Origin of the sequence: Streptomyces sp. NPDC092369, from assembly GCF_044755245.1 — a bacterium.
Taxonomy (GTDB): domain Bacteria; phylum Actinomycetota; class Actinomycetes; order Streptomycetales; family Streptomycetaceae; genus Streptomyces.
In genome coordinates, this window is the sequence record NZ_JBIVQP010000002.1 from 814,755 (window position 1) to 1,274,077 (window position 459,323).

Consider the following 459,323-nt stretch of genomic DNA (forward strand, 5'->3'; position numbering starts at 1 on the left):
GGGCAGATCGCGCAGGCGGCCGTGAAGAAGCCGCAGTTGATGACGGTGATGGTGGGCGCGAACGACGCCTGCCGCTCCTCGACCTCGGCGATGACCTCGGTGGCCGACTTCCGCACCGACTTCGAGGACGCCCTGAGCTCACTGCGCACGCGACTGCCGAAGACGCAGGTGTACGTGGCGAGCGTGCCGAACCTGAAGCGGCTGTGGTCCCAGGGGCGCACCAACGCGCTGGGCAAGCAGGTGTGGAAGCTCGGCATCTGCCCCTCGATGCTGGCCGACGCGGACGCGCTGGACTCGGCGGCGACCCTGCGCCGGGACACCGTGCAGCAGCGGGTCGAGGACTACAACAAGGTCCTCAAGGAGGTCTGCGCCAAGGACGAGCGGTGCCGATTCGACGGCGGCGCGGTCTACGACTACCGATTCGGCACCGACCAGTTGAGCCACTGGGACTGGTTCCACCCGAGTGTGAACGGCCAGGCGCGACTGGCGGAGATGGCCTACCGTGCCGTCGTCGCCAAAGGGGCGTGATTTAGGGTCTCGCTCATGAGCGAACAGTTCGGCACACTTTCCGACGGCACCCCGGTGCACCGCTGGACCCTGGAGCGGTCCGGCGTCCGGGTGCGGATCCTCTCCTACGGCGGGATCGTGCAGTCGGTCGAGGTCCCGGACCGGGAGGGGCGGACCCAGAACGTGGTGCTCGGGTTCGCCGACCTGGACGGCTACCTCACCCATCCCGAGCCGTATCTCGGCGCCCTGGTCGGCCGCTACGCCAACCGGATCGCCGGCGGCCGCTTCCCGCTGGACGGCGTGACGTACGCGCTCGCGCAGAACACCCCGCCCAACTCCCTGCACGGCGGCGAGCGTGGCTTCGACAAGCGCGTGTGGGAGGTGACACCGGTGGCTCCCGAGGAGGGGCACGGGGTACGGCTGAGCCGGGTCAGTCCGCATGGCGAGGAAGGGTTTCCGGGCCGGGTCGAGGTCTCGGCGACCTACACGCTCGACGACTCGGGCGCGCTGCGCATCGCCTACGAGGCGGTGACGGACGCGCCGACCGTGGTGAACCTGACGAACCACTCGTACTGGAACCTGGCCGGCGGCGGGAACGCGGGCGGGCACGAACTGCGGCTCGCCGCCTCCCACTACACCCCCGTCGACGCCGATCTGATCCCGACCGGCGTGCCGGCAGGGGTCGCGGGCACGCGGTTCGACTTCCGGGAGACGCGGAAGGTCGGGGCGGGCTACGACCACAACTTCGTGCTCGACGGCGGGGTGACGCCCGCTCCCCGCGAGGTCGCCGAGCTGCACGACCCGGCGTCCGGGCGCGTGCTGACCGTCTCGACCACCGAACCGGGTCTCCAGCTGTACACCGCGGAGCACCTGCCCGAGCCCTTCTCCCCCGGCGACGCCGTCGCCCTGGAGACCCAGCACTTCCCCGACTCCCCCAACCGGCCCGACTTCCCGAGCACGGTGCTGCGACCGGGCGAGGTGTACCGGTCGGAGACGGTGTACGGGTTCGGCGCCCGCTGAGGGCCGTTGAGGGCCCTTGAGCGAACCGCTTGGTCCGCCGAGGGCCCCTGGAACCACTTCGCCCCGGTCCAGGGGTCAGGTCCCGGACCGGGGCAGTTCGTGGGGAGGCTCGTCCCGCCTCAGACGTTAATCGTCGCGGTGATCCTGCGGTCGGTGATCGAGCGACCGACCTGGATCTCGTACGAACCCTTCACAAACGACCACCCGTTGGCCGTCTCGTCCCAGATCTCGAAGGTGCGGCGCGGGAGTTCGATGACGGCCTCGGTGGTCTCGCCCGGACCGGCCCCGACGCTCGCGAATCCGGCCAGCCAGCGGCCGGGGCGGTCGGCACTGGGTTCGGCGGGAGCCAGGTAGAGCTGGACGACCTCGCGGCCGGGGCGCGTGCCGGAGTTGCGGACGCGGATCGTGGCGGTCGTGCCGTCCACGTCGACCGACTCGTACGTCCAGTCGGTGTAGCCGAGGCCGTGGCCGAAGGGGTACGAGGGGGCGCGACCCTCCTTCTCCCAGGCGCGGTAGCCGATGAAGACGCCCTCGGTGTACGGGAGTTCGCCGTCGACCGGGGTCACCTGGGTGACCGGGGCGTCGGCCAGGGCGCCCCAGGTGGTGGGCAGCCGGCCGCCCGGCTCGTGCGTGCCGGTGAGGACGTCCGCGAGGGCCGCGCCGCCTTCCTGGCCGGGGAACCAGCTGAGCAGGACGGCGGACACGTCGTCGCGCCAGGGCAGCTCGACCGGGGAGCCGGAGTTGACGACCACGACGGTGTTCGGATTGACGGCGGCGACGGCGCGGACCAAATCGTCCTGCCGACCCGGGAGTTGCAGGTCCTTGCGGTCGAAGCCCTCCGACTCGACGCGTTCGGTGGTGGCGACCACGACGACCGCGGTGTCGGCGGCGCGGGCCGACTCGACGGCCTCGGCGATCAGTTCGTCCTCGTCGCGCTGCGGTTCCTGGTGGGCGAGGGCGAAGGCGACGACCTTGAAGGGGACGCCCTCGGGGAGCGAGAAGACGTGGGTGAGGGAGACCTCGACCGGTTCGCCGGCGACGAGTTCGGCCTGGGCGCGGGGCACCGGGGCGCCGAAGATGGCCTCGAAGGGGTCGCTGTCGTCGGCGGGGCGCTGGACGTCCTCGTAGTACGTGGTGCCGGCGACGGTGAGGGTGAAGGGGCCCATGCCCTTGATGCCGAAGGTGTGCGGGCCGCTGTCGCGCGGGGTGAAGGTGCCGGTCAGCTCCACCGTGTGCAGGTTCTCGTGGGTGACGCCGACCGGGAGGTCCGAACCCATCCACTGGATGTGGCCGTTGGGCACGGATCGCGTGCCGATGACCTCGCCCGCCGCGTCCCGGCAGATCGTGGTCAGCTCGAACCCCTTGTCGGCGACGGCGAGTTCGGTGGCGGGGTCGGCGCCGACGGCGTAGGTGAGGGTGCCGTCGGGGAGGGCGGCGGTGAGGCCGTCGAGCGGGGAGACGATGTGGGAGGGGAAGACGGTGGCGGAGCCGCCGCCGAGGACACGGGCGTCGCGGGCGGCGGCGCCGATGAGGGCGACCGTGCGGTTGGCCCGCAACGGCAGGGCGCCCTGCTCGTTGCGGACGAGGACGAAGGAGCGGCGGGCGATCTCGCGGGCCAGCTCCTCGCCGTCGACGGGGTCGGGCAGTTCGGTGACGGCGGGCTCGGCGCCCTCCAGGATGCCGACGCGGGCGGCGAGCCGCAGGACCCGGCGGACGGCCTCGTCGACGGTGGCCTCCTCGACCTCGCCGTCCCTGACGGCCTTGGCGAGGGCCTCGCCGTACACGGTCCGCGGGCCCGGCATCGCGACGTCCAGACCGCCCTCGACGGCCGCGACCGTGTCGCGGGCGGCGCTCCAGTCGGAGACGTTGTAGCCGTCGAAGCCCCATTCGCCGCGCAGGACTTCGTTCACCAGATACCGGTGCTCGGTCATCGTCGTGCCGTTGACCGTGTTGTAGGCGGTCATGATGCCCCAGGGGTGGGCGTTCTCGACGATGTGCTCGAAGGGGGCCAAGTACAGCTCGCGCAGGGCGCGTGGGGAGACGAGGTTGTCGACGGTGAAACGGTCGGTCTCGGCGTCGTTGGCGACGAAGTGCTTGACGGTGGTGCCGACACCGCCCGCCTGTACGCCCTCGACGTACTGGGCGCCGATCCGTCCCGTCAGGTACGGGTCCTCGCTGTACGCCTCGAAGTGCCGCCCGCCGAGCGGGGACCGGTGCAGGTTGACCGTGGGCGCGAGGAGCACGTGGACGCCCTTGCGACGGGCCTCCTGGGCGAGCAGCGTGCCGGCCCGGCGGGCCAACTCCGGGTCCCAGGTGGCCGCGAGGGCGGTCGGGGAGGGCAGGGCGACGGACGGGTCGTCGGCGCTCCAGCGCACACCCCGGACGCCGATCGGTCCGTCGGACATGACCAGGGACCGCAGGCCGATCTCCGGCAGCGCGGGCAGGGACCAGGTGTCCTGGCCGGCCAGCAGACGGGCCTTGGCGTCCAGGTCCAGCTTGCCGAGCGCGACCTCGACGACCGATTCCGTTCCCCCCATGGGAGTGCCTCCTCATTGAGTGCCTACGGGCCCTCTCATCCTGCCTCGATTACCTGTAGAGCGGTAGGTTTCGTTACCTCCCAGTTATTTTTCGCGCGCCGCGTGCCGTACCGTGACGGCATGAGGGCCAGGAGCGAGGAGCGGCGGGCGGAGATCGTCCGGGCCGCCCTTGAGGTGATCGCCGAGCGCGGCTACCGGGGGGCGAGCCTCGCGGCGGTGGCCGAGCGGGTCGGGCTGACCCAGCAGGGGCTGCTGCACCACTTCCCGACGAAGGAGGCGCTGCTGGTGGCCGTCCTGAGGGAGCGGGACCGGTGGGACGCGGTGCCGGAGACCGGGTGGCGGGTGGATCTGCTCGCCGCCCTGGTCGAGTACAACGCCATGCGCCCGGCGATCATCCAGACCTTCTCGGCGCTGCTCGGCGAGAGCGTGACCGAGGGGCATCCGGCGCGGGAGTACTTCACCGAGCGGTACACACGGGTGCGGGCGAACATGGCGGACGTGCTGCGCGCCGAGTACGGCGACCGCCTCCCGAACGGCCTCACGCCCGAGCGGGTCGCCCCGCTGCTGGTCGCGGTGATGGACGGGCTCCAGTACCAGTGGCTGCTCGATCCGGAGTCGGTGGACATGCCCGGAGCCTTCCGGGACTTTCTCGCGCTGCTGGGCGAGGAAAGGGGCGGGGAAGGGGGCGGGGCGGCCTGAGCCGGCCGGACGGTGGTCAGTGCGGCGCGGGCACCGCCGCCACGACCTCGATCTCGATCTGCGCCTCCGGGCGGAACAGCCGCGAGGCCTCGAAGGTCATGCTCGTCGGCGGCGTCCCGGTCAGGAACTCCCGCCGTACGGCGCCGTATTCGGGCAGCTTGTCGATGTCGGTGAGGTACGAGCGGATGTTGATGACGTGGTCCAGGGTCGCCCCGTGGGCCCTCAGCAGAGCCTCCAGCGCCTTGAAGATCCCGCGCGTCTGCTCGGCCATGGTGTCGCCCTCGGCGATCTGGCCCGAGACGAACAACAGGGCGCTGCCGTCGGGGTGTTCGACCCGGGCGACCTGGGAGTAGTAGGGGCTCGCGGGCTGGGGCGCGGTGGGCGGACTGTCCAGGGTGATACGCATGCCGCCGACGCTAGGCGCGGCCATGTGATGCGACAAGCGAATGTCTAGCATGGCTGACATGCCGAATCAGCATCACGCGAGTTCGCGGACGACACCGGCCGCCCCGGACGTCTCGACGATCTGGCTGCGCGTGTTCCTGGAGGTCGCCCGGCACGGTTCGTTCACGGTGGCCGCGCGGGCGCTCGGGTGGACCCAGTCGGCCGTGTCCCGCCAAATCTCCGCGCTGGAGGGTGCGTTGGGCGGCGCACCGCTCTTCGACCGCCTGCCGCGCGGAGTGCGGCTCACGGAGGCCGGCCGGCTCCTCGTGCCGTACGCGGAGTCCGTCGTGGAGATCCTGTACGGCGTGGCCCGCGAGTTGACCGACCTGCGCGAAGTGGCGGGCGGGCGGCTGCGGTTCGGGGCGTTCCCGACCGCGGACGCGGAGCTGGTGCCGCACGCCCTGGCCGCGTTCCGCGCCCGGCACCCCGGCATCCACGTCTCGCGCGAGGAGGGACTCACCCCCAGGCTCCTGGACCGGCTCACCACCGGCCACCTCGACCTGGCGATCGTCTCGACGACGGCCGGCGCCCCGCTGGAGTCGTACGAACTGCACCATCTCCTCGACGAGTCCCTGTACGTCGCCGTCCCCGCCGGCCATCCGCTGGCGGGCTCCACCTCCCCCATCCGCCTCGGCCGCCTCGCCGACGCCGACTGGATCTCCGGCAGTCCCCGCCCCGAGGGCACCCTCCTGCACGCGGCCCTGCGCCAGGACTTCCGCCCCCGCGTGGCGCACGTGGTCGCCGAGTGGACCGCCAAACAGGGCTACGTCGCCGCCGGCCTCGGCGTCGCCCTGGTCCCGGCGCTCGCCGCCGGGTCCGTACGCCCGGACATCGCGCTGCTGCGGGTGCTCGACGAGGGGGCGCCGGCGCGGGCGGTGTACGCGGCGACGGCACGGGGGCGGACACCCGCGGCGGCGGTCGAGGCGTTCGTGGGAGTGCTGCGGGAGGCGGCGGGGCGGGTGGCGGGGTGAGTACCGGGGCAGGTGCCGGGGCGGGTGTCCTAGCGTGGAGGCGCAGATCGCACCGAGGAGCCGACTTGTTACGTTGCGAGTCCGTCAGCAAGCGCTACGGCAGGGGCAGTTGGGTTCTCCAGGACGTGGACCTGGAGGTCTCGGGCGGTGACGTCCTCGCGGTGGTGGGTGCCAACGGCTCGGGCAAGTCGACCCTGTTGAGGATCCTCGTGGGACTGTCCCGGCCCACGTCAGGGCAAGTGGCGGGCAGACCGCGGCACATCGGCTGGGTACCGGACCGCTTCACCGCCCACGAGCGGATCTCCGCGCTCTCCTACCTCACCCACATGGGACGCATCCGAGGCCTGTCCGGCGCGGCGGCCCGGACCCGGGCGGGTCACCTCCTGGACCGGCTGGCCCTGGTGGGTGGCGGGGACGCGTCGCTGCGCACCCTGTCCAAGGGCAACGCCCAGAAGGTGGCGCTCGCCCAGGCGCTGCTCGTCGAGCCCGAGCTGCTGGTTCTCGACGAGCCGTGGTCGGGCCTGGACGCGTCGGCGCACGGGGTGCTGGCCGAGTTCATCGCGGAAGTCGCCGCCGGTGGCGGGGCGGTGGTCTTCACCGACCACCGCGAGGCGATCACCGAGACCCGTGCGACCGGCGTCCACGCCATCGACGACGGACGGGTGAGTCCGCGTGGCGGACAGCGATCGGCCGGGCGGGACGCGGAGGTCGAACTGACGCTGACCGCGCCGGTCACCGGCGTCCGGCCCCGCGAGGTGAACTGGTCCGCCCTGCCCGGCGTGACGGAGGCCGCGAGCCGGGACGGCGTGATCGTCCTGCGCGTCGGGCGGGAGCACTCGGACGCCGTGCTCCTGACGGCGCTGCGACAGGGTTGGTCGGTGGAGAGTCTCACCAGGCCGGGCACCGGTCACGCCTCCCTCTGGGACACGCGGAGGGCCGTCCGGTGATCGCCCTGGTGCGCTACCTGTTCACGGTGATGCTGCTCTCGCAGCGCTATCTCGCGCCGCTCCTGCTGTTCGTCGGCCTCCTCGCGGTGCTGACCAGCAGCGACTCGGGGCCGCTCGCCGCGACCTACGGCTCGGCGGCCGGCGCCATGCTGGTCTGCTCCGTCTGGCTCACCATGGCGCTGATCGGGCTGGAGGACGGCACGCACCGCTCGGTCGTCGTCGTCACCACGGGCAGCCATCTGCGGGTGCTGCTCGGTTCGGTCGGTACGGCCGCCCTGTGGTGCCTGCCGCTGACGGTGGCCGGCCTCCTGCTGCCGCTGGCGTTCGGCTCGCACACCTTCACCTTCGCGGACGCGGTCCTGGGGACCGAGGCCCAACTCACCTGCGCCTGCACGGGTATCGCGATCGGGGTGCTCTGCTCCCGGCTGCTCTTCCGCCGCCAGGGCCACGCGCTGCTGCTGGCCCTGATCCTGCTGTTGGCGGCGCTGCTGGCCAGGGGGATCTCCCCGGTGTACGTATTGCTCGCCGATCTGCAGAGCGCCTCCGACTCCGCGGATCTCCTCGGCTCCACCGCGGTCCTGCTCGCTATCTCCGCGGGGGTCCTGGCGGCCTCGGTGGCGATCACGCAGGCGATCAGCCTGAGAAGGAGCTGAGTCGGCTAGGTACGCCTACTCAGGCGCTCCCGCTCCCCCGTCGCGACGATGGTCCCCATGCGGAACTTCGTGGCGGCACTCGCGGTCCTGCCCCTCAACGTCCTTCTCGTCGGCTACGGATGGCTGGCGGCCGGGATGACGGGCTGGGCTGCGAACTGGGACGAGCAGCCGTACGAGCCGCCGTTGACCGAACTGGGCGTGGTCTGCGGGGTGGTGGCGGCCGTCGGGGTCGCGCTGTGGGTGGCACGGCTGCGCGGGGCGGCGGTGTTGCAGACGGTGCCGCTGCTCGTGCTCGTGTTGCTGATGATGCCCGGCTGACTCACCGGCCCCATGTCGTAGACCACTTCCGTCGGGGAATACTGCGGCCGTCCAGCACCACGCACCCCACGGCGACGGAAGGACCCGACTCCCTTGAGTTCTCTACGTGTTCGGATCGGCGTACTCGGCCTGGCCCTGATGGCCGGGCTTGCCTCCCCCACGACGGCGACCGCCGCCGGGACGGTAGTCCCGCCCACCGTCGAGGAGCAACGGCTCGACCGGGCCGTACCGCAGGAGATCCTCCGACGGTCCGGATTCGACGACGTGGCACCGGAGTTCGCGCGGGCGCTGGAGCGGGCCCGTTCCTATGCCGAGGCGCGTCGGATCGCCGTACGCGAGGGGTCGGCGTTGTGGCGGCGGGCCGTCGACCGGGCGCAGGGGCGCGGGCCGGCGGGCGGGGACCTGAGCCGGGACGACGACCGGCCGCTGTACTGGGCGCGGCTCGGGCTGACCAAGGAAGTACGCACCTGGGAGCCGGAGTTCGGGCTGAGTGACACCCGACGCGCCGCGCTGATCGACGCGTTGGAGCGGACGTCCAGGGGGCAGGAGGACGTCCGTTACCCGCGCACGTCGTCGTCGGGCAAGGGCGTCAACTCAGCGCGAGGGAAAGGCGTCAAGCGGATCCTCGTCACCGGCTTCGACCCGTTCACGCTGGACCGGGACATCCGGATCTCCAACCCCTCCGGGGCCACCGCGCTCGCGCTCGACGGCACGGTGATCAGGACAGCGGAGGGGCCGGCGCGGATCGAGACCGTCGTCTTCCCGGTGCGGTGGCAGGACTTCGCCGACGGGACGGTGGAGCGGACGTTGCGGCCGTATCTGAGGCAGGTGGATCTGTTCACGACCGTGAGTCAGGGGCGGGTCGGCCGCATCGACGTGGAACGGACCAACGGGGCCTGGCGGGGCGGGTTCCCGGACAACGACAACGTCAGCAGGACGGAGACCGTGCCGGTCAGCGACCCGGCCTCGCAGCCGCAGTGGACGACCACGACATTGCCGTATGCCGCGATCGTGGCCGCCCAGACGGGACGGTTCCCGGTGTACGACCACACCTCCGTCACCGAGATACCGGCGGGCGGCACGGTGCCGGTCGTGCGGGAGGACGGGCCGACGGCGGGGTCGACCGCGCGGGCCGGGGGCGGCGGGGACTACCTGTCCAACGAGATCGCGTACCGCGCGACGCTGCTGCGCGACCGGCTCGGTCTGCACGACACGCTGCCGGGTGGTCATGTGCACACGCCGGTGCTGCAGTTCGGGGCGGGGAACACGGATCCGGCGACGGGGGCGGTGACGGATCCGCAGTTCGTGCAGAACCGGTTGGACATCATCGATCAGGTGCGGGCGATCGTGACGGTGGCGGCGGACGTGACGTTCGGCAAGTGACGTCGTGACGTGGTGACGTTCAGAAGGTGAGCCGCTTGTTGCCGGGCTCGGGGTCGGGTTCCGCCGTCCCCTCGTCCAGAAGGTCGCGGGCCATCATGGTGGCGCCCGCGACCGCGCCCGGCATCAGGAAGACCGCGACGAACGGCACCAGGAAGGCCACGGCCAGCGGGGTGCCGAAGCCCCAGACCAGGGTCTTACGGGAGCGCAGGAGGGTGAGGCGCGCACGCAGGTCGACGCCTCGCCGCTGCAGCGCGACGGCGGTGAGTTCCTCGGTGAGGAAGAACCCGGTGACGAAGAACCCGATCACCGGGATCGCCGTCTGCCCGACGAAGGGCAGGAAACCGAGGCCGAAGAGCAGGATGCCCCAGACCGCGGCACGCACGAGGATGCGCAGACTGTCACGCGCCGAGATCCACAACTCCCGCCACAGCGACAGCCCGGACTCGGGTGCGGTGCCGTCCGGCGAGAGATCCCGGTCGACCTTCTCGGAGAGGTTCTCGTAGAAGGGCTGGCCTATCAGCAGCGTCACCGCGGTGAAGGTGAGCACGGACAGGAGCAGCGCGAGCGCGAACAGCACGGCGGTCAGAAACCCGCGGAACAGACCGAGCCACGGACTCGACCAGTCATCGGCGAACGGCGTGGCCCACGTGACGAAGTCCTCACCCCAGAGCGCCAGCGCGATCAGCGCCGCGAGATAGAGGACAAGCGTGATGAGCCCCGGCAACAGCCCGAACCCGTACTGCTTCCCATGCCGCGCCGCCCACTGATGGCCCTTCAGAAGGTACGTGAAGCCGGCCCCTAGATCTCGCATACGGGAAGCCTATCGGCGGGCGGGGGCGGGGTGGGGGGCGGTGTCTTTGTGGGCGGTTGTCGGGAGTTGCCGTCGAAATCGGCTGTGTGCGTACGAAGATGCTGCCATGCGTCGCACCGCTGAAGAGGCCGAGCTGTTCAGGTTGGTCCGCCGCTATGTCACACGCGGCCGCCGGTACCTCAGACTCGGCGGCGCCCTTCTCTATCTGAGTGGGCGCGACCGAGCCAAGTTCACGCGGAAACTGGGCAAGGACGCCGGGAAGATCACCCCTCGAGAACTGCGAATGTTGCTCGACGGAGGATGGCGCGAGAGCGGGACGGCGGCTTGGCTCATCGCTGTTGCCGGCAGAACCGAGTTTCGGGACCGTCTTGGCGAAGTCCTGCTCGCCAGCAGGGGTCCCTATGCAGGCCAGGCGTACTGTGTCGCGCTGGCCACCTTCGGCACCGCCGCCGACGCCGACCTCTTGGTGGCCTACCTCGACCGCTACCTGCCTCGACCCGACCTCGACTACGACCAGCCGGACGCCCTCGGCGCGCTCCTCCTGCTCGACGCCAGGCTCGGAACCGACCACGCGGCCCGGTTCCTCGCCCCGGACGGCCTCTGGCAGCAGTGGATCGACGGGCCGCCCGCCAAGGACCACGATTACCCTGCCGAGTACCGGGAGTTCATCGGTCAGCTCTGCGTCTTCGCCGATGACAGCGCCAAGCACTGTCGACCGCGCCGGCACGACCTGACGTGACCACTCGCCGACGGTAGGCCTCGTTCCAGCGACCCTCAGTCGATGCAGAACTCGTTGCCCTCGATGTCCCGCATCGGGATGCACGCGTCCTTGCCGTCGTACAGCGTCTGTACGTGGACCGCGCCGAGGGGGACCAGGCGGGCGCACTCGGCCTCCAGGGCGGCCAGGCGTTCCGGGCCCACGAGGCCGGTGCCGACGCGTACGTCGAGGTGCACGCGGTTCTTGACGGCCTTTCCTTCGGGTACGCGCTGGAAGTACAGGCGCGGGCCTACGCCTGAGGGGTCGACGCACGCGAACCACGCGTCCCGCTCCTCAGGGGGCTGCGCGTTCTTGTACTCGTCCCAGGTGGCGAAACCCTCCGGGGGCGGCGGGACGACGTATCCCAGGACCTCGCACCAGAAGCGGGCCAGACGTTCGGGTTCCGCGCAGTCGAAGGTGACCTGGAACTGCTTGATCGATGACATCGGCGCACCCTACCAACGGGCTCGGCGCCCTCACGATCGCTTTTCGATCACCTTCGCGTGCAGGAGTTTTCCGGCGAGTTCGATACGGAGGCGGGGAGGGGTGGGTGAGGTTCTGGGGCGGAGTTTCAGTTTGGAGTAGGTGAGGGTCAGGTCGTCCGTGTCGATCGCGATGTCGCGCGTGCCGGTGAAGAACAGCTTGCCGTGCACCATGTCCGTCTCGATGCGCAGGATGTCCGAGGTGATCTCCGCGTGGGTGAAGTCGAAGGTGACCCGGCAGAGTTGGGCGCGGAGTTCGATGCGGGCGGGTACCGACCAGCGGCCCTCGCGGATGTACTTGCCGCCGTGTTGCTCGACCACCAGGACGTCCTTGGCCCTGGCCGCCGACGCGTTCGGGAGGTCGGCGGTCAGTTCGGCCAGTTCGCCCAGCGTGCGGGCCGTCAGCGCGCTCTCCAGCCGTGCGTCGAGTTCCTCGGCGTCGAGTCGGCCGTCGCCGGCCGCGATCCGCAGTACGTCCACCACCCGGTCGCGATCCTCGTGCGATGCCCGCAGGTCGGGCAGGTCCTTCGACATGGCAGTCACGTTAGCGGGGGCGCGCGGTGGCCACCAGGGAGCGAGATCCGCTGACGCACCGACCCACCCGCGCCCCGCCTCAGGCCGTCATCGGCGCTCCCACCGCCACCACCACCCCCCGCTCCCCCGCCGGCGCCACCGCCGCGCTCACCCGTATCGCCGCCGAACGCGCCACTCGTCCCGCCCTCGACGCCGCCGCCAGCAGCAGCGGCTGGAGCTGTTCGAGGCTCGACACCAGGAACTCCTCCCCCGCGATCAGTACCGGCCGGACCGTCTCGGTCGTCGCCGCCGCCGCCTCCGTGAGGTCCGCCAAGGGGGACAGGGTCGCGCGGGCCACGCCCGCTCCCGCCGTGGCCGCTCGTTCCGCCAACGACACCTGGAGGGGGAGGAGCGGAGCCAGCGCCGACGTCAACGCGTCGGCGATGCGGCGGAGTTCGGGGGACGCGTCGCTCAACACCCCCGCCGTGGAGCGGATCACCGGGGTCGCGGCGAGGAGCAGGCCCGCGATCACCCCGGCCACCGCCGGCAGCAGTGGGGAGGCCGCCTCCAGCAGGTCCCCGAGCGCCGTCGCGCATTCCTCCACCGCCGGCTCCACCGCGTCCAGCACCGGCAGCAGGCTGTCGCCGATGGCCGCGAGGAGGACCTGGGCGGGCTCGCTGACGGGGTGCACGGCCAGCGGGGCGCCGGTCGTGCCCAGACGGGTCAGGGTGTCGACGATCCGGTAGAAGGCCTCCTGGGCCTGCGGGGACGCGCTCGCCTCGGCCAGTTCCGCGGTGGTCTCGCGCAGGACGCGCAGCGCCTCCGCGCCCGAACCGTCCCGCGGATCGAAGGTGTTGATCGCGATCCTGGTGATGTTGCCGGCCGTGTCCAGGAGCTGGCCGGTGATGTCGGTCGTGCTGCGTGCCATGCGCAGTACTTCGTCCCTGCTGGGGAGCGAAGGGATCGTTGCCACGGGGTCTCTCCTCGCCTCGCGCACCGCCGCCGGTGGTCGCCGCCGCTCTCAGCATGCCCCGATCGCACCCCCCGGGACGCCCATCCGGGGCATCCGTCGCATGAACTCCCCGGTGTCGCGGTTGAGTCGAACAGGTACATCTCGCCGTACCGATCGAAGGAAGCCCTGGAGGAGGTACACACGCGCGCCACGGCCCACAGGGCGTCCCGTCCGGCACGCGACCCTTTTTCCAGTATCAGCCGAAGGGGGAACTTCCGCAGGTCGGACAGGCGTTGATCAGCATGGCGCACGCGAGCAGCGGCTGAGATCGAGGAGAGCTGATGACTCAGGAGATCCACGGCACCGTCGCGGACGGGTACGAGGCGGTACGCGAGGAGTTCGCCGCGTTCGTGGCCACGGAACGGCCGGACTACGAGGGCCAGTTGTGCGCGTACGCGCACGGCCGGCGGGTTGTCGACCTGTGGGCGGGCGAGGGCGGCCCCGACGCGCTGTTCGGGGTGTTCTCGTCCACGAAGGGCGCCGCGCATCTGGTGGTGGCGCTCCTCGTCCAGGACGGCACACTGGAGCTGGACCGCAAGGTGACCTACTACTGGCCGGAGTTCGCGGCCGAGGGCAAGGGCGCCCTCACGCTGCGCGAGCTGATGGCCCACCGGGCGGGTGTCGTCGGCACGGACACCGGCTTCACGCCCGCCGAGCTCGCCGACGACCGGCAGCTGGCCGAACGCCTCGCCGACCAGCGCCCGTTCTGGCGTCCGGGGACGGCCTTCGGCTATCACGCGCTGGTCATCGGCGCCCTGACCGGCGAGGTCGTCCGCCGCGCCACGGGCCGCACCCTCCAGGAGGTCTTCGAGGAACGCGTGCGCGTCCCGTACGAGTTGGACCTCCACCTGGGTCTGCCCGCGGCCCTCGAACCCCGCTTCCGCTCCGCGCAGCCGATGATCCCCACCGCGCCGGAGCAGGCGGTGCTGGACTCGGCGGCGACCGGGCCGCACACCCTGGCCTCGATCGCGTTCAACGAGCACGCGCCGGACACCGTGAGCCTCGTGGACCACGTCAACTCCCGCGCCGTGCGCGCCAAGGGCCCGGCGTCCGCGGGCGGTGTCGCCGCGGCGCGCGGGCTCGCCGGGATGTACGCGGCGGCAATCAGCGAGGTGGACGGGCGGCCCCCGCTGCTCAAGCCGGACACCATCGGCGAGGTGGGCCAGATCCACTCGGTCGGCTACGACCTGGTCACCCGCACCCACCGGTCCTACGGTCTGGGCTTCCAGGCCACGGCGGACACCTGGCACGCGTTCCTCGGCGCCGGCGCCTTCGGCCACAGCGGAGCGGCGGGCTCGCAGGCCTTCGCCGACCCCCGCTCGGGCCTCGCCTACGGCTACACCCGCCGCCGTTTCGCCTTCCCGGGAGGGGCGGCGCCGGAGAACAACCGGCTGGTCATGGCCGTGCACGCGGCCGTTCTGGCGGGTTGAGCGGCGGAGTGAGCAGCGGCGGCTCATGCAACCGGTGGAGGCCGCACCCCACGTCCAGGGGTGCGGCCTCCAGCAGTGCGACGGCCGACGGGCCCCTGCGTCCTACAGCTTGACGATCATCTTCCCGGTGTTGTCCCCGCGCAGCTGGCCGAGGAACGCCTCCAGGTTGTTCTCGATGCCCTCGACGACGGTCTCGCGGTACTTCAGGGCGCCCGAGGCGACCCACGGTCCGACCTCGGCCACGAACTCCGGCTGGAGGTCGTAGTGGTCGCCGACCAGGAAGCCCTCGATGCGGCCGCGGGTCTGGATGAGACGGGCGAGGTTCTTCGGGCCGGGGACGGGCTCGGTGCTGTTGTAGACGGAGATCATGCCGCAGATCGCGATCCGGCCGCCCTGGTTGAGCGAGCCGATGGCCGCCTCCAGGTGGTCGCCGCCGACGTTGTCGAAGTAGACGTCGACGCCGTCGGGCGCGGCGGCGCGCAGCTGCTCGCCCACGGGGCCGTTCTTGTAGTTGAACGCGGCGTCGAAGCCGTACTCCTCGACCAGCAGCTTGACCTTCTCGTCGGAGCCGGCCGAACCGATGACCCGCGAGGCGCCCTTGAGCTTGGCGATCTGGCCGACCTGGCTGCCGACGGCACCGGCGGCGCCGGAGACGAAGACGGAGTCGCCCTCCTTGAAGGACGCGGTGCGCAGCAGCCCGGCGTAGGCGGTGAGGCCGGTCATGCCGAGGACGCCGAGGTAGGTCGACAGGGGCGCGGTGTCGGGATCGACCTTGACGACGTTCTTCGCGTCGGTGGCCGCGTACTCGCGCCAACCGAGGAAGTGCAGCACGTGGTCGCCGACGGCGATGCCCTCGGCGTTGGACTCGACGACCTCGCCGACCGCGCCGCCCTGCATGACCTTGCCCAGCTCGAAGGGGGCGACGTAGGACTTGGCGGCGCTCATGCGGCCGCGCATGTAGGGGTCGACGGAGAGGTACCTGTTCCGCACCAGCACCTGGCCCTCGCGGGGCGTCGGGATCTCCGCCTCGACCAGGGCGAAGTCCTCGGACTTCGGCCAGCCGACGGGACGGCTGAGGAGGTGCCATTCGCGGTTGATCATGACGGAACCTTTCACGCTTACCACTGCAGAAATGCTTCAGTACGTGAAATAACCATGCAGCTAATATTTCATGATGTCAAGCAACGGGGTACCCTGGAGGCATGGCCACACCACAGAGAACCCGCCCCGACGCGCTGACCATGGAGGTCGTCGAGCTGATCGGCGATGTCGTGGCCCGGTTCTACGAGGACTACGAGGACGCGGCCGGCGAGCACGCCCTGACCGGGGCCCAGGCCCGGCTGCTGAGCCTGCTGTCGCTGGAGCCGCTGCCGATGCGGAAGCTGGCGCAGAAGCTCAAGTGCGAGCCGTCGAACGTGACGGGGATAGTGGACCGCCTGGAGTCACGCGGCCTGGTGGAGCGGCGGCCCGATCCGGCCGACCGCAGGGTGAAGCTGGCGGCGGCGACGGACGAGGGACTCCGGGTGGCCCGCGAACTGCGCGAGGGCCTGCGCTTCGCCCGCGCACCACTGGCGGGACTCTCGGACGAAGAGCGGCTGTCTTTGCGGGATTTGCTGCAGAGGATGCTCAACGCATAGGCGATGAGGCCGGGTTACCGACGTCCCCGGTTCCCGGGGCACCGGCTCACGTGCACCACCACAGGAACCTGTCGCACGTCTGTGACGGCGAGGGGTCCGGGCTCGGGTCGGACGTCGTCGGGTCCGAGGTGGGCGTCGGGGTCGAGGCAGGGGCGCTCGCGGCGGGGGCCGACGAGGTGACGCCCGGCCGCGAAGTCGGCGTGGGGGACGGGGAGTCGGTGTCGTCCCCGTCCTTCTTGTCGTCGTCCTTCCCGGACTTCGAGGCCGAGGGCGAGGCGGAGTCGTCGGGCGAGGGGGATTCCGACCCGCCCTTCGTGCCCGAGGTGTCGTCCAGCGGCTTGGCCGTCCCGCCGGCCTCCTCGGAGGAACCGCCCTCCGCCGAGGCGTCCCCCGCCGCGGCGGGCTTGGGGGTGGAGAAGGGGGCGTCCACGCCGAGTTCCGCGAGGCTCAGTCCGGCGGCGGCCAGGACGAAGCCGGCGGTTATCAGCAGGGTGCGACGTCTGCGTCTTCGGTGTGCCGCGGCTTTGCGATCGCGGCGACTCGCGCCGCCGCCGGGCCCTTCGGCGTCCGCGCCACGACCCCGGCCGCGCCCGCGTCCCCGCTCCTGCGCACGCCGTGCGGCACGCCCGACCGGCGCGTCCTCGTCGTCGGCGGCTTCCTCCGCCTCCCCGGCCTCGTCGTCGGGGGTCGCGTCGGTCCGTGCCGCGCCCTCCTCGTCGTACGAACTCGCCTGCGGGCGCTCCTCGTTGGGCTGCTGCCCCGCGTGCGCGCGGAGTTCTTCGACGGGTGCGCCGCACCCCGGGCAGGCGAGGGCGCCGTTGAGGTGCCGGCGGCAGGGGAGGCAGTAGTCCATGACGCGGGAAGACTAAGTTCCCGGACGGTCAGGTTCCTAGGCGCGTCTGTGAAGGTTCTGTGGGAGACAGCACTGGTGACCGAAAGGTCCCTCGAATGCTTGTCGAAACCGTTACCCGTTCGACCCATTGACACTTCTCATGCCCCGTCCTTACTGTCACGCCAGCATTTCGAACGTGTGACGAAATCTCGAACAGCGAATCTCGAACAGCTGAGGGGCAACTGCCGTGCGCATCACCGGAATCAGCACACACGTGGTCGGGACGCCCTGGCGCAACCTGACCTACGTCCAGGTGCACACCGACGAAGGAGTCACCGGAGTCGGCGAGACCCGGATGCTGGGGCACACCGACGCGCTGATCGGCTATCTGCGGGAGGCGGAGGCCAATCACATTCTGGGTTCCGACCCGTTCGCGGTGGAAGACCTCGTACGACGCATGAAGTACGGCGACTACGGCCGGGCCGGCGAGATCGTCATGTCCGGCATCGCCGTCATCGAGACGGCCTGCTGGGACATCAGGGGCAAGGCCCTCGGGGTGCCCGTCTGGCAGCTGCTCGGCGGCAAGGTGACCGACAAGGTCAAGGCGTACGCCAACGGCTGGTACACCACCGAGCGCACGCCCGAGGCGTACCACAAGGCCGCGCAGGGCGTGATCGAGCGCGGGTACAGGGCGCTGAAGATCGACCCCTTCGGCACCGGGCACTTCGAGCTGGACCACGAGCAGACCCTGTACGCCGTCTCGCTGATCGAGGCCGTGCGGGACGCCATCGGGCCGGACGCCGAGCTGATGCTGGAGATGCACGGCCGCTTCTCCCCCGCCACCGCCGTCCGCCTCGCCCACGAGCTGGCGCCCTTCAAGCCGGCCTGGCTGGAGGAGCCGTGCCCGCCGGAGAACCTGAAGGCGCTGGAGAAGGTCGCCGCCAAGGTCGACATCCCGGTCGCCACCGGTGAGCGCATCCACGACCGGATCGAGTTCCGCGAGCTGTTCGAGAGCCAGGCCGTCGACATCATCCAGCCGGACGTCGGCCACATCGGCGGCATCTGGGAGACCCGCAAGCTCGCCGCCACGGCCGAGACGCACTACGTGCTCGTCGCGCCGCACAACGTGGGCGGTTCCGTGCTGACCGCCGCCTCGCTCCAGGTCGGCTTCAGCACGCCCAACTTCAAGATCCTGGAGCACTTCAACGACTTCGCGGACGCGGAGATCAAGAAGGTCGTCAAGGGCGCGCCGGAGGTCGTGGACGGCTACTTCCACCTCTCCGACAAACCCGGTCTCGGCGTCGAGTTCGACGCCGACGCGGCGGCCGAGTTCCCGCAGCAGCAGGCCCGGTTCGACCTGTGGGCCGAGGGCTGGGAGCAGCGCAAGCCGAAGGGCACCGAGCAGTGAGTGGCGCCGTCGTCGTCGACGCGCCGGGCGAGCACCGGCTGGCCCCGCACGAGCCCCGGCGGCCGGAGGCCGGCGAGGCGCTGGTGAGCGTCCACGCGGTCGGCATCTGCGGCAGCGACCGCGAGGTGTACCAGGGCAACCGGCCCGAGGGGTACGTCCGTTACCCGCTGACGCCCGGGCACGAGTGGTCCGGCACGGTCACGGCGGTCGGTGCCGGGGTGCCGTCGACTCTCGTGGGGCGCAAGGTCGTCGGTGAGGGGTTCCGCAACTGCCAGGTGTGCGACCGCTGTCACGCGGGCGAGACCACGCTGTGCACGGCCGGGTACGAGGAGACCGGGTTCACCCAGCCGGGCGCGATGGCCCCGACGCTGACCCTGCCGGCCCGGCTGCTCCATGTCCTGCCGGACGAGGCCGACTTGACGGCCGCGGCGCTCCTGGAGCCCGCGGCCTGTATCGCGGCGGCGGCGCTCAAGGCGAACGCCCGGCCCGGTGAGCGGGTCGCCGTCGTCGGCACGGGAACGCTCGGCATGTTCGCGATCCAGTTCCTGAGGGCGGGTTCGCCCGCGGAACTGCTCGTGGTGGGGACGCGGCCCGACCGCGCGGAGCTTTCCAGGACGTTCGGCGCCACCGACTTCCGGACCAAGGACCAGGAGCTGCCCGACGACTTCGACGTGGTGATCGAGACCGCGGGTTCCGCGGACGCGGCCCGTACCGCCGCCGGCCTGCTCCGGCGGGGCGGACGGCTGGTTCTCACCGGGATCCCGGCGCCGGGCGCCGAGGGGCTCGACCCGACCGACCTGGTCGTGCGGCAGCTGGAGGTGCACACCGTCTTCGGCGCCCCGCCGGACGCCTGGGCGCACACCGTACGGGTCTTCGGGGCGGGCCTGCTCGACCCGCTGCCGCTGGTCACGCACGAGCTGCCGCTGGACGAGTTCCCGCACGCCATCGAGCTGGTCGGGTCCGGCGACCCGAAGGTCGGCAAGGTGCTCCTTCGCCCCTAGACGTACGCCGGTACGGGGGCGACCTGACGGTCCCCGTGCCGGCGTACCCCCAGCCTTTCCGTACCCAGAGCCGCGAACCTCGTCCGATATACCGAACGCGAAGGACAGCTTGTGAACGACGTCTCCGACCCGGCGGCCCGCCGGCCCGGTGAGCAGATACTCACCGCGCTCGGCCTGGGCGCGCCCGCCCTCGACCCCGCCGACGCCTCGCCGCACACCTTCCCCGGCGGCGGCCGCTGGCGCACCGAGATCCCCTCGTGCGAGGGCCCCGAGGCGCTGGCCGTCGTCCTCAAGGAGTCCTCCCGCCTCGACGTGCCGATCCACCGGATCAGCCAGGGCAGCGGGGTGTGGATGCTGACCGACGCCGAGATCACCGAAATGCTGGAGGCGACGGCCGCGCGCGACATCGAGCTGTGTCTGTTCACGGGCCCGCGCGGCACGTGGGACATCGGCGGCTCGGTGCGGTCCGACTCGCGCGGCGGCGGCCTCCGGGCCCGCGGCCACGACGCGGTCGCCGGCTGTGTCGAGGACGCCGTGCGGGCGACGGAGTTGGGCGTCAAGTGCCTGCTCGTCGCCGACGAGGGCGTGCTATGGACGCTGCACCGGGCGCGGGTCGCCGGGATCATCCCGGCCGACACCACGCTGAAGGTGTCGGCGCTGATCGGGCCGGTCAACCCGGCGTCGTACTCCGTCTTCGAGCAGCTGGGCGCCGACTCCCTCAACGTGCCCAGCGATCTGACGCTCGCTCACCTCACCGAGATCCGGCGGGTGTCCGCCGCTCCCATGGACATGTACATCGAGGCCCCCGACGACCTCGGCGGCTACATCCGGATGTACGAGGTCGCCGAGCTGATCAGGCGCGGTGCTCCGCTGTATCTGAAGTTCGGTCTCTCCAGGGCGCCCGGGATCTACCCGTGGGGCACCCACCTGCGGGACGTGACCCTGGACACCGCGAGGGAGCGGGTACGGCGCGGCCGGCTCGCCCTCGACCTGCTCGAACGGCATGGCGCGGGCGGGGACATGGCGCCGCTCGGCTCCCGACTGCCCGGAACGCTCAAGCGCTTCCCGGCCAACTGACATCCCCCCACACCCCGCCAGGCCCAGCACATCTCAACGACGAGAAAGACAGGGACGATCACCATGCGCACTCGCAGAAGCGCCCTCACCCTCATAGCCGGCGCCGCCTCGCTCGCTCTCACCCTGTCCGCCTGCGGGCAGGACAGCGAAGGGGGCAGCAAGGCGAGCTCGGGCGACGCCAAGGGCGGCACCATCGGTATCGCGATGCCCACCAAGTCCTCGGAGCGCTGGATCGCGGACGGCAAGAACGTGGTCGCGAACCTGAAGTCCAAGGGCTACAAGACCTCGCTGGTCTACGGCGAGGACGACCCCGACCAGCAGGTCTCGCAGATCGAGAACCTGATCACGCAGGGCGTCAAGGGCCTGATCATCGCGGCGATCGACAACAAGTCGCTCAACAACGTGCTCCAGCAGGCCGCGGACGCCAAGATCCCGGTGATCTCCTACGACCGCCTGATCCTGGGCACGAAGAACGTCGACTACTACGCGTCCTTCGACAACACCAAGGTCGGTGAGCTCCAGGCCAACTACATCGTCGAGAAGCTGGGTCTGAAGGACGGCAAGGGCCCCTTCAACATCGAGCTGTTCGCCGGTTCCAACGACGACAACAACACCAAGTACTTCTTCAACGGCGCGATGAGCGTGCTGCAGCCGTACATCGACAGCAAGAAGCTCGTCGTCAAGTCCAAGCAGACCGGGCTCACCCAGGTCACCACGCTGCGCTGGGACGGCACCACCGCGCAGAAGCGCATGGAGGACGTCCTGACCTCCTCCTACAAGACCGGCCGCGTCGACGCGGTGCTCTCGCCCTACGACGGCATCTCCATCGGCATCCTCTCCGCGCTGAAGTCCGACGGCTACGGCTCCTCCAGCAAGCCGCTGCCCGTCATCACCGGCCAGGACGCCGAGCTGGCCTCGGTGAAGTCGATCATCGCCGGTGAGCAGACGCAGACCGTCTACAAGGACACCCGGCAGCTCGCCAAGGTCGCCGCGACCATGGTCGACGACGTCCTCAACGGCAAGAAGCCCGAGGTCAATGACACCAAGACGTACGACAACGGCACCAAGGTCGTGCCCGCGTACCTGCTCCAGCCGGTGAGCGTCGACAAGACCAACTACACCAAGGAACTGGTCGACACCGGCTACTACAAGGCGAGCGAACTCCAGTAGCCGTCCCCCGTCCCGATCCTCACGGATCGATCATTCCTACGGATTGGAAGGGCACGACCATGGCGGGACCCGTCCTGGAAATGCGCTCGATCGTCAAGACCTTTCCCGGCGTCAAAGCGCTGTCGGACGTCACGTTGACGGTCCGTCAGGGCGAGGTCCATGCCATCTGCGGTGAGAACGGCGCCGGGAAGTCCACCTTGATGAAGGTGCTCTCCGGCGTTCATCCGCACGGCACGTACGAGGGCGAGATCCTCTTCGAGGGAGAGGAGTGCTCGTTCAAGGACATCCGGGCCAGCGAGCACCACGGCATCGTGATCATCCATCAGGAGCTGGCCCTGGTGCCGTTCCTGTCGATCGCGGAGAACATCTTCCTCGGCAACGAACACGCCTCGGGCGGGTTCATCAACTGGAACGAGACGCTCAAGCACGCCACCGAGCTGCTGCGCCGGGTGGGTCTCACCGACCACCCGGAGACCCGGATCGCCGACATCGGCGTGGGCAAGCAGCAGTTGGTGGAGATCGCCAAGGCGCTCTCGAAGAAGGTGAAGCTGCTCATCCTGGACGAGCCGACGGCGGCTCTGAACGACGAGGACAGCGGCAAACTCCTGGATCTCATCCTGGAGTTGAAGAAGCAGGGCATCACCGCGATCATCATCTCGCACAAGCTGAACGAGATCCGGCGGGTCGCCGACTCGGTGACGATCCTGCGCGACGGCCGGTCCATCGAGACCCTCGACGTGAAGGCGCCGGAGACCACCGAGGACCGGATCATCTCCGGCATGGTCGGCCGCGACCTCGACCACCGCTTCCCCGACCGCACGCCGTACGCGGGCGAGGTGGACGCGGCGCCGGCCCTGGAGATCCGCGGCTGGACCGTGCACCACCCGATCGACCAGCAGCGCAAGGTGGTCGACGACGTGTCGATCAACGTGCGGCGCGGGGAGATCGTCGGCATCGCGGGCCTGATGGGCGCGGGGCGCACCGAGTTGGCGATGAGCGTGTTCGGCCGCGCCTACGGCCGGTACGCGGGCGGCACGGTTCTCAAGGACGGCCGGGAGATCCGTACGAAGACCGTCGCGGAGGCGGTTCAGCACGGGATCGCCTACGTCACCGAGGACCGTAAGCACTACGGCCTCAACCTCATCGACAACATCAACCGGAACATCTCGCTGACCGCCCTGGGCAAGGTCGCCAGGCGCGGTGTCGTCGACGAGCACGAGGAGCGGAAGGTCGCCGAGGGCTTCCGCACGTCCATGAACATCAAGGCGCCGACCGTGTTCGAGACGGTCGGCCGGCTGTCCGGCGGCAACCAGCAGAAGGTCGTCCTCAGCAAGTGGATCTTCGCGGGTCCCGAGGTGCTGATCCTGGACGAGCCGACCCGCGGGATCGACGTGGGCGCCAAGTACGAGATCTACACGGTCATCGACCAACTCGCCGCCGAGGGCAAGGCGGTCGTCTTCATCTCCTCCGAGCTGCCCGAACTGCTCGGCATGTGCGACCGCATCTACACCATGGCCGCCGGACGGCTGACCGGCGAGGTCCCGCGGGCCGAGGCCACGCAGGAAGTGCTGATGCGCCAGATGACGAAGGACAAAGAGGTATCCCGATGAGCACCGATGTGACGGACAAGGTCCCGGCCGCCGCGCCGCCCGGCAAGGGCGGCGGATCCGCCTCCGGCGGCGGCCTGCTGCAGCTGATGCTGGGCGGGCTGCGCCGCAACATGCGCCAGTACGGCATGCTGATCGCGCTCGGCCTGATCGTGGTGCTGTTCCAGGTGTGGACCGGCGGCGACCTGCTGCTGCCGCGCAACGTCTCCAACCTGGTGCTGCAGAACAGCTACATCCTGATCCTCGCGATCGGCATGATGCTGGTGATCATCGCGGGCCATATCGACCTGTCGGTCGGCTCGTTGACCGCGTTCGTGGGCGCGTTCGCGGCCGTGCTCACGGTGCAGCACGGGGTGGCCTGGCCTCTCGCGCTGGTGCTGTGCCTGGTGGTGGGCGCGCTGGCCGGCTCGGTGCAGGGCTTCCTGATCGCGTATCTCGGCATACCGTCGTTCATCGTCACCCTGGCGGGCATGCTGCTCTTCCGCGGTCTGACGGAGATCTTCCTGGAGGGCCAGACCCTCGGCCCGTTCCCGGACGGTCTGCAGAAGCTCGGCAACGGCTTCCTGCCGGAGGTCGGCCCGGACACCAACTACCACAACCTCACGCTGCTGCTGGGCTTCGTGCTGCTGGCCTTCGTGATCTTCCAGGAGGTCCGCGACCGGGGCCGCCAGCAGGAGTTCTCCCTTGAGGTGCTGCCGCGCAACGCCTTCCTGCTGAAGCTCGTCGCGATCGCTGCCGCGATCCTCGCGGTCACCATGCTGCTGGCCAGCTATCAGGGTGCGCCGATCATCCTGATCGTGCTCGGTGTGCTGGTGGTCGGCTACGGCTACGTGATGCGCAACGCGGTCTTCGGGCGGCACATCTACGCCATCGGCGGCAACCTGCCGGCGGCGAAGCTGTCCGGTGTGAAGGACAAGAAGGTCACCTTCCTGGTCTTCCTGAACATGGGCGTGCTCGCGGCCCTGGCGGGTCTGGTGGTCGCCGCCCGTCTGAACGCGGCCTCGCCGAAGGCGGGACTGAACTTCGAACTCGAGGCCATCGCCTCGGCGTTCATCGGTGGCGCGTCGATGAGCGGCGGTGTGGGTACCGTCCTCGGCGCGATCATCGGTGGTCTCGTCCTCGGTGTGCTGAACAACGGTATGAACCTCCTCAGTGTCGGCACCGACTGGCAACAGGTCATCAAGGGCCTCGCCCTGCTGGCCGCGGTCGGCTTCGATGTGTGGAACAAGCGCAAGTCCGGTTCGTAATTCAAGCTACGGGCCCCGCAGGTGAGATCCACGGGGCCCAATTCCTTTACAGGAGCCGCTAGATGGAACTGAACAGACGCACAGTCATCGCGGGTGCAGCGGCGGCGGGACTCGCCGCGACCACCCTCGGTACGGGTACCGCCGAGGCCTCCGGCGGCAGGACCCCCTCGAAGAAACTCTTCGGCAAGCTCGCGGACGGCACGAAGGTCTGGATCTGGTCGCTGGCCAACGGCGGCACGAAGCTGAAGGTCCTGTCCTGGGGCGGCGTCGTGCAGTCCCTGGAGATCCCCGACCGGCACGGCCACCTGGCGAACGTCTCCCTCGGCTTCGACAACATCGAGGACTACGTCGCCAAGACCCCGTACTTCGGGGCGCTGATCGGCCGCTACGGAAACCGCATCGGCAAGGGCCAGTTCACGCTCGACGGCAAGAGCTACCAGCTCTCCGTCAACGACGGCGTGAACAGCCTGCACGGCGGCACCCAGGGCTTCGACAAGCACGTGTGGGACGTCGAGCCGTTCACCAAGGGCTCCGACGTCGGCCTGCACCTCTACTACACCAGCATCGACGGGGAGATGGGCTACCCCGGCACGCTCAAGGTGAAGGTGACGTACACGCTGAACAAGCACGGCGACTGGACCATCGACTACGAGGCCACCACCGACAAGGCCACCGTCGTCAACCTCACCAGTCACGTCTACTGGAACCTGGCAGGCGAGGGCAGCGGAACGATCGAGGACCACGAGCTCCGGATCGCCGCCGGCCGCTACACACCCACCGACTCGGGGCTGATCCCGACCGGCGAACTGGCGAAGGTCTCCGGCACTCCCTTCGACTTCCGCAAGACGAAGACGATCGGCCGGGACATCCGGGCCGGCCACGTCCAGCAGGTTCAGGCCAAGGGCTTCGACCACAACTGGGTTCTGGACAAGGGCATCACGGCCAAACCGGAGCATGTCGCCACCCTGCGCGAGCCGCGCTCGGGCCGCACATTGAAGATCGCCACCGACCAGCCGGGGCTGCAGTTCTACTCGGGCAACTTCCTCGACGGGACCCTCACCGGGACCGGCGGCAGCGTCTACCGGCAGGGTGACGCGCTGTGCCTGGAGACGCAGCACTTCCCGGACTCGCCCAACCAGCCCTCGTTCCCGACGACCACCCTGCGACCTGGGCAGACGTACCGTACGAGGACGGTGCACACGTTCAGCGCATGACGTGGTGAACCGTCTCACAGGCCGCCGGATGCGTCCGGCGGCCTGGTGGTTCCCACACTCACACCACTTTCACACGCGTTGAACAACGCCACCCCAGACTCCGTATCTAAGAGCGGCCCGTGCTCCCCCGCGCGGGCCACCCAAGACGACGGACCCGGCCGTCCCCGACGGGTCCGCCCCATACGGAGGTTCCATGGCCGACAACGTCACCTCGTTGTTCCGCAGCACGGCGGCGCACAGCCCGTCGATGGCTGCGCTGACGCGGGAGGGCGGCGACGGAGCCGGCCCGGTGGACTTCTGCATTCCGTGCAACCCGTACTTCCCCACCCCGGCCATGTTCGACACGATGTCGGCTCGTCTGCGCGACATCATCACGTACTACCCGAGCAGCGCGGACACGATCACCGCCGAGCTGTGCAACCTGCTCCAACTGCCCCCGCAGGCGGTCGCGATGGGCAACGGTTCCACCGAACTCATCACCTGGATCGACCACTTGCTGGTCCGCGAGTCCCTCGCCGTCCCCGTCCCCACCTTCGGCCGCTGGACCGACCAGCCGATGGAGACCGGCAAGCGGGTCGACATGTTCCCGCTGCAGGAGTCCAGCGGCTTCGCCCTGGACCTCGGCCAGTACGCCGAGTTCATCCGCGCCCGCGGCACCCGGGTCGCCGTCATCTGCAACCCGAACAACCCCGACGGCGGCTATACCCACAAGCAGTCGCTGGTGCAGTTCATGGACGCGATGGCCGACCTGGATCTGATCGTCATCGACGAGTCGTTCCTGGAGTTCGCCGACGCCGAGGCCGAACCCAGCGTCGTCCAGGAGGCGATGCTGCGCCCCAACGTCGTCGTGCTGCGCAGCCTCGGCAAGAACTTCGGCCTGCACGGCATACGGTTCGGCTACATGGTCGCGAACCCCTCGCTGGCCGGCCGGGTCCGCTCCATGCTGCCGAAGTGGAACCTCAACGCCTTCGCCGAGTACGTGGTGTTTATGCTCAAGGAGCACGGCGCCGAGTACGCGCAGAGTCTGCACCAGGTGTATCGGGACCGTCTTGACATGTCGAGCCAGCTCTCGGCGCTCCCCGGTCTGACCGTCTATCCCTCGCAGGGCAACTTCCTCTTCGTGCGCCTGCCCGTGGGCGCCGAAGGCACGGTGGTCCGGGACCGGATGCTCACCGAGCACCGGATCCTGGTCCGCGAATGCGGCAACAAGATCGGTTCGTCCAGCCGCTTCCTGAGGCTCGTGGTGCGCCCCCAGGTGGACGTGCGTCGCCTGGTGTCCGGCCTGGAACAGGTGCTCTACGGGACCAGGAGGGGAGCCGCCGTGCCCGAGCTGGGTACCGGGACCAACTACAGCTCGGGTACGGCGGCCGTGGACCGGCTGGTCAGCGAGACGAACGGGGCGGGTATCCCGCTCGTCGCGCAGGCCATCGGGGGCGGGGGCGGTATGCCCCTGCAGATGCCGATGCCGGCCGCCGCGCAGAGCGGCGGGGCGGGGATGCCGATGCCGGCCGTGGCCCAGATGCCGATGGCTGCGCCGCCTCAGCCGCAGATTCCGCAACCGCAGGTTCTTCAGCCGCAGGTTCCTCAGCCGCAGATTCCGCAGCCGCAGCCTCCGTACGCGCCGGCGATGAGTGCGCCGCCGCAACCGCAGATGCCCATGCCTGCGGCTGCTTCTGCGGCTCCTACGCCGCCCGGTGTTCCTGCGCGGGGTGGGCTCACCGCCGCGCAGGTTCGTGGGACGACCGGGCCTGGGCTGGCGCCCGCGCCTGCCACGGGGTGGCCCAATGCGCAGAGTTGGCCCAATGCGGCGGGGATGGGGCAGGCGGGCTAAGCACCATAGGGGTTTTGTGCGCGGCCGGGTGCGGGTGGAGTGTGGCTGGTCGCGCAGTTCCCCGCGCCCCTGGCGGCGTCGCCGCTCAGGCGTAGTTCGAAGCGGGCGTTGGATCTGGTGCGGAAGTACCGGACGGTTACGCGCTCGTGGGCGTTGTAGCCGCCTCCGTCCGGTACCGCACCCGTGCGTTCCTCGAACCGGACGGGTGCCTCCGTCGCCGCGAAGGCGTGGTGGGCCTCGTGTTCGGATTCGCGTTCGTCGGCGGCTACCGCCTCCAACGGGGAGTCCGGCGGTACGGGCAGGGCGAAGATCTCGACGCTGCGGCCTGCCACGCCCAAGTGAACGATGGCGACCGGGGATTCGGCGACCGTCGAGCCGTAGCGGCGTGCGAGGCGGCCTCGGACCACTACGCTCGGGTTGACGGCGCCGGGTTCGAAGCCCAGGCGGTCGAGTTCCTCACGCAGGCCTTCGAGGGTGTCGGGGAAGACCAGTACCGCGGTGTGGTCGAAGGCCAAGTGGCTTGAGATGTCGGTCCGTTCGGTCTCCGTCAGGTCGGGGAACAGTTCGGCGAGGACCTGGTCCGTGTCGTGGGTCTCGACGTACGCGGCGGCGCGTTTGATGCGCAGTACGTCGGCCTCGGTGAGGTTCATGTGGGACGGTTCCTCGGGTCAGATGCCGGTGTAGTTCTCGGCGAAGAAGTCCTGGTGCGCGCGGGAGGTGCGCAGGCTGTCCAGGCGGGCGTACTGGAGTGCGCGGCCGTAGCGGGCCCGGGGGTCGTCGGTGGACGGGCCGTGCAGCAGGCCGCTCATCCAGTGCGAGAACTCGTGCGCCCGCCAGACTCGGGGCAGGCAGTACGAGGCGTAGCGGGCGAGGTCCGTCTCGTCGCCTCGGGCGAGGGCCTCCGTGAAGGCTTCCGCCAGGCGTTCGGCCTGGAGTACGGCGAGGTTGGCGCCCTTGGCCGCGGAGGGGCTGATGAGTCCGGCGGAGTCGCCGGCCAGCCAGAGGCGGCCGGTGCCCGGGGAGTCCAGGACGTCCGAGCGCAGGTCGACGACCGTCCTCTCCAGGACCGGACCGCGCTTCAAGGGGCCGAACTCGTCCGTGCGGAGCCTTGTGGCCAGTTCGGTCCAGACGCGGTCCTCGTCCCAGTCCGCCGGGTCGGTGCCTCGCGGGCACTGGAGGTAGTAGCGGGTGACCGTCTCCGTGCGGGCCATGTGGCCGGCGAACCCGCGGTCGTGCAGGGCGTATCCGACGGCGGCGAGGCTGGGCGGGGCCGCCACCAGCACCGCCAGCCAGGTCACCCCGTGGTCCCAGCGGGCGGTACGGATGCCGTGCGCGGTGAGGGCCTGGCGTCCGACACCCCGGTGGCCGTCGCAGCCGGCGACATAGCGTCCGGTCACGTCCGCGGCTCCCCGGATCCGTACCCGGCCCTCGGAGATCTCCTCGGCCTCGGCGCCGAAGCGGATCTCGCCGCCGCGCCGCAGGTACTCGGCCAGCAGGTCGCGGACCAACTCCTGCTGGGGGTAGACGGTGTGGACCTCGCGCTGCCCCAACTTCCCGTAGTCCAGGGTGAATTCGCCTTGCTCGCTACGGAAGAGACAGGTGCCGTGCGGTCGGCCCTTGGCCAACAGGCCGTCGGCCAGGCCGTGTTCGGTCAGTACGCGTACGGAGTGGGCGGCCAGGAAGCCCGCCCTGGCCCGCCCCTCCACCGCCTCGCGGTCCCGTCGCTCCAGGATCACGCAGTCGATGCCCTCAGCCAGGAGCAGGTTCCCCAGCACCAGCCCCGCCGGGCCCGCCCCGACGATCACCACCCCGGTCCCTGCTCCGGAGTCGAACCGTTTCGCCACAACCACCCCTGATCTTGCTTTTTCGGCCAAGAGGTTTCATATCAGCCAGATCAGGGGGACCAGCAACCGAAGGCGGCTTCTTAGCCCATAAGGGACCAACTTGGCATATGTCAGTGGTCGTTGTCCGAGTCCCTGGGCGAGGGCCATGAACCCGGGTTCAGCTGCCGTCCTGCCGCTTCGGCGCCTGGAAGCCGCCGAGCTCCCGCTCCAGTAGTTCGGCCAACCTCAGCGGGGTGCGGTCCTCGAACATCGGACCGATGAGCTGCACTCCCACCGGCAGGCCCTCGGGGGACAGGCCGGTCGGTACGGCGGTGGCGGGCAGGCCGGGCATGGTGGCCAGACCGGCCCAGACGAGCTGGTCGAGATACGGGTACGCGACGCCGTCGATGTCGAGCCGGCGTTTCATCGAATCCGGTTCGTGGTCGTGCGCGAACGCCGGAGTGGGCGTGATCGGACACACCACGGCATCGAACTCGGCGAAGAACTCACGCCAGCCGTGCCGGTGCAACTCGCGACGGTTGTTCGCCTCCGCCCAGTCGCGGTGACTCGACACGAGCCCCCGCAACCGCGCCGCGTCCAGACCCTGATCATCCGCGCTCAGTCCGGCGGCGAGGTCTCGCAGCTGCCCGTAGATCTCGGCGGGAAAGCGTGCGCCGACTCCCGCGAACCACAACTGCGTGTAGATCAACGCCGATTCGGAGAGGCTGGGCAGCAGCCCACTGTGCCTCTCGACGCGCGCGCCGCCGTCGGCCAGCGCGTCGGCGACACGTTGCACGCCCGCCCGCACGGCGGTCCCGGTCGGGATGAAGGGGTGCTCGTCGAGGACCAGGACCCGGAAGTCGTCGAGCCGCTCGTGGCGCGCGGGCGGCAGCGCCAGTTCGTACGCCACACCGTGGGTCAGCGGATCAGGTCCGGCCATGACGTCGAGCAGGAGCGTGAGGTCGCGAGCGGTGCGCGCCATCGGACCGACGACGGCGAGGTCGGAGGCGACCGGCCAGGCCGGCACGGCGGGCGGGACCGAGCCGCGGGACGGCACCAGTTCGATCGTCGGCTTGTGCGCGTAGATCCCGCAGAAGTGTGCGGGGGTGCGCAGCGAACCGCCGATGTCGGAGCCGATGGACAGCGCGCCGAACCCGGCCGCCAGGGCCGCCGACGATCCGCCGGAGGAGCCGCCCGGTGTGCGGCCGTGGTCCCAGGGGTTGTTGGTGGTGCCGTAGACCTCGTTGAAGCTCTGCACGTCCTGCAGTCCCAGGGGCACGTTGGTCTTGCCGAGCACCACCGCGCCGGCGGCCTTGAGCCGGGACACCTGCACCGCGTCCTCGGCGGGCAGGAAGTCCCGGTGCTGCGGCATGCCCCAGGTCGTGGGCAGTCCGGCGATGTTGTAGGACTCCTTGACCGTCACCGGGATGCCGAGCAGCGGCCGGTCCTCGCCGCGGGCGCGTGCCTGGTCGGCATCGCGCGCGGCGGCCCGCGCACGGTCGAAGTCCGGTAGGCAGATCGCGTTGATCGCCTCGTCGTCCCGCTCGATACGGGCGATCGCCTCGTCGGTCAGCTCCGCCGAGGTCACCTCGCCGGAACGCAGGGCGGTCGTGAGTTCTTCGGCCGAGTGATAGCTCCAGTCCATGATGGCGACCGTAAGGGCCATCGACTCAAGCCACGAAATACCTTTTTGCGCAACGGAATTGCCGTCCCGGCGGGCCGGCTGACGGTCACCGCCACAGCACCGCCCAGCCCGGCAGATCGATCTCCGCGCGGACCGTCTTGCCCGGCGGTTCCCGCTCCAGCACCTCCCACCGGTCCGCGACCGCGTCGACGAGGAGCAGTCCACGACCGGACTCGTCGAGGGGGTCTGCGGGCGGGGCCACCTCGCCGGGTGCCGGCGGGCGTCTGTCCCCGACCGTGTCCGTCACTTCCACCCGGACGCTGCCCGTGACGAGTGACAGCCGCAGCTCGAAGTCCCGCCCCGGCACCCGGCCATGAGTCACGGCGTTCGCGGCGAGTTCGGCGACGACAAGTGCGACGGCGTCGGAGGCGTCGCAACCGGGCGGGATGCCCCAGGTGTGGAGCTGGGCCAGGGCCAGATGCCGGGCGAGTCGGGCGGCGCGGGGGGTTGCGCTCAGTCGCTGCGCGAACGCACGTACGGTGACCGGCTGTTGCGGGGTGGGGAGCGCTGTCATGCGCCCAATCTGGCGGTCCCGAACGGCTCTTATCCAGGTGAGCACCGCGTACACCGCGGCAGCGTACGCGGTTACGCACTGGACAGTACGAGTGACGGAACGTGACCATGACTGCGGGAGGTGACCGACTGTGGTCGATGAGCCGGAGGCGTCGGACAGCTTGCGGACGTTCGGGGCGGTGCTCCAGGCACTGCGCGAGCATGCGGGACTTGGGAGGGAGGAGTTCGGCGCGCTGGTGGGGTACTCCAAACATACGGTGGCTTCCATTGAGTTGGGGCGGCGGATGCCGGACCTCGCCTTCGTGCAGCGGGCGGAGGCGGCCCTGGGCCACACAGGGGCGTTACGGAGGTCGTTGCCGACACTGGCCCGTCAGCCGGGGTTGGCGGCCTGGTTCCGGAAATGGGCGCGGTTGGAGCAGGCGGCGATCACGATGTACACGTACGAATGCCGGTTGGTCCCAGGGCTGTTGCAGACAATGGCGTACGCGACCGCTCTGGCTACCGACAACCTGCCACCCCTCGACGATGCACAGATCGAGGAGCGGTGGATTGCCCGAGCGCAGCGGCAACAGCTGCTACGGGAGCGACCGAACACCGCGTTCGGCTTCATCCTGGAAGAGCAATTGTTCCAGCGGCGCACAGGTGGGGTAGAGGTCACGCGGGAACTCATCGACCACGTGCTGGAGATCGCCGACCTACGGAACGTCGAGATTCAGATCATGCCGCTGATCCAAGAGTCGCATGCCGGACTGCAAGGGCCCTTGCAACTGCTGGAAACGCCGGAGACCCAGTGGTTCGCCTACCTCGAAGGGCAGGAGAGCGGCCAGCTGATCTCCGATCGGAAAGTGGTAAGCGTGCTCCAGAGGCGGTATGCCAGGATGCGTTCGCAGGCTCTCACCATGCAGGACTCCGTAGGCCTGTTGCAGCGCATGCGAGGAGACTTATGAACGCGCCTGAGTTGACCTGGGTCAAGAGCAGCTACAGCAGCAGCGCCTCCGGAGACTGCGTCGAGGTCGCCGCCTGCCCGGCCGCCATCCACGTCCGTGACTCCAAGGACAAGCAGGGTCCTCAACTCGCCCTGTCGCCGAACACCTGGACAGACTTTCTGGCTCACGCGCGCGGGAACGCAGGGGGCGTGCGGTCCCCCGGATACTGAACACCATGGGTTGGAAGGGATCCCGGTAGCGCCACGGGCAAATTGGGGTGCGTGCGGGCACCACGCCGGTCAGACTCGCGGACATGACCGAGAAGATCACCCGCATCAACCCCGAGCAGCTGCACGAGATGCCCGGCTACCACCACATCACCGTCGTCGAGGCGGGCCGTACGGCCCATCTGGCGGGACAGTGCCCGCTGGACAGGAACGGCGACCTCGTCGGCCCCGGTTCCCTCGAATCCCAGGTGGACCAGGTCGTCGCCAACGCGCTCACCGCCCTGGCAGCGGTGAACGCCGAGCCGCACCACGTGGTGCGGTCGGTGATCTACGTGCGCAGCGATGAGAGGGCTGTGCTCGCGGCCGCGTGGCACCGCCTCACCAACTCCGGCCTGGGACCGGCGTTCACCACGGCCAGCACGCTCCTGGGCGTCGCCCAACTGGGCTTTACCGGACAGCTCGTCGAGGTGGACCTCACCGCCGCACTCCCTGACTGAGCTTTCCCGGATCCGAGTCGGTCGCCATGTCACACCATCAGCGCCTCATGACAGCCCTCGATGCACTGGACCGCGCCTTCGCCGCTGAAGAGCCGTTCCCCGTCGGCGGTTGCACGTACTGCTACGGCGAGGAGGGACTCGCCGAGCTCTCCAGGCCGCTGCACCTCATACCCGACGACTTGGTGTCCGCGGCCGCCGGAGAGGTGCCCAGCCACTGGGACGACTTCCCGCGTCTCTACCGCCGGCTCGTCCCGCGCATCATCCGCCCCCTTGTCGCCGGTCTGTTCCCCGTCTCCGAGGAGCTGGTCGCCACCCGCCTGGTCGAGGCGAGCTGGGGCACCTGGGACGCGCCGCTGGCCGACGCTCTTCACACCCTCTGGACCGCTTGGTGGCAGGCCACCTTGCGCACCCACCCCGGCCCGGTGTCCATCAGGGACACTCTCGGCCTCATCACCGTCGCCACCGACAGCCTGCGCCCCTGGCTGGACGTATGGACCGCCACCCGGACCCCGGCCGCCGACGCGCACTTGACGGCCCTGCTGGACGACGTGCTGTTCGAGCACGAGATCGCCGACCTGCGCCTGGGGTTCCACGGTGAGTACCACGCCACGGCGGAGCTGGTGGAATGGCTCCTCACCGATGTGCGCGACCGCGTCACCGACTCCCGCCTCGACGACCCGCACTTCGCGACCATCGCGGCTCTCGCCCCGCGCCCGAACCACTGACTCAAGCGCCGACAGCACCGGTCCCGTTCGTCGCCCGGAGGCGCACGATGTCCCGCCCCACGGTGATCGCGACGCTCACGAAGGCCACCAGGGAGAGAGCGCCCAGTCCGTACCGCCCGGCGGTGAGGAGCAGGACGCCCAGGGTGACCGCCGCGACCCCCATGGCCACTTCCAGCCCGAGCACGATTCGGTCCAGGGAACGGCGTCTCATCGTCTGCACCTCTCCGCGCCCATCTGCCCACCCGCGCATCCGCCGAAGCGACGGGCCCGCAGATCGTACAGCTGGACATCCTCAACCCACACGTCCGACAAGTAACTTGACGCCCCGTCACTTTGCCAAACCCACAGCCCCTCGACAGAGTCCCTTCCTAAAGTGCCGTGTTCATGACAGAAACTTCGGAAGCAACCCCCACCCCGATCGGCCGCCGAACCGTGCTGATCGCCACCGGCGCCACCGCCGCCACGCTCGCCGTAGGCACCGTCGGCGCAGCCGCGCCCGAAGCCCCCACAAGCCCCGCCACCCAGCCGGCGGCCGCCGCGGCCGTCTGCACGCTCACCAAGGAGATGACCGAAGGGCCCTACTACCTCGACGGACAGTACGTCCGAGCCGACGTCAGGGAAGGCAAGGCCGGTATCCCGCTCAAGCTCGCGCTCACCGTCGTGGACGACGACACCTGCGTCACCATGCCCAACGCGCTGGTCGAGATCTGGCACTGCGACGCGCTCGGCGAGTACTCCGGGTTCGTCGGCAACAACGGCCACAGCGAGCCCGACGACGGCACCTTCCTGCGCGGCGGTGTGCTGACCAACAGTGCCGGCCTCGCGAGCATCACCACGATCTACCCCGGCTGGTACCGCGGGCGCTGCGTGCACATCCACGTCAAGGTGCACACCGGCGTTACGCTCACCGCCGACGGCTCGTTCACCGGCGGCACCGAAGTGCACACCGGGCAGCTCTTCATCGACGAGTCGATCACCACCAAGGTCGCCGTGATCTCGCCGTACTCGACCAACACGGTCACCCGCACCACGCTCGCCCAGGACTCGATCTACGACGACGGGGGCGCCGCGTCCGGCCTCATGACGCTGACCGCGCTGGGCAGTTCGACCTCGGCCGGCTACACCGGCACGCTGACGCTGGGCGTCGAGCGGAGCTGACGCAGGGTGGCCCGCGCAGCGCGGGCCACCCCTCACGCCCGGGTCAGGATCACGGGCAGTGCTGCCATGCCATGTGGTACACCGTGCTGATGTCGCCGTCCGTCGAGTCCATCGTCATGAAGCTGAGCGAACCGGGCGTCGACGAACCGGCCGCCACCCTCAGCTCCGTGTTGATGTTGAAGTTGCGCTGCACTCCGCACGGCGCCCACACCAGCTGAGCCCAGTCCGTGCTGTCGGTGGCCTGCCAGTTGTCGTCGTAGGGGCCGTTGAAGGGGTGGGTCTTGGTCGCGGTCTGCGGGGAGCCCTGGAAGTAGTACGAGGCCTTCTGCGTGGCGCTCGCGCCGCGCTGGAGCGAGGCGAAGCCCCGGTAGTCGGCGCTCGCGATGGCGTACGTGAAGCCCGACGGGACATGCACCACCAGGTTGAGCTGGCAGTTCTTGCGGAACGCCGTGGGGTCGGAGTTGCCGCCGACCTGGGCGAGATAGGCGCTGTACGTCACCGTGAAGGCGGTGTTGTCCTCGGAGACGGCGACCGCCGTCGTGCCCTGCGGGCAGCCCGAGCCGTTCACCGTGGCGACGTTGATGACGATCTTGTCCGGGGGCGGGTCGTCGAACACGGGCGACGACGAGTGCTGCGCGGACGGCAGCGCGGTGGCGAGCAGCGCGGCGACCGCACCACTCAAGAGGAGCCCACCAGGCATGGTTTCTCCTTGGGGTTGGGGGGTGGCTGCGCCCCAAGTCTTTGAAGAAACAATGAAGTTCCTGTGAAGACCGACGGCGCGCTCGCATCGTAGGAAGCGGCACACGGAGCGGTCAGGGCGAACTCCAGCCATTCACAGACGCGCTATTCACACTGTTTCCACAGCGGGTGAACTCTGTTGAAATAACCGGGCGTTGACCGATCAGTCCCCAGCGCCTTCACAGCCGCACACCAAGGAATCAGCCCACTTCACATGGGTCCGCATCTCACCCGGACAGACATCGCCCCTACGGGTTCTCCCACGCCGCCGGCTGCGCCGCCAGCTCCCGCACGGACTCCGGCAGGGCGTCCGCCGCGATGTCGGCGATGGTGACGCCCTCCAGGATCTTGCGCACATTGGCCCGCAGCGCGATCCACAGCGGCAGCAGCGGCTGGGCCGACCCGGTGTAGGCGAGGCCGGTGGGCCGCTCGCCGCGTACGGACACGATCGGGCCGTCCACCGCCCGTATGACATCCGCGACCGTGATCTTCGCGGCCTCCCGCGCCAGCCGGTAGCCGCCGCCCCCGCCGCGCCGGCTGTCCACGACCCCGGCGCGCCGCAGATCGCCGAGGATCCCTTCCAGGAACTTGTGCGGAATGCCCTGCTCGGCGGCGATGGCCTCCGCCTTCACCGCTGCGCCGTCCTGCCGTACGGCGAGCTCAAGAACCGCCCGTACCGCGTAATCCGCCCGTGCCGAGATCCTCATACGACCATTGTGGGGTGTCCCTCCGTACACAATGACCCCGAATTCGCCCGCCGACGGACCCGCACGACGGAGGCTTCCTTGGGGCTCAGCAGACGTACCTTCAGCGCACTCGCCGGAACGGCCGCCCTCGGCCTGGCGCTCGGCGGCAGCGGGGCGGCGAGCTGCGCCTACGCCGCCCCGAGCGCGCCCACCGGCCCTTCGCCCGCGCCACCCGGCGCGGACGGCCGCCGGCACACGATCGAGTTCGACCGCTACTCGCTCCTGGTCGACGGCAGCCGCCTGGTCGTCTGGTCGGGTGAGCTGCACCCCTTCCGGCTGCCGAGCCCGTCCCTGTGGCGGGACGTCCTGCAGAAGATGCGCGCACACGGCTACAACGCGGTCAGCATCTACGTCTCCTGGAACTACCACTCCCCCGCCGCCGGCAGCTACGACTTCACCGGCGTCCGCGACCTGGACCTGTTCCTGACCATGGCCGCCGAGACCGGCCTCTACGTCATCCTGCGCCCCGGCCCCTACATCAACGCCGAGATCGACGCGGGCGGCTACCCCGGCTGGCTGACCGCCACCAAGGGCACGGCCCGCACCTCCGACCCGACCTACCTGTCCCACGTCGACGAGTGGTTCACCCAGGTCGACGCCATCGCGGCCCGCCACCAGTACACCGACGGCGCGGGCACGATCCTGCTCTACCAGATCGAGAACGAGTACAACGCCTACGTCGACCAGCCGGCCGGCCGCGACTACATGGCCCACCTGTACGCGAAGGTGCGGGCCGACGGCATCGACGTGCCCCTCTTCCACAACGACAACGGCCGCAACGGCTACTGGACCCCCGGGAGCTTCGACACGGGCGGGGAGGAGGGGCGCTGGCTGTACGGCTTCGACGGATACCCCTCCCCCAGCCAACCCGCCCCGGACTGGGGGCGCTTCGGGATCGGCGGCGCGAAGGGCGGAGCCACCGCCAGCCCGGACACCCCTGGTTTCGTGCCGGAGTTCGGGGGTGGCTGGTTCGATCCGTGGGGCGGGGTCGAGTTCGGCGGGAAGGGGTACGCGGAGTCGCGGCGCACCCGGGACGCGGCGTACGAACGACGCTTCTACCTCACCAACCTCGCCAACGGCATCACCCTGCACAACGTCTACATGACCTACGGCGGCACCAGCTGGGGCTGGCTGCCCGCGCCCTGCGTCTACACCTCCTACGACTACGGGGCCGCCATCGACGAGGCACGGCAGCCCACCGCCAAGCTGGTCCCCATGCACCAGATCGGGCATCTGGTCCAGTACGTGCCCGACCTCGCCAAGCTGGACCGGGCGGCGGACGTCACGGTGACCGGCCTGAAGGCCTACCACCTGGCCAACCCCGACACCGGCGCCCAGGTCTACGTGCTGCGCAACGACGGTACGAAGGCGGTCACCTCGACCGTGCCCGGCATCGACGCGCCGGTCACCGTGCCGGCGAAGGACGCGCGACTGCTGGCCGCCTCGATCCAGCTCGGGCGACGGAAGGTGCGGTACTCCAACGCCCAGCCCATGCTGGCGCTCACCGCCGGACGGCAGGAGATCGCCGTGCTCACCGGGCCCACGGGCGACCGGACGGTGACCGCGATCGAGTGCGAGATCCAGCCGACGGTGGCCGTGCTGGAGGGGGACGCCACCTCCACGTACGCCGACGGGCTCCTGCGGATCGAGGCCGAACTGGGCGGACTCACACGGGTGTTGGTGTCCGGCGGCGGGTCCGCCACCCCGCTGCTCCTGCTGCTCGCCGACGACGAGACGTCCCTGCGGCTGTGGCCCCACGACACCCCGTCCGGGTCGGTCCTCGCCTACGGGCCCGCCCTGGTGCGGACGGTGACGGTGACCGGCGTGACGGTCGCGCTCACCGGGGACACCGTCGCGGACGCCGAACTGGAGGTGTGGGGGCCGCGCGGCATCCTCGAAGTCACTTGGAACGACAACGACTTGACGACCGCAGCCACTCCCTCCGGGAGTCTGCGGGCCGCCCAGCCGTTGCCGGGTGTCGGCGCGGTCGGTCTGCCCTCGCTGGCCGACGGCTGGCGCACGAAGGCCGAGAACCCGGAGGCCGCCCTCGGCTTCGACGACTCCGCCTGGAAGACGGCCGACCGCACGACGTCGTTCAGCACCACACCGGTCCCCGCCGGACAGCCGGTGCTCTTCGCCGACGACTACGGCTTCCACTACGGCGACGTCTGGTACCGCGGCCACTTCGCCGACGCGACCGGCGCGCAGTCCGTGTCCCTCGCCTACAGCACGGGCACGCAGGGGCTGCTGCTCGCCTGGCTGGACGGGCAGCCGCTGGGCAGGCACCGGATGCCGGTGCCTGACAAGGCCTCGGTCCGGCAGGGGAGTTGGACGGCCACGGCCGAGTTCACGGTCCCGCAGGCGCTGCGTACCTCGGGCGCGCACGTGCTGTCCGTGCTGGTGCGGCGGATGCAGCACGACATGGACGGCAAGTCGACGGACACCCACAAGGCCGCGCGCGGGCTGACCGCGGTCACCTTCAAGGGGGCCGCTCCGAAGGTGAGTTGGCGACTGCAGGGAGAGGCGGCGTCCGACCCGGTGCGCGGGCCGCAGAACAACGGCGGGCTGTACGGGGAGCGCAACGGCTGGCATCTGCCGGAGTTCGACGACGGCGACTGGGCCCTCGGCGACCTGGTGAACGCCGAGAAGCGGCAGGGCGTGACCTGGTACCGGCGCAGCTTCAAGCTCGCCGTCGACGCCGGCATCGACGCCTCGATCGGGCTGATCCTCAACGACGACGTGGCCCGCGCCTACCGCGTCCAGATCTTCCTCAACGGCTGGAACATGGGCCAGTACATCAACGACGTGGGCCCGCAGCACACCTTCGTCCTGCCGAACGGGATCCTGCGCACCCGCGGCACCAACACCCTCGCCCTGGCCGTCATTTCGGACGGCACCACGGCCTCGGGCCCGGCGGAGGTGGGCCTGACGCTGCTGGGCTCGGCGGCGGGAGGGGTGCCGGTGACGACGGTGTGACCTGAAAGGGACGTACGCCCGCATTGCCTTGTTCGGCAGGCTGGTTCACCGTGTGGGCCCACGGGCCGCGGACGGTGCAGAGGGGGAACTCCCGTGCGAAGACGGCGATTCATCAGCGGAGTGGTGGGAGCCGGGGCCGGACTGGGTCTGGTCTCGGCGAGCACGGGAGCCGCCAGCGCGGGAGGGGCGAGCGCGCGGACGGCGAGTGCCGGTGTGCCCCACGACTGGGCCGCCGTCCCGGCCCCCGACTGCGCCCCCGCCGCCCAGTTGCTCGGCGTGGCGGCCGCCGGACCCGGCCTGGCCTGGGCGGTCGGCGAGGAGGGCCGCAACGGCAGCACACGCGGGACTCCGCTGTCCCTCACCTGGGACGGCACGGTCTGGAACCGTGTCGACCTCACCCACCTCGGCTTCGGTGGCTACCTCCACGCGGTCGCCGGCACCACCGACCGCGCGTGGGCGCTCGGCTACGACACCACGGGCACGTACCGGCTGTTCGCCTGGGACGGCGTGACCTGGCAGGAGGCCGACTTCCCCGGCCGCGGAGCCTCCGGCACCTCCCTCACGGATGTCGCGCTCGGCCCGGACGGCGACACCTGGATCTCCGGGCGCACCAGCGACGGCCTGATCCTGCTGCAGGGCCACGGCACCGACTGGACCTGGGAGCCGGCACCCCCGAGCGCCCCCACCACCGCCCCGTCGGGCCTGCGCGTCCTGCCGTCCGGTGACGTCTGGGTCTACGACAGCGCCCTGATCGCCCGCTGGAACGGCACTGCCTGGACCGAACTGCCCACACCACCCGGCATCCGCGCCTCCGTCACCGGCCTCCTGCCGGTCGCCGACGACGACATCTGGCTGACCGGCTACTCCTACGGGGTCGGCGGCCCGCCCGGCAAACCGCCGAGCGTCACGCTGATGCACGGCGACGGCAGCAACTGGACCTACGTCACCGCCCCGTTCACGGTCGGCATGCTGTCCGGGATCGCCGACGACGGCCAGGGCGGCCCCGACCGCATCGCCGGCTGGGACTTCTGGGACCAGACCCGCGCGCACTACCTCCGCTGGGACAACGGGAGTTGGGTGAGCGAGCGCGGCCCGGTCTCCACAACTCCCGTCCTCCCCCTCGCCCTTGCGACGGTACCGGGCACGGGCGGCTACTGGTCCGTCGGCACGACGTCCTCGTACCCGTATCCGCCCGCACAGGTGCACATCGAGAACTGACCCTCGTAGCAGGGGAATCGAAGGAGCTAGGCCAGTCGGATCACGTTCCAGGACAGCGGTTCCAGTACGGCGGTGAGGGTGCCGTCCGTGAGGGTGGTGCCCTCGACCGGGTGCGGGGTCACGCGGTCGGGGTCGGCGAGGGTGTTGCGGGCGTCCGGGTCGGCGTCGGCGAGGGCGCTGTGCTCGGTGACGGAGGTCAAGTCCAGGCCGGACAGGGCGACTTCGAGGGGCAGCGACTCGGTGCGGCTCCGGTTGACGGCGAAGACGGTGACGGTGCCGTCGTCGGCGCGGACGGCGGTGGCGTGCAACAGGTCGGTCTCGCCGTACTTCGCGGTGTCGTAGGTCGGCGAGTCGACGCGGACGTCGAGGACCTGGCCGCGGCCGAAGCGGGAGGCCTGCGCGAAGGGGAAGAAGGTCGTCTGGCGCCAGGCCGGGCCGCCGGGTTCGGTCATGATCGGGGCGATGACGTTGACGAGTTGGGCGAGGCAGGCGACCGTGACGCGGTCCGCGTGCCGGAGCAGGGCGATCAGGAGCGAGCCGAAGACCACCGCGTCCATGACGCTGTAGTTGTCCTCCAACAGGCGCGGCGCCTGGGGCCAGTCGGCCGGGTCCGCGTTCTTCGTCTGCTCCTCCCAGTCCGCCGTGTACCAGACGTTCCACTCGTCGAAGGAGAGGTTGATCTTCTTCTTGGACTTGAGGCGGGCACCCACGTGGTCGGCGGTCGCGATCACGTTCTCGATGAAGGACTCCATGTCGACGGCGGAGGCGAGGAAGGAGTCGAGGTCGCCGTCGAGCGGCTGGTAGTAGGCGTGCAGCGAGATGTAGTCGACCAGGTCGTACGTCTCCTGGAGGACCGTCGCCTCCCATGCCGCGAAGGTCGGCATGGCCTGGGAGGAGGAGCCGCAGGCGACGAGTTCGACACCGGCGTCGATCTGGCGCATCGCGCGGGCCGTCTCGGCGGCGATCCTGCCGTATTCCTCGGCCGTCTTGTGGCCGGTCTGCCAGGGGCCGTCCATCTCGTTGCCGAGACACCAGACCTTGATGCCGAAGGGGTCCTTGTCGCCGTGCGCGATCCGCTGCTCGGAGAGGGCGGTGCCGGCGGGGTGGTTGGCGTACTCCTGGAGTTCCAGGGCTTCGGCGACCCCGCGGGTGCCGAGGTTGATCGCCATCATCGGTTCGGCCTGGGGGCCGACCTTGCGCAGGAAGTCGATGTACTCGGCGAGGCCGAAGCGGTTCGTCTCCGTCGAGCGCCAGGCGAGGTCGAGGCGGCGCGGGCGGTCCTCGGCGGGCCCGACCGAGTCCTCCCACTTGTAGCCGGAGACGAAGTTGCCGCCCGGGTAGCGGATGGCGGTGACGCCGAGTTCGCGGACCAGGTCGAGGACGTCGGTGCGGATTCCGGCCTCGTCCGCGGCGGGGTGGCCGGGTTCGAAGATGCCGGTGTAGACGCAGCGGCCGAGGTGTTCGACGAAGGATCCGAAGAGTCGGGGGTTCACCTCGCCGACCGTGAAGGCGGGGTCGAGCGTGAAACGGGCGGTGGTGGTGCTCATGGGAACCCTTCGGGAACGGGGGCCGACGGACGTGCGGAATGTCGAATGCTGCTCGCGTCCTCGAACAGGACCGTAAGGAGGAAGCGCTTTCTCGGTCAATGGTCCGGGCGGAACTTTCCAGCCAGATAGGTAGTTCCGCACTGAACCACTCGCACCGGATCACATGACGTGGACCGGACCCGCCGCGTACGCTCGAACAGCCCTGCCGCCCGGCGGCCGGGCGGGAAGGGGCACGATGGACATCGCGGGCGCGCGGAGGAAGGCGGCCGGGATCGCCGCTGCTCTCATGCGCTCGCGAAGAGCCACCGGGCCGCGATTCGAGACGCATGTCGGGACTCCCTTCGGCACGCGCTTCGGAACGAGCTTCGGGACGCGTTCGGGGATGCGGGAGCTGACGGCCCGCCTCGGGGCCGCGGTGGCGGCCAGACCGGACGCGCCGGCCGGGGTGCGCGAACTGTGCCGGGCGCTGTGCGAGGAGATGAGCGCACTGCGCGGCGGACGACCCCTCGATCTGCGCTTCGAGCGGTTCCCGGACGAGATCGAGGTCACCGGACTGTGGGTGGAGTTCCAGGACTTCGACCTGGTCATCGTCGAGGAACGGGCCGAGGCGGTGCAGCAACTGGTCATCCTCGGCCATGAGTTGTGGCATCTGCACGCCGCGCACGGCCATCACCACGTGGCCGGTCCGCTCGCCGCGCACGGCCATCACCACATCGCCGGTCCGCTCGCCGCGCACGCCCTGGCCGACCGGCGCGAGTGGACCGACGCGGCGCTGACGGTGGCCGCGCGCAACGGTTCGCGGGAGAGCGACGAGGCCGAGGCCGACGACTTCGGGCACCGGCTCGCCGCCGCGTTCCGGCCAATGCTCGACGGACGTACGGCGGGCGGGGACCTCGACCCCTTCCAGCGGTCCCTGGGCTATCGCGGACGCGGCGGGCCGCCGCGGTGAGCTTCGTCAACGAGTTCTACCCGTCCTTCTGGTGGATCCCGGCCGGGGTGCTGACCGCGGCGCTGGCGATCAAGCTGCCCACCATCGTCCGGCTGTGGAGCGACCCGCTGCTGCGGGCGGTGGGCGGTCTGTTACTGCTCGCCTGCGCGGTGTTCGTGTTCGTGGCGCCCTCCACGATCGCCTGGGTCAACCGGGTCACCGGCGTCACCAACGTCTCGGCGCCCTGGGTGTATTCACTGCTCACCGCGTACTGCGGCTCCTGTCTGCTGCTGATCATCGCCTGGCGCAACGGCCTCTCGGACCGCTCCGCGCAGACCGTCCGCGCGATGCGCTGGGTCGTCGCCACCTACTCGGGCGTGATCGTCGCGCTGTGGGTGCTGTTCGCGCTCGGCGACGCGCCCGTGGAACGGCTGCGGGACCTGGACACGTACTACGCCAACACCCCGTACCTGCGCGAGATGATCCTGCTCTACCTCCTCGCCCACACCGTGGCCACGCTGATCACCGCGTGGCTGATCTGGAACTGGGTGCGCACCGACGGACTCGACGCGTGGCTGCGCTGGGGGCTGAAGTTCCTCGGCGCCGGCTACGCGAGCCAGTTGGTCTTCGACGCGGCCAAACTCACGGCGGTCACCGCGCGTTGGGCCGGGCGGAACCTGGACTGGCTCAGTACGGGAGTGGCGCCGCCGATCGCCTGTCTGTCGGCCATCCTCATCGCGGTCGGCTTCATCCTTCCGCACGCCGGCCAATACCTGCACGACCGCTGGCGCGTCCGCCTCGCCCACCGCGAACTGCGCCCGCTGTACCTGCTATTACGCACGGTCAACGGCGGCGGCACGCCCTTCCTGCTGCGGGCCACGCCCGAACTCCGGCTGATCCGCCGGGAGACGTTCATCCGCGACGTGCTGCTGCCGCTGGCCCGGCATATCGACGAGGACCGCCGTCGCTCCTACTACGACGCCGCACTCGCCCTCGGCCATGACGCCGGACGCGCCAAGGCCCTCGCCTGCGCCGCGAGCATCCAGGACGCCGTCGCCGCCCGCCACCGCGCGCCGGACGGAGCGGGAGACCACGACGGCGACACGACGGATCTGCTGCGGGAGATCGGCGCGGTGTCGCGTGCGCTGCGTCGGGCGGAGGAGTTGTGGGGGGTGCGGGTTCGGGCGGAGGCGGAGGCGGGGGCAGGGGCAGGGGCAGGGGCAGGGGCAGGCATAACGGCTCAGTCGTCGTCCGCGGCACGGTCCTCGGCCTCGGCGCATCCCGCACCCACGGCACATCCTCAGGCGGAGGATCACGCGGTCTGAGAGCGTGTCGCCGTTGCGCATACGGCCGTCGAGCTCGTGGAGCGGTCGGTGGCCGTGGTGGGGGTGGTTCGCCGGGGTGGGCTGCCGTGGCCTGCCCGGGCGCCGGCCAACTCCCGTCGCCCGCGCGGGGGGTGAAGGTACCGTGAGGGCTTTCCATGGCTGAGTGTGCCCGTGGCTCCCGCCCCGTGGCCTAATGCGAGGAGCCCCATGCCGAGTAGAGCTGTCGTCATCGGTGCCGGCCTGGCCGGCATGCTGGCCGCAGCGGCCCTGTCCACCGCCGTGGACGAGGTGATCGTCCTCGAACGCGACGAGTTGCCCGCCGGGCCTGAGCACCGCAGGGGCCTGCCGCAGGGCCGCCACGCCCACCTCCTCATGGCCGGTGGCGTGGCCGCGATGGACGACCTCCTGCCGGGCATGGACATACGCGGGCGACTGCTGGGCAAGGGCGCGCACGAGGTCTCCCTGAGCTCGGGCATGCTCGCCCGCACCGCGGAGGGCTGGCTGCGGCGGTGGCGGCACGAGGGGCCCCGGATGATCAGTTGCAGCCGGGCGCTGGTGGACTGGGTGGTACGGGACGCCGTGCTGGGCCTGGGCGGGGAGGAGGTCGGGCGAGCCCGGGTGGAGATCCGGCGGGCCCAGGCCGTGGAGTTGCTGGGCGACGCGGGTCGCGTGCGGGGCGTACGGGTGTCGACTGCCGCCGGGGACAAGGGACTTGACGCCGACGGTCACGGAGACGTCGACCTTGACGCCGATCTCGTCGTGGACGCCGGTGGGCGTGGCTCGCGGATCCTCAAGTGGCTTACCGCGCTGGGGATTTCGGAGGTCGAGGAGAGGACCGTCGACGCCGGGCTCGTCAACGCCACCCGGATCTACCGCACTCCGGCCGGCGCCGAGAGCTTCCCGCTGACCCTCGTGCACGCCGACCCCTACGCCGGCCGGCCGGGCCGCAGCGGGATGGTGATGCCCATCGAGGGCGACCGCTGGATGGTCAGTCTCGCCGGGTCCCGGGGCGGTGAACCCCCGGCCGATCCCGACGGATTCCTGCGTCACGCCCTGGAGTTGCCCGACCCGATCGTGGGCCGGCTGATCTCCGGCGCCGAACCGCTCACCGACATCCACGTCGGCCGCGGCACCGCCAACGTGCGGCACTACGTGGAGAAGGCGCGCGACTGGCCCGAGGGCCTGATCGTGCTCGGCGACGCCCTCGCCACGTTCAACCCGACCTACGGCCAGGGCATGTCGGTCGCCGCGCTCGGAGTCCGGTCCTTCGCACGGGAGTTGGCCCGCGGCGGGCCGGCCGCGCCGGGTCTGTCCCGCCGGGTGCAGCGCGCGGCGGCACGGTCCGTGGACACGGCCTGGGCGGTCGCCGTCGGCCAGGACGTCTGGTACCCGGGCACGCGGGGCGGGCGACCGGGCACCGCCGACCGGCTGGTCGCCGCGTACTCCCGCCGTCTGAACCGGACGGCCACCGGTTCCTACCAGGCGGCGGCAGCCATCTGGGACCTGTCCAGCCTGACCACGGGCCCGACCCGCGTACTGCGCCCCCGCACCCTCCTCGCCGTCCTCAACGGCCCCCTGCTGCCGCCGCCCACGGAGCCGCCGATGACCGACTCCGAGCGGAAGATCCTGCGGTCGCTGGACCGGACGGGACGTATCGAATAGGCCGCGGTCCCTCAGCCCGCGAACGCCGGTTGCGCCAGCCCCTTCCCCGCGCCCGGTACCACCAGCAGCGAGCCGGCGGCCGGGACGGGGGCGGTGAGGCCCGTACGGGCCGTGGTGATGTACAGGTCGGTGAGGTCCGCACCGCCGAAGGCGCAGGCGGTGGGGCGGGGCACCGGCAGCTCGATCACCCGGTCCAGCGCGCCGGCGGGCGTGTAGCGGCGCACGGCGCCACCGTCCCAGAGGGCCACCCACACGCACCCGTCCGCGTCGACGGTGAGCCCGTCGGGGAACCCGGCGCCGTCCTCGATCGCGGCGAGGGGCCGCCGGTTGCCGACCCGCCCCTCACCCTCGTATCCCTGGTTTCCCTCGTAGTCGAAGACGTCGATACGGCGGGTCGGGGAGTCGATGTAGTACATGAGGCGCCCGTCGGGGCTCCAGCCGGTGCCGTTGCTGACCGCCACGTCGTCGAGGACGGGTTCGACGGTGCCGTCGCCGGTGATGCGGGAGAGCGTGCCGCCGCCGGGGGCCTCGTCGTAGCGCATGGTGCCTGCCCAGAGGGAGCCGTCGGGGGCGACGGCGGCATCGTTGGCGCGGCGGCCGGGTACGGGTTCGCGGTGCAGCCAGCGGAACGAGTCGTCGGGGTCGACGAGCCCGACGCCGTCCCGCAGATTCAGCACCAACCCGCCACCCACGCGCGGCTTCGCGGCGCCGACGTGCTGCTCGGTGGTGCGCACGGTGCGGTGTCCGGTGGCGGGGTCGTAGGTGTGGACGCGGCTGCCGAGGATGTCGACCCAGATGAGCCGCGCGGCGTCGGCGTCCCAGGTGGGCCCTTCGCCGAGGGCGGCCTCGGCGAGCACGGCCACCTCGTACGCGTGTGTCATGCGACGCTCCGATGCCCGAGCCGCTCCGAGAGCTCCACGGCACCCTTGGCGGCGAGCTGCTCCAGCTCGGTCCGGCGCTCGTCGCTCCAACGGATCATGGGTACGGAGATGGAGAGCGCGGCGACGACCTGCCCCGTGCGGTCGCGCACCGGCGCGGCGACGCAGCTGACGTCGGGGTTGGACTCGCGGCTCTCCACGGCGATGCCCCGCTGCCGGATCTCCTTGAGGGCCTCGCGCAGGGCGGTCGGCTCGGTGATGCTGTTGGGGGTCATCGCGACGAGGTCGGCGTCGTCCGGGATGCGCGAGTCGAGCTCGGGCTGCGGGAGGGAGGCCAGCAGCATCTTGCCGACGGACGTGCAGTGGGCGGGCAGCCGGCGGCCGGCGGCCGACACCATGCGCACCGCGTGGGTGGAGTCCACCTTGGCGATGTAGATGACGTCGGTGCCTTCGAGGATGGCCACGTGCACGGTCTCGTCACAGGTCTCGGCGACGGACCGGGCGACCTGCTGCCCCTCGGCGGCGAGGTCGAGTTGCTCGGCATACCTGCTGCCCAGCTGGTAAGGCCGCACCCCGAGCCGGTAGCGTCCCGGCTGCCCGGGCACCTGCACGATGTACGAACGGGCGGCGAGCGTGGTCACCAACTCGTGCACGGTGGTGCGCGGCAGCTGCAGCTTGCGCACTATGTCGGGGGCGGAGAGCGTCCCGTCCCCGTCGAGGAAGAGCTCAAGAATGTCGAGCGCCCGAGTCACGGCAGGTACGAGGCGTCCCACGACCGGCCCCCTCCCTTGGTTGTCTGTAGCGTCTGCGTTCGAGATTTCAACAGACGATCGGAATGACGAACGGGGACAGGCTAGCCATAGTGCGTTTGCCCGGGCAATGGTCCTGCGGGCACCACCTCACGGGCCAGGTGACCACTACTGTCTCCCATGTGCGACACGTCACATCATGTCGTGCGGTGGACGGCCGGGGGCGGGAGGGGCCCTCGGCGTCCGGAAGGTGCGATTGGGGGGTTCCGTGCAAGAGACGCGCGACATGGCCAAGGGTTCGAACGTATCCCTTACGGCCTTGAGCGAGAACGTCGATTCGGTGATCGTCGGTCTGAGCTGGACCAGCCCGACCGGCGAGGGCGACGCGGACGTGTCCGTCCTGCTCGTCGACCCGAACGGCAAGGTACGCAGCGACGCCGACTTCTACTTCTACAACAACCCGGTGGCCGCCGACGGCAGCGTGCAACTGCTGGGCAAGACGCCCACCGAGGACGGCAACGAGGACCGGATCGGCTTCGACCTGACCGCCGTGCCGCCGGACGTCGAACGGATCGTCGTGGCCGCGAGCCGGTACGAGGGCGCCCGGTTCGGGGAGTTGGAGGGCTTACGGGTGACGCTGGCCGACGCGGCGGGCGAGCAGTTGCTGCGGTTCTCGATCGACGACGCCGGTTCGGTGAGCGCGTTCATCTTCGGTGAGCTGTACCGGCGCGGGGCGGAGTGGAAGTTCCGTGCCGTGGGGCAGGGTTACGAGACCGGCCTTGCCGGCCTGGCAACGGACTTCGGCGTCGACGTCGACGACGAGCCGGCCGAGGCGGAGGGCGAGACCGACACGGTCGGCACCGAGGTGGGAGGCGAGCCCGCGGAGGCCGCCCAACCGGCGCGGCCGGTTCCGGGGCAGGATCCGCAGCCGAACCTGGAGGCCATGCCCGCTCCCCGGCAGCCCGGCGACGACGCCGAAAACGGCCCACGGAAACCGGTCGGGCGACCTCGTACGGCGAAGAAGAAGGTCACGTTGCCCAAGGTGACCAGGAAGTCCCTTGCGGACAACGAGACTTGGCGGGAGGCCCGGCTCTTCCCGGTCTCGGTGCTCAAGAGCGACCGTGACCGCGAGACGCGGGCCACGTCCGTGCTGTTGTCGGTGATGGCGCAGGTGCCGGAGTTCGGGCGCAGGCTCACGGCCGCGTTCGGGGCGCCGGCCGGGCGCATGGAGACGTTCACCGAGGTGGCCCTGCCGCACGGCGACACGCCTCGGCGGCCCGACGGGGTGATCCGGGTCGAACGGGCAGGCAAGTTGTGGACCGCGCTCGTCGAGACCAAGACCAACGGCAACGCCCTCAAGGCCGAGCAGGTGCAGGCGTACATGGACATCGCCGCCCGTCGTGGCTACGAGGCGGTGATCACGCTCTCCAACGACGTGGCCCTGGAGGGCAGTCCGCTCGTCGACGTCAGGATCGACGGCCGGCGCAAGCACAGGGTGGCGCTCTGGCATCTGTCCTGGGCCGAAGTCACGCACCAGGCGCAGCTGTTGATCCGGCACGAGGGTGTCGGGAACGCGGCCCACGCCTGGCTGCTCCAGGAGTTGCTGCACTATCTCCAGCACGAGAACTCCGGCTGCCACGGCTTCCAGAACATGGGCGCGGCCTGGGTGCCGGTGCGCAACGGCATCGACGACGAGACCCTGTGCCAGGGCGACCCGCGGGCGCTGGAGGTCGTCGAGAACTGGGAGCGGCTCATCCGCCAGGTCTGCCTCGGTCTCGGCGGCGAGCTCGGCCAGAAGGCCCTCCCCGTCCAGCGCACCAGGCGCGGCTCGGACCCCGGCACCCGCCGAGCCCGCCTCGCCGACCAGCTCTGCTCCGACGGCCGGCTCCAGGCGGAGGTCCGCATCGAGGGCACCCCGGGCCTGCTCACCCTCACGGCCGACCTGCGCACGGGCCGGTTGCGCACCTCCCTCGACCTCCCGGCACCGGACCAGGGATCCCCTCTGACCTGGGCCAAACGCCTGATCCGCCGTCTGGACGAGGCACCGGCCGACCTCCACGTCGAGACCCTGGTCGAAGGCGAGACCGGAGGCCCCCGAGGCACCCTCGAACGCCTCCGCCCCGAGCCGGCCGACATCCTCCCCAAGAACCCCACGACCCGCATCACCGGCTTCCGCCTCTCCCTCATCAAGAACATGGGCAACGGCCGGGGCAACGCCGAAACGGGCTTCATCCGCAGCGTGAACGACGCGGTCAACCGCTTCTATACGACGGTGGTGGTCCAGGTGGAGGGGACGGCACCGCGCCGGACGGGAGCGAAGGAACGGAGCGGAACCGGCTGATCCCCTCCGATCCGCTGCCGATCCGCGCGTCGAGCGATACCGTCCCCCTGACCGATCGGGAGATCGACGCGCGAGGAGCGGCATGAGCGAGGGCCCGGAGGCGGAACCCGTCCTGGTGACCGGAGGCAGCGGATTCGTCGGGAGTCATCTGGTCCAGCGGCTGCTCGACCACGGGTACCGGGTGCGGGCCACCGTCCGCAGTACCGCCGACTCCGTGAAGGTGGCCCCCCTCCGCGCGATGCAGGAGCGGCATCCCGGTCAACTAGACCTCTTCGAGGCCGACTTGCTCGGCGACGAGGACTTCGACGCGGCGATGGAAGGGTGCGGGGTCGTGTTCCATGTGGCCTCGCCCTTTCTCATGCCGGAGAAGATCAAGGACGGGCAGCGGGATGTGGTCGAGCCCGCGCTCGTCGGGACGCGGAACGTGCTGGGGAGTGTCGAGCGGACGCCGAGTGTGCGGAGGGTGGTGTTCACCTCCACCGTGGGGGCCGTCTTCGGGGACTACGTCGACGTGCTGGAGATGGACGGGGGCGTGCTCAGCGAGAAGTACTTCAACACCACCAGCACCGTGGAGAACAACCCGTACCACTACGCCAAGACGGTTGCCGAGCAGGCCGCTTGGGAGGCCGCGGAAGCGCAGACGCGGTGGCGGCTGGTGTCCGTCAACCTGGGGCTCGTGCTCGGGCCCTCCCTCACCCCCGCCTCCGAGTCCGGCAGCCTCTTCCTGCTCGACGAGCTCTTCAAGGGCTACTTCTTCTACGGCGCCCCCGACTTCAGCTTCACGACCGTCGACGTCCGTGATGTCGCCGACGCGCACATCGCCGCCGCCGAGAACGAGGCGGCGCACGGGCGGTATGTCGTCGCCGCCGAGCGGATGTCCTCCTTCCACGACATGGCCCGGGTGCTGCGTGGGCGGTACCCGCGGAATCTGCGGCTGCCCCGAACCCGCCTGCCCCACTGGCCTGTTCGCATCCTCGGGCCGGCCTTCGGCCTCACCCAGGACTACATCCGCAAGCATCTCGGCATACGGTTCGAGGTCGACAACGGGCGTGGGGTACGAGAGTTGGGGATCAGCTATCGGCCCATCGAGGAGACCGTGCTCGATCACTACGAGGCCTGGCGGCGGCAGCGGGCTCGCTAAGAGGTGGCTCTCGCCTCCCCCAACGTCCCCCTCAACCTCTGCGCCCGCAGGACCAGTTCGAGTTCGAAGCGGCGGTCCGGGTCGTCTATCTCGTCGCCCCAGAGTTCGCGGATCTGGCGGAGGCGGTAGCGGACCGTCTGGGGGTGGACGCCGAGGCGGGCCGCGACCTCCGGGGCGCCGCCTCTTGTCTCCAGCCAGGCCAGGAGCGTTTCCGCCAGGCGGCGGCCGTGGGTCGGGCCGCTGTGGGCCAGGGGGGCCAGGCAACGTCGGGCCAAGTCGTCTATCAGCTCCTCCGGTTGGAGGAGGACCAATGCCTCGGTGTGCTCGGTGCAGTGCAGGACGTCTCCGGCGGGGAGCAGGCCGCGCTCCACGAGCCGTACCGCCGCCTCCGCCCAGTGCAGCGACTTCGCCGCGTCGGCGAGCGGGACCGGCGGGCCGATCGCGCCCGACCAGCCGGTCAGGGCGCGATGGAGGAGTTCGGGGCGGCCGGCCGCGTCCGGTTCGGGCACGACCATGCGGGGCTGCTCGTACTCCATGTCCAGGAGGACCCCCTCGCCCACGGCCGGGGCCACCGCCTCCCTCGCCGGGCGCAGCAGTACGCCCACCGCGACCTTCCTCGGCAGCGGCCAGCCTACCCGCGCGGCCCGTTCGGTGAGCGCCTCGGCCGGGTCGCCGAACCGGTGGTGCTCGGCCAACAGCAGTTCCATCAGGCGGCGTTGGAGGCGCAGGCGTTCGCCGGCCTGCCGTGCCGCCGCTTCCGCGTAGCCGCGTACCGACTGTTCGACCAGGCCGTCCAGGTACTCGTAGCCCGCGTCGACGAGTTCGTACATCGCCGGCGGCGGGATCTCCACGCGCTGGCCGATCTCGGCGAAACAGCGCCAGGCAAGACGTACGCCCATGCGGTAGATCGCCTGGAGGGAGTCGAGGGAGCGGCCGTGCAGGCCCTCGCCGCGGCCGAACTCCTGGAAGACGCCCGGCGGTACGGTCGGGCGGCCCTCGGAGGTCTCCAGGTGCTGGACGAAGACCTCGATGGCGCGTCGGATGCCGACCATGGCCATCGGCTCGCCCGACTCGTCCAGGACGACCGGGAGATGGGGGTACTCGCGGCGGATCTCCCGCAGGATCTCCTCCGCCAGCGCGGGCGCCTCCGCCATGGCCAGCGCCGCGAACTCACGGACCTGGAGGCGGGGGACGTCGTGCCAGGCCGAAAGGGTGGACGTGGCGGGTGATCGGGCCGGCGTCACCCGTCAACTCCCCTGTCCGGCTTGCTCGTACGTGATCAACGGCGTGTTGGGCTGGTCCGGGGTCGCGTCGAGCAGCGCGACGACACCGAGCGCGGCGCCCACCGCGAGAACGGCGGCGACCACGACGGTGAGTGCGGCGGCGAGCAGTCTGGACATCGCAGGATCAGCCTCTCTGTCGGGAGGTCGTCCCCACCCCGCTGTCCCACCCCTGCCCGTCGGCCCAGTGTCGACAAGCATTGACACCCCGTCAAGGGGCGCCTACGGTCCCGGGCCCATGGAACGGCCCGACTCCGTCATCCCTCCCCCCTGGAGTGCCCGGATGCGCCGTACAGCCTCACCAACCTCCTTGATACTGCTCGGTCTCGGCGTGTTTCTGCTGGTCCTGGCGCCGATGCTGGCGTGGTACGTGCAGCCGCGGGCCGCCGTGAACCCGATCGACATCGACACCACCGCCGTCTACCAGGGCACCGGTGCCTACTTCGACACCGACGAGCTGAAGACCGTCACCGACAAGCGCATCACCGTCACCCAGCAGGTCCGCGGCAACGTCGAGGACAGCGAGAAGAGCGGCGACGCGGTGTGGGACGTGACGACGACCGTCGACACGGACAAGTCGCTGCCGGCCGCCGATCCGCACGACGCGCTGGAGTTCTTCCTCAACCGCTGGGTCACCGACCGCAAGACCAACAAGCCGGTGCACTGCTGCGAGGAGAACCCGTACTTCGAGGGCGACGCCTACCTCAAGTTCCCCTTCGACGTGCACAAACGCTCCTACCAGTGGTGGGACAACTCGCTCGGCGACGTGATCACGCTGCACTACGCCGGCAGGCAGAAGGTCCAGGGCTACACCGGCCTCGCCTTCACCGGCACGGTCCCGCCGACGAAGATCGGCACCCGGCTGGTGCCGGGCAGCCTCGTCGACCAGCCCGATCAGCCGCAGGTGCTGGCCGAGGAGTGGTATTCCAACCACGGCGTCCGGCTCGTCGTCGACCAGCGCACCGGCCGCGTGATCTACGCCCAGGTCGGCCCCCGGCGTACGCTGCGCGCGCCGGGGCACTCGAAGGACGCGGTGGTCCTGCTGGACGCCGAGAAACTGGTCTTCACGACCGCCACGCAGAAGTCCCAGGTGAAGTTGGCCAAAAAAGAGAGCGGTCAACTGCGCATGGTGGGGCAGACGTTGCCGATAGGCGCCGCTGTGGCCGGGTTCGTCCTGGCCGTAGTAGGGGGCGTTTTGGTGGTACGCGGACGAAAGCGCCCCCGATCGCCGGATTCGTCCGGGGTCGGGCTCACGATGTGACATGACGTCAGTTCTAATAAAGCCCGAAATTGTCACCTCGGTGAGTAGCCGTGGCGAACGGCGGGGCGAAAACTGTCCAACCCCACCCCAGCACAACCTGTCCACACCCCACTCCTGAGAAGGGCTCAGTTCCCCCACAGCGACAGCACAGAAGTAGCCACTGAGTTCCGCACCCTGAGACGAGTTGGAGCACCCATGCCCCAGCACGTGCCTTCCTCGCTGCGTGCCGTGCCACCCCGGGCGGCGCCGCAGCACCCTTCGGCGCCTCCCCCACAACCGCGCCGAATCGTTTTCCTCGCCCACCGGGATCTGGACAACCCGGCGGCCGGCGGCTCCGAGCTGCTGGTCGACCGACTCGCCGACGGACTGACCGGACTCGGCCATCAGGTGACGCTGCTGTGCGGCGGACCCGCGGCCTTCCGGGACTACCGCGTCGTGTCGGCGGGCGGCTCCTTCGACCACTACCTGCGGGCCCGCTCCGCCTTCACCCGCCGGATCGGCGACTGCGACCTGCTGGTCGAGGTGTGCAACGGCATGCCGTACTTCGCACCGGTCTGGCACCGCGGGCCCACACTGTGCCTGGTCAACCACGTCCACTCCGACCTGTGGGCGATGCGGTTCGGCGGGCCGTTGACGCCGGCCGCGCGGCTGGGCCGAAGACTTGAGCAGTGGGCGTTGACCGGCGCGAGCGGCTCCGCCGGTTCGCGGGGTCTCCTGGTCGCGGTCTCGCCCTCCACCGCGCATGCGCTCCGCGGGATCGGCGTGGAGCGGGACCGGATCAGAGTCGTGCACAACGGAGTTGAGGAGCCGGGGCCTCTTGGCGATCGGTCGGCCGAGCCGCTGTTCGTCGCGGTGGGGCGGTTGGTCGAGTACAAGCGGATCGATCTGCTGCTGCGGCTGTGGGAACGGGTACGGCCCGTCACCGGCGGGCGGTTGGTCATCGTCGGGGACGGGCCCGAGAGGGAGCGGCTTGAGCAACTCGCCGGTCCTGGCGTGGAGTTCGCCGGGCACGTGTCCGAGGAAGAGAAACATCGGCTGTTGTGCGCGGCCTGGTTGCTGTTGCATCCGTCGGCCGTGGAGGGGTGGGGGCTGGTCGTCACGGAGGCCGCCACCCGGGAGACACCGACCATCGCGTTCGACGTGCCTGGCCTGCGGGATTCTGTCGTCGACGGGGAGACCGGTGTGCTTGCGCACGGGGAGTCCTCGTTCGCGGCGGCCTGGTGCACGCTTGCCCTCTCGGGCGAGCGGCGGGAGTTGATGGGGAAGGTCGCTCGGGAGCGGGCTGCTCGCTTTCGGTGGGATCGGACCGTCAGACAGTTTCGGGCGGTTGCCGCGGAGGCGGTGGCGGGCTGGGGGTCGTGATGCGGCCTGGGGTGCGTCGTGGTCGGTCGCGCAGTTCCCCGCGCCCCTCAAAGGGCGATGTGCGCAACCGGCGTTTCAAGGATCCGTCGGTTCGGCGTTCGCTCTCCCTCTTTCGAGCCTTTCTGCATGAGCAGGACGACCCCGAAGCCTGCTACTCGCTCCTCGCTCGTGACGCTGCCGATCAGGTCGAGGCCTACGGCGGGGACCTCGTCGGGCGGACCGTCGTCGATATCGGCGGTGGCAGTGGGTACTTCACCTCGGAGTTCCGGCGACGCGGAGCGCACGCGTATCTCTTCGAGCCGGACGCGGCGGAGTTGGGTGGGAAGCCGCCCGAGTCCGCCGTGATCGCGGACGGGTATCTCCTGCCGTTGTCCGACGGGGTCGCCGACGTGACGTTCTCGTCCAACGTGTTGGAGCACGTGGCCGACCCGCAGACGTTTCTGAGTGAGTTGGCCCGGGTGACGCGGCCCGGTGGGCTGATCTATGTGTCGTTCACCAACTGGCTGTCCCCGTGGGGCGGTCACGAGTGGGCGCCGTGGCACTACTTCGGTGCCGAGCGGGCCCGCGCGCGCTACCGGCGGCGTACCGGGAAGCCGGCCAAGCACACCCTCGGCGAGAACCTGTTCGCCGTGCACATCGGCGCCACCCTGCGGCAGGTGCGCGCACGGGACGACGTGATGGTCGTCTCGGCGCGTTCCCGCTACTGGCCGTTCCTCGCCGAGACCGTCGTGAAGGCGCCCGGCATAAGGGAGTTGGCCACCTGGAACCTCCTCCTCATACTCCGGCGGTGTCCCCCATGACGACCACGGTCCAGGCTCCTCCTCCGGCAACCGTCCCCACCGCGAGGGCCGCTTCGGGTCCGCCGGAGGGGCCGCGGTCGCGGCGCTTGCTGGTCGGGTTCTGGGCCGTGATGTTCGTGCTGTTCCTGGTGGTGCATCCGGGGCGGCAGACCTTCGACACCAAGCTGGGTGTGACGGTCGATCCCGGCGCGTTCTTCTCCGATCTCGGGCAACTCTGGCACGACCAGGGGTCGTTCGGCGGGATCCAGGACCAGTACGCCGGGTACCTGTGGCCGATGCTGCCGTTCTACTGGCTGGCCCATGCCGTGCAGCTGCCGGTGTGGCTGGCCGAGCGGCTGTGGCTGTCGTTGATCGTGTCCGTCGCCTTCTGGGGCGCGCTGCGGCTGGCCGAGCGGCTGCGGATCGGGACCGGCGGTTCGCGGGTGCTGGCGGGGGTGGCGTACGCGCTGTGGCCCGTGTTCACGATCGTCGTCGGTTCCACGTCGGCAGCCGCACTGCCCGGTGCCTTTCTGCCGTGGGTACTGCTGCCGTTGACCGACGAGCGGTACACCGCCCGGATCGCGGCCCTGCGCTCGGCGTTGATCGTGCCGTTCATGGGCGGGGTCAACGGGGCTTCCACGCTGGCCTCGTTGCTTCCCGTCGGGTTGTATCTGCTCTCCCGGCCGCCCGGGCCACGGCAGCGCAAGCTGATCGCGTGGTGGGTGCCGGGGGTGATCGTGGCGACCGCCTGGTGGTGGGTCCCGCTGCTCATGCTCGGCGTCTACGGCGAGAACTTCCTTCCGTACGTGGAGACTTCGCAGACCACGACGGCCACCATGTCGGCGACGGAGGCCCTGCGCGGGGCCGGTGACTGGGTGGCGTATCTGCACTTCGGGGACGCGTGGCTGCCCGCCGGGTGGGCCGTGGCGTCCTCCGTCGTCGTGATCGTCTGCTCGGCGCTCGCGGCCGGGCTCGGTCTCGCCGGGCTGGCGAGACGGGACATGCCCGAGCGGCGGTGGCTGGTGCTGACCGTGGTGACGGTCTCGCTGCTGCTGCTCGCCGGGTACGGCGGTGCGTTCGGGGCGCCTTTCCACGGGGTGGTGCAGGACTGGCTGAACGGGTGGCTCGTGCCGTTCCGCAATATCTACAAGTTCCAGACGGGCCTTGCCCTGGCGCTGGTACTCGGGATCGCCCATCTGGTCGGCGTGGCCGCCGAGCCGCGCGGGGCCCGGCGGGTGCGCGGGCGCCGGTTCGCGCCGCTGGTCGCGGCGGTGCTGATCCTGCCGGGGCTGATGTGGCCGTACCTCAACGGCTCGATCCTCAACCCCGGTTCCTTCCAGGAGCTGCCCAAGTACTGGTCGACCACGGCTGACTGGCTGGAGAAGTACTCCCCCGACTCCCGCGCCCTGGTCGTCCCCGCCACCGCGCACGGCCTCTACACCTGGGGCTCCCCCATCGACCAGCCCCTCGACGTCCTCGCCAAGTCCCGCTGGGCACAGCGCGATTACGTCCCCTTCGGCACCCCGGGCAACCGGCGCGCGATGGACGCCGTCGAGAACGCGCTGACCTCCGGAAGTGAAGTCCCGGGCCTGGCCGACTACTTGAGTCGCGCCGGGGTCTTCTACGTCGTCGTCCGCAACGACCTCGACCAGAACCAGGTCGGCTCCGTGCCGACCTCCACCGTCAAACGCACCCTGGAACAGTCCGGGTACCAGCGGGTGACCGGGTTCGGGCCAGTCATGACGGGCGGGACCATCGCCCACGACTCCCCGCTCCAGGTGGAGGGGCTGTACTCACGGCAACGGGCGGTGGAGATCTACGAACCCGCCGACCAGGACGTGCCCAGGCCCGGGCAGGCGCACCTCCTCCCGGTCGCCGACACCGCCGTCGTCTCCGGTGGCCCCGAGTCCCTGCTGCCGCTGGCATCCGACCTCCGCGGCCGAGCCACGGTCCTGACCGGCGACAACCACCCCGGTCTCGGCACCCCGTCCCTCCAGGTGACCGGCGACGGACTGCGCCGCGCGGACACCCGCTTCGGCCTGGTCAGCGCCAACACCTCCTACACGTACACGACGTCGGAGCGGAACCCGTCGGACGCCGTGCAGGACGCGGGCCAGAAGCCGCACCAGATCCTGCCGACCAAGGGCCTCGACCACCAGACCGTGGCCCAACTGCGCGGCGCCCGCTCGGTGTCGGCGTCCTCCTACGGCAACTGGCTGTTCTCGCTGCCGCAGTACGACCCGGTGAACGCCTTCGACGGCAACCCGGACACCGCGTGGGCCGAGGGCGCGCCCGGCTCGGCGGACGGACAGTGGCTGCGGATCGGCTTCACCGGCTCCTACGACATGCCGTCCTCCTTCAAGGTCACGCCGTTGCCGCAGGAGAGCGTGCGGTCGGCGGCGACGAAGGTGCGGGTGGAGACGGAGAAGGGGGCCAGGACCAGCTTCCTCAAGCCGAACGGCACCACGCAGAGCATCAAGGCGCCCGCGGGCGAGACGAGTTGGATGAAGCTGACGATCCTCGACTCGGTGGCGCGGCACACCGGCCTGACCGGCGCCGGGTTCTCGGAGATCGCCCTGCCGCACGTCCAGGTGACCCGGTTGCTGCGGCTGCCGACCGACGCGGACTCCTCCGACGCCGCCGCCTCGCTCATCTCCCTGCACCGCACGCCCGACCCCACCGGCCTCTCCGCCACCGGCACGGAAGCCGGCCTGCACCGCACCTTCTCGACCAGCTCGGCGGGGACGTATGAGGTGAAGGCGGGCGCGGTGCCGGTGAGCGGCGAGGCGCTCGACAAGCTGCTGTACCAGGTCGCGCCCGACCAGCAGAACCGGATCGTGGCGACCGCCGACTCCACGGCCGACCTCGGCGCGGGCCTGTCGGCGCGCAACCTGACCGACGGTGACCTGACGACGGCGTGGGTCGCGGGCGACCGGCCGACGATCCACCTGAGCTGGAGCGGCAAGCAGGCCGTGGGAGAGGTCGTGCTGGCGCCCGCCGGCGGGCTGTCCACCCGGGCCACGCAGGTGGACATCAGCTCCCCGGACGGCTCGACGATCGCCGGCGTCGACGAGAACGGCGTGGCCCGCTTCGACCCGATCACCACGGACCGGCTCGACATCACCATCACCCAGACCGCCCCGCTGACCCTCCACAACCCGGTCGCCGACGAGGACTTGAAGCTGCCGGTGGGTCTGACCGAGGCGTACATCCCGGCCCTCGACCAGTACCGCACCAAACAGCCCAGCCCCACGCGGACGTTCGAGCTGCCGTGCGGTCAGGGCCCGGTGGTGTCGGTGGACGGCCAGCTGTACCAGACCGGTGCGAAGGGCACCGTGCGCGACCTGACCGAACGCCGGCAGGTCGAGGTGACGCTGTGCCAGGAAGGACGCGCGAACGGCGAGCTGGAGCTGCCCTCGGGCGCGCATCGCGTCGAGGGAGGCGACAGCGGCCCTCTCGCTTTGACCGATGTGACCCTCACCCGCGGGACGGTCACCGAACCCACGGCCGAGGCACGTGAGTTGACCATCCGGGACTGGCTGGGCGACCGCCGCGAGGTGGCGGTCGGCTCGGGCGCGGCCACCTATCTGACGACATACGAGAACTTCAACGACGGCTGGAAGGCCACGCTCGACGGCAAGGAGCTGACCCCGGTCCGGCTCGACGGGTGGCAGCAGGGCTGGCGGATCCCGTCCGGGGCCGGCGGCGCGGTGAAACTGTCGTACGAGCCCGCGACGACGTACGAGGGCGGGCTGATCGGCGGCGCGGTCGGACTGGCGATCCTGATCGGCCTGATCGTGTGGCGCCGCCGCACCCCGAACCCCGACGAGCCCCAACAGACCCCGCCGCCGCCCGGGTTGTGGCTCGGCACGGTGGCGCTGACGGTGGTCGGCATCCTGATCGCCGGCTGGTTCGCCCTGCTGGTCCCGGCGCTGGCCCTGCTGGCGTACCGACGCCACCAGCTCCTCGTACCGATCGCCTTCGCGGCCCTGGCGGGAGCCGGCATCGCCGCCGCCACGGGGGCCGGGGAGCCGGTGGGCGCGGGCGAGGGAGCGTTCGGGCACACGGCTCAACTGCTGGCGTTGATCGGGCTGTTCGCCGGGGTGGTGAGTGTGCGGGAGCCGTACGGCGGCTACGCGGGTGACCCGGCGAGAGGCCGTCCCTACGGGGCCGCGTCCAGGTCCGGTGACACGGCGGTGCTGCCGCCGACTCCCGCGTCCGGACCGCCGCCCGGCTTCGAGGCACCCCCTGCACAGCCGCTGCCGCACCGGCACCCGGGCGAGAGCGGGCCGCCGACCAAAAACGGAACGGCAGGCAGAAGGGGGACGGCGGTCGGAAGCGGGACGGCGGCAGAGGGTTCACCGGCGGCCGGAAGCGGGACGGCGGTCGAGGGCTCACCGGCGACCGAAAGCAGGACGGCGGTCGAGGGCTCACCGGCGACCGAGGGCGAGCCGACGGCCGAGGGCAGGTCCACGGCACCCGCACCCGCACCCGTCCCCCGCCCCGACGCCGGACGACCCATCACCGCGCGCGGTCCCGGCGGGCCCGATCCCGACCCGCCGACCGCGCGGATCCCGCTCGGCAAACCCGGACCCCGGCCCACTCCCCCCGAGGAGACCGGAGCACCGAAAGCCACCGCGGACACCGCCGACACGCCCGACCCTCGGCGGACCGACGACGCCCCCGCCGCGCCGACCGACCGTGCGCCCGAGGACCGTAGGGGAAAGGGCGAAGGCACATGACCGCACTCGAACACCCCGCCCGCGCCGACGGCCCGGCGCAGCCGACCGCCCGCATTCCCTTCCCGCTCGTCGACGAAGTCTCCCGGCACTGTGTGCAGGAGGAGGAGCCGGAGACGGTGCACATCGAGGTGCATCTGCCGGGGCCGCTCGACCGGGACCGGCTGGCCGCGGCCTTCGTGGAGGCGCTGCGTAGGCATCCTCGGGTACTCATGCGTGAGGCGCCCGGTCCCTGGTACCGGCGGCGCTACGAATGGGAGTTGACGGCGGAGCCGGATGTGGAGGTGGTGAGCTTCCCGCCGGCGGGGCCGAACGCGTTGCGGGACGCGAGGACGCGCGCGCTGACCTCGGCTCCGTCGCTGTCGCTGTCGCCGCCGGTCCGGCTGGAGGTGGTGGCGGACGCGGGGCGGGCCGAGGGGAGCGAGGCGACGGACGCGGTCGGGCTCGCGCCGGCACACCGGCAGACCCACACCCCGCGAACCGGCGGAGCCAAAGGCACGGTTCTCTTCCTCACCATCAACCACACCGCCCTCGACGGACCCGCCTGCCTCCGAGTCCTCGCCACGGCCGCGGAGTTGTACGGCGGCCGGGACAACTCCCCCGCCGCACCCCCGGTCCGCCCGCCCGAGCCGCCGCAGCCGCCCGCCGACACCCCCTCCAACTGGTCCCCGCCCGCCCGGGTCGCCCCCGGCACCCCGGAGCCCTCCCCCGGCAACGGCCTGCTCGTCACCGAACTCCCGCTCCCGCACCGCCCCAAGGGCTCCCCGTACACCGTGAACGACCAGCTCATGGTCGCCACGGCCCTGACGATCACCCACTGGAACAGGGAACACGGGGCCCGGCCCCGGCCGCTTCGCATCACCATGCCCGTGGACGACCGCCCCCGGGACGCCACCATGCCCATCGGCAATGGCACCCGACTGGTCGAAGTCCCCTTCTCCGTCGAGGAGTTGGACGCGCAGGCTCTTGCCGACATGCCGTCCCTGCTGCGCCGCACGGCGGCCCGCACCCGCGCCCTGAAGGCTCAGCCCCGGCCCCAACTCGGGCGCGGAGCCGCCCTCCTGACCGCTCCGGTCACCCCCGTCGCCTGGCGGGCCGGCCTCACCCGCGGGCTGCGGCGGGCGGCCGCGAGCTGGACCTCGACGACCCTGCTCAGCAACATCGGCCGCATCCCGTACGCACTGGACTTCGGCGAGGAGGCGGGCCGGGCGCAGGCGGTGTGGTTCTCGGCACCGGCCCGGATGCCGCGCGGCCTCACCGTGACCACCGCCTCCACGGCGGGCCGACTGCATCTCGCCCTGCGCTGGTCCCGGGCGCTGCTCGGGCACGGGGACGGCGCCCACGTCAGAGACCTGTTCGAGCACTACCTCCACACGACGGAGACGGGCACATGACCACCACCGCGGCGCTCCCGCGCGAGCTCCGGGACTTCTACGAGAACCCGTCCGTGCCCGTCGCCTCCGGCACCTCGCGGAGTCTGCGCCAGGCCCGCATGCTGGCCGCCGCGCTCGGCCCGGTGGGCCCACGTCCGTGCACCGTCCTCGACATCGGCTGCGGCGACGGCACCGCCGCGGCCACGGCCGCCCCGCTGCTCGCCGGGCACCGGCTGATCGGCGTGGACTGGTCGCAGGACGCGCTGCGGCGGGCCCGCACCCGACTGCGGAACGCCGTGCGCGGTGAACTCACGGGCGGTGGGCTGCCGTTCGGTGCCGCAGCCGCGGACGCCGTGCTGTTCAGCGAGGTCGTCGAGCATCTCGTCGACCCGGACGCGGCCCTCGACGAGATCCGCCGCGTGCTGCGCCCCGGCGGTCATCTGATGCTGTCCACACCCAACCTGGCCGCCTGGTACAACCGCGGCCTGCTCCTTGCGGGGGTCCAACCGGTGTTCTCCGAGGTCAGTCTGCGGGCCATCCACGGACGGCCGGGGTCGGAGGTCGTCGGACATCTGCGGCTCTACACCGCCCGTGCGCTCAGGGAGTTCGTCGCCGCGTCCGGCTTCACGGTCGTGGCGCTGAGGGGCGCCCCCTTCCACGGCGTACCGCGGGCGCTGCGGCCACTCGACCGGCTCGCCTGCGCCAGACCGTCCCTCGCCTCGATCCTCCTGCTGCACGCCCGCAAGACGTAAGGGGGCGTGGCCCATGTGGGTGGGAGTGGCCGCGGCACTGCTGGCGAACCTTCTCTACAGCCTCGGATTCGTCCTGGAGAAGCGCGCGTTGTCCAGTCTGCCGGAGGTGACGATCCGTCAACCCGCGCGGCTGCTGCGGCTGGTGGTGGGCAGCCCGCTGTGGATCGGCGGATCGATCACGCTGGCCGCCGGTTTCGGCGCGCAACTCGTCGTCTACCGGACGCTGCCGATCGCCGCCGCGCAGGGCATCTTCGTCTCCGGCCTGGTGCTGCTGGTGCTGCTGTCGGCGCGGCTGCTGGGCGAGGAGACGACCGGCCGTGAGCGGTACGCGCTCGGCGCGATCCTGGCCGCGCTGCTCATGGTCGTGCTGTCCCTGAAGGAGGCGGGCGCCGGCGCGGACACCGTCAGCCGCAGTGCGCCGTATCCGCTGATCCTGCTGGTGTGCGTGCCGTCGCTCGCCGGGGGCGTGTGGCTGTACGGGGCCGCCGAGCGCCGGGCGCGGCACCGGCACCGGGCGCCGACCACGGGCGTGGAGTACGGCGTGGCGGTGGGCCTGCTGTATGGGGTCAGCTCGCTGGCGATCAAGGGGGTGTCGAGCTATCTGACGACGAGTGGCCTGGGCGGTGCGGTCGTTGACCTGCTGCGCTCCCCGTACCCGTATCTCCTGCTGTGCACGGGCGTGTTCGGCCTGGTCATGTCGCAGGCGGCGCTGCAGCGCTGCCGGGCCTCGCTGATCGTGCCGGTGTGCACGACGGTGACCTGCCTCTACACGGCGGTGCTCGGCACGCTCTCGTTCGGCGAGGCGCTGCCGCACGACCCGGTGCGGCTCTCCCTGCGGATCGCCGGCACCGCCCTGGCCGTGTCCGTGCTGCTGGCCATGCCCAGGCACGATCCCGCACCCCAACCCCCCATCGGTGCCAAGGAGTTGACGCCCCCATGAACCCCGACGACCCACTGCTGCGGATACTGGCGTGCCCGCTCGACAAGGGCCCGCTGCATCTCGTCGCCGACGGCGAGATCCTCTACAACCCGCGCCTGCACCGCCGTTACCCGATCGTCGACGGCATTCCGCAGCTGCTGCCCTCCTCCGGCGAGCAGGTGTCGGACGACGAGCACGAGGCCCTGATGAAACGGATGGTCCCGTGAACGCGCCCGCCCCCGCCACGGCTCCCGTACCGGCCCCCACCCTCGCGGCCCGCCTCGCCCGGCTGCTGCCCACGCGACTGGTCGCGGCCACCGCGCGGGCGGTGTATCCGCGCTTCGAGCCGGAGTTGGCACGGCTCGCGGAGCTGTGCCCGGCCGACTGCGGGACGGCGGTGGACGTCGGCGGCTGGTACGGCCCGTGGACGCGGCGGCTGTCGCGGCGGGCGCGAAGGGTGGTGACCGTCGAGCCGGTGCCGCACCTGGCGCGGCTGCTGACCGCCGGCGCACCCGCGAACGTACGGGTCGTACAGGCCGCCGCCACCGACCGGGCCGGCACGCAGCGGCTGTGGTTCCCGGCCGACGACTCCGGAGACCGGGGGGTGTCGTCCCTGGTCCGCCGTGACATTCACGCGCACGCCCTGCACGTCAGCTGCGTCACGCTGGACCAACTGAACCTGCGGGACGTCGGTTTCATCAAGGTCGACGTGGACGGCAGCGAGCTGGCGGTGCTGCGCGGCGCCACCGGCCTGCTCTCCCGTGACCGCCCGGCGCTCTTCGTCGAGTTGGAGTCCCGGATCCAGCCGATCGCGCCGGTCGTCACCTACCTCTCGCTGCTCCGCTACGAGGGCTGGGTGCTGCCCGGCGACACCTGGGTCCCGCTGTCGTCCTTCCCGTTGGAGGCGCACCAGAAAGAGGCCGCGCACGTGGTCGCCCAGGGGCTGCTGGGGCGCGTACTGCCCTTCCGGCGCCATCCGCGGTACGTCAACTCGGTCCTGTTCCTGCCCGACGGCCGCCGTCCGGGTGCGCCGGCGATGGGCGACGATGGGGAGCATGCCCTCCGCAAAGCGCCCCGGTAGGTCCGGTAGCCCCGGCAACTCCACCGGCTCCACCGGACCGTCCGGCCCCTTCCGCCCCTTCACCCCGCTCGACTTCCAGCTGGTCCTGCTGCGCCGCATGGCCGATCACAACCCGGACCGGGTCGAGGACGCCCGCCGTGAGCTGGGCGCCTCGCTCACCGACATGCGCGAGGCCAACAAGCGGTGGCAGGCGATGGCCCGCTCGCCACGCGCGCGTGGCGCCGCTTCCCGCTACCGCTCGATCCTCGGCGCCCCAGAGTCCACGCTCCAGCGCAAGATCGGCGACCTGGACTGCGCGGCCCTGCTGTGGCCGGTCCCCCTCTGGCCCGACCTCCGTTTCGAGGTGCTGCTCGCCCCGAACGGCGCCGTCTGGAACGAGTGGCTGATCCGCGCCCCCGGCGCCGACGCCCCGCCCCTGAACACCCTCGACGACCTCACCCCCTGGTCCTGCACGGTCGACGAGGCCGCCCGCGCCTTCGCCCCCGCCCGCCCCCTGGAGGGCACCGCGCCGACCCGCTGGGGCCTGGCGTTCGCGGCGCCGGACGGAGCGGGCGTGCGGCGGAACGTCGTAGCGGAATTCACCTGGGGGCTGCTGCAGCGGACCGCGGTCAGCGACGGGCCGCCGCCAGGATCGCGTCCCTGACCACCGGCACCGAGTCCGGGTGCAGGAACAGGAAGAAGTTCGGCTCGACCAGCTCCAGCTCCATCACCACCGGCTCCCCGTCGTCCCCGTCGACGAGATCCACGCGCGCGTACAGCAACTCGGGCGAGTGCGGTACGGCGGCCAGGGCGCGCTCGGCGACGGCGCGCTCGGCCGGGGTCGCGGTCCACGGCTCCAGGCCCGGGTGGGCGGTGCGCGCGTCGTCGTAGGCCGTGCCGGGGGCCAGCACGGCCCGCTTGCGGCTGGCGTGCAGCAGCTTGCCGCCGACGAACAGCAGGGCTCGCTCGCCGGCCGCGTCGATGCCCCGCATGTACGGCTGCACCATCGCCGTCAGGCCCTCCTCGTGCATGCGCGCGAGATGCCGTAGCGCGCGGTCGCGGTCCTCGGGCGCGTATCGCGCGGCGTAGCGGGAGCCGGCGCCCGAGGTCGGCTTGACGACGTACTCGTGGTCGTCCGGGAGGTCGGGGGCGTCGCCCGGCGCGAGGTAGCGGGTGGGGATGACGGGCACGCCCGCCGCGTCGAGATCACCGACGTACCGCTTGTCGGTGTTCCAGCGCACCACCTCGGCCGGATTCGCCAGGCGCGTGGCCTTGCCGCAGCGCTCGGCCCAGGCCTGGAACTCGGCGGCCCGCCGGCTGTAGTCCCAGGTGGAGCGGATGACGGCGAGGTCGTAGCCGGCCCAGTCGGCGTCGGCGTCGTCCCAGAACACGGCATCCGCGTCGGCCCCGGCCTCGCGCAGCGCCGCCAGCAGCACCGGGAGGTCCCGGTCGGGGCTCGGTTCGGGGCTGGGGTCGAAGGTGACGAGAGCGATGCGGGGCACGGTGGCACTCCGTTCCGGTTGCGGGACGCCCACGGTCCGGTGCGGGGGCGCGTCCGCGCAGGCTAACCGCGTCCCCCGCAACCGCGGCAACCCATTTGACCTTCCCCTTCGGTGAAGCCCCAGCATCGGTGACGGAACCGGAAGAGGTCGAGGTGCGCATGAACGGCACGGACATGCTGACGATCGGGGCCTTCGCACGGGCGTGCAGGCTGTCGCCGAAGGCGCTGCGGCTCTACGACGAACTGGAGCTGCTGCGACCCGCGCGCGTGGACCCCGACACCGGCTACCGCTACTACGCGGTCGCGCAGCTGGAGCGGGCGCGGCTGGTCGCATGGCTGCGCCGGCTCGGCATGCCGCTCGCCCGCATCCGTGAGGTGTGCGCCCTCGAACCGGCGGGCGCCGCGCGGGAGATCAGCGCGTACTGGGCGGAAGCCGAGGCGCAGACGGCGGTACGGCGGGACCTCGCCGCGTTCCTGGTCCACCACCTGTCGGAACAGTCCGCGAAGGACGTCACCATGAAGGACACCACCATGCTGGAACTGCGTTACTCCGCCCACTCGGACCGCGGTCTGGTCCGCCCCTCCAACCAGGACACCGCGTACGCGGGCACACGCCTGCTCGCGGTCGCCGACGGGTTCGGCCCGGCGGGCGCCCCCGCGAGCGGGGCGGCCGTGGAGGCGCTGCGCTTCCTGGACACCGAGGAGGTGCCGGCGGGCAATGTGCTCAACCTCCTGGAGGAGGCGGTACGCGGCGCGACCGAGGCGGTCCGCGACGTGGCCGACCCCGACGAGAACGGCACGACCCTGACCGCGCTGCTGTGGACGGGCTCGAAGCTGGCCCTGGTCCACATCGGCGACTCCCGCGCGTATCTGCTGCGCGACGGCGGGCTCTTCCGGATCACGCACGACCACTCGGTGGTCCAGTCGCTGATCGACGAGGGCCGGCTGACACCGGAGGAGGCCGGCGCGCACCCGCAACGCAGCCTGCTCCTCAAGGCGTTGACGACCGCCGCCCCCGACCTGAAACTCCACGACGCCCACCGCGGCGACCGCTACCTGCTGTGCTCCGACGGTCTGACCGCGGTCGTCCCCGAGCACCGGATCCGCGAACTCCTCACCGCGCGGCCGGACCCGGAGGAGGCGGTACGGGCCCTGGTCGACGCGGCGAACGAGGCCGGCGGTCCGGACAACGTCAGCTGTGTGGTGGCGGACGTGGTGTAGGAACGAGGTGTCCCCGACGGCTGGGGATGCCCCCGACCGCCGGGGGCCTGTGTCCCCGACGGCTTAGGAGTGCCCCGCGTGTCCTCCCTCTTTCCCGCCCTGGCCGCCCCCGGCGACGGAGTCGCCCTGTCCTTCGGCGAGCGAGCCCTCACCTACGCGGAACTCGCGGCGGCGACGGACGCCCTGGCGGCCCGGATCACGGGCGGCGACCGGGCCTTCGCCGGCCGGGTCGCCGTATGGGCGACCCCCGCGCTGGAGACGGCCGTCGCGGTCGTGGCGGCACTGCGGGCCGGGGTGCCCGCGGTGCCGCTCAACCCGAAGTCGGGTGAGAAGGAACTGGGACACATCCTGACGGACAGCGCGCCGACGCTGGTGCTGGCCGCTCCCGGAGACGAACTTCCTTCGCCGCTACGGGACTTGCGGCGCGTCGATGTCGAGGTGCGGGGCACGGGAGGCAGCGGGACGGCGGTTCACGAGGAGCCCGGCGACGAGGACCCCGCCCTGATCGTCTACACCTCCGGCACCACCGGCCCGCCCAAGGGCGCGGTCATCCCCCGCCGGGCGATCTCCTCCACCCTCGACGCGCTCGCCGACGCCTGGCAGTGGACCGACGACGACGTCCTGGTGCACGGGCTGCCGCTGTTCCATGTGCACGGGCTGGTGCTCGGCATTCTGGGACCGCTGCGGCGCGGCGGCAGCGTCCGGCACCTGGGCAGGTTCGACACGGAGGGCGTGGCCCGGGAGCTGAACTCCGGCGCGACCATGCTGTTCGGCGTACCGACGATGTACCACCGCATCGCCCAGGCGCTGCCCGAGGAACCGGAGTTGGCGAAGGCGCTGGGGCGGGCGCGGCTGCTGGTCTCCGGTTCGGCCGCGCTGCCGGTGCACGACCACGAGCGCATCACGGCGGCGACCGGGCGCCGGGTCGTCGAACGGTACGGGATGACGGAGACGCTGATGAACACCAGCGTCCGGGCGGACGGGGAGGCGCGGGCCGGAACGGTCGGCGTACCGCTGCCGGGCGTCGAGCTGCGCCTTGTGGAGGAGGACGGCACCGAACTCACCGCGTACGACGCGGAGAGCGTCGGCGAGATCCAGGTGCGCGGTCCCAACCTCTTCACCGGTTACCTCAACCGCCCCGACGCGACGGAGGCCGCGTTCACTGCCGACGGCTGGTTCCGCACCGGGGACATGGCGGTGCGGGAGCCCGACGGGTACGTGCGGATCGTCGGCCGCAAGGCCACCGACCTGATCAAGAGCGGGGGTTACAAGATCGGGGCGGGCGAGATCGAGAACGCGCTCCTCGAACATCCCGGGGTGCGGGAGGCGGCGGTGACCGGGGAGCCGGACGAGGATCTGGGCGAGCGGATCGTGGCGTGGATCGTGCCGACGGATCCCGACGAGCCGCCGAGCGACGGGGAGTTGGCCGACCATGTGGCCCGCCGTCTCGCCCCGCACAAGCGCCCCCGGGTGGTGCACCACCTGTCCTCCCTCCCCCGCAACGACATGGGGAAGATCATGAAGCGGGCGCTGACCCGTGACTGACCGCCTCTCGGCCCGGGAGATCCTGTCTCTCGTCACCGACGCAGCGAGCTTCTCCGAACTGCCGCCCCCGCCAAGGGAGTCCAAGCCCGACGGCCCCCTCGGCTGGCAGGGCTACGACGCCTCGCGCGCCCGCGCCGCCGAGCGCACCGGCGAGGAGGAGTCCGTGGTGTGCGGCACCGCGCGCGTAGGGGGGACGCCGACGGTGCTGATCGCGTTCGAGTTCGGCTTCCTCGGCGGCTCGCTGGGCGAACGCACCGGCGACCGCATCGAGTCGGCGTACGCCCACGCCCGCGCCCACCGCCTACCGGTCGTCCCGCTGGTCGCCACGGGCGGCAGCCGCATGCAGGAGGGCATGCTCGCCCTCACCCAACTCCAGCGCGTGGCCCACCAGTCGGCGCTCACGCGAGCGGCGGGCCTCCCTCAGATCGCGGTCCTGCGCGACCCCACCACGGGCGGCGGCTGGGCCACCCTGGGCGCCGGCGCGGACGTGATCCTCGCGCTGCCGGGCGCGCAGGTCGGTTTCGCAGGCTCCCGGGTCCGCCCACCGGACGCGGACCCGATGGCGTACACGGCGGAGGCGCAGGTGGCGGCGGGGGCGGTGGACGCGGTCGTGTCGCCGGAACAGCTGCGGGAGCGGCTGGGGTTGTGGCTGCGGCTGCTGACGGGCGGGGCCGAGGCGTCGGGCGACGGGGCGGAGGAATCGGGCAGCGGGGCAAGGGCCGACCGTGCGACCGCGGGAGCGGGCTCGGCGGACACGCCCCCGGCGGTCGCCGACCGAACTGCGGGAGCCCGACCGGACGCGGACGCCGCCTCGACGGAGACACGCTCCGCCTCCACCCGGACCGCGGGCACCCCCACGTCCGCCGCGATCTCGCCCGCCCCCGTCCCCGGCGCCCTCGGTACCCCCGACCTCCCCGCCACCGGCCGGGACGCCGTTCAGGCCGCTCGCTCTCCCCGACGCCCGCACGCCCATGCCTACTTGGACGCCTACTTCACCCACCGTGCCGACCTCTCCGGTGACCGTTGCGGCGGCACCGACCCCGGCATGCTCTGCGGCTTCGGTGAGCGGGAGGGCCGTACCGTCGCGTATGCCGCGCAGACCGGGACCGCGACCCGCCCGGCGGGCTATCGGACCGCCGCTCGGCTGATCGGGCTCGCGGGCCGGCTCGGCATCCCCGTGCTGACGCTGGTGGACACCCCCGGTGCCGCCAACGACGCGGAGGCGGAGCGGCAGGGGGCGGGAGCCGCGATCGCCGAGGTGTTCGCGGCAGTGGCGTCCGCGCGGACGCCGGTCACCACGCTGGTGATCGGCGAGGGCGGCTCGGGCGGCGCGCTGGCGCTGGCCGCGCCCGGCAACACCTGGGCCACGCCGGACAGTTACTTCTCCGTCATCGCGCCGGAGATGGCGGCGGCCATCCTCAAGCGGCCGGCGGACCGGGCGGAGGCCACGGCCGACCAACTCCGCATCCGGCCACAGGACTTGGTGGAGCTGGGCGTCATCCGGGGCGTGGTGCGGAGCTGAGCCGGGCAGTGCCGCGACCCGAACAGGGGAACAGCTGGCGTGGCGTGCCTACTTCACCCCCACCGCCCGAATCACCTCCTGTGTCACCGACCCGCCCAGGTCGTCACTCGCGGCGGCCCGCAGGGAGATGTACGAGGCGTCCCGGGGCACGGTCAGCGTGCCGCGGCCGGCGCCGCTGAGCCGTACCGCGCGCCACGACGTCCCGTCGTCGTACGACACTTCGAGCCGCTCGCCGCCGATGGTGCCGGTGTCCGGCGCGCCCTTCACGTACTCCGCCCGGATCCCGACGGGCAGCCGCGCCCCGCCCCGCACATCGCCCGCGAGGTCGGTGTCGACGTCGAAGGCGAGGTTGATCAGCGGCAGGAAGGTCCAGCGGTCGTCGGGGGTCGCCGCCGAGCGGAAGGTCCACTCGGAGTGGCCCTTCGTGGACAGCCGCCAACGGTCCGCGTCGAGCGCGGTGTCGGTGACGACCCTGTACGTGTGCTCGTCGGCGGGCGCGTCCCAGGCGTACGCGCCGGAGCTCTGGCGCCGGTCGACCAACTCGCCGTCCAGATACACCTCCGTGTACTGGGACATGCCGGTCTCCGTGCTCCACACGTCCCCGAACCCGGTGTGGTCGGGCCCGGAGTCGCCCCAGCCCGGCGTGTTGAACTGCAGCTGGTTTCCGGAGCGTTGCTGTCCCCAGCCGAGCCCCGTGCCGAGCCACGGATGCCACACCGGCTTGAACCAGTCCAGCGCGGGCCGCGACCCGCCCCGGTACGTGACAAGCCCACTGCGCTCCTCCAACGCCCCCTCGGCCGCCGTGACGGACTCGTGCCACAGCTGCCCCGGCCCGGTGGACACGTAGTCGGTCCGCTCGGCCGGGTAGTCGATCCGCTCCTGGAACCCGATGCCGATGGGGAAGGTCCCGGTGATCGAGTACCGGAACTCGCCTCCGCTCACGGGCTGGGCCGCATGGAACTTCACGCCTACGGAGCCCAGTTCACGCCCACTCGGTGCGTACGTCAGGTCGCGGTTCGGGATCGCCCCCGCATGGCCTTGCGAAAGGTCGTACATGTAGGGCGTGTTGCGCGTCCCGGTCATGTCGACCCGCCCGGCCGCACGAAGGCGAGCAGCATCATCCGCGTTCACCGTGGCGATCTGCAGCGCCCGGTCCCCGTCGTCGTCGCCCCACCAGGCGTTGAGCCGCCCGGGTTCGTCGTCGGTCACGAACAGCGCCTTCGCACCCGCGTCCTGCGCGGCCTGGGCGAGGGCGACCGGATCACCTCCGTCGGCGAGACGCGCGAGCACCGCCCTGCCCCGCACCGCGCCCGTCATGGGACCGTCCCCGACGTCCACGAGCGGCAGCCGCGTACGCCCCTCCACCAGCGTGCCGCCCGGCTGCACGACGGCCTCGCGCACGCCCTTGACCGCCAGCGACGGCTTGCCGAGCCGCCACACGGTCCGGTACTCGAAGCCGCCCTGGGTGACCTTCCTCGTGGGCGCCGCGAAGACGCTGTCGTACTTCACGGGCACCTGGACCGCGCCGAAGAGATCGGATCCGCCGGCCTTCCGGTCGTACTCCATGAGCAGTTGCCGGGTCTCGGTACGCCGGTCGACCTCGGCCCTGATCTCCCGCAACGCCCGTCCGTCGAGGGTGACTTCACGGTCCCGGTCCAGCGTGATCTCGGGCGCCGCGAGGAAGCCGAGCCCGAGCGAGTCGGCGCCACGGCCGCCGCGCACGTCGAGGAAGGAAGTGAGACTGTACGTCCCCGGCTGGAGCCGCAGCTTCAGCGTGCCGGAGTCGTCGACGTGCGCCGAGGCCGGGTCCACATCTGCGGCGAGCCGCTGCACCACGAGGTCGGCGGCGGTGGCCGCGCCGTCCCGGTCCTTGACGTGGACGGTGAGCGTGTACCGCTCCTCCTCCTTGACCAGCCCGAACGCCGTGTGCGCGACAGGAGTTCCGGCGACGGACGCCACGACCTGCCCGCTGGTGTTCCCGACCGGCGCCTTCGATCCGTCGCTGGTCACGGTGGTGGACGCGGTGCCGTGCGCGGGCACGGTGAGGCGGGTGTCGGCGAGGGTGGCGACGCCGTCCCGGGTGCCCTGCACCGCGAGGCTCAACTCGACGTCGGAGTCGGAGGAGTTGGTGTAGGTGAGAGTCCTGCTCACCGGCTTGTTGTCCTCGTAGGGCCAACGGTAGAAGCCGAGATCGGCGCTCCCGGTGGCGGTGACGTCCGCCTCGACGGCCGCCGGGACACTCACCCGACCCGCACCCAACTGATAGACCGACGCATCGAGTTGCGCCGACGTCGACATCAGCGCGTCCTTGAGCTGAGCGCCGGTCCAGTCGGGGTGTTCCTGCGCGAGCAGGGCGGCCACCCCCGCCACATGGGGCGTCGCCATGGACGTACCGCTCATGGATGTGTAGTAGCCGCTGCCGTCGACGAGCCCGGAGCGGGCGGCGAGGATGTCGACGCCCGGCGCCGACAGGTCGGGCTTGAGGGCGTTGTCGCCGTGGCGCGGGCCCGCGCTGGTGAAGTAGGCGGCCTCGTCGGACGCGTCGACGGCGCCCACGGTGAGCGCGGAGTCGGCGGCGCCAGGTGAGCCGATGGAGGAGGGGGCGCCGGTGTTGCCGGCCGCGACGACGAAGAGGGCGCCGGTCTCCTCCGTGAGCGCGTCCAGGGCCTGGGCCATGGGGTCGGTGCCGTCACTGGGTTCCGTGGACCCCAAGCTCATGGAGACGATCCTGGCGTGCACGTCCCGCGCGGCCCACTCCATGCCGGCGATGATCTGCGACTCGCTGCCCGACCCCTGGTCGCTGAGCACCTTGCCGACGGCGAGGGTGGCGTCCGGGGCGACGCCCCGCTCCTTGCCCTCGGAGGCGGCGCCGTCACCGCCGACGGTCGAAGTGACGTGCGTGCCATGGCCGTTGCGGTCGGCGACCTCCTCGCCCTCGATGAAACTCTTGGTGACGGAGACGCGCCCGGCGAGGTCGGGATGGCCGACGTCCACCCCCGTGTCCAGCACGGCGACGGTGACGCCCTTGCCGGTCAGCCCGGCCGCCCACGCCGAGGGCGTACCGATCTGCGCGTTGCTCTCGGCCATGTCGGCGCGGACCCGCCCGTCGAGCCACAGCCCCCGCACCCCGCCCTGCCGGGTGAACTCCCGCCAGAACCCCCGCCCCTTGTCCGCCTCGACCGCGGCGCCGCGCACACTGTCGAGCATCCGCGTCCGCGTGGCACTCCGCGGGACGACAGCGCGGGCCCCCTTCTTGTACGTCACGATCAGCGGGAGTTCGGAGGCCTGCTCGTCGGTGAGCCCCTGCCGTATCAACTCGCTCACGTCGAACAGCCGTTGATCGAGCGTCCCGGCCCGCAGATACGGCAGCGCCTCGTCGGGTACGACGGTGATCTCACCGTCGGCGGTCTGCGTGCGCACGGCTCCGGTGGCGCCCCTGGGCCGCTCGACGGTGACCGTCCTCCTGCCGCCGCCGAGGTCGGTGACCGTGACCTTGTCGCCCGTCACGAGGGTGACGGTACGGGCGGCAACCGCCGCCGTGCCGGCCCTCGTTGACGTACCGGCGCCCGGGGTGCCGTCCTGTGCGGTCGCCGGTGCCGTCGGTAGCAGCGCCAGCACGAGCCCCGCCGACAGGAGGGTCGCCCCGCGTCCGACTGGTCCTCTGCTCATCCACGCCTCGCTTTGTCTCGTCGAGTGCTGCGAAGAGTGTCAGGGGCCTTGTGGTGCGGGAGAGTCGCGTGGGGGTGGCGGGTTGGTGCGGTGGCGGGTTTCCGCCAGCGGGCCCGGTGGCACGAACGGGGTGTCGAAACCGGGGCAACTTCAACCGCCGTCCAGGACAATGAGGTTGATCGGTTGGCCGGGGACTACGGGGGCGTCGTGGATGGTTTGGTCGAGTTCAGGATGAACGACGGCTCCATGGTCGCGGTCGAGGCCATGGAGGAGGAACGGGGCTCCCGGCTGATCGGCCGCCGGCGCGAGGACGGCACGATCCAGGCGGCACGCACCTTCGAGGGCGCGTTGGCGGGGGTACGCGCGGCGGCCGAGTCGGCGCTGCGGGTGTTCCGGGACGGCGGGCTCCGACCCGACGGCGTGGAGATCGAGTTCGGCGTGAAGATGTCCGCCGAGGCGGGCGCGTTCATCGCCAAGGGGACGGCCGAGGGGCATCTGGTGGTCAAGCTGACATGGGCGCCGCCGGAGTCGCCCGCGCCTTCGCCGACGCCCGCGCCCGCGCCCGCCCCCGCGCCCGGATCTTCGCCCTCGCCGGCGCCTTCGCCTTCGCCGTCGTCCGACCGGGAGGTCGGTGGGTCCGCATGATCCCCGGTGAGTGGCAGGCCCGCGTCGAGTGCGGCGGCCGACTGGCCGGCGCGGGTTTCCTGGTGACCGCGGACAAGGTGCTGACCTGCGCGCACGTCGTCCAGGACGGCGACCGGGCGCCGGTGACCGTGTCCTTCCCGCAGCGCCCGGGCGCCGAGCCGGTACCCGCGCGAGTCGTCGCGCGGGGCGGCTGGCCCGGGCTGCGCGCCGACCGGGGCGACCTGGCCGTCCTCCAGCTGGCGAGCGAGGTCGCCATCGCCCCGGCGGTCCTCGCGCCGGCCGACGCGGCGCACGGCGACCGCAGGCTGGTGGCGTACGGATTCCCGCAGGGGTACGACGACGACGGCACGCTCGCCGAGTACCGCACGGCGGGGCCGTTCCCTGTCATGGACGAGTGGATCCAGCTGGTGGCGTGGAGCGGGCACGGCCAGCCGCTGGTCTCGGGGTTCAGTGGAGCCGCGGTCGCCCTGGTGGAGACCGGCGAGGTCGTCGGCATGGTCACGGCCGCGGACCGCGCCCGGGACGTGCGCACCGGACGCATGATGCCCACCCATGTCATCGCCCGCTACTGGCCCGACCTCAGCGACCTCGTGCCCTTCCGGCCGCCGGCCGGGCTCTGGCCGAACGTGGGGAGACGGGTCGAGGCGGGGGCCGGGGCCCGGCTGCGGGGCCTCGTGGAGAAGGCCGCCCGGGCCGGCCTCGACTGTGATCCGGTGCGGCTCTACCGGGACGCGGCCGGGGAGTTCGACCCCGAACCGCCGGCCGAGGGGTTCGCCTCGCTGTGGGCGGCGGCCTGGTTCGTGCTGTGCGAGGTGGACGATCCGCTGACGCCCGCGCGGTTCGCCGACCGCCTTGACGCGCTGCTGACCGTGCCGGTCCGGACCGACGAGGCGCCCGACTGGTCGCCGATCCTGGTGGAGGTGCGGCCCAGCGGCGCCGGCCACGACGTGTTCCGGGTCGAGGTGTCCGCGTACAGCGGCCGGCGCCGCCATCTCGTCGCCTCGAGCACGGTCGCGGAGGAGCGGCTGCCCGCCTACGTGCGGGACCACGTCGAGGAGGCGTTCCCCTATCTGCGGCCGGGCGCCGACGAGTTGATCGCGTTCGCGCTGCCCCGCGACCGGCTCGACCTGCCGGTGGACCGCTGGGGCAGCGCTCCGGACGACCCGACCCCGCTCGGCCTCACGTACCCCGTCGTCGTGACCGACCACGCCCGGCGCGCGGGCGGCAAGCGGCACGTCCTGACCCGGGTGTGGGACCGGCTGCGCTCCTACGAGGACGCGCCCGTGCAGCGCGTGGCGTGCGACTGTCCCGACAACCCCATGAAGCTCCGGCGGCGGATGCGGCAACCCGACGCCTGTCTCGCCGGCTTCGCCGCCGCGTCCCCGACGGCCCGCACCCGCCCGCACTTCGAGGAGTCGGTCACCGCGCCGGCCCCGATGATCGTGTGGTCGCGCCGGGGCTGCGAGGCGGCGGCGGGGGAGGCGGGCTGCGCGGGCGACTGCTCCGGTGCCGCCTTCCTGGACGTGGTCGACGCCCGCCTCTCGCACGTCTCCCCCGCCGAACTCCCGCGCGCGGTCCTGGCGTTGCGCGAGGAGGCCGACGCGGAGGACGACCACTGGGCGCGGGACATCCAACTGCTGTGGGACGACCCGCGCTGCTTCACCGACGAACACGCCGGAGCCGTGCACACGAGGTCTCCGCTGGCCTGACCACCACTCGGACCGCCCGGACCCGAAAGCCGTAACACCCGCCCTCAGACCGGAGATCCGCCCCATGCCGCACTGGTCCGTCTACACCGGCAGCAGCGAACCGCACGACGGGATCGCCGAGTTGCCCGCCCCGCCGCCGTGGCGCGCGTTCGACGGCGGCCCCGCGCTGCCGCCGCCCGGTGAGCGGGACGACACGGCGGCGATCTCACCGGACCGGGTGCACAGGGCGCGGACGTACGTGGCGACGCCGGAGAGCGTACGGCTCGTCAACGCGGCACTGTGTCTGCGCCGCCCGCTGCTGGTCACCGGACCGCCCGGCACCGGCAAGTCCTCGCTGGCGTACGCGGTGGCGCGCGAGCTGCGCCTCGGCCCGGTCCTGCGCTGGAACATCACCAGCCGCAGCGCCCTCGCCGACGGGCTCTACCAGTACGACCCGCTGTCCCGCCTGTACGCGGCCCGCCCCGGCCCGGAGGGCGACGGGCAGCCGCGCGGCGGAGTCGAGGACCACCTGCGGCTCGGCCCGCTCGGCACCGCGCTCCTGCCCTACGACCGTCCCCGCGCCCTCCTCGTCGACGAGATCGACAAGAGCGACCTCGACCTCCCCAACGACCTGCTGAACGTCCTGGAGGAGGGCCAGTACGAGATCCCCGAACTGGTCCGCGCCGCCCGCCCCTCCGCCGACGGCACGGCCGAAGTCCTCGCGGACGGCTCGGAGTCGCCGGTCACCGTGGACCACGGCCGGGTCCGCTGCCGCGCGTTCCCGTTCGTCGTACTGACCAGCAACGGCGAACGGGAGTTCCCACCCGCCTTCCTGCGCCGTTGTGTCCGGCTGGAGCTGCGCCGCCCCGAGCGGGGGCAGCTGACCGAGATCGTCCGCGCCCACCTCGGTGACCCGGACGACCGTGCCGTGTCCCTGATCGAGGACTTCCTGCGGCGCTCGGGCCGCGGCGAACTCGCCACCGACCAACTCCTCAACGCCATCTACCTGACCGGCGTCGCCGGCCTCGACGCGGGCTCACCGGAGGAGCTGGCCGAGCAGTTGATGCCGTACCTGAGCGCGACGGCGGACGGCGATGGCATCTGATCCCGCTCCGGGTGCCGCCGTCTCCTCCGCCACCGACCGGCTGACCGCCCTGCTCGCCACGGCCGCGGGCCCCGACGGCACGACCCCGACCCCGCGCGAACTGGCGGAACTGCTGTGGCTGGCACGCCAGTTGGCGCCGGACCAGGCGGATGAGGGGGACGGCACCGACCGGGCAGACCCGGGGCCGGCCGCGCCCGCACCCCCTCCACCCGCTCCCACCGCCGTACCCCCGGACTCCGCCGAGCCGCCACCCCCCGCCCCGAACTCGGACGGCCGAGTCCCCCTGCACCTGCCCAAACCACCGCCCGCACCCCCGCCTTCGGCCCCTTCCCCCACCCCGGACACTTCGGCCGACGGGCTCTTCCTCGCCCCCGCGCCCCCGATGCTCCACCACCCGCTCGCTCTGCAGCGCGCCATCCGCCCCCTCAAGCGCAAGGTGCCCGCGCGCCGTGCCAGGGTCCTCGACGAGCACGCCACCGCCGACCGCATCGCACGCCTGGGCGCGCGTCCGGAGGCCTGGTTGCCCGTACTGCGCCCGGCGCCCGACCGCTGGCTGCGGCTCAACCTCGTCCACGACACCGGCCCGACGATGCCGGTCTGGCGCCCTCTGGTGCGCGAACTGCACACCGCGCTCGCGCAGTCGGGCATCTTCCGCGCGGTCGCCCTGCACCCGGTCGGCCCCGACGGCCGGGCCCGCCAGGTGCCCGACCCCGCCGACGGCCGCACGGTGACCCTCGTCGTCAGCGACTGCATGGGTCCGCAGTGGCGGCCGGGCCCGGCGGGCGACTGCTGGTACCGCACCCTGCACCACTGGGCGGCCCGGATGCCGGTGTCCGTGCTTCAGCCCCTGCCCGAACACCTGTGGTCCACAACGGCGTTGCCCGCCGAGCCGGGCCTGCTCGCGGCCGCGACGGCAGTGTCTCCCACGGCACGGCTCGCCTTCACGCCCTTCGACCCGGACAGCCCTCGCGACCGCCAAATGGGGACATTCCTCCCGGTGTTGGAGGCGGGTCCGTCCTGGCTCGCCAACTGGGCCGCCCTCATCGCGTCCCCGGGCGGGTCCTACACCCCGGGCGCCGCGGCCCGGCTGCCCGCGCGTCCCTCCTCGCCGGCCGAGCCCGCGGCCCCTGACATCGCCGCGCTTCCGCCGCGCGACCTGGTCCTGCGCTTCCGCTCGACGGCGTCCCCGGCCGCCTTCCGCCTGGCCGGCCACCTCGCCCTGGCCGACCCGTCCCTGCCGGTCATGCGCCTGGTCCAACGCGCCCTGGAATCCGACCCGCGCCCCCAGCACCTCGCCGAGATCATCCTCAGCGGCATGCTCACCACGGTCCCGGGACCGCCGGGCTCCTACGACTTCCGTCCGGGCGTACGGGATCTGCTGCTGCGGTCCCTGCCCCGTACGGCTCGGGGGCGGACGCGTGAATTCCTGGCCCGGGTGGGCGGGTTGATCGACGAGCGGGCGGGGCTGACGGCCGGGGAGTTCCGGGCGCGGGCCGGCGGGCGCGAGGACGAGGCGTTCGCGACGGTACGGGAGGAGACGGTTCGGCGGTTGGGTGGCGAGCGGCGGGGCGAGCCTGGCGAGGGCGGGGACGGACACCCCCGGCCGGGCCGGGACGGCGAGTCGGCGCTTCCGGGCGAGCACGAAGCGCCGCGACACCCGCCGGGCGAGGACGGGGAGGACCGCCCCCTGCCAGGCGGGGACGCGCACCCGCTGCTCGGCGACCGGTACCGGCTCATCCGGCCGCGCGGGCGCGCCCGTTGGACCTGGCAGGCCGAGGACGTGCGGGGCGGAGAGCCCGTGACCGTGCACCTGTACGCGGACCAGGCGGCCCCGCAGGAGCGGTTTCTGCGGGAGGCGCGCGCCCTGGCCGGGATCCGGCACCCGAACGTCATGCCGGTGCTGGACTACGGCGTGTCGGCCGAATCGCCGTACCTGGTCACGGAGTTCGTGGACGGAGTGACCCTGGACGAACTGGAGCAGGGCAGCGGGCCAGGCGTGAACTTCCGGGTCTTCGCCCAGCTGGTGGTCCAGGGCGTGGCGGGGCTCGAAGCGCTGCACGCGGCGGGCCTGGTGCGCGGGCAGCGGGGACACAGCGGGCTGCTGCTGCGCCCCGACGGCAGCGTGCTGATCGGCCGGTTCGCCCTGGGTGAGGAGTCCGTGGGCTGGGACGCGGCTGCCGACTTCGCCGAGCTCGACACGCTGGTACGGGAGTTGGCCGCACAAGTACCGGCCGGCGACCGGCTGCTCGCCGACATCGTCCGTGGCGACCTGTCCGCCCGCGAAGCGGCCCCCCTCCTCGCGTCGGCCCCGGACCCCGAGCCGTGGACCTTCCAGCTGCTCGGCCCGCTGCGCATCAGCCTCCCCGACGAACCGCACATCACCGTGCTGCTCGCCGACGCCGAGGCCCTGCTGTGCATGCTGCTGCTCAAGCAGGGCCGACGGATCACCTACGCGGAACTGGCCCAGGGCATCTGGGACGAGCCGCCCGAGGCCGCCGAGGCCGACCGCCGTATCCGCCTCCTCTGCGCCGAGGTCCTGCGCCGCCTGGGCCCCGGCATCCTCGCCGCCACCCCCGACGGCTACGCCCTGCACGCCCCCGCCGCCCACATCGACGTACTCCACTGCGAGCAGCTCCTCGCCCGCCGCACCCCCGAACTGGACCCGCACACCGAACGCGCCCTGATCCAGGAGGCGTTGGACCTCTGGTACGGCGAGCCCCTCGACGGCGTCCCCGGCCCTGCCGCCAAGGCGACCCGTGCCCATCTGCACACCCTCCGCCTCACCCTGTGCGCCACTCGCGCCCAACTCGACCTGGACCTGGGCGACTTCGAGCAGGCGGCCGGCGACCTCGCCGCCCTCCTCCGGGAGCATCCGGACCGGGAGGACTTCCGCTGGCTGCACATCCTGGCGCTGAAGGGCCTGGGCCGGATCGCGGAGGCCATCGAGTCGTACGAGTCCTACGCGGAGGTCAGGGCCCGGCAGCACGGCGACCCGATCGACCCCGCCCTGCACGAGCTGTACCAGGAGCTGCGGGCCTCGCCCGAGCGGGGCCGGCCCACGATCGTCTTCGACGCCCCCGGCCTGAGCGAACACCCGCAGGCCCGGTACGCCTTGGGCCACGCGGTGACCGGCCTTCTCTCCGCGCCGGACCTCACCCCGCACCAGTACGACGTCACGGCCCGCACCGACGGCTATGTCGTCCTCGCCGAACCCGAGGCCGACATCCTGCCCCTCCTCGACGCCGTCCTGCGCGAACTCCCTGAGACGCTCGGCGACTTGGAGGACCCACCACCGTTCCGGGTGATCTTCTGGCACGGCCCCTGGTTCACGGGCCCCGATCAGTCCGGCATGCCGAGCCACCTGGCGACCGTCCTCACCCGCCACGAGGCCGACATCCTGGTCGTGCTCTCCCCCGTCCTGCACGAGGAGTTCTCGCGCGCCTCCGCGGTCCCCCTCTTCGAGCCGTTCCGCATGGGTTCCCCGACCTCCCAACCCCTGTCCTGGTACCGCCCGTTGCACCTCCCGCAGGCCGAACCCGAGCCGGAGCCCGAGTCCCGGGACCTGGTGAGCGGCCCGTTCACCACCCCCGACCTCGCCCGCCTCGAACCGCCCGACGCGGGCCGCACGGCCATCGTCCACACCCAGCCGGACGGCCCCCTCACCCTCCTCAACCCGAGCCGGCCCTGGGGCACCCGCCCGCCCCGCCTGACCACGTACTACGAGATCGACCTGACCACGCAGCGGGCCGAGTACGAGGTCTCCCTGCCGAGTTCGGGCGGCGGCACGTTCACGACGGTCGTCGAGCTGTCGTGGCACGTCGACGATCCGGTCGCCTACCTCCGCGGCGAGACCGCGAACGTCTCGGGAATCCTCCTCGCCCACTTCCTCAAGGAGGCGTCCCGCATCACCCGGCGCTACCCCCTGGCGCGGGGCGGCGCGGCCCAGAACGCCGTACACGGCGGACTGCGGCGATGGCCGGTGGCGGGGTTGTCGGTGACGCTGTCGGCGAGGCTGTCGGCGGAGGGGGAACCGGCGCCGCCGCGTACCGTCCCGCCGTCCGATCGCTCGCCGGCCGGTCTGCTGCGGGACGCGGAGACCGTACTGATCGGCTTCGACGGGGTCCTGACGAGGCTGTTCTCGACGCGAGAGGCCCGCAGCGCGGCTTTGGACCTGCTCGGCGTGGTGGCCGAGCACCGCGATGTCGAGGGCGCCCTCGAAGGGCGCCCCCTCACCGGCACCGGCAGGGGTCCGGTCACCGAGCAGGAGGCGTACGTCCATCCGCTGGACGTGCTGCGGGCCTTCGCGGACAGCGGGCTCGCCCCCGCCCTGAGCGAGCGCCTGGACCTGCTCGAACTGCGGGCCGCCGCAGTGGCCCCCGACGACTACGAGTCCGCGGGTCTCGTCCGCGCCCTGCACGCGGCCGACCGAGCGGTCCACGTGGTCTCGGACGTGTGCGAGGCGGCGATCCACCGTCACCTGGGCCCGCAGAGTCTGCCCCTGGCCGGTGTGCACGGCCGCGGCCCGGACCCGCGCAGGCTGCTGCCGCACCCCGACTGTCTGACGCGCGCCCTGCGCACCCCCGGCGTCCGGGCCCCCGCCAGCCTCGTGATCGGCTCGTCGGTCGCCGAACTCACCGCCGCCCAGCGGCTCGGCCTGTCCTTCATCGGCCTCGCGGGCACCACGTCGGCGGAACGGCGACTGCGCCAGGCGGGCTGCGAGACAATGGTCCCGAGCCTCCAACCCCTCCGGGAAGCCGCCGGACACCTCTGAGCCACCCTCATCTTTACGGCGCATTTACATGGGGCATATGTGACAAAAACCCCCATTCAGCCGCACCCCACCCGGCCCCCCACAAAAGGCGCCCCCACCCCCGCCCCCGCACGATGCGAGTGAGGCCCGCCACCCGGTGCGGCCCACGGAACGAGGTCCGCCATCACGCGGCGGCCCACGGTCTGCGCTCTCGGGAGGACCTAGCCATGACCGCCAGTCTGGAGCAGTTGCGCCGCTGCCATTTCGCCGTCGACCTGGGTGCGGCCCGGACCCGCGTCTATGTGAAGGGCGCCGGACTCGTCGTGGACCAGCCCTCCGCCGCCGCGATCAACACCCGCACCGGCGCCCTGATCGCCGTGGGCGAGTTCGCCGAGAAGATGACCGGCCGCACCCCGGACTACATCCGCGTCGTCCGCCCCGTCTCCGGCGGCACCGTCGTCGACATCGAGATGGCGCAGCGCATGCTGCGGCACCTGCTCGGCGACAAGATCCGCCGCAATCTGCGCCGCAAGCCCCGTCTGCGGGCCGCGGCCTGCACCCCGCACGACGCCGATCCGCTGGCCCAGCGGGCCGCCATCGAGACCCTCGTCGGGCTCGGCGCGCGCCGCGTGGAGCTCGTCGACACCCTGATCGCCGCCGCCGTCGGCTGCGGACTGCCCGTCGAACGGCCCGAGGCCACCATGATCATGGTGTGCGGGGCGGCGGCGACCCAGGTCGCCGTGCTCTCCCTCGGCTCGATCGTCACCGCCGAGCGCATCCCCGTCGGCGGCGAGGCAGTCGACCACGCGATCGTCCAACACCTGCGCCACGAGCACGAGTTGATGCTCCCGAGCCAGTCGGTCCGGCCGCTCCAGCTCGCCCTCTCCGGCAACGGCCTCACCGCCCAGGGCCCGGCGTCGACCGAGATCCACGGCCGGGACGTCGCCACCGGCCTCGCCCGTTCCGTCCAGGTCGACACCGCCGCCGTGCGCGACGCGATCGAGACGCCGCTGACGGCGGTGCTCGACGGCATCGGCCGGGTGCTGCGCAACTGCCCGCCCGACCTGGTCGCCGACCTCGCCGACCGCGGCATCATGATGGTCGGCGGCAGCGCCCTGCTCCCCGGTCTCGACCAGATGCTGAGGCACGCCACCGGCATGCCGGTGCACATCGCGGAGCGCCCCGACGTCTGCGCCGTACAGGGCCTCGGCGCCATGCTGGAGGGCAAGATCGAGCCGCTGGTGCTCGACCCGCTGGCCACCTGAGCACCGTACGAGACTCCCGTACGAGACACCCCCGACCGGGCACCCGGCATGACCGACCGTCTGCCGCCGCTGCTGGAGGCCGTCCTGGGCGTGGGTACCGACCTCGAACTGCGCACCACCCTCCAGCACATCGTGGACAGCGCGGCCGAACTGACCGGTGCGCGGTACGCGGCGCTCGGCACCGCGGATCCCGGCCGGGACGGTCTCACCGAGATCCGTACGCCGGGCGCCGTCCCGCGCTCCCCCGGCGTCCCGGCCCTCAGCGTGCCCATCCATGTGCACGAGGAGACCTTCGGTGAGCTGCACCTCGCAGAGAAGCGGGGCGCGGTGCCGTTCAGCGCCGAGGACGAGCAACTGCTGCACGTCCTCGCCGCGCAGGCCGGTATCGCGATCGGCAACGCCCGGCTGTACGAGGCGGCCCGGCAGCGTGAGCGGTGGATCGAGGGGGCCGCGGCCGTCACCACCGCGCTGCTCACCGGTGAGGAGGCGGCGGACGCGCTGGAGACGGTCGCCGAGCGCGCCCGCATCCTGGCCGACGCCTCCGCCGGGATCATCCTGGAGCCCACCGAGGACGGCGGCATGGAGATCGTGGCCGCCTCGACCGACCAGGACCCGGGCGACATCCTCGGCACCACCATCGAGCCCGGCAGCCCGGTCCTGGTCCAACTCCTCGGCGGAGAACCGGTGTTCATCGACGACTCGGCGACCGACCCGAGAATGACCACGCATGTACGGCACCGGTTCGGGCCCAGCATGATGCTGCCGCTGCGGGCGGAGGACCGGCTGATCGGCACCCTCGCCCTGCCTCGCGCGCGAGGGGACCGCCCGTACACCTCCGTGGAACGGCTGCTGGCCACCCAGTTCGCCTCGCAGGCCGCGCTCGCCCTGGTCCTGGCCGACGCCCAGCACCGCCGCGCGCGCCTGGCCGTCTACGAGGACCGCGACCGCATCGCCCGCGATCTGCACGACCTGGTCGTCCAACGGCTGTTCGCCACCGGGATGATGCTGGAGTCCACCCAGCGCAAGGGGCCCGTCGACGAGGTGCACGCGACCCTCGGCCGGGCCGTCGACGAACTCCAGTCGACGATCCAGGAGGTCCGCACCGCGATCTTCGCCCTCCAGCAACCGCCCGCCGAGGCGCCAACCGGCTTGCGGGGCAAGGTGCTTCGGGAGACGTCCGCCTCCGCCGCCGTGCTCGGCCGCAGCCCCTCCACCCGGTTCACCGGGCCGGTCGACAGCCGCGTCCCGGACCGGACCGCCGGCCACCTCCTCACCGCCCTGCGCCGCGCCCTCGCACACGCCACGCGCCGCCCCGGCGTCTCCCGCGTGGAGGTCGTGGTCGACGTGACGGCCAGGCTCCCGGACGGGAGGGACGCCGTACGCCTGACCGTGTCCGACGACGGGACGGCGGAGGACGGGAGCGAGGGGACGACGGTGAGTTGGCAAGCGCCGCTGTGAACTCCCCGCACCTGAAAGGAAGTCAGCGGCGGAACCAGCACCGCACCGTGGTCCCCCCGGGCCCCGTGTGCAGCCGTACGAGATCCGCGAGCAGGTTCACCAAGAGCAGCCCGCGACCACCCCGTCGGGCCCTCGGTGCGGGGCGGCGGCCGGCCAGGGGGTCGGTGAGGTGGCCCTTGTCGCGTACCTCGCACACCACGAACCCGTCCTCGGCCCACAGCCGCAGCGCGCCCGAACCCCCGCCGTGCACCACGCTGTTGGTGGTCAGCTCGGCGATGGCCAGGGCCAGGTCCGGCAGTCGGGCGGACGGCAGTCCGAGCCGGGCGCCCTCGTCGGTGGCCAGGTGCCGGGTCTCGCCGAGCGCCTCGGCGTCGAAGGCGAGGGCCAGGACGTCCGGCACGGGCGGGAGGGGCTCGTTGTAGCGGGCGAGCGCCGCGTCGGGGGCGTAGCTGTCGCTGTCCCGGGCCCGGCCGGAGCCGGCGTCGAGGATCATCGGGTGGGTGGCGTGGACGTCGGCGACGGCCTGCGGGGCGAGGGCCCGGATGTCGTACGGGCACAGGACGGTCGCTCTGCGGCCCTCGAAGGAGAGGTTGACCAGCGCCTCGTGCTGGACGCAGGCCGCGTACTCGACGGCCGTGCGCTCGGCCCACATCGGCTCCCCGACGATCCGCACCTGTGCACCGGGGGGTTGGGTGTCCGCGAAGGCGCGCAGCACGCCGGGGATGATCCGGCCGGGGTTGCGTCCCGCCACCCGCATGTCGACGAGGCGCGGGGCGGGGTCGGTGCCGAACTCGTCCTGGATCAGCCGGAGTCTCTCGGCGGGTACGGCCACGATGACGGGCTCGCCGGCCGCGAGCGCACCCCGCACGAAGGGCAGGACGCCGTCCAGGTACTCGCGTTCGTCCCGGTAGAGCAGGGCGAGGTGGGTGAACGGGCCGAGGGGGTCAGGGGGTTCGGGAGGCTCGCGCGGTCCGGCCGGGAATCTCCCGTCGCCGTCGCCTCGAACGCCGCTGTCCACACCGTCTCCCCACTCATGCTCTGGACGCTGATGTCTGGACGGCCTCCCTACCGATACCTGGACGACAGCGCGCCTACCCCCGACTCGACCGCTCATTCACCTCGACGTCACGAGGACCGCACGGAAGCGGCGAGGGGGGACATGACCACAGTGGAGGGACTGGAAGCGACCTCAGTACGGCACTCAGTACGGCACCCAGTACGGCACTCAGTACGGCACTCAGTACGGCAGCATCCGCCCCGACGGAGTCCTGCGGTCGATCTGCTGGTCCCGGGCGTCCCTGGCGTCCCTGGAGGACGTCGCGGACCCCGGACGGCGGCTGACGCGCACACGGGTCTGGCGATTCATGGCATCCTCCTCGGACTCACCGGCTCCTGGCTGATACCCACCAGCCTGGCCCCTGTACCCCACCGGCACATCGTGCCTTCGGAGGCTCCTGACCTGCCCCTCCAGCACTACCCCGCACCGACCCCGCTACTCCCGGGGAATGAGATCACCCTTACTCCTGGCGAGGGAGCGTTTGTCCCACGGACGGGAAGGGCAGAGGGCGGGCATGGTCGGTGAGCAGGGCACGGAGGGGAACCAGGCGCCCTACGCCGCCGGTCTGCGGACCCCGGCACGGGAGTACGAGGACATCGCGCTGCCCGTCGAGGGCACGCTGCCGCCCTGGCTGTCGGGGACACTGCTGCGCAACGGGCCCGCCCGCTTCGAGGTCGGCGACCGCAGCTTTCGGCACTGGTTCGACGGCCAGGCGATGATCCACCGCTTCCACATCGCCGCCGGTGGAGGTGGCGGTGGGGGCGTCGACGCGGGCGCCGCCGGAGTGTCGTACACGAACCGCTACCTCGCCACTCCGGCCCGTACGGCCTCACTAGCCAACGGCCGCATTTCGTACGGGGAGTTCGCGACGGACCCGTGCCGCTCCATCTTCCAGCGGCTGTTCACGCTCTTCTCCCCGCCGCCGGCCTCGGGCAACACCAACGTGAACATAGTCCGGTTCGGCGAGCGGACCCTGGCGCTGACGGAGACGCCCCTGCCCGTCGAGTTCGACCCCGACACGCTGGAGACCGTGGGCGTCCGGGGCTACGAGGACCACCTCACGGGCGCCCCGGTCACCACAGCCCACCCCCATCTGGAGCCGGACGCGGGCCACTTGGTCAACTACTCGATCCGCTTCGGCCGCGCCTCCCGCTACCTGATCCACCGTCAGCGCACCGATTCCGCCGCACTGCGTGAGGTCGTGGCCGAGAAACAGGTCGCCCGCCCCTCGTACATGCACAGCTTCGCGATCACGCCCTCGTACGCCGTGCTCGTCGAATTCCCCTACCGGGTCAACCCGTTGGCGCTGCTGCTGAGCGGTCGCCCGTTCATCGAGAACTACCGCTGGCAGCCAGACGACCCCACCCGGATCACCCTCCTCTCCCTCACCGACGGCAGCGTGGCCGGGGAGTTCGAGGCACCGGCGATGTTCGCGTTCCACCACATCAACGCGTACGAGGAGGAGGCGGCGGACGCCGAAGTCGGCACCGGCGGCACGGTCGTCCTCGACCTCTGCGCCTACCCCGACCCGGAGATCGTCCAGGCCCTCTACCTGGACCGGCTCCGCGCGGGCGGCCCGGTCCCGCAGGCCCTGCCGACCCGCCTGCGCGTGGACCGCCGGACCGGCCGGGTCACGGTCACCCGCCTCTCCGACGAGCCCCTCGAACTCCCCCGCATCGACTACCGCCGCCACAACGGCCGCCCGTACCGGTACGCGTACGGAGTGGGCTCACGCGACCACGGGGGCGGCGACTTCTTCGACCAGCTGGTCAAACTGGACGTGAGCTCGGGCGAAACGCTCACCTGGCACGAGCCGGGCAGCTACGCCGGGGAGCCGGTCTTCGTGGCGGCACCGAGGGTCACGGCCAGTCCGGTCGGCAAGGAGAACGCCGAGGACAACGGCGTCATCCTGTCCGTCGTCCTGGACTCCACCGCGCAGTCCTCGTACCTCCTGGTCCTGGACGCGACGACCTTCACGGAACTGGCCCGCGCGCGGGTCCCACAGCCGGTCCCCTTCGGCTTCCACGGCGTCTTCACGCGCGACTAGGGGCTGTCGTTCGGATCAGGCCGGCTGAGAGGCACGGTGCTTCTTGGCCGAGCCGAGCGGGGTCTGGTGCGTGCAGCTGCAAGGCGGAGGAGGGAGTCATGGCGGAGCCATGACGAGTGACGACAACGCCGCTGGGGGACCCCCCACGCCTTAAGGCAGTGGGGGAGCGCGTGCCAGACCCCGCGACGCCGGGCTGATCCAAACGACAGCCCCTAGGGCTGTGCCCCCGGCAGGCGCACACTGGAGGACGACCAGGAGGAGCCATGCGCATTCCCCTACGCCTCCCTCGCCCAGCCACCCCTCCCACCCCGGCCGGCCCGCCCCGGTCCGCGCAGGTGCGGGCGCTGGTCGCCGTCCTGGACGACGCGGTCGCGGCGCAGGGGCCGACCGACGAGGCGGTGGCCGCGTGCGGCGAGCCCGGGCCCGTCTCCCGCCAGACCGCGCGGGACTGCGGCCTGCAGAGCATCGCCCTGCACCGCCTGCGCACCCGGCTGCAGGACCTCCGGCTGACCGACCCGGACCTGGTACTGGCCCAGGCCCAGGCGGCCCGGCTGCTCGCCTACGGCCTGTGGATGCTGCGCGAATCCCTGGACCTCGCCTTCACGGCCCACCGCGACGCCCGCACGGAGGCGGCCCGGCTCCGCCTCAACGGACTGGGCCGACGCGCGGACGACCTGCGACGCCTGCGGGACGGGGTGCGGGCGGAGGTCCGCTGAGAGGTAACCGGCCATCGGACAGTGACCCCCCGGCCTGGACGCCGACGCGGCGGCCGTACGCCGGGCGTGAGTGGTCAACCCGCCTCCTGCTGAAGGCCGTTGAGAATCAACTCAAGACCGAACTCGAACTCGCCGCCGTAGGCCGCGAAACCGCCACGGCCGTCCGCCGCCTCCTCGACGCGGCGTGACGGGAAAGCCGGCGCTCACGACGACCACCGAGTGACGGCACCCGAGGCCTCGCGCCACTCACGCCACGGCACCGCACGCCCCGCACCCTTTCGGGGTTTCGCACGTTTGTGCCACTCTGTGTCCTCGATCCGTGGGGCGAGGGCGGGGATGTCTTGAGCAGACGCGGTTGGTTCAGCGCTCGGAAGTGGTTCCAGCAGGGCGTCGCCCTCGCCGCGCAGGGAAAACTGGAGGAGGCGCGCGACGCGTACCTCCGGGCGGCGGAGGCGAACTCCGTCAACGCCCAGTACAACCTCGGGCTCCTCTACATCGATCTCGGCGACCGCGACAGCGCGATCCTGTGGTTCCGCCGGGCCGCCGCCGCGGGAGACGCCGGCGCCATGCACAGCCTCGCCCTGCAACTGGCCGACGGGGACAGGCAGGCGACCCGCGAGACACTGCACTGGTACACCGAGGCGTCCGCGCGCGGTCACGCGCCATCGCAGTACAACTTGGGTCTCCACTACCAGGCCACAGGTGAACTCCCCGTCGCCGAGCGCTACTTCGAACAGGCGGCGAAGCAGAAGCACCTCGACGCGGAGGTGTCCCTGGCTGGTCTGTGGCTCGCCCGGGGCCGCCGCCGGGAAGCCGAGGAGATCCTGCGCCGGGCAGCGGACAGGGAGCACCCCGGGGCGCTCAGCTTCATGGGCGATCTGGCCTGGGAGGGAGGTGACACCGTGCGGGCCGCCGGGTTCTACGTACGCTCCCACGCGGCGGGGTTCAGCGGCGCGGCGGTGAACCTGGGGCTGATGTACGAGCGTCAGCAGCGCGTGACGGAGGGCGAGGAGTGGCTCCGCAAGGCGGCCGACGCCGGGAATGCCGGCGGTATGTACGCCTTGGGCCGGCTGCTGGTCGGTCTGGACCGGGCGGACGAAGCCCTTGCCTGGTTCCGCAGGTCCGCCGATCTGGGGGACGCGCAGTCACGGCAGGCACTGCGGGTCCTCGGCGCGCGAGAAGAGGAGTAGCCCCCAAGGGTTCAGACGAACCTCAGGAAGAGCCCGAGCGCGTCGCTGCGTTCCCCGCCCCGAAGTTCACGGACCCGAACCACCGGAACCCGCTACGAGTATCAATGTCAGTGGTCTCTGTTAGCTTCAGGCGCTCGTGTGATCCACGAGCATCAAACGCTCACAGGGGAGGGCTACTTGACCAGGTTCACAAGGACAGGCAGACGCAGACGGACGGTGGTGGGGGTCTGCGCGGCGGCGCTGTTGGCCACGGCTGCCGGGACGGCGTACGCGGTGGCCAACCTGCCGCCGAATCAGCCGCTCGTCCAAGACCTCCAGTCGGGAGGCAAGGCATGCGCGACCGGTGACGACATGCCGTACGTCTCGGCGCCGCCCAGGCTCAGCGCAGTGCTGTACGACCCGGAGGAGGACAACCAGCCCTCCGAATCCAGCCCGATCCGTGGCGAGTTCGAAGCCTGGTGGACGGATTCGGCCGGAGTGGAACAGCGGCGTACCTACACCACCATCACTCTTTCCTCGGGGTCGCGCCTGAACTGGACGATGCCGAACGACATCCCGGCCAACACCGTCGTCTCCTGGCATGTCCGCGCGAACGACGGCCAGGCGACCTCCGCGTGGAGCGACGAGGGCGACGGATCGGTCTGCTCGTTCGTGTACGACGACGTGAGCCCGGAGAAGGCGACGATCACCTCTCCCGAATACCCCAACCCGGAGGACGTGTTCTGGGTGGACGGAGTGGGCGTCTACGGCCACTTCACCATGGACTCGCCTTCCGACGACGTGGTGTCGTACACGTACGACTTCCTGGGCGGCCCCTACGGCACCGTCTCCGCGGAGCGGCCGGGCGCGGCCGTGACCATTCCGTACCTGCCGCTCTCCGCGGGACCCAAGTCGCTGACGGTTCGCGCGATCGACCGGGCGGGCCGAAGCAGCGGGAGTTCGCATTACGACTTCAACGTGCAGGCCGGCCGTGCTCCCGTCGCCCGCTGGAAGCTGGACGACCCGGCGGACTCCACCTCGGCCGCCGCCGAGACCGGCACCCCCGCCCGCGCCGGGACCGGGGTGACTTTCGGCGGCCCGGCGCCCACCGGCACCACGGCCACCGCCACGGTCGCCCTCGACGGCAGCGGCCACGGCTTTCTCACCCCGGACGCCCCGGCGACCGACATCCGTAAGACCTTCGCGGTGAGCGCCTGGGTACGGCCCGCCGAAACCGGCCGGAACATGACCGTCGTCAGCCAGGATGCCGACGGGGCGCCCGGCTTCGACCTCGGGCTGCGCCACCAGGACTCCGGCCCTGTCTGGTCGTTCGCGATCGGCGGCACACAGGTGTCCGGCGGCGCCCCCGAGACCGGCGAGTGGGCCCATCTGCTGGGGCTGTACGACGCCGAGACCGGAAAGGCGCGGCTGTACATCAACGGCCACGAGGCCGGGACCGCAGCCGACGCGACTCCCGCCGAGGCGGCCGGCGCCTTCCAGATCGGGCGTGCCCTCGGTGCGGCAGGCTATGGGGACCAGTGGCACGGTGACATCGGTGACGTACGGGTTCACGACCGGGTCGTGGTGCCGAACGAGGCAGCCGAACTGGCCTACCGCAAGCCGAAGTTGCTCGGCCACTGGTCATTGGAGAACGCGACGGACGGTGTGAGCCCGGAGCAGTTGGACGGCGCACCGCTGCGGCTCGGCGCGGGGGCTTCGATCTACCGGGGCTCCGACAACTCCTGCATCCCGGAGATCGACCCGGACTGCCCCTACGTGCCGCCGCCACTCGTCGGTGACGGGCATCTGGTGCTGGACGGCGAGAGCGGGTACGCCGCTGCCGACGGGCCCGTCGTGGACACCGGGGACAGTTTCACTCTCGGCGTCGTCGTACGCCTCGCGGACTCCGAGCCCGCCCACCCGATGACCGTGCTCTCGCAGGCCGGCGAGCACACCGACGCCTTCAAAGTGCGCTACGAGCCGTCCACGTACACCTGGCAACTGGTGATGCCGGAGAGGGACGAGGCCGGAGCCCCCGAGAAGGTGGTGTCCCAGATCGTGGGCGCGGACGGAGGCGCGGGTCAAGGCCATCGCCTCGCCGTGGTCTACGACGACGCCACCGACACGATCAAGCTCTACGTCGACGGCTACACCAACGCCGAGGCGACCGCGAGCCTCCCCAACGGCTGGCACAGCACCGGCGCCGTCCAGATCGGCCGGGCCAGGTCCGCTGACGGCTGGGGCGAGTACCTGCACGGCGACGTGGACGAGGTACAGGCCTACTCCGGCGCGCTGAGGGACCGCGACGTCCTCGGCCTGGGGCGGGGTACGGATCCCTGTCTGTGCTGAGACGTCATCCGCTTGTCGATCACGGGGCCGGCCTGGTCCAAGAGGGTTCCTGATCGGGTGATCGCGTGACGGCGTATGCATGACAGCAGGGCCTCTTGGCAGTTCGGGTTGCGAATCAGACCGATCGCCAGGAGGCCCTGCCCGGGCCAGAGTGACCTCAACCAACCCTCGTGGCAACGGAGTCGAACTCGCGAGGAGCGGATTCCGCCCCGTGGACCAACGTCCTGGATCCACACCCCGGATGAGACGTTTCCGCGGATGACAGGAGTGCATGGTGGGGCGGGTGGGACTCGAACCCACGGCCGGCGGATTATGAGTCCGCTGCTCTAACCGGCTGAGCTACCGCCCCATAGCGGCGTGTCGCGCACACGTGTACGCACCGTCTGCCGCAGCATAGCCGCTCATACGATCTCCTGCTTCGGATGGTCGACTTCGCATGCCCTTGAGGACTCCGCTGTGACCTGCACGGTTCCTTCGGACATGAAAAAGGACCCCATCGGGGTCCTCGTCCACGTGGCTTCCAGGTGGCTCTCCCGACTGGACTCGAACCAGTAACCTGCCGGTTAACAGCCGGCTGCTCTGCCAATTGAGCTACGGAAGATCGAAGCTCCCCCGACTGGACTCGAACCAGTAACCTGCCGGTTAACAGCCGGCTGCTCTGCCAATTGAGCTACGGAGGAACGCCTCGTTTGCATCGAACGTAGCTACCTGGGTATTCGCCAGGGGGCGGGCGCTCGCTGCGACACATACATTAGCGCAAGCAGGGGGGTGCTCCGCCAATCGATACTCCCCGGCGCTACGCCGCACCAGAGATCCACACGAGGGAAGGGTGGCCACCATGCGCTACAAGCTCACGTTCGTCGCCGGGCTGGCGGTGGGTTACGTGCTCGGCACGCGGGCCGGGCGCGAGCGTTACGAGCAGTTGATGAAGTCGGCTCGCCAGGTCGCGCAGAACCCAGCCGTCCGCAACACCGCCGAGTCCGCCGCCCAGCAGGGCCGCCAGTTCGCGGGCAAGGCGTACCACGCGGTCAGCGAGAAGGTCGGCGACCGCGTCCCCGACTCGGTAGCCGACCGCGTCCGCTCACTCCGCGACCGCAACACCAATGGCTCAAACGGGGACGACTGGGGCACCAGCAACACTTGAGACCGACGGTGACGCAATCGCCCCTAGGGGCGCGAGGCTGTGCATATCTGCGGCTCCGCCGCGTGGGCGCGACCAGCCACAACGGCGCCGCACCTGCCCCAGAACACGCACCCCGTCGGCTCCACGGCCAAACCCAGCGGAGCGATGCGGCAGAATTTTGGCCATGGGGATAGTCGCCGGGTTGGACAGTTCGCCCGATTTCACTCGCATCGTCGTCTGCGACGCAGACACGGGAGCCGTACTCAGGCAGGGGTATGCCCCGCATCCGGTGGACGGCGCCGAGGGCACGCGGCCCTCCGACATCGATCCACAGGCGTGGCTGCTGTCCCTCGGTGAGGCCGCCGGCGGCGGGCTGCTCGAAGGCGTGCAGGCCATCGGCGTGTCCGCCCAGCAGAACGCCGTGGTCCCGCTGGACTCGCAGGGCAACACCGTCAGACCCGCGATGGTCGGCGGCGACAAGCGGGCGCAGGTCGCGGCGGCCGATCTGATCGACGCGCTCGGCGGACGCCAGGCATGGGCGCAGGCCGTCGGCTCCGTGCCGCAGGCCGCACACCCGGTGACGAAGCTGCGCTGGCTGAACAAGACCGAACCGGACAACGCCCTGCGCACCGCCGTCCTCATGCAGGCGCACGACTGGCTCGTATGGCAGTTGCTGGGGCGCCCGGTGCGCCGTACCACCGATCGTGGCGGGGCCTCCGGGACCGGGTACTGGTCGGCGGCCACCGGCGGGTACCGGCCCGATCTGGTCGAGCTGGCGCTCGGTCACCAGGCCATGCTGCCCGAGGTGATCGGGCCGGCGGAGGCGGCCGGTACGACGCCGGAGGGGCTGTTGATCTCGGCCGGGACCGGCGAGACCATGGCCGCCGCCTTCGGGCTCGGGATCGGGCTCGGGGACGCCGTCGTGTCGCTCGGGGCCTCCGGGTCCGTGATGGCCGTGCACGGTGAGGCGCTGGTCGATCAGAGCGGGATGATCACCTCGCTGGCCGACGCGACCGGCATGCACCTGCCGGTCGTCACCACGCTGAACGCCGTGCGGGCCCTGCGCGGGACCGCCGAGCTGCTCGGGCTGCCCGATCTGGAGAGCCTGTCCGAGCTGGCGATGAAGTCGACGCCCGGTTCGCACGGGCTCGTGCTGCTGCCCTATCTGGAGGGCGAGCGGACGCCGAACCTGCCGCACACAGCCGGAACACTGACCGGTCTGCGCCGTGAATCTATGCGTGCAGAACACCTCGCGCGGGCCGCCTTCGAGGGCATGCTGTGCGGGCTCGCCGACGCGCTGGACGTGCTGCGCGGACGGGGTGTCGACGTACGGCGGATCTTCCTGCTGGGGGCGGCGGCCGAGCTGCCGGCCGTGCAGGCCGCGGCGCCGTCGCTGTTCGGCGCGCAGGTCGTCGTACCGCAGCCCGCCGACTACGCGGCGCTCGGTGCCGCCCGGCAGGCCGCCTGGGCGCTCGGGGTCACGCAGGGCACGCTCGACCGGCGCAACCCGCCGCTGTGGCAGGGCGCGGCGGCGCAGGTGCTCGATCCCGGCGAGGATCTGGCCGTGGGGCAGGCCGTGCGCCAGCAGTACATGTCGGTCCGCGAGCAGACGCACCCGAACGCCTTCCGCTCATGACTTCACGAGTCGGCAAAGGACACCGCCCATAAGGCGGTAAAGCGCCCTGCTGTCGGCTTAATCGGTTGAGGTAACGCGGGTGGAGTGTTCGACGATAGGAGCCTGGGGCACAAAGTCCGCCCCGCCTCACCCGCCGATCCGAGAGACGTAGCGTGCTCATACGACTTCTGCGGACCTATCTCAGGCCCTACAGGAAACCCATCGCCCTGCTGGTGCTGCTGCAGTTCCTGCAGACCTGCGCCACCCTCTACCTGCCCACTCTGAACGCGCACATCATCGACAACGGCGTCGTCAAGGGTGACACCGGGTACATCCTCTCCTTCGGCGCCCTGATGATCGGCATCTCGCTGGTGCAGGTCGTGTGCAACATCGGGGCCGTGTACTACGGCGCCCGGACCGCGTCGGCGCTCGGCCGGGACATCCGGGCGGCCGTCTTCGACCGGGTGCAGTCCTTCTCCGCCCGCGAGGTGGGCCACTTCGGCGCGCCCTCGCTGATCACCCGTACGACGAACGACGTGCAGCAGGTCCAGATGCTGGCCCTGATGACGTTCACGCTGATGGTGTCGGCGCCGATCATGTGCGTGGGCGGCATCGTGCTGGCGCTCGGCCTGGACGTACCGCTGTCCGGGGTGCTGATCGCGGTCGTGCCTACGCTGACCATCTGCGTGACCTTGATCGTGCGGCGGCTGCGGCCGCTGTTCCGGGCGATGCAGACCCGCCTGGACACGGTGAACCGGGTGCTGCGCGAGCAGATCACCGGCAACCGTGTGATCAGGGCCTTCGTGCGCGACGAGTACGAGAAGGACCGGTTCAGGAAGGCCAACACCGACCTGACCGAGATGCAGCTGAAGACGGGCAACCTGCTCGCGCTGATGTTCCCGGTGGTCATGACCACGGTGAACCTGTCGTCGATCGCGGTGGTCTGGTTCGGCGCGCATCGCATCGACAGCGGCGGGATGCAGATCGGCGACCTGACCGCGTTCCTCGCCTATCTGATGCAGATCGTCATGTCCGTGATGATGGCCACCTTCATGTTCATGATGGTGCCGCGCGCGGAGGTCTGCGCCGAGCGCATCGAGGAGGTGCTCGACACGGAGTCCAGTGTCGTGCCACCCCTCGCGCCCGTCACCGAACTGCGCCGGCACGGCCATCTGGAGATCCGCGGGGTCGGCTTCTGCTATCCGGGGGCCGAGGAACCCGTGCTGAAGTCCGTCGACCTGGTGGCCCGGCCGGGTGAGACGACCGCCGTCATCGGCTCGACCGGCAGCGGAAAGTCCACCCTTCTGAGTCTGATCCCCCGGCTGGTTGACGCGACCGACGGCCAGGTCCTCGTCGACGGTGTCGACGTGGCGACGCTCGACCCGGTGCTGCTGGCCAAGACGGTCAGCCTGGTGCCGCAGCGGCCGTACCTGTTCGCGGGCACGGTCGCCACCAACCTGCGCTACGGCAATCCCGACGCCACCGACGAGGAGCTGTGGCACGCGCTGGAGGTGGCGCAGGCCAAGGGTTTCGTCGAGGGACTCGAAAACGGGCTCGACTCCCCCATCGCACAGGGCGGCACGAACGTCTCCGGCGGTCAGCGCCAGCGGCTCGCGATCGCCCGTACGCTCGTCCAGCGCCCGGAGATCTACCTCTTCGACGACTCCTTCTCGGCCCTGGACTACGCCACCGACGCGAACCTGCGCGCGGCGCTGTCCCAGGAGACCGCCGAGGCGACCGTCGTGATCGTCGCCCAGCGGGTGGCGACCATCCGGGACGCCGACCGGATCGTGGTCCTCGACGAGGGCCGCGTCGTCGGGACCGGCCGCCATCACGAGCTGATGGCCGACAACGAGACCTACCGGGAGATCGTCCTCTCCCAGCTCACGGAAGCGGAGGCTGCCTGATGGCCGGGCCGATGGGGCGGATGATGGCCGGGGGCGGCCCCGATTCGCGCTCGATGGATTTCAAGGTGTCGGGCAAACGCCTGATCGCCCAGTTCAAACCCGAACGGCTCACCATCTACGCGCTGTTGACCTGTGTCGTCATCAGCGTCGGGCTGAACGTGATCGGTCCGAAGATCCTCGGCGAGGCGACCGACCTGGTCTTCGCCGGGATCATCGGCCGGGAGATGCCGGCCGGGGAGACCAAGGCGCAGGTCCTCGCCTCGATGCGGGAGCGCGGCCAGGGCACGGTCGCCGACATGCTCCGCTCGACCGACTTCACCCCGGGCCAGGGCATCGACTTCGACGCCGTAGGCCGGGTGCTGCTGCTCGCGCTCTGTACGTTCCTGGTGGCCGGGCTGCTGATGGCGGTGGCGACCCGGCTGGTCAACCGGGCCGTCAACCGGACGATGTACCGGCTGCGCGAGGACGTCCAGGCGAAGCTGTCGCGGCTGCCGCTGTCGTACTTCGACAAGCGTCAGCGCGGTGAGGTGCTGAGCCGGGCGACCAACGACATCGACAACATCGGGCAGACCCTCCAGCAGTCGATGGGCCAGCTCATCAACTCGGTGCTCACGATCATCGGCGTACTCGCGGTGATGTTCTGGGTGTCGTGGCTGCTGGCGCTGGTGGCGCTCGTGACGGTGCCGCTGTCGTTCCTGATCGCGACCCGGATCGGCAAGCGCTCGCAGCCGCACTTCGTGCAGCAGTGGCGCACCACGGGCAAGCTCAACGCCCACGTCGAGGAGATGTACACCGGGCACACCCTGGTGAAAGTCTTCGGGCGGCAGGACGAGTCGGCGCAGCAGTTCGCCGAGCAGAACGACGCGCTGTACGAGGCCGGGTTCAAGGCGCAGTTCAACAGCGGTGTCATGCAGCCGCTGATGATGTTCGTGTCGAACCTCAACTACGTGCTGGTGGCGGTGGTCGGCGGTCTTCGGGTCGCGTCCGGCGCGCTGTCCATCGGTGACGTGCAGGCCTTCATCCAGTACTCGCGCCAGTTCTCGATGCCGCTGACGCAGGTCGCGTCGATGGCGAACCTGGTGCAGTCGGGCGTCGCCTCGGCGGAGCGGATCTTCGAACTCCTCGACGCGGAGGAGCAGGAAGCCGATCCGATGCCGGGCGCCAGGCCGACGGAGCTGCGCGGACGGGTCGCCCTTGAGCACGTGTCGTTCCGCTACGACCCCGACAAGCCGCTCATCGACGACCTCTCGCTCAAGGTCGAGCCCGGCCACACGGTCGCGATCGTCGGCCCGACCGGCGCCGGCAAGACCACGCTGGTCAACCTCCTCATGCGGTTCTACGAGGTCTCCGGCGGCCGCATCACCCTCGACGGCGTGGACATCGCGACGATGTCCCGGGACGACCTGCGCGCCGGCATCGGCATGGTGCTGCAGGACACCTGGCTGTTCGGCGGCACGATCGCGGAGAACATCGCGTACGGGTCCGCCCGCGAGGTCACGCGGGGCGAGATCGAGGAGGCGGCACGGGCGGCCCACGCGGACCGGTTCGTGCGTACGTTGCCCGACGGCTACGACACCGTGATCGACGACGAGGGCACGGGTGTCAGCGCCGGTGAGAAGCAACTGATCACCATCGCGCGGGCGTTCCTGTCCGACCCGACGATCCTGGTCCTGGACGAGGCGACGTCGTCGGTCGACACCCGCACCGAGGTGTTGATCCAGAAGGCGATGGCCAAACTGGCCCACGGCCGTACGTCGTTCGTGATCGCGCATCGGCTCTCCACGATCCGGGACGCGGACACGATCCTCGTCATGGAGAACGGCGCGATCGTCGAACAGGGCGCGCACGCCGATCTGTTGGCGGCGGACGGGGCGTATGCGCGGCTGTACAAGGCGCAGTTCGCGCAGGCGGTGGCGGAGGTGGACTGAGCAGTATCCCGGTGTCAGGGTGCCGCGCGGCGGCACCCTGACCTCAGTCCAGGTATCCCCTCAACTGGTCGGCGAACGCGTGGTCGCGGAGCTTGTTGAGGGTCTTGGACTCGATCTGCCTGATCCGCTCCCGCGTGACCCCGAAGATCCGCCCGATCTCCTCCAACGTCCGCGGCCGACCGTCGACCAGCCCGTACCGCAGCTGAACCACCTTCCGCTCCCGCTCCCCCAGCGTCGAAAGCACCGCCTCCAGGTGCTCCCTGAGCAGCAGGAACGCGGCCGACTCGACGGGGGACGCCGCGTCGCCGTCCTCGATCAGGTCACCGAGGGCGACGTCGTCCTCCTCACCCACCGGCGCGTGCAACGACACCGGCTCCTGAGCGAGCCGCAGCACCTCGCTGACGCGCTCGGGCGCGAGGTCGAGGTGGTCGGCCACCTCTTCCGGCGTCGGCTCGTAGCCGCGCTCCTGGAGCATCCGGCGCTGGACGCGGACGACCCGGTTGATGAGTTCGACGACGTGGACGGGGACGCGGATGGTGCGGGCCTGGTCGGCGAGGGCGCGGGACATGGCCTGACGGATCCACCAGGTGGCGTACGTCGAGAACTTGTAGCCGCGGGCGTAGTCGAACTTCTCGACCGCCCTGATCAGGCCCAGGTTTCCCTCCTGGACGAGGTCGAGCATGGTCAGTCCGCGGCCGACGTAGCGCTTGGCGACGGAGACGACGAGCCGGAGGTTGGCCTCGATGAGGCGGCGCTTGGCCATCCGGCCCAGGACGACCAACCGATCCAGGTCCAGGGCGAGTTGACTGTCCAGGTCGACCGCGGTGCTGAGCCTCTCCTCGGCGAACAGCCCGGCCTCGACCCGGCGCGCGAGGTCGACCTCCTCGGCCGCGGTGAGCAGGGAGATCCGGCCGATCTCCCGCAGGTACTGGCGGAACAGGTCCGAGGACGGTCCGCTGGTGTCGGCGCGGCTGCTGCGGGGCGGCTCGGGCGCTTCGACGGGTTCGGCGGCCTCCGGGCTCTCCAGTACCTCGGCGGGCGGCTCGGCGGGTTCCGCGGCCTCGGTCTCGGGGTGGTGCGCGACACGCGTCTGCGGGGGGACGGCGACGAGTACGTCGGTCTCCGCGTCCGGCTCTGTGCCGTCTGTGCTCTCGGTCTGTGTGAGGGTCTGGGTCTGCACGGGGGCGACCTCCAGGATGATCGCTGCCAGGGGGTACGGCAGCGGTTCTTCGGGGGCGGAGTCGACGGCCTCGCCGTTGTCCGTCCCGTACTCGATGAGCGGAACCGCGGGGGTCTGGGACCCGTATGGGACGGATCGGCCGCGCTCCGAGGACTCAGGCACCGGAACCCAGTGTGGAGTACGACACATCGCCGCCACGAGGGGCGTGCGGTGACTTTTTGAGTCCGGTCCGTGACCGGGTGGTTACCCTCGCGGGAAACTCGGAAGCCTGTGTCCGCTCTGATCTGCCACGATTCGCGCGCCGACGCACCCGAACCGTCCTAGAGGGCGCCGGCCCCCTTCTCCCGTAGCGCCTGGTCGTACTGCTGCAGGACCCACAGCTCGTTCTGTACGGCGGCCAGCTGGGCGGGGTCGCCGCCGGCGGAGAGGCGGGCCATCTGGGACTGGATGTCGCGGATCCGGCGTTCGACGGCTCGGCGGCGGACCCAGACGAGCTGTTCGCCCGCGTAGTTCTCGTCGACCGTGCGGCGCATGATCGCCTCGACGGCCAGCTCCGTCACCATCGCGCGGACGGCGTCGTCGGGGGCGGCCTCGCGGACGCGGACCAGGTACTCCTGCCCGTCCTGCATGCCGTACTCGGCGCCGCCCGCGTCCATGATGGCCTGGCGGACGGCCGCGTAGGGGACGGCGGTGAACTCGTCGATGCCGTACGCGTCGAAGGCCGGGGAGACCAGCTCGGGGCGTTGCAGGGCGAGTTTGAGGAGTTCGCGTTCGGTCGCGTAGACCGGGTTGCGGAGGTTGAGGGCCGGGCCGCCGGGGGCGGCGGCGCGGGGGGCCGACTCGTAGGGCTGCCGGCCGCGTGCCGGCGCCGGGCCCTGGCCGCCGCGGTCGCGGGCCCAACGGGCCAGCTGGGCGACCCGCTTGACGACGAACTGGGTGTCGAGGATGCCGAGCATGCCGGCGAGCTGGACGGCGACCTCGTGCTGGGCACCGCTGTTCTTGATGCGGGCGACGATGGGGGCGGCCTCGTCCAGGGCGGCGGCGCGGCCCGCGGGGGTGTCGAGGTCGTAGCGGACGACGATCTGGCGCAGCGCGAACTCGAAGAGCGGGGTGCGGGGTTCGACCAGGTCGGCGACCGCCTCGTCGCCCTTGGCCAGGCGCAGTTCGCAGGGGTCCATGTTGTCCGGCGCGATCGCGATGTACGTCTCGGCGGCGAACTTCTGGTCGTCCTCGAAGGCGCGCAGGGCCGCCTTCTGGCCGGCCGCGTCGCCGTCGAAGGTGAAGATCACGCGCGCGCTGCCGTTGTCCATCAGGAGCCGGCGCAGGATCTTGATGTGGTCGGTGCCGAAGGCCGTGCCGCAGGTCGCGATGGCGGTGGTGACGCCGGCCAGGTGGCAGGCCATGACGTCCGTGTAGCCCTCGACGACGACCGCGCGGGACACCTTGGCGATGTCCTTCTTGGCGAGGTCGATGCCGTAGAGGACCTGGGACTTCTTGTAGATCGCGGTGTCGGGCGTGTTGAGGTACTTCGGGCCGTTGTCCGACTCGTAGAGCTTGCGGGCGCCGAAGCCGACGACCTCGCCGCCGATGTCGCGGATCGGCCACATCAGGCGGCCGCGGAAACGGTCGATGGGTCCGCGGCGGCCCTCCTGGGCGAGGCCGGACAGGAGGATCTCCTTGTCGGTGAAGCCCTTGCCGCGCAGGAAGCGGGTGAGGTGGTCCCAGCCCTGGGGGCTGTAGCCGACGGAGAAGTGCTGGGCGGCGGCCTGGTCGAAGCCGCGCTCGGCGAGGAAGGTGCGGCCGGCGTCCGCCTCCGGGCTGGTGGCCAGCTGTTCCATGTACCAGTCGGCGGCGATCTTGTGGGCCTCGACCAGGCGGATGCGCTCGCCGCGCTGGTGGGAGGGGTTGTAGCCACCCTCCTCGTAGCGCAGGGTGATGCCGGCCTGGCCGGCGAGGCGCTCGACCGCCTCGGAGAAGGAGAGGTGGTCGACCTTCATCACGAACGTGATGGTGTCGCCGCCCTCCTGGCAGCCGAAGCAGTGGAAGAGACCCTTGCTCGGGCTGACCTGGAAGGACGGCGACTTCTCGTCGTGGAAGGGGCAGAGACCTTTCAGGTTTCCGCCGCCCGCGTTGCGCAGCTGGAGGTACTCGGACACCACGGCGTCGATCGGGACCGCGTCCCGAACCGCCTTCACGTCCTCGTCGTTGATCCGTCCTGCCACGCGTGAATTCTAAGGGGGCGGACTGACACTTACGGGACCAGGCTTTCGAGCGGAACGTGCGGGTCCGCCAACGACTCGGTGTTCACCTGGGTCTTCGAGCGGATCAGCTGCTGGATCGGGTCTGTGACGTCCCACACGTTCACGTTCATCCCGGCCAGCACGCGGCCCTCCTTGACCCAGAACGCGATGAACTCACGCTTCCCGGCGTCCCCCCGGATCACCACTTCGTCGTAGGAGCCCGGGGGCGCCCAGCCGGAGTACTCCATGCCGAGGTCGTACTGGTCGGAGAAGAAATAGGGCACGCGGTCGTAGGTGACGTCACGGCCGAGCATCGCGCGGGCCGCCGCCGGGCCGCCGTTGAGGGCGTTGGCCCAGTGCTCGACACGCAGGGTGGTGTCGAACAGGGCGTGGTGGAAGGCGGCCACGTCGCCGGCCGCGTGGATGTCGGGGTCGGAGGTACGCAGCTGTTCGTCGACCGCGATGCCGCCGCCGTGCGCGCGGTCGGTGATCTCCAGGCCCGCCGCCTCCGCGAGGCCGATGCGCGGGGCCGCGCCGATCGCGGCGAGCACGTCGTGCGCGGGGTGCTCCTCGCCGTCGTCCGTCCGGGCCGCCAGGACCATGCCGTCCTGGCCGACGATCTCGGTGAGGCGCGCGCCGAAGTGGAAGCGCACCCCGTGCTCGCGGTGCAGTTCGGCGAAGAGGTTGCCCAGTTCGGGGCCGAGCACGCCGTGCAGCGGGGTCGGCCCGGGCTCGATGACGGTGACCTCGGCGCCGTACTCCCGGGCCGCCGCGGCGACTTCCAGGCCGATCCAGCCGGCGCCGGCGATCACGAGGTGGCCGTTGTCGCGGCCGAGGGCGGCCAGGACGCCCTTGAGGCGCTCGGCGTGCGCGAGGCGGCGCAGGTGGTGCACGCCGGCCAGGTCGGTGCCCGGAATGTCGAGGCGGCGGGGCTCGGCGCCGGTGGCCAGCAGCAGCTTGTCGTAGCGCACGAGTGTGCCGTCGCCGCCGAAGCGGACCGTCTTGGCGGTGCGGTCGATGGCTTCGACGGTCTCGCCGAGGTGCAGCTCGATGTCGTTCTGCGCGTACCACGCGGGCTCGTGCACGAAGACGCTGTCGCGCTCCTCCTTGCCCAGCAGATAGCCCTTGGAGAGCGCGGGGCGCTCGTAGGGGTGGTCGCGTTCGTCGCAGATCAGTATCACCCGGCCGGTGAAGCCCTCCGCTCGGAGCGTCTCGGCCGCCTTCGCGCCGGCGAGCCCGCCTCCGACGATGACGAATGTCTGATCCGCGTCGACCACTTGATGCCTCCTCGTAACGGTGCCGCCACATGCGAGCGTCCCGCACGGAGTGTGATGGGGGAAGAGGGAGTGGCCCGATCAGGCCACGGAGGGTCACAATCGGGCGCGTTTCACGTCACTCTGTTTCGTCTCAGTCTCACTGGTGCCCCGTCAGACGCGCGTGAAGCGAGCGCGCCGAGGCGTCGGTCAGGGAGGCGATCTGGTCCACGATCACCCGTTTGCGGGCTCGGTCGTCGGAGGCCCGGTCGAACAGGGCGCGGAACTGCGGGTCCAGGCCGTCGGGGGCGCGCGCGGTGAGCGCCTGCGCCAGTTCGGCGACCACGATCCGCTGATCGGCCCGCAGCCGCTCCTGCTCGGCCCGCTGCATCACGTACCGGTCGGCGACCGCCTTGAGGACCGCGCACTCCAGCCGCGTCCGGTGGGGTACGACGAGTTCGGCGCCGTATCTCGTCAGCCGCCCGGTGCCGTACGCCGCGCGCGTGGCGGCCTCGGCGGCCGTGCAGAAGCGGCCGATGAGCTGGCTGGTGGCGTCCTTGAGGCGGGCCTGCGCGACCGCCGAGCCGTCGTAGCCGTGCGGCCACCACTCCTCGTCCTGGAGCCGGTCGAGGGCGGCGGCGAGCTCGGCGGGGTCGGTGTCCGGGGGCACGTAGCGGCCGACGGCGACCGCGAAGACCGCCTGCCGCTCGGGCTCCGCGTGCAGGCAGTTGGGGTCGATGTGGCCCGCGTGGAGCCCGTCCTCGACGTCGTGCACCGAGTACGCCACGTCGTCCGCCCAGTCCATGACCTGGGCCTCGAACGTGATCCGGGTGCCCGGGGCGTCCTTGCGGACCCAGTCGAAGACGGGCCGGTCGTCCTCGTAGACACCGAACTTGGGCGACTTGGGGTCGTCGGGGCGGGCGCCGCGCGGCCAGGGGTACTTGGTCGCCGCGTCCAGGGTGGCGCGGGTGAGGTTGAGCCCGACGGAGCCCTCCGGGGTGAACCTCTTGGGTTCGATGCGGGTGAGCAGGCGCAGGGACTGGGCGTTGCCCTCGAAGCCGCCGCAGTCGTCGGCAAACTCGTTCAGCGCCTGTTCGCCGTTGTGACCGAACGGGGGGTGGCCGAGGTCGTGGGAGAGACAGGCGGCCTCGACGAGGTCGGGGTCGCAGCCGAGGGCCGCGCCCAGTTCTCGGCCCACCTGGGCGCACTCCAGGGAGTGGGTGAGGCGGGTGCGGGGGCTGGCGTCCCAGGCGGACGCGTTGCGCTCGCCGGGCGTGACGACCTGGGTCTTGCCGGCGAGTCTTCTCAGGGCCGAGGAGTGCAGTACGCGTGCGCGGTCGCGTTGGAAGGCGGTTCGGCCTTGGCGTTTGTCGGGCTCTGCGGCCCAGCGGGCGACTGACGTCGGGTCGTAGCCGGGGGGTGGGGTGTGGTTGTTGCCTTCCATGACTCGACAGTAAGCGGAGGCAGTGACAAATGGGGTGCGCCTTTTCGTCCGCCGGGTGCGGTTATATGGCGAGTGCGGGTTGTTCGTGGCTGGTCGCGCAGTTCCCCGCGCCCCTGAGGTTGGCCACCGAGGCCTGCGTCGACAGGGTCTGGTCGTAGCGGTGGAGCAGGAGGTCGGCCATCGCGGGGTGGGTGCCCAGGGGGGCCGACGCGATCCAAGGAGCCCTCTCCGCGCACTCTCTCGCGAAGCGGCCCGGGGCCGTGAAGTACGAGGCCACGGCCACTCGGTGGCGGCCCTGGGCGGCCAGCGTCGCCAGAGCATCCGGGATCGTCGGGGCCGCGGTGCTCGCATAGGCGGGCAGGACGGGAACGCCCAGACGCTCGGCCAGGAGGGTGGCCGTGTGGTTCGTGTCCGTCTGGGAGTCCGGGTCGCGGGAACCCGCGGCGGCGAGGATCACGGCGCTCTGTCGGCGGGTGGTCGTGTCCATGCGCATGCGCCAGCCCGCCTCGACCAGGCGGGCCTGGAGGGCGTCCACCAGGAGGGGATGGGGGCCGAGCGGCGCGGCCACGCGCGTGCGTGCCTGTGCTTGCGCGGCCATCTCGGGGATGTCCCGCTTGACGTGGTAGCCGCGGCTGAGGAGGAGCGGGACCAGGACCGTCCGCGCGGTGCCGAGGGCGGCGAGGGTGTCGGGGAGCGAGGGCTCGTTCAGTTCGATGTGGCCGAGGTGGACGGGCAGGCCCGGGCGCTGGGCGCGGACGCGGTCCAGGAGCGTGCGTACGGTGCTCAGCGCGCGTGGGTCGCGGCTGCCGTGGGCCACGACGACGAGGGCCGGGACCGGGGGGCGGGGGCGCCGGCTGCCGTCGAGGGCGACGAGGCTGAGCTGGCTGGCGAGTTGGCTGCCGATCCGGTTCATGAGGTGCGCCGTACTGTCGAGGTGGGCGGTCGTGGACTCGTCGCGGTGCAGGTTCGACGGCGTCATGGACCGATGGTGGCGGTACGAGGTTGCCTCCCCGTTGCGCCGGAATGACGCGTCTTTTCGGGCGGTTCACGGTGGGGTGCAGGGGGTGTGTGAGGTGCCGTGACCTGCAGTTTCACTTCCGGTAGTGAACCTGGTCACGTGTCGGGGGCCGAACCGTACGGGCTGACAGGACGTCTCTGAGTGTCGAGCGACCGACCGGAAAGGGGCCGTCCGATGCGTCGACCGAGGCTGCGGGCATGGAAGCCGCGCGCACCGAGGCCGCGCCGGCCGCGACTGCCACGCACGCGTGCAGGACAACGGCGGCTGGTGCAGGCCGTGATGGCCGGGTGCGTGCTGGCGTTGCTGCCGTCGACCTGGATGTACGTCGTGACGGGCGACCGGCTGCGCACGATCGCGGACGTGCCCCGCACCGAGGTCGCGGTCGTCTTCGGCGCCGGCCTGTGGGACGGCGAGCCGTCGCCGTACCTCGCCAACCGCCTCGACGCGGCGGCGAAGCTGTACCGCGCGGGCCGCATCGAGGTCGTCCTCGTCACCGGCGACAACAGCCGCGAGGACTACGACGAGCCCGACGCCATGCGGACCTACCTCACGGAGCACGGCGTGCCCGATGCACGGATCGTCAGCGACTACGCCGGCTTCGACACCTGGGACTCCTGCGTCCGCGCCAAGAAGATCTTCGGTGTGGACAAGGCCGTACTGATCAGCCAGGGCTTCCACATCCGGCGCGCGGTCGCGCTCTGCCAGGCGGCAGGCGTGACGTCGTACGGCGTCGGCGTGGACGCCAAGCATGACGTGACCTGGTACTACGGCGGTACCCGGGAGATCCTCGCGGCGGGGAAGGCGGCGCTGGACGCGGTGTTCGAGCCGGATCCGCGGTTCCTCGGGCCGAAGGAGGCGGGGGTGAACCGGGCGTTGGCCGATGCCCGTTGAGGCGACGGACACGGCAGAGGAGGTCGGGGCCGGACTGGGGGCGGCGCGCGGGTCGACTCTAGGCTCGGCGGGGTGAGCGATCACGAGTTCGGTTACCGCTGGGGCCATTCCGCGCTCATCCTCGACCTCGACTTCGGTGGTGGTTCCGGCGAGTTGCTGCGGGTGTCCCGGCCCGGTGACCCGACGCCTCCCGTGACGGGTCTGCCGCTCGTCGACGTGACCCTCATGGGCGCGGGTACCGGCTGGTCGGGGCCGCGTTTCAGGGGTACGGCATTGGGCGGCGCGCGGCTGCGGTATCGCGCGCATCGGGCGACGTACGGCGACGGTTGGCATCACCTGACCGTCGAACTGGGCGATCCGCAGAGCGGGTTGAGGGTGTTCGCCGAGTACGCGTCGCCGGACGGGGTGGCGGTGCTGCGCTCGCGGGTGCGGGTGCGCAATGAGGGCGACGCGGCGGTGACGGTCCGTTCCGTCGGCAGTCTGCTGCTCGGCGGGCTGCCGTCCCCGGACGTGCTGGACGCGCACCGGGCCCGCAACGACTGGCTCGCCGAATGCCGTTGGTACGCCGAGCCGTTGCGGGCGTCGGTGCCGGACATCGGGCGAGAGGTGCACGAGCACGACTCACGGGCCGCCCTGCGGCTGACCGGGCGGGGCAGCTGGCCGACCGACGGCCATCTGGCGATGGGCGCACTCACCGACCGTACGGACGGGCGGTGTTGGCTGTGGCAGGTGGAGTCGGCGGCCGGCTGGGTGTGGGACGCGGGCGAGGCGCCGGCCGGGCGCACGTACGTGGGGCTGAGCGGTCCGACGTACGACGAGCACGGCTGGAGTCAAGTGCTGGACCCGGGTGCGGAGTTCGCGTCGGAGTACGCGGCGCTCGCGTTGGGGGACGGGTTCGACGGGGCGGTGGGGGCGCTCACGGAGTACCGGCGCCGGGTGCGCCGACCGCATCCGGATCACGACCGGCTCCCGGTCGTCTTCAACGACTACATGAACACCCTGATGGGCGACCCGACCACCGAGAAGCTGCTCCCGCTGATCGACGCGGCGGCCTCGGCGGGCGCGGAGTACTTCTGCGTGGACGCCGGTTGGTACGACGACTCGGGCGACGGTGGTTGGTGGGACAGCGTGGGGGCCTGGCAGCCGTCGGGGCGGCGCTTTCCCGGGGGCATCCAGGAGGTGCTGGAGCGGATCCGGGAGCGTGGGATGGTGCCGGGGGTGTGGCTGGAGCCGGAGGTGGTGGGGGTACGGAGTCCCGTAGCGGGGGTAGGGAGTCCCGTGGCGGGGGCGGGCTTGGAGGCAGGGGCGGGGGCGTTGCCGGATGACGCGTTCCTGCATCACGCCGACGGCAGCCGTGTCACCGAACAGGGCCGTCACCAGCTGGACTTGACCCACCCGGCAGCCCGGGCCCACCTGGACGCCGCCGTCGACCGGATCGTCGGCGAGTGGGGAGTGGGCTATCTGAAGCTGGACTACAACATCACGACGTCGGCGCCGGGGCTGCTCGATCACACGCGGGCGTGGCGGGCCTGGTTGGCGTCCGTCCTGGACCGGTACCCGTCCCTGGTCGTCGAGAACTGCGCGTCCGGCGGCATGCGCATGGACGGCGCGTCCCTCTCCGTCACCCAGCTCCAGTCGACCTCCGACCAGCAGGACCCGGTCCGCTACCCGCCCATCGCGGCGGCGGCACCGACGGTCGTGCCGCCGGAGCAGGGGGCTGTGTGGGCGTATCCACAACCGTCCTTCCCGGACGCGGAGATCGGCTTCACGCTCGGCACGGCGATGCTTGGGCGGGTCCATCTGTCCGGCCATCTGGACCACATGACGGAGCGTCAACTGTTGCTGGTGCGGGAGGCAGTGGCGACCTACAAGGCGATTCGGGGCGATCTGCGTACGTCGGTGCCGTTCTGGCCGCTGGGGCTGCCGGGCTGGACGGACGGGTGGATCGCCCTGGGATTGCGGGCGCCGGTCGAAGGGGCGACGTACGTATCCGTGTGGCGTCGGGGCGGCGATGAGGTCGAAATGGCGCTACCGGTAGCGCACTTGGCGGGGCGAGCTGGCGTCCGGGGCGAGGTTCTGCACGCGACCGACGCCGGGGTGACCGTGACATGGGACGAGGGGTCGGGCCTCCGGGTGACGATGACGACGGCACCGGCGATGGCGCTGATCCGGCTCACCTGATCCGCCAGTCCCCGCTTTCGATCAACTTGCCGTGGGTGCGGAGGTTTTCGGCGATTGGTGGTGCGGCGACGTACACCCAGGCCAGGACCCCGCCCCCGTCCCCCTCCTCGCACCGCACCTCCCGGGCCACACGCTCGTACAGGTTGCTCGGGTCGCCCGGCGCGTACTCCTCCAAGCGGTCCAGGGCGGCGAGCAGTTCCTCGTAGTGGCCGGGGAGGGCGGTCACCAACTCCCCGTGCACGAGACCGCCCGGTTCCGCCACGGCGTACGGGTAGCCGGGGCCGTCGTAGAGCACCGCGCCGGCCAGGCGGGCGGGGGTGTCGGAGCGGGTGCGGCCGCGCAGGAACAGGTCGTGGTTGACCTCGCCGGGGCGGAGCGTGCCGTAGACGAAGAACGGGAGGGTCACAGAAAGATTCTCTCTCCCCACGCACTTCCTCACATTCTTCCTCGGACGCGGTATGGACATGACATCTCCGGGCTTCTTAAATCTTGGTCAGCACCAGCGCGCACCTCCCCCACACGCGCCCGTTGGCGCCTTCCCGAGGAGACCAATGAGCCCGATGAGCCCGATTCGCCAGCACGTCCGAGGTTCCCGTCGTCTCGCCGCCGCCGGAGTCGCGGTCACCACCGCCACTCTGCTGGCCGCCACGCTCTCCCCCGCCGCCGAAGCGGCCGGCAGACCGACCAGGGCCGCCGCGATCGACAACGCCGTGTCCGCGCTCGTCGCGCACGCGTCGGCGCTCGGACTCGACTCGACGCAGAGCACGTCGGTCCGGGACGTGATCGTCGACAAGGACGGCACGCAGCACGTCCGATACGACCGTACCTACCGCGAACTCCCGGTCCTGGGCGGCGACTTCGTGGTCCACCTGGCGCCGGACGGGACGTACCGCAGCGCGAACCGGGCGACCAAGAGCCGAATATCCCTGGCCTCGATCACCCCCTCCGTGTCGGCCCCGAAGGCCGCCGACCTCGCGACGAACGCCCTGCGGGCCGCGAACCTGGGCGAGGCGCTGAAGAAGCTGACGGCCAAGCCCCAACTGGTGGTCGACGCCCTGCACGGCACTCCGAAGCTGGCCTGGCGGACCAATGTGGTCGCGCAGGACTCACTCGGCAACCCCGTCGCCCGTACGGTGATCACGGACGCGCGCAGCGGGGCGCAGATCGACGCCTGGGACAGCATCGAGACGGCGAGCGGGGACGGGCAGTCGCTGTACGGCGGGACGGTGCCGCTGGAGACGACGGTGTCCGGATCGACGTACCAGCTCAAGGACCCGACGCGCGGGAACACGTACACCGGGGACGCGGCCAACAAGACCGACCTGTGCATCTTCGGCATCTGCATCAGCCGGGCGCCGTCCACGGTCTTCACCGACGCGGACAACCACTGGGGCACGGGGGCGACTTCGGACCGCGCGTCGGCGGCGGTGGACGCGCAGTACGGGACCAACGAGACCTGGGACTACTACAAGAACGTCCACGGCCGGAACGGCATCGCGGGCGACGGCAAGGGCTCGTACAACCGGGTCCACTACGGCAACGCCTACAACAACGCGTTCTGGGACGACAGTTGCTTCTGCATGACGTACGGCGACGGTGACGGGACGACGTTCGGGCCGCTGGTGGCGCTGGACGTGGCCGGCCACGAGATGACGCATGGCGTCACCTCCAAGACCGCCGCGCTGACGTACTCGGGCGAGTCCGGCGGTCTGAACGAGGCCACGTCCGACATCCTCGGGACGATGGTCGAGTGGTACGCCAACAACCCCTCCGACAAGGGCGACTACCTGATCGGCGAGAGGATCGTCCGCTCCGGCTTCGGCAAGGCGGCGCTGCGCTTCATAGACAAGCCGTCGAAGGACGGCAACTCGGCTGACTCCTGGAGCAGTTCGGTCGGCAACCTCGACGTCCACTACTCCTCGGGCGTCGCGAACCACTTCGCGTACCTCCTGTCGGAGGGCAGCGGCGCGAAGACCATCAACGGCGTCGACTACAACTCCCCGACCTCCAACGGCTCCACCCTCACGGGCATCGGCCACGACAAGGTCGGCGCGATCTGGTACCGCGCGCTGACGGTCTACATGACGTCCTCTACGAACTACGCGGGCGCCCGGACGGCGACGCTGAACGCGGCCAGGGACCTTTACGGGACGGGGAGTTCGGAGTATGCGGCTGTGGGGGCGGCTTGGAGCGCGGTGAACGTGAACTGAGATCGCGTACGTGACGAAGGCCGGTGCCTCCCCACGTGGGCACCGGCCTTCTCGCATTCCTCGCGGTCGAGCGGCCCGCGCTACCCGGGGTACGGCCGCACCCCCCGCCCCTCCCTCAATGCCCGCCCCCACCACACCAGTTGATCCAGCATCACCCTGGCCGCCGCGTCCGGGCCCGACGGGTCCTTGAGGCGGCCCTCGTCGAAGGACGTGCCCGCGTTGTGGAAGGAGACGGTGTCGCGGATCGTCACGGCGTGGAGTTCGGCGAAGACCTGGCGGAGGTGCTCGGCGGCGCGCAGGCCGCCCGCGAGGCCGCCGTAGGAGACGAGGGCGACCGGCTTGGCGCGCCACTCGGTGTAGTGCCAGTCGATGAGGTTCTTGAGGCCGGCCGGGAAGGAGTGGTTGTACTCGGGGGTGAGGACGACGAACGCGTCGGCGGCGGCCAGCTTCGGGGTGACCGAGGACTGGGCGGCGAGCGCCTCGGCGCTGGGTTCGAAGGTCGTGGGCAGGTCGGCCTCGGCCACGTCCACGACCTCGGGGTTCAGGTCGTCGTGGTCGCGCATGCGGTCGAGGAGCCAGTCGGCGACGACGGGGCCGAAGCGGCCGTGGCGGTTGCTGCCGAGGACCAGGGTGACGGCGAGCGGGGAGGCGTCGGCGGCGGGGTGGGTGAGCCGGGGCTCGGTGACGGATCGCGCTTGTGTGGTCTGCATGCGCCGAGCCTCGTACCTCAATCATTGTTGAGGTCAAGCGGGTGCGGTCGTGGAGGTGGTGACGCGTCGGGTCACCCGTTCACACGCGCGCTCTGCGCCCTTCGGGTTCTCTTCCGTCCCGCGCCCGCGCTACGTCGGTGACCTGCTGAAATACCGGTCGATCTGGCCCGGCTTCCACCACTCCGCCACCCATTCACCGCATTTCTGACACACCCTCAGGAAGCGCGCCGGGCCCGCTGGCACTTACCTCGGAAGGGCAGGGGACACCGACAAGGCTCTGAAGAAGCTCTAGGGAGCACCGATGCGACGTACCGCCCGTCTGCTGACCGGTACCGCGCTCGCCGTCGCGGCCGCCGGCCTCGTCGCCGCGCCGGCCCACGGTGCCGACGGCGGCAGCCTGGAGGTGTACCCCTCCTCGGTCGTGCCGGGCGATCAGGTCACCGTCAACACAGCGGCCTGCGGCGAGGGCGGTACGGCGGCCGGTGACGCCAGCGCGGTGGGCGCCGGTGCCTTCACGCTGGCGCCGAGTACCCATGAGGGCGACGCGATCGGGCAGTTCAGGGTGCCGCCGAGCGCGCAGCAGGGGACGTACGAGATCGTCGCGGAGTGTGCCGAGGGCGGACGGCACGTCTCGGGCGACCTGGTGGTCACGCTGACCCCGGTCCGCGGGCAGGTGCACCCGAGAGGAAGCGTCAAGACGGGGGTCGGTGGCGCTCTTGGCCCCGATCCCGTGCAGACCGCGGCCGGCGTGGCGGCTCTCGCCGTCGCCGCCGCGGGCGGTACCTGGCTCCTGCATCGCCGGGCGAGAGGCGACGGGATCTGACGGACACCCTCCGCTGTCCGTTCGCCGGTACCGCAAGTCCCTCCCCCTCCGGGTCCGACGCCCCTCGCGGCCCGGAGGGGGGCCGGGGTCCCCAGGCCGAAGGCCGCTCCAGCAAGCAGCAGGCAGCAGGTCGCCCCTCCGGCAGGAGGCCGCTCCACCGGGCAGGAGGCTCGCGTGCGCAAGCTCAGCAACGCCCTCATAGGGTCCGTCACCGTGGTCGCGCTCTGCACGGGCGCGTGGCTGCTCGGCAGCGGCACGGACACCCACGCGCCGCCGCAGCCGTCGGCCGCGCAGGCCCACACCGCCCGCACCGGTCAGCAGGGCGAACGGCCCGCCGCCCCCGCGCTGCCGCCCTCGCCGCCCGACCGCATCCGCATCCCCTCGATCCGCGTGGACGCCCCCCTCATGGGCCTGGCCCTCACCCCGACCGGCAGCCTCGACGTACCGCCCGCCGCGAAACCGAATCTCGCCGGCTGGTACGAGGCGGGCACCGCCCCCGGTGAGCGCGGCACGGCCATCGTCGCCGGCCATGTCGACAACGCCGACGGCCCCGCCGTCTTCTACGACCTCGGCGCCCTGAAGAAGGGCGGCAGCATCGAGGTGGACCGGCGGGACGGCGGCGTGGCCGTGTTCACGGTGGACGCGGTGGAGGTCTACGAGGCCAAGAACTTCCCTGACGAGAAGGTGTACGGCGCCACCGCGCGCCCCGAGCTTCGGGTCATCACCTGCGGGGGCGGTTACTCGCGGAGTACGGGCTACCAGGGCAACGTGGTCGTCTTCGCGCACCTCACGGGCAGCCGCTGACGGTCGCCGTCAGCCGTCGAGAGCAGTCGCTCATCGCCCGGGCCCGCTGTCAGGACGTGCTCTCCAGATACCGCAGCACCGCCAGCACCCGCCGATGCCCCGTGTCCGACGGCGGCAGATCCAGCTTGGTGAAGATGTTGGCGACGTGCTTTTCCACGGCGCGTTCGGAGACCGTGAGGGCCGCGGCGACGGCGTGGTTGGTGCGGCCCTCCGCCATCAGGGAGAGGACCTGGCGCTCGCGCGGGGTGAGGGTGTCCAGGGCCGTGGTGCGGCGGCTCGCGCCGAAGAGCTGGGCGACGACCTCGGGGTCCAGCGCGGTGCCGCCGGCCTTGATGCGCTCCAGGGCGTCGACGAATTCCCCGATGTCGGCGACCCGTTCCTTGAGGAGGTAGCCGAACCCGGCCGGGTTCGCGAGCAGTTGGGTCGCGTGCGCCGTCTCCACGTACTGGGAGAACAGGAGAACTCCCGTGCCGGGGCGTTCCGTTCGGATGCGCACGGCCGCGCGTACGCCCTCGTCGGTCTGGGTCGGGGGCAGGCGGATGTCGACGACGGCGACGTCGGGGGCGTGTTCGGAGATGGCGACGAGAAGGGTCTCGGCGTCCCCGACGGCCGCGGCCACCTCGACCCCGCGCAGCTCCAGCAACTGCGCCAGCCCGTCCCGCAGCAGGGCCGAGTCCTCGGCGATGACGACGCGCATTCCACTCCCGTCATAGGGGCGGCCCGGCCCGGGTGGCCGCCCGACGCACCTGGCCGACCCGGTTCACCCGGTTCACCCGGTTCACATGGGCAGTTCGACGGTGACCACCGTAGGCCCTCCGGGCGGGCTGTCGCAGGTCAGCGTGCCGTCCACGGTACGGACCCGGGCGAGCAGGCCGGTGAGTCCGGACCCGGCGCCGATCACCGCGCCGCCCCGGCCGTCGTCGGTGACGCGCAGGCGCAGCAGTCCGTCCCGGCCGGTGACGGTGACGTCGACCGCGTCCGCGTGGCTGTGCTTGGCGGCGTTGGTGAGGAGTTCGGCGGCGCAGAAGTAGGCGATGGACTCGACGGCGGGGGTGGGGCGGGCCGGGATGTCGGTGGTGAGCGCGGCGGGAAGGGCGCTGTCGGCCACGAGGCCGGCGAGGGCCGCCGGGAGGCCCTGGTCGAGGACGGGGGGATGGATGCCCTTGACCAGATGGCGCAGGTCGGCGATGGCCTGGGCGGCGTTGCCCTGCGCGGTGTCGACGACGGTGAGGATCCGGTCGGGGGCCGCGTCGGCGCTGATCAGTTCGCGGATGATGGTGAGGTGCATGGCGAGGCCGACCAGGCGGGCCTGGGTGCCGTCGTGCAGGTCGCGTTCGATGCGGCGCACGGTCGCGGCGGCGTCGTCGACGGCCTGGGCGCGGGTCTCCTCCAGGGTGCGGATGCGGCGGTCGGCGGCGTCGGTGCCGAGCAGCGCGGTCAACAGCGCTCGGTGGGGTGTGAGCGCGTGTCGCAGGAGGTGCGGGGCGACGGCGAGCAGCAGCAGACCGAGTGTGAACGGGATCAACCAGCGCGGCCAGCTGTCGACCTGGTAACCGAAGAACTCCAGCGATACGTGGGTCACGGTGCCGTCGGGGTGGTGGACGGTGTTGTAGTTCAGGTGGCTCAGGACCGGGTGGAGTGTGAGCAGGACGCCGTAGACGTATCCGATGACGACGGCGACGTACGCCAGAACGCCTGTGAACGGAGTCAACAGGGCGCAGCCCACCGCCCGCCACCCCGACCGCTCCCCCAGCAGCGCCCGCCGCCACGCGAACACCCCACCGCCCCGCGCCACCGGCGGCTCCTCGATCTCCACCCCGAGCAGCCGCCGGGCCAGCCCCCGCTGCAGCGCCCCCAGCGCCAGCGCGCCCCGCACGGTCCCGGCCACCAGCCACAGCCCCAGCGTGGTCACCGACAGCACCCCGCCCACCGCGAGCCCGAACAGCGTCAGGACGAAGCCGACCAGCGCGAGCGGGAAGGCGATGACGCCGTAGAGGACGGCGGCCAGGGCGCGGGGGCCGAAGGTGGCGGCGGCGAGGGAGACGAGGGTGCGGGGACGGAGAGCGCGGGGACTGAAGGGGCGGAGGGAGCGGACGCGGTCGTGGAGGCGGTTCACAGCGTTCAACCTAGGCGAGGAAGCGGTGGGCGAGCCGGAGCTGGAGGGCGGTCAGGCCGCGTCCGATCCACGGCATGAGCAGCAGGAAGCCGATCCCGCCGAGGAGCGCGTGGAACGCCCACGCGCCGGCGAAGGTGGGGCCGCCCCATGCCGCGGAGTAGTCGTCGCCCGCGCGCAGGGGCCAGCCGAGGTTCATGGGGACGATGAGCCAGCCGTAGACGGTGACGAAGAGGGTGAGGAGGTTCAGCGGCAGTGAGACGAGGGCGTGGACGAGCCCGCTCCTGGCTCCGCCGTGCATCTCGCTGAAGGTCCCCTCCGCGTCCTCCCCCAGCACCCGTCGCATCACCCTGCGCTGCCACCGTCCCGCGGGCGCCCCGATCAAGGCGAGCGGGATGCTCGCCAAGCCCACCGGCAGGGCCACCACGCCGTAGGCGAAGCGGCGCCAGGTGCCGGCGGTGAAGGGCTCGCGGAGGATGCGCCGGGCGCGGGTGAGGGTGCGATCAGCGGTGATGTGGGGCGGGATCTCGCGGGTGGTGGTCATGGCATGTCCCCCTGGACCTGAGCTGGTGGAATCGGGCCTGAGCCGGTGGAATCCGACGGATCAAGACTCGCCGCCACCCTGCTCGCGGGCGATGGTGCGAGTACGGAACCCAGGGGTTCGGCCAGCCCCACCCCCGTGCCCCGTGCCCGCCTCACAGCACGCCCCCACCCCACCCCTCGAACCCTCACACCCACCCCCCACCCCCGCTGAGGGCAGCGTTCCTCGTGGGAAACAGGGGGGATGCCACCGGGTAACACCGGCGTCGCAGGCTCCTGGGCATGACCTCGAAGCCGCGTGTGGTGCCCACCATCGTGCTGGTCGGCCATGGCATGGTCGGTCAGCGCTTCCTCGAAGCGCTCGCCGAGCGCGGCCTGACCGCCACGCACCGCGTGGTCGTGCTGTGCGAGGAACCCCGTCCCGCGTACGACCGCGTCCAGCTCACCTCGTACTTCTCGGGCCGCACGCCCGAGGAACTCTCGCTCACGGACGCGGAGTTCATCAGGGATCACGGGATCGAGCTGTACGTCGGCGACCCCGCCGAGACGATCGACCGGGCGGCGCGGACGGTAACGGCCCGCTCCGGAATGACAGTTGAATACGACACCCTCGTCCTGGCCACCGGCTCGTACCCGTTCGTGCCGCCCGTCCCGAACAAGGACGCCGAGGGCTGTTTCGTCTACCGCACGATCGAGGACCTGCTCGCGATCGAGGCGTACGCGAAGTCGAGGGCGACGACCGGTGCGGTGGTCGGCGGCGGTCTGCTGGGCCTGGAGGCCGCGGGCGCGCTGAAGGGGCTCGGACTCGCCAGCCACATCGTGGAGTTCGCGCCGCGCCTGATGCCGGTGCAGGTCGACGAGGGCGGCGGCGCCGCACTCCTGCGCACCATCGAGGACATGGGCCTGACCGTCCACACAGGTGTGGGCACGCAGGAGATCATGACCGACGCGGACGGCGCGGTCACCGGGATGAAGCTCTCGGACGGTTCCGAACTCGCCACGGATCTGGTGGTGTTCAGCGCCGGCGTCCGTCCCCGCGACCAGCTCGCCCGGGACTGCGGTCTGACGGTCGGCGAGCGCGGTGGCATCACGGTCGACGAGCAGTGCCGTACGGTCGCCGACCCGCAGGTGTTCGCGATCGGCGAGTGCGCGCTGGCGGCGGACGGCCGGGTGTACGGCCTGGTGGCGCCCGGTTACGAGCAGGCGGAGACGGTCGCGGCGACCATCGCGCGGGACGAATCGGCGTTCACGGGCGCCGACTTGTCCACCAAGCTGAAGCTGCTCGGCGTGGACGTGGCGTCCTTCGGTGACGCGCACGGCACCGCCGAGGACTGCCTGGACGTCGTGTACTCCGACGCCCGCGCGGGCCTGTACAAGAAGCTGGTCATCGCCCGGGACGGCACGCTGCTCGGCGGCATCCTGATCGGCGACGCGGACGCGTACGGCACCCTGCGCGCGTTCACCGGCTCGGTCCCGCCGGTCGCCCCCGAGTCGCTGGTCCTGCCGGCCGGCGCCGGCGACTCCGTCCAACTGGGCCCGTCCGCGCTGCCGGACGAGGCGATCGTCTGCTCCTGCCACAACGTCTCCAAGGGCGCGATCCGGGGCGCGGTGACGGACCACTCCTGCACGACCGTGCCGGAGGTGAAGAAGTGCACCAAGGCCGGTACGGGCTGCGGCAGTTGCGTCAAGGTGCTCGGCCAGCTCGTCACCGCGGAACTGGAGGCCAGCGGGGTCGAGGTCGACAAGGGCCTGTGCGGCTGCTTCGCGCAGACCCGCGAGGAGCTCTACGAGATCGTCCTCGCCCTGCGCGTCGACTCCTACCAGGATCTGCTCGACCGCTACGGCCGTGAGGGCGCCCGGGGCGGCGACGGCTGCGAGGTCTGCAAGCCGACCGTCGCCTCGATCATCGCCTCCCTCGCCCCGACGATCGGCGCGAGCGGCTATGTCCTGGACGGCGAACAGGCGGCCCTCCAGGACAGCAACGACCACTTCCTCGCCAACCTCCAGAAGAACGGCTCGTATTCGGTCGTACCGCGCATCCCCGGCGGTGAGATCACCCCCGAGAAGCTCATCGTGATCGGCGAGGTGGCCCGGGACTTCGGGCTGTACACGAAGATCACCGGCGGTCAGCGAATCGACCTGTTCGGCGCGCGGGTCGAACAACTCCCGCTGATCTGGGCCCGGTTGGTGGACGCGGGCTTCGAGTCGGGGCACGCCTACGGAAAGGCCCTGCGCACGGTGAAGTCCTGCGTCGGCCGGACCTGGTGCCGCTACGGCGTCCAGGACTCCGTCCGCATGGCGATCGACCTGGAGCTGCGCTACCGGGGCCTGCGCTCCCCGCACAAGCTCAAGTCGGCGGTCTCCGGCTGCGCCCGCGAGTGCGCGGAGGCCCAGTCGAAGGACTTCGGCGTGATCGCCACCGCGAGCGGCTGGAACCTCTACGTCGGCGGCAACGGCGGCGCGACCCCGCGCCACGCGGACCTGCTGGCCCAGGACTTGAGCGACGCCGAGCTGATCCGCCTGATCGACCGTTTCCTGATGTTCTACATCCGCACCGCCGACCGCCTGGAGCGCACGAGCGTGTGGCTGGAGCGGATCCCGGGCGGCCTGGACCACATCCGCGAGGTGGTCGTGGAGGACTCGCTCGGCATCTGCGAGGAGTTGGAGTCGCTGATGGCGGCCCACGTCTCGAACTACGCCGACGAGTGGGCGACCACGATCAACGACCCCGAGAAGCTGGGCCGGTTCGTGTCCTTCGTGAACGCCCCCGACACCCCCGACCCGGTCGTCGGCTTCGTCCCCGAGCGCGACCAGATCAAGCCCGACCTGCCGCTGCTCACCATCGGCCACCGTCCCCTGGAAGGAAGCGCCCAGCGATGACCCTGGCACCCGAGACGACCGACCTGAAGGTCCAACTCCGGCTCGACACCGACTGGTTCGCGATCTGCGACCTCACCGCGCTCACGCCGGGCCGCGGGGTGGCGGCGCTCCTGCCCGACGGCCGCCAGGTGGCCCTGTTCCGCGACCGGAACGGCACGCTGTACGCGATCGACAACCGCGACCCGTTCAACGGCGCGGCGGTCCTCTCCCGCGGCCTGACCGGCACCCACCAGGGCCGCCCGTTCGTCGCGTCCCCCTTGCTGAAGCAGCGGTTCGACCTGCTGAGCGGGCGGTGCCTGGACGACGAGTCGGTGCGGGTGGCCACGTACGAGGTACGGACTGCCTGACGCGCGAGTGATCAAGTTCGCCTGAACCTTTCTTGACCGATCATTCCGCACAGTCCTAGGCTCCCCTCATGGCCAGGACCAAGGAATTCGACCCGGACACCGCGCTCCAGTCCGCCCTGGAGCTGTTCTGGCGGCGCGGCTACGAGGCCACCTCGATGTCCGACCTGGTGGCACACCTGGGCATCGGCCGGGCCAGCCTCTACGCCACCTTCGGCAGCAAGCACGAGCTGTACCTGAAGGCGCTGGACCGCTACGACCGGGCCGGACTCCCGCCGATCGTGCGGGAGTTGTCGCAGCCGGGCCCCGCGCTGCCGGCCGTACGAGCGGTCGTACGGCGGTACGCGTCGGAGGCCGCCGACGACCAACTGCGCCTGAACGGCTGCATGGTGACCAACACGGCGGCCGAACTCGCCCCGCACGACCCGGCCGCGGCCCGACGCGTGGAGCGCAACTGGGACCAGCTGGAGACCGTACTGCACTCGGCACTCGTCCGTGCCCAGGCGCAGGACGAGCTGCCCGCCGACCGCGACCCGCTCACCCTCGCCCGCATGCTGCTGGTGCTGATGCAGGGGCTGCGGGTGGTCGGCAAGGCGTCGGCGGATCCTGCGCGGGTGCGGGACGCGGCGGAACAGGCGCTGCGGTTGCTGGACTGACCCACGCCACCGGGCTCCTCGCCCAGAGGGGTTCGTTCTTTGCGCCCACATAATGAACCGATCGGTCAAGAAACAGGGGAGACCATGACCACCACCCGCCTCACCGGCAGGACAGCCCGCTTCACCGGCCGGACGGCCCTCGTCACCGGCGCCGGCTCAGGTATCGGCCGCGGCATCGCCCTCGCGCTGACCGCCGAGGGAGCGAACGTCGTCGTGGCCGGGCGTCGCCGCGAACCCCTGGACGAGACGGTCCAGTTGATGGAGGCGGCCGGCGGCAAGGCCCTCGCGGTGACTGCCGACGTGTCCCACGCGTCCGACACCGACGCCCTGGTCCGCGCCGCCGTCGACCACTTCGGCTCCCTCGACGTGGCCGTCAACAACGCGGGCGTCTTCCGGGGCGGCCCGCTGGCCGACCTGTCCGAGGAGGACTGGCAGGCCCAGCTCGACGCCAACGTCACCGGCATGTTCCTGGCACTTAGGGCTGAGATCCGGCAGATGCGGACCCAGCCGTCCGGCGGCGCGATCGTGAACATCGCCTCCGTCTTCGGCGCCCACGCCCGCCGCCCCGGCACCGCCGCCTACTCCGCCACCAAGGCCGCCGTCTCCGTCCTCACCAGGGGCGCGGCTCTCGATCACATCGGCGAGGGCGTCCGCATCAACGCGGTCAGCCCCGGTGCCGTGGAGACCCCCATGTCCCTGCGCCCGGGCGAGGACGCGGCCGCCCGCGCCGAACGCGCCGCGGCCACCCTCCCCCTCGGCCGCATCTCGACCACGGCGGAAATCGCCGCCGCCGTCCTCTACCTGGCCTCGGACGACGCCTCCTCGGTCGTCGGCACGGACCTGGTGGTGGACAGCGGGGCGACTGCCTGAACGACCGGAGGGGCGGCACCCCCGCACAGGGTCCCGCCCCTCCTTCGTGATCCGGAACCGCCGCCCATCGGTTGAGGGTCGGGGACAGGCGACGGCTCCGGCGTTCAGTGGCCGTAGGACCTAGCGGTGATCACTCCCCGTCGACTGCGTGGCCGCCCGCCCCGCCTCCAGCCGCGCCACCGGGATGCGGAACGGCGAGCAGGAGACGTAGTCGAGGCCGACCTCGTGGAAGAAGTGGACCGACTCGGGGTCGCCGCCGTGTTCGCCGCAGACGCCGAGCTTGAGGTCGGGGCGGGTGGCGCGGCCGGCCTCCACGGCGGACCTGACCAGGGAGCCGACGCCGTCGCGGTCGATCGTCTCGAAGGGGGAGACGCCGAAGATGCCCTTCTCCAGGTAGGCGGTGAAGAAGCTCGCCTCGACGTCGTCGCGGCTGAAGCCCCACACCGTCTGGGTGAGGTCGTTCGTGCCGAAGGAGAAGAACTCCGCCGCCTCCGCGATCTGGCCCGCCGTCAGCGCGGCCCGCGGCAGTTCGATCATCGTGCCGATCGACAGCTTCAGGTCGGTGCCCGTCGCCGCCTCGACCTCGGCGATGACCTGGTCGGCCTCCTCGCGGACGATCTCCAGCTCCTGGACGGTGCCGACGAGCGGGATCATGACCTCGGCGCGCGGGTCGCCCTTGGCGTTCTTGCGCTCGGCGGCGGCCTCGGCGATCGCGCGGACCTGCATGGTGAACAGGCCCGGGATGACCAGTCCGAGACGCACACCGCGCAGTCCCAGCATCGGGTTCTGCTCGTGCAGGCGGTGGACCGCCTGGAGCAGCCGCAGTTCGTTCTCGTGCGGGTCCTTGCGGGACTCGGCCAAGGCCACCCGCACCGACAACTCCGTGATGTCCGGCAGGAATTCGTGCAGCGGCGGGTCCAGGAGCCGGACCGTCACCGGGAGGCCGTCCATCGCGGAGAACAGCTCGACGAAGTCCTGCTTCTGCAGCGGGAGCAGCTGCTTGAGGGACTCCTCGCGCTCCTCGTCCGTGTCGGCCAGGATCAGCCGCTCCACCAGCTCGCGCCGGTCGCCCAGGAACATGTGCTCGGTACGGCACAGGCCGATGCCCTGCGCCCCGAAGCGCCGCGCGCGCAGCGCGTCCTCGGCGTTGTCCGCGTTGGCGCGCACGCGGAGTCGGCGCTTGCGGTCGGCGAAGGCCATGATCCGGTGCACGGCCTCGACCAGTTCGTCGGCGTCGTTGGCACCGGCGTGCATCCGCCCCTCGAAGTACTCCACGACCGGGGACGGGACCACCGGCACCTCACCGAGGTACACCTTGCCGCTCGACCCGTCGATCGAGATCAGGTCGCCCTCCTCGACCACCTGCCCGCCCGGCACCGTCATCCGGCGCCGCTTGGTGTCGACCTCCAGCTCCTCCGCGCCGCAGACACAGGTCTTGCCCATGCCGCGCGCGACGACGGCCGCGTGGGAGGTCTTGCCGCCGCGCGAGGTGAGGATGCCCTCGGCCGCGATCATGCCGTCCAGGTCGTCGGGGTTGGTCTCACGGCGGACCAGGATGACCTTCTCGCCCGAGCGGGACCACTTGACCGCCGTATACGAATCGAAGACCGCCTTGCCGACGGCCGCGCCCGGCGAGGCCGCGATGCCCCGGCCGACCTGCGCGGCTTTCGCGTGCTCGTCGAAGCGCGGGAACATCAGCTGGGCGAGCTGGGCGCCGGTGACCCGCTGGAGGGCCTCGGTCTCGTCGATCAGGCCCTGGTCGACGAGCTGGGTGGCGATCCGGAAGGCCGCGCCCGCCGTGCGCTTGCCGACGCGCGTCTGGAGCATCCACAACTGCCCGCGCTCGATGGTGAACTCGATGTCGCAGAGGTCCTTGTAGTGGTTCTCCAGCGTCTTCATGATCTGCATCAGCTGGTCGTACGAGGTCTTGTCGATCGTCTCCAGCTCCGCGAGCGGGACGGTGTTGCGGATGCCCGCGACCACGTCCTCGCCCTGCGCGTTCTGGAGGTAGTCGCCGTAGACGCCCTGGTGGCCGCTGGCGGGGTCGCGGGTGAAGGCGACGCCGGTGCCGGAGTCGGGGCCGAGGTTGCCGAAGACCATGGAGCAGACGTTGACCGCGGTGCCGAGGTCGCCGGGGATGCGCTCCTGGCGGCGGTAGAGCTTGGCGCGGTCGGTGTTCCAGGAGTCGAAGACCGCGTGGATGGCGAGGTCCATCTGCTCGCGCGGGTCCTGCGGGAAGTCCCGGCCCGCCTCCTTCTTGACGATCTTCTTGAAGGCGGTGACCAGCTTCTTCAGGTCCGCGGCCTCCAGCTCGGTGTCGACCGCGACCTTCTTGGTCTCCTTGGCCTTCTCCAGCGCCTCCTCGAAGAGGTCGCCGTCGACGCCGAGGACGGTCTTGCCGAACATCTGGATGAGGCGGCGGTAGGAGTCCCACGCGAAGCGGTCGTCGCCGGCCTGCTTGGCCAGACCCTGCACGGACTTGTCGGAGAGTCCGATGTTCAGGACGGTGTCCATCATGCCGGGCATGGAGAACTTCGCGCCGGACCGCACGGACACCAGCAGCGGGTCGTCCGCCTGGCCGAGCCGCTTCCCCATCCGTGCTTCGAGGGCGTCGAGGTGCGCACTTACCTCGTCACGCAGTGCCGCCGGCTCCTCCCCGCTGTCGAGATAGACCTTGCAGGCGTCCGTCGTGATGGTGAACCCGGGGGGAACGGGGAGACCGAGGTTGGTCATCTCGGCGAGGTTCGCGCCCTTGCCACCCAGCAGGTCCTTGAGGTCCTTGTTTCCCTCGGTGAAGTCGTAAACGAACTTCGCTACGTGGGGATCTTTGTTTTCCGACACGGGTCTCGACTCCTCGGGACGCGGGTGGCTGCCCTGACAGCCAGGAACTTACCCAGATCGAAGGCGTCTGGGTACGTCCACTTGCGCGTCATGCGCCTGTAACCGGTCGTCCGCCACCGGATCGAAAGTCAAAGCTTGGCAAGCGCAGAGCAGCTGATGTTTTCACTTCTTGAACGGATCACCGTCCGAACACCGACAATTCCGCTCACATGAGCGGCCCACGGCACGCCTGATTTCGATCGATGAACGATCAAGGGGTGGCACTGAGTGCCACCCCTTGGAGAAGTGCAGCCGAGCCAAGATCCGCTCATCCGAGCGCCAGCCCTATCAAAGGTGGCGAGAATCACGCTGCCACAGCCGCCGGGATTTCACCATGCGGACGCTTCTCGGGGCGGAAACCCACCCGTCACACGCCCTCAGACCCCCAGCGCGCGCAACCGCTCCTCCACCCGCTCCGGCGCGTAGAGATGCTCCACGACCAGCGCACCCGCCCCCACCAGCCCGGCCCGCTCACCGAGCCGCGAGGTGACGATCTCCAGCCGGGCCGTCGAGCGGGACAGCGCCCGCTGGTACAGCAGCTCGCGCACACCCGTGAGGAAGGGAGTTCCGGCCAGATCCCCGGCGATCATCAGCACGCCCGGATTCAGCAGCGTCACCACGGTGGCGAGTACGTCACCCACCTGCCGCCCGGCCTCCCGTGCGAGGCCCACGGCCTCCGGGTGCCCGGAGGCCAGCAGTTCCCGCACATCCGAGCCGGACGAGGCCTCGATCCCGGTCTCCGTCAGCCGTCGGGCCACGGCCCAGCCGCTGGCGACGGCGGCGAGACAGCCGTAGGACCCGCACCGGCACAGCGCCTCGGCGCCCACCCGGATGTGCCCGATGTCGCCGGCGCCGCCGTCGATGCCCCGGAAGACGGAGCCGTCCACGACGACTCCGGCGCCGATGCCGGTGGAGACCTTGACCAGGACGAAGGCCGAGCAGTCCGGGTATCCGGTGCGCTGTTCGCCGTACGCCATGAGGTTCGCGTCGTTGTCGACGAGCACGGGGACGCTGGCCGGTCCGCCGGTGTGCTCGGCGAAGGCGCGGGACAGCCGCCCTCTTATGTCGTAACCGTCCCAGCCCGGCATGATCGGTGGCTGCACGACAAGGCCGGTCTCGCTGTCGACGGGCCCCGGCACCGCGAGCCCGATGCCGCAGACCGACCGCGCGGGCCGGTCCGCCTTGTCCAGCAGCTCGGCGAACCAGCCGCCGAGCGCGCCGAGGACCGCGTCCGGACCGTCCTCGACGACCAGGGTCCCGGCCCTCTCGGCGAGGATCTCGCCGGTCAGGGTGAGCAGGGCGGCGCGGGCGTGGCGGGTGTCGAGGTCGGCGGCGAGGACGACGGCGTGCTCGTCGTCGAACTCCAGGGTGATGGAGGGGCGTCCGCCCAGCGGCGAGTCGACCGGGCCGCCGGCGCCCTCGCGCAGCCAGCCCGCGCGGAAGAGCCGGTCCAGGCGCTGGCCGACAGTGGCGCGGGAGAGCCCGGTGGCCTGCTGGAGGGCACCGCGGGTGGTCGCCCGCCCGCTCCGCACCAGTTCGAGCAGATCGCCGGCGCGAGCTTGACCCCGATGCTGACCCCGAATCCGGTCCCGAGCAGTCATGCGCACCCCCTTGTGTTTCTCAACCCTGCATTACATATTGAGTTTTGCGTGTTAAATAGACGTAACCCTACGGTAGCCAAGACCGAACCGGTCTGCCGAACGTCTTTCGGGGAGCCCCGAGTGGATCGCACTGCCCAACTCACCGTCCGCCCCACCGAGGGCACGCTTGTATACGATCCGCACGATCCGCCCCCGATGCCGGATTCGCTGCACCGCAGGGCCGCACGGGTGCTGGAAGCGAACTGGACGGGCACGTCCACGGTCCCCTCGCGCGGCCTGTATCCGCACCAGTGGTCGTGGGACTCGGCGTTCATCGCGATCGGCCTGCGGCACCTGTCGCCGTTACGGGCCCAGACGGAGCTGGAGACGCTGCTGAGCGCCCAGTGGGCGGACGGGCGTGTCCCGCACATCGTCTTCAACCCCTCCGTCCCGCTCGACGCGTACTTCCCGAGCCCCGACTTCTGGCGCTCCTCGACCGCGGGCCACGCGGCGGGCGCCCCGCGCACCGTACAGACCTCCGGCATCGTGCAGCCACCGGTCCACGCGCTGGCCGCGTGGCTGGTGCACAGCGCGGACCCGGGCCTGTCCCGCGCGCGTGGCTTCCTCGCCGGGGTGTACCCCCGACTGGCCGCCTGGCACCGCTACTTGCTGCACCGCCGGGACCTGGGCGGCGGCGGACTCGCCTCCGTGGTCCATCCCTGGGAACAGGGTATGGACAACAGCCCTTGCTGGGACGCCCCCTTGGCCCGCGTCACGCCGGCCCCGGCCCGCTCCTTCCGCCGCGCGGACCTCGACCACGGCGCCGCCGAGGACCGCCCGACGGACCTGGACTACGGCCGGTACGTGCGCCTGGCGACGGACTACCGGGACGGGGGGTACGCGGATGGCGGCGGCCGATTCGCCGTCGAGGACCCGGCGTTCAACGCCCTGCTCATCGCGTCGGAGCACGCCCTGGCCAGGATCGCCCGCGAGCTGGGCGCCACGGGCACGGCCCGCCACGCACGCGCGGAACGCCTGACGACGGCACTGGTGGACCGCCTGTGGGACCCGGCGAGCGGGATGTTCCTGTGCCGGGACCTGCGCACCGGGGACCGTGAGGGCACCCTGATCCCGGAGCGCAGCGTCTCCGGCCTGATCCCCCTCCTCCTGCCCGGCCTCCCGCGGAACACCGTCGCCGCCCTCCTCCGGACGCTCCGCGGCCCGCACTTCGGCCTCGGCGACAGCACCCGCCTCACCCCCAGCTACGACCTCCTGGGCGAGGCCTTCGACCCGCACCGCTACTGGCGCGGGCCGGCGTGGTTCAACACCAACTGGCTGCTGGAGAGCGGCCTGCGGGTGCACGGCGAAGCGGCGGCGGCCGACTCGCTCCGGGAGGCGCTCCTGCACACCGCCGCCGACACGGACTTCGCGGAGTACGTCGACCCGTACACCGGCGAGGCCTGCGGAGCGCTCGGCTTCGGCTGGACCGCCGCGCTCACGCTCGATCTGCTCCATTCGCGCCCGGGAGACGGCGTGTCCTCCACGGGCATCGGCACGTTCGGGATGAGGGACAAGGGAGGGGAACGGGGATGACGGACCGGCATCATCTGCTCGTGCACGGCGGGACGTTCGCGGCCGTGGGCGACGGCGGGGACATCAGCGGCGTCCGAGGGGCCGGTTCCCCGGACGGACTGTTCGTGCGCGACGCGAGGCACCTGAGCCGTTGGCAACTGACGGTCGACGGCGCGGTCCCGGAGTCGCTCACGCCGGTCGCGGACGGGGACACGGCACGCTGTGTCCTCGTCCCGCGAGGCGGGCGCCAGGAGCCGCCCAAGTGCACGCTCTTCCGCGAACAGGCAGTGGGCGACGGCGCGTTCGTCGAATCCCTGAGGGTGACCAGCAACCACCCCTCCCCCACCACGGTCCGTCTCGCGATGACCGTGGACGCCGACTTCACCGACCAGTTCGAGCTGCGCTCCGACCACCGCACCTACACCAAGATCGGCGCCACCCGCTCCCGCCAAGTCCTCGACGACGGCGTGGAGTTCAGCTACCAGCGCGGCGAGTGGCGCTCGTGTACGACGGTGACGGCGGAGCCGGCCCCGGACGGCGTGGAGGAGACGGGCACCGGCGCCCGCCGCCTGGTCTGGACCCTGGAACTGGCCCCGCACGGCACCACCGAGCTGACGTTACGGGTGATGGCCCGCCCGCACGGAGACAAGCGGGCCAGGCGCGTACCCGCGTCCCCGGCCGCGATGAACGAACAACTCCTGGCCCTGGAGGGCGAGTTCGTGGAGGGCGTGCCCTTCCCGACCGGCTGGCCGGAGCTGGCGGCGGCCTGTGCGCGCGGCCTCGCCGACCTGGCCTCGCTCCAGGTCCAGGCGACGGGCCCGGACGGTGAGGAACTGCGCGTCCCGGCCGCCGGAGCCCCCTGGTTCCTGACCCTCCTGGGCCGGGACGCCCTTCTCACGTCCCTCTTCACCCTCCCCTACCGTCCCCAACTCGCCGCGGCCACGCTCCCCGCGCTGGCGGCGACGCAGGCGACGGAGACAGGTCCGACCTCGGTGTCCCAGCCCGGGAAGATCGTGCACGAGGTACGGCACGGGGAGCTGGCGCACTTCGGCCAGGTGCCGTACGGCCGCTACTACGGCTCGGTCGACGCGACCCCGCTCTTCCTGGTCCTCCTGGGCGCGTACGTCGAACAGACAGGTGACGCGGACCTGGCCCGCCGCCTGGAGCCGCACGCGCGCGCGGCGATCGGCTGGATGCTGGACCACGGCGGCCTCACCTCACGCGGCTACCTCGTCTACCGCGCGGACCAGGGCGGCCTGGCGAACCAGAACTGGAAGGACTCCCCCGGCGCGATCTGCTCCGCGGACGGGACGCGGGCGAGCGGGCCGGTGATGGCGGCCGGCGCGCAGGGATACGCGTACGACGCGCTGCGCCGCACGGCGTGGGTCGCGCGGACGGTGTGGGGCGACGAGACGTACGCGGCGCTGCTGGAGCAGGCGGCGGGCGATCTCCGGGACCGTTTCCAACGGGACTTCTGGATGCGGGACCTCAACTTCCCCGCGCTCGCGCTGGACGGGGAGGGGCGGCAGGTGAACGCCCTTGCCTCGGACGCGGGTCACCTTCTGTGGTCCGGGCTGCTGGACAAGGAGTACGGGGAGGCCGTGGGGCGGCGGCTGGTGGAACCGGACTTCTTCTCGGGGTGGGGAGTTCGGACGCTGGCGTCCGGGCAGGCGGCGTATCACCCGCTGTCGTACCACCGCGGGTCGGTGTGGCCGCACGACAACGCGTTGATCACGTTGGGGTTGGCGCGGTACGGGTTGCATGACGAGGCGCGGTCGGTGGCGCATGCGCTGGTGGACGCGGCGACGGCGACGGGGCATCGGCTGCCGGAGGTGTTGGCGGGGTATGGCCGGGACACGCATTCGGAGCCGGTGCCGTATCCGCATGCGTGTGTGCGGGAGTCTCGGTCGGCGGCGGCGCCGCTTGCGCTGCTGACGGCGGTCGGTGGCGCCTGAGGGGTGGGGTGGCTGGGGGTGGGGGGCGGCTGCCGGCCGGTGGGGGCTGGTCGCGCAGTTCCCCGCGCCCCTAAAAGCGCCTCTCCGTACCGTTGACCGGGCATTTGCCCGGTGTTTGCCTGCCTCCGTGAACACCGCCCGACAGCGCACCGTACGAGATGGCATCAAAGGTCTCGCACGGAAGGAACCCTCGGGTGCCTGTCTTCACGCGCCTCAGTCAGCAGCAGGACACGTCACCCGAGGTCGAGGGCGCGGGCGAGCCGGAGGCCGGCGCCCCTGAGCCGAAGGGGCTGCGGGCCCGGCTCGCCGTTCTTCGTGAACGACACCCCGCGGCCGTACGCGCGGTCCGCTGGACGATCACGATCCTCTGCGCCGTGCTCGTCCTCGGGGCCCTGCTGCTGCCGAACCGGATGAGCGCGCTGCAGGTGGACCGGTTCACGCGGATTCCGGTGGAGGCGATTCTCGGCGCGGCCGTGGCGCTCGCGCTGCCGCGTCGGCCGCGGGTGATCGTGGCCGCTCTGTCCGGGGTCCTGCTGGGCGCGATGACGATCGTGAACCTGCTGGACATGGGCTTCCTGGAGTACCTGGGCCGGGGCTTCAACCTGGTCCTGGACTGGGAGTTGCTGCCGGACGCGCAGGCGTACATCCAGGACTCGATGGGCAAGGCCGTGGCGGTCGGCGCGAGCATCGGCGCGGTCGTCCTGATCGTCGTGCTGCTCACCGTGATGGCGCTGGCGATGGTCCGGCTCAGCAACCTGCTCTCCCGCCACAAGCAGGTCGCGACCCGGGCGACCCTCATAGCCACCGTCGCCTGGGTGCTCTGCTCAGCGCTGAGCCTTCAGCTCTCCGGCATGCCCATCGCCTCCGACCGGCAGGCGAAGGCCCTGAGCATCCAGGTGCGGCGGGTGCAGGACACGCTGCGGGACGAGGCGGAGTTCCAGAAGGTGGCGAAGGTCGACGCGTTCGGGAACACGCCGCCCTCCCAGCTCGTGCCCGACCTGCGCGGCAAGGACATGATCTTCACCTTCATCGAGAGCTACGGCCGCAGCGCGATCGAGGACCCGATCATGGCGCCGGGCGTGGACAAGACCCTCGACGTGAGCACCAAGGCGCTCGCCAAGGCCGGCTTCCACGCGAAGAGCGGGTGGCTGACCTCGGCGACGTACGGCGGCAGCAGCTGGCTCGGCCACTCGACCACGATGTCGGGCCTGTGGATCGACAACCAGCAGCGCTACCGCACGGTGATGGCGAGCGACCACCTCAGCCTCACCAAGGCATTCCAGAAGACGGGCGACTGGGACACGGTCGGGATCATGCCGGGCGTGCAGAAGGCGTGGCCCGAGCAGAGCTACTACGGCCTCGACTCGGTCCGCAACGCCTTCCAACTGGGCTACAAGGGGCCGAAGTTCAGCTGGTCCACGATGCCGGACCAGTACGCCCTGGAGGCGTACCAGAAGCTGGAGCACAGCAAGAAGCGGGACAAGCCGCTGATGTCGGAGATCATCCTGACCTCCAGCCACCAGCCGTGGGCGCCGATCCCGAAGATGGTCGACTGGGACAAGCTCGGCGACGGCACGGTCTTCAACGCGATCCAGAAGGCCGGCAACAAGGCCTCGGACGTCATCACCAACCCCACCAAGTCCCGCGAGGAGTACGGCAAGTCGGTCCAGTACTCGGTGACCGCGCTCACCCAGTGGATGGAGCGCTACGGCGACGAGAACACCGTCCTGGTCTTCCTCGGCGACCACCAGCCCATCGCCCGCGTCAGCGGCGACCACGCCAGCCGTGACGTCCCGATCTCCATCGTCGCCAAGGACCCGAAGGTCCTCGACAAGATCGCCGACTGGAACTGGTCCGACGGCCTGCGCCCGGCCCACAACGCCCCCGTCTGGAAGATGAGCGCGTTCCGGGACAAGTTCCTTACGGCATACGGCTCCACGCCCCACCCGAAGAAGAGCTGACCGACATCCACTCCCCGCACCAGGGGGCTCCGCCCCCTGGACCCCCATCGGCCCTGAAGGGGCCTCGCCCTCAAACGCCGGACGGGCTAAAAAGATCAAGCCCAGGCCGACGACAACTCAGCCCCTTGTGGGTCCCCCTGGGGGGTGAGGAGCGGGGGGCCGGGGGTCGCCCCCCCCGGGAACGGGGTCGAAGGGGCAGAGCCCCTGGAGGATGGGACGGGTAGGGGCGGCGGGGCGAGGAAAACCCGCCACTACCCCCCGGACGTGTCCAGCTCCGCGTCCTCGCTCAACCCCGCGCAGTCGTACGGGTCCTTCAGCCAACCATCCGGCAGCACGACCCGGTTGTTCCCCGACGTACGCCCGCGCGGCCCGTCCGCGCCGGTCGGCCAGGCCTGATCGAGCTCCAACTCGTCCAGCCCGGCCCGCAGTTCGGCCAAGGACGACGTGACAGCCAGCCGCTTGCGCATCTCGCTGCCGACCGCGAACCCCTTCAGGTACCAGGCGACATGCTTACGGAAGTCGATGACGCCCCGCGCCTCGTCCCCGATCCACTCACCGAGCAAGGTCGCGTGACGGACCATCACATCGGCGACGACGCGCAACGACGGCCGCGCCACATCATCCGGCCGCCCCTCGAACCCGGCCACCAGATCCGCGAACAGCCAAGGCCGGCCCAGGCATCCACGCCCGACGACAACACCGTCGACGCCCGTCTCGCGCACCATCCGCAGCGCGTCCTCGGCCGACCAGATGTCTCCGTTACCGAGCACGGGGATCTCCGGCACATGCTCCTTCAGCCGGGCGATCGCCTCCCAGTCGGCCGTACCGCCGTAGTGCTGAGCGGCCGTACGCCCGTGCAGCGCGATCGCCGTGACACCCTCCTCCACCGCGATCCGCCCCGCGTCGAGGTAGGTGATGTGATCGTCGTCGATCCCCTTGCGCATCTTCATCGTCACCGGCAGCTCCCCGGCCCCGGACACCGCCTCGCGCAGGATCGCCCGCAGCAGGTTCCGCTTGTACGGAAGCGCCGACCCGCCACCCTTGCGCGTCACCTTCGGCACCGGGCACCCGAAGTTCAGGTCGATGTGATCGGCGAGCCCTTCCTCGGCGATCATCCGCACCGCCTTGCCCACCGTCGCCGGATCGACGCCGTACAGCTGGATCGAGCGAGGCGTCTCCGTCGCGTCGAAACGGATCAGCTGCATCGTCTTCTCGTTGCGCTCGACCAGCGCCCGAGTAGTGATCATCTCGCTGACGAACAGCCCCTTGCCCCCGGAGAACTCCCTGCACAGCGTGCGGAAGGGCGCGTTGGTGATCCCGGCCATGGGAGCCAGGACGACGGGCGGCTGGACAATGTGCGGCCCGATCATCAGGGGCGCGGCGGTCGTGGACATTGCCCCATTGTCCCGCACACCGAAGCACGGCCCGCCCCAAGATCTTGTACCGGTCATTAGTTAGACACACTATCGACACGGGCGTACGATGGAACGCATGCCCGAGCTCAGCCCCCGCCGCCGCATGCTGGTGCTCGCGATCTGCTGCATGAGCCTGCTGATCGTGAGCCTCGACGTCACCATCCTGAACGTCGCCCTCCCGTCGATGCAGGACGAGTTGCACGCGAGTACCGCCGGCCTCCAGTGGACGATCGACGCGTACACCCTGGTCCTGGCCTCGCTGCTGATGCTGGCGGGGTCGACTGCGGACCGGATCGGCCGCAAACGCGTGTTCATGGTGGGCCTGGTGGTCTTCAGCCTCGGCTCGCTGCTCTGCTCCCTCGCCCCGAACCTCGACGCACTGATCGCCTTCCGCATGATCCAGGCGATCGGCGGCTCGATGCTCAACCCGGTGGCGATGTCGATCATCACCAACACGTTCACCGACCCGCGGGAGCGCGCGAAGGCGATCGGCGTATGGGGCGCGGTCGTCGGCATCTCGATGGCGGCGGGCCCGCTGATCGGCGGCGTCCTGGTGGACTCCATCGGCTGGCGCTCGATCTTCTGGACCAACCTCCCGGTGGGCCTCGTGGCCCTGCTGCTCACCCTTCGCTACGTGCCCGAGTCCCGCGCCCCCAAGGCCCGCCGCCCGGACCCGGTCGGCCAGTTCCTGGTCATCGCCCTGTTCGGCTCGCTGACGTACGCGATCATCGAGGCGCCGACCTCCGGCGCGGCCACCGTCCTCCCCTTCGCGGCGATCGCCCTGGCCGCGCTGCTCGGACTCCTCTGGTACGAACCCCGCCGCGACGAACCCCTCATCGACCTGCGCTTCTTCCGCTCGGCCCCGTTCAGCGGCGCCACCGTGATCGCGATCGGCGCGTTCGCGGCGCTGGGTGGCTTCCTGTTCCTGTCGACGCTGTACCTGCAGAACGTGCGCGGCCTGAGCGCCCTGCACGCCGGACTGTGGATGCTGCCGATGGCGGTGCCGATGTTCCTGTGCGCGCCGGTGTCCGGGCGGTTGGTCGGCAGCCGGGGGCCGCGGCTCTCGCTGCTGATCGCGGGGACGGCGATGACGGTGAGCGCGGTGATGTTCGCCGCGTTCGACGCGGAGACCTCGAACGTCACGCTCTTCATCGGCTACGCCGTCTTCGGCATCGGCTTCGGTTTCGTGAACGCGCCGATCACCAACACGGCGGTGTCGGGGATGCCGAGGGCCCAGGCCGGCGTGGCCGCGGCGGTCGCCTCCACCAGCCGCCAGCTCGGACAGACGCTGGGCGTCGCGGTGATCGGCGCGGTGCTGGCGTCGGGGATCGACGCGTCGTCGTACAGGACCACGTTCGTGTCGGCCTCGGTGCCGGGGTGGTGGATCCTCGTCGGCTGCGGGCTCACCGTGCTCGGACTCGGGGTGCTGACCAGCGGGCGCTGGGCGCGGGGCACCGCGGAGCGGACGGCGGACCAGCTGAAGTCGGTCGAACTGCACGAGGCGGCGAAGGTCAGCGCGTAGCCAGTGCACGTCAGCGCGCGTCGGCGCGTAGTCAGCGCACCGCCGCCGCCTTCCCTCCAGCCCGCTCCTCCGCCGTCCTCCCAGCGCGCTGCTCCGCCTTCTCCACCGCGATCTCGTGCAGCCGCTCCAGCCGCCGCCTCGACTCCTCGTCCGCCGGCAGGTAGGTGACCATGCGCGGGCCGACCTGCGGGCCGAGCCACAGGTCGGTGTGGTCGACGGTGACGCGGCCGACGTAGCGGTTGCGGAACTCCTTGCGCTTGCCGCGGTGTTCGACGATCTCGTGCCGCTCCCAGGCCTCGCGGAAGTCCTCGGACTCGGCGCGCAGCCGCTTGAGGAGGGTCTTCCAGGTGGGCTCCGCGAGGTGGCCCGCCATCGAGGCGCGGAAGCGGGCGGCCATCGTGCGCTGGGCGTCCGCGAGGTGCACGATCGAGGACTGCCACTCCGGGTTGGTGTAGGAGAGGATCATGCAGTTGCGGTCCTCGGCGGGCACCTCCTCCAGGTCGCACAGGAGCAGGCCGTAGGTGCGGTTGTAGGCGAGGATGTCGTACCGGCTGTTCTGCACGGAGGCCGGGATCGGCTCCAACTGGTCGAGGACGGCCCGCAGGCTCGGGGTGATCGACGCGCAGGACGTGGCCGGTGTCGGGTCCACCGCCCCGGCCAGCTGGAAGACGTGGGCCCGCTCGCTCGGGTCGAGCAGCAGGGTGCGGGCCAGGGCGTCCAGGACCTGCACGGAGACCTGGATGTCCCGGGCCTGTTCGAGCCATGTGTACCAGGTGACGCCGACCGCGGAGAGGTGGGCGACCTCCTCGCGCCGCAGTCCGGGCGTGCGGCGGCGGGAGCCGCGGGGCAGCCCGACCTGCTCCGGGGTGATGTGTTCGCGCCGGTGACGCAGGAACGCGGCGAGCTCGTGCCGGCGGATCGCCGACACGGCCGCGCCCTGCGGCGGGGCGGTGACGTCGAGTGCCGGCTCCTGAGCCTTCTCCTGGGCCATGGTCGTCATACGCTCCAGCGTGCCGCACCCCGGACCCTGTTGCCAGGTGGTTCCGCTACCAGGATAAGAAGACTCTGGTACCACTCTGCGCGCGGGCGCAAGCTCGTCACCATGACCGAAACCGTCACTTCACACCGGACCGAGACGCCCGCGCCGCCTGCGCTGGGCGCCCTCGGTCTGTTCACGGTGCTGCTGGCCGCGGCACTGCCGCTCATCGACTTCTTCATCGTCAACGTCGCCCTGCCCACCATCGGCAAGGACCTCTCGGCGAGCGAGGCCGTCCTCGAACTCGTCGTCGCCGGCTACGGAGTCTCGTACGCCGTCCTCCTGGTCCTCGGCGGCCGGCTCGGCGACCTGTTCGGGCGTCGCCGGCTCTTCCTGGGCGGGATGGCCGCGTTCGGCGTGACCTCGCTGGCCTGCGGGCTCGCGCCGACCGCGTGGACGCTGGTGGCGGCGCGGATCGCGCAGGGCGCGGCGTCCGCGGCGATGCTCCCGCAGGTCCTCGCCACCATCCAGGCCGCGACGCACGGCCCGCGCCGCGCCAAGGCGATGGGCCTGTACGGCGCGACCGCCGGCCTCGCCATGGTGGCGGGCCAGATCCTCGGCGGGGTCCTGGTCGCCGCCGACATCGCCGGCACCGGCTGGCGCGCGGTGTTCCTGGTGAACGTGCCGGTCGTCGTCCTCGGCCTGGTCCTGGCCGTGAAGGTCGTACCGGAGACGCGTTCCCAGCACCCCGAACCGGTGGACGTGCCCGGCACGTTCCTGCTCGCCGCGTCCCTGCTGGCGCTGCTGGTGCCGCTGACCGAGGGGCGGGCGGCGGGCTGGCCGCTGTGGACGTGGCTGTCGCTGGCCGCGTTCCCGGGGATCGTGTCCGCGTTCTACGCGGTGGAGCGCAGGGCGGACCGGCAGGGGCGTACGCCGCTGGTGCCGCCGAGTCTGCTGGCGCTGACCTCGCTGCGGCGCGGGCTGGTGATGATCCTGCCGTTCGCGATCGGCTTCAGCGGGTTCATGTTCGTGATCGCGGTGGCGTTGCAGCGCGGGGCGGGACTCGGCCCGGTCGCCGCGGGGCTGGCGCTGGTGCCGCTGGCGGTTACCTTCTTCTTCGCGTCGCTCGCCGGGCCGCGGCTGGTGACCCGGTACGGCACGCGGGTCGTGACGGCCGGTTCCGTCGTCCAGGCGGTGGGCCTGGGCCTGATCGTGCTGGCCGCGTGGCGCTCCTGGCCGCATCTCGGCTTCGTCGAACTGCTTCCCGGTGCGGCGGTCGCGGGCGCGGGTCAGGCGCTCCAACTGCCCATCATCTTCCGGATCATCCTGTCCGAGGTGCCGGCGGCCCGGGCCGGTGTGGGGGCCGGCGTGATGGTCACCACCCAGCAGTCCGCGCTGGCGCTCGGTGTGGCCACGCTCGGCACGCTCTTCCTGTCGCTGATTCCGGGCATGGGTATGCGAGACGCCCTGGTGACAACGCTGTTGGTGCAGTTGGTGGGGGTGGTGCTGACCGGCCTGCTCAGCCTGCGTCTGCCGCGCGCGATCGGCTGACATCCGCACGGCACGGACGATTCGCCGGGTGCCACCGCGGCTGTCATGTTCACAGCTTGGACAACTCGGCGTGAATTGCGCCCCGTTGATGTTGATATTGCTGCACACTCCTTGCCGGAGACTCCTGAGCGGAGGCGAGGCGCATGTTGCAGATCAACACGAGCAAAGTGAGCCGCTGGGACCAGCACGGGCGGGAACACATCGTCCGCGTGCAGCGCAAAGGCGCGCAACGCACGATCAAGTGCGACACCTGCGGCTGGAAGAAGAGCGCGCAGTTCCTGCCCTGGCTGAAGGCGGAGGAGCACCTGGCCGAGGCGCACCAGGCGACGGTGGACCCGTCCGACGACTGAGCGGGGGCGGACCGGTGCTCGGAACGGCGATGAGTTCGCGAGGCGAGGAGAGTCGTATCCCGTAGCCGATACGACTCCCCGGACCGGAAGGCCGACCGATGAGCTCTCTCCACGACACCCTGCGGCGACGCGTCGACGACGGCACCGTGCCGGGGGCGGTGGGCCTGGTGGCCCGCGGCGACGACGTCGAGGTGGTGGCCGTCGGCTCCGTCGACGTCGAAGGCACCGCCCCGATGGCCCGCGACTCGATCTTCCGGATCGCCTCGGTCAGCAAGCCGGTCACGGCGGCGGCGGTCCTTGCCCTGGTGCAGGACGGACGGCTCGCGCTGGACACCCCGGTGGCGGAGTGGCTGCCGGAGCTGGCGAAGCCGACGGTGGTCCGCACGCCTTCCTCGCCGGTCGAGGACGTGGTCCCGGCGGAGCGTCCGATCACGGTCGAGGACCTGCTGAGCTTCCGGGCCGGCTGGGGCTTCCCGGACGACTTCTCGCTGCCGGCCGTCCAGACGCTGCTCGCGTTCCAGCAGGACGGCCGCGCTCCCTACCTCCAGCCCGGTCCCGACGAGTGGCTCGCCGCCCTGTCCCGGATCCCGATGGTGCGCCAGCCGGGCGCCGCGTGGCTCTACAACACCTGCTCGGACCTGCAGGGCGTCCTGGTCGCCCGCGCCTCGGGCTCGTCCTTCCCCGACTTCCTGGCGGAGCGGTTCTTCGGACCGCTGGGCATGACCGACACGGCGTTCACGGTCCCCGAATCGAAGCGGGCCCGCTTCACCACCGCCTACGCCCCCGACGAGGAGGGCACCCTGAACCAGTCGGACACCCCCGACGGCGGCTTCAGCCGGCCCCCGGCCTTCCCCTCGGGCGCAGGCGGCCTGGTCTCGACGGCCGACGACCTCCTGGCCTTCGGCCGCATGCTCGCCAACGACGGCGCCGCCCCGGACGGCACCCCGGTCCTCTCCCCCACCTCCGTGAGCCGCATGACCACCAACCACCTCACCGCGGCCCAGCGCGACGCCTCGACGCTGTTCCTGGAGGGCCAGGGCTGGGGCTACGGCGGCCAGGTCGACGTCACCCCCGTCGACCCCTGGAACGTCCCCGGCCGCTACGGCTGGGTGGGCGGCACAGGCACGGCGGCCCACGTGATCCCCCCGACGGGCACGGTGACGATCCTGCTGACCCAGGTGGCGATGACCAGCCCGGTGCCGCCTGCGCTGATGCGGGAGTTCTGGGAGTGCGCGGTGAAGGGGTAGGGGCGGTCCGGCCGATCATGCCGGCGGCGCGGTCCCTGGCACGCACTCGTGCGAGGCCGGTTCCGGGTGGTCGGCCGCGCTGACCGGCCGGTGCGGGCAGCGGCCACCCGGCGGACGTGCCGGGCCTCCCCCAGGGCATCGCGCATGCCCTCCGCCGAGTGCGCGTCCGGGCCGATGCCGAGCGTCTGCGCGTCCGCGCCGATGCCGAGCGTGACCTGCCTGTCGCCGAGGCCCGGACAGCCCCTAGTCGGCGAACCGCTCCGGCCGGAAGTCCGCCAGCGACTCGTCCCTCTCCCCGCTCAGGATCTCCGCGGCGAGCAGCCGCCCGAGCACCGGTCCGAGCGTGATGCCGCTGTGGGAGACGGCCTCGTAATAGCCCGGCACCGTCGGCACCGCTCCCACCGAGGGGAATCCGTCGGCCGGGATGGGCCGGAAGGCCACCCGGGTCCGGGTGACGCGGGAGTCGGCGAGTGCGGGAACGACCTGCCGTACCGATGCGTGCAGCAGCCCGGCGAGTTCCGCGGGATCCTCCTCGCCGGTGCCGATGAGCGCGTCGATCTCACGGCTGTGCAGGACCATCGATCCGTCTCCGTCGGGGCGGATCTCGATGTGGGGCGCGTGCATGGCCCGGTGGATCGGGACCGGGTCGCAGTCGATCCGGGTGACGACACCCGGTTCCCGGCGCATCGGCAGCTCGCGTGCGACGAGCTCGGCGATGCGGGGGGCGTCGGGGCCCGCCGCGTTCACTACGGCGTCGACCGCGAGAACGGTCCCGTCGGACAGCGCCACGCTCCGGACGCTCCCGTCGGCACCGGTCCCGATGCCACGGACCTCGGTGCCCGACCTCAACTCGGCGCCCGTGGCGACCGCTTGGCCGACCAGGCGGCCGACGAGACGACGTCCGTGCACCCAGGCCTCGTCGGGGTAGAGCAGGACGGGAACGTCGTCGGGCAGCGCGAGGGCGGGTTCGAGGCGGCGGCGCACCTCGGCTCCCGTGGACAGTTCGACCCGGTAGCCCCAACTGGCCAGCAGTTCCGCCGTTTTCAGGAACTGCGCCTCCGCCGCCGGGTCGTCCGCCCAGCGCAGGTGGCCGCCGGGATACCACCAGGTGTCCGGCCCGATGGTCGCCGCGAGTTCGCGGTGCGCGGCCATGCCGGCGACGTTCAGGTCGTAATAGGACCTGCGCACGGTCTTGTTGCTGGCGTTGACCCATGAGAAGGACCAGTCGGTGACGCCTTCGCCCGGCCGGCCCGCGTCGACGAGGACCACCTGGGCACCCTGCCGGGACAGGTTCCAGCCCACGCAGGCTCCGAGGACACCCACTCCGATGACGGCGACGCGTCGGGGCCGCCCCATGGACCCGCTTTCCATGGACTCGATTTCCATGGACTCGATTTCCATGGATCCGATTGTCAGCCCCGCAGCCCCCGCACCAACAGCTCCACGACCGCCTCGAACTCCGCCTGCGCGCCCGGCTGTTCCCACTCCTTGGCGTAACCCGGGTCGTGGAAGCGGCCCGTGGCCTGGAAGACGGCGGTGGCGGCGGTGAGGGGGTCGGCGGTGGTGAACGCGCCGGTGTCCATGCCCGCCTGGATGATCCGGGTCAACTGCTCGGTCAGTTCGGCGAGATGGTCGCTGACGACTCCGCCGTACTCGGTCACGAGCACGCTGTACGTGGCGAACAGCTCGGGATCGGCGCTCGCCTTGCGCCGCTTGGCCGCGAACAGCCCCGCGAGCCAGTCGCGCAGCCGGGCCTCGGGGTCCCGGTCGGTCTCGTCGACTATCCCGGACAGCGCCTCGGCCGTCCGGTCCAGCCACCGCTTGGTCACCGCCTCCCGCAGCGCGACCTTCGTACGGAAGTGCCGGTAGACGCTGCCGTGGCTGACGCCGAGCGCGCGGGCCACGTCCACCACGGTGGCCTTGGCGGGGCCGTGGCGGCGCAGCACCTCCTCGGTCGCTTCGAGGATGCGCTCGGCGGTCAGGGCCTGGGTGGTCGGTGCCATGGCCTAGACGGTACCCGCAGGCAGAATCACCTGTTCGGTACCCGCGGTCGGGGTCATTGCTCGGTGCCCAGGTGCGCCATCTGCACGGCCGGGTAGCGGGTGCCCGCCGCCGCGCCCGCCGGCACCGCCTCCTCGATCGCCGCCAGGTCCGCCGGCTCCAGCGTGACGTCCAGCGCGCCCAGCGACTCGGTCAGCCGCTCGCGGGTGCGGGCGCCGACCAGCGGCACGATGTCCTCGCCGCGCGAGAGGACCCAGGCGATGGCGATCTGCGCGACCGTCACGCCCTTCTGCTCGGCGATCTTGCGCAGCGCCTCGACGAGTTCGAGGTTGTGCCGGAGGTTGTCGCCCTGGAAGCGGGGCGAGAAGGCACGGAAGTCCGTCGCGCCGAGCTGCCGGTCCTGGGTGAAGTGGCCGGAGATCAGACCGCGCGAGAGCACGCCGTACGCGGTGATGCCGATGCCCAGCTCGCGGGTGGTCGGCAGGATCTCCCGCTCGATGTCACGGGTGATGATCGCGTACTCGATCTGCAGGTCGGAGATGGGCGCGGTGGCCGCGGCCCGCCGGATGACGTCCGCGCTCGCCTCGCTGAGGCCGATGTGGCGGACGTGCCCCTTCTCGACCAGCTCCGCGATCGCGCCGACGGTCTCCTCGATCGGCACGTCCGGGTCGACCCGGGCGATGCGGTAGACGTCGATGTGGTCGACGCCGAGGCGCTGGAGGGAGTAGGCGGCGAAGTTCCGCACAGCGGCGGGCCGGCCGTCGTAGCCGTTCCAGCCGCCGTCGGGGTCGCGCAGGCCGCCGAACTTGACGCTGGTGAGGGCCTGTTCGCGCAGGGCCGTGGGGGCGGTGCGCAGGGCTTCGCCGATCAGCATCTCGTTGTGGCCCATGGCGTAGAAGTCGCCGGTGTCCAGGAGCGTCACGCCCGCTTCGAGGGCCGCGTGGATGGTGGCGATGGACTCGCCGCGGTCCGCTTCGCCGTACAGCGCGGACATCCCCATGCAGCCGAGGCCGAGGGCGGAGACGCGGGGACCGGTGGTGCCGAGGGTTCGGGTCTGGATCGTCGTCATGCGGTCCACCATGACATGACAGCTGACAAATTTCAATATCTGTCATTCCAACATCTGTCAGCACGTCTCATGAATTGGTCCATACCTATTGACGGGAGGTCTGGACCACGCGCACTGTCGAGCCAGCACTGTCATGCCTACGACACCTCACCGCACCCCCACCGGGAGGATCCGCATGCTCCGCCGCACGCTGCGCCTGCTCGCCGCCGGCCTCACCACGGCCGCTCTCCTCGTCCCCCTCTCGATCGCCACCGCCCCCGCCGCGTCGGCGGCCGACACCTGCGCCGTGAAATCCCGCCCGGCCGGCAAGGTCCTCCAGGGCTACTGGGAGAACTGGGACGGCTCCGCCAACGGCGTCCACCCGCCCTTCGGCTGGACCCCGATCACCAACTCCGCGATCGCCGGCCACGGTTACAACGTGATCAACGCGGCCTTCCCGGTCATCCGTTCCGACGGAACGGCCCTGTGGGAGGACGGCATGGACGCGGGTGTGAAGGTGGCGACCCCGGCGGAGATGTGCGCGGCGAAGGCCTCCGGCCAGACGATCCTGATGTCGATCGGCGGCGCGGCGGCGGGCATCGACCTCAGCTCGACCACCGTGGCCAACAAGTTCGTCTCGACGATCGTCCCGATCCTGAAGAAGTACAACTTCGACGGCATCGACATCGACATCGAGACGGGCCTGGTCGGCAGCGGAAACATCAGCCAACTCTCCACGTCCCAGGCCAACTTGATCCGAATCATCGACGGCATCCTGGCCCAGATGCCGGCCAACTTCGGCCTGACGATGGCCCCGGAGACCGCCTACGTCACCGGCGGCAGCATCACGTACGGCTCGATCTGGGGCGCGTACCTGCCGATCGTCAAGAAGTACGCCGACAACGGCCGCCTGTGGTGGCTCAACATGCAGTACTACAACGGCAGCATGTACGGCTGCTCCGGCGACTCCTACTCGGCCGGCACCGTCGCGGGCTTCACCGCCCAGACCGACTGCCTCAACAAGGGCCTGGTCGTGCAGGGTACGACGATCAAGGTCCCGTACGACAAGCAGGTCCCGGGTCTGCCGGCCCAGTCCGGCGCGGGCGGCGGCTACATGTCACCGACCCTGGTCTCCCAGGCCTGGCGCCACTACGGCACCTCGCTCAAGGGCCTGATGACCTGGTCGATCAACTGGGACGGCTCGAAGAACTGGACGTTCGGCGACAACGTGAAGTCGCTGCAAGGACGTTGAGACCCCATGCGAAAGGCCGGACGAGCCGCTCGGCTCGTCCGGCCTTTCGTTTGAGCGGACTTGAGGCTAGGCGCCGATCAGACGCCCGGCCAGGTAACCCTCGATCTGGTCCAGCGACACGCGTTCCTGCTTCATGGAGTCGCGCTCGCGCACCGTCACCGCGTTGTCGTCCAGCGTGTCGAAGTCGACCGTCACGCAGTACGGCGTGCCGATCTCGTCCTGGCGGCGGTAGCGGCGGCCGATCGCGCCCGCGTCGTCGAACTCGATGTTCCAGTTCTGGCGGAGCGCGGTGGCCAGGCCCTTGGCCTTCGGGGACAGTTCCGGGTTGCGGGAGAGGGGCAGGACAGCAACCTTGACCGGAGCCAGGCGGTGGTCCAGGCGCAGTACCGTGCGCTTCTCCAGCTTGCCCTTGGCGTTGGGCGCCTCGTCCTCGACGTACGCGTCGAGCAGGAAGGCGAGCATCGCGCGGCCGACACCGGCCGCCGGCTCGATGACGTACGGCGTCCAGCGCTCCCCGGCCTCCTGGTCGAAGTAGGAGAGGTCCTGGCCGGAGGCCTTGGAGTGGGCGCTGAGGTCGAAGTCGGTGCGGTTGGCGACGCCTTCCAGCTCGCCCCACTCGTTGCCGCCGAACTGGAAGCGGTACTCGATGTCAGCGGTGCGCTTGGAGTAGTGGGAGAGCTTCTCCTTGGGGTGGTCGTACCACCGCATGTTCTCCTCGCGCAGGCCCAGGCCGGTGTACCAGTTCCAGCGCTGCTCCATCCAGTACTCCTGCCACTTCTCGTCCTCGCCCGGCTTGACGAAGAACTCCATCTCCATCTGCTCGAACTCGCGGGTGCGGAAGATGAAGTTGCCGGGCGTGATCTCGTTGCGGAAGGACTTGCCCATCTGAGCGATACCGAACGGCGGCTTGCGGCGCGAAGTGGTCTGCACCTGGGCGAAGTTGGTGAAGATGCCCTGGGCCGTCTCGGGGCGCAGGTAGGCGACGGAGCCGGTGTCCTGCGTCGGGCCCAGGTGGGTGGAGAGCAGGCCGGAGAACTCCTTGGGCTCGGTGAACTGGCCCTTGTTGCCACAGTTGGGGCAGTTGATGTCCGCGAGGCCGTTGGCCGGCGGGCGGCCGTGCTTGGCCTCGTAGGCCTCTTCGAGGTGGTCGGCACGGAACCGCTTGTGGCACGCGGTGCACTCGGTCAACGGGTCCGAGAAAGTGGCGACGTGGCCGGAGGCGACCCACACCTCGGGAGCCAGGATCACGGACGAGTCGATACCGACCACGTCCTCGCGCGACGTCACCATGTAGCGCCACCACTGGCGCTTCAGGTTCTCCTTGAGCTCGACACCCAGCGGCCCGTAGTCCCAGGCGGCGCGCTGGCCGCCGTAGATCTCACTGCTGGGGAATACGAAGCCACGGCGCTTGCTCAGGCTGACGATGGTGTCGATCTTGTCGGCGGCCACGGTGCTCTCTTCATTACGACGACGGACGAGGAAGCGAGACGCTTCAGAGCGAATGCTTCAGCGTACCGGCGGGGCCTCCCCCCTAACCAAATCGGTCCGGGACTCAGGACCCCGGCACCCACTCCCACCGGCCTCTCACCACGGCTTGTTGACAACGGTTTCCATATTTGTTGAAAATGACTGTCATGAACGTACGACGACACCACATATCCGGGATCGCGGTCGCCGCCGTCACGGCACTCGGACTCGGCACCCTCTCCGCCTGCTCCGGCGAGAGCGCGGCCGCCGCCAACACGGACAAGTTCGACGTCGTCGCGTCGTTCTACCCGATGGCCTACCTCGCCGAGCGCATAGGCGGGGACCACGTGAACGTCTCCAGCCTGACCCAGCCCGGCCAGGAGCCGCACGACCTGGAGATCAGCGCCCGGCAGACCGCCCGGCTCCAGGAGTCCGACGCGGTGCTCTACCTCAAGAACCTCCAGCCCTCCGTCGACGACGCGGTGTCCCAGTCCGAGGTCAGGACCAAGATCGACGCCGCCTCCCTGACCACGCTGGAGAAGCACGGCAACGAGGTCGGCGGCCACGCGGCCGAGCACGACAGCTCCGAGAACGACGAACTGGCGGGCCTCGACCCGCACATCTGGCTCGACCCGGTGCGCTACGCCCAGATCGCCGAGGGCGTCGGCAAGGCCTTCGAGAAGGCCGACCCGGACCACGCGGCCGACTACAAGGCCAACACCGCGGCCCTGGTGAAGAAACTGGACGCGCTGAACACCCGGTTCAAGGAGGGGCTCGCGAACACCAGGACCAAGGTCTTCATCACCACCCACGCCGCCTTCGGCTACCTCGCCGAGCGCTACGGCCTGACCGAGGAGGCCATCAACGGCCTCGACCCCGAGTCGGAGCCGAGCGCGGCCCGCGTGAAGGACCTTGAGAAGATGGCGAAGGCCGACGGCGTCACCACCGTGTTCTACGAGACGCTCGTCAGCGACAAGACCGCGAAGACCATCGCCGCCGACGCGAACCTGAAGACCGACGTCCTCGACCCGATCGAGGGCATCACCTCCAAGTCCCGCGGCAAGGACTACTTCTCGGTCCAGGAAGCCAACCTCAAGGCGCTGCAGACGGCCCTGGGAAGTAAATGATCAGCCCCATGATCAGCACGGAGGACGACATGGCCGAGCCCGTCATATCGCTGCGCGGTGTCCGCGCCGAACTGGGTTCGCGCCCCGTCCTGCGCGGCATCGACCTCACCGTGCACCGCGGTGAGGTCGTCGCGCTGCTCGGCGCGAACGGCTCCGGCAAGTCGACCGCGATCCGCACGGTGATCGGCCAAGTGCCGGTCAGCGCCGGGGAGATCGAGCTGTTCGGCACGCCCCGCAAGGCGTTCCGGGACTGGCGACGGATCGGGTACGTCCCGCAGCGCGCTTCCGCCGGCGGCGGTGTCCCGGCGACCGTGACGGAGATCGTCTCCTCGGGCCGGCTCTCCCGCACCCGCTTCGGCCTCTTCCGCAAGGCCGATCACGCGGCCGTACGGCACGCCCTCGACCTGGTCGGCATGGCGGACCGGGCCAGGGACAGCGTCGAGGCGCTCTCCGGGGGCCAGCAGCAGCGGGTGCTGATCGCCCGTGCGCTGGTGGCCGAGCCCGAACTGCTGATCATGGACGAACCGATGGCGGGCGTCGACCTGGTGAGCCAGGAGGTACTGGCCACGACCCTGCGCGAACAGGTCGCGGCGGGCACCACCGTCCTCCTGGTCCTGCACGAACTGGGCCCGCTGGAGCCGCTGATCGACCGCGCGGTCGTCCTCCGCGACGGCTGCGTCCTGCACGACGGCCCGCCCCCACGGGCGGTGGGCCAGCACGCCCTTCCCGGCCACGACCACGTGCACCCGCACGAGTCGGTTCACACAGGACTGCTGAGCTGATGGAACTCCTCGACTACGCCTTCATGCAGCGGGCGCTCATCGCGGCCGTCCTGGTCGGCATCACCGCCCCCGCGATCGGCATCTACCTGGTCCAGCGCCGCCAGCCCCTGATGGGCGACGGCATCGGGCATGTGGCGATGACCGGCGTCGGCCTCGGCTTCCTGCTGAACGCGTCGCCGGTGTGGATGGCGACCGCGGTCTCCGCGCTCGGCTCCGTCCTCATGGAACTGATCCGCTGGTACGGCAGGACCCGCGGCGACATCGCCCTCGCCATGCTCTTCTACGGCGGGATGGCGGGCGGTGTGATGTTCGTGAACCTCGCTCCGGGAGGCTCCAACGCCAACCTGAGCTCATATCTGTTCGGCTCGCTGTCGACGGTGTCCCCCTCGGACGTGACCGCGATCTCGATCCTGGCCGCATTCGTGATCGTGGTCACCCTCGGCCTGCGTCGGCAGCTGTTCGCGGTGAGCCAGGACGAGGAGTTCGCGCGGGTCACCGGCCTGCCGGTCCGGGCGCTCAACCTGCTCACCGCGATCACCGCGGCGGTCACGGTGACCGTGGCCATGCGCGTGGTCGGGCTGATCCTGGTATCGGCGCTGATGGTGGTGCCGGTGGCCGCCGCCCAGCAGCTGACCCGGAGCTTCACGGCGACGTTCGCGATCGCGGTGGCGCTGGGCGTCGCCACGACCATCGGCGGCACCGTCACCTCGTACTACCAGGACGTCCCGCCCGGCGCGACGATCGTGCTGCTGACCATCGGCGCGTTCCTGGTGCTGACCGCGGTGGCCGCCCCGGTGGCCCGGCGACGGGCCCGGGCGGCGGCGGCCGCGCGGCCCGCCGAGGATCCGGCGGAGTGCGCGATTCCGGCCACCCGGGGGGCCGGGGACGGGGTCGGCGTCTGACCGGGCACAGCGCGGGCTGGCACAATGGCCCGACAGGCGCTCAGACGTGGAGGAGGCAACCGGTGACCACCGTAGGACCGCCCGTGAAGGGCCGCTCCACCCGGCAACGTGCCGCCGTGTCGGCGGCGCTCAACGAGGTGGACGAGTTCCGCAGCGCGCAAGAACTGCACGACATGCTCAAGCACAAGGGCGACTCGGTCGGTCTGACCACGGTCTACCGCACCCTCCAGAACCTCGCGGACGCCGGCGAGGTCGACGTCCTGCGCACGTCCGACGGCGAGTCCGTGTACCGCCGCTGCTCCACCGGCGATCACCACCACCACCTGGTCTGCCGCGTCTGCGGCAAGGCCGTGGAGGTCGAGGGCCCTGCGGTGGAGAAGTGGGCGGAGGCGATCGCGGCGGAACACGGGTACGTCAACGTGGCGCACACGGTGGAGATCTTCGGCACGTGTGCCGACTGCGCGGCCGCGTGAGCGACTAGGCGCCGTGGAGACGCGGCCCGGTCGTCGACTGCCGGTCCACGGTGGCTGGTCGCGCAGTTCCCCGCGCACCTGGGGAACTGCAGCGCCCTTGCCCGTGAAGATCAACCGCGTCCGAAGCAGCGTTCCAGTTCCGTGAAGTCGTAGAACGTGCTGCCCTTTCTGATCGGGTGGCAGCTCGCCTTGAAGGATGTCTCCTTCTCGTTGTAGAGCATGCGGACCACGTACTGGCCGCCCTTCTTGAAGACGTCCCACTGGATGTTGGAGCCGAGGGGAGCCACGGAGGCCCCCCGCCAGGGGTTGTCGGCGTAGGTGTACGGCCGGCCCGGCTTCGCTGGCTTCGTGCTGCCCGGCAGGCCCATCAGGGCGGCCAGCGGGATGATCTCCTCGGCGTGGGTGAAGCGGAGTTCGGCGCCGAGGGTGCTGGTGCCGGCCTTCTCCGCCTCGATCCGCGTGAAGAAGTCGTCGAGCAGGACGCCCGCCATCTTGTACGTGATGTCGCTGTCCGAGAAGCCGGGACCCTTCTCGTAGAAGTCCTCGGCGTCGGAGAGGTAGCCGAACCAGGCCGCGTCGGACGTGGAGATGTACCGCCGCATCCCCCAGCCCTTGCCGCCGGGGCTCTCCTCGCTCATCGCGGGGGCGATGGCGTACAGGTTGTAGACGGCCTGCGCGGCGGCGACCTGGTCGGCGCCGCTGAGGCCGTTCACGAAGGCCGGCCTGAAGAGGCGGAGCAGGACGCTGCGGGCGGCCCTGTGCGTCTTGGGCTGGTCGGTGATCGACTTCAAAGTGGCCGCGAGGCGCTGGTCATTCGCTATGTAGTCGCGGTAGGCCGCGCCGCCGTCCGCCTTGTGGAAGTAGAGCAGGTCCTTGTCGGTGCGGGTCACGCCGATCAGCGGCTTGAGGTCCGGGTCGGTGTCACCGAGGGCCGCGGCGAACAGGTTGCCGCTGTCGACCGCGCGGCCCTGTCCGGAGCTGACCACGTCGATCCTCTCGCCCTTGGCGGCGATCGACGTGAAGAGGGAGGGCAGCCGGTCGGCCATGCGGACGGCCGTGTCCTGGATCTCCCGCTTGCCGCGGGCGCTCAGGTCGCCGTACCCGATCTTCGCCATCTCGGCCAGCAGCGCCTCGACCCTCGGGCCGAACTCCGCGCCCCTGCCGGTGAGTTGACCGGCGGTGTGCGCCTTGTCCCACAGGGCGAGGATCAGGTCGCCGTCCTCGCTGTCGGTGGCGGAGCGGGAGCCGTGGCGGGAGACGTTCTCCGTGAAGACGGGGGTGAAGCCGGCGGGCACGCGCTCGTAGCCGCGGGCACTCTGCTCGGGGGCGTAGACGGCCTTCGTGCCGTAGCTGTCGCGGTGTGCGGGCTGGTCCGCGGCCTGGGAGGGCACGGCCGCGGCCAGCAGGCCGCACAGGGCGAGGGCGGGGATGACGCGTTTCATGGCCGGATCGTCGACGATCCCCATGAATCCCCGGTGGCTACGAGATGGCCGGATTCCCCGCGATGTCCCGCTCCATGGCCAGCAGGTCCTCGTTCGGCACCGCGCCGCCGAACCGCCGGTCACGGGAGGCGAACTCGACGCAGGCCCGCCACAGATCACGGCGATCGAAATCCGGCCACAGCACGTCCTGGAAGACCAGCTCGGCGTACGCGCTCTGCCACAGAAGGAAGTTGGAGGTCCGCTGCTCGCCGCTGGGTCGCAGGAACAGGTCCACGTCCGGCATGTCCGGGTAGTACAGGTACTTCGCCAGGGTCTTCTCGTTCACCTTGGACGGGTCCAGGCGGCCGGCCTTCACGTCCTCTGCCAGGGCCTTCGCGGCGTCGCCGATCTCGGCCTGGCCGCCGTAGTTCATGCAGAAGTACAAGGTCAGCCTGTCGTTGTCCTTGGTCTGCTCCTGCGCGACCAGCAGCTCCTTGGCCACCGACTTCCACAGCTTCGGCATCCGGCCCACCCAGCGCACCCGGATCCCCAACTCGTCCAGCGTGTCACGGGTCTTGCGGATGAAGTCGCGGTTGAAGTTCATCAGGAAGCGCACCTCGTCCGGCGACCGCTTCCAGTTCTCCGTCGAGAACGCGTAGAGGGAGATCGCGCCGACGCCCGCCTCGATCCCGCCCTGCAGCACGTCCAGCACCCGCTCCGCGCCGACCTTGTGCCCCTCGGTGCGCGGCAGCCCGCGCTCCTTGGCCCACCGCCCGTTGCCGTCCATGACGATCGCCACGTGCTTGGGCACCAGCTCACCGGGCAGCTTCGGCGCCCGGGCGCCCGACGGGTGCGGCTCCGGCGCCCTGTACTCACGGCGCTGACGCCCCAGGATCCCGCGTACGACCATGACCTTCTCGTCTCCTCTTGCGGCTTACTTCTCTACGTAACGCAGCGAGCGCAGCCCGCGTTCCAGATGCCAGTGGAGGTAGGCCGACACCAGCCCGCTCCCCTCCCGGACGTGCCGTGGCTCGCACGCGTCCGCGGTCTCCCAGTCTCCCGTGAGCAGCGCGCCCAGCAGTTCCAGGGTCTGCGGCGAGGGTACGACGCTGCCGGCCACCCGGCAGTCGACGCAGACCGATCCCCCGGAGGCGACCGAGAAGAACCGGTTGGGACCCGGCATTCCGCACTTCGCGCAGTCGCCGAAGCTGGGGGCGTAGCCGTTCACGGCGAGGGAGCGCAGCAGGAAGGCGTCGAGCACGAGGTGCGGCGCGTGCTCGCCGTTGGCCAGCGTGCGCAGGGCCCCGACGAGCAGCAGGTACTGCTGCACCGCCGGCTCGCCCTCGTGGTCGGTGAACCGCTCGGCGGTCTCCAGCATGACCGTCCCGGCGGTGTAGCGGGCGTAGTCGGTCACAATCCCGCCGCCGTAGGGAGCGATGGTCTCGCTCTGGGTGCACAGCGGCAGCCCGCGCCCCACCAGCTCGCTGCCGCGCGCGAAGAACTGCACGTCGACGTGGGAGAACGGCTCCAGCCGGGCCCCGAACTTCGACTTGGTGCGCCGCACTCCGCGCGCCACGGCCCGCACGCGGCCGTGTCCACGGGTGAGCAGGGTGATGATCCGGTCCGCCTCACCCAGCTTCTGGGTGCGCAGCACGATGCCGTCGTCGCGGAACAGGCTCATGGGGTCCATTCTCGCCTACGGCGGCCGTGCCACGGGCCCTCCCCTTCAAGGGACCTCACCTCGGCTGCGCGCGTCGGCGGACTCGGCCGCCGCGCCGCGCCGCTCGGCGGCGGTGGCACCGCGTACGGCGTCCGGTTCGGCGTCCCACTCGCGACCGCCACCGTACGGCCTGAGCTGCACGTACGGCCCTTCGTGTCCCATGACGATGCCGATCCTTCCGGTGCGGGTGTCCATGACGTGGCTGCCGACGGGGGGCTTCATCTGCGCACTTCCTTCACCGATGGCTCCGCACTCCGATGGGTGTGCCTCCACCGTGCTCCCCCGCCCGCCCGGATTTCACGCTTCGTGTCCCCGCGGTGACGTCACGCACCTACACTCGGCAGGAGTCTGTCCACTACCCGACGGACACCAGTCCCGTCTCGTAGGCGATGATCACCAGGTGGACGCGGTCCCTGGCGTCGAGCTTGGTGAACAGGCGGGTCAGGTACGTCTTCGCGGTGGCCACGGTGATGCACAGTTCCGCGGCGATCTCCGTGTTGGACAGGCCGCCGCCGACCAGGGTCAGGACCTCGCGTTCGCGGTCGGTGATGCCCTTCAACTCGCGGCGCGGGCGCGCGGGTTCGGGCCGGTTCGCGAAGTCCTGGATCAGGCGGCGGGTGACGGCGGGCGCGATGAGCGCGTCCCCGGCGGCCACGATCCGCACGGCGCCGATGATGTCGTCGAGGGCCATGTCCTTGACCAGGAAGCCGGACGCGCCGGCCCGCAGCGCCCCGTGGACGTACTCGTCGTCGTCGAAGGTGGTCAGCACGACGACCCGCGCCGCCGAGCCCGCAGCGGCGATCCTGCGGGTCGCCTCGATGCCGTCCATCTCCGGCATCCGGATGTCCATCACCACGACGTCCGGGGCGAGTTGGGCGGTCAGCCGCACCGCCTCCCCGCCGGTGGCGGCCTCGCCGACCACCTCCACGTCGTCGAGGTCGGCCATCACCATGCTCAGCGCGGTACGGATGAGTTCCTGGTCGTCGGCGAGCAGCACCCGCACGGCACGGTCCGTCATCGCACGGCCGCCGGTACGGGCAGCCGGGCGGCGACCCGGAAACCGCCCCCGGGACGCGGCGCGGCGGTGAACTCGCCGTGCAGCAGGGCGACTCGCTCGCGCATGCCGGCCAGTCCGAAGCCGGTGTCGGTCGCGCTCCCCCGGCCCCGCCCCTCGTCCGTGATCTCCAGGGCGAGTTCGTCGTCGCGGTAGTCGAGGGTGACCCGGCACGCGTGCGTGCCCGCGTGCCGTACGACGTTGGTGACGGACTCCTGGACGATCCGGAACGCCGACAGGTCGATGTCCGGCGGGAGTTGGCGTGCCTCGCCGAGCCGGGTCACCTCGACGCGCACGCCCGCGGCGGTCGTCGTGAGCGCCAGCCGGTCCACGTCCGAGAGGCCGGCGGGGACGACGGCGCGTGCCGAACCGTCGGCGTCCTGGTCCGCCGCCCGCAGCGCCACCAGCATCCGGCGCAGCCCGGCCAACGTCTCGCGCCCCTCGTTCTCCACCGCCCGCATCGCGGTCAGGGCCGCCTCCGGGCGGGTGGTCGCCACACGGGCGGCGGCGCCGGCCTGGAGGGCGATGATGCCGATGCTGTGGGCGACGGTGTCGTGCATCTCCCGTGCGATCCGCAGCCGTTCGGCGGTGACGGCCCGGTCCGCGTGCTCGGCGCTCAGCCGTTCGGCGTGGACGCGGGCCTGGTGGGCGGAGGTGCCGAGCAGCCAGGCGATGACGGCGACGAGGGTCACGGCGAGCTCCGCCGAGGTGCCGACGGTCCAGCCGTTGAACAGGCGGACGGCGAGATAGGCGGCGAGGGTCCCGAGGGCCAGGGCGAGTGCGGCGGTCGCGGTCCGGCGCGGGCGGGCCGCCGCGATGAAGTACAGGGCGACCATGGGGCCGACGAACAGCGCCATCGGTATCGCACCCACGCCCAGCGGGGTCGTCGCGAGGACGGACGCGAGCAGCAGGGCCGCGAGGGCGCGCAGCGGCCTGCGGGCGAGCAGCCAACCGCCGTACAGGGCAAGGGCGGTGGCCAGGGCGAGGGTGGTCAGGCCGTCCCAGCGGTAGAGCTGGACCGCCGCCCACTCGTCGGGCTCGGCCTCGCCGGGCAACTGGACGCGGGCGAGGAGGGTGAACAGCTCCCCCGCGCACCACGCGAGCGCCGTCCAGGCGCCCGGCGGTACGCGCTTGTGCAGGGGCGGCGACGCTTCGGCGGCGGACATGCGGCGATCGTAGACACGCGCCACCGGTGCGGTCATCGGCCCGGGGACGTACGACCCTGGTCGACAGCAGGGGCGTACGACTGTCAGCCGCCGGCCGATGACCGGCACCCGCCCGCCACGGGACCGTGGTCGGCATGATCGAAGTCGAGCACCTCACCAAGCGGTACGGCCCCACCACCGCCGTACGCGACCTCTCCTTCACCGTCCGGCCCGGCCATGTCACCGGCTTCCTCGGCCCGAACGGCGCCGGCAAGACCACGACCCTGCGGATGGTGCTGGGGCTCGTCGAGCCGAGCGGCGGCACCGCCACGGTCGACGGCCACGCCTTCCGCCGGCACCCGCGCGGCCTGCGCCACGTCGGTGCGCTGCTCGACGCGCACGACGTGCACGGCGGGCGCAGCGCGCGGGCGCATCTGCGGGCGCTGGCCCGATCCAACCGCATCCCGGCCGGCCGGGTGGACGAGGTGCTCGCCGAGGTGGGGCTCAGCGGCGCGGCGGCCCGGCGCCGGATCGGCACGTACTCGCTGGGGATGCGGCAACGGCTCGGCATCGCGGGCGCGTTGCTCGGTGAGCCGCCGGTGCTGCTCTTCGACGAGCCGCTCAACGGGCTCGATCCGGAAGGGGTGTTGTGGGTGCGGGAGCTGTTTCGGCGACTGGCCCGGGAAGGGCGGACGGTCTTCGTCTCCAGCCACCTGATGTCCGAGATGGAGCACACCGCCGACCAGTTGGTCGTCATCGGACGCGGTGAGCTGATCGCCGCCGAGAGCCTGACCGAGTTCGCCGCCCGCGGCACCGCACCGACGGTGACCGTGCGGACGCCGGACGCGGGGCCGCTGGCCATGGTGCTGGCGGCCGAGGGGGCCGAGGTGACGCCGTATGACGAGGAAACTCTTCGCGTCGCCGGGGTGAGCGCGGGCCGGGTGGGCGAGCTTGCCTTCGAACATCGTTTTCTGCTGCTGGAGTTGACGACCCAGGCGGCTTCACTGGAGCGGGCGTTCATGGAACTGACGGCGGACAGTGTGGAGTACCTGGCCGGGGCGGACGCGGGCGTGGACTTGAGGAAGACCCGAGAAGCGGGCGCGGACAGGGGAGAGGCCCGACGATGACGACATCGGCGACCACGCGAACCGTGTCCAGCCCCCCGTCCTCCTTCCTCGACCTCTTCGCCTCCGAGTGGCTCAAACTCCGTTCCCTGCGCTCCACTTACTGGGCGCTCGGCGCCGGCGCCCTGGCCGTGATCGCCTTCAACGCGAACGCGGCCCGCGCCGACTTCGTCAACTACCCGCACTACGGCAAGCCGATCCACGACGACTTCGTCTTCTGGGCACTGCGGGACGCCTTCACCCAGGGCGCGGCCATGATCATGATCCTGGCGTGCGCGAGCATCGGCGCGATCACGGTGGTCGGCGAGTACGCGACGGGCCTGATCCGTACGACGTTCACGGCCGTCCCCGACCGGCGGGCGCTGATGGCGGCGAAGGTCGCCGTGGTGACGACGGTGATGACGATGTTCGGCGCGGTCGTCGCGGGCGCCTCCTTCGCCGTGACGCAGGCGATCCTGGCCGGCCGGGACGCGGGGGTGTCGATCGGCGAGCCCGGCGCGGTGCGGGTGATCGCGGCCTCGGCACTGCTCGCCCCGGTGTGCGCGCTGGTCGGCATGGGGCTGGGCGCGCTGATCCGGCACGGCGCGACGACCATGGTCCTGACGACCGGCGTCCTGCTGCTCGCGCCGACCTTCGTGACCGAGCGCTACCACTGGACGGCGTGCGTGCGGAACGCCCTGCCGTACAACGCGTGGGTCCGGCTCGCCGACATCGGCTACGGACGCGAGCCGTACACACTGGCCACGCGCTATCCGACGTCGGTCGCGGGCGGATGGGCCGTGTTCACGGTGTGGGCGGTGGTCGGCGCCGTCGTGACGCTGGTGGCGGTGGACCGACGGGATGTGTGAGGGCCGGGGGGGAGGGGAGATCCGGGTGGGGGGCAGGGCCCGCAGGGCTCGGCAGGTTCGCGGGGGTTCGCAGGTTCGGGGGTGGGCCCGAGGCGGAGGCTGGGGTAACCCCCCGTGGAGAGAGGGCAGTTGCCCGGATGTGAGGGCCCGTCAAGATCCGCGAGGCTCGTCCGCATGAAGCAGACCATCCGCAACGGTTCCCTGATCGCCGTCTCCAGCCTGCTCCTCGGCCTCACCGCACCCCTCGCGGCCCACGCCTCGACCTCGCCGCAGGCCGACGCGCTGGACTGGTCGGCGTGCGGCTCCGGCGCCGACCCCCGCCAGGAGTGCGCGACCCTCCAAGTCCCCCTGGACTACGCCGATCCCGACGGCCGGCGGATCGACATCGCCGTCTCCCGGATCGCCGCCGAGAAACCGTCCACCCGCCGGGGCGCCCTGCTGATGATCCCCGGCGGCCCGGGCGGCAGCAGCCTCGACGACCCGTCCGAGAAGGGGCGGAAGATGCCCCAGAAAGTGCGCGACACCTACGACCTGATCGGCTTCGCCCCGCGCGGGAACGCGCCGTCCACCGCCGCCGACTGCGGCCTCGAACACGGCGACCTCGCCCTGACGAAGCTGCGCCCCTGGCCCGCCGCCGACGGATCCGTCGCCGAGAACATGGCCGCCGCGCGGCGCATGTCACAGGCCTGCGCGCGCAACGGCGGGGAGTTGATCCGCCACATCAGCACGGCGGACAACGCCCGTGACATCGACCGCATCCGTGCCGCGCTCGGCGAACAACGGATCTCCGCGTGGGGCGTCTCGTACGGCACGTACATCGGCGCGGTCTACGCCCAGTTGTTCCCGCAGCGCACCGACCGGATCGTGCTGGACTCCAACCTCGACCCGACCGGCGACCTAGGGGCTGCCGCTAGCCGCACCGGCCTCTCCCGCGCCTGGCTCGCCGGGTTCGCGCCGGGCGTGGAGGACCTGTTCACCCAGTTCGCGCGGTGGGCCGCCGCGCCGGACAACCCGCACCGGCTGGCGCAGACGCCCGCGGCGGTGCGGTCGGACTTCCTGCGCCTCGCCGACCGCCTCGACCGCGATCCGCTGCCCTGGCCCGGCGCCAACCCCGAGGTCCTGGACGGCAACGCGCTGCGCCAGGCCATGCTGAACGACTTCTACGACCCGGACGACTTCCCCGCCCTGGCCGAACTGATCCTCGCCGCCCGGCAGGGCACCGTACCGCCCGCGCCCGAGGCGCCCCCGGAGGCGGTGCTGCAGAACGTGGCCGCGGTCGGCGCCGCCACCCTCTGCAACGACAGCGCGTGGCCGACGTCAACGGCCGTGTACGAGAAGGGCGTTGCGGAGAGCCGGGCCAAGTACCCGCTGACCGCCGGGATGCCCGCCAACGCGATGCTGTGCGCCGCCTGGCCCTTCCCTCCCACGCAGCCGCCGGTGCGGATCACCGACCGGGGGCCGTCGAACGTCCTGCTCGTGCAGAACGAGCACGACGTGGCGACCCCGCTCAGCGGCGCGCTCAAGCTGCGCTCGGCCCTCGGCAGGCGGGCCGTCATGGTCACCGTGAACTCCACCGGCCACGACGCCTATCTGGACAACGGCAACGCGTGCGGCGACCGGACGGTCTCCCGCTTCCTGGCGACGGGAGAGCGACCGAAGCGGGACACCTACTGCGACTGAACGCCCGCACAGGCCTTCCCGTACTGCCGCGCCAGTGCGTGGAAGGCCTCCTTCGGCTCCCAGTGCCAGCCCGAACGCGGGTCGTCCGGGCGGTCCTTGATGGCCTTGGTGATGCTGTAGCTCGCCAGGTCGAGGTCGTGGAGCGGGTCGTCGGCGCGGTGCGGGGCGTCCGGGGTGACGAACTCGAACGCCATCGCCGCGTACAGGCCCATCGACTCGAAGACCCGGACGAGGTCGACGAGATAGTCGGCCTGGGTGTGTTCGCTGCGGACGAGGTGGCCCTTGATCTGCCCCTTCTCGTAGTCCACGACGTTCCAGCCCATGCCGGCCGTCTCGGGGGCGCCGACGTAGGCGCAGGTGCCGAACTCGGTGATGGCGACGGGCTTGCCCCAGCGCCGGTACTTCCGCAACTCCCGTACGTAGTCGGCCGGTCGGCGGAAGTACGAGTAGTAGTCGATGCCGACGACGTCGAAGAGGCGCCAGTCGACCTGGTCGTCCTGGGCGGCGGCGTAGCTGAGCCGGCCGTGGAAGACGGACCGGCCCACGGTCGCCGCCTTGGCGGTGAAGCGGTCGAGCCCGCGCTGCATCCTCATCGGGTCGAAGGTGCCGTTGAGCATGTTCTCGACGCGGTCCATGACCGTGGCCCCCGGCACGATCCCGGGCACGAACAGCCAGAACTCGCAGCCCACGCTGAGGTCCACGCTCGCGCCCTGCTTGCGCAGCCGCTCCGCGAACCGGCCGCACTCGGCCAGGTGCTCCAGGATGTCCCGCTCCGGGACGTCCCCGAGGGTCGGCTGCAGCCAGACGTGCAGCCCGCGCTCGGCGGCCTCCGCCGCGGTTTTGGTGAGCCGCTCGACGCCGTCCCCGGTGACGTCGACCGTGTCGGCGTGCAGCTCGTCACGGATGACGCGGAGGTCCCGGCGCATCCGGGCCGCGCTCCACGCGGTCCCGGGTGTCTCGCCCGCGCCGACGGTGTAGACGACACCGCGGTGCCGAAGTCCACGCCATCCGGCGCCCCCTGCCGCAGAAGCCCCGCCGACGGCGGCCTCGGCCACCCCCGACGGCAGCACCGCCGCCGTCGCCCCGAGGGCCGCCGCCCCCGCCAGAAACCGTCCCCGACTGATCCCCTTCGTCTTCTCCATGCCCCTCACTGTGGCGCCCACGCGCCCGCCCCGCCGTCCGCCGATGGTCTACGGCCGGGCAACCAAGGAATGACTCACGGCGTCGCACAAGGGAGAGATCGTCGACAACCATCGACCGAAGGAGAGCACGATCCAAGGCTCGTACCAGTCCCCGAAGTCCCCGAAGTCGCCGAAGTCGCCGATGACCCGACGCACGCTGCTCGCCGCGGGCACCGCAGCCTCCGCCGTCCTCCTCGCCGGTGCTCCGGCACAGGCGGCCACGGACGACCGGCTGCACCGCCTGCGCCGGCTGGAGCGCCGACACGGCGCCCGCCTGGGCGTGTTCGCGCACAACGTCCGTACGCGCAGGACCCTCACCCACCGCGCCGACGAGCGCTTCCCGATCTGCTCGGTCTTCAAGACCCTCACCGCCGGGGCCGTCCTGCGCGACCTGGACCACGACGGCGAGGTCCTCGCCCGCCGGATCCACTACACGCGCGCCGACCTGGTGGACGGCGCCCCGATCACCGGCACGGACGAACACCTGGCCAACGGGATGACGGTCGGGGAACTCTGCGACGCGGCCGTCCGCTACAGCGACAACTCCGCGGCCAACTTCCTGCTGCGCCTGCTCGGCGGCCCCACCGCGATCACCCGCTTCGCCCGCTCGCTGGGCGACCGCGTCACCCGCCTGGACCGCTGGGAGCCGGAGCTGAACTCCGCCGAGCCGGGGCGGATCACGGACACCACGAGCCCGCGCGCGATCGGCGGCGACTACGGCCGGCTGGTCCTCGGCGAGGCCCTGAACCGCCGGGACCGCGACCTGCTCACCCACTGGCTCCTGAACAACACGACGGGCGCCAACCGCATCCGCCGCGGCCTCCCCGACACCTGGACGGTCGGCGACAAGACGGCCTCCGGCTCCTACGGCACCACCAACGACGTCGGCATCGCCTGGACGCCCGAGGGCGCCCCGGTCGTGCTGGCGATCCTGTCCACCACCCCCGACCAGGACCGGCCGTGGGACGACGCCCTGATCGCCGAGGCGGCGGCGCTGGTGGCCGACGTACTGGTCGAAAGCGCGTAGCGACCCGGCTCGTCAGCTCCCATGGGGGGCCGACCGCGTGCGCGAGGTGCGCCTCACCCTGGCCCCTGAGAACATCGCCGCGATCGGCCTCTGCGTCCCCGGGCTTCACCGCCGAACAGGACGTCCGCGTCGACCGTTTCGGCCGGGTGCCGGTCGCGTGATCAGGTGCCCGCCCCTGTGACCGGCCCCGCGAACCCTCGTACGTACCGCTTCTGCCAGGGCGTCTCCACCGCCTGCCGGTCGTAGTGCGCCCGCACGTACGCGACCGCTTCCCCGGCCGGTACGCCGTCCAGCACCGCGAGACAGGCCAGCGCCGTCCCGGTCCGTCCCCGCCCGCCACCGCAGGCGACCTCGACCCGCTCCCCCACCGCCCGCTCCCAGACCTCGACCAGCGCCGCGCGGGCGTCCATCCGGTCCGCGGGAAGCCGAAAGTCGGGCCAGCGCAGCCACCGTGACTCCCAGGCCACGGGCGCCGGCTGCCGGCCGAGGAGATAGAGGGCGTACGAGGGTGTCGGCGCCGCCGGATCCAGCGGGTGCCGCAGTCCACGCCCCCGGATCAACCGCCCCGACGGCAGCCGGAGCACCCCGGCGTCGCTCTCGTCCCACAGTCCACCCATGCCGGCGCCCCCTCGGTCCTCGTCCCGCCGCTCGCCCCCGCGAGCCGCCTCACCTCTCCGCGGCCTCCCGCTGGACCGCCTCCAGCAGGGCCCGGGCGGCCCATCGCATCACGTCCTTGGACTCCTCGGGGTCCAGTCCGCAGACATCGCGGGTGGAGACGAGGGCCTCGACGCCGTAGACCATCGTGGCGGCCATGGTCAGACGGCGGTGGAGGTCGGGCGGGAGGGTGTCGGCGAGGGGTTCGAGGGCGGCGCGGGTGAGGTCGAAGCGGAGGCGGTTGCGCGTGGGGACCGCCTCGGTACCGGCGCCGGCGCCTGTGCCCGTGTCGGCGGCGGGGTCCGTCCAGCGCTCCAGGGCCGCCCGCAGCACCGCGCGCCACACCGCCTCGTCGCCGAGTTGCAGGTCGGCCGTGCGGGAGACGACCAGGTCGAGGCGCTCGGCCGGGTCGTCCGGCAGGTCGGCGAGGGTCTCGAAGCCGCGGGCGACCGTCTGTGTCTCGCGCAGCAGGTCCTGCGGGTTGGAGAAGTAGCGGTAGGCCGTGGCCACCGAGACCTGGGCCTTGTGCGCGGCGTCGGCGACCGTGACCGGTCTGCCCTCGCGCACCAGCTCGACCGCGGCGTCGACCAGCGCGCGCCGGGTGCGCAGCTTCTGGTTGCGGCGCCCGTCGGTCCCGCGCACCTCCGCGCCCTCATCGGTCATGAGATGTCCCTCTTGTCATGAGAATGTTTTCTCATTATGGTAGCAGTGTCTCACCAACGGGGGCCGCGCACCCCAGAGTGCGCGGCACGAGCGAGAGGGAGTGCCCCATGGGCGCCATGACACCCGCCGAAATGGAAGCGCTGATCGAGACCCACATGGAGGCGGAGCGGATCGGGGACGCGGAACTCGCGGTCTCCATGTACACCGACGACATCGAGCACGACGCGGTCGGCTGGCCGGGCGGTCCGGCCTACGGCATCCCGGCGGCCCGGGAGCGCTATCTGCAGCTGCTGAAGGACTTCCGCTCCGAGAAGGACGAGCGCACCCACACGTACTACTCGGAGAACGGCGCGACCGTCGAGGACCTGATCACCGGCGTGGTCCCCGGCTCCCTGCTGGGAATCCCCGGCAACAACCGGCGCGTCACCTTCCGGATGCTGCACGTCTTCGAGTTCAAGGACGGAAAGATCGCCCGCGAGAACGTGTGGCTGGACGGGGCGGCGATCGCCGCCCAGCTCACCGCACCCGAGCAGGTGTCCGAGCAGGCACCCCGGTAGGCATCCGCCCGACCTGACCGGTCATCAACTCCAGCCATTTCCAAGCGCCATTGGTCCGACCTGTGACGGATACGCCCATTAGTGTGCGATGTCTTGACCGTCCACAGGACCCCACCTATGGTCGCGCTGACGTCAGGACATAGGACGTCGTATCTCCTCATCCTCGGCTGGAGGAACCGTGCACCGCCGGACCTTCCTGAAGCACACCGGCGCGGTGGGCGCGGCCACTGCCCTGTCGTCGTCCCTGGCGGCCTGCGGGCCGGAGTCGACCAACGACACCGGGGGCGGCGGCAAGGACCGGGCACTGACCGCGGTGATCGGGTACGGGAACGACGGCAGCTGGGATCCCACGCAGACGGCGTCGGCATTCTCCATGGCCGCCAACAACCACATCTACGAAGGGCTCCTCGACACCGACCCGATCACCCGGGCGCCCTATCCGGCGCTCGGCACCGAGGTGCCGGGCGACCCGGACGCCACCACCTGGCGGTTCGCCCTGCGCGAGGGCGCCACGTTCCACGACGGCGAGCCGGTCACCGCCGACGACGTGGTGTTCGTGTTCGACCGGATCCTCGACCCCACGACGCAGACGTTGGCCAAGGGCTTCTTCGCGAGCTGGCTGAAGGAGGTCCGCAAGGTCGACGCGCGCACGGTCGAGCTGGTGCTCAAGTTCCCTTTCCCGGACGGGCTTTCGCGGCTCACGCTGGCCAAGGTCATGCCCAAGCACGTGTTCTCACGGCCCGGCGGCTGGGACGACGCGATCCGGGGACTGGCGGTCGGTTCGGGACCGTACCGGCAGACCGCGCACCACCCGAAGGCCAACACCACCTTCGCCGCCTTCGAGGCCTACAACGGCCCGCGCCGGCCGGCCTTCCACAAGATGAACTGGCTGACGATCGTCGACGCGGCCTCCCGGGTGGCCCGGGTCTCGGGTGCGAGCGCGGGTGCGCAGATCTCCGACAACATCCCGTACGCCAACATCGCCCGGCTGCGTGAGGGCGGGATGACGGTCGCGGGCGCGGCGGGGATGAACAACCTGTTCCTGCTGTTCAACACGCGGCGCAAACCCTTCGACGACGTGCGGGTGCGACAGGCGCTGCACTACGCGATCGACACCGACACGATCGTCCAAGTCGCGCTGAAGGGGCACGGGAAGCCGTCCTCGTCGTTCCTGAACGAGGGCAACCCCGCCTACCGGCCCGCGAAGACGGTCTACGGCCACGATCCCGCGAAGGCGAAGGCGCTGCTGAAGGCCGCCGGGGTCAGCGGGCTGACGGTCGACATCCTCGCGGTGAACCTGAGTTGGATCGTCGACTGCCTGCCGACCATCAAGGCGTCCTGGGACGCGATCGGGGTGCGGACGACCCTGTCCCCGCAGGAGACCACCGCCGTCTTCACCAAGCTGGACCAGAAGCAGGACTACCAGGTCGTGGCCGCCGCCTCGAACCCCAACCAGTTCGGCCTCGACGCCGACCTGATCATGCACTACAACTACGGCCCCCAGAACCTGTGGATGGGCTACGCCCGCTGGGCCGAACACCCGGTCGCCAAGCGGCTGTTCAGGGACATGGACCTGGCCACCCGGGAGTCCGACCCGGCGCGGAAGAAGACGATGATCCAGGACTACGTCGACGTCGTCGCCGAACAGGCCGTGCTCTACCCGGTCGTCCACAACCAGTTGATGACCGCCTGGGACCCGCACGAGCTGACCGGCATAAAGCCGCAGCCCTACCCGGGCGTCAACTTCCTCCAGGCGAAGTGGGTCTGACGCCATGACAGCAGTCGTACGGATCCTGGTCCGGCGCATCGCGCTGCTCGTGCCGCTGATGCTCGGCATCGTCCTGTTCGTGTTCCTGGTGATGCGCTTCTCGGACGTCGACCCGGCCTCCGCGTTCTTCCAGGGCGCCAACCCCACCCCGCAGCAACTGCACGACTTCCGCGAGCGCAGCGGCCTCCTGGACCCCCTGCCCGTGCGTTACGTCGACTTCGTGGGCGACCTGCTCCACGGCGACCTGGGCACCAGCACCCTGACCCGGGCCCCGGTCCTCGACCAGGTCACCACCGCGCTGCCGCTCACCCTCCAACTGACCTTCCTTGGCCTGGGTATCGCGGTCGTGCTGTCCCTCCTGGGCGGAGTGACCGCGGCGATCTACCGCGACCGGCTGCCGGACCAGATCGTCCGGGTCGTCTCACTGACCGGCGTCGCCGCCCCCGGCTTCCTGCTGGCGCTGCTGATGATCCAGTACCTGGCCGTGGACCGCGGCTGGTTCCCGGCCGGCGGCTACATCAACCCGGCGGACTCCGTCACCGGCTGGCTCAAGACGATGGCGCTCCCGGCGCTGGCGCTCTCGCTGCCGGTGGCGGCCCAACTCACCCGGATCGTACGGACGTCGGTGGTGGAGGAGCTGGACAAGGACTACGTCCGTACGGCGATCGGCAGCGGTCTGCCGCCGCACGTCGTGGTCGGCCGCAACGTCCTGCGCAACGCCCTGATGAACCCGCTGACGGTGCTCGGTCTGCGGGTCGGCTATCTGCTGGGCGGCGCGGTCGTCATCGAGACGATCTTCGCGCTGCCCGGCATGGGCAAGCTGATGATCGACGCCGTGCAGAACGGCGATCCGGCCGTCGTGCAGGGCGTGGTGATCACGACCGCGATCGGCTTCGTCGTCGTGAACCTCGTCATCGACGTCCTGTATCTGCTGGTCAACCCGCGACTGAGGGATGCGGCCACATGAACACCCCGTTCACGCGCAAGGGCCTCGCCGACGCGCTCTCCCGGCCCGGCATCCGACTGCGCGGCCGGCGCCGGCTGCCACTGCTGTCGAAGGTCGCCGTCTGCTTCCTGGCGGTCGTCGTGCTGGTGGCGCTGCTCGCCCCGCTCCTCGCGCCCGACGACCCGCTCGCCCAGCAGGCCCCGGTCGACGGCACCGGACACCCGTCCGCCGCGCACTGGCTGGGCCAGGACAGCCTCGGCCGGGACCTGCTGAGCCGCCTGATGTACGGGGCCCGCTGGTCCCTCGCGATCGGGCTCGGCGCCACCGCGCTCGCCCTCGTCGCCGGTGCCGTGCTCGGCGCCATCGCGGCGACCTCGCGCCGGGGCGTCGACGAGACGCTGATGCGCTGCCTGGACGTGGTGATGGCGTTCCCGGGCATCGCGCTCGCGGCCGTCCTGGTGGCCGTGTTCGGCGGCGGCATCACCGTACTGATCTGCGCGATCGCGTTCCTGTTCACCCCGCCGGTGGCACGCGTCGTGCGGGCCAACGTCCTGGACCAGTACGGCGAGGACTACGTGACCGCGGAACGGGTGATCGGCGCGCGGACCCCGCACATCGTGCTGCGGCACGTGGCGGTCAACTGCGCCGCCCCCGTGCTGGTGTTCTGCACGGTCCAGGTCGCCGAGGCGATCGTCTTCGAGGCATCGCTGTCCTTCATCGGCGCGGGCGTGCGGCCCCCGGACCCGTCCTGGGGCAGCGTCATCGCGGACGGCAAGAACATGGTGCTGACCGGCGGTTGGTGGGCGACGGTCTTCCCCGGCCTGCTGATGCTGATCACCGTCCTGTCGCTGAACGTCCTGTCCGAGGGCGTGTCCGACGCGTGGGCGGCACCCTCGGCGCGCGAGGTGACGCCACCCGACCCGGCCGAGAACGCGGACACGGGCGAGGACGCGGACAAGGACCGCCTTGAGACCGCGGAGCCCGGCACCGGCGAGGTGCTGGAGCTACCCGGTCTCGCCGCGGCGGCCCGGCGCCTGCGCTCCCGCGCCCGGCCGCTCCCCCAGGGGCAGTTGCCGATACTGGCCGTCGAGAACCTCGCCGTCGGCTTCGAGGGCCGGCACAACGGCGTGGACATCGTCGACGGCATCAGCTTCGAGGTGCAGCCCGGCGAAGTCCTGGGCCTGGTCGGCGAGTCGGGCTGCGGCAAGTCGCTCACCGCGCTCACCATCATGGGCCTGGAGCCCAGGGGCGCCCGCGTCCGCGGCCAGGTCCGCTTCGAGCAACGGGACTTGCTGGCCGAACCCATGCGCGCGCGCCGCCGCCTCCTCGGCCACGAGATGGCGATGATCTACCAGGACGCCCTCTCCTCCCTCAACCCCGCGATGACGATCCGCGCCCAGCTCAAGCAGGTCGTCCGCCGGGGCGGACACCGCAGCCCCGCCGAACTCCTCGGCCTGGTCGGCCTCGACCCCGACCGCACCCTGCGCAGCTACCCGCACGAACTCTCCGGCGGCCAGCGCCAGCGCGTCCTGATCGCCATGGCCCTGTCCCGCGACCCGAAGCTCATCGTCGCCGACGAGCCGACCACCGCGCTCGACGTCACCGTGCAGGCACAGGTGATGCAGCTGCTGCTGCGCCTGCGCGAGGAGTTGGGCTTCGCGCTGATCCTCGTCTCGCACGACCTGGCGCTCGTCGCGGACGTCACCGACCGGGTGGTGGTGATGTACGGCGGCCAGATCGTGGAGACGGGCGTGACCGCCGACCTGGTGGAGGCACCGGCCCACCACTACACGCGCGGCCTGCTCGGCAGCGTCCTCTCGCTGGAGACGGCGGCCGAACGCCTCACGCAGATCAAGGGCGTGGTCCCCTCCCCCGCCGACTTCCCGGCCGGCTGCCGCTTCGCCGACCGCTGCCCCCTGGCGAGCGACCTGTGCCGCACCACCCGCCCCGACCTGGTGGGCCCCCCGACCCACACCACGGCCTGCCACCACCCGGCCCCCGAGCCGGTACCGGCGGAGGCCCTGACGTGAACGCGACCGCCGAAGCGTCGGACGCCCACACCCTGACCAGACCGGACCGCCCGGCGCCCGGCACGGAGGCCCCTCAGTGAACGCGATCGTCGAGCTGTCCGACGCCCACGTGGTGCACAAGGCCCGCAGCGGCGGGCTGTTCACCCGGGACCGGGTGTACGCGCTGACCGGTGCCGATCTCACCGTCGCGGCCGGTGAGACGGTCGGCGTGGTCGGGGAGTCCGGGTGCGGGAAGTCGACGCTGGCGAAGGTGCTGGTGGGAGTGGAGCGGCCGACGGCCGGGGCGGTGGCCTTCCGGGGGCGGGACCTGTGGTCGATGCCGGACGGTGAGCGCCGGGCGACGATCGGGTCCGGCGTCGGCATGATCTTCCAGGACCCGTCGACCGCCCTGAACCGCCGGCTGCCCATCCGCCAGATCCTGCGCGACCCGCTGGACGTGCACGAGCGCGGCACGAAGGCCCAACGAGAGGAGCGGGTAAGGGAGTTGATGGGGCTGGTCGGTCTGCCGCGGTCCGTCGCCGACGCGCTGCCCGGCCAGCTCTCCGGCGGCCAGCGCCAACGCGTCGCGATCGCCCGGGCGTTGGCCCTGGACCCGGACCTGGTGGTGGCCGACGAACCGACCAGTGCCCTGGACGTGTCGGTCCGCGCACAGATCCTCAACCTCCTGCTCGACCTGCGCGAACGCCTTGGCCTGGCCCTGGTGTTCGTCTCGCACGACATCCAGACGGTACGGCGGATGAGCGACCGCGTGATCACCATGTACCTGGGCCGGATCGTCGAGGAGGCCCCGGCCGCCGACGTCACCGACCGCGCCCGGCACCCGTACACCCGCGCGCTCTTCTCGGCCACGCCCGGACTGCTCGACCCCGTCGACCCGATCCCGCTGACCGGCCCGGTCCCCTCGGCCACCCGCCCGCCGAGCGGCTGCCCCTTCCGCACCCGCTGCTGGAAGGCCGACGGGGAGTGCATGTCCAAAATGCCGGAATTCTCGGCCGCGTCGGAGGCCGGACACCGCTACCGCTGCCACCATCCTGTGGAGGAGGACCAGTCGACCCGCGATCTCGTACGACAGAACCGCCCCAGGGAGCCTTCATGACCTTCCCCACTCCGCTCACCGGTGTCGTCCCGCCCGTCTGCACCCCCCTGACACCGGAGGGCGAAGTGGACGTCCCCTCCCTGCTCAGGCTGGTCGACCATCTGCTCGGCGGCGGGGTGGACGCGCTCTTCGTGCTCGGCTCCTCGTCGGAGGCGGCCTACCTCACCGACCGGCGGCGCAGGCAGGTCGTCGAGTCGGTGGTGGGGCACGTGGGCGGGCAGCTGCCGGTCCTCGCGGGCGTCATCGACATGACCACCCCGAGGGTCCTGGACCACGTCGAGTCCGTCACCGCGGCCGGCGCGGACGCCGTGGTCGTGACGGCGCCGTACTACACGAGCACCCACCCCGCCGAGATCGCCCGCCACTTCCGGCTGATCGCCGCCGCGAGTCCGGTCCCGGTCGTCGCCTACGACATCCCCGCCGCCGTCCACAGCAAGCTGCCCGCGGAGCTGGTCCTGGAGCTGGCCGCCGACGGCACGCTGGCCGGGCTCAAGGACTCCAGCGGCGACCTGGCCGGCTTCCGCGAGGTCGTCACCGGCGCCCGCGGCCTCACCGGCTTCAGCGTCCTGACCGGCTCCGAACTGTTCGTCGACTCCGCGCTTGCACTCGGCGCGCACGGCGCGGTCCCCGGCCTCGCCAACGTCGACCCGCACGGCTACGTCCGCCTCCACCGGGCCTGCCAGGCCCGCGACCGGGACCGCGCCCGCGCCGAGCAGGACCGCCTGTGCGCCCTGTTCCACCTGGTCCGCGCCGGCGACCCGGCCCGCATGGGCGGCAGCTCCTCGGCACTGGGCGCCTTCAAGGCGGCGCTGCACCTGCGCGGGATCATCGACTGCCCGGCGACCGCGGAACCCCAGGTGCCGCTGTCGCCGGAGGAGGTGCGCCGGGTGGGCAAGTTCCTGGCGGCGGCCGGACTGCTCTAGGAACCCGAGAGGCTGTCGGTCGCCAGTCGCCGGAACTCGATCGTCTCGTACGTGCCCGCCACACCCGTCTCGTACAGGATCCCGAGCGTCTCCCAGCCGACCCGCACCAGGTCGGAGTAGGCGGCCCGCTGGGTCGACAGGGTCAGCGCCTTGGTGAAGGTCGCCCCGCCGTCCGTGCTGCGCCAGATCGCCATCGCCTGGCGGGCGGTGGGCACGGACGGGCCGGAGAACAGCAACGGGGCGCCCGGCTCGGGGAGTTGGAGGACGCTGCCCTGGACGGCCGGCACATCGCTGAGGGTGGGCTGCTGGCGGTAGGGGCGATCGAGGGTCTGGCCGCCGTCGGAGGAGTAGCTGTCGAGCCGGTTGCCCTTGCTGGTGCCGCCCTCGTCGCGGGAGCTGAAGTAGAGCCTGCCGTCCGGGAGTTCGGTGACGCTGGTCTCGTTGGCGTTGTCGTAGCCCTCGTAGGAGGAGTCGACGAAGCCGATGTGCCAGGTGGTGCCGCCGTCGTCGCTGTAGATCGCGTGGCCGCCGTAGTACTTGCGCTCCTGGCCGGTGTCCTTGGAGCCCTCCGGCGGGGCCGCGGAGTGGTTGGCGGGGACGACCAGGCGGCCGGCGTGCGGACCGCTGGTGAGGGCGACGGCGTGGCCCGGCCCGGTGGCGTACCAGCGCCAGTCCGGCTCCTTGACCTGGGCCGTGATGTCGACCGGCGCGGAGAAGGTGCGGCCGTCGTCCCAGCTGCGCTGCACGAACACCCGGCGGCTCTGCTCGGGTGTCACCTCGCCCCGCATGATCTGCGGCTCGGTGACCAGGCCGCTGTTGTACGACGTCACCAGCACGACCGCGCCGGTGAGCGGGTCGAGCACCGGCGCCGGGTTGCCGCGGGTGTCCCCGTCTCCCTCGGTGACGACCTGGAGCGGGCCCCAGGTGCAGCCGCCGTCGGCGGAGCGCTTGAGCACGACGTCGATGTTGCCGGTGTCGGACGCGCCGGTGCGCCGGCCCTCGGCGAAGGCGAGGACCGTGCCCCGGCGGGTGGTGACCGTCGCCGGGATCCGGTACGTGTCGTAGCCGCCCTGGCCCGAGACGTACGGCACGGAGGACGTGCAGCCGGCGGCGGAGGCGTGCGGGGTCGCGGTGAGGGGGGCCGCGAGGACCGCGGCGACGACAAGGGTGCGGCTCAGGATGGTCATCGATCTCCCTAGGGCTACTCTGACCTTCCGTCACATGCTCCCCGCTGTCGGCGATTCCGGCCCGCACGTCACGATCACCGGCCGGGCCGGTCGCGGGTCCCGAGCCTGCTCAGGATCCGGCCGACGGGCATCGCGAAGACCGTACGAATGACGTGGGACGGTTCGGCCGGACGGGTGCCCTCGACGGGGAATCCGGCGTCGCCGGTGCGCTGGGACGACTCTCCGCGAAACCTCAGGACGGCGTGCGCGCCGACTCCAGGAGGCGGGTCACGTCGTCCGCGCAGATCGTCAGGGCCCCGCCCACCGTCGTGAGGACCTCACGCTCGGCCGGGGTGTAGGGCCCGTCCGCGAGAGCGATACGCGCACCCTGCAGCAGGATCGATTCGCGGCCCACCGGAGCGAGGTGCGGGGCGAGCGGGTCGAGGGCCTCGTGCAGCTCTATGGCGAGTCCGGCACCGCACGGCTGGCCGTAGACCCGGCCGGTGTCGGCGGCCAGCGCCTCCACGAGCGCGTTCAGCTGCTCCTGCGTGCAGTCGTCGAAGCCGGCCGCGCGGACCGTCCCGGCGGCGGCCTCCAGGGCCGGACGGGAGCAGCTGCCGCTCGCGGCGAGGACCGCCAGGGCGACGGTGTGCACGGCGTCGCGGAGCATCGCGGAGAAGCGGGTGGTGGTCGGGTGGTCGAGGGCGTCCGTGCCGAAGTGACGGCGGCAGGCGGCGCACTCCACGACCGGCCCGGTCTCGCCGCGCGGCAGCACCGGCACACCGAGCAGGGTGAGGCGGCGGCGGCCGGTCAGCCGCTGGTAGTTGCGGTCGCCCCCGCAGCCGGGGCAGAAGAACTCGCCGTCGCCGACGGGTGTCCACGCGGTGCGGGTGCCCAGGATTCGGGCAAGCCGGGAAGCACGGCCGTCTGGTCCCCGTACTGGCAGCACGTCGCACCTCCGTAACGCCGCGGCAACATCGCCGCGCTTGCGTGATGTTAGCCACATTGTCGAGGTGTAGTCAGTACCCCGGAAGAGACCTTTCCGTGACCTCCACGTCAGGGTGGCCGAAAAGTGCGGGGCCCTGATCGCCGTATACGACGACCAAGGCCCCGAAACCGCCGGTCAGAGTGACTATCGGGTCGCGCGGTTGACGGCGGACACGACGGCCTTCAGTGACGCACGAGTCGTGTTCGCGTCGATGCCGATTCCCCACAGAACCTTGTCGCCGATCGCGCACTCGATGTACGAGGCAGCCTGCGCGGAGGCGCCCTCGGCGAGCGTGTGCTCCTGGTAGTCCAGCAGGCGTACGTCGACCCCTACGGACTGCAGGGCGTCGAAGAAGGCCGAGATCGGACCGTTGCCGGAGCCGGTCAGGACGGTGTCCTCGCCGTCGACGGTGGCCTCGACGGTCAGGGTGTCGATGCCGTCCGTGTCGGTGGTCGACTGGCCGGTGCGGACCTGGATGCGGCCCCAGGGGTTGTCCGGGTTCGGCAGGTACTCGTCCTGGAACACCGCCCAGATGGCACCACCGGTGACCTCGCCGCCCTCGGCGTCCGTCTTGGCCTGGATGAGCTTCGAGAACTCGATCTGCATCCGGCGCGGCAGGTCCAGCTTGTGGTCGTTCTTCAGGACGTACGCGATCCCGCCCTTGCCGGACTGCGAGTTGACCCGGATGACGGCCTCGTAGGAGCGCCCCACGTCCTTCGGGTCGATCGGCAGATAGGGCACCGCCCACTCGATGTCGTCGACCGTGACGCCCTTCGCGGCCGCGTCGGCCTCCATGGCGTCGAAGCCCTTCTTGATGGCGTCCTGGTGGGAGCCGGAGAAGGACGTGTAGACCAGGTCGCCCACGTACGGGTGGCGCGGGTGGACCTCCATCTGGTTGCAGTACTCCCACGTACGACGGATCTCGTCGATGTCGGAGAAGTCGATCTGCGGGTCGACGCCCTGCGAGAACAGGTTCATGCCCAGGGTGACCAGGTCGACGTTGCCGGTGCGCTCGCCCTGTCCGAACAGACAGCCCTCGACGCGGTCGGCGCCGGCCATCAGCGCCAGTTCGGCCGCCGCCACCGCCGTACCGCGGTCGTTGTGCGGGTGGATGGAGATGCAGACGTGCTCGCGGCGGGACAGGTTGCGGCCCATCCACTCGAAGCGGTCCGCGTGCGTGGACGGCGTCGAACGCTCCACCGTGGCAGGCAGGTTGAGGATGATCTCGCGACCCGGACCCGGCTGGTAGACGTCCATCACCGCCTCGCAGACCTCCAGCGCGAAGTCCAGCTCGGTGTCGGTGAAGATCTCCGGCGAGTACTGGTACCCGAACTCGGTCTCGGGCCCCAGCAGCTTCTCGGCGTACTCCATCACCAGCCGTGTGCCGTCGACGGCGATCTGCTTGATGTCGTCCTTGGACCCGCGGAACACCACCCGCCGGAACACGGGCGCGGTCGCGTTGTACAGATGCACGGTCGCCCGCTTGGCACCCTTCAGCGACTCGACGGTCCGCTCGATCAGATCCTCACGGGCCTGAGTCAGCACGGAGATCGTCACGTCGTCCGGAATCGCGCCCTCTTCCTCGATGATCGAGCGCACGAAGTCGAAGTCGGTCTGCCCGGACGCCGGGAACCCGACCTCGATCTCCTTGTAGCCCATCGACACCAGCTGGTCGAACATCCGGCGCTTGCGCTCGGGCGACATCGGGTCGATCAGGGCCTGGTTGCCGTCACGCAGGTCGGTGGAGAGCCAGCGGGGGGCGGTGGTGATGCGCTTGCCGGGCCACGTGCGGTCCGGGATGTCGACCTGCTCGTACTGGCCGTACTTGTGGATCGGCATACGGCTGGGCTGCTGGCGGTTCGCCATGATCGGGGGGCTCCTCAGGATGTCCGGAAGGACGGCCGACGACGCAACGCCAAGCTCCGCGGGGAGGGAGTCGACCTGTCTTACAGGCCCTCGCCGCGGCAGCTAAGAAGGAGCAGCCCGAAACGCATGATGCAGAGCATGCTAGCGGAGGGCTCATGGACGGGCGCCCCCGTATCAACATGCGGGACTGTGCTCTTTTGAGGGGCGCGGGGGCGCGTATCGATATGCGCGACCGCAACGCCCTCAGGGGCGCGGGGCTGTGTCGATATGCGGCTCCGCCGCGTGGGCGCGACCAGCCCCCACCGGCCGTCAGAGGCCTAACGCAGCGCAACCGCCCACGGCGGCCGCATCCCCATATTTCACCAATCATGGTGGCACCTAGTGACAGCCCGCTAACGCAGTGCCATCGTGCCGCACATGACGACAAACGGGGGCTTCACGCCCGTCTTCTGCACGGTCGTTCCGCCGCACATCCTCGACCACCTGGCCAGGAACGACGACCCCAACCTCTCCGGTCCGGCCCAACAGACCTTGATCCGCGACAGCGAGCTGCGAGGCAAGCGAAGGGTCACCACCGAGTTCTCCCTCGCCCCGGCGCCGCAGACACCGGCGGCGACGGACAAACCACTCCGCACCATCTACGACGCCGGTCACGGCACCGACCTCCCCGGCACCAACGTCCGCGGTGAAGGCGCGGACCCCGGCCAGGACGCCACCGTCAACCGCGCCTACGCCGGCCTCGGCGCCACCTTCGAGCTCTACCTCAAGGCCTACGGACGCCACTCGATCGACGCCGAAGGCCTCCCGCTGGACGCGACCGTCCACTTCGACGAGCGCTACAACAACGCCTTCTGGAACGGCGAGCAGATGGTGTTCGGCGACGGCGACGGCGAGATCTTCCTCGACTTCACCATCCCGATCGACGTCATCGGCCACGAACTGACCCACGGCGTCACCCAGTACACGGCCAACCTCACGTACTACGGCCAGTCCGGCGCCCTGAACGAGTCGATGTCCGACGTCTTCGGCTCGCTCATCAAGCAGTACACGCTGGGCCAGACCGCCGCCGAGGCCGACTGGCTGATCGGCGCGGGCCTGCTCGCCCCGAGCGTCACCGGCAAGGCGCTGCGCTCCATGAAGGAACCGGGCAGCGCGTACGACGACGACGTGCTCGGCAAGGACCCGCAGCCCGCGACCATGGACGACTACGTCCGCACCGGCCGCGACAACGGCGGCGTGCACATCAACTCCGGTATCCCCAACCACGCGTTCTACCTGGTCGCGAACGCGCTCGGCGGCAACGCCTGGGAGAAGGCGGGCCAGGTCTGGTACGACGTGCTGACCGGCGGCGAGCTCACCAGCAGCGCGCTGTTCGTCGACTTCGCCAGGCTCACGGTCAAGGCCGCGCGCGAGCGTTTCGGCGACGGCGGCGAGGAGCTCCAGGCCGTGTCGAAGGCGTGGGAGCAGGTCGGGGTGCGGATTCCGTGAGTCCGTACTAGACAGGGCCCATGCGTATTCAGGTACGGCGCACGGGCGGGTTCGCGGGCATCGAGCGGCAGGCGGAGGTGAACACCTCCGGGCGGTCCGATGCCCTCGAATGGCAGGCCCTGGCTCAACAGGCGCTGTCCGGCGGCCAGGGCAGCCGGCCGCTGGGGGTGCCGGACGGCTTCAGCTACGAGATCACCGTGGACGGGAAGACGGTGTACGCGGCTGATCCGCGGCTCACCCACGAGCAACGCGAGCTGATCTCGCGGGTGTTGAAGGAAGGGGCCTAGGGAGGGGCGTAACCGGCAGTTCACGCGGGGGCGTTGACTTCCCTACCGAGGGGTAAGGATGATCCCGCCCATGGCGACTGAACCGCGTGCAGCGGCCCATCCGATCCCTCGGTTCCCTGACGGTTTCCTGTGGGGTGTGTCGACTTCGGCGCACCAGATCGAGGGGGCCGTGGACGAGCGCGAGCCGTCGGTCTGGGACGTCTTCACGGCCGGGCCGGGGAACATCAAGGACGGCTCGACGGCGGCGGTGGCCTGCGACCACTACCACCGCTACCGCGAGGACGTGGCCCTCCTGTCCGGCCTGGGCGTGGACGCGTACCGCTTCTCGGTCTCCTGGCCGAGGGTGAACTCGCCGGGCGGCCTGGACTTCTACGACCGTCTCGTGGACGAGTTGTGCGCGGCCGGCGTACGCCCGGTCCCCACCCTCTTCCACTGGGACCTGCCGGTGACCCAGGACTGGCTGGAGCGGGACACGGCCGCGCACTTCGCGGAGTACGTGTCGGTCGTGGCCGAGCGGCTCGGTGACCGGGTGACGAAGTGGATCACCCTCAACGAGCCCGCCGAACACACCCTGCTGGGCCACGCGTTGGGCGCCCACGCGCCGGGCAGGAAGCTTCTCTTCGACGCGCTCCCGGTCGCCCACCACCAACTCCTCGCGCACGGCCTGGCGGTACGCGCCCTGCGCGCGGCCGGTGCGAGCGACATCGGCATCGCCAACTCGCACGGCCCGACCTGGCCGGCCTCGGACGAGCCGGCCGACGTGGAGGCGGCGGACTTCTACGACCTCCTGCTCAACCGCCTCTTCGCCGACCCGCTGCTGCTCGGCCAGTACCCCGACGGCATAGGCGAGTTGATGCCCGGGGACGTCGAGTCGGACCTGAAGGTGATCGCCGAGCCCCTCGACTGGTACGGCATCAACTACTACGCGCCGACCCGGGTGGGCGCCCCGCAGGGCGCGGAGATCGAGTTCGGCGGCCTCACCATGCCCGCGGAACTCCCCTTCTCCGTAAGGGAGATCGAGGGTGTCCCGCGGACCGACTTCGGCTGGCCCGTGGTCCCCGGAGCTCTGACGGAACTCCTCACCGGCTTCCGCGAGCGCTACGGTGACCGCCTCCCCCCGGTCGTCATCACCGAGAACGGCTGCTCCTACGAGGGCATCGACGACCAGGACCGGATCGCCTACCTGGGCGGCCATGTCCGGGCCCTGCACGACGCGGTGACGGCCGGTGTGGACGTGCGCGGCTACTTCACCTGGTCGCTGCTCGACAACTTCGAGTGGGCGGAGGGCTATCAGCGCCGCTTCGGTCTGGTGCACGTCGACTACGAGACGCAGGTGCGCACGCCGAAGGCCTCGTACGCGTGGTTCCAGGAGCTGCTCCGGGCGCAGAGATGACGGCCCCCTTGGAGGGCTCCCACAACTCCCGCTCACAGGACTCCCACGGCTCCCCGGCCGCGCTCGCCGAGCCCGTCGAACGGGTCGGGCGCGGCTGGACGGTGTCCCTCTCGCTCGCCAACGGGGCGATCTGGGTGGGCTGGTACGGCCCGCTGCAGATCCTGCTGGCCTCGCAGGCGAAGGACTTCGCGCCGGGCTCAGGCATGTCCAAGGAGGCGATGCTGGCCTGGGTGACCGGCGCGGGCGCAATGGTCTCGCTGGCCGCCAACCCGTTCTTCGGCGCCCTGTCCGACCGGACGACGGGGCGCTGGGGCCGCCGTACGCCGTGGATCGTGGCCGGGGCCGCGGGCGGCGCGCTGTCGCTGCTGCTGCTCGCGGGGGCGGGCGGGGTGTGGACGATGGCGCTGGGCTGGTGCCTGGTCCAGCTGACCCTGAACGCGGCGTTCGCGGCGGTCACGGCGGCGGTGCCGGACCGGGTGCCCCGGCTCCAACGCGGCTCGGTGGGCGGGTGGTTGGGGGCCGCGCAGATCCTCGGTGTGGTCGGCGGGACCGGTCTCGCGACCGTGGTCGGGGGCATCGGGGCCGGGTACGCGGCCTGCGCGGTGTTCACGGTCGTGGGCGTGCTGCCGTACGTCCTGAAGTACCCGGATCTGCGGCTGCCGGTGTCGGACCGGCCGCCGTGGTCGTGGCGGTCGTTCCTCGCGGGCTTCTGGCTGAGCCCGCGCCGGTATCCGGACCTCGGCTGGGCCTGGCTGACCCGGTTCCTGATCAACCTCAGCAACGCGCTGGTGCTGCTCTACCTCCTGTACTACCTGCGCGACCGCCTGCACTACGACGACCCCGACCAGGGCGTGCTGATCCTGACCGCGGTGAACGGGCTGACCCTGCTCGCCACGGTCGTCGTCGGCGGGGTGTGGTCGGACCGGCTGGGCCGGCGCAAACCGTTCGTGATCTGGTCCGGGATCCTGATGGCGGTGGCGACGGCCGGGCTCGCGGTCTGGCAGACCTGGCCCGGCGCGATCGTCGCGGCGGCGGTCCTCGGCATCGGCTTCGGTGTCTTCACCTCGGTCGACTTCGCCCTGATGACGGACGTCCTGCCGAAGGCCGGGGACCGGGGCAAGGACCTCGGCGTGATCAACGTGGCGAACGCCCTGCCCCAGGTCGCGGCCCCCGCCCTCGCCGCGCCCATCGTGACGTACCTGGGCGGCTACCGGGTGCTGTACCTGGTGGCGGCAGTGGTCGGGCTGGCGGGGGCGGTGCTGGTGGGGCGGATCAGGAGCGTGGACTGAGGGCCTTCGGTGCCGGGGTCGTGGGCCGACGCCCCCGGCACCCCCGGCACCCCCGGTGTCAGAGCGCTCCGGCGTCCCGGGCGGACCACACGCTCGGATAGAGGGGCCGGTAGCCCAGATCCCGGCGGATCCGCTGGGTGGACATGATGCCGAACCACGGATCGGGGTCCGGGTTGTCCTGTAGGTCAGCCGGTACGTCGACGCCGTTGAGCTGGTAGAGCTCGACCGTCGTGACGGGGGCGTCGTCGGCGATGTTGTAGATCCGCCCGGCGACTCCCGGCGCGTACAGCAGCCGCAGCAGGCCCTGGGCGACGTCCGCGTGATGGCCCATCTGCAGTCGCTGGGCGGGCGCCCAATTGCTGGCCCACATCAGGGCGTTGGCCAGGTGCGGGTCCCCCTCGCCGTAGACGAAGGGGAGCCGGCCGACGCGCACGTCCATGCCCTCCAGCGCGAGCAGTTCCCGCTCCGCCGCCACCTTCGACTCGTTGTAGGCGCCCCACATCTGGCCGCCGGGCCGGCTCTCGTCCTCCTCGACGAGCGGGCGGCCCCGCCCGACGCCGTACACCATCCCGGTGCTGACCTGCACGAACCGCCCCACTCCTGAGGCCAGCGCGGCACGCCCCAGGGCGATGGCCGCATCCCGGTTGACGGCCCACGCCTCCTCGTCCGGCACCCCGCGGAAGGAGGCGGCGACATTCAGCACCGCGTCCGCCCCGGTCACCGCCTTGCCCAGCGCCACCTCGTCCCGCAGGTCGCCGACCACGACCTCGGCGCCCAGTTCGGCGAACCGCTCGCCCCTCGCCGCGTCCCGCACCAGGACCCGTACGACCTCCCCCGGCCGTGCCTGTGCCAGCAGCCTCGGGACCAACCGCCGGCCCACCTGACCGGTCGTGCCTGTCACCAACGTCAGCATGATGTGCTCCTCTCGTCACCGACCACAGTCCGGCGCCCGGGCCGGGACCGGGAGAGACCTGGTGATCGGGGGATCGGCGGTCCCTGGATAAGCCGGACCGCGTGCCGCACGCTGGAGGGGTGGACCGAACCGAACTCGCCGACTTCCTGCGCCGCGGCCGAGCCCGACTGAACCCGTCGGACGTGGGCCTCACCGCCGGCCCGCGCCGCCGCACGCCGGGGCTGCGCCGCGAGGAGGTGGCACAGCTGGTGGGCATGTCCGTGGACTACTACACGCGCCTGGAGCAGTCCCGGGGCCCGCACCCGTCCCGCCAGATGCTGACGGCGCTGGCGCGCGGTCTGCGCCTGACGGACGACGAACGCGACCACCTGTTCCACCTGGCGGGCGAGGAGCCACCCCGCCGCGAGAGCCCGTCGACGCATGTCCGCCCGGGTCTGCTCCTGGTCCTGGACCGCCTGCACGACACCCCCGCCATGGTGGTGACGGACTGCGGTGAGCTGCTCGCGCAGAACGCGATGTCGAGGGCGCTGTCGGGTGACACGTCCGCCCGCCCGCCCCGGGAGCGCAACATGCTCCGCCGCTTCTTCCTCGACGAGGACGGCGGCGCGCTCTTCCCGCCGGAGGACCGTCCCGACCATGCCCGCGCCCACGTGGCCAACCTCCGCGCGGTCGCCGCGGCCCGCCCCGACGACCCGGAACCGGCCGCGCTGGTCGCCGAACTACGGGCGTCCAGCGAGGAGTTCGCCGCCCTCTGGAACGAACACGAGGTGGCGGTACGCCGGTTCACCACCAAACGCTTCCAACACCCGCTGGTGGGCCTGCTCGAACTCGACTGCGAGATCCTGCTGGGCTCGGACCACCGCCACCACCTCGTCATCCACACGGCCCGCCCGGGGACGGAGTCGTACGAACGCCTGCGGCTGCTGAAGGTGGTCGGCCTCCAGGACATGTCCCCGCAGGGGACAGCACGCTAGAAGCCCAGCTTGCGCAGCTGCCGAGGGTCCCGCTGCCAGTCCTTCGCCACCTTCACGTGCAGGTCCAGGAACACCGGTGTGCCCAGCAGCGCCTCGATCTGCTTGCGGGACTTGATGCCGACCTGCTTCAGGCGGGCGCCCTTCGGGCCGATGATGATGCCCTTCTGGCTGGGGCGCTCGATGTAGACGAAGGCGTGGATGTCGAGGAGCGGCTTGTCGGCGGGGCGGTCCTCGCGGGGAAGCATCTCCTCGACGACGACGGCGATGGAGTGCGGCAGCTCGTCGCGGACGCCCTCCAGCGCGGCCTCGCGGATCAGTTCCGCGATCATGACCTGCTCGGGCTCGTCGGTGAGGTCACCCTCGGGGTAGAGGGCCGGGCCCTCCGGGAGGAGGGGGATGAGGAGGTCGGCGAGCAGGCCGACCTGCTGGTCCGCGACCGCCGAGACCGGCACGATCTCCGCCCACTCGAAGCCCAGCTCCTTGCCGAGCTGGTCGATGGCGATGAGCTGCTCGGCGAGGGTCTTGGAGTCGACGAGGTCCGTCTTCGTGACGATGGCGACCTTCGGGGTCTTCTTGATCCCCGCCAGTTCCTTCGCGATGAAACGGTCACCGGGGCCGAGCTTCTCGTTCGCCGGCAGACAGAAGCCGATCACGTCGACCTCGGCCCAGGTGGTGCGCACGACGTCGTTGAGCCGCTGCCCCAGCAGCGTGCGCGGCTTGTGCAGCCCCGGGGTGTCGACCAGGATCAGCTGGGCGTCGGGCCGGTGCACGATCCCCCGTACCGTGTGCCGCGTGGTCTGCGGCTGGTTCGCGGTGATCGCGACCTTCTGGCCGACCAGAGCGTTCGTAAGGGTGGACTTGCCCGCGTTGGGGCGGCCCACGAAGCAGGCGAAGCCGGCGCGGTGGGCGGACTCGGCCGGCTGCTCGGATGACTGGGTGCGAACGCTCATGGCGCCCATTCTCCCTGATCCACGAGCCCACGCCGTACAAGCGTGCACCCGGGGCCCGGGACGGACCGGCCCGGGCCGTATGGTGCGCGGCATGAAGCTCATCACCGCGATCGTGAAACCGCACCGCCTCGACGAGGTGAAGACCGCCCTGCGGGAGCTCGGCGTGCACGGTCTGACCGTGACCGAGGCCAGCGGGTACGGCCGTCAGCGCGGCCACACCGAGGTCTACCGCGGCGCCGAGTACCAGGTCGACCTCGTGCCCAAGGTCCGGATCGAGGTCGTCGTCGAGGACGCCGACGCGGAGCCCGTTCTGGAAGCGGTCGTCAAAGCCGCGCGGACGGGGAAGATCGGGGACGGGAAGGTGTGGGCGATGCCGGTCGAGACGGTCGTACGCGTGCGGACGGGCGAGCGCGGTCCCGACGCGCTCTGACCGCCAGCACCCCGGCCACGAACCCCACGGCCAGCAGCAGGGCCGCCGCGAGCCAGGGCAGCGCGAAGAACGAGGCGCTCTCCGACTGCCGCGTGCCCGGCGCGCTCGCGGTCAACGTGACGTCCCCCCAGTCGAGTTGGGGCGCGTCCTTCCACGGCTCGCTGAGCTTCACGCTCTGTCCGGGCAGCAGTTCGGAGGGGATCCGGGTCAGGCCGCGGGACAGCAGGGTGCGGCCGAAGAGACCCTTCGCCCTGAGTGTCACCTTCGGATCGAGGGTGACGTTGCCGGTGTTGTGGAGGGTGTAGGAGATCGTCGCGTCGCTGTCCCCCAACCCCGGTAGCAGCGGCTGGTGGTGGATGACGCGGACGTGTTCGACGGCGAGCGCGGGGACGGTCGGCCCGCCCACCCGGAGGTACACCCGGGCGGCGACCGCGCGCTGCACACCCAGGGCCAGTGACCCGTCGCCCTTGTCGATCCGCTCGTCCAGCGCGACCAACGCGCCCGGGTGGTCGCCCGGTTCGGCACCCTCGGGCACCTGCAGCGTGAAGGGGACGGTGACCGTTTTGTGGGCCGGCACGGTGACCCGGGTTTTCGCGGGCTTCGCCCACGCGCCCACCCCGCGCATCTTCTCCCGCACGGTCCGCACCGCGAACCCGCCGTCGCGCGCGGTGTTGTAGGCGTCGGCCGCGTACAGCCGGAAGGTCAGCGGCTTGCCGGTCTTGTTGGCGACGACCACCTTGTCGTCGACGGTCTGCCCGGGATCGGCGGAGAGATAGAAATAGGGCCGCGCGGAGACGGCCGAGGAGACGGGATAGACGGACCAGCTGCCGTTGTCGGCGGCGTGCGCGGGCGCGGCCTGCCAGGCGAGCAGGAGGCCCAGGAGGAGGACGTACAGCTTGCGCATGGGTGCGGACCCCCACGGACGAGACCACGGAAGAAAGAAGGGCCGAGAGGAAGGCCGGGAAGAGGAAGGACGGGCGGGTGCGGACGCCCGTACCGTCAGCTGAGCGTGAGGGTCAGGACTCCGGAGTACGAGCCCGGAGGCGTGAACGCCGGTACGTCCAGCGACAGTCCGGCGTCGACGGTGAACTCACCGCCGGTGACCGTCCCGTCGGGTGCGGCCGCCAGGGTCGCGCCCGAGAGTCCCACCGAACCGGCGGAACCGGCCTGGCAGGTGCTCGGACTGCCTGCCTTGGTGGTGCAGGCCGGGCTCCAACTCAGCTTCCCGGCATCGATCTTGGCGCCGGGACCGGTGAAGTCGGTGACCTTGCCGGTCAGGGACCAGCCCGCGGGGCCGCCGCGGTAGTCCTTGACGGTGACCGAGTTCAGGGCCCCGGTGGAGGCCCCGCCGCGGCCGAAGTCGACCGCCGACAGTGCCACGGAGTCGCCGGCCTGGGACATGGACAGCGTCCCCGCCTTCACGGTCGTGGTCAGCTTCTGGCTGCCGTCCGGCACGGGCGTGGTGTCGTTGACGAGGTAGGCCGCGGGGCCCGCGCCCTTCTCGGCGGTCCACGCGCTGCCCTCGTAGGCCACGATCCCGGTGGTCGTCTTGTCGTTGACGACGAGCGAGCCGCTGAAGGCGCCGTTGCTGCCGGCCGTCACGGTCGCCGTGTCCGCGGTCTGGGTGGACCCGGAGCGCCCGGCCAGGGTGACGGTCGCGCCCGGCGTGAAGGCGGTGCCGCTCACGGTGACGGCGGCACCGGGGTTCCCGGAGGCCGAACCCAGCGAGATGGCACGGTTGTTGGTCGGATGGGCGTCCGTCGCGGTCACGGTCTGGGAGACCGGCGCCGGCGGGGTGATCACCGTACAGGGGGTGTCCAGCTCCAGGATGTAGCTGGTGTGGATGTTGTAGTCGCCGGGCGAGAGGGTGATCGCGCCGGGCGCGGTGACCGTGAAGGTGCCGGTCATGGAGAACGACGGGAAGGCGCCGTTGCCGGGCACCGGGTCGTTCTTCTTGGGGCCGGTGACGGTCACGGAACCGGTCTGCGCGCCGCCGAGGGTGACCTTTCCGGTGGGCGTCATGATGTCGGCCGGCAGGGCGATGGCCGTCGGATTGTTGGCGGCCGGCTTGACCACGGTGTACGTCACCGTGACGGTGTCGCCGACCTTCGGGCTGGTGTTGTCCGCCGAGACGCTGGCGGTGGTGGTGCCGTCGATCGGCGGGATGCCGGCGATGGCGGGCGGGATGCAGTGCGTGCCGAAGTCCACGTTCGTACCCGCTGCGCCGGCCGGACAGGCCAGCGCGCCGCCCGCGGTGACCGCGAGTGCGGTTCCCGCGAGCAGTGACGCCCAGCGGCGTCTTCGGTTGTGCGAACCCATGGGTGTGCCCCCTCTTCTCTGTGCTCGCTGGGGGCATTGATGTGCGGATCGCGTGAGAAGTCAATGGAGACACCGAAAAGAACTGATGAGCCGTCAGTTCCTGTGCGGTGCACGGGAACTGACGGCTCATCAACGAACTACATCAGTCGAACACGAACGGGCCGGGCGACTGCGCCGCGGTCGCCGTACACGTGACGTTGATGCCGAAGATGGTCATCTGCAGCGAGCCGCCGAAGGCCTCCAGGCTGTCGCCGGAGGCCACGGTGCCGTTGAGCGGACCGACGGTGACGGGGTCACCGGTGGCCATCGCCGGGTTCTCCGTACCGGTGAAGGCGGTGGTGGTGCCGTTCGCGTTCACCAGGGTGAGCGTGGAGGAGATGGAGTCCTCCGACAGGGCGATCGGAGCGGTGATCGCGGACGTGACGGTGATGGTGGCCGCCGTGCCGTCCTGGGTTGCCGTGAGGGTGGCCTGGCCGCCGCCGAAGATGCCGCAGTCGGCGTTGATCGTCGCCTCCTGCGGGGTGACGGCGAGGGCGCTGGGCGCGAACGCGAGCGAAGCGGCCGCGAGGGCCCCTACCGCCATCGCCGCACCTGTGCTGATTCGTTTGCCGTTCATGGGGATCCGGCTCCCTTCCCGTACGGGAATTGCCATGTGGGGATGGATGGGAGAGTCCGAACGGGCCACAGGCGGGCGCGGTGCGGGGCGCCGAGTGGGGGGTGGTGGAGCTGGGTGCCTGAATCTGACGGTCCGTCGGAACTGACGGTTCCATTGATGCGTGAGAGACACGGAGGCGGCAAGGTTGAATTCCGGCCGACTCTGAAAAGAGCGGTTTTCAGCCTGCGGTCACGGTGCTGCGCACGGCGCCGTCGGGCCCGACCAGCAGCACGGGTGTCGCGGCTCCGCCCAGGTCAGCCACCGCCGCGCGATCCTCGTCCGGCACCGCGTCGCCCTCCGTGACGACCGCCGCCGCCTCCAGCGACTTCGCCCCGGAAGCCACCGCCATCGCCACCGCCGTCCGCAGCGCGCTCAGCTTCAGTGACCGAAGCTCGACGGTCCCGGCGACATACGTACGGCCGGTGTCGTCCCGTACGGCCGCCCCCTCGGGCACACCGTTGCGGGCCCGCGCGGAGCGGGCCAGGGTGACGATCTTGCGGTCCTCGGGGTCGAGCGCGTTGCTGTCGGTCATGCCCAGAGCATACGAAGAACCGGTGCCCTCACCCGGCCGCGGGGGCACCTCGCGTCACCCCGGGCGCCCGGCCTCAGCCCGCCACGGGGTACATCGCCCCGCGCCGCGCCTGCGGGGAGGCCAGCCACTCCAGCTTGGCCGCGGTGTTCGCCTCGTCCAGCGGGGTGTGCAGCACGATCGTCAGGTCGGGGCGGGCCGGGACCCGCATCGCCGTCGACTCCACGACCAGCAGCCCGGCCAGCGGATGGTCCAGTTCCTTGCGGATCTGCCCGGCGTCCTCGATGTCCCGCTCCGCCCACAGTGCGGCGAACTCCGGGCTGTCCGCGTGCAGTCGGTCCAGCAGCTCCTGGTACCCCTCGTCGTCGGGCCGCGCCGAGGAAGCCGCCCGGAACTGCGCGACGACCGTCCGCGCGTTCTTCTCCCAGCTCTTGGAGCGGGACCGGTACAGCGGGTCGGTGAAGAAGTCGACGAGGCAGTTCTGCGTGCCCTCCTGCCGCATGCCGAGCACGATCGCGGCGGCCGCGTTGTACTGCACGCAGTTGTAGTACGCGTCCATGATGTGCGCCGGATACGGCATCCACGTGTCGATCAGCCGGCGCAGCCCCTCGCACATGTCCCGCTTCTCCGGGGCCACTTCGGGCACCGGCGGGTTCAGCCCGGCCAGCACGTACAGATGCCGGCGCTCGGTGCCGCTCAGCCGCAGCACCCGGGCCACGGCGTCCAGGACCTGCGGGGAGACCGAGATGTCCCGGCCCTGCTCCAGCCACTGGTACCAGGAGGCGCCCACACCGGCCAGCACCGCGACCTCCTCGCGGCGCAGCCCCGGTGTCCGGCGCCGGGCGCCGCCGTCGGGCAGTCCCGCCTCGGCCGGGCTCACCCGGGCCCGCCTGCTCATCAGGAACTCGCGCAACTCGGTCCGCCGATGGCTCCTGCCCACGTCCTCAGCCACGTACAGATCCCCCTCTGTCTGGTGGTGCCACCACCACGATAAGTTCCGACTCCCCACGCTTATTCCGGCCGCCCGATGCTCTTGCCATGGCGATCGAGACCACGACCCCGACCACTCCGTCCACCCCTCCGCACGGCACTCCCCGGCTGTCCACGCGGGACAAGCTCGTCCTGTTCGTCCTGTGCGCGGCCCAGTTCATGGTCGCCCTCGACTTCTCCGTCCTGAACGTCGCCCTGCCGGTCCTCGGCCCGGACCTGGGCATGAGCACCTCGGCCCTGCAGTGGGCGGTGACGGCGTTCGCGCTCCCGTCCGGCGGGTTCCTGCTGCTCTTCGGCCGCATCGGCGACCTGTACGGCCGCCGCAGGCTGTTCCTGACCGGGCTGGCCCTGTTCGGCGTGGCCTCGCTGCTGGCCACCTTCGCCTGGGACCCGGCGTCCTTCCTGGCCGGCCGGGCGCTGCAGGGGCTGGGCGCGGCGGCGATCGTGCCGACCGGCATGTCCCTGCTGACGACGACCTTCCCGGAGGGGCCGGCCCGCGACCGCGCCCTGGGCATCTCCGGCACCCTGCTCTCGCTGGGCTTCACCGTCGGCATGGTCGCGGGCGGTGTGCTGACCGACGCGCTCGGCTGGCGCTCCACGATGGGCCTGCTCTCCGTCTTCGCCCTGATCGTCCTGCCGCTGGCCCCCGCCCTGCTCCCCGAGTCCCGCACCCCCGACCGCCCGCGCCTGGACATCCCCGGCGCGATCACCGTCACCGCGGGCCTGCTCGCCCTGATCTACGCCCTGTCCACGGCCGCCGACCGCGGCTTCGGCGGCGCGGACGTCATCGTCACCCTCGTCGCGGGCGTCCTGCTGCTGACCGCGTTCGTGGCCGTCGAGTCCCGTACCGCCCAGCCCCTGGTCTCTCTTCCGATGCTGCGCCGCCGCACGGTGGCGTGGGGCAACATCGGCGGTCTGGTCACCTTCTCGATGATGTCGACGGTCGTCTTCGTCCTGACCCTGTACTTGCAGGAGGTCCTCGGCCTGTCCGCCTTCGAGACGGGTCTTGTCTTCGGCGTCCAGGGCGTGCTGTCGGCGGTGGCGGGCACGTACGCCCCGAAGGTCATCGGCCGGCTCGGCGCCCGCCGCACCCTCGCCCTCTCGCTGGCCGGTCAAGGCGCCCTGGTCACCGCCCTGTTGGGCCTGAACGCCCACACCTGGTCGGTCTGGCTCGCCACGACCGCCGTCTCGCTGGCGAGCATGTGCCACCTGGGCGCGATCATCTCCTACGGCGTCACCGTCACCTCGGGCGTCCCGGACGCGGAACAGGGCCTGGCCACCGGCCTGGTCACCTCCACCCAGCAGATCGGCATCACCGTCGGCATCCCGCTCCTGGGTGTCCTGGCCACCACCTCGGACGACCTGCTGTCCGGCGTGCACACGGTCCTGGCGATCGACTCGGTGATCGTGCTGGCCGCCGCCGCACTGGTCGCGCTTGGCCTGCGGGTGCGCTCAGGGGCGGTCGAGGCGGAGCCGCTCGGCGCGCGGTAGACCGGCCACCACCAGGTCGTACGAGTCCTCCACGAGCTCCCGGACCACCCGGTCCGGGAGCTCTCCGTCGACCGTGACCGTGTTCCAGTGCCGCTTGTTCATGTGGTAGCCGGGGATGATCAGCCCCGGGTACTCCTCCCGCAGCCGCACCGCGTCCTCGGGGTCGCACTTGAGGTTCACGGTGAGCGGGCTGCCGTCGAGCCGGGTCAGCGCGAACAGCTTGCCGAGCACCTTGAAGACGGAGGTCTCGGGGGTGAAGGGGAAGTCCTCCACGGCCGCGTTGAAGGAGAGGCAGAGGTCGCGCAGTCGGTCGGGGGTCATACGGTCGCCTCCTCGGCGCTCGTGGGACGGCCGTGGCCGCACTCGACCTCGGCACCGTGGACGTCGAGCACGTCCCCGTGCCCGTCGAGATACACCGTCACCCGCGCCGGCTCGTGCTCGACCTCGAAGGGATCGCCGGGTCCGAAGCCGTACGTCTCCACCACGAACGTCTCCCCGGGCCGCAGCCAGTGGTCGCTGCCGTACGGCTCCAGGATCAACTCCAGCATCGCCGTACCGCTGTTGGTCACCCGCATCCGGGCCACCGGTCCCCCGTCGGCGTGCGTCACCCCTGCCCCACTCTCCCGTCACTCCTTCGGCTTCGCCTCGGTGCCGGCCGGGTCCACCGGCTCCACCAGGACCGTGACGATCTTGTTGCGGCGGCCGGCCGAGTCCTCGGCGGTCAGGCGCAGTTCGCGCCCGTCCGGCAGGTCGACCACGCTGGAGGCGCCCGCGATGGGCACTCGGCCCAGGGCCTTGGCGAGGAGGCCGCCGACGGTCTCGACGTCCTCGTCGTCGTACTCCTCCAGGCCGTACAGCTCGCCCAGGTCGGTGATGTCGAGGCGGGACGTGACGCGGTAACGGTCGTCGCCGAGGTCCTCGACCGGCGGGAGTTCACGGTCGTACTCGTCCGTGATCTCGCCGACGATCTCCTCCAGGATGTCCTCGATGGTGACGATGCCGGCCGTGCCGCCGTACTCGTCGATGACGACGGCGACGTGATTGCGGTCCTGCTGCATCTCGCGCAGCAGATCGCCCGCGTTCTTCGTGTCGGGCACGAAGGCGGCGGGGCGCATGGCCGTGGACACCAGCTCGCTCTCCGCGTCCCGGCTGATGTGCGTCTTGCGGGCCAGGTCCTTCAGGTACACGATCCCGACGATGTCGTCCTCGCTCTCCCCGGTCACCGGGATGCGCGAGAAACCCGACCGCAGGGCGAGGGTGAGGGCCTGGCGGATCGTCTTGTAGCGCTCGATGACGACGAGGTCGGTCCGCGGGACCATGACCTCCCGTACGAGCGTGTCGCCCAGTTCGAAGACCGAGTGCACCATGCGGCGCTCGTCGTCCTCGATCAGCGACTCCTTCTCGGCGAGGTCGACCAGCGCGCGCAGCTCCGCCTCGGAGGCGAAGGGACCGCGGCGGAACCCCTTGCCGGGGGTGAGCGCGTTGCCGATGAGGATCAGCAGATACGGGATCGGACCCATGATCCGGGCGAGCGGCACCAGCACGTACGCCGCCGCGGTCGCCGTGTTCAGCGGATGCTGGCGGCCGATGGTGCGCGGGGAGACCCCGACGGCCACGTACGACACCAGGACCATCACGCCGATCGCGACCAGGAGGGCCTCGGTGGTGCCGGGGAACTCCTGGAGGCACGCGTACGTCACCAGCGCGGCGGCCGCCATCTCGCAGGCCACCCGGACCAGCAGGGCGACGTTCAGATAGCGCGTCGGGTCGGCCGCGACCTGCGCCAGCTTCGCGCTGCCCCGGCGGCCGGACTTGACGGCCTCCTCGGCCCGGAAGCTGGACACGCGCGCGAGGCCCGCCTCCGCGCAGGCGGCGAGCCAGGCGACGACGACCAGCGCGACGGCGCCCGCGACGATCTGCGGGCTCATGAGACGGTCGGGGCCGGAGAGGGGCCGGTCATGCCCTTCTCCGCACGCCAGCCGTCCACGATGGCGGCCTGCAGACCGAACATCTCGGCCTTCTCGTCCGGCTCCTCGTGGTCGTAGCCCAGCAGGTGCAACACCCCATGGACGGTGAGCAGTTGGAGCTCCTCGTCCATGGAGTGCCGCGTCGGCGCTTCCTCACCCTGCTTCTTGGCGACCTCGGGACACAGCACGATGTCCCCGAGCAGCCCCTGCACCGGCTCCTCGTCGTCCTTCGCCGGCGGACGCAGCTCGTCCATCGGGAACGACATCACGTCGGTGGGCCCCGGCAGGTCCATCCACTGGATGTGCAACTGCTCCATGGCGTCGTCGTCCACGACGATCACCGAGAGCTCGGAGAGCGGGTGGATACGCATCCGAGCGAGCGCGTAGCGGGCGATGTCGAGGATCGCCTGCTCGTCGACCTCGGTTCCGGACTCGTTGTTGACGTCGATCGACATGGTCGTGCTGGTCTACTTCCGCTTGTTACGGGCGCCCTTGTGGGTGCCGTTCTCCGTACCGTTCTCGCTGTCGTACTTCTCGTACGCGTCGACGATACGGCCGACCAGCTTGTGCCGTACGACATCCTGCGACGACAGCCGCGAGAAGTGGACGTCGTCGACCCCTTCGAGGATGTCCTGCACCTGGCGCAGACCGCTCTTGGTGCCGCTCGGCAGGTCGACCTGCGTCACGTCACCGGTGATCACGATCTTCGACTCGAAGCCGAGCCGGGTGAGGAACATCTTCATCTGCTCGGGGCTCGTGTTCTGGGCCTCGTCCAGGATGATGAAGGCGTCGTTGAGCGTACGGCCGCGCATGTACGCCAGCGGGGCGACCTCGATCGTGCCCGCGGCCATCAGCTTCGGGATCGACTCCGGGTCCAGCATGTCGTGCAGCGCGTCGTACAGCGGGCGCAGGTAGGGGTCGATCTTCTCGTAGAGCGTGCCCGGCAGGAAGCCGAGCCGCTCGCCCGCCTCGACCGCGGGGCGGGTGAGGATGATGCGGGTGACCTGCTTGGCCTGCAGGGCCTGCACCGCCTTGGCCATGGCGAGGTAGGTCTTGCCGGTGCCTGCGGGGCCGATGCCGAAGACGATCGTGTGCTTGTCGATCGCGTCGACGTACCGCTTCTGGTTGAGGGTCTTGGGTCGGATGGTGCGGCCGCGCGAGGACAGGATGTTCTGTGTGAGGACCTCGGCCGGGGTCTCCTGGCCGTCGCCCTTCCCGTTCTCGCTCGCCCTCAGCATGGCGATCGAGCGTTCCACTGCGTCCTCCGTCATCGGCTGGCCCGTGCGGAGCACCAGCATCATCTCGTCGAACAGGCGCTGGACGAGGGCGACTTCACCGGCGTCGCCGACCGCGTTGATCTCATTGCCCCGGACGTGGATGTCGGCCGCCGGGAAGGCCTTCTCGATCACGCGCAGGAGGGCGTCGCCGGAACCCAGCACGGTGACCATCGGGTGCTGGGCAGGGACCGTGAACTGTGCTCTGGCCTGCCCCTGCGCGGGGGTGGGAGCTGTGGGTGTCTGAGTCATGGGCCGGCTCTGTAGGCCTGCGATTCCTCCTCGTCACGGCCGCGTAGCTGAGGGCGGCCTCACGGCTCCAAGAGTACGTCGGTGCACTGACAACGCCGTAGGGCTTTTCACGGGCGAAGGCGCCCTGTGTGAAGCGATGAGCCCTGCATGCTCCCCCCGCGTGCGGGGGAAGAATGCGCTCCGGTGCTGTTCCTCGCGTGCCGCCACAGGTGTTCGAGGGCGCCGGCGCTCCATCCCGTCCGCGCCCGTCCCGCCCGTCCCGTCCGCCTCGTCCGACCCGTCCGTCCGTTCGGAGAAAGAAGGTAGGCCGTGCTCCTGCGTCTGCCCACGTCCGTGTCCGAGGCACAGCGGTGCCTGAGCGAGGGGGCGATACCCGTCGGTGGTGCCACCCTTGTGTGGGCGGGCTGGCAACGGGACGGTTTCCCGGAACAGGCCGTGTCCCTGCGCGAGGTGCCGGAGGCGAACGTCGTCGGCGCCGAGGAGGTGGGCGCGGCGGTGCTGCTGCACCAGATCGACGAGCGGGTGCCGGAGGTACTGCGGCGGGCGGCGGCCGGGATAGGCACGGGGGCCGTACGGCGGACCGCGACGGTGGGCGGGAACATCGTCGGCAGCACGCTGCGGTGTCTGCTGCCCGCGGCCCTCGTACTGGGCGCCCGCGCCCTGGTCCTGACACCGGAGGGCCCGGTCCGCACGGACCTCGCCGAGCTGCTGGCCAAGCAGCCCCTCCTCCTGAGCCTGCACTGGCGCACCCCGGTCGCCAGCGGCTACCGCAAGCTCCCCGAGTCGGCGGGCGGCCCCCCGCCCTACGTGGTCGCCTCCGCGGTCCACGCCCCCGCGGGCGCCGGGCTCCTGCTGAGGGTCGCCGTACGAGAGGGCTACGAGGTGATCAGCGAGACCGTTCCGTGCGACACGGGCACGGAGGCGGTGCGGGATGTCTTGGACGGTACGGCACTGGGCTCGCTGCCGGCGCAGGTGCGCGAGGTGCTCCATGAGCAGGTCGGCGAGGTGCTGGGGCGGGCCGGGGAGCGCTGACCCGGCGGCCGACCGCTGACCCGACCGCCGATCCTGAACACGCTGCCCACTCGTCCGCCGGGCCCCGCTGCACGCGCTGCCCACCCGTCCGCCGGGCCGGTCACCGACCGGCCGGACAACCAGCCCTCTGCGCAACCGCCGCCGGACCACCGATCCGCGCCGCGACGCGGCAGACCGACCAGCTCACCCCACGACACCGCCCACCGGGTCGCCCCCTCCCGGCGCCCCCCCCAAGGGACCGAACGCCGTCAGGTCGATCTGCCGAAGCCGATCGTCGGTACCGCCCGGCGCAGGGGCCACGGTCTCGCCGCCGCCTTCGGGAGGAGGGTCTCCAGGAAGGCGTAGCGCTGGAGGGCCGTCGGGTCCTGGGCCTCGACGGACTGGACCTTGCGCCACCAGGCCGCGATCTCGGACCAGCCGGGCGCCGAGAGCGAGCCGCCGAACTCCTGGACGGAGAGGGCCGCCGTGAGGCCCGCGAAGGCGAGGCGGTCCGCGAGCGGCCAGTCGGCCAGGGTGCCGGTGACGAAGCCGGCCACGAAGACGTCACCGGCGCCGGTGGGGTCCAGGGCCTCCACGGCGATGGCGGGCACCTCGGCGGTCTCGCCGGTCCGCCGGTCGACCGCGTAGGCGCCCTCCGCACCGAGGGTCACCACCGCGAGCGGCACGTGTTCGGTGAGGGCGTGGGCGGCGGCGCGGGGGGACTTGGCGCCCGTGTAGCGCATGGCCTCCTCCGCGTTCGGCAGGAAGGCCTCGCAGTGTTCGAGGTCGGGCAGGCCCGCCAGGTCCCAGGCGCCCGTGTCGTCCCAGCCGACGTCGGCGAAGACGCGGGTGCCCCTGCTCGCGGCCTCGGCGATCCAGGGTGCGTGCTCGCCGGGCGTGAGGGAGGCGACAGCGGCACGCGCGCGGGGCGGGTTGTCCAGGACGCCGGTCTTGGCGACGGCCACGGCCTCGGGGGGCGGCTCGTGGCCGTGGGAGACCATCGTGCGCTCGCCCTCGTAGGCCATGGAGACGGTGACCGGGGAGTGCCAGCCGGGGACCGTGCGGGAGGTGGAGAGGTCGATGTGCTCGCCCTGCTCCAGGGCGTCCCAGCAGTACTCGCCGTAGTGGTCGTCGCCGAAGGCCGCGGCGAGGGACGTGCGCAGGCCCAGGCGGGCCAGGGCGGTGGCCATGTTGGCGACACCGCCGGGGCTGGACCCCATCCCGCGCGCCCAGGACTCGGTCCCGCGCACCGGGGCGGTCTCCAGACCGGTGAAGACGATGTCGAGGAAGACCGTGCCCGTGAGGTACACGTCCCAGGGGGGATCGCCCGGTGCGCGCACGGCGGCCAGCGGGTCGACCTCGGCCTGACACTGCGGTCCCGAGGTGGTGGGCGACGATCCCTTCCCGGTGGGCGCGATCACGGTGCACTCCCTGACATGGTGCGGATCAGGCCAGTGTGCACCACCCCACCGACAACCGGCCGTCGCAGCAGCCCTGTCCGTGGGTCGCGCCGGAGCGGGGAGCCGCAGGTCCACCGCGTGCCGACGCGCCGTCACCGCGATCGCGCCCGGCCGTCGCCCGCGTCCGGATCCGGCCGCCCCGATCCGCCCTCGTCCGCGCCTACCAGCGAGGCACGCTCGGCGTCTCCCACCCCGGCTCCGCGACCCGCATCGCCGCCGCGTCGTCCCGCTCGCGCAGCGAACCGTCGTCGTCGAGCCACCGCCGGTGCAGCAACGCCAGCTTGCCGTGGTCGAGTTGGACGCCCAGGCCGGGTGCGTCGGAGACGGTGACCTGGCCGCCCTCGAAGGTGAGGCGCTCGGTGAGGACGTCCTCGGACTGCCAGGGGTAGTGGGAGTCGCAGGCGTGGTGGAGGTTGGGGACGGTGGACGCGACGTGGGTCATCGCGGCCAGGCTGATCCCCAGGTGCGTGTTCGAGTGCATGGACACCCCGACGCCGAACGTGCGGCAGACGGCGGCGAGTTGCTGGGTGTTGCGCAGTCCGCCCCAGTAGTGGTGGTCGGAGAGGACGACCTGGACGGCGTCCCGCGAGAACGCCTCCCTGATCTCGGCGAAGGTGGTCACGCACATGTTGGTGGCCAGCGGCACGTCGGTCCCGGCGGACACCTCGGCCATGGCGGGCGTGCCGAGCGCGGGGTCCTCCAGGTACTCCAGAAGGCCGCCCACCTCCTGTGCCACCTTGAGCGAAGTCGCCACGGACCAGGCGCCGTTGGGGTCGAGCCGCAGCGGATGTCCGGGGAAGGCCTCGGCCAACGCCCGTACGGCGGCGATCTCCTCGTCCGGCGGGAAGACGCCGCCCTTGAGCTTGAACGAGGTGAACCCGTAGCGCTCCTTGAACCTCCGCGCCTGTTCGACGACCCCCGCCGGATCGACCGCGGCCCCCCAGTCGTCCTTCTCGCAGGCCACGCCCGCCGGATGGTCGGCCCACTTGTAGAACAGGTACGCGCTGTACTCGACGGCGTCCCGCACCTTGCCCCCGAGCAGCGCGTGCACGGGCAGGCCGAGGGTCTTGCCGAGGGCGTCGAGGCAGGCGACCTCGAAGCCGGAGACGACGGACAGGCGCAGCTTGTCGGCGGTCTGGACCCCGCGCAGCCCGCCGACGTCGACCTGCGCGGAGACCCGGGAGTCGTCCACGGACACCTCGTCGGCGATCGTGAACAGCCCGTTCAGATCCGTGATCTGACAACCTTTCAGTTTCTCGGCGAACGGCTGGGCCAGTTCCAGGTACTTGGTGTCGCCGTACGTCTCGCCGACGCCGGTGATCCCGTCGGCCGTCTCCACCTCGACGATCAGCCGGGGGGTGTACGGCTGGTGTACGCCCTGGGTGTTGAGCAGGGGCGGGTCGGCGATGAGGATCGGCGTGAGCCGGACGTCGGCGATGGCGAGGTTCACAGGGCGGCTCCTACGAGGTCGAGGCCGGTGGCGAGGAGGGCCTTGAGGTCGGCCAGGTCGGCGGCCGAGGGGTCGGTGAGCGGGGCGCGGACGGGGCCGACGGGCCGGCCGCGCAGCCGGGCCGCGGCCTTGACCAGCGAGACGGCGTAACCCGGTACCCGGTCGCGGAGTTCGACGAGCGGGACGTAGAAGTCGCGCAGCAGCTTGTCGACCGTGCCGTCGTCGCCGGCGCTCAGGGCGGCGAAGAAGGCGTTCGCGATCTCGGGGGCGAAGGCGTGGACGGCGGAGGAGTAGGCGGGGACGCCGACGGTGGCGTAGGCGCGGGCCTGGATCTCGGCGGTGGAGGCGCCGTTGAAGAAGAGGAAGTCCTCGGGGGCGGCCAGGGTGAGGCGCTGGAGGCGGTCGAGGTCGCTGTGGCCGTCCTTGAGGCCGATGACGCCGGGGATCCGCGTGATCTGCCGGAACGCGTCCATTCCGAAGGCGACTTGGCCGCGCTGGTAGGCGATGAGCGGCAGCGAGGTGCGGGCGGCGAGCTGCTCCAGCTGGGCGACCAGGCCGTCCTGCGGGGCGGCGACGAGGTAGTGCGGCAGGACCAGGAGGGCGTCGGCGCCGGCCTCCTCGGCGATACGCGCGAACCGTGCGGCCTGCGCCCAGCCGTAGCCGACGCCGGCCACCACGGGCAGCCGGCCGGCCGCCTCCTCGACGGTGACGGCGACGACCCGGCGGTACTCGTCCTCGTCCAGCGAGAAGAACTCGCCGGTGCCGCAGGCGGGGAAGACGGCGCCGGGTGCGGTGGCGATCTGTGCCGCGACATGGGCGCGGAAGCCGTCCGGGTCGAGCGAGCCGTCCTCGTGGAAGGAGGTGAGCGGGAAGGAGAGCACACCGCCCGTCATCCCGTCCCGCAGCCTGCGCACCACGGTCTCCGTTCCGACGTTCACCTTGGGCACCTTAGGCCATCTCCCCATGTAGACGTTATCCATGTATGAAAACAGAGATTAGATACGCGAACCACGACCGTCAATGGGGCGCTCACGCTCGCTACGATCGGCGCATGTCAGAGCCCGGTGGCGTCCGCGAGGTGAAGTCCGCCGCCCGCACGGTCGAGCTGCTCGAACTGCTCGCCGCGCGCGGCGACCGTCCCGCGCGCCTCCAGGAGCTCGCCGACGAGCTGGACGTGCCGCGCAGCTCGATGTACGCGCTGCTCCAGACCCTGATCAGCCGCGGCTGGGTCCGTACCGACGTCACCGGTTCGCTCTACGGCATCGGCATCCACGCCCTGCTCACCGGCACCAGCTACCTCGACTCCGACCCGCGCGTGCGCGCCGTGCGCCCGTATCTCGACGAGGCCTCCGTGGCGCTCGGCGAGACGATCCACATGGGACGCCTCGACGGGGGGGACGTGGCGTATCTCGCGACCCGGGAGTCGCACGAGTACCTGCGCACGATCCTGCGGGTCGGGCGGCGGCTGCCGGCGCACGTGGGCGCGCTGGGCAAGGCGCTGCTGGCCCAGCGCCCGGACGAGGAACTGCCCGAGGGCCCCTACGAGGCCCTCACCCCCAACACCCGCACCACCCGCGAGTCCCTCGCCTCCGACCTCGCCCTGATCCGTGCCCGCGGCTACTCGATCGACCGCGAGGAGGGCGTCCTCGGCATCGTCGGCTTCGGCTTCGCCCTGCGCTACGACGACCCGGCCCAGGACGCGATCAGCTGCGCGGTGCCGGTGGCCCGGCTGACGACGGCGCACGAGGAGCGGATCGTGACGGTGATGCGGGAGATCAGGGAGAAGATCGAGTCCTCGGCACCGGGCGCGGGAGGCGCGGTTCACTGGCGTTAGCGCTGGTCGGACAGGCTGGGTTCACCTCGGCGACGCGTTCCGCTTCCCGACCTCCCCCACCCCAAACGCAACGTGCGCCACATCACACATCCCGGGCTTCTTTCCGCAACCGCGTGCTTGATACAAATTCCTCGCGCGTTCCTGTCCGTCGACGGCCTGCGCCCCACCCCCTTCTCGAGCCGCTTCTTTCGCATGCCCTGGGAACGCCCGTGTTCGCCCCCCGCACCATCGCCTGGCCCCTCGTCGCCCTTTTCACGGCCGGGTACCTCGCCCCCTACCTCCTCCCGACCACCGTCGGCCGCCTGGACTCCGGGCTGCCGCTGAGCGCCACGCAGGCCGGCGCCCTCGGCAGCGCGCTGCTGCTGAGCTCGGCCGCCGCCGGCTTCGTCCTGGCCGCCCGCGTCGACCGCGTCGGCCCCCGCGCCCTCGCCCGTATCGGCCTCGCCCTCGCCGTCCTCGGCTACGGCACCGCCGCCCTCACCACAGCCGTCCCCGCCGTCGTCGTAGGCGCGTTGGTCGGCGGCTTCGGCTCCGGCACGGCCACCACGGTCGCCGCCACCGGCATCGCCGCGCAGCCCGACCCGCACCGCACCACCACGGTCGGCCTGCTCGGGGTCTCCGCGCTCGCCGGCGCGGTCTATCTGACCGTCCCGCATCTCGGCCCGGGCCACGGCCAGCCGCTCGCCGCGATCGCCCTCACGGCACTGCTGGTCTGGCCGCTCACCGGCCGCCTCCCTCTCCGCACGGCGACCACCCACGCGGTACTCGACGGCAGCCGTCTCCCCCACTTCCGCGCCGGACTCCTCCTCGCCGTCACCATGCCCTGCTGGTCCCTCGTGCAGAACTCCCTGTGGGGCGTCAGCGGCCGGATCGGCCTGGACCAGGCGCGGTTGACGGAGACCACCGTCGGCGCGGTCTTCGCGGTGGCGCTCGGCGCGGGCCTGTTCGGCGTCACGGTCGCGGGCGCCCTCGGCCCGCGCCTGGGCCGCGCGCTGCCCATCGGCGCCGGTACGGCCGTCATCGCGCTCTGCGTCCTGCTGAGCGCGTCCGCGACCGACCTCACGACCTTCGCGACCGGCGAGATCGCCTGGAACCTGCTCTACCCGGTCGTCCTCTCGTACGTCATCGGCCTCGCCGCCTGCCTCGACCCGCGCGGCCGCTGGGCCGTCCTGGTCGGCTCGGCGTCCTCGCTCGGGACGGCGGCGGGCCCGCTGGCGGGAAGCGTGCTGGCCGCGCGGGCCGGGTTCCCGACGATGGGGGTGATCCTGGCGCTCGGGCTGCTGGTGATCGCCGTACCGATGACCGCGGTGGCGCTGCGCTTCGGCGGGAGGCAGGTGTCGGTCGTCGAGATCCCTGTCATGGAGAGCCATGTCGTGGAGAGCGCCGTCATGGAGAGCGCCGTCATGGAGATCCCGGTGGAGAATCCCGCGCCGCACACCTACGACACGACACCGGCCGCCTAGAACTCGTACGCGTCGACTTCAGCGAGATACCGCGCCCGCAACTCCTCGTCGTCCTCCAGGAAGGACGCGACGAACGAGTTGCGGGCCAGTTCGCGCAACCGGTCGTCGCTCAGGCCCAGCGCCGAGCGCACCGCGTCGAAGTTGTCGCCCGCGTAGCCGCCGAAGTAGGCGGGGTCGTCGGAGTTGACCGTGCAGAGCAGACCCGCGTCCAGCATGGCGGGGAGGGGATGTTCGGCGAGTACATTCACCGCGCGCAAGCGGACGTTGGACAGCGGGCACAGGGTCAGAGGGACGCGGTCCCGGACCAGCCGGGCCACCAGCTCCGCGTCCTCCATGCAGCGCAGCCCGTGGTCGATCCGCTCGACGCCGAGGACGTCCAGGGCCTCGGTGATGTACTCCGGCGGGCCCTCCTCACCGGCGTGCGCGACCCGTCGTAGACCGAGGGCCGCGGCGGCCTCGTAGACCTCGCGGAACTTCACCGGCGGGTGGCCGACCTCGGCCGAGTCGAGGCCGATCCCGACGATCCGGTCGAGGTACGGCTTCGCGGCCTCCAGCGTCTCCATGGCCGACTCGGCGGACTGGTCGCGCAGGAAGCACAGGATGAGCTTCGTGGAGACGCCGTGATCGGTCTCGCTGCTCCCCAGCGCCCGCCACAGGCCCTCCACCACCGTGCCCATGTCCACGCCCCGCGCGAGGTGCGCCTGCGGGTCGAAGAAGATCTCCGCGTGCCGTACGCCCTGCGCGGCGGCCCGGGAGAAATAGGCGTTCGCCAGGTCCTCGAAGTCCCGCTCGGTGCGCAGGACGGCCATCAGCTCGTAATAGAGATTCAGGAATGTCTGGAGGTCGTCGAAGAGGTACGCCTTGCGGAGCTCTTCCGTGTCCGCGTAGGGCAGTTCGACGCCGTTGCGGGCGGCGAGGGCGAAAGCGAGCTCGGGCTCCAGGGTGCCTTCGATGTGCAGGTGCAGTTCGGCTTTGGGGAGAGGCATCGAAGTATCGTACGGGTGTTTTACCGCCGTTTCGGAACCGGCACCCTCAGTAGATCGTGCGCCACGGTCAGCTCCCCCTCGTAGCCCGCGGCCCGTGCCTGGCGCTCGAACTCGTCGGGGTCGGAGTAGCGCTGGCTGAAGTGGGTGAGGACCAGATGCCGTACGCCGGCGTCCCGCGCCACCCTCGCCGCCTGTCCGACGGTCAAGTGGCCGTGGTCCACGGCGAGTTGCTCGTCCTCGTCGAGGAACGTCGACTCGATGACCAGCATGTCGCAGCCCTCCGCGAGGGCGTGGACTCCGTTGCACAGACGGGTGTCCATGACGAACGCGAAACGCTGTCCGCGGCGCGGTTCGCTGACGTCGGCGAGGGAGACGCCGTCGACTGATCCCTCGCGCTGGATACGGCCCACGTCCGGGCCCTTGATGCCGTGCGCGGCGAGGCGGTCGGGGAGCATGCGGCGGCCGTCGGGTTCGGTGAGGCGGTAGCCGTAGGACTCGACGGGGTGGGAGAGCTTCCGGGCTTCCAGTGTGTAGGAGGGCGTGGTGACGAACACGCCGTCCGCGTCCACGGGGGCCTCCGTAATGCCGACGGTCTCGCGGTAGGCGGTGGAATAGCGCAGGCGGTCGAAGAAGTGCCGGCCCGAGCGCGGGTAGTGCGCGGTGATCTCGTGCGGGACCCGGTCCAGGTTGATGCGCTGGATGACGCCGGCGAGGCCGAGGGAGTGGTCGCCGTGGAAGTGCGTCACGCAGATCCGGTTGAGGTCGTGCGCGGCGACGCCCGCGCGGAGCATCTGACGCTGGGTGCCCTCGCCGGGGTCGAAGAGGATGCCTTCGGAGTCCCAGCGCAGGAGGTAGCCGTTGTGGTTGCGGTGGCGGGTGGGGACCTGGCTGGCTGTGCCGAGGACCACCAGTTCGCGTACGGACATGGCGGTTTATCCAGGGGGCCACGTGAGGCCGCGGCCTCCGAGTACATGGGCGTGGGCGTGGAAGACGGTCTGGCCCACGCCCGCACCGGTGTTGAAGACGGTGCGGTAGCTGTCCAGCTTGTCCTCGGCGGCCACGGCCTGGGTTTCGCGGAGTACGTCAGCGGCGAGTTCCGGTGCGGCGGTGGCCAGTTCGGCGGCGTTCGCGTAGTGCGCCTTGGGGATGACCAGCACGTGGGTGGGGGCCTGGGGGTTGATGTCCCTGAACGCGACGGTGGTCTGAGTCTCACGGACGATGGTGGCCGGGATGTGTCCTGCGACGATCTTGCAGAACAGACAGTCGTCTTGAGGGTCCCCTGGCATGTGGCCGCTCCTCGTACAGATTGATCGAATATGGGGCATCGTAGCGTTGTCGGGGGCGGGTGCGTTGTGGCTGGTCGCGCCCACGCGGCGGAGCCGCACATCGATACAGCTCCGCGCCCCTAGGTGGGCAAGTTGGGTGGGGTTTTCGACGGGCTGTTCTCCAGGGACTCAAGGGCCAAGCGGATCGCCTCGTCCAACTGGGGGTCCCTGCCCGCTGCCCAGTCCTGGGGGCGTTGCAGTACCTCGACGTCGGGGTCGACTCCGTGGTTTTCCACTCCCCACCCGTAACCCTCCAGCCAGAACGCGTACTTGGGCTGGGTGACGAGGGTGCCGTCGACCAGGCGGTAGCGGCTGTCGATGCCGATGACCCCGCCCCAGGTGCGGGTGCCCACGACCGGGCCGATGCCGAGGGCCTTGATCGCGGCGTTGACGATGTCGCCGTCGGAGCCGGAGAACTCGTTGGCGATGGCGACGACGGGGCCGCGGGGGGCGTCCTCGGGGTAGCTGTAGGGGCGGACTCCGCGGGGGACGTCCCAGCCGACGATGCGGCGGGCCAGCTTCTCGATGACGAGTTGGGAGGTGTGGCCGCCGCGGTTCTCGCGGATGTCGACGACGAGGCCCTCGCGGGCCACCTCGACACGGAGGTCGCGGTGGATCTGGGCCCAGCCGGGGGCCTGCATGTCGGGGACGTGGAGGTAGCCGAGGCGGCCGCCGGACTGTTCGTGGACGTAGGCGCGGCGGTCGGCGACCCAGGCGTGGTAGCGGAGGGGCTCTTCGTCCGAGACGGGGACGACGACCGCGTGGCGCTGGTCACCGCCGCCGGACGGGAGGATCGTCAGCTCGATCGGTTTGCCCGCCGTGCCGACGAGGAGGGGGCCCGGGCCGGTCACCGGGTCCACGGGGCGGCCGGCCACGGCCACGATCGCGTCGCCCGCGCGGACCGCGACGCCGGGTGCGGCCAGCGGGGAGCGGGCGTCGGGGTCGGAGGTCTCGGCGGGCAGGACCCGGTCGACGCGCCAACTGCCGTCCTCGTGACGGGAGATGTCGGCGCCGAGCAGGCCCTGGCGTTCGCCGTCGCCGTGGCCGCCGCGCGAGGTGACGTAGGCGTGCGAGGTGCCCAGCTCGCCCTGCACCTCCCAGAGGAGGTCGACCAGGTCGTCGTGGGTGGTGACCCGGTCCAGGACGGGGCGGTAGCGGTCCAGGACGCCGGCCCAGTCGACGCCGCCCAGGTCGGGGCGCCAGAAGTTGTCCCGCATGAGGCGGCCGGTCTCGTCGTACATCTGGCGCCACTCGGCGGCCGGGTCGACGGTCTGGCGGACGCGGGTGAGGTCGACGGTGATGTTCGTGTCGCTGTCGTCGTCGCCGGAGGCGCGCCGGTCGCTGGGGACGACCTTCAGCTTGCCGTCGGTCCACAGCAGGACCCGCTTGCCGTCGCCGCTGACCGTGAGGTGGTCGGCGTCCGAGGCGAGGTGCTCGATGCGCTGCTGGACCAGGTCGTACCGTTCCAGCGCGGTCCGCGGGTCGGGGTCGTCCGGGGTGGCCCGGGAGGCGCCGAGGACCCCGCGCACGGGGTGGCGCAGCCACAGCACGCCGTCCTTGGCCGCGCGCAGGGTGGAGTAGCGAGCGGCCTCGACCGGGAACGGCACGATCCGCTCGGCGAGCCCTTCGAGGTCGATACGGGTGCTGGGGGCGCCCTCGCTGTCGGGCGTCTCGTCCTTGTCCGGGGTCTCGAAGGGCCGGCCGTGGCGCTGCGGTCCGAAGGGGGACGGGGTGGTCGCGGCCAGTGTGATCAGGTGCGGGCGGGAGCCGCCGACGAAGGCCAGGTCGAAGACGTGCTCGTCGTAGACCGGGTCGAAGGAGCGCGCGGAGAGGAAGGCGAGGTGCTTGCCGTCGAGGGTGAAGACCGGCGAGTAGTCGCGGAAGCGGAGCGGGGTGGCCTCGGTGACCGACAGGTCGGTGGTGTTGGCGAGCCGGAGCTGGCGCAGCGGGCGCGGGCCGGGGTGGGACCAGGCGAGCCAGCCGGAGTCGGGCGAGAAGACCAGCCCGGACACGTTGCCGTCGGCGCTGCGGTCGATCTCGCGGACCTCGCCGCTGTCCCGCTCGACGAGCAGGACGCGTCCGTCGTGCGCGGCGACGGCGACCCGGCTGCCGTCGGGGGCCACGGCGAGGTCGAGGACCCGGCCGAGCTGTCCGGCGGCGAGCCGGCGCGGGGTGGCGCCCGGGGCACTGCCGGTCGCGGGGGCGAACTCCAGGGCGTCGTCGCCCTCGGCGTCGGTGACCCAGACGACGTGCTCCTCGCCGTCGGCGCGGAAGGTGCGCGGCAGCCGGGCCCGTACGCCGGGTTCGGCGGCGAGGGCGCGGGCGGGGCCTGCGCGGTGGGTGACCCAGTGCACGGCGCCGCGGACGGCGACCGCGCTGCCGCGGGCGGTGTGGTCGGGGTGGGCGGAGCCGAACCAGCGGGACGCGTTCACCGGGAAGGGCTGGAGGTCGGCGCGCGGGCCGCCGAGCCGGATGTCGAGGCGTCGGGGTTCGGTGTCGAGGCTGTCGAGGATCCACAGCTCACCGGCGCTGGAGTAGACGAGTCGACTGCCGTCGCCGGCCAAGTGCCGTGCGTAGAAGCCTCCCCCACCGGGTGTGTGGCGGCGCAGGTCGGAGCCGTCGGCCAGGGAGGAGTACACGGCTCCGACGCCCTCGTGGTCGGAGAGGAACGCGAGGCGGTCCCCCACCCACACGGGCGTCTCCAGATTCCCGTCCAACTCCTCGTGCAGGCGCACGAATTCGCCGTCACCGTCCGGGTCGATCCACAACTTGCCCGCCGTACCGCCCCGGTAGCGCTTCCACCAGGCGGCCTCGCGGCCCATCGGCGCGGACAGCAGCACGGTGGCCGGGCCGAAGGCCACATCGCCGACGGGCCCGTACGGCAGGGTGGCGGCCGGTCCGCCGTCCAGCGGGACGGCCCGCGCCCAGCTGCGGCGCAGGCTCGCCTGACCCTGCGTGCTGATCGCGAGCACCTCGCCGTCCGGGGTCCAGCCGCGCACCTGGGTACGCGAACTCCCCCAGTACGTCAGGCGTTTGGCGGCGCCTCCGTCGATCGGCGCGACATGCACCTCGGGGGCGCCGTCGCGGCTGGAGGTCCAGGCGACGGTCGTTCCGTCCGGCGAGATGCGCGGATGGTTGACCGGCACGTTGTCGGCACTGACCCGCCAGGCCCGGCCGCCGTCGAGAGGTGCGAGCCACACATCGTCCTCGGCGGTGAACGCCACCGAGTCGCCGTGCGGATGCGGATACCGGAGATAGGCGTGGGCCGCGGGCTGTGTCACCCGATCACTCTATGCAGTCGCGCTCACCGGGCACAGGGGTTTGGATCACTTGGCCACGGACGGTCCGTACCGGTCACTTGCCCTCGACCGGCCAGCAACTGGGGTCGCCCTGGCAGTAGATCGTCCGGGTGACGGTCACCGTGACCGTGGGTTCGCCGGGCTGCTGGTAGGTGGCGGGCGGTTTGACCGGGGACGGGGTGGCGTTGCAGTTGCCGAGGCCGTTCACCCGGAACCACTCCTTGCCGCCCACCTTGGCGACCAACTGACCGCGTACGCACGAGCCGTTGACCGCGCGGGTGACCGTCCCGGTGACGGTGATGTCCCTGCCGTCCTTGGTCTCGCCCTGGCAGTCCACGTTGGCGACGGTCGTCTCGCTCGCCTCCGGCGTCGACTTGCCGGGCGTGTACGCCTTGTCGTTCCCGTAGTTGGCGGTGCAGCTGAGCCACTGGACGTCGACGTTCTTCCGCTCCAGCTCCTTGGTCGCGGTCTGGTCGGTCGTGTACGCCACCGCCGCGGTGCTCAGCCCGTTGGGATCACACCCGACGGTCCCGCCGACGCCGAGCACCACGAGCCCAGCCACGGCCAGCACCCGCGGTCCGCGCGGCCGAAGCCAAATCCGCCTCAATGCCCCCATGGAGGGCAGCCTGCCACTTGGCACGTGACCACGGTAGACCGCATGCGGTCACCTTGGGAGGCACACGGCCAACCTGCCGGACCCGAACATCCGCCCGGTGACCGTCAGCCGCGCAGCAGCAGCCACTCCTGAAGTTCCACCAGATTGCCCTCGGGGTCCTTGAGATGGGCGACGCGCATCCGGTCGGTGAAGGGGGCGGGGCCGCGCAGCAGGGTGGCGCCGCGCTCGGTGATCTGGGCGCAGTAGGTGTCGAGGTTGTCCACGCGCAGCACGACCAGGGAGCGGTGGCCCAGGGGCGAGTCGCCGAGTTCGCCCAGGACTTCAGCCATCATGGCGCGGTCCTGGAGGGCGATGCCCGCCGAGCCGGTGACCGGGCTGAACTTCTCGTACGGTCCCTCGGTCGCGCCCGACTGCGGCTTGAGGCCGAGGACTTCGGCGTAGAAGTGGTAGCAGGCGGCGAAGTCGGTGACGAGAAGGCGGACTTGGGCGAGTTCCATGGGTTCCCCCGGGGGTCGATCAGGACCAGCGGCCGGTGCGGCCGAGGAGCAGGGCCGTCGCCGCGGTGCCCGCGGTCGAGGTACGCAGCACGCTACGCCCGAGGCGGTGGGCCTTCGCGCCGGCCTCCTCGAAGCGCGCCAACTCCTCCGGAGAGACGCCGCCTTCGGGGCCGACGACCAGCACGATCTCGCCCGTGGCGGGGAGTTCGGCGGTGGCCAGGGGGTCGCTGGGGTAGGCGCGGTCCTCGTGCAGGACGGCGGCGAAGTCGGCTTTGGCGAGAAGTGCGGCAACCTGGGCGGTCGTCGCTGCGTCCGCGACCTCAGGGAAGCGCAGCCGGCGGGACTGCTTGCCGGCCTCGCGGGCGGTGGCCCGCCACTTGGCGAGGGCCTTGAGGCCGCGCTCGCCCTTCCACTGGGTGATGCAGCGGGCGGCGGCCCAGGGGACGATCGCGTCGACGCCGGTCTCGGTCATCGTCTCGACGGCCAGTTCGCCGCGGTCGCCCTTGGGGAGGGCCTGGACGACGGTGATACGGGGGGTGGGTTCGGGTTCCACCGGGAAGTCGGAGGGCTCGACCAGGAGACGGTCCTTGCCCTCGGTGCGCAGGACCGCGCCGGCCGCGCCCCGGCCCAGACCGTCGGTCAGCACCACGTCCTCACCGGGCTGCAGCCGTCGTACGGAGACCGCGTGCCGTCCCTCGGGTCCGGTCACCTCGACGACCGACCCGGGGCCCACGCCCTCCAGGGAGTCGACCACGAACACCGGCGCGGTCATCGGAAGCCTCCCTTGCCCGACAACGCTGTCAGCGCACTGTCCAGTTCGGCCGCGAGGACCTCCACCAGCTGTCCCGCGGGCAGTTCGCGGGCCATGCGGTGGCCCTGTCCCGCCCACAGCGCCATGCCCTGCGCGTCCCCGGCCTTGGCGGCGGCCTTGCGCAGCGGCGCGGTGAGGTGGTGGACCTGGGGGTAGGCGGCGGGGGCGTACGGGCCGTGCTCGCGCATGAAGCGGTTGACCAGGCCGCGGGCCGGGCGGCCGGAGAAGGCGCGGGTCAGCTGCGTACGGGCGAACAGGGGGTTGGTCAGCGCCTGCTTGTGGACGGCGGCGGCGCCGGACTCGGCGGTGGCGAGGAACGCCGTGCCGAGCTGGGCCGCGCTCGCGCCCGCCGCGAGGACGGAGGCGACCTGGCCGCCGCGCATGATGCCGCCGGCGGCGAGGATCGGCAGGGTGACGGTCTCGCGGACCTGGGCGACCAGGGAGAGCACGCCGATGCCGGAGCCGTCGTTCTCCGGGATGTCCCGGTGGGTGCCCTGGTGACCGCCGGCCTCCACGCCCTGCGCGATCACCGCGTCCGCGCCGGCCCGCTCCACCGCGAAGGCCTCCTCGGGCGTCGTCACGGTGACCGCGGTGAAGGTGCCGGCCCGGCGCAGGGCGTCCAGCACGTCCCGGCTCGGGATGCCGAAGTGGAAGGAGACCACCGGCACCGGGTTGTCGAGCAGCACCGCGAGCTTGGAGTCGTAGGCGTCGTCCCGGCCGCTGTCCGGATCGCCGAGCTCGGTCTCGTACCAGGCGGCCTCGCCGGCCAGTTGGTGGGCGTAGATCTCGACGGCGCCGGGGTCGGCGTTGTCCGGCTGCGGCATGAACAGGTTCACGCCGAAGGGACGGTTGGTGAGCCCTCGGATCTGCTTGATCTCCTGGTACATGCCGTCGGCCGTCTTGTACCCGGCGGCAAGGAACCCCAGCCCGCCGGCCTCGGACACGGCAGCGGCCAGCCGCGGCACGGAGACGCCGCCCGCCATGGGCGCCTGCACGATCGGGTGAGGGAAGAGATCGGTCAGTGCGGAGGACATGACGGCATGTTGTCACGTCCTCCGAACAAGTCCGAATCGGCCTCGGCAGAGCATAGGCCGACGGCACCTGACGGCACCGGTGGCCGATTCCGACCTCTGGGAAGTCCGGGGGCGGAAGCCCCCGGAAGCCCGTCACCGACCGTTGAACGCGTCCTTCAACCGCGAGAACAGCCCTTGCTGCCCCGGCTGACTGTGCCTACCCGGGGGACGACCCCCGGACCCCCAGCAGCCCACCCGCAGCCGACGTCACCGACCGTTGAACGCGTCCTTCAGCCGCGAGAACAGCCCCTGCTGCCCCGGCTGGAACTGCCCCGTGGGGCGCTCCTCGCCGCGTAGCTGGGCCAGTTCGCGCAGCAGGCGCTCCTGTTCCGGGTCCAGCTTGCTCGGGGTCATGACCTCGACGTGCACGATGAGGTCGCCCCGGCCGCCGCCACGCAGATGCGTGACGCCCCGGCCGTGCAGCGGGATCGACTGGCCGGACTGGGTGCCGGGCCGGATGTCGACCTCCTCCAGGCCGTCCAGCGTCTCCAGCGGCACCTTGGTGCCGAGGGAGGCCGCGGTCATCGGGAGGGTCACTGTGCAGTGCAGGTCGTCACCGCGCCGCTGGAACATCGCGTGCGGCAGCTCGTGGATCTCCACGTACAGGTCGCCGGCGGGGCCGCCGCCGGGGCCGACCTCGCCCTCTCCCGCGAGCTGGATGCGGGTGCCGTTGTCGACGCCGGCCGGGATCTTGACTGTCAGCGTGCGGCGGGAGCGGATCCGGCCGTCGCCCGCGCACTCCGGGCACGGGGTCGGCACGACCGTGCCGAAGCCCTGGCACTGCGGGCAGGGGCGCGAGGTCATGACCTGGCCCAGGAAGGACCGGGTGACCTGGGACACCTCGCCGCGACCGCGGCACATGTCACAGGTCTGGGCCGAGGTCCCCGGCGCCGCGCCCTCACCGTTGCAGGTGGTGCAGACGATCGCCGTGTCGACCTGGATGTCCTTCGTGGTGCCGAAGGCCGCCTCGTCCAGCTCGATGTCCAGCCGGATCATGGCGTCCTGGCCCCGGCGGGTCCGCGAGCGCGGGCCGCGCTGCGAGGCCGTGCCGAAGAACGCGTCCATGATGTCCGAGAAGTTCCCGAAGCCGCCCGCGCCGAAGCCGCCGGCACCGCCGCCGGCCTGCGAGAGCGGGTCGCCGCCGAGGTCGTAGACCTGCTTCTTCTGCGGGTCCGAGAGCACCTCGTAGGCGGCGTTGATCTCCTTGAACCGCTCCTGGGTCTTCGGATCCGGGTTGACGTCCGGGTGCAGCTCGCGCGCGAGCCGACGGAACGCCTTCTTGATCTCTTCCTGCGACGCGTCGCGGCGCACGCCGAGAACGGCGTAGTAGTCCGTGGCCACTTACGACTCCGCCAGGATCTGTCCGACGTACCGTGCCACTGCGCGTACCGCTCCCATCGTTCCCGGGTAATCCATGCGGGTCGGTCCGACCACGCCGAGCTTGGCGACTGCCTCGCCGCCCGAACCGTAGCCCACCGACACCACGGAAGTGGAGTTGAGTCCCTCGTAGGCGTTCTCGTGACCGATGCGTACGGTCATGCCCGAATCCCCTGCCTCGCCAAGCAACTTGAGGAGTACGACATGTTCCTCCAAGGCCTCCAGAACGGGGCGGATGGTGAGGGGGAAGTCATGTCCGAAACGGGTGAGATTGGCCGTTCCGCCGATCACCAGCCGCTCCTCGTTCTCCTCGACGAGTGTCTCCAGGAGGGTGGAGAGCACCGTCGAGACCGTTCCGCGGTCCTCCACGTCGAAGGCGTCGGGGAGGTCCTCCACGAGCCGGGGGACGTCGGAGAACCGGCGGCCCGCGACCGTGCTGTTGAGCCGCGCCCGCAGATCCGCGAGCGAGGTCTCCCCGAAGGGCGCCGGACAGTCCACCATGCGCTGCTCGACCCGGCCGGTGTCCGTGATCAGCACCAGCATCAGCCGTGCGGGAGCCAGTGCGAGCAACTCCACATGGCGCACGGTCGAGCGGGTCAGCGAGGGGTACTGCACGACGGCGACCTGCCGGGTGAGCTGCGCGAGCAGCCGTACCGTGCGGGCCACCACGTCGTCGAGGTCGACGGCGCCGTCCAGGAAGTTCTGGATGGCGCGCCGCTCGGGGCCGCTCATCGGCTTGACGCCGGCGAGCTTGTCGACGAAGAGCCGGTAGCCCTTGTCGGTGGGGATGCGCCCGGCGCTGGTGTGCGGCTGGGCGATGAAGCCCTCGTCCTCCAGGGCCGCCATGTCGTTGCGCACCGTCGCCGGGGAGACGCCGAGGTTGTGCCGCTCGGTGAGGGCCTTCGACCCGACCGGCTCCTCGGTGCCGACATAGTCCTGGACGATGGCGCGCAGCACCTGGAGCCGTCGTTCACTCAACATCGCGCACACCTCCCGAACTCGTCCCCTGGGCACTTCGCCTGGCACTCTGTCCAGCCGAGTGCCAGCATTCCCCGGCCAGTGTACGGCGGAGGGGTACTCCCCGGGCAAGGACGGCCTGCGGAGCGACCCCGTACAGCTAGCGTCGCCGTATGACGGTGACTTGGGAAGAGCTGGGGTGGGAGCGGCTGGCGCCGGGAGTCGGCCGGTGCCGGCTGCCCGGCTGGGACTGCACGGCGGGGCTGGTCGTCGGGGACGGCACGGCGCTCGTGATCGACGCGGGGTCGAGCCTGGCGGAGGGCGCGCTGGTGCGCACGCGCGCGCAGGAGCTCGCCGGTCACCGTGTGACCCATCTCGCGCTCACGCATCCGCATTTCGACCATGTCTTCGGGGCGGCCGCGTTCGCGGGCGCGGAGGTCTTCGGCGCGGTGGGCCTGGACGTGATGTCCGTCCACGCGCGCGAGGAGCTGCGGCTGGACGCGGTGCGCAACGGGCTGGCCGAGGGGACGGCGACCGAGGCAGCGGCCACGCTCGTCGCCCCGCACCACCAGGTCTCCGGCGAGTGGACGCTCGACCTGGGCGGCGGCCGGCAGGTCCTGCTGGCGAACGTCGGGCCGGGCCACACCGCCCACGACCTCGCGGTCCTCGTCCCCGCCCTGCCCGACTCCCCGGCGGTGGTGTTCTGCGGCGACCTGGTCGAGGAGTCCGGCGAGCCCCAGGCGGGCCCCGACGCCGTACCGTCCCAGTGGCCCGCCGCCCTCGACCGCCTGCTCGACCTGGGCGGCGCGGACGCGCTGTACGTGCCGGGTCACGGGGCGGTGGTGGACGCGGGGTTCGTGCGGGGGCAGCGGGACGCGTTGGCGGCCCGTTTCGGCGTGTCGTGACGGTGACCGGGCCGCTTCTCCTATCGTCATCCGAATGCGCCAGTACTCCGCCGACCTGACCCCGCCGTGGAAGAAGCCGAAGCCCGTCCCCGAGGTCCCGGCGGAGGCCGGACTGGTCGTGGAGGAGCCCGGCACCGGTTTCTGCGGCGCGGTGATCCGCTGCGAGGCGGGCACGGTGACCCTGGAGGACCGCTTCGGCAAGCACCGGGTGTTCCCGCTGGAGCCGCGCGGCTTCCTCCTGGAGGGGCGCGTGGTGACCCTCGTACGCCCGCCTTCCGGCCCCGCCCGTCCCTCCCGTACGGCGTCAGGTTCGGTCGCCGTGCCGGGCGCACGCGCGCGTGTGGCGCGTGCCGGGCGCATCTACGTCGAGGGGCGGCACGACGCGGAACTGGTCGAGCGGGTGTGGGGCGACGACCTGCGGGTCGAGGGCGTGGTCGTGGAGTACCTGGAGGGCGTGGACGACCTGCCCGCCATCGTGGACGAGTTCGGGCCAGGCCCCGACGCCCGGCTCGGCATCCTGGTGGACCACCTGGTGCCGGGCACCAAGGAATGGCGGATCGCCCAGGGGGTGACGAGCGAGCACGCGTTGGTCGTCGGTCACCCGTACATCGACATCTGGGAGGCCGTGAAACCGTCCTCCCTGGGCATCGAGGCGTGGCCCCGGGTCCCGCACGGGCAGGACTGGAAGACGGGGGTGTGCCGGGCGCTGGGGTGGCCGGAAAACACCGGTGCGGCCTGGCAGGCGATCCTGGGGCGGGTGCGGTCGTACAAGGACCTGGAGCCTGAACTGCTCGGCAGAGTCGAGGAGTTGATCGACTTCGTCACGGATAGCGGTGAGGCCTGACGTCGGGGAACGTTCCGAAATCGCTGGTGTCCAGTTCGAGCCCCAGGACCTCCAACGGGACCGAGTTGCCGAACTTGATGATCTGTTGCGCCAGATAGTCGGCATCCTCGCCGTCGCCCTCAGGCTTCGTCAGCAGGACGCACTGCGCCATGATCGGATCGAGGATCAGATACGCAGGGACCTTGCCCGCCGCGTAGATGGACCTCTTGACCACGTAGTCCTGATGAACGCTGGACTTGGAGACGACCTCGACAACCAAGGTGACCAGCTGGGACGGCAGAAGATGCCCCGAGGCCGGCAGCGCATCCGGCGCCGCCACGAGCAGATCCGGGATGGGCACACTCTCCTCGCCGACGATGTCGACATCCTGGGTCTGGATGGGGTACCAGCGATCCATGGGGATCTGCCGCTGTGCGTGCAGCACGATCAGGTTGTGCACCAGATCTGGGCTGGCCATCATCACAATTACCCCCCGGAGGAGCTCAGCCTTGACGCCCTCAGGAGGCTCGAACTTGTCGAGGTAATCGGCCAATCCACGCTCGTCCACAACGGTCATCTCCATGGCCTCCCATCCGCCGCGTCCTTTTGGCGGCGGCCTATGAACGAGGTTAGGGACCGAACCGACGTTCCGCACCGATTCACTCGCCCGAGTGATCAGTCCACCAAGTCCCGCACCACCGCGTCCGCCAGCAGCCGCCCGCGCAGCGTCAGCACCGCCCGCCCCTCGACGTACGGCTCCTCCTGGAGCAGCCCGTCCGCCAGCGCCCGGCGTGCGGCCCTCAGTCCCTCCTCGTGCAGCAGCGACAGTGGTACGCCCTCGATCAGCCGCAGCTCCAGCAGGATCCGCTCCACGCGCCGGTCCTCGTCCGACAGCAGCTCCCGGCCCGCGCCCGGCGAGCGGCCCGCCGCCAGCGCCCCCGCGTACGCGCCCGGGTGTTTCACGTTCCACCAGCGCACTCCGCCGACGTGGGAGTGCGCGCCGGGGCCGGCGCCCCACCAGTCGGCGCCGCGCCAGTACAGCTCGTTGTGGAGGCAGCGGCCGGCGTCGGAAGTGGCCCAGTTGGAGACCTCGTACCAGTCGAATCCGGCGGCGGAGAGCATGTCCTCCGCGATCAGATACCGGTCCGCGTGGACGTCGTCGTCGGTCATCGGGACCTCGCCGCGGCGGATCCGGCGGGCCAGCTGGGTGCCCTCCTCGACGATCAGGGCGTACGCGCTGACGTGGTCGGGGCCGGCGCCCAGGGCCGCTTCGAGGGAGGCCCGCCAGTCGTCGTCGGACTCGCCGGGGGTGCCGTAGATCAGGTCGAGGTTGACGTGTTCGAAGCCCGCCGCGCGGGCCTCCGCGACGCAGGCCTCGGGGCGGCCGGGGGTGTGGGTGCGGTCCAGGATCTTCAGGACGTGCTGTTTCGCGCTCTGCATGCCGAAGGAGATCCGGTTGAAGCCGCCCGCGCGGAGCGTGGCCAGATAGCGCGGGTCGACGGACTCCGGGTTCGCCTCCGTGGTGACCTCCGCGTCCGGCGCGAGGCCGAACTCGTCGCGGACCGCGCCCAGCATGCGTACGAGATCGTCGGCGGCCAGCAGGGTCGGCGTACCGCCCCCGACGAACACCGTGCGGACCGGGCGCGGGTCGTCGCCGAGCACCTTGCGGGCCAGGCGGACCTCGTCGATCAGGGTGTCGGCGTAGTTGTCGCGGGAGGCGAGGACGCCACCGGTGCCGCGCAGCTCGGTCGCGGTGTAGGTGTTGAAGTCGCAGTAGCCGCAGCGGGTCGCGCAGTACGGGACGTGCAGATAGAACCCGAGGGGGCGGTCGGCGGCGCCGGCCAGCGCGGCCTGCGGGAGGGCGCCGTCGTCGGGGACCGGTTCACCGTCGGGGAGTGCGGAAGGCATGCGTTCCATTGTCCAGCACGGCGGCCAGGTCCTTGTCCGACCGTGTCCTGGACGCCGCTCAAGCCTGTTCCGCCTGTTCCGCCTGGAGCACCAGCAGCGCCAGGTCGTCCTCCGGTGGCCTGCCGCCGAACTCGTGGACCAGGCGTCGGATGCGCTCCGCGATCAGCTCGGCGCTCAGTCCCGCGCAGCCGGCGAACGCCGTCGCGAGGCCGTCGGCATCGTCGAACTGGCGTAATCCTGAACGCCGTTCGGTCACGCCGTCGGTGACGCAGAGCAGGGTGTCGCCGGGGCGCAGTTCGAAGGTCTCGCTGGTGTACGTCTCGTCCTCGATGACACCGAGGAGCGTCTGCGGGCGCGCGGCCGTGCACACGCTGCCGTCGGGGCCGAGCAGGAGCGGGAGCGGGTGTCCGGCGGAGGCGAGGGTGCAGCGCACTCCGCCGTCGAAGGGTGCCAGCTCGCCGTAGAGGAGGGACAGGAAGCGGGTCTGCGGGCCGTCTCCGGGGCCGGGAGGTCGGACCAGGGCCCGGGCGGCGGCGTCCGCGGCCTCCGTGGCGTCGTCGAGGAGGAGGCGGTTGAGGCGGTCCAGGACGTCGGCGACCCGGTAGCCCTCGCGGGCCAGCAGCCGCAGCCAGGGGCGGGCGAGACCGATGACGACGGCGGCCTCGGGGCCCTTGCCCTGGACGTCGCCGACGGCGAAGCACCAGCGGCCGTCGCCGGCCGGGAAGAGGTCGTAGAAGTCGCCGCTGGGGCCGCCCTTGTCGCAGGGCTCGTACACGAGGGCGCTGCGCACGCCGGGGATCTCGGCGACGGCGACGGGCAGCAGGCCGCGCTGCAGGACCCGGCTGATGGTGGCCTGGCGGGCGTACTGGCGGGCCGCGCCGACGGCGAGCGCGACCCGGCGGCTGAGGTCCTCGATCAGCCCGGTGACCTCGTCGGGGAAGCGCAGGAGTCCGGCCCGCCCGATGACGAGCGTGCCCAGCGGACGGCCGCCCGCGATCAGCCGGTACGCGAGTGCCGTGCCGTGCGGGCCGAGGGCGTCCTCGGGCCAGGGATAGCCGGCGGGTCCCGACCGGGAGGTGTCGGCGGGGTGCGGCGGCTCCTTCTCCAGGGCCCGGCGCAGGTCCTCGATGCGGTTCTCGCTGCCGTGCCAGACACGGGCGAGCCGCAGCCCGGTGCCGCCGCTGCCGTCGGCCCAGCCGCCGCGCCCGGTCGCCTCGTCCTCCAGCCAGACCGCGCACCAGTCGGCCAGCCGCGGCACGATCAGCTGGCCGGCGAGCGCGGCGACGAGGTTCTCGTCGAGCTGTCCGGCCAGCAGGTCGGAGGCCTCGGCGAGGAAGGACAGGGCGCCGCGGTCCAGCCACTCGCGGTCGTACTCGGCGCGCAGGGGCTCGGGGGCGAGGATCTCGGCGGCGTCCAGGCCCTGGGTCACGGCGTGCCGGCCGGTGTACTCCTCGATGCCGTCCGCGGCCGTGGTGCCCTCGGCCGACAGCCGCGCCCAGACCGTCTTGGCGCCCCTGCGGTAGGTGACGCCCCAGGACGAGGCGAGCGTGGCGACCAGGCGCAGCCCGCGGCCGTGCTCCGGGGTCTCGTGCGGCCCCGGCCGGTCCGGGTCGCGGGGTGTCCGGGAAGGGTCTGCGTCGCGGGGTGCGCGGGAGGCGTCCGGGTCGCGGGGCGCGCGGGAGGGGTGGTGGTCGCAGACCTCGACGACCACGTCACCGTTCGCCTCCTCCAGCCGGCACGCCACCTCGACGTCGGTGCCGGCATGCACGACGGCGTTGGTGACGAGTTCGCTGACCACGACCACGGCGTCGTCGGCGAGCCGGTCGGTGAGGTGTTCGGTGCCGGGCAGGGCGACCTCGGCCCATTCGGTGAGGGCTGCGCGCACGATCGCGCGGGCGCTGCCGGGCGCGAGGGGGCTACCGGGGAGCGCGGCGGACTTCTGCGCGCGCGGGCGCACACCGCCCGAGCGCTGCTCCAGGCTCCCGCGCTGCTCCCCGCTCCCGCGCCTCTCCGCGTTCCCGCGCCCCTCCGCACTCCCGTGCGCGGGCGCATCGGAGGCGCGGAAGGCGGTCTCCCGTTGCGTCGGAATGGCCCCCATCGACAGCTCCCGGAACGGTTCGCACGAATACACCTCGGCAGACGTCGACAGAGTGACAGACTGGCCAGGCCCATAAGCGCCGAGTTACCGAAGTGGGCCGCCATGAGTGAGAACAGTGGTACGCGTGTGCTCGAAGACGGTCAGAATCCGGAACAACTTCGAGCATCGGAGCTGCGCCCGCTGCTCGCCGCGATGATCGCGGCCCGGGACGGTGACTTCACCAAGGTGCCGGAGACCGGCCAGGGGCTGGTGGCCGAACTGACGGCCGCCTTCAACCAGATCATGGACCGCAGCACGCACTTCAACTCCGAGGTGCAGCGCGTGAAGCGGGAGCTGGTGCGGCACGGGCGGCTCGACGAGCGGGTCAGCGCCAGTCCGGGTCAGGGCGCCTGGACCTCCCGGGTCAACGACGTGAACCAGCTGCTCGACGCCCTGGTGGCGCCGGCGGCCAACGCCACGCGGGTGCTGGACGCGGTGGCCGGCGGCGATCTGACCCAGCGGGTCGATCTGCACGACGGCAGCAGGCAGTTGCGCGGGGACCTGCGCCGCCTTGGCCGGGCCGTGAACAAGATGGTGGACCAGCTGTCGCTGTTCACCGGCGAGGTGACGCGGGTCGCGCGCGAGGTGGGCACGGAGGGACGGCTGGGCGGCCGGGCCAAGGTGACGGGCCTGTCCGGCAGTTGGCGTGATGTGACCGAGGCGGTCAACACGATGGCGTCCCGGCTGACCGCGCAGGTGCGGGACATCGCCCTGGTGACGACGGCGGTGGCGCGCGGCGACCTGACCCGGACGGTGACCGTCGAGGCGACCGGTGAGCTGCTCGAACTGAAGCTGACCGTGAACACGATGGTGGACCAGCTGTCCGCCTTCGCCGACGAGGTGACGCGCGTGGCGCGCGAGGTGGGCACCGAGGGGCAGTTGGGCGGGCGGGCCCAGGTGCGCGGCGTCTCCGGCGTCTGGAAGGACCTCACCGACAACGTCAACTTCATGGCCTCGAACCTGACTTCACAGGTACGGAACATCGCCCAGGTGACGACCGCCGTGGCCAACGGCGACCTGTCGCAGAAGATCACCGTGGACGCGCAGGGCGAGATCCTGGAGCTGAAGTCGACCATCAACACGATGGTGGACCAGCTCTCCGCCTTCGCCGACGAGGTGACGCGCGTGGCCCGCGAGGTCGGCACCGAGGGCAACCTCGGCGGGCGGGCCCAGGTGCGAGGCGTCTCCGGCGTCTGGAAGGACCTCACCGACAACGTCAACTTCATGGCGGACAACCTGACGTCGCAGGTCCGCAACATCGCCCTCGTCTCCACCGCCGTGGCCCAGGGCGACCTCGGCAAGAAGATCACGGTCGAGGCGAAGGGCGAGATCCTGGAGCTGAAGTCCACGATCAACACGATGGTGGACCAGCTCTCCGCCTTCGCCGACGAGGTCACCCGCGTCGCCCGCGAGGTCGGCACCGAGGGCAACCTCGGCGGCCAGGCGCAGGTGCGCGGCGTCTCCGGCGTCTGGAAGGACCTCACCGACAACGTCAACTTCATGGCCCTGAACCTGACTTCACAGGTACGGAACATCGCCCAGGTGACCACGGCCGTGGCCAACGGCGACCTGTCGAAGAAGATCACGGTCGACGCGCGCGGCGAGATCCTGGAGCTGAAGGACACCGTCAACACGATGGTGGAGCAGTTGCGGGCCTTCGCCGACGAGGTGACCCGCGTGGCCCGCGAGGTCGGCACCGACGGCCGACTGGGCGGCAGGGCCCAGGTGTTGGGCGTATCCGGCGTGTGGCGGGACCTGACCGACAACGTCAACTACATGGCCGACAACCTGACTTCACAGGTACGGAACATCGCCCAGGTCACCACCGCCGTCGCCAACGGCGACCTGTCGAAGAAGATCGACGTCGACGCGCGCGGCGAGATCCTGGAGCTGAAGACCGCCATCAACACGATGGTCGACACCCTGTCCTCCTTCTCCTCCGAGGTCACCCGGGTGGCCCGCGAGGTCGGCTCCGAGGGCCAACTCGGCGGCCAGGCACGGGTGGAGGGCGTGTACGGCACCTGGAAACGCCTGACGACGAACGTGAACGAACTCGCGTCGAACCTGACCACCCAGGTCCGCGCGATCGCCGAGGTCGCCTCCGCGGTGGCCCAGGGCGACATGTCCCGCTCGATCACCGTGGAGACCCAGGGCGAGGTCGCCGAGCTGAAGGACAACATCAACCTGATGGTGGCCAACCTCCGCGAGACGACCCGCGCGAAGGACTGGCTGGAGTCCAACCTGGCCCGCCTCGCCGCGCTGATGCAGGGCCACCGGGACCTGATGGAGGTCGCCGACCTGATCCTGCGCGAGCTGACACCGCTGGTGAACGCCCAGTACGGCGCGTTCTTCCTGGCCGACCCGGACGAGGACGGAGCCTCCCTGCACACCGCCGTTCCGGCGAAGGGACTGGCGTTCATCGCCGGATACGGGTCGGCACAGGGCGCGACCGTCGACACCGGCGGCATGCCGGTGCACGGCCTGGTCCGCCAGGCGGCCCGCGAGAAGAAGCGGATCCTGGTGGAGGAGGCCCCGCCGGACTACATCAAGATCAACAGCGGTCTGGGCGAGGCAGCACCGGCCAGCGTCGTCATCATCCCGATCCTCTTCGAGGACAAGCTCCTCGGCGTGATCGAGCTGGCCTCCTTCTCCCGCTTCTCCGACGTCCACCTGGCCTTCTTCGACCAGTTCGTGAACACCATCGGCGTCGCCATCAACACCATCATCGCCAACTCCCGCACCGAGTCCCTGCTCGGCGAGTCCCAGCGCCTGGCCATGCAGCTCCAGGAACGCTCGGACGAACTCCAGAAGCAGCAGGCGGAGTTGCAGCGCTCGAACGCCGAACTGGAGGAGAAGGCGGCCCTGTTGGCCACCAGCTCCCAGTACAAGTCGGAATTCCTGGCGAACATGTCGCACGAGCTGCGCACCCCGCTCAACTCCCTGCTGATCCTGGCCCGCCTGCTCTCCGACAACCCGGACGGCCATCTCACCGACCAGGAAGTCCAGTTCGCCACCACCATCCACCGCTCCGGCTCGGACCTCCTCCAACTGATCAACGACATCCTCGACCTGTCGAAGATCGAGGCCGGCCGGATGGACGTACGCCCCAAGAAGCTGCCGCTGATCAAGCTGCTCGACTACGTCCACGCCACGTTCCGCCCGCTCACCCTCGACCGGGGGCTCGCCTTCGAGGTGGCCGTCGGCGAGGACGTACCGCGCGAGATGTACTCGGACGAGCAGCGCCTCCAGCAGATCCTGCGCAACCTGCTCTCCAACGCGATCAAGTTCACCGCGACCGGCCGGGTCGAGCTGCGGGTGACCCGGATCAAGGACCCCGAGCACCGCTACGTCCGGGACAGCGGTGACGTCATCGCCTTCGCGGTCACCGACACCGGCATCGGCATCGCCGCCGAGAAACTCCCGGTGATCTTCGAGGCGTTCCAGCAGGCCGACGGCACCACCAACCGCAAGTACGGCGGCACGGGCCTCGGCCTCTCCATCAGCCGCGAGATCGCGGGCCTGCTGGGCGGCCGTATCGTCGCCGAGAGCCGGCCCGGCCAGGGATCCACCTTCACGCTGTACGTCCCCGTCGTCACCCCCGGCCACCCGGCCACCGTGGCGACCCCGGAGGACCCGGAGGTGTCGGTGCCGCAGCAGCTCTCGTCCGAGCCGATCCAGGCCACGCACGACACCGACGACTCATGGCCGGCGCCGACCAAACTGGAGGCGTGGAAGGCGGGCCGGGCCGGACAGGTCCTGCCCGGCAGGCGGGTGCTGATCGTCGACGACGACATCCGCAACGTCTTCGCCCTCACTCACGTCCTGGGCCGTGTGGGCATGCCGGTCCTGTACGCGGAGAACGGCCGCGAGGGCATCGAGACACTGGAGCGCAACCCGGACGTCGAACTGGTCCTGATGGACATCATGATGCCGGAGATGGACGGCTACGAGACCATCGCCGCCATCCGCCGCGCCCCCCGCTGGACCGGCCTGCCCATCGTCGCGCTGACCGCCAAGGCGATGCCGGGAGACCGCGAGAAGTCCATCGCGCGGGGCGCCAACGACTACGTACCGAAGCCGGTGGACGTCGACCAACTGCTCACCGTCGTCTGCGCGCTCCTCGATCCCGAGGGCACGGAGGAGGCAGAGCCCGATGCCGTCCCGGAGACCGCCGCACCGGGACCGGGCACGACAGGGGAAGCCACGGTCCCGCCGGACACCGAATGAGGCACAGTCACCATGAGCGCTGAGGCAACGACCGAAGAGCGCGCCAGCATCCTCCTCGTCGACGACATGGAGGACAACCTGATCGCCCTGGAGGCCGTCCTGGGGTCCCTCAACGAGCCGATCGTCCGGGCGCGTTCGGGCGAGGAGGCGATGAAGGCGCTGCTGCGCCGGCAGTTCGCCCTCGTCCTGCTCGACGTCCGGATGCCCGGCATGGACGGCTTCGAGACCGCCGCGAACATCAAGCGGCTCGACCAGACCAAGGACGTCCCGATCATCTTCCTGACCGGCGCGGAGGACGACTCCGGCTACGCCTTCCGCGGCTACGCCACGGGAGCCGCCGACTACCTGACCAAGCCCTTCGACCCGTGGGTCCTCAGGGCGAAGGTCAACGTGTTCCTGGACCTGCACCGCAAGAACGTGCAGCTGGAGCGGCTGTTGGCCCAGGAACAGGCCGACTACGTGCAGGTGAACGAGCGGTTGGCGCTGGTGGAGCGGGAGCTGGCCGGGGAGGATCCCGACCTGCCCTCGCTCCGCTCCAGGATCCGTGAGTTGCGTCAACTGGTCAGCAGAGGCCGCCCGTTCTGATCCGCTACGCCTCGCGAGAGCCCGCGTACATCTCGTCGATCAGCCCCTTGTACTCCCGCTCCACCACCGGCCGCTTCAGCTTCAGGCTGGGCGTGATCTCCCCGTGCTCGATGTCGAGGTCGCGCGGCAGGAGGCGGAACTTCTTGATGGTCTGCCAGCGCTGGAGACCCTCGTTGAGTTCCTTGACGTAACCCTCGACCATGGCGACGGTCACGGGCGCCGCCACGACCTCGGCGTAGGACTTGCCCTCCAGGCCGTTCTCCTTGGCCCACTCCAGAATGGACGGCTCGTCGAGGGCGATCAGCGCGGTGCAGAAGTTCCGGTCGGCGCCGTGCACGAGGATGTTGGAGACGTACGGGCACACCGCCTTGAACTGCCCCTCCACCTCGGCGGGCGCGATGTACTTGCCGCCCGACGTTTTGATGAGGTCCTTCTTGCGGTCGGTGATGCGCAGGTAGCCGTCGGGCGAGAGCTCACCGATGTCGCCGGTGTGGAACCAGCCGTCCGACTCCAGCACTTCCGCCGTCTTCTCGGGCAACCCGTGGTAGCCCTCCATGATGCCGGGCCCGCGCAGCAGGATCTCGCCGTCCTCCGCGATGCGCACCTCCGTGCCGGGCAGCGGCTTGCCGACCGTGCCGGTGCGGTACGCCTCGCCGGGGTTCACGAAGGAGGCCGCCGAGGACTCGGTGAGGCCGTAGCCCTCCAGGATGTGGATGCCGGCGCCGGCGAAGAAGTAGCCGATGTCCGGCGCGAGCGCGGCCGAGCCGGAGACGCAGGCGCGCAGGTTGCCGCCGAAGGCCTCACGGATCTTGGCGAACACGAGCGCGTCGGCGACCTTGTGCTTGGCGCCGAGCCCGAAGGGGACGGAGGCCGTGCCGGTGCGCCGGAAGTTGTCCTGGGCGGCCTTGGCGTACTCGCGGGCGACGTCGGCGGCCCACTGGAAGATCTTGTACTTGGCGCCGCCGCCCGCCCGGGCCTTCGCGGCGACCCCGTTGTAGACCTTCTCGAAGATCCGCGGGACGGCCGCCATGTACGTCGGCTGCACGACCGGCAGATTCTCGATGATCTTGTCGACGCGGCCGTCGACGGCGGTGACGTGCCCGACCTCGATCTGCCCGGACGTGAGCACCTTGCCGAAGACGTGCGCGAGCGGCAGCCACAGGTACTGCACGTCCTCGGCACCGACCAGACCGGTCGCGGCGATGGCCTTCGCCATGTACGACCAGTTGTCGTGCGGAAGGCGGACGCCCTTGGGGCGGCCGGTCGTACCGGAGGTGTAGATCAGCGTGGCCAGCTGGTCCTTGGTGATCGCGCCGACCCGCTCCTTGATCAGGTCCGGGTTCTTCTCCAGGTACTCGGCGCCGCGCTGCTCCAGCTCGGCGAGGGTGAGCACCCAGTCACCGGACTCGACGCCGGTCGGGTCGATCACGACCACGTGCGTCAGGTCGGGCAGCTCGGAGCGCCTGGCCACCGCCTTGGCGAGCTGCGCCGCGTCCTCCGCGATCAGCACCCGGCTGTCGGAGTCGGCGAGGATGAACGCCGACTCGTCCTCGTTGGTCTGCGGATAGACGGTGGTCGTGGCGGCGCCCGCGCACAGGATGCCCAGGTCGGCGAGGATCCACTCGACGCGGGTCGAGGAGGCGAGCGCGACGCGCTGCTCGGGCTGGACGCCCAGCTCGATCAGGCCGGCCGCGATCGCGTAGACCCGCTCGGCGGCCTGGGCCCAGGTCAGCGACTTCCAGTCGTCCGGGCCCTCGCCGGCGGCCGGCGGTACGGGGTAGCGGTACGCCTCGGCGTCCGGTGTGGCCGAAACGCGCTCCAGGAAGAGGGTCGCCACGCTCGGCGGACGGTTCTCGATCAGGGTCTGTGTGTCGCTCACGACATCCTCCGGGCCCGCGACAGTGCGGCGGCTGGCTCAAGTGCGGCTGTTGTTTAACTCGCGAGTAACTATCGAGCAGGGGATCAGAGTAAAGCGCGACCGGCCACCGCGTAAGAGGCGGTGGACAGCCACTTCCCACCAGGTGCGACGCCGGGCCACCGACCGAAGACGCCGGGCCCGCCACGCGGCAGCGCGACGGGCCCGGGAAATCGGTGCGGCGCGGGACTATTTCTTGCCCTTGCCCGATCCCGCGTTCTCGTCGCTGGACAGCACGGCGATGAAGGCCTCCTGCGGAACTTCCACGGAACCCACCATCTTCATCCGCTTCTTGCCCTCCTTCTGCTTCTCCAGAAGCTTGCGCTTACGGGAGATGTCGCCGCCGTAGCACTTGGCGAGGACGTCCTTGCGGATGGCACGGATGGTCTCGCGGGCGATCACCCGGGAGCCGATGGCGGCCTGGATGGGCACCTCGAAGGCCTGCCGCGGGATCAGCTCGCGCAGCTTGGCGACCAGCCGCACGCCGTACGCGTAGGCCGCGTCCTTGTGCGTGATCGCCGAGAAGGCGTCGACCTTGTCGCCGTGCAGCAGGATGTCCACCTTGACCAGACTGGAGTCCACCTCGCCGGTGGGCTCGTAGTCGAGCGAGGCATAACCCCGGGTCTTGGACTTCAGCTGGTCGAAGAAGTCGAAGACGATCTCCGCGAGCGGCAGCGTGTACCGGATCTCGACCCGGTCCTCCGACAGGTAGTCCATCCCGAGCAGGGTGCCGCGCCGGGTCTGGCACAGCTCCATGATCGAGCCGATGAACTCCGACGGCGCCAGGATCGTCGCGCGGACGACGGGCTCGAAGACCTTGTCGATCTTCCCCTCGGGGAACTCGCTCGGGTTGGTGACGACGTGCTCGCTGCCGTCCTCCATGTCGACCCGGTAGACCACGTTCGGCGCGGTCGCGATCAGGTCGAGCCCGAACTCGCGCTCCAGCCGCTCCCGGACCACGTCCAGGTGCAGCAGCCCGAGGAAACCGACGCGGAAGCCGAAGCCGAGAGCGGCGGAGGTCTCCGGCTCGTAGACGAGCGCGGCGTCGTTGAGCTGGAGCTTGTCGAGGGCCTCGCGCAGCTCCGGATAGTCGGACCCGTCCAGCGGGTACAGGCCCGAGAAGACCATCGGCTTGGGGTCCTTGTACCCGCCGAGCGCCTCGGTCGCGCCGTTGTGCAGCGTGGTGATCGTGTCACCGACCTTGGACTGACGGACGTCCTTCACACCGGTGATCAGGTAGCCGACCTCGCCGACCCCGAGCCCGTCGGCGCCGAGCATCTCCGGCGAGTTCGTGCCGATCTCCAGCAGCTCGTGGGTGGCGCCGGTGGACATCATCCGGATCCGCTCACGCTTGTTGAGCTGCCCGTCGATGACGCGTACGTACGTCACCACGCCCCGGTACGAGTCGTACACCGAGTCGAAGATCATCGCGCGGGCGGGCGCGTCGGCGACACCGACCGGCGCCGGGATGTCCCGCACCGCCCGGTTGAGCAGCGCGTCGACCCCGAGCCCGGTCTTGGCGGAGACCTTGAGCACGTCGTCGGGATCGCAGCCGACCAGGTTCGCCAGCTCCTCGGCGAACTTCTCCGGCTGGGCGGCCGGCAGGTCGATCTTGTTCAGTACGGGGATGATCGTGAGGTCGTTCTCCATCGCCAGGTAGAGGTTGGCGAGGGTCTGGGCCTCGATGCCCTGGGCGGCGTCGACGAGGAGGACGGTCCCCTCGCACGCGGCCAGCGACCGCGAGACCTCGTAGGTGAAGTCGACGTGCCCCGGGGTGTCGATCATGTTGAGGATGTGCGTGGTGCCCTTGTCGGGCCCCTCGGTCGGGGCCCAGGGCAGACGCACCGCCTGGGACTTGATCGTGATGCCGCGCTCGCGCTCGATGTCCATGCGGTCGAGGTACTGAGCGCGCATCTGTCGCTGCTCGACCACACCGGTCAGCTGGAGCATCCGGTCGGCCAAGGTGGACTTGCCGTGGTCGATGTGCGCGATGATGCAGAAATTGCGGATCAGAGCCGGGGCGGTACGGCTCGGCGCGGGCACATTGTCAGGGGTCGCGGGCACGCAGGGTCCTGTCTCTTGAGGCGCCTTGTGCCTCGGGTCGGATCGATACGTAGGCTCCATCGTCCCACGGGCGGCGACCTGGGACCGGTTTGGGCCATCCGGTGGGCCCCTGGTACCGTTGACAGCTGTGTCTCATGCCCTCTCAGCACGGGACACACCCAAGAAATCACCTGGCACGAGCCCCTCGCGGTCTCGTGCCTGAACCTGAAAAGGCTCATCAGTGGCGAACATCAAGTCCCAGATCAAGCGGATCAAGACCAACGAGAAGGCCCGGCTGCGCAACAAGGCCGTGAAGTCCTCCCTCAAGACCGCGGTCCGCAAGGCCCGTGAGGCTGCTGCCGCGGGTGACGTCGAGAAGGCCACCGAGCTGCAGCGCGCTGCCGCGCGTGCGCTCGACAAGGCCGTCTCCAAGGGCGTCATCCACAAGAACCAGGCCGCCAACAAGAAGTCGGCGCTTGCTTCGAAGGTCGTTGCCCTCAAGGGCTGACACATTGATGTGAACGCCGGAAGGACCCGGGCGGGCCCTCTCTCTCCGCCCCCGACCGGCACCTACGGACACCGCGCGCGACCTGCGTTCGCCACGCGGGCGCGGTTCCAAACAGCTTGATCCCGAAGGCCCCGGCCTCGCCCCTCTCGGGCGGACGCCGGGGCCTTCGGCATGTCCGGCCCGACTCCGCCGCAGGGTCCCTAACCGCGTCCCCTGGACCGAGCCGCCCGCGCGATGATCACGACCGCCTTCTCCAACGCGTACTCAGGATCGTCCCCGCCCCCCTTGACCCCCGCGTCCGCATCGGCCACCGCCCGCAACGCGACGGACACCCCGTCCGGCGTCCACCCCCGCATCTGCTGACGGACCCGATCGATCTTCCACGGCGGCATCCCCAACTCCCGCGCCAGATCAGCCGGCCGCCCGCCCCGAGCGGACGACAGCTTCCCGATCGCCCGCACCCCCTGGGCCAACGCGCTCGTGATCAACACCGGCGCCACCCCGGTCGACAACGACCAGCGCAACGCCTCCAACGCCTCGGCCGCCCGCCCCTCCACCGCCCGGTCGGCGACGGTGAAGCTCGACGCCTCGGCACGCCCCGTGTAGTACCGCCCGACGACCGCCTCGTCGATCGTCCCCTCGATGTCGGCGACCAACTGCGAGACCGCGGCCGCGAGCTCCCGCAGATCACTCCCGATGGAATCGACCAGCGCCTGGCAGGCCTCGGGCGTGGCCGACCGCCCCGTCGCCCGGAACTCGCTCCGCACGAAGGCCAGCCGATCCGCCGGCTTGGTCATCTTCGGACAGGCCACCTCCCGCGCCCCCGCCTTGCGCGCGGCGTCGAGCAGCCCCTTGCCCTTGACCCCGCCCGCATGCAGCAACACCAGGGTGATCTCCTCGGCGGGCGCCCCGAGATACCCCTTCACGTCCTTGATCGTGTCGGCGGACAGATCCTGCGCATTGCGTACGACCACGACTTTTCGCTCCGCGAAGAGCGACGGACTGGTCAACTCGGCGAGCGTGCCGGGCTGCAACTGGTCCGAGGTGAGGTCACGTACGTCCGTGTCGGCGTCGGCGGCCTTGGCGGCGGCCACCACCTCCTGCACGGCACGGTCGAGCAGGAGGTCCTCCTGGCCCACGGCAAGCGTCACCGGGGCGAGAGGGTCGTCTTCAGCAGTCTTCCTGGCCATTGCGACAAGCATGGCACGCGGCACTGACAGCGCCTGCCGACCACCATCCGCGCACTCTGCTCACGGCCACCGGGACCGGGACCGCCACCGCCTGCAGGCCTACGGCTCCTCGCGCCAGCCGTCCCACTCCCCGGCGAACGCGTCCAGCTCCGCCGGATCCAACCGCCCCGCCTCGTCCCGCAGCACCACCAGCCACTGCGCGTCCTCGGCATCGTCCTCACCGGCCAGCGCGTCCCGCACCAACCGCGGCTCCTCGGTCACCGCGAACCGCTCCCCGAGCGCCCGCACCGCCTCCTCGGCGGCATCGCGATCGGGCAGCACCAGCACATGTCTCACATCACTCACGGGCCCATTCTGCCCGCCGCCGCGCGCCGACCTCGCGCGTCAGGCCTTGCGCACGATCTGCACATCCAGCTCGATCCGAATGCTCGGCCCCACCACGGCGATCCCCCGCGCCAGCAACGTCTGCCAACTGACGGTGAAGTCATCGCGATGCAACTCGGTCGTGGCCCGGAAGGCCCCCCGCACCTCGCCCTCCATACCGTTGCCGAGGCCGAGGTACTCCGTGTCGAGGGTCACCGTGCGCGTCACCCCGTGCAGCGTCAGCGCTCCGGTCACGGCCCACCGGTTGCCGCCCTTGTGCACACACCGCTCGCTGTAGAACTCCAGCGTCGGGAAACGAGCCACGTCCAGGAAGTCCGCGGACCGCAGATGGTCGTCGCGCATCCGCACGTTCGTGTCGATGGACGCCGCGTCGATCACCACATGCATCGCCGACCGCCCCACCGGATCGGCGATCCGTATCGCCCCGGCGAAGGTGTTGAACCGCCCGTGGACCCGCGCCAGTCCGATGTGCCGCGCGGTGAAGGCGACCGAGGAGTGCGCCGGCTCGATGTCCCAGTCACCGGCCGCCGGCAGCTCCGGCGGCTGCGCCACCTGAAGGGTCACATCACCGAACGAGGCGAGCGTGCTCGCCGCGACGGTCGTGCTCGCCCGGTACGGCGTGAACCCCTCGGCCGACACCGCGAGCCGGTACTCCCCCGCCGGCACCGCGGTCACGAACGCCCCGAAGGGATCCGTCTCGCCGCTCACCACCTTGCGCCCCTGCGTGTCGCTCACCGCGAACTCCGCATGCGGCACCGGCTCGTTGACCGGATCGAGCACCCGGCAGCTCAGCACCCCCGCACTCGGCGGGGTCTGCACCGCCGCCAGGGGACTCGACCGTTGCACCCGGTTCGTACGGTTTCCAAGCCAGCGGCCGAACATCCACGCCACCTCTGCACGCCTCGACATCATTGTTGCCGAAGATACATTCGATCACTGTTGAGGCTTTCGAGGCAACTCGGGACCACATCGCGGTAATTAGCCATACTGGTCGGTTTTCCGCACAGTCGGCACACGGGCGAGCTCGATCCCGAACCGCTCCCGGTAGACCGCCAGCACCTCCTCGTCCGTCCCCAACTCCCGCTCCTCCCGCGCCCCGTCCCCACCCGTCACCTTGAAGGTGCGCCCACTGAGCGTGATCCGCCCACCGTCCTCCGTGACCCGCGAGCACACGAGCGACCGCGTGAAGTGCGAGTCGGGCGAGGTGCTGTGCCACCAGGCCCCGGCGACGAAGTCACGGAGCAGGCGGGGGCGCACCTCCATGCGGTACTGGGCCTCGCCGTTCCGCACGACGTCCAGGTCTCTCATCTTGGGGGCCCCTCCCCCCTCCCCCACCCCCTCCGCCCCCGCGCCCTCCCCCTCCGCCCCCGCGCCTGCCCCCGCCTCAGCGTCCGCGTCCCCCTCCGCGACCGCCTCCGCCTCCACCTCGACGATCCGGAACACGCCCCCGGGATCCGCCTGCTCCCCCCGCTCCCCGAACGCCAGCGGATAGTGGCTGTGCGCCCCGAACCCGACGTCGGCCAGCCACTCGCTCCCGTCCACCGTCCGCACCCGCAGCGCGAGATGGTCGTACGGGATCCCCAACTGCCCCTCGCCCCCGTGCACCCGCGCCGCCAGCAGCGTGACCTCGAAGCCGAGCGTGGTGAGCAACGCCCCGAACGCGCCGTTCAGTTCGTAGCAGAACCCGCCCCGCCTCGCCCCGACGACCTTCTCCACCAACCGCGCCTCCTCCAGCACGATCTCCTCGCCGAGATGAACCGAGAGGTTCTCGAACGGCACGGCCCGCAGATGCCGCAGATGCAGATCGCGCAGCAGGTCGACGGTGGGTGCGAGGGCCGGCCCGACGGCAGGGTCGACCGCGAGGTCGCCCGCGGACCCGCCGGCCGAACCACCGGCACCCGCCGGACGCTCGATCCCCAGTCGGCGGAGGTAGGCATCGATCTGCACAGATTCCATGCCCTCAGTCTCTCGCCACCCGCACCTCCTCGCCCGTCCCCGTGACCGCCAACGCTCCGTCCCGGTCGGTCCGCAGCACCACCGCGCCGAGGGCGTTCAGCGCCGCGACCGTGCTGGGGGCCGGGTGGCCGTACGTGTTGTCCGCCCCGACGGAGATCAGCGCCAGCCTCGGCGCCACCGCGCGTATCAACTCGGGATCCTGATACGCCGACCCGTGATGAGCGACCTTCAACACGTCCATGCCGGTCACCGACCCGCCCTCCGGTGATCTCAACAGCGCCTGCTGGGCCGGGGGTTCGAGATCGCCGAGGAGCAGGAGACGCAGTCCGCCCGACCGCACGAGCAGGGTGACGCTGGCGTCGTTCGGGCCGTCCGGGGCCGGCGCTCCGGGCGGCGGCGGCCACAACACCCGCCAGGACAACGGCCCGCTGCGCCGCTCCTCCCCGGCGGCGGCACTGGTGAGCGGAATGTGCCGAGCCGCCGCCTCCCTCCGTACGAACTCGACCTGGTCCGCCGGTTCCTCCAACCCCGTCGTCTCGATCGCCCCGACCGCACGCCCGCGCAGCACTCCGGGCAGCCCGGCCACGTGATCGGCGTGGAAGTGGGTCAGCACGACCAGCGGGATCCTGATGATGCCGAGCGTGCGCAGGCACCGGTCGACGAGCACCGGGTCGGGTCCCGCGTCCACGACCACCCCGGTGCCCTCACCCGCCGCGAGGACCGTGGCGTCGCCCTGGCCGACGTCGCACATCGCGAACCGCCAACCAGGCGGCGGCCACCCCGTCACCACCCTGGTCAACGGCGGCGGCTGCACCACGACCAGGACGAGCAGCACCCCGCACGCCCCGCACCACCACGGATGCCGCAGCAGCCATCGGCCGGCGAACAGGACGACCACCGTGACGAGGCCGAGCAGCGCCGCACCTCCCCAACTCCCCGGCCAGTCCACTCCCCCGCCGGGCAGCGCGGCCCCGGTGCGCGCGATTCCGGCGATCCATCCGGCGGGCCAACTCGCGCACCAGGCAAGCATCTTGGCCGGCGGCAGCGCCCACGGGGCCGTCGCCAGGGCCGCGAACCCCAGCACCGTCGCCGGGGCCACCGCCACCTCCGCGAGCAGGTTGCACGGCACGGCCACCAGGCTCACCCGCGCCGACAGCACGGCGACGACCGGCGCGCACAGCGCCTGCGCCGCGGCCGCAGCGGCAAGACCCTCGGCCGACCTCGCGGGCACCCCGCGCCGCCGCAGTGCCTCGCTCCAGCGCGGCGCGAGTGTGAGCAGGGCGCCGGTGGCCAGCACGGAGAGCAGGAAGCCGTAACTCCGGGCCAGCCAGGGGTCGTACAGCACGAGCAGCAGTACGGCCGTCGCGAGCGCCGGGATCAGCGATCTGCGGCGTCCGGTCGCCAGCGCGAGCAGCGCGACCGCCCCGCAGGCCGCCGCCCGCAGCACGCTCGGGTCGGGCCGGCACACGACGACGAACGCGAGAGTCAGGGCTCCGCCGAACAGCGCCGTCGTCCGCAGGGAGATGCCGAGCCGCGGGGCGAGCCCCCGGCGTTCCGCCCGCTGGGCCAGGCCCGGCGGACCGATGAGCAGCGCGAGGATGATCGTGAGGTTGCTCCCGGACACGGCGAGCGTGTGCGCCAGGTCCGTCTCCTTGAAGGCCTCGTCCAACTCGGGCGTGATCCGCGAGGTGTCCCCGACGACCAGCCCCGGCAGCAGCGCCCTGGCATCCGCCGGCAACCCATCCGTCGCCTCACGCAGCCCGGCACGCAACCGCCCCGCGAACCGTTGAGCCCCCGACGGCCCCTGCACCACCTGAGGCACGGCCTGCCCACGCACCCGCAGCACGCCCGCGACCCGATCGCCACCGACCAACGCCGGCACCAACCGCCCGACGACCCACAAGCGCGTGGAGGGCAGCACGCCCAGCCACGGCGACTGCGCCGGGCCGTCGGCGGAGGGCGCGGAGGGCGCCCCACCGGAGCCGCCGAGGGAAGACGCCCTGCCCTCGCCGGCGCCGACATCGACGATCACCAACACCGGCGCCCGCGTCCGCACCTCCGTCCCGCCCGCCTCCCGAACCCGCCGCACCTCCCCCTCGATCAGCACGGACTCCGGCACCGCGTGATCCCCCTTGATCCGAGGTCGGGTGAGCCGTGGATCGCCGGTGACCTCGACCTCGGCCCCGACGGTGGCGTACTGCCCCGCCAACCCGGGCACCGGTCCCCGCCGCACATCGGCTCCGTGCAGCCCGGCGGACAGCGCGGCCGCGGCGACGCAGAGCAGGACGGCGGCGGCCGATGCGCGCCGCCATGCCATGGCCTCGACCGTCCTGTTCCGACGCAGGAGCAGCAGTACGCCCGCCACGACAAGGCACCCGACAGTCACCCCCGTGACCCACCCCTGTGACGCGTCCAACATCAGCGCGGCCGTCGCCCAGGTCGCCAGCGCGGGCGGCACGAGCCGTAGATCGGTCGGCCCTTCCTGCCGGGGATGCGCATCACCGAGCCGTTTCCCGGAGGCGGCGTGAACGGCCGACCGCTCGAACTCCCCCCGAACCGCCGCCCGCTCATCGGGACCGGGCGCCCTCATGGCCGTACGAGATTCCGGAGATCGGCGAAGCGGCGGTCGCCGATGCCGTTCACCTCGCGCAGCTCGTCCACCGACCGGAAGCCGCCGTGCTGGGTGCGGTAGTCGATGATGTGCTGGGCCAGCACCGGCCCGACGCCCGGCAGGGTGTCGAGTTGGTCCACGGTGGCCGTGTTCAGAGCCACCGGGGCCGCGGGAGCCGCCCCCGCGGCCGAGCCGACCGACCCTCCACCCGCTGCTCCCGGCACCACGCCCGAAGCGGCAGCGGCGGCGGCCGGACCGCCGACGACCACCTGCTCCCCGTCCACGAGGAACCGCGCCCGATTGAGCCCGTCCGTACGCGTACCGGGCCGCACCCCACCCGCCGCCCGCAAGGCGTCCGCGACACGTGAACCGGCCGGCAGCCGATGAATCCCGGGCTCCCGAACCTTGCCGCTGACGTCCACCACGATCTCGGCAGCGGCACCGGCACCGGCACCGGCAACGCCCGCTACGTTCGACGCGCCGGCCGAACCCGCCACGTCTGCCGACCCTGATGGCGCGGTCTCACCGCTCTCCCTGCCCGCCCCCAACGGCGCGCCCGCCCGCACCACTTCAGGGGCCCGCACGGATTCCGTCCGACCGGTCCAGAAGTGCTGCACAGCGAACACGGCGGCGACCGCGAGCAGCGCCCCGAGCGCGATCACGCTCCGCCGCTCCAACCCGCACCGCGCCTGCACCCACAACGGCATCCGTTCCCGCAATGCCGGCCCGAGCCGCCCACGCCAGGCGTCCGAGTCTCCGGCGCCGGGATCGACAGGCACCGCCGCCGGCGCCGCAACCGACCGCGCCACCTCACCTTCGTCCCCCACCGGCGGTCCAGCCCCCGGCTCCCGCCAACCCTCCATACCGGCGCGCCCGGGAAACAACACCTCGGCCCGCCGCCGGAGTTCATCAGCCGACGCATGCCGCTGTCGGGCCCCGCCCCTGCCCCGGGCCGGTCGGCGGCGATGGCGGCTCCTGCCGTCGGAGGCAGGGCCGCGCCCCGGTCCGCTGGTCGGCGTCGCTGTGCGTGATCGTGATCGAAGTACCATGCGACGAGGATCGGACACCCGCCGCCATCGCGATGATCTTGCTCAATTCCCGGGGACCACCGCCCGGTTGTGGATAACTCCGCCACCCACACGGGTGAGCCTCAGCGTCACCGGCGCCCCGTCACCGGCGCCCCGTCTCCAGGGCCCCGTCACCAGCACCCCGCCACCAGCACCCCGCCACCGGCACCCCGCCACCAGTTTCCGACCACCGCTCCCACCTCACCGAGGCGAAACCACAGCCCCCAGCAACCCGGGCCCGGTATGCGCCCCGATCACCGCCCCCACCTCACTCACATGCAGATCCGCCAGCCCCGGCACCCGCGCCCGCAGCCGGTCCGCCAGAGCCGCCGCCCGGTCCGGCGCGGCCAGGTGGTGGACCGCGATGTCGACCTGCGCGTTGCCGGCCCGGTCGGCCACGATCTCCTCCAGGCGTGCGATCGCACGGGACGCCGTGCGGACCTTCTCCAGAGGTTCGATCCGGCCGCCCTCAAGCTTCAGCAGCGGCTTCACGGCCAGAGCCGAACCCAGCAGGGCCTGCGCGGCGCCGATCCGGCCGCCCCGGCGCAGATAGTCGAGGGTGTCGACGTAGAAGTAGGCGGACGTGCCGGCGGCGCGCTTCTCGGCCGCCGTGACCGCCTCGTCCACCGTGCCGCCCGCCTCCGCGGTCTCCGCGGCGGCGAGGGCGCAGAAGCCGAGGGCCATCGCGACCATCCCGGTGTCCACCACCCGCACCGGTACCGGTGCCTCGCGCGCCGCGAGGACGGCCGCGTCGTAGGTGCCGGACAGTTCGGCGGAGAGATGGAGGGAGACGATGCCGGTGGCGCCCGCTTCCGCTACCTTGCGGTAGGTCTCCGCGAAGAGCTGTGGGCTGGGGCGCGAGGTGGTGACGGGGCGCCGCTTCTGGAGCGCCTGGGCCAGCGAGCGGGTGGAGATCTCGGTGCCCTCGTCCAGCGCCTGATTGCCGAGGACCACCGTCAGCGGCACCGCTGTGATGCCATGACGCTCCATCGTCCGCGGCGGCAGGTAGGCCGTTGAATCGGTGACGATCGCGACATGGCGGGACATGAGCTGGAGGTTACCTGCCGTAGCGCCTGGGCGGCAGCCCGGGCCCGCTCACCTGGGCAGCCTTTGACCGGATCAAGTCGCGCACCCGGAACAGGCCGAGCATCCGGAACCACTCATGCACCCGGAACGACTCACGCTCCGGGAACAACCCGTGCTCCCGGATCATGTCGTGCTCCCGGATCAACCCGTGCTCCCGGATCAAGTCGTGCTCTCCGGGCGGGGCTTCTTCTGCCAGGGGTAGGTGGGGCGCCGGCCGGGCGGCGTGATCGCGGTCCGGGTCGGCTCCTCGGCCGAGCGGGCGGCGGGCGTCTCCGGCCAGGTCTGCTGCGAGGTGGCCGCGTCGGCGGCCGGGGCCTCGGGCCATGGCGTCGGGGTGCTCCGCGGCTCCGCCTTCGTCCAGTGCCGCAGGGCGCCGGCCTCCATGTCTATCTGGGAGCTCAGCGAGTCCAGGTCGTCCTCGGCGAAACGGTGCGCCCGGTCGCGGACCGCCCAGCGCAGCGCGTCGGCCGACTCCGTGATGCGCGCGGTGCGGGCGCGCAGGTCGGGCAGCCGCTGGGCGAGGGTGGCGCGGTCGGGGTCGGACTCCAGGCGCCTGAGCTCGCCGTCCAGCTCGTGGCCGTGCGCGCTGAGCCGCTGGAAGAGGGCGAGGGACTCCTTCAGGGACTCGTCCGCACTGGCACCCGCGCGCAGGGCGTCCTGGGTGGCGCGCATCGACGTACGCAGCTTGAGGCGCAGTTGGGCGACCTCGCCCGCCGGGCCGTGCTGGACGAACGTCTTGGCGCGCAGGGTGTGGTCCTCGACCGTGCGGCGGGCCTCGCCGATGGTGCGGTCCACGCCGCGCTTGGCGGCGCCGATCACCTTCACCGTCGCGTAGGCGCCGAGTACCAGGAAGAGCACGAAGAGCAGGGCGAGCACTGCGATCACGGCTTCCACCACTCCTCCTCCGGCGTCGCGACGGACGTCGCGCCGCTCTTCCACGGTAAACGCAAAGGGCAGGCCCGGAGTTCCAGAAAAACCCCGAACCTGCCCGTAGGGGACTACCCGGAGACGTACCCACGTCTCCTGTACCCACGCCTCACGCACTCACCGCTCCCACACCCGCCGGCACAGCGCCGAACGCGGCTCCGAACGCGGCTCCGGCCCTACGCCGGAACGATGTTCACCAGCTTCGGCGCCCGCACGATCACCTTGCGGATGCCCGCACCCTCCAGCGCCGCCACGACCTTCTCGTCGGCCAGCGCGACCTTCTCCAGCTCCTCGTCGGAGATGGACGGGGAGACCTCCAGGCGGGCCTTGACCTTGCCGCGGATCTGCACGACGCAGGTGATGGTCTCGTCGACGACGTACGCCGGGTCGGCGACCGGGAAGTCCTGGTGGACGACCGAGTCGGTGTGGCCCAGCCGGCGCCACAGTTCCTCGGCGATGTGCGGGGCCAGCGGCGCGATCAGCAGCACCAGCGGCTCGGCGATCGTCCGCGGCAGCGAACCGCGGGTCTTGGTCAGGTGGTTGTTCAGCTCGGTGACCTTGGCGATGGCTGTGTTGAAGCGCAGGCCCTCCAGGTCCTGGCGTACGCCGTCGATCGCCTTGTGCAGGGCGCGCAGCGTCTCCTCGTCGGGCTCGGCGCCGGTGACGGTGATCTCGCCGGTCGCCTCGTCGACGATGTTGCGCCACAGCCGCTGCAGCAGCCGGAACTGGCCCACCACCGCGCGCGTGTCCCACGGCCGCGAGACGTCCAGGGGGCCCATCGCCATCTCGTACAGGCGCAGGGTGTCGGCGCCGTACTCGGCGCAGATCTCGTCCGGAGTGACCGCGTTCTTCAGGGACTTGCCCATCTTGCCCAGCAGCCGGGAGACCTGCTCGCCCTGGTAGTAGTAGGCGCCGTCGCGCTCCTCGACCTCGGCGGCCGGGACCGCGATGCCGCGGCTGTCGCGGTAGACGAAGGCCTGGATCATGCCCTGGTTGTACAGCTTGTGGAAGGGCTCGGCGGAGGAGACGTGGCCCAGGTCGTACAGCACCTTGGACCAGAAGCGGGCGTACAGCAGGTGCAGTACGGCGTGTTCGGCGCCGCCGACGTACAGGTCCACGCCGCCGTGCGGCTGGCCCTCGCGCGGGCCCATCCAGTAGCGCTCGATCTCGGGGTCGACCAGCTGCTCGCTGTTGTGCGGGTCCAGGTAGCGCAGTTCGTACCAGCAGGAACCGGCCCAGTTGGGCATGGTGTTGGTCTCGCGGCGGTACTTCTGCGGACCCCGGCCGTCGCCCAGGTCCAGGGTGACGTTGACCCAGTCCGCGTTGCGCGACAGCGGCGTCTCGGGCTGGGTGTCGGCGTCGTCCGGGTCGAAGGTGCGCGGCGAGTAGTCCTCGACCTCCGGCAGCTCCAGCGGCAGCATCGACTCGGGCAGGGCGTGGGCGGTGCCGTCCTCGTCGTAGACGATCGGGAAGGGCTCGCCCCAGTAGCGCTGGCGGCTGAACAGCCAGTCGCGCAGGCGGAAGTTGACGGTGCCCTCGCCGATGCCCTTGCGGGCCAGCCACTCGGTGATGCGGGCCTTGGCCTCGGCGACGGGCAGGCCGTCCAGGGAGATGTCGTCGTTCGAGGAGTTGATGATCTTCGCGTCGTAGGACGCGAAGGCGTTCTCCCATGTCGACGTGTCGGTGCCGCGGCCGTCGGTGGGCTCGACGATGCAGGTGATCGGCAGCTCGAAGGCGCGCGCGAAGTCGAAGTCGCGCTGGTCGCCCGCGGGGACGGCCATGATCGCGCCGGTGCCGTAGCCCATCAGGACGTAGTCGGCGATGAAGACGGGGATCCGCTCGCCGTTGACCGGGTTGGTCGCGAACGCGCCGGTGAAGACACCGGTCTTGTCCTTGGCCTCGGCCTGCCGCTCGACGTCGGACTTGGCGCCGGCCTGCGCGCGGTACGCGGCGACGGCCTCCGTCGGGGTGGCGTGGCCGCCGGTCCACACGTCGTGCGTGGACTCGGGCCAGGCGGCGGGCGTGAACTTGTCGACCAGCGGGTGCTCGGGCGCCAGCACCATGTAGGTCGCGCCGAACAGGGTGTCGGGGCGGGTGGTGAAGACGGTGATGTTCTCGCCGTCCACGGGGAAGTCGACGCGGGCGCCCTCGGAGCGGCCGATCCAGTTGCGCTGCTGCAGCTTGATGGCCTCGGGCCAGTCCAGCTCGGTCAGGTCGTCCAGCAGCCGGTCGGCGTACGCGGTGATGCGCATGTTCCACTGGCGCAGCTTGGCCTTGAAGACGGGGAAGTTGCCGCGCTCGGAGCGGCCGTCGGCGGTGACCTCCTCGTTGGCCAGCACCGTGCCCAGGCCCGGGCACCAGTTGACCGGCGCGTCCGAGGCGTACGCCAGGCGGTACTCGCCCAGGATGTCGGCGCGCTCGACGGCGCTCAGGTCCTGCCACGCGCGCGTGGTGCCGTCGGCGCTCGGTACGGCGCGCTCACCGGTCTCGAACTGGGCGATCAGCTCGGCGATCGGACGGGCCCTGTCGGCGTCGGTGTCGTACCAGGAGTTGAAGATCTGCAGGAAGATCCACTGGGTCCACTTGTAGTACTCGGGGTCGATCGTGGCGAACGACCGGCGCCTGTCGTGGCCCAGGCCCAGCCGGCGCAGCTGGGACTTCATGTTCAGGATGTTGGACTCGGTGGACACGCGCGGGTGCGTGCCGGTCTGCACCGCGTACTGCTCGGCGGGCAGGCCGAAGGCGTCGAAGCCCAGGGTGTGCAGGACGTTGTGCCCGGTCATGCGCTGGAAGCGGGCGAAGACGTCGGTCGCGATGTAGCCCAGCGGGTGGCCGACGTGCAGGCCCGCACCGGAGGGGTAGGGGAACATGTCCATGATGTACTTCTTGGGCCGCGCGACGATCGCGGGGTCGCCGGCCAGGTCGCCCTTGGGGTTCGGCGCCGCGTAGGTGCCCTCGGCGTCCCAGAAGTCCTGCCAGCGTGCTTCGATGTCAGCGGCCATGGCGGCCGTGTAGCGGTGCGGCGCGGCTGCCTCGGCGGCGGCAGCGGGGTTCGTCTCGCTCATGATCCTCAAAGCTCCATCGATCGTCTCTGCCCGGCGGCTGTATCGTCCAGGAAACGAAAAATCCCCTCGCACAGGAGGGGATGCCGCGCCGATGCCGACCTGCCGGCTGTGGCGGTCGGGATTGATCAGCGCGGCTCGCTAAGCAGAAGGCGTACGGCACGCATGCGGTCAGAGTACCGCAGCGCTTGAGCAAGCCGCGACGCACTTCCGTATGGCTGGTAGACACGACCGCCGCACGGTTGAAACTGAACTATGGCCAACGGTTACTTCGCGTAACAGATGCTAAGGGACATCACAACAGGCGCGTGGCCTTTTATAACAACGCAATAACTCAAACCTCGTACCGATCGGTATGGCTCCACTTAGAGTGCGGCAGCGGGACCGCCTTCCCGAACTGCTCGGAGTTGCCCCCATGAACGCTCGTCGTAGTAACAGCTCGCTCCCCAGGACAGGCCGGTCGGCCTATGGGGTGGCGTCGGCTGTCGTCCTGCTCCTCATACCCGTGATCGTGCTGGTGGGAGGGAACCGCTTCCGCGACTTCCTGAACTTCGGCGCGGGAGTGCTGTGCCTCGTATCGCTCAGCTGTTCGGTGATCTGGGGCCTGGTCGCCCAGGACCGGATCCTGTTGAACACGCGCCAGCGCATCATCGGGCAGGCGGTGCACCGGACGACCGCGGTCGCCTCGATCGCGTTCCTGCTGCTGCACATCACCACGAAGATCGCGCTGGACCACACCCAGTTGGTCGCCGCCCTCGTCCCGTTCTCGCTCGGCGTCTCCGGAAGCGCCGGACTGATCGGCATGGGCTCGCTGGCCGGCCTGCTGATGATCTTCGTGGGCATCACCGGCGCCCTGCGCAGCCAATTCGCCGCCCCGGCCCCCGTCGCGGCCCGCTGGCGCGCGATGCACATGCTGGCGTACCCGGCCTGGGGCCTGGCGCTGGTGCACGGGCTCTACGCGGGTCGCGCGGCGAAGTCCCAGTTCACGATCATGTACAGCCTCTGTCTGATCGCCGTCATCGTGGCCCTGGCGCTGCGCGCGGCGCCGCGTCCGGTCAAGCGCAAGATCACCGACCGGATCATGGCCGTCCTCGGTACCGAGGAGCGGCCGGTCCGTGACGAACTGGAGGCGAGCCGGGCCCGGATGGCGGAGACCTCCGGCGGCTCCCGCTCCGGCTCCGCGCTGCCGGGCTACGAGAACGCGAGGGCGCCGCAGGCCGACCCGATGAACCGCCCCTCGCCGTCCTTCTACGACGCCCCGTCGCGCACGATGAGCCCGGAGACCACCGGCGGCTTCGCGGCCGCCTACCGGTCCGCCACGCCCCCGCAGACGGGCCAGCAGCCCTTCGACCAGACCGCCCGCATGAACCTGCCCATGGACGTGCAGGACACGGGGTCCTTCCAGCGCGTCGACAACGGCACCAACGCCTCGGGCAGTTGGCCCGTCCCGTCGCCGCCGCCGCTCGGGGAGGCGCCCCCGTCGGCGTACGACCCGCTCCAGGACACGGGATACACCATCCCGACCTATGGCAATCCGGGCGCCGGCGGGTACGGCGGAAGTGATGCGTACAACACCGGTGAGTCAACCGGTGCCTATGGCACGTACAACCCGGACGACACGTACAACAGCGGTCCCGCCAATGAACCATCACCCGGATCGTCCTTCGACAATCCGGGATCGGGCGAACCTTGGAACACGCCTTCCGGAGGCTATAGGTGAACGAGGCCCTGCCCGACGTACCAGAAGTCCGCGTGGTCGGGCTTCCCCAGCTCACGTCTGGCTTCGACCTTGTCGAACGACTCGACCTGCCCATGCACCTCAAGGTGCACGGGCCGCTTGAACCCCTGGGCGGCGAACAGCTCGCGAAGCTGTCCGAAGCCATCAACCTGAAGGGCCGCGGCGGCGCGGGCTTCCCCTTCCACAAGAAGCTGCGCTCGGTCGCCGAAGCGGCGATCAAGCGCGGCGTACGGCCGGTCGTCGTCGTCAACGGCAGCGAGGACGAGCCGGCCTGCCGCAAGGACACGGTGCTCATCAACCGTGCCCCGCATCTCATCCTGGACGGCGCCCTGTTGGTCGCCGAGGCCCTGGGTGCCCGCACGCTCGTGGTGGGGGTCACCCGGGAGTCGACGCAGCGCTCGATGGAGGCCGCGCTCGCCGAACGCGGCCTGAGCAACAGCCGTCGCTCCGCGCTCAAGGCGTTCGTCCAGCGCAACCCGGTCCGCATGGTCACCGGCGCCGCCGCGTCGCTGATCCGCTCGATCGACGGCGGCCCGGCGATCCCGCCCGGCCGCAAGGTGAGCGCCTCGCAGAACGGCGTCGGCGGCGCCCCGACCCTGCTCTCCAACGCCGAGACGTTCGCCCAGCTGGCGATCGCCGCCCGCATCGGCCCCGAGCGCTACGGCAACACCGGCCTCTACGACGAGCCGGGCACCGTCATGCTGACGGTCTCCGGCGCGGTCGCGCGCCCCATGGTGATCGAGGTCCCCACGGGCGTACCGCTGCGCTACGTCCTGCAGTTGGCCGGCGCCCCGCCGGTGCCGCAGGGTGTGCTGACCGGTGGGTACCACGGCAAGTGGATCGACGCGGCCACGGTCAACGAGGCGATCGTGTCCCGCAATTCGCTGGACGCGGTGGGCGGTGCGCTCGGCGCCGGCGCCATCCTGCCGATCACCCAGGAGACCTGTCCGCTGGGCGAGTCACTGCGAGTGGCGCAGTGGCTGGCGGAGGAGAGCGCGGGACAGTGCGGTCCCTGCTACCTCGGCCTGCCCGCCGCCGCGCGCGGCATGGAGGACATCATCAACGGCGGCGGCCCGGCCGCCCTCGAAGCGCTCAAGCAGGTCGCCAAGAACGTGAAGCGGCGCGGCGCCTGCTCCCACCCCGACGGCTCCGCGATGTTCCTGGAGTCGACCATCAAGGCGTTCACCGACGACCTCGCGGCGCACGTCCTGGGGAACGGCTGCGGACGGCCCGTGGAGGGCGTTCTGCCGCTCTTCGAGGGCGGCAGGACACCTGCGGGCATCACCAGCGGCGAGGGCGCCGGAGAGGACAGCGGCGGCAGCCGGCAGAAGATCTTCGTCGACTGGACGCTGTGCCGGGGCCACGGCCTGTGCGCGGACATCCTCCCCGAGGTGTTCCAACTGGGCGCCGACGGCTTCCCGACCGTCGCCCAGGCGAAGGTGCCGCAGTACGCGGAGGCCAAGGCACTGCGCGCGGTGCGCCGTTGCCCCGCGCTCGCCCTGCGCATCGAGGAGGACACCCGTCCGCAGGCACCCGCCCGCAACCTCCCGGTCCTCTCGCAGGGCCGCGGCCGGCGGGCGCTCGGCCGCTGAGAGGTGGGACACGAAGAAGGCGGGCCATCCGATCGGATGGCCCGCCTTCTTCGTTCACCTGCTGTGAAGTTGTCCAACTTCTGTGGAGCTAAGGAGAATTGAACTCCTGACCTCCTGCATGCCATGCAGGCGCTCTACCAACTGAGCTATAGCCCCTTGTGACGCACCGTCCGGGTTCCCCCGGCGGCGACGCCAACATTACCGGTGGACCCGGTGGAGCACCAAATCGTTTCCGTCCACCACGAGGTCAAGCGGTCACGAACGAGTAGAACCGCTTGAGCGTGCAGTGCTCCTCCAGAAGCCGGCCGTAGATCGGCTCGCCCTCCAGTTCGCGGTACGTCTCGATCGGGTCGCCTTTTATGATCAGCGCCCGCGCGCACTCCTCGCACCAGTACTGGTAGTCGGGATTGACCGGTTCCATGTCGCGGACGATCGGCGTCCCACTGCCGCACCAGTCGCACTTTCGCCTGTGTGCACCCATCGATCAGCTCCAGCTGTGGCCGCAGGCCGTGCACACGTAGGAAATCCCGCCGTTGTCGCCGAGGACTTGCGCGACGTGCGCGGAACCGCAGGAAGGGCAGCTGAGCCGGGTGACCGTGTCCCGTGTCGACGCTGCATCAGGAAGGTGGCCGACCTCCCTGAGGATGCTCGCAGGCATCACTGCTCCCTCCCGTCGGGCCGCGACCCCTTCCGGCCGTTTGATTCTGCCACGGCCGGACCTATACGGTCAGCGACGCCTCAGTACCAGTCCGGACACGGCTCACCCGGGGCGCCCTCTCAAAGAGGTATACGCCTGCGGACCTCGAAGCGCTCAAGAGAGCGGTGACGAAAAATCCCGCCCCCCTCGCGGGGGACGGGATCTTGTCGGATCGTCTCCTGTGGAGCTAAGGAGAATTGAACTCCTGACCTCCTGCATGCCATGCAGGCGCTCTACCAACTGAGCTATAGCCCCTCGCGTCCTCCCCGACCGGCGGGGCGAACAAGAAGAACTTTAGCCTGCGTCCTGCCGGAAAGTGAAATCCGGTGGCGGGCAGGCCCACCAGGGCTTCAGTCGTCGTCGCCGAGCACCGGCTCCGGCAGCGTGCCGGCGTTGTGCTCCATCAGCCGCCAGCCGCGGGCGCCCTCGCCCAGGACGGACCAGCAGCAGTTGGAGAGGCCGCCGAGGCTCTCCCAGTGATGGGACTCCAGGCCCAGCAGACGGCCGATGGTGGTGCGGATCGTGCCGCCGTGGCTGACCACGACGAGCGTGCCGTCGTCGGGCAGCTTCTCGGCGTGCCGCAGCACCACCGGGGCGGCCCGCTCGGCCACCTCGGTCTCCAGCTCGCCGCCACCGCGGCGGACCGGCTCACCGCGCTTCCACGCGGTGTACTCGGCGCCGTGGCGGGCGATGATCTCCTCGTGCGTCAGCCCCTGCCAGACGCCCGCGTAGGTCTCGCGCAGCCCCTCGTCGTGGACGACGTCGAGGCCGGTGAGCTCGGCGAGTTCGGCCGCCGTGTTCGCGGCGCGCTGCAGGTCCGAGGCGACGATCGCGTCCGGCTTCAGCGAGGCCAGCAGCCGGGCGGCCCGGCGGGCCTGGGCGACGCCGGTCTCGGTGAGCGGGACGTCCGTGGTGCCCTGGAAGCGGCGCTCCACGTTCCACAGAGTCTGGCCGTGCCGCCACAGGATGACGCGGCGGCCCCGGCCGGGACGGCCCGCGGCGACCTCACCTGTGGCGCTCATCACCAGTCACCGCCCTGGTCGGCCGCCTCCTCGGCGGCGCGCACCTTGGCGTGCTCGGCGGCCTTGCCGCGGGTGGCCTCGGCGTCGGCCGGCAGCTTCAGCTCGGGGCAGTCCTTCCACAGCCGCTCCAGGGCGTAGAAGACCCGCTCCTCGCTGTGCTGGACGTGGACGACGATGTCGACGTAGTCGAGCAGGATCCAGCGGGCGTCGCGGTCTCCCTCGCGGCGCACCGGCTTGGCGCCGAGCTCCTTGTTGAGCCGCTCCTCGATCTCGTCGACGATCGACTTGACCTGGCGGTCGTTGGGCGCGGAGGCCAGCAGGAAGGCGTCCGTGATCGACAGCACGTCGCTGACGTCGTAGGCGATGATGTCGTGCGCGAGCTTGTCGGCGGCCGCCTGAGCGGCGGTGGTGATGAGCTCGATGGAGCGGTCCGTGGCGGTCACTACGTGGCTTTCGGTCGGCGGGCACTTGACCCCAAGGGTCTCACGGACCGCCGGGGGTACCCCACGTGATTGTTGGATCACGCGGGGCACCGCGCCTGGTATTACGTCCCGTCGGCCGACGTCGGCTTGTAGTCCTGGCCCAGGATCACCGTGACGTCCGCGCTCGCGGAGGCGTCGCCCTTGCTCACCGCCGAGGCGGACAGGCCCAGGGTCTTGGCGACCTCGGTGGCGTTGTCCTTGTCGGCGGCGTCGGCGTAGACGACCTTGGTGGCGGCCTGGGTGGTGTCCGGGGTGCCGCCTTCCAGGAAGGTGAAGCCGCCGTTGAGGAGGACGACCCGGGCCTTGTCGGTGTTGCCCTTGACGCCGCTGGCGTTCTGCACGGACACCCGCACCGCGGAGCCCTGGTCGGGGCTCTTGGCGCTGCCGCCGAGAACGTCCTTGACGACGCTGGCGCTGGTCTGCGCGCTCAGCGTGCCGTCGGTCTGCACGGGCAGCAGCGCGGTCTTGTAGTCGCCGCTCTTGGCGAGGTCGGACAGCTTCGCGAGGAAGGTGCCGAGGTCCTTGTCGGTGAGCGAGGGGTCGAGGATCTGCGCCAGCGTCTGCACCGTGGTCGTCGCGGCCCCCGCGTCCGAGGAGACCTTCCGCAGCACGCCCTGCATGACCTGCCCGAACCGCTCCAGCTGGGCGTTCTGCGCCTCGCCCGAACCCTTGTAGGTGGCGTAGGCGACGGCCATGGCGCCGGTGAGCGTCTGGTCCTTGCCCTTGCGGACGAGCGGCGCGGTGCCCTTCTTCGTGGCGGCCGGGTCGGGCACGTCGGCGTTGGTGTCGACGTCGATGTTGCCGACCAGGTCGACGAGGTTCTGCAGATAGGGGGTGTCCAGCCGCCAGGTGCCCTCGATGTCGGTACCCAGGACGGTGTCGAGCGCGTCGCGGGTACCGGAGGAGCCGTCGTCGTCGACGGACTTGGCGAGGGTCGTCGAGTTGCCGTCGTCGTCCGTCACGGAGAGGGAGTTGGGCAACAGGACGGTGGTGCCCTGCTTGGTGGTGGTGTTGTCGACGAGCAGCGCCGTGGAGGTGCCGCCCTTCTTGGTGTTGTGCAGATGTACGACGATGACGTCCCGCTTCTGGGCGGCCACCGATGTCGCGGTGCCGGTCTTCTTGTCGTCCGACGTCGACAGCCCCGGCAGCTTCCCGGCGTACCAGAGGTAGCCGACCCCGCCGGCCACGACCAGGGCGAGGACCACGACCAGGGCGACCAGCCGACTGTGGGCGCGGCGCTTGGCCTCCTCGCGGCGCTCGGTGCGGTTCTCGGTGAAGTTGAGCCAGTCGATGACGTCCTCGGAGTTGCCGTCGGGCTCCTCCACGAAGGCGAACTGCTCGGTGCGGTAGTCCCGGTCGGCCCGCGCGGGACCCTCCGTCTCCTCGTCCGGCTCCGGCGGGCCCGCCTGCTGCGGGATGTACGCCGTCTGCTCGGCGGCCCGCGGCTGCTGCCCGCTGCTCGCCGCCCGGCCGTAGGGGTCGTAGGAGGCGCCGCCGCCGTAGGGGTCGTAGGACGGCGTGACGGGCTGCCCGCCGGTGCCGTACGGGTCGTAGGATGGCGCGGCCTGCTGGCCCGTCTGGTCCGCCTGACCCTGCTGGGCCTGCTGGCCCGTCGCGTACGGGTCGTAGCCGTAGCCCTGTTGCTGCGCGTACGGGTCATACGGCTGCTGCGGAGCCTGTTGCTGCGGCGGGACCTGGCGGTACACGGGCTGTCCGTACTCGTCGTAGCCGACGAGTTCGTACTGGTCGCCCCCGTACCCCGGGTCGTATGAGTCGTTCACCGGTGCCCCTCTCGGCTCACTCGCCGCCGTACAGCTCGCGCTTGTCGATGTAGCGCACGACTCCGTCCGGCACCATGTACCAGATGGGGTCTCCCTTGGCGACTCTCGCACGGCAGTCCGTCGAGGAGATGGCGAGCGCGGGAACCTCCACGAGAGAGACACCGCCCTCGGGGAGTCCGCGGTCGGTCAGTTGATGGCCCGGCCGGGTGCAGCCGATGAAGTGCGCGAGGGAGAACAGCTCCTCCGAGTCGCGCCAGGTGAGGATCTGGCCCAGGGCGTCGGCGCCGGTGATGAAGAAGAGGTCCGCGTCCGGGTTGAGCGCGCGCAGGTCGCGCAGGGTGTCCACGGTGTAGGTCGGGCCGCCGCGGTCGATGTCGATGCGGCTCACCGAGAACTGGGGGTTCTCCGCGGTCGCGATGACCGTCATCAGATAGCGGTCCTCGGCCGGTGAGACGTCGCGGTGGGTCTTCTGCCACGGCTGGCCGGTCGGGACGAACACCACCTCGTCCAGGGCGAACTGCGCGACGACCTCACTGGCCGCCACGAGGTGCCCGTGGTGGATCGGGTCGAACGTTCCGCCCATGACGCCGAGACGGCGCTTGCCGGGGGTCGACGGCGCGTTGCCGGGACCGGTAGGCATGTCCTGCTCTCCCATGCGTGCAGACCCTACCGGCCCGGCCTGAGAACTCCGTCCGGCCGCTCAGCGGTCACGGTTGAAGCGGGTGGTGATCCACAGCAGGAGCATCAGGATGACGAAGGCGCCGCCACCGGTCACGTAGGGGCTGAGGCTCTCGTGGTTGCCGCCGTGCTCCTCGCCCTCGGCTGCGAGCGTGGCCAACTGGGCTGCGGTGCTGTGGAAGCTCATCTTCGGCAGGACCAATCCGGTGTGGGCGGACAGAGATGTCGGGCCCATGGTAAGCGGGCGGCCGGGCGGCGATCACGCCGACTCCGCCGTTGGGGAACCCGGGAAGCCGTTGGGGAACCCGGGAAGGGGCCGGAGGGAACTCCGGACGGCTCTCAGTCGTCTTTCCGCTTGTAGCCACGCAGCAGGAACCACGCGGTCAGCACACAGCCCAGCATCATCACGATCAGTACGACCCGGAGCAGATTCCCGGCGCCCTGCTGCTCGGCCGCGCTCGCGGCATCGGTGAGCCAGGCGGCCGGGGGGTTGTGCGGCATGCGGGGACTCCTTCGGTGTAGTGCCCGTCCACCGTAACTCCGCCTAGGCTGGGACCGGCTTCGGGGGCGCAAAGGACCGCACAAGGGTCAGCAAAGGGCCACTCACAGGCAGCTGGGGGAAGACATGTCCGACGACAGCCAAGAGCACAACGGACACGAGAACGTGCCGAGCAGGCAGCGCAGGCGTTTCCCGGGGATCTCCTCTCGGGCGTACGAGCACCCGGCCGACCGCTCCGCCCTGGTGGCGCTGCGCAAGCTCAGCGGTTTCGACACGGTCTTCAAGGCGCTCAGCGGGCTGCTGCCCGAGCGCAGTCTCAGGCTGCTGTTCCTGTCCGACTCCGTGCGGGTCTCGGACCAGCAGTTCGCCCACCTCAACGACATGCTGCGGGACGCGTGTTACATCCTGGACCTGGAGAAGGTCCCGCCGATGTACGTCAGCCAGGACCCGCAGCCCAACGCGATGTGCATCGGCCTGGACGAGCCGATCATCGTCGTCACCACCGGCCTGGTCGAGCTGCTCGACGAGGAGGAGATGCGGGCGGTCGTCGGCCACGAGGTGGGCCACGCGCTGTCCGGTCACTCGGTGTACCGCACGATCCTGCTGTTCCTGACCAACCTCGCGCTCCGGGTCGCCTGGATCCCGCTGGGCAACGTGGCGATCATGGCGATCGTGACGGCGCTGCGCGAGTGGTTCCGCAAGTCGGAGCTGTCGGCGGACCGGGCGGGCCTGCTGGTCGGCCAGGACGTGACGGCCTCGATGCGCGGCCTGATGAAGATCGCGGGCGGCAACCACCTGCACGAGATGAACGTGGACGCCTTCCTGAAGCAGGCCGAGGAGTACGAGGCCGGCGGCGACCTGCGCGACTCGGTGCTGAAGATCCTGAACGTGCTGCCGCGCACGCACCCCTTCACCACGGTCCGTGCGGCCGAGCTGAAGAAGTGGGCCGAGTCCCGCGACTTCCAGCGGCTGATGGACGGCCACTACCCGCGCCGTGACGAGGACAAGAACACCTCGGTGACGGACTCCTTCCGCGAGTCCGCCGCGAGCTACGCGACCAACGTGAAGACCTCGAAGGACCCGCTGATGAAGCTCGTCAGCGACATCGCGGGCGGCGCCGGCGACCTGGGCGGCCGGGTCCGCCGCGGCTTCGGCGGCTTCGGCACCTCGGCCCCGGGCGGAAACGGCTCGGCGGACGGCCCGGCCAACGGCACCCCGCCCACGGAGCAGCCGCCGACCGACACCCCGCCCCGGGACGGCGACTGACGGAGGGCCACGGAACAGACGGTCAGGGGGTCGGCAGGAGCGTTCTGCCGGCCCTCACGCCGTGAACCCGCGCAGCTACACCCGCGGCTGGGCGCTCGTGGCCAGCGTCCCGCACAGCGCCGTCGCGCTGCCCGTGGCGTACGGGTTCGTGCCCGCCGGGCCGCCCGCCTTCGCGGTCTGGCCGGCCAGCAGCGGGTGGAGGTGGTTGGTGGAGTCCTCGGCGCAGGACAGGGGGCCCGCCTGGACGTAGGAGACGACCAACTGGGCCTGGTGAAGGCGCAGATCGTCACGGTCGAAGCGGAACTGCAGCTCGCGCCGGACGGTGAAGAGCGAGGCCGGGGTCCTGGCGTCGGCACCGGCCGGGCGGAGGGCGTAGACGAAGGTGTGGTCGGCGGTGACCTCGAGGGTGGCGGAGTCCGTCTCGGCGGCCTGGAGCGTGCCCTGGACCCGGATCCTCTGGTCGGCGAGCTGCGCCTCGCGCGCGTCGAAGCGAACCAGCCACCCGGTGGGCGCGTGCCGCCCGTCCGCGGTCGGGTGCTCGAAACTCTGGTCGAACTGGTCGAGTTGGGCGCCGTCGAGGATGACCCGGACGGGACGTACGTCCTGTCCGCTGAGCACGTCGGGGTAGAGCGAGGACCGTACGAGATAGTCCTTGGCCGTGGTCAGCGCGGTGACGACCTGGCTGTCCGAGAAGTGCGCGGTGCGCCGCGAGGCGGGCAGCGGGATGCCCTCGGCGCCGACGAGGTACTGCGCGGCGGGGCTGTGCGCGTACAGCGACTCGGGGTCGGCCGCGCCGGGCACCTCGGTCTGCGGGGCGAGCGGGATGACGGTCATCCGCAGGGGTTCGACGGGCTGCGCGGTCGCGGGTGACTGGTAGGGGTGCCGTACGCCCATGTAGATCGCGGTGCCGAAGGCGACGGCGATCAGCAGGACCAGGACCAGCGCCTGCCGGGACAGGCCCCGGCGCAGTGGGGGGCGGCGGCGGACGGCGGGCGCGTGGTCGGCGATGCGCTCCTGCGCGGAGAACTCCTGGAGGCGGGCAGCACGGACGAACGACTCGTCGAAGACGACGGATCGGTATTCGTCCTCGCCACCTCCGGGGGCGCCCTCGGGAGTCCCCTCAGGTGGGTTTCCAGGCCCGCCCATATCTTCAGGGTAGGTCTCGGGAGGCTCAGGTAAACGCCCTGATGTGCGACAACTTCTGACAGGTTCTCACCAGGACCGCACACCGGCGGCCGGGGGCCGGTCAGGGCGTGCGCGGGATCACCGGGACGGGTGGCTGGGAGTAGTCGGCGGACGCGGACGGCGGCGGTGCGCTGCCCTGCTCCAGACCGGTCGAGGCGGGCGCCGGCACCCGGTCGCGGCTGCCGCCCGAGGAGGCTCCCCGGTAGACCGCCGAGAAGGCCAGCGCGACCATGCCGATCCCCATCACGAGGGCGAGCATCCAGGCGACGGGACGATGCCAGCGGACCTGTTTGCCGTACGTCCCCGGGGCGCCGTAGCGACGCTCCCAGCCCTGCGGGTCGTCGGTGTCGTCCAGGTCGTCGAGTTCGGGATCTTGGCCGAAACCGGTGCGGCCGTCGGCGTACCCGTCGTCGTAGTGCTCGCCCGTGCCGTGCGCCCGGCGGGCTTCCGCCTCGGAGGCCTCGGCTCTGGCCTGGGCGGCGGCGAGCAGGCGTTCGACGGCGGTCGGCTCGTGCACCACGGCCGCCCGTACGAAGGCCTCGTCGAAGACCACGGATGCGAACTCTTCGTCCGACATTCCGCGGTCGTGGTCGTCGTCGGGCTCCCAGCCGTCAGGGAACGGCGTGCCCCCCACGTCCTCCGGCACCTCTCCAGAGTAGACCTGGGGGGTCAATTTGGGCAGACGGTACGGAAATTCATCCGCCTGCTGAGACGCCCGGTCGGCGGCCGGCCGATGACCTGCTCAGCGCCGGATGTGGCCGTCGCCGGTGACGATGTACTTGGTGCTGGTCAGCTCCGGCAGGCCCATGGGGCCCCGGGCGTGCAGCTTCTGGGTGGAGATCCCGATCTCCGCGCCGAAGCCGAACTGGCCGCCGTCGGTGAAGCGCGTGGAGGCGTTCACGGCGACCGTGGTGGAGTCGACCAACTGGGTGAAGCGGCGGGCGGCCTGCTGCGAGGTGGTGACGATCGCCTCGGTGTGCCCGGAGCTCCACAGCCGGATGTGCTCGACGGCCTTGTCGAGGGAGTCCACCACGGCGGCGGCGATGTCGTAGGAGAGGTACTCGGTGTCCCAGTCCTCCGGGGTGGCCTCGACGACGGTCGCCTCGGAGTCCTTCGCGTACGCCAGCACCCGCGGGTCGGCGTGCACGGTGACCCCGGCCTCGGCGAGGGCGTCCAGGGCGCGCGGCAGGAACTCGGCGGCGATGTCCTGGTGGACCAGGAGGGTCTCGGCGGCGTTGCAGACGCTGGGCCGCTGGGCCTTGGAGTTGATCAGGATGTCGATCGCCATGTCGAGGTCGGCGTGGGCGTCGACGTAGACGTGGCAGTTGCCGACGCCGGTCTCGATCACGGGGACCGTGGACTCGGTGACGACGGTCTGGATCAGGGAGGCGCCGCCGCGCGGGATGAGGACGTCGACCAGGCCGCGGGCGCGCATCAGCTCGCGCACGCTCTCGCGGCTCTCCCCGGGCACCAGCTGCACGGCGTCGGCGGGCAGGCCCGCGCCGCCGACGGCGTCCCGCAGCACCCGCACGAGGGCGGTGTTCGACTCGTAGGCGGAGGCGGAGCCGCGCAGCAGGACCGCGTTGCCGGACTTCAGGCAGAGGGCGGCGGCGTCGACCGTCACGTTCGGGCGGGCCTCGTAGATGATGCCGACGACGCCGAGGGGGACGCGGACCTGGCGCAGGTCGATGCCGTTCGGGAGGGTCGAACCGCGGACGACCTCGCCGACCGGGTCGGGCAGCGCGACCACGTCCCGTACGTCGGAGGCGATGGCGCGCACCCGCTCCGGGGTGAGGGTGAGGCGGTCGATGACCGTCTCGCTGGTGCCGGCCGCCCGGGCCCTGGCGATGTCCTTGGCGTTGGCCTCGACGATCTCGCTCGTGCGGACCTCCAGCGCGTCCGCGACGGCGAGCAGCGCGTCGTCCTTGTCCGCGCGCGGCAGCGGGGCGAGGTCGGCGGCGGCGGACTTGGCGCGGTAGGCGGCCCGGGTGACCGGGGACATGGAGTCGTACGGCGAAAGCGTGGTCATGCCCGCAGCGTAATGCTCCGGACGGGTGCGTCCAGCGCGTATCCCATACCCCGAGACGGGCTCAAAAGGGGTGAACCCCCACCGGGCTGGCGGGCGGTGGGCCGTATCCCTCGGCGAGGCGCTGGTGGTAGGTCTGGCGGTCGATGACCTCCAGGCCGACGATCTCCCAGGGCGGCAGCTTGGCGGTCTGGCGGTGCTCGCCCCACAGGCGCAGCGCGACGGCGGCCGCGTCGTGCAGGTCGCGCGCCTCCTCCCAGTAGCGGATCTCCGCGTGGTCGTTGGCGTAGCGGCTGGTCAGCAGGAAGGGGTGGTCGTGGGCGAGCTGCTCCAGGCCCCGGCGCACCTCGGTGAGCGGGGTCTCGTCGCCGGAGACGCTGAGCGTGATGTGCCACAGCCGGGGCAGGTCCGCCGGCTCCGTGTACCGCTCGCCGGCCGCGACGCTGGTCAGGGCCCGCTCCTCGCCGGTCGCGCGGGAGGCGGCCCCGGGGCGCACTCGTCTCACGACGGCCTCCTTCACCAAAGGTCGAGCGGTGCTCGCGCGGATTGTGTCCCTGGGACAAAGTTGAGCAGGCCGGGGGCCGCCGCGTGGCACTTTTGCGGAACGTCCACCACCGGGGGGCGGACGTTTCGGCCCAATTACGGGTGCAGGACGACGAGGTCGTCCCTGTGTACGACCTCGCGCTCGTACGCGGCACCCAGCTCGCGCGCGAGCTCCCGCGTCGAACGTCCGATCAGCTGGGGGATCTCCTTGGCGTCGAAGTTGACGAGCCCCCGGGCCACCGCGCGCCCGGCGGAGTCACGCAGCTCGACCGGGTCCCCGGCGCTGAACTCGCCCTCGACGGAGGCGATCCCGGCCGGCAGCAGCGAGCTGCGCCGCTCCACGACCGCCCGGACCGCGCCGTCGTCCAGGGTGATCGAGCCCTGCGGGGTGGAGGCGTGCTGGAGCCACAGCAGACGGTCGGCGGAGCGCTTGCCGGTGGCGTGGAAGTACGTGCCGGTGTCGCCGCCGGACAGCGCCTCGGCCGCGTGCACCGCGCTGGTCAGCACCACGGGGATGCCCGCGGCGGCGGCGATCCGGGCCGCCTCGACCTTGGTGACCATGCCGCCGGTGCCGACGCCCGCCTTGCCCGCGGAGCCGATGTCGACGTGCGCGAGGTCCTCGGGCACGCGGACCTCCGCTATCCGCGAGGTGCCGGGCCTGCTGGGGTCGCCGTCATAGACGCCGTCGACGTCGGAGAGCAGGACCAGGAGGTCGGCGTGGACGAGGTGGGCGACGAGGGCGGCGAGGCGGTCGTTGTCGCCGAAGCGGATCTCGTCGGTGGCGACGGTGTCGTTCTCGTTGACGACGGGCAGCGCGCCCATCGCGAGCAGCTTGTCGAGGGTGCGGGAGGCGTTGCGGTGGTGGGCGCGACGGCTCATGTCGTCGCTGGTCAGCAGGACCTGTCCGACGCGGACGCCGTAGCGGGCGAAGGAGGCGGTGTAGCGGGCGACCAGGAGGCCCTGGCCGACGCTGGCGGCGGCCTGCTGGCGGGCCAGGTCCCGGGGGCGGCGGCGCAGGCCCAGCGGGGCGAGGCCGGCGGCGATGGCTCCGGAGGAGACGAGGACGACCTCCCGCTCCCCTTCCCCGCGACTCTTGGCCAGGACGTCGACGAGCGCGTCCACCCGGTCGGCGTCCAGGCCGCCCGCCGCGGTGGTCAGCGACGAGGAGCCGACTTTGACGACGATCCTGCGGGCTTGCGCCACGGCCTGCCTTGCCCCTGCCACCTTGCTCGTCCGTCCCCTCGCACATTCCGGCTGCACCGCCCGGCAATCTACGCGAACAGGGCTTCCCGGCGCGCGGGCATTCCAGTCTCCGGACACCGTCGCGTAACGGCATCCTCACGCCCCGCTCACGGCAAAAAGGTTGCACTGGTTGCTTATAGAAATTAAAGGCAACATAAACATAAGGTGAACTCCGTGCCCCCTACAGTTCGCCGCGTGAAGCGCATACTCCTCAGGTCGGGCAAGAGCCCGTACGACGTCGTGCCGGTCGAAAAGGCCCTCCACGAAGACGTCTTCGCCACAAACTCGGGCAACCTGATCTTCAGCGACGCCTCCCACAAGATCCTGCAGACGCCGGACACCGAGGTCGTCTCGAACGGGATCAGGACCGACATCGCGGCGGCGGACCGTATCAACGCGGAGTACGACGCCTTCGTCGTGCCCCTCGCCAACGCGTTCCGGCCCTCCTTCGAGCAGCAGTTGCAGCGCCTGACCCGGCTGATATCCAGGCTCAAGATCCCGGTCGTGGTGCTGGGCATCGGCGCGCAGGCGGGCCTGAACTACAACGCGGCGCGGCTGAAGCCGATGGAGGAGACGGTGCGCGCCTTCGTCTCCGCCGTCCTCGACCACAGCGCCTCCATCGGGGTGCGCGGTGAGTTCACCGAGAAGTACCTGCGCGACCTGGGCTTCCAGGACGTCGAACTGATCGGCTGCCCCTCGCTGTTCATGTACGGCAAGGAGCTGACCGTCCGGAAGGGTGTGGCGGAACTCACCACCGAGTCCCGGATCGCGGTCAACGGCTCGCACAACGCGGTGCAGAAGCAGGGCCTGGACAAGGTCATCGCCCGCGCCCACGCCCGCTACCCGCACCTGACCTTCATCGGCCAGAACCTCAGCGACGCGCAGCAGCTGCACTGGCGGGACCTGTCCCACCCGAACGCGGCGGTGACCGCGATGCCGACCCACCCGGACCACCCGATGTACCGGGAGGACAAGGCCCGCGTCTACATCGACCCGATCACCTGGGTCGACGACCTGCGCGACTACGACTTCTCCTTCGGCTCCCGCATCCACGGCAACATCGCGGCGCTGCTCGCGGGGACGCCCGCCACGGTGCTGTGCAGCGACTCGCGGACGCTGGAGCTGTGCCGCTACTTCGAGATCCCGCACCGCCGGATGGACAAGCTGCGCGAGCACCCCGAGGCCGCGGACCCGGCCACGCTGTACGCGGAGGCCGACTTCAGCGGTCTGATCGGCAACCACCAGGAGCGCTTCGAGCGGTTCACCGGGTTCCTGGACCGCAACGGCCTGGAGAACACCTTCACGCACGGCGACGGTGGCGCGGCCCACGACGCCCGCATGAAGGAGCTGTCCTTCCCGGCCGGCATCCGCCCCTGGAACGACGCGGACATCTCCTCGCTGACCTCCCGGTTCGGCTGGCTGCAGAGCCGTATCGCCGAACTGTCGCTGGACAACGCCCAGTTGAAGCGGGAGCTGGCCCGCGGCGCGGCCAAGGCGGCCAAGCCGGCGGCGACGAAGGCGGTCGCCACACCGTCCGTCTACCGCCGGGCCCGCCGCGTGGTGGCCCGCCCGATCCGCCGGGCGCTGCAGTCGGGCAAGTAGGAACACCGGCAGCGATACGGCCGTACAGCCCCTGGCTGTACGGCCGTTGTCGTTGTCACGCGGCCGGGGCCGTCCGGCTCGGGGGTGCGAGCACCCTGCGGGCCTTCTTGGCGGCCCGCTTCAGCACCGAGGAGACGGAGTGCTCGCGGTAGCCGGGGAACCCGCGGGCCTCGCGCGGGGCGGCGAGGTATATCCAGTCGGGTATGCCCACCTCCGCGTCGCGGAAGTACGGGTAGCCGAAGTAGAGATGGTGCCCCTTGTGCTCCAGGAGTTTGGCCGGCTCCTGCTTCTCCTGTACGAATTCGATGACGGGCAGCAGGAGTTCGGGCCGCCGCTCGGCCACCAGGTGCAGTCTCAGGCGCTCCTCGACCCGGAGCCGGGCGGCGATGCCCTCGCTCCAGTACTCCTCCATCAGCGGCTTCGCCAGCTCGAACTTGTGCCGCCTGACCTTCTCGCTGTTCCTCAGGTACTTGACGCCGAACTGCGGCAACAGCGTCACCAGGAAGGGCCTCACCAGCAGCGCGTCCCGCCGCTCCCCCGGGGGCACGTACGCGGCGATCAGGTTCATCAGGGCGCGCGCGGAGTCGAAGCGCAGGATGTAACTCCCGGTCTTCGTCACGTGCTTGCCGTCGTCGCGGCCCACCAGGTAGTAGCAGGTGTAGTCGGCGATCACGGAGACGCCGTCGGCGCGCAGGTACGCCTCCATGGTGAACAGCGCGTCCTCTCCGGTCCACAGCGACTCGTCGAAGCGCATGCCGTGCCGCTCCAGGAACTCCCGGCGGAACAGCTTCTGCGCGCTCAGCGTGAACTTGATGTTGGAGGAGAAGACGTCGGTGCGGTCGAAGCTCTGCCCCCACATCACCTGAGGCGGCTTGCGGTTGATGCCCTCGACGCGGCCCAGGACCACGTCCGTGCGGTTGCGGTCGGCCGCCGCGACCATCCGCTCCAGCGCCTCGGTGCCGAGCCGGTCGTCCGCGTCGAGGAAGAAGACGTAGCGCCCGGCGGCCTTGCCCAGGCCCACGTTGCGCGGGCCGCTGGGGCCGCCTGAGTTGTCCTGGCGGATCACGGTGACCTGCATCGGTGCCCGGGCCGCGAAGGCCTCCAGGCACTCTCCCGTGCCGTCCGCGGAACCGTCGTCGACCGCGATGACCTCGACGCGCGCCGGGTCGATGCTCTGCGCCTCGACGGAGGCCAGGCACTCCTCCAGGTACGGCATCGCCTCGTACGCCCCGATGATCACGCTCACATCAGGCTGCGCCACGGTCACGTCTCTCCTTGGTCACGGGTTGTTTCCCTCTGGTCGATCCGCTCGACACCTGCAAGACGGACCACCGGCCGGGACGGTTGCCTGGAGATACGTAAAAGAGCCCGGTTTTCGACGGTCGCTCCGCGAAAACCGGGCCCTTCTCACCTTTTTCACACGGTGGGCGTAGGTGGCTGTGGCGCCGACAAGGCGTCGGAGAGCTCGTCCGCGCCGGGGACACCGGCCGCGTTGCGGGACTCCTGGCCGAGGTTGCGGGTGCCGGCCTTCAGGGCCAGGTCCGCCACCGCGGTGTTGAACTGCTCGATGGAGGTCGGCTCGTCCGGGCCGAGCAGGTACTGCTTGAGTTCCTTGCGGTCCGCCGCCAGCTTGTCGGCGGCCGGGTCGCGGACGGCGGCCAGCAGTTCGCCCAGCTCGGCGGCCTTGTTGGAGAGGATCACGGCCGCGCGCACCGCGGTGTTCTGCCGCTTGAACTCCTCCACGCCCAGTTCGGCGGAGTCCGTGACCGCGTACGGCTTGCCGCTCGCGATGAAGTCGGAGACCACGCTGGAGATGTCGGAGACCATCGCGTCGGACACGTTGAAGCAGTCGTACAGGCGCGGCTCGGCGCCCGTGACGACCCGGTGCTCGAAGCTGCCGAAGGAGCGCCAGTAGGCGTCGTTCCACTCGGCGCGCAGCCGGGCGACCTCCGCGTGCTTCTCGACGTCGACCACGCCGTCGCGGGTGGCCTCGGCCTCGTCGCCCTTCTCGCCGCCGGTGCCGGACAGCTCGGCGATCCGGGCCTCGATCCGCGCCAGGTCGGCCTTCGCCGCCTCCTGCGCGGCCGTGTCGGCGGTGAAGCGGGGGTCGGTGGTGCGCTGGAGGGCGGCCTTCTCGACCAGGGCCGTGATGCGCCGGTGCGCGCCGCCGGCCGCGGCGGAGACCGTGCCGGTGAAGGGGTGCGGCTTGTAGAGGACGCGGACCGGCGGGTCGGCCTTGATCAGCTTCTTCACGATGTTCTCGCCGGCCAGCACGAGGGAGGTGTTGCCGGGGTCGCCGTCCCAGCCCTCCCAGGTGGGCGCGTACAGGACGGTCGGGATGCGGCCCTCGATCGCACCCTGCCGGGTCTGGATCGGTGCCAGTTGCGGGCGGCCGACCTCCACGATGTCCTCGTCGCGGACGCCGACGTCGGCGATGGCGTAGCGGTCGCGGCCGGCCCGGCCCGCGGTCCACACCTCGTCGTAGACCTTGCTGAACGGGTTGACGCTGGCCAGCTTGTCGCTGTCGCCGTGGCCGATGAAGACGTGCTTCATGGTGGGCACGCGCAGCAGGTGGATGTTCTTGCCGACGTTCGCCGCGTACAGGGCGACGCGCACGGTGTTCAGGTCCATGTTCATCAGGTGCACACCGCCGGGCACGCAGATGACGGGGACCGTGGTGGGCGCCAGGGTCTGCAGTATGACCCGCTCGCGCAGGATGATCAGCGGCTTGGAGTCCAGCTCCTCCATGGTCTCCAGCCACATGTTGACCTGGTAGGTGGACTCCTTGGAGCCGGAGAAGTACAGCACCGTCTCGGGCCGGTAGTCGCGCAGCCACTCGTCGACGGCGGCCAGCACCTTGTCCGCGTTCGGCGGGATCTTGCTGCCGCGGACGAAGGGCACCAGCGCGAGGACGTAGAGGGAGCCCAGGAGCAGGGTGACGCCGATGCCGACGAAGCCGGCGACGGAGTTGTCCGCGGCGCAGGAGACCAGGATGCCGATGACGGCGAAGAGGTCGAGGTGGAGCATCTTCTCGGCCGAGCGGTTCAGCAGGAAGGGCGGCGGGGCGTCCGGGATGCGGATGCGCGACTTGAGGTCGACGTTGCGGGTGGCGACCGGCATCCGGCGGCGGTTGCGGATCAGCGTGACCAGCGCGCCGTGCGGGGCCTGGAGGCCGTAGAACGCGATGAAGCACGCTATGGCGCCGTAGTAGATCAGGTTGTCCGCGAGGTCCATGCGGGCCAGCAGCAGGATCAGCAGGAGCTGCCTGATCAGGAAGCGGATCGACAGGCCGGCGCGGACCTTGCTGAGCCGGTTGACGAGGTAGCTGCCCTTGCGGTGCAGATAGTGGTCCGCCAGGTACGTCACGGCGGCGGCGGCCGCGAAGGCGTACACGTTCGGGACGAGCGCGGCCAGCATGAGGGCCGGGTAGCCCAGCATCATCAGGGCCGCCGCGGCCAGCTCGGCCGCGCTGCCCACCCGGGCGACGCGAATAGCGGTGGATATCACTGAGAACCTGCTCTGCGAGGGAGTGCCGTCTGGTCTGGGGGTGCGCAGGGTTTGTGGTAATTCGGTGGCAATTCGCCGGAGGTACGGATTCAGGCCTCCGCGAACGCCCGGTTAACGAGCAGTCTCAGAGGCCTGAATTACCGACGAAGAAGAATTGGCGCCAATTATTACACGCCGTCCTGACGGTCGAGCACCGAGGCCAGCGCCGCCTCGAAGCCGGAGGCCTGCGCGGCGCCCGCCGTCGGGTCCTGCTGGCGGACGTCGATGACGTGCCCGGTCAGCTCGGACAGCAGCACGTCGAGCGAGGTGCGCGCGACGGCCTCGGAGGACAGCAGGCTGCCCGACGGCTCCTGGCCGAAGGCCTTGGTGCGCATGGGCGTCGCGGTGCGCTCGGGGTTGACGCAGTTGACCCGGATGGCGTCACCGGCCCACTCGTCGGACAGGGCCTGGGTGAGGTTCACCATGGCGGCCTTGGTCGAGGAGTAGAGGCTGTACTCGGCGCGGCCCCGGGTGTAGCTGCTGGAGGTGTACAGCAGCAGCTGGCCCTTGGTCTCGGCCAGGTACTTGTACGCCGAACGAGCGATCTGCACCGGCGCCAGGTAGTTGACCTTGAGCGCTTCCTCGATGGTCGCGTTGTCGGTCTCGGCGAGCTTGCCGATGCGCAGCACGCCCGCGGTGTTCACGACGTAGTCGATCCGGCCGGTCTCCGCGTACGCCTTGGACAGCGCGTCGTCGACCTCCTCCGGGTTCTCCACGTGGGTGCCGGTGGTGGAGCGGCCCAGCGCGTACACCTTGGAGCCGTAGGACTCGGCGAGCGCGGCGATGTCCTTGCCGATGCCGTAGGAGCCGCCGAAGATGACGACCGTCTTGCCGGTGAGCAGCTCGCGGTAGGTCGCCTCGTCCATCTGGTCGGGCGTGGCGGTGGAGGCGAGCTGGAAGAGCTTGTCGGCGATGAAGACGTCGACGGGCTGGGTGACCTTCATGTTGTACTCGTCGCCCGCGACGACGTGGATCGGCACGTCCGGCAGGTACTTGAGCACGACCGAACAGTCGTCCGTGGCCTGGAAGTTGGGGTCACCGGCGGCGACCTCGTAGGCGCGCTTGATCGTGGACAGCTTGAAGGCCTGCGGGGTCTGGCCGCGGCGCAGCCGGGAGCGGTCCGGGATCTCGGTGATGAACTCGCCGTCGTCGCCGTGCGTGCGGGTCACGATGATCGTGTCCGCGGACGGGATGGCCACGTCGACGGCCTGGAAACGCTCCAGGGCGACCACGCAGTCGTCGATCACGCGCCGTGACAGCAGCGGGCGCACGGCGTCGTGGAAGAGGACGTTCAGGTCCTCGCCCTCGGCCAGGCCCTCGCCGAGGGCCTCGATGGCGCGCTCGGTGGTCTCGTTCCGCGTGGAGCCGCCCTCGATGATCCTCTTGACCTTGGTGAAGCCGGCCTTGGCGACGATCTTCTCGACGTCGGGCACGTATCCCGGCGCCATCAGCACGATGATGTCGTCGATCGAGTCAGCCCTCTCGAAGGTGGTGAGGGTGTGCTCGATGACTGCCTTGCCGGCGATCTTCAGCAGCTGCTTGGGGATCGACAGACCCACGCGCTGGCCGGTACCACCGGCCAGGATCACTGCGGTGGTACGGGGCTTGGCTATGTGCTGGGACACAGAGGACCTACCTTGGGCGATTGGGAACCTTGAAATGGTCCCACTTGCGGTAACCGCAGTGCAAGGCGAGCGCCGTTCGCTGCATATGTGCCCGCTACCTGCCATTCACCTTGCACTGCTGGTGACGCGGGAATCCCTGTCCGGGTTCCCGCCTTATTGCTGTGAGTAACTCCACAGGGGCCTGAAATCCACTCAGCGTGACGCCTGTGGGTGACGCCCGCGGTGACGCGTGCGCCTCAGTGGCGCCGCAGCTTCTTCAGGCAGCGATGGCCGAGCACCTTCACGAGTTCCTTGGAGGACGTCTGGTGAACCGTGCGCGCCTTCGCCGGCGCGGTGTGTCTGACCGGCACCGCGGCGGCGGCGGCGAGCACGCCGTAGAGCGCCTGGGCAGCCACCTCGGGCGCGATCCGCGGCTCGGCCGGCGGCTCCCAGGGGGGCGGTTTCGGCCGGGCCGAGAGGATGTCCGGATCACCGATCACGCGTACGCCCAGCGCGCCGATCCGGCCGGCCATCTCGGCGCCGATCCCGGCGGCCGCGTCCAGGGCCCAGCCCGGGGTGGCGATCTTCACGTCCTCGGGCGAGGGAGCGCACGAGTTCTTCATATGCATCACGGCGCCGTTGCGCACGAGCTTGGAATACAGCTCGTCGGGAAGTCCATTGCCGCGGAATTCCATATTAAGATTCCGCAGCATTTCGGTCTCGGCGAGGGTAAGGGAACGATTCGCCGCGTCCGGAACCGGCCGCAGCAACCCCGCGGGCAGCCCGAGCAGCGCCTCGAAGGTCCGCATCAGCCCCTCCCGGTCCGCGTCGTCCACCACGACGACGGTGACCCGCTCCGGACCGACCACCCCGGCCCACCGCTCCACCAGCCGGTCATGCCGGTGCCGGCGCCAGAAGCTGGGGTTGGGCTTCTCGTACGGGGCCTTGCGCAGCATGTGCTCCAGCCAGTCCTCGTAGCCCATGCGCAGCCCGTTCTGCACGTACTGCTGCCACTGCGAGGGCATGATCCTGGCCAGCGGGCGGAGGGTGACCAGGACGTGCACGCGCTCCCCGCCGAGCTGCTCCACGATCCGTCGTACGGTCGCCCCGTCCTCGGCGTCGGCGAAGAACTCGCTGCTCACCACCGCGGTGCGCGTCTTGGCGGCCGCCACCTGGTCGAGCAGCCGCGTCCAGTGCTTGTCGGTCGGCGCGGTGTCGCCCATCATCGCCGGCCGGGCACAGGCGGCCAGCGCGGCCTCCATCGGATGTCGGGTGCTCGCCGGGAACACCACCCCGTGCGAAGGGAGTTGGTCCTTCGCGGCGAACAACGCGCCCTGGATCGAGGTGGTCCCCGTCTTGTGCGGACCTATGTGCAGCAGCCGGGTGCCGGCGGGCAGCGGGGCCGGGGCGACGCCTGCGGGCCCGCCGTTCACCCTGTCGTCATCGTTCGTACAGTCGATCTCCATGGTTAACGGAGGGTAAGAGGAGTACCTGAGATTGGACTGAGAGATGCCTGGGACGCGGATGAGCCCCAGGTCTCCCTCATACGGCTCCCCTCCTACGAAGGTCACACCAGCCCGACCCCCGGCCGATCCGCCTCCACCCGCAGCCGGCCCAGCGTGCTCGGCGTCGCCCGCGGACTCAGGACCGTGTCGACCACTCTCACCTGCGCGTCGATGCCGTCGTGCCGGATGTCGAAGAGGTGGTAGCCGCGGTGGGCGTCGATCAGCTTCCAGTGCGGGTTGTCCGGCATGCGCGGGTCCCACTCGGTGTGGAAGGCGGCCTGGTTCTGGTCGCCGTTGCTGGAGATGGACGTGCCCACGAACTCGGCGCCCACCACGGCGGACCGCGGGTCGGCGAAGTCCCTCTTCAGGTCGCTGACCATCGTCAGATGGCGGTCGCCGGTGAGCACGACGGGGTTGCGGACGCGCGCGAACTCCCCCATAAGCGCGTTGCGTTCGGCCTGGTAGCCGTCCCAGGCGTCGTAGTACCAGAGCTTGCCCTCGCCGACCTGGAGGTCGGTCTCGGCCATCATGATCTGCGAGGCGATCAGGTTCCAGCGGGCGGGCGAGCCGTGCAGCCCGTCGAGCAGCCACCGCTTCTGCTTCGCGCCCAGCATGGTCGACGACGGGTCCTGGGCGCCGGCTTGGCTGGTCGCCTGGTTGCTGCGGAACTGCCGGGTGTCGAGGACGTTCAGCCGGGCCAACCGCCCGAACTCCAGGCGCCGGTACATCTGGATGTGCGGCCCGCTCGGCACGGCGCTCGCGCGCACCGGCATGTGCTCGTAGTACGCCTGGTACGCCGCGGTCAGCCGGGCCACGAAGGCGTCGTGCGTCTGCTTGTCGGGGTCCTGCGGGATCTCGCCGGCGAAGTCGTTGTCGACCTCGTGGTCGTCGAAGGTGACCACCCAGGGGGCGTTCGCGTGCATCGCGGCGAGGTCGGGGTCGCTGCGGTACTGCGCGTACCGGTTGCGGTACTGGACCAGGGTGTACGGCTCCCCCGTGCCCTCGTGCCGGCGCGGCCCCGTGGAGGCGGGCACCGACTCGTAGATGTAGTCGCCGACGAAGAGCACGACGTCGGGGTCCTGGGCGAGCATGTCGGCGTACGGCGTGAAGTAGCCGTTCTGCCAGTTCTGGCAGGACGCGAGGGTGACCCGCAGCGAGCCGCCGGTGCTCTGCGGCGCGGGGGCGGTACGGGTGCGGCCGGTGCGCGAGAGCTGACCGCCCGCCCGGAAGCGGTACCAGTACACGCGGCCCGGGCGCAGTCCGCGTACATCCACGTGGACGCTGTGCCCGTACTCGGGCCGGGCCAGGGCGACGCCCCGGCGCACCGGCTTGCCGAGCCACTCGCTCTCCCCGATCTCCCACTCCACCTCGACCACGCGGTCCGGCATGCCGCCGCCGTGCAGTGGGTCCGGGGCGAGCCGGGTCCACAGCACGACCCCGTCGGACAGCGGATCCCCGGAGGCGACCCCGAGGCTGAACACCCCTTCGGGCAGCGGGACTTCGGCAGCCCGGGCGGTACCGGGCAGCCAGAGCTGGGCGGAGGCGGCGGCGCCGAGAACGGCGGCCCCGGTGGTCAGAAATCGGCGCCGGTCAGGCGAGACTGCTCCGGTCACGGGTGAACTCCCTTGCCTGTCTGGCCTCTTGGACACCTAGAGGCTCACGCAGGCGGGCGGTCCACCCGTTGAACAGAGACGCTCGTGCACATGACAACCAGGCAGACAGTCGGCACGGGGCCGATCGGTCCACAGACGGTCAGTACGCGAATCCCGAGCCGAACCTCGCCTTCGTGCCGGTGGTGCCGAGGAGAGTGTTGCCGAAGGAGATCGTTCCGCCCGGCGACACGACGGTGCTCGCACCCGATCGGAACGACCAGACGTAACCGGCCTCGCCGTTCTCGCCCGGCGAGCCGACGACCAGATCGGCCTTCCCGTCGTGGTCGGCGTCCCCGAGGTGCAGGGCCCGCCCGAAGTCGTCGCCCTTCTCGCCGGTCCCGGGCACGCCGGCGGTGTTCTGCGAGACCGACCGCGCGCCGGCCCCGGTCAGGCCGGCGGCCGTGCCGCGCAGGACCACGACCGAACCGGCGTCCGCGACGGAGCCGAGGTCCTCGCCGGGCACGCCGGTGACGACGTCGGGGTAGCCGTCGCCGTCGACGTCGGCGATCTGGACGTCGGTGCCGAAGCGGTCGCCCTTCTCCGCGGTGCCGGGCACGCCGGGGGTGTCCTGCCAGAAGAACGTGGCCGCCACTCCGTCGGGCCCCTCCGCGGTGCCCGGGATCCAGCCGATCCGGCCGCCCTTGACCCAGTTGTGCATGAGGTCGCTGTCGTACCCGTCGACGGCCCGCCCGATCACGATGTCGGCGTAGCCGTCCCGGTTCACGTCCCCGACGTCGAGGTTCTCACCGCCCTGGAGGCCGGCGCCGTCGACGTCGTAGACGAGGGTGAACGGGGTGAGGCCCTGCCCGGTGCCCAGCCAGTAGACGATCCGCCGGGAGTCGAACTCCTCGGCGTCGTTCTCGGCGGCGACGAGGTCGGTGATGCCGTCGCCGTTGATGTCACCGGCGGCGAGGTCGAGGACGCGGCTGTTGTACGGGTCCTTCACCACCTGGCCCGCGTAGATCCCTGAGCCGTCGCGGGCGAAGGGGCCGCGCAGCACGGAGAGGTCGCGCTGGTTTCGTACGGTCACGACGTCACTCGCGCCGTCGCCGTCGATGTCCGCCGCGATCAGCCGCCCCTGCGCGCCGAGTCCGTCGTGCGCGCTCGCGCCGGCTATGAGCGAGGTCCCGCCCGACAGGCCGTGGGCGCCACCCCAGAGAACCTCCACCAGGCCGGAGTCGGTGCCTTTCGTGGTGTCCTCGCCGCCGACGCCGACGACCAGGTCGAGGTATCCGTCCCGGTCGATGTCGGCCGTGGTGAGGGCGCTGCCGAAGCGGTCGCCCTGCTCCGGGGTGCCGGGCACACCGGCGCTGTTCTGCGTGAACACCTTGCGGCCCGAGGTGGTCAGCCCGTTCTTCGACCCGTACAGCACGGCGACGTAGCCGGCCTGCGCCTTGCCCGCGACGGTCGCCGCGGGCGCCGCCACGGCGAGGTCGGCGTAGCCGTCACGGTTGAAGTCCTGCGGCACCTTCGCCGCGACGGGCGCGGCCTGGGCGGACGGCGCCACGAGAGAGGTCGTGGCGGTCGCCGCGAGCACGGCGACCGCGACGACCAGCGCGCGACGGGAGCTGGGAAGAACGGATTCGGCCATGTCGACTCCAGGCATCTGGAAGGCAGTTGACCGCGGAGAGGCTCAACTCCCTCGCCCGCGCTGCCCGGTTCGACTCACCGCGGGGCAAAGGGGTTGCCCCGGAACAAGCCACCAGTTTCCCGGCCGTTAACCCCCACAGCCCGCCCGGTACTCCTACTCGAACGGGTCGAAGTCGCCGTACTCCTGAAGCGCTTCGTCCCTCTCCGCATCGCGATCCCGACGCCGCTGCGCCGCAGGCCTCGGCGCCTCGAAGCGGTGGTCCTCGCCCCGTCGGCCGAGCATCTCCGCGCCCGACATCATGGTCGGCTCCCAGTCGAAGACGACCGCGTTGTCCTCGGGGCCGATGGCGACGCCGTCGCCGGAGCGGGCGCCCGCCTTCATCAACGCGTCTTCCACACCGAGGCGGTTGAGGCGGTCGGCGAGGTAGCCGACGGCCTCGTCGTTGCTGAAGTCGGTCTGGCGCACCCAGCGTTCGGGCTTCTCGCCGCGCACGCGGTAGAGACCGTCCTCCTCCGGTACGACGGTGAAGCCGCTGTCGTCGACCGCCTTCGGGCGGATGACGATCCGGGTCGCCTCCTCCTGCGGCTTGGCGGCGCGCGACTCGGCGATCAACTCGGCGAGCGCGAAGGAGAGTTCACGCAGTCCCGTGTGCGCGACCGCCGACACCTCGAAGACCCGGTAGCCGCGGGCCTCCAGGTCGGGACGGACCATCTCGGCGAGGTCCTTGCCGTCCGGTACGTCGATCTTGTTCAGGACGACCATGCGCGGGCGCCGGTCGAGGCCGCCGTACTGCTTCAGCTCCTCCTCGATGATGTCGAGGTCGGAGATCGGGTCGCGCTCGGACTCCAGCGTCGCGGTGTCGAGGATGTGCACGAGCACGCTGCACCGCTCGACGTGGCGCAGGAACTCCAGGCCGAGGCCCTTGCCCTGGCTGGCGCCGGGGATCAGACCCGGGACGTCCGCGATCGTGTAGACGGTGTCGCCGGCCGTCACCACACCGAGGTTCGGGACCAGGGTCGTGAAGGGGTAGTCGGCGATCTTCGGCTTGGCCGCGCTCATCACGGAGATCAGCGAGGACTTGCCGGCGCTCGGGTAGCCCACCAGAGCGACGTCGGCGACCGTCTTCAGCTCCAGGACGATGTCCTGGAAGTCGCCGGGCACGCCGAGCAGCGCGAAGCCGGGGGCCTTGCGGCGGGCCGAGGCCAGTGCCGCGTTGCCCAGGCCGCCCCGGCCGCCCTGCGCGGCGACGTACGAGGTGCCCTGGCCGACCAGGTCGGCGAGCACATTGCCCGCGCGGTCGAGCACGACGGTGCCGTCCGGTACCGGCAGGACCAGGTCCTGGCCGTCCTTGCCGGAGCGGTTGCCGCCCTCGCCGGGCTTGCCGTTGGTCGCCTTGCGGTGCGGGGAGTGGTGGTAGTCGAGCAGCGTGGTCACGGACTGGTCGACGACGAGGATGACGTCCCCGCCCCGCCCGCCGTTGCCGCCGTCCGGGCCGCCGAGCGGCTTGAACTTCTCACGGTGGACGGAGGCACAGCCGTGGCCTCCGCTACCCGCGGCGACATGCAGCTCGACGCGGTCCACGAAGGTGGTCATGGGATGTGCCTCCAGTTACGTACAACGGTGTCTCTTGACTAACACGCGAAAGGCGGACCCGCTTCCCACCAGGGAAGTGAGGTCCGCCTCGCGAAAGCTTCCGATCAGTCGCCTGAATCAGTCGCCCGAATCAGCTGCCTGGTGCTTCAGGCGACCGGAACGATGTTCACGACCTTGCGGCCACGGTGGGTGCCGAACTCCACCGCGCCCGAGTTCAGCGCGAACAGCGTGTCGTCGCCGCCACGGCCGACGCCCGCGCCGGGGTGGAAGTGGGTGCCGCGCTGGCGGACCAGGATCTCACCCGCGTTGACGACCTGACCGCCGAAGCGCTTCACGCCGAGCCGCTGGGCATTGGAGTCGCGACCGTTCCGGGTGGACGATGCGCCCTTCTTGTGTGCCATGTCTCCTCAGTCCCTTACTTCGCAGCCGCGGGGATCTCAGTGACCTTGATCGCCGTGTACTGCTGGCGGTGGCCCTGACGACGGCGGTAACCGGTCTTGTTCTTGTAGCGAAGGATGTCGATCTTGACGCCCTTGTGGTGGTCCACGACCTCGGCCTGGACCTTGATGCCGGCCAGCACCCACGGGTCGCTGGTCACAGCGTCGCCGTCGACAACGAGCAGGGTCGAGAGCTCGACCGTGTCGCCAACCTTGGCAGTGGAAATCTTGTCAACCTCAACGATGTCGCCGACAGCAACCTTGTGCTGGCGACCACCGCTGCGCACGATGGCGTACACGCGGATCTCTCTTTCGCTCGGAGAACGGCACCCCCGCAGGCCAGCTGTCCGGTACGAACACGGACAGCCTCTCCCGGTCGCCGAGGCGTCCGGAAGGTAAGAGGTTTACGGGGATGTGGCATGCCTCTGTACTGACACGCCGACGGTCTAGGCTACGGGCCCGCTCGCGGCCTGGTCAAACCGGGCTGGTCCGCCCCGGAATCACAGGGGATCCGGTGTGGAACCGGAGGGTCCGAATCCCCCTCTTGTACCCCAAAGCAGTACGGCTAGTCTGTGACTCCAGCCATACACATCTTGGCCACCGTACGTCCATGTGACAGCCACCCCGCAGGGCTAACCCGACAGGAGAACAGGTTCCTCAGATGCCGACCAAGGTGAGCGTCATCATCCCGGTGTACAACCCGGGAAAGTACATTCAGCCCTGCATCGACTCGCTGTTGAAGCAGACCCTCTCCGTCGACGAGTTCGAAGTGATTTTCGTCGATGACGGGTCGACCGACGAAACCCCTGCCGAACTGGATTCCCTTGCCGCGCGGCACCCGCATTTCCGGGTCGTCCACATACCGAATTCGGGTTGGCCGGGCAAGCCGCGGAACATCGGCGTGGGCGAGGCGAAGGGCGAGTACGTCCAGTTCGTCGACCAGGACGACTACCTGGCCTCGGACGCGCTGCGGCGGCTGTACGAGATGGGTCACCGCAACGGGTCGGACATCGTCATCGGCAAGGTGGCCAGCAACTTCCGAGGTGTGCCGCACGGGGTCTTCCGGGTCGACCGGGAGAAGTGCACCATCCACGACGCTCCCCTGTACGACAGCCTCACGCCGCACAAGATGTTCCGCACCGAGTTCCTCCGCGAGAACAACATCGCCTATCCCGAGGGAAAGCGGCGGCTGGAGGACCAGCTCTACATGATGGAGACGTACTTCCCCGCGAAGGTCGTCTCCATTCTCGGCAGCTACACCTGCTACTACTACTCGAAGCGCGACGACGGAAAGAACGCGGGCTCCACCAGGCCCATTCCTTCCGGCTATTACGGAAACCTCCGCGAGGTCCTCGACGTCGTCATCGCCAACACCGAGCCCGGTGAATTCCGGGACATGCTCCTTCGCCGTTTCTACCGGGTGGAGATGCTCGGCCGGCTCAGCGAGCCCAACGTACTGAAGTACGAGCAGGCCTATCTGGACGAGATGGTCGACGCCATCCAGCCGCTGGCCAAGGACTTCATGGGCGACGGCGTGCACGACGGGCTCGGCGCGATCTCCCGCATCCGCTCCACGCTGCTGCGCCGCGACGACCGCCAGGGCCTGCTGACGCTCGCCGAGTTCGCCCGCGGGGTCAAGGGCGTGGCTCGCCTGGAAGACGTCAAGTGGCAGCCGAACGGCAAGCTGGCCGTCACCGTCACCGCCCGGCTCACCCAGGGCGAGGACGGCGAGCCGCTGAAGGTGCTACGCCGCGACGACCGCTTCTACCTGCACCCCGAGTACACCGACGGGCTGCTCGGCGAGGGCGAACTGGTCGACGTCACCGACGAGTTGGACGAGTACAGGGCCGAGATGTCGCTGCGCAACCGCGAGACGGCCGTCGAGTGGCCCTGCGCGGTGGAGTTCACCTCCGCCGTCGAGGACCTGGGCGACGGCGCCTGCGAGGTCGTCCTGCGCGGCACCGGTCAGGTCAACCCGCAGGGCGCCAAGGGCCGCGGTCCCGTCTCTCGCGGCTTCTGGGACGTGTGGGTCCCGGTCCGCGGTCTCGGCCTGGTCCGCAAGGCCCGCCTGGGTGCCGACCGCGACCCGAAGGTCGACGCGGAGTGCCGCCCGGCGCTGCTGGGCTCGCCGGCCCGCCCGGTCATCCCGTACTTCACCGACCCGCACGGCAACCTCACGCTCGACGTGGCCCGCCGCAGCAAGAAGCTGGCGGAGTACCTGGAGGGCCGTCCGCTGCTGCGGATGCCCGGCAGCCGGCCGGAGCTGCGGCTCGACGTGTTCGCCCGCCCGGCGACCGCGCCGCTGACGACGGAGCTGGTGCTGGCCGCCGAGGGCGGCCGCACCCACGTGGTGCCCGCCCAGGTCGTCCCGATAGAGGGCCGCAGCCACCTCCTCCTGCCCGAGCGGGTGACCGTGCCCGCCGGACGCTGGCAGGCCTCCGTGCGGCTGGACGGGGAGAAGAACCCCGCGCTCGACCTCTGCCCGGTGACCGTCAACGGCGGCGGCCGACTGCGGCTCGGCAGCGAACTCCCGGTTGTGGACGCGGAGTTGGTCCGCGCGACGGTGACCAGGCGGCGCAAGGCGACGGTCCGCCGCAGGCTGCGCGTGGTCGGCGGTCCGATCGTGCGCAGGCTGCCCGCCTCCGCCCGCAAGAAGGTCCGCCGGCTGGCGGCGAAGTTCGTCGGCTGACCACCGCCCCGCCCCGGACACACCGCACGACACAGCACACCAAGGATGTGAACGCCATGAGGCAGCTCGGCATCGCCGGCGCCTGGATCCACGAGCCGAAGGTCTTCCCGGACGCGCGCGGCAGCTTCCACGAGTGGTTCAAGGGACCGGACTTCGCCGAGGCCGCCGGCCACCGGCTGAACCTGGCCCAGGCCAACTGCTCGGTCTCCAGCCGCGGCACCCTGCGCGGCGTCCACTTCGCCGACGTACCGCCCAGCCAGGCCAAGTACGTGAAGTGCGTGCGCGGCGCGGTCCTGGACGTCATCGTCGACATCCGCACCGGCTCCCCCACGTACAAGCAGTGGGAGGCCGTACGGCTCGACGACGTGGACCACCACTCCGTCTACCTCTCCGAGGGGCTCGGGCACGCCTTCATGGCGCTGACCGACGACGCGACCGTGGTCTACCTGTGCTCCGAGGGCTACGCCCCCGAGCGTGAGCACGGCATCAACCCGCTCGACCCCGACCTGGGCATCGAGTGGCCGACGACGGTGGAGCCGGTCCTCTCCGAGAAGGACGCGGCGGCGCCGACCCTGGCGGAGGCGGAGGCGCGGGGGCTGCTGCCCTCGTGGGAAGCCTGCCAGGCGTACTACGCCGAGCTGCGCGGCTGACGCACGTCACCGGAGGGGCCCTCGCCGGAGGGCCCCTCTTCGCTGTCCGGTCATCGCTGTCCGGTCTTCGCTGTCCGGTCATCGCTGTCCGGTCTTCGCTATCCGACCGGCCCGAAGCCGCGCCCCGAACCCGAGATGTCCGGCCCGAGGTCCAGGTCGGCCGCCGTGAAGGTCCGCGTCGGGGCCCCGGAGCGCACCACCCGGACCTCCCCGGCCTCCTCGACCACCAGCTCGGCCGCCCGGTCGCCGTCGGTGTCGAGCAGCACGGCCGAGGTGCCCGGCAGGGCCCGCGCCCCCTTGAGAGTGAGTCCCTCGCCGCTCCCCCTCAGAACGAGGAGCTCCCGCTTCGTGCCCTTCTCGACCTCGGCCGAGAACACCACGTCGGCGTACCCGTCCCCGTCCACGTCACCGACCGCGGGCCGGCCACCGAACGAGCAGAAGGAGAAGGGGCCTTGGACCGGCAGCCCGGCCGTCCTCTCGGTGATACGGACAGGCTTGATCCGCTCGCTGGGCCCCGTGGGTCCTCCGTACAGGACGCCCACCCGGCTGCCGCCTCGCGGCGGATTGGGGTCACCGAGGAGCACATCGCAGCCGAGTGCCGCCACGACATCGGCGTAACCGTCCTTGTTCACGTCTGCCGTCCGAAGTACCTGGCCGTGGAAGTCCCCGCCCTGCTCGTCCTTGAGGCGCGGGCCCTTGACCGGCTTCCCGTCGGCGGCGCCCCGGTACAGGACGGTGGCGAGGGACTGGGGAGCCTCGTCGACCAGGGCGGCCCAGGTGACCAGGAGGTCGTCCTTGCCGTCCCCGGTGAGGTCCCCGAGGGCGGCGGGCACCGCGGCCGGGTACTTCGAGTCGCTGGGCGTCAGGTCGAGGGGGACCGTACGGCGCGGTGTGCCGTCGCGGTCGAGCGGTCCCAGCAGGATCCGTACGGCGTTCTGGCCCGAGGTGACGACGAGATCGGCGTGTCCGTCGCCGTCGACGTCGCCCGCGAGCGGCGCGGACCCCTTCAACCGGGCCGCACCGGAAAGCCCCTTGTCGCTCCCCCAGACGACGAAGACCGTGCTCCGGCCCGCCTGGGTGACGAAGTCGGCCCGCCCGTCGCCGTCGAGGTCGGCGCTGAGGCTGCTGCTTGAGCCGCCGAAACCACCGCCCTCGCCCGCCTTGCCGAGCCCGAGCCCGTCCTGGGTGACGACCTGCGCTCCCTTGAGCCGGGGGCCCTGCGCGGAGCCGCGCAGGACGGCCGCGTATCCGGCGGCGTACTTCCCGTGCACGGTCGCGGTGGTGTCGGAGACGACGAGATCGCCGTACCCGTCTCCGTCGAAGTCGGACCGGACACCGGGGTGTTGTGGTGCCTCGCCGCCGTCCGAGCCGCAGGCAGCCAGCAGCAACACCAGGGCGGCACCGAGGAGATGACGTCTCTTCATGTCACCTCCGACCGTCCGCCCCGGTGTTGGGTTGTACCGCTGGTCAGCCCCGCTCGGCGGTCACCAGCGCCGGGAACGCCTCCGTCAGCGCCTCGCGCCAGTCGCGGATCGGTTCGATGCCGGCCGCCGCCCAGCGGTCGTGGCCCAGCACGCTGTACGCGGGCCGGGGCGCGGGGCGTACGAAGGCCGCGCTCGTGGTGGGGCGGACCCGCTCCGGGTCGGCGCCGAGCCGCTCGAAGATGGCCCGGGTGAAGCCGTACCAGGTCGTCTCGCCGGAGCTGGTGCCGTGGTAGACGCCGGCCGGTGCGGTGCCGGCGAGCGCGCCCTGGCCGAGGCGGACGAGCCGGTCGGCGAGGTCGGCGGTCCAAGTGGGCTGGCCCCGCTGGTCGTCGACGACGTCGAGGGTGTCCTTGACGCCCTCCAGCTTGATCATCGTACGGACGAAGTTGCCGCCGCCCGCGCCGTACAGCCAGGCCGTGCGCACGACGTAGCCGGTGTCCGGGAGGGTGTCGAGGACCGCGCGCTCGCCCGCGAGCTTGGTGCGGCCGTAGGCGCCGCGCGGGCCGGTGGGGGCGTCCTCCGCATACGGCTTCTCGGCGTCGCCCGCGAACACGTAGTCCGTGGAGACCTGGAGGAGTACGGTCCCGTCGGCCGCGCACGCCTCGGCGAGGTGCCGGGCGCCGTCGCCGTTGACGCGCAGAGCCTCGTCCTCGCGGGACTCGGCGTCGTCGACGGCCGTCCAGGCGGCGCAGTTGACGACCACGACGGGCCGGTGCTCGGCCAGGGCCGTGCGCACCGAGGCCGGGTCGGTGATGTCGAGGTCGGCCCGGCCGGCGGCGACCGCCGGGATCCCGGCGGCGGCGAGCGCGGCCAGGACGTCCTGGGCGAGCATGCCGCCGGCGCCGGTGACCAGCCAGTTCTGCTTCTGCGGCGGCGGGGTCACAGCGCGGCCCGCTCCTTCAGCGGCTCCCACCAGGCGCGGTTGTCGCGGTACCACTGGACCGTCTCCGCGAGGCCCTGCTCGAAGCTCTTGCGCGGCTCGTAGCCGAGCTCCTCGCGGATCTTCGTGCAGTCGACGGAGTAGCGGCGGTCGTGGCCCTTGCGGTCCTCGACGTACTCGACGCTGGTCTCCCAGTCGGCGCCGCAGGCCTTGAGCAGCAGTCCGGTGAGCTCCTTGTTGCTGAGCTCGGTGCCGCCGCCGATGTTGTAGACCTCACCGGCGCGGCCCTTCGTGCGGACCAGCTCGATGCCCTGGACGTGGTCGTCGATGTGCAGCCAGTCGCGGACGTTGCCGCCGTCGCCGTACAGCGGGACCTTCTTGCCGTCGAGGAGGTTGGTCACGAAGAGCGGGATGACCTTCTCGGGGAAGTGGTGGTGTCCGTAGTTGTTGGAGCAGCGGGTGACGCGGACGTCCAGGCCGTGGGTGCGGTGGTACGACAGCGCGATCAGGTCGCTGGACGCCTTCGCCGAGGAATAGGGCGAGTTGGGCTCCAGCGGGTGCGTCTCGGGCCAGGAGCCCTCGTCGATCGAGCCGTAGACCTCGTCGGTGGAGATGTGCACGAAGGTCTTGATGCCGGCGCGGTGGGCGGCGTCGATGAGCGTGTGCGTGCCGACGACGTTCGTACGGACGAACTCCGCGCCGCCGTCGATGGATCGGTCCACGTGCGACTCGGCGGCGAAGTGCACCACCTGGTCGTGCTCGGCCATCAGCTTGCCGACCAGCTCGGGGTCGCAGATGTCGCCCTGCACGAAGGCGAACCCCGGGTGCGCGCGCACCTCGTCGAGGTTGGCCGGGTTGCCGGCGTACGTCAGCTTGTCCAGGACGGTGATCGAGACGTCACCGGGTCCCTGCGGGCCGAGCAGCGTACGGACGTAGTGCGAGCCGATGAACCCGGCGCCGCCGGTCACCAGGATTCGGGTGGGAGCGGTGGTCATGAAGAGATCTGCACCTTGCTGTGATCACCGAGCACGAGCCGGTGGGCCGACGGGTTGCGGGGCGCGGGCGTGACCTCGACGTCGCGCCCGATGAGCGAGGCCTCCACACGGCGCACGCCGGTCACCGAGGATCCGCGCAGGACTATGGAGTACTCGATCTCGCTGTCCTCGATCCTGCAGTCCTCGGAGACGGATGTGAAGGGACCGATGTAGGCGTGCTTGACGACCGAGCCGGCGCCGACGATCACGGGGCCGACGATCCGGCTGCCGCTGACGCGGGCGCCCGCCTCGATCCGTACCCGGCCGATGATCTCGCTCTCCTCGTCGACCGTGCCCTCGATCAGCGGCTGCACGGTCTCCAGGACGGACCGGTTGACCTCCAGCATGTCGGTGACGTTGCCGGTGTCCTTCCAGTACCCGGAGATCGTGGTGGAGCGGACGTCACGCTTGTCGTCGATCAGCCACTGGATGGCGTGCGTGATCTCCAACTCGCCACGCCAGGAAGGCCCGATGGAGCGGACGGCCTCGTGCACGGCGGGGGTGAAGAGATAGACCCCGACCAGCGCGAGATCGCTCTTGGGCTGCTTCGGCTTCTCCTCAAGGCCCACCACGCGCCCGTCGGCGTCGAGTTCGGCGACACCGAAGGAGGTGGGGTTGGGAACTTTCGTCAACAGGATCTGCGCGTCGGGTCGTTCGCTGCGGAATTCCTCGACCAGGCCCTTGATGCCGCCGACGATGAAGTTGTCGCCCAGGTACATCACGAAGTCGTCGTCACCGAGGAAGTCCTGGGCGATGAGGACGGCGTGCGCGAGCCCGAGGGGGGCCTCCTGCGGGATGTAGGTGACCTCGATCCCGAACTGCGAGCCGTCGCCGACGGCCTCCCGGATCTCCTCGGCGGTGTCCCCGACGACGATCCCCACCTCGGTGATCCCGGCCTCGGCGATCGCCTCCAGGCCGTAGAACAGCACGGGCTTGTTCGCCACCGGCACCAGCTGCTTGGCCGAGGTGTGGGTGATCGGGCGGAGGCGGGTACCCGCTCCTCCGGAGAGCACGAGAGCCTTCACGTGATAAATCCCCGTTTGTCTGAATTACGCATCATCTCGGTCACATCATAGCCGCGCTACGAGAAGCTAGATTCACCGCTCGTTCACATGGTTGCCTGCTACGGGTCAATTCGTGGTCGAGGTCACGAGAAACGGGGGCGGAAGGCCTCGGGAGGGGTGAGATCCGGCCAGTTCGCGAGTGGCCCAAGGAATCAGCAGATACGGCAGCGGAGATTCCACTGCCTTTGGTGGAACTCGGCAAGCACCCGCACGGCCCCGCCGAGCCGGATGGCGGCGGCGCAGCACAGGGCTACGCCCGCGGAGTCGAAGAGGTCGTCCATGGTCGTGTTCCTTCCCCCCGCGCAGTCACCTTCATCAGGGCAACTTGCGGCGGGGCGAACCTCGCCCCGGCACAACGCGCCGCCGCGCAGGCCGTGTCGGCCGTATCGCACGGTCACGGAAAAGCGGGACGGCCCGCCCGGTGGAAACCCGGCGGGCCGTCAACCGCACTGCGCGGTAAGCGCGTCAGTCCTCCGTGGAGGCCGACACACCCGACGGGGACTGCTCCGCCGCCACCGTCTTCTTCGACGCGGCCTTCTTGGCGGTGGCCGTCTTGGCCGCCTTCTTGGCCGTCGCCTTCTTCGCGGCCGTCTTCTTTGCCGCGGTCTTCTTGGTGGCGGTCGCCTTGGTCGCGGCCTTCTTCGCCGTGGCCTTCTTGGCCGTCTTCCGGGCCGTCTTCTCGGCCGCCGGAGCCTCGGTGCCCGCCTCGGCGGACTCCTCGGGGGCGGCCTGGGCCGGCGCCTCCGCCGACGGGACGACCACGACGGCCGCCTCCTCGGACGCGGTGGGCGCGGTGGCCTTGCGGACGGCACGGCGGCGCGGACGGGCCGGGGCGGCGCTGTCGGCGGACGCCTCGGGCTGCTCGGCCGGTGCGGGAGCCGCGGCCTGCGGAGCCGCCTCCGGCTGCCGCTCGGGCGCCGTCTCGGCGACCGTCACCACGGCGGCCTCCGCTCCCGCGGGCGAACCGGCGGGCGCGGACACCTTGCGGGTGGCGCGACGACGGGTCCGTCCCTTGGGCGCGGCCTCGTCGGCGACAGGGGCCTCGGCCGGGACGACCGGGTCCGCCACGGCGGCGGGCTCGGCGAGCGCCTCGGCGGCCGACTCCGACCGCACCGGGCGCTCCGCGGCGGCCTCGGCCGTCACGGACTGCGCCGTCGGCACCTCGGGCGCGGACCGCTCCGCCCGCTGCTCGCCCGACCCGTACTCGTCGGACCTGTGCTCGTCCGACCTGTTCTCCCGTCGGGGAGCACCCGCCGGGGCCGAGGCACGTCGGCCGGCCCGGCGCCGCGAGCGGCCACCGCGGACCGCGGCCTCCGCCTCGGCGACGCTGCTGAACAGCTCCTCATCGGGCGTGAAGGCGGGCCCGTCGAGCGCGATCGGCTCGGCCACCTCCGCGGCGACCTCGGCCTCGGTCTCCTCGTGCGTGTCCACGGTGCCCGCGGACTCGTGCTCGTGCTCGTGGGTGTGCCCGTCGCCGCCGCGCCCGCGCTTCTTGCGCTTGCCGCCGCCACCGGCGGAGCTCGGCTGCTCCATGTGCACGATGACACCGCGGCCGTTGCAGTGGACGCAGGTCTCGGAGAAGGACTCCAGCAGGCCCTGGCCGACCCGCTTGCGGGTCATCTGCACGAGCCCCAGCGAGGTCACCTCGGCGACCTGGTGCTTCGTACGGTCCCGGCCCAGGCATTCGAGCAGGCGCCGCAGCACCAGGTCCCGGTTGGACTCCAGGACCATGTCGATGAAGTCGATGACGATGATGCCGCCGAGGTCGCGCAGCCGCAGCTGACGCACGATCTCCTCGGCCGCCTCCAGGTTGTTGCGGGTGACGGTCTCCTCGAGGTTGCCGCCCTGACCGGTGAACTTGCCGGTGTTGACGTCGACGACGACCATCGCCTCGGTCCGGTCGATCACCAGCGAACCGCCGCTGGGCAGCCAGACCTTGCGGTCCAGGGCCTTGGCGAGCTGCTCGTCGATCCGGTAGGTGGCGAAGACGTCGACCTCGGAGGTCCACTTCGACAGCCGGTCGGCGAGGTCGGGGGCGACGTGCGAGACGTAGCCGTGGATGGTGTCCCAGGCCTCGTCGCCGCTGACGACGACCTTGGTGAAGTCCTCGTTGAAGATGTCGCGGACGACCCGGACGGTCATGTCCGGCTCGCCGTACAGGAGCGTCGGCGCGTTCGAGCTGCCGCCGTTCTTCGACTTCTTCTGGATGTCCTCCCACTGACCCTGCAGCCGCTCGACATCACGGCGCAGCTCGTCCTCGCTCGCGCCCTCGGCGGCGGTGCGCACGATGACGCCCGCGTCCTCGGGGACGATCTTCTTGAGGATGGTCTTCAGCCGGGCCCGCTCGGTGTCGGGCAGCTTGCGGCTGATACCGGTCATGGAGCCCTCGGGCACGTACACGAGGTAGCGCCCGGGCAGGGAGACCTGGCTGGTCAGGCGCGCGCCCTTGTGGCCGATCGGGTCCTTCGTCACCTGGACGAGCACGGACTGGCCGGACTTGAGCGCCGCCTCGATGCGCCGCGGCCCGTTGGCCATCCCCAGCGCCTCGAAGTTGACCTCACCGGCGTACAGGACGGCGTTGCGGCCCTTGCCGATGTCGATGAAGGCGGCCTCCATCGACGGCAGCACGTTCTGGACCTTGCCCAGGTAGACGTTGCCGACGTACGAGGTGGCCTGCTCCTTGTTGACGTAGTGCTCGACGAGCACGCCGTCCTCCAGGACGCCGATCTGCGTACGGTCGCCGTACTGGCGGACCACCATCACGCGCTCGACGGCCTCGCGGCGGGCCAGGAACTCGGCCTCGGTGATGATCGGGACGCGTCGGCGCCCCTGCTCACGGCCCTCGCGGCGGCGCTGCTTCTTGGCCTCCAGACGGGTCGAGCCCTTGATGGACTGCACCTCGTCGGACGGCTCGGACTGCTTGCGCGGCTCGCGGACCTTGACGACCGTGCGCTCGGGGTCACCCTCGGTGGGCTCGGTGTCCGGACCGCTGTCACCGGCACGGCGACGGCGCCGGCGGCGACGACGGCTGCTGGAGCTGGAGCCACCGGAGTCGGCGCCCTGCGCCTCCTCGTCGGACTCGTCGTCGTCCTCGTCGGCCTGGTCGGCGTCCTGCGCGGCGGGCTCGTCGGACTCGTCCGCGTCGTCCTCGCCACCGGCCTCGGCCAGTTCACCGCGCCGACGGCGACGGCCGCCCCGGCGACGGCGCCGGCGCGAACCGGTGTCCTCGGACTCGTCGTCGTCGACGGCGTCCTCGGCCGACTCGTCGGCCTCCTCCGGCTCGTCCTCGACGACGGGCTCGACGGGCCGCGTCTCGGTCTCCTCGGCGAACGCGGCACCCCGGCCGCGACGACGGCGGCGCGGCGCGGCAGGCGTCTCCTCGACGCGCTCGACCCGCTCAACGCGCTCCACGGGCTGCTCGTCGATCTCGTCGGGCTCGTCGGTGTCGGCCGCCTCGGCGGCGGCCTGGGCCGCGGCCCGCTCGGGCGTCTGGAACCTGGGCTCGGTGAAGACGGGCGCCTGGAACACGGCGACCGCGGGGCGCGCGGGTCGACGCGGCTTCCCGTCCTCGTCGCCCTCGGTCGCGGCGGCGGTCGCCGCGGGCGCGGCGAACCCACCGGCGGCCTTACGGGCGGACCGGCGACGGGCCCGGCGCGGACCACCGTCCTCCTCGGCGGAGGCGGGAGCTTCGGCAGGGGTTTCGGCGGCGGGCGCCTCGACGGCGGCGGCCTCGGCGTCACGCCCGTTCACGGGAGCGGCGGCGGGTGCGTCGGCGGTCTCCACCGGCTCGGCCACCTCGCCCTCGGCGGGCCCACCGGCGGGCGCGGTCACCCGGCGGGTGGCGCGACGGCGGGTACGACGGGGAGCGGCGTCCTCGTCGGCGGAGGCGGAAGCGGAGGCAGGGGCTTCGGCGACAGCCTCGGCGGAGGCGGCGGGCGCCTCGACGACGACCTCGGCCTCGGCGGCGTCCGCGTTCGGCGCACCGGCGGGCGCGGAGGCCCGGCGCGAGGCGCGACGGCGGGGACGACCGGCGTCCGGTGCGTCTTCGACCGCGGTCTCGGCGGCAGCGGGAGTCTCGTCGGCGGCGGGCGCCGCAGTGGTCGTGGCCGGCACCACGGTCTCGGCGGCCTCGGCTGCCACCGGCGCACCGGCGGGCGCCGACACCCGGCGGGTGGCACGACGGCGGGTACGGCGCGGAGCGGCGTCCTCGTCGGAGTCCGCCTCGACACTCTCGGGCGCAGCGGCGGCCTCGGCCGTCTCGGCGGCGGCAGCGGGCACGACGGTCTCGGCCACCTCGGCGGCCACGGGCGCACCGGCGGGCGCGGAGGCACGACGGGTCGCACGGCGCCGCGGACGACCGGCCGGCGCGGCTTCCTCGGCGGGAACTTCCGCCACGGCAGCCTCGTCCGTCTCTTCGGTCTCGTCAGTCTCTTCGGTCGCCGCTACCTCAAGGGTCTCGTCGACCTTCTCGTCGTCCTCGGCCGGTATGGCCGGCGCGACGACGTCTTCCGGTGCCTCGGCGGCACCGCCGACCGGCGGACCCGCCGGTCGGGAAGCGGCACGGCGCCGACGACGCGGCGGCAGTGTGTCGCTGGGGGTGTTCTGTTCGGAGTCCGTTGAGGACTCTGTGGGTTCGGTCGGTTCGAGCATGCGGGCGTTTCTCCCGTCAGGCTCCCGGGCGCCGCACCTGGTCCGGTGTCGATGGCATCGACCACCGCTGACGTCCGCGGCTCGCGCGATGCGCGGTGCCGCCGTCCGGGGCGCGGGCGCCGCACGGGAACTCTCTAGTGTCCTGTCTCGCCGGTTCCGTACGCCATGTTGCGTACGGCCTGGCGAAAGTCTTGTGGTCTGTGCACTGCCCGACCCAGGTGGCTCCCGAGTACGAGGGCGGCGCTACGACATCCGTCCTTCGCGGGACCTTCCTTACACCGGCGCCTTCGCGGCGGCAGCGGGATCGGCCGTGGTTACAGCCGTCGCAGCCTCGCGGTCGGGCGCGAGCGGGTCGGTCACCGTGCCGGTCTCTTCATCGAGCAGCCCCTGCGCCAGCCTGGTCACCCCTGCGGGGACCGGCGGCGCCAGGTCGGCCACGGCGCGGAGACCGGACAGGACGTCGTCGGGTCGTACGGCAGGCGTCACGTGCCGAACAACCAGCCGCAGTATCGCACAGGGCTGGTCCGTCGGCCTATCAGCCTGCGAACTGTGCGTTTCCAAGTGTACGACCGCGGAGCGCGCGTCGAAGGTTCGAACGCCGTTCTTGGCCATGCGCTGGACCTCGACCGCACCGGCGGCGTTGAACGCGGCGACGGCCCGCTCGGCCTCCGCCGGATCCACGCCGTCCAGCCGCAGCTCCCATACGGAAGCCGTGAGCCGGTCCGCGAGCCCGGAGGTCCGGGCCTCGACCGCGTCCACGATGTCGAGGCCGGTGGGCATCGACTCGTCGAGCAGCGCTCTCAGTCTCTCCGGATCGCGCGCCGCGGTGAGCGCGATCTCCAGGTACTCCGCCTCACTGCCCGTGCCGGTGGGTGCGGCATTGGCGTACGACACCTTCGGATGCGGCGTGAACCCCGCCGAGTACGCCATCGGCACCTCGGCACGGCGCAGCGCACGCTCGAAGGCGCGCTGGAAGTCACGGTGGCTGGTGAACCGGAGGCGGCCGCGCTTGGTGTAGCGCAGTCGGATGCGCTGCACCGCGGGTGCGGGCGGCGGGCCTTCGGGCTGTCGCTTGCCCAGTGTCGTTCAGTCCTTCGTGAGTGCGGTCGTACTGCTACCTAGAGTACGTGTCTCGGGCCCCGACGGTTCCCGGGCGCCGACGATCTCGACGGGCGCGGGCTCCCCGAAGAGCATCCGCCGGAAGTCGGCCCGCGCCTGCCGCACGGACTCGCGAGCGGCGGTCAACGCCTCCCTGCTCGCCCGGCCCACCGTGCGCGCGACCTCGGCGACGGGCCGCACCACGGCGTCCCGGACGACGTGCCCGACCGGCGTCAGCACGGTCTGGTACACCCACCGCACGGGCTCGACGAAGATCCACCGGAAGAGGGTGCCGAGGAACCGCCCGACGGCGAGCGAGATCCGGGACGCGACCCGCCACCCGTGCCCGAGCGCGTCCACCACCTCCCGCCCGACGACGGCCAGCAGGTGCCCGACGAAGGCCAGCAGCTGGCCGACGGGCACGAACACCCACCGCCACAGGGCGAGCGCGGGCAGGACGAACAGCACGCGCGCGATCCAGTACAGCCCGACGCCGATCGCCGACAGCACCATGCCGATCCCGGTGACGATCCCGCGGACGGTCGTGCTCGCGAGCCACGCGAGCCCCTTGGCGCACCACACCACCGCGCGCCCCACCGGCGTGACCACCCACACCACGCCCCGCGCGACCCACAGCACGCCGTGTCCGACAGGCGTGAGCACGCGCGCGTAGAACCACACCAGCCCGGCCCCGAGGCTCCGCGTCAGCCAGGCGAGGCCATGCCCCACCGGCGTCAGCACGTACTCGTACAGCCACGTGAGGGGCACGACCACGAGCACGCCGAACAGCCACCCCAGTGCCTTACCGAGCGGCACGACCCCGTACCGCCACAGCCCCACGAAAGGCCATACGAAGACGGCCCGCGCGAGCCACGCAAGCGCCCGCCCCACCGGCGGGAACACCCGGTCCGCGAGGAACCGCCAGGCGAGGACGAGCGCGTCCCACACCATGCGCGCCGGTGCGGCGACGAGCACGCCGAACAGCCACCCCAGCGCGTTCCCCAGGGGCACCACGCCGTACCGCCACAGCGCCACGAACGGCCATACGAAAACGGCCCGCGCGAGCCACTCCAGTGCCCGGCCCACCGGCCGGAACACCGTGTCCGTCAGGAACCGCCAGCCGACGACGAGCGCGTCCCACACCATCCGCGCCGGCACGATCAGCACCAGCGCGACGATCCGCACGGGCAGGCGTATCGCCACGACGAGACACCCCTCGGGCGTCTGCCGCTCGGGCCGATCTACGGGGAGCTTGTCCAGGTCCATACCGACCTAGACGCATTGGCCCCCGCTACGGATGCGCTCGTCTGCCGGTCGGCCGCCTCACGATTTGGTGTCGGTGCGCGCCGAGGACCACTGCAACAGGAAGCGCAGGGCCTCGTGGGAGGGTGAGCCGGGTTCCGCCGTGTAAGCGACCAACTGCTGGTCGGGATGGGTGTCCACGGAGAACTGCTGGACGTCGAGCGTGAGGGTGCCGGCGACGGGATGGTGGTAGACCTTGGTGAGTTGACGCGGCCCGCGCACCTGGTGACTGGCCCACCAGACGCGGAAGTCCGGGTCGCGGACGCCGAGTTCACCGACCAGCGCGGCCAACGCGGGGTCGTGCGGGGTGCGTCCGGCCTCCATGCGCAGCACGGCGACGCATTCACGGGCGGCCCGCGGCCAGTCCCCGTACAGGGCCCGGAAGGTGTCGTCGAGGAAGGTCAGCCGGATCAGGTTGCGCTCGGGCAGGGGCAGTTCACCGAAGTCGGTCAACAGAGCGGCGGCCCCGCGGTTCCAGGCCAGTACGTCCATCCGCCGGTTCAGGACCAGCGCGGGTACGTCCGGCATGGTGTCCAGCAACAGCCGCAACCGGGGCGCCACTTCCGTACGAACGGCCCGTCGCCGGACGGGACCGGCGGCGGAGACATCGGTGACGTCCGCGACGGCGAACAGGTAGTCCCGTTCGTCCGGCGCCAGTCGCAGGGCCTCGGCGAGCGCGTCGAGCACCGGCCGCGAGACCCGCCGGGTCCGCCCCTGCTCCAGCCGTACGACGTAGTCGACGCTGACGTGCGCGAGCTGGGCCAGCTCCTCGCGCCGCAGCCCCGGCACCCGTCGGGGACGCCCGTCGTCCGGCATCCCCGCGGCGTGCGGATCGAGGGCGGCACGACGGGAGCGCAGGAAGGCGCCGAGCTCGTTGCCGGGGTTGTCGACCATGCGTCCAGTGTCCCCGCGACCGGTCCCGTGTGCCTGGTACTGGTCTGCATAGGCAGGGTCGTCCCTGGCACAGGGGTACCGCCCGGCGCGACGGTGCATCACGGAGCAACCGTTGCGACACGACCGAAAGCGCAGGACACCCCATGCGAACCGACGTCACATTCCTCAGCGCGGGCCTGAAGATCGCCGCCCACGTCCACACCCCCGACAACGCCGCATCCACCCCTCTCCCGGCGGTCGTCGTAGGTCACCCCGGCAGCGGCGTGAAGGAACAGGCGGCGGGCCTGTACGCGCGCCGGCTGGCCGAGCGCGGTTTCCTCACCCTGGCCTTCGACGCGGCCCACCAGGGCGAGAGCGAGGGCGAGCCACGCGGTCTGGAGGACCCGGCCCAGCGGGTCGAGGACCTCAAGGCCGCGGTCTCCCACCTCACCACGCGCGCGGACGTCGACCCCCACCGCATCGGCGTCCTGGGCATCTGCGCCTCGGGCGGCTACGCCCTCACGGCCGCCGCGACCGACCGCCGCGTGCGGGCCGTGGCCGCGGTGAGCGCCGCGGACATCGCCCGCCAGTTCCGGCTGGGCGCGGACGGCACCCAGGACCCGGCGGTCTTCCAGGGCATGCTGACCGCGGCGGCAGCGGCCCGCACGGCGGAGGCGCACGGCGAGCCCTCCCCAGCCTTCCCCCTCTTCCCGGCCACCGAGGAGGAGGCCCGCGAGGCCGGCCCCCACGTGTACGAGGGCTGGGAGTACTACTGCACCCCCCGCGCGGGCCACCCCCGCTCGGCCAAGTCCCTGACCTGGACGAGCGTCGACCGCATCGCCCTCTTCGACGCCTTCCACGCCCTCCCCCTGCTGTCCCCGCGCCCTCTCCTCCTGATCACCGGCCGCGAGGCGGAGACGTCCTGGATGAGCGTGGAGGCCTTCCAACAGGCCACCGGCCCGAAGAAACTCCACTGGATCGAGGGAGCGACCCACGTCGACCTCTACGACAAGGAGGGCCCCGTCGGGGAGGCGGTCACGGAACTGGCGGGGTTCTACACCGCGCACCTTTCCTGACCCGCATTCCTCCCGTACCGGCTGGAGAGGCACACTTTGCCTGTCCCAGTCGCATCGCCAAGAGGATGACTCGCGCATGATCACGCTCACGAAGGAAGACGGCCCCGCGGATCTGGACGGGGTGACCCACCTGTCCATCGGGGTCTCCTGGGACCCCACCGCCGGCAGCAGCGGCGGGATGATGGGCATGCTCCGCCGCAAGAGCGGCACGGATCTCGACCTGATCGCCATCGCCATGCAGGGCGCGGACCCGGTCCGTCTCGCGGGCCTCGACTCGCTGGACCCCATGGGCAACGGCTCGTTGGTCCACAGCGGCGACAACCAGACCGGACGCGGAGACGGCGACGACGAGACGGTCACCGTCGAATTCGGCCGCGTACCCGCCAACATCACATCCATCGTCTTCGTCGCCGCCGCCTACAAGAAGGGCAGTTCGTTCCAGAAGGCGCGCAACATCAGCTTCAAGGTCTACGACGCGACCGGAGGCACCTCCCAGCAGGTCGCCGACATCTGGCCGAGCCTGCTCAGCCAGGACAACGGCTGCGCCGTCGCCAAGGCGCTGCGGGTCGGCACCACCTGGAAGCTCGAAGTGATCAATACGACGGGCAAGATCAAGCAGGGTGACGAGCACGCGCTGATGCGCTTCGCCGCCAGCAAGTAGCCCCGCGAGGGAAGGGCCCGGTGCGTCTCGATCACCCGCAGGGCCGACCGTTGCCCCCGGGGTCGGCGAACGTGGCGCGGTGCGGCCGGCCATCGACCGATGAGTTCCGCGCCCCCGCGAGGTCTACCCCTCCACGAGCCCAAGCCGCGCCCGAGCCCTGTGAGGGAACATGACCACCAACGCACTGCCGCTACCCCCCGTCGTGGACACCGCGACGTGGGAACGCCGCCTCGAAGCCCTGCGTGCCCGTGAGAAGGCCGCGACGCGGGAGCTCGACGCCATCGCCGCCGAGCGTCGGCGGCTGCCGATGGTCGAGATGCCGGACTACACCCTTGAGGGCGAGGACGGCCCCGTACGGCTGGCGGACGTCTTCGAGGGCAAGAGCCAGCTGATCGTCTACAACCACATGTGGTTCGCGGGCAAGGAGTGGCAGTGCCCGGGCTGCACCGGGCTCACCTCGCAGTACACGCGCCTGAAGTTCCTGGACAACTACGACGCGCGGTTCGTCATCGTCACCCAGGGCCCGATCAAGGAGGCGCTCGCGTACAAGCACCGGGTCGGCAACCGGATGCCGTGGTACTCGACCGAGAACAGCCCCTTCGGCACCGACGTCGGCGCACCCCCCGGCGGAGGCTTCGCGGTCAACGTGTTCCTGCGCGACGGCGACACCGTCTACCGCACCTGGCACACCACCGGCCGCGGCACCGAACAGCTCAGCCACACCTTCCCGTTGATCGACATCCTCCCCTACGGCCGCCAGGAGGAATGGCAGGACTCCCCCGACAACTGGCCCCAGTCCCCCACCTACAGCGGCTGGGCCAAGTCCGAGGACATCGCCGCGCTCTACGGCCCTGCCGCCGAGGCCGACTGACCGGATCACGGACGACGAGTGGCCGTGCCCGCTCCCCCCGAATCGTCGCCGCCCCGCGTCGCCTGTCCCTTCCTCCTCCTGGCCGCCTTGCCCGCCCGGGAGGCCTTCAGTCTGCGCACGGGGCTCGACGGCCGGGGGACCGTGGCGACGTTCGAGGCGGCGAACTCCCGGTTGGTGATGGTCTGTCGGCGAATCACGTCAGGCAGGTCCGGCAGGGCCAGCAACCTGTCGCACGCCTCGACGGAGGCCGCGGACTCGCCGACCCAGTACGCGGTGATCGAGAACTCGAAGAGGAGCCCCCATCGGTACACCCAGGGCCGGGTGAACAGCAGGTCATCCGGTTCCGGTCCGCCCACGACGTCAACGAGAAGGGCGTACGCCGTGCGGTAACGGCCCGCGAGCCGCAAGCGGGACGCCAACTCGTAGCAGGCTTCGAGTCGTTGAGGGCGCCCGTCCCAAGCCCGGGAGAACGCGTCCATCGCCCCGGGCCAGTCGCCCGTCTTCTCTGCCCGCAGGATCCCGGCCTCCAGGAGCGCGCAGTAGACCTCCTCGCCCCAACCCCCCATCCGGGCGCGGCGCTCGTAGAGAGCGATCGCCTCCTCTGCGTGCCCCAGGTCTCGTTCGGTGTTGGCCAGATAGAAAACCGTGCGCGGGTTGTCCGGGTCGCGTTCGAGCTCGCGCCTCAAGAGGCGTGCGTCGCGCTCGAACTTGTCGTCGCGGCACCCGCCGTCGGCCTGGTCCTCGATGACGAGCACGTCCAGATTCTCCTGGACGTCGGGCTCGTCGGTGCACGGGTACTCGTGCGTGACACCCTCGTAGCGCCACAGCCAGTCGCCCCGCATGAGGTGCTTGAACCTGTGCTGGGTGCCGGGGCCCGCGTAGCGCAGCATGTACGACCCCGCCGTCAGCCGGGGCAGCGGGGCGTCCTGGCGCATGACGTGGTCGGCGTCGAGCGTGAGCAGGTAGTCGGCCTTGCCGCGAGCGTGCTGAATGTTCCGGGTCCGGTTGTGCCCGAAGTCGACCCAGGGCTCCTCGTGCAGCTCGCCCGGAACGCCGTCCAGCACTTTGCGGATCAGGTCCTGCGTGCCGTCCGTCGAGCCGGTGTCGGAGATCACCCAGTAGTCGACGAGCGGGCGGACGGCCTCCAGGCAGCGCTCGATCACGAGCGACTCGTTCTTGACGATCATGCACAGGCAGAGGGTCTGCTGCTTCACGTTCACGGCCTCACCCGTCCCGGACCACTCGCGTCCCGTCGGAAACTCGGGCGTCACCGTCGCACGCTCCCGTTCCCCGGCCGTCCCACCACGCGGAGGCCGTGCCGGACAGCCCCCGAACAGCGGCGCATGAGCCAAGACGGGTGATCGCGGGTAAAAAATACCCCATCAGAACGCATGAATTAGTCCGATATGACGACAAGCAGGCGCGTTCCGAATCGCCATGCCGATCACCTCGCTCTGCTCAGGTCAAGCTCGCACTTGAATTCGGGAGATCACCCGAACCGGTCGAGCAAGGAGCATGTGGATGAAGACGAGTGCCGAGTTCCGAACCACACTTCTCGGGCCATTGGCCCGGGACAGGTTCCGGAAGGCGGGCATGGTCACCTCGCTCGCCCTGGTCCTGGCAACCGGCATGGCCGATCCGACCGCCGCGGCGACGCGCAGCGTGACCGATCACGCCAGGGCGAGAGCCGACCACGGTGGCGACCACTGCAAACCGGGCCACCCGCACGAGTCCCGGACCCCCGGCCACAAGACCAACTGCAAGGGACCGACGGGCCCGACCGGCCCCAGAGGGCCCAAGGGCGACAAGGGTGACCAGGGCCCGAAGGGCGACAAGGGAGCCACCGGCCCGCAGGGCCCCACGGGAGCCACAGGCCCACAGGGCCAGCCCGGCCAGCCGGGAACCCCGGGCCCGACCGGACCCGCCGGCCCGACCGGACCACAGGGCGACCAGGGCCCCACCGGCCCCACGGGTGCCCCCGGCACTCCTGGCACCCCAGGTGCCACCGGCGCAACCGGCCCCTGCGCCGACATCGACGGTTTCCAGGACCAGCAGGTGTACGAGGTACGCGGCGCAGTCAGCGGGACCATCACGTACGCGGGCATCCGCGACGTCCGCCCCAACGAGAACCACGCCATGAGATGGACCGACCTCAGCACGCTGACGGGCTATCCGAACGGCGGCACCGACGGCTACGCCTGCGCCGTGTCCGTCAACGAACACAGCCAGGGCGGTACGGCACTCGCAGGCATCAAGTACAACATCATCACCACCACGGGCCTGGTCTTCGAGACCATCTGCACCGAGAGCCAAACGATGAACACCCCGGCCACCCTGACCTGCCCCGGCCCCTGGACCGCGCTGAACTCACCCGAACCGGGCAACAGCAACAGCGGCCCCTGACCACCCCTCACACCTCCGGCCCGGCCACGTCCAACGACGCGACCGGGCCGGCTGCGAACAACACCACTCCAGGTCCACCCACTGCACCGCGTCAGTGCGAGTGCCCCCCAGGGGCAGCAGCCGCGTTCTTGACCGTAAGAGGCAACAACTTCTTCCCCGTAGGCCCGATTTGAATGGAAGTGTCCATCTGCGGGCATATGGACACGGGTTTATATCCATCTCTACCGTCGTGCGTATGGGGACACACACGCGGAAGCGCACAGCAACTGACCAGCGGCAGTACTCAGTTGAGGCAGAGTGGACCGCCGCAGACCGCGCGCTCCTGGAGGAGCTGAGGCGGGCCGAGGCCTTACTACCAGAAGACGCGCCGCGGGCACTCTTATCCATCCGCCTGTCTGTACTGACAGACGAAACGACGTCACCGGTGCGGCAGGAGCTCGACCTTCGCATCCTCGCGAGGGAGCGCGGCTGTCGAGTCGTCGGCGTCGCCTCGGATCTGAACGTGTCGGCAACGAAGGTTCCACCGTGGAAGAGGAAGTCACTCGGAGACTGGCTGAACAACCGCTCCCCCGAGTTCGATGAGCTTCTGTTCTGGAAGCTCGACCGCTTCGTACGCCGTCTCTCCGACCTCTCGACGATGATCGAGTGGAGCCTGAAGCGCGGGAAGAACCTCGTCTCGAAGAACGACAGCCTCGACCTCACCACGACGGCCGGCAAGATCATGGTCACGATCATCGGCGGTATCGCAGAGATCGAGGCTGCCAACACCTCCACCCGGGTCACGAGTCTCTGGGACTACGCGAAGACTCAAGAAGACTGGATCATCGGGAAGCCGACGTACGGATACGTCACGGGCGAGAGCGACTCGGGGAAGTTCGGTCTCGTCATCGACCCCGAGGCGCACCGGGCGTTGCACTGGGCTCGGCGCATGGCACTTCGAGGACGCTCCGCCCGGTTCATGGTCCGCTGCCTGAAGCGGTCCGGCCTCATGAGCCAGGGCCTCACCGTGGCAACGCTCCACCGCCGGCTCCGCAACCCCGCGCTCCTCGGCTACCGAGTAGAAGAGGACAAGCAGGGAGGGCAACGACGCTCGAAGCCGATCCTCGGCAAGGACGGCAAACCCATCAAGGTGGCTCCTCCGATCTTCACGGAGGAGGAGTTCGAGACCCTCGGCGCAGCTCTCGACAAGCGCAAGAAAAACCAACCTCCGCGCCGTGTCGGCGGAGCGACGCAGTTCCTCGGCGTCCTCTTGTGCGCGGACTGCAAGACGAACTTGACCGTACAGATCACGAACAACGGCGTCGGGACCTATCACTACCTGCGGTGCCGCAACTGCAAGAGCGGTGGACTCGGCGCACCGAACCCCACCCAGGTCTACGAGCGCCTCGTGGAAGACGTACTCAAGGTTCTCGGGGACTTCCCCGTACAGGTACGCCAGTACGCCGAGGGTGCCGAGGTACGGCGGGAGATCAAACGCCTTCAAGGGGCCGTCGCGCTCTACATGAAGGAGCTGGAACCCGGGGGCCGCTACACGAAGACACGGTTCACGAAGGAGCAGGCAGAAGCGACGCTGGATAAGCTCATTGCGGAGTTGGAGGCCATCGACCCCGAGACGGCGAAGGACCGGTGGGTCAACGTTCACGATGGGAAGACGTTCCGCGAGCACTGGCAGGAGGGCGGCATGGAGGCCATGGCCGCGGACCTGTACCGGGTCGGTATCCGGTGCGAGGTCACCCGCACGAAGGTGCCGAAGGTGCGGGCCCCGAAGGTTCACCTCCGCCTCCTGATCCCGAAGGACGTACGCGAACGGCTCGTGATCCGAGAGGACGACTTCGCGGAGGCGCTCTGACAGCGGGGCTCGCGGTGGAGAGCACAGAAGCCATGGGAATGTGCGGGTGACAGCACTAAGTTTGAGCCCGCACAAAAACGCTGACTCCGCCAAGAATTAGCGACGCGATAGCTAATGCAGTCAACGCCCATCCAGCATTTATGAATCGATGCTTACGGAGCACGATTCGCGCCAAGTGGACCACATTGTACGACAGGGTAGTTATCTCGAACCTGCGGTCCGCTCGGCTAATTAAAGCAGCGGCCGGCTCCATCTCCAGATGGGCCAGATCTCCAAAATACCAAAGCACCTCCGGGCGGTAAGAAGTAGGGTCCTCCGGGTTCACACCAAGGAGAGCAAAGGTCCCCTTATAGTTAGACCCATGGCGTGACCACAGGCACGCTGCCGCGCATGCCACTGCTCCGAGAAGCGCACCAGTGGAGAAAAGAAAGAAGCACCACGTTTCAACTCCTGCCACTTTAGCCATCTCCCGCCCGTCCGAGATATGTCCAGCGGTGATGCTGAAAGTCACGGTCACCAATAAGCCGTTCACGGTGAGAACAAATTGAGCCTTCGATTCGGCAACCTTGTACCAGTCCATGGCACGTTCGTACACACGCCGGACGTACTCCGCATCAACTGCTTCACCATTTGAAGGGGGCAGGGAATCGCCCGTTCCTGGTCCGCCACCGTCAGCGCTCACCTGGAGAACCTCCGAGCATCTGTTTGGTTGAATCGTCTGGTCGGTACCATTCGCGGCTATGACTTCGAGCGGAGATGCTTAGGACGGGAAAACCCTGCCCGCCCGACTCCCTCTGCAACCCACAAAGATGGGATGAGAATTGCAATGAACTCCAGACCCAGGTGAACATGCAGCCTCTTATCGCATCTGACGCTTCCGCAGCCTCACTCGAACCATGTTGAGGGATCAACGGTTCCTCATTACCGTCGTCATCCACAATGACGATCTCGCTCTCGACCATGCTCTTCATTTCCCGAACAGCGGAGGCACGCAGGGACGCCTTGCTCGAAAGTTGGGCATCACGCTCGAATGCATCGGCTATTGCCCCCGCCTCCCCTCTAGGCCCGCCTCTACGGCGAGACATCGGGAAAGTTCGCGGTCTTCGGCGACCCCTGCTGCAATCAGCGCGGCACCAGAAGTGTGGCCCGAGCCGATATAACGCCAGCTCCTATCCGTCATCGCGTCGGGCGTGTCGGGGTGGCCTACGTGTTGGGCGCGTCCAGCCCGAAGCGCCGCGTATGTCGTCGAGTACGTACGGGATTTGGTGAGGATGTGTCCCCGGTAGCCAAGGGTGTGAGTCCAGGCGCGGAGACGGAGGGGTTCGTATTCAGGGAGGCTGCCGAGGCGCCAACAAGCCCTCATGAGAGTGCGAACGTGTTCGCTGACTGGCGCCGACTCGATGTCAGCCCGGTGAGTGACCGTGTGGTCGGTGCCTGCGCCTGTCTCGCTCGCTCCCTTGGTGACGTACTTGGCCACGTACGCGGCAACCGCGTCGTCATCGGGCCCGCTGCCGCCAACTCGCAGAGGTCGGGCGTCGAGTTGTGCGCCCCAACGTAAGGCCAGCTCACCAACGGCTGGGCTGTATGGGGTGCGGACCAGAACCCGACCAGCCGAAGCCCGCACGACGTCGATGAGCAGTTCCGCACTCCCCCAAAGCGGAGGTACGTCGTCGGGGCCAGCCGGGCCGTCGAGGCGGACGACGGCATGGACGTGGACTGCTGCCCGCTTCTGGTATTCGGCGACGCGCGCGAAGGACAGCCGGGCGTGCTGGGCGAAGCGGGACTGTACGACGCCGGCCGCGGAGGCAAGGCGCCGCCGGACGTCGATTACGAACCGGTCCCACAACTTGGAGGCGTGTGCGTGCCAGAGGACGTGAGCTGTGTAGTCGTAGCAGTCGGGGCAGAGCGGTTGGCCGACAACCGAGGCGTCTGAAGCGTGGACCAGGCCGCAGCCGAGAGGCCTTGCGTGTTCGCAGATTCCGCCGTCGCGGCGCGGTCGGCACAACTCCCCGGCACGATGAACCGAGCCGAATGACGGGGCGGTCAGGGTGACGAAGAGGCGTGGACGGTTGCGGACCGTGGCGGGGACGTTCTTGCCGCCGAGCAGGCCCGCGCGGACCAGGTGGAAGGTGTCGCCGGCGTGGAGGCGTGAGCAGGGGGCGCAGATGGTTGCGCGCCGGTTGCGGCAGCGGACGAGGAGGCGTTCGCCGAGTTCGGCGCGGGTGTCGTAGTGGTGGAGGATCTCGCCGGTCGCGCCGTCCAGCGTGGTGGTCGAGCCGGACAGATGGATGGGGTGCGCGCACCCGCCGGTAGCAGTGACTTGCTCCAGCCAGCGAGTGAACTTCGGATCTTGGGCGATGCGGAGGGCATCGCGGTCTGTCTCGGAGAGTTGGCGTAGGCGCGCCGCGCGGTCGAGGACGGCGCGCCTGCCGGCCGGGGTTGAATCCGTGGTGATGGTGGTGACCTTCCGGGGTGGGCCGCCGTAGCGGCACGGGAGTTGGGTGGTGGCGCGGTGTCAGTCATGGGGGTGCTCCCTTGCTGATCAGTGATGGTGTGGGTGGGTCAGCGGATGGTTCCGGTGCCTCGGCAGACACGGCACCGCCGCAGCCGTCCGGTCCAGGTCTTCCGTGCTCCGTCGCCCTTGCAGTTCGGGCACCTCACGCGAGGCATGGGCATGGTGGTTCCCTTCTGCTCAGGTGTGGGAGAAGCCGGAGACGAACCAGGTGAGGAGACCGTGGACGGTGAAGAGCACCGGGGTCTGGCCGAGGTAGAGGCCGAAGAGGCCGACGCAGATCGCTTCCCAGGCGCGGACGTCGCGGGAGCGGACGAGGAGGACGGTGATGATCCCGAAGATCACCGCGAACGTGAATGCCGTTCCTTCGTTGACCACTTGCTCTCTCCTTCCACAACCACGCAGGCACCGTGCAGGGCAGGCAGTACGGGCGTGACGGCTGCGTACTTCTTTGTGATTGCCACGGCTTCCCCGGTCGGGGTGAGGTGGGAGCGGGCGCGGCTCCATCCGCCGTCCGGACTCGTGCACACGGCCACGCCGCGTTCCTCCGCTGTGATCGACTGAGCCACGGCCACGGCGTCCTTGTTCAGGTCGCCCAGGGTCATTTCGGCGGTGCCGGGGTCGTTGACGCGGTGGCAGATGCGGCCGCCGAGTTGGGCGCGGAGGGCGGTGACGCCGGGGCCGAGGTCGGAGCCGACGCGTTGGCCGGAGACGACCAGGTGCAGGCCGAGTGCCGCCCCGAGTTGGGCCAGGCGCAGCAGGAGCGTAGAGCACTGCTCGGCTTCCGCCCTGCTCTCTCGCGTGCCGTCGGACAGATACAGTTCCGCGATCTCGTCAACAATCACGACCACAGGTATCGGCCGCAGCTTGTCGGGGAGCTCCCAGACCGAGCGGACGCCGACCGTGCGGCAGGTCTGCATGCGGTCCTGCATGTCGACGACGAGCGCGCTGAGCACGGTGACCGCTTCGCGTCGGCAGGTCGCAAGTGCGCTCAACCGTCCGGCGAACAGGCCCAGTTCCATGCCGCCCTTGCAGTCGATACCGACCAGCGCGACGGGCTGCGAGGCGAGTTGAGTGATGAGCCGGGCGAGGAGGGTGGATTTCCCGGAGCGGGTGGCGCCGGTGATAAGCCAGTGCGGCACCAGGCGCAGATTCATCACCCACGCGCCGCCGGATTCCAGGGCCCCGATGAGCGCGGACAGCAGCTCGGTCGGGGCGGTGGCTAAGCCGGGCCGCGCCAGTGGATCGGTGGCCATGGCGGTCAGCAGCACCAGGCCGCGTTCCGGCGAGGTCACCCGGACCGCATGGACCCTCCACGCGTGCGCGAAGGCATCGGCCGCCTTCATGTAGGTCGCGGGGGTCTGACCCGCATGCAGCCGCACGGTCACCGTCAGCCCGCTGCGCACGGCCCGCGGGAAGGAGAACCGCGGAGCCACCGGCCGCAGCGGATCGCCCTTGACCACCAGGTCGCCGAGCAGGCCTCGGGACGGACGACGCGACACCGCGAGGTCGTTGAGCACGGCGACCTTGCGCCACGTCGACACCACCCGGCATGCGGTGAGCGGGTAGCCGATCAGATACCAGTGCCAGAGGGGACGGTACCGGCGCACGAGGTCACCGACGACCAACATCCAGGCCAGCACGGCCAGGGCGAAGGCGAGCAGGATCGGCCCCATCACGCGTCACCGCCCTTGGCTTGCGCCGGGGTGCCGTGCACGGGCGTGATCGCCTCCGCGCGGAAGCTGACGCCGTGCCGCTCGCCCATCGACCACATGAACGCCATCAGTCCGGTGACCCGGACGATCTGTCCTTCCTGGATGCCCTTGGGTTCGCCGCTGACGGCGATCTCGATAACGGAAATCCGCCGCCCGTCCTGCCGCACGGTCACGGCAACGGTCCAGACGGGGTTGCCGTCGCGGTCCTTCTTCACCTCCTGTGTCTCGAAGTTGCTGATCTTTGTTTCCGGGGCGATGGCGCACCGCAGTACGCCCAGTCGCGTCGTGTCCACGGGAATGGACTGCATGATCTGTGGCCTCCTTGGCCAGTTGGGACGCCTGACATATCCAGACGTCACTTGTCCTTACGAGTTATGACTATGGAGTCCTGTACGGCGAGAGTGCAAGTACTTATGCTGACGAGTGATGTCGCGCGTGCGACGTGCCAACGACCCCACCCCGGAGGGACCGCCATGTCGGAGATCCAGCGCCCCGGAGCCCTCTACCAACAGGTGGCCGCCGCCATCCGCGAAGCCATCCTGTCCGGCGAGTACGAACCCGGCAGCCCGCTCCCCTCCGAAGCCCAGCTCATGGTCCGCTACGGCGTCTCGCGCCCCACCGTCCGCAACGCCATCGCCGCCCTGCGCGCGGAAGGCCTGATCGACGTACAGCACGGCAAGGGCAGCTTCGTACGCTCCGACGGACAACCCGCACTCACCATCGAACGCCGCATCAGCCACAGCGCGGAGGGCAAATTCGTGATGCCCAACGGCGACATCTGGCAAGAGGCGGAGCAGCCGAGCACCTACCGCACCCACACCACCAAAACCACCAGCCGACTCCTCCAACTCGACGAGGAAGAAGCCCTGTTCGGCTGTGACCGGCTGCTCACCGACCCCTCCACCGGAACCCGTGCCATGCACCGCACGCTCATCCCCTTCGAGGTCGCCGAAGCGGTCCCGCTGCTCGGCAAGGAGCCGTGCAAGCCCCCGGCGGCGATCTACTGGGTCCTCACCCAGGCCGGCCACGCACTGGCCTGGACCGAGATCGTTCGCGCGCGCATGCCGCTGCCGGACGAGCGCACCACGCTCCAGCTCCCGGACGCGACTCCGATCCTGCACGTGACCCGCACCGCGCACGGCACCGACGACCGCCCGCTGATCCTCGAAGAACTGCGCGTCGGTGCAGACCGTGCCGAACTCGCCTACCGGATCACCGCCGACCAACAACCCACCCCACGCACCCGCACCTGAACGGAGGCGGCGATCGGTCGAAACAGTCTTCACTTCCTCAAGGGCGCGCCTGCGGCGCGCCGGGGCGCCCGACCGCCCCGGCCGGGCGTGCGGCGTGGCCGCCGGTCCCGGCCGGTCGCCCGACGCCCCACACCACAGCCCGCCGGAGGAGTCGAGGCGTCGACCGGCCGTTGCAGGTGGGGGTGTTGGGGGCTGGGGGTCGTCGGCCTCCGAGACTTTAGGCAGCTCCCATGGGGCGAGCCTCGAAGAACAGGGGGCCGATCGGGCTGAACGCGGGCAGGCTCAAGAGACTGCCCGATCCGCCAGCGAGCGTAAGGCCCCCTGTTCACTCGCCCCATGGCAGCTACCGCCCGAAGTCTCTCCACCCGACGACGTGCCCACCCGCACCACCCACCAGCGGAACAACACCTCATCGCCCACCGCCATTGCCGCTGGCGAGCTCCTCCAGGAGGCCAGCGAGCCGGTCCGCCGCGTCCGGCCAGCCCGCCAACCGCACGACCCCGCGCCCCTGCTCGTCCGTCGAGGCGACAGCCCGCACGGCCGACAACTCGAAGCCGGCGCCGAGGAGCGCACGGTTCAGCCGATCGGCAGCCTCACGCGCAGTCCGCCATCCCGCCAGGTAATCCGTGCCAGGAATCCACAAGCTGGAGTTCACGCCTGCAACGTCGTCGAGTCCGTCTCTGAGCCAGTCCTCACCAGCGCCAGCCACATTGCCCACCTCAGCCCTGTCGAATTGACGATCCGTCAACTGCCGTGATTCCAGGGCGAGAAGCGACGCAACGCGACGACCCCGGTACCATCAGGCACCGGGGACCGTCGCGTCCCCTCCCGGACCACCCCGGTTGCTGCCAGGCGCGGGGGTGGTCCGGTCTCGGTATGGGGTTGTGAAGCGCGGCTCCCCGTCTCGGGAGGGGAGCTCCCGGCAATCCGACGAGCCGCGCCCCTTCGGCCGGAGTGGTCAAACTCCAGCCAGTGACCGGGCCGCCGTCCGCTCCCGATCGCGGAGGGAGCAGATCGTGGCGGCGGCCCGGAACCTGTCAAGCCGAATGGTTCTCGGCCCACAGCCGATCGAGATCCAGACGACACCACACTGTTTTGCCGCCCTTGGCACCCGCCGACCACCACACGGCATCGGCCAGTCGCTGAACGATCAACAGCCCGCGCCCACGGTCCGGCAACAACGCCTCAGAGAGGTCGCCCGCCAGCTCAGGCGAGAAGCACTCACCAGCAGGAAGGTCAGGCGGAGTCGAGTCCTCATCCGAGACGCCGATGACCAGCACTTCCGGCCACGTCATGAGCGACACGTCTATGCGTCGCGCGGCACCGGGCAACGCCAGGTGGTTGTCCGGCACCGCGTGATGGACGACGTTGCCGACCAGCTCCGACACGATGAGCTGAGCGTCGTCGACCGCGTGCGCCAATGCCCAGGTCTGGAGGTAGGAACCCACCATGTCCCGCGCGGCTTTGACGCAGTCCGGCGACTCGGCGAAGAGCGTCAGCGCCCGGAAGTGCCCGTTCGCCGGATCGTGCACCGAGCGGCGTGGAACGCCCGCGGTCGGGGCGTTCGCTGTGCGTTTGCTCTGCTGCGCTTCCACCGCGTTCCCTCCCAGGCACTGACAGGCCCTGTCGCCCGTCAATCTGTGCCGACCAGTGAACGACGAGGGGGGTTCAGTCGGGAGCGTTCGCCAGGGGGTTCATGTGAACACCGGCAAAGGCGGAGGGGGTTCGCAAATGAACCCCCTCCGCGATACTGCTGTGACAGGATGAATACTCGCCGTCATTCTCGGGTTGGCAGGGGAGCATGAGCCGAGAGCCAAACGCGCAGTTGATCGCGGTCATGGACGAAGCGAAGGTCTCCAACAAGGGCCTTGCGAAACGCATGACGGACGAGGCCGCCCAACGCGGCATGGACCTGGGAACAACGCATGTCGCTGTGAAGCGTTGGCGCGAAGGCTCAGGCATCAGGCCTCAGACAGCGGCGCTCATGGCGGACGTTCTCTCAGCCAAGCTCGGCCGGCGCATCACTCCGGGCAATCTCGGCTTCTTCGACCGCTCCAAGTCGACAGCCCCCGAACCCGTCGGCTACCCGAGTACCGTCCCCGACGTCCTGTCCATCCTCGACGGCCTATCCCGCGAGCACGCCGACGCCCCCGTCTCAGACCAACTGGCCGTCGCGGACGCCGACCTCGACTCGACCGTCCTGACATGGATGATCGCGCGCCCCGACGGCATCCAGGCCGACAGACCCGCGCACCAACGCGTCGGCATGCGCGATGTTCGCGCGATCAGGGAAGCCGCCGGCCTGTTCATGCAGCTCGACTTCAAGTACGGCGGAGGCCACGGCCACAAGGCACTCCGCCACTACTTCCGCGAGGACGTGTTGCCTCTGCTGAACGCGAGCTACAGCGAGAAGGTCGGCACCTCGTTATTCGGCGCAGCCGCCGAGATCTCCCAATTGCTCGCGTGGACTGCGTACGACGTCGGCAACCACCGCCTCGCCCACCGCTACCTGACCTCAACGCTGCGCCTGTCCCAGGTCATCGACGACCGCATGTTCGGCGCCCGCATCCTCGGCAACCTCAGCCACCAGGCCAACTACCTCGGCTACCACAACCAAGCCATACAACTGGCCCGCGCCGCCGTCGAGGGCGCCAAGGGCCGAGCCACCCCACGCGCCTTGTCGAACTACTCGGCTATGGAGGCCCGCGCCCTGTCCAACGCCGGCGACGGAATCGCGGCAGCCCGCGCCATGAAGGAGGCAGAGCGCCACTTCGAACGCGCCGACACCGCCGAAGACCCGACCTGGCTCGCCTACTTCGACGAAGCGGAACTCATGGGCGAACTCTGCCACTGCTTCCGCGACCTCAAGATGCGCCGCGAAGCAGTCGGACAAGCTCAGCGCGCCGTAGATAGCACCGACCCGAAGTACGCCCGAACCCTCGGCTTCTGCCGCATGGTGCTCGCCCAAAGCCAGCTCCTCAACCGCGAGTTGGAAGCCGCCGTCACAACAGCCAGCCTGGCCGTGGACGGCGGCGACTCACTCCAGTCGACACGCTTCCAGCGCTACGTGTCCGACTTCCAGGCCGAGGTGAGCATCCACGCGACGAACCCGACCGTCGCCGCTTTCAACGACCAGGTACGCGACGCACTCGCCCGCCTGGACGAGGACGACGAGTAACAGCTACCAGGGCCGCCAGTCCCGAGGCGCGTCATCGTTGCGCAGCCCGGCAATGCGCCGGCGATACTCCGCCGCCGTCCGCTCATCCTCCTGAACGTTCTGCATGAGCCACGTCGTCATGCCGAACTCCTGGATGCCCCGCAGCGTCTCGTACCCGTGCCAGTCGTACAGGTCTCGCCCGTACGCGGCCACGAACTCGGCGTACTGCTCATCGGTCTGCCACCCAAGGCTGTGATGCTCCACGGAGGTCACCATGAGATCCCACTCAGGGTGGTCGTAGCAGAAGGCCTCGAAGTCGATCAGGATGACGCGTCCCTGATCATCGACCATGAGGTTCTGCACGTGTGCGTCCCCGTGCACCGGCCCCTTGGCGGTTTCGAACTTCAACTCGGCGTACTTGTCCTGGAGCTCCCGCCACCGCTTCCGCAAGAAGACCTTGTCATCGTCCGGGATCACGGCCCGGTCCAGGCGTAGTTCCTGTTTGTCGAAGGGGTGGAACGACGGGAGGACGAGACCGTCCGGCACGGTCAGCGAGTGCAGGTCTCGCAAGATGCCGCCCAACTCCCTGTAGTTGGCCTTGCGATCACCCTCGATGATCAGGTGCCAGAAGGTCACGGGGTGGCCATCGATCAAGAACGGCTGCTCCAGGTCCTCAACGATCCGAGCCGCAGGGAACCCCTCCCCTGTCAGCCAACGTGACACCGCCACCTCGGTCCGGGCAGTGGGCAACCACTCTTGCCCCCGCGCTACACGTACGATCACTGGCACAGAAGCCAGCCGAAACAGCGCGTTCTCCCCAAGCCGAATCAGCTCCGCGCCTCCGTCATCGAGCCCCGCGGCCCGGCACGCGCCGGCCATCACCCGCGTAGCCCTCGCCGACGTGAACCCCTCTTCCGATCGAGCAGCGTCAACCGACATGCCCGTACCAGCTCCCCTAGTCGCGCGCGATCAACCAGCGCACGTCTGCGGGTGACCAACCCTGACGCGTGCCAGACACGACCTTGACCGTACCCAGCTTTTGCGGGAGACAGCCAGAGGTTCTACCGTGCTCGGCTAGGAACGATAGGTCTCCAACCTGCGACGAAATTCGAGCAACCGCTCCTTTCGAGCCGGAACCGCTTGAGCCAAACTATCAATGGCCGCAAGCAGTTCCCCTATCTCCCCCGGTGCAGGATCGGACGAGACGAAGCCAGAGAAACTGTCCTCCGCTTTCTGCCAGCGCAGCATAAGACAAGCAGAAAGAAACATGTTCCCCTTGCTGCTCGGGGTGTCCGCCTCTGCGGCAATTACTTTCACGGTGCGGATTACTTGCCTTTTTCTATCTGGATGCAACAGCGCATACAGCACCACGGAGCGCTCATAGTGAGCCCACGAACTGCGAGGTGCGAGCGCGATAGCGCGATTATGGTCTGCGAGCGCCTTCTCGTATTGCCCCATCAACCTATAGATTAGGCCGCGATTGGTGAAGGACCAGCCGCTTTCCGGATCAAGGTCAAGGGCGCGATTGCAGTCTGCGAGTGCATCTTCATAGCGACCCCGTAGCCTATAGATAAAGCATCGCTTCGAGTACGATCGCGCCCGATCGGAATCTATTTGGATCGAGCGACTATAGTCGGAAACTGCAGCATCGTACTGGCCAAGATAGCGATGAGTATCACCTCTAGAAGCGAGAGCGAGAGCGTTTTCAGGGTCGATTAAAATCGCACGGTCATGGTCTGCGAGCGCGCGCCGATAGTCTCCCATGATGTCATACGTTTCAGCTCGACTGCTGATGATCCAGGAACTATTGGGATCTAGCTCAAATGCGCGGTCATGGTCTGAAAGAGCGTCGGCGAACTGCCCCATCGCACTATATGCAAGCGCCCGACAATTCAACGCACGAGCATTTTCCGACTCCAGTTCAATCACGCGACTATAGTCCGAAATTGCAAATTCGAGCATATCCTTACCGAAGTAAGTTAGGCCACGGCTGAGGAGAACTCGAGTGTCATCAGGCTTGATCTCGATTGCGCGATTATAGTCGACTAGCGCATCATCAAACCGCTCCATGCAATGAAGTGAGTCACCGCGACTGGCATAGGCCCAGGCATCATCCGGCCTAATTTCAATGGCCCGGTCAAAGTCCCTCAGCGCTTCAGTGTACTGATCCATAAAGTGGTGCACCAGGCCACGATTCGTTCGCGCCCAGACGTTATCTGGATCAAGGTCGAGTGCACGATCATAGTCGGCCAAAGCATCTTCGAAGCGACGCTCAAGTTGGTGAGAAAGGCCGCGGCTAGTGAGAATACTCGCACTGCCGGGATCGAGCTCGACTGCTCGATTGTAGTCCAGCAGGGCTTCATCACCTTTACCCAATGACCCGTAGGCCAAACCACGGCCTGTATGAGCAAATGCGTGATCCGGGTCTAGGCTGATCGCACGGTTAAAATCAACAACAGCTTCATCGAAGTTTCCCAGAATATTCCTGATCATACCTCGACTAATTAGAGATTTCACACTGTCGGGATCTATCTCGATAGCGCGACTGAAATCAGCTAGCGCTTCTTCGTTCCTCCCCAAACTTTGATATGTATCCGCACGACGAGCGTAAGTCCAAACGGAATTCGGATCTAGATCGATAGCGCGATCATAGTCAATAAGCGCTTCAGTGAATTGCCGCATTTGTTGGTGCACAAGGCCCCGAGCTCTGTGCGCTGAAATACTTCCGGGAGTGATTTCGATAGCTCCATCGAAATCGGCGAGGGCAGCTTCCAACTGGCCGCCCGTTAGATAGACAAGCCCGCGGCCGATCAACGCTCGCACGCTTTCAGGATCGAGCTCAATAGCACGATTGAAGTCAGCGAGAGCGTCATCAGGCCTAAGCATGAGCTGGTAAGCCTGCCCACGACCAAAGTAGGCGAGTTGTGCATTGGGGTTCAGTTTGAGAGCTGCAGAATATTCATTCAATGCCTGATCGTAATTCTCAGACTTGAATTGGTACCTACCTCGTAGGGTATAAACGATAGACCTCCCCTCAGCGTCAAGGTCTCCACGCGCCAGTAGCAAGGACAGAGATTGAGTACGTACAAGTGATTCCGCCTCAAGGGCACAGAGGAACTTCTGTCCCCATTCACTAAGGGTTTTCTCGCCTGAGTCATTCCCTGCTTGAGCTATAGTTTCGGCACAGCGCCGCGCAGTCTTGACACTGTGCTCGTATGCATAAATCAGTAGACGCAAGGCGCCAATGAATTCAGTCTGCGGCTTAGCGCAGAGCAGGTGATAAATCTCTTGAATTTGCAGATTGCGCCATACCGCATCCCCCCAGTTGCTCCGTTTCGCTGACGAATGTGCCTGTTCCCACTGGACTCGCCGCTGACGAAAAGAATCTGCCAAATTACCCTGCTGCTCTTGCCAGCGCGAGAGAGACTGCTGACGTTGCAGTCTCAGCATTGCCGCGCGGACAACATCGTGGTAACGACACCGTCCAGCCCTATAGGTCACGAAAGGCATTGCCTTCAGCCAGTCGAAAAGTCCTGCCGATCCTTCATCCACAGCTGCACGATAGACATCTTCGTCTAGTTCTTGAGGCAGAGCGCATGCTATAGCGACAGATCGACGAGCTGGATCGGTTTCCCACTTCAGAAATCTTTCCACCGCTGTATCGCTAGGATCTCCAACTTCCTCAGCACTTGATGGATGGCTTTCAGCGAGCGTGGAAACAAGCACAGGAAGGCGTCTGGATAGTTGAAGAATTACTTCGATGACCCGCTCGTCAGTGACTCCTTTGACAGCCAAAAGCTGCCGAGCTTCCTTGTCTGTAAATACGTCAAGTGGCATATCGGTGATCAGATCTCGAAAATCTCCCCAGTAGCTTTCCTCCAGGTCGGACTGGCCGGCTATGATGGCAATAACGTTCGCCGGAATCTCCCCATAGCGATCACTAAGAAGGAGGTCACGCAACCAAGAATTCAAAAGCGGTCCGATGCGCTCGAATGTATCAAAAGAGAGCACCAGCCACGATTGCCGTTGGGCTACTTCAGATAGATCTGCAAGAAATATAGGCGTCAATTCTTGTAGTGGAGACAAGACAAGCTTGACATCGTCGTGACTATTGAAACGGCTGCTCAGTATTGCTCTGAGATGGCTGGCTCCAGCTGCTACTTGCTGCGGGTCAACTGCGCCCACAAAAGCACCCACACCCGGAATCATACCCAGCCCCACCAACCCCAGTTGCGAGGCAACAACAGTGGAAGGGGATGGGCTAGAACCTTCCGCTCCATGGCTTGAGAAAGGTGGTATTTCGCCTGCCGCTTGCGTCGCCGCAGCGGCAGCGGCAGTAGCATGCGCTTCATGGCGGCGCTGCCGGTATGTCACAAGTCTTTTATCAAAATTCTTTAGAGTCAAACCGTGCTGGGCCAACTGCCCGCTAATTGATTCCATCGCCTCTAGGGCATCAGACACTGACTCGTCGACATAGGTTGTTATGGCATGTGTTTCACGAGCAGCGCCCTCCATTTGCCTCAAGAGCGTCGACTTACCTACGCCGCCGGGACCCCGAACATGAAAAACGAACTGTGTGGTTTCTTCGGGTGGCTGCTTCAAGACATCTCTGAAATTCGACAGCTCATTATTTCGGCCAACGAAGCCACTTCGCCTCTGCCGGCGGATCAACTCTTGCCTCGAAGGACGTTGTGCCACCACGCTCACCCCCGTGGATGCCGAAAAGGGACGGCTCTGCCCCGCCTCTCATTCTTGCAGGGTATTGAGACGCGTGCAGGACTTGGTGCACTTTGACTCCCATCCACAAGGCCCCGCCGTCGACCCATGGGGCGCCGTCCATACCTCGTCATTGGGAATCAAGCCTGCAACTATCGACGCCAGAGCACCTTGTCGTGGTCACCTCAATATGGTCCAGTCCCGCAATGCGCCCCAAGCCTCTGAAGGGCGAGACGAGGATGAGGCGCAGCAACATGACGGCAGACCTTGTCCTCGCGCCAGAGGATGATCATGGAGAAGTGGCCGGACAGCGCGGCGCGGTTCTTCCATGGCGTACAGAGGGAGAGGGTTCCTCGTGGTGAATTGATCATCAACTGCCCGAGCGTGACACCACGTGAGTGTCACCACTGCCGGCCCACCAACACGACTACGACGGCCAAGGCTCCAGCACACAACCCACAACCCCGCCGATTCTTCTGCGACAGCGGCTTCGCGCGAGAGGCCCCGACTCCCCCGCTGGCACTATTCGCGGCTTACTCGCCGGCATGACTGCCGCCTCTGTAGCGGATATCGCCACACTAGAAGGCCAGAAGCTAACTGGCGAACCAAGAGCCACTCAGGCGACGACCAACCCCGTACCGCGTCCTCCTGGACCGTCAGCCCCTCAGACCCACTCCACCTCAGACTCGACAGCCGCCGAGTCCCCAGGCGCCGGCAGGGGCGTTCTGAGCGCCTCCCCCACGACAGGCCGCCGCCCACTCCCACTCCGCGCACCCAGCGCCCCCAAGACGGCAGCAACCTCGTCCTCGCTGCCGTCCCCCAGCACCTCCGCGATCCGCCCCAACGCCTCGCTCACGTCAGTGCGTGTGTCCGCTGGTCGGGCCGTCCTTCTTGACCGTCAGTGGCAACAACTTCTTCCCGCTGTTACTTACTTGTGGCCAAGTGTCCATCTGCGGACACACCCCACAGTCAAAACAAGGCGTCCACCGGCAGTCCTCGACCTCCGTCTCGTCGAGCGCGTCCTGCCAGTCCTCCCACAGCCAGTCCTTGTCGAGGCCGGAGTCGAGGTGGTCCCAGGGCAGGACCTCCTCGTAGGTCTTCTCGCGGGTCGTGTACCAGTCGACGTCGACCCCGAACGCCGGCAGCGTCTTCTCCGCGCAGCGCATCCAGCGGTCGTAGGAGAAGTGCTCGCGCCAGCCGTCGAAGCGGCCGCCGTCCTCGTAGACCGCGCGGATCACCGCGCCCACACGACGGTCGCCCCGGGACAGCAGGCCCTCCACGATGCCCGGCTTGCCGTCGTGGTAGCGGAAGCCGATCGAGCGGCCGTACTTCTTGTCGCCGCGGATCTTGTCCCGGAGTTTTTCGAGGCGCGCGTCCGTCTCCTGCGCCGAGAGCTGCGGGGCCCACTGGAAGGGAGTGTGGGGTTTCGGGACGAAGCCGCCGATCGAGACCGTGCAGCGGATGTCGTTCTGGCCGGAGACCTTGCGGCCCTCGGCGATCACGTTCATCGCCATGTCGGCGATCTGGAGGACGTCCTCGTCGGTCTCCGTCGGCAGGCCGCACATGAAGTACAGCTTCACCTGGCGCCAGCCGTTGCCGTACGCCGTGGAGACGGTACGGATCAGATCCTCCTCCGTGACCATCTTGTTGATGACCTTGCGCATGCGCTCCGAGCCGCCCTCGGGGGCGAAGGTCAGGCCCGAGCGACGCCCGTTGCGCGTCAGTTCGTTCGCCAGGTCCACGTTGAAGGCATCGACCCGCGTCGACGGGAGCGACAGGCCGATCTTGTCCTCCGTGTACCGGTCCGCCAGACCCTTCGCGATGTCGCCGATCTCCGAGTGGTCGGCCGAGGAGAGGGAGAGGAGGCCCACTTCCTCGAAGCCCGTCGCCTTCAGGCCCTTGTCCACCATCTCGCCGATGCCCGTGATCGAGCGCTCGCGCACCGGGCGGGTGATCATGCCCGCCTGGCAGAAGCGGCAGCCGCGCGTGCAGCCGCGGAAGATTTCCACCGACATCCGCTCGTGGACCGTCTCGGCGAGCGGGACCAGCGGCTGCTTCGGGTACGGCCACTCGTCCAGGTCCATGACCGTGTGCTTCGAGACCCGCCACGGGACGCCCGACCTGTTGGGGACCACGCGGGCGATACGGCCGTCGGCGAGGTACTCGACGTCGTAGAACGCCGGGATGTACACCGAACCCGTCTTCGCGAGGCGGAGCAGGACCTCCTCGCGGCCGCCAGGGCGGCCCTCCGCCTTCCACTCGCGGATGATCCTCGTCATGTCGAGGACCGCCTGCTCGCCGTCGCCGATGATCGCCGCGTCGATGAACTCCGCGATCGGCTCGGGGTTGAAGGCCGCGTGGCCGCCCGCCAGGACGATCGGGTCGTCCAGGCCCCGGTCCTTCGACTCCAGCGGGATGCCCGCCAGGTCCAGGGCCGTCAGCATGTTCGTGTAGCCCAGCTCCGTGGAGAAGGACAGGCCGAACACGTCGAAGGCGCCCACGGGGCGGTGGCTGTCCACCGTGAACTGCGGGACGCCATGCTCCCGCATCAGCGCCTCCAGGTCCGGCCACACGCTGTACGTGCGCTCGGCCAGGGTGCCCTGCTGCTCGTTCAGGACCTCGTAGAGGATCATGACGCCCTGGTTGGGCAGCCCGACCTCGTAGGCGTCCGGGTACATGAGCGCCCAGCGGACGTCGCAGGACTCCCACGGCTTGACCGTGGAGTTGAGCTCACCGCCCACGTACTGGATCGGCTTCTGCACATGCGGGAGCAGGGCTTCGAGCTGCGGAAACACGGACTCGGCGGCCGCAGCGACTTCGGCAGGCATCTCGCGCACCTTCGTGGGCTGGACTGAAAGGACTGGGGTGACCATCCAGCCTAACGCGCCCCCGGGACCTCCCCGACCGCCGAGAGCGCCCGGAGCACCGGCGCCCGACGGCACGAGGACCCGACACCCGCTCGACCCCTCAGAGCACCGCCGACGTCCTGATCCCCTCCCACACCTCCGGCAGCCGCGCCTCGACACCCGCCGCGACCTGCTCCTCACGCCCGTACAGCAGCCCGTACGTGAAGGTGTTCTCCCCCGACGCGTGCGCCACGGCGGACAACTCGCGCAGGGTCACGCGGGTCATCACGCTGTCCTGGTGGTCGCCGAGCAGGCTCTGCACCGACTTCATCGACTTGACCAGCGTGGACGCGGGAGAGCCGAGGGCGGGTGCGGCGGCCTCGGCCGAGTACCGGGCCCGCTTCGCCTTCTTGCGCGCCTCGTGGATGGCCACATCGCGCTCCGCGCCGGGTTCGAGGGCGACGGCCTGGTCCACCAGGTCCGACAGCTTCCCGAAGTCCTTGCGTACGGCCTTGGCGATCACCTTCTCCGGTTTCCCGGCGGCGTCCGCGAGCAGCGGCGGGTCCGCGACCAGGGCGTCCAGCGCGTCGAGCAGGGCCAGGTAGCGCCTGGAGTCCAGTACGCCGGTCAGCCTGCGCCGCGATCCGCCGCGGCGGGCGTTGGCCCAGGTGTGCAGGCGGGTGCGGAGCGGGCCGTGGAGGAGGGTGGGGGGCAGTGCGTCGACGGCGGCGGACAGGCGTTCGGTCATCACCTCGCGGTCGCGGTCGACGCCGAGTTCGCCGGCCAGCCACCTCAGTTCCTCGCCGATCGGGTCGGTGACCGTGCGGTCGAGGACCTTCGCGTACGAGCGGAAGGCGCTGCGCGTGCGGCGGGTGGCGACCCGCATGCGGTGGACGGAGTCGGGCGCGTCCTGCCGTACGGCCGGGTCGAGTTCGAGGATCGCGTCCCGCTGCTCGCGGACGTACGCGAGGACGTGGTCGCCCGCGGTCACGGGGGCCCCGGGCGAGGGCTGCTTCTTCTTGCCGCCGCCCTTCCTCTTCGGTGCCGTCTCCGTCAGCGCCCGGGCCAGCTTGGACGAGGACTTCGAGGGCCGTACGCCCGCCTTGCGCAGCCGTTTTTCGACCTTGTCGAGGAAGGCCGGGTCACCCCCGTCGGCCAGCTCGACCTCCAGCTCGGTCCACTGCGCGGTGCCGGCACCCTCCGCGAGCCCTTCGGCGTGTACGGCGTCCACGCTCACCTCGGCGAGGAGGCGGCCGGCGGCGTCCACGAGGTGGCGCAGGTCGCGGTCGGAGCGCAGCCGGACGACCGGGATCAGCTCGGCGTCCCGGACGCGGGCGCGGACCAGTCCCGCGAGGTCGGGCGGGAGGGTGTCGGAGAGCGGGGCGTGGATCTCGTCGCGGATGTCGGGGGCGACCGGGAACTTCAGGTGCCAGCCGGCGTCCGAACCGCCGGTGCGGCGGCGCAGGGTGATCTTCGCGGCGGCCAGGCGCTGGTCGGCGGTGTCGTAGTAGGTGGCGTCCAGGTGCGCGACGCCCTTGTCGACGACGGTCGCGACACCTGCGACGCCGGTCAGGTCGGGCAGTCCACTGTCGTCGGACTCGTACTTCCGCTCGATCTCACGCTTTGTGTCCGCCATGACCTGAATGTAAGCGGATTCCCTGCCCAGCGGCAGGGCCCGTCATGAGCGAATCCCGGGGAAACGCAGGGTCAACGGGTGCCTGCCTACGCCGACATCGGTCGCTGCACCCTGATCGACTGCAGCAGCCCCACCGCCACCCAGACCGCGAACATCGACGTACCGCCGTACGAGACGAAGGGCAGCGGCAGACCGGTGACCGGCATGATGCCGAGGGTCATGCCGATGTTCTCGAAGGCCTGGAAGGCGAACCACGCCACGATCCCGGCGGCCACGATCGTGCCGTACAACTCGGTCGTCTCGCGGGCGATGCGGCAGGCCCGCCACAGGACGACACCGAGCAGCAGGATGATCAGTCCCGCGCCGACGAAGCCGAGCTCCTCCCCCGCGACCGTGAAGACGAAGTCGGTCTGCTGCTCGGGCACGAACTGGCCGGTGGTCTGCGAGCCGTGGAACAGCCCGGAGCCGGTCAGCCCGCCGGAGCCGATCGCGATGCGCGCCTGGTTGGTGTTGTAGCCGACGCCCGCCGGGTCGAGGTCGGGGTTGGCGAAGGCGGCGAAGCGGTTGATCTGGTAGTCGTCCAGGATGTGCAGCTGCCAGACCGCGATCGCGCCCAGCGCGCCCGCGGAGATCAGCCCGAACACCCAGCGGTTGGAGGCGCCGGAGGCGAGCAGCACGCCGAGGATGATGATCACCATGACCATGACCGAGCCGAGGTCGGGCATGAGCAGCACGACCAGGATCGGTACGGCGGCCAGGCCCAGGGCCTGGAGGACCGTACGGGGGTCGGGGTACTTCTTGTCGCCGGCGTCGACCCGGGCGGACAGCAGCATCGCCATGCCGAGGATGATCGTGATCTTCACGAACTCCGAGGGCTGCAGCGAGAAGCCGCCGCCGAGCACGATCCAGGAGTGCGCGCCGTTGACCGTGGAGCCCAGCGGGGTGAGCACCAGCAGGATCAGGAAGACCGAGGCGCCGTAGAGGATCGGGACGGCGGTGCGCAGGGTGCGGTGGCCGAGCCAGACGGTGCCGATCATCAGGCAGAAGCCGATGCCGGTGTTCATGAGGTGCCGGATGAGGAAGTAGTACTGGTCGCCCTGGTTGATCTCGGTGCGGTTGCGGGTCGCCGAGAAGACGAGGACCGCGCCGATCATCGACAGGGCGAGCGCGGCCAGCAGTATCGGCCAGTCCAGGCGCCGGGCCAGCGAGTCGCGGGCGAAGACCCGGGTCCAGCCCGCGCGCTCGGGGCCGTAGCCGGAGACGGAGAAGCTGTTGCCGGTCATGTGAGCATCCTCCGGCTGCCTCGCTTACGGGGTCGCCTTCGCGTGTTCTGGTTCGTGGTCGGCGTGTTGGTGGTCGCGCCGGGCTGGGTCTCGTCCGGCGCCGCCGTGCCCGCGTCGGTCGCCTTGAGCTCCTTGACCGGGTCCTTGGCGATCTTCGGGGAGTTGATCGTGCCGTCCGTCCTGACCTTCGGCAGCCCCTTCTGCGGGGTCGGCAGCATCGCCTTCTTCTTGTCGATCGTGCCGTCCGCCGAGACGCCGTAGAGGGCGTTGTAGATGCCGCGCACGGCCTCACCGGAGGCGCCCGAACCGGTACCGGCCTGGGCGATGGTCATGATGACCGTGTAGTCCTTGGAGTAGGTGGCGAGCCAGGACGTGGTCTGCTTGCCGTAGACCTCGGCGGTACCGGTCTTGGCGTGCAGCGGGATCTTGTCCTGCGGCCAGCCGCCGAACTTCCAGGCGGCGGTACCGCGGGTGACCACGCCGGCGAGGGCGGAGTCCATGCCCTTGATGGTCGCCTTGCTGACCGGCAGCTTGCCCACGGGCTTCGGCTTGATCTCCTGGACGGTCTTGCCGTCGGGGCTGACGATCGCCTTGCCGATGGTGGGCTGGTACATGGTGCCGCCGTTGGCGATGGCGCCGTAGATCGCGGCCTCCTGGATCGGCGTGACGAGGGTGTCGCCCTGGCCGATGGAGTAGTTGATCGAGTCGCCCTCGCGCATCTTGTTGCCTTCGAGGCAGTTCTCGTACGCGATCTTCTCGACATAACTGCCGTCCTTCTTGCCGGACTTGCACCAGGCGTCCTTGTTGGCCTTCCAGTAGTCGAGCTTCCACTGGCGGTCCGGGACGCGGCCGGTGACCTCGTTGGGGAGGTCGATGCCGGTCTCCTTGCCGAGGCCGAACTGGTGGGCCGCCTTGTAGAAGTAGTCCTTGGGCTCACCCTTCTTCGGGTTGATGCCGCCGTCCTTCTTCCACTCGCGGTCGGCGAGACCGTAGAAGACGGTGTCGCAGGAGACCTCCAGGGCGCGGCCCAGCGAGATGGGGCCGAAGCTCTCGCCCTCGAAGTTCTTGAAGACCTGGCCGCCCACGGAGTACGAACTGGTGCAGGGGTAGCCGCCGTCCCACTCGTAGCCGGCCTCGACCGCGGCGGCCGTGGAGACCACCTTGAAGGTCGAACCGGGCGCCGACTGACCCTGTATGGCGCGGTTGAGCAGTGGGTAGTCGGAGTTCTTGCCGGTGAGCTTCTTGTAGTCCTTGGCGGAGATGCCGCCGACCCAGACGTTCGGGTCGTAGGTCGGCGCGGACGCCATGGCGACGACCCGGCCGGTCTTGGCCTCCATGACGACGACGGCACCGGAGTCGGCCTTGTAGTTCTCGCCGGTGATCTTGTCGAACGATTCCCGGGCCTTCTTCATCGCGTTGTTCAGCTCGTACTCGGCGACCCGCTGGACGCGGGCGTCGATGCTGGTGACGAGGTTGGCGCCGGGCTCGGCGGCGTCGGACTCCGCCTTGCCGATGACGCGGCCGAGGTTGTCGACCTCGTAGCGGGTGACGCCGGCCTTGCCGCGCAGTTCCTTGTCGTACTGGCGCTCAAGGCCCGAGCGGCCGACCTGGTCGGAGCGCAGATAGGGCGAGTCGGTGTCCTGGGCCTTGGTGATCTCGTCGTCGGTGACCGGCGAGAGGTAGCCGAGGACCTGGGCGGTGTTGGACTTGCCGGGGCTCGCGTAGCGGCGCACGGCCTCCGGCTCGGCGGTGATGCCGGGGAAGTCCTCGGCGCGCTCGCGGATCTGCAGGGCCTGCTTGGCGGTGGCCTCGTCGGTGATCGGGATCGGCTGGTAGGGCGAGCCGTTCCAGCAGGGCTTGGGCGTCTGCGCGTCGCACAGGCGGACCTTCTGGATGACTTCCTGGGGCTTCATCCCGAGGACGCCGGCCAGCTTGGTCAGGACGGCCTTGCCGTCGTCCTTCATCTTCAGCAGGTCGGTGCGGGAGGCGGAGACCACGAGCCGGGTCTCGTTGTCGGCGAGCGGGACACCGCGCGCGTCCAGGATCGAGCCGCGCACGGCGGGCTGGACGACCTGCTGGACGTGGTTGCCGGACGCCTCCTTGGCGTATGCGTTGCCCTCGCGGATCTGCAGGTACCACAGGCGTCCGCCGAGGGTGCCGAGCAGGGAGAGGACGAGGATCTGGATGACGACGAGCCTGATCTGGACGCGTGGGGTCCGACCGGTCTCGGGGATGTTGGTCACTGCGGCTGCCTCCCCCTCTCAGTGTGTGTCTGTGTCATATCCGACGGACCTGTGAATGCCCGCCGCCAACTCCCGCGCGCTCACAGCCGCTTGACCCCCTTGATGCGGCCCACGCGGGTGGTGCGGGCGCGTGCCTTGGTCTTCAGGGAGCCGAGGCCGCCGCGCTGGCCGCCGATCTTCAGTCCGGTGCCGGCCGACAGCCAGCCGGAGGAGATGTCGGTGGCCTTGCTCGCCGCGGAGTTGGTCTCGGCGAGCGGGTCGTTCTCCGCCTTCCGGGCCAGCGCCATGATGCCGGGCACGACGAAGGGGGCCAGCAACAGGTCGTACAGGGCAGCGGAGAACAGCAGGCTGGGCAGGCCGACATGGCGGGCTGCGGTGTCACCGACGAGGGCGCCCACGCCCGCGTAGAGCAGGGTCGAGCCGATCGCGGCGGCGACCACGACGACCATGGGGCCGGTGGCCGACTTGAGCCGGCCGTTCTCCGGTCTGGCCAGGCCCGCGAGGTAGCCGACGACGCACAGCACCAGGGCGTAGCGCCCGGCCGCGTGGTCGGCGGGTGGCGCGAGGTCGGCGAGCAGTCCCGCGCCGAAACCGACGAGGGCGCCGCCGACATGGCCGTAGACCATGGCGAGGCCGAGGACGGTCAGGAGCAGCAGGTCGGGGACGGCACCCGGGAGGTGGAGGCGGGCGAGGACGCTCACCTGGAGCACCAGGGCGACGACGACCAGGGCCGAGGAAAGCAGGATCCGGTTGACGCGCATGGGGGTGACTCAGCTCCTACTGCTGCTCTTGCTGTTGACCGTCGACGGGTGCGCCTGCGGACGGGGTGACCGTGACGGTGACCGTCGGTGTGGGGGTCGGCTTGGGCTTCTTCGGGAGCACCGTGTCCCGCGGGTCCTGCTTGGGGGCCTCCACGACGACGCCGAGGACGTCGAGCTTGGTGAAGGCGACGTACGGCGTGACGTAGACGGTGCGGGTCAGGCCGCCCGCCGAGGGCTCCACGCGGGAGACGATGCCGACCGGGACGCCGGGCACGAAGGGCTTGTCGGCCTGCGAGCCGAAGGTGACCAGGCGGTCGCCCTTCTTCACCTCGGCCTTGCCGTTGAGGAGTTCGACGCGCAGCGGGCGGTCGCCCTGTCCTGAGGCGAAACCGAGTTCGTCACTGCCCTCCATGCGGGTGCCGACGGTGAAGTCGGGGTCGTTGGCGAGCAGCACGGTGGAGGTGTTGGGTCCTACGGTCGTCACGCGGCCGACCAGACCGTCGCCGTTGAGGACGGTCATGTCGCGCTTGATGCCGTCGTTGGCGCCGATGTCGATCGAGACGGTCCAGGAGAAGCCCTGGGCCGCTCCTATGCCGATGACCTGGGCGCCCTTGATGCCGTACTGGCCCTCGCCGGCGACCTTCAGCATCTTGTCGAGCTGTCTGAGGCGGCTGGCGTTGCGGTCGTCGCTGCCGAGCTTCGCCTTGAGGGCCGCGTTCTCCTGCTCAAGCCGGGCGAGCCGGTCGTGCCGCTCACCCGAGTCGCGGATCGCGGAGACGGCGTTGCCGACCGGGTCGACGGCGGACGACACACCGTTCTCGATCGGGCCGAAGACCGTGGCCGCGGCCTGGCGGGCACCGTCGACCGGCGAATCCTCTCCGCCGCGGATGTCCACCGTGATCAGCGCGAACGCGACGGCGATCAGCAGCACCAGGAGCAGCCGGCTCTCTCGTGTGTCCCTCACGTGCGGCGGCCGTGCCTTCCTCATAGGAATGTGCGGGGGGTGTGTGTGCCATGCAGGTGTTTGTTTATGCGCGAGCTTATGCCTCTATATCAACGATCCGCCGCACGAGAGGAGATCGTCTCGTACGGCGGAATCGAAGAGTTACGTCATCTGCGCGGCGAGGCGTCGAGAACCTGCTGAAGTGCCTCGAACTCCTCGACGCACTTGCCGGAACCGAGCGCCACGCTGTCCAGCGGGTCCTCGGCGATATGGATCGGCATACCGGTCTCCCGGCGCAGCCGCTCGTCCAGGCCGCGCAGCAGGGCGCCGCCGCCGGTCAGGACGATCCCGCGGTCCATGATGTCGCCGGACAGCTCCGGCGGGCACTTGTCGAGGGTGGTCTTCACGGCGTCGACGATCGCGTTGACGGGTTCCTCGATCGCCTTGCGCACTTCGGCGGCGGAGATGACCACGGTCTTGGGCAGGCCGGAGACCAGGTCCCGGCCGCGGATTTCGGTGTGTTCGTCAGCGTCGAGGTCGTACGCCGAACCGATCGTGATCTTGATCTGTTCGGCCGTCCGCTCACCCAGCAGAAGGCTGTACTCCTTCTTGATGTGCTGGATGATCGCGTTGTCCAGTTCGTCGCCCGCGACGCGGATGGACTGGGCGGTGACGATGCCGCCGAGCGAGATGACCGCGACCTCCGTGGTGCCGCCGCCGATGTCCACCACCATGTTGCCCGTGGCCTCGTGGACCGGCAGGCCGGAACCGATGGCCGCGGCCATGGGCTCCTCGATGATGTGCACCTGGCGCGCCCCGGCCTGGGACGACGCCTCGATGACGGCGCGGCGCTCGACGCCGGTGATGCCCGAGGGCACGCACACGACGACGCGCGGCCGCGCGAGATACCGCCGCTTGTGGATCTTCAGGATGAAGTAGCGGAGCATCCGCTCGGTGATCTCGAAGTCGGCGATCACGCCGTCCTTCAGCGGGCGCACGGCAACGATGTTGCCGGGGGTCCGCCCGATCATCTTCTTGGCTTCGGCGCCGACCGCCAGAATTCCACCGGTGTTCGTGTTGATCGCGACGACGGACGGCTCGTTGAGTACGATCCCGCGACCCCTGACGTACACCAGCGTGTTGGCGGTCCCGAGGTCGACAGCCATGTCACGGCCGATGAACGACATTGAGTTCCCCATCAGGATTCGTCTGGCCTTCCTGGGAGCTTTTGAGGGCTTTTCAGGTCGGCGAAGTGGGTGCAGTGACGTGAAGGCTTCCATCGTAGACGCGCCTTCGCGAACACCGCGTGAGGGTCTTCGCCATTGTCAGCAGATGATGCGCGGCCCCGCTTCTGGAGACGGCCCATCGGGGGCACTCGTTCCCCCGATCGGCACGCATATGCCGAGAGACGGCCGAAAAGGACCGGCCGTCCCAGGTCAGGAGAACCCTCCGACTGACACCCCGTCAGAAAAGTCCACGAAAACTCCGTAAGCGGGTTGCCGGAGCGCTATGCGTGGTCCGGGAAGAAGATCTTCACCTCGCGCTCCGCCGAGTCGACGGAGTCGCTCGCGTGGATGAGGTTCTCCCGCACGATGACGCCGAAGTCGCCGCGGATGGAGCCGGGGGCGGCGGCGATCGGGTCGGTCGGACCGGCCAGGGCGCGGACACCCTCGATGACCCGCTCGCCCTCGACGATCAGCGCGACGACCGGACCGGAGGCCATGAACTCCACCAGCGGCTCGTAGAAGGGCTTGCCCTTGTGCTCGCCGTAGTGCTGCTCCAGCGTCTCCTGGTCCAGGGTGCGCAGCTCCAGCGCGGTGATCCGCCAGTCGGCCTTGCGCTCGATGCGGCCGATGATCTCGCCGGTCAGGCCACGGCGGACCGCGTCGGGCTTGAGGAGGACGAGGGTGCGCTGAGTCACGGCAGGGCTCCTATGGATCAAGAATCGTGCGGGGTGTTCGAAGATTACAGGGCGTGTCGGGGCCCTTGTCACACAGCGTCAGGTGTAGAGGAGCCCGCCGAGCCCGCCTGCGCGGCGAATCTCGCCTTCGCCTCGTCGATCTTCCTGCCGTAGTGCACGGACGCCCACCACAGGGCCGCGAAGATCGCCCCGAGGAAGAACATCGACGGCACGATGAAGCCGGACGCGATCAGCGCGATCTGCAGGGCCCAGCCCATGGCGATCCCGCCGGGGCGGGTCACCATGGCGCACAGCAGGACGGACAGGAGCATCGCGATGCCGCTGACCGTCCACACGGTCGACATGGACAGGTCAGGGTCCTTCATGGCGACCAGGCCGGCGAAGCCGATCACGAAGAACTCGCCGATCAGGGTAGAGGAACAGAGCGTACGCACGGGTGGTCAGCCCCTCCCCAGGAGCAGTCGGGCCTCGCCCACGGTGATGACGGAGCCGGTCACGAGCACGCCGCCGCCCGCGAACTCGCCGTCCTCCTCGGACAGCGTGATCGCGGCCTCCAGCGCGTCCGGCAGCCGCGGCTCGACCTGGACGCGGTCCTCGCCGAACACCTCGACGGCGATGCCCGCGAGTTCGTCGGTGTCCATCGCGCGATGGCTGGAGTTCTGGGTCACGACGACCTCGGCGAAGATCGGCTCGAAGGCTTCCAGCAGCCCCCGCACGTTCTTGTCGGCGCTCGCCCCGACCACGCCGATCAGCCGGCTGAAGTCGAAGGCCTCGCCGACCGCCTCGGCGGTGGCGCGGGCGCCGGCCGGGTTGTGGGCCGCGTCCAGCACGACGGTGGGCGAGCGGCGTACGACTTCGAGGCGGCCCGGCGAGGACACCGCGGCGAAGGCCTTGCGGACCGTTTCCAGGTCGAGCGGCTCGGGACGCTGGGAGCCGACGCCGAAGAACGCCTCCACTGCGGCGAGGGCCACGGCCGCGTTGTGCGCCTGGTAGCCACCGTGCAGCGGGAGGTACACCTCGCCGTACTCACCGCCGAGGCCGCGCAGGGTGAGCAGCTGCCCGCCGACGGCGACCTGGCGGGCGACGACCCCGAACTCGAGTCCCTCCCTGGCCACGGTGGCGTCGACGTCGACGGCCTTCTTCAGCAGCACCTGGGCCGCGTCCACCGGCTGCTGGGCCAGGATGACCGTCGCGTCCTGCTTGATGACGCCGGACTTCTCCTTGGCGATCTCACCGGGCGTCTCGCCGAGCCGGTCGGTGTGGTCCAGGTCGATGGGGGTGACGACGGCGACGTCACCGTCGATCACGTTGGTGGCGTCCCAGGTGCCACCCATACCGACCTCGACGACGGCCACGTCCACGGGGGCGTCCGCGAAGGAGGCGTACGCCATGCCGGTCAGCACCTCGAAGAAGGACAGGCGGTAGGGCTGCTGGGTGTCGACCATCTCGACGTACGGCTTGATGTCCTCGTACGTCTCGATGAACCGCTCGGCGGAGATCGGGGCGCCGTCCAGGCTGATCCGCTCGGTGACGGACTGGACGTGCGGGGAGGTGTAGCGACCGGTGCGCAGCTCGAAGGCGCCGAGGAGGGCCTCGATCATGCGGGCCGTCGACGTCTTGCCGTTCGTCCCCGTGATGTGGATCGAGGGGTACGAGCGCTGAGGATCGCCCAGGAGGTCCATCAGCGCGGCGATGCGGGTGACGCTGGGCTCCAGCTTGGTCTCGCCCCACCGGGTGGCGAGCTCCGCCTCGACCTCGCGCAGTGCCTTGTCGACCTCGGGGTCCTCGGGGCGCGCCGGCACGTCTGCCTCCGGCGGTGCGCCCTGGGTCCGCAGGGTGCGGCTGCCGGCCTCGATGACCGCGAGGTCGGGGTCGCGGTCGGTCTCGTTGGCGATGATCTCGTCGAAGGGGTCGGTGTCGCTCACGGGGCCCAGTCTACGGAGCGGGAGCGGGGGCGCGCCCAGGGAGGCCCCACCGCCCCAAAGCCACCCACAGCTGCGGGCAGTCGTGCCGCTGGGGCGGCACGGGTGGGCGCAGCGGCACCGGCCAGCGCCGGGAGCGGGATGCCGTGGGGGTGCGCGAAGGCCCCGGAGACTTTGACGTTCCGGGGCCTTCACCGCCGTACAGATCCCTACGCGGACGGCAGCCTGTCCAGTTGGGCCTGGATCCTGGCGATGTCCTCGTCCGCCTTCGTCAGGCGGCCCCGGATCTTGTCGACCACGTTGTCCGGGGCCTTGGCCAGGAACGCCTCGTTGCCCAGCTTGGCTGTCGCCTGGGCTTTCTCCTTCTCCGCCGCCGCGAGGTCCTTCGCCAACCTCTTGCGTTCCGCGGCCACGTCGATCGTGCCGGAGAGGTCGAGCGCCACCTCGGCCCCGGAGACGGGAAGCGTCGCCGTCGCCGTGAAGGACTCGCCCTCCGGCTGCAGGCGCAGGAGCTGGCGGATCGCCGCCTCGTGCGGAGCCAGGTCCGTACCGTCGAGGGTGAGACGGGCCGGGACCCGCTGGCCGGGCTGCAGGCCCTGGTCGGCACGGAAGCGGCGGACCTCCGTGATCACGGCCTGCAGCGTCTCGATCTCGCGCTCGGCCGCCTCGTCACGGAAGCCGCTGTCCCCCGGCCAGTCCGCGATCACGACCGACTCGCCGCCCGTGAGCGTCGTCCACAGGGTGTCCGTGACGAACGGGACGACCGGGTGGAGGAGACGGAGGGTGACGTCGAGGACCTCGCCCAGGACCCGCTTGGAGACCTCCGCAGAGTCCCCGCCCGCCTGGAACGTGGTCTTGGACAGCTCGACGTACCAGTCGAAGACCTCGTCCCACGCGAAGTGGTAGAGCGCGTCGGACAGCTTGGCGAACTGGAAGTCGTCGTAGAACGCGTCGACTTCGACCACCGTCTTGTTCAGCCGGGACAGGATCCAGCGGTCCGTCGCCGACATCTCGGACGGGGACGGCAACGGCCCTTCGATCGTCGCGCCGTTCATCAGCGCGAAGCGCGTCGCGTTCCAGATCTTGTTCGCGAAGTTCCGGGACGCCTGGACCCAGTCCTCGCCGATCGGCACGTCCGTACCGGGGTTGGCGCCGCGGGCCAGCGTGAAACGGACCGCGTCGGAGCCGTACTTGTCCATCCAGTCGAGCGGGTCGACGACGTTGCCGAAGGACTTCGACATCTTCTTGCCGCGCTCGTCACGGACCAGACCCGTCAACGCGATGGTCTTGAACGGGACTTCGCCGTCCATCGCGTACAGGCCGAACATCATCATCCTGGCGACCCAGAAGAAGATGATGTCGTGGCCGGTCAGCAGGACGTCGGTCGGGTAGAACTTCCGCAGGTCCGCGGTCTGTTCGGGCCAGCCGAGGGTGGAGAAGGGCCACAGGCCGGACGAGAACCAGGTGTCCAGGACGTCCGTGTCCTGCCGCCAGCCCTCGCCGCTCGGCGGCTCCTCGTCGGGGCCGACACAGACGACCTCGCCCTCGGGGCCGTACCAGACGGGGATGCGGTGGCCCCACCACAACTGCCGTGAGATGCACCAGTCGTGCATGTTGTCGACCCAGTCGAAGTACCGCTTCGACATGTCCTCGGGGTGGATCCTCACCCGGCCGTCGCGGACCGCGTCACCGGCGGCCTTGGCGAGCGGACCGACCTTGACCCACCACTGCATGGACAGCCGCGGCTCGATGGTCGTGCTGCAGCGCGAGCAGTGGCCGACGCTGTGGACGTACGGCCGCTTCTCGGCGACGATCCGGCCCTGCGAGCGCAGCGCGGCGACGATCGCGGAACGCGCCTCGAAGCGGTCCAGGCCCTCGAAGGGACCGTGGACGGTGATGACCGCGCGCTCGTCCATGACCGTGATCGACTCCAGGCCGTGGCGCTGGCCGATCGCGAAGTCGTTGGGGTCGTGGGCCGGGGTGACCTTGACGGCGCCCGTGCCGAACTCGGGGTCGACGTGCGTGTCCGCGACGACGGGGATCGTACGGTCGGTCAGCGGCAGCTTGATCCGCTTGCCGACCAGGTGCTTGTAGCGCTCGTCGTCGGGGTGGACGGCGACGGCGGTGTCACCGAGCATCGTCTCCGCGCGGGTGGTCGCGACGACCAGCGTCTCGTCCCCCTCGCCGTACGTGATGGAGACCAGCTCGCCGTCGTCCTCCTGGTACTCCACCTCGATGTCCGAGATGGCCGTCAGACAGCGCGGACACCAGTTGATGATGCGCTCGGCGCGGTAGATCAACTCGTCGTCGTACAGCCGCTTGAAGATGGTCTGGACGGCCTGGGACAGGCCCTCGTCCATGGTGAAGCGCTCGCGGCTCCAGTCGACGCCGTCGCCGAGGCGGCGCATCTGGCCGAGGATCTTGCCGCCGTACTCCTCCTTCCACTGCCAGACCCGCTCGACGAACTCCTCGCGGCCCAGGTCCTGGCGGGACTTGCCCTCCTCGGCGAGCTGCTGCTCGACCTTGTTCTGGGTGGCGATGCCGGCGTGGTCCATGCCGGGCAGCCACAGCGCCTCGAAGCCCTGCATGCGCTTGCGGCGGGTGAGGGCGTCCATGAGCGTGTGCTGGAAGGCGTGGCCCAGGTGCAGGGAACCGGTGACGTTCGGCGGCGGGATGACGATGGTGTACGGCGGCTTCTCGCTCTTCGCGTCGGCGGCGAAGTAACCCCGTTCTACCCAGCGCTCGTACAGCGGTCCCTCTACATCGGCCGGCGCGTACTGAGTCGGCAGTTCGGTGTCGGGCGCTGTGGGCTGCTGCTGAGCATTCTCGGTCACGGGCCCAGTTTAGGGGTGTCGCGGGCCTGTCCCGAAACGCCTTTGTTCTGTAACGGTGCGGCCCCCGATGCAGTGAGGTTCCTGTGCCTGCGCCAGGATGTCAGGGCCACATAAACATCTGGAGGGGAACCCAGTAATGAGTCACAACCAGCCGGGCCCGTACGGCGGGCAGCCCCAGCAGCCCGGTCCGTACGGCCAGCCGGGCCCGTACGGCCAGCAGCCGCCGCAGGCGCCCCAGCCCGGCTACGGCTACCCCCAGCAGCCGCCCGCCCAGCCGCAGCCCGGTTACGGCTACCCGCAGCAGCCCCCGCAGGGCGTGCCGCCGCAGCCGGACCCGTACGGCCAGCAGCCGCAACCGCCTTACGGCCAGCAGCCCTACCCGCCGCAGCCGCCGGCCTCCGGTGGCGGCGGCAAGAAGACGGGCGTGATCATCGGCTCGGTGGCGGTCGTGGCGGCGATCGCGGTCGGCGCGTACTTCGTGATCGGCGGGGGCGGCGGCAGCGGTTCGAGCGGCGTCAAGGACGACGGCCCGCACAAGCTCTCGGCGCCGGCGACGGTGATCAACGGCGAGTACAAGAAGTCGGACAGCGCCGACTCCTCGGACGGGCTGACCGCCGAGGACAAGGCGGACTTCCAGAAGTGGGGGGTCAAGGACCCCAAGGACGCGAGCGCGGGCTACGCGAAGGGCACGGGGCTCAGCGCCAAGAACCTCTCCTTCAGCGGCGTCTACGGCACCATCGACGATCCCGAGGCCGTCGTCGACGCGATGTTCGTGAAGCTGAAGACCGAGTCCGAGAAGGACGAGGGCAGCGGCGACAGCACCGGCAAGATGGTCGGCAGCCCGGAGAAGGTCACGCCGGCCGGCTTCGAGAACGGCATCATGAAGTGCCAGATCGCCGAGATCACGAACAACGACTCGTCGAGCGCGTCCGCCGGCGCCGCCAAGACCATCAAGATGCCGATGTGCATCTGGGGCGACCACAGCACGGTCGCCGCGGTCACGTCCTTCGGCCTCGCCCAACTCGCCAGCGGCGACGGCGGTTCGGTCGCCGACCTCGCCTCCCTGGCGGCGAAGCTCCGCAACGACGTACGCGTGAAGGCCTGACGCCAGAAATACGCCGACGGGGCGCCCAGCGACTTCCGCGGGCGCCCCGTCCTGTCCTAGCGACTCAACTCAGGCAAGTCTGCAGGCGTTCATCGCCGTGGTGGCGTCCACTCTGATGGTGACCAACCCGGTCAGACACAAGGGGCTGGCTCCGACAGGCAAGTGCTCGTGACCGCAGGCCGCCTTCACCTTCGGGCCGGCGAAGTATCCATGAGTGGCAACGTAGTTGCTGCATGCGCTCTGCGTGGCGCTCGCCGGTGAGGCCACCAGGACCGGCAGCGCCCCTGCCGCGACCACCACACCGGCCGCGACCGCCATACGCTTCGCTCTCTGGAAAGTCATTCGGAATCCTCCCGTTTCACACAGCCAGACGTTCGAATGCATGTCCGGCTCGGTCACGGTGATCCGATCAGAGAAGCAGGGCGGGCTCCAGTTCCTACCGGCAGGATGGCTCGATCCGATCGCCCTTGGTCTGACACGCCGACGGGCAGGCACCCGAACTCGAGGTGCCTGCCCGTCGGCGGTGTTGAGAGGCTCAGGCCGTCTTCTGCTCGCCCGGCCCCCGGCCGTTGCGCGCGTCCCTCGGGATCAGCGTCGGGTTGACGTTGGAGTGGACGACGTCCGCCGTGATGACGACCCTCGCCACGTCCTTGCGCGAAGGCACCTCGTACATCACGGACATGAGGACTTCCTCCATGATGGCGCGCAGGCCGCGGGCGCCGGTCTGGCGGAGGATGGCCTGGTCGGCGATGGCCTCCAGGGCCTCGCGCTCGAAGTCCAGTTCCACGCCGTCGAGTTCGAAGAGACGTTGGTACTGCTTCATCAGCGCGTTGCGCGGCTCGACCAGGATCTGGAGCAGGGCCTCGCGGTCCAGGTTGTGGACCGAGGTGATGACGGGGAGGCGGCCGATGAACTCGGGGATCATGCCGAACTTGACCAGGTCCTCCGGCATGACGTCCTCGAACTGGTCCTTGGCCTCCAGCTCCCGCTTCGAGTGGATCGTCGCGCCGAAGCCGATGCCCTTGGCGCCGGCCCGCGACTCGATGATCTTCTCCAGACCGGCGAAGGCACCGCCCACGATGAACAGCACGTTCGTCGTGTCGATCTGGATGAACTCCTGGTGCGGGTGCTTGCGTCCGCCCTGCGGCGGGACCGAGGCCGTGGTGCCCTCGAGGATCTTGAGGAGGGCCTGCTGAACGCCCTCGCCGGAGACATCGCGGGTGATCGACGGGTTTTCGCTCTTACGGGCGACCTTGTCGATCTCGTCGATGTAGATGATCCCGGTCTCGGCCTTCTTGACGTCGTAGTCCGCCGCCTGGATCAGCTTCAGCAGGATGTTCTCGACGTCCTCGCCGACGTACCCCGCCTCGGTCAGCGCCGTGGCGTCCGCGATGGCGAACGGCACGTTCAGCATGCGGGCCAGGGTCTGGGCGAGCAGGGTCTTGCCGGAGCCCGTGGGACCGAGCAGAAGGATGTTGGACTTCGCCAACTCGATCGCGTCGTCACGGCCGTTGGCGCCACCGTTCTCGCCGGCCTGCACGCGCTTGTAGTGGTTGTAGACCGCGACGGACAGGGCCTTCTTCGCGGGCTCCTGGCCCACGACGTAGCCCTCAAGGAACTCGTAGATCTCCCGCGGCTTGGGGAGTTCCTCCCAGCGGACCTCGCTGGTCTCCGCGAGTTCTTCCTCGATGATCTCGTTGCAGAGATCGATGCACTCGTCGCAGATGTACACACCAGGCCCTGCGATGAGCTTCTTGACCTGCTTCTGGCTCTTGCCGCAGAACGAGCACTTGAGCAGATCGCCGCCGTCACCGATGCGTGCCACGGTGTGCTTCCCCTTCGCCTGGGAGACGCCTAGATCCAGCGGCTCCTGGTGCTGCCTTAATCCGACGGTACCTTGCCGGGCCCCCCGTTCGGGCCCCCCTTGGCGCGGTTCACTTTGACGTGCAGCGTGTCAAAGCACATGAACCATGCCAAGGGGCGGCAGACGATACAGCCTTCCGTCTAGGAGACGGCGGCGTTGTTCATCTTCCGGGTGGAGATGATCTGGTCGATCAGACCGTAGGAGAGCGCCTCCTCGGCGGTCAGGATCTTGTCGCGCTCGATGTCCTCGCGGATCTTGTCGATCGGCGTGGTGGAGTGCTTGGCCAGCATCTCCTCCAGCTGTGCGCGCATCCGCAGGATCTCGTTGGCGGCGATCTCCAGGTCGGAGACCTGTCCGCGGCCGGTCTCGCTGTAGGGCTGGTGGATCAGCACGCGCGCGTTGGGCAGCGCCATGCGCTTGCCCGGCGTACCGGCGGCGAGCAGGATCGCGGCGGCCGAGGCCGCCTGGCCCATGCAGACCGTCTGGACGTCCGGCTTCACGAACTGCATCGTGTCGTAAATCGCCGTGAGCGCCGTGAAGGAGCCACCGGGGCTGTTGATGTAGACCGAGATGTCCCGGTCGGGGTCCATCGACTCCAGGCACAGCAGCTGCGCCATGACGTCGTTGGCGGAGGCGTCGTCGATCTGCACGCCGAGGAAGATCACGCGCTCCTCGAAGAGCTTCGCGTAGGGGTCGTACTCGCGCACGCCCTGCGAGGTGCGCTCGACGAAGCGCGGGATGACGTAGCGGGACTCCGCCGCGGGACCCGTGTACTCGGCGCGCGTGCGGTCGAACAGGCCGCTGCCGGGGAAGTCGTTCACTGTCTCTCTCCTAGGGGCTGAGGCGGTCGGCTGTGGGCTTGCAGGGGGCCTCAGGCCCCGGTGCCGCCGCCGCCCGGCATGTTGGCTGCCGTCGTGATGACCTCGTCGATGAGGCCGTACTCCTTGGCCTCGTCGGCGTCGAACCAGCGGTCGCGGTCGGAGGCGCGGGTGATCTCCTCGAACGACTGACCGGTGTGCTGGGAGGTCAGCTCCGCCATGCGCTTCTTGGTGTGCAGCAGACGCTCGGCGTGGATCTTGATGTCGGAGGCCGAGCCGGCCAGACCGGCCGACGGCTGGTGGATCAGGATCTCGGCGTTCGGCAGCGCGAAGCGCTTGCCGGGGGTGCCCGCGCTGAGCAGGAACTGGCCCATGGAGGCGGCGAGGCCCATGGCGATCGTCACCACGTCGTTCTTGATGTACTGCATGGTGTCGTAGATCGCCATGCCGGCCGTGATCGAGCCGCCGGGGCTGTTGATGTAGAGGTAGATGTCCTTGTCCGGGTCAGCGGCGAGAAGCAGCAGCTGCGCGGTGATCTTGTTGGCGATGTCGTCGTCGACCGGCTGGCCGAGGAAGATGATCCGCTCGTTGAGCAGCCGGTTGTAGACCTGGTCGCCGAGGCCACCACCGATGGAAGGCTCGCCGGCGGCGGAGGGCATCAGATTCGTCACGTATCCACCTGCTCGTCTTACGACGGCGCCGGGCCGTCTTCACGTGTTCCCGTCCGGGGGGCTGCAAAAGGGACTCTCCGGCCCCCGTACTCATGGACCCTAACGCGCAGGCCCGTCCGGTGAATCCCGGGAAGGGGGGTGTTCGCCGGGGGCGTATTGCCACCGGCGGTCAGCTGGTCGCCTGCGGGCGGCGGTGGATCTGTTCGTGGGCGACTGCGGGCCCGGTGGGGGCTTGTCGCGCCCGCGCGGCGGAGCCGCACATCGATACAGCCCCGCGCCCCTGAGGTCGGCATACCCAGGTAGGCGGACGGGCCCCGGGGTCAGTGTCCCCAGGGCCCGTTCTACGACCTGTGAAGCGCCCTCGGCTCAGGCCTCGGTCTTCTCCTCGGCCGGGGTCTCCTCGGTGGCGGCCTCCGCCGTCTCCGTGGTCGCCTCGACCGTTTCGGCCGTCTCGTCCTCGTCGTCGAGGTCGATGACCTCGCCGTTGGTGTCCTTGACCGTGGCGGCCTCGACCACGATGGCCAGGGCCTTGCCGCGGGCGACCTCGCCGACGAGGAGGGGCACCTGGCCACCCTCGACGACGGCCTGGGCGAACTGGTCGGGGGACATGCCGGAGGAGGCCGCGCGGCGCATGAGGTGCTCGGTGAGCTCCTCCTGGTTGACGTTCAGCTTCTCCTGCTTGACCAGCTCGTCGAGGACGAACTGGGTCTTGATGCCCTTGACCGCGGCCTCACGCGTCTCGGTCTCGAACTCCTCCTCCGTCTTGCCCTGGATCTCCAGGTACTTCGGGAGGTCGAGGCCCATCTGACCGAGCTGGTGGTGCTCCAGGTTGTGCTTGCGGGTGTTGATCTCGTCCTCGAGCAGCTTCTCGGGGACGGGCACCTCGACGAGCTCCAGGAGCTTGTCGAGCACGCGCTCCTGGGCCTGGGTGGCCTGGTCGTACTGCTTCATGTTCTCGAGGCGCTTGCGGCTGTCCGCCCGCAGCTCCTCCAGGGTGTCGAACTCCGAGGCGAGCTGCGCGAACTCGTCGTCCAGCTCGGGCAGTTCGCGCGCGGCGACCTGGGTGACCTTGACGGTGACCTCGGCCTCCTGGCCGGCCGCGGAGCCGCCCTTGAGCTCGGAGGCGAAGGTGGCCTCGCCACCGGACTCCAGGCCCTTGACGGCGTCGTCGATGCCGTCAAGGAGCTCGCCCGAGCCGATGGTGTAGGAGACGCCGCTGGCGATGCCGTCCTCCAGCACCTCGCCGTCGACCTTGGCCTCCAGGTCGATGGTGACGACGTCGCCGTCCTCGGCGGCCCGCTCGACCGGGGAGGTCGACGCGAAGCGCTCGCGGAGCTGCTCGACGGACTGGTCGATGTCCTCCTCGGTGACCTCGACGGCGTCCACCTCGACCTCGATGCCGGAGTAGTCCGGGATCTCGAGGGCGGGACGGATGTCGACCTCGGCGGTGAAGTTCAGCGTCTCGCCGTCCTTCAGGTCCGTGATGTCGACCTCGGGCTGGCCCAGGACGTTGAGCTCGGCCTCGTTGACCGCCTCCGTGTAGAACTTCGGGAGCGCGTCGTTGACCGCCTCCTCCAGGACCGCACCGCGGCCGAACCGCTGGTCGATGACGCGCGCCGGGATCTTGCCCTTCCGGAAGCCCTTCACCGTGACCTGCTGGTTGATCTTCTTGTACGCCGCGTCGAGGCTGTCCTTGAGCTCCTCGAAGGGCACCTCAATGCTGAGCCGAACCCGAGTCGGGTTCAGGGTCTCGACGGCGCTCTTCACGGTTGGGTCTCCTTGGGGGCTGACTTTAGGGATCGTGCCCGGCTGCAGAGACACGCGGGCATGCAGCTTGCATAGTAACGGCAGCGGCGACACGCCCCAAAGGCGATCAAGGGACGCGATCACCGGACGTGATCGCGTGAGTGCGCCGGTGTCGACCGGCAGCTGGTCGGGGTGGCGGGATTTGAACCCACGGCCTTCCGCTCCCAAAGCGGACGCGCTACCAAGCTGCGCCACACCCCGTCTGGTGCGACACGTAGGGTACATGCCCGCAGGCCCTTGGATCGCCGCATTTCACCAGCGCCGGTCACCGGCGGGTACGGACGGGAAACGGGGTGTGCGACGAGGGGTGGTGACCCGCTACGATGCCTTGTGTGCTGCGGTCGCTCCGACCTGCGGCGCGTGCTGTGCGGGCGTAGCTCAATGGTAGAGCACCAGTCTTCCAAACTGGCTACGCGGGTTCGATTCCCGTCGCCCGCTCCATACGGCATCAGGGCCCGGTTCATCCGAACCGGGCCCTGAGCGTTTTCACGCCCGTGGCCCCGCGGGAGACCTAGAACTGGATCGAGTTGATGGTCTCCGCTATGGAGTTCAGGAAGCGTTGGATGTCGTCGGCCATGCCGGTCGAGGCGAGGAAGAAGCCGAACAGCACGGCGACGATCGCCGGGCCCGCCTTGATGGATCCCCCCCTGAGCAACACCACCAGGATGATCGCCAACAGCAACACCACTGACAGCGAAATGGCCACAACTCATCACACCCTCGGTCGGTCCGCTCACCCGGCCCGGGGGACGCGACCTCGCGCACCCCGCCAGGACCATCGTGCCACCAACCCGGCCTCGGTATGCGGCCCGTGAGGCATCGTCGGCCACTCCTGTGCCCGACCTTTGCCTTGCCCATGAGCCCCTGAGCGCCCCAACCGGTAATTCGGCGGCATGGTTTCCATACCCACACAGTGTGTTCGCAGGCATTTCGAGCAGAAATTTCACAGGAGTTGACCGCTGCCGTTATGCGTCATTTCTTCGGGATTAAACGTGACAAGACGGGCGGCCGGAAGGCCTCCGGGACGCCTCCCAACGCGCCAACCAGGAATGACGCGGCGAGTTTTACGAATACGCGGGAGCGCCACTAGGGTGCCTCAGATGTTCCAAGAGGCGACCCGGCGCACACCCGACAAACAGCGCGACGCGTTCTTCGACAACGCCAAGTACCTGGCGATCGTGCTGGTCGCCATGGGCCACTCGTGGGAGCCGCTGAAGGGCGGCAGCCGCATCCTCGAGGGTGTCTACACGGTCGTGTACGCCTTCCACATGCCGGCGTTCATCATCATCTCCGGCTTCTTCTCGCGCAGTTTCGACATGCGCCCCGACCGCCTCAGGCGGCTGGTCACCGGCGTCCTCGTCCCGTACGTGATCTTCGAGACGGCGTACAGCCTCTTCCAGCGCTACGGCAACGACGACCCGGGCATGCGGATCACGCTGCTCGACCCGTGGTTCCTGACCTGGTTCCTGGTCGCGCTGTTCATCTGGCGGCTGACCACCCCGCTGTGGAAGAGCGTCCGCCGGCCGCTGCCGATCGCGCTCGGCGTGGCGATGTTCGCGTCCGTGTCGCCGGCGATCGGCGACGACCTGGACCTGCAGCGGGTGCTGCAGTTCCTGCCGTACTTCGTGCTGGGGCTGTGCCTGAAGCCGGAGCACTTCCGGATGGTGCGCACGCGCAGGATGCGGATCGTGGCCGTGCCGGTCTTCGCCCTCGCGCTGGCCATCGGCTGGTGGGCGGTGCCGCGGATGAACGCCGCGTGGTTCTACCACCGTGACGCCGCCCAGGAGTTGCTGGCGCCCTGGTGGTCCGGGCCGGTCATGGTGCTCGCGCTCTTCGGCTGCTCGGTACTGCTGACCGCCTGCTTCTTCGCCTGGGTACCGGGCCGCCGGATGTGGTTCACGACCCTCGGCGCGGGCACGCTCTACGGCTATCTGCTGCACGGTTTCGTCATCAAGGCCGGTGAGTACTACGGCTGGTTCGAGCCGAAGTGGCTGCACCGGCCGCTCGGCGAGATCTTCGTGACGCTCGTCGCGGGCGCCGTCGTCACCGCGCTGTGCACCGCGCCGGTGCGCCGGGTCTTCAAGTTCGCGATGGAGCCCGAGATGAGGTGGGCCTTCAAGCCCGACCCGGCGGACGCGGCCCGCGACCGCGAGACGCGGGAGCAGCAGGAACAGCGGGAGCGGCGCGAGAAGGTCTCCGCCTAGAACCTCTCAGTCACCGTCCAGGCCGAGAAGCGCGCGCATCCGCGCGTACTTCTCGGTCAGCCGTGTCCGGGTCGCCTCGTCGTCGAGGCGGGCGATACGGGCCGGGTCCGCGTTGTGCGCCAGGTCCGCGCGCTTCACCAGCAGGGCGCCCGGGGTGTCGAGAATGCGCTGGGCGTACGCCTCCGGGGCCTCCCCCGCCCGCTTGGTGACGGCGAGCACGATGTCCTTCGTACGCCGGCTCAGCGCGGCCTCCTCCAGCCAGTGCGCGGAGAGCGCGTCGTCCTCGACGGCGTCGTGCAGCCAGGCCGCCGCGATCTGGTCGTCGTCGCCGCCCCGCGCGCGTACGCCCTCGGCGACGGCCGCCAGGTGTTCGGCGTACGGCCGTCCCGCCTTGTCGGTCTGACCCTCGTGGGCGGCGCGCGCGGTGGCCTCGACCTCGGTCAGGGTCATCGGTTCGGTGCTGGTCACTCGTCCAGTGTCTCCTTGCGCAGGGCCGCGCGGGCGGGAAGGGTCACCGCCGCGAGGCCGAGGACGACGATCGCGCCGGCGAAGGAGCCGTAGATCAGCGGCGGGATGTAAGGCCCTTGTCCCGTCAGCCCGTTCATCATCGGGACCAGTGTGGCGAGGGCGATGGCCGTGCCGAGGGCGATGCCCGCGAGGGCGACCAGGAGGGCCTCCCAGCGGATCATGCGCAGCACCTGGCGGCGCGTGGAGCCGATGAGGCGGAGCGTGCCGAGTTCGCCGCGCCGGTCGAGGACGGTCATCACCAGGGTGTTGACGGCGGCGACGGCCGCGAACCCGCCGAGGACCCCGGCCATCACACCGTTCGCCCACGCGTTGAGCTCGCGGTCGACGGACTGCGCGGTGGTGTAGTCACCACGGTCCAGGACGGTACCGAAGGCCTTCAGCCCCTTCTCCGTACCGCCCTTCGTCCACAACTCGCTGTCGAAGGCGGAGCTGACGTGGGTCGCGAGGTCGGCGCGGGCCATGGTGACCTGGGACAGACCCATGCCACGTCCGTACGTCGCCACGAGCACCGGCGAGGCCTTGGTGCCGTCGGGCAGGCGCAGGGGGAACCGGTCGCCGACCTTGACGTCGACGTTGTCGGCGAGGGAGGCGTCGACGGCGATCTCCCCCGGTTTCAGCGAGAGTCGGCCGTGTTCCACGTCCAGATCCTGTACGGCGGTCAGGTCGCGGACGGAGCCGGTGACGCCCTGCGCGGTGGCCGAGTCCAGGCCGCCGGTGATCGGGACGAGCACGGAGGTCTTCAACAGGCCGATGGCGGCGGTGACTTCGGGGGCGCGCCCGGCCTGTCGTACGGCCTCCGGGGTGAGGCCCGGGTCGGCGGTGACGACGTGGTCGGCGAGGAGGCCGGCGTGCTGCTGGTCGGCGGTGACGCGTTCCTCGCTGGTGTGCATGAAGACGAGGACCGAGGAGAAGGCCATCGCGAGGACGATCGGGGTGATCGCGGAGGCCAACCGGCGGGCGTTGGTACGGGAGTTGGCGGCGGCCAGCGCGGCCGGGGCGCCGGCGCCGCGCAGCGGGAGGCCGAACAGGGCGGCGCATGCGCGGGCCACGAAGGGGCCGAGGAGCGCCACGGCGAGCATGAAGAGGCAGACGATGCCCAGGGCCGCGTTGGCCGCGTCCTCGCCCGTGAGGGAGGCGGACAGGCCCGCGCAGACGCAGCCGCCGGCCGCGGCGGCGATACCGAGGGGCGTGCGGATCCAGCCGGGGCGCAGCCGTTCCACGGACGCCTCGGTCAGGGCCTGGCCCGGCTTGATGCGGGAACTGCGGTGCGCGGCCATGTATCCGGCGCCGAGGGCGGTGAGCAGGACCGCGCCGGTCGCGGAGACGAGCGGGATCCAGGAGACGGCGAAGTCCACGGCCCGCGGGACCGCGCCCTTGTCCTTCAGCTGCCCGAGCCACCAACGGGCCAGGGCGATTCCGGGCAGACAGCCGAGGGCGCCGGCGAGCGGGGCGATCAGGAGGGTCTCGGTGGCGATCGTGCGGCGGATCTGGCGCGGGGTGGTACCGAGGGCGCGCAACAGGGCGAACTCCCGGGCGCGTTGGCCCACGGCGAGCGCGACGGTGCCGGCCGCGGTGAAGACGGCGACCATCGTGGCGATGCCGCCGAAGGAGCCGCCGATCCCCATGAGCGTCTCCTTGGCCTCGGCCAGGGTCGGATCCTGGACGCCGCCGCGGTCGCCGCCGGTGTGGACCTCGGCCCGCCCACCGAGGGCGTGCGCCACCTGGGACTTGAGGTCCTGCGTGCTGACTCCGCCCTTCGGGAGCACCGCGACGGCGTCGATCTTCCCCGGGTGGCCGGAGACCCGCAGCGCGTCGGAGTCGGCGAGCCAGACGGTGGCGTTGTGGGTGTCGGTGGTGCCGGAGACGCGGTAAGTGCGGGCGCCGTCCGGGGTGTTGAGGCTGACGCGCTCTCCGACGGAGGCCGCCTTCCCGCCCAGGACGACCTCGCCGGGGTGGGGCGCGCGGCCGGCGGTGAGGTGCTCACCGGTGAAGGTGGTGGAGGTCCAATTGTGGGCGGTGAGGGGGCCGTTGGGACTGCCGACGGGAAAAGTCACGTCGGCGACGGCTGCGCGTGCGCCGGGTGCCGAGGCCGCCGTGGCCGCGAGCGAGTCGTCGAGCCGAGCCCGGTCGGTGATCGGTTCGCTGTCGGCGCCGTCGCCGTGCCCGTAGTGGGCGCGTTGATCGGCGGCGACCACGACGGGGGCGGCGGCGTACCGGCCTGCGGGGACCTCGGCCCGTACGCCGGTCTCCAGGAGGATGCCACAGGCCGACGTGATCATCGCGGCCATGGCGAGGGCGACGAACGTACCGACGAACGCGGAGGGCCGGAAGCGGAGGGCCGCGCGGGCGAGGCCGTTGGGGGCGAACATCACGAGGTCCGTCGGGAGTTGGGGGTGGCTGGGGCAGGCAAGGTCGGCGGGGCGGTGGCCGGGAGGCCCGCGTGGGCGGGGTGCGGTGGGGTCGTCATCACGCCGCCGCGGGTGCGTAGGTCGGGCGGGTGGTGAGGGCCGTCATGCGGGACGCGATCGTCGAGGCCGGGGCGCGGTCGAGGTGGTCGGCCATCTCGCCGTCCGCCAGGAACAGGACGCGGTCGGCCCAGGCGGCGGCCGTGGGGTCGTGGGTGACCATGACGACCGTGGCGCCGTGGGTGTCGACGGCATCGCGGAGCAGGGCGAGGATCTCGGCGGCCGTCGTGGTGTCCAGGGCGCCGGTGGGCTCGTCGGCGAAGACCACGTCGGGGCGGGTGACCAGGGCGCGGGCGATCGCGACGCGCTGCTGCTGGCCGCCGGAGAGCTGGCCGGGCCGGCGGCGGGCCTTGTCGGCCAGGCCGACCTGGGCGAGTACCTCGGCGGCGCGGCGGCGGTCGGGGCGGTGGCCTGCCAGGCGGGTCGGCAGGACGACGTTCTGCTCGACCGTGAGGGACGGGAGGAGGTTGAAGGCCTGGAAGACGAAGCCGAGGCGGGTGCGGCGCAGGGCGGTGAGCTTGTTCTCCTTCATGCCGGTGATGTCCGTGCCGCCGAGGCGGACGGTGCCGCGCGTGGGGCGGTCGAGGCCGGCCGCGCACTGCAGGAACGTGGACTTGCCGGAGCCGGAGGGGCCCATCACGGCGGTGAAGCTGCGGCGGGGGAGGGTGAGGTCGATGCCGCGCAGGGCGTGTACGGCGGTGCTGCCGCGGCCGTAGCGACGGGTCACTCCGTGGAGTTCCACGGCCCACTCGCCCGGCACGTCCGGCATGCCTGTTTTCTTCCGGTCCGATGACATGTCTCGAACGTACGGATCGGAGGGGGCCGGGACGATGAGGGCGGCTGGCGGATCCGGCCGGGGGAAAACCCCACCGTGCCGTTTCTCGGCAGTCGTGCCGCCAGGAGGCTAAGCCTGCCTCGCCGCCGCCGTCGGACCTTCGCGGCACACCAGCAGCAGCGCCCTGTCGTCGTTCACGTCCTTGGCCACCGCCTCGATCAGGTGCCAGGCCGCGCCGTGGAAGCCGCCCGCCACATAGCGGTCGGCCTCGCCCGTGAGGCGGTCGATGCCCTCGACGATGTCCCGGTCGGAGGTCTCGACCAGGCCGTCCGTGAACAGCATCAACACGTCCCCGGGGCGCAGCGAGCCCTTCACGGGGTCGAACTGGGCGCCGTCGTACACACCCAGGAGGGGACCGTCGGCGGCCTTCTCCTCCCAGCGGCCGCTGCCCGCGCTGAGCTGGAGCCCGGGCGGGTGGCCCGCGGAGTAGAGCTCGTAGTCGCCGGAGTCGAGGTCCAGGACCAGGTGGATGGAGGTCGCGAAGCCCTCGTCCCAGTCCTGGCGGAGGAGGTAGCCGTTGGCCGCGGGGAGGAACGCGTGCGGGGGCAGGGAGCCCAGCAGGCCTCCGAACGCTCCCGACAGCAGCAGCGCACGCGACCCCGCGTCCATGCCCTTGCCGGAGACGTCCGTGAGGACCACCTCCATCGTGCGGCCGCCGTTCGTGCGGGCCGCGACCACGAAGTCGCCCGAGAAGGACTGACCGCCCGCCGGACGCAGGGCCATCTCCCGGTGCCAACCGTCCGGCAGCGTCGGCAACTTGCTCTGCACCCGGATCCGCTCACGCAGGTCGAACAGCATCGTGCCGCCCCGCCGCCACGGCACACCCACCCGGCTGCGGAACTGCGCGACCAGCAGTCCGAAGAACCCGCACGCGGCGACCACCAGCACCACACCGGGCGTGACCCGCGACGGCCCCTCGGTGTACGGACCCAGCTCGACGGACTCCACGATCAGCGCGGTGGCCGCGGCCGCGTAGAGCGCGAGCAGGCTCGCGGGACGCAGCAGCAGGCCGCCCGCGACGATCGGCAGGACCAGCGCGGCGGGCGAGCACCACACCGAGTTGGCGAGGGTCGTGGCCGCGATGATCGGGACGGTGAGCAGCAGTCCGGCCAGCGCGACCCAGTCGGAGCCGTCGCCGCGGAAGTAGTCCACGGCGCTTCGGCGCATGCCGACGCGAGCCCGGTGCCACTGCATCTTCAACCGGGCCGTGAACGTGTCGGCTTCCGCGCGCCGCTCTCGTCCTGCTGCCATTAGTTCGGGACCCTATCCATCGGACCAGCCGCTTGGCACGGGAGGTCCCACTTGTCCCCCGTCCGAGGCTCAACTTCACAGTGAACTTCACAGGAAGCCGATCCGTCGCCGTCAAGGAGAAATTCCCTCGCTCGTCACGCAATGCCCTGATAGGCATGGTTCATGGGGACTGACATGCGGGTGCTGCGGCAGGACGACTGGGACAAGTGGTACGACACTCTCATCCGCGCCTTCGGCGGGGTGCAGGAATCATCGGAGGAGCGGGCGCTGTGGCGCGAACGCACCGAGACGGACCGTTCGATCGGTGTCTGGGACGGTGACACGTGCGTCGGCACGGCGGGCGCCTTCGCCTTCCGGCTGACCGTGCCGGGCGGCGCCGCGGTGCCGGCGGCCGGCGTGACCATGGTCTCGGTGGCCGCCACGCACCGCCGGCGCGGGGTGCTGACGTCGATGATGCGGCGGCAGTTGGACGACGTACGGTCCTGGGGCGAGCCGCTGGCCGTGCTGACGGCCTCCGAGCCCGCGATCTACGGGCGGTTCGGGTACGGCGTCGGCACACACCACGCCAACGTCGAGGTGGAGACCACCCGGGTCCGGCTGTCCGTGCCGCCGGGCACCGACGAGGTGCGCCTGCGGTACGTCACTCCGGTCGACGCCGTCGACGCCTGCGAGGCGGTGTACGCGCGCAAGGTGGCCGGGCGGCCCGGCATGCTCGCCCGGGTGCCCGGATGGGAGCGGCTGTGGGTGCTGGACCCGGAGAGCGAGCGGGACGGCGCGTCACCGCTGCAGTGCGTGCTCGCGGAGCGGGACGGCGAGGTCGTCGGGTACGCGCGGTTCCGGGTGAAGCCCGACTGGGAGATCAACGGGCCCAAGGGCACGGTGATCGTGCAGGACACCGAGGCCCTCGACCCGGCGGCGCACGCGGCGGTGTGGCGGTTCCTGTTCGAGATCGACCTCACGTCGTCGCTGACCGCGCGCGGGCGTCCGCTGGACGAGGCGTGGCTGCACATGGTGTCCGACATCCGGCGCTGCGGGCTGCGCGTCCGGGACTCGCTGCATGTGCGTCTGGTGGACGTCGGAGCGGCACTGGAGGCGCGCACCTACCAGGCGCCGGTGGACGTGGTGTTCGACGTCGAGGACGCCTTCTGCCCCTGGAACACGGGGCGTTGGCGGCTGTCCGGCGACCAGAAGGGCGCGTCCTGCGCACGCACCGAGGACCGGGCCGATCTCGCCCTGTCCGTACGGGAGTTGGGGGCGGCCTACCTCGGCGGCGTGACCCTGGGCGCCCTCGCCGACGCAGGGCGGGTACGGGAACTGCGCCCCGGCGCGCTGGCGGAGGCGTCACTCGCACTCGCGTCCACGGCGACGCCGTGGCTGCCGCACGGGTTCTAGCACGCCACCTCCAGGGCGCGGAGCGCGCCTGAACACTCCCACTTCTGCCGTTGGTTGCGGCAGCAAGAAGGATCGCGGGCGGCGGGCCCGGCAGTGTCGGCCGCGCCGCCGCGGACGTGGGTGGGGATGTCGCTCGGGTGGCAAGGCCGCGGCTGACACCGCGGCCGCCGCACCCGCTCCACAACGCGGCGCGCCCCACCCGGACCAGGTCAGCGCTGCTGGCAGCCCGGGCACCAGAACAGATTGCGGGCGGCCAGGCCCGCGGTGCTGATCTCGCCGCCGCAGATGTGGCAGGGGAGGTTCGCCCGGCGGTAGACGTAGACCTCGCCGCCGTGGTCGTCCACGCGTGGCGGGCGGCCCATCGCCTCCGGCAGGTGCTCGGGGCGGACGGTGTCGATGCGGTTGTTGCGGACGCCCTCGCGCATGAGGCCGACCAGGTCGGCCCAGACGGCGTCCCACTCGGCCGGGGTGAGGTCCTTGCCCGCGCGGTAGGGATCGATGCCGTGCCGGAAGAGGACCTCGGCGCGGTAGACGTTCCCGACCCCCGCGATCACCTTCTGGTCCATGAGAAGTGCGGCGATCGTCGTACGGCTGCGGGAGATCCGCCGGTACGCCGTCGCCGGGTCGGCGTCCGCGCGCAGCGGGTCGGGGCCAAGGCGCCCGTGTATCGCCCGCTTCTCGGTGTCCGTGATCAGCGCGCAGGTGGTGGGGCCGCGCAGATCGACGTACGAGGTGGTGTTCGCGAGCCGTAGCCGGACCGTGTCGGTGGCCGGCGGGGCGGGCGCGTCGCCGAAGGTCACCTTGCCGAACAGGCCGAGGTGGATGTGGACCCAATCGCTGTCGCGGAAACCCAGGAAGAGGTGCTTGCCGTGGGCCTCGGTGCGGGTGAGTCCGGCGCCGTCGAGGAGTGCTGCTGCGTCCGAGAACTTGCCCTGGGGGCTGGTCACCCGTGGTGCCGTGCCGGCGAAGCGGTCGGCGTAGTCCGACGCCAGCCGGTGGATCGTGTGCCCCTCTGGCACGGTGTCCGTTCCTTTCCAGCCCCGGGGACCCGGTCCCCGGGGGCGGCCCGATGGTGAGGCTCAGTCCTGCTGCGGGTGGTGGGCCGGGATCGGGGGCAGTTCGCCCGTCGTCTCGTACGCGGCGAGCATCTCGATCCGGCGGATGTGACGCTCACCCTCGGAGAACGGGGTGCCCAGGAAGGTCTCGACGAACTTCGTGGCCTCGTCCGCGGTGTGCATACGGGCGCCCACGGCGACGACGTTCGCGTTGTTGTGCTGCCGGCCCAGCGAGGCGGTCTCCTCGCTCCAGGCCAGGGCCGCGCGGACGCCCTTCACCTTGTTCGCGGCGATCTGCTCGCCGTTGCCCGAGCCGCCGATCACGATGCCGAGGGCCTCGGGGTCGGCCGCCGTGCGCTCCGCGGCGCGCAGACAGAACGGCGGGTAGTCGTCCTCGGCGTCGAAGATGTGCGGGCCGCAGTCGACGGGCTCATGGCCTGCCTCTTTGAGCCACTCCACGAGGTGGTTCTTGAGTTCGAAGCCGGCATGGTCGGAACCGAGATACACACGCATGGTCCGAGTGTGACACGGCTGTTTCGGGGAAGCAGCGCCGGGTGTCCAGCCGGAAAAATCCGCCCTCCACCACCGAACCTCAAGAAAACCTCAAGTAACGATCTGGATTCAGAGGTTCACGAATCAATTCGCCTCGGATTCACTGGACCGACCCGTACACCCCCCGGTACGGGAGACCGCTCACCCGGCGCAAAGGAATTCCCCCCATGACTGGTCTGCAGGCCGGACTCAAGAACCGGCATCTGTCGATGATCGCCATCGGTGGCGTCATCGGCGCCGGCCTCTTCGTCGGTTCCAGCTCCGGCATCGCGACCGCGGGCCCCGGCATCCTGCTGTCGTACGCCCTCGTCGGCACGCTCGTCGTCCTCGTGATGCGGATGCTCGGCGAGATGTCCGCCGCGAACCCCACCTCCGGCTCCTTCTCCGCCCACGCCGACCGCGCGCTCGGCCGCTGGGCCGGGTTCTCCATCGGCTGGCTGTACTGGTTCTTCTGGGTCGTGGTGCTGGCGGTGGAGGCCACCGCCGGTGCCAAGATCCTGGAGGGCTGGATCCCGGCCGTGCCCCAGTGGGGCTGGGCGCTGATCGTGATGGTGGTGCTGACGGCCACCAACCTGGTCTCGGTCGGCTCCTACGGCGAGTTCGAGTTCTGGTTCGCCGGGATCAAGGTCGTCGCGATCGGCGCGTTCATCGTCGTCGGCGCGCTCGCGGTGTTCGGCGTGCTGCCGGGCGTGGACAGCGACAAGGCGGGCCTCGGCAACCTCACCGACCACGGCGGCTTCCTGCCCCACGGCCCCGGCGCCATCCTCACCGGCGTCCTGCTCGTCGTCTTCTCCTTCATGGGCAGCGAGATCGCCACCCTGGCCGCGGGCGAGTCCGAGGACCCGCAGCGCGCGGTCACCAAGTCGACCAACAGCATCATCTGGCGGATCGGCGTCTTCTACCTGGGCTCGATCTTCATCGTCGTGACCCTGCTCCCGTGGGACGACGCCTCGATCAAGGACCAGGGCTCCTACGTCGCCGCCCTCGACTCGCTCGGTATCGCGCACGCCGGCCAGATCATGAACTTCATCGTGCTGACGTCGGTGCTCTCCTGTCTCAACTCCGGCCTCTACACGGCCTCCCGCATGGCCTTCTCGCTCGGCGAGCGCGGGGACGCGCCGAAGGCGTTCGCGCGGACGACCTCTCGCGGTGTGCCGCTGACCGCGATCGTCTGCTCCGTCGTCTTCGGTTTCGTCGCCGTCTTCTTCAACTACAAGTTCCCGGACTCGGTCTTCCTCTTCCTGGTCAACTCCAGTGGCGCGGTGGCCCTGTTCGTCTGGCTGGTCATCTGCTTCTCGCAGCTGCGCATGCGGCGGATCATCCAGGCCGAGGCGCCGGAGAAGCTGGTCGTGAAGATGTGGCTGTACCCGTATCTGACCTGGGCGACGGCCGGGTTGATCGTGTTCGTGCTCGCCTACATGCTCACGGACACCGAGCACGACGGACGCGAGACCGTACTGCTGTCGCTGCTGGTCGCGGCGGTCGTGCTCGCCATCGCCTTCATCAAGGAGCGGGTGCGGCGGGGCACTTCGAGGGCCGCCTTGGGCGTGCCGGCCCAAGGCGAGCCCGCCGACGCGCCGGTGGCCAAGGTCAAAGCACCGTGAAGCTGTCCTTGACCGTGTCGTAGGTCCTCAGGGCCTGGGCTTCGATCGGCGGCTGGTACCAGGTATTGATCTGGTACGACCTTCCCTCCTGGTCGAAGCCCAGCAACTGGGCGTGCCACTGGACGCCCTTGAGCGTGAACGTGTACTCCCACACGACGGCCGGGTTGCCGCGGAAGGTCGTCCGCTCCAGCCGGATCTTCCGGTAGCCCTGGCCCTGGTGGGCGTTCTGCTCCGAGGTCTCCCAGCTCCGCATCAGATCACCGCGGGCGATGGACGACTTGCCCACGAGCTCCTGCCCGCCGTCCGGCGAGGTGTAGTGCACCTCCGCCCCCGTCTTCAGATCTCGCCGCCAGCCGGTGGGTGTCGCCCACGCGAACCCACCGGCTTCGCGGTGCGCGCCCGGCGGCAGGCTCTGCGGGCGCGCGGTGCCCTCGACGGTGGGCGATGGGCTGGAGGGGCCGGAGGGAGATGTGGATGCGGACGAGGAGGCCTGCGGGGACGTGGACCCGTCCGCCCGATCGCCGCCCGCTGAGCCGGAGTTGGCCAACAGGACGACCGCGACGACGGCACCGGCGGTGACCACTCCGACGGCGGCCATGACAGCCGCACGGCGACGACCGCGACTCGGGGTGGCCGGGACCGCGAGGTCGGGGAGGTCGGCCGCGGGTGTGCGGAGGGGATGGGGGCCCAGGTCGGGACGGGGTGCGGCGGAACGGGTGGCCGGGGCAGGGCTGTTGGCGGGTTCGGGACGCTGTTGGGTCACGGCCTGGGCGCGGACCAGGGAGACGCCCGAGCGCCGTTGGGTGGGCGGTGCCGACGGCGTGATCGGGATCTCGGTGGGGGTCGGGGACTGCGACTGGACTTCCGAATGGGCCTCCGAGCGCAGTTCGGAGTGGGCTTCGGCGGAGGCGGGGCGCTGGGTCGGCGGCGCGTCCTCGATGGGTTCGGCCAGCCGTGGGTCGCGGGGCAGGCGGAGGACCCGGGTGTGGACGGAGGGCGGAGGCGGTGGTGGGGGCGGGGGCGGGGTGGACGGGTCGGGCTCCTCCGCCCGTACCGGTTCCTCTTCCTCCCCTTCGGCCGCCTCTCCCTCGGCCTCCGCTCGTACCTCCCCTGCCGTCCCTGCCTCCTCTGTCTCCCGCACCTCCTCCGGCTCTCCCGCGGGCGCCTCTCCCCCGCCCACGGGCAACGTCACCAGCGTCGGCGGGAACGCCACCGGGCGCAGGGCCGCCTCCAGTTCCTCCAGGCCGGGACGGACCGTGGGGTCCTTCTCCAGGAGCGCGGCCAGGATGTCCCGCAACGGGCCTGCCGCGAGGGGCAGTTGGGGCTCCTCGTAGAGGACCGCGTGGAGCGTGGCCAGCGTGGTGTCGCGGGAGAAGGGGGAGCGGCCGCCGAGCGCCGCGCAGAGGGTCGCGCCGAGGGACCAGATGTCGGAGGGCGGGCCCTGGGGGCGGCCGGATATGCGCTCGGGCGCCATGTAGTCGGGCGAGCCGACGAGCATGCCGACCATGGTGAGTGCCTTGGCGTCCTGCATCGCGGCGATGCCGAAGTCGGTGAGGACGACGCGCTCTCCGGCGTCCTCCACCAGGACGTTCCCGGGCTTGATGTCCCGGTGCAGGACGCCGCGTTCGTGCACCTGGCGCAGCGCGGTGACCAGGCCGACGCCGATGCGGGCGGCCTGGCGCGGGTTCAGGGGCCCGTCCTGCACGGTCATCTGTTCCAGGGAGCGGCCGACGACCAGCTCCATGACGATCCACAGGCGTTCGCCCTCGTCGACCACGTCGTACACGCGCACGACGTTGGGATGGTCGATCCGGGCGGTGGCCCGGGCCTCGCGCAGGGTGCGTTCGCGCCGGGTCCTGGTGTCCTCCGCGTCCAGGCCGTCTATGCGCATCTCCTTGACGGCGACCGGGCGGTCGAGTATTTCGTCGGCGGCTCGCCACACCCGCCCCATTCCCCCCTGGCCGATACTTTCGACCAGGCGATAGCGCCCCGTCACCAGCAACCCTGGAACCCCACCGCTTCTCGTATTTCCCGTATTCCCCGGCAATCCGCTGCACCCCCTCGGTTATCCCCACCACGCCTGTACGGATACACAATGGTCACACTTCATGCCGTACCAGCATAGTGGTGAGAAATCTTGTGGTAGCTCTTCAAGTACTGCGAATTCAGGCGCAGCCAAGGGGGATGTGAACATGAGTTCTCGTCGCACGACGACCATCGTGGGATCGCTGGTCGCGGCATCTTTCTCGACGGTGATGATCCTTTCGTTCACCGCCAGCGCGGACGATCAGGGTCCCGCCAGCGGCAAGGGCGGAAAGGCCGTCGACGAGGCACCCGCGGGTGTGAAACTGACCACCACCCTGCCCTCGAAGATCTCGGTCGACAACGGCTCGCAAAAGACGGCGATCACCGCCGCGGTGAAGAACGAAGGGACCAAGGACAGCGGAAAGATCCAGCTATTGGTCGTCGGTTTCGACGGCCTCACGGTCAAAAGCGTTCAAGGCTGTTCCCAGATCGACACAGCGAATCTTCCGGAGGGTTCGAACAGCGGATTCGCCTGTCCCATCGACAATCTCGCGGCCGGAAAGTCGAAGTCGTACGCGGTGGACGCCACGTACGACCTGAGCAAGACCGGCAAGATCTGTCTGCCCGTCCAGACCGGCGACGGGAAGAAGACGTACTGGCAGCAGGGCCCGGTCCCGTTCGGTACGACGAACCCGTCGCCGAACGCTCCGGCCACCCCGCTGCTCCTCGGCACCGACAACAAGCCGGTGGCGCCGGGCGGCGACGAACTGCCCAAGACCGGTCCCGCCAGTGACGTGCTGCCGCTGGGGGCGGCGGGCGCGACCCTGCTGGCGGCCGGCGCGGCCGGGCTGTGGTGGTCGACGAGGAAGCCGTCGGCGCGGCGCGCCTGAGCACCGCGAGGGGGCGGGAAACACCGGGAAACACAAGAAGAGGCTCGCCGGGTCGTACGCGACCCGGCGAGCCTCAAGCACAACAGCAGGCAGATCAGCCCTTGTTCGCGATCTTCCAGGCCGTCGGCAGCAGGCCCATCGCCAGCGCCGCCTTCAGCGCGTCGCCGAGCAGGAACGGGGTGAGGCCGGCCGCGATCGCGGCGGACGCCGACATGCCGGCCGCGACGGCGAGGTACGGCACGCCGACGGCGTAGATGATCGCCTCGCCGAGCAGCATCGTGGCCGCCATGCGCGGCACCGAGCGGTCGGCGCCGCGGCGGGCCAGGGCGCCGACGGCGGCGGACGCCAGGATCATGCCGAGGATGTAGCCGAAGGAGACGGAGAGACCGGAGGCGAACCACGGCATCCCCGCGAGACCGGCCAGCGCGTACACGGCGAGGGCGGCGACCCCGCGGCGGGCCCCGAGGCTGGTGCCGACGAGCAGCGCGGCGAAGGTCTGGCCGGTCACCGGCACCGGGGAGCCGGGCACGGGAACGGCGATCTGGGCCGCGAGGCCGGTGAGCGCGGCGCCGCCGAGCACCAGCGCGAGGTCGCGGACGCGGGAGGCCGGGAGCAGGTCGGCGATGACCTTGCCGGTGGCGACGGGGGCGGCTGTGGCGGTGCTCATGGGGACTCCGCGGTTCGGGGCAGTCGGGGACAGAGTGACGCTAACCCGGGGCACGCGCGCCGATCACCGTCAGCGCCCGACAAAGGGGGGCGCGGGGTGTTCGTGGGCTTCGGACAAAGAGTGCCGCCTACACCGGGTTCGGCGTGATACCCGTCACTGAGGCAGGGGCGTTTCGCTCACCTCGTGGTCACGGGCCGAGCTGTCGGGTCCCGCCAAACGAATCCTAGTGGTCTGGTCGGATTCACCTTCTCTGGCCTACCCTTCCCCCATGGATGCCCAGGCCCGGAACTTCTCGTCGCGTCGCCACGTCGACCTGCGACGCGTCGGCGCGAGCGGCTGTCGCCGGACCTAGCGAGGCGGCGGAGCGGATCCGGTGCGCCTCGAATCGAGTGACGGCGCACTGTCGGACCCGTTCCCGAGGATGAAAACGCCATGGCATCCACGCTCACCTCCGTTCCCGCCCCTCCCCTCTCCACGTCCGTGCAGCGCGCCGCCGATCCCGATCGGCGGCGGACGAGCGCGAGCCACGTACTGCGGTCCGTGCTGGAGCACGGGCCGGTGGCGCGCAGCACCATCGCCCGGCTCACGGGTCTGTCGCCCGCGTCGGTGACGGACTACTGCGCCCGGTTCACCGAACTCGGCCTGATCCGCGAGGCGTCGGCGCCCCGGCGCTCAGGCGGCGTGGGGCGGCCGCATGTGCCGGTCGATCTGGACGACTCACGGTTCGTGGTCGGCGGGGTGCATGTGGCCGTGCCGTACACCACGGTCGCGCTGCTCGATCTGCGTGGACAGGTCGTCGCCCGGCGGGAGTTGAAGCACGAGCGCACCGATCCGGGGTGGGTGCTGGCACGCGCCGCCGAGGGGCTGGACGCGCTGCTCGCCGAGGCGCGCGGCAGCCGGCCGCTGGGCGTCGGGGTGGCCGTCGGCGGCTGGGTGGACCGCGACTCGGGGACCGTCGTCGAGCACGGGCTGCTGGGCTGGCGGGACGTCCCGGTGCGGGAGACGCTCGGCGCGCACACCGGGCTGCCGGTCCATGTCGACGGCCACGCACGGGCGTTGGTCAACGGCGAGCGGCTGTTCGGGCGGGCGCGGGGCAGCCGGAGCGTGCTGCACCTGTTCGTCGGCAATGTCGTCGACTCGGCCTTCGCCGCGGGCGACGAGGTGCACCACGGGCCGCGCTCGCAGGCCGGCGTCATCGCGCATCTGCCGGTGCCGGGCGGCACGGAGCCCTGCGAGTGCGGTCGGTCGGGCTGCCTGCAGGCCGAGTTGAGCGAACGGACGCTGTGCCTGCGGGCGCGGCGGGCCGGTGTCGTCGACGGGGTGAACCCGATGCACGTGCTCGCCGCGGCGGCGGCAGGCGACGAGCGGGCGGTCCGGCTCCTCGTGGAGCGGGCGCGCGCCGTCGGACGGGCCGTACGGCTGCTGCTCGACGTGCTCAACCCGGAGACGGTGGTGGTGACCGAGATCGGGGTCATGCACCGGGAGGACTGCCTCGCCGCGCTGCGCGAAGGGGTCGGCGACGAGCGGGCCGGGTCCGTCGTGCCGACGAGTTTCCCGGACTCCGTGCTCGCGGTGGCGGGCGGTTCGGTGGTGCTGGACGTGCTGTACCGGGATCCGCTGAGTGCGTCGCCGGAGGCGCTGTGAGCGCGTCGCCGCAAGCACCGCGCGTGCCTCACCTGAGGCTACTTAATTCAGAAACTCCGAATGTTGACAGGGCATGCCGGTGACCAGGAGCATCCTTCTCATGACCTGTCGCACCCTTTGTTGCTGACGCGGTGACGCGCCCGGAGCGCGTATCTCTTCCTGCGTGAATTCCCTTTCCTCGGGCCCTCTGCGCCCGGAATTCCGCCTGCTTTCCCACCTCCGTACTCAAGGGGCCCTCCCATGCCTTCTCCCACTTTTTCCGGTGTCGACCGGCGTCTCTTCCTTGCCTCCGCGCTCGGTGTCGCGGCGGTCGGGCTGACCGGCTGCGCGGGCGGTACCACGGCCTCCGCGAAGTCGGCGGCCGACCTCTCCGCCCCGCTCGCCGAGAAGGTCCCGGCCGGCACCAGCCTGAAGATCTCCTCGTATCTGAACACCCAGCAACTCCAGTTCAAGCTGGCGAAGCTGCCGAAATTGCCGTTCACGGTGTCGAGTTGGCTGAACATCGGGGCCGGTCCCGATGTCATCAACGCATTCCGCGCCAAGTCCCTGGACCTGGCGAACAACGCCGGTATTCCACCGATCCAGGCCCACTATCAGGGTTTCGACGCGAAGATCGTGGCGATCAACGTCACCCGGAAACCCAACTATCTCTTCGCCACCAAGCCCGGCAGCGACATCCGTACGGTCGCCGACTTCAAGGGCCGCAAACTCGCCTTCTCCCAGGGCCAGGCCCAAGGGGTCGTGCTGCTGCGGGCGTTGAAGGAGGCGGGGCTGAAGTACGACGAGGTGAAGCTGGTCCCGCTGACCAGCAACCAGTTCCTCACCGCCCTGCAGTCGGGCCAGGTCGACATCGCCCCGCTCGCCAACAGCCAGGCGCCCGCCTATCTCCAGCAGTACGGGCCCAAGGGCGCCCACACCATCGACACGGACGTCGTCGACCTGCTCAACCTGCTGTGGGCGCCGGCCTCCGTGCTGGCCGACCCGGCGAAGGCGGCGGCGGTCGCCGCGTACATCCCGCAGTGGGCGCAGGGCCAGGTGTGGCAGTACGAGCACCCCGACACCTGGAACGAGGAGTTCTACGTCAAGACGCAGAACCTGACGCTCGCCCAGGCCGAGGGCATCACCAAGCTCGCCAACAAGCCCTTGTTCCCGCCGAGTTGGGACGAGGCGGTGAAGTGGGAGCAGGAGACCGCCGACCTGCTCGCCGAGGGCGGCTTCGTGAAGAGCTTCAAGGTCGGCTCGCTCTTCGACCGCCGCTTCGAGGCCATCGCCGCGCGGGCCGTACCGGCGGAGTACCGCACATGAGCGCCGTGAGCACCACCACGGTGAGCGCGGGCGCGGTGGCCGCCGAGGACGACACCGTCCACCGGGTGCGCAGGCGCCGCCGCCTCTCCCCCGGCAGAAGGCTGCCGGCCGCCCGGATGATCGGGCCCGCCCTGTTCATCGGCCTGTGGGCGATCGCCTCCGCCGCCGGGCAGTTGGATCCCGGGGCGATCCCGGCGCCCTGGACGGTGGCACGGACCGCCGGGCGGCTGTGGACCGACGGCACGCTGCCGACCGATGTGCTGACCTCGCTGGAGCGGGCCGCGTACGGCTTCGCGATCGGGCTGACCGCCGGGGTCGCGCTGGCGCTCGCGTCGGGGCTCAGCCGGGTCGGGGAGGCGCTGATCGACGGGACCGTGCAGCTCAACCGGGCCATCCCGACGCTGGGTCTGATCCCGCTGTTCATCCTCTGGCTGGGCATCGGCGAGACCTTCAAGATCGCGATCATCGCGATCGTCGTCTACATCCCGATCTACCTGAACACGCATGCCGCGCTGTCCGGCATCGACAGCCGGTACGTCGAACTCGCCGAGGTCCAGGGTCTGTCGAGGATCCAGTTCGTCCGGCAGATCGTGATCCCCGGCGCGCTGCCCGGATTCTTCGTGGGACTCCGGCTCGGTGTCACCGGCTCCTGGCTGGGCCTGGTGGTCCTGGAGCAGATCAACGCCACCAGCGGACTCGGTTACATGATGTTCCAGGCCACCAACTACGGCCAGTCCGACGTGATCCTCGTCGGTCTGCTCATCTACGGGGTCTTCGGCCTGATCTCCGACAGCGCGGTCCGTCTCATCGAACGGAGGGTGCTGTCGTGGCGCCGCACACTGAGCAACTGACCCGGCCCACCGCGGTCCGACTGCGCGGCCTCACGCGGTCGTTCGAGGGGCGTACGGTCCTCGACGGCCTCGACCTCGACATCCCCGCCGGGCAGTTCGTGGCCCTTCTCGGGCACAGCGGGTCCGGCAAGTCCACGCTGCTGCGGGCCGTCGCGGGCCTGGACCACGAGGTCGCGGGGAGCGGTCGACTCGCCGCCCCGGAAAGGGTGTCGGTCGTCTTCCAGGACTCCCGGCTGCTGCCGTGGCGGCGGGTGCTGGACAACGTACTGCTGGGACTCAGGACCGATGGGGAGGAGAAGGGGCGGGCCGCTCTCGCGGAGGTCGGTCTCGCCGGGCGGGAGCGGGCCTGGCCGGGTGAGCTGTCGGGGGGTGAGCAGCAGCGGGCGGCTCTTGCGCGGTCGTTGGTCCGAGAGCCTGAGCTGTTGCTCGCCGACGAGCCGTTCGGGGCGCTGGACGCGCTGACCCGGATCAAGATGCACGCGCTGCTGCGGGAGTTGTGGGAGCGGCATCGGCCCTCGGTGCTGCTGGTCACCCACGACGTGGACGAGGCGATCGTCCTCGCGGACCGGGTGCTGGTGCTGGATGCCGGGCGCGTCGGGCTCGACCTGACCATCGATCGCCCCCACCCCCGCTCCTATCGCGATCCTCTCCTCGGTGACTACCGGGAGCGGTTGCTGGCAGCGCTCGGTGTGACGGAGGACGTGGGGTAAGGGCCGGGTTTCTCGCCCCCGCCGCCCCTACCCGTCCCATCTCCAGGGGCTCCGCCCCTTCGACCCCGCCGGGGGCTGCGCCCCCAGACCCCCGCTTCGGCCTGAACGGCCTCGTCCTCAAACGCCGGACGGGCTGGATTGCCGTCACCCTCCAAGGACACCCATGACTCGCCAACTCCACCTCAACGCCTTCCTCATGAACACCGGACACCACGAAGCCTCCTGGCGGCTGCCCGAGAGCGATCCGTACGCGCACGTCCGCCTCGATCACTACGTACAGCTCGCCCGGAGCGCCGAGCGTGGGACCTTCGACTCGCTCTTTCTCGCCGACGGGCCGCAATTGTGGAACAACCTCGCCCAGCGGCCGGCCGGTGCGTTGGAGCCGCTCACGCTGCTCACGGCGCTCGCGACGGCGACCGAGCACATCGGGCTGATCGCCACCGCGTCCACGTCGTACAACTCGCCCTACAACCTGGCCCGGAAGTTCGCGTCGCTGGACATCATCAGCGGCGGCCGGGCGGGGTGGAACATCGTCACCACGGCCGGGGCCGAGGCCGCACGGAACTTCGGGCTGGATGCCGAGCCCGCGCACGCGGAACGGTACGCGCGGGCCGCCGAGTTCCTCGACGTGGCGCTCAAGCTCTGGGACAGCTGGGAGGACGACACGATCCTCGCGGACAAGACCGCCGGGGTGTGGGGTGACGACGCGAAGATCCATCCGCCTCGGCATCGGGGGGAGTACTTCAGCGTCGAGGGTGCTCTCAACGTGCCGCGCACGCCCCAGGGTTATCCGCTGCTCGTGCAGGCCGGCTCGTCCGAGGACGGGAAGGCGTTCGCCGCGCGGTACGCCGAGGCGGTGTTCACCGCGCAGCAGACCATCGAGGACGCGCGGGCCTTCTACGCCGACCTCAAGTCCCGTACGGCGGCGGCCGGTCGGGACCCCGACCACATCAAGGTGCTGCCCGGGATCGTGCCGGTGCTCGGCTCGACGGAGGCCGAGGCGCGGGCCAACGAGCGGCTGCTCGAGGACCACATCGTGTACGAGCACGGCGTGGACCGGTTGGAGCGGCTTCTTCAACTTCCCGCCGGGACGTTGGAGTTGGATGCCCAACTGCCGGCCGACCTGCCTTCCGAGGACGCCGTCGAGGGTGCCAAGAGCCGCTACACCCTGGTGGTCGAGCTGGCCCGGCGCGACCGGCTCACCGTGCGGGAGCTGATCGGACGGCTCGGCGGCGGGCGCGGTCACCTCACCTTCGCCGGCACGCCCGAGCAGGTCGCCGACGCCATCGAGACGTGGTTCACGCAGGGCGCGGCCGACGGCTTCAACATCATGCCGGCGGTACTGCCCTCGGGACTGGAGGCCTTCGTCGACCACGTCGTGCCGATCCTGCGCGCCCGTGGACTGCTGCGGAGGGAGTACGGCGCCCGGCAGACCCTGCGGGAGCGCTACGGGCTCCCCCGCCCCGCCAACCAGTACGTCCGGACACCCGCCCCCGCCCTCGTCTGACCTGCTCGCCAGCTCACCTGTTCACCCGCCCGAAAGGAACCCGGCATGTCCATCGAGATCACCAAGGTCACCGCGCACATCGGCGCCCGCGTCTCCGGCGTCGACATCTCCCAGCCGCTGGCGCAGGACACGGTCGCCGCCGTCCGCGAGGCCCTCAACACCCACAAGGCCCTGGTCTTCGACGACGTCCACCTCGACGACGCCGGTCAGGAGGCGTTCGCCCGGCACTTCGGCGACCTCACCACCGCCCACCCGACCGTGCCCTCCGTCGCCGGCGCCCCGAACGTGCTGCCCGTCGACAGCGAGCAGGGCCGCGCCAACCACTGGCACACCGACGTCACCTTCGTCCTCAACCCGCCGCAGGCCAGCACCCTGCGCAGCATCACGCTCCCGCCCTACGGCGGCGAGACCCTGATCACCAGCTCGGCCGCCGCCTACCGTCAACTGCCGCAGCCGCTGCGCCAGTTGGCCGACACCCTGTGGGCCGAGCACACCAACGACTACGACTACGCGGTGCCGACGGAGGACATCGACGACGACAAGGCCGCCCAGCGCGCCCAGTTCACGTCCATCAAGTTCCGTACCGCCCACCCCGTGGTCCGCGTCCACCCGCTGACCGGTGAACGCGGCCTGTTCATCGGCGGGTTCGCGCAGCGGATCGTGGGTCTGTCGGTCGGCGAGTCCCGCAAGATCCTCGACCTGCTCCAGTCCTACGTCACCCGCCCGGAGAACATCCTGCGCCACCGCTGGTCCCCCAACCAGCTCGTCCTCTTCGACAACCGCATCACCCAGCACTACGCCGTCGACAACTACGACGGCCTCCCCCGCCGCCTGAACCGCGTGACCGTCGCCGGCGACGTGCCCGTCGGCGTCGAGGGCAAGGAGAGCTACGCGATCGAGGGGGACGCGTCGCACTACACGCCCGTAGCGGCGTAAGGACCTGCCGTCCCGGTAGGGACCCGCCGTCCCGAAAGACCCCCCGCGGTGCACCCGCGGGGGTCTTCTTGTTGCTAACGTGTAGTTGCAAGTCTTGTGCAATAAGAGGTTCGGAGGGGAACCCACCCATGCCCGTCTACACACTTCCCGACCTGCCGTACGACTACTCCGCGCTCGCCCCCGTGATCAGCCCCGAGATCATCGAGCTGCACCACGACAAGCACCACGCGGCCTATGTGAAGGGTGCCAACGACACGCTGGAGCAGCTCGCGGAGGCGCGGGACAAGGAGTCGTGGGGAGCGGTCAACGGGCTGGAGAAGAACCTGGCCTTCCATCTCTCCGGGCACATCCTGCACTCGATCTACTGGCACAACATGACCGGTGACGGCGGCGGCGAACCGCTGGCGGCGGACGGTGTGGGGGACCTGGCCGACGCGATCGCCGAGTCCTTCGGTTCGTACGCCGGCTTCAAGGCGCAGTTGACCAAGGCGGCCGCGACCACGCAGGGTTCGGGCTGGGGTGTCCTCGCCTACGAGCCGCTCAGCGGGCGGCTGATCGTCGAGCAGGTCTACGACCACCAGGGCAACGTCGGGCAGGGCGCGACCCCGATCCTCGTCTTCGACGCCTGGGAGCACGCCTTCTACCTGCAGTACCGCAACCAGAAGGTCGACTTCATCGACGCCATGTGGGCCGTCGTCAACTGGCAGGACGTGGCCCGGCGTTACGAGGCCGCGAAGTCCCGCACGGACGTGCTGCTGCTCGCCCCCTGAGGGCGCCCGAGCGTCCTGCCTCGTGATCGTCTTCTCACCCTTCACCTGGCAGGCGGAATGACGGAAGCCCCTGGGAGGACGTGACTCCCAGGGGCTTCCTGCGTGAGGGCCCACGACCGCTGTGCGGCCCACGCTCTACGGCCTGTCCGGGTCGCAGGGCACGTTCAAGGACAACAGCGCCGTCGATCCCGTGATGCCCACCCGGAGTTCCGTGATCGCCGCGTTGCGCAGGCGCGGGAAGACCCGGCGGTACTCCCTGGCCGGGATGGACAGCAGGGTGCACAGGACCAGGCGGAACAGGGTGTTGTGGGCGACCACCAGGACGCGTTCGCCGTAGTGCGCGGCGGCGATCCGGCGCAGGGCCGCCGCTCCGCGCGCCGCTGCGGCCCGTGGGTCCTCGGCGCCGGGGAAGGGGTTGGCGGCCGGGTCCACGCGGAAGGCCTCGGCCCGGGTGGGGTAGGCGGCCGCGAACTCCGCGAGCGTGCGCCCCTCCACCACCCCGAAGTCGCACTCCCGCAGGTCGGGGTCGAGGGACGGGACCAGACCGAGGGCGCGGCAGGCGGGTTCGGCGGTGGCGACGGCCCGGGACAGCGGGGAGGTCCACACCGCGTCGACCGGACGGGCCGCGATCCACTGCCCGAGCGCCTCGGCCTGCGCCAGCCCGGTGGGGGTCAACGGGACGTCACTGACACCGGCGTAGCGGTTCTCGTCGTGCCAGACGGTCTGTCCGTGCCTGGCCAGCAGAAGGGTGGTGCTCATGGCTTCGGAGTATCCAGGGTCGGCGTGCGTACGCGTACGCGGCGCGACGTCAGTCCGCCGTCGTCCCGGTGAGCCGGGCATGGGCGTGGGCCGCGACCGGCACCGGGAGCCAGCCCCGCGCGGTGAGTTCGTCGATCAGGCGGGCGTACGGCTCGGCGAACAGGGCCGTGCGGGCGGGGTCGGGTTCCAGGACCGTGTGGATACGGATCATGCGTTCGGCGACCTCGGGCAGGGGGCCCCGGCCGGCGCCGTGGGCGGCCAACGCGGCCATGCCCAGGGCCGGTTCGGTCTGGTGGGGCACGCGGGCGGGGCGGCCCAGGACGTCGACGCGCAGCTGGTTCCAGTACGCGCTGCGGGCGGCGCCCCCGGTGAAGGTGAGGGGGCCGTCCAGCGGGGCGCCGAGATGGTCGAGATAGTCCAGGCAGAGCCGCTCCGCGAACGCCACGCCCTGGAGCAGGGACGCCCACAGATCGGCCCCGTCGGCGGGCTCGCCCAGCACGATCGCCGAGGCGGCCGGCGCCAGGAAAGGAAACCGTTCGCCGGGTGACACCAGCGGGTACGTCACCGCACCGGACGGCTCGTGGGCCGCCGCCCGTGCGTCCATCGTGGCCGGGTCGGCGCCCGAGAAGGCCGCGGTCAGCACGCCCGCGCCCACGCTCGACGCCCCGCCCGGCAGCCAAGTGCCGTCCGGCGCGCGGTGGTTGTAGACCACGCCGGTCTCGTCCCGGACCGGCGTGGCGGAGGCGCCCTTGAGGACCAGCGTGGTGCCGAGCACCGAGTTCCAGGAGCCGGGCCGCAGCGCGCCCGCCGCGATCTGTGCCGCGCAGCCGTCGGTCATGCCGGCGATCACGGGCGTCCCGGCGGGGATGCCGGTCGCTTCGGCGGCGGCCGGGGTGACCTCGCCGAGCCGGGTGCCGGGGCGTACGACGTCGGGGAACAGCTCGTCGGGCAGGCCCAGTTCGGCGAGCGCGGTGTGCGGCCAGGCGCCGGTCTCGGGGTCGTAGCCGGTCTTGAGGGCGTGACTGGAGTCGGCGGGCGGCGGCTCGCCGATGAGCCGGGCGACGATCAAGTCGGGCTGGTGGGCGAGCCGGAGCCGGGGCGGGCGGGGCGGGTGGACCAGACGGAGGTGGGGGTGCGGGCGGGAGGTGGATCCTGAGTGGGCGGCCGATCCGGTGGGCTGCCCGGCCCGCCGCCCGGCACCCCCGCTCCGGCCGCGGACCGGACCCCCGCCGCCCGCACCCCGGCCCGGACCCGCGCCGCCGGCGCCCTCGTACTCCCCCGCCAGCCACAGCACCTTCGGCAGCGCCCACGTGTCCTGCACCGCAAGGCCCGCCCGCCGCGCCCGCGCTGCCTGGACCGACGCGCGCCCGTCGTCGTACATGAGCGCGGGGGTCACCGGGCGGCCGGTGCCGTCCGTCAGGAGGACCGTGCCGGAGGTGCCGCAGACGGCGAGGCCGCCGACGCGTACGTGCAGCCGGTCGGCGAGCGCGGCCCGGGACGCCGTGCGCAACGCGCGCCACCACTCCTCCGGGTCCTGCTCGTGCCGCACCCCGTCCCGGTGTCCGGCGAGCGGTGCCGAACCCCGGCCGAGGACCGTCCCATCGGCCGTGACCAGCAGCACGCGAACGCTCTGCGTGCCGAGGTCGACGCCCAGCCATGCCTCGCCGTCATCCGCCGCCATCCGGACCTCCCGCGCGTCACGACCGACTCTGAGAACTTCACACCCATCATCGATATTGACCCGAGTTTTTCGCTCGCGCGAGGGATTGACGGCCGACATTCGCCGTTACACGCTCGGTTTGCGGTCCGGTCCGACGGATGCCGACGGATCACGACACCCGATGACCATGACGGACGACCATGAAGCGGAGGGCCATGAGCGGCAGCGCACAACAGGGCCCCGCGGTCCGCCGCTCGGCGCTGGCCGAACTCGTCCTGGCCGAGGGCTCCGCGACCGCCGCCGACCTCGCCGAGCGCTTCGGCGTGAGCCTGATGACGATCCACCGGGACCTCGACGAGCTCGAACGGCAGGGCATCGTACGGAAGTTCAGGGGCGGGGTGACCGCGCAGCCGTCCGGTGTCTTCGAGTCGAACGTGCAGTACCGCCTCAAGACCATGCTCGCCGAGAAGGCCGCGCTCGCCGACCGCGCGATGCGGCAGCTGGAGCCCGGCATGGCGATCATGCTGGACGACTCCACGACCACGCTGGAGCTGGCCCGCAGACTCCGTCTCGGCGAGATCACCCCGCTGACGGTGGTCACCAACTTCCTTGAGGCGATCACCCTCCTCGCCGACCAGCGCGGCATCCGTCTGATGGCCCTGGGCGGCGACTACGACCCGCTGCACTCCTCCTTCCTCGGCGTCTCCTGCGTCGAGGCGGTCCAGTCCCTGCGCGTGGACGTCTGCTTCGCGTCGACGTCGGCCGTGCACGGCGGGTACGCGTACCACCAGGAGCAGCACATCGTGTCGGTGAAGCGGGCCATGCTCGACTCGGCCACGCGCAACGTCCTGTTGATCGACCACACCAAGCTCGCCCGGACCGCCCTGCACCGGGTCGCCCCGCTCTCCCGCTTCGACCTGCTCCTGGTCGACGACGGCGCGCCGGCCGAGGCGCTGCGGGACCTGGACGAGCACAAGGTCCGCTACGAGGTCTGCCCGACGGGAGAGCCACCGCCATGAACGACCCTGTCCGCGTCCTGGCCGCCGGTGACCACTTCGTCCTGCCCGGTCTCATCGCCCGCGCGCTGGTCGAGGAACTGCGCGAACGAGAGGCTTCGGTACGGGAGTTGACCCTGCCGTGGCCCCTCGAAGCGTTCGGTCCCGTCGCCGAGGTCGAGGAGGCGAGCGGCACCGAGGACGGACTGATCGAGGCGCTCGCCGACGATCGCGAGGTGCTGGTCACGCAGATGGCCCCGGTCACCGAACGCGTCCTGGGGTCCGCCCCGCGGCTGCGCCTGGTCGTCGTGTGCCGCGGCGGCCCGGTCAACGTCAACCTCGACGCGGCGAAGATCCACGACGTCCGCGTCTCCTACGCGCCGGGCCGGAACGCCGCCGCCACCGCCGAGTTCGCCGTCGGCCTGCTCCTGGCGACCCTGCGCCGGATCCCGCAGGCCCACAACCTCCTCGCCGGACAGGGCAGTTGGCAGGGCTCGGCCTACTACACGTACGAACACAGCGGCCTGGAGCTGGAGGACCTCCCCGTCGGCCTGGTCGGCTACGGCGCCGTCGGCAGCCGGGTGGCGCGGGTGCTGTGCGCGTTCGGGGCGCAGGTGATGGTCCACGACCCCTACGTCCGCGGTGAGATCCACGGGCTGCGGGTCTCCTCGCTCGACGAACTCCTGCGCCGCTCCCGGGTGATCACCCTGCACGCCCGGCTCACCCCCGAGACCCGTGGCCTGATCGGCTCCCGCGAACTCGCCCTGCTGCCCGAGGGTGCGGTGGTCGTGAACGCGGCGCGCGGCCCGCTCCTCGACGAGGACGCGCTCTGTGACGCCCTGGAGAGCGGGCGGTTGTCGGCGGCGGGACTCGACACGTACGAACGCGAGCCGGTCCCGGCGGGGTCGCGGCTGTTCGGGCTCGGCGACCGGGTGGTAATGACACCGCATCTGGGCGGGGCGGCGCGCGCGGTCGCGGAGAAGGCGGCGCGGATCGCGGCGGCGGAGGTGGGGCGGTGGGCACGGGGGGAGCCGTTGGCACATCAACTGGTCTGAGCAGCAGCCGCCTTACGACGTGAACCGTCCGGACCCCCGAGGAGGCCCCCGGCATGTACATCGGCATCGATGTGGGCACGTCCGCCGTGAAAGCCGCCGCCTTCGACCACGCCGGTCGTGAACTGGCCGTCGAGGCAAGCCCCGTGAGCCTCGCGCTGCACGAGGGCCGGGTCGAGCAGGACATGTACGAGGTGTACCGGGCGGTCGTCGGAGTGCTGGGGCGGCTGACCGTGCGGGTGCCGGGGCCGGTCGAGATCGCGGGGCTGACCGGGCAGGGTGACGGGGTCTGGCTGGTCGACGGGCAGGGGATGCCCGTGCGGCCCGCCCTGTCCTGGATGGACGGCCGCGCCCACGAACTGCTCGACGACTGGCTGGCGGACGGCACCTTCGAGGCGGTGTTCCGCCGCACCGGAAGCGCCATGTTCCCGGGCTGCCCGGGCCCGTTGCTGGCCTGGCTGGACCGGCACGAGCCGAAGTCCCTCGACGCGGCCGCCACCGCCCTGTACTGCAAGGACATGGTCTTCCGGCGGCTGACCGGCGCGCCGGCCGGCACGGACGTCTCCGACGCCTCGATGCCGTTCCTCGACCCGCGGACGCGGACGTACGACGACGAGGTCGTCGAGCTGCTAGGCCTGGGTCACCGGCGCGGTCTGCTCGCTCCCGTCGGCGACCCGATCGCGACCGCCGAGGCGCGCGGCGAGGGCCTGCCCTCCGGGACGCGGGTGTCGAACGGCCCGTACGACCTGGCGGCCTGCGCGCTTGGTGCCGGTGTCACTTCTCCCGGTGACGGTCTGCTCATCGTCGGGACCTGTCTGGCCGCGCTGGTCGCCACGACCGAGCTGGACCTGAGCGGTGAGCCGGCCGGTCTGTACATCTCGACCGACCGGCCCGGGCACCGGCTGCGCGCGATGCCGGCGATGGTGGGCACGGCGGCCCTGGACTGGGTGCTGTCGACGACGGGCGTCCGGCACGAGGAGGTCGACACGCTGCTCGCCGGGGCACCGCCCGGGGCGCACGGTGTGCGGGTGCTGCCGTACTTCGCCCCGTCCGGCGAACGTGCCCCCTTCGTGGAGCCGCGGCTGCGCGCCGAACTCACCGGCGTCAGCCTGGAGTCGACGAAGGGCGATCTGATCCGCGCCACCTGCGAGGGCATCGGCTACGCGGCCCGGCACTGCCTGACGGCGGCCGGCCTGACCGGCACCCTCGCCGTCTGCGGCGGCGGCACGCGCAGCCCCGCGTGGATGCGGCTGCTGGCCGACGTGCTGGGCCGGCCGCTCCGGGTGGTCGAGGGCGAGGTGGGCGCCCGGGGCGCGGTGATGGCGGCGGCCGCTCGCCACGGCGTCCCCCTGGACACGGCCACGTGGACCCGCCCGACCCGGACCGTCGACCCGGACCCGGACCGGGCCGCGTACTACTCCGCCGGCTTCGAGGACCACCTCGCCCGACTGACAGCGGCACGCCACCGAAGCAGGTGAGCCCGGAGCGAGCAGGTTCTGGCCGGCGGATCCGAAGGCCGGTGCCTCCGGGGCCGGCGGATTCAAGAGCCGCTGGTTCAAAAGGCCGGTGGGCCCGGGCCGCACGCGACGCGCCCCGGACCGACCCGACCGAACCGCGCGACACGCACCCCGCAGCGGCCGAGCGCCTCGAAGCGCGGCGCGGGCCTGCCCCCACGAAACCCCGCGAGGACAGCCGCCTCGCATGATCCTCGCTACCGGAGCCGGTGATTTCGGGAGCGGGGGCGGGCAAACCGCGGTGTACTACCGGCCTGGCCCCGCGTGGCGAGGAGGAGTTCATGGCTGTGCTTCGACGGTGGTGCCCGAACTGTCTTGGGTGGCAGGACTTCCAGATGATGAACGGCGCCGAGAAGGCCGCGGTCCGCGAAGAGAAGGGGGCCCGGCACTACGTGGGTGATCTGTGGCGCTGCGCCGTCAAGGGCTGTGTGCGGTACCAACCGGCGTACAACGCGCGAGGCGGCGGCGATCTCCCCGAGGAGTTCCGTGAGGAGAAGGCCGCCGCCCCTGAATGACCTCTGCTGATCGACGTCTACAGGTTGCTGAAGTCCGGCCCTGCCGACCGGCTGCGCTTGATCTCGTAGAAGCCCGGGACCGAGGCGACCGCGACCGTGCCGTCCCACAGGCGGGCGGCCTCCTCGCCCTTGGGGGCGGGGGTGACGACCGGGCCGAAGAAGGCGATCTGCTCGCCGTCGGGGCCGGGGACGGCGATGACGGGGGTGCCGACGTCCTGGCCGACCTTGTCGATGCCCTCCTTGTGCGAGGCGCGCAGCTCGGCGTCGAACTCGAAGTCCTCCTGGTCGGCGTAGTCGATCAGGTCGGCGGGCAGGCCGACGTCCGCGAGCGCGCCGACGATGGCCTCACGCGTGGGGCCCTCGCCCTGGTTGTGGATGCGGGTGCCGAGCGCGGTGTAGAGCGGGCCGAGGATGTCCGCGCCGTGCTTCTGCCAGGCCGCGGTGACCACGCGGACCGGGGCCCACGCCTTGGTGGACAGCAGCTCGCGGTACTCCTCGGGCAGCTCGTCCAGCTTGGGCTCGTTGAGCACCGCCAGGCTCATGATGTGCCAGCTGACCTCGATGTCCCGGACCTCCTCCACTTCCAGCACCCACCGGGAGGTCATCCAGGCCCAGGGGCACAGCGGGTCGAACCAGAAGTCGACGGGGGTCTTGGTGGAGGTGGTCGCGGTCTCGGACATTGCTCTCCTCAAGAGATACGGCTCTTTCTGCGGACAACACCGGGGACGGCCGACCTCATTCCCGGGTGCCCGCCGTCAGGGGCACATGGCAGGATCGGTCCTGTTCCGCCGTATCCCCGCCCTGTCCGTCATGCTCGAAGGAGTGCCGTCCGTGCCCGGTGAGAATCTGTCCCGTGACGAGGCCCGCGAGCGGGCCGCCCTGCTGTCCGTCGACGGATACGAGGTGTCGCTCGACCTGCGCTCCGCCGTCGGCGACGCGGACGGCGAACCGCGCACCTTCCGCTCGGTGACCACGATCCGCTTCCGCTGCAACGAGCCGGGCGCCACCACTTTCGCCGACCTGATCGCGCCGAGCGTCACCGCCCTCTCCCTCAACGGCAGGGACCTCGACCCGGGCGAGGTCTTCGACGGCGTACGGATCCGGCTGGAGGACCTGGCCGCCGACAACGAGCTGATCGTCGACGCCCGCTGCGCCTACTCCCGCACCGGCGAGGGCATGCACCGCTTCGTCGACCCCGAGGACGGCGAGGTCTACCTCTACACGCAGTACGAACCGGCCGACGCCCGCCGCGTGTTCGCCAACTTCGAGCAGCCCGACCTCAAGGCCCCCTACCGCTTCGAGGTGCGCGCGCCGGAGGGCTGGACGGTGTGGTCCAACGGGGCGGGCACGCTGACCGACGGCGTGTGGCGCTTCGCGGAGACGAAGCCGATCTCGACGTACATCACCTGTGTGACGGCGGGCCCGTACCACTACGTGACCGACTCCTACGAGCGCGTCCTCGAGGACGGCACGAAGCTGGAGATCCCGCTCGGCGCGCTGTGCCGCAAGGGCCTGGCGCCCTACTTCGACGCGGACGACGTCTTCCTGGTCACCAAGCAGGGGCTGGACTTCTTCCACGAGCACTTCGACTACCCGTACCCCTTCGGGAAGTACGACCAGGCGTTCGTGCCCGAGTACAACCTCGGCGCGATGGAGAACCCGGGGCTGGTCACCTTCCGCGAGGAGTACATCTTCCGCGGCAAGGTGACGCGCGCGTCCTACGAGGGCCGGGCCAACGTCATCCTGCACGAGATGGCGCACATGTGGTTCGGCGACCTGGTCACCATGGAGTGGTGGGACGACCTGTGGCTGAAGGAGTCCTTCGCCGACTTCATGGGCGCGTTCGCGCTGGTGGGCGCGACCCGCTTCACCGACGGCTGGATCACCTTCGCCAACCGCCGCAAGGCCTGGGCCTACCGGGCCGACCAGCTCCCCTCCACGCACCCGATCACCGCCGACATCCGCGACCTCCAGGACGCCAAGCTCAACTTCGACGGCATCACGTACGCCAAGGGCGCCTCGGTGCTCAAACAACTCGTCGCGTACGTCGGCCAGGACGCGTTCCTCGAGGGCGCGCGGCGCTACTTCAAGCGGAACGCGTACGGCAACACGCGCCTCGCCGATCTGCTGTCGGTCCTTGAGGAGACCAGCGGGCGGGACATGGCGTCCTGGTCACGGGCGTGGCTGCAGACGGCCGGGGTCAACTCCCTGACCCCGCAGGTGGTGCTGGACGTCGAGGGCGGCCGCGTCGCCGAGCTGACCGTGCTGCAGGAGGCGGCCGAGTCCTACCCCGAACTGCGCCCGCACCGGGTGGTGGTGGGCCTGTACCGGATGGAGGGCGAGCGGCTCGTCCGGTACGAGCGGGCCGAGGTGGACGTCGACGGGCCGCGGACGGTCGTGGTGGAACTGGCCGGTACCGACGCCCCGGAGCTGGTGCTGGTCAACGACGACGACCTCACGTACTGCAAGACCCGCTTCGACGCGACCTCGCTGGACACCCTGCGCGAGCACCTGGGCGCGCTCACCGACCCGATGGCGCGTGCCCTGTGCTGGTCGGCGCTGTGGAACATGACCCGGGACGCGCTGCTGCCCGCGCCGGACTTCATCGACCTGGTGGCGCGGTTCGGGCGGCGCGAGAGCGACATCGGCGTGCTGCAGATGCTGCACGCGTGGGCGAACTCGGCGCTGGTGAACTACGCGCCGACGTGGTGGCGCGAGACCGGCGGGCAGATCCTCGCGGACATCGCGCTGCGGGATCTGCGGGGGGCCGCGGCGGGCAGCGAGCAGCAGCTGGCCTGGGCCCGGTTCTTCGCGTCGGTGGCGTCGGCACCCGATGATCTGGCGCTGCTGCGGGCCCTGTTGGACGGCACGGAGACGATCGAGGGGCTGGCCGTCGACCAGGAGCTGCGCTGGGTGTTCCTGGAGCCGCTGACCTCGCACGGGGCGGTGGACGAGTCGGTGCTGGCGGCCGAACTGGCCCGTGACGACACGGCGTCGGGCAAGCGGCATCAGGTGCGCTGTCTCGCCGCCCGGCCCTCGGCGGCCGTCAAGGCGCAGGCGTGGGCCCAGGTGGTCGAGTCGGACACGCTGTCCAACGCGCTGGTGGAGGCGACGATCGCGGGCTTCCAGCAGCCCTCGCAGCGGGAGTTGACGACGCCGTACGTGGAGAAGTACTTCGCGGCGATCGAGCGGGTGTGGGAGCAGCGGTCGATCCAGATCGCGATGGACGTGGTGCGCGGGCTGTTCCCGGCGTACCCGACCGCTGAGGACTCGCAGTCGACGCTGGACGCGACGGACGCGTGGCTGGCCGCGCACGAGGAGGCGGCGCCGGCGCTGCGGCGACTGGTCCTGGAGGCGCGGGACGATCTGGCGCGGGCGCTGCGGGCCCAGGTTCTGGCCAACTATTAGCCGCCGGTGACCGTTACGGAATCCGGTCAATCACACCCGTAACCCCTGGTCCGCCCCATTCGGACCAGGGGTTTTCGGCGCCCTATCGGCATCCGAACACCCGTCCTTTAGTGCTGCCTTGTCCGCATTTGTCGACGGGCGTGTAACAGCGGTTAAAAGCTGGTTCCGGCGCGGGAAACCCCCAGTCATGAACCACAACACCCCGCTCTCCCCCCGCCCGCTCCACCACCTCGCCGAGGTCCACCGCCGGGTCATGACGGCGGCCCAGCTCCGCTCGCACGGCGTGTCCGCCGCGGAGACGAACGAGCAGTGCCGTCCCGACGGTCCCTGGCAGCAGCTCCTGCCGGGGGTCGTGCTGCTGCACCCGGGCCCCTCGACCGGCGAGGAGCGGCTGCACGCGGTGCTGCTGTACGCGGCCCGCGAGTCGGCCCCCGGGGTGCCGGCCCAGCCGAATCCGCAGGAGCCGCACCGCCCGGTGTACGCGGAGGTGATGGTGACGGGACTCGCGGCGCTGGCCCTGCACGGCTTCGCCGCCGCGCCGCCGCTGCCGTCCCTGGACCGCATCGACGTCCTGGTGCCCCGGCTGCGCCGGCTGCGCTCGACGGGCTGCGCCGGAATCGTGCGCACCGCCGCGATGCCGACGCCCGAGCCGCGGCTGGGGGTTCCGGTCGCGCCGGTGGCACGCGCACTGGCCGACGCGGTGGCCGACCTCGCGGACGCGGAGGCGGTACGCCGGCTGCTGACCGAGGCGGTGCGCGGCGGGCACTGCGAACCGGCGGCGGTGGTACGGGAGTTGAACGCGGCGAAGCTGCTGAGCCGGCCGCACGTGGTGGACGCGGTGGACTCGCTGCTGGCCGAGGGCCGCGCGATCGCGGAGGAGCGGCTCTACCGCATGGTGAGCGAGTACGGCCTGCCCGACCCGGTCTGGAACGTGGACCTGCGCCTGCCGGGCGGCCCGCACCTCGGCGGCCTGGACGCGTACTGGCCCGAGCAGGCGGTGGCGGTGGAACTCGACACCCGCGCTCCCCGCCAGGACGAAGACGCGCTGTGGTCGGAGTACGCCCGTAAACGCGAGCACCTGGAGCGGCTGGGCATCACGGTCGTCCATGTCACGCCCAAGAAGCTGCGCGACGCGATGGAGCAGCAGGCGGCGGTGGTGCGCACGGCCCTGATGGCCGCGGGCGACCGCGATCCCGCCGCGTATGTCGTGGTGCTGCCCCGGTAGTGACGGACCGGGGTCGTATCAGGAGGGGAGAGGAGGGGCCGCCGGGCCTTGGGGGACCGGCGGCCCCTCCTCATGCGTGCGGCGCGGGTGCGGCCCCGGAGCCGATCCGGGCAACAGCCCCCGGCCGGTCGATCAGCCGAGTTCCGGGCTGAGTTCGTCGTGGACGTCATGGACCACGTGGTCCAGCAGGTCGGCGTACGCGGCGATCATGCGGGTGCGGCTGAAGCGTTCGCGGCCGGCCGCCAGGGACTCGGAGAGGCTCGCGCGGTCGGCGACAGCGGTGGACCAGGCGCGGGCGATCGCCTCGGGGTCGAAGGGGGTCACGAAGCCGTGGCCGGCGACGATGGACGCGCTGTCGCCGACGTCCGTGGTGACCGGGACCGCGCCGCACATCATGCCCTCGATGAGGCACAGTGGCGCCGCCTCGCCGGAGGACGAGGTGAGGGCGACGACGTCGGAACCGGCGTACACGGTCTCCATGTCCTGCCGTACGCCGAGCAGATGGACCCGGTCGTCGAGGGCGGCCCGGTCGTCGCCGAAGGCGATCTCCATGTCGGCCCACAGGGCGGGGTTGGAGTCGGTCATGCCGGCGCCGCACATCACGACGTGGCCGCCGCCCTCGCGGGCCAGCCAGGCGCGGGCGGCCCGCAGGAAAAGGGAGACGTTCTTCATCTGCGCGTAGCGGGCGGCGAAGACGACGACCGGGGCCGTGGCGGGGATGCCCAGCGAGGTGCGGAAGGCGAGTCTCGCGGCCGGGTCCGGGCGGAAGCGCAGGAGGTCGACGCCGTTGGGGATGACGTGCAGGAGGTCGCCGGGGATGCCGGCGGCCTCGTAGGCGTCGCGGGTGGACTCGGCGCAGCAGACGCAGGCCACGACCTTGCCCTCGTCGATGGCGGCCTTGAGTTCGTCCAGGGCCGGACCCTGGTTCTCCGGGTCGGAGCGGTGCAGGCACACCACCACCGGGCGGCGCGGCAGGCCCGCCTGGTTGAGCAGCGCCAGGGGCTGCTCCTTGAGGGAGAGGATGACGTCCGCGCCGGCCATCGCCCGGGCCGTGTCGGCCAGTTCGGGTCCGGTGAACACGGACGCGGCGACCGTGCCGTCGACCAGCCCGGCGCTGCGGCCGAGTGAGGTGACGTCGATCCCGCCGGCCGTCAGTGACCGGTAACAGGCGTCGTCCTCCATCCGCTGGGTCGTCGCCTCGCGGTGCACCTCACCGTGCAGACTCAGCACCCGATGCCACTGCCTGCTGCCTTCGACCAGTCCCAACAGCACATCGCTGTGCACGATCCGGGCCCCTCCGGAGAAGAAACCCTCGTAGACCGACAGCACACGCAGCCCGCGCCTCGCACGCACACGACCACCCGCCTTGCACCAGATCGAGCCATCCCCGTGAAGCCAGCGGGTTAGGCGTTATGAGGCGGTACAGACGTTTCAGACGAATGAACGCGGCGTCTCGTGTCGAAGTCGTCTGCGTTTACTCGGAACTCCTCGGTCCGCCCGCCCGCGCCGCCTTCGGGCACGGGCCGCGCCCACCTCACTGACCTGCGGTTTTGTTGCGCTCCACAGGCCGCGCCGGTCCAGTGACCGGCGCGGCCCAGGGCAAAGAAAACGGCAAGGACGATACCCGGACGGACCAGGGTGTAGGCCGTGAGAGCGACCGGGCGAAACAGAGCCGCCTACGTGCCGCAGAACTCCGCGTCGATGACCGCCACGCTGTCACCGGACCAGTCGCCGTTGAAGTTCAGCGCGAGGCTGTGCCTGCCGTCGGCGGTGGCGACGGCCTCGCTGGTGGAGCCGTGGATGCCTCCGCTGTGGCCCCAGACGGAGACGCCGCAGGAGAGGTCGTACCGGATCAGACCCAGGCCGTAGGCGGCGTTGGGGAACTGCGGCGAGGAGATGGTGGTCTTCATCTCCTTGAGCTGCCGGGGCGGCAGCAGCCGGCCGCCGAGGAGCGCGCGCACGAAGCGGTTGAGGTCGGCCGAGTCGGAGATCATCGCGCCGGCCGAGGAGGCGGCGGTCGGGTTGAGCCGGGTGACGTCGTACGTGGGTCCGGTCGCCGTCCTGGCCAGCTTGGAGTAGGCGCGGCTGCTGGGCGTGCCGACGGTCGGGCGGTCGCCGGGGACCGAGGTCTCGTCGAGGCCCAGCGGTTCGATGACGCGCTTGTCGATCTCCTGGCCGTAGGAATGGCCGGTGACCTTCTCGATGACCATGCCGGCCAGGACGTAGTTGGTGTTGGAGTAGTTCCAGGAGGTGCCGGGCGCGAAGTCCGGCTCGTGGGTCAGGGCGAGGGCGACGAGGTCGGCCGCGTCGCGGTGGTCGTAGCGGTGCTTGAAGAAGCCGTCCGGGCGGAACAGTTGGCGCTCGAACTCCTCGTCGGACGTGTAGTCGAAGAGGCCGCTGGTGTGGTTGAGCAGCTGCCGGAGCGTGATCTTCCGGCCGTCGTTGCCATTGCCCCGGACGGTGCCGGGCAGCCACGTCTCGACGGTGTCGTCGAGGGAGAGTCTGCCCTCCGCCTCCAGCTGGAGCAGCACGGTGGCGACGAAGGTCTTGGTGATGCTCGCGATGCGGTAGTGGTCGTCGGCCGAGCGCGGGGCGCCCGTCCGCAGGTCGCCCACGCCCTCGGTCGTCCGCCAGGTGCCGCGGGTGTCGCGTGCGGTGGCCGTCACGCCGGGCACCCCCACCGCCACGGCGGCCCGGATCGCCTCGCGGGTCGCGTCGTGACCCCGGTCGGCAGGTGCCGCGAAGGCGGGAGCCGCGAGGGACAGCGACAGCGCCGCCGCTGTCGCCGCCACCAAGGTCGCCCGTACACGTACGGTCATGTCGTTCCCCCTGTGTCTCGCCCGCTCGCCGTCGGAGCGGGTCGTGGTCCGTTCGGGGGTGAGGACACGAGGTGTTTCGGGAGGGTTGAGCGGCTGTGGCCCGGTTGAGCGGCTTTCAGCCCTTCTTCAGGACCAGTTCGGTGTTGCGGTCGGTGGCCTTGCCGCCGAGCACCGTGCTGGCGCCGGGGGCGTTGTAGGAGACCTCGCGGTAGAGGGCGGCCAGGCCCGTCTGGGAGAGGTCGGCGAAATCGGTCCGGTGCGGGGCCGCGGACTCGACGAGCGTGGTGAACAGGGACAGCGTGCCGTCCTTGTTGTCGGCGATCTCGATGACGCGGGCCAGCTGCGGGTAGTCCACGTGCGAGGCGGTGGAGATCTCCCAGAAGGAGCGGCCGTCGGGCGCCGAGTGCGGGGTGATCTCGTTGCGGTGGATGTGGCCGTTCACCCAGGCGAGCACGTTGCGGTGGCTGCCGAGCAGGGCGATGACCTCCTGCCCGTTGTGCCGCCGCTCACTCGGCCGGGCCGGGTCGGCGTGCGAGGTGTTGGTCATCGAGTGGCTGGTGTGGTGGCTGAAGACGATGACGTACGAGTCCTTGTAGTCCCGCAGTTGCCGGTCCAGCCACTTCAACTGGGCCGAGCCGATGGACCCTTCGTAGTGGCCGCCCGGGTCCGTGGTGTCCAGGCTGATGCCCACCACGTCGTCGGCGATGCGGAAGGTGTAGTACTGCGTGCCGGCGGCCAGGTTGGCGCTGGAGTAGCCGTGCCCGACCGGGCCGACACCGCGGTGGGCCGGGTCGAGGTGGGCCTTGAGGTAGTCGGTCGCCGTGTAGGGGGCGCGCCTCTCGTCCGGCGTGACCGAGCGCATGTCCCGGGCGTGCGCCTTGAGCAGGTCCCGGAAGGCGAGGCCCTTGGGGTCGTTGCCGCTCTTGATGAGCTTCTGGAGCTTGGCCGACTCGGACGCCGGCAGCGACATGAGCTTCTTGCCGCCGACCGCGAACTCGGCGAGCCAGGAGTCGCCGTGGCCGTAGCAGCCCAGCGGCAGGCTGTCGTGGTTGCCGACCGTGGAGTACCAGGGCAGGTTGAGGCCGGGGCTCTGCACCTCGCGGATCGCGGCGTCCAAGTAGCCGCCCAGATGCGGGAAGCCGAGCTGCTTGTCGCCGTCGCGGACGGTCGAGTCGGGCTGCCAGAACAGTGTGCTGCCGCTGTTCTGGACGCCCTCGTAGTGGCGCGGGTCACCGGTGTTGGGGGTGATCCGGCCGCCGCTCATGATGGTCAGGAACCACTCCAGCTCGGACTTGGCGTTGTTGTCCGTGTTGTCGCCGGTGGTCATCGCGAAGTGCAGCGGGCTGCCGGTGACGGGCGCCCCGCGCAGCGCGTTGACCCGCTCGACCAGCGAGACCGCGCCCTGCACGGTGAGCGCCTCGTGCGGGCGCCAGGCGTGCCGGTCGGCGGAGCGGACGTATTCGAGCCGCATCGGGTGCTGGCTGTCGATCAGGTGCAGGTCGGTCAGCTGCACGAACGCGGCGAGCGCGGTACGCCGGCCGGCGCGGCCCGACTTGGCGGCGGCCAGCTCGCCGCGCACCACCCGGGACCAGCCGGTGCCCGAACCCAGGCGGCGGAAACCGGAGTTGGTGCGGGGCGCGGCGACCGAGGCGAGGGTGGTGCCCTTGGTGTAGGGCGCCAGGGGGGCGGCCGGGGCCTGCCGGGAGACGGCGACCGGGGCCTGGTGGGCGGTGCCGCTCACCGGTACTGCGGAGGCGGCCTGGCTGTCGGTGGGCCGCAGGGCGTAGCCGACGCCCGCGGAGACGGCCGCCGCTCCGGTGACGGCGAGGACGGTACGGCGGTTGACCGCCGGCTTGGGACCGGCGACAGAGCGTGTGCGCGACATGGCGCGATCTCCCCGAGTGCGAACGCGTCGGCAGGGTCGCGGGACGGTCGCTGTCGCGAACTTCCCGCTCGCTCTGGAGCCTTGGCACCGGGAATGACCTGCGCGTGAACGAGGCCGCAACGCGCAGCGCCGATCACCGTACGTCGATCTTGGACTACCCTCCGCGCCCACGACCGCTCCTCGGACGGCCGGGAGCCGGTCACGCAGTGTTCATCTTGCGGGGTACTGAAGCTATTCCGACCCCTCGGGAAGCGATGCCAGGCGCCCCGCCGCCGGCCGCTCGCGCCACAGCCGCAGGCCTACGTCGACCAGGCCGACGCGCTGGAGATCGGCCACCTTCTCCAGCGGGTGCCAGGCCGCCAGGTCCGTGGAGCCGCCGATCTCGGGGCGCAGTTCGCCGCCGGTCACCCGACCCTCGTAGACGAGGCGTACGCCGTGGCGGTCGACGGTGCGGCCGAAGCGGTGCGTGGTCGTGAGGCGGAAGGAGTCCACGCCGAGCAGGCCGGTGACCTCGATGTGGTAGCCGGTCTCCTCCTCGACCTCCCGCAGGACGGTGTCGTAGGGGTCCTCGCCGTGCTCCATGCCGCCGCCGGGCAGCGTCCACTCGGGGCGGCCGTAGCGGTCGGTCCAGCGGGCCAGCAGGATCTGCTCGTCGCGGACGCACATGGCGTAGGCCGCCACCCGAAGCTTCTTGCGCACTCCCACACTCCCGTTATAACCGTTGTCCTTGACGTCAAGAGTTAAGGTGGGGGGACGCAGCCGGTCGTAAGGAGCCCCCATGTCCCCCGCCCTCACCGACCCGCGCCCCCTCACCGGCGAGCCCCTCGCACTCGATCTTCTCAACACGCGGTGGGTGGCGGAGGGGTCCGCGCACGATCTGCTCACCGACACCGACGGGCTCGCGGTGTGGCTCGCGGCGAACGGCCTCGCCGATCGGTTCGCCGCCGACGCGACGACCCTGCGGCACACGCTCGCAGCGCGCGAGGCGCTGCGGGCCGCCGTGGACGGGGCACCGGGCGCCGCCGAGGCGGTCGACGCCGTGCTCGGGCACGGGCGGATCCGGGCCACGCTCACCGCCGAGGGACCCGGCGAGCGGCCCGAGTTCGCCGACCCGGCGTGGGGCCCTGCCTGGCTGGCGGCGCGCGGCTATCTGGAGCTGCTCACCGCGGCCCCCGACCGGATCCGCGGCTGCGCCCACGAGACCTGCGTGCTGCACTTCTTCGACACCTCGCGCAACGGCACCCGCCGCTGGTGCTCCATGGCCACGTGCGGGAACCGGGCGAAGGCCTCCCGGCATTACGCGCGTTCGAAGGAAGTGTGAACCTTGGTGTGATTTGCCGGGGTTGATGGGTATTGACCTCAAAGGGCATCGCGGGTTTTCCCCATACATCCTCATCATGTCGGTCAACACTTCCCAAACAACTGTCCCTTGGGTAAAGCTGAGCGATCGTTCACGCCCGTTCCTTTACCTCCAAGGGATGCCGATGACCCTCACCCCCCAGCGCGATCCGATATCCGGCGGTGCGAGACGCATGGCGCGGCTCGCCGTGGCCGCCGGCCTGGTCGCCGCGCTCTCCGCGGCGGGGCCGATACCCATGGCCTTCTCCGCGGACGACCCGGCCACCACCACCCCGGCCGACGACGTCGTCAAGTCCGCGCACGACAAGCTCGGTTCCGACGACGCGGACCTGCTCGCCGAGGCCAAGGCGGCCGGCGACAAGAACGTCACGATGATGATCGCGACCGCTCCGGGCCAGACCGAGCAGGTCGCCAAGCAGCTGGACGCGGTCAGCGGCGGCCTCGTGGGCCGCACGTTCGACAAGGTCGGCTACGTCAGCGCCACCGTCCCCACCGCGAAGGCGGACTCGGCCATCGCCGCCGCCGTCAAGCTCTCCTCCGTGCACGGCATCGACCTGCGCGAGGAGATCCCGCTGGACGACCCGAGCACCAAGAGCGCGGGCAAGTCCGCCTCGGCCGCCGTGACCTACCCGGCGCCGAGCAAGAAGACCCCCGCCGAGAACCCGTACAACCCGTCCTTCGAGACGGGCGCCGTCGACTTCGTGCAGGACCACCCGAAGGCGGACGGCCGCGGTGTCACCATCGGCATCCTCGACTCGGGCGTCGACCTCGGCCACCCCGCGCTGCAGAAGACCACCACGGGCGAGCGGAAGATCGTCGACTGGGTGACCGCGACCGACCCGATCGCCGACGGCGACGCCACCTGGCGCGGGATGGTCACCTCGGTGTCCGGGCCCACCTTCACCTACCAGGGCAGCACCTGGTCGGCGCCCGCCGGCTCCTACCGGGTCAGCGTCTTCAGCGAGAGCGCCACCACGGGCGGCGACGCCAAGGGCGACGCGAACCGCGACGGGGACACCACGGACAAGTGGGGCGTCCTGTACGACGCGGCCGCCGGCACCGTGCGGGTCGACCTCAACAACAACCACGACTTCGGTGACGACACCCCGATGAAGCCGTACAAGGACGGCTTCCAGATCGGGTACTTCGGCACCGACAACCCGGCGACGGACGTCGTCGAGCGGCAGCCGTTCGTCGTCGAGATCCGCAAGGACGTCGTCTACAACGCGGCCGGCGCGAAGGCCGACTTCGTCAACATCGGCGTCATCGAGTCCGAGCACGGCACCCACGTCGCCGGCATCACCTCCGCCAACGGCCTGTTCGGCGGCAGGATGAACGGCGCGGCTCCCGGCGCGAAGATCGTCTCCTCGCGCGCCTGCACCTGGACCGGCGGCTGCACCAACATCGCGCTCACCGAGGGCATGATCGACCTCGTCGTGAACCGCGGTGTCGACATCGTGAACATGTCGATCGGTGGCCTGCCGGCGCTGAACGACGGCAACAACGCGCGCTCCGAGCTGTACACGCGGCTCATCGACACCTACGGCGTGCAGCTGGTCATCTCGGCCGGCAACTCCGGTCCGGGCGCCAACACCATCGGCGACCCCGGTCTGGCCGACAAGGTCATCTCGGTCGGCGCGACCATCTCCAAGGAGACCTGGGCGTCCAACTACGGCTCGGCCGTGACGACCAAGTACGCGATGATGCCCTTCTCCTCGCGCGGTCCGCGTGAGGACGGCGGCTTCACGCCGACCCTGTCCGCGCCGGGTGCGTCGATCAACTCCACCCAGACCTGGCTGCCGGGCGCGCCGGTCGCCGAGGCGGGCTACACGCTGCCGGCCGGCTACTCCATGCTCCAGGGCACCTCGATGGCGTCCCCGCAGGCGGCGGGCGCGTCCGCGCTGCTGCTGTCGGCCGCCAAGCAGAAGAACATCGAGCTGACCCCGGCCACCCTGCGCACGGCCCTGACCTCGACCGCCGACCACATCAAGGGTGTGCAGGCGTACGAGGAGGGCGCGGGCCTCATCAACATCCCCGACGCCTGGGAGTCCATCAAGGACGGCGCCACGGCCCACGACTACGCCGTGAAGGCCCCGGTCGACACCGCGATCGACTTCGCGCTGAAGACGCCGGGCTTCGGCACCGGTCTCTACGACCGCGAGGGCGGTCTGAAGGCCGGCCAGAAGAAGACGTACGACATCACCATCACCCGTACGTCCGGTGCGGACAAGGCGATCCGGCACGAGCTGCACTTCGAGAACAACGCCGGTGGCACCTTCAAGATCCTCGGCTCGGACGAGCCGAAGCTGCCGCTGAACCAGCCGGTCACCGTCAAGGTGCAGGCCAACCCGAAGTCCGCGGGCCTCAAGAGCGCCATCCTGGAGCTCGACGACCCGAGGACCGAGGGCCTGGACAAGCAGATCCTCACCACGGTCGTCGTCTCGGCGCCGGTCAAGTACACCTACTCCGCGTCGAGTTCGGTCCAGCGCAACGCCACCCAGTCGTACTTCGTGACCGTGCCCGAGGGCGCCAAGTCGCTGGAGGTCGCGATCGGCGGGCTCAAGGACAAGAGCCAGACCCGGTTCATCGCGATCCACCCGTACGGCGTTCCGGTCGACAACACCTCGACGCCGTTCTGCTACAACAACTACCTCGACGGCAACGGCTGCCGGCCCGACGTGCGTGCGTACGCCGACCCGCAGCCCGGCGTCTGGGAGATCGAGGTCGAGGCGCGCCGCACCTCGCCGCTGCTCGACAACCCCTACAAGCTGACCGTCTCCGCCTACGGCGCGGCCTTCGACCCGGAGACCGTGACCGTGCCCGAGGCGAAGGTCGGCACGCCGGTCGCCGCCTCCTGGAAGGTGACGAACAACTTCGCCGCGATCGACGGCAAGCTGGCCGGCGGCCCGCTCGGCTCCGCCAAGTCGGCCCGCCCGACCATCACGGAGGGCGTCACCCAGACGACCACGGTCGAGGTGCCCGCGGGCGCCAAGTCCCTGGACGTCGCGATCGGCAACGTCTCCGACACCGCCGCCGACCTGGACCTGGTGGTGCTCAACGCCGCCGGCACCGAGGTCGGCAGCTCCGCGGACGGCGACTCGGAGGAGGCCGTCTCGGTGCCGAACCCGGCCGCCGGGACGTACACGGTCCAGGTCATCGGCTACTCGGTGCCGTCCGGCTCCACGGCCTACGACTACCAGGACGTGTTCTTCTCCTCCGCACTCGGCACGGTCAGCGTCGACGAGTCGGCGCCGGTGAAGCTCGGCACGGGCCAGTCCACGACCGTCTCCGCGAGTGTCACCGCCGCGGCGGCCGCTCCGGAGGGCCGTGAGTTCTTCGGCCAGGTCCAGCTGGTGAACGGCAACGGCACGGTCGCCGGCCTCGGCAGCGTGAAGATCGAGAAGGTCACGCCGTAATCAGCTGACACGGCTGGTACGACGGTGAGGGCGGGCGTCCGTACGGGCGCCCGCCCTTTCTCATCCGCAGGGCACGTAGGCCGACTCGGGCAGCGCCCGGAGGATCCCGGCGCGTTCGCGGGCGACCGAGCGCTCGCCGACCACCACGTAGTCCGCGACCGACGACCCCCTCTGCACGCCCACCAGGACGTGCTCGCCCTTGTGCAGGCTCTTGAGGACGGCCTCCTCCTCAAGGACGACGGTGACCTGCCCGGCGGTGTTCACCGGCTTGTACGCGCGGGTCACGTCCAGGGTGATCCGCTGCCGGCCCGACGTGCCGTGCACCCAGGCCGTCTTCGCGACCTCGCCCTCGACGACCAGCCGGGCGCAGGCGAGAAAGCCGGGGCTGGAGAAGGCGGAATCGGCTTCGGAGCTCGCCTGGGACCCCGCCGCCTTGTCGCCCGAGTCGCTGCCGCTCATCGTGTCGGCGCCGCCTCCGGCGTGCCCCAGCAGCCAGCCCATGCCCACCAGGACGCTCCCGGCGCAGGCCACCGCGACGGTGGCGAAGGCGAACCTGCGGACCCGGCGCAGGTCGCGGGGTGCCCGTACCGGAACGGGCTTCTTCTTGGGGCGCTCAAGGTCGGCCAGCGCGTCCCCGATGAGCCCCAACTGCTCGCGCAGCAGCGCGACATCGGCCTCGGCCTCGCGGAACTCGGCCATGAACGCGTCGTCGGTCCGGACCCCCGGCGCGGGCGCCTCCCCCGTGATCGCGGCCATGAGCGCGTCGGTGTCGTTGTGTTCGGCGGTCATCTCACACCACCTCGTCCTCGTGCAGGCGGGCGCGCAGAGCCCGTACCGCCGTGTGCAGTCTGCTCTTGACCGTGCCCTCGGGGATGCCGAGTTCGTCGGCGATCGAGCGGACCGGCAGATCGGCGAAGAACCGCAGGACGAGGACCTGGCGCTGGGAGTCGGGCAGCTCGTCCAGGCCCTGGGCGACGGAGAGGGAGAGCACGCTGGTGTCCTCGCCCGAGGGGTGCTCCAGCTGGCGCAGGGAGGCCAGCCGCTCGCCGATCCGCTCCTGGCGGCGCTTGGCGCGATGCCAGTCCATGGCGAGGTTGGAGGCGACGACGGCCGCCCACGCGGACACGTCGCGCGGGGCCTCGTCGCCCTTGGCCGCCCGCTCCAGGAGCCGCAGGCGGACCTGCTGCACCCCGTCCGGCAGGTCCGCCTGCGGTACCCCGCCCAGTGCGAGCACCGCTCTCACCCGACGTTCCTGGGCCGCGTCCAGAGGATCACCGTGATCGTCCCTCTGGGCACGGCGGGCCTTTCTGCGCAGCACAAGCCACCCCCCTCACCGCGTTTCCTCTACGACGCCGCGGGGCCCGGAAACGTTCGGCGCGGGCCCGGGAAATTTTCTGGAGGCGTACGTCACACCGCCCGGCCGGCGTCCCATTCCTCGGGCATGCGAGGCAAAGAATTGGACAGGCCGGCCCGGGTCGGCCGCATGATGGAAACGCCGCAGACGTACAGGAACAGGTAAGGGAGTCGTCGTGAGGGTCGGAATCGTCGGAGCCACCGGTCAGGTCGGCACGGTCATGCGCAGCATCCTCAAGGAGCGGGACTTCCCGGTCACCGAGCTGCGACTGTTCGCCTCGGCCCGCTCGGCGGGGACGGTCCTGGACGGGGTGACGGTGGAGGACGCGGCCGCCGCCGACTACTCCGGTCTTGACATCGTGCTGTTCTCGGCGGGTGGCGCGACCTCGAAGGCGCTGGCGGAGAAGGTCGCCGCGCAGGGCGCGGTCGTGATCGACAACTCCTCCGCGTGGCGCAAGGACCCGGAGGTGCCCCTCGTGGTCTCCGAGGTGAACCCGCACGCCATCGTGGACCGGCCCAAGGGCATCATCGCCAACCCGAACTGCACGACGATGGCCGCGATGCCGGTGCTGAAGCCGCTGCACGCGGAGGCGGAGCTGGAGGCGCTGGTCGTCGCCACCTACCAGGCGGTGTCCGGCTCGGGGCTCGCGGGCGTGGCGGAGCTGCACGGGCAGGCGCAGAAGGTCGTTGCCGACGCGGACAGGCTGACGCACGACGGCAGCGCGGTCGACTTCCCCGAGCCGCAGGTCTACAAGCGGCCCATCGCCTTCAACGTGATCCCGCTCGCCGGCTCGATCGTCGACGACGGCCTGAACGAGACCGACGAGGAGCAGAAGCTCCGCAACGAGTCCCGCAAGATCCTGGAGATCCCGGACCTGAAGGTCTCCGGCACCTGCGTCCGCGTCCCGGTCTTCTCGGGCCACTCCCTCCAGGTGAACGCCCGCTTCGCGCGCCCGCTCTCGGTGGAGCGCGCCACGGAGCTCCTGGGCGGCGCCCCGGGCGTGGCCCTCACCGACATCCCCACCCCCCTCCAGGCGGCCGGCCAGGACCCGTCCTACGTCGGCCGCATCCGCACCGACGAGACGGTCGAGAACGGCCTCGCCCTCTTCATCTCCAACGACAACCTCCGCAAGGGCGCGGCGCTCAACGCCGTACAGATCGCGGAGCTGGTGGCGGCGGAGCTGAGCGCGTAGCGCGGAGTACGACACACAGGAAAGGGCGCCCACCGGTGAGCGGTGGGCGCCCTTGCGCTTGTTTCAGATGTTTCAGAGCGCCAGATGCCGCCGCAGGGCTGCGTCGATCTCGGCCATGCGCTGCCGGGGCACCGAGCCGATCGTGCGCAGCAGCCGCTCCGGCGCGAGCGCCCGGATCTGCTCGCACTGGACCTTGGAGTCCTTGGGAAGACCGCACTCCGCCGCAGGCAGCAGCACCTGGAAGGGGTACACCCGGGACGTGTTCGAGGTGAGCGGCACGAGTGTCACGACACCCTGCCCTGTCCGCGCCACCGCCGCGTTGGCACCGTCGTTCGACACGATCACGGCGGGACGCGCCTTGTTGGCCTCGCTCCCGCGCGCGGGCTCGTAGTCGACGAGGTAGATCTCACCGCGCTTCATCGGTCAGTCCGTCTCCCGAGAACTGATCCCAGAACGCGGCGTCCTCGCTGCCGTCCCACTCGGCGAACGCCTCCGCGTACTGACCCTCCAGCTGCGACTGCCGCAGCAGCTCGATGGCGGCGTGTATCACCGCGGATCTGGACTCGGCCTCCTTCTGTACGGCGTACTCGTCAACGAAAGCGACATCTTCCTCCGGAAGACTCACACTGATCTTCATACCTCTACGGTACTCCAGGTATGACCAGCTTGCCTACTATTCGCCCTACCCCCGGCGCACCTCGTAGAGGAAGCAGCCGTACTCCACGGCCCGGACGTGCACCAGCGCCACAGCCGGGTCGCCGAACGCGTCACGGAAGGTGTCGTCGTCAGGGGTCTCGACCAGGCGACCGCCCAGGATGCGCCCGTCGGCGGAGTAGCGACGCAGGACGCGGTGGGCGTTCGCGAAGGGGTACCCGGAGTCGGCCGCGGGCCCCGCGCACTCGTCGGCGTGGATGAAGACCGGGCCCTGCTCGTCGTAGGCCCCCGGCTCGGCGCCCGTTTCCGCTGCCCAGCGGCGCAGCGGGGCGTACGAGACCAGGGCGATCCGTTCGCCCGGCTCGCTGCGGCGGAGGCAGCAGCGGAGGGGGGCGCCGCCCTCCTCGTCGAGTACGGGAACCATTCGGGCTCCCGCGTCGTCAGCAGAGCGCAGCTCCTTCAGGACCGTGGGGTCGACGGGTCGTGCGGTGTAGGTCGTCATGACTCCAGGCTCGCGCTCGTCCGGCCCGCTCACCGGCGGGAAATGGACATCGCGTTCAGGTCAGGTCCCGTGGAAGGATGGCGCAACCCACACATAACGAGGAGATGACCGCGTGCCTGGCACAAACCTGACTCGCGAAGAGGCGCGGCAGCGGGCGAAGCTGCTGACCGTTGACTCGTACGAGATCGATCTCGACCTCTCCGGCGCGCAGGAGGGCGGTACCTACCGGTCCGTGACCACGGTGCGCTTCGATGTCGCCGAGGGCGGCAGCGAGTCGTTCATCGACCTGGTCGCCCCGACGGTCCACGAGGTGACGCTGAACGGCGAGCCGCTGGCGCCCGCCGAGGTGTTCGCGGACTCCCGGATCGCGCTGCCGGGCCTGCTGGAGGGACGCAACGTCCTGCGGGTCGTCGCGGACTGCGCGTACACCAACACCGGTGAGGGCCTGCACCGTTTCGTCGACCCGGTCGACAACCAGGCCTACCTCTACACCCAGTTCGAGGTCCCGGACGCCCGCCGCGTCTTCGCCTCCTTCGAGCAGCCGGACCTGAAGGCGACCTTCCAGTTCACCGTGAAGGCGCCGAGCGGCTGGACCGTCGTCTCCAACTCGCCGACGCCCGAGCCCAAGGACGACGTCTGGGCCTTCGCGCCGACCCCCCGCATCTCGTCGTACATCACCGCGCTCATCGTCGGCCCGTACCACTCCGTGCACAGCGTGTACGAGAAGGACGGGCAGAGCGTGCCGCTCGGCATCTACTGCCGGCCCTCGCTCGCCGAGTTCCTCGACTCCGACGCCATCTTCGAGGTGACCCGGCAGGGCTTCGAGTGGTTCCAGGAGAAGTTCGACTACCAGTACCCGTTCCAGAAGTACGACCAGCTCTTCGTGCCGGAGTTCAACGCGGGCGCGATGGAGAACGCGGGCGCGGTGACCATCCGCGACCAGTACGTCTTCCGCTCCAAGGTGACGGACGCCGCGTACGAGGTCCGCGCGGAGACGATCCTGCACGAGCTGGCCCACATGTGGTTCGGCGACCTGGTCACCATGGAGTGGTGGAACGACCTGTGGCTGAACGAGTCGTTCGCCACCTACACGTCGATCGCCTGCCAGTCCTACCACCCGGACTCCCGGTGGCCGCACTCGTGGACGACGTTCGCCAACTCCATGAAGACGTGGGCCTACCGGCAGGACCAACTGCCCTCCACCCACCCGATCATGGCCGAGATCAACGACCTCGACGACGTGCTCGTCAACTTCGACGGCATCACGTACGCCAAGGGCGCGAGCGTCCTCAAGCAGCTCGTCGCGTACGTCGGCATGGACGAGTTCTTCGCGGGCGTCCAGGCGTACTTCAAGCGCCACGCCTTCGGCAACACCCGCCTGTCCGACCTGCTCGGCGCCCTGGAGGAGACCTCCGGCCGCGACCTCAAGGCCTGGTCGAAGGCGTGGCTGGAGACGGCCGGCATCAACATCCTGCGCCCGGAGATCGAGACGGACGCGGACGGTGTCATCACCGCCTTCGCCGTCCGCCAGGAGGCCCCCGCGCTCCCGGCCGGCGCCAAGGGCGAGCCGACGCTCCGCCCGCACCGCATCGCCGTCGGCCTGTACGAACTCGACGAGGACACCGGCAAGCTGGTGCGCGACGAGCGCGTCGAGCTGGATGTGGACGGCGAGTTGACGGCCGTGCCGCAGCTGGTCGGCAAGCGCCGTCCGGACGTGATCCTGCTCAACGACGACGACCTGTCCTACGCCAAGGTCCGCCTGGACGAGCAGTCGCTGGCCTTCGTCACCGAGCACCTCGGCGACTTCGAGTCCTCCCTGCCCCGCGCCCTGTGCTGGGCGTCGGCCTGGGACATGACCCGCGACGCCGAACTCGCCACCCGCGACTACCTCTCCCTCGTCCTGTCGGGCATCGGCAAGGAGTCCGACATCGGCGTCGTGCAGTCGCTGCACCGCCAGGTGAAGCTGGCGATCGAGCTGTACGCCGACCCGTCCACCCGCGAGGCGCTGCTGACCCGCTGGACCGACGCGACGCTGGCCCATCTGCGGTCCGCGGAGCCGGGCGGCGACCACCAGCTGGCCTGGGCCCGGGCGTTCGCGGCCACGGCCCGTACGCCGGAGCAACTGGACCTGCTGGACGCCCTGTTGGAGGGCACGCAGACGATCGAGGGCCTCGCCGTCGACACCGAGCTGCGCTGGGCGTTCGTGCAGCGCCTCGCCGCGGTCGGCCGCTTCGACGAGGCGGAGATCGCCGGCGAGTACGAGCGGGACAGGACCGCGGCCGGTGAGCGGCACGCGGCCAGCGCCCGTTCGGCCCGGCCGACCGCGGAGGCGAAGGCCGAGGCCTGGGCGTCGGTCGTCGAGTCCGACAAGCTGCCCAACGCCGTCCAGGAGGCGGTCATCGGCGGCTTCGTCCAGACCGACCAGCGCGAGCTGCTGGCGCCGTACACGGAGAAGTTCTTCGAGACGGTCGGCCAGGTCTGGGAGTCGCGTTCGCACGAGATGGCCCAGCAGATCGTGGTCGGCCTCTACCCGTCGATCCAGGTCTCGCAGGACACCCTGGACCGCACGGACGCCTGGCTGGCCTCGGCCGCGCCGGGCGCCTCGCTGCGCCGTCTGATCTCCGAGTCCCGCGCGGGCGTGGAGCGGGCGCTGAAGGCGCAGGCGGCGGACGCGGCCGCCGAGTAGTTCCCGGTACGACGACGGCGGCGCCGGGCACAGTGCCCGGCGCCGCCGTTCTCATCGGGCGACCATCCCGCCGGTGACGTTGACGAACGTGCCCGTGATCCCGGCCGCCTGGTCCGAGGCGAGGAACACGGCCGTGGCGGCGACCTCGTCGAGGGTCGGGTTGCGGCGGGTCATCCGCATCTGGGCGAGGCCCTCGACGATGCCCTGCACGGCGGCCTCGTCGATCGCCGGGTTGACCGCGGCGAGCTTCTCGACGGTGAACGTCTCCGGCACCCCGGCCGCCCACAGCCCCACCGCCCGGACCCCGCGCGGGCCCAGCTCGATCGCCAGGTTCCGCACGAGGGTGTCGACGGCGGCGTCCGCGGGGCCCGTCCCGCCCATCATCGGACTGCCGTGCGCGGAACCGCTGTTGAGGGTGAGGATCACCCCGGAACCCCGCTCGGCCATCCGGCGTCCGGCGGCCCGTGCCGTGATGAAGTTGGCGCGGGCGCCGTTGATCAGCGGGCGCAGGAAGTCGTCCACGGGCAGGTCGGTGAGCGGGGCGCCCTGGACGTCACCGCGCGAGACGAGGTTGAAGGAGATGTCGACGTCACCCACGCCGACGAGGTGCTCCTCCACGGCCGCCTCGTCGAGGGCGTCCACGACGGCGATCTCGGCGTCCTTGAGATCTGCCGCTGCCGTCCGAAGGGTCTCGCGGGTGCGGCCCACGAGGTGGACACGGGCGCCCTGCTCGGCGAAGGCACGGGCGACCGCGCCGCCGATCGAGCCGCCGGCGCCGTAGATGACCGCGGTCTTGTCGGTGAGCAGCATGGTGATCTCCTCGGGATGTGTCTGTGTTCCGTGTCGGACGGCCATACAGACGCACGGGCCCCCGGCCGGTCATCGGTCACAGGCGCAGCGGCAGTCCGAAGGCAGGGAACAGGTGCGGCTCGAAGGACATGATCTCGGCGATCCGGTCGTCCGCGTCGAAGCGCAGCACGTCGAGGACCTGGGCGCGGTAGACGTTCGTGCCGGGCCTGCGGACGTAACCCCCGGTCGCCAGCTGGCCGTTGGCGCGGGCGGGCAGGTTGCGCCAGTGGCCCAGGAACATCGGGGAGGCCGGGTCGAGGTTGGGCCGGACGAAGTCGATGAGGGCGTCGCGGCCGGTGAACCAGAAGGGGTTCGGCGGCATGGTGAGCGTGACGTCCTTGCTGAGCAGGTCGGCCATCGCGGTGAAGTCGAGGCGTTCGACGGCGGCCATGTACCCCTGGAGGACGGCGCGTTGGGCGTCGGTGGGCGCGGCGGCGGTCCAGTCGCCGCGCCGGTCGGGCAGGTGGTCGCGGAGGGTGGGGCGCGCGCGCTGGAGGGCGCTGTTGGCCGAGGCCACGGTCAGGTCGAGGGCCTCGGCGGTCTCGGCGGCGGTCAGCCCGAGCACGTCCCGCAGGATCAGCACGGCGCGCTGGCGGGGCGGGAGGTGCTGGATCGCGGCGAGGAAGACCAGCTCCAGGGTCTCCTTGCCGACGGCGGCGGCTTCGGGCTGCTCCTGCGCCGAGGGCAACTCGTCGTCCGGATAGGGCTGGAGCCAGGTCAGCCGGGCCGGGGCCTCGCCGGTGCCGTGGTTCATGCCGGGGAGGGGCTCGTAGCGCCGCGGGCGGCGGGCGGTACGGCGCTGGAAGTCGAGGCAGGCGTTGGTGGCGATCCGGTACAGCCAGGTCCGGGCGCTCGCCCGCCCCTCGAAGGCGTCCCGGGCCCGCCAGGCCCGCAGGAAGGTCTCCTGCACGAGGTCCTCGGCGTCGTCGTAGGAGCCGGACATGCGGTAGCAGTGCACCTGGATCTCACGGCGATGGGACTCGGTGAGGGCGGCGAAGTCGGTCTCGGTGAGGGTCAGTTGGGGGGCGGAAGTGCGGGAGTCGGGGACGCGGGGCGAGGTGCCTTTCGCGGCAGGGCCGTCGGGGACGGAGTCTTTCGAGGCTGAGCCCCCGAGGGCGGAGCCTTTCGCGGCGGCGCCCTCAGCGGCGGAGCCTTTCGAGGGGAGGACTTCCGTCGCGGGGCCCGGCGTGACGGATTCCCGTGCGGTGTCCCGGGCGGTGCGGGCCACGCGGCGGAGCCGGGCCACGGACGAGGACAGTTCCGTCACGCCGGAGTAGAAGACGGAAGGCGGCTGCGGCACCAACTCCTCCACCTGCCGCCCGATCTCCTTGATCAGCCCGTGCACACTGACCCCGCCGTCCCCCTGCCGTTCCCGGTAGGCCTTCTGCCGGCAGGCGGCGGAACAGTAGACGGAACTCCGGCCCGTACGGCCGTTACGAGCGGGCAGCGGCTTCGCGCAGACCGCGCAGACATCGGCGACCACGGGCACCTCCGGGAATTGCGTCACGCGGGGACGAGGTGACGCTACTGCGGATCGGAACCCGTGAGGTGACCGCGGGCCGCTTTTCTGAAGGCCGTCACCAGGCGGCTCCGGTCGCCCGCACGGGTGGCCAGGGCGACCTGGGCAGGGGGCACTCCGGTCAGGGGGACGACCGTGAGGTCCGGGCGGATCGGTCGGCCTCGCGGGTGCGCGGTGATGGCCACGGCCCGGCCGTCGGCGACGACCTCGAACTTGTCCTCCAGGGCGCCGACGACGGGCCCGTCGGGTGCGCGCCCGCCGTCCGGGCGGGGTTCCAGGCGCCAGAAGGCCTCCCACGCGGGGTCGGCGCCGGGGATCCGGGGCAGCGGCTCGTCGGCGATGTCGTCGACGGTGACGGACTCCTTGCCGGCCAGCCGGTGGTCGAGCGGGAGGACCACGACCCGTTGCTCGTCGTAGAGGACCGTCACCTCCAACCCGGCGCTGGGCAGCGGCAGCCGGGTCACCAGGGCGTCCACCCGGTGGTCGAGCAGGGCCTCACGGGACTCACCGAAACCCAGGTGCCGGGTCTCCACCTCGGCATCGGGGTGCCGGTGGCGCAGTGCGCGCACGGCGGGGGTGACGATCACGCCCGCGGTGTAGCCGACGGTGATCAGGGTCGGCCGGGCGGCGGCACGGGCCTGCGCGGCGGCCTGGGCGGCGGAGTGCAGCAACGCCTCGGCGTGCGGCAGGAACACCTCGCCGGCCTCCGTGAGCCGCGTGCCGCGCGGGGTGCGGTCCAGGAGCCGGGCGCCCACCTGCTGCTCCAGCCGGCGAATCTGCCGGCTCAGGGACGGCTGGGTGGTGTGCAGGGCGTCGGCGGCCCGGCCGAAGTGCCGGTGCTCGGCCACGGCGGTGAAGTAGCGGACCAACCGGAGGTCGAGGTGAGGGTCGCGGTCGGCGTCGGGGGTGTCGTCCGAGCGGGGCATGCCTCCACCGTACCGCCACGGCCTGGGGTGATGCCCGAAACGTATTGCGTGATACGGAACAGGCCTTGGACGCGGAGCGGTGCCCCTCCGGACGATGGAGACACCGGCCTCCTCATCTCAGGAGGCACAACGCCTCCTCATCTCCGGGGGCACCGGACCTCCTCATTCCGGAGGCACCGCACCTCCACTTTCCGGAGGCACCACACCTCCGCTCCCCGGAGGCGCGGCCCCTCCTTTCCTCCGAAGGACACACCATGCGCGTATTCGTCACGGGCGCCACCGGCTTCATCGGTTCCGCCCTGGTCCACGAACTCCTCGGCGCCGGTCACCGGGTCACCGGCCTCGCCCGCTCGGAACGGTCCGCCGCGGCGCTGGTGGACGCCGGGGCCGAGGTACTGCACGGGAGCCTCGACGACCTCGACAGCCTGGCCAAGGGCGCCGCGTCCGCCGACGCGGTGGCCCATCTGGCGTTCATCCACGACTTCTCGGACTTCGAGGCGTCCTGCGCGGCGGACCTGCGGGCCATCGAGACGATCGGCGCCGCGCTCGAAGGCTCCGGCAAGCCCTTCGCGATCGCCTCGGGAACGGCGGGGCTGCGACCCGGGCAGCTCGTGACCGAGGACTACACGCCACAGGGCGAGTGGTTCGGCACGCCCAGGCTGCGGTCGGAGACCACCGCGTTGGGACTCGCGGACCACGGGGTCCGCTCGTCCTCCGTGCGCCTGGCACCCACCGTGCACGGCGTGGGCGACCACGGCTTCGTCCACCTGCTGATCGAGATCGCCCGCGCCAAGGGCTTCTCGGCGTACGTCGGTGACGGCACCAACCGCTGGCCCGCCGTGCACCGCCTGGACGCGGCCCGTCTGTTCCGGCTGACGCTCGAAGGGGCTCCGGCGGGCACCCGGGTGCACGCGATCGCCGAGGAGGGCATCGCGTTCCGGGCCATCGCCGAGACCATCGGCCGCCGCCTGGACCTGCCGACCGAAGCCGTCTCATCCGAGGAAGCCGCCGCCCACTTCGGGTGGATCGGCCCCATCGCCGCCCTCGACATGCCCGCGTCCAACGAACTGACCCGCGAGCGCCTGGGCTGGCAGCCCACGGAGCCCGGTCTCATCGCCGACCTGGAGGCGGGTCACTACTTCGGCTGAGGAGCGCCGGCGTGGGCGGTGGGGCCGGCGACGGGAACGGGGACGGCTGCCGCGCGGGCCGCTGAATCGGCCGATGCCCTGGCCGCTGACTCCGCTGATGCCGCCGACGCCCGGGCCGCCGATCCGGCTGCTGCCGGGGCCACCGGTTCCCCTGCGGCTCGGGCCACCGGTCCAGCCGACGCCCGCCCGCCTTCTCCTCGCCCCGCCACGGCACGCGGCCACACCGTGCCCGCCGTGCCCGACTTCCCCACCGGACCGCCCCGCGCTCCCCCCGACTGCCCCGCCACCGTCGCCCCGAACGCCAGCGCCATCCCGGCCAGTTGGACCGCCGTCAGCGCCTGCCCGAGGGCGGACCAGCCGACGATCGCCGCGGTCAGCGGAGAGAGCGGGCCGAGGAAGGTGACCTGCGTGGCGGTGAGGCGGCCGATGCCGCGGAACCAGAGCCAGTAGGCGAGGGCGGTGTTGGCGAGGGCGAGATAGAGGTAGCCGCCGACCGCGCGGCCGTCGAGCGCCGGTGGGGCGCCCTCGACCAGGAGCGCGAGCGGGGCGATGAGCAGACCGCCCGCGGTCAACTGCCAGGCGGTGAGCGCCAGCGGGCCCACGCCCTCGGGCCGGCCCCACTTCTTGGTGAGCACCGTGCCGGTCGACATGGACGCGGTCGAGGCGACGGCGGCCAGCACCCCGACGGGGTCCAGCGCCCCCGCCGCCTTCAGTACGACCAGACTGACCCCGAACGCGGCCACGATCCCGGCGACCAGCGCCCGCCCCGTCGGACGCTGCCCCAGCAACAGCGCCGAGAGCCCGATCACGAACAGCGGCCCCACCGAGCCGACCACCGCCGCCATCCCGCCGGGCATCCGGTACGCGGACAGGAACAGCAGCGGAAAGAACGCGCCGATGTTCAGCGCACCGAGCACCGCCGCCTTCGCCCACCAGATGCCGCGCGGCAGCACCCGGGCCAGTGCCAGCAGGACCAGCCCGGCGGGCAGCGCGCGCATCAGCCCGGTGAACAACGGCCGGTCCGGCGGCAGGAACTCGGTGGCCACGGCGTAGGTGGTGCCCCAGGAGACGGGCGCGAGGGCGGTGAGGACGATCAGGGTCGAACGCCGGCTTGCGGTGGCCATGGGACGCACCCTTCGAGATAGGTCGGTGCTAATTAGCTTAGCGCTAAGCGACTTACCGTCAAGCCACTTTCTTGCGGCCGATCGACCCACGGCGGATACTCGACGCATGACCCACAAAGACCCCGTCGACGCGATCGTCGAGCAGTGGGCGGCGGTGCGACCCGATCTCGACACCGCCGCGATGGAGGTCTTCGGGCGGATCTTCCGGCTCTCCCGGGAGATGGGCGACCGCATGGAGAAGGCGTACGCGCCCTACGGCATCGCCCGCGGCGAGTTCGACGTGCTGGCCACCCTGCGCCGCTCGGGCGCACCGCACGCCCTCTCGCCCCGCCAGCTCTCGGCGACCCTGATGCTCACCACGGGCGGCATGACCGGCCGCCTCGACAAACTCGAACGGGCCGGACTGCTCCGCCGCTCCCCCGACCCGCACGACCGCCGGGCCCTCCAGGTCACCCTGACCGAGAAGGGGTTGGACATCGTCGACCGCGCGGTCGCCGCCGGCCTCGCCGTCGAGACGGAGGCCCTGTCCACCCTCGACGCCGAACAGGCCGGCCAACTGGCCGACCTGCTCCGGGAGTTGCTCGCGGGGACACAGAACACCCAGCGCTAGCGGGCCCGTTCGGTCCCCTTCGGACCCGTCCAGGCGCCTCCGGTCCCGTTCAGCCCACGTGCGCGGCGAGCGCCCGCTCGATCGCCGGTGCGTCCGCGGCCTCCGCCGCCCAGGCCACGTATCCGTCGGGCCGCACCAGCACGGTTGTACGGCGCCGGCTCGCCCAGCGTTCCACGGCCAGCAGGTCCTTGCGGGCGCCCTGACCCTCGTACCCCTCCGGTTCTTCGTGACCCTCCGGCGTGATCAGTACGAACCGGCCGCCGCGCAGGGCCTCGTACAGACGGCCGCCGTCCTTCAGGGCGACGTCCGGGGCGCGGGTGCCGGTGAGGCGGTGGGCGCCTCGGGGGGCCGGGTAGGCGTAGCCGATGCCGGAGACCTGGGCGAGGGCCTTGCGCTGGACGGGGCGGGCCACGTTGACGAAGGCCGAGACCAGACCGCGGACGGCGCGCAGCACCGGGCTCTGCGCGCGGGCGAGGCGGACCAGACCGCCGCTGCTGCGCAGGACCGCCTTGCCGACCGGGTGCCGTTCGGACTGGTAGGTGTCGAGCAGACCCTCGGGCGCCCGGCCCCGGAGCGCCGCGGCGAGTTTCCAGCCGAGGTTGGCCGCGTCCTGGAGGCCGGTGTTCATGCCCTGGCCGCCGGCCGGGGAGTGGACGTGTGCCGCGTCCCCCGCGAGGAAGACCCGCCCGACCCGGTACTGCGGGGCCTGGCGCTCGTCGCTGTGGAAGCGGGAGAGCCAGCGGGCGTCGTGCATGCCGAAGTCGGTGCCCAGGGCGCGCCGGGTGACCTCCTTGATCTCGTCGAGGTCGAGCGGGGCGTCGTCGGCCACCTCGTTGCGCCGGTTCCAGCCCATGACCCGGTACCAGCCGTCGCCGAAGGAGGCGATCATCGCGAAGGCGTCGCCCGCGCCGTTGACGGTGAGCACGCCCTCGGGCGGTCGCGCGAGCCGCACGTCCGCCAGGAACAGCGACTTGATGACGGAGACGCCGGGGAAGGGCAGCCCCACGGCCTGCCGTACGGCGCTGTGATGGCCGTCCGCGCCGACGACATACGCGGCCCGCCGGGTGCCGACCGTGCCGTCCGCGCCACGGACGTCGAGGTCGACCCCCTCGTCGTCCTGCCGCAGCCCCACGACCTCGGCCCGGTACTCGAACACGACCCCCGCCTCGCGCGCCCGCCGCTCCAGCAGCCGCTCGACCTCGTACTGCGGGGTGATCAGCAGGAACGGGAACCGGGACGGCAGCGTGCCCAGATCCAGCGTGAGCCGCCGGAAGAGGCGCAGGCCGGTGATGGTGTCGCCGGTGGCGATCAACTGATCGGCCAGTCCGCGGGCGTCGAGCTGCTCCAGGGTGCGGGCGTGCACACCGAAGGCCCGGGACAGGTTGCTGGTCTCGTGCGGGCGCTTCTCGAGAAGGGTGACGGGGACGCCGGCGCCGGCGAGGTCACCGGCCAGCAGCAGGCCTGTGGGGCCGGATCCGACGACGATCACGGGAGTAGTGGTGGACATGGCGACCTCCTGATGCCAACGCCTGTTTGCCAACGCTTGTTGACGAACATAGACGCACGTCGGCATGGAAGTCAACATGCGTTGGCAAACAGATGTTGGCCTACACTCGTAGGCATGAACGGGAGCGAAACCGCAGGCACCACACGCACCGAAGCCGCCACAGGCACCACAGGCACCACAGGCACCACAGGCACCGAAGCCGCCGCAGGCACTCCGCGCCGCCGCTCCGACGGCACGCGCGACGCGATCCTCGCCGCGGCCCGCGAACGCTTCGCGGCCGACGGGTACGAGCGCGCCACCATCCGCGCCATCGCCAAGGACGCACACATCGACCCCTCGATGGTGATGCGCTACTACGGCAACAAGGAGGGCCTCTTCGCGGCGGCCGTCTCCGTCGACCTGGAGCTGCCGGACATCGGCGCGCTGCGCCGGCAGGACGTCGGCGAGGTCCTCGTCAAGCACTTCCTCGCCATGTGGGAGGAGAGCGAGGTACTCACCGCCCTGCTCCGGGTCGGCGCCACCAGTGAGGCCGGGGCCATGCGGATGCAGGCCGTCTTCCGCGACCAGTTGCTGCCCATCGCCCGCCAGGTGTGCCCGGACCCCGAGCAGGTCCCGACCCGGGCCGCGCTGTGCGCGACGCAGTTGCTGGGGCTCGCGCTGACCCGTTACGTGCTGCGGCTGCCGCCGGTCGTGGCGCTGGCCCGCGAGGAGATCGTGGCGTGGCTGGCGCCCACGGTCCAGCGGTACCTGACCAGGCCGAGCCCCTGAAACACGCCGAGGGCGCCGTCCTCGCGGTGCGTACGGCGGATGCGCGTACGTACGGCGGGGACGGCGCCCTCAGTGAGGAAGCGCGGTGAGAAGTGCGGTGAGAAGTGCGGTGAGGAGTGCGGTCAAACCTTCGCCTTGGCCGGAGACTTCGTCTTCGGCTCGCGGTCCTTGGACTTGTCCAGGGCCAGCACCAGACCCGCGATGATCGCGAACAGGGCGAGCGGCGTCAGCACGTAGAGACTCAGCGTCTCGATGACGCTGAGGCCGTGGCCGGGGTCGTCGCCGTCGTCGCGCGTCAGCGCGAGCGCGGGGGACGACATGAGCAGCATCATCAGCGTCGTTCCGGCAGCCAGGGCGCCGGCGCGCAGGGCGTTCTTCTTGTCCACGATCACAAAAGTATCGAACGACCAATGGGGACGCTCGCCCGGGGGTGCCGTACGAGGGGCGCCCCGGCCCGGAGCCCGGTGCGCCCCGACCTCTCACCGCCTCCTCACCCCGCCCGGATCACCTCGATCAGGGCGTGCAGTCGCGGTGAGGCCGCGAGTTCCTCCAGCGTGACCGGGCGGCCGTCCGCGTCCGCGATGGGCAGCCGCCAGTTCGGGTACTGGTCCCAGGTGCCCGGCAGGTTCTGCGGCCGGCGGTCGCCGACCGTGTCCGGGAGCCAGATGCCGATCAGATGGGCCGGGGTGCGCAGCAGGAAGCGGTGGACGGCCTGGATCTCCGCCTCCTCGGTGGAGGTGCTGTGGCCGCCGCCGGTGCCGTGCAGCAGGCCGAGCCTGGCGAGCAGGGCCAGCCACTCCCCCGTGTCCGCGGCCGCCTCGGCCCGCTCCTCGTCGACCGGGCGGGTCAACAGGCCCAGGCGGTCGCGGAGTTCGACGTGTTCGCCGGTGAGACGGGCGGCGGTGGAGGGCAGGTCGTGGGTGGTGGCGGTGGCGAGGCAGTCGGCGCGCCAGTTCTCCGGCGGCACGGGACGGCCGTCGCCCTCCCAGTCCCGCTCGAACCACAGCACGGACGTGCCGAGCACTCCGCGCTCGCGCAGCGCCTCCCGCACGCCGGGCTCCACGGTCCCGAGGTCCTCGCCGATCACGAAGGACCCGGCGCGCTCGGCCTCCAGCACGAGGACGGCGAGCATGGCCTCGGCGTCGTAGCGGACGTAGGTGCCCTCCGTGGGCGGGCGGCCCTGCGGGACCCACCAGAGGCGGAACAGTCCCATGACGTGGTCGATGCGCAGGGCGCCGGCGTAGCGGAACAGGGCGCGCAGGAGCCGGCGGTAGGGCGCGTAGCCCGACTCGGCGAGGCGGTCGGGGCGCCAGGGCGGCAGGCCCCAGTCCTGGCCGCGGGAGTTGAAGGCGTCGGGCGGGGCGCCCACCGACATGCCGGCGGCGAAGTACTCCTGCTGCGCCCAGGCGTCGGCGCCCAGCGGGTGCACGCCGACCGCGAGGTCGTGGACGAGCCCGACCGGCATGCCGGATTCGCGTGCGGTGCGCTGGGCGGCGGTGAGTTGGGCGTCGGTGAGCCAGGCGAGCCGGCAGTGGAAGTCGACGCGGTCCATCAACTCCCCGCGGGCACGCGCGGTTTCGGCCGAGCGGGGGTCGCGCAGACCTTCGGGCCAGCGGCTCCAGTCGGCGCCGTGCACCTCGGCGAGGGCGTACCAGGTCGCGTGGTCCTCCAGCGCCTCGCCCTCGCGGGCCAGGAAGTCGACGTACTCCGCGCGTCGGCCGGGCCCCAGCGGCACCTCGCGGATCAGCTCCAGCGCCTCCCGCTTCAGTTCCCAGACCGCGTCTCGGTCGATCAACTCGTCCTTCGCCAGCACCGATTCGCGCAGCCGTCCAGCCCGCTCCAGGAGCGTCCGCAGCCGCTCGGGCTCGGTGACGTAGGCGTACTCGGGGACGTCCTCGACGCGCAGGTGGACGGGGTCGGGGAAGCGGCGGGAGGAGGGGCGGTAGGGGGACGGGTCGGTGGGCGGTCCCGGTACGGCCGCGTGCAGGGGGTTGACCTGGATGAAGCCGGCGCCGAGCGCACGTCCCGCCCAGGCGCTCAGTTCGCCGAGGTCCCCCAAGTCGCCCATGCCCCAGGAGCGTTGGGAGAGCAGGGAGTAGAGCTGGACGAGCAGTCCGTACGAGCGTCCGGTGGGCGTGGGCAGATGGGCCGGGGCGACGACCAGGTGGGCCTCGGCGGTGCGGCCGTCGGGTGAGTCGGCGGTCAGCCGGTGGACGCCGTGCGGGAGTTGGTCGGTGTCGGCGCGCGTGTCGCCCTGCTCGGTCTCGATCCGCAGCCGGGTGCCGGCCGGGAGAGCGTCGAGGGCAGGGGACGTACCGCCGCTCCACACGACCACGGTCGGGGGCAGCAGCCGCTCCGCCAGTTCCCGCTCCCGGGCGTCGAGCGCGGCGCGGGCCGCCTCCGGGCCGCTCGCGTCGACGCCGAGGGCCGCCAGGGCGAGGGTGACGGCGGTGGCGGAGGCCATGACCGTACGGTCCGGGGACGGACTGTAGGAGCCGGCGACGCCGTACAGCGCGGCCAGCCGGGAGAGGTCCTCGGCGTACGGGTCCTCGGCGGACGGTTCGGGTGCGGCCGGCCCCTGTGCGCTCATCCACGGCCTCCTGGCGCCTGCGCGGTCATCTACAGCGCCGTGAATTCCGGCTCTACGTCGGCGAACGGCGCCGACTCGCTGGTCAGCGAGGACGCGTCGGCGAGCGGCGGCTCACTGGTCAGGGGCTCGGCGTCGGGCAGCGGAGGTTCGCTGGTCAGCGGGGTCTCGGCGCAGGCTCCGTCCGCGCTGAAGGCGCACGGATCCGCCTCGGGTTTGGAGAGAGGGTGGGCGAGTGCGGCCACGAGGGCCTCCTTGTCGGGTACGGCGAGCTCTGCGGGCATCCGGAGCCCTACCCAGTGGACGCCACGGCAGACGTGAGAGGGGGGACTACGTGCCTCTCCTCACATTTTGCGTCGAGTCGGCGCCGGCCGTACCCGGAGACGGCGGTGCGGTCACCGGGAGGCCGCCGGAAGGCCGCCGAGTCTCACTATTCACTCAGTACATGTATCGCGTGCATAATGATCGCCATGAGCACCCGCCACATCCTGCTGGGGCTGCTCGCCTCGGGGCCGAGCCATGGCTACGACCTCAAGCGACGGCACGACGAACGCTTCCCGCAGGCCCGTCCCCTCGCCTACGGGCAGGTCTACACGACCCTGCAGCGCCTGGTCCGGGACGGCCTCGCGGAGGTCGAGGGCACCGACTCGGACGGCGGTCCGGAGCGGACCAAGTACCGCTGGACCGAGGAGGGGGAGCGTGAACTGGCCGAGTGGGCGCGGGAGATCGCCCCGCCCGCGCCCTTCGTGACGAACGAGATCTTCGCCAAGGTCGTCGTCTCGATCCTGTCCGGCGGTGACGCGGACGCGTATCTGCGCGCCCAACGCGCCGCCCACCTGGAGCGGATGCGCGAGCTGACGGCGGTGAAGACCGCGCGCGGAGCCGATCTCGCGACCGTGCTCTCGGCCGACTACGCCCTCAACCACCTTGACGCCGACCTGCGGTGGATGACCACCACCGGGGTCCGGCTCACCACTCTGATCGCGGAGGTAGACGCAGCATGAGCGACAAGGGGGGCGAGGCGGTGCCGCTGCTGGCGGCCCGTGACCTCGTCAAGGCGCACGGCAGGACCGAGGCCCTGCGCGGCGCGTCGGTCGAGCTGCGGGACGGCGAGCTGCTCGCCGTGACCGGCCCGAGCGGCAGCGGGAAGTCCACGCTGCTGCACTGTCTCGCCGGGATCGTCCGCCCGGACGCGGGCTCGGTGACGTATGCCGGGCAGCGGCTGGACGAGCTGCCGGAGAAGCGGCTGAGCGAGCTGCGGCGGACCGAGTTCGGGGTGGTGTTCCAGTTCGGGCAGCTGATACCCGAGCTGACGGCGCTGGACAATGTGGCGCTGCCGCTGCTGCTGGCGGGTGCCTCGCGTTCGGAGGCGCACGCCGGGGCCGACGAGTGGCTGGAGCGCTTCGGGGTGCGCGGCCAGGAGGACCTGCGTCCCGGCGAGATGAGCGGCGGCCAGGCCCAACGGGTCGCGCTGGCCCGGGCGTTGGTGACCACGCCGCGGATCGTCTTCGCGGACGAGCCGACGGGAGCGCTCGACTCCCTGACGACCGAGCAGGTGATGACGGCCCTGGTCCAGACGGCCCGCGACACGGGCACCGCGGTCGTCCTCATCACCCACGACGACCAGGTGGCGGCTTACGCGGACCGGGAGATACGCCTGACGGACGGGGCCGTGGCCGCTCAGGGGGTGGCGGCGTGAGCGGGGGCACGGGCAGGAGCGTCGGCCTCGGGGGCGGCCAGGGGGCCGGTGGGGGCGGTGGCACCCGAACCGGCGGACATGGCGGGACCGGCGCCGCCCACCCGCGCCGAAGGCCCAGCGGCGGCGTGCTGTTCGCCGATCTCCGGCTCGCCTTCCTGCTCACCCGGGGTTCCGATCGGCGGGAGTGGTGGCGGGTCGGGCTCACCGCGGTGGGGGCGGCGCTGGCGACGGGGATCGGGCTGGGGATCGTAGCGCTGCTGTCGTTGGACGGGTGGTACTCCGTGTCCTTCGGGTCGGGGCTGTTCGACTCGCCCAGTGACCGGCGGAACGTGAGCCTGGCGCTGGGGCTGCTGCTCCTTCCGGTGCTCGGGTTCCTCGGCCAGTGCGCGCGGATCGGGGCGGTGCACCGGGACCGGCGGCTGGCCGCGCTGCGGCTTGCGGGCGCCGCGCCCTGGCAGGTGCGGCGGATCGCGGCGCTGGAGTCGGGGCCCGCCGCGCTGGCCGGTTCGGCGCTCGCCACCGCCGTCTTCGTGCCGGTGCTGCTGCGCACGTGGTCGAGCCCGACCGCCGCGGCCTGGGCCGGGATCGCGCTGGTCGCGGTGGGCGTGCCGGTGCTGGGCGCGGCCGTGGGCGCGGTGTCGCTGCGCCGGGTGGTGGCCGATCCGCTGGGCCGGGTGCGGCGGACGCGGCCGGCGCGGGGGCCGGGGCGGCTGTTCCGCACGGTGACCTGGCTGCTGGTGGCGCTGTTGCTGGTCATCGCCGTGACACCGGTGACCGGCAGCCCCGTCTCCTTCGGTCTGGGCCCGGTCACGGTGATCGCCCTGGCCGTGCTGGGCAGCCTCACCGCGATCTGGCTGTCCGGCGCCTCCTCCCGTCAGCTGGGCGAGGGCCTCGCGGCCGGCACCGGGCGCCCCGCGCTGCTCATCGCCGCGGAGCGGCTGCGCGAGGACCCCTGGGCCACCGCCCGTACGCACGCGGCGGTGCTGCTGGTGACGGTCGTCGGCTCGGGCTTCGTCGGCGTACGGCAGGTGCTGCTCGCGGAACTGGACGAAAGCCGCCGCGAGGGCACCATCGCGGCGGACATGGCCTACTACACGACCGGCATCGACCTCACCGGCGCCGCGATCCTCGTCACCCTCGCGCTCGTCCTGACCGGCCTGGCCGTCACTACCGCCGAGTCCCTGGCCACCCGGCGCCGGGGCCTGGCCGCGCAGGCCGCCGCCGGGGTGCCGCACTCCGTACTGGCCCGGGCGCTGCTCCTGGAGACCGCGCTGCCGCTGACCCCGGCGATCACGGTGGCCGGCCTCGGCGGTCTGGCGATCGGCATCTGGTACGGCTCCGCCACGTCGGCGGACTCCCTGCCCGTGCCGTTCAGCGCGCTCCTGGTCCCCATCGCCGTGTACGCGGCCTGTCTGCTGGCGGCGGCCACCTCGCTGCCCCTGCTGCGCCGCTCGGTCCGCCCGGCGGAGCTGCGGCACGCGTGAGCCCATGACGGTCCGCCCCCGGGAGCACGAGGGGCTCCCGAGGACGGACCGGGCACGGTGCCGCATCCGCCGTACCCCTGCTGACCAGGGGATATGCGAAAGCCCGGATCGTCAGGCGGATATGCCGTCGATCCGGGCCACAGCGTCTTCCGCGCCGTACGGTTGCAAATACGGCATCCAGCGCGGGTCCCTGTGTCCGGTCCCGATGATGCGCCAGGCCAGTCCGGAGGGTGGGGCGGGTTTGTGGCGCAGCCGCCAGCCGATCTCGAAGAGGTGTCGGTCGGCCTTCACGTGGTTGCAGCGGCGGCAGGACGCCACCACGTTGTCCCAGACGTGCTTGCCCCCGCGGCTGCGCGGAATGACATGGTCGACGCTGGTTGCGACGCCACCGCAGTACATGCACCGGCCCCCGTCACGCGCGAACAGCGCCCGCCGGGTAAGAGGAACGGGCCCCCGATAGGGAACCCGTACGAATCGCTTGAGCCGGACCACGCTGGGTGCGGGGACAGTGACGGTTGCGCTGTGCATAAAGGCGCCGGATTCCTCCAAGGCGACAGCCTTGTTCTCCAGGACGAGGACGAGCGCGCGGCGGAGCGGTACGACGCCGAGTGGCTCGTACGACGCATTGAGTACCAGGACGTGCGGCACGGATGCCTCCTTGTGCGTCGGCGGCGCGTGGCTCGCGCCGGGACGATCTGTAGCCAGTCTCCCCTCATGCCTGGTGGAAGCGCCACCATGTCCCGGTAACGGGCTGGGAGTGTTTTCGACCACATCCGAAGCATGCCCCGGGAGGGGAATGCTTCTTCCCACCTGTACTTCCCCGCGCGGGCACGGTCCCTCCCCGGAAGACGGCAACAATCCTCGCGCGATGCCCCGATAGTGTGGTGGACCTGTCCCGCCGGTGACCTTTTCGTGACCTGAGAGCCCGAGACCTTGACCGCCGGCCGGTGGGGCGGAGGCTGCACCTGGAGGTACCTGCCGTGTCCTTGTCCGCCGTCCTACTGGCCGCCGGCCCGTCGCCGTCACCGACCCCCTCGGAGTCGACGACCCCGGCGGTGCCCTCGCTCCAGGACGCCCAGGAAAGCGCGACCAACGCCGCCAGCTGGGTCGAGCAGAACTGGTCCACATGGCTGGCGATCGGCCTGCGGGTGCTGCTCATCCTGGTGATCGCCGGGGTGCTGAGAATCTTCGTGCGGCGGGCGATCACCAAGCTGATCGACCGGATGACCCGCACCGTGCAGGCGGTGGACGGCACCGCGCTCGGCGGTCTGCTGGTCAACGTCGAGCGGCGCCGGCAGCGGTCCCAGGCGATCGGCTCGGTGATGCGCTCGGTGGCGAGCTTCCTGATCCTCGGCACGGCCGCGCTGATGATCCTCGGCACCTTCCAGATCAACCTCGCCCCGCTGCTGGCCTCCGCCGGTGTCGCGGGCGTCGCGATCGGTTTCGGTGCCCGCAACCTCGTCACCGACTTCCTCTCCGGGGTCTTCATGATCCTGGAGGACCAGTACGGCGTCGGCGACCAGATCGACTCGGGCGTCGCGTCCGGCGAGGTGATCGAGGTCGGCCTGCGCGTGACCAAGCTGCGCGGTGACAACGGCGAGATCTGGTACGTCCGCAACGGCGAGATCAAGCGCATCGGCAACCTCTCCCAGGGCTGGGCGACCGCGGGCGTCGACGTGACCGTCAAGGCGTCCGAGGACCTGGACAAGGTCAAGGCCACCCTCGACGAGGTCGCCGAGAAGATGACCGCCGAGGAGCCCTGGAACGAGCTCCTGTGGAGCCCGATCGAGGTGCTCGGCCTGGACAGCGTCCTGCTGGACTCGATGGTCGTGCGGGTCACCGCCAAGACGATGCCCGGCAAGTCCCTCTCGGTCGAGCGCGAGCTGCGCTGGCGGATCAAGCGGGCCTTCGACGCGGCGGACATCCGCATCGTCGGCGGCGCCACGGCCCCTCTCGAGGACAGCGAGACCCCCGACCCGACGGCGGCCGTTGCGGCCCCCTCGGTGTACGCCAACGCGGACTCCCCGCAGGCGGCGGCCGCGTCGCCGATAGTCCAGCAGCGGCCATCGACGCCCGCGAAGTGACCCGCCGGCGCGCGACCGCCCCCCAGGTAACGAGTCTGTTGCCTCGGGGGCGGTTTCTATTGACGCCCCCTTCGCACCGGGCTTACGTTCCTTTCCAGCCAATAGGAAACTTTCCTAACAGTGATCACCCGCCGACTGCGAACATGGTCGGGAACATGATCACCGGATGGACTTCCAGCGGAGGTCGCTGAGAAGCTGGGCAGTCGAAAGGCAGGTGGCGACCCACATGGCAGGAACAGCCGGCACGCCGGGCACCCCGCGGGTCCTGCGCGCCATGAACGACCGCGCCGCCCTGGACCTCCTCCTGGAGCACGGCCCGCTCTCCCGCACCCGGATCGGCAAGCTCACCGGCCTCTCCAAGCCGACCGCCTCCCAGCTGCTGGCCCGCCTGGAAGCCGCCGGACTGGTGCTCGCCACCGGCACCACCGAGGGCCGCCCTGGCCCCAACGCCCAGCTGTACGAGGTCAATCCGACGGCCGCGTACGCCGCCGGGCTCGACGTCACCCCCGAGCGCATCCTGGCCGCGGTCGCCGACGTCACCGGCCGCACGGTGGGCTCGTACGAACTGACCACCCCGGGCCGGCGGCCGGTGCAGCCCGTGGTCCGGCAGGTCACCGACGCCCTCGACGGGGCCGTGAAGGCGGCCGGGCTGGCCCGGGACGACGTCCACCGGCTCGTCATCGGCACCCCCGGCGCCTTCGACCCCAACACCGGCCGGCTGCGCTACGCCTCGCACCTGCCGGGCTGGCACACCCCGGCGCTGCTCGACGAACTCGCCGGCGCGCTGCCGATGCCGGTCGAGTACGAGAACGACGTGAACCTCGCCGCCGTCGCCGAACAGCGGCTCGGCGCGGCCCGCGGCCACGGGGACTTCGTGCTGCTGTGGAACGAAGGCGGTCTCGGTGCCGCGCTCGTCCTCGGCGGCCGGCTGCACCGCGGCTGGACCGGCGGCGCCGGCGAGGTCGGCTTCCTGCCGGTGCCGGGCGCACCCCTGGTCCGGCAGGTGACCAAGGCCAACAGCGGTGGTTACCAGGAACTCGCCGGTTCGCAGGCGATCCCCAAGCTGGCCCGACAGTTCGGCGTCGAGGACATCCCCTCGGGCTCGACCACCGAGGTCGCCGCCGCCCTCGTCGCCCGCGCCGCCGAGACCGAGAGCGGCCCGGAACGGCGGCTGCTGGAGACGTACGCGACCCACCTCGCGACCGGTCTCGCCTCGCTGGTGTCCGTCCTCGACCCCGAACTCGTCGTCCTCAGCGGCGCCTCGCTGACCTCCGGCGGCGAGACACTGCGCGCCCTGGTCCAGGCCGAGCTGGAGGAGCTGGCCGCCTCCCGGCCCCGGCTCGTCGTCGGCGACGTCACCGAACACCCCGTGCTGCGCGGCGCGTTGGAGAGCGCGCTCGCGACCACCCGCGACGAGGTCTTCGACACCTCGCGCTGAACCCCATCGAGCCCCACGCACCACGCCCCACCGCCCCTCCCGTCCTCCTCTTTCTTCCCTCGCCCACCTCGCCCCGTCCCTGGGAGACCCTGTCATGCCCGGAATGTCCCGGAAAGCGGCCGTCGCTCTCGCCGCCTCCGCCTCCATCGCCCTGCTGGCCACCGCCTGTACCGGCCAGTCCTCCTCCGGCTCCGACGACGACGCCTCGAAGGACACCACCCTCAACTTCTGGCACGCCTGGAGCGCGCCGAACGAGGTGAAGGCCGTCAAGACGCTGGTCGCCGGCTTCGAGAAGGCCCACCCCAACATCCACGTCAACATCGTCGGCAACGTCACCGACGACAAGATCAACCAGGCGCTGCGCGCGGGCGGTGACAAGGCCCCCGACGTCATCTCGTCGTTCACCACGAACAACGTCGGCAAGTTCTGCTCCTCGGGCGCCCTGGTCGACCTCAACCCCTTCTTCAAGAAGGCGGACATCGACCCGGAGACGACGTTCCCCAAGGCGATGAACGAGTACACCCAGTTCGACGGCAACCGCTGCACGGTGCCGCTGCTCGGTGACGCCTACGGCCTCTACTACAACAAGACGGCGTTCGAGAAGGCCGGCATCAAGACCCCGCCGAAGACCTGGTCCGAGTTCGAGGCCGACGCCAAGAAGCTGACGATCTCCGACGGCGACAGCTACAAGCAGCTCGGGTTCATGCCGAACTACCACGGCTGGGAGACCACGACCGAGCACTACTTCGCGCAGTTCTCGCCCACGTACTTCGACTCCAGCGGCAAGTCGAACGTCGCCAAGGACCCGGCGTTCACCGCCGGATTCGACCTGCAGAAGAAGCTCGTGGACGAACTCGGCGGATTCCAGAAGCTGGAGAAGTACCGCGCCACGCTCGGCGACGAGTGGGGCGCCAAGCACCCCTTCCACACCGGCCAGGTCGCGATGCAGCTGGACGGTGAGTGGCGCCTGGGCATGGCCCTGGACGCCAAGCCGAAGTTCGAGATCGGCGTGGCCCCGCTGCCCGTCCCCGACGACCAGGCCGACCAGTACGGCAAGGGCTACATCACCGGCACCATCGCCGGCATCGCCGCCACCAGCCACAAGCAGAACGCGGCCTGGGAGCTGGTGAAGTACATGACCACGAACACGGACGCGGTGGTCGGCTTCGCCAACGACATCCACAACGTGCCCTCGACACTGGCCGCCCTGAAGTCCCCGAAGCTGAAGTACGACCCGCGCTTCAAGACCTTCCTGGACATCGCCGCGAACCCCAACTCGACGACCAGCCCGGCCTCCATCAACGGCGGCCAGTACCTGGTGACGATCCAGAACTTCGGCTACGACTTCGAGCGCGGCAAGGTGAAGAACCTCAAGTCCGGCCTGGAGAGCACGGCCAAGCAGATCGACACGGACATCGCGCAGGCGAAGTAGATGTCCACGATCACACTGGCCTCGAAGCGCCGCCGGTCGGCGCTTCGTACGCTCGCCTTCATGTCGCCCTGGTTGATCGGGTTCACGGTCTTCTTCGCGTACCCGATGATCTCGACGATCTACTTCTCCTTCATGCACTACGACGGCTTCAAACCGCCGACGTGGAGCGGCACGAAGAACTGGAGTTACGTCTTCGAGCACTACCCCCTGTTCTGGCCGGCCCTGCGCAACACGCTGTGGCTGGTCGTGATCACGGTGACCCTGCGGGTGCTGTTCGGGCTCGGTGTCGGCCTGCTGATCACCAAGATCAAGACGGCCACGGGCGTCTTCCGCACCCTGTTCTACCTGCCCTACCTCGCCCCGCCGGTGGCGGCCACGATGGCGTTCGCCTTCCTGCTCAACCCCGGTACGGGCCCGGTCAACTCGATCCTGGAGAAGATCGGCATCCCGGCGCCGGGCTGGTTCAACGACCCCACCTGGTCCAAGCCGGCCCTCACCCTGCTCGCCCTGTGGGGCATCGGCGACCTCATGGTCATCTTCATGGCCGCGCTGCTCGACGTGCCCAAGGAGCAGTACGAGGCGGCCGAGCTGGACGGCGCCTCGGCATGGCAGCGGTTCCGGTTCGTCACGCTGCCCAACATCTCGCCGATCGTCATGTTCGCGGTGGTCACCGGTGTGATCCAGGCGATGCAGTACTACACCCAGCCACTGATCGCGGGGAAGGTCGCCTCGGGCGTGATCCAGGGCGCCGGCACGCAGTTCGAGCCCGGCTACCCGGAGAAGTCCACGCTCACCCTCCCCCAGCTCGTCTACAACCTCGGCTTCCAGCGCTTCGACTACGGCTCCGCGTGTGTCGTCGCCCTCGTCCTCTTCGTGCTGTCGATGGCGTTCACCGCGCTGCTGATGCGGCGTCGGGGCGGTCTCAACCTGGCAGGTGACTGACCATGACCCAAGTCCTGGACAAGCCGGTGGAGTTGGGGACCCCGGCCTCCCCCGCCGAACGCACGGCCCGCCGCCGGGCGTTCCTGGAGTGGATCGCGATCCACTCGCTCGGCGTGGCGGCGGCGCTCTTCTTCGTGCTCCCGTTCGTGTTCGTGTTCCTGACCTCGCTGATGAGCGACACCCAGGCCCTCAGCCGTGACCTGATCCCGCACACCTGGGAGTGGGGCAACTACAAGAAGGTCTTCGACACCCCGGGCTTTCTGACCTGGTGGAAGAACACCCTGATCTACGCCGGTCTCGGCACCGTCCTCAGCGTCGCGTCCTCGATCCCGGTGGCCTACGCGCTCGCCAAGTTCCGCTTCCGCGGCCGGAATCTCTCCCTGATGCTCGTCATCTCGATGATGATGCTGCCGCCGCAGGTCGTCATCATCCCGATGTACCTGTTCTGGGCGAAGCAGCTCGACCTGTCGGGCACGCTGTGGCCGCTGATCATCCCGATGGCGTTCGGTGACGCGTTCACCATCTTCCTGCTGCGCCAGTTCCTGCTGACCATCCCGAACGAGTACCTGGACGCGGCGAAGGTCGACGGCTGCGGCGAACTGCGCACCCTGCTGCGGGTCGTGCTCCCGATGGCCAAGCCCGGCATCGCGGCCGTCGCGCTCTTCCAGTTCTTCTACGCCTGGAACGACTACTTCGGCCCCCAGATCTACGCGTCCGAGAACCCGGGTGCCTGGACACTGAGTTACGGCCTGGAGTCCTTCAAGGGCGCGCACCACACCGACTGGAATCTGACCATGGCCGCGACCGTACTGGTCATGGCCCCCGTGATCCTCGTCTTCTTCTTCGCCCAGAAGGCGTTCGTCGAAGGCGTCACGCTCACCGGAGTGAAGGGTTAACCCCACATGAAACTCACCGTGGTCGGCGGAGGCTCGACCTACACACCCGAACTGATCGACGGCTTCGCCCGGTTGCGGGACACCCTGCCCATCGAGGAACTCGTGCTGGTCGACCCGGCCGCCGACCGGCTGGAGCTGGTCGGCGGTCTGGCCCGGCGGATCTTCGCCAAGCAGGGGCACAACGGAAAGATCGTCACCACCTCCGACCTGGACGCGGGCGTCGACGGCGCCGACGCGGTGCTGCTGCAACTGCGCGTCGGCGGCCAGGCCGCCCGCCAGCAGGACGAGACCTGGCCGCTGGAGTGCGGCTGCGTCGGCCAGGAGACCACCGGTGCGGGCGGCCTGGCCAAGGCGCTGCGCACGGTCCCGGTGGTCCTGGACATCGCGGAGCGGGTCCGGCGCGCCAACCCGAACGCCTGGATCATCGACTTCACCAACCCGGTGGGGATCGTGACCCGCGCCCTGCTCCAGGCCGGCCACAAGGCGGTCGGGCTGTGCAACGTGGCGATCGGCTTCCAGCGGAAGTTCGCCGGGATGCTGGGCGTCGCGCCCACGGACATCCACCTCGACCACGTGGGCCTCAACCACCTCACCTGGGAGACCGGGGTGCGCCTGGACGGCCCCGAGGGCGAGAACGTGCTGCCCAAGCTGCTGGCCGAGCACGCCGACGCGATCGCCGAGGACCTGCACCTGCCGCGCGTCCTGCTGGACCGGCTCGGCGTGGTCCCGTCGTACTACCTGCGCTACTTCTACGCGCACGACGAGGTGGTCCGCGAGCTGCGCACCAAGCCCTCCCGGGCCGCCGAAGTGGCGGAGATGGAACGGCAGTTGCTGACGATGTACGGCGACCCGACGCTGGACGAGAAGCCGGAGCTGCTGGCCAAGCGGGGCGGTGCCTACTACTCGGAGGCGGCCGTGGACCTCGCGGCCTCGCTGCTGGGCGCTGGCGGATCCCCGTACCAGGTCGTGAACGCCTACAACCGGGGCACGCTGCCCTTCCTGCCCGACGACGCGGTGATCGAGGTGCAGGCCGCCGTCGGCTCGCAGGGGCCGACCCCGCTGCCGGTGGCCGCCGTCGACCCGCTGTACGCGGGGCTGATGGCCAACGTGACCGCGTACGAGGACCTGGCGCTGGAGGCCGCCCTGCGCGGCGGCCGCGACCGGGTGTTCAAGGCGCTGCTCGCGCATCCCCTCATCGGCCAGTTCGAGTACGCCGAGACCCTCACCGACCAGCTGATCGCACACAACCAGGAGCATCTCGCGTGGGCATGACCGCACGTGTCCTCGCCGTCGACGCCGGCAACAGCAAGACCGACGTCGCGGTCGTGGCGGCCGACGGGGAGGTCCTCGCCACGGCCCGCGGCGGCGGGTTCCGGCCGCCCGCGGTGGGGATCGGGACGGCCGTGGACGCCGTCGCGGCGGCGGTGGAACAGGCCTTCGCCGCCGCCGGGGTGGAGTCGGTCGAGCACGTCTCGGCCTGTCTCGCCAACGCCGACTTCCCGGTGGAGGAGGAGCAGTTGGCGGCGGCGCTGCACGCGCGCGGGTGGGGCGCGGGCATCGAGGTCCGCAACGACACCTTCGCCATCCTGCGGGCCGGGATCACCGAGCCGCGCGGGGTGGCCGTGGTGTGCGGGGCGGGCATCAACTGTGTCGGCATGCGCCCCGACGGCCGCACCGCCCGCTTCCCCGCGCTCGGCCGCATCTCCGGTGACTGGGGCGGTGGTTGGGGCCTGGCGGAGGAGGCCCTGTGGTTCGCCGCCCGGGCCGAGGACGGCCGCGGCGAGCCGACGGCGCTGGCGCACGCCCTGCCCGCCCACTTCGGCCGCACCACCATGCTCGAACTGATCGAGGCGCTGCACCTGGAGGAGGTCACGAACGCGCGGCGGCACGAGCTGACGCCGGTCCTGTTCGCCGTCGCGGCCGACGGCGACCCGGTCGCCCGCGCGCTGGTGGACCGGCTGGCGGACGAGGTGGTGGCCATGGCCACGGTGGCGCTGACCCGGCTCGACCTGCTGGAGGAGGAGACGCCGGTACTGCTCGGTGGCGGTGTGCTGGCCGCTCAGCACCCCCAACTCAACGACGGCATACGGGATTTGCTGGCGGCGCGGGCGCCGAAGGCGGTGCCGCTGGTGGTCACCGCGAGCCCGGTGCTGGGGGCGGCACTGCTGGGGCTCGACCGGGTGGGGGCTGCTGCCGAGGTGCACCGGCGCGTGCGGGCGCACTTCGAGGGGTGAGGTCGCGGGAACCGAACTGATTCCTGCGGCGTATTCATGGGCAGGGGGTGCTGCGGGCGTCGCGCCGTACCGGTATACCGGCTACTGAACCGCGCTCCACCGGCTGCGATCGGATCAAGATCCAGTGAAGGCCGGTGCGGATGTCAGTGCGGGCGGCGATACTTGCGGCGACGATGACCATGGGGGAGGTCGAAGTGACACACCCGCCGAAGAGCACCACGGCGCCACCGGGTTCCGGCCTGCCCACGATGCCGGTCGTGCCGCCGCAGCAGGGACAGCCCGTGCCGCCCGCGGCGCCGTCGGGTCCGCCTGCCGCGCCCGAGCCCGGCCCCGCGCGCCGTACGGCCTTCGCCGAGGGCGCCGACAAGCTGCGCGCCGCCGCGACCACCGAGCCGGGGCGGCTGCGGATCATCGGCGCCCTGCTCGCCCTGCTCGTCGTCGTCTTCGGCGCGATCACCGCCTGGCAGATGGCGGACCGGGCGGCCGCCGCCGACGACGTCCTCAACCGCAGCCAGCCGCTCAGCTCCGACGCGGCCGACATCTACCGCGCGCTGGCCGACGCCAACACCGCGGCGGCCAGCGGCTATCTGGCGGGCCTGCAGGAGAAGCCGGCGACGCGCACGGCGTACGAGCAGGACATCCGGGAGGCGGCGGCCAAGCTGGTCAAGGCCGCCGCCAACTCGGAGGCCGGATCCGAATCGGCGAAGGCCATCGCCCAGCTCAACGAGCAACTGCCGGAGTACAAGGGCCTGGTCGAGACGGCCCGGGCCAACAACCGGCAGGGCTTCCCGGTGGGCGGCGCCTATCTGCGCGCGGCCAACGAGAAGATGCAGAAGCAGATGCTGCCGAAGGCCCAGGACCTCTACACCTGGGAGAACCAGCGGCTGCAGTCGGACTACGCGGACGCGAAGGCGTTCCCGTGGGCCGCGCTCGGCCTCGGCGTGGTCGTGCTGGCCGCCCTGGTCTGGGCCCAGCGGCGCAACTACCAGCGCACCAACCGGGTGTTGAACCACGGCCTGGTCACCGCCTCGGGCGCCTGCGTGGTGGTCCTGCTCTGGCTGGTCGTCGGCCACACGGTCGCCCGCGCCGGCCTCAACGACTCCTACGACCACGGCGTGCGCTCGCTGAACGTTCTCCAGGACGCCCGTATCGCCTCCCTGACGGCCCGCAGCGACGAGAACCTCAGCCTGATCCGCCGGGGCGCCGACACCCAGAAGGTCGGCGACAAGACCATGGACGCCTACGCGGTGGGCTACGACACCCAGATCGGTGAGCTCGCCTCGGCGCTCGCCAAGGCCGACTCCCTGGCCGACGACTCGGCGGGCGAGAAGCCGGTCGCGGACGCCAACAGCTTCATGAAGGCGTGGAAGGACCGGCACGTGGTGGCCCAGGGGCTGAACGACAAGGGCAACTACCAGCAGGCCCGGGACAAGGTCATAGGGGTCGGCAAGGACCCGACGAGCGTGTGCTTCGACAACGTCGACAAGGCGCTCGTACAGGCACTCGCACATGAGCAGGCCGAGTTCAAGCAGGCCGCGACCGGCGGCCGGGACGCGTTCGACGGACTGCCGTACGGAGCCGCGGTGCTGGCGGTGCTGGCCGCGGCCGGCGCGGTGCTCGGCATCGGGCGCAGGCTGTCGGAGTACCGGTGAACAGGGCCGTGATGAACAGGATTCGGGGGAAGTCGCGTCGGGGGAAGTGGGCTCCGAAAGGGGGCGTGAGGATGAACGCACACCGTCTGTCACAGCGTCTGCGATCCAGCCTCCGGGGCTGGGGCGGGGTGGGCGCCATGGCGGTCGCCTGCGTGCTCACCGTGGTCTTCGTGCTGCTGCCCCTGTCCCAGTCCAAGGGCGCGGACGGCTCCGTCGGGACCGGCGGACAGGGCGTCGCCGACGGCCGGCAGGCCAAGGCGGAGGAGTGCGCGAACCCGCAGGACCAGAGCCTCTCGCCGACGGGTGGCGGCGCCACGACGACCATCGACGAGATCAAGGCCCGCAAGGACCGGCGGCTGATCGTCGGCGTCGACACCAACAGCTACCGCTGGGGCTATCTCGACCCGACCAACGCCTCCGGCGCGCTGGAGGGCTTCGACATCGACCTCGTCCACCGGATCGCCCAGGACATCCTCGGCGACCCGAACGCGGTCTCCTTCAAGGCGATACCGACCAGCAGGCGGATAGAGGCGATCGAGAGCGGGGAGGTCGACATGGTGGTCCGCACCATGACGATCACCTGTGACCGCATCGAGCAGGTCGCCTTCTCCGCGCCCTACTTCAGGACCGGCCAGCAGGTCCTGGCGCCCAAGAACTCGACGATCACCGGCTACAACGCCACTCTCGCCGACAAGAAGGTCTGCTCGGCCGAGAGTTCCACCGCGCTCGACAACCTGACGGCGGACAAGGGCGACAAGATCCCGGCCTCCACCGACATCTCGACGACGGTCCCCAACCAGCTCGACTGCCTGGTGAAGTTGCAGCTGGGCGAGGTCGACGCGGTGGTGACGGACGGTGCGCTCGCCGCGAGCCAGGCCGCGCAGGACCCGGCGGTGGAGCTCAAGGGCGCGCCGTTCACCGACGAGTACTACGGCGTGGCGATGAACCTGAAGGCCGACGATCTGGTACGCCAGGTCAACCGGACCCTGCGGAACTACATCGACGACGGCGGCTGGCAGGCGTCGTACGCGAAGTGGCTGCACGCCACCCTGGACCAGGGCGAGAAGAAGTCGCCGTCGGCGACCCCTCCCACGGCGCACTACCGGTGAACGACCATCTACTGACGGACGACTGACGGAACACGGCGCGACGACAACACGACGGCACACGACAGCAGCGAGAGGTGATCGATGGGCGTCACGGACCCCGCCGGGCCGGTGATGGACCGGGACGAGGTGGACCGTGCGCTGGCGCGGCTCGGCGCGGAGCACGAGGCGGTCGAGACCTCGCTGCTCGCCCTCCAGGACCACGCGGGCCGCAGACTCCTCGAAGGCGCCGAGCTGACGGGCACCACCAAGGAGCGCTGGGCGTCCGCGGACGCGTCGATCACCCTGCTGTGGGCGTACTTCGACGCGTACACCGACGCGTTGCGCTCCGCCCGCGACATCCGCTCCCGTCGTCGCTGGTCCAGCCGTGAGGACCTGGTGGAGCTGACGGAGCTGCTGCGCGGCGAGTGCGTCACGGTCGCCGGCTCGGTGTCCACCGAGGCCACGGCGAACGCGCCGACGCTGGGGTCCGCCGCCGGCAAGCTCAGCCACCGCTTCTCGCTGGTCTCACTCGTGGAGCGGATGAACGAGCTGTACGCGACGAGCCTGGACATGGTCGTCGCCGCCGACGCGGTGTGGTCGGCGCTGCCCGCCCGGATCGATTTACTGGCCGCGGAGCTGCAGCGCACCCGCAAGCTCGCCCACTCCGTCGGCGTGCGCCCCGGTGAGCACCCGGCAGGCGACGACCTGGAGCGCATCACCCGCACCCTGACCTCGCTGCGCGAGCAGGTGGTGTCCGACCCGCTCGCCTACTGGGTTGCCGCGCAAGGGAGTTCGGCCCCGGGCGGCGGCCGGCCCGACACGACGGTGTACGACCGTGAGGCGCGCGCCCTGGAGGAGGTGCGCCGCGAGATCGACGCCGTGCTGACCGTCCGGCAGGACGCGGAGCAGCGGCTGGTCAAGCTGCGGGACGTGCTCTCGCGCGCGGACCGCACGCTCGCCGAGGCGCGCACCGCGCGCGGCGAGGTGCTTGCGAAGATCGCCGCCACGGAGGTGCCGGTGGTCAGCGGTCCGCCGACCGCGCTGCAGGAGCAGTTGGCGACGGCCGCCGAGTACCGCAGGCACGCCCAGTGGCACCGGCTCTCGCCGCTCCTGGAGTCCCTGGAGCAGAAGGCGGAGGACGAACTGCTGCGCGCCCGCGAGTCGTTGAGCGCGGTCACCCAACCGCTCGCGGTCCGCGCGGAGTTGCGCGGCCGGCTGGACGCGTACAAGGCGAAGGTCGCCCGGCACGGGCTCGCCGAGGACCGGTTCCTCATCGAGCGCTACGACGCGGCCCGCCGCATGCTGTGGAGCGCGCCCTGCGATCTGCGGGTGGCCGAACAGGCCGTGCTGCGCTACCAGCACGCGGCGGCCGAACTGCTCACCGCCCCGCCCGCGGCGGACCAGGGCGGACCGCAGGACCGTAGGGGGCCGGGAGCATGAGCGACTCGAAGGGGGCAGCGTCGTCATGAGTCAGGCGGAACAGAAGTGCCAGCGGCCGGACTGCGAGGGCACGTACGAGGACGTGGGCGGCGGCGAGCTGTACTGCGACACGTGCGGCCTGGCCCCGGTCGTCTCGGGGGACGGGATGGTCAACTCACCGGCCACCGGGCTGACCGGCGGCCGCAGGGGCTCGGCGAACAGCGCCGGTTCGCGCGCCAGCAGCCGCAGCAGTTCGCGTACGTCGTCGCAGTCGGCGAAGTCCCGGCGCTCGGTGTCGGGACGGCTGTCCCGCTCCGTGTCGGGCGGCTCGACGGGCCGTTCGGTGTCGGTGCGCAGCTCCGGCTCCAGTACCGGCGCCAGCAGTCGCGGGCGGCTCGGCGTGGGCCTGGTGCAGGTCCCGGACGTGCCGCGGCCCGATCCGCGCGCGATGGTGCAGGACAAGCCCGAGGTACCCGAGCGCAAGCGGTTCTGCTCGCGCTCGGACTGCGGGGCGCCGGTGGGCCGTTCACGCGGCGACTCACCCGGGCGCACGGAGGGCTTCTGCACCAAGTGCGGCAACCCGTACTCGTTCACGCCGAAGCTGGCCGCGGGCGATGTGGTGCACGGCCAGTACGAGGTGGTCGGCTGTCTGGCGCACGGCGGGCTCGGCTGGGTCTACCTCGCGGTGGACCGCGCGGTGTCGGACCGCTGGGTCGTGCTCAAGGGCCTGCTGGACACCGGCGACCAGGACGCGATGGCGGCGGCGATCTCCGAGCGGCGGTTCCTCGCGGAGATCGAGCACTCCAACATCGTGCGGATCTACAACTTCGTCGAGCACCTCGACCAGCGCACCGGCTCGCTCGACGGCTACATCGTCATGGAGTACGTCGGCGGCAAGTCGCTGAAGGAGATCGCCAACGACCGCCGCACGCCCGAGGGCAAGCGCGACCCGCTGCCGGTGGAGCAGGCGTGCGCGTACGGCATCGAGGCGCTGGAGGCGCTCGGCCATCTGCACAGCCGCAACCTCCTGTACTGCGACTTCAAGGTCGACAACGCGATCCAGACCGAGGACCAGCTCAAGCTGATCGACATGGGCGCGGTGCGCAGGATGGACGACGACGAGTCGGCCATCTACGGCACGGTGGGCTACCAGGCGCCGGAGGTCGCGGAGGTCGGCCCCTCGGTGGCCAGCGACCTGTACACGGTCGCCCGCACCCTCGCGGTGATGACCTTCGACTTCCAGGGCTACACGAACGTCTTCGTGGACTCCCTGCCCGACCCGGACAACATCGAGGTCTTCCGCCAGTACGAGTCCTTCTACCGGCTCCTGGTCCGCGCCACCGACCCCGACCCGGCCCGCCGGTTCGCCTCCGCGCAGGAGATGGCCGAGCAGCTGACGGGCGTGCTGCGCGAGGTCGTCTCACTGCAGACGGGCCGCGCCCGCCCCGCCCTGTCGACGCTGTTCGGGCCCGAACTGAAGGTCACGGACGCGGAGTTGTTCCCGAAGCTGACCGGCGAGGTCTCGCGCCTCGGCGCCCGGGCGACACTCCGCCGGCGGCAGCCCGAGCTGACCTCGGGCGACGCCCCCGCGCTGGTCAAGTCGGTCGACTCACCGGCCGCCGCGCTCGCCCTGCCCGTCCCGCACGTGGACCCCGCCGACCCGAACGCGGGCTTCCTCGCGGGTCTGATGACCACCGCGGCGACCGAGCTGCTCGGGGCGCTCGCCGCCGCGCCGGCCCAGTCGCCCGAGACCCGGCTGCGGCAGATCCGCGCCTGGCTGGAGAACGGCGACTCGGCGACCGCGCTGAACGCCCTGGCGGCCCTGGAGAGCGAGCGCCCCGACGACTGGCGGGTGGTCTGGTACCGGGGCACCGCCGCCCTGGTCACCGGCGACCAGGAGGGCGCGGCGCTCGCGTTCGACGCGATCTACGACGCCTTCCCCGGCGAGATCGCCCCCAAGCTGGCCCTCGGGCTGTGCGCGGAGGTGCTGGGGCAGCTGGACAACGCGGCCGAGTACTACCGCCTGGTCTGGTCGACCGACCCCAGCTATGTGAGCGCCGCCTTCGCGCTGGCCCGCGTCCAGCTGGCCGGCGGGGACCGCGCCGGAGCCGTACGGACGCTGGAGTCGGTGCCGGAGTCGTCGATCCACTACACGGCCGCGCGCGTGGCCGCCGTACGGGCGCGGCTGCGTCAACGCACGGCGGTCGCCGCGGACGTACCCTTCCTGGACGACCTGACCGCCGCCGCGGGGCAGGTCGAGGCGCTGGACGCCTACGGTCTTGACCCGGCTCGCCGGGAGCAGTTGTCGGCCGAGGTCCTCGGCAGCGCGCTGGACTGGATACTCTCCGGAGGCCAGGGTTCGGCGCCCGCGCGGCGGGTGCTGCTCGGCAGCGACCTGGACGAGCGGGGCCTCCGCTTCGGCCTGGAGCGTTCGTACCGCACGCTGGCCCGGCTGGCACGGGGCGGCGAGGAGAGGATCGACCTGGTGGAACGTGCCAACCGTTACCGCCCCCGGACGTGGGTGTAGCTGATGTCGCAGATGCCCCAGCTGTCCGCGTGCCCGAGCTGCGAGTGGCCGCTCGAGTCGGGTGACCGCTTCTGCGGTGCGTGCGGATACGACCTGTCCGCGGTGCCCGCACCACCCGACGACCACCCCACGGTCATGCTGAACGGCACGGACGTGCCGTCCGGCGACGACGGCGTGGCCTGGCCCGTGGCCCCCGAGCCGAGCAGTTCCAGCACGCCCGGGGCGACCCATCTGGCGACGGACCTGCCCGGCACGGACTCGGGCGGCACTCCACTGCCCCCGGAGCACCCGCCGCCGCTGCCCCAGGCCGCCGGGCTGCCGACCGGCCCGCCCACCGGATCGCCGGTCTCGCCGGCCTCCGGGGTGCGCTTCGACCGGCCGCCGGAGCCCGACGAGTACCCGCTGCAGGCTCCGGACCCGCGGCTGGCCGAGTCGGCCGGTCCGGCGGCCGAGGCCAAGGTGTGCGTGGCCTGCCGGGCAGGCCATGTGGACCGGGACGGCTACTGCGAGAACTGCGGGCACGCCCAGCCCCGCGAGCGCGACCACATGGAGCAGGAGTGCGGCCCGCTGGCCGCGGTCAGCGACCGGGGGCTGCGCCACCACCGCAACGAGGACGCGTTCGGCATCGGCGTCGCCGCGCTGCCCGACGGCTCGCCCGCGTCGGTGGCGATCGTCTGCGACGGCGTCTCCTCGGCGACCCGCCCCGACGACGCCTCGCTCGCCGCGGCCCGCGTCGCCACCGAGTCGCTGCTGGCCGCGCTGCCCCGCGGCACCCACCCGCAGCAGGCCCTGCACGACGCGATCGTCGCCGCCTCGCAGGCCGTCAACGCGCTGGCCGACGAGCCCGCCACGGCCCGCGAGCACGCCCCGCACCAGAACGCGCCGGCCTGCACCATCGTCGGCTCGGTGGTGACCGCGGGACTGCTGGTCGTCGGCTGGGTCGGCGACAGCCGCGCCTACTGGGTCCCGGTGGACCGCGCCTCGCCGCCGGCCCGGCTCACCGAGGACGACTCGTGGGCCGCGCAGATGGTCGCCGCGGGCCTGATGAACGAGGCCGAGGCCTACGCCGACGAGCGCGCCCACGCGATCACCGGCTGGCTCGGCGCGGACGCCTACGAACTGGAGCCGCACACGGCTTCCTTCAAGCCGGACCGGCCGGGTGTAGTGGTGGTGTGCACCGACGGGCTGTGGAACTACGCGGAGGCGGCCGAGGACATGGCCGAGGTCGTCCCGCCGGACGCGGCCGTGCGTCCGCTGCACAGCGCGCAGGTTCTGGTCGGCCACGCCCTGGACGGCGGGGGCCACGACAACGTAACAGTGGCCGTCGTGCCGTTCCCGGCCCTGCCTCAGGGGGCAGGATCGGCCTGAGGCCGTACACGGGGAACGCACGGCAGCGCACGGGCGGACCGGAGGGGACCGGTCCGTATGACGTCATCGCCCTGCCAACGGCGGGGTTTTGAGGGGGATTTGAGTAGGCATGGCCAATTTCGCGAAGTCGAACGTGCCGCAGTTCTCGGTGGACGTGTACCAGAACGAGTACCTGCCGGCCGACGGCAACGAGGTCAACGCGATCGTCACGGTGACCGCCACCGGCGGCGGCACGATCGGCACTCCGGTCGCCGCGCCCCACCTCTACGCGCCGGGGCAGGGGCCGTCCGCGGCCGTGGCGATCATGGTCGACTGTTCCGGCTCGATGGACTACCCGGCGACCAAGATGCGCAACGCGCGGGACGCCACCGCCGCCGCGATCGACACCCTGCGGGACGGGGTGCACTTCGCGGTGATCGGCGGCACCCATGTGGCCAAGGAGGTCTACCCGGGCGGCGGGAGCCTGGCGGTCGCCGACGCCGGCACCCGCGAGCAGGCCAAGCAGGCGCTGCGCAAGCTGAGCGCGGGCGGCGGCACGGCCATCGGCACCTGGCTGCGTCTGGCTGACCGGCTGCTGTCCTCGGCGGACGTGGCGATCCGGCACGGCATCCTGCTCACCGACGGACGCAACGAGCACGAGTCGCCCGAGGACCTGAAGGCCGCGCTCGACTCCTGCGCCGGCCGTTTCACCTGTGACGCCCGCGGCGTGGGCACCGACTGGGAAGTGAAAGAAGTCACAGCGATCTCCTCCGCGCTGCTCGGCACGGCCGACATCGTCGCCGACCCGGCCGCCCTCGCCGCCGACTTCACGCGGATGATGGAGACGGCGATGGGCAAGGAGGTCGCCGACGTCGCGCTGCGGGTGTGGACGCCGGTGGGCACGACCATCAAGTTCGTCAAGCAAGTCGCGCCCACGGTCGAGGAGTTGACCGAACGCCGCACCGAGGCGGGACCGCGCGCGGGCGACTACCCCACGGGCTCCTGGGGAGACGAGTCCCGTGACTACCACGTCTGCGTCGAGGTCCCCACGGCCGGCATCGGCCAGGAGATGCTCGCCGCCCGGGTCTCGCTGGTGGTCCCGCAGCCCGACGGCAGCACCCAGAACCTGGGCGCCCAGGGGCTCGTACGGGCCATGTGGACCGACGACATGGCCGCTTCGACGTCGATCAACCCTCAGGTCGCCCACTACACCGGGCAGGCCGAACTGGCACAAGCCATCCAACAAGGGCTCGATCTACGCAAAGCGGGAGACATCGACGGAGCAACGGCCAAACTGGGCCGGGCCGTTCAGCTCGCGAGCGACTCCGGAAACGCGGATACTGCGAAACTGCTTGCGAAGGTGGTGGACGTGGTCGATGCCGCGGCGGGTACTGTGCGACTGAAGGCGAAGGTCGAGTCGGCCGACGAGATGACTCTCGAGACACGGTCCACAAAGACTGTTCGTGTAAAGAAGTAACGCGAGAACCGATGAAGGAAAGGGGGACGAGCCGACATGCCGACCTGCCCGAACGGACACCAGTCGGGTTCCGACGACTGGTGCGAGGTCTGCGGTCACCGCATGGCCGGTGCCGTGCCTCCGCCCCCGCCTCCGCCGCCCGGCGGCGGCTACGGCTTCCCGCCGCCCGGCCAGGGTCAAGGCCAGGGCCAGGGTCAGGGCGGACGGTCCCACCTGTCCGCCGTGCCGGACCGCGCCGAGCCGGAGCTCTGCCCGCAGTGCCGCACGCCCCGTGAGGGCGGTGCGCCCTTCTGCGAGGAGTGCCGGTGGAACTTCCTGACGAACACCGCGACCTCGTACACCCCGGCCGCCCCGCGCCCCCCGGGTCCCGGCCCCGGCCCCGGTCCCGGTGGCCCGCGCTATCAGCAGCAGCCACCCCCGCCGACGTTCGGCGGCGCCGACTCGTACGAGTACCAGGGCTCCCGCCCGTCCCAGATGAACCGGCCCGCAGAACCGATCCCGCCGTACGGCACCGACCCGTCGGGCCCCGGCGGTCAGGGCGGACCCGGCGGCCAGGGCGGTTACGGGAACCAGCCCGGGGGCCAGGGCGGTCCCGGCGGCTACGGCAACCAGCCAGGCGGTCCGGGTGGTCCCGGTGGCCAGGGCGGTCCCGGTGGTCCCGGTGGCTACGGCAATCCGCCAGGCGGCCAGGGCGGCTACAACAACCCGCCCGGTGGCTACGGCGACCCCTCGCGTCCGGTCCCGCCGCCGCCCGGGCCCACCCCGCCCGCCGGTCCCGGCGCGACCTCGGGCGCCCCGCAGGCGTACCAGCAGCAGTCCGCTCCGCCCGCCTTCCCGCAGGAGACGGGACGTCCGCCGCAGCAGGGCGGTCAGCCCTTCGGCGGCGGTGACGACGACTGGGTCCTCTCCCCGCCCGCCGGCGGCCAGGGCGGACCCGGTGGCCAGCGCCCCGGTCCCGGCAGTGGCTACGGCTATCCGCAGCCCGGCGCGACCCAGGCCCCGCCCGGCCCCGCCTTCCCGCAGGCACCGCAGCAGCCCGCGACCTGGACGGCGACGATCGGTCCGGACCGCGAGTACTTCATGGCGATGATGCAGCGCTCGGGCCCCGAGGCCGCGGGGCTCAACCTGCCCGCGTACTCGCCCGAGCAGCAGCGCACCCTCGGCGGCAACCAGGTCACCATCGGCCGCCGCCGCCACTCCACCGGCGACACCCCGGACATCGACCTGGCGGTGCCCCCGGAGGACCCGGGCGTCTCGCATCAGCACGCGGTGCTGGTCCAGCAGCCGGACGGCAGCTGGGCGGTCGTCGACCAGAACTCGACGAACGGTACGACGGTCAACGGCGGCGAGGAGCCGATCCAGCCCTTCGTGCCGGTGCCGTTGCAGGACGGGGACCGGGTGCACGTCGGGGCGTGGACGACGATCACGGTCCGCCGCGGCTGACAGCTCGGTTCAGCCCGCGAGGGGCCACGCGTACGGCCCCTCCGGGTCGTCCAGCCAGGCCCACTCGTGCTCACCGCTGACCGTGATGCCGTACCGCTCCCGCGCCGGCATGCCCTCGCGGTTCCACAGCGCGTACGCCTCCTGCGGGTCGAGGCTGCCGCGGCTGAGGGCGAGCAGGAAGCGGAACAGTTCGTGGTCGCGGGCGCTGCTCGGCACCCCGCCCAGCGGTACCGGCTCCCGGTCCGGTCTGCCCTCGCCGCGCAGCGGCACGAAGTAGGCGGGCGTGTGCAGGAAATGGCCCTCGGCATGGCCGGCGTCCCGGACCGTCAGGGCGAGCAGGCCGGTGGCCAGCGGGGTCAGGATCCGGGCGCCGGGGCGGCACTGGGCGAGCCAGGCGTGCGGGACCGAGGTCAGGGCGCAGGTCGCGATGATCCGGTCGAAGGGGGCGCGCTCGGGGACTCCGCGCGCGCCGTCGCCGGTCACGACGGCCGGATGATGACCGGCGGCGGCCAGGTGCTGCCGGGCCGCCTCCGTGATGTCCGGGTACAGGTCGACGGTCGTGACCAGGTCGTCGTCGCCGAGCCGGTGGGCCAGCAGGGCCGCGTTGTAGCCGGTGCCGGCGCCGACCTCAAGGACGTGATCACCGTCCCTCACTCCCAGCTCGGCCAGCATCATCGCCATCAGCGAGGGCTGGCTGCTGGAGGAGACCAGTTCGCCGTCGCGCAGCCGCGTGGCCAGCGGGGCGTCGGCGTAGACACCGCGCAGCCACCGCTCCCGGGTGCGCGGATCGGGGCTCTCGCCCCAGCGCCGCTCGTAGCCGCCCTCGACGCCCACGTAGTAGTACGGCACGAACAGATGGCGCGGCACCGCCTCGAACGCCGCCCGCCACACGGGGTCGCCGGCCCACACCCCGGTCGCCTCGATCGCCCGCACCAGCGCGGCCCGCGCCGAGCGGGCCGCCTCGGCGAGGTCCTTGTCGAGTGCGTACGCGCTCATACCCTCCACTGTGCTGCGGCGGACGGGCGGACGCGAGTGCCGGGGGTGCGGGTCCGGGGTTGCGTGTACGGGGATGCGTGTACCGGGGAGGTGTGGGTGCCCGATTCCTTCCGAGACCTAAGTCTTGAGTCCTGGTCCACCCCGTCTGAGACCATGGAGGCGTGACAGAGATCCGGCGCGGCACGCTTCAGGAGCAGACCTTCTACGAGCAGGTCGGCGGGGAGGAGACCTTCCGCCGGCTCGTCCACCGCTTCTACCAGGGCGTGGCCGAGGACCCGCTGCTGCGGCCCATGTACCCGGAGGAGGACCTGGGCCCGGCCGAGGAGCGTCTGACCCTCTTCCTCATGCAGTACTGGGGCGGCCCGACGACGTACAGCGACAACCGCGGCCATCCCCGGCTGCGCATGCGCCACGTGCCCTTCACGGTGAACCGCGAGGCGCACGACGCCTGGCTGAAGCACATGCGGGACGCCGTGGACGAGCTGGGTCTGTCCGAGGAGCACGAGCAGACGCTGTGGAAGTACCTGACGTACGCGGCGGCCTCGATGGTGAACACCCCGGACTGAGCCGGGACACGTCGGACCGACCCGGCCCGGTCGAACCTGGTCCTCCGCGTCACGATCCGGTCAAGCTCGGGCAGTAGGCGCTTACCCGAATTGCCTTCCGTCTGAAAGCATCACCCGCAGGTCTGGACAACTTCCAGGCGGCCACGGGGGGTCGGGGTGACGGTGTTCGGTGCGGTGACGAGGCTTGTCCTGCTGCGCGCCCGCGCCCACCGCCTGCTGCTGACCGCCGCCCTCCTCACGGTCCTGCTGACCACCGCGGTCCTCGCGACCCTCACCGCCTACTCGACCGCCATCGACGACGCGGCCCTGCGCCACTCCCTCCAGGACCCCCGCAACGCCGCCGACACCGCCCTGATCGTCAAGGCCGACGTGCCGGCCGAGGGGCGCACGGCCGCCGACCATGCGGTACGGGACGGAGCCCGGCGGACCTTCGGCGGGCTGCCGGTCACCGTGCGGACGCTGCTGCGCTCGGGCCCGTACGCCCTGCCGCGCTCGCTCCAGGCACCGGCCGAGCGCTCGGCCGACCCGGATCTGACCTACCTCGCGGCGCTGGACCCGACGCAGGTGCGGATCGTGGAGGGGCGACAGCCCCGGGCGGGGGCCGGGGAGCAGGAGGGCACCGGCGCCGCCGAGGGCCTCGTCGAGGCCGCCCTCCCCCAGACCGCCGCCCGCGCCCTCGGCCTCAGGCCCGGCGCCCGGCTCACCCTCACCGACCGCCTCGGCGGCCCGAAGGTCCGCGTCACCCTCACCGGCCTGTACCGCCCCCTCGCCGCGGACGCCCCGTACTGGAAGCTGGACGACCTCGGCGGTCGCGGCATCAGGACGGTCGGCTTCACGACGTACGGTCCCCTCCTCGCCGCCCCCGGCACCATCACCGGCGGCGCGGTGAGCGCCGGTCCCTCGGCCTGGCTCGCGTCGGCCGACTTCTCGACGCTGACGACCGCCCGGATCGACGCGCTCGGCGCGAGCGCCACCGCGGGCGGCGCGGCCCTGCGCAAACAGCCCGCGCTCAGCGGTACGACGGCCGCGGGCACCGCCCTGCCCGACGTCCTCGACCGGATCCAGCGCTCGCTGCTCGTCTCCCGCTCGACCCTGCTGATCATCGCGCTGCAACTCGCCCTGCTCGCCTCCTGCGCGCTGCTGCTGGTGGCGCGGCTGCTGAGCGCCGAACGCACCGGCGAGACACGGCTGTTGCGGGCACGCGGCGCCTCCCGCATCCGGATCGCGACGCTCGCCGCCGTGGAGGCGCTGTTCCTCGCGGTGCCCGCGGTGGTGTGCGCGCCGCTGCTGGCGGGACCGCTCACCCGGCTGCTGGCCGGGCACGGTTCCCTGGCCCGGATCGGACTGCACCTGGACATGCCGGCCGGCGGGCGGCTCGGGGTCTGGCTGGTCGCCGCGGGCGTGGCCCTCGGCTGCGCGCTGGCGGTGACCCTGCCCGCCCTCACGGTCGAGGGCTTCCGTCCGCGCCGGTCCCGCGCGCTGCCCGCTCCGCTGCGCGCGGGCGCGGACCTGGGGCTGCTGGCGGTGGCCGGGGTGGCGTACTGGCAGCTCGGCCGGCAGACCACGGGCGCCGTCTCCGACGACACCTCGGGCACCCTCGGCATCGACCCGCTGCTGGTGGCTGCCCCGGCACTCGCGCTGCTCGCCGGCACGGTCCTGACCCTGCGGCTGCTGCCCCTGGTGGCGCGGCTCGCGGAGCGCCGGGCGGCCGGCGGGCGCGGTCTGTCGGCGGCGCTGGCGGGCTGGCAGCTCAGCCGCCGCCCGATGCGCGGCGCGGGCCCGGTCCTGCTGCTGGTCCTCGCGGTCGCCCTCGGCATGCTGGCCATCGGCCAGGGCGCATCCTGGGACCGCTCGCAGAACGACCAGGCCGACTTCGGCGCGGGCACCCAGGTCCGGATCCAGGGCGCGGGCGACGCGGGCATCGGCCGCACGGACACCTACGCGGCCCTCCCCCACGTACGAGAGGCCGCGCCCGCCGTCCGCACCGAACTCCCCCTCTCCGACAGCCGCACGGCGACCGTGCTGGCGCTGGACACGCGCCACGCGGCCGAAGGGGTGCTGCTGCGCCGGGACTTGGCGCCCGGGGCGGTGGGGCCGCTGGTGCGGGGGCTGGGGGGAGTGCCCGCGGCGGCCGGCGCCAAGGTGCCCGCGCACAGCTCCCGAGTGCGGTTGACCGCAACCCTGTTCAGCACACCTCGCCAGGGCACCACGGCGGACGTGACGGCCACGCTGGAGGACACGTACGGAACCCCGTACGAGATACCCGTGGGCGAACTCCGCGCCGACGGGCGCCCGCACACCCTCGACCTGGGCGCCACCACGGGCCCGCTCACCCTCACCGGTCTGCAGCTGGTGCTGCCCCAGCCGGTCGGGAAGTCGGAGCGACACCGGCTGGTGCTGGGCGAGTTGACGGCCACCGGCGCGGACGGGACGGCCCGAACAGTGCCGTTGCCCACCGGCTGGAAGGCGGCTCTGCACGGTGACGGGCTGTCGACCACGCCAGGCGACTCCGCCAACCCGACCAAGGCGAAGGTGAGTTCGTCCGGGCCGCCGACCGTCACGTACGGCACGGGGTATGTGCCGGCCGACGAGGCCTGGATCGCTCCCGCGCTGACCGTACGCGTGCAGGTCCCGCAACCGGACCCGCCCGAGGTCACCGCCGTCGCCACCGACCGCTTCCTCACCTCGGCGGGCGCGCGAACCGGGCAGCGCGTGGACCTGACCTTCGGCGGCCAGACCGTGTCCGCGATGATCGTGGACTCGGTACGGCAGTTGCCGACGACGAGCGACACGGACGGCGGCGCCCTGCTGGTCGATCTGCCGTCCGTGAACCGGGAGTTGGAGTCCCGGTACGGCATCGGCGTCACGCCCACGGAGTGGTGGCTGCGCACCGACGCCGGCGGCTCGGGCCAGGTCGCGGCGGCGCTACGGGCGCTGCCGGACATGGATCCCGCGCAGGTCGTGGTGCGGGACGAGATGGCGGCGCAACTGCGCGACGACCCGTTCGGAGCGGGCCCGGAGGCGGCGTTCGGCGCGGCGGCCGGAGTGGCGGCGGCGCTGGCCGCGGTCGGGTTCGCGGTGAGCGCGGCGGGGTCGCTGCGGGAGCGGGGGGCCGAACTCGCCGTGCTGCGCGCCCTGGGCGCCCCACGCCGCCGGCTGGCCCGCATGATCGCCCTCGAACAGGGCGTCCTGGTGGCGCTGGCCCTGATCGTGGGCACGGCCCTCGGCGCGGTACTGACCCGGGCGGTGATCCCGTTGATCGTCCTGACGGGCGAGGCGGCCCGACCGGTACCGGCGGTACTGGTCGAACTGCCCGTCGCCCAGGTGGCGTTGCTGCTCGCCGCGGTGGCGGTGGCCCCGCTGCTGGTCACCGGGGCGCTGGCGCTGCGGCGGGCGGATCCGGTGGTGTCGTTGCGGGATTCGGGGGGTGAGTGAGATGGGCCGGTTCATCGGCGGGCGGCTGTCGGCCCGTGACGTCCGTACGCCGGTACTGGCCCCCTGGGTCCGTACCCGGCTGCGTACCGCCCCCGGCGCCGCCTGCGCGCTGGCGCTGCTCGTCGCGCTGACCGCGTGCCTCGCCGCGGCCCTCCCCCGGGCGGTCGACCGGTACGAGGACGCGGGACTGCGGCACGCCGTCGAGCAGGCGAGCCCCGACAGCACCAGCGTGGACGTGTCCACGGACCAGCCCGATCCCCTCATGTCGCAGGGCATGCGGGAGGATGCGCTGCGCCCCGACCGGCTCGGCGCCCAGTACCGGAAGGTCCTCGACACCGTCCCGCGCCCCCTCGCCGCCGACCCCGGCCAGTCCACGTACGGGGTGCGGACCGGCGCCCCGATGGAGGTGCCGGACGCCTTCCTGCCCCGCCCCAACGGTGTACCCGCGCAGGTCACCCTCACCGCGCAGCACGACCTCGCCGGACACGTCCGGTCGGTGACCGGCCGGCTGCCCCGCGCCTCGGAACAGGTGACCACCACCACGGCCGAGGTGGAGGCCGCCGTCAGCGACGAGACCGCCGAGCGCATGCACATCAAGGTCGGTTCGGTGATCCACGTGCCCGGCGTGGAACGCGCCCCGCTCGCCGTACGCGTCACCGGCATCGTCACCCCGCGCGACCCGAACGGCGCCTACTGGGCGACCCGGCCCCTCCTGCGCACCCCCAGCCTGATCCTCCTGCCGGGCGCGGGCGCCGAGGGGGACCGGTACTGGCTCGGCGGCCTGCTGCTCGCCCCCGAGGCCGCCCCCGCGCTGCTGGGCACGCCCGGAAACCCGTTGCGCTACTGGCAGTTGGCGCCGGCGCCGGGCGATCTGCACGCCTACGAGCTCGACGGCCTGAAGTCGGCGATCGCCTCCCTGGAGGGCGGCCCGGCCCTGCGCGACATGCGCACCCGCACCGACCCGACCACCGACGTGAGCACCGAGCTGGACAACGTCGTCGTCTCCTACGCCGACCTGCGCTCGGGCATCCGCCCGCTCGTCGCCGTGGCCGCCGTCGGCACCGGCACGGTCGCCCTGGTCGTCCTCCTGATGGCGGGCGGCCTCGCCACCGACCGCCGCCGCTCCGAACTGCTCCTGCTGCGCGCCCGCGGCGGGTCCCTGCGCGGAGTGGCGGGCCGCCTGCTCGCGGAGACGTCCATCGTTTCCGTGCCCGCCGGCGTCCTCGGCCTGACGGTCGCGCTGATCGCCCTCCCCGGCGGCCGGCTCTCCTACGCGCTCGCCGCCGCGGCCGGCGCCACCGCCGTCGCCTGCACGGCCCTGCCCCTGCGCGCGGCGGCCGTCCACCGGGTGGTGCGGATGCACGGCCCCCGCGAGGACGTGGCATCCGTACGACCGTCCCGGCGCCGTACGGTCGCGGAACTCACCCTGCTCGTCGTCACGCTCGGCGCGGTCGAGACCCTGCGCAGGAGGGGCACGTCCGGCGACGAACTCGCCTCCCTCGCACCGGTGTTGGTCGGCGTGGCCGCGGCCCTGGTCCTGGTCCGCCTCTATCCGCTCCCGCTGCGCGGCCTGGCCCGCCCGGCGGCCCGGCTGCGCGGCGCGGTGGGCCATCTGTCCCTGGCCCGCGCGGGCCGCACCTCCGCCTCCGCGGTCCTGCCCCTGCTGGCCCTCCTGACCGCCCTCACCACGGCGGCCTTCGGCGGCTCGGTCCTCGCGGGCGTGGCCGAGGCCCGCGACCAGGCCGCCCTCCTCACGGTCGGCGCCGACGCCCGCGTCGAGGGGACCACCGCGCTGCCGTCGTCCCTGCCGGATCGCGTGCGCGGCCTGCCCGGGGTCCGGGAGTTGACGGCCATGAGCATCAACTACCAGGCCAAGCCGAACGACGACAGGCAGTCCGTGCCGGTGGTGGGCGTGGATCCGCGGAGCTACGCGGAGTTGACGTCCAGGACCGGGCAAGGGGCGTTCGGGGCGGGGGTGTTGAGGACTCCGGCGGGCGCCGGCGCGGGGGCGGAGGCGGGTTCTGGGTCAGGGTCGGGGTCGGGTTCTGGATCGGGGTCGGGGTCGGGGGCTGGTTCTGGGTCGGGGTCGGGGTCGGAGGCAGGTTCTGGATCGGGCTCCGATACGGGCACGGGGTCACAGTCGGACGTGCTGCCGGCGGTCGCCTCGCCCACCGTCGCCGCCACCTACGGCACCCGCCCCTTCCCCGTCCGCCTGGAGGACGGCACCAGGGTCACCGTCCGCATCACGCTGGTCCGCGACCGCACGCCCGCCGTCACGAGTGCCGACTTCCTCGTCGTGGACCGGGCCGGTCTGAGCGCCGAGGCGGCCCGGCCGACCGTCCTGCTCCTGACCGGCGACCACATCGACGGAGCCGCCCTGCGCCGAGTGACGGCGGGTGCGGGCGTCCTCCTGCGCTCCGAGGAACGGGCGGGGTACGTCGACTCGCCCCTGCAGTCCGGTGCCGAACGCGTCTACACGGCCGCGGTCGCCGCCGGCGCCGGCTACGCCGTACTCGCCCTCCTCCTCTCCCTCGTCCGCGCGGCCCCCGAACGCCGGGCCCTGCTGGCGCGCCTGCGCACCATGGGCCTGACCCGGGCACAGGGCCGCCGCCTGCTGGTCCTGGAGTCCCTCCCCCAGGCGGTCCTGGCGGCGGCGGGCGGCGCGCTCACGGGCTGGGCGGCGATCCGGCTCCTCTCCCCCGGCATCGACCTCACGACCATCGCCCTTGCCTCCGCCCAAGTCCCGGTGAGCGCGGCCGAGTTGCACACGGACGCGGTGTCGCTCACGGTCCCGGCGCTGGCGATCATCGCGGTGACGGTGGGAGTCGCCGGGGTGCAGGCGTGGTGGACAGGACGGCGGGGGTCGGTGGCGGAACTGAGGGTGGGGGACGGCCGATGACCTGCGCGACTGGCGGAACCGGGGGCGCGGGACGGCCGAGGGTCCGTGCGACTGACGGAACCGAGGGCGCGCGACCGCCGATGACCCGTGCGACTCACGAACTGCGGCACCGACGAGGCACCGTCCCAGGAGACCCCCGATGACCACGACGAACCCGACCCTCGCCGACCTGGCCCAGCGCGCCACCGCGCACCGCGACCGCCCCGCCTACGGCCACGACGCCCTGATCACCTGCGACCGGCTCGTCCGTGTCTTCACCACGGACGGCATCGAGGTCCAGGCCCTCCAGGGCCTCGATCTCCTGGTCCGCGAGGGCGAGTTGATGGCCCTGGTGGGCGCCTCCGGCAGCGGCAAGTCCACGCTGATGAACATCCTCGCGGGACTGGACACCCCCACCGCGGGCGCCGCCCGCGTGGCGGGCAACGATCTGCTCACCATGACCGCGAAGGACCGCCTCGCCTACCGCCGCGACACCATCGGCTTCGTGTGGCAGCAGACCTCCCGCAACCTGCTCCCGTATCTCACCGCGGCCCAGAACATCGCCCTGCCGATGCAGCTGACCGGCTCCCACGGCCGTCGCTCCCGCCGCGCCCACACCGAACGCGCCCTGGAACTGCTGGAGTTGCTCGGTGTCGCCGAGTGCCGCGACCGCCGCCCGCACCAGATGTCCGGCGGCCAGCAGCAGCGCGTCGCGATCGGCGCGGCCCTCGCCAACAGCCCCTCGGTCCTGCTCGCCGACGAACCCACCGGCGAACTCGACTCGCACACAGCGGAACAGGTCTTCGCCGCCTTCCGCACCGCCAACGAGGCTCTGGGCACCACGATCGTGATCGTCACCCACGACCAGGCCGTCGCCGGCGAGGTCCGCCGCACGGTCGCCATCCGCGACGGCCGCACCTCCACGGAGGTCCTGCGCCGCAGCGAGGTCGACGAGACCACGGGCCACGAGACGGTGGTCGCCCGCGAGTACGCCATGCTCGACCGCGCAGGGCGCCTCCAGCTCCCCGCCGAGTACACCGAGGCCCTGGGCATGCGCGACCGCGTCGGTTTGGAACTGGAGTCGGACCACATCGCCGTATGGCCGGACGACAGCGACCGATAGACACCGGGTCCGGAAACGGTCGGGGCAGCGCGGAACGGCTCAGCGCACGCTGACGCCGAGCGCCCCAAGTCCCGTCGTCCGTACGGCGATCGACCCGTAGGCGGTACGCAGCCGCAGCCACGCGCCGGAGGAGAAGAGCCGCCACTCCCCCGAGGTTCCGCGCAGGAAGCCGAGGGACTGGGCCGCGTGCAGGACCCGTACCGGAAGGCGGGTGTCGCCGACCGTCCGGGACCAGATCTCCCGTCCGATCCGGTCGAGTTCGGCCCGGGTGCGCAGCTCCGGTGCCAACTCCTGCGTACGGGACCGGAATTCGGCGACCGCCGCGCCGACCAGCGCGCGCAGCGCATCCGGCGCGGGCAGCCCTGGCACCGGCTTCCAACCGCCGCGCGGCGGAAGGACCCCGGCCCACGGAGGCCCGGTCACCGCGGCCGGCACGCCGGACGTTGCGGCCGACTCGTCGACGGACTCCAGGAGTTCACCCGCGGAGACGGTCACGTCCAGCGTGACGTCGAGGCCGTTCTCGTAGGGCTTGGCGAGTCGTACCGCGCGGATCGCGAGTACCTCGAAGGACGGCGGTCGCCCGAAGACGGCGAGCGCCGTGCCGGCCGCCTGCAGGCGCACCGCGGCTCCACGGTCGTAATGGAGCAGCCGGGAGAGGAAGGCCGCGAGATCCGCCGCCTCCCCCTCGTCGGCGAGGTGCAGCACCGTCATGCGGCGACGGCCCCCTGCTCAGGGTCCGCAACGGCCGTCTCATCCGTGTACTCGCGCAGGAACTCCCGCTCCTCGGCGGTGAGTCGGCGCGGCCGCTGGGCCTCGAAGTCGAACGGCACGACCACTGTCGAGGCCCGTACGTAGACCAAGTCGTCGTCCTTCACCTCGTAGGTGATGGTGAAGGACGCGGCCCTTATCTCGGTGATCCACAGCTCGATGTCCACCGGGTGGTGCCGGTGGACGAGCTGCCGCTTGTAGTCGATCTCGTGGCGCGCCACCACCGACCCCTGCTGGAAGTCCTTCTCCGGGCGGTGGAGGAAGTCGATACGGGCTTCCTCCAGGTAGCGGACGAAGACCGCGTTGTTGACATGGCCGTAGGCGTCCATGTCCGACCAGCGCAGTGGGCAGCGGTAGATGTGGCGCAAGATCGATCAGCCCCGGGTCAGCTTCTTGTAGGTGGCGCGGTGCGGCCGGGCGGCGTCCGGTCCGAGCCGCTCGACCTTGTTCTTCTCGTACGACTCGAAGTTGCCCTCGAACCAGAACCACTTGGAGTCGCCCTCGTAGGCGAGGATGTGCGTGGCCACTCGGTCCAGGAACCACCGGTCGTGGGAGACGACCACGGCGCAGCCGGGGAATTCGAGGAGCGCGTTCTCCAGCGAGCCGAGGGTCTCGACGTCGAGGTCGTTGGTCGGCTCGTCGAGGAGCAGCAGGTTGCCGCCGAGCTTGAGGGTGAGCGCGAGGTTGAGGCGGTTGCGCTCACCGCCGGAGAGGACGCCGGCGGGCTTCTGCTGGTCGGGCCCCTTGAAGCCGAACGCGGAGACGTAGGCGCGACTCGGCATCTCCACCTGGCCGACGTTGATGTAGTCGAGCTCGTCGGAGACGACGGCCCACAGCGTCTTCTTGGGGTCGATGTTCTCGCGGCTCTGGTCGACGTAGCTGATCTTGACGGTCTCGCCGACCTTGATCGAACCGGAGTCCGGCTCCTCCAGGCCCTGGATCATCTTGAACAGCGTGGTCTTGCCGGCGCCGTTGGGGCCGATGACCCCGACGATGCCGTTGCGCGGGAGGGTGAAGCTGAGGTTGTCGATGAGGACCTTGTCGCCGAAGGCCTTGCCGAGGTTGTTGACCTCGACGACGACACTTCCCAGGCGCGGGCCCGGCGGGATCTGGATCTCCTCGAAGTCCAGCTTCCGCATCTTGTCGGCCTCGGCGGCCATCTCCTCGTAACGCGCCAGGCGCGCCTTGGACTTGGCCTGACGCCCCTTGGCGTTGGACCGCACCCACTCCAGCTCGTCCTTCAGACGCTTCGCCCGCTTGGCGTCCTTGGCACCCTCCACCTTGAGGCGGGTGGCCTTGGTCTCCAGGTACTTGGAGTAGTTGCCCTCGTAGCCGTGCAGGCGGCCGCGGTCGACCTCGCAGATCCAGCCGGCCACGTTGTCCAGGAAGTACCTGTCGTGGGTCACGGCGACGACGGTGCCGGCGTACTTGGCGAGGTGCTGCTCCAGCCAGTTCACCGACTCGGCGTCGAGGTGGTTGGTGGGCTCGTCGAGGAGCAGCAGGTCGGGCGCCTCGAGCAGCAGCTTGCAGAGCGCGACGCGGCGCTTCTCACCACCGGAGAGGTTGGCCACGGGCCAGTCGCCGGGCGGGCAGCCCAGCGCGTCCATGGCCTGCTCCAGCTGAGCGTCGAGGTCCCACGCGTTGGCGTGGTCGAGCTCCTCCTGCAGCTTGCCCATCTCGTCGAGCAGCGCGTCGGAGTAGTCGGTCGCCATCAGCTCGGCGATCTCGTTGAACCGGTCGAGCTTGCCCTTGACCTCGGCGACGCCCTCCTGGACGTTCTCCAGGACGTTCTTCTCCTCGTTCAGCGGGGGCTCCTGCAGCAGGATGCCGACGCTGTAACCGGGAGACAGGAACGCGTCACCGTTCGACGGCTGCTCCAGCCCGGCCATGATCTTGAGGACGGTGGACTTACCGGCGCCGTTCGGGCCGACGACGCCGATCTTCGCCCCAGGGAGGAAGCTCAGGGTGACGTCGTCGAGAATCACCTTGTCGCCGTGCGCCTTGCGCGCCTTGCGCATGGTGTAAATGAACTCAGCCAAGAGAAACCGTCCGGCAGCTTGAAATCTGGCAGTGGGCAGATACACCCCATCTTGCCTGAGGTCCAGCCTTGGGTGGTAACCCGTATGGCTGGCGGCCTGTGACCTGGGCGTTCCCCACTGACGGCTGTAGCTCGACTGTCACTGTCGGTCGTCGCCGAGTGGCGTCGGGGGGCGGCGGACGGCCCAGGGACGGCCCAGGGCCCCCAGCCAAACAGGTCTGACCCTGCCGAGGAGTCGGCCAACGCACTGAATCCACATCTCAGCGGCTGGCTACATCTACGGGCAGGGCCAAAGGCTGGGCGCATCGGAAGCTAAGTCTCACCGACCAGTCACAGCGCCTTCACACATGCCCTCGGCGCTGGCACGACCGAGCCGCGGGACCGTGTCGTCTACCTGGCACGCAAGCTGACGGACTTGACCAAAACGCCCTGACCTGTCAAACACAGGCAGACACCTGCAACATCTAGCACCGTGCTCACAGCACTAACCGTTTTTCAGCAGACAGGTCGTTTCCGAGGTGGTCCGCAGACGTTGAACATGCGGGAGAATGGGAAGCAGCACGGCAAACTAGGGAGTGGAGTCCAAATGGCGGACCGCAGCACTATCGAGTGGACTGAGGCAACTTGGAACCCCACTACTGGGTGTGATCGCATTTCGAATGGATGCGATCACTGCTACGCCCTCGTTCTGGCTAAGCGATTGAAAGCAATGGGTTCTCCAAAATATCAAAACGACGGAAACCCTTTGTCGTCCGGTCCCGGCTTTGGTCTCACGATCCATCCCCAAGCGCTGCGACTCCCATACACATGGAAGGCGCCCAGGACGGTCTTCGTTAACTCGATGTCGGATCTATTTCACGCCAGGGTCCCAGTGTCATACATTAAAGATGTTTTTGATGTAATGCGAGAGACCTCGCAGCACACCTATCAAATCCTAACAAAACGATCCCGTCGATTGCGCAATCTGGCCGATCAGTTCGATTGGCCGAGCAATGTCTGGATGGGAGTGACAGTAGAAAGCTCCGAGTTCAATTGGCGCATCGATGACCTGCGCGGGACACCCGCACACGTACGTTTCCTTTCTTGCGAGCCTTTGATCGGCCCTCTGGGAACCATCGACTTGGGCGGTATCGGGTGGGTAATTGCAGGAGGAGAATCCGGCAAAGGGCACCGACCGATTCAGGAACAGTGGGTGACGAGTCTACGAGATCAGTGTGTGGAGGCAGAGGTGCCGTTCTTCTTCAAGCAATGGGGCGGCCTAACTCCTAAATCCAATGGACGGGTACTCGAAGCGCGAACCTGGGATGAGTACCCGACACCAAGGCCGCGCACTGCCGTCTAGAGTCAGGAGGGAAAAGTCACCCACGTGCCCTCAGGGAACCCAGACTTCCCGGGACGCTCGACGTGGATAACACCTTCCTTCTCCAGTGGCGTGAGAACAGGCTTCCGCAAGTGCGTCTTCCTATACGGCGTGTGAATCAGCGTGAATTGCTCTAGCGCAGTAATAGAGATCCTTCTACCTTTATACCGTTCCAGGATCGCCCGACGAAGCGGTTCCGTGTTCACGTCAGAGTCCGTAAAAAGAACATCTTGACCCGCCAGCCGGTCAGAGAACTGATACCCACCCCCTGGATCAACCTTCCACATGGCATTTTTCATCAGCTCGACGCCCTTCACGTCGCGCGTTCCGTGAAACAAGTAATAGCCGATGTGACCTGTCTTATTAATCATCGCGAACGATTGCACGTACGTGAATTTACAGACGTCGGTGAGCTGCCGCTCGTACAAATCGTGCAGAAATTGTTGACGACTGCGGGCAGGATCCTGCCCGACGTTCTTATATTCAGCAGTTCCAAACAATGCTTCCAAATGATGATCCACATTTCCGGCGGTCGCAAACCGATTCACGTGATCAACCATGTAGTTAACGAACAACTCACAACTGTTGAATGAGAGTAGGTCCGCAAGAAGGCTCATAGGCAAGCCCGAAAAACCGAAGGGGTCAACAAAAGCAAAAGTTGGAGCCAGACGCCTTTTCTGCGACCTCAGGTGCTCTACGAGGCTGGTCACAGTCTCCGAAAATTCAGAGTGAACCAACTGAATTTTCACGTTCTCCGGCCAAGGCTGATGCGCCTCTTTATATCCAGCTATCTGCTGACTCAAACTCTCGAATCGATCTTTCTTTGCCTCGCAAAAGAAGAAGAGGAATTCGCACTTCATATTGCTAAAGTAACTGTGCGTCAAAAGTGTATCGAGAGCAATCAGCGGGGATCCTGGCTCGCCTGAATCGTAGCGCCCCGGCCCCGCGAAACCATCCAGGAAAACAATCCGTCCGTTATACGAGGAAAGGACGGGAAACCAGCCTCCCAAATAAAACTTCAGCAGGTCATGCTTCGCCTTAGTGTGGGGATCGAGTTGCCAGACCGTTGTTTTGGGCGCTGCCATGTATCCCCCTCGGCTTAGGTGAGGTGCTCTACAGCAGTATGATTCCCAATCACATGCGTATGCACCCCCAACGACAAAAAACGATCGAATCGCGCGCGCGTTCGATTAAAGGTCGGCGGAGCGGCTTTGGGCTGGAGCTGATTTGGCGCGAGTGATCATGGCCCCGTAAGCTTCCGCGGGTCGGGCAGTCTGTGGACCTGCCCGTTAAAGCACGACGTTGGGGCCATGATCTTCGAGGCTCGCGCCAAATTGGCTGCCTAAAGCCGTGGAGCCGACCGCCCCAGCCACAGAGGGTTTCTGCCGTACTCGCCCGCAAGCACGTAGCGCGCCGCCGTGGCGCGGCCAGCCGGGGCGAAGACAGAGGCAGGCCGCGCCGTCGAGGCGGCGCGCGCCCGCGCCGTGCGCGGGCCTTGATGAAGTAGGGAAAGTTCTATCCCGTTGCTGTCTCTTGGCATAGGTCGTCCGACGGCTGAGGATGAGGCATGGATCAAGGACAAGCTGCGATCTGGGCAGCGGCGATTGGTGTTCCTGGTGTGTTGCTGAGCGGTGTGCTGTCGTACCGAGCAGGTCGTCGACAGGTCCGCGATCAAGGTGCCAACGAGCATCTGCAGTGGCTCCGGCAACAGAGGCAGGAGCGCTACGTTGGCTTCCTTCAAGCGGTGGATCTTTGCCTGAAGGCTTTGGAAGCGCATAGCGGCGACCTCGTAAGCCTGTCTGATCGGCTGGAGTCAGGTGACGTGGATGCTGCGACGTACGACTTCGCACGGCTTTACATCCCTCGTGATGTCCTGCTGCGGGTCGACGACTTGGGGAAGAGTCGGGACAGTCTGCTTATGCTCGGTCCAGAAGAGGTTGACGAGCGAGCGGAAGCATTGTTCACCTCTGTCTTGGACTACTGGAGTGCTCATGGCGAGGCGCTGCGATCTCTTCAGTCAGGGCCTCCACCCGACGGCGACCCGGCCTGGTCCGCTCTTGCTGATGCCGACGACGCCACTGTGGCGCGACGCAGAGAGTTCATCGCTGCTGCGCGAGAAAACCTGACGACACCACCGAAGTGAAGACTTCCGATGGTGAGCTAGACGCGCCCATCCAAGAACTGTCTGCCGTCGTGGCTCCGCACGTGGGGGCCGTTGCCATCCAGGGCATCCAAGAGCCTGATCGCGAAGACCTCGGACATGCGCTCCGCGACCTCGTCGGGCGTGAGCCACGAGACCGCCGTCGACTCCTCCGACGTCCGCTCCGCCCCGCCGGACGGCTTGCAGCGGAAGACCAGGGCCACGATCCCCCGGATCGTGTTCTTGTAGACCCCGGTGAGCTCGTCCACCTCGACGTGGATGCCCGTCTCCTCCAGAACCTCGCGGACGACACCCGCCTCGGGGGTCTCCTCAAGTTCGAGTACGCCGCCGGGGAGCTCCCAAGCGCCGTTGTCGGCACGGCGAATCGCCAGGAGACGCCCGTCATCCCGCACCACGGCTCCGGCCACGGATACCGAGTGCAGCGATGGTGCTTGCCTTGCCTCCTGTGATTGACTCATGTACAGGAGCATAGGAGGAAGAGAAGGACTATGGGAACCGCGGTAGGAGGGGACAAGGCCGTACCTCGGTACGTGCAGATCGCGGACGAGATCGTCCAGCAGATCAGGGCGGGCATCATCAAGCCTGGCGACATGGTGCCGAGCGAGTCCGAACTCGTCGATCGCTACGGCGTCTCCGGCGGCACGATCCGCAAGGCCATGGTTGAGGTGCGCGCAAGCGGCCTCGTCGAGACCCGGCACGGCAAGGGCTCGATCGTGAAGGACCGGCCGCCGGTACGGCACCGTTCCTCCGACCGCTTCCGGCGCTCGCTCCGCCAGGGCGGCAAAGCCGCGTACCTCGCCGAGTCCGCGCAGTCCGGCGCCACGGCCAAGGTGAGCGTGCTCTACATCGGACCGATGGAGGCTCCGGAGGATGCGGCCCAGCGACTGGGCGTTCCGGCCGGCACTCAGGTCCTGGCCCGACGGCGCCTCTACTTCCGCAACGGCACACCCGTCGAGACCGCCACGTCGTACCTCCCCTGGGACGTCGTGAAGGAGATCCCGGAGCTGTTCGCCGAGAACCCCGGCGGCGGTGGCATCTACGCCCGACTCGAGGACCACGGACACGAGTTCGCCGAGTTCGTCGAGACACTCCAAGCCCGCCCGGCCTCCAAGGCGGAGGCGTCCGAGCTGGCACTGAGCCCCGGTGCGTCGGTGGTTCACCTGATCCGTGAGGCCCGTACGACCGAGGGTCTCGTCGTCGAGGTCTGCGACACGCTCATGGCCGCTGACCAGTTCGTTTTCGAGTATCGGATCCCCGCCACCGACTGACGCGCGCTCAACTCCCCGCAGCCCGTCGCGAGTTCTTCTTCGCGGCGGGTTGACTCATGTACAGGAGTCAGGCACTCTTCTTCATGTCACTCATGTACATGAGTGGCGGAGTCCAACCTCTATAGAGGAGTGATCTGCTGTGCGTCAGATTCCCGTCGATACCGCCGCCGCGACCGTGATGGTCGCCAAGAACCCGCAGCCCAAGGTCAAGGACCGCCGTACCGGCGAGATCGCCACCGATGCCGAGACCGGCGCGAAGATGATGACCGTCGACGTGATGTTCGCGGCCAACGACGAGGTCGAGATCCTCTCCATCACCGTCCCGGAGCCCGGCATCACCGGCGAGCTGACCATGGGCACCCCGGTCGCCCTCACCGGCCTGATCGCCCGGCCGTGGGAGAACGAGTTCAACGGCCAGAAGCGGCACGGCATCGCGTTCCGCGCGGTCGCCGTCACCTCCCTCGCCGCCGCTGCCGCGAAGCCCAAGGCGGCCTGACAATGACCGAGTTCACGGTCACGCTGGTGCTGGTCGTCGCCGCTGCGGGTCTCCTGCGGTGGCGGCGCCCCGCCTGGTACTGGATGACCTTCGGGGTCACCTTCGCCACGGTCCGCGTCCTGGTTCGGTACACGTCCGTCATGGACGCCTGCGGGCTGACCGTCCCGCCCTCGCGCTGGCGCCTCGCCCTCGCCCGGATCGCGGACCGGCCCGCTCCGGAATCCCGGGCGCCTCGCATCCTGCGGCTACGGCCGACCCGCACCGGCCTGGTCCTACGGCTCAAGCTCCGGCCCGGACAGGATGCCTTCGACATCGCCGCCGCCTCCGACCGGCTGCGCCACTCCTTCTCGATGTACGGCGTCACCGCCCGCGAAATCCGCTCGGGTGTCGTTGAGCTGCGGATGACCAGCTACGACGTGCTCAGGCAGGTGAAGATGCCTGCCACGACCGACACCGCACCGATGCGGGTCCCGGTCGCCCTGCGTGAAGACGGTTCGATCCACTTCCGCGACTATCGGGCGATACCCCACGCCCTCACCCTCGGCGCCACCGAGTCCGGCAAGTCCGTGTACCAACGCAACCTGGTCGCCGGGCTCGCGTCCATGGACGTCGCCCTCGTCGGCATCGACTGCAAGCAGGGCGTCGAACTCTTCCCGCTGGCCCGCCGGTTCTCCGCGCTCGCCGACAGCCCCGACACCGCCGCCGAACTCCTCGACGCGCTCGTCACGCACATGGAGGGCGTCTACCAACTCATCCGCGCCGAACAGCGCATCACCGCCGACGTCCCGGACGCCGACATCGCCTCCGACATCTGGGACCTACCCGCCGACCTGCGCCCGATCCCGATCGTGGTCCTGGTCGACGAGGTCGCCGAACTCGCTCTCTACGCCAACAAGGAGGAGGAGAAGCGCCGGGACCGGATCATCACCGCGCTCGCCCGGCTGGCCCAGCTCGGCCGTGCCGCCGGGATCTACCTGGAGATCTGCGGTCAGCGCTTCGGCTCCGAACTCGGCAAGGGCATCACGATGCTCCGTGCCCAGCTCACCGGCCGCACCGCGCACCGCGTCAACGACGAGTCCAGCGCCAACATGGCCTTCGGCGACATCTCCCCGGACGCCGTCCTCGCCGCCATCCAGATCCCCACCGATACCCCTGGCGTCGCCATCGCGGGCGACTCGACCGGCGGCTGGCACCGCATCCGTGCCCCGCACACGACGCTGCGACAGGCCGTCAACATCTGCAACCGGCACGCCGACCGCACCCCGGACCTGCCCGTCCTGGCACCCTTCCGGCCCGCGATGAGCCCCACCGCACCGATCCCGGCACCGGCTGTCGAATCCGCTCCGGCCGCAGCCTGATCTCTCCCGCTTCAAGGTCGGCGCGACCACACCGCGCCAAGTCCCTACCCGAGCCATGCCCGAAGAAGGGAGTCCACCCGCCATGTGCCCCAACTGCGAGGACTTCGCCCGCACCATCGTGATGCTCGGTCAACTCGCCCTGTACGCCAACACGGTCGACCCTGACCAGCAGTTCATCGAGGCCATCGGCCCGTCTCTGGCCGCCTCGCTTCCGGAGCCGCCGCCCGGCACCTTCCCGCCCGGCTACGACCCCAACGACGGCCCGCCCTACCCCGGCGAGGAGTCCTGATGGCTCGCCCCGCTCTCCGCGTGGACGCCGTCCTCGTCCAGGCCGTCATCGCGGGCGCCCTGTCCTTCGCCCACCTGCACGACTTGGCCTCCGCTGCCGGACAAGACGGCTGGAAGGCCTGGGCCTACCCGGTCTCCGTCGACCTGCTCCTGGTCGCCGCCTGGCGACGCCTCCGAAGCGACGGCCCGTCCCAGCTGGCTTGGTGCTGGTTCCTGATCGCCCTGTTCGCCTCGCTCGGCGCCAACGTCGCCACCGCCGGATTCCTCGACCTCCAGCATCCGCCCGCCTGGCTGCGCTTCGGCATCGCCGGGTGGCCTGCCCTCGCCTTCCTCGGCGGCACGCTCCTCGCCCACTCCGCTGGGGACCGGGTGCCGGTTCCGCCGGCACCCGCAGCTCCGGCCCCCGAACCCGAAATCGAACCCGTCCCGATCCCCGATCCGGAGCCCCCTGCCGCCCCGATCGACGCACCCGAGCAAGCACCGGCACTACCCACCGTCGACCCGGCTCCGACGGTCCCGCCCGTCCTCGTCGACCACGCCCGAAAGCTCGCCGACGACCACCGCGCCCGCACCGGAACCCCGATCGACACCGACACCCTGCGCACCCGCCTCGGCGTCCCGCCTCACCTCGCTGACGCCATCGCCGCCCAACTCGCCTGAGCAGAAAGGAGCACCACTGCCATGCCGTCCCGCGACCACTTCCACTCGCTGATGCAGATCGGCCCCGTCCAGATCGGCACTCACCGCGACAGCAACGGCAAGACCGCCCACGCCGCCGTGTGCACCGCCGACCGCTGCGGCTGGTCCGCCGACTACGCCAGCCGCTCGGCTGCTCAGCTCGCCGCCCGTACCCACCGCTGCCGCGTCCGCTAGGAGCCCGCCATGGAAGTCCCGCTCTGGTTCGCCCTCCTGGTCGTCGGCTACCTCGGCGTCAAGCTCATTCGCCCGCCCGCCTGGCTCATCGCGGTGCTCCTGCTCGGCGGCTTTCTCCTCGCCGACAGCGTCCTCGGACCCGCCATCAACGCCCTCGTCAAGTAGCCCGCCGTAGAAGGGAGTTTGCCCATGCTCCGCCCGAAGATCCCGACCATGCCCACCCCGACCGGCCGCGTCATCCCCCCGGCCGTCGTCGAGCCGACTGCCGTCGTCCCGGCCACACAGAGTCCGCAGCCCACCCCGGTGGCCCCGGCGCCGTCCCGCCCGGTGGTGCAGCTCACCCCCGGCACTGCGATCGCTCTTGTCGGCGGCGGCACCGCCGTCGTCCTGATAGTCGGCGCAGTCCTCGTCTCACTGCTGCTCGCGGTCGCTATCACCGGCGCTTCGGTCGCCGTGTGCGCGGTCGTCGTCCGCTCAATCCTCCGCACCGACACCCGACGCTGACCGGCCCCCGGGCGGCCTGACACCGCCAAGCATCCGCCGCCCGGGAGCCGTCCCTGTCCGATCCCGTGGAACCGGAAGGAACCCCCAGCATGACTGCCCGCACCACACCTCCGCGCCGCGTCTGCCCGAACTGCGACGGCTTCGCCTCCGTCGCCATCACCCTCGGCGGCCGCGACCGGCACGGCCACCTGCGCACCATCACCGCGCACTGCCCGTCCTGCAACGGCCTCGGCCTCACCCGCACCCGCCGCACGCGGGAGGGCGCCCGTGCCTGACACGCTGTTCGACCCGACCACCCTCGGCGACCTGCTGAGGGTGGCTTCGGCCTCCGACTACGAACGCTGGCAGGATCAGATACGCCGCACTGGCGGCTGCGCCGACCCGATCCACCTGACTGGTTGGACCCTCCACAAGGACAAGGTGACCGGCGAGACCCTGCACCACTACTCCACCGAGAACGAGCCCGGCGGACGCCTCCGCCTCGCCTGCGGCAACCGCCGCGCCTCCCGCTGCCCGTCCTGCGCCTGGACGTACGCGGGCGACACGTACCACCTGATCCGTGCGGGCCTGGCCGGAGACGACGACCGCGACATCCCCGCCACCGTCCGCGACCACCCCCGCGTCTTCGCGACTCTCACCGCCCCGTCCTTCGGCCCGGTCCACAACCGCCCCGACCGAAGCACCTGCCGCTGCGGCACCCGCCACTCAACCGACGACTCCACCCTCGGCACGGCCCTCGACCCGGCGACGTACGACTACGCGGGCGCCGTCCTCTTCAACAACCACGCAGGCGACCTGTGGATGCGGTTCACCACCCGCCTCCGCCGCGAGATCGCCGCCCGCGCCGGACTCACCCGCAGCGAACTCCCCAACTACGTACGCCTCTCGTACGGCAAGGTCGCGGAGTTCCAGAAGCGCGGCGCCCTGCACTTCCACGCCGTGATCCGCCTCGACGGCCCGGACGGACCCGACACCCCGCCGCCTGCCTGGACCACGGCCGATCTCCTCACCGACGCGATCCGTGCCGCCGCCGCGCACTCCTACACCTCGGTCTCGGTCCCGGCCGCCGACGACCAACCCGCCCGGACCTTCCGCTGGGGCACCCAACTCGACGTACGCCCGGTCAAGGCCTTCGGCGACGGCTCCGACATCACCGAGCAGGCGGTCGCCTCCTACGTCGCCAAGTACGCCACCAAGGCCGCCGAGAACACCGGCACCCTCGACCGCCGTATCGGCGAACTCTCCGAACTCGATCGCCACCAGGTCCCCGACCACGCCCGGCGCCTGATCGAAGCGTGCAAGACCCTCGACCCGCTCTACCCGGACCGCCGCCTCTGGGCCTGGGCTCACATGCTCGGCTTCCGGGGCCACTTCAGCTCCAAGTCCCGCCGCTACTCGACGACCCTCGGCGCCCTTCGCCAGGCCCGCGCCGACTACCGCGCCGCCCAGGAACGCGAGTCCCTCGGCTTCGACGACCGCGAGCCGAACACCGTCCTCGTCCTCACTGACTGGCAGTACGCCGGGCACGGCCACTCCCCCGGCGAATCCGCCCTCGCCGCCACCATCGCCCGCGACCTCCAGCTCAACCGCGAGACCGCCCGCGAAGAGATGCGCACCGCCGCCCCCGAAAGGGAGTGGTGACATGACCGCGCTCCCGAACCGCTTCCTGACGCCTGACGACCTGGTGGAAATGTTCGAGCTGCCCAGTGTCGAAACGGTCTACCAGTGGCGCCGCAAGCGCACCGGTCCCCGCGGCTTCCGCGTCGGCCGGCACCTCCGCTTCGACCCGGAGGACGTACGCGCCTGGGTCGACTCCCAGCTGAAGGGAGCTGCTGCCTGATGGCTGGACACGTCCAAGACCGCTGGTACCGGACTGAGCCTGGCCCGGACGGCAAGCCCCGCCGGGTCAAGACCGACCGCCACGGCATGGGTATGCGCTACCGCGCCCGCTACATCGGCCCGGACGGCACCGAGAAGTCCAAGAGCTTCCCGGACAAACAGAAGCGCTTGGCCGACATCTGGTTGACCAACATCGAGGCCGACATGGCGCGCGGGCAGTACATCGACCCGAAGGCGGCCCGCGTCACCTTCCGCGAGTACGCCGAACGCTGGCTCGCCGCCCTCACCATCGACCTCACCAGCCGTGCCGCCGTGGAGGGTCGGTTGCGCCTCCACGCGTTGCCGTACCTCGGCTCCCGCCCCATCGGGTCGTTCCAGCCGGAGCACATACGCGACTGGAACCGCCAGCTCGAAGACGCCGTAGCGTCGGCGCAGTACCGGCGCCTGATCTTCGACGCCGTCTCCTCGGTGCTCAACGCGGCCGTAGATGACCGCCTGCTGGCCTCGAACCCCTGCCGGGCCCGATCGGTCAAGGCGCCTCGTCCCGCGCCGACACGCGTCCATCCGTGGTCCGCTGAGCGCGTGTTCGGTGTGCGGGCCGGGCTGCCTGACCGCTACCAGGCCATGGTGGATGTCGGCGCCGGGTGCGGCCTCCGACAGGGCGAGATCCTCGGGCTCGCCGTCGACAACATCGGAGACCTCGGCTGGCTGTACGTCCGCCAACAGGTCAAGAAGGTTCGCGGGGTGCTCGTCTTCGCGCCTCCCAAGCGGGGCAAGCTCCGTGACGTGCCCCTCGACCCCGAGGTGTCGGCCGCGCTGCACGAGCACATGAAGCGGTTCCCGCCCGTCGAGGTCACCTTGCCGTGGCTCCGGCCGGACGGTCCGAACGTGACACACCGCATCGTCTTCACGAGTGGCATCGGCGCCGCCATCTGGAGTCAGGGGTTCAACGACCAGGCTTGGAAGCCCGCGTTGGCCTCCGCCGGGATCATCCCGACCCCCGAGAGGGGTCAGCGCTACGCCGCAGCCCGTGAACACGGCATGCACGCCCTGCGGCACTTCTACGCCTCGGTCCTCCTGGACGCCGGAGAGAACATCAAGGCCCTGAGCCTCTACCTCGGCCACAGCGACCCGGGATTCACGCTCCGCGTCTACACGCACCTCATGCCGTCCAGCGAGACCCGGACCCGAAAAGCCATCTCCGCGATGTACCGGGCCGCCGGTCACGCCCACGACGGCCCAGGGACGGCCCAAGCTGCCTGACACGGCCCCTCATCGGCGGGAAACCTGCTGGTGAGGGGCCTTTTCGTGCCCTCTCGCGGCAAGTAACACCCCATCTTGCCTGACGTCCACACTTGGGTGTTAACCCGTTTGACCGGGGGGCTGTGACCTGGGGTTTCGCTGACCAGAGGATGGGCAGGGCGGGCGCGCGGGCCAGGCGGCCAGGGCAAGTTCCGCGGTTTCAGTCAGTTCGGCCGCCGTGGCCCCGTCGCGAGCGCGTTGTGACATGCCCTGGATCACGGCGGCGAAGTAAGCGGACAGGGCGCGCGGGCTGGCCGCCTCGGACAGTTCGCCGACCTGTTGCGCCTTTCGCAGTCGCGCTTCGAAGACGCCCAGGTTCGCGTTGCGCAGGTCTCGCAGGAAGGCCTCCACCTCGGCGTCCTGCGGGGTGACGTTCGTGGCCGCGCTGATCGTCAGGCAGCCGGCGGGGTGGGTCGGGTCGGGGTAGATGACCGCTGCCTCACGCAGGATGCGGGTGAACGCGGCGCGGGCGGTGGGCTCCTCTTCGAGGGCGACGCCCATGAAGGCGCCCACGGGCGAGCGCCCGTAGCAGTGCACCACCTCCTTGAACAGGGACTTCTTGTCCCCGAAGGCCGCGTACAGGCTGCCGGGCCTGATGCCCATCGCCTCCGTCAGCTCGCCGATGGACGTGGCCTCGTAGCCGCGTTCCCAGAACAGACGCGTGGCCGCGGTCAGTGCCTCGGCACGGTCGAACGCCCTCGGGCGCCCTCGCTTGGCGCGTGTGTCAGTCACTCCCTTGTCAGCCACTCCTCCATTTTAGAGCGCTCACTCAACAAGCCGTGCTACTTTTTTTGAGCAATCACTCAACAAATGGGGGAGTGGCCAACAGCCATGGGCACACGCACACTTGCGAGCACACGCGCACTTGAGGGAAAGACCGCACTGGTCACCGGCGGCAGCCGCGGCATCGGCCGGGCCATCGCGCAACGTCTCAGCCGGGACGGCGCGACTGTCGCCGTCGCCTACGCGCGTGACGAGACAGCGGCGAACGAGGTCGTCGAACGCATCCGCAAGGACGGCGGCCGGGCCTTCGCCCTGCACGCCGAGCTGGGACGGCACGGCGACGCTGCCTCCCTGTGGGCCGCCTTCGACGCCCAGGTCGAGGCCCACGCACCCGGCGGAGGCGTCGACATCATCGTGAACAACGCCGGCATCGGCCGCAGTTCCGCTCTTGCGGCACTGACCGAGGACGCCTTCGACGAAGTCTTCGCCGTGAACGTCCGCGCACCGTTCTTCATCGTGCAACAAGGGCTGGAACGGCTGCGCGACGGAGGACGGATCATCAACATCTCCAGCGGCGCGGCGCGCCTCGCCATGCCGGAGATCATCGCCTACGGCGCCACCAAGGGCGCGCTCGATACCTTCACCCTCAACCTCGCCAAGGAACTGGGGCCCCGGGGCATCACCGCGAACTCGGTGGCGCCCGGCATCATCGACACCGACGTCAACGCGAGCTGGCTACGCGGCAATCCGCAGGCCGAAACCCACGCGGCGTCCCTGGCCGCGCTGGGCCGAGTGGGCCGGCCGGAGGACGTGGCCGACATCGTGGCCTTCCTCGCCTCCGACGACGCACGCTGGGTGACCGGCCGGGTGATCGACGCGACGGGAGGTTCCGGACTGTGAGCCGCTCGCCTTGAGCGCAGCGGCCGGCGCGCCTGGGGCAGACCGCCCCGCTCCCCGCGCCGACCGGACGCCGTCACCTCTCCGCGGACATCTCCTTCTTACGGACCAGCACCAGCGCCGCCCCGCCGATCACGACCAGCCCGATGGCGACGCCCGCGATCAGCGGGGTCGTGCTGGAGCTGCCCGTCGCGGCGAGGTTGGTGTCATCCGCGACGCCCCCCACCGTGGCCGGGCTCGGCTCGCTGAGGGTCTGGACCGCGTCCCCGCCCGCGCTGCCCTGCGTCTTGCAGTCGAGGACCCCGGTGAAGCGCTTCTCGAAGCCGCTCGGCCCGGTGATCGTGAAGTCGTACGCCTGGTCCTCCTGCAGCGGGACCGTCACCGTCTGCGACTCCCCCGCCGGGATGCTGTACTCCGCGCCCAGCAGCGCGAACGTGAACGCCTCGTCGCCCTGGTTGGCCGCGGTGAGGTCCAGGCCGCCCTTGGCGCAGTTCTTCGTCGCGGACAGTGCCGGTATGGCTCCCTCGCTCGCCCAGCTCGCACTCGCCGTCGCTGCCACCGTCGACTCGCTGGAACCGGCCAGGATCTGCGTCTGGCTCCGGCTCTCGGAGGCGAAGGCCCGGCCGACCGGCACGGTCGTCGAGGCCTGCACGGTCAGCTCCGCCGAGCCGGCGACGGTGCCCTCGGGCACGTCGAAGAAGACCTGGCTGCCGTCCACCGCGGACGTGATCGGCTTGCCGTCCTTGCCGACGATCCGCACTCCGCTGATGGCGGCGTCAGCCGGAGGCGTCAGCGTCACGCCGGCCGCGTTCGTGTGCACGGTCACCGGTCCGAGCAGCTCGCCGGGGTGGCCGGAGACGGCGGGCGGGTCGAGGGTGAGCGAGGCCTTGGGCTCCGCCAGGTCGGCCGCGCTCTTGTGCAGATAGTCCGCGAGCCGCTCGGCCTGCGGGTCGACCGCGTCGACGTCGGCCCCGTCCGAGTAGCGCCAGATGGCCACCTGGGTGCCGGCCGCCGCGTCCTGCTCGGTCAGTCCGCCCTGGACACCCGCCCTGGCGGCGAGCGCCGCGAGGTCGTTGACCTGCGGGTAGGAGTTCTGCAGGATCCAACGGATCTTGCCCGCGTCCTTGTTGGCGGCCAGCGAGGTGCCGCTCCAGCCGGTCTCCTGGTACTTCGCGTCCCGCTGCGTGGGGTTGTGGATGTCGACGCAGTACGTCTGCAGCGTGCCGCCGCCGTCCACGGACATCTCGAACAGCCCCGCCGAGACCTCCTGGTCCCCGCCGACGTCGTGGATCACGGCCGCGCCGTACGTCTTCAGGGCGCCTATCGTCGCGGTCGCCCCGCCCTGGCTCTGCGTCGTGTCCCCGGCGGCCGCCGATCCGGCCCCGGCCAGCACACCGGCGGCGACGAGTCCGGACACCAGAGTGGCGGCGGCCAGCCGGGCCGCGCCTCGCCTGCACGCGGACAGCACAGAGAACGAAGAAAGCACCAAATTCCCCTTCGAGCAGGACCCGTTGACGTGGGGGTGTGGTCCCACCAGCAGAATCAGAAGCCCCGAGAGATATCACCGGCATCCTAGGGATGCCGCACACCGCGCCTCCCGGTCATACCGTCGGACAAACGATCCGACTCGGAATCGTTATCGCCCGAACCGCGTCCGAGCAGGGCTTATCGACAAATCCACCGGGCCACACGGGGGCGCATTCGTCGATAAGCCGCAGTCCGGTCAGCTCGGGACACTGTCCGCCATCACGTCACCGCGACCGGTTCCGGCTCCTGTGGGGACAAGTCCGCCTCCGAACCGCCCGGCGGTGTCTCCCAGTTGGGCTCCGACTGCGTGGACGCGGCGGCCGTCCCCGGCTCCTGCTTGTTCGCCCGCCGGAAGGCCGACGTGCCGCGTGCGAGGTCGTGGCCGATGGCCACCGCGTCGAGGTCCGCCGAGGTCCAGCTCTGCCCCTCGCGCACGTCCGTGCGCACCTTCAACCGGCCCTGCACGATGACCGGGTCGCCCACGCTGAGCGACGCCGCCGCGTTCGTCGCGAGCTGCCGGTTGGCCCACACCGTGAAGAAGTTGGTGTGCCCGTCCATCCACGTGTTCTTCTCGCGATCCAGATAGCGCGAGGTCACCGCGAGCCGGAACCGCGCGGACGGTCCCGACGCCAGCTCCCGGTACACCGGCTGCGTCGCCACGTTCCCCACGGCACAGATGATCGTCTCGTTCATCACGAACCCCTCCCTCGCCCGGCCGCGGAGGCCGGGCGGACATGCCTACGGGCCCGTCCCGTACGGCAGCGTCTGCGACTTTCACCGCCGCGGCGATCACGTCCGCCGCGATCGCCGCACCGCCAGACTGCCTCCGTCGGGCCGGGCCCGCTGAGCCCTGTGGACCGCCCTTAGCCTGTGGAAAACTCCGTCACCCGGACGAGTGATCCACCGTCATGACTGCGTTCACCCCGCCCCCTTGGCCGGTCGGGTCCACCCCGACCAGCCCTCGGCCGTCACCGCATCACCGGGTCACCGCATCACCGGGTCACCGGCGTCACCAGGTCGCGGGCGTCACCGCGTCCCCGCCGCCGCCCCCACCCCCGCGACCCGCCCGAACTGCTCCCGAACCTCCCGGTACCGCAACAGCTCCGCCGCCACCGGATCCAGTACCCGGGCCCGCCCGCACCCGGCCGCCGCCTCCCGCAACCGGCGTTCCGCGTCCATGCCGTACCGCCGCGCCGGCCCCCGCGCCGCCATCCGGCAGCTCCACTCGACGAGGGGCCCGCCGATGATCCCGGCCACCATGAGCAGCACCGGCACCCCGAGGTTCGGCGCCATGAAGCCGATGATCTGGCCCAACAGCCACAGCCCGCCGACAACCTGAAGGATCGTCATGGCGGCCTGGGTCAGGACGGCCCCCGGCCACCAGCCCGGCCTGGGCGGTCGCCCCGGCGGCAGTCCGGCCCGCGCCGCCAGCTCGTCCAGCGCCTCGGGCAACCCCTGTGAGCCCCGTACGGCCGCCTCGCGCACCGCCTGCGCCCACGGCGCGGGCAGCCCGGCCGAGGCCCGGTCGGCCAGCGTCCGTACCGCCTGTTCGACGCGCTGGCGGGCCGTGGCCTCCTCGTCCTCCTGCGTGCGCAACGGGAGCCGCCCGGTGGGGGTTTCGTACCGGTCCTGGTACCAGCGCCACAGCCGCAGCCAGGGCGTCCCGCACGCGCGGTTGGCGTTGCGCAGCCACGCGCGCTCGGCCGCCTCGCCCGCCGCGGTGGCGCCCACCGAGTCCGCGAGCCGCCCGGCGAACTCGTCGCGCGCCTCCTCACTGAGGCCGGTGCGCCGGCGGGTGGCGTAGACGGGGCGCAGTCCCATCGCGGCGGCGTCCAGGTCCGCCGAGATGCGGCGCGCCGGGGCGCCGCGCTCCGCGACGAATTGGCCGAGCGCCTCGCGCAGTTCACTGATGCCGTCCCCGGTGAGGGCGGACAGGGCGAGCACGCCGGCGCCCGGTTCGCCGTACTCGCCGAGCGCGATCCCGTCCTCGTCGAGCAGCCGTCGTAGATCGTCAAGGACCTGCTCGGTGGCCTCGCCGGGCAGCCGGTCGATCTGGTTGAGGACGACGAACATGACCTCCGCGTGGCCCGCCATGGGCCGCAGATAGCGCTCGTGCAGCATGGCGTCCGCGTACTTCTCGGGGTCGACGACCCAGATGACCGCGTCGACGAGCGCCAGGACGCGGTCCACCTGCTCCCGGTGCTGCACGGCCGCCGAGTCGTGGTCGGGCAGGTCCACGAGGACGAGCCCGCGCAGTTGCGCCTCCGCCTCGGCGCTCTGCAACGGCCGCCGCCGCAGTCGGGGCGGAATGCCGAGCCGCTCGATGAGCCCGGCGGCCCCGTCACTCCAACTGCACGCGATGGGAGCCGCGGTGGTGGGCCGGCGTACACCGGTCTCCGAGATCGCCACGCCGGCGAGCGCGTTGAACAGCTGCGACTTGCCGCTGCCCGTCGCCCCCGCGATGGCCACGACGGTGTGCTGCCCGGACAGCCGGCGGCGCGCGGCCGCCTCGTCCAGCACTCGCCCGGCCTCGGCCAGGGTCCGGCTGTCGAGCCGGGTCCGCGAGAGCCCCACCAACTCCCGCAACGCGTCGAGCCGCGACCGCAGATGACCGTCGTAGGCGAGCGGGGCGGCCATCGCCTGCGCGCCGGGCCCCCTGGTCTCCACGACGGGCGGGGGTACGTACCCGGGCGCGACGGTCCCGTCCTCGGCCACGCGGCGTGCGATCAGCCCGTCGTCCCAGACGCTCGTGGCTTCGGCGGCCGCGGAGTCCGTACGACTGCGGGTGTCGTCGTCCTTACGTCCGCTGCCGGCGTCGGCGTCATCGCCCGCGCCCGTACGGTTCGGGTCGCCCTCTCCGAGGGGATGACCGTCCGAAGTGCCCTCTTCGGGGGAGCCGTTTTCGGATGCGTCCCCTAGAGGGAGGCCGTTTTCGGAAGCACCCTCTTCAGGAGCACCCTTTTCCGGACGCCCGCCCACGGCAACCGTCTCCCCTGTCTCCCCGGCCTGATCAGCGTGTTCCGTCTGATCGGCGTGATCCGTGTGGTCCTGGTCAGTGATGGCGGTCACCGGTCACCTCTCCTTCTGCAGTACGGACAGCGCGGCGATGAGTTCTGCCTGGGGTTCGGGGTGTACGTCGAGCGCGTCGAGGGGCGCGAGGCGGCGCTCGCGCTCCGTGTGGATCACCCGGTCCACGTACTCGGCGAGCAGCCGCCCGCCCCGGTCGCGCAGCCGCAGCGCCCCGTGCGCGCCGATCCGCTCGGCGAGCCCCTCGCCTGCCGAACGCGCCCGGCGCCCGCCCAGCAGCGCGGTGGCGACCAGTACGGCGACCACCTCGGGGTCCGGCGCGACGGTGCGGTCGAGGTCGCGCACCTCCTCCTCGGCGTACTCCTCCAGCTCGCGCCGCCAGCGCCGTACCGCCATCCCGATGCGGTGCTCGGCGCTCTCCAGGGAGGGGTCGCGGTCGGTGAGACCGGGGGCGCCCGCCGCGGGTTCGCGCCGCCAGGCCTCGTCCACGCGCTCGTCCGCGGCGGTGACGGCGCACAGCAGGAGGGCCGCCAGGCTCTCCATGAGCGCGTCGAGGAGCTCGCCGGCGGAGCAGTCGACCGGGAACGCGCGCCAGCGCTTCAGCGCGTCTCCTGCGAGCACGGCGCCCGCCTGCAGCCGCCCTCGTACGCGCGCGTGCTCGCTGTCGTAGGCCGCGTCGACGGCGGAGGTGAGCCGGAGGGCGGCCGCGTACTGCGCGGCGGCGGCGCTGGCCAGTTCGGGCATCCGGGACTTGAGCGAGTCGAGGACGCCGTACGCGGTGCGGGCCAGGGTCTGCTGCCGGTTGGCGGGGTCCTGCACCTGGTGGATGAGCCAGTTCCGCAGCGAGGCGACGGCGGTGGCCGGCAGCAGCCCGCCACCCCAGGCCGACTCGGGGAGCTCGGGCACGGTGAAGCGGGGTACGTCGCCGAGTCCTGCCTTGGTGAGCAGCGCCGCGTACTGCCGGGACACCTCGGAGGCGACCTGGTGCGGCACGCGGTCCAGGACCGTCACGAGGGTGGCGTCGTACTCCTTGGCGGTGCGCAGCAGATGCCAGGGGACGGCGTCGGCGTAGCGGGCGGCCGTGGTGACCATCACCCAGATGTCGGCGGAGCAGATGAGTTCGGCGGCCAGGACGCGGTTGTCGGCGACCAGGGAGTCGATGTCGGGGGCGTCGAGGAGGGCGAGGCCGCGCGGGAGGGTCTCGGCGGTCTCGACGCGCAGCACGCGCGCGGGGTTCTCACCCGGGAGCAGCAGGTCGTCCCCAGGCTCCTGATGGGGCACCCACACGCGCGTGAGGTCGGGCAGCACGCGCATCCCGCTGAACCAGTGATGGTCCTCCGGGTGGCACACCAGCACCGGTGTGCGCGTGGTCGGCCGCAGCACGCCCGCCTCGCTGACCCGCCTGCCCACAAGGGAGTTGACGAGGGTCGACTTGCCGGCGCCGGTGGAACCGCCCACCACGGCCAGCAAGGGCGCTTCGGGTTCTCTCAACCGGGGCACCAAATAGTCGTCGAGCTGTGCGAGCAGTTCGTCGCGGTTGGCACGCGCGCGTGGAGCCCCCGCCAGGGGCAGCGGGAAGCGTGCGGCGGCGACACGGTCGCGCAGGGCGGAGAGTGCGTCGAGCAGCTGAGGCCGTACGTCCAAGGTCACCACATGTGAAGAATGCCCAATTTTAGGGGAATTCTGAAGCATATGAGCATGTCTGCGCGCCGACCGGACACACAGGGATGGAAGGGATGACTGGGACGCGGGCACAGTCCAGGCATAACGAGTGCACAACACCCGGGGCGTGAGGCGCCAAAAGCGATGCACGATTCGTACCTGCCTGCGATTATCAGGACCGCTTCACTGAACCTCCACATCGAGCCACGGAGGCGAAGCAACAGGGACAAGGACGCGGGAGCCCTATCCTTGTCCCCGGCAACGTCACGGATCAGCCCACACCCGGGCAGCACCAGACACGAGGCCACCACACCGGCCCCCGTAGCTCAGTGGATAGAGCAGGCGCCTTCTAAGCGCTTGGCCGCAGGTTCGAGTCCTGCCGGGGGCGCACCGTCTCCGCCCTCCCGATGGGAGGGCGTTTTTGCTGGCCGGAGCCACTTCATGGAGCTCGGCTGAGTGGGTGCGCGAGGGCGGCCCGGGTCTTTCTGAGAAGTCGACCGCCCAGATACGGGCAAATTGCCATACAGGTTGAAGGAGGCCCTCATATCGGGTCACCCTTGGCGCCATGAGTCTCACCTCCACCTCCTTGGACGTGCTGCCCACGGATGACTACGCCCGCGACTGGGCTCTGGTCGACGTGGAGACTTCCGGGCTCATCGCCCGGCGGGACCGGGTGCTGGCCGTCGCGGTGGTGACGATCGGACCGGACGGCGAGCAGACCGGGGAGTTCTCCACGCTGCTCGACCCTGGATGCGACCCGGGACCGGTGGAGGTGCACGGACTGACCGTCGAGCGGCTGCGGGGCGCGCCGACCTTCGGCCAGGTCGCCGGGCGGATCGGGGCGATGCTCCAGGACCGGGTCCTGGTCGCCCACAACGCCCAGTTCGACTACGACTTCCTGGCCTACGAGTTCGCCCGTGCGCGGATGTGGCTGCCGGTGTCCCAGCGGCTCTGCACATTGGCCTTAAATCGTCAGGTGGATCCACCGACGGAGGACATGAAGCTGGGCACACTGGCCGCCCACTACGGCGTACCGCAGCAGCGCGCGCACGACGCGCTGGACGACACTCGGGTACTCGCCGGGATCCTGCGGGCTTCGCTGCGCGAGGCGGCGCGGCTCGATCTGCCGTTACCGCTGGTGAGCTGCCCACCGCGGGCGGAGTCGCAGTTCACGCCGAAGCCGCCCAAGACACCGTGCGCTTACCGCAATCCGGGGCGCATGGCTCCTGGAGGGCCGCTGCTTCAGGGGATGAAGATCGCGGTAACCGGTGAGACCGCGCACGCACGGGCGGAACTGGTCGGGCGCGCTGTCGCCGCCGGACTGAACATGATGACCTCTGTGAGCCGGCACACCAGCGTGCTCGTCACCAACGAGCCGGCGTCCCGGTCCGCGAAAGCCCGACGCGCGGCCACCGAGGGCGTACCGGTCATTGACGAGCACACCTTTCTGCGGCTGCTGGCCGATGTACGGGCCGGGACAGTGCATGAGGTGACGGCCGCTTCCGCCGAGATCGCGCCGGTGAAGGCGCCGGCAACGGCAGCAGTTCACGCGGCCGAACCCGGATCCACCACAGCACCTGTCCCGGAAGAGCCCGCACTGCCGCCGCCCTCTTTCGGCGCGGCTGTCCCCGCTCCGCGCCAACCCGGCGACTCGGCCGACCACTTGGCCAAGCCGCTGACGAGCCGCCGGGTACTCGTGCTCGGCGGTGCTCATACCGATGCCGTCGCGGCTCGCACCCGCGTCGTCGAGTTGGGGGGATCCGCAGCGGTCAACCTGTCCGCCAGTGTCACCGACGTCGTCGTCCTCGCCAACGGCGACAAGGACCGCCGTATGGGCCGCATCACCGCTCTTGAACTCCCTGTGCACGACGCGGATTGGCTCACTTCCCCGATTGTCGCCGCCCCGGACACGGCGGCTGTCCGGCTGAACGACCCACTCGTGATGCACAGGGGCGGCGTCATCGACCTCCCCATGCCATCCGGAAGACCCGCCCCCGAGTGGTACGTCACCGCAGGCTGGGCTCCGCAGGCCGACTGCGAGATCGACGTCGTGGCCTTCATCCTCGACGAGGACGAACAGGTCACCTTCGACGAGGACTTCATCTTCTACGGCGCCCCCGAAAGCCCCGCCGGGACTGTACGGCTGCTGACCGGCGGCCCGGCAGAACAGACCATCGCCCTCGACCTGGCATCCCTGCCGCCCGCGACGCGGAAGGTCGTCGTCGCCGCGGCCATCGACGGCCCGGCCACCTTCGGAACGGTCGGCGCGATCCAGATCGGGGCGGCTGCCGGCCACAGCGGACCGCCCCTCACCCGGGCCACTTTGGACGCCGCGACAACCGAACGCACCATGCTCCTCGCGGAGATCTACCGCAGAGGTCCGATCTGGCGCCTGCGAGCCGTCGGTCAGGGCTACGACCATGGCCTCGACACCCTCGCACGCGGATACGGGGTCGACATCTCCGACTGAACGACGGGGCCAGGGGACAGCCGAGCCCGCCTCATGGACCGGCCCCCGTCCTCACCGCAACTGCTCAGCCAACCCCACAATGATCCCCTCCGGCCCCCGGAGGTAGCACAGCAGATAGATGTCCTCGAACCGGGCGATCTCGCCCACGAGTTCGGCGCCGTGCGGGCGCAGGCGGGCAACCGTGTCCTTGATGTCGTCGACGGCGAACATGACGCGGTGCGTGCCCAGAACGTTGTGCGGCCGGTTGCGCGGTCCGTCGCTGATCACCTCGGGGCTGCGGTACTTCGCCAGTTCGAGCTTGCTGTGACCGTCCGGGGTGCGGACCATCGCGATCTCGCAGTGGACGCCGTCGAGTCCGGTGCACTGGTCGGCGAAGGGGCCCTGGACCTCCCCCCTGCCCTCCAGCTCCATACCGAGTTCCAGGAAGAACGCGACGGCGGCGTCCATGTCCTCGACGACGATGCCTACGTTGTCCATCCGCTGAATCGCCATGGTGGTTTCTCCTTCTTCCTCGTGCGGCCGGTGCCGGCCTCTGATGCCCCTGGGACGGAGCCGATGACACGTTCTCGACATCCGCGGACGACCCAACTCAGAAAACTTGGATCGGATCGCGCCTCAGGTGAGATTCATCCGGATGCACCACGCCACCGCAGGGCCGCAGTCGGCCCACCGCTTGGCACGAAGAAGCGTCACTGCACCGCTGCCTCGGGCTCCCCCGCCGCCGACGGATGGACGTATCGACCCTCGTTGAACGGCGTGAACCAGGCCTTGAACGCCACGGGTACGCCTCCGAGTGCGGCCCCCGCAGAGGCCCCACCCATCCCGTCAGCTCCGCTGATCCCCTCAGCCCCCTCGGCCCCTGCGCCCTCTCCCATCCCACCGAGCTCCCCGAGCCCGTCCATCGAGTCGTCGTAGAGCCACTCGTGCCCCATGTCCTCGTAGACATTTCCCGCGAACGCGTCCAGCGCGGCCGACAGGTCGTCGTCGAGGAGGCCGTACAGCTCCAGGGTCGTGGTCGCCTGGCTGAGGAGGAATCGGAGGGCGAGTTCCTCGGCGACGCAGCTGAGTCGCTGGAAGCTTCCGTCGGTGAAACGGGTGGTCATGGCGATCACCGTCACCAGGAAACGCCGGGAGAAGCGGGCGTCGTAATTGAGCGCGTACCGGTCGGGAAGCCGCTCCAGGTGCCACAGCGGACCCTCGCATTCCGCGACGGTCGCCTCCTCCTGAGTCAGCACCTGGACGTCTTCGAACAGCTCGTCCACCAGGAAGTCGATCGCGTAGACCAGCGCACCGGCGGCGAGCCGCGCACTTGCCGGCGGGACGGCGGTGCCCTCGCCCCCTGCTCCCCCGTCCTCTCCGTCTCCCGCTCCCGCTGCTTCTCCTCCCTCTTCCGCGTCCTCGACCACGCCGAACACGGCCGGTGAGAAGGACCGCAACTGGTCCGCCAGTTCCAGCATCTGCCGTCGTACGGCCGCCGCCTTCGCCTCGGCGTCGTAGGCCCCATCGGTGGGTTCGGTCGTCGGGGCACCGGTGTGGCGGGCCTTGCGGGCGGCGGGGTCGTCGGGCGGGGCGTCGGGGCCCTCCGCCGCGTCGAGGCTCTGTCTGGCCAGATCCGGGTGCAGTTCGACCTCGCAGCGGTCGATCGTCCAGTCGGCCAACAGCTCGGAGCGTTCCAGCAGTTCATCGACCAGCGCCTGCACCGACTCCTCGGCGAGTTCCAGGGCCGGGGCGTCCACGACGACTTTCAGGAGGGCGCCGCCCGGGTGGACGGCGACGATGGTGTCGAGGACGTCGACCTCCACGCCGTCGGGTCCCTCCACGGCCCGTACCGAGTCGAATCCGTCCTCGATGAGCGCCACGGCGCCGGCGCGTTGGAGCGGGTCCATCTCCGGAGTGCCCTCCGGGATGCAGGTGTCCACAGTCACTACGTACGTCACGTGCCCGAGCCTGACAGGCGGGAGCCGTCCAGCGCGAGGGAACGGGCCCGTCGACACCGAGGTTTTGGACGGAAGCCACCGTGTCCACACCCTGTCCGACCTGCGGAGCACGCCGTCGGCCGGACCGCGGACGGGCCGGAACGAGCCAGGATCGGAGTACCGTGGCCCTACCGAGCGCCTCTCGCACGCCGTCACCGCTTCGGCGTCGCCCTCGGGGAACGGCAAAGCGGCCGGAGCCCCGCGCGACCGGTCGGAAACGAGCCACCCCTCATGAGCCCGAGCCTGCTGTCACTCGGAGTACTCGCCTCCTCGCACAAGGAGAACGAGTTCCGGCTGCCGCTGCACCCCCGCCACCTCGACCGGATCGCCCCCGACATCCGAGAGCGCATCTTCCTTGAACAGGGCTACGGCGAACGCTTCGGCGTTTCCGACGACGCGCTGCGCCCTCTCGTGGCCGGCCTGCGCTCCCGTGAGCGGCTGCTCGCCGACTGTGACGTCGTGATGCTGCCCAAGCCGATGCACGACGACGTCGCCGAACTGCACGAGGGCCAGACGCTGTGGGGATGGCCGCACTGCGTGCAGGACGAGAAGATGACGCAGCTCGCCATCGACCGACGGCTGACCCTGATCGCCTGGGAGGCCATGAACCACTGGACCTCCACGGGCGCCTTCAGCGTCCACGTGTTCCACAAGAACAACGAACTCGCCGGCTACTGCTCGGTGTTGCACGCCCTCCAGCTCGGCGGTCTGACCGGCAGCTACGGGCGCCGGCTGCGCGCGGTGGTCATCAGCTTCGGCGCCACGGCGCGCGGCGCGGTCACGGGTCTCGGCGCCATGGGCGTCTCCGACGTCACGGTGCTCACGCAGCGCGCCGCGGCGGCTGTGGCCTCGCCGATGCCGTCGGTCGTCATGGGCCACTTCGAGGAGCAGGAGGACGATCCGTCACGGCTGCAGGCCGTCACCGGGCTCGGTCCGGTGCCTCTCGCGCAGTACCTCGCCGGCTTCGACATCGTCGTCAACTGCGTTCTCCAGGACACCGATGCGCCGCTGATGTTCGTCAACGACGAGGAACTCGCCCTGTTCCAGCCGGGCACCTTCTTCATCGACGTCGCCTGCGACGAGGGCATGGGCTTCGCATGGGCCCGCCCGACCACCTTCGGCGAGCCCATGCACACGGTGGGATCGGGCTGCCACTACTACGCCGTGGACCACAGCCCCTCCCACCTCTGGAACTCCGCCACCTGGGAAATCAGCGAGGCCCTCCTCCCCTACCTCCGCAAGGTCCTGAGCGGCCCGGCCACTTGGGACACGGACGTCACCCTCAAGAAGGCCATCGAGATCCGAGACGGCGTCATCCAGAACCCGAAGATCCTCTCCTTCCAGCACCGCTCGGCGGACTATCCGCACCCGCCCGCGCCCGCGCCCGCGGAAGCTACGCGTTCATGAACTGCCCAGGCCGCAGCGCCCGATTCACGATCCGTACATCCCCGATCGTGCCGTGGAACACCTGGCTGACCGCCCCCGCCCACTGGTAACCGCCCAGCAGGAACGGCATGTTGAGTGTCGTCAACCCGATCGCCGTGCTGGTCGGGTTGCGGCCCTCCTCGCAGCGCCGTTGCGCCTGCCGTCCCAGTCCGCCGGCACCTTGAGGAAGACCTCGAAGGTGTAACCGTGCGCGAAGGTCTCGCGGTTGATCGGCGCCCGGTCGACGGTCTGGAGGTACGCGCCACTGACCGGGTTGCCCTGACCCGCGAACACCAGCCCCGCATGGGCGGGTTGGTCCGGGTGGTGGTCGCCGGTCCAGGTGAGCGCGTGCGCAGGGGTGCCGGGGACGGTCTTCAGGACGAGGTCGCTGCCGTGGCCCGTCCGGTCCCTCACGACCGTGTCGGTGGCCACATCGCGCCGACCGCACCGCCCTCGTCGAACCGCCAGTACGCCAACCTCCCCGACAGCGGCATCCGTCGATCCGGCCGCGACTTCCGCCGCGGCACCGGCGCGAACCCGGCGAAGCGCTCGTCGAAGTCGATCTCCATCGAGAAGTAGTCGACCTTCGACGTCAGTTCGAGTTCCTTCGCCGCGAATGTATTGCGTGTCCGGCATGACGACGACGGTGAAGCGGGGATTATCGGGGTCCGGGTCCGGGTCCCACTTGCCCCTAGGCGCAGAAGACATCGTTGCCTCCCCGTACGGGTCGTCGCCTTCCCCGGCGCGGCCCTGTTCGCTCGCCCGCCCGGCCGCGTACGCCGGACCCGCCCCCACCACCCCGGCAGCCGCCGCACCCACCCCGAGCACACCGGCCCGGTTCAGGAACGTACGTCTACTCGACGCAGTGATGCCGTCACCGTCGAGGTCCGCGGTGCGAGGACACCCGCCCATAGCTGAACTGTCCATGTCCGCCCCAATGCCGAGTGGCAGAAACGGACTCACGCTATGGACGGCGGCGATACGGCAGACCTGCGCGCCGGGAACCGGGCCGAACGACGCGCCAACACCACCTGTTTTCTACTGAGTTGCCTGAGGCGGCTGAGGTGACTCGGAATACTCCGCCGCACCCTCCTCCTTCATCGCCTTCGCCTCGCTCTTGAGAATCCGCATCGACTTGCCCAGCCCGCGCGCCGCGTCCGGTAGCTTCTTCGAGCCGAACAACAGGATGAACAGGATCGCCACGACCAGCAGGTGCCAGGGTTCCAGTCCGTTACGGAGCATCTCGTACGCCCTCTCTCATCCCCCGCCGTTTATTGCAGCCTTGCGCAACTGTACAACCCTGAGGCGACACGTCGATCCCCGCACACCCCCCGCTCCCCACACCCCGCACCCCGCCCCCCACACCCCCGCACCCCGCACCCCGCACCCTCAATCGGCGGAGTCCCGCCGACCGCTCGCCGCCGCGTACGCCTGCGCCGGCGTCATCGCGACCCCGTTGAGGCTGACCGTCTTGTAGGGGCTGACCTTGGCGCAGGTCTTGGACTGGTCGGCGGTGGAGGCGTGGGCGTTGGAGACGGCGGCCGCTGTGTCGGCCGGCGCCGGGACGGACGTACCGCCCGGATAGGTGCCACCGCTCGGCCAGTCGCTGCCGATCACCAGGGTCAGACCCGTCCCCGTGCCCTGTTCCAGATGCGAGGCGGACAGGCCGAGGGACTTGGCGACCGTCTGGGCCTCGCCCTTCTGGCCGGTGCCGTACGTGAGCGTGGTGGTCACCGCGGGGCTCGGCGCGTTGGCCGTGGTCGTGGCCGGGCTGAAGCCCTGGTCGGTGAGGGCGGCCGCGACGGCGGAGGCGCGGCCCGTGATCTGGGTGCCGTTCTCCACGGTCACGGCGATCTGCGCGGCGGGCACCGCCTGGACCGTCGCCGAGGGCTTCGCGGTCGCCGAGGCCGCCGCGGACTTCTTGCCGGAACCGTCGGTCAGCGGCTGGTCGCCCGCGATGGTGGCGAACAGCGTCTTGGCACCCGCGCCCACCACGACACGGTTCTCGTCGGCCGGGTCAGGGGCGGTCTGCATGGTCGTGAACGTCATCCGCTTGGTGGGGACCTTGTTCACGTCGGCCGCGAGCGAGATCAGCTTCTTGACGCTCCCGAGGCCGTCGTCCACGGTCAACGCCTTCGTGGCGGCGTCCGCGAGACCGTAGACCGCCGTCGGGTCCGTCAGGGTGCCCGCGCTCTTGAACTTGCGGATCATCGCGCTGAGGAAGATGTGCTGGGAGACGGTACGCCCGAGGTCGCTGCCGTCTCCGAACCCGTGCCGCGAGCGGACGAACTGCAGCGCCGCCTCACCCTTGAGGGTGTGGGTGCCCTTGGAGAGCTTGAGGTGCGAGTAGGTGTCGTAGACGTTGCTGCTGACGCACACGGGGACGCCGCCCACCGCGTCCGACATCTTGACGACCCCGGAGAAGTCAAGTTTGACGAAGTGGTCGATGGGGATGCCGGTGAGCTGGTGGATGGTGGCCACCTGGCAGGCGGGACCGTACTGGAGGGCGCTGTTGATCTGCCCGTAATAGCCCGCGGTGGACGTGCCGTTGGCGGTGTCCTTGCAGGCCGGGACGTTCGTCATGGTGTCGCGCGGGATGCTCATGATGGTGGCGTTGGAGCGGTCGGCGGCTATGTGCACCACCATCTGCACGTCCGCGTTCCCGCTGCCGCTCTGCACGCCGGTCTGCGAACAGCCGCCGCCCAGCTTGCAGTCGGCGGCGCTGGTCCGCCCGTCCGAGCCCATCACCAGGATGTTGATCGGGGTACGCCCGAAGGCGTCGGCTTTCTCCGTGCCGCCCTTGCCGTCGAGCGCGACGCTGTTGATGTTGCCGTTCAGGTGCTGGTAGAACCACCAGCCGGCCCCGGCCGTGGCGATCACCAACACGGCCAGACACAGCCCTACGATCCTCAGCACCCGCCTGCCGCGCCGCACCGGACGCGCCCGGCGCGCTCCCCTGCCACCGCGTGCACGGGCCGCCTCCCGCGCCGCCGCCCGGCCACCGGCCACAGATCCCGCTCCGGCGGACCTCCCCGCCTCGCCGCCGGACCTTCGCGCGCCGCCGCCCGATCTCCCGGTCCCCCCGGACGACTTCGCGTGCTGCCCGGGCACCCGGTCACCGCGGCTGCGGGTGGCCTGGCCGCCCCTGCCGTCCCACGGGTCGCTCATCTCCCACTCCCCTGAACGGTCGGGCCCGAGCAGGGGCTCCTTGGGTTGCGTAGTTGCGCAATCTAACAAACCCCTGACCGGTTCAGGGCGAACGCCCGCCCGATTCACAGGTGAGGCATCTCAAGGGGCCTCGGGGGAACCCGAGGTCACCGAAACCCGTCGTGGCGTCGCTCGTACCGTCTCCGGGTTGCCAGGAGCGCACCCGCGTAGAGCACCAGAACGGCGGCGAGCAGCAGGTAGTACACGGCTGGGAGCGCGGTCAGGCCGAGCATCGCGCCGAGCGGCGACGGCGGGAGGGCCAGGCCGATGGCGGCGAGGACGACCGCCGACCACACCACCGGACCGGGCCGGCGTCCCTGCGCGGCGCGGCTGCCGACCCGCAACAGGACCATCACCAACGCCTGCGTGAGCAGGTTCTCGGTGAACCATCCTGAGTGGAACGCCGCTTCGTCGTCCCCCGTCCCCGGCCCGTGCAGGGCGAGCGCGAGGGCACCGAAGGTGGCCAGGTCGGCCACGGCGTTGAGCGCGCCGAACCCGACGATGAACCGCAGCAACGCGCGCGGGCGCAACACGGTCGGCCGGCGCAGCACCGCCGCGTTCGGGCGGTCGTGGGCGAAGGCCAGCTGCGCCGCGTCGAAGCACAGGTTCTGTGTCAACACCTGGGCCGGCAGCATCGGCAGGAACGGCAGCAGCAGTCCCGCCCCGAGCATCGCGATCACGTTGCCGAGGTTCGAGGAGAGCGTGACGCGCAGATACGTGGCGATGTTGCCGCCCGCGTACCGGCCGGCGGCGACGGCGTGGGCGACCGCGGTGAGGTCCTTCTCGGCGAGCACCACGTCCGCGCCCTCACGGGCCACGTCGGCGGCCCCTCGCGGTGCGATCCCGACGTCGGCGGCGCGCAGTGCGGGCAGGTCGTTGACGCCGTCGCCGAGAAACCCGACGGTGTGCCCGGCGGACCGCAGGGCGTGGGTGATCCGGGCCTTGTGCTCGGGGGTGCAGCGCGCGAACACCGTTGTACGGCCGACCAGTTCGGCGAGCTCGGAGTCGCCGAGGCCGTCGACGCGGTCGGCGGTGAGTACGGCCTCGTCGGCGACCGGGACGCCGAGGTCGCGGCAGGCACGGACGGCGGTGCCGGGGTGGTCGCCGGTGAGGATCTTCACGGCGACACCGCGGTCGGTGAGGACCCGCAGCGCGTCGGAGGCGGTGGGCACGAGGGCGTCCCGGAGGGTGACCAGACCGCGGAAGGTGAGTCCGCGTTCGTCGGCCGGCGTGTACGCACGCGCGCGTGCCGGGCGTTCGGCGGTGGCGACCGCCAGGACGCGCAACCCGGCGGCGGCCTGCCGGGCGGCGAGATCACGCACCCGATCACGCACGCCCCCGCCATCGCTATCGCCTCCGCCTTCACTCTCGCCATCGCTGTCGCCCCCGCCTTCGCTCTCGCCTCCGCCCTCACTCTCACCCCCTCCTTCACTCTCGCCCCCGTCGAACGCACAGCGCTCCAGGACAGCCTCGACGTCACCCTTGACGACCAGGGTGTGCGTGCCGAGGCGGCCCGGGGTGCGCACGACCGCGGTCGCCAGGCGCCGGGCCGGGTCGAAGGGGACGGCCGCGATCCCGTCGTAGGCCATGAGCTCGTCCTCGTCGGCCGCGTCCAGGAGCGCCTCGTCGAGGGCGTCGGGGGCGGGCAGGTCGGCGAGTTGGAGGGTCCACCAGGCGTTGACGCCGGCCCAGTGCAGCACCTCGGGGTCGTCGCGGCCGTCCGGGCCGAGGGCGCCGTCGACGACCGGGCGGTCCTGGGTGAGGGTGCCGGTCTTGTCCAGGCACAGCACGTCCATGGCGCCGATGTCGTGCAGCGCGGGCAGCCGTTTGACGATCACCCCGTGCGCGCGGGCCAGCAGCGAGGCGCCGCGGGCCAGGCAGGTGGTGACGAGCACCGGCAGCATCTCCGGCGTCAGCCCGACGGCCACCGCGACGGCGAACGGCAAGGTCTCAAGACCCCGCCCCCGCAGCGCCGCGTTGGCCATGAGCACCAGCGGCGGCGTCAACAGCATGAACCGGATGAGGATCCATGAGATCCCGTGCACGGAACGGTCGAAGGCGCTCGCCCCGACCCGGTCGGCGGTACGACCGTGAGCGGCCGCGAACCGCGTGTGCGCGCCGGTCGCGGTGACGATCGCGGTGGCACTTCCGACGGCGACACTGCTGCCCTGGAAGCAGAGCTGCGGCCGCTCGAAGGGCCCGTCGGACCCGGGCGGTCCGCCATGAACCCCATGTACTGCGTCGTCCGCCACGTGAAGGACGTCTCCGCGCGCGTGGGCCACGTCGTCCGCCGCGTGCGCCACGTCCTCCGCCGCGCCCGGCACATCGGCCGCGGACTTGGCGACCGGCGCGGACTCCCCGGTGAGTGCGGCCTGGTGCACGCTCAGGCCGCTCGCGCGCAGCAGCCGTACGTCCGCCGGGACCACGTCACCGGGGCCGAGGCGGATCACGTCACCCGGGACCAGCTCCTCCACGACGATCTCGTGGACGGTGGGCGGCGCGTCCTCGTCGGCGCGGCGCAGCACGGTGGCGGTGGTGGCGACCAGTTCGCGCAGCGCGGCCATGGAGCGGTCGGCGCGGTGCTCCCCGGACGCGCGCAGCACGCAGCTCACCACGACGAGCAGGAGGATCACCGAGGCGGTGCCCCAGGCGAGGACGGCGGCCGACACCAGGCCGAGGCAGAGCAGGACCGCGGTGAACGGGTCCCGCAGACTGCGGACGAACAGCCGCGACCAGGAGGCCTCGCGACGGGCCGGCAGCGTGTTCTCACCGAACCGCGCCAGCCGCTCCTCCGCCTGCGCCCGGGTCAGCCCGCGCGGGCCGCTGTCGAGCCGGCGCAGCACTTCGAGCACGGTCGGCACCGACGTAGTGGCCGTCACCGCCGACTCGGTCGATACGGCGGTGCGCAGGCCGGATCCCTCGGCCGCGGTCGGCTCAGGCACCGGTCCCGCGCAGCCGGCGTACCGGCGCGGTGGGCTGGTGCGAGCGGGCGGTCAGCTGGCCGACCATCACGCGCACGACGGTCACGATGTCGGGGTCGTCGACGTAGTAGACCTGTCGTCGGCCCTCTCTGCGGGAGCGCACGAGTCCGGCGAGCTTCAGCTTGGCGAGATGCTGGCTGACCGCGGGCAGCGCGCCGCCCACCCGGTCGGCGAGGTGCGTGACGTCGCTCTCGCCCTGGGACAGCGCCCACATGATGTGCAGCCGGGCCGAGGAGGCGAGCAGACCGAACACCGCGGCCGCCTCCGTGAGGACCTCGGCGGACGGGTCCTCGTAGCTCACTACGCCCCCGGCGTTCTCCGCCACAGTCCGCTCCCGTCCCGCCCATGTCACAGCCGTCGTTCAGCCGTCTTCCACCCGGCTCGCCCAGTCTAGGCGGCGGCACCGACAGCGCCCGCCGCCCGTGTCCGAGGTTCCCGGATTGCGCAATGTCTTGAGCGAGTGACAGAACGTCGACACTCTCGTGAGCACCGGCGATGGACGCGAAGATCCAACCTAGGCTTGCGCAACCAAGCAACCCTGACGGGAGGACATCGACGTGGGCATCATCGGCTGGATCATCCTCGGCCTGCTCGCCGGAGCCATCGCCAAGATCCTGCTGCCCGGCCGCGACCTGGGCGGCCTCATAGGCACCACCCTCATCGGCATCGCGGGCGCCTTCGTGGGCGGCTGGCTCTCCTCCCGGTTCCTGGACCGCCCGGTGGAGAACCACTTCTTCGACCTCTACACCTGGGGCTCGGCGATCGCCGGCTCGCTGGTCCTGCTCATCGCCTACCGCCTGCTGTTCGGCAACACACGCCGCAGCTGACGTAGCGGCTGCCGAGCTCTACGGGGCGCGGGAACCGGGTACGGCGCGATCGCCGCGCTCCCCCGCCCGCGCCTCCTCAAGACACCTCTGCAGGAACGGCACCAACCCGCGCTCCAGCAGGGCCGCTTCCCCGACCTCGCCACCTTGGCCCTCGTCGGTTCGGCCGCCCTCACCGTCCCCGTCGAGCGGCCGGCTCCGTGCCGCCGCCACCAGCAGCCACCCGAGATCGCCGACCGCCACGCCGACGGCCACCGCCCCGGTGAGCAGCGCGGCCGTGATCAGACCGCCTCCGACATACGGCCGGTCCGCGAAGACGCGCATGCCGTACCCGGCGATCAGCAGGACGACCGCGGCCACCGCCGACAGGACGGGAATCAGCATCACCAGCAGGTTCTGGACCCCCTCCGAGCCGTGCGCCCTGGCCGCGGCGACGATGGCGGCGCGCTCGTCCAGCGCCCTGGACCGCAGCCACTCCCGGTCCACCGTCCCGTCGACGCGGTCGAGGGCCTGGTCGAGCACCCGCTCGAACAGCGCCACGTCGATGTCCTGCGACGGCCCAGGATCTGCCATGTCTCCCCCGTTGGTTGAGGACTGGCGAGTGTAATGGTTCATGACTTGCGCAACCTTTGAAGGCCGGACACGGACGGGCGTGGAGACGGTCCCCCGAAGGCTCGATTTCCCGGAATCAGCCGCATTCACACGTCGGAAGGCCTGGCACACCCATAGGCACAGGGTTGCCGAATTGTTATCCGGTGAATTCCGTTGTTCACGGCGGACGTTGAATGTCAAGGCCGCTGAACAGGCCACCAGGACAGCTGTCGAAAATCCGCTGATTATCGGTGCCGGATGTCGGATTCCCAGGTTTTCGCGTCCCGTGGCCCGCTTCGACGCACCACCGCATCCCAGAGTGTCGGCCGGAACAACCGACCCCGGTGCACGGCACCGCAAAGGGAGAATCCAGTGAACGTCACGACCACGGCGGGCACGCCGGTCGAGCGGCGGGCGGCCACGCTCGTCATGGCCTGCGTCGGCGTCTTCGTCGCCTATCTGCCGGTGACCACCGTCTCGGTCAGCCTGCCCGCCGTCCAGCGCGCCCTGACCGCGTCGACCTCCCAGCTCTCGTGGGTGTCCGACGCGTTCGTGCTGCCGATGGCCGCCCTCATCCTGACCGCCGGCGTCTTCGGCGACGTGCACGGCCGCAAGAAGGTCTTCCAGGCGGGTCTCGCGTTCGCCGCCGTCGGCGCGGCCGTCGCCCTGTGCGCGCACTCCGTCCAGGTGCTGTGGGTGGGCCAGGCCTTCGCCGGCATCGGCGCGGCCGCCCTGCTGCCCACCACCCTCGCGCTGATCAGCCACGCCGTCCCGGACCCGCGCGAACGCGGCAGGTACGTCGGCCTGTGGGCGTCCGCCCTGCTGGCGGCGCTCGCCGTCGGCCCGCTGATCGCCGGCGTGATCCTGAACCACGCCGGCTGGCGCTGGATCTTCCTCCCGGCCCTCCCGGTGTCCCTCCTCGCCATGGCGATCGCGTCTCGCACGCTCGTCGACTCCCGCGCCCCCGGCGCCGCCACCCGCCGTCTCGACTGGCCCGGTCAGCTCACCGCCGCACTCGCCGTCACGGCCCTGGTCTACGGCGTCATCGAGGGCGGCGCGGAGTCCTTCACGGACGTCAAGGTGCTGCTCGCCCTGTTCGTCGCGGTCGTCAGCGGTGTCGCCTTCGTCATGGCCGAACGGCGCAGCACCAGCCCGATGCTGGATCTGTCCCTGTTCCGCAGCCCGGGGTTCAGCGCCACCACGCTGGTCGCGATGATCAGCTTCCTGGGGCTGATCGGGTTCTTCTTCGTGCTGAGCCTGTACTTCGGCATGGTGCAGCGGCTCGACACGCTGGAGGCCGGCTACCGGCTGCTCATGGTCACCGGGGTGTGCCTGCTCGTCGGCCCGATCGCGGGCCGCCTGATGCACCGCATCGCACCCCGCCTCATGATCACCGCGGGTCTGCTGGTCACCGCGGGCGCGCTGTTCGCGCTCACCGGCATCGACGCCGACACGTCTTTCGGCGCACTGGCCTGGCGGCTGGCCCTGCTCGGTCTGGGCCTGGGCTGCGTGATCACCCCGATGACGGCCACCGCCGTCAGCTCGGTGCCGCATCACCTGGCCGGCATGGCCGCGGCCGGCAACAACGCCTTCCGCCAGGTCGGCGGCGCCCTCGGCCCGGCCGTCCTCGGCACCCTGCTGACCACGCGGGCCACCGACGCCCTGCCCGGCCGGCTCACCGACGCGGGCCTGGGCCGGCCGACGGTCGAGGCGGTCACCACGGCGGTGGACCGGGGCGGTCTCGGCGCCGCGGCCGGTCTGGACCTGGGCCCCGACCAGTCACGCGCCTCGGCGGCCCTGAACGAGGCGTTCCTGGACGGCCTCCAGTTGTGCCTGATCGTGGCCGGCACCCTGGCGCTGCTCGCCGCCCTGGTCGCCACGGTGCTGCTGCGCCCTCGACGCGACCCCCTCACCAAGGCCGCCGCCTCCCACCCGCAGGACGCGGCCACCGACCTCGTGAGCGACCATGACTGATCTGTACAACCCGAGCCGAGGAGAGGACCCGACGTGCGCCTGCGCTGTGCTGTGCTCGACGACTTCCAGCAGGTCGCGACCGAACTGGCCGACTGGTCGTCCGTGGCCGACCGGGTGGACGTCGTGGCCTTCTCCGAGCATCTCGACTCCGAGGACCAACTGGCCGCCGCCCTGGCCGAGTTCGACATCGTGGTCACCCTGCGCGAGCGCGTCCCCTTCCCGGGCACCCTGCTCGCCCGCCTCCCCCGGCTGAAGCTCCTGGTCGCCTCCGGCATGCGCAACACGGTCATCGACTACGCCGCCGCCGAGGCGCACGGCGTCACCGTGTGCGGCACGGCGAGTTCCTCGACCCCGCCCGTCGAGCTGACCTGGGCCCTGCTGCTGGGCCTGGCCCGGGGGATCGTCGAGGAGAGCAACTCCCTGCGCTCCGGCGGCCCTTGGCAGCGGACGGTGGGCGCCGACCTGCACGGCCGGCGGCTCGGACTGCTGGGCCTGGGGAAGATCGGCGGCAAGGTGGCACAGGTCGGGCTGGCCTTCGGGATGCGGGTCGGCGCCTGGAGTCAGAACCTGACCGCGGAGCGCGCGGCGGAGGTGGGCGTCGAACTCGCCTCCTCCAAGGAGGAGTTGCTGTCCGGCAGCGACTTCGTCTCCGTCCACCTCGCTCTGAGCGACCGCACCCGCGGTCTGCTCGGCCCCGCGGAACTCGCCCTCCTCAAGCCCACCGCGTATCTGGTCAACACCTCCCGCGCCGCGATCGTCGACCAGGACGCCCTGCTCGCCGCGCTCCACGGGGGCCGGATCGCGGGGGCGGGCATCGACGTCTTCGACGTGGAGCCCCTCCCCGCAGGTCACCCCCTGCGCACGGCACCGCGGCTGCTGGCCACGCCCCACCTCGGCTATGTGTCGCGCGCGAACTACGAGACGTACTACGGACAGGCCGTCGAGGACATCCGGGCCTATCTGGACGGGAAACCGGTACGACGACTGGGATGAACGACCGTGACCACCTGTCAGCGGAGACGTTGAAGGGGGAGTGCGACGGCGAGTGGTTCCGGCGCACTCCTCGAGTACAAAGGAGAACGTGATGTCTCGCATCGCGAAGACGGCCGCCGTCGCCCTCGGCGCCGGTGCCGTGGTCCTCAGCGGGACCGGCCTGGCCATGGCGGACGCCGGCGCCCAGGGCGAAGCCGTCGGCTCGCCCGGCGTGCTGTCCGGCAACGTCGTGCAGGTCCCGGTCCACATCCCGGTCAACGTGTGCGGGAACACCGTCAACGTGATCGGCCTGCTGAACCCGGTCTTCGGCAACAGCTGCGCCAACGTGAGCGACCACAAGGGTGGTCACCCCGGCCCGGGCGGCTACGGCTACGGCGGCTGATCCACAGTCGTACAACTGGTCGTACCAGCTCCACCGCAGTACCGCAGTACCCACGGAAGAGCCCCGGCACCTCGAGCGCCGGGGCTCTCCCCATGGTCAGATCGCGCGTACGGCCCTCACGCGTACCGGTAGATCCGGCTCACGTCCTCCAGCGACTCCGGTGTCACGTCCCAGGGGGGCATCTTCTCGCGCCGGGCGACGATCCGGCCGTGCTGCCGGTCGCCCGGTCCCGGCGGGGTGGCCGGGAGGTAGCGGGCGCCGCGGTGGCGGCTCTGCCAGCGGGACCACTGCAGGTCGACGAAGGCGTGGTGCAGCCAGAAGACGGGGTCGTTGACGGAGGCTCCGCCGAGCATGACTCCGCCGACCCACCGGTGGACCCGGTTGTGGTTGCGCCAGGAGACGGTGCCGCGCCCGGTCCCCCACCCCTCCAGCTTGTTGCGGAACCCCTTGGTGAGCGTGGAGTCCCAGGGCGAGAAGTCGTACACCGGCTCGGCGAGCGCCGATTCCAGTTCGGACTTGGTCGGCAGCGCCATCGGGTCACGGGCCCGGCCGAGGTCCCGGGTGAGGAACTCCCCGTCGGTGACGCCTTCCTTGATGGTCCAGTTGCCCGTCCCGTAGGCGAAGGGACCGGTCGTCACCTGGTGGTCCGAGCGCCGCCCGTTGCCGCCGAGCAGGTCCTTGGTCCAGGGCGCGGAGGTCGCCGTGCGGTTCCGCGTCCAGTCCCAATAGGGCACCGACACCGACGAGTCGACCCGGCGCAGCGCCTTCTCCAGCTCCAGCAGGAACTGCCGGTGCCAGGGCAGGAAGGAGGGCGTCATGTGCGCCGCCCGCAGCCCGTCCTCGCCGTCGGCCGTGTAGTACTCGATGTGCGTCCGTACGAACTCGTCGTACTCCCCCCGCCGTTTGACCTCCAGCATCGCCTTCACGAACCGCTTCTTCTCGGCGGCCGTCAGTGTGCTGACGTCCTTACGCGTGTACGCCATGTTCGCCCCCCATGTGCATCTTCCCCCCGCTCATCGGCCCCGGCGCGAGATCGCGCAGCTGCTCACCGGGGCCCAGTTCGTCGACCGCCGCCCGGGCCGCCGCGAGCGGCGTCGGGTACGAGCGGTAGTGGTCGATCATGCTCAGCCAGCTGCCGTCGGCCCGGCGCATCAGGTGCAGCGGGCGGCCGTCGACGGTGACCTCCCAGTGGATGTTCCGGTCGGAGGCGTGCGCGGCCGTCGGGAAACCGACGATGTGGCGGCCCCGGTAGGTCTGGTCGAACGCGCCGTCCCCGGGCCGCGGTTCGTCGTGCACGGGCCGGGAGGCGGCGACGACGGGCGCGAGGGCCAGGGCCACGGCCGGCACCAACAGCCCACGCAGCACGTCCCGTCGGGTGCCCTGCGCGGGCCCCCCTCTCGCACGGCCCTCCGGTGCCGGTTCCGCTCCCACGGGTACTCCACCCACGCTGACGACCATGGCCTGCCTTCCGTCGGATCCGTCTCTCCACCCCGGTAACCGCCCGACGGCCCGCACGGTCACGTCGTACGGCTCACGGAGTGACCGGGTCCGGACAGGCCGACGGGCCCGGACCCGTCGCGGGGGCCCGGGCCCGTCGGCCCTGTCATGTCGGTCGTGAGGACGCGTGACCCGCCCTTACAGGCCGGGGCCGAGCCCGAGGTTGGCGCCCGGCACGGTCTGCAGCACCGGCGCGAGCACGCCCGCCTGCGGGAGCTTGAGGTCGGGCAGACCGGCGTTGTCGGCGTTCGGCGGGGTCAGCGGGGCGTCCAGGGACAGGCCCGGCGCGAGGGTGCGCAGGTCGGAGGCGGGCGTCTGGAGGCCGACGTGGTCGAAGTCGTCGCCGAGGACGTGCGGCAGGGGGGCGCGCAGGCCGAGGCCGGGCAGGCCGCCGTGCACCGGCAGCTGCGGGATGACGTGCTCGGGGATGAGGCGGCCCTCGACGTACCGCGGTCCGTCGGGCTTGCCCGGCATGGGCACGGGGATCTCGCCACCGACCTTGGGCAGGGCGATGTTGAGGGCCTGCTCGGCGCCCTCCAGCGGCACGGGGACGGGGACCGTGCCGACCGCGGCGGCGGGGGTCGCGGCGGCGGCGCCCACGGCGGCCGCGACGCCGGTCAGGACGGCGGCAAGGGTTCCTCGGGTGGTCGACTTCATCTCGGGTACGGTCCCTTTCGGACGGTCGGAGGGCTCTGCGTGCGTACCGAGTAACGAGGCTGCCGACGGCATCAGTTCAAGTTTCGCCCGGCTGCAGCAGTAGTCAGCTTGTCGAGAAGTCCCATCAGTTGGACCGGCCCGGCGAGTCCGACCGATCACGTCAGCGGACCGGGGCCTGCGGCAGACCCCGGTCGTCGCCGGCTCAAGTCCCCCGTCAGCCGCGCAGTTTGCGGGCCGGCAGGACCACGTGGGCCGCCGAGTTGAGGGTCTCCTCGGAGCCGGCGAAGGCGGCCAGCGCGTCGGCCTCCAGGGGCTTGCCCGGCTCGGCCTCGGGCCAGGGGCGGGTGGTGAACACCAGGTAAGCGTAACCGCGTTCGGCGACGGCCGCGAGCCACTCCGGCGGCGGGACGCACTGGGCATTGCAGCCCGGCATGGTGACGACGGCCTGGCCGCCCTCGACGAGCATGCTGACCGGCAGGCTCGGCCGGGTGGCGGCGTCGACGAGCTCTCCGCCGACGGGCAGCCCGGCGTTCTTGAGCAATTGCGCCACGGCGGCGGAGGAGGCCTCGGGGCCGTTCGGCGCGTCCCCGAGGGGATAGGCGAGGAGATAGGGCATGTCGCCGTCGGGGGCCTCGCCGCTCCAGGCAAGCACGACGAGCGTGCCCAGGTCGGCGGCGCCGAACGGGCGGGTTTCGCTTGAGGTTGAGGTCACCGCGCGACCTTATCGACGCTCCGGAAGGCCCCCTGACGCCTCATCACCCGACCGGGCGATCGTGCCCGTCGTGTCCACACGAACGGGGGACGGCGCTCGAACACACGCCGAGGGCCGACTCCGCGCGGCGGGGACTCGACCACGAGTCCGCCGGGGGAATCGGCCCTATCGGTGAAACGCCGGGAAACGCAGGAAAACGCCGGGAATCCCCGACAAACGCCGCCGGAATTACGTCACTTCTGCAGCGGAAGCCCGCCGAGCAGCCCACCGGTGTTGTTCAGCGCGGCGGTCGCGCCCTTCACGGTGTTGAGCAGCGAGTCCTTGTTCTCGGTGTCGAGGGCGTTCGACTGGTGCTGCAGCGGCATGACGTCGGTGGGCTCCAGGTGACCGCTGGTGAGCGTGTTCACCGCGCCGTTGAGGCTGGTGGGCGTCACATCGGAGGCGTTGTAGGCGAACGCGGGCGCGGCGGCACCGACGAGGGCCACGGAACCGGCAACGACTGCGGCGGCCTTCAGGGACTTCATCGGGTTCGGGTTCCTTTCTTCGGCAACTCACGTCACCAGGTGGAATTCTGACGCCGTGCCTAACGACTTCCCACGGGGCGGGAAACCCCGGAAGCAGAAACTTTCTGCGGCCCACCCGAATGAACGGTGCGTCCGATCGGCGTTTCTCATCCTCATATGAAAAGGCCGTCGGGCCGACCCGGAAAGGATCGGCCCGACGGCCTTTCGGCGTGCGCCCACCGGCGTACGTCTTTCGGCACACGCCCGCAGCCATACGCCCGTAGGCGTACGCCCGGGGTCAGCTCGTGGGCAGCGCGGGCAGCGCCGGCGGCGCCACCGGGAGTGAGGGCGCCGCGGGCAGGGCGGGCAGGGCCGGCAGTCCGGGCAGGCTCGGGGCGGGCAGGCCACCGGCCAGCAGGGTGGCGGCGAGAACGTTGACCAGTCCGGTCAGGACACCGGTGACCGCGGGGACGACCTGGGCCACATCGCCGGAGGTGACCGCCGCCAGCAGCGTGGTGACCGCCTTCTGCAGGGCGGCGAGGGCGTCGGCCGTGAGGTCGGCGGGCGCCTGCGCCTGAGCCTTGGCGTCGTCCGCCTCGACGTCGCCGCCGCTCTTGGTGGTGGGCAGCCCGGGCAGGGCCGGCACAGCCGGAAGGGCGGGAGCCGCCGGGACGGCCGGAGCCGCGGGAACCGCCGGAGCGGCCGGGGCCGCGGGAACCGCCGGAGCGGCCGGGGCCGCGGCGGTGACCTTGGCGATGGCGTCCTTCACGGCGTCGCCCAGCTTGGTCGCCTGGTCGGCGGAGAGCTGGCCGTTGTCGGCGGCGAGCACGGCGTTGAGCAGGTCGGTGACCGGGGTGAGCACGGTGCCGAGGTTGCCCAGGCCCTTCACCTGGGCGAGGAGCGCGTCCGCGCCGGGGACGGGCGCATGCGCCGCGGCCCGGACACTCTGCTCGCGGGTCGAGTGGGCGTCGACCGCGACGGCCGCCGGTGCGGCGAGGCCGATGAGGAGAGTGGCGCTGAGGGCGGTGGAGGCGATACGCCGTGCGGGCAGAGCACGCATGGGTGTTCCTTTCGGTGGTGCGTCGGATCTTGAGCCCACCGTGAAAGCGCCAAGTGCACTCTGCAACCGAACGAACACGCCCGGTCAGGCCCCGATCCAGGCGCCTTCGACGTCCTCCCTGGTGAGAAGCGCGTCGACGGGTGCACGCCAAGTCCGGCACCCCACCCCCCATTCGGGGCAAAGAGAACCGGCCGCCCGCCCGTGATGGAACCACGGGAGGACGGCCGGCCCAGGGTGTTGCGCTGCGTCGACAGACGTCAGTCGTTGGCGCACTCGTTGCCGAACGCGGGGTTCAGCAGCGCGATGACGTTGACGGTGTTGCCGCAGACGTTGACCGGCACGTGGACCGGAACCTGGACGACGTTGCCCGACAGCACGCCCGGGGAGTGGGCGGCAGCGCCGTGTGCGTCGCTGTCGGCGGAAGCGATGCCGGCGCCGCCGGCGACGGCCGCGGCGGCGACGGTGGTAAGGGCCAGGCCCTTCGCGATACGCGACATGGAGAGGTGCTCCTTGGGGGTCGACACAAACATCCGGGCGGACACCCGGCGCTGTGTCAACGCGCGGCGCCCGCGCGGGTTGTGCCGCCAATGGAGTGATCCCGAAAAGAGGGCCCTTTCACCATTCAGACACACTTGTCACGTTTCGCCGGATTAATACGGATAGCGACTAGAGTTGCGCACCTCCTCACCCACCCCTATTGCAAGCAAATCGCATTCATGACGCCCCCTGACTTCCCGAAAGGGCCAAGCCGGTCATGCGCATTTCTCTGGGTCCGCCGCTGCGCCGCGCGACGGTGGGAGTCCTCGCCCTCGCGACGATCTGGGTACCCGGGGGCGCGCGGGCCGCCGCGCCGCCCGCCGCCGAGGCACCGCGCCTCCCCTTCGCCGAGCGCTACCACGCGGTGCAGCACGGCGGCTTCGTCCGCGCGGCCAACGCGGCCATCAGCTGCCGCACCGGCGACGCCAGAAGCGCCCCCGCCTGCCCGGCCGTCCGTGAGGGCGGCCGGGGCGCGAACGGCGACTTCGACATGTTCTACGTCGACGTCGACCGCGACCCGAACACCTACAACTCCTCCCGTGCCGAGGTCCGGCTGCCGCAGGGCGCCCGGGTGACGTACGCGCGCCTGTACTGGGGCGGCAACCTCAAGGTGGGCGAGCAGAAGCCGCCGAAGGACAACGGGCGGGTGCTGGTCGCGGAGCCCGGCGGGGAGTACAAGCAGGTCCTCGCGGACACGGTGGTGGGGCACCGGGTGGCGAAGGGCGCGGACGCGTTCCAGGCGTCGGCGGACGTCACGAAGCTGGTCCGGGAGAGCAGTTCGGGCCTGTACACCGTGGCGCAGGTCAATGTGGCGATGGGGAGGTCGGCCGCCGGCGCGTGGGGCGGCTGGACGCTGGTGGTGGCGTACGAGAGCGCGGCGGAGCCGCTGCGGCAGCTGTCCCTGTGGGACGGTTTCGACGCGCTGGAGCCCGGCGCGAGCCGCGAGATCCGGCTGCGCGGAGCGCGGATCCCGAAGGGCGCCGGCGGCCGGGCCGGGCTGGTCGCGTACAACGGCGACCGCGCACGCGCCGGAGATTCGCTCACATTGTCGACCGACCGTGGTTCGAACACCCGGTTGGCCGATTCCGCCAACCCCGGTGACGACGTACTGAATTCGACCATCTCGCAGCCCGGCTCGGCCCCGGAGGCACGGGTTCCGGCGTACTCGAACACGCTCGGCTACGACTCCGATGTGTTCGATCTCGGCAGCGCTCTGCGGCGCGGCGGTGACCAGCTGGCCTTCCGGCTCGTTTCCCAGCGGGACGCGGCATGGGCCGGCGTGCTCTTCGCGGCCGTCGACGCAC

The 459,323-nt window shown here is 70.8% G+C and carries 392 protein-coding genes and 8 tRNA genes (2 of these 400 cut by a window edge); 188 read left to right on the forward strand and 212 right to left on the reverse strand.

Annotated features, from left to right (window positions below):
- On the forward strand, positions 1-528 hold the 3' portion of the coding sequence (locus tag ACIQI8_RS13390) for an SGNH/GDSL hydrolase family protein (protein ID WP_402348515.1). The gene continues 363 nt to the left of window position 1, outside the view; only the last 528 of its 891 coding nucleotides appear in the window; the start codon falls outside the window, past its left edge; its stop codon occupies positions 526-528.
- Between the two features lie 15 nt (positions 529-543).
- Positions 544-1,527 carry an aldose epimerase family protein gene (locus ACIQI8_RS13395; RefSeq protein WP_402348517.1) on the forward strand — a complete coding sequence of 328 codons (984 nt, stop codon included), beginning with the start codon at positions 544-546 and terminating at the stop codon, positions 1,525-1,527.
- Between the two features lie 119 nt (positions 1,528-1,646).
- Here the strand turns inward: ACIQI8_RS13395 and ACIQI8_RS13400 are convergent, their stop codons facing one another.
- Positions 1,647-4,064 (reverse strand): beta-glucosidase, encoded by a 2,418-nt coding sequence (locus ACIQI8_RS13400; protein WP_402348520.1) that lies wholly within the window; start codon positions 4,062-4,064, stop codon positions 1,647-1,649.
- Positions 4,065-4,166: 102 nt separating this feature from the next.
- On the opposite strand from ACIQI8_RS13400, the gene ACIQI8_RS13405 reads away from it, so the two are divergent.
- Positions 4,167-4,763 (forward strand): TetR/AcrR family transcriptional regulator, encoded by a 597-nt coding sequence (locus ACIQI8_RS13405; RefSeq protein WP_402348522.1) that lies wholly within the window; start codon positions 4,167-4,169, stop codon positions 4,761-4,763.
- A gap of 16 nt (positions 4,764-4,779) precedes the next feature.
- Here the strand turns inward: ACIQI8_RS13405 and ACIQI8_RS13410 are convergent, their stop codons facing one another.
- Positions 4,780-5,169 carry a RidA family protein gene (locus ACIQI8_RS13410; RefSeq protein ID WP_402348525.1) on the reverse strand — a complete coding sequence of 130 codons (390 nt, stop codon included), beginning with the start codon at positions 5,167-5,169 and terminating at the stop codon, positions 4,780-4,782.
- Positions 5,170-5,218: 49 nt separating this feature from the next.
- Between ACIQI8_RS13410 and ACIQI8_RS13415 the strand changes: the two genes are divergently transcribed.
- The 5 genes from ACIQI8_RS13415 to ACIQI8_RS13435 all read left to right on the forward strand — a co-directional run bounded on the left by ACIQI8_RS13415 (position 5,219) and on the right by ACIQI8_RS13435 (position 9,479).
- Entirely contained in the window at positions 5,219-6,178 is a 960-nt protein-coding gene (locus tag ACIQI8_RS13415) for a LysR family transcriptional regulator (RefSeq protein ID WP_402348528.1), read from the forward strand.
- 65 nt (positions 6,179-6,243) lie between these two features.
- Positions 6,244-7,125, forward strand: coding sequence for an ATP-binding cassette domain-containing protein (locus ACIQI8_RS13420; protein WP_402348531.1), 882 nt, complete (start codon positions 6,244-6,246; stop codon positions 7,123-7,125).
- A complete protein-coding gene (locus ACIQI8_RS13425; protein WP_402348534.1) occupies positions 7,122-7,778 on the forward strand; it encodes a hypothetical protein in 657 nt (218 codons plus the stop codon). Before ACIQI8_RS13420 ends, ACIQI8_RS13425 begins: the two co-directional genes overlap by 4 nt.
- Before the next feature lie 57 nt (positions 7,779-7,835).
- Positions 7,836-8,096 (forward strand): hypothetical protein, encoded by a 261-nt coding sequence (locus tag ACIQI8_RS13430; protein ID WP_402348537.1) that lies wholly within the window; start codon positions 7,836-7,838, stop codon positions 8,094-8,096.
- Positions 8,097-8,189: 93 nt separating this feature from the next.
- Entirely contained in the window at positions 8,190-9,479 is a 1,290-nt protein-coding gene (locus ACIQI8_RS13435) for a pyroglutamyl peptidase (protein WP_402348540.1), read from the forward strand.
- A 19-nt stretch (positions 9,480-9,498) separates the two neighbouring features.
- On the opposite strand, the gene ACIQI8_RS13440 is transcribed toward ACIQI8_RS13435, so the two are convergent.
- On the reverse strand, positions 9,499-10,290 hold the full coding sequence (locus tag ACIQI8_RS13440) for an EI24 domain-containing protein (protein WP_402348543.1): 792 nt from the start codon (positions 10,288-10,290) through the stop codon (positions 9,499-9,501).
- Positions 10,291-10,396: 106 nt separating this feature from the next.
- On the opposite strand from ACIQI8_RS13440, the gene ACIQI8_RS13445 reads away from it, so the two are divergent.
- Complete coding sequence (locus ACIQI8_RS13445; RefSeq protein WP_402348546.1) at positions 10,397-11,029, forward strand: DUF6000 family protein; 633 nt, start codon at positions 10,397-10,399, stop codon at positions 11,027-11,029.
- Positions 11,030-11,064: 35 nt separating this feature from the next.
- On the opposite strand, the gene ACIQI8_RS13450 is transcribed toward ACIQI8_RS13445, so the two are convergent.
- The 3 genes from ACIQI8_RS13450 to ACIQI8_RS13460 all read right to left on the reverse strand — a co-directional run bounded on the left by ACIQI8_RS13450 (position 11,065) and on the right by ACIQI8_RS13460 (position 13,015).
- Positions 11,065-11,493, reverse strand: a complete 429-nt coding sequence (locus ACIQI8_RS13450; protein WP_402348549.1) for a VOC family protein — start codon at positions 11,491-11,493, stop codon at positions 11,065-11,067.
- A 30-nt stretch (positions 11,494-11,523) separates the two neighbouring features.
- On the reverse strand, positions 11,524-12,063 hold the full coding sequence (locus tag ACIQI8_RS13455) for a DUF1707 domain-containing protein (RefSeq protein WP_402348552.1): 540 nt from the start codon (positions 12,061-12,063) through the stop codon (positions 11,524-11,526).
- A 79-nt stretch (positions 12,064-12,142) separates the two neighbouring features.
- Positions 12,143-13,015: a hypothetical protein gene (locus tag ACIQI8_RS13460; protein WP_402348555.1), complete on the reverse strand. Its 873-nt coding sequence runs from the start codon at positions 13,013-13,015 to the stop codon at positions 12,143-12,145.
- Positions 13,016-13,335: 320 nt separating this feature from the next.
- Between ACIQI8_RS13460 and ACIQI8_RS13465 the strand changes: the two genes are divergently transcribed.
- Positions 13,336-14,484, forward strand: coding sequence for a serine hydrolase domain-containing protein (locus ACIQI8_RS13465; protein ID WP_402348558.1), 1,149 nt, complete (start codon positions 13,336-13,338; stop codon positions 14,482-14,484).
- 102 nt (positions 14,485-14,586) lie between these two features.
- Here ACIQI8_RS13465 and ACIQI8_RS13470 read toward each other — a convergent pair whose 3' ends face one another.
- Positions 14,587-15,585: an NADP-dependent oxidoreductase gene (locus ACIQI8_RS13470; protein ID WP_402348561.1), complete on the reverse strand. Its 999-nt coding sequence runs from the start codon at positions 15,583-15,585 to the stop codon at positions 14,587-14,589.
- Between the two features lie 101 nt (positions 15,586-15,686).
- Here ACIQI8_RS13470 and ACIQI8_RS13475 point away from each other — a divergent pair, with 101 nt between their 5' ends.
- Positions 15,687-16,121: a MarR family winged helix-turn-helix transcriptional regulator gene (locus ACIQI8_RS13475; protein WP_402348564.1), complete on the forward strand. Its 435-nt coding sequence runs from the start codon at positions 15,687-15,689 to the stop codon at positions 16,119-16,121.
- 46 nt (positions 16,122-16,167) lie between these two features.
- Here the strand turns inward: ACIQI8_RS13475 and ACIQI8_RS13480 are convergent, their stop codons facing one another.
- Positions 16,168-16,974, reverse strand: coding sequence for a hypothetical protein (locus tag ACIQI8_RS13480; protein ID WP_402348567.1), 807 nt, complete (start codon positions 16,972-16,974; stop codon positions 16,168-16,170).
- 226 nt (positions 16,975-17,200) lie between these two features.
- Between ACIQI8_RS13480 and ACIQI8_RS13485 the strand changes: the two genes are divergently transcribed.
- The 8 genes from ACIQI8_RS13485 to ACIQI8_RS13520 all read left to right on the forward strand — a co-directional run bounded on the left by ACIQI8_RS13485 (position 17,201) and on the right by ACIQI8_RS13520 (position 27,508).
- On the forward strand, positions 17,201-18,361 hold the full coding sequence (locus ACIQI8_RS13485; RefSeq protein WP_402348570.1) for a mandelate racemase/muconate lactonizing enzyme family protein: 1,161 nt from the start codon (positions 17,201-17,203) through the stop codon (positions 18,359-18,361).
- On the forward strand, positions 18,358-19,362 hold the full coding sequence (locus ACIQI8_RS13490; protein ID WP_402348573.1) for a zinc-binding dehydrogenase: 1,005 nt from the start codon (positions 18,358-18,360) through the stop codon (positions 19,360-19,362). The genes ACIQI8_RS13485 and ACIQI8_RS13490 overlap by 4 nt, the downstream gene beginning before the upstream one ends.
- 111 nt (positions 19,363-19,473) lie before the next feature.
- Positions 19,474-20,439: a hypothetical protein gene (locus tag ACIQI8_RS13495; RefSeq protein ID WP_402348576.1), complete on the forward strand. Its 966-nt coding sequence runs from the start codon at positions 19,474-19,476 to the stop codon at positions 20,437-20,439.
- A gap of 63 nt (positions 20,440-20,502) precedes the next feature.
- Complete coding sequence (gene chvE, locus ACIQI8_RS13500; RefSeq protein WP_402348579.1) at positions 20,503-21,609, forward strand: multiple monosaccharide ABC transporter substrate-binding protein; 1,107 nt, start codon at positions 20,503-20,505, stop codon at positions 21,607-21,609.
- Between the two features lie 59 nt (positions 21,610-21,668).
- Entirely contained in the window at positions 21,669-23,219 is a 1,551-nt protein-coding gene (mmsA, locus tag ACIQI8_RS13505; protein WP_402348582.1) for a multiple monosaccharide ABC transporter ATP-binding protein, read from the forward strand.
- On the forward strand, positions 23,216-24,463 hold the full coding sequence (gene mmsB / locus ACIQI8_RS13510; RefSeq protein ID WP_402348585.1) for a multiple monosaccharide ABC transporter permease: 1,248 nt from the start codon (positions 23,216-23,218) through the stop codon (positions 24,461-24,463). The genes mmsA and mmsB overlap by 4 nt, the downstream gene beginning before the upstream one ends.
- Positions 24,464-24,525: 62 nt before the next feature.
- Positions 24,526-25,677 carry an aldose epimerase family protein gene (locus ACIQI8_RS13515; RefSeq protein ID WP_402348588.1) on the forward strand — a complete coding sequence of 384 codons (1,152 nt, stop codon included), beginning with the start codon at positions 24,526-24,528 and terminating at the stop codon, positions 25,675-25,677.
- Between the two features lie 193 nt (positions 25,678-25,870).
- Positions 25,871-27,508: a pyridoxal phosphate-dependent aminotransferase gene (locus ACIQI8_RS13520; RefSeq protein WP_402348591.1), complete on the forward strand. Its 1,638-nt coding sequence runs from the start codon at positions 25,871-25,873 to the stop codon at positions 27,506-27,508.
- On the opposite strand, the gene ACIQI8_RS13525 is transcribed toward ACIQI8_RS13520, so the two are convergent.
- From ACIQI8_RS13525 to ACIQI8_RS13540, 4 genes are all read right to left on the reverse strand, one after another.
- Positions 27,505-28,158: a hypothetical protein gene (locus ACIQI8_RS13525; RefSeq protein WP_402348594.1), complete on the reverse strand. Its 654-nt coding sequence runs from the start codon at positions 28,156-28,158 to the stop codon at positions 27,505-27,507. The genes ACIQI8_RS13520 and ACIQI8_RS13525 overlap by 4 nt on opposite strands.
- Positions 28,159-28,176: 18 nt before the next feature.
- Complete coding sequence (locus tag ACIQI8_RS13530; protein WP_402348597.1) at positions 28,177-29,352, reverse strand: 4-hydroxybenzoate 3-monooxygenase; 1,176 nt, start codon at positions 29,350-29,352, stop codon at positions 28,177-28,179.
- Between the two features lie 157 nt (positions 29,353-29,509).
- Positions 29,510-30,976, reverse strand: coding sequence for an amidase (locus ACIQI8_RS13535; protein WP_402348600.1), 1,467 nt, complete (start codon positions 30,974-30,976; stop codon positions 29,510-29,512).
- 85 nt (positions 30,977-31,061) lie between these two features.
- A complete protein-coding gene (locus ACIQI8_RS13540) occupies positions 31,062-31,529 on the reverse strand; it encodes an ATP-binding protein (protein ID WP_402348603.1) in 468 nt (155 codons plus the stop codon).
- A gap of 130 nt (positions 31,530-31,659) precedes the next feature.
- Between ACIQI8_RS13540 and ACIQI8_RS13545 the strand changes: the two genes are divergently transcribed.
- The 4 genes from ACIQI8_RS13545 (at position 31,660) to ACIQI8_RS13560 (ending at position 33,903) form a co-directional block, all read left to right on the forward strand.
- Complete coding sequence (locus ACIQI8_RS13545; protein WP_402348606.1) at positions 31,660-32,475, forward strand: helix-turn-helix domain-containing protein; 816 nt, start codon at positions 31,660-31,662, stop codon at positions 32,473-32,475.
- Positions 32,472-32,684: a DUF397 domain-containing protein gene (locus ACIQI8_RS13550; protein WP_402348609.1), complete on the forward strand. Its 213-nt coding sequence runs from the start codon at positions 32,472-32,474 to the stop codon at positions 32,682-32,684. The genes ACIQI8_RS13545 and ACIQI8_RS13550 overlap by 4 nt, the downstream gene beginning before the upstream one ends.
- An 83-nt stretch (positions 32,685-32,767) precedes the next feature.
- Complete coding sequence (locus tag ACIQI8_RS13555) at positions 32,768-33,178, forward strand: RidA family protein (protein WP_402348612.1); 411 nt, start codon at positions 32,768-32,770, stop codon at positions 33,176-33,178.
- A gap of 47 nt (positions 33,179-33,225) precedes the next feature.
- The gene (locus ACIQI8_RS13560; protein WP_402348615.1) at positions 33,226-33,903 is read left to right on the forward strand and encodes a hypothetical protein; all 678 of its coding nucleotides are present in this window, start codon (positions 33,226-33,228) and stop codon (positions 33,901-33,903) included.
- Between the two features lies 1 nt (position 33,904).
- Here the strand turns inward: ACIQI8_RS13560 and ACIQI8_RS13565 are convergent, their stop codons facing one another.
- On the reverse strand, positions 33,905-34,114 hold the full coding sequence (locus tag ACIQI8_RS13565) for a hypothetical protein (RefSeq protein ID WP_402348618.1): 210 nt from the start codon (positions 34,112-34,114) through the stop codon (positions 33,905-33,907).
- 173 nt (positions 34,115-34,287) lie between these two features.
- Between ACIQI8_RS13565 and ACIQI8_RS13570 the strand changes: the two genes are divergently transcribed.
- Positions 34,288-35,061, forward strand: a complete 774-nt coding sequence (locus tag ACIQI8_RS13570) for an intradiol ring-cleavage dioxygenase (RefSeq protein WP_402348621.1) — start codon at positions 34,288-34,290, stop codon at positions 35,059-35,061.
- A gap of 49 nt (positions 35,062-35,110) precedes the next feature.
- Here the strand turns inward: ACIQI8_RS13570 and ACIQI8_RS13575 are convergent, their stop codons facing one another.
- Together ACIQI8_RS13575 and ACIQI8_RS13580 are read right to left on the reverse strand one after the other, a co-directional pair.
- On the reverse strand, positions 35,111-35,761 hold the full coding sequence (locus ACIQI8_RS13575; RefSeq protein ID WP_402348624.1) for a DUF4360 domain-containing protein: 651 nt from the start codon (positions 35,759-35,761) through the stop codon (positions 35,111-35,113).
- 286 nt (positions 35,762-36,047) lie between these two features.
- Positions 36,048-36,506 (reverse strand): RrF2 family transcriptional regulator, encoded by a 459-nt coding sequence (locus ACIQI8_RS13580; protein ID WP_402348627.1) that lies wholly within the window; start codon positions 36,504-36,506, stop codon positions 36,048-36,050.
- Between the two features lie 78 nt (positions 36,507-36,584).
- Here ACIQI8_RS13580 and ACIQI8_RS13585 point away from each other — a divergent pair, with 78 nt between their 5' ends.
- Positions 36,585-39,521, forward strand: coding sequence for a beta-galactosidase (locus ACIQI8_RS13585; RefSeq protein ID WP_402348630.1), 2,937 nt, complete (start codon positions 36,585-36,587; stop codon positions 39,519-39,521).
- Between the two features lie 93 nt (positions 39,522-39,614).
- Positions 39,615-40,739 (forward strand): hypothetical protein, encoded by a 1,125-nt coding sequence (locus ACIQI8_RS13590; RefSeq protein ID WP_402348633.1) that lies wholly within the window; start codon positions 39,615-39,617, stop codon positions 40,737-40,739.
- Positions 40,740-40,765: 26 nt separating this feature from the next.
- On the opposite strand, the gene ACIQI8_RS13595 is transcribed toward ACIQI8_RS13590, so the two are convergent.
- Positions 40,766-42,286, reverse strand: coding sequence for an alpha-N-arabinofuranosidase (locus ACIQI8_RS13595; RefSeq protein ID WP_402348636.1), 1,521 nt, complete (start codon positions 42,284-42,286; stop codon positions 40,766-40,768).
- Positions 42,287-42,521: 235 nt separating this feature from the next.
- Here ACIQI8_RS13595 and ACIQI8_RS13600 point away from each other — a divergent pair, with 235 nt between their 5' ends.
- From ACIQI8_RS13600 to ACIQI8_RS13610, 3 genes are all read left to right on the forward strand, one after another.
- The gene (locus tag ACIQI8_RS13600) at positions 42,522-43,235 is read left to right on the forward strand and encodes a toxin-antitoxin system, toxin component family protein (protein WP_402348639.1); all 714 of its coding nucleotides are present in this window, start codon (positions 42,522-42,524) and stop codon (positions 43,233-43,235) included.
- Positions 43,232-44,539, forward strand: a complete 1,308-nt coding sequence (locus tag ACIQI8_RS13605) for a DUF6545 domain-containing protein (protein ID WP_402348642.1) — start codon at positions 43,232-43,234, stop codon at positions 44,537-44,539. The genes ACIQI8_RS13600 and ACIQI8_RS13605 overlap by 4 nt, the downstream gene beginning before the upstream one ends.
- 207 nt (positions 44,540-44,746) lie before the next feature.
- Positions 44,747-46,201 carry an FAD-dependent monooxygenase gene (locus ACIQI8_RS13610; protein ID WP_402348645.1) on the forward strand — a complete coding sequence of 485 codons (1,455 nt, stop codon included), beginning with the start codon at positions 44,747-44,749 and terminating at the stop codon, positions 46,199-46,201.
- A gap of 11 nt (positions 46,202-46,212) precedes the next feature.
- On the opposite strand, the gene ACIQI8_RS13615 is transcribed toward ACIQI8_RS13610, so the two are convergent.
- Positions 46,213-47,082 (reverse strand): SMP-30/gluconolactonase/LRE family protein, encoded by an 870-nt coding sequence (locus tag ACIQI8_RS13615; protein WP_402348648.1) that lies wholly within the window; start codon positions 47,080-47,082, stop codon positions 46,213-46,215.
- A complete protein-coding gene (locus tag ACIQI8_RS13620) occupies positions 47,079-47,852 on the reverse strand; it encodes an IclR family transcriptional regulator (protein WP_402348651.1) in 774 nt (257 codons plus the stop codon). The genes ACIQI8_RS13615 and ACIQI8_RS13620 overlap by 4 nt, the downstream gene beginning before the upstream one ends.
- Before the next feature lie 262 nt (positions 47,853-48,114).
- Here ACIQI8_RS13620 and ACIQI8_RS13625 point away from each other — a divergent pair, with 262 nt between their 5' ends.
- A complete protein-coding gene (locus tag ACIQI8_RS13625) occupies positions 48,115-50,169 on the forward strand; it encodes a TerD family protein (RefSeq protein ID WP_402348653.1) in 2,055 nt (684 codons plus the stop codon).
- A gap of 82 nt (positions 50,170-50,251) precedes the next feature.
- On the forward strand, positions 50,252-51,310 hold the full coding sequence (locus ACIQI8_RS13630; RefSeq protein ID WP_402348656.1) for an NAD-dependent epimerase/dehydratase family protein: 1,059 nt from the start codon (positions 50,252-50,254) through the stop codon (positions 51,308-51,310).
- On the opposite strand, the gene ACIQI8_RS13635 is transcribed toward ACIQI8_RS13630, so the two are convergent.
- Both ACIQI8_RS13635 and ACIQI8_RS13640 read right to left on the reverse strand, forming a co-directional pair.
- Positions 51,307-52,554 carry a helix-turn-helix domain-containing protein gene (locus ACIQI8_RS13635; RefSeq protein ID WP_402348659.1) on the reverse strand — a complete coding sequence of 416 codons (1,248 nt, stop codon included), beginning with the start codon at positions 52,552-52,554 and terminating at the stop codon, positions 51,307-51,309. The genes ACIQI8_RS13630 and ACIQI8_RS13635 overlap by 4 nt on opposite strands.
- A gap of 3 nt (positions 52,555-52,557) precedes the next feature.
- Positions 52,558-52,710 (reverse strand): hypothetical protein, encoded by a 153-nt coding sequence (locus ACIQI8_RS13640; RefSeq protein ID WP_402348662.1) that lies wholly within the window; start codon positions 52,708-52,710, stop codon positions 52,558-52,560.
- A gap of 163 nt (positions 52,711-52,873) precedes the next feature.
- Here ACIQI8_RS13640 and ACIQI8_RS13645 point away from each other — a divergent pair, with 163 nt between their 5' ends.
- From ACIQI8_RS13645 to ACIQI8_RS13690, 10 genes are all read left to right on the forward strand, one after another.
- Positions 52,874-53,851 (forward strand): DUF3068 domain-containing protein, encoded by a 978-nt coding sequence (locus tag ACIQI8_RS13645; protein WP_402348665.1) that lies wholly within the window; start codon positions 52,874-52,876, stop codon positions 53,849-53,851.
- Between the two features lie 195 nt (positions 53,852-54,046).
- Complete coding sequence (locus ACIQI8_RS13650) at positions 54,047-55,213, forward strand: glycosyltransferase family 4 protein (RefSeq protein ID WP_402348668.1); 1,167 nt, start codon at positions 54,047-54,049, stop codon at positions 55,211-55,213.
- A complete protein-coding gene (locus ACIQI8_RS13655) occupies positions 55,213-56,013 on the forward strand; it encodes a class I SAM-dependent methyltransferase (RefSeq protein ID WP_402348671.1) in 801 nt (266 codons plus the stop codon). The genes ACIQI8_RS13650 and ACIQI8_RS13655 overlap by 1 nt, the downstream gene beginning before the upstream one ends.
- Positions 56,010-60,734 carry an alpha-(1->3)-arabinofuranosyltransferase family protein gene (locus tag ACIQI8_RS13660; RefSeq protein WP_402348673.1) on the forward strand — a complete coding sequence of 1,575 codons (4,725 nt, stop codon included), beginning with the start codon at positions 56,010-56,012 and terminating at the stop codon, positions 60,732-60,734. Before ACIQI8_RS13655 ends, ACIQI8_RS13660 begins: the two co-directional genes overlap by 4 nt.
- Complete coding sequence (locus ACIQI8_RS13665) at positions 60,731-62,125, forward strand: condensation protein (protein WP_402348676.1); 1,395 nt, start codon at positions 60,731-60,733, stop codon at positions 62,123-62,125. Before ACIQI8_RS13660 ends, ACIQI8_RS13665 begins: the two co-directional genes overlap by 4 nt.
- The gene (locus tag ACIQI8_RS13670) at positions 62,122-62,856 is read left to right on the forward strand and encodes a class I SAM-dependent methyltransferase (protein ID WP_402348679.1); all 735 of its coding nucleotides are present in this window, start codon (positions 62,122-62,124) and stop codon (positions 62,854-62,856) included. Before ACIQI8_RS13665 ends, ACIQI8_RS13670 begins: the two co-directional genes overlap by 4 nt.
- A 25-nt stretch (positions 62,857-62,881) precedes the next feature.
- Positions 62,882-63,796: a hypothetical protein gene (locus tag ACIQI8_RS13675; protein WP_402350427.1), complete on the forward strand. Its 915-nt coding sequence runs from the start codon at positions 62,882-62,884 to the stop codon at positions 63,794-63,796.
- A complete protein-coding gene (locus tag ACIQI8_RS13680; RefSeq protein WP_402348682.1) occupies positions 63,793-64,002 on the forward strand; it encodes a Trm112 family protein in 210 nt (69 codons plus the stop codon). Before ACIQI8_RS13675 ends, ACIQI8_RS13680 begins: the two co-directional genes overlap by 4 nt.
- A complete protein-coding gene (locus ACIQI8_RS13685; RefSeq protein ID WP_402348684.1) occupies positions 63,999-64,856 on the forward strand; it encodes an FkbM family methyltransferase in 858 nt (285 codons plus the stop codon). Before ACIQI8_RS13680 ends, ACIQI8_RS13685 begins: the two co-directional genes overlap by 4 nt.
- The gene (locus ACIQI8_RS13690; protein WP_402348688.1) at positions 64,822-65,499 is read left to right on the forward strand and encodes a hypothetical protein; all 678 of its coding nucleotides are present in this window, start codon (positions 64,822-64,824) and stop codon (positions 65,497-65,499) included. The genes ACIQI8_RS13685 and ACIQI8_RS13690 overlap by 35 nt, the downstream gene beginning before the upstream one ends.
- On the opposite strand, the gene ACIQI8_RS13695 is transcribed toward ACIQI8_RS13690, so the two are convergent.
- Entirely contained in the window at positions 65,465-66,337 is an 873-nt protein-coding gene (locus ACIQI8_RS13695; protein ID WP_402348691.1) for a RimK family alpha-L-glutamate ligase, read from the reverse strand. The two genes, ACIQI8_RS13690 and ACIQI8_RS13695, sit on opposite strands and share 35 nt — an antisense overlap.
- A gap of 158 nt (positions 66,338-66,495) precedes the next feature.
- Here ACIQI8_RS13695 and ACIQI8_RS13700 point away from each other — a divergent pair, with 158 nt between their 5' ends.
- The 3 genes from ACIQI8_RS13700 to ACIQI8_RS13710 all read left to right on the forward strand — a co-directional run bounded on the left by ACIQI8_RS13700 (position 66,496) and on the right by ACIQI8_RS13710 (position 70,624).
- Positions 66,496-67,557: a MerR family transcriptional regulator gene (locus tag ACIQI8_RS13700; protein WP_402350430.1), complete on the forward strand. Its 1,062-nt coding sequence runs from the start codon at positions 66,496-66,498 to the stop codon at positions 67,555-67,557.
- A 78-nt stretch (positions 67,558-67,635) separates the two neighbouring features.
- A complete protein-coding gene (locus ACIQI8_RS13705; RefSeq protein ID WP_402348694.1) occupies positions 67,636-69,102 on the forward strand; it encodes an acyl-CoA synthetase in 1,467 nt (488 codons plus the stop codon).
- Positions 69,095-70,624 carry a carboxyl transferase domain-containing protein gene (locus ACIQI8_RS13710; RefSeq protein WP_402348697.1) on the forward strand — a complete coding sequence of 510 codons (1,530 nt, stop codon included), beginning with the start codon at positions 69,095-69,097 and terminating at the stop codon, positions 70,622-70,624. Before ACIQI8_RS13705 ends, ACIQI8_RS13710 begins: the two co-directional genes overlap by 8 nt.
- A gap of 48 nt (positions 70,625-70,672) precedes the next feature.
- Here the strand turns inward: ACIQI8_RS13710 and ACIQI8_RS13715 are convergent, their stop codons facing one another.
- On the reverse strand, positions 70,673-74,293 hold the full coding sequence (locus ACIQI8_RS13715; protein WP_402348700.1) for a S8 family serine peptidase: 3,621 nt from the start codon (positions 74,291-74,293) through the stop codon (positions 70,673-70,675).
- A 207-nt stretch (positions 74,294-74,500) separates the two neighbouring features.
- Between ACIQI8_RS13715 and ACIQI8_RS13720 the strand changes: the two genes are divergently transcribed.
- The 6 genes from ACIQI8_RS13720 to ACIQI8_RS13745 all read left to right on the forward strand — a co-directional run bounded on the left by ACIQI8_RS13720 (position 74,501) and on the right by ACIQI8_RS13745 (position 85,204).
- The gene (locus tag ACIQI8_RS13720) at positions 74,501-74,938 is read left to right on the forward strand and encodes a CU044_2847 family protein (protein WP_402348703.1); all 438 of its coding nucleotides are present in this window, start codon (positions 74,501-74,503) and stop codon (positions 74,936-74,938) included.
- Positions 74,935-76,647 carry a trypsin-like peptidase domain-containing protein gene (locus ACIQI8_RS13725; protein WP_402350433.1) on the forward strand — a complete coding sequence of 571 codons (1,713 nt, stop codon included), beginning with the start codon at positions 74,935-74,937 and terminating at the stop codon, positions 76,645-76,647. The genes ACIQI8_RS13720 and ACIQI8_RS13725 overlap by 4 nt, the downstream gene beginning before the upstream one ends.
- Before the next feature lie 64 nt (positions 76,648-76,711).
- Positions 76,712-77,731: an AAA family ATPase gene (locus tag ACIQI8_RS13730; protein ID WP_402348706.1), complete on the forward strand. Its 1,020-nt coding sequence runs from the start codon at positions 76,712-76,714 to the stop codon at positions 77,729-77,731.
- The gene (locus ACIQI8_RS13735; protein WP_402348708.1) at positions 77,721-82,502 is read left to right on the forward strand and encodes an SAV_2336 N-terminal domain-related protein; all 4,782 of its coding nucleotides are present in this window, start codon (positions 77,721-77,723) and stop codon (positions 82,500-82,502) included. The genes ACIQI8_RS13730 and ACIQI8_RS13735 overlap by 11 nt, the downstream gene beginning before the upstream one ends.
- 206 nt (positions 82,503-82,708) lie before the next feature.
- Positions 82,709-83,746, forward strand: a complete 1,038-nt coding sequence (locus ACIQI8_RS13740; RefSeq protein ID WP_123999669.1) for a rod shape-determining protein — start codon at positions 82,709-82,711, stop codon at positions 83,744-83,746.
- Positions 83,747-83,794: 48 nt separating this feature from the next.
- Positions 83,795-85,204, forward strand: a complete 1,410-nt coding sequence (locus ACIQI8_RS13745; protein WP_402348711.1) for a GAF domain-containing protein — start codon at positions 83,795-83,797, stop codon at positions 85,202-85,204.
- Between the two features lie 22 nt (positions 85,205-85,226).
- Here the strand turns inward: ACIQI8_RS13745 and ACIQI8_RS13750 are convergent, their stop codons facing one another.
- Entirely contained in the window at positions 85,227-86,222 is a 996-nt protein-coding gene (locus ACIQI8_RS13750; protein ID WP_402348713.1) for an anti-sigma factor RsbA family regulatory protein, read from the reverse strand.
- A 219-nt stretch (positions 86,223-86,441) separates the two neighbouring features.
- The gene (locus ACIQI8_RS13755; protein ID WP_402348716.1) at positions 86,442-86,570 is read right to left on the reverse strand and encodes a hypothetical protein; all 129 of its coding nucleotides are present in this window, start codon (positions 86,568-86,570) and stop codon (positions 86,442-86,444) included.
- Between the two features lie 205 nt (positions 86,571-86,775).
- Here ACIQI8_RS13755 and ACIQI8_RS13760 point away from each other — a divergent pair, with 205 nt between their 5' ends.
- From ACIQI8_RS13760 to ACIQI8_RS13775, 4 genes are all read left to right on the forward strand, one after another.
- Positions 86,776-88,308 carry a carotenoid oxygenase family protein gene (locus ACIQI8_RS13760; protein WP_402348719.1) on the forward strand — a complete coding sequence of 511 codons (1,533 nt, stop codon included), beginning with the start codon at positions 86,776-86,778 and terminating at the stop codon, positions 88,306-88,308.
- Between the two features lie 263 nt (positions 88,309-88,571).
- Positions 88,572-89,024, forward strand: coding sequence for a hypothetical protein (locus ACIQI8_RS13765; protein WP_402348722.1), 453 nt, complete (start codon positions 88,572-88,574; stop codon positions 89,022-89,024).
- A gap of 341 nt (positions 89,025-89,365) precedes the next feature.
- Positions 89,366-90,214: a tetratricopeptide repeat protein gene (locus tag ACIQI8_RS13770; protein ID WP_402348725.1), complete on the forward strand. Its 849-nt coding sequence runs from the start codon at positions 89,366-89,368 to the stop codon at positions 90,212-90,214.
- A 216-nt stretch (positions 90,215-90,430) separates the two neighbouring features.
- Positions 90,431-92,542, forward strand: a complete 2,112-nt coding sequence (locus tag ACIQI8_RS13775; RefSeq protein WP_402350436.1) for a LamG-like jellyroll fold domain-containing protein — start codon at positions 90,431-90,433, stop codon at positions 92,540-92,542.
- Between the two features lie 272 nt (positions 92,543-92,814).
- Here ACIQI8_RS13775 and ACIQI8_RS13780 read toward each other — a convergent pair.
- The 3 genes from ACIQI8_RS13780 to ACIQI8_RS13790 form a co-directional block, all read right to left on the reverse strand.
- Positions 92,815-92,891: transfer RNA gene (locus tag ACIQI8_RS13780), tRNA-Ile, on the reverse strand.
- A gap of 176 nt (positions 92,892-93,067) precedes the next feature.
- Positions 93,068-93,143 (reverse strand) — tRNA-Asn (locus tag ACIQI8_RS13785).
- 6 nt (positions 93,144-93,149) lie between these two features.
- Positions 93,150-93,222, reverse strand: a tRNA-Asn gene (locus ACIQI8_RS13790).
- Positions 93,223-93,380: 158 nt separating this feature from the next.
- Between ACIQI8_RS13790 and ACIQI8_RS13795 the strand changes: the two genes are divergently transcribed.
- The 4 genes from ACIQI8_RS13795 (at position 93,381) to ACIQI8_RS13810 (ending at position 99,115) form a co-directional block, all read left to right on the forward strand.
- Positions 93,381-93,686, forward strand: coding sequence for a YtxH domain-containing protein (locus ACIQI8_RS13795; protein ID WP_402348727.1), 306 nt, complete (start codon positions 93,381-93,383; stop codon positions 93,684-93,686).
- 163 nt (positions 93,687-93,849) lie between these two features.
- The gene (locus tag ACIQI8_RS13800; protein WP_402348730.1) at positions 93,850-95,301 is read left to right on the forward strand and encodes an FGGY family carbohydrate kinase; all 1,452 of its coding nucleotides are present in this window, start codon (positions 93,850-93,852) and stop codon (positions 95,299-95,301) included.
- A gap of 152 nt (positions 95,302-95,453) precedes the next feature.
- Entirely contained in the window at positions 95,454-97,187 is a 1,734-nt protein-coding gene (locus ACIQI8_RS13805; RefSeq protein ID WP_402348733.1) for an ABC transporter ATP-binding protein, read from the forward strand.
- The gene (locus tag ACIQI8_RS13810; RefSeq protein WP_402348736.1) at positions 97,187-99,115 is read left to right on the forward strand and encodes an ABC transporter ATP-binding protein; all 1,929 of its coding nucleotides are present in this window, start codon (positions 97,187-97,189) and stop codon (positions 99,113-99,115) included. Before ACIQI8_RS13805 ends, ACIQI8_RS13810 begins: the two co-directional genes overlap by 1 nt.
- Before the next feature lie 43 nt (positions 99,116-99,158).
- Here ACIQI8_RS13810 and ACIQI8_RS13815 read toward each other — a convergent pair whose 3' ends face one another.
- The 5 genes from ACIQI8_RS13815 to ACIQI8_RS13835 all read right to left on the reverse strand — a co-directional run bounded on the left by ACIQI8_RS13815 (position 99,159) and on the right by ACIQI8_RS13835 (position 106,211).
- Positions 99,159-100,457 (reverse strand): RNA polymerase sigma factor, encoded by a 1,299-nt coding sequence (locus ACIQI8_RS13815; protein WP_402348739.1) that lies wholly within the window; start codon positions 100,455-100,457, stop codon positions 99,159-99,161.
- Positions 100,458-100,615: 158 nt separating this feature from the next.
- Positions 100,616-102,517, reverse strand: a complete 1,902-nt coding sequence (gene dnaG / locus ACIQI8_RS13820; protein WP_402348742.1) for a DNA primase — start codon at positions 102,515-102,517, stop codon at positions 100,616-100,618.
- A 29-nt stretch (positions 102,518-102,546) separates the two neighbouring features.
- A complete protein-coding gene (locus ACIQI8_RS13825; protein WP_402348745.1) occupies positions 102,547-103,812 on the reverse strand; it encodes an NAD(P)/FAD-dependent oxidoreductase in 1,266 nt (421 codons plus the stop codon).
- A 136-nt stretch (positions 103,813-103,948) separates the two neighbouring features.
- Positions 103,949-105,232, reverse strand: a complete 1,284-nt coding sequence (locus ACIQI8_RS13830; protein WP_402348748.1) for a deoxyguanosinetriphosphate triphosphohydrolase — start codon at positions 105,230-105,232, stop codon at positions 103,949-103,951.
- Positions 105,233-105,293: 61 nt separating this feature from the next.
- The gene (locus tag ACIQI8_RS13835; RefSeq protein WP_402348751.1) at positions 105,294-106,211 is read right to left on the reverse strand and encodes a sirohydrochlorin chelatase; all 918 of its coding nucleotides are present in this window, start codon (positions 106,209-106,211) and stop codon (positions 105,294-105,296) included.
- Between the two features lie 213 nt (positions 106,212-106,424).
- On the opposite strand from ACIQI8_RS13835, the gene ACIQI8_RS13840 reads away from it, so the two are divergent.
- Both ACIQI8_RS13840 and ACIQI8_RS13845 read left to right on the forward strand, forming a co-directional pair.
- Positions 106,425-107,141: a vancomycin high temperature exclusion protein gene (locus tag ACIQI8_RS13840; RefSeq protein WP_402348754.1), complete on the forward strand. Its 717-nt coding sequence runs from the start codon at positions 106,425-106,427 to the stop codon at positions 107,139-107,141.
- Positions 107,142-107,213: 72 nt separating this feature from the next.
- Positions 107,214-109,322: a glycoside hydrolase family 36 protein gene (locus tag ACIQI8_RS13845; RefSeq protein WP_402348756.1), complete on the forward strand. Its 2,109-nt coding sequence runs from the start codon at positions 107,214-107,216 to the stop codon at positions 109,320-109,322.
- On the opposite strand, the gene ACIQI8_RS13850 is transcribed toward ACIQI8_RS13845, so the two are convergent.
- Entirely contained in the window at positions 109,315-109,728 is a 414-nt protein-coding gene (locus ACIQI8_RS13850; protein ID WP_402348759.1) for a gamma-glutamylcyclotransferase family protein, read from the reverse strand. The two genes, ACIQI8_RS13845 and ACIQI8_RS13850, sit on opposite strands and share 8 nt — an antisense overlap.
- 154 nt (positions 109,729-109,882) lie before the next feature.
- On the opposite strand from ACIQI8_RS13850, the gene ACIQI8_RS13855 reads away from it, so the two are divergent.
- Entirely contained in the window at positions 109,883-111,532 is a 1,650-nt protein-coding gene (locus ACIQI8_RS13855; protein WP_402348762.1) for a M4 family metallopeptidase, read from the forward strand.
- 80 nt (positions 111,533-111,612) lie between these two features.
- Here ACIQI8_RS13855 and ACIQI8_RS13860 read toward each other — a convergent pair whose 3' ends face one another.
- Positions 111,613-112,242: an NADPH-dependent FMN reductase gene (locus ACIQI8_RS13860; RefSeq protein WP_402348765.1), complete on the reverse strand. Its 630-nt coding sequence runs from the start codon at positions 112,240-112,242 to the stop codon at positions 111,613-111,615.
- 301 nt (positions 112,243-112,543) lie between these two features.
- Here ACIQI8_RS13860 and ACIQI8_RS13865 point away from each other — a divergent pair, with 301 nt between their 5' ends.
- Positions 112,544-113,065, forward strand: coding sequence for a hypothetical protein (locus ACIQI8_RS13865; protein WP_402348768.1), 522 nt, complete (start codon positions 112,544-112,546; stop codon positions 113,063-113,065).
- Between the two features lie 174 nt (positions 113,066-113,239).
- Entirely contained in the window at positions 113,240-113,869 is a 630-nt protein-coding gene (locus ACIQI8_RS13870) for a class F sortase (protein WP_402348771.1), read from the forward strand.
- A 49-nt stretch (positions 113,870-113,918) separates the two neighbouring features.
- On the opposite strand, the gene ACIQI8_RS13875 is transcribed toward ACIQI8_RS13870, so the two are convergent.
- From ACIQI8_RS13875 to ACIQI8_RS13885, 3 genes are all read right to left on the reverse strand, one after another.
- Positions 113,919-114,566 carry a LuxR C-terminal-related transcriptional regulator gene (locus ACIQI8_RS13875; RefSeq protein ID WP_402348774.1) on the reverse strand — a complete coding sequence of 216 codons (648 nt, stop codon included), beginning with the start codon at positions 114,564-114,566 and terminating at the stop codon, positions 113,919-113,921.
- Positions 114,567-114,647: 81 nt separating this feature from the next.
- Positions 114,648-115,985, reverse strand: coding sequence for a sensor histidine kinase (locus ACIQI8_RS13880; protein ID WP_402348777.1), 1,338 nt, complete (start codon positions 115,983-115,985; stop codon positions 114,648-114,650).
- 10 nt (positions 115,986-115,995) lie between these two features.
- Entirely contained in the window at positions 115,996-116,526 is a 531-nt protein-coding gene (locus ACIQI8_RS13885) for a hypothetical protein (protein ID WP_402348780.1), read from the reverse strand.
- A gap of 278 nt (positions 116,527-116,804) precedes the next feature.
- On the opposite strand from ACIQI8_RS13885, the gene nirB reads away from it, so the two are divergent.
- The 4 genes from nirB to ACIQI8_RS13905 all read left to right on the forward strand — a co-directional run bounded on the left by nirB (position 116,805) and on the right by ACIQI8_RS13905 (position 121,272).
- Positions 116,805-119,402, forward strand: a complete 2,598-nt coding sequence (gene nirB, locus ACIQI8_RS13890) for a nitrite reductase large subunit NirB (RefSeq protein WP_402348783.1) — start codon at positions 116,805-116,807, stop codon at positions 119,400-119,402.
- Positions 119,399-119,749, forward strand: coding sequence for a nitrite reductase small subunit NirD (gene nirD / locus ACIQI8_RS13895; protein ID WP_402348786.1), 351 nt, complete (start codon positions 119,399-119,401; stop codon positions 119,747-119,749). The genes nirB and nirD overlap by 4 nt, the downstream gene beginning before the upstream one ends.
- A 68-nt stretch (positions 119,750-119,817) precedes the next feature.
- Positions 119,818-120,402, forward strand: a complete 585-nt coding sequence (locus ACIQI8_RS13900; protein WP_402348789.1) for a TetR/AcrR family transcriptional regulator — start codon at positions 119,818-119,820, stop codon at positions 120,400-120,402.
- A gap of 84 nt (positions 120,403-120,486) precedes the next feature.
- Positions 120,487-121,272 carry an SDR family NAD(P)-dependent oxidoreductase gene (locus tag ACIQI8_RS13905; protein ID WP_402348792.1) on the forward strand — a complete coding sequence of 262 codons (786 nt, stop codon included), beginning with the start codon at positions 120,487-120,489 and terminating at the stop codon, positions 121,270-121,272.
- Positions 121,273-121,392: 120 nt separating this feature from the next.
- Here the strand turns inward: ACIQI8_RS13905 and ppdK are convergent, their stop codons facing one another.
- Entirely contained in the window at positions 121,393-124,113 is a 2,721-nt protein-coding gene (gene ppdK / locus ACIQI8_RS13910) for a pyruvate, phosphate dikinase (RefSeq protein ID WP_402348795.1), read from the reverse strand.
- 416 nt (positions 124,114-124,529) lie between these two features.
- Positions 124,530-125,753 (reverse strand): ROK family protein, encoded by a 1,224-nt coding sequence (locus ACIQI8_RS13915; RefSeq protein WP_402348797.1) that lies wholly within the window; start codon positions 125,751-125,753, stop codon positions 124,530-124,532.
- Positions 125,754-125,873: 120 nt separating this feature from the next.
- On the opposite strand from ACIQI8_RS13915, the gene ACIQI8_RS13920 reads away from it, so the two are divergent.
- The 3 genes from ACIQI8_RS13920 (at position 125,874) to ACIQI8_RS13930 (ending at position 131,220) form a co-directional block, all read left to right on the forward strand.
- Positions 125,874-127,325, forward strand: a complete 1,452-nt coding sequence (locus tag ACIQI8_RS13920; RefSeq protein WP_402348800.1) for an MGH1-like glycoside hydrolase domain-containing protein — start codon at positions 125,874-125,876, stop codon at positions 127,323-127,325.
- The gene (locus tag ACIQI8_RS13925) at positions 127,322-129,259 is read left to right on the forward strand and encodes a glycogen debranching N-terminal domain-containing protein (RefSeq protein WP_402348803.1); all 1,938 of its coding nucleotides are present in this window, start codon (positions 127,322-127,324) and stop codon (positions 129,257-129,259) included. The genes ACIQI8_RS13920 and ACIQI8_RS13925 overlap by 4 nt, the downstream gene beginning before the upstream one ends.
- A gap of 158 nt (positions 129,260-129,417) precedes the next feature.
- Positions 129,418-131,220: a CDP-alcohol phosphatidyltransferase gene (locus ACIQI8_RS13930; protein ID WP_402348805.1), complete on the forward strand. Its 1,803-nt coding sequence runs from the start codon at positions 129,418-129,420 to the stop codon at positions 131,218-131,220.
- A gap of 251 nt (positions 131,221-131,471) precedes the next feature.
- Here ACIQI8_RS13930 and dusB read toward each other — a convergent pair whose 3' ends face one another.
- Positions 131,472-132,614: a tRNA dihydrouridine synthase DusB gene (gene dusB, locus ACIQI8_RS13935; protein WP_402348808.1), complete on the reverse strand. Its 1,143-nt coding sequence runs from the start codon at positions 132,612-132,614 to the stop codon at positions 131,472-131,474.
- A 97-nt stretch (positions 132,615-132,711) separates the two neighbouring features.
- Between dusB and ACIQI8_RS13940 the strand changes: the two genes are divergently transcribed.
- Positions 132,712-134,157: an MFS transporter gene (locus ACIQI8_RS13940; RefSeq protein WP_402348811.1), complete on the forward strand. Its 1,446-nt coding sequence runs from the start codon at positions 132,712-132,714 to the stop codon at positions 134,155-134,157.
- Between the two features lie 31 nt (positions 134,158-134,188).
- Here the strand turns inward: ACIQI8_RS13940 and ACIQI8_RS13945 are convergent, their stop codons facing one another.
- Positions 134,189-135,157, reverse strand: a complete 969-nt coding sequence (locus ACIQI8_RS13945; protein WP_402348814.1) for a helix-turn-helix transcriptional regulator — start codon at positions 135,155-135,157, stop codon at positions 134,189-134,191.
- A 102-nt stretch (positions 135,158-135,259) separates the two neighbouring features.
- On the opposite strand from ACIQI8_RS13945, the gene ACIQI8_RS13950 reads away from it, so the two are divergent.
- From ACIQI8_RS13950 to ACIQI8_RS13960, 3 genes are all read left to right on the forward strand, one after another.
- Positions 135,260-136,684, forward strand: a complete 1,425-nt coding sequence (locus tag ACIQI8_RS13950; protein WP_402348817.1) for an MFS transporter — start codon at positions 135,260-135,262, stop codon at positions 136,682-136,684.
- 143 nt (positions 136,685-136,827) lie between these two features.
- Positions 136,828-137,034 carry a hypothetical protein gene (locus ACIQI8_RS13955; RefSeq protein WP_123999823.1) on the forward strand — a complete coding sequence of 69 codons (207 nt, stop codon included), beginning with the start codon at positions 136,828-136,830 and terminating at the stop codon, positions 137,032-137,034.
- Positions 137,035-137,132: 98 nt separating this feature from the next.
- The gene (locus tag ACIQI8_RS13960) at positions 137,133-138,281 is read left to right on the forward strand and encodes a serine hydrolase domain-containing protein (protein WP_402348819.1); all 1,149 of its coding nucleotides are present in this window, start codon (positions 137,133-137,135) and stop codon (positions 138,279-138,281) included.
- Positions 138,282-138,524: 243 nt separating this feature from the next.
- On the opposite strand, the gene ACIQI8_RS13965 is transcribed toward ACIQI8_RS13960, so the two are convergent.
- From ACIQI8_RS13965 to ACIQI8_RS13975, 3 genes are read right to left on the reverse strand one after another with little or no spacing between them, the layout of a single operon-like run.
- Positions 138,525-139,682 (reverse strand): NAD(P)/FAD-dependent oxidoreductase, encoded by a 1,158-nt coding sequence (locus ACIQI8_RS13965; protein ID WP_402348822.1) that lies wholly within the window; start codon positions 139,680-139,682, stop codon positions 138,525-138,527.
- Between the two features lie 11 nt (positions 139,683-139,693).
- Positions 139,694-140,284, reverse strand: coding sequence for a TetR family transcriptional regulator (locus ACIQI8_RS13970; RefSeq protein WP_402348825.1), 591 nt, complete (start codon positions 140,282-140,284; stop codon positions 139,694-139,696).
- Positions 140,285-140,337: 53 nt separating this feature from the next.
- Positions 140,338-141,351 (reverse strand): aldo/keto reductase, encoded by a 1,014-nt coding sequence (locus ACIQI8_RS13975; RefSeq protein WP_402348828.1) that lies wholly within the window; start codon positions 141,349-141,351, stop codon positions 140,338-140,340.
- Between the two features lie 175 nt (positions 141,352-141,526).
- Here ACIQI8_RS13975 and ACIQI8_RS13980 point away from each other — a divergent pair, with 175 nt between their 5' ends.
- Entirely contained in the window at positions 141,527-142,582 is a 1,056-nt protein-coding gene (locus ACIQI8_RS13980; RefSeq protein ID WP_402348831.1) for a chitinase, read from the forward strand.
- A 66-nt stretch (positions 142,583-142,648) separates the two neighbouring features.
- Here the strand turns inward: ACIQI8_RS13980 and ACIQI8_RS13985 are convergent, their stop codons facing one another.
- Positions 142,649-144,031, reverse strand: a complete 1,383-nt coding sequence (locus ACIQI8_RS13985) for a glycine--tRNA ligase (RefSeq protein ID WP_402348833.1) — start codon at positions 144,029-144,031, stop codon at positions 142,649-142,651.
- A gap of 185 nt (positions 144,032-144,216) precedes the next feature.
- On the opposite strand from ACIQI8_RS13985, the gene ACIQI8_RS13990 reads away from it, so the two are divergent.
- From ACIQI8_RS13990 to ACIQI8_RS14005, 4 genes are all read left to right on the forward strand, one after another.
- The gene (locus ACIQI8_RS13990; protein WP_402348835.1) at positions 144,217-145,176 is read left to right on the forward strand and encodes a metal ABC transporter substrate-binding protein; all 960 of its coding nucleotides are present in this window, start codon (positions 144,217-144,219) and stop codon (positions 145,174-145,176) included.
- 8 nt (positions 145,177-145,184) lie between these two features.
- A complete protein-coding gene (locus tag ACIQI8_RS13995) occupies positions 145,185-145,958 on the forward strand; it encodes a metal ABC transporter ATP-binding protein (RefSeq protein WP_402348838.1) in 774 nt (257 codons plus the stop codon).
- The gene (locus ACIQI8_RS14000) at positions 145,958-146,860 is read left to right on the forward strand and encodes a metal ABC transporter permease (RefSeq protein WP_402348840.1); all 903 of its coding nucleotides are present in this window, start codon (positions 145,958-145,960) and stop codon (positions 146,858-146,860) included. Before ACIQI8_RS13995 ends, ACIQI8_RS14000 begins: the two co-directional genes overlap by 1 nt.
- A 62-nt stretch (positions 146,861-146,922) precedes the next feature.
- On the forward strand, positions 146,923-147,333 hold the full coding sequence (locus ACIQI8_RS14005; RefSeq protein WP_402348843.1) for a Fur family transcriptional regulator: 411 nt from the start codon (positions 146,923-146,925) through the stop codon (positions 147,331-147,333).
- 110 nt (positions 147,334-147,443) lie between these two features.
- On the opposite strand, the gene ACIQI8_RS14010 is transcribed toward ACIQI8_RS14005, so the two are convergent.
- The 6 genes from ACIQI8_RS14010 to ACIQI8_RS14035 all read right to left on the reverse strand — a co-directional run bounded on the left by ACIQI8_RS14010 (position 147,444) and on the right by ACIQI8_RS14035 (position 152,694).
- Positions 147,444-148,775, reverse strand: coding sequence for a histidine-type phosphatase (locus tag ACIQI8_RS14010; protein WP_402348846.1), 1,332 nt, complete (start codon positions 148,773-148,775; stop codon positions 147,444-147,446).
- 37 nt (positions 148,776-148,812) lie between these two features.
- The gene (locus ACIQI8_RS14015) at positions 148,813-149,664 is read right to left on the reverse strand and encodes an isoprenyl transferase (RefSeq protein WP_402348849.1); all 852 of its coding nucleotides are present in this window, start codon (positions 149,662-149,664) and stop codon (positions 148,813-148,815) included.
- A 24-nt stretch (positions 149,665-149,688) separates the two neighbouring features.
- On the reverse strand, positions 149,689-150,435 hold the full coding sequence (gene recO, locus ACIQI8_RS14020) for a DNA repair protein RecO (RefSeq protein WP_402348852.1): 747 nt from the start codon (positions 150,433-150,435) through the stop codon (positions 149,689-149,691).
- Positions 150,436-150,480: 45 nt separating this feature from the next.
- Positions 150,481-150,696: a hypothetical protein gene (locus tag ACIQI8_RS14025; RefSeq protein ID WP_402348855.1), complete on the reverse strand. Its 216-nt coding sequence runs from the start codon at positions 150,694-150,696 to the stop codon at positions 150,481-150,483.
- A gap of 133 nt (positions 150,697-150,829) precedes the next feature.
- Positions 150,830-151,492: a response regulator gene (locus ACIQI8_RS14030; RefSeq protein ID WP_402348858.1), complete on the reverse strand. Its 663-nt coding sequence runs from the start codon at positions 151,490-151,492 to the stop codon at positions 150,830-150,832.
- Positions 151,489-152,694, reverse strand: coding sequence for a sensor histidine kinase (locus ACIQI8_RS14035; RefSeq protein ID WP_402348861.1), 1,206 nt, complete (start codon positions 152,692-152,694; stop codon positions 151,489-151,491). Before ACIQI8_RS14035 ends, ACIQI8_RS14030 begins: the two co-directional genes overlap by 4 nt.
- 134 nt (positions 152,695-152,828) lie before the next feature.
- On the opposite strand from ACIQI8_RS14035, the gene ACIQI8_RS14040 reads away from it, so the two are divergent.
- From ACIQI8_RS14040 to ACIQI8_RS14050, 3 genes are all read left to right on the forward strand, one after another.
- Entirely contained in the window at positions 152,829-153,800 is a 972-nt protein-coding gene (locus tag ACIQI8_RS14040; protein ID WP_402348864.1) for an ABC transporter ATP-binding protein, read from the forward strand.
- 23 nt (positions 153,801-153,823) lie between these two features.
- On the forward strand, positions 153,824-154,645 hold the full coding sequence (locus tag ACIQI8_RS14045; RefSeq protein ID WP_402348867.1) for an ABC transporter permease: 822 nt from the start codon (positions 153,824-153,826) through the stop codon (positions 154,643-154,645).
- Between the two features lie 174 nt (positions 154,646-154,819).
- Positions 154,820-156,325, forward strand: coding sequence for an alpha/beta hydrolase (locus ACIQI8_RS14050; RefSeq protein ID WP_402348870.1), 1,506 nt, complete (start codon positions 154,820-154,822; stop codon positions 156,323-156,325).
- Here the strand turns inward: ACIQI8_RS14050 and ACIQI8_RS14055 are convergent.
- Positions 156,313-157,467: an abortive phage infection protein gene (locus ACIQI8_RS14055; RefSeq protein ID WP_402348872.1), complete on the reverse strand. Its 1,155-nt coding sequence runs from the start codon at positions 157,465-157,467 to the stop codon at positions 156,313-156,315. The genes ACIQI8_RS14050 and ACIQI8_RS14055 overlap by 13 nt on opposite strands.
- A gap of 181 nt (positions 157,468-157,648) precedes the next feature.
- On the opposite strand from ACIQI8_RS14055, the gene bla reads away from it, so the two are divergent.
- Complete coding sequence (gene bla / locus ACIQI8_RS14060; RefSeq protein WP_402348874.1) at positions 157,649-158,533, forward strand: class A beta-lactamase; 885 nt, start codon at positions 157,649-157,651, stop codon at positions 158,531-158,533.
- Between the two features lie 161 nt (positions 158,534-158,694).
- Here the strand turns inward: bla and ACIQI8_RS14065 are convergent, their stop codons facing one another.
- Positions 158,695-159,150 (reverse strand): protein phosphatase, encoded by a 456-nt coding sequence (locus tag ACIQI8_RS14065; RefSeq protein WP_402348876.1) that lies wholly within the window; start codon positions 159,148-159,150, stop codon positions 158,695-158,697.
- A gap of 49 nt (positions 159,151-159,199) precedes the next feature.
- The gene (locus ACIQI8_RS14070) at positions 159,200-159,850 is read right to left on the reverse strand and encodes a TetR/AcrR family transcriptional regulator (RefSeq protein ID WP_402348879.1); all 651 of its coding nucleotides are present in this window, start codon (positions 159,848-159,850) and stop codon (positions 159,200-159,202) included.
- 107 nt (positions 159,851-159,957) lie between these two features.
- On the opposite strand from ACIQI8_RS14070, the gene ACIQI8_RS14075 reads away from it, so the two are divergent.
- The 6 genes from ACIQI8_RS14075 to ACIQI8_RS14100 all read left to right on the forward strand — a co-directional run bounded on the left by ACIQI8_RS14075 (position 159,958) and on the right by ACIQI8_RS14100 (position 167,170).
- Complete coding sequence (locus ACIQI8_RS14075) at positions 159,958-160,407, forward strand: nuclear transport factor 2 family protein (RefSeq protein ID WP_402348881.1); 450 nt, start codon at positions 159,958-159,960, stop codon at positions 160,405-160,407.
- 178 nt (positions 160,408-160,585) lie between these two features.
- Entirely contained in the window at positions 160,586-162,175 is a 1,590-nt protein-coding gene (locus tag ACIQI8_RS14080; RefSeq protein WP_402348884.1) for an ABC transporter substrate-binding protein, read from the forward strand.
- A 4-nt stretch (positions 162,176-162,179) separates the two neighbouring features.
- Positions 162,180-163,142: an ABC transporter permease gene (locus tag ACIQI8_RS14085; RefSeq protein ID WP_402348886.1), complete on the forward strand. Its 963-nt coding sequence runs from the start codon at positions 162,180-162,182 to the stop codon at positions 163,140-163,142.
- Positions 163,139-165,151 carry a dipeptide/oligopeptide/nickel ABC transporter permease/ATP-binding protein gene (locus ACIQI8_RS14090; RefSeq protein ID WP_402348889.1) on the forward strand — a complete coding sequence of 671 codons (2,013 nt, stop codon included), beginning with the start codon at positions 163,139-163,141 and terminating at the stop codon, positions 165,149-165,151. The genes ACIQI8_RS14085 and ACIQI8_RS14090 overlap by 4 nt, the downstream gene beginning before the upstream one ends.
- 76 nt (positions 165,152-165,227) lie before the next feature.
- Positions 165,228-166,247 carry an oligopeptide/dipeptide ABC transporter ATP-binding protein gene (locus ACIQI8_RS14095; RefSeq protein WP_402348892.1) on the forward strand — a complete coding sequence of 340 codons (1,020 nt, stop codon included), beginning with the start codon at positions 165,228-165,230 and terminating at the stop codon, positions 166,245-166,247.
- The gene (locus ACIQI8_RS14100; RefSeq protein WP_402348895.1) at positions 166,244-167,170 is read left to right on the forward strand and encodes a dihydrodipicolinate synthase family protein; all 927 of its coding nucleotides are present in this window, start codon (positions 166,244-166,246) and stop codon (positions 167,168-167,170) included. Before ACIQI8_RS14095 ends, ACIQI8_RS14100 begins: the two co-directional genes overlap by 4 nt.
- Here ACIQI8_RS14100 and ACIQI8_RS14105 read toward each other — a convergent pair.
- From ACIQI8_RS14105 to leuA, 3 genes are all read right to left on the reverse strand, one after another.
- On the reverse strand, positions 167,167-168,357 hold the full coding sequence (locus ACIQI8_RS14105; RefSeq protein WP_402348898.1) for an exo-alpha-sialidase: 1,191 nt from the start codon (positions 168,355-168,357) through the stop codon (positions 167,167-167,169). The genes ACIQI8_RS14100 and ACIQI8_RS14105 overlap by 4 nt on opposite strands.
- A 232-nt stretch (positions 168,358-168,589) precedes the next feature.
- Positions 168,590-169,285 (reverse strand): TerB family tellurite resistance protein, encoded by a 696-nt coding sequence (locus ACIQI8_RS14110; RefSeq protein ID WP_402348900.1) that lies wholly within the window; start codon positions 169,283-169,285, stop codon positions 168,590-168,592.
- 183 nt (positions 169,286-169,468) lie between these two features.
- Positions 169,469-171,190 (reverse strand): 2-isopropylmalate synthase, encoded by a 1,722-nt coding sequence (leuA, locus tag ACIQI8_RS14115; RefSeq protein ID WP_402348903.1) that lies wholly within the window; start codon positions 171,188-171,190, stop codon positions 169,469-169,471.
- A gap of 417 nt (positions 171,191-171,607) precedes the next feature.
- Here leuA and ACIQI8_RS14120 point away from each other — a divergent pair, with 417 nt between their 5' ends.
- The 4 genes from ACIQI8_RS14120 to ACIQI8_RS14135 all read left to right on the forward strand — a co-directional run bounded on the left by ACIQI8_RS14120 (position 171,608) and on the right by ACIQI8_RS14135 (position 175,647).
- Complete coding sequence (locus tag ACIQI8_RS14120) at positions 171,608-172,678, forward strand: M4 family metallopeptidase (protein WP_402348906.1); 1,071 nt, start codon at positions 171,608-171,610, stop codon at positions 172,676-172,678.
- Positions 172,679-172,698: 20 nt separating this feature from the next.
- Entirely contained in the window at positions 172,699-172,965 is a 267-nt protein-coding gene (locus ACIQI8_RS14125) for a protealysin inhibitor emfourin (RefSeq protein ID WP_402348909.1), read from the forward strand.
- A gap of 70 nt (positions 172,966-173,035) precedes the next feature.
- Positions 173,036-174,358 carry a GH1 family beta-glucosidase gene (locus ACIQI8_RS14130; protein ID WP_402348912.1) on the forward strand — a complete coding sequence of 441 codons (1,323 nt, stop codon included), beginning with the start codon at positions 173,036-173,038 and terminating at the stop codon, positions 174,356-174,358.
- The gene (locus ACIQI8_RS14135) at positions 174,355-175,647 is read left to right on the forward strand and encodes an MFS transporter (protein ID WP_402348915.1); all 1,293 of its coding nucleotides are present in this window, start codon (positions 174,355-174,357) and stop codon (positions 175,645-175,647) included. The genes ACIQI8_RS14130 and ACIQI8_RS14135 overlap by 4 nt, the downstream gene beginning before the upstream one ends.
- Positions 175,648-175,705: 58 nt before the next feature.
- Here ACIQI8_RS14135 and ACIQI8_RS14140 read toward each other — a convergent pair whose 3' ends face one another.
- Positions 175,706-176,560 carry an NAD-dependent epimerase/dehydratase family protein gene (locus ACIQI8_RS14140; protein WP_402348918.1) on the reverse strand — a complete coding sequence of 285 codons (855 nt, stop codon included), beginning with the start codon at positions 176,558-176,560 and terminating at the stop codon, positions 175,706-175,708.
- Between the two features lie 119 nt (positions 176,561-176,679).
- Here ACIQI8_RS14140 and ACIQI8_RS14145 point away from each other — a divergent pair, with 119 nt between their 5' ends.
- Positions 176,680-177,534: a helix-turn-helix transcriptional regulator gene (locus ACIQI8_RS14145; protein WP_402348921.1), complete on the forward strand. Its 855-nt coding sequence runs from the start codon at positions 176,680-176,682 to the stop codon at positions 177,532-177,534.
- On the opposite strand, the gene era is transcribed toward ACIQI8_RS14145, so the two are convergent.
- Complete coding sequence (gene era, locus ACIQI8_RS14150; protein ID WP_402348924.1) at positions 177,531-178,493, reverse strand: GTPase Era; 963 nt, start codon at positions 178,491-178,493, stop codon at positions 177,531-177,533. The two genes, ACIQI8_RS14145 and era, sit on opposite strands and share 4 nt — an antisense overlap.
- 82 nt (positions 178,494-178,575) lie before the next feature.
- On the opposite strand from era, the gene ACIQI8_RS14155 reads away from it, so the two are divergent.
- Entirely contained in the window at positions 178,576-178,914 is a 339-nt protein-coding gene (locus tag ACIQI8_RS14155; RefSeq protein ID WP_402348927.1) for a P-II family nitrogen regulator, read from the forward strand.
- Here ACIQI8_RS14155 and ACIQI8_RS14160 read toward each other — a convergent pair.
- From ACIQI8_RS14160 to ACIQI8_RS14180, 5 genes are all read right to left on the reverse strand, one after another.
- Positions 178,808-179,818 (reverse strand): WxL protein peptidoglycan domain-containing protein, encoded by a 1,011-nt coding sequence (locus ACIQI8_RS14160; RefSeq protein WP_402348930.1) that lies wholly within the window; start codon positions 179,816-179,818, stop codon positions 178,808-178,810. The two genes, ACIQI8_RS14155 and ACIQI8_RS14160, sit on opposite strands and share 107 nt — an antisense overlap.
- Positions 179,819-179,913: 95 nt before the next feature.
- Positions 179,914-181,233, reverse strand: coding sequence for a beta-xylosidase (locus ACIQI8_RS14165; RefSeq protein ID WP_402348933.1), 1,320 nt, complete (start codon positions 181,231-181,233; stop codon positions 179,914-179,916).
- A 142-nt stretch (positions 181,234-181,375) separates the two neighbouring features.
- Positions 181,376-181,849, reverse strand: coding sequence for a hypothetical protein (locus ACIQI8_RS14170; protein WP_402348936.1), 474 nt, complete (start codon positions 181,847-181,849; stop codon positions 181,376-181,378).
- A 217-nt stretch (positions 181,850-182,066) separates the two neighbouring features.
- Positions 182,067-182,420, reverse strand: a complete 354-nt coding sequence (locus ACIQI8_RS14175) for a cytidine deaminase (RefSeq protein WP_402348939.1) — start codon at positions 182,418-182,420, stop codon at positions 182,067-182,069.
- A 73-nt stretch (positions 182,421-182,493) separates the two neighbouring features.
- Positions 182,494-183,315 (reverse strand): helix-turn-helix domain-containing protein, encoded by an 822-nt coding sequence (locus ACIQI8_RS14180; protein ID WP_124000428.1) that lies wholly within the window; start codon positions 183,313-183,315, stop codon positions 182,494-182,496.
- A 140-nt stretch (positions 183,316-183,455) separates the two neighbouring features.
- Between ACIQI8_RS14180 and ACIQI8_RS14185 the strand changes: the two genes are divergently transcribed.
- A complete protein-coding gene (locus ACIQI8_RS14185; protein ID WP_402348942.1) occupies positions 183,456-184,898 on the forward strand; it encodes an MFS transporter in 1,443 nt (480 codons plus the stop codon).
- On the opposite strand, the gene ACIQI8_RS14190 is transcribed toward ACIQI8_RS14185, so the two are convergent.
- Genes ACIQI8_RS14190 through ACIQI8_RS14210 form a run of 5 tightly spaced genes read right to left on the reverse strand, consistent with a single transcriptional unit; the run spans position 184,860 to position 188,391 of the window.
- Positions 184,860-185,219 carry an MmcQ/YjbR family DNA-binding protein gene (locus ACIQI8_RS14190; protein WP_402348945.1) on the reverse strand — a complete coding sequence of 120 codons (360 nt, stop codon included), beginning with the start codon at positions 185,217-185,219 and terminating at the stop codon, positions 184,860-184,862. The two genes, ACIQI8_RS14185 and ACIQI8_RS14190, sit on opposite strands and share 39 nt — an antisense overlap.
- Positions 185,216-185,506, reverse strand: a complete 291-nt coding sequence (locus tag ACIQI8_RS14195; RefSeq protein WP_402348948.1) for a hypothetical protein — start codon at positions 185,504-185,506, stop codon at positions 185,216-185,218. Before ACIQI8_RS14195 ends, ACIQI8_RS14190 begins: the two co-directional genes overlap by 4 nt.
- An 18-nt stretch (positions 185,507-185,524) precedes the next feature.
- The gene (locus tag ACIQI8_RS14200; protein WP_402348951.1) at positions 185,525-186,826 is read right to left on the reverse strand and encodes a hemolysin family protein; all 1,302 of its coding nucleotides are present in this window, start codon (positions 186,824-186,826) and stop codon (positions 185,525-185,527) included.
- Positions 186,823-187,320, reverse strand: coding sequence for an rRNA maturation RNase YbeY (gene ybeY / locus ACIQI8_RS14205; RefSeq protein ID WP_123999879.1), 498 nt, complete (start codon positions 187,318-187,320; stop codon positions 186,823-186,825). The genes ACIQI8_RS14200 and ybeY overlap by 4 nt, the downstream gene beginning before the upstream one ends.
- 12 nt (positions 187,321-187,332) lie before the next feature.
- On the reverse strand, positions 187,333-188,391 hold the full coding sequence (locus tag ACIQI8_RS14210; protein ID WP_123999880.1) for a PhoH family protein: 1,059 nt from the start codon (positions 188,389-188,391) through the stop codon (positions 187,333-187,335).
- Positions 188,392-188,700: 309 nt separating this feature from the next.
- Between ACIQI8_RS14210 and ACIQI8_RS14215 the strand changes: the two genes are divergently transcribed.
- Positions 188,701-189,423, forward strand: a complete 723-nt coding sequence (locus ACIQI8_RS14215) for an FAD binding domain-containing protein (RefSeq protein ID WP_402348956.1) — start codon at positions 188,701-188,703, stop codon at positions 189,421-189,423.
- 248 nt (positions 189,424-189,671) lie between these two features.
- On the opposite strand, the gene ACIQI8_RS14220 is transcribed toward ACIQI8_RS14215, so the two are convergent.
- From ACIQI8_RS14220 to ACIQI8_RS14230, 3 genes are all read right to left on the reverse strand, one after another.
- Positions 189,672-190,823: a carbohydrate kinase family protein gene (locus ACIQI8_RS14220; protein ID WP_402348959.1), complete on the reverse strand. Its 1,152-nt coding sequence runs from the start codon at positions 190,821-190,823 to the stop codon at positions 189,672-189,674.
- Positions 190,824-191,022: 199 nt separating this feature from the next.
- Positions 191,023-192,312: a glucarate dehydratase family protein gene (locus ACIQI8_RS14225; RefSeq protein ID WP_402348962.1), complete on the reverse strand. Its 1,290-nt coding sequence runs from the start codon at positions 192,310-192,312 to the stop codon at positions 191,023-191,025.
- Entirely contained in the window at positions 192,309-193,277 is a 969-nt protein-coding gene (locus ACIQI8_RS14230) for a 5-dehydro-4-deoxyglucarate dehydratase (protein ID WP_402348965.1), read from the reverse strand. Before ACIQI8_RS14230 ends, ACIQI8_RS14225 begins: the two co-directional genes overlap by 4 nt.
- Positions 193,278-193,363: 86 nt before the next feature.
- Between ACIQI8_RS14230 and ACIQI8_RS14235 the strand changes: the two genes are divergently transcribed.
- The gene (locus ACIQI8_RS14235) at positions 193,364-194,146 is read left to right on the forward strand and encodes an IclR family transcriptional regulator (RefSeq protein ID WP_402348968.1); all 783 of its coding nucleotides are present in this window, start codon (positions 193,364-193,366) and stop codon (positions 194,144-194,146) included.
- Between the two features lie 209 nt (positions 194,147-194,355).
- Positions 194,356-195,609, forward strand: coding sequence for an MFS transporter (locus tag ACIQI8_RS14240; RefSeq protein ID WP_402348971.1), 1,254 nt, complete (start codon positions 194,356-194,358; stop codon positions 195,607-195,609).
- On the opposite strand, the gene ACIQI8_RS14245 is transcribed toward ACIQI8_RS14240, so the two are convergent.
- The 10 genes from ACIQI8_RS14245 to hrcA form a co-directional block, all read right to left on the reverse strand.
- On the reverse strand, positions 195,606-196,595 hold the full coding sequence (locus tag ACIQI8_RS14245; RefSeq protein WP_402348974.1) for an adenosine deaminase: 990 nt from the start codon (positions 196,593-196,595) through the stop codon (positions 195,606-195,608). The genes ACIQI8_RS14240 and ACIQI8_RS14245 overlap by 4 nt on opposite strands.
- A 20-nt stretch (positions 196,596-196,615) precedes the next feature.
- On the reverse strand, positions 196,616-197,521 hold the full coding sequence (locus tag ACIQI8_RS14250; RefSeq protein WP_402348977.1) for a ribonuclease Z: 906 nt from the start codon (positions 197,519-197,521) through the stop codon (positions 196,616-196,618).
- Between the two features lie 6 nt (positions 197,522-197,527).
- A complete protein-coding gene (locus ACIQI8_RS14255) occupies positions 197,528-197,881 on the reverse strand; it encodes a histidine triad nucleotide-binding protein (protein WP_402348980.1) in 354 nt (117 codons plus the stop codon).
- 119 nt (positions 197,882-198,000) lie between these two features.
- Entirely contained in the window at positions 198,001-201,201 is a 3,201-nt protein-coding gene (locus ACIQI8_RS14260; protein WP_402348983.1) for a S41 family peptidase, read from the reverse strand.
- 73 nt (positions 201,202-201,274) lie between these two features.
- A complete protein-coding gene (locus ACIQI8_RS14265) occupies positions 201,275-201,835 on the reverse strand; it encodes a hypothetical protein (RefSeq protein ID WP_402348986.1) in 561 nt (186 codons plus the stop codon).
- 104 nt (positions 201,836-201,939) lie between these two features.
- The gene (locus ACIQI8_RS14270) at positions 201,940-202,332 is read right to left on the reverse strand and encodes a VOC family protein (RefSeq protein WP_402348989.1); all 393 of its coding nucleotides are present in this window, start codon (positions 202,330-202,332) and stop codon (positions 201,940-201,942) included.
- Between the two features lie 19 nt (positions 202,333-202,351).
- Positions 202,352-203,104, reverse strand: coding sequence for a 16S rRNA (uracil(1498)-N(3))-methyltransferase (locus ACIQI8_RS14275; protein WP_402348992.1), 753 nt, complete (start codon positions 203,102-203,104; stop codon positions 202,352-202,354).
- Positions 203,101-204,177, reverse strand: a complete 1,077-nt coding sequence (locus tag ACIQI8_RS14280; protein ID WP_402348995.1) for a nitronate monooxygenase — start codon at positions 204,175-204,177, stop codon at positions 203,101-203,103. Before ACIQI8_RS14280 ends, ACIQI8_RS14275 begins: the two co-directional genes overlap by 4 nt.
- 246 nt (positions 204,178-204,423) lie before the next feature.
- On the reverse strand, positions 204,424-205,557 hold the full coding sequence (gene dnaJ / locus ACIQI8_RS14285) for a molecular chaperone DnaJ (protein ID WP_402348998.1): 1,134 nt from the start codon (positions 205,555-205,557) through the stop codon (positions 204,424-204,426).
- On the reverse strand, positions 205,558-206,574 hold the full coding sequence (gene hrcA / locus ACIQI8_RS14290) for a heat-inducible transcriptional repressor HrcA (protein WP_401720902.1): 1,017 nt from the start codon (positions 206,572-206,574) through the stop codon (positions 205,558-205,560). It lies immediately after the preceding gene.
- A gap of 149 nt (positions 206,575-206,723) precedes the next feature.
- On the opposite strand from hrcA, the gene ACIQI8_RS14295 reads away from it, so the two are divergent.
- The gene (locus tag ACIQI8_RS14295) at positions 206,724-207,455 is read left to right on the forward strand and encodes an MBL fold metallo-hydrolase (RefSeq protein WP_402349001.1); all 732 of its coding nucleotides are present in this window, start codon (positions 206,724-206,726) and stop codon (positions 207,453-207,455) included.
- Positions 207,456-207,489: 34 nt separating this feature from the next.
- Complete coding sequence (locus ACIQI8_RS14300; protein WP_402349004.1) at positions 207,490-208,299, forward strand: DUF3097 domain-containing protein; 810 nt, start codon at positions 207,490-207,492, stop codon at positions 208,297-208,299.
- On the opposite strand, the gene ACIQI8_RS14305 is transcribed toward ACIQI8_RS14300, so the two are convergent.
- The 3 genes from ACIQI8_RS14305 to ACIQI8_RS14315 form a co-directional block, all read right to left on the reverse strand.
- The gene (locus ACIQI8_RS14305) at positions 208,277-208,855 is read right to left on the reverse strand and encodes a Uma2 family endonuclease (protein WP_402349007.1); all 579 of its coding nucleotides are present in this window, start codon (positions 208,853-208,855) and stop codon (positions 208,277-208,279) included. The genes ACIQI8_RS14300 and ACIQI8_RS14305 overlap by 23 nt on opposite strands.
- 98 nt (positions 208,856-208,953) lie before the next feature.
- The gene (gene hemW, locus ACIQI8_RS14310) at positions 208,954-210,186 is read right to left on the reverse strand and encodes a radical SAM family heme chaperone HemW (RefSeq protein ID WP_402349010.1); all 1,233 of its coding nucleotides are present in this window, start codon (positions 210,184-210,186) and stop codon (positions 208,954-208,956) included.
- Positions 210,187-210,244: 58 nt separating this feature from the next.
- Positions 210,245-212,284 (reverse strand): SpoIIE family protein phosphatase, encoded by a 2,040-nt coding sequence (locus ACIQI8_RS14315; protein ID WP_402349013.1) that lies wholly within the window; start codon positions 212,282-212,284, stop codon positions 210,245-210,247.
- Between the two features lie 102 nt (positions 212,285-212,386).
- Here ACIQI8_RS14315 and ACIQI8_RS14320 point away from each other — a divergent pair, with 102 nt between their 5' ends.
- On the forward strand, positions 212,387-216,550 hold the full coding sequence (locus ACIQI8_RS14320) for a HAMP domain-containing protein (RefSeq protein WP_402349016.1): 4,164 nt from the start codon (positions 212,387-212,389) through the stop codon (positions 216,548-216,550).
- A 12-nt stretch (positions 216,551-216,562) separates the two neighbouring features.
- Positions 216,563-217,135, forward strand: coding sequence for a two-component system response regulator (locus ACIQI8_RS14325; protein WP_402349019.1), 573 nt, complete (start codon positions 216,563-216,565; stop codon positions 217,133-217,135).
- 4 nt (positions 217,136-217,139) lie between these two features.
- Here ACIQI8_RS14325 and ACIQI8_RS14330 read toward each other — a convergent pair whose 3' ends face one another.
- Together ACIQI8_RS14330 and lepA are read right to left on the reverse strand one after the other, a co-directional pair.
- Positions 217,140-219,014: an AMP-dependent synthetase/ligase gene (locus ACIQI8_RS14330; RefSeq protein ID WP_402349022.1), complete on the reverse strand. Its 1,875-nt coding sequence runs from the start codon at positions 219,012-219,014 to the stop codon at positions 217,140-217,142.
- 225 nt (positions 219,015-219,239) lie between these two features.
- Positions 219,240-221,114 carry a translation elongation factor 4 gene (gene lepA / locus ACIQI8_RS14335; RefSeq protein ID WP_402349025.1) on the reverse strand — a complete coding sequence of 625 codons (1,875 nt, stop codon included), beginning with the start codon at positions 221,112-221,114 and terminating at the stop codon, positions 219,240-219,242.
- Between the two features lie 220 nt (positions 221,115-221,334).
- Here lepA and rpsT point away from each other — a divergent pair, with 220 nt between their 5' ends.
- Positions 221,335-221,601 (forward strand): 30S ribosomal protein S20, encoded by a 267-nt coding sequence (gene rpsT, locus ACIQI8_RS14340; protein WP_123999906.1) that lies wholly within the window; start codon positions 221,335-221,337, stop codon positions 221,599-221,601.
- Between the two features lie 200 nt (positions 221,602-221,801).
- On the opposite strand, the gene holA is transcribed toward rpsT, so the two are convergent.
- From holA to leuS, 9 genes are all read right to left on the reverse strand, one after another.
- A complete protein-coding gene (holA, locus tag ACIQI8_RS14345) occupies positions 221,802-222,791 on the reverse strand; it encodes a DNA polymerase III subunit delta (protein WP_402349029.1) in 990 nt (329 codons plus the stop codon).
- Positions 222,792-222,890: 99 nt separating this feature from the next.
- Entirely contained in the window at positions 222,891-223,136 is a 246-nt protein-coding gene (locus tag ACIQI8_RS14350; RefSeq protein ID WP_123999908.1) for a hypothetical protein, read from the reverse strand.
- Positions 223,137-223,175: 39 nt separating this feature from the next.
- Complete coding sequence (locus ACIQI8_RS14355; protein ID WP_402349032.1) at positions 223,176-224,057, reverse strand: YceI family protein; 882 nt, start codon at positions 224,055-224,057, stop codon at positions 223,176-223,178.
- Positions 224,058-224,153: 96 nt separating this feature from the next.
- Entirely contained in the window at positions 224,154-225,131 is a 978-nt protein-coding gene (locus ACIQI8_RS14360) for an arylamine N-acetyltransferase (RefSeq protein WP_402349035.1), read from the reverse strand.
- 4 nt (positions 225,132-225,135) lie between these two features.
- Complete coding sequence (locus ACIQI8_RS14365; protein ID WP_402349038.1) at positions 225,136-227,721, reverse strand: ComEC/Rec2 family competence protein; 2,586 nt, start codon at positions 227,719-227,721, stop codon at positions 225,136-225,138.
- Positions 227,718-228,791, reverse strand: coding sequence for a helix-hairpin-helix domain-containing protein (locus ACIQI8_RS14370; RefSeq protein WP_402349041.1), 1,074 nt, complete (start codon positions 228,789-228,791; stop codon positions 227,718-227,720). The genes ACIQI8_RS14365 and ACIQI8_RS14370 overlap by 4 nt, the downstream gene beginning before the upstream one ends.
- A gap of 219 nt (positions 228,792-229,010) precedes the next feature.
- Positions 229,011-229,856: a DegV family protein gene (locus tag ACIQI8_RS14375; protein ID WP_402349044.1), complete on the reverse strand. Its 846-nt coding sequence runs from the start codon at positions 229,854-229,856 to the stop codon at positions 229,011-229,013.
- A gap of 198 nt (positions 229,857-230,054) precedes the next feature.
- The gene (locus tag ACIQI8_RS14380; RefSeq protein ID WP_402349047.1) at positions 230,055-230,789 is read right to left on the reverse strand and encodes a hypothetical protein; all 735 of its coding nucleotides are present in this window, start codon (positions 230,787-230,789) and stop codon (positions 230,055-230,057) included.
- A 209-nt stretch (positions 230,790-230,998) separates the two neighbouring features.
- Entirely contained in the window at positions 230,999-233,887 is a 2,889-nt protein-coding gene (gene leuS, locus ACIQI8_RS14385; protein ID WP_402349050.1) for a leucine--tRNA ligase, read from the reverse strand.
- A gap of 412 nt (positions 233,888-234,299) precedes the next feature.
- Here leuS and ACIQI8_RS14390 point away from each other — a divergent pair, with 412 nt between their 5' ends.
- Both ACIQI8_RS14390 and ACIQI8_RS14395 read left to right on the forward strand, forming a co-directional pair.
- Entirely contained in the window at positions 234,300-235,604 is a 1,305-nt protein-coding gene (locus ACIQI8_RS14390; RefSeq protein WP_402349053.1) for a cytochrome b/b6 domain-containing protein, read from the forward strand.
- Positions 235,601-237,214 (forward strand): NADH-ubiquinone oxidoreductase-F iron-sulfur binding region domain-containing protein, encoded by a 1,614-nt coding sequence (locus ACIQI8_RS14395; protein WP_401720948.1) that lies wholly within the window; start codon positions 235,601-235,603, stop codon positions 237,212-237,214. The genes ACIQI8_RS14390 and ACIQI8_RS14395 overlap by 4 nt, the downstream gene beginning before the upstream one ends.
- A gap of 83 nt (positions 237,215-237,297) precedes the next feature.
- Here the strand turns inward: ACIQI8_RS14395 and ACIQI8_RS14400 are convergent.
- The 9 genes from ACIQI8_RS14400 to ACIQI8_RS14440 form a co-directional block, all read right to left on the reverse strand.
- A tRNA-Ala gene (locus ACIQI8_RS14400) sits at positions 237,298-237,370 on the reverse strand.
- Positions 237,371-237,461: 91 nt separating this feature from the next.
- The gene (locus ACIQI8_RS14405) at positions 237,462-237,695 is read right to left on the reverse strand and encodes a hypothetical protein (protein WP_003976229.1); all 234 of its coding nucleotides are present in this window, start codon (positions 237,693-237,695) and stop codon (positions 237,462-237,464) included.
- A 398-nt stretch (positions 237,696-238,093) separates the two neighbouring features.
- Positions 238,094-238,166 (reverse strand) — tRNA-Ala (locus tag ACIQI8_RS14410).
- A 95-nt stretch (positions 238,167-238,261) separates the two neighbouring features.
- Positions 238,262-238,933 carry a histidine phosphatase family protein gene (locus ACIQI8_RS14415; protein WP_402349057.1) on the reverse strand — a complete coding sequence of 224 codons (672 nt, stop codon included), beginning with the start codon at positions 238,931-238,933 and terminating at the stop codon, positions 238,262-238,264.
- Positions 238,933-239,376 carry a ribosome silencing factor gene (rsfS, locus tag ACIQI8_RS14420; RefSeq protein WP_402349060.1) on the reverse strand — a complete coding sequence of 148 codons (444 nt, stop codon included), beginning with the start codon at positions 239,374-239,376 and terminating at the stop codon, positions 238,933-238,935. The genes ACIQI8_RS14415 and rsfS overlap by 1 nt, the downstream gene beginning before the upstream one ends.
- Positions 239,377-239,477: 101 nt before the next feature.
- Positions 239,478-241,196 carry an LCP family protein gene (locus ACIQI8_RS14425; protein ID WP_402349063.1) on the reverse strand — a complete coding sequence of 573 codons (1,719 nt, stop codon included), beginning with the start codon at positions 241,194-241,196 and terminating at the stop codon, positions 239,478-239,480.
- Between the two features lie 16 nt (positions 241,197-241,212).
- The gene (gene nadD / locus ACIQI8_RS14430) at positions 241,213-241,851 is read right to left on the reverse strand and encodes a nicotinate-nucleotide adenylyltransferase (protein WP_402349066.1); all 639 of its coding nucleotides are present in this window, start codon (positions 241,849-241,851) and stop codon (positions 241,213-241,215) included.
- 45 nt (positions 241,852-241,896) lie between these two features.
- Positions 241,897-242,061 (reverse strand): hypothetical protein, encoded by a 165-nt coding sequence (locus tag ACIQI8_RS14435; RefSeq protein WP_402349069.1) that lies wholly within the window; start codon positions 242,059-242,061, stop codon positions 241,897-241,899.
- A gap of 152 nt (positions 242,062-242,213) precedes the next feature.
- On the reverse strand, positions 242,214-242,375 hold the full coding sequence (locus ACIQI8_RS14440) for a hypothetical protein (protein ID WP_185146190.1): 162 nt from the start codon (positions 242,373-242,375) through the stop codon (positions 242,214-242,216).
- A 124-nt stretch (positions 242,376-242,499) separates the two neighbouring features.
- Here ACIQI8_RS14440 and ACIQI8_RS14445 point away from each other — a divergent pair, with 124 nt between their 5' ends.
- Positions 242,500-243,639: a M48 family metallopeptidase gene (locus tag ACIQI8_RS14445; RefSeq protein ID WP_402349072.1), complete on the forward strand. Its 1,140-nt coding sequence runs from the start codon at positions 242,500-242,502 to the stop codon at positions 243,637-243,639.
- Between the two features lie 75 nt (positions 243,640-243,714).
- Here ACIQI8_RS14445 and ACIQI8_RS14450 read toward each other — a convergent pair whose 3' ends face one another.
- From ACIQI8_RS14450 to proB, 5 genes are all read right to left on the reverse strand, one after another.
- On the reverse strand, positions 243,715-244,785 hold the full coding sequence (locus ACIQI8_RS14450; protein WP_402349075.1) for a hypothetical protein: 1,071 nt from the start codon (positions 244,783-244,785) through the stop codon (positions 243,715-243,717).
- A gap of 100 nt (positions 244,786-244,885) precedes the next feature.
- A complete protein-coding gene (locus tag ACIQI8_RS14455) occupies positions 244,886-245,497 on the reverse strand; it encodes a hypothetical protein (RefSeq protein WP_402349078.1) in 612 nt (203 codons plus the stop codon).
- Between the two features lie 69 nt (positions 245,498-245,566).
- Positions 245,567-246,853: a glutamate-5-semialdehyde dehydrogenase gene (locus ACIQI8_RS14460; RefSeq protein ID WP_402349081.1), complete on the reverse strand. Its 1,287-nt coding sequence runs from the start codon at positions 246,851-246,853 to the stop codon at positions 245,567-245,569.
- Positions 246,854-246,914: 61 nt separating this feature from the next.
- Positions 246,915-247,355 carry a hypothetical protein gene (locus ACIQI8_RS14465; protein WP_401720971.1) on the reverse strand — a complete coding sequence of 147 codons (441 nt, stop codon included), beginning with the start codon at positions 247,353-247,355 and terminating at the stop codon, positions 246,915-246,917.
- A gap of 134 nt (positions 247,356-247,489) precedes the next feature.
- On the reverse strand, positions 247,490-248,596 hold the full coding sequence (gene proB / locus ACIQI8_RS14470; RefSeq protein WP_402349085.1) for a glutamate 5-kinase: 1,107 nt from the start codon (positions 248,594-248,596) through the stop codon (positions 247,490-247,492).
- A 234-nt stretch (positions 248,597-248,830) separates the two neighbouring features.
- Here proB and ACIQI8_RS14475 point away from each other — a divergent pair, with 234 nt between their 5' ends.
- On the forward strand, positions 248,831-250,237 hold the full coding sequence (locus ACIQI8_RS14475) for a polysaccharide pyruvyl transferase family protein (protein ID WP_402349089.1): 1,407 nt from the start codon (positions 248,831-248,833) through the stop codon (positions 250,235-250,237).
- Between the two features lie 55 nt (positions 250,238-250,292).
- Here the strand turns inward: ACIQI8_RS14475 and ACIQI8_RS14480 are convergent, their stop codons facing one another.
- The 9 genes from ACIQI8_RS14480 to rplU all read right to left on the reverse strand — a co-directional run bounded on the left by ACIQI8_RS14480 (position 250,293) and on the right by rplU (position 262,464).
- Complete coding sequence (locus tag ACIQI8_RS14480) at positions 250,293-251,504, reverse strand: glycosyltransferase family 2 protein (protein WP_402349092.1); 1,212 nt, start codon at positions 251,502-251,504, stop codon at positions 250,293-250,295.
- A gap of 149 nt (positions 251,505-251,653) precedes the next feature.
- Entirely contained in the window at positions 251,654-253,744 is a 2,091-nt protein-coding gene (locus tag ACIQI8_RS14485; RefSeq protein WP_402349095.1) for a hypothetical protein, read from the reverse strand.
- A gap of 167 nt (positions 253,745-253,911) precedes the next feature.
- Positions 253,912-255,408 (reverse strand): SDR family NAD(P)-dependent oxidoreductase, encoded by a 1,497-nt coding sequence (locus ACIQI8_RS14490; protein WP_402349098.1) that lies wholly within the window; start codon positions 255,406-255,408, stop codon positions 253,912-253,914.
- 236 nt (positions 255,409-255,644) lie between these two features.
- A complete protein-coding gene (locus ACIQI8_RS14495) occupies positions 255,645-256,853 on the reverse strand; it encodes a hypothetical protein (RefSeq protein WP_402349101.1) in 1,209 nt (402 codons plus the stop codon).
- A gap of 101 nt (positions 256,854-256,954) precedes the next feature.
- Positions 256,955-258,505: an alkaline phosphatase D family protein gene (locus ACIQI8_RS14500; protein ID WP_402349104.1), complete on the reverse strand. Its 1,551-nt coding sequence runs from the start codon at positions 258,503-258,505 to the stop codon at positions 256,955-256,957.
- A gap of 139 nt (positions 258,506-258,644) precedes the next feature.
- Complete coding sequence (locus ACIQI8_RS14505) at positions 258,645-260,135, reverse strand: FG-GAP and VCBS repeat-containing protein (RefSeq protein ID WP_402349107.1); 1,491 nt, start codon at positions 260,133-260,135, stop codon at positions 258,645-258,647.
- Between the two features lie 153 nt (positions 260,136-260,288).
- On the reverse strand, positions 260,289-261,728 hold the full coding sequence (gene obgE / locus ACIQI8_RS14510) for a GTPase ObgE (protein WP_402349110.1): 1,440 nt from the start codon (positions 261,726-261,728) through the stop codon (positions 260,289-260,291).
- A gap of 146 nt (positions 261,729-261,874) precedes the next feature.
- Entirely contained in the window at positions 261,875-262,129 is a 255-nt protein-coding gene (gene rpmA / locus ACIQI8_RS14515; protein ID WP_401720996.1) for a 50S ribosomal protein L27, read from the reverse strand.
- Positions 262,130-262,143: 14 nt separating this feature from the next.
- A complete protein-coding gene (gene rplU / locus ACIQI8_RS14520; protein WP_007381993.1) occupies positions 262,144-262,464 on the reverse strand; it encodes a 50S ribosomal protein L21 in 321 nt (106 codons plus the stop codon).
- Between the two features lie 362 nt (positions 262,465-262,826).
- Here rplU and ACIQI8_RS14525 point away from each other — a divergent pair, with 362 nt between their 5' ends.
- Together ACIQI8_RS14525 and rfbC are read left to right on the forward strand one after the other, a co-directional pair.
- Positions 262,827-264,854 (forward strand): glycosyltransferase family 2 protein, encoded by a 2,028-nt coding sequence (locus ACIQI8_RS14525; RefSeq protein WP_402349114.1) that lies wholly within the window; start codon positions 262,827-262,829, stop codon positions 264,852-264,854.
- Between the two features lie 56 nt (positions 264,855-264,910).
- Positions 264,911-265,504, forward strand: coding sequence for a dTDP-4-dehydrorhamnose 3,5-epimerase (gene rfbC, locus ACIQI8_RS14530; protein WP_402349116.1), 594 nt, complete (start codon positions 264,911-264,913; stop codon positions 265,502-265,504).
- Between the two features lie 98 nt (positions 265,505-265,602).
- Here the strand turns inward: rfbC and ACIQI8_RS14535 are convergent, their stop codons facing one another.
- The 9 genes from ACIQI8_RS14535 to ACIQI8_RS14575 form a co-directional block, all read right to left on the reverse strand.
- Complete coding sequence (locus ACIQI8_RS14535) at positions 265,603-266,928, reverse strand: FG-GAP repeat domain-containing protein (protein ID WP_402349119.1); 1,326 nt, start codon at positions 266,926-266,928, stop codon at positions 265,603-265,605.
- A 43-nt stretch (positions 266,929-266,971) separates the two neighbouring features.
- Entirely contained in the window at positions 266,972-267,871 is a 900-nt protein-coding gene (gene rfbD / locus ACIQI8_RS14540) for a dTDP-4-dehydrorhamnose reductase (protein WP_402349122.1), read from the reverse strand.
- Positions 267,868-268,863: a dTDP-glucose 4,6-dehydratase gene (rfbB, locus tag ACIQI8_RS14545; RefSeq protein ID WP_402349125.1), complete on the reverse strand. Its 996-nt coding sequence runs from the start codon at positions 268,861-268,863 to the stop codon at positions 267,868-267,870. The genes rfbD and rfbB overlap by 4 nt, the downstream gene beginning before the upstream one ends.
- On the reverse strand, positions 268,860-269,927 hold the full coding sequence (locus ACIQI8_RS14550) for a glucose-1-phosphate thymidylyltransferase (RefSeq protein WP_402349128.1): 1,068 nt from the start codon (positions 269,925-269,927) through the stop codon (positions 268,860-268,862). The genes rfbB and ACIQI8_RS14550 overlap by 4 nt, the downstream gene beginning before the upstream one ends.
- 191 nt (positions 269,928-270,118) lie before the next feature.
- Positions 270,119-270,247 (reverse strand): hypothetical protein, encoded by a 129-nt coding sequence (locus ACIQI8_RS14555; protein ID WP_402349130.1) that lies wholly within the window; start codon positions 270,245-270,247, stop codon positions 270,119-270,121.
- Positions 270,248-270,431: 184 nt separating this feature from the next.
- Positions 270,432-274,616: a ribonuclease E/G gene (locus ACIQI8_RS14560; RefSeq protein ID WP_402349133.1), complete on the reverse strand. Its 4,185-nt coding sequence runs from the start codon at positions 274,614-274,616 to the stop codon at positions 270,432-270,434.
- Between the two features lie 273 nt (positions 274,617-274,889).
- Complete coding sequence (locus ACIQI8_RS14565) at positions 274,890-275,654, reverse strand: TIGR03936 family radical SAM-associated protein (protein ID WP_402349136.1); 765 nt, start codon at positions 275,652-275,654, stop codon at positions 274,890-274,892.
- Between the two features lie 48 nt (positions 275,655-275,702).
- The gene (locus ACIQI8_RS14570; RefSeq protein WP_402349138.1) at positions 275,703-276,980 is read right to left on the reverse strand and encodes a hypothetical protein; all 1,278 of its coding nucleotides are present in this window, start codon (positions 276,978-276,980) and stop codon (positions 275,703-275,705) included.
- A gap of 57 nt (positions 276,981-277,037) precedes the next feature.
- Positions 277,038-277,910: a helix-turn-helix transcriptional regulator gene (locus tag ACIQI8_RS14575; RefSeq protein ID WP_402349141.1), complete on the reverse strand. Its 873-nt coding sequence runs from the start codon at positions 277,908-277,910 to the stop codon at positions 277,038-277,040.
- Positions 277,911-278,053: 143 nt separating this feature from the next.
- On the opposite strand from ACIQI8_RS14575, the gene ACIQI8_RS14580 reads away from it, so the two are divergent.
- The 3 genes from ACIQI8_RS14580 (at position 278,054) to ACIQI8_RS14590 (ending at position 280,497) form a co-directional block, all read left to right on the forward strand.
- Positions 278,054-278,965: an alpha/beta hydrolase gene (locus ACIQI8_RS14580; RefSeq protein WP_402349144.1), complete on the forward strand. Its 912-nt coding sequence runs from the start codon at positions 278,054-278,056 to the stop codon at positions 278,963-278,965.
- A gap of 76 nt (positions 278,966-279,041) precedes the next feature.
- A complete protein-coding gene (locus tag ACIQI8_RS14585) occupies positions 279,042-279,626 on the forward strand; it encodes a TerD family protein (RefSeq protein ID WP_402349147.1) in 585 nt (194 codons plus the stop codon).
- 169 nt (positions 279,627-279,795) lie between these two features.
- Entirely contained in the window at positions 279,796-280,497 is a 702-nt protein-coding gene (locus ACIQI8_RS14590) for a DUF899 domain-containing protein (protein WP_402349150.1), read from the forward strand.
- A 5-nt stretch (positions 280,498-280,502) separates the two neighbouring features.
- Here the strand turns inward: ACIQI8_RS14590 and ACIQI8_RS14595 are convergent, their stop codons facing one another.
- Positions 280,503-281,684, reverse strand: coding sequence for a glycosyltransferase (locus ACIQI8_RS14595; protein WP_402350440.1), 1,182 nt, complete (start codon positions 281,682-281,684; stop codon positions 280,503-280,505).
- A 334-nt stretch (positions 281,685-282,018) separates the two neighbouring features.
- On the opposite strand from ACIQI8_RS14595, the gene ACIQI8_RS14600 reads away from it, so the two are divergent.
- Together ACIQI8_RS14600 and ACIQI8_RS14605 are read left to right on the forward strand one after the other, a co-directional pair.
- The gene (locus tag ACIQI8_RS14600; RefSeq protein ID WP_402349153.1) at positions 282,019-282,900 is read left to right on the forward strand and encodes a hypothetical protein; all 882 of its coding nucleotides are present in this window, start codon (positions 282,019-282,021) and stop codon (positions 282,898-282,900) included.
- Positions 282,901-283,135: 235 nt separating this feature from the next.
- Positions 283,136-284,749: a recombinase family protein gene (locus tag ACIQI8_RS14605; protein ID WP_402349156.1), complete on the forward strand. Its 1,614-nt coding sequence runs from the start codon at positions 283,136-283,138 to the stop codon at positions 284,747-284,749.
- Positions 284,750-284,804: 55 nt separating this feature from the next.
- Here the strand turns inward: ACIQI8_RS14605 and ACIQI8_RS14610 are convergent, their stop codons facing one another.
- The 5 genes from ACIQI8_RS14610 to ACIQI8_RS14630 form a co-directional block, all read right to left on the reverse strand.
- The gene (locus tag ACIQI8_RS14610; protein ID WP_402349159.1) at positions 284,805-285,329 is read right to left on the reverse strand and encodes a hypothetical protein; all 525 of its coding nucleotides are present in this window, start codon (positions 285,327-285,329) and stop codon (positions 284,805-284,807) included.
- Positions 285,330-285,788: 459 nt separating this feature from the next.
- Complete coding sequence (locus ACIQI8_RS14615) at positions 285,789-287,204, reverse strand: replication initiator (protein WP_402350443.1); 1,416 nt, start codon at positions 287,202-287,204, stop codon at positions 285,789-285,791.
- Positions 287,205-287,441: 237 nt separating this feature from the next.
- Positions 287,442-287,639 carry a hypothetical protein gene (locus ACIQI8_RS14620; protein ID WP_402349162.1) on the reverse strand — a complete coding sequence of 66 codons (198 nt, stop codon included), beginning with the start codon at positions 287,637-287,639 and terminating at the stop codon, positions 287,442-287,444.
- Positions 287,603-288,937 (reverse strand): FtsK/SpoIIIE domain-containing protein, encoded by a 1,335-nt coding sequence (locus ACIQI8_RS14625; protein ID WP_402350446.1) that lies wholly within the window; start codon positions 288,935-288,937, stop codon positions 287,603-287,605. The genes ACIQI8_RS14620 and ACIQI8_RS14625 overlap by 37 nt, the downstream gene beginning before the upstream one ends.
- Positions 288,937-289,284, reverse strand: coding sequence for a hypothetical protein (locus tag ACIQI8_RS14630; protein ID WP_402349165.1), 348 nt, complete (start codon positions 289,282-289,284; stop codon positions 288,937-288,939). The genes ACIQI8_RS14625 and ACIQI8_RS14630 overlap by 1 nt, the downstream gene beginning before the upstream one ends.
- A gap of 165 nt (positions 289,285-289,449) precedes the next feature.
- On the opposite strand from ACIQI8_RS14630, the gene ACIQI8_RS14635 reads away from it, so the two are divergent.
- A complete protein-coding gene (locus ACIQI8_RS14635) occupies positions 289,450-290,229 on the forward strand; it encodes a GntR family transcriptional regulator (protein WP_402349168.1) in 780 nt (259 codons plus the stop codon).
- Positions 290,230-290,638: 409 nt separating this feature from the next.
- Here the strand turns inward: ACIQI8_RS14635 and ACIQI8_RS14640 are convergent, their stop codons facing one another.
- Complete coding sequence (locus ACIQI8_RS14640; protein ID WP_402350449.1) at positions 290,639-290,938, reverse strand: hypothetical protein; 300 nt, start codon at positions 290,936-290,938, stop codon at positions 290,639-290,641.
- 328 nt (positions 290,939-291,266) lie between these two features.
- Positions 291,267-291,824 carry an ATP-binding protein gene (locus tag ACIQI8_RS14645; RefSeq protein ID WP_402349171.1) on the reverse strand — a complete coding sequence of 186 codons (558 nt, stop codon included), beginning with the start codon at positions 291,822-291,824 and terminating at the stop codon, positions 291,267-291,269.
- Positions 291,825-292,030: 206 nt separating this feature from the next.
- Here ACIQI8_RS14645 and ACIQI8_RS14650 point away from each other — a divergent pair, with 206 nt between their 5' ends.
- Positions 292,031-293,407: a sporulation protein gene (locus tag ACIQI8_RS14650; RefSeq protein ID WP_402349174.1), complete on the forward strand. Its 1,377-nt coding sequence runs from the start codon at positions 292,031-292,033 to the stop codon at positions 293,405-293,407.
- Positions 293,408-293,410: 3 nt separating this feature from the next.
- Here the strand turns inward: ACIQI8_RS14650 and ACIQI8_RS14655 are convergent, their stop codons facing one another.
- The 13 genes from ACIQI8_RS14655 to ACIQI8_RS14715 all read right to left on the reverse strand — a co-directional run bounded on the left by ACIQI8_RS14655 (position 293,411) and on the right by ACIQI8_RS14715 (position 314,491).
- Positions 293,411-294,325 (reverse strand): phosphotransferase enzyme family protein, encoded by a 915-nt coding sequence (locus tag ACIQI8_RS14655; protein ID WP_402349177.1) that lies wholly within the window; start codon positions 294,323-294,325, stop codon positions 293,411-293,413.
- A gap of 135 nt (positions 294,326-294,460) precedes the next feature.
- The gene (locus ACIQI8_RS14660; protein ID WP_402349180.1) at positions 294,461-297,988 is read right to left on the reverse strand and encodes a tetratricopeptide repeat protein; all 3,528 of its coding nucleotides are present in this window, start codon (positions 297,986-297,988) and stop codon (positions 294,461-294,463) included.
- Between the two features lie 971 nt (positions 297,989-298,959).
- The gene (locus ACIQI8_RS14665; protein ID WP_402349183.1) at positions 298,960-300,930 is read right to left on the reverse strand and encodes a TIGR03960 family B12-binding radical SAM protein; all 1,971 of its coding nucleotides are present in this window, start codon (positions 300,928-300,930) and stop codon (positions 298,960-298,962) included.
- Between the two features lie 139 nt (positions 300,931-301,069).
- Entirely contained in the window at positions 301,070-302,584 is a 1,515-nt protein-coding gene (locus ACIQI8_RS14670) for a CHAD domain-containing protein (RefSeq protein WP_402349186.1), read from the reverse strand.
- An 86-nt stretch (positions 302,585-302,670) separates the two neighbouring features.
- Positions 302,671-303,867 carry a rod shape-determining protein RodA gene (gene rodA / locus ACIQI8_RS14675; protein ID WP_402349189.1) on the reverse strand — a complete coding sequence of 399 codons (1,197 nt, stop codon included), beginning with the start codon at positions 303,865-303,867 and terminating at the stop codon, positions 302,671-302,673.
- Positions 303,864-306,110: a penicillin-binding protein 2 gene (gene mrdA / locus ACIQI8_RS14680; RefSeq protein WP_402349191.1), complete on the reverse strand. Its 2,247-nt coding sequence runs from the start codon at positions 306,108-306,110 to the stop codon at positions 303,864-303,866. The genes rodA and mrdA overlap by 4 nt, the downstream gene beginning before the upstream one ends.
- A gap of 80 nt (positions 306,111-306,190) precedes the next feature.
- Positions 306,191-306,871 carry a rod shape-determining protein MreD gene (gene mreD / locus ACIQI8_RS14685; protein WP_402349193.1) on the reverse strand — a complete coding sequence of 227 codons (681 nt, stop codon included), beginning with the start codon at positions 306,869-306,871 and terminating at the stop codon, positions 306,191-306,193.
- A 16-nt stretch (positions 306,872-306,887) separates the two neighbouring features.
- Complete coding sequence (gene mreC, locus ACIQI8_RS14690; protein ID WP_402349196.1) at positions 306,888-307,835, reverse strand: rod shape-determining protein MreC; 948 nt, start codon at positions 307,833-307,835, stop codon at positions 306,888-306,890.
- Positions 307,836-307,981: 146 nt separating this feature from the next.
- A complete protein-coding gene (locus tag ACIQI8_RS14695) occupies positions 307,982-309,001 on the reverse strand; it encodes a rod shape-determining protein (protein ID WP_123999956.1) in 1,020 nt (339 codons plus the stop codon).
- Positions 309,002-309,321: 320 nt separating this feature from the next.
- Positions 309,322-309,735, reverse strand: a complete 414-nt coding sequence (gene ndk, locus ACIQI8_RS14700) for a nucleoside-diphosphate kinase (RefSeq protein WP_402349199.1) — start codon at positions 309,733-309,735, stop codon at positions 309,322-309,324.
- Positions 309,736-309,803: 68 nt separating this feature from the next.
- Positions 309,804-310,169, reverse strand: a complete 366-nt coding sequence (locus ACIQI8_RS14705; RefSeq protein WP_402349202.1) for a DUF4233 domain-containing protein — start codon at positions 310,167-310,169, stop codon at positions 309,804-309,806.
- A 6-nt stretch (positions 310,170-310,175) separates the two neighbouring features.
- Complete coding sequence (locus tag ACIQI8_RS14710) at positions 310,176-311,660, reverse strand: bifunctional folylpolyglutamate synthase/dihydrofolate synthase (protein ID WP_402349205.1); 1,485 nt, start codon at positions 311,658-311,660, stop codon at positions 310,176-310,178.
- Positions 311,661-311,866: 206 nt separating this feature from the next.
- Complete coding sequence (locus ACIQI8_RS14715; protein WP_402349208.1) at positions 311,867-314,491, reverse strand: valine--tRNA ligase; 2,625 nt, start codon at positions 314,489-314,491, stop codon at positions 311,867-311,869.
- 136 nt (positions 314,492-314,627) lie between these two features.
- Between ACIQI8_RS14715 and ACIQI8_RS14720 the strand changes: the two genes are divergently transcribed.
- On the forward strand, positions 314,628-315,596 hold the full coding sequence (locus ACIQI8_RS14720) for a hypothetical protein (protein ID WP_402349210.1): 969 nt from the start codon (positions 314,628-314,630) through the stop codon (positions 315,594-315,596).
- Between the two features lie 69 nt (positions 315,597-315,665).
- On the opposite strand, the gene ACIQI8_RS14725 is transcribed toward ACIQI8_RS14720, so the two are convergent.
- From ACIQI8_RS14725 to ACIQI8_RS14750, 6 genes are all read right to left on the reverse strand, one after another.
- Positions 315,666-315,995, reverse strand: coding sequence for a hypothetical protein (locus ACIQI8_RS14725; protein WP_402349213.1), 330 nt, complete (start codon positions 315,993-315,995; stop codon positions 315,666-315,668).
- 136 nt (positions 315,996-316,131) lie between these two features.
- Positions 316,132-317,421: an ATP-dependent Clp protease ATP-binding subunit ClpX gene (gene clpX / locus ACIQI8_RS14730; protein WP_123999963.1), complete on the reverse strand. Its 1,290-nt coding sequence runs from the start codon at positions 317,419-317,421 to the stop codon at positions 316,132-316,134.
- Between the two features lie 179 nt (positions 317,422-317,600).
- Positions 317,601-318,281, reverse strand: a complete 681-nt coding sequence (locus ACIQI8_RS14735) for an ATP-dependent Clp protease proteolytic subunit (protein WP_401721084.1) — start codon at positions 318,279-318,281, stop codon at positions 317,601-317,603.
- A gap of 50 nt (positions 318,282-318,331) precedes the next feature.
- Positions 318,332-318,937, reverse strand: coding sequence for an ATP-dependent Clp protease proteolytic subunit (locus tag ACIQI8_RS14740; RefSeq protein ID WP_030601513.1), 606 nt, complete (start codon positions 318,935-318,937; stop codon positions 318,332-318,334).
- Positions 318,938-319,315: 378 nt separating this feature from the next.
- Positions 319,316-320,716 (reverse strand): trigger factor, encoded by a 1,401-nt coding sequence (tig, locus tag ACIQI8_RS14745; RefSeq protein ID WP_402349217.1) that lies wholly within the window; start codon positions 320,714-320,716, stop codon positions 319,316-319,318.
- 163 nt (positions 320,717-320,879) lie between these two features.
- Positions 320,880-320,956: transfer RNA gene (locus ACIQI8_RS14750), tRNA-Pro, on the reverse strand.
- A gap of 166 nt (positions 320,957-321,122) precedes the next feature.
- Between ACIQI8_RS14750 and ACIQI8_RS14755 the strand changes: the two genes are divergently transcribed.
- Positions 321,123-321,196, forward strand: a tRNA-Gly gene (locus ACIQI8_RS14755).
- Between the two features lie 70 nt (positions 321,197-321,266).
- On the opposite strand, the gene ACIQI8_RS14760 is transcribed toward ACIQI8_RS14755, so the two are convergent.
- Complete coding sequence (locus ACIQI8_RS14760) at positions 321,267-321,461, reverse strand: hypothetical protein (protein WP_123999966.1); 195 nt, start codon at positions 321,459-321,461, stop codon at positions 321,267-321,269.
- A gap of 394 nt (positions 321,462-321,855) precedes the next feature.
- Between ACIQI8_RS14760 and ACIQI8_RS14765 the strand changes: the two genes are divergently transcribed.
- The gene (locus tag ACIQI8_RS14765) at positions 321,856-322,959 is read left to right on the forward strand and encodes an acyltransferase family protein (RefSeq protein ID WP_402349220.1); all 1,104 of its coding nucleotides are present in this window, start codon (positions 321,856-321,858) and stop codon (positions 322,957-322,959) included.
- A 6-nt stretch (positions 322,960-322,965) separates the two neighbouring features.
- Here ACIQI8_RS14765 and ACIQI8_RS14770 read toward each other — a convergent pair whose 3' ends face one another.
- From ACIQI8_RS14770 to ACIQI8_RS14785, 4 genes are all read right to left on the reverse strand, one after another.
- On the reverse strand, positions 322,966-323,409 hold the full coding sequence (locus ACIQI8_RS14770) for an HD domain-containing protein (protein WP_402350453.1): 444 nt from the start codon (positions 323,407-323,409) through the stop codon (positions 322,966-322,968).
- A 14-nt stretch (positions 323,410-323,423) separates the two neighbouring features.
- Positions 323,424-325,856 (reverse strand): ABC transporter permease, encoded by a 2,433-nt coding sequence (locus ACIQI8_RS14775; RefSeq protein ID WP_402349223.1) that lies wholly within the window; start codon positions 325,854-325,856, stop codon positions 323,424-323,426.
- Positions 325,857-325,953: 97 nt separating this feature from the next.
- Positions 325,954-326,748: an ABC transporter ATP-binding protein gene (locus ACIQI8_RS14780; RefSeq protein ID WP_402349225.1), complete on the reverse strand. Its 795-nt coding sequence runs from the start codon at positions 326,746-326,748 to the stop codon at positions 325,954-325,956.
- A gap of 108 nt (positions 326,749-326,856) precedes the next feature.
- Entirely contained in the window at positions 326,857-328,038 is a 1,182-nt protein-coding gene (locus ACIQI8_RS14785; RefSeq protein WP_402349228.1) for a PP2C family protein-serine/threonine phosphatase, read from the reverse strand.
- Positions 328,039-328,200: 162 nt separating this feature from the next.
- Here ACIQI8_RS14785 and ACIQI8_RS14790 point away from each other — a divergent pair, with 162 nt between their 5' ends.
- On the forward strand, positions 328,201-329,430 hold the full coding sequence (locus ACIQI8_RS14790) for a GNAT family N-acetyltransferase (RefSeq protein ID WP_402349231.1): 1,230 nt from the start codon (positions 328,201-328,203) through the stop codon (positions 329,428-329,430).
- A 209-nt stretch (positions 329,431-329,639) separates the two neighbouring features.
- On the opposite strand, the gene ACIQI8_RS14795 is transcribed toward ACIQI8_RS14790, so the two are convergent.
- Positions 329,640-330,449, reverse strand: a complete 810-nt coding sequence (locus ACIQI8_RS14795; RefSeq protein WP_402349234.1) for an Fpg/Nei family DNA glycosylase — start codon at positions 330,447-330,449, stop codon at positions 329,640-329,642.
- 60 nt (positions 330,450-330,509) lie between these two features.
- Positions 330,510-330,998 carry a ribose-5-phosphate isomerase gene (locus ACIQI8_RS14800; RefSeq protein ID WP_402349237.1) on the reverse strand — a complete coding sequence of 163 codons (489 nt, stop codon included), beginning with the start codon at positions 330,996-330,998 and terminating at the stop codon, positions 330,510-330,512.
- 206 nt (positions 330,999-331,204) lie between these two features.
- On the opposite strand from ACIQI8_RS14800, the gene ACIQI8_RS14805 reads away from it, so the two are divergent.
- Positions 331,205-332,641, forward strand: coding sequence for an amino acid permease (locus ACIQI8_RS14805; RefSeq protein WP_402349239.1), 1,437 nt, complete (start codon positions 331,205-331,207; stop codon positions 332,639-332,641).
- On the opposite strand, the gene ACIQI8_RS14810 is transcribed toward ACIQI8_RS14805, so the two are convergent.
- Complete coding sequence (locus tag ACIQI8_RS14810) at positions 332,628-334,592, reverse strand: protein kinase (protein WP_402350456.1); 1,965 nt, start codon at positions 334,590-334,592, stop codon at positions 332,628-332,630. The genes ACIQI8_RS14805 and ACIQI8_RS14810 overlap by 14 nt on opposite strands.
- Positions 334,593-334,833: 241 nt before the next feature.
- On the opposite strand from ACIQI8_RS14810, the gene ACIQI8_RS14815 reads away from it, so the two are divergent.
- A complete protein-coding gene (locus ACIQI8_RS14815) occupies positions 334,834-335,556 on the forward strand; it encodes an LPXTG cell wall anchor domain-containing protein (RefSeq protein WP_402349242.1) in 723 nt (240 codons plus the stop codon).
- Between the two features lie 94 nt (positions 335,557-335,650).
- On the opposite strand, the gene ACIQI8_RS14820 is transcribed toward ACIQI8_RS14815, so the two are convergent.
- The gene (locus ACIQI8_RS14820; protein ID WP_402349245.1) at positions 335,651-336,223 is read right to left on the reverse strand and encodes a biotin transporter BioY; all 573 of its coding nucleotides are present in this window, start codon (positions 336,221-336,223) and stop codon (positions 335,651-335,653) included.
- A gap of 432 nt (positions 336,224-336,655) precedes the next feature.
- Here ACIQI8_RS14820 and ACIQI8_RS14825 point away from each other — a divergent pair, with 432 nt between their 5' ends.
- From ACIQI8_RS14825 to ACIQI8_RS14855, 7 genes are all read left to right on the forward strand, one after another.
- Positions 336,656-337,867, forward strand: coding sequence for an ROK family protein (locus tag ACIQI8_RS14825; protein ID WP_402349248.1), 1,212 nt, complete (start codon positions 336,656-336,658; stop codon positions 337,865-337,867).
- Between the two features lie 240 nt (positions 337,868-338,107).
- Positions 338,108-339,172 carry an ABC transporter substrate-binding protein gene (locus tag ACIQI8_RS14830; RefSeq protein ID WP_402349251.1) on the forward strand — a complete coding sequence of 355 codons (1,065 nt, stop codon included), beginning with the start codon at positions 338,108-338,110 and terminating at the stop codon, positions 339,170-339,172.
- Entirely contained in the window at positions 339,169-340,023 is an 855-nt protein-coding gene (locus tag ACIQI8_RS14835) for an ABC transporter permease (protein WP_402349253.1), read from the forward strand. Before ACIQI8_RS14830 ends, ACIQI8_RS14835 begins: the two co-directional genes overlap by 4 nt.
- Entirely contained in the window at positions 339,999-340,733 is a 735-nt protein-coding gene (locus tag ACIQI8_RS14840) for an ABC transporter ATP-binding protein (RefSeq protein WP_402349256.1), read from the forward strand. The genes ACIQI8_RS14835 and ACIQI8_RS14840 overlap by 25 nt, the downstream gene beginning before the upstream one ends.
- A 163-nt stretch (positions 340,734-340,896) precedes the next feature.
- On the forward strand, positions 340,897-342,240 hold the full coding sequence (locus tag ACIQI8_RS14845) for an LLM class flavin-dependent oxidoreductase (protein ID WP_402349259.1): 1,344 nt from the start codon (positions 340,897-340,899) through the stop codon (positions 342,238-342,240).
- 45 nt (positions 342,241-342,285) lie between these two features.
- On the forward strand, positions 342,286-343,176 hold the full coding sequence (locus ACIQI8_RS14850; protein WP_402349262.1) for a TauD/TfdA dioxygenase family protein: 891 nt from the start codon (positions 342,286-342,288) through the stop codon (positions 343,174-343,176).
- A 128-nt stretch (positions 343,177-343,304) separates the two neighbouring features.
- On the forward strand, positions 343,305-343,946 hold the full coding sequence (locus ACIQI8_RS14855) for a superoxide dismutase (RefSeq protein WP_402349264.1): 642 nt from the start codon (positions 343,305-343,307) through the stop codon (positions 343,944-343,946).
- Positions 343,947-344,081: 135 nt separating this feature from the next.
- Here the strand turns inward: ACIQI8_RS14855 and ACIQI8_RS14860 are convergent, their stop codons facing one another.
- Complete coding sequence (locus tag ACIQI8_RS14860; protein WP_402349267.1) at positions 344,082-344,705, reverse strand: histidine phosphatase family protein; 624 nt, start codon at positions 344,703-344,705, stop codon at positions 344,082-344,084.
- A 49-nt stretch (positions 344,706-344,754) separates the two neighbouring features.
- A complete protein-coding gene (locus ACIQI8_RS14865; protein ID WP_402349270.1) occupies positions 344,755-346,386 on the reverse strand; it encodes an FGGY-family carbohydrate kinase in 1,632 nt (543 codons plus the stop codon).
- Between the two features lie 194 nt (positions 346,387-346,580).
- Between ACIQI8_RS14865 and ACIQI8_RS14870 the strand changes: the two genes are divergently transcribed.
- From ACIQI8_RS14870 to ACIQI8_RS14885, 4 genes are all read left to right on the forward strand, one after another.
- Positions 346,581-347,384, forward strand: a complete 804-nt coding sequence (locus tag ACIQI8_RS14870; RefSeq protein ID WP_402349273.1) for a DeoR/GlpR family DNA-binding transcription regulator — start codon at positions 346,581-346,583, stop codon at positions 347,382-347,384.
- Positions 347,381-348,415 carry a 2-hydroxyacid dehydrogenase gene (locus ACIQI8_RS14875; RefSeq protein WP_402349275.1) on the forward strand — a complete coding sequence of 345 codons (1,035 nt, stop codon included), beginning with the start codon at positions 347,381-347,383 and terminating at the stop codon, positions 348,413-348,415. The genes ACIQI8_RS14870 and ACIQI8_RS14875 overlap by 4 nt, the downstream gene beginning before the upstream one ends.
- 53 nt (positions 348,416-348,468) lie before the next feature.
- Positions 348,469-349,890: an FGGY family carbohydrate kinase gene (locus ACIQI8_RS14880; protein WP_402349278.1), complete on the forward strand. Its 1,422-nt coding sequence runs from the start codon at positions 348,469-348,471 to the stop codon at positions 349,888-349,890.
- 317 nt (positions 349,891-350,207) lie between these two features.
- Positions 350,208-350,441 carry a hypothetical protein gene (locus ACIQI8_RS14885; RefSeq protein ID WP_402349281.1) on the forward strand — a complete coding sequence of 78 codons (234 nt, stop codon included), beginning with the start codon at positions 350,208-350,210 and terminating at the stop codon, positions 350,439-350,441.
- 17 nt (positions 350,442-350,458) lie between these two features.
- Here ACIQI8_RS14885 and ACIQI8_RS14890 read toward each other — a convergent pair whose 3' ends face one another.
- Positions 350,459-351,121, reverse strand: coding sequence for a DsbA family protein (locus ACIQI8_RS14890; RefSeq protein WP_402349283.1), 663 nt, complete (start codon positions 351,119-351,121; stop codon positions 350,459-350,461).
- A 151-nt stretch (positions 351,122-351,272) separates the two neighbouring features.
- On the opposite strand from ACIQI8_RS14890, the gene pepN (ACIQI8_RS14895) reads away from it, so the two are divergent.
- A complete protein-coding gene (gene pepN, locus ACIQI8_RS14895) occupies positions 351,273-353,849 on the forward strand; it encodes an aminopeptidase N (RefSeq protein ID WP_402350459.1) in 2,577 nt (858 codons plus the stop codon).
- Between the two features lie 187 nt (positions 353,850-354,036).
- A complete protein-coding gene (locus ACIQI8_RS14900; RefSeq protein ID WP_402349286.1) occupies positions 354,037-355,074 on the forward strand; it encodes a hypothetical protein in 1,038 nt (345 codons plus the stop codon).
- 132 nt (positions 355,075-355,206) lie between these two features.
- Here the strand turns inward: ACIQI8_RS14900 and ACIQI8_RS14905 are convergent, their stop codons facing one another.
- From ACIQI8_RS14905 to ACIQI8_RS14920, 4 genes are all read right to left on the reverse strand, one after another.
- Positions 355,207-356,403, reverse strand: a complete 1,197-nt coding sequence (locus ACIQI8_RS14905; protein ID WP_402350462.1) for a glycosyltransferase — start codon at positions 356,401-356,403, stop codon at positions 355,207-355,209.
- A 347-nt stretch (positions 356,404-356,750) separates the two neighbouring features.
- Entirely contained in the window at positions 356,751-357,893 is a 1,143-nt protein-coding gene (locus tag ACIQI8_RS14910) for a serine hydrolase domain-containing protein (protein ID WP_402349289.1), read from the reverse strand.
- Positions 357,894-358,008: 115 nt separating this feature from the next.
- The gene (locus ACIQI8_RS14915) at positions 358,009-359,778 is read right to left on the reverse strand and encodes a TIGR03767 family metallophosphoesterase (RefSeq protein ID WP_402349291.1); all 1,770 of its coding nucleotides are present in this window, start codon (positions 359,776-359,778) and stop codon (positions 358,009-358,011) included.
- A gap of 231 nt (positions 359,779-360,009) precedes the next feature.
- A complete protein-coding gene (locus ACIQI8_RS14920; RefSeq protein WP_402349294.1) occupies positions 360,010-360,477 on the reverse strand; it encodes an NUDIX hydrolase in 468 nt (155 codons plus the stop codon).
- A 79-nt stretch (positions 360,478-360,556) separates the two neighbouring features.
- On the opposite strand from ACIQI8_RS14920, the gene ACIQI8_RS14925 reads away from it, so the two are divergent.
- Both ACIQI8_RS14925 and ACIQI8_RS14930 read left to right on the forward strand, forming a co-directional pair.
- Positions 360,557-361,099 (forward strand): CGNR zinc finger domain-containing protein, encoded by a 543-nt coding sequence (locus ACIQI8_RS14925; protein WP_402349297.1) that lies wholly within the window; start codon positions 360,557-360,559, stop codon positions 361,097-361,099.
- A gap of 163 nt (positions 361,100-361,262) precedes the next feature.
- Positions 361,263-364,553 (forward strand): S8 family serine peptidase, encoded by a 3,291-nt coding sequence (locus ACIQI8_RS14930; RefSeq protein ID WP_402349300.1) that lies wholly within the window; start codon positions 361,263-361,265, stop codon positions 364,551-364,553.
- A 60-nt stretch (positions 364,554-364,613) separates the two neighbouring features.
- On the opposite strand, the gene ACIQI8_RS14935 is transcribed toward ACIQI8_RS14930, so the two are convergent.
- Positions 364,614-365,342: a hypothetical protein gene (locus ACIQI8_RS14935; protein ID WP_402349303.1), complete on the reverse strand. Its 729-nt coding sequence runs from the start codon at positions 365,340-365,342 to the stop codon at positions 364,614-364,616.
- 1 nt (position 365,343) lies between these two features.
- The gene (locus tag ACIQI8_RS14940; RefSeq protein ID WP_402349306.1) at positions 365,344-365,871 is read right to left on the reverse strand and encodes a sigma-70 family RNA polymerase sigma factor; all 528 of its coding nucleotides are present in this window, start codon (positions 365,869-365,871) and stop codon (positions 365,344-365,346) included.
- Positions 365,872-366,082: 211 nt separating this feature from the next.
- On the opposite strand from ACIQI8_RS14940, the gene ACIQI8_RS14945 reads away from it, so the two are divergent.
- On the forward strand, positions 366,083-367,099 hold the full coding sequence (locus tag ACIQI8_RS14945; protein ID WP_402349309.1) for an aspartate-semialdehyde dehydrogenase: 1,017 nt from the start codon (positions 366,083-366,085) through the stop codon (positions 367,097-367,099).
- A 72-nt stretch (positions 367,100-367,171) separates the two neighbouring features.
- On the opposite strand, the gene ACIQI8_RS14950 is transcribed toward ACIQI8_RS14945, so the two are convergent.
- The 3 genes from ACIQI8_RS14950 to ACIQI8_RS14960 are packed head-to-tail and all read right to left on the reverse strand — an operon-like array spanning position 367,172 to position 368,255.
- Positions 367,172-367,519 carry a type II toxin-antitoxin system PemK/MazF family toxin gene (locus tag ACIQI8_RS14950; protein ID WP_401721170.1) on the reverse strand — a complete coding sequence of 116 codons (348 nt, stop codon included), beginning with the start codon at positions 367,517-367,519 and terminating at the stop codon, positions 367,172-367,174.
- Entirely contained in the window at positions 367,506-367,736 is a 231-nt protein-coding gene (locus ACIQI8_RS14955; protein ID WP_402349312.1) for a ribbon-helix-helix domain-containing protein, read from the reverse strand. Before ACIQI8_RS14955 ends, ACIQI8_RS14950 begins: the two co-directional genes overlap by 14 nt.
- A 45-nt stretch (positions 367,737-367,781) precedes the next feature.
- Positions 367,782-368,255, reverse strand: coding sequence for a DUF1203 domain-containing protein (locus tag ACIQI8_RS14960; RefSeq protein ID WP_402349315.1), 474 nt, complete (start codon positions 368,253-368,255; stop codon positions 367,782-367,784).
- Between the two features lie 112 nt (positions 368,256-368,367).
- On the opposite strand from ACIQI8_RS14960, the gene pepN (ACIQI8_RS14965) reads away from it, so the two are divergent.
- The gene (gene pepN / locus ACIQI8_RS14965) at positions 368,368-370,941 is read left to right on the forward strand and encodes an aminopeptidase N (RefSeq protein ID WP_402349318.1); all 2,574 of its coding nucleotides are present in this window, start codon (positions 368,368-368,370) and stop codon (positions 370,939-370,941) included.
- 51 nt (positions 370,942-370,992) lie between these two features.
- Here the strand turns inward: pepN (ACIQI8_RS14965) and ACIQI8_RS14970 are convergent, their stop codons facing one another.
- From ACIQI8_RS14970 to ACIQI8_RS14980, 3 genes are all read right to left on the reverse strand, one after another.
- Complete coding sequence (locus ACIQI8_RS14970; protein WP_402349321.1) at positions 370,993-371,751, reverse strand: SDR family NAD(P)-dependent oxidoreductase; 759 nt, start codon at positions 371,749-371,751, stop codon at positions 370,993-370,995.
- Between the two features lie 76 nt (positions 371,752-371,827).
- A complete protein-coding gene (locus tag ACIQI8_RS14975; protein WP_402350465.1) occupies positions 371,828-373,273 on the reverse strand; it encodes an RNA polymerase subunit sigma-70 in 1,446 nt (481 codons plus the stop codon).
- A gap of 41 nt (positions 373,274-373,314) precedes the next feature.
- Positions 373,315-374,235 carry a LysR family transcriptional regulator gene (locus ACIQI8_RS14980; RefSeq protein WP_402349323.1) on the reverse strand — a complete coding sequence of 307 codons (921 nt, stop codon included), beginning with the start codon at positions 374,233-374,235 and terminating at the stop codon, positions 373,315-373,317.
- A gap of 254 nt (positions 374,236-374,489) precedes the next feature.
- Between ACIQI8_RS14980 and ACIQI8_RS14985 the strand changes: the two genes are divergently transcribed.
- Positions 374,490-375,383: an SDR family oxidoreductase gene (locus tag ACIQI8_RS14985; RefSeq protein WP_402349326.1), complete on the forward strand. Its 894-nt coding sequence runs from the start codon at positions 374,490-374,492 to the stop codon at positions 375,381-375,383.
- Here ACIQI8_RS14985 and ACIQI8_RS14990 read toward each other — a convergent pair.
- A complete protein-coding gene (locus ACIQI8_RS14990; protein ID WP_402349329.1) occupies positions 375,371-376,507 on the reverse strand; it encodes an EamA family transporter in 1,137 nt (378 codons plus the stop codon). The genes ACIQI8_RS14985 and ACIQI8_RS14990 overlap by 13 nt on opposite strands.
- 106 nt (positions 376,508-376,613) lie before the next feature.
- Between ACIQI8_RS14990 and ACIQI8_RS14995 the strand changes: the two genes are divergently transcribed.
- Positions 376,614-377,117: a MarR family winged helix-turn-helix transcriptional regulator gene (locus ACIQI8_RS14995; RefSeq protein ID WP_402349331.1), complete on the forward strand. Its 504-nt coding sequence runs from the start codon at positions 376,614-376,616 to the stop codon at positions 377,115-377,117.
- A 49-nt stretch (positions 377,118-377,166) separates the two neighbouring features.
- On the opposite strand, the gene ACIQI8_RS15000 is transcribed toward ACIQI8_RS14995, so the two are convergent.
- Complete coding sequence (locus tag ACIQI8_RS15000; RefSeq protein ID WP_402349333.1) at positions 377,167-378,624, reverse strand: FAD-dependent monooxygenase; 1,458 nt, start codon at positions 378,622-378,624, stop codon at positions 377,167-377,169.
- Positions 378,625-378,738: 114 nt separating this feature from the next.
- On the opposite strand from ACIQI8_RS15000, the gene ACIQI8_RS15005 reads away from it, so the two are divergent.
- Positions 378,739-379,392, forward strand: a complete 654-nt coding sequence (locus ACIQI8_RS15005) for a TetR family transcriptional regulator (protein ID WP_402349336.1) — start codon at positions 378,739-378,741, stop codon at positions 379,390-379,392.
- 122 nt (positions 379,393-379,514) lie between these two features.
- Here the strand turns inward: ACIQI8_RS15005 and ACIQI8_RS15010 are convergent, their stop codons facing one another.
- The 3 genes from ACIQI8_RS15010 to ACIQI8_RS15020 form a co-directional block, all read right to left on the reverse strand.
- Positions 379,515-379,778: a hypothetical protein gene (locus ACIQI8_RS15010; protein ID WP_402349339.1), complete on the reverse strand. Its 264-nt coding sequence runs from the start codon at positions 379,776-379,778 to the stop codon at positions 379,515-379,517.
- A gap of 104 nt (positions 379,779-379,882) precedes the next feature.
- Positions 379,883-381,982, reverse strand: coding sequence for a 4-alpha-glucanotransferase (gene malQ, locus ACIQI8_RS15015; protein WP_402349342.1), 2,100 nt, complete (start codon positions 381,980-381,982; stop codon positions 379,883-379,885).
- 29 nt (positions 381,983-382,011) lie between these two features.
- Positions 382,012-382,263, reverse strand: coding sequence for a hypothetical protein (locus ACIQI8_RS15020; RefSeq protein WP_402349344.1), 252 nt, complete (start codon positions 382,261-382,263; stop codon positions 382,012-382,014).
- A gap of 186 nt (positions 382,264-382,449) precedes the next feature.
- Between ACIQI8_RS15020 and ACIQI8_RS15025 the strand changes: the two genes are divergently transcribed.
- The 3 genes from ACIQI8_RS15025 (at position 382,450) to ACIQI8_RS15035 (ending at position 385,162) form a co-directional block, all read left to right on the forward strand.
- Positions 382,450-382,983, forward strand: a complete 534-nt coding sequence (locus tag ACIQI8_RS15025) for a PadR family transcriptional regulator (RefSeq protein WP_402349347.1) — start codon at positions 382,450-382,452, stop codon at positions 382,981-382,983.
- On the forward strand, positions 382,980-383,678 hold the full coding sequence (locus tag ACIQI8_RS15030; RefSeq protein WP_402349350.1) for an ABC transporter ATP-binding protein: 699 nt from the start codon (positions 382,980-382,982) through the stop codon (positions 383,676-383,678). The genes ACIQI8_RS15025 and ACIQI8_RS15030 overlap by 4 nt, the downstream gene beginning before the upstream one ends.
- A gap of 128 nt (positions 383,679-383,806) precedes the next feature.
- On the forward strand, positions 383,807-385,162 hold the full coding sequence (locus ACIQI8_RS15035) for an FtsX-like permease family protein (protein ID WP_402350468.1): 1,356 nt from the start codon (positions 383,807-383,809) through the stop codon (positions 385,160-385,162).
- Positions 385,163-385,273: 111 nt separating this feature from the next.
- Here the strand turns inward: ACIQI8_RS15035 and ACIQI8_RS15040 are convergent, their stop codons facing one another.
- Positions 385,274-385,810 (reverse strand): HNH endonuclease, encoded by a 537-nt coding sequence (locus ACIQI8_RS15040; protein ID WP_124000013.1) that lies wholly within the window; start codon positions 385,808-385,810, stop codon positions 385,274-385,276.
- Positions 385,811-386,142: 332 nt separating this feature from the next.
- Here ACIQI8_RS15040 and ACIQI8_RS15045 point away from each other — a divergent pair, with 332 nt between their 5' ends.
- The 14 genes from ACIQI8_RS15045 to ACIQI8_RS15110 all read left to right on the forward strand — a co-directional run bounded on the left by ACIQI8_RS15045 (position 386,143) and on the right by ACIQI8_RS15110 (position 405,141).
- Entirely contained in the window at positions 386,143-387,246 is a 1,104-nt protein-coding gene (locus tag ACIQI8_RS15045; RefSeq protein WP_402349353.1) for a mechanosensitive ion channel family protein, read from the forward strand.
- 226 nt (positions 387,247-387,472) lie between these two features.
- Entirely contained in the window at positions 387,473-388,684 is a 1,212-nt protein-coding gene (locus ACIQI8_RS15050; RefSeq protein ID WP_402349356.1) for an ROK family protein, read from the forward strand.
- Between the two features lie 94 nt (positions 388,685-388,778).
- Positions 388,779-390,116 carry an ABC transporter substrate-binding protein gene (locus ACIQI8_RS15055; RefSeq protein ID WP_402349358.1) on the forward strand — a complete coding sequence of 446 codons (1,338 nt, stop codon included), beginning with the start codon at positions 388,779-388,781 and terminating at the stop codon, positions 390,114-390,116.
- Positions 390,117-391,058 (forward strand): carbohydrate ABC transporter permease, encoded by a 942-nt coding sequence (locus tag ACIQI8_RS15060; RefSeq protein WP_402349361.1) that lies wholly within the window; start codon positions 390,117-390,119, stop codon positions 391,056-391,058.
- 2 nt (positions 391,059-391,060) lie between these two features.
- The gene (locus ACIQI8_RS15065; RefSeq protein ID WP_402349364.1) at positions 391,061-391,954 is read left to right on the forward strand and encodes a carbohydrate ABC transporter permease; all 894 of its coding nucleotides are present in this window, start codon (positions 391,061-391,063) and stop codon (positions 391,952-391,954) included.
- Between the two features lie 6 nt (positions 391,955-391,960).
- On the forward strand, positions 391,961-393,226 hold the full coding sequence (locus ACIQI8_RS15070; RefSeq protein WP_402349367.1) for a 6-phospho-beta-glucosidase: 1,266 nt from the start codon (positions 391,961-391,963) through the stop codon (positions 393,224-393,226).
- Positions 393,217-394,188 (forward strand): N-acetylglucosamine kinase, encoded by a 972-nt coding sequence (locus ACIQI8_RS15075; RefSeq protein ID WP_402349370.1) that lies wholly within the window; start codon positions 393,217-393,219, stop codon positions 394,186-394,188. Before ACIQI8_RS15070 ends, ACIQI8_RS15075 begins: the two co-directional genes overlap by 10 nt.
- Positions 394,189-394,382: 194 nt before the next feature.
- Positions 394,383-395,840 (forward strand): hypothetical protein, encoded by a 1,458-nt coding sequence (locus tag ACIQI8_RS15080; RefSeq protein ID WP_402349373.1) that lies wholly within the window; start codon positions 394,383-394,385, stop codon positions 395,838-395,840.
- Positions 395,841-395,911: 71 nt separating this feature from the next.
- Positions 395,912-396,949, forward strand: coding sequence for a glutamate ABC transporter substrate-binding protein (locus ACIQI8_RS15085; protein ID WP_402349376.1), 1,038 nt, complete (start codon positions 395,912-395,914; stop codon positions 396,947-396,949).
- An 81-nt stretch (positions 396,950-397,030) separates the two neighbouring features.
- A complete protein-coding gene (locus ACIQI8_RS15090) occupies positions 397,031-398,368 on the forward strand; it encodes a hypothetical protein (protein WP_402349378.1) in 1,338 nt (445 codons plus the stop codon).
- 25 nt (positions 398,369-398,393) lie between these two features.
- Positions 398,394-400,874, forward strand: a complete 2,481-nt coding sequence (locus ACIQI8_RS15095) for a tetratricopeptide repeat protein (protein ID WP_402349381.1) — start codon at positions 398,394-398,396, stop codon at positions 400,872-400,874.
- Positions 400,875-402,242, forward strand: coding sequence for a PP2C family serine/threonine-protein phosphatase (locus tag ACIQI8_RS15100; protein WP_402350471.1), 1,368 nt, complete (start codon positions 400,875-400,877; stop codon positions 402,240-402,242).
- Between the two features lie 109 nt (positions 402,243-402,351).
- A complete protein-coding gene (locus tag ACIQI8_RS15105) occupies positions 402,352-403,698 on the forward strand; it encodes a VWA domain-containing protein (RefSeq protein WP_402349384.1) in 1,347 nt (448 codons plus the stop codon).
- A 36-nt stretch (positions 403,699-403,734) separates the two neighbouring features.
- Positions 403,735-405,141 carry an FHA domain-containing protein gene (locus ACIQI8_RS15110; RefSeq protein WP_402349387.1) on the forward strand — a complete coding sequence of 469 codons (1,407 nt, stop codon included), beginning with the start codon at positions 403,735-403,737 and terminating at the stop codon, positions 405,139-405,141.
- Positions 405,142-405,150: 9 nt separating this feature from the next.
- Here the strand turns inward: ACIQI8_RS15110 and ACIQI8_RS15115 are convergent, their stop codons facing one another.
- Positions 405,151-406,137, reverse strand: coding sequence for a methyltransferase domain-containing protein (locus ACIQI8_RS15115; protein WP_402349390.1), 987 nt, complete (start codon positions 406,135-406,137; stop codon positions 405,151-405,153).
- Positions 406,138-406,298: 161 nt separating this feature from the next.
- Here ACIQI8_RS15115 and ACIQI8_RS15120 point away from each other — a divergent pair, with 161 nt between their 5' ends.
- The 4 genes from ACIQI8_RS15120 (at position 406,299) to ACIQI8_RS15135 (ending at position 414,139) form a co-directional block, all read left to right on the forward strand.
- Positions 406,299-406,703, forward strand: a complete 405-nt coding sequence (locus tag ACIQI8_RS15120) for a globin (protein WP_124000028.1) — start codon at positions 406,299-406,301, stop codon at positions 406,701-406,703.
- Between the two features lie 174 nt (positions 406,704-406,877).
- A complete protein-coding gene (locus ACIQI8_RS15125) occupies positions 406,878-410,138 on the forward strand; it encodes an FtsX-like permease family protein (protein WP_402349394.1) in 3,261 nt (1,086 codons plus the stop codon).
- A 1-nt stretch (position 410,139) separates the two neighbouring features.
- A complete protein-coding gene (locus ACIQI8_RS15130; RefSeq protein WP_402350474.1) occupies positions 410,140-413,037 on the forward strand; it encodes an FtsX-like permease family protein in 2,898 nt (965 codons plus the stop codon).
- A 139-nt stretch (positions 413,038-413,176) separates the two neighbouring features.
- Entirely contained in the window at positions 413,177-414,139 is a 963-nt protein-coding gene (locus tag ACIQI8_RS15135) for an ABC transporter ATP-binding protein (protein ID WP_402349397.1), read from the forward strand.
- Between the two features lie 39 nt (positions 414,140-414,178).
- Here ACIQI8_RS15135 and ACIQI8_RS15140 read toward each other — a convergent pair whose 3' ends face one another.
- Genes ACIQI8_RS15140 through ettA form a run of 3 tightly spaced genes read right to left on the reverse strand, consistent with a single transcriptional unit; the run spans position 414,179 to position 416,946 of the window.
- On the reverse strand, positions 414,179-414,850 hold the full coding sequence (locus ACIQI8_RS15140; RefSeq protein WP_402349400.1) for a hypothetical protein: 672 nt from the start codon (positions 414,848-414,850) through the stop codon (positions 414,179-414,181).
- On the reverse strand, positions 414,847-415,275 hold the full coding sequence (locus tag ACIQI8_RS15145) for an acyl-CoA thioesterase (RefSeq protein ID WP_402349403.1): 429 nt from the start codon (positions 415,273-415,275) through the stop codon (positions 414,847-414,849). The genes ACIQI8_RS15140 and ACIQI8_RS15145 overlap by 4 nt, the downstream gene beginning before the upstream one ends.
- A 6-nt stretch (positions 415,276-415,281) precedes the next feature.
- Positions 415,282-416,946, reverse strand: coding sequence for an energy-dependent translational throttle protein EttA (gene ettA, locus ACIQI8_RS15150; protein ID WP_124000034.1), 1,665 nt, complete (start codon positions 416,944-416,946; stop codon positions 415,282-415,284).
- A gap of 585 nt (positions 416,947-417,531) precedes the next feature.
- On the opposite strand from ettA, the gene ACIQI8_RS15155 reads away from it, so the two are divergent.
- Complete coding sequence (locus ACIQI8_RS15155; RefSeq protein WP_402349406.1) at positions 417,532-418,287, forward strand: DUF5131 family protein; 756 nt, start codon at positions 417,532-417,534, stop codon at positions 418,285-418,287.
- A 2-nt stretch (positions 418,288-418,289) separates the two neighbouring features.
- Here ACIQI8_RS15155 and ACIQI8_RS15160 read toward each other — a convergent pair whose 3' ends face one another.
- On the reverse strand, positions 418,290-419,390 hold the full coding sequence (locus tag ACIQI8_RS15160; protein ID WP_402349409.1) for a three-Cys-motif partner protein TcmP: 1,101 nt from the start codon (positions 419,388-419,390) through the stop codon (positions 418,290-418,292).
- 482 nt (positions 419,391-419,872) lie between these two features.
- Between ACIQI8_RS15160 and ACIQI8_RS15165 the strand changes: the two genes are divergently transcribed.
- Complete coding sequence (locus tag ACIQI8_RS15165) at positions 419,873-420,448, forward strand: hypothetical protein (RefSeq protein ID WP_402349412.1); 576 nt, start codon at positions 419,873-419,875, stop codon at positions 420,446-420,448.
- A gap of 17 nt (positions 420,449-420,465) precedes the next feature.
- Here ACIQI8_RS15165 and ACIQI8_RS15170 read toward each other — a convergent pair whose 3' ends face one another.
- Positions 420,466-420,936 carry an NUDIX hydrolase gene (locus ACIQI8_RS15170; protein WP_402349415.1) on the reverse strand — a complete coding sequence of 157 codons (471 nt, stop codon included), beginning with the start codon at positions 420,934-420,936 and terminating at the stop codon, positions 420,466-420,468.
- An 18-nt stretch (positions 420,937-420,954) separates the two neighbouring features.
- Here ACIQI8_RS15170 and ACIQI8_RS15175 point away from each other — a divergent pair, with 18 nt between their 5' ends.
- The 12 genes from ACIQI8_RS15175 to ACIQI8_RS15230 all read left to right on the forward strand — a co-directional run bounded on the left by ACIQI8_RS15175 (position 420,955) and on the right by ACIQI8_RS15230 (position 428,355).
- Positions 420,955-421,734, forward strand: coding sequence for a GntR family transcriptional regulator (locus tag ACIQI8_RS15175; protein ID WP_402349417.1), 780 nt, complete (start codon positions 420,955-420,957; stop codon positions 421,732-421,734).
- Between the two features lie 139 nt (positions 421,735-421,873).
- Positions 421,874-422,230 (forward strand): hypothetical protein, encoded by a 357-nt coding sequence (locus ACIQI8_RS15180; RefSeq protein WP_402349420.1) that lies wholly within the window; start codon positions 421,874-421,876, stop codon positions 422,228-422,230.
- Positions 422,231-422,232: 2 nt separating this feature from the next.
- Positions 422,233-423,588, forward strand: coding sequence for an FtsK/SpoIIIE domain-containing protein (locus ACIQI8_RS15185; protein WP_402349423.1), 1,356 nt, complete (start codon positions 422,233-422,235; stop codon positions 423,586-423,588).
- A gap of 82 nt (positions 423,589-423,670) precedes the next feature.
- Positions 423,671-423,877, forward strand: coding sequence for a hypothetical protein (locus ACIQI8_RS15190; RefSeq protein ID WP_361478579.1), 207 nt, complete (start codon positions 423,671-423,673; stop codon positions 423,875-423,877).
- Positions 423,877-424,536 carry a DUF2637 domain-containing protein gene (locus ACIQI8_RS15195; RefSeq protein WP_402349426.1) on the forward strand — a complete coding sequence of 220 codons (660 nt, stop codon included), beginning with the start codon at positions 423,877-423,879 and terminating at the stop codon, positions 424,534-424,536. The genes ACIQI8_RS15190 and ACIQI8_RS15195 overlap by 1 nt, the downstream gene beginning before the upstream one ends.
- Before the next feature lie 21 nt (positions 424,537-424,557).
- Positions 424,558-424,749, forward strand: a complete 192-nt coding sequence (locus tag ACIQI8_RS15200; RefSeq protein ID WP_266892247.1) for a mobile element transfer protein — start codon at positions 424,558-424,560, stop codon at positions 424,747-424,749.
- A gap of 9 nt (positions 424,750-424,758) precedes the next feature.
- On the forward strand, positions 424,759-424,914 hold the full coding sequence (locus tag ACIQI8_RS15205; RefSeq protein WP_266892245.1) for a hypothetical protein: 156 nt from the start codon (positions 424,759-424,761) through the stop codon (positions 424,912-424,914).
- A gap of 24 nt (positions 424,915-424,938) precedes the next feature.
- Complete coding sequence (locus tag ACIQI8_RS15210) at positions 424,939-425,253, forward strand: SpdD-like protein (RefSeq protein WP_402349429.1); 315 nt, start codon at positions 424,939-424,941, stop codon at positions 425,251-425,253.
- An 89-nt stretch (positions 425,254-425,342) separates the two neighbouring features.
- Positions 425,343-425,528 carry a hypothetical protein gene (locus ACIQI8_RS15215; protein ID WP_402349431.1) on the forward strand — a complete coding sequence of 62 codons (186 nt, stop codon included), beginning with the start codon at positions 425,343-425,345 and terminating at the stop codon, positions 425,526-425,528.
- Entirely contained in the window at positions 425,521-426,894 is a 1,374-nt protein-coding gene (gene repSA / locus ACIQI8_RS15220) for a replication initiator protein RepSA (RefSeq protein ID WP_402349434.1), read from the forward strand. The genes ACIQI8_RS15215 and repSA overlap by 8 nt, the downstream gene beginning before the upstream one ends.
- Before the next feature lies 1 nt (position 426,895).
- Positions 426,896-427,093 (forward strand): AlpA family transcriptional regulator, encoded by a 198-nt coding sequence (locus ACIQI8_RS15225; protein WP_266892237.1) that lies wholly within the window; start codon positions 426,896-426,898, stop codon positions 427,091-427,093.
- Positions 427,093-428,355, forward strand: coding sequence for a tyrosine-type recombinase/integrase (locus ACIQI8_RS15230; protein ID WP_402349437.1), 1,263 nt, complete (start codon positions 427,093-427,095; stop codon positions 428,353-428,355). The genes ACIQI8_RS15225 and ACIQI8_RS15230 overlap by 1 nt, the downstream gene beginning before the upstream one ends.
- Positions 428,356-428,454: 99 nt before the next feature.
- Here ACIQI8_RS15230 and ACIQI8_RS15235 read toward each other — a convergent pair whose 3' ends face one another.
- Positions 428,455-429,126 (reverse strand): TetR/AcrR family transcriptional regulator, encoded by a 672-nt coding sequence (locus ACIQI8_RS15235; protein WP_402349440.1) that lies wholly within the window; start codon positions 429,124-429,126, stop codon positions 428,455-428,457.
- Between the two features lie 99 nt (positions 429,127-429,225).
- On the opposite strand from ACIQI8_RS15235, the gene ACIQI8_RS15240 reads away from it, so the two are divergent.
- Positions 429,226-430,017, forward strand: a complete 792-nt coding sequence (locus ACIQI8_RS15240) for an SDR family oxidoreductase (RefSeq protein ID WP_402349443.1) — start codon at positions 429,226-429,228, stop codon at positions 430,015-430,017.
- A 73-nt stretch (positions 430,018-430,090) separates the two neighbouring features.
- On the opposite strand, the gene ACIQI8_RS15245 is transcribed toward ACIQI8_RS15240, so the two are convergent.
- From ACIQI8_RS15245 to ACIQI8_RS15260, 4 genes are all read right to left on the reverse strand, one after another.
- A complete protein-coding gene (locus ACIQI8_RS15245) occupies positions 430,091-431,500 on the reverse strand; it encodes a Cys-Gln thioester bond-forming surface protein (protein WP_402349446.1) in 1,410 nt (469 codons plus the stop codon).
- 260 nt (positions 431,501-431,760) lie between these two features.
- The gene (locus ACIQI8_RS15250) at positions 431,761-432,234 is read right to left on the reverse strand and encodes a single-stranded DNA-binding protein (RefSeq protein ID WP_402349449.1); all 474 of its coding nucleotides are present in this window, start codon (positions 432,232-432,234) and stop codon (positions 431,761-431,763) included.
- A 333-nt stretch (positions 432,235-432,567) separates the two neighbouring features.
- Positions 432,568-434,610 carry a GTP-binding protein gene (locus tag ACIQI8_RS15255; RefSeq protein WP_402349451.1) on the reverse strand — a complete coding sequence of 681 codons (2,043 nt, stop codon included), beginning with the start codon at positions 434,608-434,610 and terminating at the stop codon, positions 432,568-432,570.
- 3 nt (positions 434,611-434,613) lie between these two features.
- Entirely contained in the window at positions 434,614-436,221 is a 1,608-nt protein-coding gene (locus ACIQI8_RS15260; RefSeq protein ID WP_402349454.1) for a dynamin family protein, read from the reverse strand.
- A gap of 324 nt (positions 436,222-436,545) precedes the next feature.
- Here ACIQI8_RS15260 and ACIQI8_RS15265 point away from each other — a divergent pair.
- Together ACIQI8_RS15265 and ACIQI8_RS15270 are read left to right on the forward strand one after the other, a co-directional pair.
- Positions 436,546-436,618: transfer RNA gene (locus ACIQI8_RS15265), tRNA-Arg, on the forward strand.
- A gap of 177 nt (positions 436,619-436,795) precedes the next feature.
- The gene (locus ACIQI8_RS15270; RefSeq protein WP_402349457.1) at positions 436,796-438,700 is read left to right on the forward strand and encodes a TerD family protein; all 1,905 of its coding nucleotides are present in this window, start codon (positions 436,796-436,798) and stop codon (positions 438,698-438,700) included.
- 51 nt (positions 438,701-438,751) lie between these two features.
- Here ACIQI8_RS15270 and ACIQI8_RS15275 read toward each other — a convergent pair whose 3' ends face one another.
- Both ACIQI8_RS15275 and ACIQI8_RS15280 read right to left on the reverse strand, forming a co-directional pair.
- Positions 438,752-439,192, reverse strand: coding sequence for a VOC family protein (locus tag ACIQI8_RS15275; protein ID WP_402349460.1), 441 nt, complete (start codon positions 439,190-439,192; stop codon positions 438,752-438,754).
- Positions 439,193-439,389: 197 nt separating this feature from the next.
- The gene (locus tag ACIQI8_RS15280; RefSeq protein ID WP_402349463.1) at positions 439,390-440,637 is read right to left on the reverse strand and encodes a hypothetical protein; all 1,248 of its coding nucleotides are present in this window, start codon (positions 440,635-440,637) and stop codon (positions 439,390-439,392) included.
- Positions 440,638-440,907: 270 nt separating this feature from the next.
- Between ACIQI8_RS15280 and ACIQI8_RS15285 the strand changes: the two genes are divergently transcribed.
- Positions 440,908-442,083 carry a N(5)-(carboxyethyl)ornithine synthase gene (locus ACIQI8_RS15285; RefSeq protein ID WP_402349466.1) on the forward strand — a complete coding sequence of 392 codons (1,176 nt, stop codon included), beginning with the start codon at positions 440,908-440,910 and terminating at the stop codon, positions 442,081-442,083.
- Here ACIQI8_RS15285 and ACIQI8_RS15290 read toward each other — a convergent pair.
- Both ACIQI8_RS15290 and ACIQI8_RS15295 read right to left on the reverse strand, forming a co-directional pair.
- Entirely contained in the window at positions 442,070-442,207 is a 138-nt protein-coding gene (locus tag ACIQI8_RS15290) for a hypothetical protein (protein WP_402349469.1), read from the reverse strand. The two genes, ACIQI8_RS15285 and ACIQI8_RS15290, sit on opposite strands and share 14 nt — an antisense overlap.
- Complete coding sequence (locus tag ACIQI8_RS15295; protein ID WP_402349471.1) at positions 442,204-442,515, reverse strand: hypothetical protein; 312 nt, start codon at positions 442,513-442,515, stop codon at positions 442,204-442,206. Before ACIQI8_RS15295 ends, ACIQI8_RS15290 begins: the two co-directional genes overlap by 4 nt.
- On the opposite strand from ACIQI8_RS15295, the gene ACIQI8_RS15300 reads away from it, so the two are divergent.
- Positions 442,495-442,680 (forward strand): hypothetical protein, encoded by a 186-nt coding sequence (locus ACIQI8_RS15300; protein WP_402349474.1) that lies wholly within the window; start codon positions 442,495-442,497, stop codon positions 442,678-442,680. The two genes, ACIQI8_RS15295 and ACIQI8_RS15300, sit on opposite strands and share 21 nt — an antisense overlap.
- Positions 442,681-443,139: 459 nt before the next feature.
- On the opposite strand, the gene tatA is transcribed toward ACIQI8_RS15300, so the two are convergent.
- The 4 genes from tatA to ACIQI8_RS15320 all read right to left on the reverse strand — a co-directional run bounded on the left by tatA (position 443,140) and on the right by ACIQI8_RS15320 (position 448,614).
- Positions 443,140-443,343 (reverse strand): Sec-independent protein translocase subunit TatA, encoded by a 204-nt coding sequence (gene tatA, locus ACIQI8_RS15305; RefSeq protein WP_402349476.1) that lies wholly within the window; start codon positions 443,341-443,343, stop codon positions 443,140-443,142.
- A gap of 147 nt (positions 443,344-443,490) precedes the next feature.
- On the reverse strand, positions 443,491-445,269 hold the full coding sequence (locus ACIQI8_RS15310) for an LCP family protein (RefSeq protein ID WP_402349479.1): 1,779 nt from the start codon (positions 445,267-445,269) through the stop codon (positions 443,491-443,493).
- Positions 445,270-445,415: 146 nt separating this feature from the next.
- Entirely contained in the window at positions 445,416-448,250 is a 2,835-nt protein-coding gene (locus ACIQI8_RS15315) for an HAD-IC family P-type ATPase (RefSeq protein ID WP_402349482.1), read from the reverse strand.
- Positions 448,243-448,614: an ArsR/SmtB family transcription factor gene (locus ACIQI8_RS15320; RefSeq protein WP_402349484.1), complete on the reverse strand. Its 372-nt coding sequence runs from the start codon at positions 448,612-448,614 to the stop codon at positions 448,243-448,245. The genes ACIQI8_RS15315 and ACIQI8_RS15320 overlap by 8 nt, the downstream gene beginning before the upstream one ends.
- 232 nt (positions 448,615-448,846) lie before the next feature.
- Between ACIQI8_RS15320 and ACIQI8_RS15325 the strand changes: the two genes are divergently transcribed.
- Positions 448,847-449,116, forward strand: a complete 270-nt coding sequence (locus ACIQI8_RS15325; RefSeq protein WP_402349487.1) for a GlsB/YeaQ/YmgE family stress response membrane protein — start codon at positions 448,847-448,849, stop codon at positions 449,114-449,116.
- A gap of 18 nt (positions 449,117-449,134) precedes the next feature.
- Here the strand turns inward: ACIQI8_RS15325 and ACIQI8_RS15330 are convergent, their stop codons facing one another.
- Positions 449,135-449,686: a hypothetical protein gene (locus tag ACIQI8_RS15330; RefSeq protein ID WP_402349490.1), complete on the reverse strand. Its 552-nt coding sequence runs from the start codon at positions 449,684-449,686 to the stop codon at positions 449,135-449,137.
- Positions 449,687-450,076: 390 nt separating this feature from the next.
- On the opposite strand from ACIQI8_RS15330, the gene ACIQI8_RS15335 reads away from it, so the two are divergent.
- The 3 genes from ACIQI8_RS15335 to ACIQI8_RS15345 all read left to right on the forward strand — a co-directional run bounded on the left by ACIQI8_RS15335 (position 450,077) and on the right by ACIQI8_RS15345 (position 453,053).
- On the forward strand, positions 450,077-451,678 hold the full coding sequence (locus ACIQI8_RS15335) for a DHA2 family efflux MFS transporter permease subunit (protein WP_402349492.1): 1,602 nt from the start codon (positions 450,077-450,079) through the stop codon (positions 451,676-451,678).
- 33 nt (positions 451,679-451,711) lie between these two features.
- Positions 451,712-452,671, forward strand: coding sequence for a D-2-hydroxyacid dehydrogenase family protein (locus tag ACIQI8_RS15340; RefSeq protein WP_402349495.1), 960 nt, complete (start codon positions 451,712-451,714; stop codon positions 452,669-452,671).
- Between the two features lie 91 nt (positions 452,672-452,762).
- Entirely contained in the window at positions 452,763-453,053 is a 291-nt protein-coding gene (locus tag ACIQI8_RS15345; RefSeq protein ID WP_124000075.1) for a chaplin, read from the forward strand.
- Positions 453,054-453,169: 116 nt separating this feature from the next.
- On the opposite strand, the gene ACIQI8_RS15350 is transcribed toward ACIQI8_RS15345, so the two are convergent.
- The 7 genes from ACIQI8_RS15350 to ACIQI8_RS15380 form a co-directional block, all read right to left on the reverse strand.
- Complete coding sequence (locus ACIQI8_RS15350) at positions 453,170-454,036, reverse strand: tyrosinase family protein (RefSeq protein ID WP_402349498.1); 867 nt, start codon at positions 454,034-454,036, stop codon at positions 453,170-453,172.
- Entirely contained in the window at positions 454,020-454,511 is a 492-nt protein-coding gene (locus ACIQI8_RS15355) for a tyrosinase cofactor (protein ID WP_402349501.1), read from the reverse strand. Before ACIQI8_RS15355 ends, ACIQI8_RS15350 begins: the two co-directional genes overlap by 17 nt.
- Positions 454,512-454,688: 177 nt before the next feature.
- Positions 454,689-455,207 carry a hypothetical protein gene (locus ACIQI8_RS15360; protein WP_402349504.1) on the reverse strand — a complete coding sequence of 173 codons (519 nt, stop codon included), beginning with the start codon at positions 455,205-455,207 and terminating at the stop codon, positions 454,689-454,691.
- 214 nt (positions 455,208-455,421) lie between these two features.
- Positions 455,422-455,919 (reverse strand): DUF5949 family protein, encoded by a 498-nt coding sequence (locus ACIQI8_RS15365; protein WP_402349506.1) that lies wholly within the window; start codon positions 455,917-455,919, stop codon positions 455,422-455,424.
- 233 nt (positions 455,920-456,152) lie between these two features.
- A complete protein-coding gene (locus tag ACIQI8_RS15370) occupies positions 456,153-456,443 on the reverse strand; it encodes a hypothetical protein (protein WP_402349509.1) in 291 nt (96 codons plus the stop codon).
- 277 nt (positions 456,444-456,720) lie between these two features.
- Positions 456,721-457,482 (reverse strand): hypothetical protein, encoded by a 762-nt coding sequence (locus tag ACIQI8_RS15375; RefSeq protein ID WP_402349512.1) that lies wholly within the window; start codon positions 457,480-457,482, stop codon positions 456,721-456,723.
- A gap of 257 nt (positions 457,483-457,739) precedes the next feature.
- Positions 457,740-457,979 (reverse strand): chaplin, encoded by a 240-nt coding sequence (locus ACIQI8_RS15380; RefSeq protein WP_401721332.1) that lies wholly within the window; start codon positions 457,977-457,979, stop codon positions 457,740-457,742.
- Positions 457,980-458,236: 257 nt separating this feature from the next.
- On the opposite strand from ACIQI8_RS15380, the gene ACIQI8_RS15385 reads away from it, so the two are divergent.
- Positions 458,237-459,323, forward strand: partial view of a DUF3344 domain-containing protein gene (locus ACIQI8_RS15385; RefSeq protein ID WP_402349515.1) — the 5' portion only. The gene runs 8 nt beyond the window's last position; 1,087 of the gene's 1,095 nt are visible here — the first part of the coding sequence; it begins with the start codon at positions 458,237-458,239; its stop codon lies off the right edge, out of view.

Excerpts from the sequence above, each read along its gene's own strand:
- ACIQI8_RS13840 (WP_402348754.1), top strand. The coding sequence starts at position 106,425 with ATGCGTCGACCGAGGCTGCGGGCATGGAAGCCGCGCGCACCGAGGCCG.
- ACIQI8_RS13900 (WP_402348789.1), top strand. The coding sequence starts at position 119,818 with ATGGCCAGGACCAAGGAATTCGACCCGGACACCGCGCTCCAGTCCGCC.
- ACIQI8_RS13990 (WP_402348835.1), top strand. The coding sequence starts at position 144,217 with ATGAACGTACGACGACACCACATATCCGGGATCGCGGTCGCCGCCGTC.
- ACIQI8_RS13830 (WP_402348748.1), bottom strand. The coding sequence starts at position 105,232 with ATGGAAGGCAACAACCACACCCCACCCCCCGGCTACGACCCGACGTCA.
- ACIQI8_RS13520 (WP_402348591.1), top strand. The coding sequence starts at position 25,871 with ATGGCCGACAACGTCACCTCGTTGTTCCGCAGCACGGCGGCGCACAGC.
- rodA (WP_402349189.1), bottom strand. The coding sequence starts at position 303,867 with ATGACCGGCAACAGCTTCTCCGTCTCCGGCTACGGCCCCGAGCGCGCG.
- ACIQI8_RS14805 (WP_402349239.1), top strand. The coding sequence starts at position 331,205 with ATGACTGGTCTGCAGGCCGGACTCAAGAACCGGCATCTGTCGATGATC.
- ACIQI8_RS15155 (WP_402349406.1), top strand. The coding sequence starts at position 417,532 with ATGGCGGACCGCAGCACTATCGAGTGGACTGAGGCAACTTGGAACCCC.
- ACIQI8_RS13430 (WP_402348537.1), top strand. The coding sequence starts at position 7,836 with ATGCGGAACTTCGTGGCGGCACTCGCGGTCCTGCCCCTCAACGTCCTT.
- ACIQI8_RS14505 (WP_402349107.1), bottom strand. The coding sequence starts at position 260,135 with ATGGCCGAATCCGTTCTTCCCAGCTCCCGTCGCGCGCTGGTCGTCGCG.
- ACIQI8_RS13865 (WP_402348768.1), top strand. The coding sequence starts at position 112,544 with ATGCGACGTACCGCCCGTCTGCTGACCGGTACCGCGCTCGCCGTCGCG.
- ACIQI8_RS14740 (WP_030601513.1), bottom strand. The coding sequence starts at position 318,937 with ATGCCCTCCGCCGCCGGCGAGCCTTCCATCGGTGGTGGCCTCGGCGAC.
- ACIQI8_RS15160 (WP_402349409.1), bottom strand. The coding sequence starts at position 419,390 with ATGGCAGCGCCCAAAACAACGGTCTGGCAACTCGATCCCCACACTAAG.
- ACIQI8_RS13860 (WP_402348765.1), bottom strand. The coding sequence starts at position 112,242 with ATGCAGACCACACAAGCGCGATCCGTCACCGAGCCCCGGCTCACCCAC.
- ACIQI8_RS14105 (WP_402348898.1), bottom strand. The coding sequence starts at position 168,357 with ATGACCATCCTGAGCCGCACCCTTGTCGTCGCCGCGGTCCTCGCGGCC.
- ACIQI8_RS14125 (WP_402348909.1), top strand. The coding sequence starts at position 172,699 with ATGCGTATTCAGGTACGGCGCACGGGCGGGTTCGCGGGCATCGAGCGG.
- ACIQI8_RS13925 (WP_402348803.1), top strand. The coding sequence starts at position 127,322 with ATGACGGACCGGCATCATCTGCTCGTGCACGGCGGGACGTTCGCGGCC.
- ACIQI8_RS13535 (WP_402348600.1), bottom strand. The coding sequence starts at position 30,976 with ATGGACTGGAGCTATCACTCGGCCGAAGAACTCACGACCGCCCTGCGT.
- ACIQI8_RS14870 (WP_402349273.1), top strand. The coding sequence starts at position 346,581 with ATGAGCGGCAGCGCACAACAGGGCCCCGCGGTCCGCCGCTCGGCGCTG.
- ACIQI8_RS15345 (WP_124000075.1), top strand. The coding sequence starts at position 452,763 with ATGTCTCGCATCGCGAAGACGGCCGCCGTCGCCCTCGGCGCCGGTGCC.
- ACIQI8_RS14585 (WP_402349147.1), top strand. The coding sequence starts at position 279,042 with ATGATCACGCTCACGAAGGAAGACGGCCCCGCGGATCTGGACGGGGTG.
- ACIQI8_RS15350 (WP_402349498.1), bottom strand. The coding sequence starts at position 454,036 with ATGGCGTACACGCGTAAGGACGTCAGCACACTGACGGCCGCCGAGAAG.
- ACIQI8_RS13525 (WP_402348594.1), bottom strand. The coding sequence starts at position 28,158 with ATGAACCTCACCGAGGCCGACGTACTGCGCATCAAACGCGCCGCCGCG.
- ACIQI8_RS14775 (WP_402349223.1), bottom strand. The coding sequence starts at position 325,856 with ATGTTCGCCCCCAACGGCCTCGCCCGCGCGGCCCTCCGCTTCCGGCCC.
- ACIQI8_RS14025 (WP_402348855.1), bottom strand. The coding sequence starts at position 150,696 with ATGAAGCCCCCCGTCGGCAGCCACGTCATGGACACCCGCACCGGAAGG.
- ACIQI8_RS14230 (WP_402348965.1), bottom strand. The coding sequence starts at position 193,277 with ATGGGGAGATGGCCTAAGGTGCCCAAGGTGAACGTCGGAACGGAGACC.
- ACIQI8_RS13415 (WP_402348528.1), top strand. The coding sequence starts at position 5,219 with ATGGCTGACATGCCGAATCAGCATCACGCGAGTTCGCGGACGACACCG.
- ACIQI8_RS15085 (WP_402349376.1), top strand. The coding sequence starts at position 395,912 with ATGAACGCACACCGTCTGTCACAGCGTCTGCGATCCAGCCTCCGGGGC.
- ACIQI8_RS15170 (WP_402349415.1), bottom strand. The coding sequence starts at position 420,936 with ATGCTCCTGTACATGAGTCAATCACAGGAGGCAAGGCAAGCACCATCG.
- ACIQI8_RS14935 (WP_402349303.1), bottom strand. The coding sequence starts at position 365,342 with ATGACCGCCGAACACAACGACACCGACGCGCTCATGGCCGCGATCACG.
- ACIQI8_RS13400 (WP_402348520.1), bottom strand. The coding sequence starts at position 4,064 with ATGGGGGGAACGGAATCGGTCGTCGAGGTCGCGCTCGGCAAGCTGGAC.
- ACIQI8_RS14070 (WP_402348879.1), bottom strand. The coding sequence starts at position 159,850 with ATGACCGATGAGGGCGCGGAGGTGCGCGGGACCGACGGGCGCCGCAAC.
- ACIQI8_RS15175 (WP_402349417.1), top strand. The coding sequence starts at position 420,955 with ATGGGAACCGCGGTAGGAGGGGACAAGGCCGTACCTCGGTACGTGCAG.
- ACIQI8_RS14900 (WP_402349286.1), top strand. The coding sequence starts at position 354,037 with ATGAACCACAACACCCCGCTCTCCCCCCGCCCGCTCCACCACCTCGCC.
- hemW (WP_402349010.1), bottom strand. The coding sequence starts at position 210,186 with ATGCCTTCCGCACTCCCCGACGGTGAACCGGTCCCCGACGACGGCGCC.
- ACIQI8_RS13470 (WP_402348561.1), bottom strand. The coding sequence starts at position 15,585 with ATGATCAACCGCGAATGGCACCTCCTCAGCCGTCCCGTCGGCTGGCCG.
- ACIQI8_RS15250 (WP_402349449.1), bottom strand. The coding sequence starts at position 432,234 with ATGAACGAGACGATCATCTGTGCCGTGGGGAACGTGGCGACGCAGCCG.
- ACIQI8_RS15025 (WP_402349347.1), top strand. The coding sequence starts at position 382,450 with ATGAGCACCCGCCACATCCTGCTGGGGCTGCTCGCCTCGGGGCCGAGC.
- ACIQI8_RS14630 (WP_402349165.1), bottom strand. The coding sequence starts at position 289,284 with ATGCAGTCCATTCCCGTGGACACGACGCGACTGGGCGTACTGCGGTGC.
- ACIQI8_RS13645 (WP_402348665.1), top strand. The coding sequence starts at position 52,874 with ATGCGCCGTACAGCCTCACCAACCTCCTTGATACTGCTCGGTCTCGGC.
- ACIQI8_RS15165 (WP_402349412.1), top strand. The coding sequence starts at position 419,873 with ATGGATCAAGGACAAGCTGCGATCTGGGCAGCGGCGATTGGTGTTCCT.
- ACIQI8_RS14910 (WP_402349289.1), bottom strand. The coding sequence starts at position 357,893 with ATGACCGTACGTGTACGGGCGACCTTGGTGGCGGCGACAGCGGCGGCG.
- ACIQI8_RS15355 (WP_402349501.1), bottom strand. The coding sequence starts at position 454,511 with ATGGTCGTCAGCGTGGGTGGAGTACCCGTGGGAGCGGAACCGGCACCG.
- ACIQI8_RS13955 (WP_123999823.1), top strand. The coding sequence starts at position 136,828 with ATGTTGCAGATCAACACGAGCAAAGTGAGCCGCTGGGACCAGCACGGG.
- ACIQI8_RS14720 (WP_402349210.1), top strand. The coding sequence starts at position 314,628 with ATGAGTCACAACCAGCCGGGCCCGTACGGCGGGCAGCCCCAGCAGCCC.
- ACIQI8_RS15005 (WP_402349336.1), top strand. The coding sequence starts at position 378,739 with ATGAACGGGAGCGAAACCGCAGGCACCACACGCACCGAAGCCGCCACA.
- ACIQI8_RS15055 (WP_402349358.1), top strand. The coding sequence starts at position 388,779 with ATGCCCGGAATGTCCCGGAAAGCGGCCGTCGCTCTCGCCGCCTCCGCC.
- ACIQI8_RS13560 (WP_402348615.1), top strand. The coding sequence starts at position 33,226 with ATGACAGCCCTCGATGCACTGGACCGCGCCTTCGCCGCTGAAGAGCCG.
- malQ (WP_402349342.1), bottom strand. The coding sequence starts at position 381,982 with ATGAGCGCACAGGGGCCGGCCGCACCCGAACCGTCCGCCGAGGACCCG.
- ACIQI8_RS13700 (WP_402350430.1), top strand. The coding sequence starts at position 66,496 with ATGAACGGCACGGACATGCTGACGATCGGGGCCTTCGCACGGGCGTGC.
- ACIQI8_RS13995 (WP_402348838.1), top strand. The coding sequence starts at position 145,185 with ATGATCAGCACGGAGGACGACATGGCCGAGCCCGTCATATCGCTGCGC.
- ACIQI8_RS15090 (WP_402349378.1), top strand. The coding sequence starts at position 397,031 with ATGGGCGTCACGGACCCCGCCGGGCCGGTGATGGACCGGGACGAGGTG.
- ACIQI8_RS15230 (WP_402349437.1), top strand. The coding sequence starts at position 427,093 with ATGGCTGGACACGTCCAAGACCGCTGGTACCGGACTGAGCCTGGCCCG.
- ACIQI8_RS13440 (WP_402348543.1), bottom strand. The coding sequence starts at position 10,290 with ATGCGAGATCTAGGGGCCGGCTTCACGTACCTTCTGAAGGGCCATCAG.
- ACIQI8_RS14610 (WP_402349159.1), bottom strand. The coding sequence starts at position 285,329 with ATGGACTGGTACAAGGTTGCCGAATCGAAGGCTCAATTTGTTCTCACC.
- ACIQI8_RS14050 (WP_402348870.1), top strand. The coding sequence starts at position 154,820 with ATGAAGCAGACCATCCGCAACGGTTCCCTGATCGCCGTCTCCAGCCTG.
- mreD (WP_402349193.1), bottom strand. The coding sequence starts at position 306,871 with ATGCGCGTCAACCGGATCCTGCTTTCCTCGGCCCTGGTCGTCGTCGCC.
- ACIQI8_RS14270 (WP_402348989.1), bottom strand. The coding sequence starts at position 202,332 with ATGGAACTCGCCCAAGTCCGCCTTCTCGTCACCGACTTCGCCGCCTGC.
- nadD (WP_402349066.1), bottom strand. The coding sequence starts at position 241,851 with ATGGGAGAGCAGGACATGCCTACCGGTCCCGGCAACGCGCCGTCGACC.
- ACIQI8_RS15210 (WP_402349429.1), top strand. The coding sequence starts at position 424,939 with ATGCTCCGCCCGAAGATCCCGACCATGCCCACCCCGACCGGCCGCGTC.
- ACIQI8_RS13745 (WP_402348711.1), top strand. The coding sequence starts at position 83,795 with ATGACCGACCGTCTGCCGCCGCTGCTGGAGGCCGTCCTGGGCGTGGGT.
- ACIQI8_RS13735 (WP_402348708.1), top strand. The coding sequence starts at position 77,721 with ATGGCATCTGATCCCGCTCCGGGTGCCGCCGTCTCCTCCGCCACCGAC.
- ACIQI8_RS14855 (WP_402349264.1), top strand. The coding sequence starts at position 343,305 with ATGCCCGTCTACACACTTCCCGACCTGCCGTACGACTACTCCGCGCTC.
- ACIQI8_RS14120 (WP_402348906.1), top strand. The coding sequence starts at position 171,608 with ATGACGACAAACGGGGGCTTCACGCCCGTCTTCTGCACGGTCGTTCCG.
- ACIQI8_RS14175 (WP_402348939.1), bottom strand. The coding sequence starts at position 182,420 with ATGACCGACAGCAACGCGCTCGACCCCGAGGACCGCAAGATCGTCACC.
- ACIQI8_RS13655 (WP_402348671.1), top strand. The coding sequence starts at position 55,213 with ATGCGGCCTGGGGTGCGTCGTGGTCGGTCGCGCAGTTCCCCGCGCCCC.
- ACIQI8_RS14575 (WP_402349141.1), bottom strand. The coding sequence starts at position 277,910 with ATGGTCGACAACCCCGGCAACGAGCTCGGCGCCTTCCTGCGCTCCCGT.
- ACIQI8_RS14835 (WP_402349253.1), top strand. The coding sequence starts at position 339,169 with ATGAGCGCCGTGAGCACCACCACGGTGAGCGCGGGCGCGGTGGCCGCC.
- ACIQI8_RS13600 (WP_402348639.1), top strand. The coding sequence starts at position 42,522 with ATGGACATCGCGGGCGCGCGGAGGAAGGCGGCCGGGATCGCCGCTGCT.
- ACIQI8_RS14830 (WP_402349251.1), top strand. The coding sequence starts at position 338,108 with ATGCCTTCTCCCACTTTTTCCGGTGTCGACCGGCGTCTCTTCCTTGCC.
- ACIQI8_RS13650 (WP_402348668.1), top strand. The coding sequence starts at position 54,047 with ATGCCCCAGCACGTGCCTTCCTCGCTGCGTGCCGTGCCACCCCGGGCG.
- ACIQI8_RS13630 (WP_402348656.1), top strand. The coding sequence starts at position 50,252 with ATGAGCGAGGGCCCGGAGGCGGAACCCGTCCTGGTGACCGGAGGCAGC.
- ACIQI8_RS13455 (WP_402348552.1), bottom strand. The coding sequence starts at position 12,063 with ATGTCGAAGGACCTGCCCGACCTGCGGGCATCGCACGAGGATCGCGAC.
- ybeY (WP_123999879.1), bottom strand. The coding sequence starts at position 187,320 with ATGTCGATCGACGTCAACAACGAGTCCGGAACCGAGGTCGACGAGCAG.
- ACIQI8_RS14765 (WP_402349220.1), top strand. The coding sequence starts at position 321,856 with ATGTTCCAAGAGGCGACCCGGCGCACACCCGACAAACAGCGCGACGCG.
- ACIQI8_RS14185 (WP_402348942.1), top strand. The coding sequence starts at position 183,456 with ATGGCGATCGAGACCACGACCCCGACCACTCCGTCCACCCCTCCGCAC.
- ACIQI8_RS15135 (WP_402349397.1), top strand. The coding sequence starts at position 413,177 with ATGACCACGACGAACCCGACCCTCGCCGACCTGGCCCAGCGCGCCACC.
- ACIQI8_RS13970 (WP_402348825.1), bottom strand. The coding sequence starts at position 140,284 with ATGGCACCGACCACCCAGGCCCTGACCGCCGAGCGCATCCTCGAAGCG.
- ACIQI8_RS14820 (WP_402349245.1), bottom strand. The coding sequence starts at position 336,223 with ATGAGCACCGCCACAGCCGCCCCCGTCGCCACCGGCAAGGTCATCGCC.
- ACIQI8_RS15380 (WP_401721332.1), bottom strand. The coding sequence starts at position 457,979 with ATGTCGCGTATCGCGAAGGGCCTGGCCCTTACCACCGTCGCCGCCGCG.
- ACIQI8_RS14295 (WP_402349001.1), top strand. The coding sequence starts at position 206,724 with ATGACGGTGACTTGGGAAGAGCTGGGGTGGGAGCGGCTGGCGCCGGGA.
- ACIQI8_RS14560 (WP_402349133.1), bottom strand. The coding sequence starts at position 274,616 with ATGCTCGAACCGACCGAACCCACAGAGTCCTCAACGGACTCCGAACAG.
- ACIQI8_RS14445 (WP_402349072.1), top strand. The coding sequence starts at position 242,500 with ATGTCCGACGACAGCCAAGAGCACAACGGACACGAGAACGTGCCGAGC.
- ACIQI8_RS15110 (WP_402349387.1), top strand. The coding sequence starts at position 403,735 with ATGCCGACCTGCCCGAACGGACACCAGTCGGGTTCCGACGACTGGTGC.
- ACIQI8_RS14665 (WP_402349183.1), bottom strand. The coding sequence starts at position 300,930 with ATGCCTGCCGAAGTCGCTGCGGCCGCCGAGTCCGTGTTTCCGCAGCTC.
- ACIQI8_RS13660 (WP_402348673.1), top strand. The coding sequence starts at position 56,010 with ATGACGACCACGGTCCAGGCTCCTCCTCCGGCAACCGTCCCCACCGCG.
- ACIQI8_RS13550 (WP_402348609.1), top strand. The coding sequence starts at position 32,472 with ATGAACGCGCCTGAGTTGACCTGGGTCAAGAGCAGCTACAGCAGCAGC.
- rfbB (WP_402349125.1), bottom strand. The coding sequence starts at position 268,863 with ATGACCACCGCTCCCACCCGAATCCTGGTGACCGGCGGCGCCGGGTTC.
- ACIQI8_RS15020 (WP_402349344.1), bottom strand. The coding sequence starts at position 382,263 with ATGCCCGCAGAGCTCGCCGTACCCGACAAGGAGGCCCTCGTGGCCGCA.
- ACIQI8_RS14915 (WP_402349291.1), bottom strand. The coding sequence starts at position 359,778 with ATGTCGCGCACACGCTCTGTCGCCGGTCCCAAGCCGGCGGTCAACCGC.
- ACIQI8_RS13680 (WP_402348682.1), top strand. The coding sequence starts at position 63,793 with ATGAACCCCGACGACCCACTGCTGCGGATACTGGCGTGCCCGCTCGAC.
- ACIQI8_RS14075 (WP_402348881.1), top strand. The coding sequence starts at position 159,958 with ATGGGCGCCATGACACCCGCCGAAATGGAAGCGCTGATCGAGACCCAC.
- hrcA (WP_401720902.1), bottom strand. The coding sequence starts at position 206,574 with ATGTTGAGTGAACGACGGCTCCAGGTGCTGCGCGCCATCGTCCAGGAC.
- ACIQI8_RS14300 (WP_402349004.1), top strand. The coding sequence starts at position 207,490 with ATGCGCCAGTACTCCGCCGACCTGACCCCGCCGTGGAAGAAGCCGAAG.
- ACIQI8_RS13475 (WP_402348564.1), top strand. The coding sequence starts at position 15,687 with ATGGCCACACCACAGAGAACCCGCCCCGACGCGCTGACCATGGAGGTC.
- leuS (WP_402349050.1), bottom strand. The coding sequence starts at position 233,887 with ATGAGCGAGACGAACCCCGCTGCCGCCGCCGAGGCAGCCGCGCCGCAC.
- ACIQI8_RS15140 (WP_402349400.1), bottom strand. The coding sequence starts at position 414,850 with ATGACGGTGCTGCACCTCGCCGACGAGGGGGAGGCGGCGGATCTCGCG.
- mmsA (WP_402348582.1), top strand. The coding sequence starts at position 21,669 with ATGGCGGGACCCGTCCTGGAAATGCGCTCGATCGTCAAGACCTTTCCC.
- ACIQI8_RS13740 (WP_123999669.1), top strand. The coding sequence starts at position 82,709 with ATGACCGCCAGTCTGGAGCAGTTGCGCCGCTGCCATTTCGCCGTCGAC.
- ACIQI8_RS14355 (WP_402349032.1), bottom strand. The coding sequence starts at position 224,057 with ATGTTCGGCCGCTGGCTTGGAAACCGTACGAACCGGGTGCAACGGTCG.
- ACIQI8_RS15310 (WP_402349479.1), bottom strand. The coding sequence starts at position 445,269 with ATGAGCGACCCGTGGGACGGCAGGGGCGGCCAGGCCACCCGCAGCCGC.
- ACIQI8_RS13875 (WP_402348774.1), bottom strand. The coding sequence starts at position 114,566 with ATGCGCGTCGTCATCGCCGAGGACTCGGCCCTGCTGCGGGACGGGCTG.
- ACIQI8_RS14650 (WP_402349174.1), top strand. The coding sequence starts at position 292,031 with ATGAGCCGAGAGCCAAACGCGCAGTTGATCGCGGTCATGGACGAAGCG.
- ACIQI8_RS13445 (WP_402348546.1), top strand. The coding sequence starts at position 10,397 with ATGCGTCGCACCGCTGAAGAGGCCGAGCTGTTCAGGTTGGTCCGCCGC.
- ACIQI8_RS15105 (WP_402349384.1), top strand. The coding sequence starts at position 402,352 with ATGGCCAATTTCGCGAAGTCGAACGTGCCGCAGTTCTCGGTGGACGTG.
- ACIQI8_RS13515 (WP_402348588.1), top strand. The coding sequence starts at position 24,526 with ATGGAACTGAACAGACGCACAGTCATCGCGGGTGCAGCGGCGGCGGGA.
- ACIQI8_RS13765 (WP_402348722.1), top strand. The coding sequence starts at position 88,572 with ATGCGCATTCCCCTACGCCTCCCTCGCCCAGCCACCCCTCCCACCCCG.
- ACIQI8_RS14655 (WP_402349177.1), bottom strand. The coding sequence starts at position 294,325 with ATGTCGGTTGACGCTGCTCGATCGGAAGAGGGGTTCACGTCGGCGAGG.
- ACIQI8_RS15115 (WP_402349390.1), bottom strand. The coding sequence starts at position 406,137 with ATGAGCGCGTACGCACTCGACAAGGACCTCGCCGAGGCGGCCCGCTCG.
- ACIQI8_RS15185 (WP_402349423.1), top strand. The coding sequence starts at position 422,233 with ATGACCGAGTTCACGGTCACGCTGGTGCTGGTCGTCGCCGCTGCGGGT.
- ACIQI8_RS14315 (WP_402349013.1), bottom strand. The coding sequence starts at position 212,284 with ATGGGGGCCATTCCGACGCAACGGGAGACCGCCTTCCGCGCCTCCGAT.
- ACIQI8_RS13950 (WP_402348817.1), top strand. The coding sequence starts at position 135,260 with ATGACCGAAACCGTCACTTCACACCGGACCGAGACGCCCGCGCCGCCT.
- ACIQI8_RS14210 (WP_123999880.1), bottom strand. The coding sequence starts at position 188,391 with ATGACTCAGACACCCACAGCTCCCACCCCCGCGCAGGGGCAGGCCAGA.
- ACIQI8_RS14440 (WP_185146190.1), bottom strand. The coding sequence starts at position 242,375 with ATGCCGCACAACCCCCCGGCCGCCTGGCTCACCGATGCCGCGAGCGCG.
- ACIQI8_RS13665 (WP_402348676.1), top strand. The coding sequence starts at position 60,731 with ATGACCGCACTCGAACACCCCGCCCGCGCCGACGGCCCGGCGCAGCCG.
- ACIQI8_RS13570 (WP_402348621.1), top strand. The coding sequence starts at position 34,288 with ATGACAGAAACTTCGGAAGCAACCCCCACCCCGATCGGCCGCCGAACC.
- ACIQI8_RS14635 (WP_402349168.1), top strand. The coding sequence starts at position 289,450 with ATGTCGGAGATCCAGCGCCCCGGAGCCCTCTACCAACAGGTGGCCGCC.
- ACIQI8_RS14450 (WP_402349075.1), bottom strand. The coding sequence starts at position 244,785 with ATGGGCGGGCCTGGAAACCCACCTGAGGGGACTCCCGAGGGCGCCCCC.
- ACIQI8_RS14770 (WP_402350453.1), bottom strand. The coding sequence starts at position 323,409 with ATGACCCTGACCGAGGTCGAGGCCACCGCGCGCGCCGCCCACGAGGGT.
- ACIQI8_RS14875 (WP_402349275.1), top strand. The coding sequence starts at position 347,381 with ATGAACGACCCTGTCCGCGTCCTGGCCGCCGGTGACCACTTCGTCCTG.
- ACIQI8_RS14140 (WP_402348918.1), bottom strand. The coding sequence starts at position 176,560 with ATGCTGACGTTGGTGACAGGCACGACCGGTCAGGTGGGCCGGCGGTTG.
- ACIQI8_RS14780 (WP_402349225.1), bottom strand. The coding sequence starts at position 326,748 with ATGTCATCGGACCGGAAGAAAACAGGCATGCCGGACGTGCCGGGCGAG.
- ACIQI8_RS13960 (WP_402348819.1), top strand. The coding sequence starts at position 137,133 with ATGAGCTCTCTCCACGACACCCTGCGGCGACGCGTCGACGACGGCACC.
- ACIQI8_RS15270 (WP_402349457.1), top strand. The coding sequence starts at position 436,796 with ATGAGTCTCACCTCCACCTCCTTGGACGTGCTGCCCACGGATGACTAC.
- ACIQI8_RS13980 (WP_402348831.1), top strand. The coding sequence starts at position 141,527 with ATGCTCCGCCGCACGCTGCGCCTGCTCGCCGCCGGCCTCACCACGGCC.
- ACIQI8_RS14065 (WP_402348876.1), bottom strand. The coding sequence starts at position 159,150 with ATGGGTGGACTGTGGGACGAGAGCGACGCCGGGGTGCTCCGGCTGCCG.
- ACIQI8_RS15070 (WP_402349367.1), top strand. The coding sequence starts at position 391,961 with ATGAAACTCACCGTGGTCGGCGGAGGCTCGACCTACACACCCGAACTG.
- ACIQI8_RS14360 (WP_402349035.1), bottom strand. The coding sequence starts at position 225,131 with ATGGAATCTGTGCAGATCGATGCCTACCTCCGCCGACTGGGGATCGAG.
- ACIQI8_RS14930 (WP_402349300.1), top strand. The coding sequence starts at position 361,263 with ATGACCCTCACCCCCCAGCGCGATCCGATATCCGGCGGTGCGAGACGC.
- ACIQI8_RS14625 (WP_402350446.1), bottom strand. The coding sequence starts at position 288,937 with ATGGGGCCGATCCTGCTCGCCTTCGCCCTGGCCGTGCTGGCCTGGATG.
- tatA (WP_402349476.1), bottom strand. The coding sequence starts at position 443,343 with ATGCTCCGTAACGGACTGGAACCCTGGCACCTGCTGGTCGTGGCGATC.
- ACIQI8_RS14255 (WP_402348980.1), bottom strand. The coding sequence starts at position 197,881 with ATGCCAGGGGACCCTCAAGACGACTGTCTGTTCTGCAAGATCGTCGCA.
- era (WP_402348924.1), bottom strand. The coding sequence starts at position 178,493 with ATGGGCGCCATGAGCGTTCGCACCCAGTCATCCGAGCAGCCGGCCGAG.
- ACIQI8_RS14860 (WP_402349267.1), bottom strand. The coding sequence starts at position 344,705 with ATGAGCACCACCCTTCTGCTGGCCAGGCACGGACAGACCGTCTGGCAC.
- ACIQI8_RS13725 (WP_402350433.1), top strand. The coding sequence starts at position 74,935 with ATGATCCCCGGTGAGTGGCAGGCCCGCGTCGAGTGCGGCGGCCGACTG.
- ACIQI8_RS15030 (WP_402349350.1), top strand. The coding sequence starts at position 382,980 with ATGAGCGACAAGGGGGGCGAGGCGGTGCCGCTGCTGGCGGCCCGTGAC.
- ACIQI8_RS14535 (WP_402349119.1), bottom strand. The coding sequence starts at position 266,928 with ATGAAGAGACGTCATCTCCTCGGTGCCGCCCTGGTGTTGCTGCTGGCT.
- ACIQI8_RS14980 (WP_402349323.1), bottom strand. The coding sequence starts at position 374,235 with ATGCCCCGCTCGGACGACACCCCCGACGCCGACCGCGACCCTCACCTC.
- ACIQI8_RS14180 (WP_124000428.1), bottom strand. The coding sequence starts at position 183,315 with ATGAGCAGGCGGGCCCGGGTGAGCCCGGCCGAGGCGGGACTGCCCGAC.
- ACIQI8_RS15360 (WP_402349504.1), bottom strand. The coding sequence starts at position 455,207 with ATGAAGTCGACCACCCGAGGAACCCTTGCCGCCGTCCTGACCGGCGTC.
- ACIQI8_RS14015 (WP_402348849.1), bottom strand. The coding sequence starts at position 149,664 with ATGGTCGTACGCGGGATCCTGGGGCGTCAGCGCCGTGAGTACAGGGCG.
- ACIQI8_RS13555 (WP_402348612.1), top strand. The coding sequence starts at position 32,768 with ATGACCGAGAAGATCACCCGCATCAACCCCGAGCAGCTGCACGAGATG.
- ACIQI8_RS13755 (WP_402348716.1), bottom strand. The coding sequence starts at position 86,570 with ATGAATCGCCAGACCCGTGTGCGCGTCAGCCGCCGTCCGGGGTCCGCG.
- ACIQI8_RS13540 (WP_402348603.1), bottom strand. The coding sequence starts at position 31,529 with ATGACAGCGCTCCCCACCCCGCAACAGCCGGTCACCGTACGTGCGTTC.
- ACIQI8_RS13690 (WP_402348688.1), top strand. The coding sequence starts at position 64,822 with ATGGGGAGCATGCCCTCCGCAAAGCGCCCCGGTAGGTCCGGTAGCCCC.
- ACIQI8_RS13855 (WP_402348762.1), top strand. The coding sequence starts at position 109,883 with ATGAGCCCGATTCGCCAGCACGTCCGAGGTTCCCGTCGTCTCGCCGCC.
- ACIQI8_RS14525 (WP_402349114.1), top strand. The coding sequence starts at position 262,827 with ATGCCGACCAAGGTGAGCGTCATCATCCCGGTGTACAACCCGGGAAAG.
- ACIQI8_RS13715 (WP_402348700.1), bottom strand. The coding sequence starts at position 74,293 with ATGAGCAGAGGACCAGTCGGACGCGGGGCGACCCTCCTGTCGGCGGGG.
- bla (WP_402348874.1), top strand. The coding sequence starts at position 157,649 with ATGACCCGACGCACGCTGCTCGCCGCGGGCACCGCAGCCTCCGCCGTC.
- ACIQI8_RS14170 (WP_402348936.1), bottom strand. The coding sequence starts at position 181,849 with ATGAACGGCAAACGAATCAGCACAGGTGCGGCGATGGCGGTAGGGGCC.
- ACIQI8_RS13465 (WP_402348558.1), top strand. The coding sequence starts at position 13,336 with ATGACTCAGGAGATCCACGGCACCGTCGCGGACGGGTACGAGGCGGTA.
- ACIQI8_RS15095 (WP_402349381.1), top strand. The coding sequence starts at position 398,394 with ATGAGTCAGGCGGAACAGAAGTGCCAGCGGCCGGACTGCGAGGGCACG.
- ACIQI8_RS15240 (WP_402349443.1), top strand. The coding sequence starts at position 429,226 with ATGGGCACACGCACACTTGCGAGCACACGCGCACTTGAGGGAAAGACC.
- ACIQI8_RS13795 (WP_402348727.1), top strand. The coding sequence starts at position 93,381 with ATGCGCTACAAGCTCACGTTCGTCGCCGGGCTGGCGGTGGGTTACGTG.
- holA (WP_402349029.1), bottom strand. The coding sequence starts at position 222,791 with ATGGCCAGGAAGACTGCTGAAGACGACCCTCTCGCCCCGGTGACGCTT.
- ACIQI8_RS14570 (WP_402349138.1), bottom strand. The coding sequence starts at position 276,980 with ATGGACCTGGACAAGCTCCCCGTAGATCGGCCCGAGCGGCAGACGCCC.
- dusB (WP_402348808.1), bottom strand. The coding sequence starts at position 132,614 with ATGTCCACGACCGCCGCGCCCCTGATGATCGGGCCGCACATTGTCCAG.
- ACIQI8_RS13565 (WP_402348618.1), bottom strand. The coding sequence starts at position 34,114 with ATGAGACGCCGTTCCCTGGACCGAATCGTGCTCGGGCTGGAAGTGGCC.
- ACIQI8_RS13915 (WP_402348797.1), bottom strand. The coding sequence starts at position 125,753 with ATGACTGCTCGGGACCGGATTCGGGGTCAGCATCGGGGTCAAGCTCGC.
- ACIQI8_RS13610 (WP_402348645.1), top strand. The coding sequence starts at position 44,747 with ATGCCGAGTAGAGCTGTCGTCATCGGTGCCGGCCTGGCCGGCATGCTG.
- ACIQI8_RS14810 (WP_402350456.1), bottom strand. The coding sequence starts at position 334,592 with ATGGGGCGGGTGTGGCGAGCCGCCGACGAAATACTCGACCGCCCGGTC.
- ACIQI8_RS15370 (WP_402349509.1), bottom strand. The coding sequence starts at position 456,443 with ATGAAGTCCCTGAAGGCCGCCGCAGTCGTTGCCGGTTCCGTGGCCCTC.
- ACIQI8_RS14580 (WP_402349144.1), top strand. The coding sequence starts at position 278,054 with ATGCGAACCGACGTCACATTCCTCAGCGCGGGCCTGAAGATCGCCGCC.
- ACIQI8_RS13800 (WP_402348730.1), top strand. The coding sequence starts at position 93,850 with ATGGGGATAGTCGCCGGGTTGGACAGTTCGCCCGATTTCACTCGCATC.
- ACIQI8_RS14590 (WP_402349150.1), top strand. The coding sequence starts at position 279,796 with ATGACCACCAACGCACTGCCGCTACCCCCCGTCGTGGACACCGCGACG.
- ACIQI8_RS13640 (WP_402348662.1), bottom strand. The coding sequence starts at position 52,710 with ATGTCCAGACTGCTCGCCGCCGCACTCACCGTCGTGGTCGCCGCCGTT.
- ACIQI8_RS14100 (WP_402348895.1), top strand. The coding sequence starts at position 166,244 with ATGACCTTCCCCACTCCGCTCACCGGTGTCGTCCCGCCCGTCTGCACC.
- ACIQI8_RS14165 (WP_402348933.1), bottom strand. The coding sequence starts at position 181,233 with ATGGGTTCGCACAACCGAAGACGCCGCTGGGCGTCACTGCTCGCGGGA.
- mmsB (WP_402348585.1), top strand. The coding sequence starts at position 23,216 with ATGAGCACCGATGTGACGGACAAGGTCCCGGCCGCCGCGCCGCCCGGC.
- ACIQI8_RS14235 (WP_402348968.1), top strand. The coding sequence starts at position 193,364 with ATGTCAGAGCCCGGTGGCGTCCGCGAGGTGAAGTCCGCCGCCCGCACG.
- ACIQI8_RS14800 (WP_402349237.1), bottom strand. The coding sequence starts at position 330,998 with ATGCGTGTGTATCTCGGTTCCGACCATGCCGGCTTCGAACTCAAGAAC.
- ACIQI8_RS15375 (WP_402349512.1), bottom strand. The coding sequence starts at position 457,482 with ATGCGTGCTCTGCCCGCACGGCGTATCGCCTCCACCGCCCTCAGCGCC.
- ACIQI8_RS14435 (WP_402349069.1), bottom strand. The coding sequence starts at position 242,061 with ATGAGCTTCCACAGCACCGCAGCCCAGTTGGCCACGCTCGCAGCCGAG.
- ACIQI8_RS13395 (WP_402348517.1), top strand. The coding sequence starts at position 544 with ATGAGCGAACAGTTCGGCACACTTTCCGACGGCACCCCGGTGCACCGC.
- ACIQI8_RS14595 (WP_402350440.1), bottom strand. The coding sequence starts at position 281,684 with ATGATCGTCAAGAACGAGTCGCTCGTGATCGAGCGCTGCCTGGAGGCC.
- ACIQI8_RS13575 (WP_402348624.1), bottom strand. The coding sequence starts at position 35,761 with ATGCCTGGTGGGCTCCTCTTGAGTGGTGCGGTCGCCGCGCTGCTCGCC.
- ACIQI8_RS13965 (WP_402348822.1), bottom strand. The coding sequence starts at position 139,682 with ATGGAAATCGAGTCCATGGAAATCGAGTCCATGGAAAGCGGGTCCATG.
- ACIQI8_RS14970 (WP_402349321.1), bottom strand. The coding sequence starts at position 371,751 with ATGCTGCTCACCGACAAGACCGCGGTCATCTACGGCGCCGGCGGCTCG.
- ACIQI8_RS14265 (WP_402348986.1), bottom strand. The coding sequence starts at position 201,835 with ATGGGGGCATTGAGGCGGATTTGGCTTCGGCCGCGCGGACCGCGGGTG.
- ACIQI8_RS14950 (WP_401721170.1), bottom strand. The coding sequence starts at position 367,519 with ATGAAGCGCGGTGAGATCTACCTCGTCGACTACGAGCCCGCGCGCGGG.
- ACIQI8_RS14130 (WP_402348912.1), top strand. The coding sequence starts at position 173,036 with ATGGCGACTGAACCGCGTGCAGCGGCCCATCCGATCCCTCGGTTCCCT.
- ACIQI8_RS15130 (WP_402350474.1), top strand. The coding sequence starts at position 410,140 with ATGGGCCGGTTCATCGGCGGGCGGCTGTCGGCCCGTGACGTCCGTACG.
- ACIQI8_RS13945 (WP_402348814.1), bottom strand. The coding sequence starts at position 135,157 with ATGACGACCATGGCCCAGGAGAAGGCTCAGGAGCCGGCACTCGACGTC.
- ACIQI8_RS14325 (WP_402349019.1), top strand. The coding sequence starts at position 216,563 with ATGAGCGCTGAGGCAACGACCGAAGAGCGCGCCAGCATCCTCCTCGTC.
- ACIQI8_RS13905 (WP_402348792.1), top strand. The coding sequence starts at position 120,487 with ATGACCACCACCCGCCTCACCGGCAGGACAGCCCGCTTCACCGGCCGG.
- ACIQI8_RS15195 (WP_402349426.1), top strand. The coding sequence starts at position 423,877 with ATGGCTCGCCCCGCTCTCCGCGTGGACGCCGTCCTCGTCCAGGCCGTC.
- ACIQI8_RS13930 (WP_402348805.1), top strand. The coding sequence starts at position 129,418 with ATGGCATCAAAGGTCTCGCACGGAAGGAACCCTCGGGTGCCTGTCTTC.
- ACIQI8_RS14275 (WP_402348992.1), bottom strand. The coding sequence starts at position 203,104 with ATGACCGCGCCGGTGTTCGTGGTCGACTCCCTGGAGGGCGTGGGCCCC.
- leuA (WP_402348903.1), bottom strand. The coding sequence starts at position 171,190 with ATGGCGAACCGCCAGCAGCCCAGCCGTATGCCGATCCACAAGTACGGC.
- ACIQI8_RS14815 (WP_402349242.1), top strand. The coding sequence starts at position 334,834 with ATGAGTTCTCGTCGCACGACGACCATCGTGGGATCGCTGGTCGCGGCA.
- ACIQI8_RS14460 (WP_402349081.1), bottom strand. The coding sequence starts at position 246,853 with ATGACCACGCTTTCGCCGTACGACTCCATGTCCCCGGTCACCCGGGCC.
- ACIQI8_RS14955 (WP_402349312.1), bottom strand. The coding sequence starts at position 367,736 with ATGAAGATCAGTGTGAGTCTTCCGGAGGAAGATGTCGCTTTCGTTGAC.
- ACIQI8_RS14135 (WP_402348915.1), top strand. The coding sequence starts at position 174,355 with ATGACGGCCCCCTTGGAGGGCTCCCACAACTCCCGCTCACAGGACTCC.
- ACIQI8_RS14010 (WP_402348846.1), bottom strand. The coding sequence starts at position 148,775 with ATGAAACGCGTCATCCCCGCCCTCGCCCTGTGCGGCCTGCTGGCCGCG.
- ACIQI8_RS13730 (WP_402348706.1), top strand. The coding sequence starts at position 76,712 with ATGCCGCACTGGTCCGTCTACACCGGCAGCAGCGAACCGCACGACGGG.
- ACIQI8_RS15275 (WP_402349460.1), bottom strand. The coding sequence starts at position 439,192 with ATGGCGATTCAGCGGATGGACAACGTAGGCATCGTCGTCGAGGACATG.
- ACIQI8_RS14695 (WP_123999956.1), bottom strand. The coding sequence starts at position 309,001 with ATGTCGTTCATCGGCCGTGACATGGCTGTCGACCTCGGGACCGCCAAC.
- ACIQI8_RS14825 (WP_402349248.1), top strand. The coding sequence starts at position 336,656 with ATGGCATCCACGCTCACCTCCGTTCCCGCCCCTCCCCTCTCCACGTCC.
- ACIQI8_RS13625 (WP_402348653.1), top strand. The coding sequence starts at position 48,115 with ATGGCCAAGGGTTCGAACGTATCCCTTACGGCCTTGAGCGAGAACGTC.
- ACIQI8_RS14405 (WP_003976229.1), bottom strand. The coding sequence starts at position 237,695 with ATGGGTGCACACAGGCGAAAGTGCGACTGGTGCGGCAGTGGGACGCCG.
- ACIQI8_RS14190 (WP_402348945.1), bottom strand. The coding sequence starts at position 185,219 with ATGACCCCCGACCGACTGCGCGACCTCTGCCTCTCCTTCAACGCGGCC.
- ACIQI8_RS14600 (WP_402349153.1), top strand. The coding sequence starts at position 282,019 with ATGAAGACGAGTGCCGAGTTCCGAACCACACTTCTCGGGCCATTGGCC.
- recO (WP_402348852.1), bottom strand. The coding sequence starts at position 150,435 with ATGAGCCTGTTCCGCGACGACGGCATCGTGCTGCGCACCCAGAAGCTG.
- ACIQI8_RS14090 (WP_402348889.1), top strand. The coding sequence starts at position 163,139 with ATGAACACCCCGTTCACGCGCAAGGGCCTCGCCGACGCGCTCTCCCGG.
- ACIQI8_RS14785 (WP_402349228.1), bottom strand. The coding sequence starts at position 328,038 with ATGGCAGCAGGACGAGAGCGGCGCGCGGAAGCCGACACGTTCACGGCC.
- ACIQI8_RS14320 (WP_402349016.1), top strand. The coding sequence starts at position 212,387 with ATGAGTGAGAACAGTGGTACGCGTGTGCTCGAAGACGGTCAGAATCCG.
- ACIQI8_RS14885 (WP_402349281.1), top strand. The coding sequence starts at position 350,208 with ATGGCTGTGCTTCGACGGTGGTGCCCGAACTGTCTTGGGTGGCAGGAC.
- obgE (WP_402349110.1), bottom strand. The coding sequence starts at position 261,728 with ATGACCACCTTCGTGGACCGCGTCGAGCTGCATGTCGCCGCGGGTAGC.
- ACIQI8_RS15285 (WP_402349466.1), top strand. The coding sequence starts at position 440,908 with ATGAGCCCGAGCCTGCTGTCACTCGGAGTACTCGCCTCCTCGCACAAG.
- ACIQI8_RS14160 (WP_402348930.1), bottom strand. The coding sequence starts at position 179,818 with ATGCGCAAGCTGTACGTCCTCCTCCTGGGCCTCCTGCTCGCCTGGCAG.
- ACIQI8_RS15200 (WP_266892247.1), top strand. The coding sequence starts at position 424,558 with ATGCCGTCCCGCGACCACTTCCACTCGCTGATGCAGATCGGCCCCGTC.
- ACIQI8_RS14865 (WP_402349270.1), bottom strand. The coding sequence starts at position 346,386 with ATGGCGGCGGATGACGGCGAGGCATGGCTGGGCGTCGACCTCGGCACG.
- ACIQI8_RS14415 (WP_402349057.1), bottom strand. The coding sequence starts at position 238,933 with ATGAGCGCCACAGGTGAGGTCGCCGCGGGCCGTCCCGGCCGGGGCCGC.
- ACIQI8_RS14670 (WP_402349186.1), bottom strand. The coding sequence starts at position 302,584 with ATGGCGGACACAAAGCGTGAGATCGAGCGGAAGTACGAGTCCGACGAC.
- ACIQI8_RS15000 (WP_402349333.1), bottom strand. The coding sequence starts at position 378,624 with ATGTCCACCACTACTCCCGTGATCGTCGTCGGATCCGGCCCCACAGGC.
- ACIQI8_RS13595 (WP_402348636.1), bottom strand. The coding sequence starts at position 42,286 with ATGAGCACCACCACCGCCCGTTTCACGCTCGACCCCGCCTTCACGGTC.
- ACIQI8_RS15050 (WP_402349356.1), top strand. The coding sequence starts at position 387,473 with ATGGCAGGAACAGCCGGCACGCCGGGCACCCCGCGGGTCCTGCGCGCC.
- ACIQI8_RS14000 (WP_402348840.1), top strand. The coding sequence starts at position 145,958 with ATGGAACTCCTCGACTACGCCTTCATGCAGCGGGCGCTCATCGCGGCC.
- ACIQI8_RS13810 (WP_402348736.1), top strand. The coding sequence starts at position 97,187 with ATGGCCGGGCCGATGGGGCGGATGATGGCCGGGGGCGGCCCCGATTCG.
- ACIQI8_RS14555 (WP_402349130.1), bottom strand. The coding sequence starts at position 270,247 with ATGGACGACCTCTTCGACTCCGCGGGCGTAGCCCTGTGCTGCGCCGCC.
- ACIQI8_RS13580 (WP_402348627.1), bottom strand. The coding sequence starts at position 36,506 with ATGAGGATCTCGGCACGGGCGGATTACGCGGTACGGGCGGTTCTTGAG.
- ACIQI8_RS14845 (WP_402349259.1), top strand. The coding sequence starts at position 340,897 with ATGACTCGCCAACTCCACCTCAACGCCTTCCTCATGAACACCGGACAC.
- ACIQI8_RS15215 (WP_402349431.1), top strand. The coding sequence starts at position 425,343 with ATGACTGCCCGCACCACACCTCCGCGCCGCGTCTGCCCGAACTGCGAC.
- ACIQI8_RS15225 (WP_266892237.1), top strand. The coding sequence starts at position 426,896 with ATGACCGCGCTCCCGAACCGCTTCCTGACGCCTGACGACCTGGTGGAA.
- ACIQI8_RS13670 (WP_402348679.1), top strand. The coding sequence starts at position 62,122 with ATGACCACCACCGCGGCGCTCCCGCGCGAGCTCCGGGACTTCTACGAG.
- ACIQI8_RS13975 (WP_402348828.1), bottom strand. The coding sequence starts at position 141,351 with ATGACGACGATCCAGACCCGAACCCTCGGCACCACCGGTCCCCGCGTC.
- ACIQI8_RS14605 (WP_402349156.1), top strand. The coding sequence starts at position 283,136 with ATGGGGACACACACGCGGAAGCGCACAGCAACTGACCAGCGGCAGTAC.
- nirD (WP_402348786.1), top strand. The coding sequence starts at position 119,399 with ATGACCCTGGCACCCGAGACGACCGACCTGAAGGTCCAACTCCGGCTC.
- nirB (WP_402348783.1), top strand. The coding sequence starts at position 116,805 with ATGACCTCGAAGCCGCGTGTGGTGCCCACCATCGTGCTGGTCGGCCAT.
- ACIQI8_RS13940 (WP_402348811.1), top strand. The coding sequence starts at position 132,712 with ATGCCCGAGCTCAGCCCCCGCCGCCGCATGCTGGTGCTCGCGATCTGC.
- ACIQI8_RS13480 (WP_402348567.1), bottom strand. The coding sequence starts at position 16,974 with ATGGACTACTGCCTCCCCTGCCGCCGGCACCTCAACGGCGCCCTCGCC.
- rfbC (WP_402349116.1), top strand. The coding sequence starts at position 264,911 with ATGAGGCAGCTCGGCATCGCCGGCGCCTGGATCCACGAGCCGAAGGTC.
- ACIQI8_RS14990 (WP_402349329.1), bottom strand. The coding sequence starts at position 376,507 with ATGGCCACCGCAAGCCGGCGTTCGACCCTGATCGTCCTCACCGCCCTC.
- ACIQI8_RS13450 (WP_402348549.1), bottom strand. The coding sequence starts at position 11,493 with ATGTCATCGATCAAGCAGTTCCAGGTCACCTTCGACTGCGCGGAACCC.
- ACIQI8_RS13835 (WP_402348751.1), bottom strand. The coding sequence starts at position 106,211 with ATGACGCCGTCGAACCTGCACCGCGACGAGTCCACGACCGCCCACCTC.
- ACIQI8_RS14390 (WP_402349053.1), top strand. The coding sequence starts at position 234,300 with ATGAACGCTCGTCGTAGTAACAGCTCGCTCCCCAGGACAGGCCGGTCG.
- ACIQI8_RS14375 (WP_402349044.1), bottom strand. The coding sequence starts at position 229,856 with ATGTCCCGCCATGTCGCGATCGTCACCGATTCAACGGCCTACCTGCCG.
- ACIQI8_RS13410 (WP_402348525.1), bottom strand. The coding sequence starts at position 5,169 with ATGCGTATCACCCTGGACAGTCCGCCCACCGCGCCCCAGCCCGCGAGC.
- ACIQI8_RS14085 (WP_402348886.1), top strand. The coding sequence starts at position 162,180 with ATGACAGCAGTCGTACGGATCCTGGTCCGGCGCATCGCGCTGCTCGTG.
- ACIQI8_RS14040 (WP_402348864.1), top strand. The coding sequence starts at position 152,829 with ATGATCGAAGTCGAGCACCTCACCAAGCGGTACGGCCCCACCACCGCC.
- ACIQI8_RS14305 (WP_402349007.1), bottom strand. The coding sequence starts at position 208,855 with ATGACCGTTGTGGACGAGCGTGGATTGGCCGATTACCTCGACAAGTTC.
- ACIQI8_RS14880 (WP_402349278.1), top strand. The coding sequence starts at position 348,469 with ATGTACATCGGCATCGATGTGGGCACGTCCGCCGTGAAAGCCGCCGCC.
- ACIQI8_RS14960 (WP_402349315.1), bottom strand. The coding sequence starts at position 368,255 with ATGACGACCTACACCGCACGACCCGTCGACCCCACGGTCCTGAAGGAG.
- ACIQI8_RS14925 (WP_402349297.1), top strand. The coding sequence starts at position 360,557 with ATGTCCCCCGCCCTCACCGACCCGCGCCCCCTCACCGGCGAGCCCCTC.
- ACIQI8_RS13885 (WP_402348780.1), bottom strand. The coding sequence starts at position 116,526 with ATGACCACCACCCGCGAGATCCCGCCCCACATCACCGCTGATCGCACC.
- ACIQI8_RS15205 (WP_266892245.1), top strand. The coding sequence starts at position 424,759 with ATGGAAGTCCCGCTCTGGTTCGCCCTCCTGGTCGTCGGCTACCTCGGC.
- ACIQI8_RS14790 (WP_402349231.1), top strand. The coding sequence starts at position 328,201 with ATGGGGACTGACATGCGGGTGCTGCGGCAGGACGACTGGGACAAGTGG.
- ACIQI8_RS14985 (WP_402349326.1), top strand. The coding sequence starts at position 374,490 with ATGCGCGTATTCGTCACGGGCGCCACCGGCTTCATCGGTTCCGCCCTG.
- ACIQI8_RS14890 (WP_402349283.1), bottom strand. The coding sequence starts at position 351,121 with ATGTCCGAGACCGCGACCACCTCCACCAAGACCCCCGTCGACTTCTGG.
- ACIQI8_RS15330 (WP_402349490.1), bottom strand. The coding sequence starts at position 449,686 with ATGGCAGATCCTGGGCCGTCGCAGGACATCGACGTGGCGCTGTTCGAG.
- ACIQI8_RS14035 (WP_402348861.1), bottom strand. The coding sequence starts at position 152,694 with ATGTCCGCCGCCGAAGCGTCGCCGCCCCTGCACAAGCGCGTACCGCCG.
- ACIQI8_RS14245 (WP_402348974.1), bottom strand. The coding sequence starts at position 196,595 with ATGCCTCTCCCCAAAGCCGAACTGCACCTGCACATCGAAGGCACCCTG.
- ACIQI8_RS14995 (WP_402349331.1), top strand. The coding sequence starts at position 376,614 with ATGACCCACAAAGACCCCGTCGACGCGATCGTCGAGCAGTGGGCGGCG.
- ACIQI8_RS14370 (WP_402349041.1), bottom strand. The coding sequence starts at position 228,791 with ATGGTACTTCGATCACGATCACGCACAGCGACGCCGACCAGCGGACCG.
- ACIQI8_RS15060 (WP_402349361.1), top strand. The coding sequence starts at position 390,117 with ATGTCCACGATCACACTGGCCTCGAAGCGCCGCCGGTCGGCGCTTCGT.
- ACIQI8_RS14495 (WP_402349101.1), bottom strand. The coding sequence starts at position 256,853 with ATGGAGATCGACTGTACGAACGATGACGACAGGGTGAACGGCGGGCCC.
- ACIQI8_RS13760 (WP_402348719.1), top strand. The coding sequence starts at position 86,776 with ATGGTCGGTGAGCAGGGCACGGAGGGGAACCAGGCGCCCTACGCCGCC.
- ACIQI8_RS14055 (WP_402348872.1), bottom strand. The coding sequence starts at position 157,467 with ATGGAGAAGACGAAGGGGATCAGTCGGGGACGGTTTCTGGCGGGGGCG.
- ACIQI8_RS14200 (WP_402348951.1), bottom strand. The coding sequence starts at position 186,826 with ATGAGCCCGCAGATCGTCGCGGGCGCCGTCGCGCTGGTCGTCGTCGCC.
- ACIQI8_RS15065 (WP_402349364.1), top strand. The coding sequence starts at position 391,061 with ATGACCCAAGTCCTGGACAAGCCGGTGGAGTTGGGGACCCCGGCCTCC.
- ACIQI8_RS14030 (WP_402348858.1), bottom strand. The coding sequence starts at position 151,492 with ATGACGGACCGTGCCGTGCGGGTGCTGCTCGCCGACGACCAGGAACTC.
- ACIQI8_RS15190 (WP_361478579.1), top strand. The coding sequence starts at position 423,671 with ATGTGCCCCAACTGCGAGGACTTCGCCCGCACCATCGTGATGCTCGGT.
- ACIQI8_RS14250 (WP_402348977.1), bottom strand. The coding sequence starts at position 197,521 with ATGTCCGTACGCGAACTGGTGGTCCTCGGCACAGCCAGCCAGGTCCCC.
- ACIQI8_RS14280 (WP_402348995.1), bottom strand. The coding sequence starts at position 204,177 with ATGTCCTCCGCACTGACCGATCTCTTCCCTCACCCGATCGTGCAGGCG.
- ACIQI8_RS14365 (WP_402349038.1), bottom strand. The coding sequence starts at position 227,721 with ATGAGGGCGCCCGGTCCCGATGAGCGGGCGGCGGTTCGGGGGGAGTTC.
- ACIQI8_RS14850 (WP_402349262.1), top strand. The coding sequence starts at position 342,286 with ATGTCCATCGAGATCACCAAGGTCACCGCGCACATCGGCGCCCGCGTC.
- ACIQI8_RS13615 (WP_402348648.1), bottom strand. The coding sequence starts at position 47,082 with ATGACACACGCGTACGAGGTGGCCGTGCTCGCCGAGGCCGCCCTCGGC.
- rpmA (WP_401720996.1), bottom strand. The coding sequence starts at position 262,129 with ATGGCACACAAGAAGGGCGCATCGTCCACCCGGAACGGTCGCGACTCC.
- chvE (WP_402348579.1), top strand. The coding sequence starts at position 20,503 with ATGCGCACTCGCAGAAGCGCCCTCACCCTCATAGCCGGCGCCGCCTCG.
- ACIQI8_RS14155 (WP_402348927.1), top strand. The coding sequence starts at position 178,576 with ATGAAGCTCATCACCGCGATCGTGAAACCGCACCGCCTCGACGAGGTG.